Origin of the sequence: Aestuariimicrobium sp. T2.26MG-19.2B (genome assembly GCF_950101875.1) — a bacterium.
GTDB lineage: Bacteria > Actinomycetota > Actinomycetes > Propionibacteriales > Propionibacteriaceae > Aestuariimicrobium > Aestuariimicrobium kwangyangense.
Genome location: NZ_CATNLW010000001.1, coordinates 115,343 through 571,452, shown reverse-complemented (window position 1 = coordinate 571,452; position 456,110 = coordinate 115,343). Strand labels below are relative to the sequence as shown.

Below are 456,110 nucleotides of genomic sequence, written 5' to 3'. Positions count from 1 at the left end.
TGGTGCATGGGCTGGATCGTGTTCATGGGATTGTTCGGGCTCGCCCAGCTGCCCCTGCGTGGGTGGCTGTTGGGGCTGGACCCGCCGCTGCTGTTGGCGCTGACCGGGTCGCGGACCGGTGCGGCTGCCACCGGGGCACTGGCCTCCCAGCACCTGGCCCCCGGCTGGTGGCCGATCGCCGGGGTGCTCGGGTCGCTGATGAGCATCAAGTTCGACTGGGTGTTCTGGTGGGCCGGCAAGCTCTGGGGTCGCGGCATGATCGACATCTGGGCCGGTCGCAGCCAGCGCGCCGCCCGCCACTACGCGCGGGCGGAACGCTGGGCCGGGAAGCTCGGCTGGCTCGGCATGTTCGTGGCCTACGTGCCCATCCCGTTGCCGTTGATGCAGGTCATCTTCGTGCTGTTCGGGGCCTCGGGCATGAGCTGGAGGAAGTTCATGCTGCTCGACTTCCTCGCCTCGACTCTGTGGCTGGGTGTCTACTTCGGATTCGGCTGGATGGTCGGCGAGCCCGCGGTCGCGCTGCTCAAGACCTACGCCAAGTACGCCAACTGGGTCGCGATCGCCCTGGTGGTCTTCGTCGTGTTCACCACCTTCCGCAACGGTGCCAAGCAGAAGCTCTGAGCAGGCAGGAGCTCTGACTCACTTGGCCTCGCGGCGAAGGTTGCGCACCACCCCGATCACGATCGGGACGACCACCCACAGCACCACGGCGGTGGTCAGCTTCCACCAGCCCAGGTGCACCGGCTGGTCGGAGTAGAGCACCAGGGCGGCGCGGTTGAGGTCGATCCAGTTCATCACCGACTGGGCGTTGCTCCCCAGCAGTCCGACCGCACCCAGCAGGTTCGGCAACGCCATGTAGGTGACGATCGCCGCGGGAGTGTTCATCAGCAGCAACCCGAACCCGGCGGCCATGGCGTTCGACAGCACGAACGTGGCGGCGAGCCCGAGCAGGGTGGTGGCATCGTTCGTCCAGTCGACGGTCTGCTGGGTCAGGGCTGCTCCGGCAGCCGAGCTGACCACCGACAGCCCTTGGGTGAGCAACCAGCCCACCACGGTGATCGCGAGGGCGACAGCCCCCTTGGCCGCGAGGATTCGTCCGCGGCGTGGCTCGATGGCGAAGGTGGTCAGCGTGGTGCGCTGCCCCCATTCCTGGGTGAAGAGCAGGATCACCATCACCGGCACCAGCAGGTTGATCGGCAGGGCGATGAACGAGGACGGCGTCGACCAGACGGTGTTGCCCATCACGTCGGAGAACTGACGGTAGAAGATGGCCAGTGCGACTGCGACGGCGAGGGCACCGAGCAGCGCGATCCCCAGCAGGAACATTCCCGCCCGGGTGTCGAGGAACTTGCGCAGTTCCACCCGCACGAGGCGGCCTAACCCGATCCGGTCGGCGACGGCAACGGGGGCCAGGGTGCGGATGGAGTGGGAGGCCTGCTGGGTCGACGCCTGGAACGACGGGGCCGGCGCAGTGGGCTCCGACGGCTGGCCCGGCAACGAGGGCGCGGAGGACGAGGAGGGCTGGGTGGTGGTCATGCTGCGTACCCTTCGCGGGAGGTGGACATGGTGCGTTCGAGGAACATCTGCTCGAGGTCCTGGCCCTCGCTGAGCAGTTCCTGGATGGAGCCGTCGGCGACGATTCGGCCGAGGCCGATCATCACGATCCGGTCGGCCACCTGCTGCACCTCGTGCAACAGGTGGGAGCTGAGCAGTACCGTGCCGCCCCGGTCGGCGAACCCGCGCAGCAGTCCCCGCATCCAGTGGATGCCGTGGGGGTCAAGTCCATTGGCCGGCTCGTCGAGGATCAGCACCTCGGGATTGCCGAGCAGTGCGTGCCCGATGCCCAGTCGCTGGCGCATGCCGAGCGAGTACTGCCCCACGCGCATCTTCGCCTCCTTGGTGGTGAGGCCCACCAGGTCGAGCACGTCGTCGACCCGGTGCTTGTCGATGCCCATGGCGAGCGCCCCGAGGGCCAGCACCTCACGCCCGGTCCGTCCGGCGTGCTGGGCGGACGCGTCGAGCAGGATGCCGACGTGGGCGGCTGGATTGCTGATGGCCGCGTAGGGCCGTCCCAGCACGGTCACCTCGCCTGCGGTCGGACGGGTGAGCCCCACGGCGCACCTCATCAGGGTCGACTTGCCCGCCCCGTTCGGGCCGAGGAACCCGGTGACGAGGCCGGGCTGGGCGGTGAACGAGACATTGTCGAGCGCTGTGACGGGGCCATAGCGTTTCGTGAGGTTCGTGACGGTGATCATGGGCACCACTGTGCTCAGGCCGAGTGGTCGGTGACCACGGGCGAAGGGCTGGTTGCGAGCCGACCTCCGGCCGCGGTGCATCGTCCAACTGCGAGGGCAGCATCGACCAAAGTCGTCGGGGCGTCGACCTGGGCGGCGCCGACCCGGGCGCCGACGCCCCTAGGCTGGCGAGCATGTCGTCCCTCACCGCTCCACCCCCTCCCCGATTGCGCGAGTGGGACCTGGTGTGGCGCTACGGGATCTGCATCGCCATGTACGTGGTGACCCTCGTGGTCACCGTCACAGTGCGCGGGGACTCGCCCGAGTTCCACCTGCCCTGGTGGCTCTTCGCCGTCAACGCCGCGCTCGGCCTGGTGGCCCTGGGCATCATCAGGTTCCGCCACCGACACCCGGTCGCGATCGCCGTCGTCCTGGTCGTGATGAGTGTCGCGGGCAGCACGCTGACGACCGTGACGGCCTGGGCCCTGGTCCACCTGGCCATGAGGCGACGGTGGCGCGAGATCGTCCCGATCACCGCCCTCGGACTGCTGATGGGCGTGGTCGCCGTCTTCCTGCAGGTGGACGTCTTCCGGACCGTTGACCCGGTGGGCATCCCGCGGTGGCTCGTCTATGCGCAGGCGCTGATGTGGGTGGTGCTGGGCATGGCCGTTGAGGTCTCCATCGGTGTCTACCTGGGCGCGCGCAGAGCCCTGATCCAGTCGCTGCGCGATCGTGCCGAGCATGCCGAGCGCAACCAGGAACTGCGCGTGCTGCAGGGGCAGGCGGCCGAGCGCAACCGCATCGCCCGCGAGATGCACGACGTGCTGGCCCATCGCATCTCCCTGGTCAGCATGCACGCCGGGGTGTTGGCCTACCGCACCGATCTGAGCGCCGACCAGACCCGTGAGATCGCGACGCTGATCCAGGAGAACGCGCACCAGTCCCTCGCGGAGTTGAGGGCCGTGCTCGGCTCGCTGCGCGAGGACAGGGTCGGTGACACCCAGGCCACCTCCGGGGCCCCGTCTGGCGACACCATCGAGAAGCCGCAGCCGACCCTGGCCGACATCCCCGACCTCGTCGAGGACGCCCGGGCCGCCGGGGAGAGGATCGACGTCGTGAGTGAGGTGGAGCACCCCGAACTGCTGCCGACGCTCGTGGGCCGCCACGCGTACCGGGTGGTGCAGGAGGCGCTCACCAACGCCCGCAAGCATGCGCCCCACGCGCGGGTGACCCTCAGTCTGAGCGGTCGCCCCGGTGAAGGGCTGCTGATCCGTTGCGCCAATCCGCTGGTGCTGACCGACTCCGGGGTGCCCGGCGCCGGAGTGGGACTGCTGGGGTTGGCGGAGCGGGCGCAGGTGACCGGCGGGCGGATCTCGTACCGCGAGACCGCCGACCGACGATTCGAGCTGGAGGTGTGGTTGCCATGGTGAACGAAGCGACGATCCGGGTTCTGCTGGTCGACGACGACCCATTGGTGCGTGCAGGTCTGCGGCTGATCCTGGGTGGCAGTCCCGACATCGAGGTGGTGGCCGAGGGCGCCGACGGCTCCGAGGCCGGGCCGCTGGTGGCCCAACACCGTCCCGACGTCGTGCTGATGGACATCCGGATGCCGCGCCTCGACGGACTGGTCGCCACCGAGCAGCTGCTCGCTCGTCCCGACGCCCCCAAGGTCGTCATCCTGACCACCTTCGACGCCGACTCGATGGTGCTTCGGGCCCTGGCGGTCGGGGCGTCCGGGTTCCTGCTCAAGGACACACCACCGGCACGCATGGTCGAGGCGATCAGGCAGGTCGCGGCGGGGGAGCACAGCCTCTCGCCGACCGTCACCGCCCAGGTGATCGCGGCGGCCACCCACGGTCAGGTGTCGTCCCGCAAGGACGAGGCCAAGGCCTCCCTGTCGCTGTTGACCGAGCGGGAGCACGAGGTCGCGCTGGCGATCGGACAGGGGATGACCAACGCCGAGATCGCGCGCAGCCAGTACATGTCGATCGCCACCGTCAAGGCGCACGTCACCAAGATCCTCGAGAAACTGGGCGCCAGCAACCGGGTGCAGGTGGCGATCAGGGTGCACGACGCCGGCCTCTCCTGAGGCGGCTGTCCTCGACCCCTGAACCGCAAGCTCTCGCCTCCGGGGCCAAACTCTCGCCCCAGAACGCGAGAGTTCGTCCCGGAGGGTGGGAGTGTGCGTGGCGGGCCGGGCTCAGCCGACCGCGGCCATCGACTCCTCCCCGCGGCCCTCCTGCTCGGCGGCGACGTGGCAGGCGACCTCCACCCCCGGCACGAGTTCGAGCAGCGGTGGGGTGGTCGTCCGGCACACCGGCAGCGCCAGGGGGCAGCGGTCGGCGAAGCGACAACCGGGGCCGGGATCGATGACCTTGGGAGGTTCACCCTTGGCCATCTCGGCGGTGACGGTGAGTTCGGCGCGCGGGTCGGGCACCGCCGCCACCAGCAGCTGGGTGTACGGATGACGAGGGGTGCCGAGCACCTCGTCCACCGGCCCTGACTCCACGATCCGGCCGGCATACATCACCATCATCCGGTCGGCGACGTAGCGTGCGCTGGCGATGTCATGGGTGATGTAGAGCAGCGAGACGCCCTGCTCGTCCCTCAACGCGGCCATCACGTTCAGCAGCCCGATCCGGATGGAGATGTCGAGCATCGAGACGGGCTCGTCGGCCAGGATCACCTGGGGACGGTAGGCGAGGGCCTGGGCGAAACCGATCCGCTGGCGTTGGCCGCCCGACAGCTCGTGCGGGTAGCGACGCAGGATCTGTGCCGCCGGTGACAGTCCGACGGCGGTCAGCACCCGGGCCGCTTCCTCCTCCCTCTGGGAGGCCGGGATGTCGGGCCGGTGCAGGCTCATGCCACGCAGGATCGCGTGTGAGACGGGGTAGGCGGGGTTGAGGGAGCTGAACGGGTCCTGGAAGACCATCGGCACCGCCGCCCGGTAGCGGAGCACGTCGGCGCGTGAGCGCAGCCGGGACAGGGGCTCGCCGTCGAAGAAGATCTCCCCACTGGTGGGCGGGTGCACCCGGGCCAGAAGCCGGGCGATGGTGCTCTTGCCGCTGCCGCTCTCGCCGACCAGGGCGAGGATCTCGGAGCGTCCGATGCCGAAGGTCGCGTCGTCGACGGCGTGCAGGTGTCGGCGTCGGCGAAGCCCTCCGCCGACCCGGAAGGTGCGGGTGAGGGCGCGTCCCTCCAGCAGCCACCGGGGTTCCGTGGCGGCCGGGGGTTCCGTGCGGGTCTGGGTCGAGAGCTGTGCCTCAGGTTCGGTCAACGTCGTCACCCTCTCTGCTGGTCGTGGGTGTGGTCGCGTGGGACGAGTACGCCGGGTCGTGCAGCAGGCAGCGCGAGAGCACACCGTCCACGTCGTACAGCGGGGGGCGCGTGGTCGCGCACTCCGCGAAGGAGACCGGACAACGTGGCTCGAACCTGCACCCTGGCGGCAGGGCCGACAGGCTGGGCGGGGTTCCCGGGATGCCGACCAGGGCCTTGCGCTCCCCACGGATGGAGGGGAAGGCGTCGAGCAGTCCTTGGCTGTACGGGTGGGCCGGGTGGTCGAAGACCTGCCTCGTCGACCCGAACTCCACCACCTCGCCGGCGTACATCACCATCAGCCGGTCGGAGAAGTGGCTGACCAGCGACATGTCGTGGGTGACGAACAGCACCGCGAAGCCCAGTTGCTGCTGCAGTTCCTTGATCTGCAGCATCAGTGACCGCTGCGCCACGACGTCAAGGGCCGAGGTGGGTTCGTCCATGATCACCAACTCGGGGGTGAACAGCAGGGCCATGGCGATCATGGCTCGTTGGCGCATGCCGCCGGAGAGTTGGTGGGGGTAACTGGCCAGGTGGGCACGGTCGATGCCGACCAGTTCCAGCACCTGCTCCGATCGCTCCCGGATGGCCGCCTTGTCGCGTACCCCGTGGGCCTGCATGGTGTCGGCGAACTGTGCGCTGAGTCGGGCGACCGGGTTGAGGGCGTTCATGGCGCTCTGCATGACCACCGACAGGTTGCGCCACCGCGTCGGGGCCAGGGCCCGAGCCGACATGGTCACCATGTCCTGGCCACGGAACACCACGGACCCCCCGGTGGTGCGGGCCGGTGCCCGCAACAGTTGGGCGATCGCGAAGAGCAGGGTCGACTTGCCACACCCGGACTCGCCCACGATGCCGAGGAACTCGCCGGGGGCCACGGCCAGGTTGACGTGGTCGACCGCGGTCACCGGGCCGTTGGGGGTGTCGTAGGCCACCGACAGGTCGGTGACCTCAAGCAGGGTGCTCATGCGCGTCCTCTCCGACGCCGTACCGGTCGCAGGGCGGGGTTGCTGATCTCGTCGAAGGCATAGTTGAGCAGGGCGAACGAGGCGCCCAGCAGGGCGATGCACAGTCCTGGTGCGATCACCCACCACTGCTGGCCCGTCTGCAGGGCCTCGTTGCTCTGCGCCCAGTGCAGCATGGTGCCCCAGCTGACCGACGAGGAGTTGCCCAGCCCGATGAACTGCAGACCTGCCGCGGTCAGGAGGGCGTAGAGGGCGGCGCCGAGGAAGTTGGCCGCGATCAGCGAGACCATCGTGGGCAGCATCTCGAAGATGATGATGTAGGACGACCGTTCACCCCGTACCCGGGCCGACTCGAGGAAGTCACGGTTGCGCAGCGACATCGCCTGCGCCCTCAACTGGCGAGCCCCGTACGACCAGCCCGTGAGCACCAGCACCCCGATCACGACAGCCATGTTGCCCCCGCCGGCGTAGGCGGCGATGACGATGATGAGGGGGAACGCGGGGATGACCAGGAACACGTCGGTCAGCAGCGAGAGCAGGTCGTCCGCCCAGCCACCGAGATAGGCGGCGGAGACGCCCACGATCACCGACAGCACGCTGGCGAGGGCGCCGGCCACGACGGCGACGAACAGTGACAACCGCGTGCCGTAGACCAACTGCGACCAGATGTCCTGGCCGAAGGCGGTCGTCCCGAGCGGGTGCCCGGGACCGGGCGGAAGCATCAGTTCGAAGCGTTGGTTCGGGTTGTGGATGGTCGTGAAGACCTGCGGCACCACCGCGGCCACGACGAAGACCAGCAACAGGACGGCCCCGACCAGGGCCTTCGGGTTGCCGAGGATGGCCCGCACGATGCCGGAACCGGTCCGGGCACGGGTGGGCAGGGCCGGGTCGACCGGCGTTGCCACACTGACACTGCTCATGTGTTCCTCCTCAGCTCGCGGTCCGGACGCGGGGGTCGAGCCACGCGGTGAGGAAGTCGCTGATCAGCACCGCCACCAGCACGGTCACCGTGATCAGCACGAAGAGGGCCTGCATCAGCGGGTAGTCCTGGTTGTTGACGGCGCTGAGCAGCATGTAGCCCACGCCCGGGTAGTTGAAGGTGTACTCGACCAGGATGGAACCGCTGACGACGAACCCCAGCGACATCGCGAACCCCGACAGGTTGGGCAGCACGGCGTTGCGCGCGGCGTAGTGGATCATGATCTTCCGGTCGGGTATCCCCTTGGCCCGGGCCATGGTGATGTAGTCCTCGGCCAGGGTGGTGACGACGTTGTTGCGCATGGTGAGGATCCAGCCGCCGATCGAGATCAGCAGAATGCTGACCGAGGGCAGGACCGCGTGTTTGAGCACGTCGACGATGAAGGCTCCGTTCCAGCCCGCGTCGAGGATGGGGTCGTAGCCGCCGTCATTGGGCAGTGCACCGTTGGTGCCCAACGAGAAGACCAGGATCAGGATCAACCCCACCCAGAAGTAGGGCAGTGCCGAGGTGATCACGAACACCGGCGGCAGGATGCTGTCGACGATGCCGTTGCGTCGCCAGCCACCGATGGTGCCGATCAGCGTGCCGACGACGAAGGCGATCACCGTGGTCAGTCCCACCAGGCCCAGCGTCCACGGCAGGGCTTGGAGCACCACCTTCCCGACCTGGGTCGGGAAGAAGGTCAGCGAGATCCCGAAGTGGCCGGTCAGGGTGTTGCCCAGGTATTCCACGTACTGCACCAGGAGGGGCTTCTGGGTGTCCAGGCCGAAGGCGACCTCCAACGCCTTCAACGCCTCGGGGTTCACTCGTCCCTTGTAACGGGCCATCATGGCCTCGGCTGGATTGCCGGGCATCAGCCGGGGGACGAAGAAGTTCACCGTCAGGGCCACCCAGAGGGTGACCACGAAGAACCCCAGTCTCCGAAGGATGAATCTCATCGGACCCTCCTGGTGCAGTGCGCATCAGACATGTCGTGCGAACTCCCTCACGCCTTGGGCTTCAGCTTCAACAACACCTGCTCGACATCGGGGACCGCATACGGCGCGGGCAGCGCGTAGGGGTCCTCGGCCGTCGGCCAGCCGGTGAAGTCCTTGGTGTTGTACTGGAACCAGCTCACGCTCTCCAGCACCGGGATGACGGGAACCTGGGAGAGCATGACCTCCTGCAGTTGGTTCACGATCTCGTGCTGGCGCTTGTCGTCGGCTCCCGGGTACTCGTTGAAGAGCGCGTCGGTCGCCTTGTCGGAGTATCGCGAGTAGTTGGTCGACGCGTTCTCGCCCAGTGGCGCGGTGTTGCCGCTGTAGAGGTTCTGGCGCAGCTCGTAGTACGGGGCGGGGCCACCGGTCTGCGACCCGTAGGCCAGCTGGAAGTCACCCTTGTACAACTTGGTGTTGTAGGTCTGACCAGCGATGTTCTGCACGTCGAGGGCAATCCCCATGGGCTCGAGCTGCGACTTGATCTCCTGCAGTTCGGCCTCCCAGTCGGTGTAGCCGGCCACGCTGATGATGCTCAGCTTGAGCGGCTTGTCGGTGGAGTAGCCGGCCTTGGCCAGCAGTCCCTTGACCTTCTCGGAGTCCTGCTTGTAGCCGTACTTGTCGGCCGCGGCCTGGTCGAACCAGTCCTTGTGGGTGGGCAGCACGATGCCGGCCTGGTTGGACGAGGGCAGCTGCCCGCCGACACCGATCTTCGAGACCTGGTCCTTGTCGATGGCGTAGGCCAAGGCCTGCCGGACGGCCAGGTCAGTCGTCGGACCCTTCTTCAGGTTGAGGAAGATCTGCACGTTGGCGACCGGCGGGTACCAGTAGTGGTTGTTGGCCTTGTCCTTGTCGACGTAGTAGCGGTCGACGCTGGGGATGTACTGGCCGCCCCACTGTGCCTTGCCGGTGGCCAGGTCGAGGTTGGCCGGGCTGTTGTCGGTGTAGGACGGGTAGTTGATCGTCTTGACCGCGGGCTTGCCCTGCTGCCAGAACTTCTCGTTCGCCTGGTAGCGGATGTTCTGGGGCTTGCAGTCCGACACGGTGTAGGGGCCGCTGCCGATCGGCTTGGCGTCCGCGAACTGCACCGGGTCCTTGGCGGGCTCACCGGTGCTCCACACGTGCTTGGGCACGATCGGGGTCTGGTCGGCGATGTAGTAGAAGTACGGCTTCGAGGGTGTCGAGAACTTCATCGTCACCTTGTTGCCGCTGGCCTCCACCGAGGTCAGGCCCGACGACCAGAGGGCGTTCAGGTCGAGGCCCTTGTTGGCCTTCAGCAGGTTGAACGTGAACGCGACGTCGTCGGCGGTCAATGCCTGGCCGTCGCTCCACTTCACCCCGTCGCGGATGGTGAAGGTGAGGGTCTTGCTGTCAGCACTCCACTCCGAGGACTCCGCCACCATGGGCGTCTCCTTGGAGTTCTGCAAGGGGTTGACGTAGACCAGCGGCTCGTAGACGAAGCCGATGCTCAGCCCGCTGACGGAGGGGTTGAAGGGGTTGAACCCGCAGGTCCAGGTCGTTCCGCCGACGTTGGCGATGGTCAGGGAGGTCGACGAACCGCTCTTCTTCGTGTTGTTCGACCCACCACCCCCACTGGCGCAACTTGCGATCAGGCTGAGGATCGCGATCACCGCGATGACCAGCGTTGTGCGCTTCATCATCTGTTCCTCTCGTTGTTCGAGTGCGCCCGGCCGGCGACCTGGTCGTTCACCCGAAGATCTCTTCCTGCATCTGCCGCACGGCCGCGTCAACGGCGCCGTGTCGGACGGCGTCCGCTCGTCCGGTGGCCGGGGTGACCTCGGGACGGTTGTCGACCAACCCGTGCAGCGAGGTGGTCACCAGTCCGGCGAGTCGGTCCCCACCGGCGACGCCGATGTCGCCGGCGAGCACGACCAGTTGGGGGTCGAGCAGCGACACGGGGATCACCAGCGTCTGCGCGATGCGCGCGGCCAGTTCTGTGAGGAACCTCGCCGCTGCCGTGGACGCGTCGGTCCCGTCGTCCTCGGCGGTCGTCGCCGCGCGGACGGCGGCGCTGGCCTCGGTCGCGGTCACGCCGCTCGCGGAGGCCAGTGCCAGCACCCCCACGGAGTCGACGAGGCGACCGAGGATGACCCCGTCGGGCCCGATCGGTGCGGCATCGATCTCACCGGCCGCGCCGCGGGCGCCGCGGTGCACGCGTCCCCCCACGATGATTGCGGCGGCCACGCCTTGGTCCATCCAGAGCAACAGGACGTCGTCGCGGCCTCGCGCGCAGCCGTGCATGAACTCGTCGACCACGACCAGATTGACGTCGTTCTCGACCGTCACCGGGATGCCGAGCGCCTCGCTCAACCGGGCCGGAACGTCGAACCCGAGCCACTGGGGCATGTGTTCGGCGTGGGCCAGCAGTCCAGTGGCGGGATCGATCGAACCCGAGATGCCGACCACCGCGCAGCTGAGCTCGGAGACCTGGAGGTCGAGGGTGGCGGCGCCCTCGAGCACCGCCCGGCGAAGGTCGGCGATCGGGTCGTCCGTGGTTCCCGTCAGCGTGGTCTCGAACACCGTGGCGCCGGTCAGGTCGACGATGGCGAGGTCGATCGAGGTGGTGGTGACGTCGACGCCGACGGCGTGGCCCCGGTTCTCGTTCACCCGCCACAGGCGGGCATTGGGTCCCGGGCCGCCGTGCTCCTGGTGGCCGTCGGGACGAACCAGCTGTGCCTGCTCCAGCCGACGCAGCAGCTCAGCTGCCGCGGGCCGGGAGACGCCGATCTCGTCGGCGAGTTCGGTTCGGGACATGGGGCCGCGCAGGGCCAGGGCCTGCAGGGACGCTCGGTCGTTCATGGCCCTCAAGGCGCGGGGACCACCGATGCGCATGCCGTCCCCTCTCGCCCCAGAGCTGGCCGCCGTCGTCGGCGATCAATCATCTGGAAAGTTTCCAGATGGCTAGAGCATTCGCCCCGAGGGGGGCATCGTCAAGGGTTCCGAGTGAGATTGTTCACGCAGGCTGCACGGGATCTTTCTCACCCCCGTCCGAAGACCGCCACCAGGAAGGTGGACTCCTCCTCGAAGGGCTTGAGGTCCCAGGTGCTCAACCCCAGTTGCAGGCGGAGACCTGCCTCGTGTGCGTCGCGGATGAAGTCAGCGAACTCGTATCCCCTGCCCTGGCCGAAGCCGATGACTGCTCGTCCGCCGGGTGCGAGGTGCCGGGCGAACGCGCGCAACACGCCCACCCGGGTCGAGGCCGCCAGGAAGGTCATCACGTTGCCGGCGCACACGATCGCGTCGAATCCCTCGTTGATGCCGACGGCGGGGAGGTCGAGCAGGGCCAGGTCGGAGACCACCCAGGTCGCCTCGGGGTTCACCCGTCGCGCCTCGTCGATGAGCACGGGGTCGACGTCGACCCCCACCACCCGGTGGCCACGTCGCTGGAGTTCACCTCCCACCCGACCCGGACCGCAGCCCGCGTCGAGGATGTGCGCATTGCGCTGCACCATCGCGTCGATCATGCGGGTCTCGCCGTGCAGGTCGGCGCCGTTGGAGGCCATCGTCTTGAAGCGCTGGATGTAGCGGTGGCTGTGGTCGGGATCGGCGGATGTGATCCGCACCCACTGGCTCGGTTCGGGGCTTCCCGGCTCGGGCTGGGCCTGGCTGGGCCGGCGCTCGGTCGGCTGTATCGATGTCGGCTGCGTCGATGTTGGCTGGGTGGGGGGATTCTGTTCGGCTGCCACCCGGTGATTCTTGCAGGGCTCGCTCCGGGGCAACGCCTAGGGGTGGACTTGGCTCGACCGGGTGACCCGATCCAGCAGCCCGTTCCCGCTGTGACCGGTATGGGGTGCCGGAGGGCCATCGGCAAGCCAGTTCGGAGCGGAATGCGTCGGAGACTGTCGGTACGGACCTTCCGTGGCGGCTGCGGCGGTCGGGTCGCGGCCACTGGCCGCGGTGGGCCACAATGGTGCGAGCCCGCGCCGGGTCACCGGTGGGGCAGCGCCTCCTTAGCTCAGCGGCCAGAGCACCTGTCTTGTAAACAGGGGGTCGCGGGTTCGACTCCCGCAGGGGGCTCTCGTCGTGGGTGGGCGCCGATGCGGTTGCCCTCGTCCCGTGCGGTTGCCCCTGTTGCGCACCGCTTGCCCCATTTGCGCACCGGTTGCCCTCGTCCGGCGCAGTTGCCCTGTCCTACTCCGAGGGCAAGTGATCCTCGTGAGGGCAGCTGGCGCGGAACGCGGGCAAGCGGTCCGGGACGAGGGCAAAGGGCCCCCTCAGAAGCGCAGACGCGGTCTCAGAACCCGCACGCCGCACACTGCCAGGGAAGAATACGGCGGGTCACCCTTGCACTCGTCCCAGGTTGGAGCCTCGGTTCGGCCGGGGGTTGAGGCGTCCAGCACTCGGGGGGAGTGGGGCGATGAGTTGAAGGGTGACCCGCACTTCGAACGCTACAGTCGAAGCGGTTCGCATGGGGGGCGGGCCCCTCAATTTCTCCAAGACATTTACTGAGAGAAGCCCAGCATCACGTGCTGCCCCGGGCCACGGGCCACCCGGGCCTCAGACCCCAGCGGCAGCCAGGAATGCCGAACAGTTCCCGTCGACCTGCACCTGTTCACCGGCCGGGACGAAGACCGCCTTGCCCTGCACCAGTTCGATGGTCTCGCCCACGGTGGCCACGGCGGCGTGCCCCGCCACCACCAGCAGGATGCGGGCGCTGTCGAGAGCGGGAAGCATCACCGAGTGGTCGGCATGGGTGTCCAACTGCCAGAGGGCGAACTCGGGTGCCGGGGTGCGGAAGCGCAGCAGCCCGTCGGACTCTGGCTCGGCCCGGAGCACCTCGACGGGTCCGGCGGTGAAGTCGACCACCTGGACGAGGGCATCGACGTCGATGCGCTTGCTCGTGAGGCCGCCACGCAACACGTTGTCGGAGTTCGCCATGATCTCCACCCCGGTGCCCCTGAGGTAGGCGTGCATGTTGCCGGCCGGCAGGAAGATCGCCTCGCCCGGTTGCAGCTGGACCCGGTTCAGCAGCAGTGCGGCGAGGATCCCGGGGGAGGAGGGGTGGAAGGCGTCCAGCTCGACGGCGGTACGCGCGAACTGCCCCACCTCGCCCTCGTCGCCGACGTGATTGACGGCCGCGGCGACCACCTCGTTCACCAGGTGCACCCGACCGTCGTCGAGGCTGAGTACGTCGAGGAAGGTCTCCGCGAGGCCGGCGTCGCCGGAGCGTTGGGTGAGCGGACCGATCACCTGCTCGAGTCCCGGGATGGGACCGATCCGGTCGAACAGGTCTGCGGTCTCGCGCGGGTCGCGGAAGCCGCAGAGCGCCTCCATCTCGGTGAGCGCCACGATCATCTCGGGCTTGGGCCAGTCATCGGCATAGGTGCGCTGGTGCGAACCCAAGGGAATGCCGGCCTCGTTCTCGGCCGCGAACCCGGCCTCGGCCTGCTCGCGAGAGGGGTGCGCCTGCAGGCTGAGCGGTTGGTCGGCGGCCAGGATCTTCAGCAGATAGGGGAGGCGGTCACCGAAGTGCTCCCGACTGCTGGCGCCCAGGGCCTCAGGGTGGTCGGCAAGCCAGGAGTCGAGGGTGCCGTCACCCTCGACCACGGCCGGTCCGGCCAGGTGCGCCCCGAGCCAGTACTCGGCCTGGGGTTCCCCGGTCGGCTCGGTGTGCAGCAGCGTGGGGATCGAGTCGGTCGACCCCCAGGCGTAGTCCTTGACCACACCGGTGATGAGCTTCATCGGCCGACCGTCCCGGTGCCCACGCCGGCGCGCCACTGGTCGAGCAGTGCGGCCACGTCGAGCGAGGACTGCCAGGGCACCGCGGACGATTCCGCCTTGCCTGCTCGCAGGCATCGATGCACCTCCTGCACCTGCCAGAGGAAGCCGGCGTCCTGGGTGACGAACTTCTGTGGCTCCCCACCCTCGGGTGTGAAGGTCATCTCGAGGGGGGCGAGGAAGTTCTCCAGCACCAACTGGCCCTTCGTCCCGAAGACGCTCAGCCGCTGGTCGCCCCGTGCATCGATGGAGCTGACCAAGGTGCCGAAGGTGGTGCCACCGGGCTTGTCCCACGTCAGGTGGGCCACCGAGGTGGCGTCCACCCCCGTCCGCGGGTGTTCGGTGCCCTCAGCGGTGATGCCGGTGGGGGCGCCCAGCAGGACGTGGGCTGCGTGCATGGGGTAGACGCCCAGATCGAGGATCGCCCCACCGGCGAGCTCGGGGTCGAGCAGGCGGTGGCTGTCGTCCCCGTCGAAACGGAAGGCGAAGGTGCACCACATGAACCGGGGATCGCCCAGCGCGCCGTCGGCGATCAACTGCCGCGCCTGCATCACCAACGGGTTGCAGCGGGTCCACATCGCCTCCATGCAGAAGACCCCCTGATCCGCGGCGGTCTCGATGATGGAGCGTGACGAGTGAAGGCTCTCCGACAGCGGCTTCTCGACCAGCACGTGCTTGCCCGCGCGCATCGCCAACTCGGCCTGCTCGCCGTGCAGGTTGTGTGGCGAGGCCACGTAGACCACGTCGAGGTCGTCCCGGGCCACCAGTTCGGCGTAGGAACCGTGGGAGTGCGGGATGCCCCAGCGTCCCGCGAAGTCTGCAGCCCGTTCGGCAGAACGGGAACCCACGGCCACCAGCTCGGCCTCGTCCGGCAGGGAGGTGACTGCCTTGGCGAACTTCTCGGCGATGTGCCCCGGGGCGATGATCCCCCAGCGGACCTTCTCGCCGGTCACGGGCGTGATCGGACCGGGCGCCGGGGCCACGGGTGGGGCCGCGAGGGAAACGTTCGCTGGGGTGTCGCTCATGGGCCCATCCAAGCACGGGGCGGCGGTCACCGGCGCCCGGATCGTCCGGTTGTGGGACGGCTGCGCGCGGCCGGCTGGTGCTCCGCCCGCCCCCGCGATGGCTGGATCAAGAGGGTGCACGTGGTGCTAATGACAGTCATGTGATTCCGACCTAGAATGACGTCCATGTCAGCCGCCGCACCCGAGCCCCGCACCGCACTCGACGCCTCCGCCCTGAGCGAGCGCGACACCGCGATCCTGGACTTCGAGGACTCGTGGTGGGCTGCACCCCGCGGCAAGGACGCCGAGGTCATGGAGCGATTCGGGATCACCTCGACCGTCTACCACCAGATCCTCAACCGACTGCTGGACGACCCGGCCGCGCTGGCCCACAAGCCGCTGCTGGTCAAGCGCCTGCGTCGTCTGCGCGCCGCCCGCCGTGACCACCGTTCGGCCGGGCGCCTGAAGTCCGTGCGCTGAGCCCCACCAGTCGGCGTACCCCGTCGGCGAGGGGTCTGCGCGGCCGCTCGACGTAGCCGCCCAGCGCGAGGTCGGCCGCCCGTTCGAAGGCGTTCGCCGAGGAGCGGTCACCAGTGCGCAGCCACGACCACCCCATGGCCGCGGTGTACAGGGGGAGGAAGGGTGCACCCAGGCACAGCGTCCACTGCCACGTGTGTGACTCCTCGTGTTCCAGGGTGCCGGGCCATGCCGCCTCGGCGGCGGCCCAGGTCGGATGGGCGGTGATCACCACGCTGCCCACCGTGAAGGCGCCAGCCATGGGGAAACCGAGTCGGTACCCCTCTGCCAGGGTGAGCCCCCGCGGGCCGCGGACGATCCGGCTTCCCCCGGCCCGGGCGATCGCCAGTCCCATCGGGGTGGAGAGGTTGGCCCAGTTGCCGACGTTGCGCACCCGTTCCATCGCCGAGGGGCGGGTGCGGGTGGAGGAGGTGGGGGTCACGACCTCCATGCTGCCAGCGCACCACCCGCGACGGTGCGGGTGCGCGTCCACAGGACTCGAGAATCCTTTGCACTCGCATGGGGAGAGTGCTAAAAATGAGTTGGCACTCGATGCGTCCGAGTGCCACCGACAGGTCTGGTGAGGTCCCCATGGGCCGTCCGTCGCGGGCACCATGCCTGACGCACACGTATCCGACGCTGGAGGACTTACCCCATGGCAAAGCTCATTGAGTTCAACATTGAGGCCCGCCGCGGTCTTGAGCGGGGCATGAACACCCTGGCTGACGCGGTCAAGGTCACCCTCGGCCCCAAGGGCCGCAACGTCGTCCTGGAGAAGAAGTGGGGCGCCCCCACGATCACCAACGACGGTGTGTCGATCGCCAAGGAGATCGAGCTCGAGGATCCCTACGAGAAGATCGGCGCCGAGCTGGTCAAGGAAGTTGCCAAGAAGACCGATGACGTCGCTGGCGACGGCACCACCACGGCGACCGTGCTGGCCCAGGCGCTCGTGCGCGAGGGTCTGCGCAACGTCACCGCCGGCGCGAACCCCATCGAGCTCAAGAAGGGCATCGAGACCGCTGTCAAGGCGATCACCGACGAGCTGCTCAAGCAGGCCAAGCCCATCGAGACCCGTGAGCAGATCGCTGCCACCGCCTCGATCTCGGCCGCTGACCCCGGTGTCGGGGATGTCATCGCCGAGGCGATGGACAAGGTCGGCAAGGAAGGCGTCATCACCGTCGAGGAGTCGAACACCTTCGGCATCGACCTCGAACTGACCGAGGGCATGCGCTTCGACAAGGGCTACATCTCGCCCTACTTCGTCACCGACGCCGAGCGCATGGAGGCCGTGCTCGACGACCCCTACGTGCTGATCGTCAACTCCAAGGTCTCGAGCCTGAAGGACCTGCTGCCCGTGCTCGAGAAGGTCATGCAGTCGGGCAAGCCGCTGCTGGTCATCGCCGAGGACGTGGACGGTGAGGCCCTGGCCGGTCTGATCGTGAACAAGATCCGAGGCACCTTCAAGTCGATCGCCGTCAAGGCTCCCGGCTTCGGGGATCGCCGCAAGGCCATGCTGACCGACATCGCCATCCTCACCGGCGCCCAGGTGATCTCGGAGGAGGTCGGCCTGTCGCTCGACGGTGTCACCCTCGAACTGCTGGGCAAGGCCCGCTCCGTGGTCGTCACCAAGGACGAGTGCACCATCGTCGACGGTGCTGGCGATGCCGACCAGCTCGCTGGCCGCGTCTCGCAGATCCGCAAGGAGATCGAGAACTCCGACTCCGACTACGACCGCGAGAAGCTGCAGGAGCGACTGGCCAAGCTGGCCGGTGGCGTGGCCGTGATCAAGGTCGGCGCTGCCACCGAGGTCGAGCTCAAGGAGCGCAAGCACCGCATCGAGGACGCCGTCCGCAATGCGAAGGCTGCCGTCGAGGAGGGGATCGTCGCCGGTGGTGGCGTGGCCCTGCTCCAGGCCGCCAAGGCCGCCAACGTCGACGGGCTCACCGGCGACGAGGCTACCGGTGCCCAGATCGTGTTCTCGGCCGCTGGCGCCCCGCTGCGCCAGATCGCCGTCAACGCCGGTCTTGAGGGTGGCGTCGTGGTCGAGAAGGTCGGCTCGCTCGAGGCCGGCCACGGTCTGAACGCTGCCACCGGCGAGTACGTCGACATGATCGCCTCCGGCATCATCGACCCCGCCAAGGTGACCCGTTCGGCACTGCAGAACGCCGCGTCGATCGCCGCGCTGTTCCTCACCACCGAAGCCGTGATCGCTGACAAGCCCGAGAAGGCTGCGCCCGTCCCGGGCGGCGGTGACGGTGGCATGGGCGGCATGGACTTCTGATCCAGCCGTTCCGGGGCTGAGCCCCACCCGTACGAACGCCGGTGGGCGACCCTCCTTGTGGGGGTCGCCCACCGGTGTTTTTCTGCGCCTTCGGGCGAGGCTTCGGGCGTGGAGCAGGAGTTCCACCAGACTGGTGCCATGTCAGCACTGTTGGAAGTGATCGCGCTCCACGAGAACGATGCCCGTCGCGCCGAGGAGGGTGGCGCCGACCGGGTCGAGTTGCTCGGGTCCATGGACCACGAGGGCAGGGCCCCGGAGCCCGCACTGGTCGAACGCACCCGAGCCGCCACCTCGATCCAGATTCGTCCGATGGTGAGGCTGCGGGAGGGCTGGTCGACCGACGGAGGCGAGGCCACCCGCCTGAAAGGTCTGATCGGTGCCTACGTCGACGCCGGCGCCGACGGTGTGGTGCTGGGCTTCCTCAACGGTCTGGGCGAGGTCGACACCGAGGTGGTCACCAGCCTGACCGAGGGCATCGGCGTGCCGTGGACCTTCCATCGCGCCATCGACTGGGCCTTCGACTACCGCAAGGCCTGGGCTGCCCTGCGTGGCTTCGCGGGGTTCGACCAGGTGCTGACCGCCGGTTCCTCGCGCGGTCTCGAACACGGGTTGGACGAGGTGCTGGCGGTGGCCAGGGACGAACCCGGTGCGGCGCAGGTGATCATGGCCGGCGGCGGACTGCGAGCCGAACACGTGCCGTGGCTGGTGCGAGCCGGGGTCCGCGCGTTCCACATCGGCACACCCGCCCGACCCGACCGCTCGTACAAGGCGTGGGTCGACTCCGGTCTGGTGCGCAGTTGGCGCACGCTGATCGACACCGAGGTGCGCCACCTGGGCTGAGACCCTCGGCCCCCTGGGCGTCCGCCGAGGGGTCAGCCGAGCCAATCGTGCGGATCGTGTGCCGTGGAGCGAGAGATTGCGGCCGGGGTGCAACAAGTCCCGTCAGACGACACGATCGGCACGATTGCCCGGTCGTACCCGACCGGGCCGGGCCGCGGGGGAGCGGATGAGCCCCCCGCAGCGCTCAACCGATGGTGAACAGGGCGAGGTCGCGAGCGCCGATGACGACCTCAGAGGTCGCCTCGCCCGACCAGACCTCGGTGACGGGTCCGTCGTGCCCGATCTCGATGACGTTCTCGGTGCCGTTGTCGACACGGACCAGACCATCGCCCACCTGGACGCGCAGCGGCTGGGTCGTGGGCTCCGAGGCACGCTCGCCGGAACCGAGCACCCCGACGGCCACTTGTCCGCCGGAGAGTTCGCGCAGCCACACGTCGAATCGGAACTCTCGCTGGATGCGGCGACCCTGTCGCCCCAGCGGGTCCTGGTCGATGGCCACCAGCCGCGGATTGGTGAGCACTTGGGCCACCGATCGGTTCATGGTGCGGATGTCGTTGCCGGCCATCAGGGGCGCCGCGAGGAGGGCCCACAGACCCAGGTGGGCGCGGCACTCGGCGAGGGTGAGCCCGGGGTTGCCGACCTGCAGCATGTCCGGGTCGTTCCACGCTCCCGGACGCGACCACCGCTCCAGGCCACGCTGGGCGTCGGCGATCCCCCGGACGGAGCTGAAGCTCGGGTCGATGTCGGGCGTCGTCCGCCACAGGTTCGCCAAGCCGGGCGCCCACTCCCACGGGTTCGTCCGACCGTACTCACTGATCGAGTACACGAACTCCCGCGGGGAGTCCGCGATGAGCTGGCCCATCTTCTCGAAGGCGCCCCGGTAACTCAGCCCGGTGTCATCGCGGCAGGCCTCGCACCAGTCGTACTTCAGGTAGTCCACACCCCACTCCCCATACGCGGCGAGGTCGTCGGCCTCATGACCGAAGCTGCCCAGCCCCTCGCCGGGGTAGGCGTCGTAGATCATGGCGCAGGTCGCGCGACCCGGTGCGAGGTACATGCCTAGCTTGAGCCCGCGCTGGTGCACCTGGTCGGCCAACCAGTCGATGCCCTGGCCGAATCGCGCCGGGTCGGGCTGAAGGTTGCCACCGGACGAGCGCCGCGGCGCCTGCCAGCCGTCGTCCACGACCAGGTACTGGTAGCCAGCGTCACGCAGACCAGTCGAGACGATCACGTCGGCCATCGACACGATCTGCTGCTCGTCGATGCGGGTGCGGAACGCGTTCCAGGAGTTCCAGCCCATCGGAGGGGTGGGGCAGGCGGCGAGTGGCACGTGGTCTCCCGGGAGGCTGGCAATGATGGGCGCGAACGCTCGTCCTGCACGGTAGCGTCAGTCGGCGATGCATGACACGAGCCGCTCGGATCCGCGCGCGTTGGCTGCCGCGATCGCCGCACGCCACGGCCTCGAAGGGCCCCTCGACCACCTGACGGAGGGCCAGACCAACCACGTGTTCGGCACCCCCGAGGCGGTCATCCGTTTCTCCCGCGACCCCCTGCGCGGAACCGTCACCGACGTGGACGAGTTCGCGAAGGAAGCGTGGTGCTCCCGGGCAGCCGAGGCTGCCGGAGTGGTCACTCCCCGGGTGCTCGCGGTCGGCCAGTTCCGGACGTGGGGGACGGGGGCAGGCGCGGCCGGGGCAGACCCGCTGTCGGTGCCCTACCAGGTTCAGGAACGCATGCCGGGAGAGCACCCGGACGAGGCGACGCCCCGGTTGTGGCAACGGCTCGGCGACTGCGCGGCTGCGCTGGCGCGGATTCCGCTGCACGACGCCCCGGGACAGCTCTTCAGCCGATTCGGTCGGGACCTCACCAGCGCCTGGGCCCAGCACGTGCACCACAACCTCGTGGCCCTGGGTGAGGACGACCCGCTGTTCGAGTTGGGCGTCTACCGCGCCGGCGACCTCGAGTGGCTGACGGACTGGGTCTCGTCCACGAACCCGGTGGGTCAGCACCACGGGTTGTTCCACGGTGACCTGAACCCAGGGAACGTGCTGGTCGCGCCGGATGGCGAACTGGTGCTGCTCGACTGGGGATCGGCCGCCACCGGCCCCGTTCCCTGGGGTGACCTCGTTCACCTGCAGCGGGGGCGGTTCCCGCACCTCGCGGAGGACTTCGCCGCCGGGTTCGGCATCGACCCCGAGGAGGTGGCTCGCGGGTTGCCGAGGCTGGAACTGCTGCAGGCGCTCGACCTCGTCCGTTGGGCGATCGACCGTCGACCAGACCTGCTCGACCACTACCGCACGACCGCGACGCAGACCGTCAGGCGACTCGCGCCCCGGTGAGCTGCTCCGAGACCGCCCACAACCGTGCGGCCACCACGTCGTCCCGCATCCGCGCGTTCAGGCTGGCCGGCCCGGCAGCACCTCGCATTCCGAAGGCCCCCGTGGGGCCGAAGTAGTCCCCGGACGACGCGGTGGGTGAGGTGGCGGCCATCAGCAGGGGCTGGGCCCCCATCTCGGCCGACTGCCCGAACCGGGCGCCCACCGACGTGATCCGCTCCATCAGGCTGCTGCCCTCACCCAGGCTGGCGCCGGAGGTCTGCAGGTTGGTGAGGGCGTAACCGGGGTGTGCACCGACACTGCGCAGCGCCCAGCCGCGACGGCCGGCGATGGCCGCGAGCTGTCGGTACAGGTGGACGTCGGCCAGTTTCGACTGGGCGTAGGCCTGTTCGGGACGGTACCGCCGGCGAGTCCAGTGGAGGTCACCGAAGTCGATGCGGCCGATGCGGGCGATCCCGCTGGCCATCGTGGCCACCCGGGGCGCGGGGGACTCACGCAGCACCGGCAGCAACCCCACCGTGAGGGCGAACGGACCGAAGAAGTTGCTGCCCATCTGCAGTTCGAACCCGTCCTCGGTCTCGATCCGTTGCGGCGGCGTCATCACCCCTGCGTTGTTGACCAGCAGGTCGAGATGGTCATGGTCCTCGGTGAAGGACTCGACGAAGGCGCGGACGGAGGCGAGGCTCGCCAGGTCGACGATCCGCAGTTCCAGGTCGGCGTCCGGCAGGGCGTGCCGGATCTCGTCCAGCGCCCGCTGACCCCGCTCGACGTTGCGGCAGGCGAGCACCACTGTGGCCCCGGCCGCGGCCAGCCCCTTGGCTGTGTGGAAACCTGTGCCTGAGTTGGCTCCGGTGACGACGGCGGTGAGTCCGGACTGATCGGGTACGGCGAACATGGCGCCAAGTCAACACCCTGCCCTCAACCTCGCGAGCGCCTCAACGTCCCGAGTCCCTCACCGACCACGATCGTGGGGGACGAGGGTGACCACCCGCGGCAGCAGGGCGACACCCACCACCAGCAGCACCACCAGGCTGGTCGCGCCGAGCGCCCACCCTCGGCCCGCAGCGACATCGACGACCAGCAGCACGGTGGCGCAGAGGATCATGGCGACTCCGACCAGGCTGGCGCGCAGGCACAGGTGCCCCAGCCGCACCAGCCGCGGCTTCACCTGCTTGCGGAACAGTGAGCGATGCAGGCTGACCGGGGCCAGCGCGAGCACCGTGGTGATCACCGCAGTCAGCACGAGCATGAGGTAGGTCGCGCGCTGGAACTGGTCGAGTGCTCCGAACTTTGGCTGGAAGGCGACCGACAACAGGAAACCGGCAAGCACCTGGGTACCCGTCTGGGTGGCCCGCACCTCCTGCAGGATGTCGGTCCAGTTGCGGTCCATCCGCTCGTTGACGGTCTCGTCGCGGCCGTCGCCCGGGTCGGCGTCCGGTTCCTTGCTCATGCTCACCCGTCCTGGTCTCGGTCAGATCGTGAGGGTCACTGTGTCACACGGGGATGCTCGGGTCACACGGGGATGCTCGGGTCACACGGGGATGGTCGGCTCCAGACACCGATCGCGACTGCTGGCAGGTGTCGCCCGGCTGCCGACACGGTCCGCGACCCGCGACCCGCGACCCGCGACAACCCTCACCCCAACTGCCGTGGCAGGGGCTGCGCATGGACGATCGCCAGACTGGTCACCGCTCGTGTCAGACAGACGTAGAGCCTGCGCAGCCCGGTCAGTTCGTCGGACTCTCCCGCCACGATCCCGGCCGGTTCGGCCAGCACGACGTGGTCGAACTCGAGACCCTTGGCCAGACTGGCCGGCACGACCTCGACCGGCACCTGTCGGGCGGCCTCCACCTGCCGGGCGTCGGCCTCGTCCGGTTCACTCGTCTGCGGGGCGTCATCGCGGCCCAGCACCACGTGCTCCACCCTGAGGGCGGACGACACCGGGTCGACCATCGTGTCGGGCACGATCACGCCGATCATCCCCTCGCGAGCCGACACCAGCTGCACCCTCTCGGCGAGGGCCGCGAGCAGGTCATCGGTGAGCTCGAAGACCAATTCACCCCGCGCATGCCGGATCGAACGCGGTGGCGTGAGTCCGGGCGCGATGACCGGAAGCAGGCGGGCCGCGTAGTCGATGACGTCACCCGGGACCCGGAATCCCTCGACCAGTTCGTTGACCAGTGCCTCGGGATGCCCCACGTGGGTCAGGGCCTCGTACCAACTGGTCGAGCCCCAACTGGTGGTGGCCTGGGCGAGGTCGCCCAGCAGCGTGACCGATCCCGTGGAGGCGCGCCGCCCGACGGCTCGCAGCATCATGGCCGACAGGTCCTGGGCCTCGTCGATGATGACGTGCCCGAGGCTGGGGGTTCGTTCGAGCAGGTCGACGATCTCGTCGAGGCAGACCACCTCGGCCAGCGTCCACGACCGACCGGCGGGGGACTTGCGGGGCATCCGGTCGAGCAGCACGGTCTGCTCCTCTGCCGAGAACAGACCTTCGGCGAGCGTGGCGAGGAACTCGGCATCGGTGAACAGGCGGTGCAACAACGCCGTCGGCTTGAGCTGGGGCCACACCTGTTTCACCATCGCCTTCACCGCGGGGGAGCGTGCGATCTGGTTCTGCAGCCGGTCGTCGGTGGTCTCGCCCTGCAGTTCGAGGCGGAGCAGCACCTGGTGGGCGAGCCTCTGGGGCAGCATCACCCGCCCCGCTTCGTAGCGGACGCCGCGGCTGAGCACCCCCTCGACGGCCTGCGCGAGGTGGGGGGCCGGCACCCTGAGTACTCGGTGCCCGACCTTGACGGCGAGTAGGTCAGTGGGCAGGCAGACGTGACTCCACACGGCCCGGTGCAGGAGTTCGGCCATCCGGGCATCGCCCAGGAGCAGAGCGCGCACCGATTCGTCCGCGGTGACCGCCCGTACTCCCGACGACGCCTCGCACAGGCTCTGCACCGTCTGCTGGTCGGTGTCGATCTCACCCAGTGCCGGCAGCACGTCGCCGATGTAGCTGAGGAACGACGCATTGGGCCCCACCACCAGCACCCCTGACCGGGACAACTGGGTGCGGAAGGCGTAGAGCAGGAAGGCCGCGCGGTGCAGTCCGACGGCCGTCTTGCCGGTGCCGGGCGCGCCCTGGATCGCCATCGACTGGTCCAGCGAGGTGCGCACCAGCAGGTCCTGGTCGGGCTGGATGGTTGCCACGATGTCGCGCATGGGCCCGGTTCGGGGGCGTTCGATCTCGTCCTGCAGGATCTGCGAGGTGCCCGTGGCAGCCCCGGCGGTGAGCGGTTCGTCCTCGAAGGCGGTGATCTGCCCGTCGCGGAAGCCGAACCGTCGGCGCAGCGAGCACTGCATCGGGTCGACGGACGAGGCCCGGTAGAAGGGCAGCGCCATCGGGGCCCGCCAGTCCATCACCAGCGGGTCCTCGCCGAGCCCGGCCGAGACGTGTCGTCGGCCGACGTGCACCACTTCGTCGCGTTCGGCGCCCAGGGAGGCGGCGTAGTCGATGCGCCCGAAGAAGAGGGGCACCGCCGGGTTGTCGACCAGTGACTCCGCCCGGCGGTACAGCATCTGCTTGAGGTACTGGGTGCTGACGTGGTTGGCGCCGGTGACGGTGCGCCAGTCGCTGGTCTGGGTCCTCATCTGGGCCAGTGCCTCGCGGGCACGGGCGAGGTGGGTGCGTTCGGCGGCCAGGTCAGGGTTGGCGTCGCTGGGTGGTGTGGGGGCAGACATGCGGGGTCCTCCGGTCGACGGACGGTGAGCATGTCCGGCGGGACCACCCGACGGACGACCCGCGTCGGCACCCTCAGAGGGCCCCGCGAGTTCTGGAGCAGACGCGACAGTCTACTCCAGCGCCCGCGACGGCGGGCGGGACCTGGCGACCGGCCGTTCGGCGGGGGTGGATGCCCTGCGGGTGGGCTCAGCCGCGTGGCTCTCCCAGCACCCGTACCGACCACGGTCCGAGCACGAGGTCGTCGCCCGCCGTGAGGGTGCTCCCGTCGGCGAGGTCGGTCACCTCATCGAGATCGGTCGGCAGGCCAATGGTGACCTCGTCCCACGACCAGTTGTGGACGAACCAGACGCGCTGGTGGGTGTCGCTGGTGCCGGAGGTGACCGTGACCTGGCTGGGGGCGTGCCATGGCTCGGCGATCGGTGAGGGCTGGGCGAACCGGGCGACCTTCGCGCCCAGCGCCAGATCGGGGATGGTGCCGACCACCGTGATCCTGCCGCGTCCGTGTTCGCGGGTCGTGACCGCCGCGAAGCTGCCCAGGAAGGGGTGCTGGTAGCCGGCCAGCACCTCGGCCGACTCGCCCTCGAGCCCCGTGGGTGCGCCGGGCAGCAGACCGTCGGCCCACTTGGTGGCTCGCCCGAGGGTGGTCTCGGTGCCTGCCTGGTCATCCCAGGTCCCGGTCACCGCCACCGGCTCGGGCAGGGTGGAGTACTCCTCGTACCAGACCCCTGCGGCCTGCCAGAGGCGGTCGGGCGCCACGGCCTGACGGGCACGCGCCAACTCGTCCGCGTACCCGGTGCGGGGTCCCACGACCAGATGGCCGCCTGCCTCGGCGTAGCGGCGGAGCCGGTCGAGCAGGTGGTCGTCGGCGACGTAGACGGCCGGGGCGAACAGCACCGGGTAACGCTCCACCCACTGCGAGGGGTCGGTGGCGACGAACTGGCGATCGTGGAGGAAGGTCAGCTGCAGTCCGGCTGCCCGAGCGCCGTCGACGAAGCCGTTGACGATGCGTTCGTAGGCTCGGCGGTCGGGATGGGTGAACCCGTCGACCCCACCAGTGCTGACCAGGGGTCCGGCGAACTCGAAGGTCCACTTGGAGTCCGTCGACCAGATGACGGCCGCGTCGGCGTCGGGACGGTAACCCTCGAGCGCGGGGCCGAGCCTGCCCAGCAGTCGTCCCAACTCCGCGACCTCGCGGTACACACGACCGGGTCGTCCGCTGTGGGGGATCACTCCGCCCCAGTAGGTCTCGGCGCCGAAGTGCAGGGTGTGCCAGTGCCAGTACTCCACCATCCGGGCGCCGCGGGCAACCAGGGCGGTGCCGGCCTGCAGCAGTTGACCCGGATAGGGCGGGTACTGGTCGGCGTGGCCGCCGATCGACTGGGCATCGGTCTCGGTCACCAGGAACGGTGCCTGGGCCGACGACCACAGACGGTCGGCCTGGGTGAACAGGGCGGACGGCCCATTGGTCCACCAGCCGGCGTCCGCAGCAGGGTCGACGGCCGACGACAGGCCGTCCTGCATGCGGTAGTAGGGGTTGCCGGCCGTGACGTCGAGTCGCTCGACCAGTTGGTCGTCGCTGATGCCGGGTCGGGGGTACGAGATGCACGTGGTGACGAACTGGTCGGGCCGGGCGTGTTCGCGCACCAGGTCGGCCTGCCACCCGATGAACTCGGTGACCAGCTCGGCGGAGTAGCGGCGCCACTCCAGGTCATGCTGGGGCTGGGCATTGCCCGCGGGTGCCCACAGGTCGGCCCACTCACTGAGCCGGTGCGACCAGTAGACGAGACCCCACGCCTCGTTGAGTGCCTCGACGGTGCCGTACCTGCCGCGCAGCCACTCACGGAAGCCCTCGATCACGTGGGCGTTGTGGGGCAACTGTTGGCTGGGCTCGTTGTCGACCTGCCAGCCGATCACGGCCGGGTGGTCAGCCCAACGGGCGGCGATGGCGCGGACGACCCGTTCGGCGTACCGGCGGAACGTGGGGTGGGAGTAGTCCATCTCCTGACGGGCACCCCAGGCGGCGCGGGTGCCATCACGATGGACCGCGGCGATCTCGGGGTGCAGCCGAGCCAACCACGGAGGGACGGCGTAGGTGGGGGTGCCGAGGATGACGCCGATGCCGCGGGCGTGGGCCCCGTCGAGAACGGGCTGCAACCAGTCGAGGTCGAACTCACCCGGACGAGGCTCCCAGGTCGACCACACCGATTCGCCGACCCGGATGACCGTGAAACCGGCCTCGACCATCAGGTCGAGATCACGGTCGACAGCCGCGGCGATGCCCTGGGGCTGGTACTCGGCGTAGTAGGCCGCCCCGAACAGGATGCGGCCCTCGAGATGGCTCAGGGGGGTGGGCGAGGCGGGGGGCGTCGTTGCCATGCGGGTCTCCAGGTGGGCGTGCCAGATGCGTTTGTAACCATACAAGCTGACGCTCGCCCGGGGTGACGCGATGCCGGACCGCTCATGCGCCGCTCGAGGATGCTCACTAGAGTTCGCACGGGCGAGAACCTGCAGGATGTGCAGCTGAACAGCCCATCGCGTCCCGATCGGGACGCGATCGGCCGTTCACGTGCACGTCCCACAGGTCGAGGCTGGAGCCCTCGCCCGCCACCCTGATCATGCCGAGGAGGCACCCCGTGACCGGCACCACCGCCCTCCAGGAGCAGGCAGCGGTCGAACCCGTCGACCCGGCCTTCGGAGCCAACCAGTGGCGGCTCGCGCTGGCCCAACTGCTCTCGGGTGTCGGCATCGCGTCCGGGGTGGCGGTGGGCGCGGTGCTGGTCGAGGAGACCTCGGGGAGCACCCAGTTGGCCGGTTTCGCGCAGACCGCCACCGTCATCGGTGCCGGACTGCTTGCCTTCCCGCTGTCACGCCTCGCTCGTCTGCGTGGACGACGCGTGGCTCTCGGGCTCGGTTTCGGTCTGGGCGCCCTCGGGGCCGTGCTCATCCTGACCGGGGTGCAGATCGGGCAGCCGGTGCTGTTGTTCCTCGGGTTGACGCTGTTCGGCTCCGCCACGGCCTCGGGCCTGCAGTCCCGCTACGCAGCCACCGACCTCGCCCCGGAGCACATGCGCGCCCGGGCCATGTCTGTCGTGGTGTGGGCCACCACCGTGGGATCGGTGGCGGGACCGCAGTTGTCGGCACCCGGGGCGGCGTTGGGCCGGGCCCTCGGGCTGAACCATCTGGTGGGTCCCTACCTCTTCTCGGTGACGGCCTTCGTGCTCGCGGCCCAGGTCACGGTGAGCATGCGCAAACCGCAGCGTCCCCTGCACCAGCCCGGGGTGCACCGCAACGTCTCGATGAAGGAGTGCCTGCTGGTGGCGTGGCGCCATCCCGTCGTGCTGCTCGGCATGGTGGCGGTGATCACCGGTCAGATGATGATGACCGTGGTCATGGTGATGACCCCGTTGCACATGTACCACCACGCGATGGGCCTGGAGATCGTCGGCATCGTGATCTCGAGTCACATCCTGGGCATGTACGGACTCTCCCCGTTGGTGGGATGGCTGGTCGACCGGTGGGGGGCCCAGCGGGTGATCGTGCTCGGCATGGGCATCTTCCTGGTCGCCTTCGCCGTCGGCATCCTCGACGCGCTGGGGCAGTCCCACCTGGTGCGGCTCATCCCCGCCCTGGCGCTGCTGGGCATCGGCTGGTCGTGCACGCTGATCGCCGGGTCGACGCTGGTCGCCCAGACCGTCGAGCCAGAACTGAAGGTGCCGATGCAGGGCACCGTCGACACGTTCATGAACTTCGGGGCCGCAGCCATCACGGCCTCGGCAGGCACCGTGCTGGCGTGGCAGGGATTCGTCGGCATCAACCTGCTGGCGACCTGCGTGCTGGTGCTGCTGGTCGTGTTGGCCGTCCGGGCCTGGCGGGTACCCGCCGCGGTCCACTGACGGACCCCGTCCTGGCGGGACCTCGTGCTCCTGGGGAGCGTCAGTCGGACAACTGGTCGAGCTGGTCGAGGTCCTCGGCGTCGACGATCCGGTAGCTGTAGCCCTGCTCGGCCAGGAACCGCTGCCGGTGCTGGGCGAACTCGGCGTCGACGGTGTCCCGGCTGACCAGCGCGTAGAACCTGGCCACCAGCCCGTCCTTGGGACGAAGGATCCGTCCCAGCCGTTGGGCCTCCTCCTGCCGTGACCCGAAGGCGCCCGACACCTGGATGGCGACCTCCGCGGTGGGCAGGTCTACGGAGAAGTTGGCGACCTTCGAGACGATCAGCAGGCCGATCTCGCCGTCGCGGAACTGCTGGTAGAGCACCTCGCGTTGCTTGTTGGAGGTCTCGCCGGTGATGACGGGCGCGTCGAGCTTCTCGGCCAGGTCGTGCAGCTGGTCGACGTACTGGCCGATCACCAGCGTCGGCTGGCCGCGGTGCCGTTCGACCAGGTCGATCACCGCGTGGGTCTTCGACTCGGCGGTGGAGGCCAGCCGGTAGCGGACGTCGGGATCGGCCGTCGCGCACAGCAGACGCTCCTCCTCGGTCAGTGTCACCCGCACCTCGACACAGTCCGCCGGTGCGATCCAGCCCTGGGCCTCGATGTCCTTCCACGGGGCGTCGTAACGCTTGGGGCCGATCAGCGAGAACACGTCACCCTCACGCCCGTCCTCGCGGACCAGGGTCGCGGTCAACCCCAATCGGCGACGGGCCTGCAGATCGGCGGTCATCCGGAACACGGGCGCCGGCAGCAGGTGCACCTCGTCGTAGATGATCAGTCCCCAGTCGCGGGCCGAGAAGAGCTCCAGATGGGGGTTCTGGCCCTTCCGTTTCGTCGAGATCACCTGGTAGGTGGCGATCGTCACGGGACGGATCTGCTTGACCGCCCCCGAGTACTCGCCGATCTCGTCAGCGGTCAGGGTGGTGCGCCTCAACAGCTCGTCGCGCCACTGCCGGGCGGCAACGGTGTTGGTGACCAGGATCAGGGTGGTGGCCTTGGCCAGCGCCATCGAGGCGGCGCCCACGACGGTCTTTCCGGCCCCGCAGGGGAGCACCACGACCCCCGAGCCGCCGTGGTGGAACGACTCGGCCGCCTGGGTCTGATAGGGCCTGATGTGCCACTCGCCCTCGGCCAGCGAGATCTCGTGGGCCTCGCCGTCGACGTAACCCGCGAAGTCCTCGGCCGGCCACCCCAGCGTCAACAGCACCTGCTTGAGGTGACCCCGCTCCGAGGGGTGCACGACCACGGAGTCGTCATCGATGCGTGCCCCGACCAGGCCCTTCACCTTCGCCGAGCGCAACACCTCGGCCAGCACCGCCTTGTCGGTCGAGACCAGCACGAGACCGTGGGTGGGGTGCTTCTCGATGCGCAGGCGGCCGAATCGTCCGATCGTCTCGGTCAGGTCGATCAGCAGCGAACTGGGCACCGGGTAGCGCGACCAGGTGAGCAGGGCGTCGACGACCTGTTCGGCGTCATGGCCGGCGGCGCGGGCGTTCCACAGCCCCAGCGGGGTGATCCGGTAGGTGTGCACGTGCTCGGGGGCACGCTCCAGTTCCGCGAACGGTGCGATCGCGATCCGGCAGGCATGGGCATCGGGGTGATCGATCTCCAACAGCAGGGTGCGGTCGGACTGGACGATCAGGGGGCCATTGGTGGGTGTCGACATCGCCGTCCATTATCCCCCCGCCGCTTGGCCGCACCCCCCTGTCACGTTCTCCCTTGGCACAATGGGCACCTCGTCGGAAACTGCGCGGCGGCGCGGTCAGGGCTCGACGCGCACGATCCTCGACAGCGCCACCAACGACTGCCCCTTGCCGGGTTCCACCAGTCGGGCCTGCCCCGAGGCCACTGCCAGCACTTTCGCCCGCATCCGGCCGCGGCGGCCGGAGTCGTCCACCCTGGTCAGGTTCACCCAGGTGCCCGCTGTCTGTGCCTCCAGCAGGGCCGCCACCATCGCCTCGGCGTCGACTGCGGCCTGCACCGACGTGCTGGGTGCCAGCAGTTCGGCTGACAGTTGTCGCAGTTGGTCGGAGGAGGGCACCGGCTGCCTGGTCGACCTGGGTACGGCGACCTGCTTGAGGCGTCTCGCTGGGGGGGTGGGCACGACAGCGCCACGCTCGTCCTCGGCGACGGGGGCGTGGCCCAGTTCACGCAGCACCTCGACCACCTCGGCCGCCTCCGCGCGGGCGGCGACCAGCGAGGGTGCCACCTGCCGCAGGCCCAGTGATGCCGCCTGCGGGTGTCGCAACAGCGCCTGCATGGTCGCCCCGTCGGCGATGGTCAGGAGGGCGCCGACGCTGGCCACCCGGATCGCCCCGTGCAGCCTGGCCACGTCACCGACGAGGTAGCGCAGAGGCTGGGGGATCGGGGTGGCGGAGTGCGCGGTGAGCCAATCCAGCAGCGCGTCGCCCGTCCACCCCGCATCGAGGCCCCTGCGCACCGACGAGGAGGTGAATCGGTGCACGGTCGCCGGTCCGGGTGACTCGCGGTCGGCCACCAGATCGAGTTGGCGGAGCACGTCGATCCGCAGCGGTCCGGGGGCCACGGCCGTCAGGTCGGACTGCACCAGGAACCCATCGGTGGCCTCGGGGAAGCCGGGGTCCTCGGTCACCTCCCACAGGCTGGTGCGGCGTCCCATGGCCACCAGCCCCAGTTCGGCGGCCTCGGCCAGGGTCTGCTCCGCTGCGTGGTCGACCTCCACCCGCGACCACGTGGGATGGTGCCACGCCAACCGTTCCGCGAGCCGATCGATGGTCACCTCTGCCCCGGACGGCGCCGACCGTAGTTCGCGGGCGGCAGCGATCCGGCCACGTTCGGGACTGGTCACCTCGTCGCGACCCGCCTGGGCACCGGGCTCGAGTGGCCACCCGGCCAGGTCGAGCCAGGCCTTCACCAGCCCCTGCCACCGGACGAACGGACCCGTGCCCAGCCACTGGTCGAACGTCACCGTGGGCAGCCACGCCGTGCCGCCGCGTCCCACCAGGCCCAGACGGTGGGCCAGCTGGAGCAGCAGGACCACCGCGTCGCCGGTGCCGGTCGCCCGAGCGAGGTTCTGCTGGTCACGGCGGCTGAAGGCACCGGTGGCCAGTGGTCGCGGGCTCGTCCGCTCGACCTCGTCGATCACGGCGGCCACGGAGTGCACCAGCGCCTGCGCCGTGCCGAGACCGGCCGCCTCGACCACCCGTGACTCCTGGGCGGCGGGCCATCCGGGTACCTGGGTGGCGACGGGTTGGCGGAAGAGTCTTCCCCCGCGCAGCCTCAGGGACACCTCCCGGGGCAGCACCACCGTCTCGGCGTCGACCGGTCGCAGGAGTTTCAGCGCCAACAACCGTTCTGTGGGGCTGGTTGCCTGCTCGAGCCGTACCGGCCGGTCGGCGCCGCTGACCCGGCCGACAGGACTGTTCCAGAGCAGCTGGTCGAGCACCGGCTCGGCCTCGGGTCCGGCCTCACGCACCAACCGGTCGATCTCTGCGTCGGGAAGAGGTGAAGGGCTCGGTTGGGCCAGACCCGCCGGATGGGTGCCGAAGCACGACCGGACTGCCTGGGTCACGCGCAGGTGGTTGTCGTCCCCCCAGGCCAGGGCGCGGTCGCGTAGCGCAGCCACCGCGTGCTCGACCGCACCCCGGTCGCCGCCCAACAACGCGGCCAGTTGGCGCACCGAGATGAGATCGGGTGAGGCGGCCAGCGCGTGGCAGACGCGCCGTTGCCACGTGTCCAGGGCATCGATGGCCGCGCGCGTCGAGGCATGGGTGGACGCCCGTTCGACCACCTCGGCGACGCTGTCGGGCCTGGGCAGCGCCAGATCCGGCCGCAGCCGCAGCAGGGTCGTCAACTGGGTCTGGTCGAGGGAACGCACGACATCGGCGATCGACCTCGGAGCGGTGGCGCTCGCGGGCGGGGTCGTCAGGTCCTGGCCTTCCCGAGGTACTTCCAGACGACGTAGAGGTCAGCACCCAGCACCACGAAGCAGGCGAACTGCGCCCATTCGAAGACCGCGTCGATGGTGTCCCGGTCACCGGGAACCAGCAGCCCCAGCACCAGCGCGGCCGCCGCGCCGATCGCCCCGACCCGCACCAGGGTCTGCTTGGCCACCGGCGCCATCGCCGAGAGCGCGACCGCCGACAGCAGCAGCACGAACGAGAGCGGACGAATCAGCATGCCGGCGAGCAGCACGATCACCAGGGCGTAGCCGGCGGTCCTCACCACGGTCATCAGCCCGTTGCCCGCAGCGGGCGGTCGGGACTGGGGTTCCCATTGCAGCGGGAGCGGTCCTGGTGTGGGGTACGAGCCGGAGGGGGAGAACTGGCCGGTGGCGGCCGATGGGCCGTTCGTCGGGAACTGCTGGCTGACAGCGTTCCCGGGAGGGGGGTACTGGGTGGTCGGGTCAGGCGGGGCCCAGGCCTGCCCCGGCGTGCCTGAGGACACGTGGGGCGAAGATCCCGACAGCGGCCCGAAGTTGTGGCTGGTGACCATCGGCTGGGTCGGGTCCCAGGCCCGGTCGGTCCTCCCGGGCGCAGCATGGGCCGATCCCCAGGCCGACCCCTCGTGGATGCTCATGCCCGAGCCGAACGGCAGGTGCGGGTCACGCTTGGGTGCGCTGGAGGGAACCAAGGCATCGAGCGGTGGGGTGGGGGCCGGAGCGGGCTCGAACGCCTCCGGCCCCTGGGCGGGCAGGCCGTCCGCCAGGTGTGGGGGCTCCGGGGCGACGCTCAGCGGAGGGGTGCGCGGGGTAGCGAACCCGTCGGGGCGCTCCCGGGGCGCATATTCCGCGCCGTCTCGCCAGTCAGCCATGTCGAAGAGTCTAGTGGGGGCAGCGTTCATCGTCCCTGCGCGCTTGCCCTGCCGGGGAGGCACCCGTGGCGGGCCCACTGCCATGCTGGGTCGCGTCAAGCTCGCCCTGAGGAGGTGCGATGGAAGTCATCATCTGTGCCGACGCCGACGTGGTGGCGCGTACCGCCACGGGACGGATCGTGGGAGCGCTGGCGAAGCGTCCCCAGCCGGTACTGGGACTGGCCACGGGCAGCTCCCCGTTGCGGATCTACGACCAGTTGGCGGCGCTGAACCGCGCGGGACGGATCGATCTGTCCGGCACCAGGGCCTTCGCGCTGGACGAGTACGTGGGCCTGCCGCCCTCGCACCCACAGAGCTACGCCGAGACCATCCGCACCACGGTGACGGTGCCCTGTGGGATGAACCCCGACCTGGTGCACGTGCCCGACGGCATGGCCACCGACATCGAAGCCGCCTGTCAGCGGTACGAGGACGAGATCGTCGCCGCCGGGGGCATCGACGTGCAGATCCTCGGGATCGGCTCCAACGGACACATCGGCTTCAACGAGCCCACCTCGTCGCTGCAGTCACGGACCCGCATCAAGACCCTCACGGCCCGCACCCGGCAGGACAACGAGCGCTTCTTCAGCCATGACGTGAAGGTGCCGACCCACTGCGTCACCCAGGGACTGGGCACCATCATGGACGCGCGCCGTCTGGTGCTCGTGGCCACCGGCACCAAGAAGGCCGACGCCATCGCCGCCGCTGTCGAGGGACCGGTGACCAGCATGTGCCCGGCCTCGGTGATGCAATTCCACCGCAATGCGGTGGTGGTGGTCGACGAGGCGGCCGCGTCCAAGCTCACCTTCGACGGCTACTACCGCGACATCTTCGAGCACCTGCCCGAGTGGCAGCAGGTTCCCGGGCTCTGACCAGCCCGCGCTGAACAACCCCCCACTGATCGGCCCCCCGATGGGGACCGGTCCGGCGACTGCGGCCCTCCGGCCTCAGGCGGGTGGTTCGTGGTCGGTCACCTTCGGCAACGGACGAAGCGGTGCCCGCTCGGCCCGCTCGACCGTCTGCCCGGCCCGTTCGACCGCGACCGAGGCGTCACGCAGTGCCATCCGGACGAACCGGGGCACCTCCGGATCCTGGATCCGCAGCCCCCGCCGGCTGACCCGCACCGTCTGACCGGTGAATCGTCCGATGGCGAGCGACGACAGGACGGTGCCCACGGCGAGCAGTCCTGCCAGCACCAACTGGGCCAGGCGCGGACCGACGCCGTCGACCAGCAGGCCCACCAGGGGCTGCGACAGGCTCATGCCGCCGAAGGCGATCAACAGGTACAGGCCCATCACCCGGCCGCGGGCCGCCGGGTCGACGCTCATCTGCACCAGGGCATTGCTGAGCAACTGGAAGCAGGTGATGGTCACCGAGTGCACCACGATCACCGCGGCATAGAGCAGGGGTGAGGGAGCGACGGCGCCGATCGCGAGGAAGCAGGCTGAGATCCACAGCAGGCCGACCAAATGGCGCAGTCGTGCCTTGCCACGGGTTCGTCCCGCGAGCAGGGAACCGACGATGCAGCCGGCGGCCATCACGGAGTTGAACACCGAGTACCCGGGGATGCCGCTGTGGAACACCTCGTTCGCCATCCCGGCGAAGACCAGGGGCATCGCCAGGGCCAGCAGGGAGACGCTGGCCAGCAGCACCATCGTCCAACCGATCTCGGTGGTCTCGCGCATGGTGCGCAGGCCCTCGCGCAGCGTGATCCGCTCGTCCTCGCGCGGTACGGGATCCGCGGTCGGCGCCCGAAACAGCAGCACAGCGGTGATGCAGCAACCCAGACCGTTCATCCAGAACGCGAAGCCCGGGCCGATCGCCGCCACCATGGCGGCCGACATCGGCGGACTCCAGAAGCCGGCGGCCTGGAAGGCGATGGAGTTCATCGACAGGCCTTGTGCGATGTGTCGTCCCGACAACTGCACGATCATCGACGAGCGGGCCGGTTGTTCGACCACCGCGGACAGGCCCGTGATCGTGGCGGCGGCGTAGATGTGCCAGGGCTCGACCAGGTGGAGCAGGGCCAGGGTGCCGACCGCGAAGGCCCCGGCCGCCTGCATCAGTTGGGCGCCGGCGATCAGCCCGCGCACGTTGAACTTGTCGGCGAGCACCCCACCCCACAGGCCGAACAGCAGGATCGGGCCGAACTGGAGGGCGGCAGCCGTACCGACGGCCGTGACGTCACCGGTCAGCTTCAACAGCAGCCAGTCCTGGGCGATGCGGGCGATCCAGTAGCCGGTTGCCCCCTGCAGCATGGCTGTCAGGTAGCGAGCGAAACCCGGTTCGCCGAGGGCGCCGCGACGAAAGAGGGGAAGGGTGGGGACAGCAGTGGTCATGAGGCACACAGAGGGGGGAGGAAGCGGTCCCGACGTCGCCTGGTGGCGCGGGCTGACACCAGACTAGAACCCCTGCGGGGATGACGTGAACGGGTGCTCACTTTGAGGCGTGCACGGTTCGCAGGGCGCTCAACGGCGGTGCGCACAATCGGGTGGGCGAGGTCAACGGCTGCGGGGTAGGATGAGCGTTCAGTTGACCGCCGGGGGACCGGCCAGAGCAGGAGTTTCGACGTGGCCATCGGCAAGGTGCGCTTCTACGACGCCGAGAAGGGTTTCGGCTTCATCACCAAGGACGAGGGCGGCGACGTCCACTTCCGCAGCAGTGTGCTGCCCTCGGGGGTGACCATCGTGAAGCCGGGGCAGAAGGTCGAGGTGTCGGTCGCCGAGGGGCGCCGAGGTGAGCAGGCCCTGTCCTTGCGCCTGATCGATGCACCGCCGTCGCTGTCGAAGCAGCAGCGCAAGAAGCCCGAGGACCTCGCTCGTCTCACCGAAGACCTGATCAAGCTGCTCGACGGCTTGGGGAACGGCTACCGTCACGGTCGCCACCCCGACGCCAAGGCAGCCGCCAAGACCGCCGCGTTGCTGCGGGCGGTCGCCGACGAACTGGAGCTGTGAGCGTGTCCGTGACCCCTGTCGCCACCCGAACCCCGGCAGCGCGTTCCGCTGCCTCCAAGTCCGCCAAGCCGAAGCTGGACGCGGTCGCCGCGGCCGCCATCGAGGTGGCTCGGGTCGCCGCCGAGGAGGAAGCAGGGGACTTCGGCGTCGGGGAGCACCTGGGTGTCGTGGCCGACGGTGAGCGGGTGGTGACGCACCTGTTCGAGTGCACCCACGCTGCCTACCGGACGTGGCGGTGGGCGGTCACCGTGGTGCGTGCCTCCCGGGCACGCGTGGCCACCGTCAACGAGGTGGTGCTGCTGCCGACCGCCGACTCGCACCGCGCCCCCGCGTGGGTGCCGTGGGGCGATCGGATCCTCGCCGGTGACGTCGTGCCCGGCATGCTTCTTCCGACCCCTGACAACGACCCCCGCCTGGAGCCCGGTTTCACCGGCGGTGAGCAGGCAGCCGATGCCGACCCGGTCGAGTGGTCGATCACCCGTTCGGTGGTGGCCGAACTCGGACTGGGCCGCGAACGGGTGCTGACGTCGTTCGGTCGTGACCTGGCGGCCGAGCGGTGGCTGTCGGGCGACGCCGGAGCCGACAACCAGTTGAGTCGTCAGGCCCCCGCTGAGTGCGTCAGCTGCGGCTACCTCGTCCGCCTGCAGGGTGGGCTCGGAACCATGTTCGGTGTCTGCACCAACGAGTTCTCCCCCTCGGACGCCCACGTCGTCTCGATGGACCACGGCTGTGGCGGCCACTCCTCCGTCGTCGCCGAGGAGCGGGGGGTCGAACTCCCGCTGCCCATGTTCGACACCGTGACGATCGATCAGTCCCTGTTCGACTGATCCAGCGCGAGCCGGCGGGCGCGTCGACGTGTCCACCACAGTCCGACCAGACCGATCACGGTTCCCGCGAGGGCCACACCCAGCCACCAGCCTCGTCCGACCTCGTCCAGTCGGTTCCTCAGCGCGAACAACACCACCGTCGCCACCGCGAAGGCGAGCGTGCCCGCGCGGAAGGCGCCGACCCCACTGTCGTCGACCGGCTCGATCGGGGCCTGGACGAGGCCCCGGGGGCGCTGCCGGGCCGTGGGAACCTCGGAGTTCGGGGGAGCGGACGAGTTCGACATGCGTCCGAGTTTACGAACGGCGGAGCCCCGCCTCTACCATGCGTGCATGGTCACCAACTCCCCCAAGGCCGCGCGTCGGCCCGACAGCCACACAACTGACGTCCGACAAGGCCGTGGAGCACTCGATCGGTGGTTCCAGATCACCCGTCGTGGGTCGACCACCGCCACCGAGGTGCGCGGCGGTCTGGTGACCTTCTTCACCATGGCCTACATCCTCGCCCTGAACCCCCTGATCATCGGCACGGCCGCCGACCGGAATGGCAACCTGATCAACGGTGCCCCCAAGTTCCTGGACGCCGCGAAGTCGCAGCTCAATGACGCCGCGCTGACCGAGTCGAAACTGATGGTGGCGGCGGCGACCGCGCTGATCGCGGGACTGCTGACCATCCTGATGGGTGTCTGGGGACGGTTCCCCCTGGCGCTGGCCACGGGTCTGGGACTGAACGCCCTGCTGGCCTACAGCATCGCCCCGCAGATGACCTGGCCGCAGGCGATGGGACTGGTGGTGTGGGAGGGAATCCTGATCACCCTGCTGGTGCTCACCGGCATTCGCAAGGCGATCTTCACCGCCGTGCCCCCCAGCTTGCGTGCGGCCATCTCGGTCGGGATCGGACTGTTCATCACCCTCGTCGGTCTGGCTGACTCCGGGCTGGTCCGACAGGGCAACCCACTGGTGCAACTGGGGGTCAACGGCACCTTGCAGGGCTGGCCGATCGCCGTCGCGGTGTTCGCCTTCCTGTTGCTGGTGCTGCTGCACGTTCGCAAGGTGAAGGGCGCCATGCTGATCGCCATCGCGGCCGCCTCGGTGGTGGCGCTCGTGCTCGAGGCCGCTTTCAAGGTGGGACCCCGCATCGGTGAGAACGTGACCGGCTGGTCGCTCAACGTCCCGAAGCTCCCCTCCGGGTCTGACTTCGTCAGCCCCAACCTCGGGCTGATCGGGCGGGTCGACCTGCTCGGAGGCTTCCTCAAGGCCGACGGCAGCTTCTCGATCGGCGTCTTCCTCGGCGTGCTGCTGCTGGTCTTCTCGCTGCTGCTGGCCGACTTCTTCGACACCGTCGGCACCGTCGTGGCCGTCGGTTCCGAGGCGGGCCTGCTCGCCAAGGACGGGAACCCGCCGCACCTGCAGGAGATCCTGATGGTCGACTCGATCGCGGCCATGGCTGGTGGCCTCGGCTCCGTGTCGTCCAACACCTCCTACATCGAGTCGACCGCCGGTGTCGGCGAGGGTGCCCGCACCGGTCTGGCCTCAGTGGTCACCGGTCTGGCCTTCCTGGTGGCGATCTTCCTCGCCCCGATCGTGAACATGATCCCCTCCGAGGCAGCCGGGCCGGTGCTGGTCTTCGTGGGGTTCCTGATGATCGGGCAGGTGCTGCAGGTCAAGTGGGACGAGGCCGAGGAGGGCATCCCCGCCTTCCTGACCATCGTGCTGATGCCCTTCACCTACTCGATCACCGCCGGTATCGGTGCCGGGGTGATCTTCTGGGCCGCCATCAAGGCGATCAAGGGCAAGGCCAAGCTCGTCCACCCGCTGCTGTGGGCAGTCGTCGTGCTCTTCGTCATCTACTTCGCCCAGGGCCTGCTCTCGAGCCTGCTCAGCTGAGGCCAGTCGCGCCGACCGGCACCGGCGTGACGACCCCTCATCCACTGCCACCGGGGCACCAGGATCACCACGCGGGCTCGACCAACCTTCGGTTTCCGGGGTTGGTCGAGCCCGCGTGGTGATCCTGGCGGGGTGACCGCTCGTCCCGGCACGAGGAGGAGCCGCCGTCAGGCGCCGCGGGAGGGCGTTCCAGGGCCCTCGATGAGCCGTGATCCGGCGCCGTGAGAAGCCTCCGGGGGCCTCTGGTGCCTTCTGTATTGTCAGCAGCATGTTCTCCAAGGTTCTGGTCGCCAACCGTGGCGAGATCGCAGTCCGTGCATTCCGCGCCGCCTACGAGCTCGGCCTCAAGACGGTCGCCGTCTTCCCCCTCGAAGACCGCAACGCCGAGCACCGCATCAAGGCGGACGAGGCCTACCAGATCGGCGAGCCCGGCCACCCGGTGCGCGCCTACCTCGACATCGACGAGATGATCCGGGCCGCCAAGGAGGCGGGGGCTGACGCCATCTACCCCGGTTACGGCTTCCTCTCCGAGAATCCCGGCCTGGCCGAGGCATGCGCCCAGAACGACATCATCTTCGTCGGCCCCCCGGCCGATGTGCTCGAGCTCGCCGGCAACAAGGTGCGCGCCCTCAAGGCCGCCCGCAAGGCGGGAATCCCCGTGCTCGCCTCCTGTGAGCCCTCGACCGACGTCGAGGAGCTCAGCCGCGCCGCCGACGAGATCGGTTTCCCCGTCTTCGTGAAGGCGGTCGCCGGCGGTGGCGGACGAGGGATGCGCCGGGTCGATCGTCCCGAAGACCTGCGGGAGTCGTTGGGTGCTGCCATGCGCGAGGCCGAGTCGGCCTTCGGCGATGCCACCGTGTTCATCGAGCAGGCCGTCGCTCGTCCGCGTCACATCGAGGTGCAGATCCTCGCTGACCAGCACGGCAACGTCATGCACCTGTTCGAGCGGGACTGCTCGATCCAGCGGCGCCACCAGAAGGTGATCGAGATCGCCCCCGCTCCTCACATCTCGGACGAGCTGCGCGCTGCCCTGACCCGTGACGCCGTGGCCTTCGCCGAGTCGATCAACTACTCCTGCGCCGGCACCGTCGAGTTCCTCGTCGAGACCGAGGGCGAGCGCGCCGGACGCCACGTGTTCATCGAGATGAACCCTCGCATCCAGGTCGAGCACACCGTCACCGAGGAGATCACCGACGTCGACCTCGTGCAGGCGCAGATGCGGATCGCCTCGGGCGAGACCCTGGCCGACCTGGGCCTCAGTCAGGACAGCGTCGCCATCCGCGGCACCGCCATGCAGTGCCGGATCACCACCGAGGACCCCGCCAACGGGTTCCGTCCCGACACGGGCATGATCACCACCTACCGTTCCGCCTCCGGCGCCGGTATTCGCCTGGACGGCGGCACCGTCGGCACGGGCGTCGAGATCTCGGGCCATTTCGACTCCATGCTGGTCAAGATGACCGCTCGTGGGCGCGACTTCCAGATGGCCTGCGCGCGCGCCCGCCGGGCCCTGGCGGAGTTCCGCATCCGTGGCGTCAGCACCAACATCCCGTTCCTGCGGGCAGTGCTGGACGACCCCGACTTCCAGGCCGGCGACATCTCCACCAACTTCATCGACGAACGCCCCTACCTGCTCACGGCGCGCACCCCCGCCGACCGTGGGACGAAGATGATGAGGTGGCTGGCGGACGTGACCGTCAACCGTCCCAACGGTGAGGCCCTCACCAGCCTCGACCCGTCGGCGAAGCTGCCCCAGGTCTCCCTCAAGGACGCCCCGGTGGACGGGTCGCGCCAACGCCTGCTCGAGCTCGGCCCCGCCGGGTTCGCGAAGTGGCTGCGCGAGTCCGACCACGTCGAGGTCACCGACACCACCTTCCGCGACGCCCACCAGTCGCTGCTGGCGACCCGGGTACGCACCCGCGACCTCACCTCGGTCGCCCCCTACATCGCCAAGATGCTGCCCGAGTTGCTGAGCGTGGAGTGCTGGGGCGGGGCCACCTACGACGTGGCCCTGCGCTTCCTCGGCGAGGACCCCTGGGAGAGGCTGGCGCAGTTGCGGGCCGACCTGCCCAACCAGGCGCTGCAGATGCTGCTGCGCGGACGCAACACCGTCGGCTACACCCCTTACCCCACGGAGGTGACCCGCGCCTTCGTCGCCGAGGCGGCGGACACCGGGGTCGACATCTTCCGCATCTTCGACGCCCTCAACGACGTCGAGCAGATGCGTCCTGCCATCGACGCCGTGCTCGAGACCGGTACCACCGTGGCCGAGGTGGCCCTGTGCTACACCTCCGACCTGTCGGACCCCGACGAGAAGATCTACACGCTGGACTTCTACCTTCGTCTCGCCGAGAAGATCGTCGAGGCGGGCGCCCACGTGCTGGCCATCAAGGACATGGCGGGACTGCTTCGTCCGCCGGCCGCCTTCACGCTGGTGACGGCACTGCGCGAGCGGTTCGACCTGCCCGTGCACCTGCACACCCACGACACTGCCGGTGGCCAGCTGGCCACCCTGCTGCGTGCCGTCGATGCCGGTGTCGACGCGGTCGACGTCGCCTCGGCGCCGATGGCCGGCACCACCTCTCAGCCACCTGCGTCGGCGCTGGTGATGGCCCTGCAGCACGGCAAGCGGCAGACCCGCCTCAACCCCAAGGCGGTGGCCGACCTCGAGCCGTACTGGGAGGCCGTCCGCCGGGTGTACGCACCCTTCGAGTCGGGGCTGCCCAGCCCGACCGGTCGTGTGTACACCCACGAGATCCCCGGCGGCCAGCTGTCGAACCTTCGCCAGCAGGCGAAGGCACTGGGGCTGGGCGACCGGTTCGAGCAGATCGAGTCGATGTACGCGGCGGCTGACAAGATCCTCGGACGACCCACCAAGGTCACTCCCTCGTCGAAGGTCGTCGGGGACCTCGCCCTGCACCTGGTCGCGGTCAACGCCGACCCGCAGGAGTTCGAGGCCGACCCGCAGAAGTTCGACATCCCCGATTCGGTGATCGGCTTCCTCAGCGGCGAGCTCGGCACTCCTGCCGGTGGCTGGCCCGAGCCGTTCCGCTCGAAGGCGCTGGCCGGACGCAAGACCCCGGTCCGCCAGACCGAGGTCGACGCGGACGACCTGGCCAAGCTCGCCATCCCCGGACGCACGCGGCAGGAGACGCTCAACCGTCTGCTGTTCCCCGGTCCCACCCGGGAGTTCGAGGAGTACCGCGAGACCTACGGTGACCTCTCGGCGGTGCCGACCATTCCGTACCTCTACGGGCTGAAGCCCGACACCGAGCACGTCATCACCCTGTCGCAGGGAGTGTCGCTGATCGCCAGTCTCGAGGCGATCGGTGAGGTGGACAAGCGAGGCAAGCGCACGGTGATGTGCCTGCTCAACGGGCAACTTCGTCCGGTGCGGGTGCGCGACCTCTCCGTGAAGCCGGAGGTGGCCGCTGCCGAGCGCGCCGAATCGTCCAACCCCGGTCACGTGGCCGCCCCGTTCGCCGGGGCCGTCACCGTGCAGGTCGAGGAGGGCGAGAAGGTCGTCGTCGGGCAGTCGGTTGCGACCATCGAGGCCATGAAGATGGAGGCCTCGATCACCGCGCCGATCGCGGGTGTGGTGCAGCGGCTCGCGGTGCAGGGGACGCGTCAGAGCGAAGGTGGCGACCTGCTGCTGGTGATCCGTCCCTGAGCCCCGCCCGCATGGTCAGCGCTCAGCTGCCGAGCTGCTCACGTGGGGTCTCCCACCAGACCAGGAACAGGTCGGGGCCGGGGCGTCCGGCTCCCCGGGCCTGCTCGGCCAGTCCCGGGAAGAGTGACAGGAAGGCGTGCAGGCTGCGCGCCCGGGCGAGGTTCTCCTCGCCCTCGACCCGGTCGAGCACCGCTCCCAACTCGCCAGCAGTGGCGGTGACGTGCCCCGACTTCGAGTAGCCGATCCGCATGCCGTTCGCGGCTCGCAAAGGCAGTTGCGGATCGTCCGCCATCAACTTGCGCAGCCCGAATCGGCTGGGCAGACCGGCCTTGGTGAGGGCGAAGTCGAGGTCATCCAGCTGTCGGGAACCCAGGTCGGCGTGCCAGGTCTGCCAGTCGAGCGCATCGACCCACGCGTCGACCACCTTCCACGACACCTCGAGCCGGTCGGGGGCGACGTAGTGGCCACGGATCAGGGTCTCCCAGTCCGAGGGCAGCGGCGTGCCATCGGGCACGACCGGCCCGGGGTTGGACCGGAACATCGGTCCGAGCTTGCCCAACAGGCCTCGGGGGCGCTGCTCCGCGGCTGGCACCCGGAACGTGTCGGAGGCGATCGCGCGCAGCCGGCCGGCCAGTTCGGCGTCGGCGCCGAACATGTCGCGCACCTCGTGGATCGACAACGCGTGCATCCGCAACTCGCCCATGGGCCAACGGTAACCAATGGGTGCGGGCTTTACTCTGGTCAGCGTGAACCCACGCTCCCGCCGCCTGATCGTCACCAGTGTGCTGGTCGTGCTGGTGATCATCGTGGTCGTGGGAGCATTGCTGTCATGACTGTTGCCGGTCGCCACCACGGACGACGCCCCGATCGTCGGCTCACCACCCGGGTCACGCGTCGACTGGTCCACGCCGCGGTCGCGGGGGCCCTGCTCGCCTCGTCCCAGGTGATGGGCGTGCTGCCGGCGGGTGCCGACGACGGCGTGCTGAAGCTTGAGGGAACCCCCGCGCTGACCGGTCTGGCCGGGGACGCCGAGCGGTCGGTGTTCTGGATGGTCAGCAACCCCACGGCCAACGAGGTCACAGCCGTCGGCGAGACGGGTGCCACGGTGAGCACGGTCAGTTGGCCCGCGCCCAAGGTGACCGACGTGCAGGCGCTGGCCTGGCGTGACGGTGTGCTCTACGTGGGCGACATCGGTGACCGCGAGGCCACCCGCAGCTCGATCCAGGTGCTGCGCATCGCCGAGCCACGTGGTGGGTCACGCAATCCCCAGGTGTTCACCCTCACCTACCCCGACGGGGCGCACGACGCGGCGGCCCTGCTGGTGAGCCCGAAGGGCAATCTCTACGTGGTCACGAGGGGCCAGGGCCCGGGCATCTACCGACCTGCCCAACAGCCCACCGCCGGGACGACGGTCGCGCTGCGACGGGTGGGGAGCGCGCCGGCTGACGTCTCGGACGGAACCTTCACCGCCGACGGCCAGCAGATGGCGTTGCGCAGTCCGCTCGGGGTCACCCTCGTCAACGCCTACACGTTCGCGACCGTGGCCCGGGGTCCGATCGAGGGCTGGCCCGCTGGGGAGTCGATCACCACCGGCATCGCCGGGGCACCGCTGATGGTCGGGGACACGGGGAGCCCCAGCACGGTCGTGCCGATGAGCCTGCCGACCGGCATCTCCACTGCCACCCCGCCAGCCCCGACGCCCACCCCGTCGGCCTCGGCCACCCCCTCGTCCGGCAGCAGCCAGTCGCCGCAGCCCAGTGTGCAGCCGACCAAGGCGCCCAGCATCTGGCAGAGCCAGACCAGCGGCACGGTGCTCGCCATCGGGATCGCCCTGGTGGTCGCGATCCTCGCCGGCGCCGTCACCCTGATCGGGCGTCGCCGCTGACCTTCGGACGACCCCGCCCGGCTCCCGGGGTGCGCCGCTGTCAGGCCTCGAGGTCTGGTTGTTCCAGCAGCCAGTCGATGCACCGGGTGAGCTGGGCGACGTCCTCGGGATCGATCGAGGTGAAGCAGGCGATCCTCAACTGGTTGCGACCCAACTTGCGGTACGGCTCGACGTCCACGATGCCGTTCGCCCTCAACTGCCTGGCCAGTGCGGCCGCGTCGACCTCGTCGGAGAAGTCGATCGTGCACACCACCTGGCTGCGGAGGGCGGGGTCGGTCACGAAGGGCGTCGCCAACTCATGACCCTCGGCCCACTCGTAGACCGTCTGGGACGATGCCCGGGTGCGGCCGGCCGCGAACGACATGCCGCCCTGGTCGAGCATCCAGCGCAACTGCTGGTCGAGCAGGAAGAGCGTGCCCAGCGCCGGGGTGTTGAGCGTCTGGTCGGCGGCCGAGTTGGTGGCCGCCACCGTGAGGTTGAGCGTGTCGGGCACCCAACGCTCGGCGGTGATCCGCGCGGAGCGTTCCAGCGCTGCTGGTGAGCAGAAGGCCAGCCAGAGACCGCCGTCGGAGGAGTAGTTCTTCTGCGGTGCGAAGTAGTAGACGTCGGTCTGCGAGAGGTCAGCCTCCATGCCGCCCGCCGCTGACGTGGCGTCCACCACCACGAGGGCACCCTCGGTGCCGTTGGGGCGGACGACCGGGGCCGCGGCCCCCGTGGAGGTCTCGTTCTGGGCCCAGGCGTACACGTCCGCGTCCGTGGCCGTGGGCAGGGCGATGGATCCCGGCTCGGCCTCGCTGATGGCCGGGGATGCCAGGAAGGGAGCCCGTGCCGAGGCGGTGGCGAACTTGCGACTGAACTCCCCGTAGACACCATGGGCACTGCGCTGGTCGATCAGCGAGCTGACCGCCGCGTCCCAGAAGAGGGTGGAGCCCCCGTTCCCGAGCACCACCTCGTAGCCCTCGGGGGCACCATGCAGGGCGGCCAGTTGTTCCTTGATCCGCCGCACGAGGGATTTCACTGGGGCCTGCCGGTGGCTGGTGCCCATCAGGTCGCTGGCCCGTCCCAGGGCCTCGAGAGCCTCGCGCCGGATCTTGGTCGGACCGCTGCCGAACCGTCCGTCGGCGGGCAGCAGGTGGGCGGGCAGTCGCAGGGTCATGGGCCGATTGTGTCAAAGCCGCCGCTGGCGGGAGCTGGTGGTCTTGGGGGGTGAACAATGGGGCCATGGCTGATGGCATGCCCGTACTCGGCAAACCTGGAGACACCCGCGAGCCGCAGGAGCCCGGGAGCGTCCACGACCCCCGCAACCTCCACGACACCCGCAATCTCCACGACCAGCGCGTCGACTACCACGGCGACCTGCTGCCGCTCGATCTCACCGAGTTCGACCCGTGGGGCTGTTTCGGGGCGTGGTTCGAGCAGGCGACGGCCGAGAAGCAGGCCGGACGCCTCGACGAGCCCAACGCGATGGTCGTGAGCACCGTCGACCTGACACCGGCCGGTCCGCAGCCCACCAGCAGGGTGGTGCTGCTGAAGGAGTGGGACGAGCGTGGGCTTGTCTTCTTCACCCACGCGACCTCCCGCAAGGGGCGCAACATCTCCGACCACCCGCTGGTGAGCGTGCTGTTCTGGTGGCCGTCGTTGATGCGGCAGGTGCGCATCGAGGGCGCGGCGACGGCGGTGGACCGGGCCGAGACCGAGGCGTACTTCGCGACGCGTCCCCGCGGGTCGCAGCTTGGGGCCTGGGCCTCGCACCAGAGTGAGCCCCTCGCGGGTCGGGACGACCTCGACCGCGCCCTCGCCGAGGTCACCGCACGGTTCGACGGAGTCGAGGTGCCGTGCCCGCCCGGCTGGGGCGGCTACCGGGTGCGACCGAGCCGGTTCGAGTTCTGGCAGGGGCAGCCGAGCCGGCTGCACGACCGGGTGGCCTCGACCCTGCTGGATGGTGACTGGAGCAGCACCCGCCTCAACCCCTGATCGCCTTGGAACGTTGCAGACCTGGGCCGAGCCCCGCTACTTCGCAGGTGCGGAGCGCCCGACACGTTCACGCCAACTGCAGCGAGCGCCCCTGAACGGGCAATCGCGTGCCGATCGGGCTGCGATGGGCGTTTCGGGTGCACATCCTGCAGACCCAGGACGGGTGTGACCACCTCAGGCGGCCGGGGCGCGCCGCTCTTGTGGCCTCACGGGGAGCATTTCTCGCTGGTGCAGCAGTTGCCGGATGCGTGCGATGGCGCGCCCGGGCTGGGTGGTGATCTCGGTCGGGGTCAGGTTGAGCACCTTCCAGCCGTGGCTCGTGAACAGGTTTCGGCGCTCGTTGTCACGGATCCGCGCCACCAGGCCCCCATGGTGCTGCTCGGAGTCGACCTCGACGATCGTCCGTGATGCGACGAACCGGGCATCAGGGAACACCACCCTCCCGTCGAGCACCATGCGTGGGTTGCCCTCCCAGCCGATGAGGCGTGCAGCCCTGAAGAAGTCGTGGAGGTCGACCTCGGCCACCGACCACGGGTTGCGCCGGGCGCGAGCGGCCGCGGCGCGCCAGCCGGGTCCTTCGGCCCGTGGTGCCAGGGCGGCTGTCCTCATCAGGGTGGCTGGGGTCACATCGCCGCGCCGCCGGAGGGTCGTGCACAACGGGTCCCAGTCCCCGCGTGCGGCACTCCACAGGGCCGCGGCCGGCGGGGTCAGCAGCAGGTGACCATGGCGCTCCGTCACCAGTTCACCGGGGTACTGAGCGCGGAACACCCGGAGCCCCAGCACGGTTCGGGTGGGTCGTCCGCTGATGGCGATGGAGACCTCCTCGCAGGAAAGTTCCGGGCACCAGTCGACAGCGATCGCCGCCCGCCCGAGCAGCACCGCGTCTGGCTGCCACTCACGCACGATCTCCAGGGAGGTCTCGAGCTGGCCCAGCATGGAGGCTGCTGCCACCAACCCTGGTGCCGGCCTCACCAGCACCCCTTGTGCGACCAAACTCGTCACGGCCGCTCGCAGGTGTGGGTGCGAGGACGCCCTGATCACGCCGTGGGAGCGGCGCAGCAGGTGGCCGATCTCGTCATCGTGCTTGCCCATGCCCCAACCATGGACCGCCGGAGGACGACCTCCGTACAGCCTGTGGACAACTCGGCTTCGTGACGGGTTGAACGTGATGGAGCCGGGGCGGCGGGGCTGGGAGCACGGGGACGCAGACGGAGCAGCCCAGCTGCCGAGCTGCAGCCCGAGCACCTGACTCGGCAATCACGTCCCGATCGGGCTGCGATGTGCCGTTCAGGTGCACGATTCGCAGCTCCAGGGCCGAGCAGATCCCAGGGCGCCCCGTGTCGAGGTGCCCCAGGCCGGGCCGCCGTGACTCCCGCTCAGGCCAACTCGTTGAGGGTGATGGTGGCGGACCTGGCCAGGTCGACCACCTCGATCAGGGTCACCCGCCGGGGTTCCGGCGCGGGGAGCACCCCGTGGCCCGACAGCAGCGGTCGCAGTGGGGCGAGGCGGGGGTCCTGCAGGATGGTGGCGATCGCCTGGTGATCGCCACCGCAGACCACGGCCTCGAGGCTCTCGAGCACGGGCAGCAGGATGCGGGCAGCCTCGTCCGCCGCCTCGTGATATGCCTTGTCGGCCTGGTTCTGCCGTCGGCGGGCGTAGCGCTGCTGCGACCAGCCCCCCGCCTTGGTGCGACCCTGCACGTAGTGGGTGTCGACCTTGCTGGCCCGCAACTCCCGGCCCTCGAACACGGCCACCGCGTGGGCTCCCTTGCGGGCGACCACCACCCCGATGGTGCGTTCGGTCAGGAACCACGCGCTCAGGTCCTCCACCTCCACCAGCTCCGGCAGCGCGCCCCAGCCGGACGACACCATTGCCTCGGCGCCATCGGCCGCGTGCGCGATCACGTGGCCCTCGTCCCAGACCAAGGAGAAGCCACCATGGCGGGCACCGAAGTTCTCGAACCAGCGGCGCACCCGCTCGGCGGGCACGATGACGCGGCGCTGTTCCATGACTGCAGTCTGGCCCACGCCCCAGGTGTCGGTCTGCCCCGGTCGCCACAGTGCTCATCTGACAGACTGGCCCCACCCCCTCAGACCCAGGTCGCGTCCCACGCGCCACTAGCAGGAGTCCATGCATGCCCGCCATCGCCGCCCACCACGTCGTCACCGGAGTCGACACCGGTCTGGGCCGCGCCCACGCGCAGGCGGCCACGGTGCATGTGGAGGGCGATCGCATCGTGTCAGTGACGCCCGGCATCGACCCGGATGCTGAATTCGTCGAGGGCTGGCTCGTGCCCGGGTTCGTCGACGTGCACGGCCACGGCGCGGCGGGCCACAGCTACTCCGATCCCGATCCCGAGAACGTGCTGACGGCGGTCAGGTACCACCGCGCCCACGGCACCACCAGCCTCTTCACCTCGACGGTGACCGAGCACCTCGACGACCTGGTCGCCCAGGTGGCCGGTCTTCGGAGGTTGGTCGAGGCCGGTGAGGTCGACGGGATCCACCTCGAGGGACCCTTCCTCTCACAAGCCCACAAGGGCGCCCATGACGAGACCCTGCTGATCGACCCGACTCCCGAAGCGGTGGGACGACTGCTGGCAGCCGGCGGCGAGGCGATCGCCATGGTCACGCTCGCCCCCGAACTCCCGGGCGGAATGGATGCCGTCAAGCAGTTCACCAAGGCGGGTGTCGCAGTCGCCTTCGGCCACACCGACGGGCTGGGGGACCAGGCCCGCACCTCCATCGAGGCAGGCGTGACCACCGTGACGCACCTGTTCAACGCCATGACCGGCATCCACCACCGCAAGCCGGGGCCCATCCCGTGGCTGCTGACCGACGAACGGGTGTCGGTCGAACTGATCTGCGACGGGATCCACCTGCACGCTGACACGGTGCGGATGGCCATCGAGGCGGCCGGCATCGACCGCGTGCTGGTGGTCACCGACGCCATGGCTGCCACGGGACAAGCCGACGGGCGCTACGTACTGGGCAGCCTGCAGGTCGACGTGCTCGACGGGGTCGCCCGCATCGTGGTGGCGGGCGATGCCCCCGGACCGATCGCGGGCTCGACCCTGACCATGGACCAGGCAGTCACCTTCCTCGTCGACGAGGTGGGTGTCGGGATCGGCGAGGCAGCAGTGATGGCTTCGACCTCACCCGCGCGATGGCACCATCTCGACGAGGTGGGGGAATTGTCACCGGGAAGGCTGGCGAACCTCTGCGTGTTGGACGATGGTGCACATCTGCGGCGGGTGATGCGCCGCGGTCGCTGGCTGACGGCGGCCGGCACGACCGAGGGGGAGCAACCATGAGTGAGTTGATCGACACCACCGAGATGTACCTGCGGACGGTCTACGAACTGATCGAGGAGGGCATCCCACCGCTGCGGGCCAGGATCGCGGAGCGGCTGCACCAGAGTGGCCCGACCGTGTCGCAGACGGTCGCGCGGATGGAACGCGACGGGCTGCTCCACGTCGCGGACGACCGACGGATCCTGCTGTCGGACCAGGGGCATCACCTCGCCGTGGCCGTGATGCGCAAGCACCGACTGGCCGAGCGCCTGCTCACCGATGTGATCGGTCTCGACTGGCAACTCGTCCACGACGAGGCCTGTCGCTGGGAGCACGTGATCTCCGACGAGGTCGAGGCGCGGCTCGTGTCGATGCTCGGTGACCTCACCGAGTCTCCCTACGGCAACCCGATCCCCGGACTGGTCGACCTGGGTCTGACCAGCACGCCGGAGGACTTCCGCGAGGACAACGTGCCGCTGCACGAACTCGTCCCCGCCTCCGGTGAGGTGCAGGTCAGGCTGGTGCGGATGAGTGAACACGTGCAAGCCGAGGCAGAGGTGCTCTCGCACCTGGCGGAGGCCGGGGTGCGCCCCGGGGTGACGATGACGGTGCGCCTGGCCCCCTACGGCTACACGTTGCTCGTCGGTGAGCACGAGTGCGAGGTGGCGCCGACCGTGGCCGAGGGGTTGTTCGTCCGCCCGGTGTGAGCCCGGGCACGTTCGTGGCCGGGAATAGTGTGAACCCGCAGGGGCGTTCCACTACGTGACCGTGCCCGTCACCAAGAGGCGGGCTGACGAGAGGACAAGACATGGCCACCGTTGCCGTGAACAAGGACAACTTCGCCAGCACCATCGACGGATCCGACGTGGTGCTGATGGACTTCTGGGCGAGCTGGTGTGGCCCGTGCATGCGTTTCGGCCCGATCTACGAGGACGCTTCGAACCGCCACGAGGACGTCACCTTTGCCAAGCTCGACACCGAGGCGGAGCGCGATGTCGCTGCCGCCCTGGAGATCAGCTCGATCCCGACGATCATGGCCTTCCGCGAGGGGCAGCTCGTCTTCCGCCAGGCCGGCCTGCTCAACGGCCGCCAGCTGGACGACCTGATCGGCCAGATCAAGGCGATCCCCGCAGAGGAGCTCGCCAAGGCCAAGGCGTCCGAGGGTGCCGAGGCCTGAGCCTCCACTGACCGACTGGGCGCAACCCGCGCGGTCTGACCGCAGCAGCTGAATGGAGAACCCCGCCGTCATGGACGGCGGGGTTCTTCACGTCTTGCGGCCCTGATAGGAGTCGAACCTACGACACAAGGTTTAGGAAACCTCTGCTCTATCCACTGAGCTACAGGGCCATGGGCTCCGGTCCTGAGCCGAGGTCCAGGAATGCAGAAGTCCAAGGATCAGCCTAGATGGAGCGGCGGGGTTGGCCACAATCCCGCCCCGCCTCTGTCGGAGTCCGCGCGTCCCTAGACTGGCCCCATGAGTGTTGAGGGACTGGCCAAGGCCCAGCAGAAGATGCGAGACGCGGGTGTCGCGGAAGCCGCGATCGAGGTGTTCAGCCACTACTACCGGCAGCTCGAGACAGGAGCATCGGGGCTGATCCTCGAGGAGAGCATCGAGCCGATGCTCGAGGTGCCGATGCTCGACCAGGTCGACGTCACCGACGAGGACGCGGACGCAGCGCTCGACCGCACCGTGATGATCAAGCTCAATGGCGGCCTGGCCACCTCGATGGGTCTCGACCGGGCGAAGACCCTGCTCGAGGTGCGCGACGGCAAGACCTTCCTCGACCTGATCGTCGGGCAGGTGCTCACAGCCCGCGAACGCTACGGGGCGAGGCTCCCGCTGATCCTGATGAACTCCTTCCGCACCCGGCAGGACTCGCTGGCAGCGCTGGCTGCCCACCCCGACCTGCCCGTCGAGGGTCTGCCCTTGGACTTCCTGCAGAACCAGGAGCCCAAGCTCACCGCCGACACCCTCGAACCCGTCGAGTGGCCGGCCGATCCCACGCTCGAATGGTGCCCGCCCGGTCACGGCGATCTGTACACGGCTCTGGAGGCATCAGGGCTGCTCGACCAGTTGCTCGAGGCCGGATTCCGCTACGCGTCCGTCTCCAACGGTGACAATCTCGGTGCGGCTCCCGACCCCCGCATCGCGGGTTGGTTCGCCTCGTCCGGAGCGCCGTACGCCGCGGAGGTCTGCCACCGAACCGTCAACGACCGCAAGGGTGGACACCTGGCCATCCGCAAGGCTGACGGACAGCTGATCCTGCGTGACACCGCCCAGACGGCTGACGACGAGATGCACTTCTTCACCGACGAACACCGCCACCCCTTCTTCCACACCAACAACCTGTGGTTCGACCTGCAGGCGCTGCGCGACACCTTGGCCGAGCGCGACTCCGTGCTCGGGCTCCCGCTGATCAAGAACGCCAAGACGGTCGACCCGGCCGACAAGTCGACACCGAAGGTCATCCAGGTCGAGTCGGCCATGGGCGCCGCCATCGAGGTCTTCGAGGGCGCCACGGCCATCTGCGTCGATCGGTCACGGTTCCTGCCGGTGAAGACCACGAACGAGCTACTGCTGGTTCGCTCCGACTGCTACCGGTTGGACGACCTGGGACGACTCGTCGCCACCGGCGATTCGACCCCGCTGGTCGATCTCGACGGCGACCACTACAAGGTGATCAAGGACTTCGACCGCAGGGTGCCCGATGCACCCTCGCTCAGCCGGGCCAGTGCGCTGCGTGTGAAGGGCGACTTCACCTTCGGCAGGGATGTCTCCGTTGTGGGCGACGTGTCCCTGACCACGGACGAACCCCGGACGATTCCCGACGGCACCACGGTGGACGAGGGCTGGACCCCGTGACGGATCCGGCCCCGCTCGGCGATCCGTGGCTGCGGGCCGTCCGACTGGCCCTCACGGGACAGGATCCCGCTGAGGACGTGGCGGACGAGGAGCCGGGCCCGGATCCGGAGGCGTTGGTGGCAGCTCTGGCCTCGTCCGGGTGGGACAGGGACCGGCTGCGCGAGCACCGAATGCAGTGCCAGCAAGCCGAACAAGCGTGGCCGCACCCGTTGCCGGCCGACCTGGTACGGACGCTGGGTGCTGGACAGCTCCACGCCGTTCTTGCCTCGGTGCGGAGGTTGACGGGGCTGACGGGCCTCCACCGCACCCACCGCGTCGGGCCCGCGGTGCTCGGCCCTGCCGAACAGCGGCTACTGGCCGACCGGCCGCCTCACCACGGCAACGTCTGACTAGGCGCGGGACGGGGGGAACCCCTGCGCACCGTGGACAGGTCCCGCGCAGGGGGACGGTGATCGGCGGGTGCGTGTCAACCACCCTGCCCGCTTCCCTCGCAACCTGCCCCCGGAACGTGCACCTGCCCTACCCCTGGTCGGGGGCAACTGCGCCGAGGCGAGGCAGGTGGTGCGAAGAGGCGGCAACCGGGGCGGCATCGGGGCACCGGCTCCGGGCACCGGCTCCGGCACTCGTCGGGGAGCCTGTCCCCGGACGAGACGTCCCGACCGGTCAGGCCGCCGGGAACCCCGCCGACACCACAGCCATGGAAGAACCCCCCGCCACTCCGTTGTGACGAGGGGTTCTTCGATGTGGCCCCACCCGCCGCGTGTGCGAGGCGGTGAAGCCCTGGGGTCAGACGCGAGGAGCGCTGAGCAGGTCGCGAATCTCAGTGAGCAGCACGGCCTCGGGGGAGGCCACCTCGACCACCTCCGGGTCCTTGGCGAAACGAGCCTTGGCGGCTTCGTAGGGCTTGACGATGCCGAAGTACACCACGGCCGCGAGGATCAGGAATGCCACCAGTGCGGTCAGGAAGACGCCCACAGGAATGCCTCCGGGGGCGTACTTGTCGAAGTTCGGGGTGCCACCGAGCTTGCCCAGCAGGGCGAGGATGATGGCGGTGAAGGTCTTGACGACCTCCGCGAACGACGTGGCGATGATGAAGGCGACGGCCAGCTCGACGAGATTGCCGCGCATGACGAAGTCCTTGAACCCCTTCATGGGATCTCCTTTCTGTTGTCGAAGTGGCAGCCCCAGGCAGGGACTGACGGACCCACTTCGAGGCGAGAGCCTACTCACGGCGCTGAGGCGTGGCGTGCAGGCAGGGCCGGAGGGCGCAGGATGTTGAGCCAATTGTCAGCCCAGGTGTTGACACGCCCCGGTGCACCAGGTGGGCGTGGATGGACCTCACGAGGGCGCTCCCAGCGTGACCGACAGTCCCTCGGACGAGGACGCTGCCGCCACCCGCTCGGCCGTGGCTGGATCTGTCGCGATCACCACCACACCTTCGTCTGAGGCCGTCACGCCCCCGCCCAGGGGGCCAGTTGCCGCCGCGTCGGCCACCAGCGCGCTCACCCGGGCAGAGGTGGCGATCGTCCGTGCCTCCCCGTCGGCCGACTGGGCGACCACATTGACGACGTCTCCGACCCGCAGCAGGCTGGCCACCGCGGGGTCGGACAGTCTGAAGGGAACCAGCACCTGCCCCGCACCGGCCGAGCGCTCACCCAGCGTTGCGCCCGGGATCAGCGCGGTACCGCGGGGAAGGGCAATCACCAGCACCCGCCCCGCAACCTGGTCGACGGAGGTCGGTGCACCGGGAGGGGCAGCGACGTCGGGCCACTCCACCAGCCGCAGGTCACCGCGCGACAGGTGCGTGCCAGCAGGCAGGTCACGGGCTGAGACCACCACTGTGGTGGTCGGGGGAGGGTCGGGTCGCAGCACCGAGAGTGCACTCAGGACGGCGAGTCCGACGGCCAGCGCTGCCAAGGTTCGGCGGTGCCAGCGCAGGGCGGCCACGAAGGAGTCGCGGGTGCGGGCCAGGTCGGGGAGGCGGGTCACACCTCAGTTGTGCGGTGCAGAGACCACTGCTGCACCACTCGTGCACAGATCGGCGAGGTCAGCTGGCCTTGGCTGTGGATTGCGAAGAAGTGCTTGACGCAGAGACCTTCGTCGTGCCGTTGGCAGCAGAGGAGGACCCCGTCGAAGCTGCGGCGGGACTGGGGGAAGCGGACTCGCCCCCACCGGCGACGCTGTTGCCACCAGAACCACTGGACCCAGCACCATTGGACCCCGCGCCGCTGGCTGCAGGCGACGAGGCGCTCTTCGAGCCTCGGGAATCGGTCTTGTAGAAGCCCGATCCCTTGAAGACCACGCCCACCGCGTTGAACACCTTGCGCAGGTCGCCGCCGCACTCCGGGCACTCGGTGAGGGCGGAGTCGGTGAACTTCTGGACGACCTCGAGGTCGGCCCCGCACTCGGTGCAGCGGTACTGATAGGTGGGCATCGGCATCTCTTCTGGAGTCTGGACTACCTGCGTGGGGGTTGCCCCCGGGGCAGTTTAGCCGCGCCGCTGCTCGGACGAAGAACCGTGCCACCACGCCCTCGGCGAACCAGGTTGCAGGTGCGAGCCAGTCGAGGAGGCGTCGACCGCGGACAGAGATCACCAGCAGGTGATCGTCCGATTCTCGGTGACGATGTGTCGAACCCGACGGTCGTGGCGTTCGAGGGGGAGGTCGGTGCACACCTCGGCATCGTGCAGCAGCAACACGATGTCGGCATCCGGCCGGGCGTGGCTCAGGGCACGGTCGAACCATCCGCCGCCGACCCCGAGGCGGGCCCCGTCGGCGGTCCCGGCCAGGCCCGAGACCACGATGGTGTCGGCGTGGGTCAGCGCGTCCGCAGCCAACGGAGCGCCGTTCGGCTCGGGAATTCCCAGGGGGCCGGTCCGCAACTGGGCCATCGCCGAGAGCAGCGCCCACGTCGGGTCGGCGGCTCGTCCTGTGAGCAGGGGAGCCAGGACGGGTCGTCCGGCCTCGGTGAGCACCTTCGCCAGCGCCAGGGTGTCGGGTTCGGGCGGGCGCGACAGGTACATTGCCACGCGACCGGTGGGAGTCAGCAACTGCCACAGCCGTCGGCTCCGGGCGCGGTCGGACTCCGCGCGGTGCTCGTCCGACAGTGAACCCCGGCGCACCAGCGAGGCCTGCCTCAGCAGTTGTTTGGTCCGTTTCACCGAATCCAGCTCGGGTGCGTGCGCGGCCGGTGCGGGCGGCGTCTGGGGATCGGTCATTCGCCTATCGTAAGGAGCATGCCGCTGTTCGGACGCAAGAAGAAGGAGCCCATCGTCGAGGTGGAGCCCCCCAAGCCGACCCTTCCCCAGGGCCCCGAGGTCGATGAGCACGGATTGCGGGCCTTCGTGGCGCACCGCGACTACCTGCTCTCGCTGGTCGAGCCGCTGCCACCCTTCGGAATGCAGTTGCTCGACGCCCTCGGTCTCGCCCTCTGCGAGGAGATCACGGCCCACTCCGACCTGCCTCGCGCCGCCTTGGCGACCGAAGCCGGCTATGCGGTGCGCTCCGACGACGTGGCCGGTGCCAGCAACGACGAGCCGATCACCTTGGCCGTGGTCGACGCCGGGAGCGAACTCTCCCAGGGTGCGGCGGTGCGGGTCGACGCCCACACGGCACTGCCCGACGGCGCCGACGCGGTCCTGCCGCTGCCCTTCACCGATCGTGGTGACAGCGAGGTGAAGGTCTTCGAATCGGTTCGGGCCGGCGAGTACGTGCGCCAGCGCGGTGAGGACGTCACCGACGGAGACGTGCTCGCCCGCGAGGGCCAGGTGCTGGACGAACGAACCGCCGGGCTGTTGGCTGCCCTGGGCTTCGACAAGGTGCTGGCGCGTCCTCGCCCCCGAGTGGTCGTCGTGTCCGTGGGCGACTCGCTCGTCGAACCGGGACGCCGGCTGAGCCATCCCACCCAGGTGCACGACGCCAACGGGTTCATGATCGCCGCGGCCGCCAAGCGTGCTGGCTGTCAGGTCTGGCGGGTGGGTGTGGTCAGCAACGACCCCGAGGTGATTCGGGAGACCATCTCGGACCAGCTGATCCGGGCCGACCTGATCATCTCGACCGGCGGTGTGGCCGACGGGTCGGACGACCTGGTGCGGGCCGTCATGCCCGAGTTGGGGCTCACCGATTTCGCGGAGTTGGCTCTTCGTCCCGGACGACAGCAGGGATTCGGGCTGATCGGCGACGACAAGGTGCCGATGCTGATGCTGCCGGCTCGTCCGCTCAGCGCCTTCGTGAGTTTCGAACTGTTCGCCCGTCCCATCGTCCGCACCCTGATGGGTGCCGACCCGGCCGTTCAGCCCATGGTTCGGGCGATCACCCCCACTGTTCTGCGATCCCCGGTGGGAGTGACCACGGTGGTGCCGGCCGTGGTGCGCGACGAGACGGGTGTGCACCGGGTCGAGGTCTTCGCCGGTGGCGACTCACAGAATCTCAGCGACCTGGCGAGGGCGAACGCCTTGGTGGTGATCGACGCCGACACCGAAGTGGTGACCGCCGGCTCTTCGGTGAGGTGCGTCCTGTTGGGCGACTGAGCCCTCCGGCGCGGAGGCGGCGCGACTCAGGGGCTGCGAACAAAACACCACCACTCGAGCTCGTGTCAATCGATTCCCGACACACCGTCGAGCTTGGGTCGAGGGTCGAGCGGGTCGCCGTACGGTGTTCCGCATGGGTACCGGCATCATCTTCGCGCTTGTGGTGATCGCTGGTCTCGCCTACCTGATTCCGTGGTACGCCTCCCGCCGTTCGGGCTCGACGATCGAGGACGAGGACGAGTCGTTCGCCGATTCCATGACCTTGATCCGCCGGGCCGGCGCGTTGGTCGACCCCGCTGCCGGCGAGTGCGAGGTCTCCACGCCGATGACCCGCAGGGCGGGTCTGTACGAGGTGCAGCAGGCCCACCGCGCCGCCGCAGTGCGGCGCCGTCGGGTGATGCTCACGCTGCTGGCCCTGACGGTCGTCACGGCAGCCCTGCCCTTCGCCCTGCGTGGGGCGCCGGGCTGGGTGCCGTCCGTGCCCGTGTGGGGGGCAGCGATCCCCGGTGGACTGCTGGGGTTGTTCGTCGCGGTCGCTCGTTACTCGGTCGTCTCGCTCAACGAGCGGCTCGATCGCCGGGTGGAACAGATCCAGGCGGGGTGGGAGAACGACACCATCAGCTTCGCGGTACCCGCGGAACTGCGTGAGGCGGCTGAGGCCGAACTCTCCGTGGAACTGAGCGTGCCGATCACGGGCACCGGTTCGCTGTGGGACCCGATTCCCGTCACCACTCCCACCTACGTCTCAAAGCCCTTGGTGCCCCGCACCGTACGGACCATCGACCTGTCGGCACCTGCGCCGCTGTCACCCCGCGTGCCCGTGACCAACGACACCCAAGAGGTCCCCGTCGTCGACGAATCGGACGAGGTCGGTTCTCGTCGCCGCGCCGTCGGGGAATGATCCGGGCACGCCCCGGGCGACCAGGTCGGATGGGGCATTCCTGACACGGGCTCGTGGCTTCGTCCCGGAGTGGTGAAATGGGGGACGCGGCCGCCCGGGCCGTCGGGAGCCAGCTCCCGAGCAAGCGAAGGATCGCCGCGTGACCGGTGTCGCCCTGTTCCTGGCCGTCTTCCTGGCATGCGTGGTCGAGGCGGTGGAAGCGCTCACCATCGTGCTCGCCGTCGGCACCACCCGCGGGTGGTCGTCCGCCTTGAAGGGGATGTCGGTTGCTCTGCTGGCCCTCGCCGTGATCATCGCCGCCCTTGGCCCGGCCGTCGCCTCCCTGCCGCTCGGGGTGCTGCGCCTGGTGGTGGGTGGACTGCTGCTCGTGTTCGGGTTGGGCTGGCTGCGCAAGGCGATTCTCCGCGCCAGTGGCAACAAGGCCCTGCATGACGAGGACGCTGCCTTCCAGCGCGAGGTGTTGGCCGCCCGCTCCGCCTCGGCTGAGCGCCGCCCCTGGGTGGGCGACTGGTACGCCTTCACGCTCGCCTTCAAGGGGGTGCTGCTGGAGGGGCTCGAGGTGGTCTTCATCGCCTTGACCTTCGGCAGCAACCAGCACAACCTGCCCCTGGCCGCTGTCGGTGCCGGGCTCGCCGTGGTGGTGGTGGCCGCGGTCGGCATGGCCGTGAGAGCGCCGCTGTCGAGAGTGCCCGAGAACACGCTCAAGTTCGGGGTCGGAGTGATGCTCACCTCGTTCGGGCTGTTCTGGGGGGCGGAGGGCGCCGGGGCCCACTGGCCCGGAGCCGACGCCGCACTGCTGGTGCTGATCCCCCTGGTGCTGGTCTTCGCGCTGCTGCTCGTCCGGGTGTTCCGGCGGACGAACGCGGCACCGACGGTGTCGGGCGATCACGTGCCGGCGAAGGTATGAGAGGTGTTTGACATGCGCATGCTGAGGTCGTTCGGGGCATTCTGGTGGGACTTCATCGTCGGCGATGACTGGCTCGTGGCCGCAGCCGTCGTCGTGGGGCTGGTGGCCACCTGGCTGGTCGGCCATCACACCCGTCTGGAGGCGTGGTGGGTCATGCCGGCCATGGTGGCGCTCGTGCTGCCGCTGAGCGTGAGGCGGCTCACCTCGAAGGCCAACTCCTGATCGACGACCCTCGGACCGGTGTCGCTGGCGAACCCCCGACGCGGGGCCCGACTCAGGTGCGCAGGTCGACGATGTCGATGGAAACCTCGACAGCAGGGACACTTCCCCGGTTCTCGAGCCAGTGCTCGGTCGTGTGGTCCTCGGGCCAACCCAGCCCCGGCCCGTAGTCCGTGGCGCTGCCGTCGCGGAGGTCGGTGATCGTCCCCTCGAGCACGTAGACCACGCCCGGACGACCCACGTGGTCGTGGATCGGGCCGAAGATCGCGCCCGGGGCCATGGTCACCCGTCGCAGCCTCAGTTGCAGGCCATCCATCCCCTCGACCTCGGGGCCGAGATCGATGTCGCTGAGGGTCTCGACGCTCACCCCGGTGGTGGGGGAGTGTCGGTGGTCGGAAGGTTCGGTCGGGGTGGACATGCTCGCATCATGCGCCTGCCCGGTGCCGATGTCGATGGCTGGCGGGCAACGGCCGGGCCTAACCGCCGGCGATCACCTGCTTGATCTCGTCCACGCGTGCGATCAATCCCGACAGGGGGGTGCGGAACACCACCCCCGAGACGCTGACGGCACCCGACGGACGAGTGGGGGAGTTCAGGTAGGCGGCGACCGCCACGCAGTTGATGCCCACCTCGTTCTCCTGGTCATCGGTGGCGTACCCGAGGTCGCGCACCTCCTCCAGGGCCTCGTGCAGTCTCAGTGGATCGGTGATGGAGTGCGGGGTGCGTCCTTCGAGGGGCGCGGCCCCGACCCAGCGGAACAGTTGCTCGCGGGTGGTCACCTGATGGGCCAAAAGCAGTTTGCCGACAGCGGTCAGGTGGGCGGGGTTGCGTCCGCCGATGGCCGAGGTCAGGCGGACCCCACCGCGTGGGGGGTCGGCCTTCGACCGGTAGACGACCGATCGTCCGTCGAGCACCGCGTAGTGGGCCGTCTCCCCGAACCGTGACGCCAACTCGGTCAGGATCGGACGAACCCGGAGGTGGTCGGGGCGGGCCTCCTGGTGCTGGAACGCGAGCCTGAGGTACTCGTCGCCCAACAGGTAGTGGCCATGACCGGTGGTCGTGGCGAAGCCGACCCGGCGCAGGGTGGTGAGGGCACGGTGGACCGTCGACTTGGGGCTGACGAGCTGGGTGGCGAGATCGTCGAGTGAGACGCCGTCGGGTTGCTCGGCGAGCAGCACGAGCACAGCGAGGACGCGCTCCGCCCCCACCACCTTCTCCTGCTTGTCGGCGGGTGTCGTATCGGTCACGGGAGCCATTCCACCAGCCACAGGGCCGAGTCGTGATCGCGGGGTGGCAGCGGCAGCCCCGTACCGGTCAGTTCGTCCGAGGTCAGCTCCACCGGCTCGCCGGATCCCCGAGGGAGCGGTGTCACCCGATGGCGGCCCTTCTGCAGCCCCTGGGGTACCACCGGCTCCCACTCCCACGATGGGGGGAGCCTGAACCCGACAACCAGTCGGGTGGCTCCGTCCACGAGCTGGAAGGCTGGGGTCCGATGTCCCTGTTCGTCCATCAACGGTTGGGGAGTGATCGCGCTGAGACTCCCGTTCTCGAGCAGCGGCCTGACCCATTCCTTCCACACGGCCACGTGGGCGGCGAGGCGCACCTTGAGGTCGGGTCGCATCTCGGTCAGCCGCGCACTGACCCCGAACCGGTGCAGCAGTGCCGCCCGCACCATCGTGTCGAAGGCCGTGGCCCGGAGCAGGGTGCCCGAGTAGTCGACCTTCTGGAACCTGTGCTCGCCCCTCCACTCGCTCTGCATCCAGTGCAGGATCTGCCTGGCGGGCAGCAGCTGGCTGGCGCCCCACAGCACGGCCAGGTGGTGCTCGGTCCAGTCGGGGTCGGAGAGGAAGAACGCGTCGACGTGCTCGGCGAGGCCGGCATCGATGCGCAGGCCACCCGAGGCGCAGGCCTCCCACACCGTGTCGGGGAAGAGCTCATGCAACTCGTCGAAGAGCCGGTAGAGCGCCAGGTAGTGCTGGACGAGACCGTCCTCGGACCCGTGGCCGTGGTCGGTACGTCGACACCCCCGCCCCGGGTCGAGGTTGAAGTCCCACTTGATCCAGCGGGCCCGGGTGGTCGTCGCGAGCTGGACGACCTGGTTCCTCACCCGCTCCAAACCCGCCGCCGACCCCAGACAGACGTACCCGAGGGAGGTGCCGTGCTCGTCGCGGGCGACGATCTCGGGCAGCTCGATGCTGACGGCGGCGTCCTCTCCGAGGGCCTCGGCCTCGATCCACACCCCGAAGTCGATGCCCAGGTCACGGGTGCGGTCGGCCAACCAGGCCAGGCCGTGGGGGAAGCGGGCGTTGTTGACCAGGTGCCAGTCACCCCTGACCCGGTACCACTCCGTGTCACCGTCGGCCCCGAACCAGCCGGCGTCGAGCACGGCCACCTCGAGCCCCAGTTCGGCGGCGACGGCGGCGTTGGCGAGGAAGACGTCCTCATTGATCTCCGCGTCCTCGTAGGGCCACCAGTGGTTCCACTCCGTCAACAGCGGCGCCCGCCGTGGCGCGGCGCCCATCAGCGCCCCCGTCAGGCACACTCCCGCTGACCCGCGGGTCGCGCCGTGGGCGATGGTCAGGGCCGGGCTCGCTGCCCCGGCCCCGACGTGGTCGGGGAAGGTGATGGTGACCAGGCACCCGTCCGCAGTGGGTGCGGCCGTGGCTGCCCAGTTGCCGCTCCAGTGCCAGGTCAGCGTCCACCACCCTTCGTCGGTCTCGATCCCCAGCCACGGGACCGCTCCCTGGCTCGATCGTCCGGATTCGACCGCGAGGGTGAGTTCTCGCTCGCCGCCCACGGGTCGGAACTCCAGCCCCCAGGAGGAGGTGAAGCCATGCACTGCCCGCACGGTGGCGGGCAGCATCACCTCCACGAACGCGACACGGTCGTCGGTGGTCACTCGGTAGGCCCCGTCGAGAGGCTCGACCCGCCACGGGGCAGCCACCCGGGGACCGGGTCGGGTTGAGGTGTTCATCGTGTGCGGTTCCGGCTCACAGCTTCGCCGTCGCCATCTCCTGGATCTTCTGGGCCACCTGTTCGGGAGTCTTGCGGTTGAAGTAGAGGTCGTCGAGGTTGACGCCAAAGACCTGGTTGAAGATCTCCTGCATGTTGGCGGTGTAGATGTCGCCGATCTTCGCGTTCTCGATGTCCTTGAAGGCGCTCGCAAAACCTGCCGGCATCCCGGCCAACATGTCCTTGGAACTCCTGGCCTCGTTGCTGATCGGGATCCAGTCGTGGTTCTTGGCCATCTGCGGCTGGAAGGTGGTCGCGCTCCACGTGGCGAAGGTCTCGGCCGCGGTCTTGGCCGCCGTCTTCTTCGGGATCACCCATCCGCCCAACCAGTAGGGGGCGACCCGCTTGCCCTTCCACAGCGGAATGGCGGTCATGTCCCACTTCGCCTTCATCTGCTGATAACCCGAAATGGCCCACGTGCCATCACACATCATCGAGATGGCACCGGACGAGAAGTTGGCGCCCGCCTGGTTGAGGGCGTTGCGCTCCTCGGGCCGAGGAGCGATGTGCTTGTCCCACATCAGGTCCTGGGTGAACTTCATCGCCTCGATCGTGGCGGGGTCGGTCATCTGGAACTTGGTGGGTTCGAGGGCCTTGTCGACCCACGACGAACCCGCGGCCCAGCTCAGCGACTGCAGGCCCCACCAGACACCGAGGGTTCCGATGTCGAGTCCCCACTGGGTCACCTTGCTCCCGGAGGTCTTCTTCAACTTGCCTGCGGCCGTGACGACGTCGTCCCAGCTCCAGGTCTCGTCGGGGTACTTGAGCCCGGCGGCGTCGAAGTGGTCCTTGTTGTAGAACAACGACATCGACTGGATGTTCTCGGGCACGGCGTAGAGGTTCTTGCCGTCGAAGCGCCACGGGTCGAACAGGGCACTGGGGAACTTCGTGGTGTCGGCGAGGGCGGTGGTGTTGATCACCGGCTGCACGTTCTCGACCAGGTTCTTCTTGTAGTGGGCGTAGGCCTGCACATCCCAGTAGTAGATGTCGAAGGGTTTGCCGGCCGCGTACTGCAACTGCGCCTTCTGCCAATACTGGTCATAGGGCAGGAAGTTCATCTTGGCCGTGAACCGACCCTTGTACTGCTCGTTGAACAGGGCGACGCGCTTCTTGAAGTTGTCGTCGATCGTGGGTCCGTTCGACCAGCAGTAGACGGTGAGTTCCTTCGCCCCCTCGATCGGCTGGTCGCTTGATCCCGGCGAGACGGTCGGGGTGGACTGGGAGGAACCGTTGTCGTTCGAGCACCCCACCAGTCCGGCGGTGGCGCCGATGCCGAGGCCGCCGAGGACGGCACGGCGGGAGATCTCCGAGATGGTCATGATGGGACCTTTCGCACTAGTCACTTGTTGACCCCACTGAGCACGATGCCGCGGACGAAGTACCGCTGCGCCAGTAGGAAGACGACGATGGATGGGAGCGCCGCGATGGTCGTCGCCGCCATCATCAGGTGCATCTGAGGGCCGATTCGTGGTGAACCGCTGAAGTAGGAGAGGGCGACCGCGATGGTCTGCTTGCTCTCGTCGGTGAGGTAGATGACGGGGCCGAAGAAGTCGTTGTAGGCACCCACGAACGTGAACACCGTCACGGTGGCGATGACGGGAAACGACAGGGGCACGAACATGCTCCACCAGATGCGCAGGTAACTGGCGCCGTCGATGCGCGCAGCCTCTTCGACCTCGCGCGGGATGGACAGGTAGAACTGGCGGAACAGGAAGATGAAGAAGGCCGATCCGAAGAAGGCGGGCACCACCAGGGGGGCGAAGGTGTTCAGCCAGCCGAGTTTGTTGAACATGATGTAGGTCGGCACCAGGGTGACGGTGCTCGGCAACATCAGGGTCGCCATGAGCAGGGTGAACCAGAACTTCTTGCCGGGCGCCCTGAGACGTGCGAACCCGTACGCGGCGAAGGAGCACGACAGCAGCGTTCCCAACACGGTGAGGCCGACGATGGTGGCGGTGTTGAGGATGAACCGCTGGAACGGCACCAGGCGCATGACCTCCGCGAAGTTGCCCCACTGGGGGCTGAACAGCCACACGGGTGGGGTCTTGAAGACCTCGTCGGCCGACTTCAGGGAGGTCAGGGCCATCCAGATCACGGGCAACAGGACGAAGAAACACCCCACCGAGAGCAATGCCACCCGAAACGTGGAATTGAGCAGGTGTCTGGTGCGCTTGGTCGCCGGCATCAGTTCTCACCCGCCTCGGTGTGCACCCACACGGGCGTCGACTTGAACACGAGCAGGGTGAGCACCATCACGAGGGCGAAGGCGACCCAGGCGATGGCCGCGGCATAGCCCATCTTCAAGTAGGTGAAGGCGTTCTGGTACAGGTACAGGGGCAACAACATGGTCGAGTTGTTGGGGCCGCCGTTGGTGAGGACGAAGGGTTCAGCGAACACCTGCAGGCTGCCGATGATGCCCATCACGAGGTTGAAGAAGGTGACGTTCGACAGCATCGGCAACGTGATGTACCACTGCTGGCGAAGGGTGCTGGCACCGTCGACGCGGGCGGCCTCGTACAGGTCGGTGGGCAGGCTCTGGAGGCCCGCGAGATAGATCAGCATGGTGCCGCCGAAACCCCACACGCTCATGAAGATGAGGCTTCGCAGGGCCCATCGTTCGTCCGTGAGCCATGCCGGTCCGTCGATGCCCAACCATCCCAGGACGACGTTGATCAGGCCGTACTCGCCGTTGTACATCCACCGCCAGACCATGGCGACTGCGACGCCACTGATGACACTGGGCAGGTAGTAGGCCGAGCGGAAGAATCCCATCACGGGAAGCTTGCTGTTCAACAACATCGCCAACAGCAGGGCCACCACCATGGTGATCGGCACGCTGATGACGGAGTAGGTGAGGGAGACCCTCAGCGACTTGAGGAACAGCGGGTCCCTGACGAGGGTGGCGTAGTTGTCACCGCCCACCCAGGTCGGGGACGAGAGCATGTCGTACTGGGTGAAGCTGAGCACCAGCGAGGCGACCATGGGGCCCAGCGAGAACAACAGGAGCCCGATGATGGCCGGCGACATGAACATGTACGCGGCTGCCGCCTCACGTCTTCTGGTCGTGCTCGACCGGGCCCTCGTCGACCTCACTGTCGCCTCGTCTCATTCCGATTGATGGAACTAAGTGCTGGGATGCGGAATACCGGCACTATGGCACGGGCTCGATGCGGTGGTCAACGGTTTGGGCCACATCCTGATCCGGTGCCGACCGTTCAGTCGTGCGGGGGGTAGGCGAACACCCGGGCGGATGCTCCTCCGTCGACTCCGAGGCTCTGGCCGTTGACCATGGCGCTGTCGGGCCCGAGCAGGAAGGCGACCACGGTTCCGACCTCCCGCGGATCGACCAGGCGTCCTTGTGGGTGGAGGGCTGCGTATTCGGCGAGCAGCGCCTCCGGGTCGTCCGAGGCGTCCAGGAAGGTCCGGGTCAACGGGGTCATGACAGCACCGGGCCGGACGGCGTTGGTGCGGATGCCGTGGGCTCCCTCGTCCACGGCGAGTTGGCGGGTGAGGGCATCGATGCCTCCCTTGGTCGCGGCGTAGACGAAGGAATCGGGAAACCCGGCGCCTGCGTGGATGCTCGAGATGTTCACGATCGACCCCCGCTCCCCGCCCGGCGCCACATCGTGGGCCAAGAACTGCTCCACGGCCACGGCGCAGCCGCGTAGCGTGCCGCCCAGGTTCACGGCAACGATGCGTTCCAGTGCGGCCTCGTCCAGACTGCGCGCCGAGGTGGGCTGCTCGACCCCGGCGTTGTTGACCCACCCGCGCAGCGGCGCCAGTTCGAGCGCGCGAGTCGCAGCCCGTGTCAGGTCGACCCGTGACCTGACGTCGCCCACCACGCCGGTGATGCCCAGGTCCGAGGCGGTGGTTGACAGGGCGTCGCCCTCGACGTCGAGGCCGACGACGGACCACCCCTGCTCGACCAGGACTGCGGCGATCCCGCGTCCTATGCCCTGGGCGGCGCCGGTGACCACCACGCTTCGATTCATCCCAACTCCTTGAAGGTTGTTCCAACTACCTGCATTCTGTCGTCATGACAGTGACACGGGAAGTGGTCGAGTCACGCTGCCTCGCCGAGCCGCGATGACCATCATCGACGAACACCTGTCGGTCCACGGGCTGGAGGCCATTGAACTCGACAACGGACGGCTGCGGGTGCTGGTGCTGCCCACGGCCGGAGGACGGGTGTGGCAGGTGCAGTGCCTGCGGACGGGCCGGCGACTGTTGTGGAACAACCCCAGAATCGCGCCTGGCAGACTGCCGATCGGGAGCCGGTTCGATGACACCTTCTCGGGAGGCTGGGACGAGTTGTTCCCCAATGACCTCCCCGAGACCCTCGCCGGTGAGGACTTCCCCGACCACGGCGAGCTGTGGACCGCCTCCTGGGCATGGCGGACGCAGCTGGACGAGCACGGCGATGCCTCGGTTGAGCTCACCCTGGAGACCCCCATCAGCCAGTGCCGATTCCGCAAGCTCATTCGGCTCAGGTCGGGCTCCGACCGTCTCGAGGTCGAGGAGGAGGTCACCAATGTCGGACCGCGCGACCTGCCGGCCCTGTGGAAGCAGCACCTGGCGCTGGCCGTGGCAGAGGGTGACCACATCGAGTTGCCCGGTGGCCGAGCAGAACTCGCCGACTGGGGGAGTCCGCGGGCCGGTGTGCCGGGTGTCGTCTACGACTGGCCCAACCTGGAGGGGCACGACCTGAGCAGCGTGCCGGCGGCCGGCCCGGCCGTGGAGTTCCAGTACGTCACCCAGCTTCCTGAGACCTGGTGTGGCCTGCGCCATCGCGGCGGTGGAGGACTGCGCCTCCAATGGTGCTCCGACCAGGTCGACTCGGTCTGGTTGTTCGCGAGCCACGGGGGATGGCGTGGGATCAGGACCGTCGTGCTCGAACCGTGCACCGGCTGGCCGCTGTCGGTCTCGGCGGGCGTCGAGGCGGGCACGCACCGCGTGCTCCACCCCGGTGAGACCTGGAAGCTGACCATGCGCCTGGGCGTCCACGAGGACGAGATGCCCACCACCCCTCCGAAGGACCATCCATGACCACGACCATCGAGGCCGTCGACCTCTTCTACCTCTCGATGCCTGAGGTGCTCGACATCGGCGACGGCAGCCAGGACATGTGCCTCGTGCGGGTGCGGGCCGGCGGACACACCGGGTGGGGGGAGTGTGAGGCGGCGCCCCTGCCGACGATCGCGGCGCTCATCTGCCCGCTGTCACACTCCGCTTGCCATCCCGTGATCGACTCCGTGGTCGGCGCGAGGCTCGACGAGCCGTCCGACATCGCCGCCATTGGTGTCTCGGTGCGTGCCAACAGCCTCGACCTGCTGCAGGCCGACCACACCTGGTCAGGGATCGAGATCGCCCTGTGGGACCTGCTGGGACGCCGTTTCGAGGAGCCGGTGCACCGTCTGCTGGGTGCCAGGAACAACCACCCCAAACGTCCGTACGCCTCCGTCCTGTTCGGCGACACCCCCGAGGAGACCTTCGCCAAGGCCCGTGACCTGGCCGGGCAGGGCTGGACGGCCGCCAAGTTCGGCTGGGGCCCGTTCGGTCGTGGCTCGGTGCAGGCCGATGCCGATCTCGTCGTCGCCGCCCGCGAGGGTCTGGGGACCGACGCCGATCTGCTGATCGATGCCGGGACGGTCTTCGGGGCCGATGTCGAAGCAGCCGCGGCCCGGCTGCCCGCCCTCGAGGCTGCTGCGGTCACCTGGCTCGAGGAACCGTTCGTCACCGGGGCGCTGGACTCGTACGGACGCCTCGCCACCCGGGCCACGACTGTGCGGCTCGCTGGGGGTGAGGGCGCCCACCAGCCTCCTCAGGCGCGGTTGTTGATCGACCACGGTGCCGTGGGCTTCATCCAGGTCGACACCGGCCGCATCGGTGGCATCCAGGACGCTCGCGAGGTCGCCCTACACGCCGCCTCGAGGGGGGTGCGGTACGTCAACCACACCTTCACCTCGCACCTGGCCCTGTCCGCATCGATCCAGCCGTACGTCGACCTCGGGGATCACGATCTGTGTGAGTACCCCGCCGAACCCAAGGCCTTGGCCACCGACTGCACCCGCACCCACCTCGTCCCCGGGTCGGACGGACTGGTGAGGGCGCCCGAGGCGCCCGGGCTGGGCCTCGAGGTCGATGTCGAGGCACTGCGCCCCTACCTCGTCGACGTCGACATCACTGTGGGCGGCAGGGTGCTGTACCGCACCCCGGCGCTGGAAGCCTGAAGGAGAACGACATGCCCAGAACAGCACTGGTCACCGGCGGCCTGAGTGGCCTCGGTCTGGCGAGCGTCGAGCGGTTGCGCGCCGACGGGCTGGAGGTGCTCGTGCTCGACGTCGAGCCCGGGGGTGACTTCGTGGTCGACGTGACCGACGTGGAGGCTGTCGAAAGGGCGGTCACACAGGCCGGGCCCATCGACGTGTTGATCAACTCCGCGGGAGTCGTCGGACCGCAGGCTCCGCTCTGGGAACTGGGGGTCGCGGCCTGGCGCCACACCTTCGACGTGAACGTGCACGGCACCTTCCATCTGTGTCGGGCCGTCGTGCCCCAGATGAGGGAACGGGGGTGGGGGCGCATCGTCAACTTCGCCAGCATCGCGGGCAAGGAGGGCAACCCCACCATGGCTGCCTATTCGGCGTCCAAGGCTGCGGTGATCGCGCTCACCAAGTCGCTCGGCAAGGAGTTGGCCACGAGCGGGGTGCTCGTCAACGCCGTCGTCCCGGCCCTCATCGCGACCCCCATGAATGCTGACACCGAACCCGACGTGCTGGCCCGGCTGGCCAGCCTGATCCCCATGAAGCGGGTCGGTGAGGCCTCGGAGGTGGCCGAGCTGGTGGCGTGGTTGGCCTCGGACAAGGTGTCCTTCTCGACCGGCGCCACCTATGACGTCACCGGTGGGCGAGCCACCTACTGACCGCATCTGCGAGCCACCTACTGCGCTTCGCCGGGATCAGCCCGCGAGCGCCCGCTGGGCGCTGCTCTCGGGAGCCAGGTCGAGCCGGCGGAGCAGTTGGGCGTTGAGCGCCACCACCACGGTCGACAGCGACATCAGGATGGCCCCGACCGACATGGGCATCACGAACCCGATGGGCGCCAGAACCCCCGCTGCCAGCGGAACCGAGATCAGGTTGTACCCGGCCGCCCACCACAGGTTCTGCTTCATCTTGCGGTAGGCCGCGCGCGACAGCTCGATCACCGACAGCACCGAACGAGGATCGGAACTGGCCAGGATCACCCCGGCCGAGGCGATCGCGACGTCGGTGCCCGCGCCGATCGCGATGCCGACATCGGCCTGTGCCAGGGCCGGCGCGTCGTTCACGCCGTCACCCACCATGGCCACCCTTCGTCCTTCGTGCTGCAGTTCCTGCACCTTGGCCGCCTTGTGCTCGGGGCGCACCCCGGCGAACACCCGGTCGATGCCGAGTTCGCGGCCCACGGCGTGCGCGACTGCCTCGGCGTCGCCGGTGATCATGACCACCTGGACTCCCCGTCGGTGAAGCGCGTCGATCGCCTCCCGCGACTCCTCGCGCACCTCGTCCGCCAAACGGATGCCGCCCACGACCCCCCCGTCGCGCACGACGTGCAGGATGATGGCACCCTCGCGTCGCCAGTCGTCCGCCTGCGAGATCTCGGACAGGTCCTCCTCGTCGAGCATGGCCGGACCGCCCACGCGCACGACGGTGTCGGCGACGGTGGCGGTGACGCCCACTGCGGGCGATGACGAGAAGCCGGAGGCAGGGGGCAGGTGCAGGCCGGCCTCGTTCGCAGCCCGGACGATGGCCCGGGCCAGGGGGTGCTCGCTGTCGGACTCGGCGGCGCCGGCCAGTGCCAGCAGTTCGTCGGCATCGATGCCGCCGGAGGGCACCACTGCCGTCACCGTGGGTTCCCCGCGGGTCAGGGTGCCGGTCTTGTCGAACAGCACCGTGTCCACGGTGCGCATGCTCTCGAGAGCGAGGCGGTCCTTGATCAGGACCCCACCGCGGGCTGCTCGCTCGGTGGCGATGGACACCACGAGTGGGATGGCCAGGCCGAGGGCGTGGGGGCAGGCAATGACCAGCACGGTGATGGCGCGGACGACGGCGCTGTCGGGCATGCCCAGCAGGGACCACACGAGTCCTGTGATCACGGCGGTGCCGAGAGCGAACCAGAACAGGAGCGCTGCGGCGCGGTCAGCGATGCGCTGGGCCCGCGAGGTGGAGTTCTGTGCCTCGGTCACCAGGCGCTGGATGCCGGCCAGGGCCGTGTCGTCGCCGGTGGCGGTGACACGGACGCGCAGGCTGGAGTCGGTGGCGACGGTGCCCGCGGTCACGTGGTCGTCGGCACCTCGGGTCACCGGTCGCGACTCGCCGGTCACCATTGACTCGTCCATCGCGGCGGTGCCCTCGACGATCACGCCGTCGGCCGGCACGCTCGCGCCCGGCCGGACGAGCACGAGGTCTCCCACCTGCAGATCGGCGGGGGAGACCTTCTCCACCTGCTCGCCATCGATGCGTTCGGCCTCGTCGGGCAGGAGCGCAGCGAGGGAGTCGAGGGCAGAGGTGGTCTGCGCGAGCGAGCGCATCTCGATCCAGTGACCCAGCAGCATGATGACGATCAGCAGCGCCAGCTCCCACCAGAACTCCAACTGGTGGTCGAGCAGAGTGAGGGTCGCGCCCCATGAGGCGATGAAGGCGACCGTGATCGCCAAGGCGATCAGCAGCATCATGCCGGGCCTGCGCGCGCGGAGCTCGGCGACTGCGCCGGTGAGGAAGGGCTTGCCGCCCCAGACGTACATCAAGGTGCCGAGGAGCGGAGGAATGACGCGCGCCCACCCGGGCGGCTGATAGCCCAACAACATTGCGAACATGGGGGAGAGCAGCACCACCGGTACCGCGATCACCAGGTTGATCCAGAACAGTTGGCGGAACTGGCCGACGTGGTCCCCGTGGCCGGCGTGGGAACCATGTCCGGCGTGGGGGTCGTGGCCGGCGTGGGCGTCGTGGGTGCCATGGCCGGGGTGGGGGTCGTGGCCGGCGTGGGCTTGGCGTTGCCCGTGTTCGGCTGGTCGGGAAGGGTCAAGGACGACGGCCGGGTCAGGATGCGCCCCGGAAGGGCGGCCGTCGTGGGGAGTTGGCTCCGTCTCGGGATCGTGCCCGGTGGCGTGGTGGTGAGGGTGCTGGTGAGGCGTGCTCATGCAGTGACCATATACCCCCCTAGGGTATTTTCCAAGGGTCCAGTGAAGTATCGGTGGCGACCGCCACTCGGGGTTACTGTGAGCCCATGGCGAACCAGAACGAGCTGGACCTCAACCACGTCGACACCGCCGCGAAGCCCAGCGGGACCGGCTGCGCCGAATGTCTTGCGACCGGCGGCTGGTGGTTCCACCTCAGGCGCTGCGCTGCCTGCGGCCACATCGGCTGCTGCGACTCGTCACCCTCGCAGCACGCGACTGCCCATTTCCGACAGACGGGCCACCGCTACATCACCAGTTTCGAACCCGGTGAGAACTGGTGGTGGGACTACACGAGTGATCAAGCCGTGCGCGGGGTGACACTGCCGCCGCCGGATGCCCGACCTGTCGACCAGGAACCCCCGGCGCCCCGCGACCGGGTTCCCGAGACGTGGCAGGACGAACTCCACTCCTGATGGAGGCCTGACCGCTGGGTCCGGAAGCTCGGGCTCAGCGCATGACGGTTCACCCGTGAATCAGCACCGGAAGGCTGGGTACTGCGTGGTCGCGCCTAAGTTGCGGCAGACGTAGAGACCGCGCTTGGCCAGTCCGGACTTCATCTGCGAGATCGCGCTCGCGTTGAAGCCATTCCAGCCCATGTGCATCAAGACCGTGTTGTTGGCCCGGGCGTAGGTGACGACGTACCAGACCACCTGCGACTGGGTCTTGCCGCGCCAGTCATTGGTGTCGACGTTCCAGGTCCAGATGCGCATGACGCGTCGGGCGTAGGCATTGCGGACCGTGATCGTGTTGTAGGCGCCGTACGGCGGTCGTCCGTAGTTGGTCACCACGCCGGGTGAACCCAACTGGTTGTAGGCGCCGCTGTAACTGAGCGTCGTCAGGTCGGGGTGGCTGATGGTGTGGTTGAACACGTAGTGGCCGTTCGCACGGGCGTAGGCCACGTCGAATCGTCCGGTTGCCAAGCAGTTGCCGGTCGGGAACAGCACGAGAGCGATGCCGAGATTCTTCGCGCCGAGCACGGCCGCCCTGAACTGGGTGAGGCTGTTGGGGCAGTCATCGAAGCTCAGCACCACACGCGAGGTGGTGTTGGGTCCGGATGTGACCGGATAGCGCGCATAGTTGTTCAGCACCATCGACGACCACGTTGAGGTGCCCACCACGCCGTTGATCGGCAAGGAGCGATACGAGGCCTGGTACCTGCGGACAGCGTTGTCGGTGCCCGATCCGAAGTAGCCGGTGGCGTACGTGGCGCCAATGTTGTAGCCCTTCGCCAGCAGCAGCTTCTGCAGCACCGTGACGCACGAACCCGTGTCTCCGTACCTGAGTGTCGGACGAGCCGACACTGGAGTGGACGAGGTGCACGCGTAGGAAGCGGCTGCAGCGGTCGACGGAGCCCCCATCACCATGGGGATGAGCAGGCCCAGCAGGGCCCACACGGCGAGTGTCGCCCGCCTGGTGCGACGTGCCCGCGTGGACATCGGAATGCCTTCTCACAAGCAGGGGGACGGCCCGGTCGCCGCGGATCTCATGCCTGATTCCAGTACACATGCGTTGAGGGACGTGAGCGCTGAGAGGAGTCGAAACCTTCCCGAAGGACGGTGCGGCGCGGTGGGAAATGAAGAAGGACATTCCGCTGCGGGATGTCCTTCGTGCGGTGGAGCTAAGGGGATTCGAACCCCTGGCCTTCTCATTGCGAACGAGACGCGCTACCAACTGCGCCATAGCCCCATGCCGACCTCAATCGGCACCCGACAGCGTAGCACCGGGCGCGGCCCGACCCCAAAGTCGGCGGCCTGGTCAGTCGAGGCAGAACTCGTTGCCCTCGGGGTCGGCCATCACGATGAAGCCGAACTCCAGCGGACCGGGCTCGAAACGCTCTCGCCGGGTGGCGCCGAGCGCCACCAGTCGCTCCGCCTCGTGCTCCAGGGTCGCCATCCGCTCGTCCCCTTGCTGTCCTTCGGCGGAACGGACGTCGATGTGCAGTCGGTTCTTCGCCGTCTTGGGTTCTGGGACCGCCTGGAAGAACAGCCGGGGGCCCTTCCTCTCGGGGTCGATGATGGCGAACCGTCCGGTCCGCTGGTCCTCGGGCACACCACGGTCGTCCAGGAAGGTCTCCCACGCGGCCAGGGTCTCGTCGACCGAACCGATCTCCCCTCCGGGCGGTGGGTCGACGGCGTAGCCCAGCACCTCGACCCAGAACAGGCCGAGGGCCTCCGCGTCGCGGGCGTCAAACGTGAGCTGGATGGCCTTGGCCATGGTTCCTCCTGGTGTCGTCAGTGCCAGATGCCGCTGGACCCCCGCCGGTGGGAGCCCAACAAGTGGGTGTCCACAATTCCGATCGCCTCCATCAAGGCAAACATGGTCGTCGGCCCTACGTGCCGAAAACCGCGCTTCTTCAGTGCTCGTGACAAAGCCACCGACTCCGGTGACTGGCTCGGCACCTCGGCGTACGAGGTCGGTCGGGGGGTGTGCTCCGGCTGGAAGCTCCACACGAAGGTGCCCAGCCCGCCGTCCTCCCTCAGCGCCACGGTGGCACGGGCGTTCGCGATGGTTGCCTCGACCTTGCGAAGGTTGCGGACGATGCCAACATCGGCCATCAGCCGTTCCACGTCGCGTTCGTCGAAGGCCGCGACGGCGTCTGCCTCGAAGTTGGCGAAGGCGCGCCTGAAGTTCTCGCGCTTGCGCAGGATGGTCGCCCAACTCAGCCCGGACTGGAAGGCCTCGAGGCTCAACCGCTCGAACACGCCCCGCTCGTCGCGCACCGGCATGCCCCACTCGGTGTCGTAGTACTGCTGCATCAGTTCGTCGTTCGCGGCCCACGTCGGCCGAGCGAGGCCATCCTCGCCGACCACCACGTCCGCCCCCACCTCTTCGTGATTCACACTCGCCATGCTGGCACCGACCTGCGACAGTTTCGTCGACGAGGGCGAAGGCCGGGGCAGGGGTGAGGGCGTGCCGCGGGTCGGGTGACGCGTGAATCGCTTCAGCAGAAATTGTCGGAACCGCGACCTAACGTGAACCCAACACCCCGGGCTTCCGACTCGAGTGGCCCGCACCGCAGCAGTAACACCGCACAGGAGCAGTGATGACCAGCGAGCAGAATGGCGGCCCGTCCAATCCCGATCCCGTCTGGGAGCCACCGTTGGCCGGCACCGACGTGCAGCACCTGGTGGGTTCCCTCGAGCGCATTCGTGCGACCTTCTCGTGGAAGGCCTGGAACCTCCCCGACGAGCAGCTCACGCGCACCGTCGGCGCGTCCAACCTGTCACTGGCCGGCCTGCTCAAGCACCTGGCCTGCGTCGAGGACGAGATGTTCGGGTGGAAGTTCCACGGTGAGCGTCCCGAGAACTTCGTCCGGTTCAACGCGGGTCACGAGGACGACGACGATGACCTGTGGATGTTCACCCTCGACCCAGGCCAGACGGGATCCGAGGTCTATGAGGCCTGGTCGCAGGGGGTGGGACGGTCCCGTGTCCGGCTCCAGCGGGTCATCGACGAGGGCGGCTTCGATCGTCCCGCCCATCTGGCGTGGGGGGACGAGCACGTCAGCTTCCGGCGGCTGATGCACGACGTCATCGAGGAGTACTCCAGGCACACGGGTCACGCCGACTTGCTGCGCGAAGCCATCGACGGCCGCGTGGGGGAGGATCCGCCTCGCACGTGGCTGACACCCGCTTCGTGAAGTACACCGACGGGACCCTGGGACCTCCCACCACTCCACAAGGCACGGCGGCCCGCTGAGATGGCATGCTGACCGGAATGGGTGAAGTCTTTGGTGGTCGCTATGAACTGGTCGATCCGCTCGCAAGCGGTGGCTCCGGTGTGGTCTGGCGCGTGTGGGACCTGCGGGAGTCCACGTTCCGGGCGGCCAAGGTGCTCAAGCAGTCCGACTCCGCGTCGCTGCTGAGGTTCATGCGCGAGACCGGGTGGCGCATCAGCCATCCGCACGTGGTCACGCCCCTCGGCTGGGTCGGTGAGGATGACCGGATGATGTTCACGATGCCCCTGGTTCGCGGCGGGTCAGTGTCGGGACTGCTCAAGCGCCGCGGTCCGCTTCCCCCGGGTTTCGCCGCTGCTGTCACCGACCAACTGCTCGACGCGCTCGAGAAGGTGCATGCCCAAGGCCTGGTTCACCGTGACGTGAAGCCGGCCAATCTGCTGCTCAACCCCGTCAGCGCCCACCAAACCCCCGAGGCGATGCTCACCGACTTCGGTATTGCCGCACCGGTCGGCGAGCCGCGCATGACCCGGGTCACTGACGTCATCGGCACCCCCGGATACATGTCACCCGAAGCAGCCGTAGGCGTGGACCCCGAACCGAAGCAGGACCTCTACTCGGTGGGCGTCGTCCTGCTCGAGATGCTCACGGGTCAGCGTCCCCCGCAGACGGGCAAACCCGTCGTCCCGACGGCGGCTGAGCGGGTGCCCTTGGGCCGATTCATCGCGCGACTGCTGGCGGACGAGGACACGCGCATCGCCACCGCCACCGAGGCGCGTACGGCCCTCGCCGAGATCGACCTGCCCACGCAGCGCCAAGGCGTGGAGGTGCCGGACCTGATCCCCGCCCTGCCCGAGGGGTGGACCGATCAAGGACCCCTGCCGTCGCGTCCCGCGCATGCACCCACCCAGGTGCGCTCGGAGGGATTCACCCCCACGCAGATGCGGGACTCCCAGCGGGCGAGCCGGCCCGCACCCGCACACCCGATGTCGGGCCAGTCCGCACCCGGGCAGTTCGGGACGGGCCAGTTCGGGGCGGGGCAGTTCGGGGCGGGGCAGTTCGCGGCAGGGCCTGGTTACCAGACTGGCCCGCAGTCGGCACCTCAGCCCCGGTCCGAAATGGGCGCCAGCGGGCCAGTGACAGGACAGTTCGGGCCGAGCCAGTCCGCGACGGGCCAATTCGCTACCGGCCAGTTCGGGCAGTTCGGGCAGGGCCCGATTGCCCCCGGCCCGCTCCAGACAGGCCAGTTCGCGCAGGCGCCACTCTCCGCGAACCAGTTCCAGTCCGGACCCCCGACGACACAGTTCCCCACGACAACGCAGGCGCCGACGACTCAGTTCCCGGCTGCGAACCTGCCGGCTACCCCGATGATGACGGCGCCGGCCGGAGAGTCGGTGGCCGACTGGTTCCGCTCGCTCACCCCCGTGGCATGGGCGCTCCTGGCAGCCACGGTGGTGGTGTTCATCATCGTGATGGTGTTGTTGATCGGGTGACCTCCAGGTCAGCTCGGGCGACGGCGCGTCGCCCCTGACGGCGAGGGGTCAGCGGACGCGGCGTCCGACCTGTGGCGTCTCCTCGCGCGGATCCCGGACAGCGGGTTCGTCGTCCTCGGTGTAGATGCCCGGGGCATCGAAGACCAGATTGGCCCCAGCGTCGTCCGGGGGAGTGGCCGGCGCCAACAGGCGTGCCACGTGGTAGCCGATGACGGTGACCAAGGTGCCCAGGGCGATGCCACCCAGCGAGAAGGTGGGGCTGAAGGTCAGGGTCACGTTGCCGATCCCGATGATGATGCCCGCGGCCAACGGAACCAGATTGACGGGGTTGCCGAAGTCGACGCGGTTCTCCTTCCAGATCTTCGCGCCGAGCAGGCCGATCATGCCGTAGAGCACCACCGTGATGCCGCCGAGCACGCCCGGGGGAGTCGCCGAGACGAGCGCCCCGAACTTGGGCGAGAAGCCGAACAGGATCGCAACGACGGCGGCGACGACATAGGCGGCAGTCGAGTAGACACGGGTGGAGGCCATCACGCCGATGTTCTCGGCGTAGGTGGTGGTGGGACCGGCGCCCACCGCCGAGGCCAGGGTCGAGGCGAGACCGTCGGCGGCGACGGCTCGTCCCATGTCGCCGTCAAGGTTCTTGCCGGTCATCTCGGCGACGGCCTTCACGTGGCCGGTGTTCTCCGCGATCAGCGCGATCACGACCGGAAGTGCGACGAGCGCGAAGGCGAAGCTGAACTGGGGGGTGTGGAAGCCGACGACGTTCGTGGTCGCACCGAACTTCCAGTGGGCGAGGTCGGTGATCGGGGGCAGCCCGACCCAGTCGGCAGACCGCACCCCGTGCCATGCGATCCGATACGCCGAGGACGAGGACCCGTCCGCGGCGGTGGTGGTGATCGGTCCCAGCACGCGGTCCAGGACGGCGCTGAGGGCATAGCCGAAGACCAGCGACAGGAAGATGGCGATTCGTCCGAGGTAGCCGCGCAACCCCACCGACAGCACGATCACGACGACCATCACGATGGCGGCCGTGAGCTGGTCCTTGGGCCAGTAGACCCCGGCCACGACCGGGGCGAGATTGAAGCCGATCAGCATGACGACGGCCCCGGTCACGGCCGGGGGCAGCACGGCGTGCACGAGCCGGGCGCCGACCAGATGGATGATGATCCCGATCACCAGCAATGCCACCGACGTGATCAGCAGCGCCCCGGTGACGGACGCGGGGTTGCCGCCCTGGGCGTAGATCGCAGCCGCGACACCGGTGAACGATGCGGACGAGCCGAGGTAGCTCGGAACGCGATTCCTGGTCAGGACGATGAACAGCAGGGTCGCGATGCCCGACATCATGACGGCGAGCTGCGGATTGAGCCCCATCAGCAGGGGGAAGACGAAGGTGGCCCCGAACATGGCGACGACGTGCTGGGCGCCGAGCCCGACGGTCTTGCCCCAACTGAGTCTCTCGTCGGGGGCGACGACGGCGCCCGGCTCGAGATGTCCGTTGCCGTGCAGCTTCCAGATCATGGCTCCCTTTCGCGGACGACCCAGCGGCCGCCTGCCAGCATCGTAGGGGTGCCGGTCGTCGCCGTGGCATCCGACCCGGGTGGGTGGGCGCGATCCTGCCCCCGCCCCGTGCCTACTGCCCTCGTTGTGGCGCACTTGCCCTCGTTGCGTCCGACCTGCCCCCGTTCGGCCCACTTGCCCTACCCCTGACCGGGGGCAACTGCGCTGGAGGAGGGCAGCTGGTCCGGAACGCGGGCAACTGCGCCCACTGAGGGCAGCTCGACCGCGCGTAACGTGGGCACCCGCCACCCCCCAACCAAGGACCCCTAGATCCAAGAGTTGAACCACATCCGCCACAGCCACTGCCGGCGGGTCATCAGCTGGTCGGTCAGGATCGGGTAGATGAACGCGAAGTTGGCCACGATCAGCGCAACGATCGCCCCCACCAGCAGCGACCTGGACCGTCGCTGGGGGGAACCGACGGGTCCGATCACCTTGCCCAAGCACATCGCGAGGATGATGACGGTGAATGGAACGATGCAGATCGCGTAGAAGTAGAACAGCGGACGATCGGCGTACTTGAACCACGGCAGCCACGTCGACAGCAGCGCCACGAGCGGAACGCTGAAACGCCAGTCCCGCTTGGCGAACCAGAAGTACAGCCCTGCGACGATGGCGATCGCCCCCAACCACCACAGCAAGGGGGTGCCCATACCGCTGATCACCCGCAGGCAGGTGTCAGACCCCGTGGCCGTGCACCCGTCCACCCCGGGCTTGATGTCGTTGACGGCGTCGATGCCGATCGTCCGCTGCACCACCAGCCAACCGGCCGGGTTGGCCTCGTAGGTGTGGGTCTGGTGGGCCATGTAGTCGCCGGTGTGGAAGTTGTAGATCTCGTGGTGGTAGTGCAACAGGGAGGCCAACGGTGCGCCGAACCACTTCACAGTGCGCGCGTCGGGGTTGTCGGCTCCCCACTGACGGAAGTAGCCGCCCTGGGTCTGCAACCAGCGCACCCACGTGCTCAGGTAGACGGCGGCCGCCAGCACGACCATCGACACGAACGCGGGCAGGCCATCAGCGATCAAGGCGAACCATGCCCGCCGTCTCGCGCCGGCGAGGGCGCGCGCCGACACGTCCCAGAGCACGCTCATCACGCCCATGGTGGCCAGCACGAACATCGAGTTCCACTTCACCGCGATGGCGCAGCCGAACATCACCCCGGCAGCGATCCGCCACGGCCGGATCCAGAACCTCGGGCCGAACGACCCGTCCAGGTCGGCCAGGTCGCGCGCGACCAGATGGGCCGCCAACCGGTGTCGGAACCAGTCGCGGTCCTTCACGACGCACAGCACCGCGGCGACCAGGAAGGTGGCCTGGAAGATGTCGAGCAGCCCGGTGCGGCTCATCACGAACTGCAGACCGTCGACCGTCAGCAGGAAACCGGCGAGGGCACCGATGAACATGCTGCGTGACAGCCGTCGTCCCAGCCGGATGACCAGCACGATCATCACGGTTCCGAAGACCAGCGAGGGGATGCGCCAGCCGAACGAGTTCATGCCGAACAGCCATTCGCCTGCGGCGATCAGCCACTTGCCCAGGGGCGGGTGCACGACGTAGGCGGCCTCGCCGTTCTTGAACAGGTTGCCCAGCTTCCCGTCGCGGATCAGGTCGTTGGCGCCGTCGACGTAGTTGGCCTCGTAGCCGTAGCGCAGCAGGGCCCACGCGTCCTTGGGATAGTACGTCTCGTCGAACACCAGGTTCTTGGGACGAGCCAGGTACGGCAGCCGGATCAGGAAGGCCAGCGCCGCGATCGCGAAGGTGACGACCCATCCCTGCCAGGTGGCCCGCGGCGGGCCGTCCTGCAGCCGCTCGACCGCCGTCAGCGAACGCGTGACCGGGGGCGGGAACCAGTCCTCGGGCGAGGAGATCTCGTCCACGACGGGCCCATAGGTCACCGCCGGTCGGGTCGCCTCGGACTCGAGGAGGGGGCGTTCGCTCACGCGGGCCATCCTAGGGGCGCGGGGGTAACCCGACTTGGCTGCTCGTGGACGCCACCCGCAGGAGGGAGGTGCCGACCCCTCCGACGGTAAGCAGGCATGATGGGGGCCATGACCGACCTCGACGACGCCGCCATCCCAGGCGGCTGGACCCCCATGCCGGAGGTCGACGTCCCGGGCGCCGCATCGGTGTCGAGCCCCCGCGACGGTCGCGGTCGGGTCATCCTGGCCGGGACGCCCATCGGCGACCGGCACGATGCCTCGGACGCGCTGCGCGAGACACTCACCAGCGCCACGATCATCGCCGCCGAGGACACCCGCCGGTTCCACACGCTGCTGTTGCGGCTGGGGATTCGCACGCAGGCCAAGGTGATCAGCTACTTCGAGGGCAACGAGAGCTCACGCACCCCCGAACTCATCGCCCTGCTGCAGCAGGGCCACGACGTGGTCGTCGTCACCGACGCCGGCATGCCCTCGGTCTCCGACCCCGGCTACCGGCTGGTGCGCGCTGCCTTGGACGCCGGCCTGTCGGTCACCGCGGTCCCCGGCCCCTCCGCGGTGCTCACCGCGTTGGCGCTGTCGGGGTTGCCGGTCGACCGGTTCTGCTTCGAGGGGTTCCTGCCCCGCAAGTCCGAGGCACGCAGCCGTCGCCTCGGCGAACTGCGCACAGAACCACGCACCATGGTGTTCTTCGAGGCCCCCCATCGGTTGGCCGATTTCCTGGACGACGCAGCGGCGGTGCTGGGGGCCGGCCGTCCGGCGGCGGTCTGCCGGGAACTGACCAAGACCCATGAAGAGGTCAGACGCGCCACCTTGGGGGACCTCGCGGACTGGTCGCGCGACCACGCACGGGGCGAGATCACCGTCGTGGTGCAGGGTGCCGAGGCGATCGAGACCAGCCCCGCCGATGCCCTCGACCTGGTGCAGGCGCGCATCTCATCGGGGGAGAAGCTCTCGGCCGCGGTGGCCGAGGTGGCCCAGCTCACCGGGGTCAACAAGAAAGAGTTGTACGCCGCCGCCGTGGCGGCCAAGACCAACCAAGGCAGCCGATGACCACCCAGATCCAGTCCCCCACGGAGTTCCAGGCCTCGAACCTCCCGCCCCTGCCGGAGCCGCTTCCGAGGCCGGTGACCGACTCCCACACCCACGCCGACTCCACCGAACAGTTCTCCGGCCTGGGGGTCGCGCTGAATCTTGACCTGGCCGCGTCGGTCGGGGTCAGCCGCATCGTGCAGGTCGGCTGCGACGTGGCCTCCAGCGAGTTCGCCGTGAACCTCGCTGCCCGCGACCCAAGGGTGGTGGCGGCGGTCGCCATCCATCCCAATGAGGCGGCCAGGGCCGGCGACGACCTCGACGCCATGCTGCTGCGCATCGAGGAGTTGGCGAGCTCGGGCCCTCATGTGCGGGCTGTCGGTGAGACCGGCCTTGACCACTACCGCACCCGTGACGAGGCCGGGCAAGGGCTGCAGGTGAACTCGTTCGCCGGCCACATCGAGATCGCCCACACCTACGACAAGACCCTCGTCATCCACGACCGTGACGCCCACCTGCCCGTGCTGCAGGTGCTCGACGAGGTGGGCGTGCCCGCGCGCGTCGTCATGCACTGTTTCTCGGGCGATGCCACCTTCGCACGCGAGTGCCTCGATCGCGGTGCCTGGTTGAGCTTCCCCGGGGTGGTGACCTTCTCGTCCGCGAACGACCTGCGCGATGCCCTCGAAGTGGTGCCCCGCGACCGGTTGCTGGTCGAGACCGACGCCCCCTACCTCACCCCCGTGCCCACCCGCGGCAAACCGAACGCCCCCTACCTGCTCCCACACACCGTGCGCTTCATCGCCAAGCAGTGGCGCATGGACCTCGCCCAACTCTGCGACCAGCTCACCGCCAACACCGAGGCTGCCTTCGGCGGCCCGTGGGGGACCGCATGACTGACTCCCGCGGCGACTCCCACGGCCTGCTGGGTGCTGCGGCGATCCGGCAGTTGGCCGACCAGGTGGGGCTTCGTCCCACCAAGCAGCGCGGCCAGAACTTCGTCATCGACGCCAACACCGTCCGTCGGATCGTTGCCTTGTCGGGGGTCGGCCCCGACGACACCGTGATCGAGGTCGGCCCCGGCCTGGGTTCCCTCACCCTCGGACTGCTCGAGCAGACCGCCGGGGTGACAGCCGTCGAGATCGAACCCGTGCTCGCCGAGCTGTTGCCCCACACCGTGGCTGCCCGGCTGCCCGAGGCCGCGGATCGGCTGCGGGTGGTGCTCCGGGATGCCCTGCAGGTGAGCGAGCTTCCCGGCCCGGAGCCGACAGCCCTGGTGGCGAACCTGCCCTACAACGTCTCGGTGCCCGTGCTGATCCACCTGCTCGAGACCTTTCCCGGCTGGACGAACGGTCTCGTGATGGTGCAGTTGGAGGTTGCGGACCGCATCGCCGCACCACCGGGCTCCAAGGTGTACGGGGTGCCGAGCGCCAAGATCGCGTGGTTCTGCCAGGCGACCCGGGTCGGCACCGTGCCACCCAAGGTGTTCTGGCCCGTGCCGAATGTCGAATCGGGACTGGTCCGGCTCACCCGACGGGAGCCCCCCGCCACCACGGCCACCCGGGAACAGGTCTTCCGGGTGGTCGACGAAGCCTTCCGGCAACGCCGCAAGATGCTGCGTTCTGCCTTGTCGGGGCTGGCCGGTTCGTCCACGCAGGCATCAGCCGCGATCGAGGCGGCAGGCATCGATCCGCAGGCACGCGGCGAGGTGCTGGGCATCACCGAGTTCGCCCGCATCGCCGAACAGCTGCAGCTCGCTTCGCTAGGTTCGCAGACGTGACCCAACGCCGCTCGCCCACCGTGCCCCTGGCCGAGGTGCGCGTGCGCGTGCCCGCCAAACTGAACCTGGCGTTGTGCGTGGGCGCCCTCGGGGACGACGGCTACCACCCCCTCGGCACGGTCTTCCACGCCGTCTCGCTGCTCGACGAGGTGACCGCCAGACGCACGGAGAACCCGGGTGTCACCCTGGTCGCGAAGGGAGAGGGTGCCGACCAGCTTCCGGACGACGCCCGCAACCTGGCAGTGCGTGCGGCCGAGTTGCTGATCGAGCGCTTCGAACTCGACCGAGCCGGCGTGGCCCTCGAGATTCGCAAACAGATTCCCGTCGCCGGCGGGATGGCCGGTGGTTCTGCCGACGGGGCCGCTGCACTGCTCGCCTGCTCGATGCTGTGGGACCTCGACACCGACCCCGCCGAGCTGCACGACCTCGCGGCCGAACTTGGCAGCGACGTGCCGTTCGCGCTGACCGGCGGCAATGCGGTCGGTACGGGACGAGGCACCGAACTGGTGCCCCTGCTCAGCCGCGGTTCCTTCCACTGGGTGCTCGCCCTGGCCCACGAGGGGCTCTCGACGCCAGCCGTCTTCCGCCGTTTCGACGAGTTGGCCGAGCAGCGGGGCACCCCGCCCAGCACCGATCTCGAGGTGCCCCAGGAACTGCTCAACGCACTCACCACCGGTGATGTGCGCGGAGTGGCCCGTCATCTGCGCAACGACCTGCAGGCCGCCGCCATCGACCTGCGCCCTGAACTGGGGGAGGTGCTCGAACACGGCGTCCACGCCGGAGCGCTGGCCTCGGTGCTGTCGGGATCGGGGCCGACCTGCGCCTTCCTGTGCGAGTCGGAGACCAAGGCCATGGACGTGGCAGCCGCGTTGAGTCACCACCCCGCCGTTCGCGCCGTACGGCGCGCTCGAGGACCGGTGCCGGGGGCTCGTCCCACCGCCTGAGGTGAACCGCTGGCCGTGCACCCACCCCACAACGGTCTGGGATGTCACACTGGTGGCGTGCAGGACGAGGTGGATGCGCTGATCAGCGCCTGGGGTCGGGAGCGGCCTGACCTCGCCACCGAACCGATGGCCATCTGGTCTCGGATCAAACGGCTCGACCAGCACCTGGACGCCTCCCGTCGCCACGCCTACGCCGAGCACGGGATCGATGTGCACGAGTTCGACGTGCTGGCGGCCCTGCGCCGCGGGGGAGCGCCCTACCGGCTGAGCCCCGGACAGTTGGTGGCCGCCACCCACGTCACCTCGGGCACCATGACCCATCGCATCGACCGCCTGGTGAGCCGCGGGTTCGTGGAGCGCGAGTCACACCCCGACGACGGACGAGCGGTGCTCGTCCGACTCACCGAACAGGGGAGAGGGGTCGTCGACGCGGCCCTGTCGAGCCTGTTGGCCGCGGAGGAGGCGTTGCTTGGGTCGCTGTCGACCGACGCGCGAGAGCGCCTCGCGGACGACCTGCGGACGCTGCTGGTGCTGCAGGACTGAGCTCTCCCTCGTGGGAGAGGTCGCTCCCTCAGGAGGGACGCGCCCGCCTCGGGACCTCATGCGGTCGGGCGTCGGCCAGCAGCGTCGGGTCCTCCTCGAGGTTGCGCATGCCGTTCCAGGCGAGGTTCACCAGGTGGGCCGCGACCACCTCCTTCGACGGCTCCCGGTTGTCGAGCCACGACTGGCCGGCCATCGCCACCAGTCCGACCAATGCCTGCGCGTAGAGACCCGCGAAGCTGGAGTTGTACCCGTGCCGCTCGAAGGGCTCGGCCAGCAGGTCCTCGACCTTGGCGGCGATGTCGGACAGGATGCTCGCGAACGAGCCAGCGGAAGCACCGACGCTGGAGTCGCGGGCCAGGATCTGGAACCCGTCGGGCTCGGAATCGATGTAGTCGAGCAGGGCCAGGGCGCCTCGTTCGATCAGCTGTCGACTGCTGGCACCCGGCTGGGTCAAGGAGGTGCGGATGGCGTCGGTGAGCCGACGTGACTCGCGGTCGACGACCACCGCGTAGAGGCCCTCCTTGCCGCCGAAGTGCTCGTAGACGACCGGTTTCGACACCTGCGCGGTCTGGGCGATCATCTCGACCGAGGTGCCCTCGAATCCGTGGGTCGCGAACAGGGCGCGGGCGACGTCGATCAGTTGTTCCCGACGCTCGGACGAACTCATCCGCACCCGGGCGCGCCTCGTGCGCACAGCCGGTGGCAACGTCTCGTCCGGCTCGCCCACGGGGGACGGCTCGGCGGGACGGGACTGCGGCATGGGATCAGTGTGCCACCCGCCTCGAGGTGCGGCGAAGGTGCGTCCCGCGAGCGCTCAAGGGTAGGCTGAGCGGGTCGTTCGGCCGGGATGTCGGGCGACGTTCCCCGGTTGGTCTGCCGGTAGGGCCCGCCTGACTTTGAATCAGGACAAGCGACGTAGGTTCGACTCCTACCCGGGGAGCTTGGTAGGCGCGAAGGTCTCACCACACGACGTGAGGCCGGTCCCCCGTTCGGGGGGCCGGCCTCAGTCGTTCGTGATACGAACCCGGGTCGCGAACTCAGGTCACGAATGGGCGCCGAGTCGCTTCTTCGCCTCGGCGTACACGTCATCGGGCAACGGTCCGCGCGCAGCGGCCGCGATGTTGTCCTTGAGGTGTGCCACGCTCTTCGTGCCGACGATGTTGGTGTCCATCCCGGGATGGCTGTTGGTGAACCGCAGCAGGAACGCCGTCCGGCTCTCGCCCTCCTCGCGGAGGTCGTCCAGCCCCGCCGCCTCCCAGGCAGCCCACCGGTCCTCGGCGCCCAGCCCCGAGCCGGGTTCGCCGCGGGCCACACCGCCGCGCACGATGACGCCGGCACCCGAGTCAGAAGCCTTCTGGATCAGTTCCTCGTGCTCCCTCTCCAGCGCGGAGTAGGGGATCTGGAAGCTGTCGAAAACCCCCGACTCGATGAAGGTCTCGAGGTGCGGGTTGGTGGACGAGATGCCGATCCAGCGGACCTTGCCCTGCTGCTTCATCTCCTGCAGGGCCTCGACCAAGCCGCCCTCCTCGACCTGCTCCACGCTCGGGTTGTGCAGCTGCATCAGGTCGACGTGGTCGGTCTTCATCCGCTCCAAGCTCTCGTGCAGACCGCGGAAGAGGTTGTCCTTGGTCCACACGTGAGGGGTGTCGTCGGTGGTCTCGTCCTTGTGCACCACCGTGCATCCGCACTTGGTGGCGAGGACGAACTCGTCGCGGCGGTGGGAGAGGTAGCGGCCGATGTACTCCTCGCTGCGGCCGTAGTCATTGGCGGTGTCGATGAAGGTGATGCCCTCGTCGACGACAGCGTTGAGGATGGTCTCCGCCTCGCTGTCCTCGATCGGTCGTCCACCCCAGATCCGGGAACCACGAACCTCCATGGCCCCGTACCCGAGCTTGGTCACGTCCAGTCCTGTGCGGCCCAATGGGCCATGCGGCAAGGTGCTCATGTCACGAACCTACGCCGAACCTGCGCCCCATGGTGGGGTTGCTGGGCATACTGCCCGACTCGGGTGCGTGCGGTGCTGGGGGCCAGAACGTCCCGCCCGCTGTGGCATCGGGAAGGCAAGGTTCGCAGCGGTGTCCTGATGACCGCGGCCCCTCCGGCGGCAGGTGGCTCAGTGCAGTGGCTTGGGCCTGAAGTGCTTCCATCGGCGGACGAAGATCGCCCGATCGTCAGCGCCACGCCGTTCCTCCCGCGCATGCAGCCGTCCGAGAGCGAACGCGTCTTCCGGGGTCAGTGACGGGCTGCGCGCCAGACTGCGCAGCAGTTCACGGGTGACCACGGTGTCCTGGTGATCGCCCAGCAGGTCCTGGATCCGCTCGGCCGCCACGGCCAGCTTCCGCGCCCGCTTCCCGTGTACCACCACGGCCGACTCGGCGCTGTAGCGCAATCGCTTGGCGCACTTGCGTACCTCATGCAGGCTGGCGGCATCGTTGTCCGCGGCCCGTGAACGGCGGACAGCCTTGCGCAACCGTTCGAGGTCAGCGGTGACCAGCGTGGCCACGGTGGGGGCAGCGCGGCGACCCGCCCGACGCCTCAGCGGGGGAGAGGCGAGCAGGTCGTCCACCTCGTCGAGCAGGCGCCGGTAGCGGTCGCCGTCGAGAGCGGCCAGTCCTGCCGTCCGGGCCTGTCGGGACTGCTCGTCGAGTGCGTCGTCGACGTGGCGCGACAAGGCGGCCGGCGCGAGGCCGTCCGGCTCGCCGGCGATCAGGTCGTGGAGGCGCTCGCGGGACACCTCGAGGTCACGCGCGCGCCCCACCTCGCCGGCCAGCCACTTCAGCTCCGCTCGCAGATGGTCGCCCCGGCCTCGGTCGATGAGCGGACGGTACGTCGCCAACGCTGACCGCAGGCTGCGGGCTGCCACCCGCAGTTGGTGGACGGCGTCGGGCTCGTCGTCACGGACCGCTGGGTCCATCGCCTTGATGGTGTCCACCTGCTGACGCAGGTAGTCGAGCATCACCGCGGACGCCGGTCCCTTGCGATGGGGCGCCTGGTGCTGGGGGTAGGACGAGCCCAGAGTGCGGGCGAACTTGGACGGATGCGCCGCGACGCGTGCCCCGGTCGTCAGCAGCGCCTTCTCGACGGCCTCGAGGAAGGGGCCACCCGCGTCGGCCAGTTCGACCTCCCACTCCCGCCACGCCTGCGAGGTTCCCTTCCCGACGTACGACTCGGCCGCCACCAGGTCATCGCTGACCTCTGCGAGCACCGACCCGTCTCCGGTGCGCAACGTGCGGCTCGTGCGGTGCGTGGTGAGCTTGGCCACGGGCATCAGGGTGGCGTCGCGCACCCATGCTCGAACCAGGTGCTGCAGGCTTCCGGGCGCGTCCTCGTCACCGGCGCCGAGGGGGGCCGTCAGTTCGTCGCGCCTGTCGTGTCCGTGAGGGAGTTTGAGGGTCCAGCCCGCGTCCACGCCGCCGGTGCGTCGACGCAACGTCACCCCGCTCGCGGCCAGCGCGAGTTCAGGGGTGTCGAGATGAATGGCCTCGAGTTCGTGCACCACCGGGGCATCAACGGAGGCGACCCCCGGCCAGCGGGTCAGGTCGGGCAGCGGCGTCTCCTCGTCGACGTCGTACTTGCGTTCAACCTCGACGTGGAGCTGTGGGGCCGCAGCCGGCGGCCTCGGTTCCCCCCAGGAATCGGCCATGCTCCACGCTACGCCGCCCCCGTTCGTCCGCGCAGGGCATGTGAAAGTGGCGCGGGTCGTGTCCTGACGCCTCGTGTCAGGGTGCCCCGAAGGGCTTGACCTGCATCAGCCTGATCGAGGTCTCGGGGCAGCCGCTCACCGACACGGCGACCACGGACGAGTCGGTGCGTCCGGGCAGGTAGACCCTCAGTCCGGCCGCCTGCACGAGGGTGCAGGTGGGGTAGTTGGCCGCCTGCGTGACGTCCAACCAGGCGACGGATGACCGCCCGGGCTTGAGGGTGATGACCGACCAGCTCGCGGGGGTGCGGTCAGCTGCCGCCCCGATCTGCTGGCCCTTGGCGTCAACCATCGAGACCCCTGGGTAGCCAGCGAGCATGCAGCTACTGGTGCCCCGGTTCGTCACCACCAGCCGGTGGTAGACGTGCCCCATGCCAGCACCGTCCACGGTCACGGCCAGCGACGTGGACGCCGGGGCGCAGGTGGCCACGAGGGCCGACGACGGATGACTGGTGGGTGCGGCCGGCGTCGAGGTGACCGGCTGGGAGGGGGTGTTCGAGGGCGGCGGGGAACTGGGCGGCAGCGGGCTCATCGACGTGGGCCTTGAGGGCGACCGGGTGGCTGACCCGGTCGTGGTCGGCGAAATGGTCGTGCCGGGGGAGGACGGCCGGCTGGTGGACGTCGACGCGATGGGACCCTGTGACTCGGGCCTCAACGCCTGGGCGGCCGCGACCCCGCCGGCGGCCAGCGCCAGAACGGTCAGACTGGCGCCAATGGTGCGTCGCCTGGCCTGCACGGTTGCCGCTCGTGCGAAGGCAGCTTCGGCCATGTCGGGGGTACGCCTGCCTGAGACGTGGCCCCGAAGCGCGGTGGCCAGTTCTTCTGATTCCTCTTGGCCGGATGGCTCGCTCCCGAGTCCTCCGGGGACGATGTCTCGTCCGTCGTCGTGGGTCATGTCGCCTCCTCCGGTTCCGTTCCTGTCTGGTCTGTTCGTGTCTGGTGTTTGGTTCTTGCCGGGTCTGATGGTGACTGGTCGGGGTGGAGGTGCAGGCGCAGACTGGCCATCGCCTTGGAGGTCTGGCTCTTCACTGTTCCTTCGCTGCACCCGAGCAGTAGGGCCGTCTCGGCCACGTCGGCGTCCTCGATGAAGCGCAGTGCGACGACGGCCCGCTGGCGCGGGGGCAGGTTCGCCACCGCCCGCCACAGTTGCTCGTCCGGTGGGTCGGGATCTGTCCGGCCCCGTTCGGGCATCTCGTCGGTCGGGCGTTCGTGGCGGCGGAACGCTCGTCGCCACCAACTGTTGTTCTCGTTGACGATGATGCGGCGCACGTAGGCGTCGGCATCCTGGTCGTCCCTCGACAGGTGGTTCCAGCGCAACCAGGCCTTGGCGAGGGCGTTCTGCACCAGGTCCTCGGCCGTGGCGCGGTTGCCGCACAGCGCCTCGGCGAATCCGACGAGGCGGCGCTGCCTGGACTGCACCCACCCCGTGAACGATGCTGCGGCGATGTCCGCGGAGGTCACGGCATGATCATGCACGCCGACCGTGAGAACAGCCACATGGCGCCTCCTTCCAGATTCCCCAGCGGCCGGGTCTCGACCCTCACCCGCACAACGCCGCGGGTGCACCGTCGGGTTGCCTCGGTCAGATCGGCCGTCCCCAGGAGCCACCACCAGGGTTTCTCGCCGACCGCCGTGACGGCACCCGGGCGGGGTTAGCGTTGACCATGGCCATCGCCCAGTACCCCGTGACCGTCATCGACTGCCCCGACCCGCTCGCCCTCGCCACCTTCTACGGAGACCTGCTCGGCTGGGCCGTCAGCGGTGACCAGGAGTGGGCCGAGGCCAAGTCGGACTACGGACAGATGCTCTGCTTCCAGGCCGTGGAGAACTACCGCGCCCCGCAGTGGCCCGACCAGCAGGTGCCCCAGCAGACGCACCTCGACCTGTCGGTCGCCGACCTCGACCATGCCGAACAGCAGGTGCTCGGGCTCGGTGCCACCAAGCACGAGGTGCAGCCCGGGGAGACCTTCCGCGTCTTCCTCGACCCGGCCGGTCACCCCTTCTGCCTCTGCGTCAGCTGAACAGTCCGCCCACCCAGGCACACACCCGACGGCGTGGAACACCCCCGCCCGATCCCGGTGAGGGACGGACGGGGGTGTGTCTCTGCCCTGAGCCGAGGGTCAGGGATCCAGGATCAGGAGAGCGTCAGCTGCTGCCCGACGAAGATCAGGTTGGGGTTCTTGACGATGTCGTCGTTCAGGGCGAACAGGCGCTCCCAGCCACCCTTGACCTGGTGGGCGGAGGCCAGCTTGGCGAGGGTGTCACCCGACTTCACGGTGACGGTGGCCCCACCCTTGGCGTGGCGGGTGGGCGCGGTCACCTCGGTGCGCTCGGAGGAGCGGTTCACCGTGGTGGACCGCTCGTTGGTCGACCTCTGGGTCGTCGTCCGCTGGGTGGCGGTGGACTTCTGGGTGGTCGACTTGGTCACGGTGACGGCTCCGCTGCCGTTGGAACTGGTCAGCCCTGCGCGCACCGAGCACACGGGCCAAGCGCCCGGACCCTGGCTGGCGAGCACCTTCTGGGCGGTGGCGATCTGGGCCGACTTGCTGGCGAGGTCAGCGCGGGCGGCGTACTGCGTGCCGCCGTAGGCCTGCCAGGTGGACTGCGTGAACTGCAGTCCGCCGTAGAAGCCGTTGCCGGTGTTGATCGACCAGTTGCCACTGGATTCGCAGGCGGCCACGCGGTCCCACACGCCGGTGTCTGCCGAGGCGTGTCCGGCGGTGGCGGTCATGGCAATGCCCGCGCCGACCACGGAGGCGGCGGTGAGGGCGGCGATACGGGTGAACTTCTTCATGAAACGTGGGGCCCTTCCGGTCCGGTCGTGCTCCTGCGGATGTCCGCCACCATGACGTCGGGACGTTCCCGCTCTCGTCCGGCTGGTGGCTCAGGAGCACACCGGACGCGCCGACCGCAGCAACGTTCGTCACCACGGGACCTCCGAGGAGGCGCCCTCCACCGTAAGCACATGCTGAGCGATTCTCAACTTCTTCTCAGAAATTCTGTGACACAGCCTCGCTGTGGAGGCCGGCCCCTACCGAGCGATTCAGACGATGCGCCGCCTGGTCTCGCGGGCGATGCGTGGGGTGGCCTCCGAGTGTGACTCCGCCGCCCCATACAGTGTCCCGACAAGCACGCTCGCCCACTGATGAGCCGAGGGGTTCCATGACACGAGACGGATGGAGGGCCGACACAGCCCTCACCCGCCGCGCACTGCTCGCCGCCGCGGGTGGGATCGGACTGGCCACCGCCGGAGGATGGGCCACCCCCGCAGCTGGCGACAATGCCTTCTTCAAGTCCTTCGGCGGAACCGTGAGTGAGATCCCCGGCGACTGGCCCAAACCTGGCACTCCCACCCTGCTCACCGAGGGCTACCTGGGCTCGCTGCGCTTGGGCACCGAGCATGACGTGCCCCTCACCGAGCTCAAGGGGTCATGGGTCATCCACATCACCGTGTTGGGCAACTACCTCAATTCCCTGCTCGACTCGTACGAGACGTCGGGGCGTCGGCAGCCGGTCAACCTCGCTCGCGTGGTCACCACGATGGACGCTCTGCTGGCGAGAGCTTCGCGCCGGCGCGGCGGCGTCTTCCTCAAGTACGAGTTTCCTTGGCACAGCTATCAAGGTGATCTGCCCGACCCTTGGTACTCCAGCTTTGGCCAGAGCAAGTTCCCCCTCGTCACGCAACGCCTCTACGAGTACACCGGCGAGCGCAGGTGGCTGCAGGCGACGTCCGAACTTGTGACCGCCTTCTTCCAGGCTCCACAGATCGGCCAGACCGACTTGCCCTGGATCGCCACCGTGGATCCCAACCACTACCTGTGGCTGGACGAGTACCCGCAACCCGACGGTCGAGCGTCCGCGGTGTTCAATGGCCACTACTACGCCATGGTGGGGCTACTGAGGTACCAGGCAAGGACCGGGGACGCCCGGGCCAAGAAGCTCGTCCAAGGGGCTGCCGAGACCATGGCGGCCTACCGCAACCTCTGCCGACATCCCGGAACCTTCAGTCACTACTACGCCAGCAACTCCGCCCACGTGGCGAGCTATCACTACGTCAACGCCTCGTGCTACCTCAACATGTACAACCACACGGGTTGGTCCCCGTTCGCCCACACCGTCGACCAGATGATCGGGGACTGGCGGGTGAGTTCGGTGCCCACCACGGTGTTCGCCAAGGGTGGCTACCCGCATTCCGTCCGCCCCGTCACAGGGAGTGCGGGGGTGAATGCAGGGGCAGCGACGGTGTGGCGCCCCAGTCGCGACGTGGTGGTCTCGAGTGGGACACGCTCGCAGTGGAGCGCGTTCCCGGGCGTGTGGTCGCGGATGGACTCGGGGCCCATGAAGGGTTACTGGATCCGGGAGACCGTGTACGGCTACCCGGAGGGCTTCCACGTCGACCGCGCCGAGTACCGCTTCCCCCGCGATGTGTGGTTCGAGCCGGGCACGAGCGTCAGTTTCGTGGCTGATTCCCGCGGCCACCTCTCCTCTCCCAGGTACTCCGTCTTCAAGACACGCAGCCGAGCCCAGTCGACGCTGCGCGCCAAGTTGGGCGGCTCGCACTACGCACGCATTGACAACGGCGGACTCGCCGGACGCTGGGCGCGACTGTCATCGGTCACCCACTACTGAAGGCACGGCATGTCGCGTACACGCATCCTGACACCCCTGCTCATCGTCGGTCTGACCGCCGGACTGGTGATCGTGCCCCAACCGGCGGACGCCTCGCCCGAGTCGGCGACACCGGTGGTCACGGGGGTCAATGCCGTGGTCACATCGACCGATGGCGGCGAGAAGCTGACCATCTCGGGCACGGGATTCACCGCCGACAGCATGGTGACGGTGCAGTCGCGGCCCGCCCGAGTCGTCACCCGGACGGGTACCAGCTTGGTCGTGATCGCCCCGCCCGGCGACGAGGGCCCGGCCGAGGTCCGGGTCACCTCAGGGTCGCGAACGTCCCATCACTCCGCCGCGTCATCGCTTCGCTACGCCAGCATCGTCTCATCAGGCCACTCGAGGGTGAAGGTGTCGACGACCACGACCAAGGTGGCGCCGCAGGCCGCGAGCACTGGAATCCTCGACCCGAACCTCGCCCTCTGCGTCAACGACCATCTCGGGCTGGCTCCCACCGACGTGCCCACGTCCGGACAGCTCTACCAACTCACGGAACTGTTCTGCACCCATCGCACGGTGGTCAGCCTGGTGGGCATCGACGCGCTGCCCAACCTGACCACGCTCGACCTCGGGGGCAACCGCATCTCCGACCTCACCCCCTTGGTGGGTATGGGTCAGTTGGTCGATCTGGGACTGCAGGAGAACCAGGTCAGCGATCTCTCACCCCTGGCCTCGCTCACCACCCTGAGGCGGCTCGACCTCTGGAGCAATCCGTTCAGGAATCTCACCCCTGTCTCCGGACTACGACAGCTGACCAGACTGACCGTGGACGACACCGGGGTGACGACCTTGGCCCCGCTGGCGCCGCTGTCGGGCATGCGCATGCTGGGCGTGAGCCGCACTGCAGTGGTGAGTCTCGACCCCCTGCAGGGCATGACGGCGCTGATGGAGCTGCAAGCGCGCTCGACGCTGGTCGGCTCGCTGACGCCTTTGGCCGGGCTGACCAACCTCAGGGTGCTCGACGTCTCGCAGACCCGGGTCTCGAGCCTCGCTCCACTGGCCAACCTGCGTCAGCTCACCGGATTGGCGGTGGCAGGAGGCATGGTCAGCGACCTGACACCACTGCGCACCATCACCAGCTTGACCAGCCTCGACCTCAGCCAGAACAGGGTGAGCGCCGTCACCTCCCTCTCGCAGATGACCGCACTCCAGTGGCTGTTCCTGACCGACAACCGAGTGGCCGATCTCTCACCACTCTCGAGGGTGCCATCCAATGCCATCGAGGCCCAGGGCCAGCGTGTTGCCAGCCCCGTGGCCACCTCGTCCACCCTGACCTACAGGCTCGTCGACCGGCGCGGAGCATGGGTGCCCCCGACATCGACGGGCGCGGCCCGTTGGTCGGCCGGCACCCTGACCCACAGCCGCGCCGGAACGTCGGTGCTGACCTTCTCCACGACGGACGAGACGTTCAGTGGCACCTTGGTGGCATCGTCCACGATGAACAGTGTCGAGGCTCCCGGCGATGGAACCGGCGACCGGGTTGCTGACATCTATGCCATCGGTCCGACGGGAGACCTGGGATTCCTGCGCGGCTCGACCACGACTGGCCTCACCCGGTTGCCCGCTCCCTGGCCCGACGCTGGTACGTCGACCTCACTGGCCCAGCTGCCGGACGCCACCGGCGACCGTCGCTCCGACGTGTTGGTCCGTGACCCCTCGGGGGCGCTGGTACTGCACGCGGCGCTCGGGAACGGCTACCTGCGCCGTCAGGCGGTGGTCGGGCGCAACTGGAACGGCATGAGCGTGATCACCCCGGTGGGCCATCTCAGTGGTTCCAGTGCCAGCTACGTCATCGCCCGCCAGACCTCAACCGGACGGCTGTACCGCTACACGCTCACTCCGTCCGGCCTCACCGGAACCACCCAGATCGGGCAGGGATGGGGAGGCTTCCGCACCCTCATCGGTATTCCCGACTGGAATGGAGACGGTCGGGCCGATGTGCTGGGGATCCGCACTGACGGAACGCTGTGGGTCTACACCGGCACTCCCTCGGCCACTCTCGGGGTAGGCAAGCAGGTCGGTCGCGGGTGGGGAGGGTTCAACGGCGCCATCGCACCCGGTGACCTGTCCGGCGACGGTCGACCTGACCTGGTCGGGCTGCGCTCGGACGGAGTGGTGTTCTGCTACACCAACCGAGGCACGGGGTGGTCGCCTCCCCGAGAGATCGGACGAGGTTTCACGGGGTACCGACTACTCGGCTGAGGCGCCAATTCTGCGCCCCAGCCCGCGACTCAATAGGCTGGGGCCGATGGCAGCCCTGCCCGGGGCTCCCGAGCAGTGGAGGAGTGAACGTTGACCACCCACGACCCTGCCCCCGACACCACCGAGGCCGACGGTTCCGTCGCCGCAGTGGTCGTCCTCGCCGCCGGTGGTGGCACCCGCATGAAGTCGCGAACCTCGAAGTTGCTGCACGAGGTGTCGGGCAAGACCATGCTCAGCTACGCCGTCACCGCGGCCCAGCACCTCGCACCCCAGCACCTCGTCGTCGTCGTCGGTCATGAGCGGGAACAGGTGCTGGCCCACCTCGACGAGATCGCCCCCCACGTGCAGACCGCCGTGCAGGAGGAGCAGAACGGCACCGGCCACGCGGTGCAGTGCGGTCTTGCCGATCTGGGAGAACTCACCGGCGAGGTGGTGGTCACCTACGGCGACGTGCCAATGCTCACCGGCGAGACCCTCGCCGAACTGGTGGGCACCCATCGCGCCCTCAGCCACCAGGTCACCGTGTTGACGGCGCGGGTGCCCGACCCCACCGGCTACGGCCGCATCATCCGCGAGGGCGACCAGGTGGTGCGCATCGTCGAGCAGAAGGACGCCAGCGATGAGGAGGCCGCCGTCGACGAGATCAACTCCGGTATCTACGTCTTCGATGCTGCGACCTTGCGGCACGGGCTCGACAACCTCACCACCGACAACGCCCAGGGTGAGCTCTATCTGACCGACGTGATCCGGATCGCCAACGAACGTGGCGAACGGGTCGGCGTCCACCAGATCACCGACCTGTGGCAGACCGAGGGAGTCAACGACCGGGTGCAGCTGGCGGCGATGAACCGCGAGATGAACCGCCGCATCGTCGAGAAGTGGCAGCGTGCCGGCGTGACCGTGCTCGACCCGAACACCACCTGGATCCACGACGACGTCACGCTCGAACGCGACGTGGTGCTCAAGCCCAACACCTCCCTCGAGGGCGCCACCAGTGTTGGTGAGGGTGCCTTGATCGGACCGGACACCACGCTGGTCGACGTCGAGGTCGGCGCCGGGGCGCACGTGGTGCGAACCCACGGCTCGCTCGCAGTGATCGGTGAGAACGCGGAGGTGGGGCCGTTCGCCTACCTTCGTCCGGGCACCGAACTGGGGGCCAAGGGGAAGATCGGCACCTTCGTCGAGACCAAGAACGCCAAGATCTCCGGGGGTGCCAAGGTGCCCCACCTCACCTACGCCGGTGATGCGTACATCGACGAGGGCGCCAACATCGGCGCTGGCACGATCTTCGCCAACTACGACGGAGTCAACAAGTCGCCCACCCACGTCGGCCGCAATGCCTTCGTGGGTTCGAACTCGGTGCTGGTGGCACCGGTCGACATCGCCGACGGCGCTTTCGTGGCGGCTGGGTCCGCCATCACCGAGGACGTCCCCGCCGGTGACCTGGCGGTCGCCCGTGGACGCCAGCACAACTCGTCCAACTGGATCGGACGAACCCGCCCCGGCTCGAAGTGGGACGAGGCCGCTCAGGCGTCGTCCGGCGAAGTGCACGAGGCGATCCAGAACAAGCGCAACGAACTCAACCAGAGCATGGAAGGCCGGGCATGAGCGGATCCATCCGTCCCAACGACAAGAAGTTGATGTTGTTCGCGGGACGGGCCTACCCCGAACTCGCGGAGGAGATCGCGAGCATCGCCGGCCTCGGGCTCACTCCCACCAAGGCGGTCACGTACGCCAACTCCGAGATCTACGTGCGCTTCGAGGAATCGGTGCGGGGTACGGATGCGTTCGTCATCCAATCGCACTGCGCGCCGGTCAACGAGGCCATGATGGAGCAGTTGATCATGGTCGACGCGCTCAAGCGGGCTTCGGCCAAGCGGATCACCGTGGTATCGCCCTTCTATCCCTATGCCCGTCAGGACAAGAAGCACCTCGGACGCGAACCCATCTCGGCCCGCCTGATGGCCGACCTGTACCGCGCCGCCGGTGCCGACCGGATCATGTCGGTCGACCTGCACGCCGCCCAGATCCAGGGCTTCTTCGACGGTCCCGTCGACCACCTCTGGGGCATGCCCGTGCTGGCCGACTACGTGGTCGACAAGTACGGCAAGGACGACATGGTGGTGGTGTCGCCGGACGCCGGCCGGGTGCGGCTGGCCGACATGTGGACCGACAAGCTCGACTGCCCGCTGGCGATCATCCACAAGCGACGCGACCCCAACCAGGCCAACACCGTGGCCGTGCACGAGGTCGTCGGCGACGTCTCGGGCAAGACCTGCTTGCTGGTCGACGACATGATCGACACCGCTGGCACCATCTGCCTGGCCGCCGAGGCGCTGATCGAGCACGGAGCCTCCCGGGTGATCGCCGCGGCCACCCACCCCGTGCTGTCTGGCCCGGCCGGCGACCGGCTGCGCGCGTCCCGCTTCGACGAGGTGATCGTGACCAACACGCTGCCCATCCCGGAATCAGCGAAGTCCGACAAGCTGACCGTGCTCTCCATCGCCCCGCTCATCGCCAAGGCGATCCAGGAGGTCTTCGCCGACGGTTCGGTGACGAGCCTCTTCGGAGACCTGCACTGACCCCTGCCTGCTCGTCGAGTGGGGGAGCGGAACGAGTGATCCACCCACCGCTCGTCGAGTGGGAGCGAGGAACGAGCGACGTGTCGAAACGCGAACCCCAACCCCCAACACCGAGGACTCGACCATGAACGACTTCCCCTACCGCCTGGAGCGGGTCGGCATCATCATGCGACCCGACCTCACCGACCCCCATCAGGTCGAGGGAGTGCTCAATCCCGCGGCCGCTGTCCACCCCGACGGACGAGTGCTGATGTACCCCCGATTGGTGGCCGCGGGCAACCGCTCCCGCATCGGGGTCGGCGAGGTGACGATCACCGACGGGCTGCCCACCGGCTTCGAGTTGGACGACATCCTGCTCGCCGCCGACCAGGGGTGGGAGCACGGCTCCGACCATGGGGGAGTCGAGGACCCCAGGCTCACCTTCATCGAACCGCTCGGACTGTGGGTGATGACCTATGTCGCCTACGGACCGCTCGGGCCTCGTCCGGCCTTGCTGGTCTCCCGTGACCTCGACTCCTGGGAACGCTGGGGGCCGATCCAGTTCGTCTGGGAGGAGTCCCTGGGCACCGACCTGAACCTCTTCCCCAACAAGGACATCGTCTGGTTCCCCAAGTCGGTGCCGGGGCCCGACGGGCGCGAATGTCTCGCCCTGGTGCATCGTCCGATGTGGGAGATCGAGGGGCAGGAACCCGACCTGCCCACTGGCATCACCGATGAACGCGCTGCCATCTGGATCAGCTACGTCTCCTTGGAGGACGCCCTGCGCGACCCGCGCGCCCTGCTGCGGCCCTGGGGTCACCGGCAGCTCGCCGCGAGCGAGTACGACTGGGAGGTGCTCAAGGTCGGGGGCGGTCCGCCCCCGGTGCGGGTGCCCGAAGGCTGGTTGTTCCTGCACCACGGTGTCTCGGGGACGATCGCGGGATCGAGTTTCGACCAGCAGAAGAACGTCTTCTACGCAGCCGGGGCCATGATCCTGTCGGCGGACGATCCCGGCGTCGTCCTCGCCCGCACGTCCGAGCCGCTGCTGGCACCCGAGACGGACGAGGAGCGGGTCGGCATCGTCGGCAACGTCGTCTTCCCGACCGCCATCGTCGAGACGACGGGCGCCCAGGGTGGGCTCTACTGCTTCTACGGCATGGCCGACGAGGCCATCGGCGTGGCGAGGATCGTCCGTTCCGCTGGGTGAGCCCCGGCTGGCTGGCCCGGTCAGACACCCGGTCCGCGCTGTCGTCCGTCCGCGCGGAGGCCGTCGGGTTGGCCGAGGGCAGCGCTTCGGGGTAAGCTCTTCAAGCTGCTTGGCGAGGGACGCTGGCGTCCGTGATCGACTTGTGCATGCTGATGCATGGCGCTGACCTCCCTTGCTGCCGAGATCCACGGGCTACCGTTGCTGGGTGCCCATCACGTTGCACAGGTTGAGGAGACCACCATGGCTGAGTTCAAGCTCGCGGCCGAGAGCCGTTCCGAGTTCGGTAAGGGCGCATCGCGCCGTCTGCGTCGCGCCGGGAAGGTGCCCGCGGTCATCTACGGGCACGGCACCGATCCCGTGCACATCTCGTTGCCCGGCCACGAGTCGCTGCTGGCCCTGCGCACCGCGAACGCACTGCTCGACATCTCCATCGACGGTGGCAAGCACCAGCTCGCGCTGCCCAAGCAGGTGCAGCGTGACCCGATCCGTGGCTTCCTCGAGCACGTCGACCTGGTCATCGTGAAGCGCGGCGAGAAGGTCACCGTCGACGTGGCCGTCGTCACCCACGGTGAGGCTGCCCCCGAGACCCTGGTCGTCGTCGACCTGACCTCGCTGGCCGTCGAGGCCGAGGCGACCCACATCCCCACCGAGCTGACCGTCGACATCGAGGGTCTGGCCGCCGGAACCCAGATCCTGGTCCGCGACCTGAAGCTCCCCTCGGGCGTCACCACCCACGTCGACCCCGAGGCTCTCGTCGTCAACGTCACCCAGCAGGTCTCGCAGGAGGCCCTGGACGCCGAGCTGGCCGAGTCCGAGGAGGCCACCGGCGCTGCGACGACCGAGGCCGACTCCGAGGCTGAGTCGACCGAGGGCGAGGCCGGCGAGGACGCCTGAGGGTTCGTCCCTCACGTTCCACCGATCCCTCCACTTCGGTGAGCACCAACACCTGGCTCCTGGTCGGGCTCGGGAATCCGGGCCCGACCTACGCCAACACCCGGCACAACGTGGGCTTCTTCGTCATCGACGAGATCGCCCGCGTCGGCCGGGTGTCGCTGTCCTCAGCCCGGGGCATGCACGCCGACGTCGGCACCACCCGGCTGTCGGCGGGAGGCTGGGGGGTGCCCGGGTCCGAGGCCTCGTCCGTCGTGCTGGCCAAACCGCGCACGTTCATGAACGATTCCGGCAAGGCTGTGCGCAAGCTGGCGGACTTCCACAAGGTCGCGCCCGACCACATCGTCGTCGTGCACGACGAGCTCGACCTGGACTTCGGCACCCTGCGCATGAAGTTCGGGGGCGGCGACAACGGCCACAACGGGCTCAAGTCCATCCGCGCCCACCTCAGCACCGGTGACTACTTCCGGGTGAGGTACGGCATCGGGCGACCACCGGGCCAACAACCCACCGCCGACTACGTGCTCTCGCCGATCCCGGCGAAGCTGCGTGAGGACTACGCGGTCGAGACCGCCCGCGTGGTGGACGCCGTCGAGGTGTTGCTGACCCAAGGCCTCGAGCGGGCCCAGAACCTCTTCAATCGCTGAGCACCGACGCGCGCGGTAGGCTCTTCCGGTGACTCTGCACGGGCTGGTTGACCTTCTCGCTTCAGATCCGGGGCTCTCTCGCGCCCTCGATCGGGCACGCCGTCGCACCCGCCCGTCAGGGGAAGGGACGCGTGCAGGTCAACGGGGGAGCACCCTCGACCTCACCACCCCGCCCTCCTCGCGGCCGGCGATCGCCGCCCTCCTGGCCAGCCAGACCGACCGGATGATCCTGCTGGTGACGTCGACCTTCCGGGAGGCCGAGGAACTGGTGACCACCCTCGGTTCCTGGCTGAGCGAGGACGATATCGCCTACTTCCCCGCCTGGGAGACCCTGCCCCACGAGCGACTGAGCCCCCGCTCCGACACGGTCGGCCGACGACTCGAGGTGCTGCGCCGCATCAGCGGCGCCGGGGGAGGGGAACGAGGGGAGTTGCCGCCGCCGAAGGTGGTCGTGGCACCCATCCGCTCGGTGCTGCAACCCCAGACCAAGGGGTTGGCCGAGTTGGCCCCCGTGACGCTCGAGGTGGGTGCCGACGTCGAGATCGGCGAGCTGGTCCAAGCCCTCGTGAACGCCGCCTACAACCGCGTCGACCTGGTGGAGCGCCGCGGCGAATTCGCCGTCAGGGGTGGCATCGTCGACATCTTCCCGCCCCGCGCCGAACACCCCGTGCGCGTCGACTTCTTCGGCGACACCATCGAGGAGATCCGTTCGTTCACGGTCGCCGACCAGCGTTCCTCGGACAAGACCCACCAGTCCATCCAGGCCGATCCCTGCCGCGAACTCCTGCTGACCCCCGAGGTGAGGGCGCGGGCGAAGGCGCTCATTCCGGATCATCCGGAGCTCTCCGAACTGCTCGAGAAGATCTCCGAGGGCCACTACGTCGAAGGCATGGAGGCGCTCACCCCGGCGCTGGTCGACGGGCTCGAACTGTTGGTCGAGGTGTTGCCCGCCGATGCCATGGTGCTGGTCAGCGACCCCGAACTGGTGCGCACCCGAGCCGTCGAACTGGTCAAGACCAGCCGGGAGTTCCTCAACGCTGGCTGGTCGGCGGCCGCCGGCGGTGGGCGCGCCCCGATCGACCTGGGCTCGTCCGCCTACCGCGCCCTGAGTGAGGTTCGCCGGGTGGCCTTGGATCGCGGGCAGTCGTGGTGGTCGTTGTCGCCGTTCGCGTCGGGGCCCGCCGAGGAGGCTGAGCCCTACTACGCCGAGGACGGCAGCGTCGTCGACTTCTCCGCCGCCCTGGACTCGTCCGAACTGGGCCCCGACCACGTCGAGTCGATGACGCTCGACTTCGAGGCGATCGACCCTTGGCGGGGAGACGTCGAGGGTGCGGTGCTGGCCATGAAGCACACCGTGGGCGAGGGCTGGCGGGTCGTGCTCACCGTCGAGGGTCATGGCCTGGGGCAACGCATGGCCGAGGTGCTGCGTGAGCACGAACTCGCGGCAACCGTGGTCGAATCGTTGGACGAGGAACCGCCCGCCGGGTTGGTCACGATCGTGCCGGGACAGCAGCGCCACGGTTTCCGCGCCACGGCACTCAAGCTGGCGCTCTTCACCACCGGTGACCTGGCCGCCCAGCAGGTGGCCGACAAGTCCCAGCGGCGGATGCCGAGCCGGCGCAAGAACCAGATCGAGCCACTCGAGCTGCGGGCCGGAGACCCGATCGTTCACGAGCAGCACGGCGTCGGTCGCTATGTCGAGATGGTGACCCGCACCGCTGGCGGGTCGACGCGCGAGTACCTGGTCATCGAGTACGCGCCATCGAAGCGCGGCCAGCCCGGCGACCGTCTCTACGTGCCCATGGACCAGCTCGATCTCGTCACCCGATATGTCGGTGGGGAGGCTCCCGCCCTCGACCGGATGGGCGGCGCCGACTGGCGTGCCCGCAAGACGCGGGCGCGGAAGGCGGTCCGTGAGATCGCCGCCGAGCTGATCAAGCTCTACGCCGCCCGGCAGGCGAGCCGGGGGTTCGCGTTCTCGGCCGACACCCAGTGGCAGCGCGAACTCGAGGACAACTTCGCCTATGTCGAGACACCCGACCAGCTGGGCACCCTCGCCGAGGTCAAGACCGACATGGAGCGGATCGTGCCCATGGACCGGCTGGTCTGCGGCGACGTCGGTTACGGCAAGACCGAGATCGCGGTGCGCGCAGCGTTCAAGGCGGTGCAGGACGGCAAGCAGGTCGCGGTCCTGGTGCCGACCACGCTGCTGGTCACCCAGCACACCCAGACCTTCACCGATCGCTATGCGGGATTCCCCGTGAACGTGCAGGCCTTGTCAAGGTTCCAGTCCGACACGGAGGCGAAGGTCGTCCGCGAAGGACTGAAGTCGGGCAAGGTCGACGTCGTGGTGGGCACCCACCGCCTTCTCGGTTCCGAGATCGAGTTCAAGGACCTCGGGCTGGTGATCATCGACGAGGAGCAGCGCTTCGGGGTCGAGCACAAGGAGGCGCTGAAGAAGCTGCGGCTCAACGTCGACGTGCTGTCGATGTCGGCCACGCCGATCCCGCGAACCCTCGAGATGTCGATCACCGGACTACGGGAGATGAGCGTCATCGCCACCCCGCCCGAGGAGCGGCACCCGGTGCTCACCTTCGCCGGCCCTTACGACGAGGGCCAGGTGGTCGCTGCGATCAGGCGCGAACTGGCACGCGAGGGGCAGGTCTTCTTCCTGCACAACCGGGTGCAGTCCATCGAGAAGACCGCCAAGCGCATCCGCGAACTCGTGCCCGAGGCCAGGGTTGCCACCGCCCACGGTCAGATGGGTGAGGCGAGACTCGAGCAGGTGATGCAGGACTTCTGGGAGCGTCGCGCCGATGTGCTCGTCTGCACCACCATCGTCGAGGCGGGACTCGACATCTCGTCCGCGAACACCCTGATCATCGACCGCTCCGACCTGATGGGTCTCTCCCAGCTCCACCAGATCCGTGGACGAGTGGGCCGCTCCCGCGAACGCGGCTACGCCTACTTCCTCTATCCCCCCGACAAGCCACTTACCGAGGCGGCCCACGACCGGCTGTCGACGATGGCGGCGCACACCGATCTGGGGGCAGGCATGGCGATCGCCATGAAGGACCTCGAGATCCGTGGGGCCGGCAACCTGCTCGGCGGCGAACAGTCGGGTCACATCGCCGACGTCGGCTTCGACCTCTACATCAGGCTGGTCGGCGAGGCGGTCTCGATGTTCCGAGGTGAGGACGTCGCCGACGAGGTCGAGATGCGCATCGAACTGCCCATCGACGCCCACCTGCCCACCGACTACGTCGAGTCGGAGCGGCTCAGGCTCGAGATGTACAAGCGGCTGGCCGAGGTCTCGTCCGAGAACGACATCGCCGAGGTCAGCGCCGAACTCGTCGACCGCTACGGCGAGTTCGGCGCGCCGGTGCAGGCGCTGCTCGAGGTGGCGCGGTTCCGGTTGCAGTGCCAGGCGGCCGGGGTCACCGAGGTCGTCGCCCAAGGGCCGTACATCCGGTTCAGCCCGGCCGCCATCCTGGACTCGCGCCTCGTGCGGCTCCAGCGGATGTACCCCGGCGCGAAGTACAAGCCCGACCAGAACGTGATCCTGGTGCCGCGACCTCGCACCGAGGCCGTCACCGGCGCGTACATCGAGGACCGCGACCTGCTCGAGTGGGCCTCCACCTTCGTTGACCTGATCTACGCGCCCGCCCCGGCCGCCAGCTCTGCCTGACCGCGCGACGCGGGTCGGTTCGGGCACTTCGCGGGCCTCGGTAGGGTGGCGGGCGACAGTTGGTCGAGACGATGGGACGACGATGGAACGAAACCGAGTGCGGTCGTGGGCGCGGGTCGGAGCAGCGGCGGTGGCCGGGGTGGCGCTGCTGGGGGCGTGCTCCTCGCAGCCCTCGGTGGCCATGAAGGTCGGCGAGAACCAGATCTCGGTGCGCCAGGTGGACGATGCCGCCGACGCCTGCGCCTCGGCCTTCCCCAATGACCCCATCGGCGACATCCGCTCGGTCGTCGCCAACGGCCTCTACGGGGCTGCCCTCTCCGACGTCCTGTCGGCGAGCGGCACGACCGTGGCCGATGCCGACGTGAACGCCAGCCTGGACAGCCTCGGGGCCAAGAACCTCGACCCGGAGTGCCGCAACACGCTGAAGGGTGTGCTGCAGGCCCGCATGCTGGTCGAGAAGCTGGGTGCCGAGAAGACCGCCTCCCTGCTGCAGCACGTCGACATCACCGTCAACCCGGCCATCGGGGACGTGAACTCCTCCCGCACCGAGATCCAGGCCAAGTCGGGCTCGTTGTCCTCCCTGGGCCGGGTCTTCGGGCAGCCCACCGGCCAGTGAGCAGGCACGGCCAGTGAGCGGTGAAGTCGGCTCGTCCCAACTGCTGCGCCTGGTCGAGGTGATGGCACGCCTGCGCCGGGACTGCCCGTGGGACGCCCAGCAGACCCACCGGAGCCTGGTCACCTACCTCGTGGAGGAGACCGGCGAGGTGGTCGACGCCATCGAGACCGGCGATGACGCCGACCTGGTCGAGGAACTGGGTGACCTGCTGCTGCAGGTCTACTTCCACGCCCAGATCGCCTCGGGGGAGGGACGCTTCACCCTCGAGGACGTCGCCCGAGGCATCAGCGACAAGTTGGTGCAGCGCCACCCGCACGTCTTCGGTGACGACCAGGTGCCGGCCGACCTGCACGCCACCTGGGAGGCGCGGAAGAAGGCCGAGAAGGGACGAAACTCAGCCCTCGACGGCATCGCCGACTCGCTCTCGGTGATCGCCCGTACCACCAAGGTCGCCTCCCGGACGAGGAACCATCACGTGCCGATCGACCTGCCCACCGATCCCGTCACGTCGGACGAGGTGGGTACCGCCATCGTCGACCTCGTGCTGCGAGCCCAGGCATCGGGTGTGGACGCCGACCAGGCCACCAGGGATGCCCTGAGAGCTCTCGAGGCGAGGGTCCGCGCGGCCGAGGCCTGAGCTCACCACGCTCTGCGCGAACCGGTGCCGATTCCCGTCCCGCCCGCGGATAGCGTCGAGCCATGACCGCCGTGCCTCTCTCCGTCCTCGACCTCGCCGGGGTCTCCACCGGCCAGACCAGCGCCGACGCGCTCCACGGTTCCATCCGGGTGGCACAAGCGGTCGACGATGCCGGCTTCGACCGCTTCTGGGTGGCCGAGCACCACAACACGCTGACGGTGGCCTCGACCAGTCCGCCGGTGTTGATGGCGACCCTGGCCGAGCGCACCTCCCGCATCCGGATCGGTTCCGGCGGTGTGATGCTGCCCAACCACGCTCCCTTGGTGGTGGCCGAGCAGTTCGCGCTGCTGGAGGCCCTGTACCCGGGACGCATCGACCTGGGCATCGGACGAGCCCCCGGAACGGACCAGTTCACCGCCCAGGCGTTGCGCCGCAGCCCCGACGGGCTCTCGGTCGAGGACTTCCCCACCCACGTGCTCCAGGTGATGGCCTGGCTGGGTGACAACAGGCTCAAGGATGACCCGTTGGTGAGCCGCCTGGTCGCGACTCCTTCGCTGTCCACCTCACCCGAGGTGTGGCTGCTGGGGTCGTCCGGCTACTCGGCCCAACTGGCGGGCATGCTGGGGCTGCGTTACTGCTACGCCCACCATTTCGGTGGCATGGACCCGGTCATGGTCTTCGAGCTCTACAGGTCGCGCTTCGAGGCCTCCCCGGCGCTGGGTGAGCCCCACGCGATGCTGGCCACCTCCGTGCTGAGCGCCGATGACGCGGAGACCGCCGAATACCTGGCAGGCCCGGCTCGGGTGATGTGGCAGGGCATCCGGACGAACCGTCGCGAACCGATCGTCTCGCCCGAGGAGGCAGCCCGGCGCGACAGCACGCAGCTGGACGAACTGCTGCTCTCGCAGATGCCGGCCGTGAAGTTCGTCGGTACCCACGACGACGTGGTGGAGCGGGTCCGGGAACTGGTCGAGGTCACCGGGGTTCAGGAACTGATGCTGACGGCCACCACCTTCGACCCGCAGACCAAGATCGACAGCTTCACCGCCTTCGCCGAGCGGTGGCGCGCATGACCAACCGCTGGCCGCGTCGGGCTGGATGCCCCTGGGTCTGATCACTCTGGGTCTGATCACTCATGCCACGCCCGGGGCTCTCCCCCTGGCCAGCGGCCGGGGTGAACTGTGCGTGACCAACTGCCACACCCCGGCACGGCGGCCGAGCGCCCGGCGGTAGGCTCAGCACCGACCACACCATCAGTGAAAGGTTGAGCCCACATGGCGCTTATCGAATTCGTCCACGCTCGCGAGATCCTCGACTCGCGTGGCAACCCGACCGTCGAGGTCGAGGTCATCCTTGAAGACGGCGCGCAGGGGCGTGCCGCTGTTCCGTCCGGTGCATCGACCGGTGCCTTCGAGGCCGCCGAACTGCGTGACGGCGACAAGAAGCGCTACCTCGGCAAGGGTGCCACCAAGGCCGTCGAGAACGTCGTCGAGACCCTGGCCGAAGAGGTGCTCGGCTTCGACGCCGCTGACCAGCGCAGCCTCGACCAGGCCATGATCGAGCTCGACGGCACCGACAACAAGTCCAAGCTCGGCGCCAACGCCATCCTCGGCGTCTCGCTGGCCGTGGCCCACGCCGCCGCCGACTCCGCCGACCTGCCGCTCTACAAGTACCTGGGCGGACCCACCGCCAACGTGCTGCCCGTGCCGATGATGAACATCCTCAACGGTGGCTCCCACGCCGACTCCAATGTCGACATCCAGGAGTTCATGATCGCCCCGATCGGCGCCGAGACCTTCGCCGAGGCCGTCCGCATCGGCGCCGAGGTCTACCACAACCTCAAGAGCGTGCTGAAGTCGAAGGGCCTGGCCACCGGTCTGGGCGACGAGGGCGGTTTCGCCCCCAACCTCGACTCCAACCGCGCCGCCCTCGACCTGATCGTGGAGGCCATCAAGGGCGCCGGCTACACCCCCGGCAAGGAGGTCGCGCTCGCGCTCGACGTCGCCGCCTCGGAGTTCTACGAGAACGGCTCCTACACCTTCGAGGGCGCCGCCAAGTCGTCCGACGAGATGATCGCCTACTACTCCGAACTGGTCGACGCGTACCCGCTGGTCTCGATCGAGGACCCGCTGAACGAGGAGGACTGGGAGGGCTGGGCCAAGATGAACGCGGCCCTCGGCGAGAAGGTGCAGCTGGTCGGCGACGACCTGTTCGTCACCAACGTCACCCGCCTGCAGCGCGGTATCGACGAGAAGGCCGCGAACTCGATGCTGGTGAAGGTCAACCAGATCGGTTCGCTCACCGAGACCATCGACGCCGTCAGCCTCGCCCACCGCAGCGGCTTCACCACCATGATGAGCCACCGTTCCGGTGAGACCGAGGACGTCACCATCGCCGACTTGGTCGTGGCGCTGGGCTGTGGCCAGATCAAGTCCGGTGCCCCCGCCCGCACCGAGCGTGTGGCCAAGTACAACCAGCTCATGCGCATCGAGGAAGACCTGGACGACGCCGCCACCTACGCCGGCGCCAAGGCCTTCCCTCGCTTCAAGGGCTGAGGGTTCCTGGGGCTGAGGGTTCAAGGTTGGGGGCCTCCAGGCTTGGGGGCCTCCAAGCCTGAGACCTGAACGCCCATGACAGGGGACGAGACCGCAAGGTCTCGTCCCCTTCGTCCTTCCCCCGTCGTGGGCCCGGAGCCAAACGGCCGCGGCACAATCGGGCCGTCCCCGGTGGGGGCTGACCGGTTGGCCCCGCAACCTGGGGCAGACTGGCCCGGTGAGCCCTTCCCCCTCCCATCGTTCGTCGCGCGCCTCCGGCACGGGGCGTGGGAGCGACACGCCGCGCGCCAGGGCGGCGGTCCGGCGCGGTCAACGGGCCATCAGCGGTCAACCCAGATCTGCCAGCAGCGCACCCCGTCCAGACACCCGCGAGATGTCCCGTCCACGGGAGCCGCAGCCCCGTGCCGCCCAGACCGCACGTCGTCTGGTGGGACTGGGATGGCTGCAACGGCTGGCGGCGGTGCTCGTGGTGATGGGCATGCTCGCCATCCCGTACGGGTCGAGCCTGAGCGTGTACCTGCGTCAGGAACGCGAGATGGTGCAGGCCCGGCAGCAGATCGCCGAGAGCCAGGCCAGCATCGGTTCCCTGCAGGACGAGATCGACCGCTGGAACGACCCCAACTACGTCAAGGCGCAGGCCAGGAGTCGGCTCGGATGGGTGGTTCCCGGTGAGACGGGCTACCGCGTGATCGGCGCCGACGGCAAGCCACTGGGCACGGACACGCAGATCGACAAGGAGGGCGCGCTGCCCTCCGACGAGCACCACCAGGTGTGGTGGGAGCGCCTGTCGGGCTCGATGAAGGCCGCTGACCAGCCCGCTCCGAAGGAGGGCGAGGCGACCCCGTCTGCGCCCATCACGATCAAGCCGACCGACAGCCCCTCGCCCACGCCGAAACGCTGACCCGGACCGGTGCGGCAGAATGACCCCGTGCCAGATCCTCGATCCACCGCTCTCACCACGCCAGTCGACGGCCTCACCGTCGAGCCCATGACCGATGCCGACCTGGCCTCGATCACCGAGCAACTCGGACGAGAGCCCCGTGGAGTGGTCGGCATCGCTTGGCGGTGCACCTGCGGTCGTCCGGGCGTGGTGGTCACCGAACCACGCCTTCCCAACGGCACACCGTTCCCGACCACCTACTACCTCACCTGCTCGAGGTTGGCATCGGCGATCGGCACCCTCGAGGCGAGCGGGCTGATGGCCGAGATGAGTGAGCGACTGCTGGCCGACGAGGCTCTTGCTGCGAACTACCGGTCGGCCCACGAGTCCTACCTGGCAGACCGGGACGCCGTGGCGGAACGGTCCGGACTGGGCGAGGTCCCCGAGATCCGCGGCATCTCCGCGGGTGGCATGCCCACCCGGGTCAAGTGCCTGCACGTGCTGGCCGCCCACTCCCTGGCCAAGGGTGAGGGGGTCAACCTGCTGGGTGACGAGACCGTCGTCCGGTTGGCGGACTTCTTCGCACGGCACACGGCGGACGACACCGACCAGTCCCCATCGTTGGGTGCGACCGCGGAGGACCGCTCATGAGGGTGGGGGCCATCGACTGCGGTACCAACTCCATCCGCCTGCTCGTGCTCGAGTCCGATGGCGGTGAGGTGGCCGAACTTGCACGCCGCACCACCATGGTGAGGCTGGGGCAGGGCGTGGACGCCACCGGTGAGTTCCACGCCGATGCGCTCGCTCGAACGTTCGCAGCCTGCGAGGACTACGCCGCGATCATCTCCGAACTGGGTGGGGTCGAGCGCCTCCGTTTCGTCGCCACCTCCGCCGCGCGAGATGCCCACAATCGCGAACTGTTCTTCGCCGGGGTCGAGCAGCGCCTCGGGGTGCGTCCCGAGATCGCCTCCGGCGACGAGGAGGCCCGACTGAGTTACACCGGAGCCGCCGCCGGCATCCCGGACGCGGTCGATCCCGTGCTGGTGATCGACATCGGCGGGGGATCGACCGAGCTGATCCGTGGTTCCGGGGCGCGAATCGAGGCCGGGCAGTCACTCGACATGGGCGCGGTGCGGCTGCGGGAGCGGTTCCTGCGCGACGACCCGCCCACGTCGGCTCAGATCGACGAGGCCGGTGCCTACGTGAATTCGCTGCTGGACGACTGCCACGTCGACCTGCGGGGAATCCGGACGTTGGTGGGGGTGGCCGGCACGGTCACCACCATGGCCGGCGTGCACCTGGGACTGCCCCGCTACGACCGACGGCTCGTCCATCACTCCGTGCTCGACCGGGACACCATCGACGAGGTGGCCGAGCGGTGGCTCACCTCGACCGTCGAGCAGGTGCGAGCCGAGCCCTCGATGCACCCGCAGCGGGCCGAGATCATCTGCGCCGGGGGGCTCATCCTGCGCGAGATCAGCCACCGGGTGGGGGTGTCGCTGGTGGTGAGTGAGTCTGACATTCTTGACGGGATCGCGGCCAGCTTGTTGGCCTGAGCCGCGCGCCACGCCCCCGTGGCCCAACTGGCAGAGGCAGGCGGCTTAAACCCGCCAGAGTGCGGGTTCGATTCCCGCCGGGGGCACCGGACACACGACGCCCCCACCGCGCCCGGGAGGCCGGGCCGGTCAGGCAGGCGCGACCTGTTCGGCGGCTTGGGCAGCGATGAGTCCCCGCGCGGAGTCGAGCGCACCGGCGGCGTACTCGGGGTTGATGCGGACGAGGGCGAAGGCCGTGATGACGTGGCTGGTGCAGGCGTCGGCCAAGCTCACCTGGGCGGAGGGGGACAGGTGCGGGAATCGCGCCCGGATGCCTGCCGTGAGCGCGGACCGCAGTTCGGCGGTGTAGGCGCTGATGGTCTGCGAGACGGCGTCATCGTGGGCGATCGGGGCGCTTGCGGTGTTGACGAGCAGACAGCCACTGGTGGCGGGAAGGGTCCCCGCCCGCAGCAGTGCGGCGCGGAGTCCGACCAGGTACTCGTCGAGCGCTTCGGGTGCGACTGCGGCGCCGGTCAGCGGCTGGAGTCGCGGGCGGACGACTTCGTCCAGGTAACTCTCGACTGCCGCGTCGAACAGGCCGCGCTTGGAGCCGAAGGCGTGGTAGATGCTCGACCGGCTCAACCCGGTGGCGTGCTCGAGGTCGGGCAGCGATGCGCCCTCGTACCCGTGTTGCCAGAACACCCCGCGGGCGGCGCGGATCGCCTCGGCGGTGTCGAATGTCTGCCTGCGTCCCATGCCATCCTCCGGTTTGCGTACTGACCGTTCCAGTATATTCTGGATCAGTCAGTCCGCAATCCGCGGTGTGCTCGTCCTCGCCGGTGTCGCTCGCTGGTCGCCGCCTCAGTCGTCCTGCTGCTCTCCAGCCCCGGCACGGCCTCCGCCCCGCTGAAGCAGGGGGGTCATCCCCGCGCTCGGCGTGCTGGCCCTGGCCCTCGGCCTCGCCCTCTCACACACACACCGCATCGATTCAGGAAGCCCCACATGTCACAGACCACCAGTACCCAGATCCAACTCATCGCCCGGCCGCAGGGGTGGCCCACGCACGAGGCCTTCCGCACCGTCACGGTCGAGTACGGTGACCTGCAACCCGGCCAGGTGAGGGTGCGCAACGCCTTCGTCTCCGTCGACCCCTACATGCGGGGGCGGATGAACGACGTCAGGAGCTACACGCCACCGTTCGCGCTCGGCGAGACCATGACCGGTGGCGCGATCGGACATGTCATCGAGTCCGCCGCGGACGCCCTGCCGGTCGGAACCCTCGTGCAGCACGACCTGGGCTGGCGTGACATCGCCCAGGCCGATGCCGTGGCCTTCCGCGCCGTGCCCGACCAGCCCGGGGTCCCGCTCTCGCTGCGGCTCGGGATCCTCGGCATGACAGGCCTGACCGGCTACGTCGGTCTCACCGCGATCGCCGCGATGAAGGAGGGGGACACCGTGTTCGTCTCCGGTGCTGCGGGTGCGGTCGGCACCGCCGCCGGGCAGATCGCTCGGCTGCTCGGAGCCAGGCGCGTGATCGGATCGGCCGGTTCTCCCGAGAAGGTCGCGCTTTTGACCGGGAAGTACGGCTACGACGCCGCGTTCAACTACAAGGACGGCCCGGTGCGCGAGCAGCTGCCCGCCCTCGCCCCCGAGGGAGTGGACGTCTACTTCGACAACGTCGGAGGGGAGCACCTGGAAGCCGCCCTGGACGTCATGAACGACGGCGGCAGGGTCGTGCTCTGCGGAGTGATCAGCACCCTCAACACCGCCGACAAGGCGGCCGGCCCCGACAACATGTCGAACATCATCACCCGCGGGCTGACCCTCAAGGGCTTCACCCTCGGTGGCTACCTGAACCTTGCCCCGGAGTTCTCCCAGCGCATGACCGACTGGTTCAGCGCAGGAAAGATCGCCCACGACGAGACCATCGTCGAGGGCATCGAGAACGCTGTTGATGCCTTCCTCGACATGATGCGCGGCGCCAACACCGGCAAGATGCTCGTCCGTATCGCTCCGGAGGCCTGACCCTCCTCCAAGAACTCACACGGGCTCCCGTGCCCCGAGGCGTCCGGTCCTGACCGCTGCGGTCAGCGGCCGGGCGCCACACCGGGGCTTCAGGGCGCGGATTGTCAGTTCACGGGGTTGTCAGGGCTCGGGATTGTCAGTTCAGGGGATCAGGGTCGAGTCAGGGTGAGCCGCGGGAGGGGCAATGCCGTGCTGGCTACACTGGGAGCGGATCACCTTCAGGAGGCGACAATGGGCAATCCCATCTTCAACCGCTCTGGCTTCTTCAACGGCCAGCAGCCTGCACCAGTGCCGGTGCAGCCCCAGCAGTACGGGCAGAACCCCTACCAGCAGCAGTACGGCCAGCAGCCGAACCAGTACCCGCAGTTCCAGCCGCAGGCGCAGGCCGGCACCAAGCTGATGACGCTGGACGACGTCATCACCAAGACGGCGATCTCGCTGATCATGGTGGCTGGGGTCGCCGCCGTCGCCTACCTGATGCTGCCGTTGGCCTTCGTCTTCCCGGCCCTGATCGCCTCGAGCCTGCTGGGTCTGGTGACGGTGTTCATCGTGAGCGCCCGCCGCACGGTCAGCCCGGTGGGCCTGTTCGTCTACGCCATCGTTGAGGGCGTGTTCGTGGGTGCCTTCACCAAGGTGTTCGAGTACCAGTACCCCGGTATCGCCACCCAGGCCGTGCTCGCCACCTTCGTGGTGGCCGGTGTCACCCTGGCTGCGTACAAGTTCTTCAACATCCGAGTGACGCCGAAGTTCCGTCGCATGGTCTTCATCGCCACCGCCGCGTTCGCGGTGCTGATGCTGGGCAACTTCGTCTTCAGCCTGATCAGCGGTTCGGCCGGCATGCGCGGAGGGGCCCTGGGTCTGCTCGTGGCCGTCGTCGCGTGTGGGCTCGCCGTGATGAACCTGGTCACCGACTTCGACTACGTCGAGCGTGGCATCGCGAGCCGGGCCCCGGCGTCCGAGTCGTGGCGCGCAGCGCTGGGCATCACCGTCACCATGGTCTGGCTCTACACCGAACTGCTGCGCATCCTGTCGTACTTCCGCCGCTGATCCTGCCCTTGGGCACTCCGCACGGACGATCCGGCCCCCACCCCTCCAGGGTGGGGGCCGTTGTCGTCCGGTCAGGCGGCGCCGAGTTCTGCGACCACGCGACGCAGCAGGTCGGTGGGCAGGGGGTCGTCCAACCCGAACCACAAGGTGCCCTTGCCGCGCGCGTAGGGGGCAACCTCGCCGGCCAGGGCGTCGCTGTGCGGAACCGGATAGAGGGCCACGTGGTCCTTCCATCCCGAGACGAACACCCGGGCGCGCTTGCCGGGGATCGTCCGGTAGCCGACGATGCCGTAGGTCAGACACTCCTCGGCGTCGGGCAGCAGGTCACGCACCAATGACCTCAACTCGTCGAAGCGTGGACGAGCGGCCGGTGGCACCGACGCCACGTATTCGTCGACCGTCGTCGGCGCCTCGGACGACTCCGTGCTGCGCATGCCACGACCCTAGGACCAATCTCAGTTGGTCGGAACCCCTGCGGCGTACTTGTCGAGGATGGAGCGCGATCCTGCCGTCCACGGCAGCCGGCGCCAGCGCCACAGCGGCACCCACTCCGCTCGTTCGGTGGTGCCGTCGATGTCGATCACCTGGGGGTCGGTGGGGCTCTCGCAGGTGGCGGAGTAGAAGATGCGCAGGGCGTGGAAGTCCTCGAGCTGGCCGCTGGGGGCGCGTCCGATCCAGTGGTCGGACTGCAGGTCGAGCAGGTGATTGATCCGCACCTCCTGGCCGGCTTCCTCCATCACTTCACGCACCAGCGCCTCGGCCGGCGACTCTCCTTCGTCGAGGCCCCCTCCGGGCAGCTGCCACAGTCCCGGGATCGCGGTGCGGTCGCTGCACTCGGTTCCCAGGATGCCGCGGTGGGAACGCACCACTGCGTAGGCGGCGATGCGCTGCCGAGGCACGGGCACCTCGTCCGGGGAGGTCCTCAGGTCGGGGTCAGCCGTGCGGTGCTTGACCTTGGGCGGACGAGACCGGGGTCCGCGCCTGGTGACCCGTCCGGTGATGACCACCTCGCCACCCACCACCTGGGCTGAGAAGAGGTTCTGCAGCACCCAGCCTTGGCGCCAGAGCACCTGACGCGGGTGCATGCCGTGGCCGATCTCGAGGCGCACCAGTTCCGGGGAACCTGGATTGGCAACGCCCACAATCTGCATCGATCCATCATGGCATCCCCGCAAGGGCCCTGGACGCACCACCATCGGCCGGGCGGGCCGCCGCGCCCTCACCTGGCCCCTCGGCCGCGGCTGAATGCCCTGATCGCGGTCGGCGGGGAGCCTGAGGCCCTACGATGCTGACCTGTACGGCGTTGTCACACCGACCGACCCGGTCGGGAACAGGACGCCCGCTCAGGAGGAGACCGATGGACTTCAAGTCGGATGCCAGGATCGACTCCGGTTCGGTCGGGGGTGCCAGTGGCGGACGTGGCGGCGGTATCGCCGTCGGCGGAATCGGTGGCCTGATCATCGTGGTCATCGCCCTGTTCCTCGGCATCGACCCCAGCGCGATCCTGGGCGGTGGCTCGGGTCAGACCCAGCCGCAGGCCAGTTCCACCAGCCAGTGCTCGACCGGTGCCGACGTGCAGCGGGACGCTGACTGCCGCTGGCCGGCGTACATGACCTCCCTGAACCAGTACTGGGGCAAGGCGGCGGGCGGCAACTTCCAGCCGCCGACGATGCTGAAGTTCTCCGGCTCCGTGAACACCGCCTGCGGGCAGGCCTCGTCCCAGGTCGGGCCGTTCTACTGCCCCGGTGACCAGAAGATCTACATCGACACCTCGTTCGTGCAGCAGTTGCTCGACCAGTTGGGAGCCCAGGGTGGCCCGGCCGCGGAGGCCTACATCGTGGCCCACGAGTACGGGCACCACATCGAGAACGTCACCGGCGTGCTCGAGAAGGCCCAGCAGGACAAGTCGACCGGTCCCACCTCGTCCGGGGTCAGGGTCGAGCTGATGGCTGACTGCTACGCGGGTGTCTGGTTCAACTTCGCCAACAAGGACACCACCGACATCATCGAGAACATCACCCAGGACGACCTGAACCGCGTCGTCGACGCGGCCCGAGCCGTCGGCGACGACCACATCCAGTCGCAACAGGGTGGCGTGAACCCCGATGCGTGGACCCACGGCTCGTCCAAGATGCGCCAGTACTGGGTGCAGAAGGGCTTCCAGTCCGGAGACCCCAACCAGTGCGACACCTTCGCCACGGACAACCTGGGGCAGTGATCGCTGGCCGGTGAACGGTGCCGTCGGATGCCTTCACCCGGCGCCCATGGCCCGTGGCCGGAGGATCAGGTGCCTCGTTCCCGGGAGCACATGCCCTCGTCCGGCGCACCTGCCCTCCCTCCGCACCAGCTGCCCTCGTTCGACGCACCTGCCCCATGCCTGTCCGGGGGCAACTGCGCGGAATGGGGGCAACTGGCACCTTTCGCGGGCAACTGGCACCCTTCGTGGGCAGCTGGGACGACCCCAGGCGGCCGGACGGCAGCGGGTCAACGGGCACGAGTCCACCCGACGCCCTCAGCTCAGCGATTCACCTCGGCCGTGATGTCGACCCCTTCGAGGTCGGTGATCACAGCCTGACCCCCCACCACCCATCGGATCGCGGGCAACGAGCGCCGGTCGCGCATGTCGATGGTGTAGCTGATGTCGGCGTCCACGGGCTTGTCGTAGCGGGCGGGTAGGTCGGCGAGGATGGTCGCCAGGATGTCGGCCGTGACGTCGCTGGCAGCGAACATCGGCCAGTCGGAGGTCTCCTTCTTCGACGAGGTCCACACCGGTAGCTTCGAGGCCCTGGTGCGTCTCACCATCACACCGGGGTCGTTCGGGTCCGGAGCGTCCACCCACAGACCCATGCCCTTCTGGTACCCGAGTTGGTGCAGTTGGGTACGGCCTCCCAAGGCGTCCTGCAGTCCCTCGGCGATGCCCTGCTTCGACCGGTAGTCGAGTTCGTGGATGGGGGAGGCGTCCGGCCTGAAGAAGACCGGACGCGACTCGGGCCGCGTGCTGACCACCATCAGTACCTGACCCGGGTTGTACTCGACGATCTGGAGTTCCTGGTTCGAGGTCGACCCCGACAGTGCGCCGGCGATGCCGAAGATCATGGTCAGGTCGTCGAACTGGAACGAACTCGGGTCGAAGGTGGCCTGCTTGATGTACTCGATGTCGCTGGTCACCTCCTGCACGGTGGCGGCCTCCCACGCCCAACTCTTGACCTTCGATCCGTCCAGCACCGACAGCACCGCCCTGGTGGCCGTCAGGTCGACCTTCAACACCGGCAACTCACCCGAGGCGCGGCGCAACTGGTTGACGGCCGAGCGTGCGTGTCCCTTGTCGGTGAGGGGTCGCGGGGTGGCCGAGGCGCTCGGTGTCAGGCTCGAACCCGGCCAAGAACTGGACGACCCGCTGGGGCCGGGGGACGCCTTCGAACCCGGGCGTGTGCACGAACCCACGAGGGCCACGGCCGGGACCAGGAGCAGAAGGCGGCGACTGACTGGCACACCCTTCAGGGTACCCAGTCGGTCCAGACGCCGCGCCCTCAGACCGCCCGAGCTGCCAAGCCCCTCCGGACCTGCGTTCACCCGCGGGAAAAAGGGGTTGAGCCCAGACCGCCGCCGACCTACCGTTGAGCCACACAGGAAAGGAGGTGGTCCAGCGATGTATTCGACTCGACCTTGTGAGGTGGTCTGCCGCTGAGGCAGCCGCTTGAGGCACTGCCTCAGCGAATCAACCCAGACCATCGGAACCCGCGAGGTCGGCCCTGGTCGAGCCGACAGCCCCTGAGGGACACTCGCGGGTTCTCCCATGCCCGGCGTCCATCCGACAGACTGGTCGCCATGAGCGAGAACCTTGACTGGCCGGGCACGAACTGGTGCGGCAACGTCGACTACACACCCGCCCAGCTGGCTCGTCCCCGCAGCGTCGAGGAACTGCAGCGACTGGTCGCAGCCTCCCGCTCCATCAGGGGAGCAGGGTCCGGACACACCTTCAATGCCATCGCCGACGCCGAGGTGATGGTCACCACCGCCGATCTCGGTGGTCGGATCGAACTCGAGGGTGACCGGGTCTGGGTTTCGGCGCACACCCGCTACGCCGACTTGTGCCCCCTGCTGGACGAGGCCGGGTGGGCGCTCCCGGCCCTCGCGTCCCTGCCGCACATCAGCGTCGCCGGTTCCGTCGCCACCGGCACCCACGGCACCGGCGACCGTACCGGCAATCTGGCCACTCAGGTCACCGCCCTCGAACTGGTCACGGCCTCGGGCGACCTGCTGCACCTCGACAGCGACCACCCTGACTTCGCGGGCTCGGTCGTCAACGTCGGTGCGCTCGGTGTGGTGACCAGACTGCAACTGCAACTGGAACCCCGCTTCGACGTGGCCCAGCGCGTGTTCACCGACCTGAGCTGGGAGGTGCTCGAGAACCACTTCGACGAGATCACCTCCGCGGCCACGGCCGTCAGCCTGTTCACGCTCTACGGCGACGTGGTCGAGGAGGTGTGGCTCAAGCAGCGCCTCGACCGTGGCCCCTTGGCCACCGAACTGTTCGACGCCCCGGCCGCCACCGAGACCCTGCACCCGATCGTGGGGCTTGCCCCCGACAATGTCACCGAGCAGTTGGGTGTGCCCGGCCCGTGGTACACCCGCTGGCCGCACTTCATCCCCGAGAAGGCCCCCGCCAGCGGCAAGGAGATCCAGTCGGAGTTCTTCGTCCGACGTGACCGGGCCGTCGAGGCGATTGCGGCGATGCGTCGACTACGGCCAGTGCTGGCCGAGGTGCTGATGATCTCGGAGATCCGCACCATTGCGGCGGACGACCTGTGGCTGAGTCCGGCACAGGGGCAGGACGTGGTCGCGCTCCACTTCACGTGGCAGCCTCGCCCGGGCGCCATCGTGCCCGTGTTGGCACAGGTCGAACAAGCGCTGGCGCCGCTCGCTCCGCGCGTGCACTGGGGCAAATTGCTGGTCGACGATCGCGGGATCGCCGACCGGTTCCCGCTGGCGGGGCAGTTCCGTGAGTTGGCGGCGCGTCTCGACCCCGAGGGCAAGTTCGTCAATCCGTGGTTCACTCGCGTCTTCGGCTGACTGGATCGGCCTCACAAGCACAGACCCCGACAAGCACAAGGGCCCCGTCCATGGGACGGGGCCCTCAGCCGTCGTGGTGCATGCCTGAGTTGGTGGTCCCCCCGAACCCCTCCTCGGCCACCACGCGTTCAGGTCCACCCGGTGCGGCACCGGGTGGCGGGACAGCTCAGTGGCTGTCCTCGGCTCTGACCTCAGACCTGTCACCCGACCACAGCGTGTGGAAGGAACCGTCGTCGTCAATGCGCTTGTAGGTGTGCGCCCCGAAATTGTCCCGCAGCCCCTGGGTGAGGGCCGCGTTGAGTCGCGGTGCGCGTGCCTGGTCATAGTGTGCCAGAGCCGCTGAAAAGCCGGGAACCGGGACACCGGCATGAACCGCCTCGGCGATCACGCGCCGCCACGAGTCCTGGGCGTCGGCCAGCCCTGCCTTGATGGAAGGTGCCTCGAGCAGGGTCACCAGCTGGTTGGCGGCGTACTCGTTCGAGATGCGGTCGAGCAACTTGGCGCGGATGATGCACCCGGCCCGCCAGATCCGGGCCACGGCCGCGACGTCGATCGTCCAGCCGTACTCCTGGGCTGCCATCCGGATCTCGTCCAACCCCTGGGCGTAGGCGATCACCTTGGACGACCACAGGGCCTTCCGCACGTCCTCGACGAAGGCGGTCCTGTCCTCGACCTGGACGGTGCGGTCCGGTCCCTCGAGCGATGCCTGGGCGGCTTCGCGCAGTTCGGGGTGGCTCGAGACCGCGCGTGAGAACACGCTCTCGGCGATGGTGTTGACGGGCGTCCCCAGGTTGAGGGCCGACTGCACGGTCCACGTTCCGGTGCCCTTCATGCCCGCCTGGTCGAGGATGACGTCGACCAACGGCTTGCCCGTGCGCGCGTCGGTCTGGCGCAGCACCTCGGCGGTGATCTCGATCAGGAACGAGTCGAGGTCGCCGGTGTTCCACTGGGCGAAGATGTCCGCCGCCTCGTCGGTCGAGAAGCCGGCGCCCTTCAGCAGCTCGTAGGCCTCGCCGATGAACTGCATGTCGGCGTACTCGATCCCGTTGTGCACCATCTTGACGAAGTGGCCAGCACCATCGGTGCCGATGTAGGTGCAGCAGGGCTCGTCACCGACATGGGCTGAGATCTTCTCCAGGATCGGTCCGAGTGCCTCGTAGGACTCCTTCGATCCCCCGGGCATGATGGACGGCCCTTCCAGCGCCCCGACCTCACCGCCGGAGATGCCCGCCCCGACGAAGTGGAAGCCCAACTCGCGCAACTTGGCCTCACGGCGGCGGGTGTCCTCGTAGAAGGCGTTGCCTCCGTCGACGACGATGTCACCGGCTTCGAGGTGGGGGATCAGCGAGTCGATGGTGGCATCGGTGCCCTTGCCCGCCTGCACCATGATGACGATGCGGCGGGGCTGCTCGAGCGAGGCCACGAACTGCTCGACCGTCTCGGCGGGCAGGAAGGTGCCCTCGGAGCCGTGCTGGTCGATGACGTGCTGGGTCTTGGCCAGCGTGCGGTTGAAGATGGCCACGCGGTAGCCCTTGTGGGCCATGTTGCGGGCCAGCGACGACCCCATCACGGCCATGCCGATGACGCCGACCTCTGCGAGCTGTTCTGACATGTGCTGCACTCCTGTTGTCGATCCATCCGAGCGGGACGCGGGGCGCCGCTGCGGCGCAACGCCGATCCCCTTGTTCCTACGCTCCCACACGTTGTTTCTACGCTCCCACAAGGCTGGGCTGCCAAGGGTTGCCATTCATTGCCCATACCCCCGCGGGCTCGTCCGGTGCCGGCCCGGCAACCGGGGTGCGGACGGGACACCACTCGAAACAACACTGGGCAACACCATGCCTGAGCCCACGCTCGGGAGTTGGCTGGATACGTCCACGGCTCGCGACCGAGCCCGTCCCGACCAGGAGGCCGGCATGACCAGGCACCTCGCCCGTTCGACCGATTCCCGTGCCGCGGCGCCGGTGCGCATCGTGCACCTGGGCGTCGGCAACTTCTTCCGGGCCCACCAGGCCTGGTACACCGAACAGGCCCACGACGCGGGGGAGTGGGGTATTGCCGCCTTCACCGGGCGTTCGGCCGCGATTGCCGACGAACTGGCCCCCCAGGAGGGGCTGTACACCCTGGTCACCCAGCATCCCGAGGGCAACCAGTACTCGGTGATCGGGTCGCTGTCGGCCGTTCATCCGGCAGCCGACCTGCAGGCGCTGCGGGGCTACTTCGCATCGTCCGACCTGGCCATCGTCACCTCGACGGTCACCGAGGCGGGGTACCGACGGTCGGCCAACGGGTCCCTCGACACCGCCGACCCCGAGGTGTCGGCCGACATCCGGGCCCTGCGCCAGGACCCGCTGAACGGCACGGTCACCACTGCCCCCGGCAAGTTCGTGGCCGGACTGCTGGCCCGACGTGCGTCCGAGCCGGAGGCGACGCTCACCTTCGTGCCCTGCGACAACATCTCGGGCAACGGAGAGATGGTGCGGCGGGTCGTCACCGAACTGGCCGCCGCGGTCGACCCGAGCCTGGTCGACCACATCGCCGAGCGGGTCAGCTTCGTCACCACCATGGTCGATCGCATCACCCCTCGGCCGACGGTGGACGACCTGGCCGCAGTGGTGGCTGACACCGGTGTCGACGACCCGGCCGCCGTGGTCACCGAGCCCTTCTCCGAATGGGTGCTCGAGGGCACGTTCCCGGCGGGGCGTCCCGCATGGGAAGACGCCGGGGCCAGGTTCGTCGACGACATCGAACCGTTCGAGACCCGCAAGCTCTACCTGCTCAACGGATCCCACACCCTGATGGCCTACGCCGGCTCGATCCTCGGCTTCCAGACGGTCAACGAGGCCATCCATGACGACCGGATACTCGACTGGGTGAACCAGTGGTGGGACGTGGCCGCCCGCCACCTGACGCTCGCCACCCGCGAGGTGGACGACTACCGGGCGGCCCTGCTGGAGCGCTACCGCAACCCCAAGATCCGCCACCTGCTGGCCCAGATCGCCGGCGACGGGTCACAGAAGGTCCCGATCCGACTCGTGCCAACGATCCAGGGTGATCGGACGAAGGGCGTCCTGCCCACTGGTGCCCTGCGCGCGGTCGCTGCCTGGACCCTGCACCTGCGAGGACTCGGTGCCCCCGTCAACGACGCGCGAGCCGCTGAGGTGGCACCCCTGGCCGACGGATCGCTGGAACAGTCGGTGCAGCACGTGCTGGAGTGGCTGGGTCTCGGCGGTGACGCCGAGGTGAACGCCGAGACGTTGCGCCTGGCGCGGGAACTCGAGTCCTTGGCCGGCACCTCCCACTGACACGGGCAACCGTCACCTCGGGCGGCCACACCACTAGGCTGGAGCCACACGAGGAAGTGAGGGGGCGAGCGTGCCCAAGCACGGTCAGGCCGCCGTGGTCGTCGAGAACCTGGTGGTGCGCCGTGGGCGCCTGGAGGTGCTCCACGGCCTGAGCTGCGAGCTGCCGCCGGGGCAGGTGACGGGGCTGCTCGGGCCCTCCGGTGGTGGCAAGACGACCCTGATGCGTTCCATCGTTGGTGTGCAGCGGGTCGTCTCCGGACGAGTGACGGTGCTCGGCGAACCGGCCGGGTCGAGGGACCTGCGGCATCGGCTGGGCTACGTCACCCAGGCGCCCAGCATCTACGGCGACGCGACGGTCCTCCAGAACGTCAGCTACTTCGCACAACTGGCGGGGGCCAGCCGTGCTCGGGTCGCGGAGGTGATCTCACAGGTGGGGCTCGACTCACACGCGTCGGCGCTGGCCACCCGCCTCTCGGGTGGGCAGGCGAGCCGCGCCTCGTTGGCGTGTGCGCTCGTGGGCGACCCTGAACTGCTGGTGCTCGACGAGCCCACCGTGGGACTGGACCCGCTGTTGCGGGAGGACCTGTGGCGTCTCTTCCACGAGTTGTCGGATGCCGGGCACACCCTGCTGGTCTCGAGCCACGTCATGGACGAGGCCCGGCGGTGCGACCGGCTGCTGTTGCTGCGCGAGGGACGACTGGTCGCCGACGCCACTCCCGGCGAGTTGGCCGAGCGAACCGGCACCGATGACCTCGAGCAGGCCTTCCTCCGACTCATCCGGGCCGAGGAAGTCGCATGAACCCCCGACTCGGGCTGGCGACCGCCCATCGCTGTCTGCGGCAACTCGCCCATGACCGTCGCACCGTGGCCCTGATCGTCCTCGTGCCTCCGATGCTGCTGTTCCTGCTGCACGCCCTGTTCAACGGCAACGAGCGCATCTTCAACTCCATCGGGCTGATCATGCTCGGCGTCTTCCCGTTCATCATCATGTTCCTGGTGACCAGCATCGCGATGCTGCGGGAGCGCACGTCGGGAACCTTGGAACGGCTGCTGACCACGCCCATCCACCGCACCGACCTGTTGGCCGGTTACGGGATCGCCTTCGGCTTGATGGCCGCTCTGCAGGCCGTGATCGCGGTGGCGGTCGCCTACTGGCTGTTCGACCTCACCACGGCGGGGTCGGCCGGCTGGGTGGTGGGGATCGCCGTGCTCAACGCCGAGTTGGGTGTCGCGCTGGGGTTGTTCGCCAGCGCGTTCGCCGCGACGGAGTTCCAGGCCGTGCAGTTCATGCCGCTGATCGTGTTCCCGCAACTGCTGTCAGCAGGGTTGTTCATGCCCCGGGACCAGATGGCCACGTGGCTGCGCGCGCTCAGTACCGCCTTTCCGCTGACCTACGCGGTCGAGGCGTTGCAGCAGGTGGGCGCCCATGCCGACCCGACGAGTACCTTGTGGAAGGACCTGGCGGTGGTGGCAGGGGTGTTGGTCGTCTGCATCCTGCTCGCCTCCCTGACGCTTCGCCGCCGGACCCCCTGAGCCACCCGCACCTGACCATCCGCCCGTGTACCCGGGCGCCCCCGACCCCCGAGCGACGACATCCGACCACACGAAAGAGGGACGCACATGGCACCCCGTGAACTACTGCCGGGCCAGCGGGCCGAGATCTGGATCCTCTATGTCGACAGCGGCGAGCGGAGGCTGCGCTGGGCATCGTCCGAAGTCCTGGTCGAGGCACCCAACTGGCATGCCGACGGTCGACTGATCGTGAACGCCAACGGTCAGTTGTTCTCCCTCGAGGCCGACGGCGACGACGCCCCCTCGCCGCTGCCGATCCACGGACTCGACGACCTGAACAACGACCATGTGCTCGATCCCGACGGTCGGCACATCTTCGTGTCCGACTCCGGTACCCGCCACATCCACCGCGCCGACCTGACCACGGGCGAACAGGTGCAGGTCACCGGCGACGACGACGGGCTGTGGCACTTCCTGCACGGCGTCTCACCCGACGGCCGCGAGATCGCCTGGGTGGGCCTCACCTTCTCGGAGGACGACGGCGTGCGCACGAACCTGTTCACCAGCCTGGCCGTGCAGGCCGAGGGCCTCGCGGCCTCGCCGGGACGTCACCAGCTCACCGATGACGCCTTCCCCGACGACGGTCCCGAGTACTCACCCGACGGCCAGTGGATCTGGTTCAACTCCGAGCGGGGCAGCGCCGAGCCGGGTCACGCGCAGGTCTTCCGCATGCCCGCCAAGGGAGGCCACCCCACCCAGTTGACCTTCGACGAGCGGGTGAACTGGTTCCCGCACGTGTCACCCAGTGGCTGCAAGCTCGTCTACCTGAGCTTCCCCACCGGCACGGAGGGACACCCCGAGAACCGTGACGTGATCCTGCGTGAGCTGTACTTCGACTCCGGGTACCGCGATCTGGTGGCGTTGCCCGGTGGTCAGGGGACGATCAACGTGAACTCGTGGTCGCCGGACTCGACGCGGGTCGCCTACGTCGCCTATCCGTTCGACTGATCGACGCCGGTGACGGGGCGGTGCTGCGACGCCGCGTCCAGCGCCGCGAGTTGGTCACCCTCCCACGCCCCGCCCTCGTCCGCGACGAAGCAGAACTCGTTGCCGGACGGGTCCGACAGCACCGCGAAACCTGCCCGGGGCCGCCCTTGGAGGGGTGTCACGATGCGCGCGCCCAACTCGAGGGCCACGCGGGTCGCCTCCTCGATGTCTTCGACCTCGAGGTCAAGGTGCAGCCGGTTCTTGGCAACCTTGGCCTCTGGCACCTGCTGGAACGCCAGTCGCACGGGCTTGGATTCGACGACGGCCCAGCCCTCGCCCATCGCAGCCCAGCGGGCGCCGAAGATCGCCCCCCAGAACGCCGCCAGCTCGGCTGGCACCGCGCAGTCGACCACCACTTCTTGCACCCGAACAGCCACGGCCGCTCCTTCCCGGATGCGCCGCACAGTATCCCGACCGGCTGACCGGCTCAGCAGCGGGTCACGCTTGCGCCGGCGCGGAGGTCAGCTCGCCCGGCAGGTGACCCCGGTGGCATGCACCGGGCAGTAGCCGTTCGGGTTCGCCTCCAGGTACTGCTGGTGGTAGTCCTCGGCCAGGTAGAACTCACCCGCCGGGGCGATCTCGGTGGTGATCCGCGAGAAGCCCGCACGGCTGAAGGCCTGCTGGTACTCGTCGCGGACGCGCTGCGCGACGGCAGCCTGCTCGTCGTCGACGGTGTAGATCGCGGAGCGGTACTGGGATCCGACGTCATTGCCCTGGCGGTCGCCCTGGGTGGGGTCGTGGTTCTCGAAGAAGATCCCCAGGAGGTCGGCGAAGCTGACCACCGTCGGGTCGAAGGTGACGCGGACCACCTCCGCGTGACCAGTCCTTCCCGAACAGACCTCACGGTAGGTGGGGTTGGGGGTGAATCCACCCTGGTAGCCGACGGCCGTCGACAGCACACCCTCGGTCTGCCAGTAGAGCTTCTCGGCCCCCCAGAAGCAGCCCAGCGCCACGTAGGCGGTCTGGGCGCCGGGGAAGTCGCGATCGAGCTTGTCTCCGAAGATGCGGTGGAACGGCGTCTGGGTCAGCACCGGTTCGGCTCGTCCCGGCAGGGCAGTCTCGGCTGTGACGGGGGCCTGGTTGAATCCGAACATGTCCCCAGCCTAGGCGGCTCGGCCCGGCGGGCGACATTGTGATCGCCCACGGCTGAGAACCACGCTCGACGCGCCGGAGTGGGGCGCACGCCAGGCGTCCAATCTCGACGCCACTGTTGGCTGCCGGAGCCACTGCAAGCACAATGGACGAATGACACCGAGCACCCGCCTGGGCAACGCCGCCCAAGTCTTCGAGCGCTTCACCGGCGCGGTGCACGCGGTACTTCCGGGGCCGCTCAAGCGGCTGCCCGAGACCTTCATCGGGTACGCCGTGATCAACGGCTCGTCGTTCGCACTCGACCTGCTGCTGTTGAGCCTGTTCTTCGGTCACCTGCACCTGCCGTACCCGGTGGCGGTCTCGCTGGGCTATGGCACGGCATGCGTCTACTCGTTCGTCATCAACCGCTGGCTCAACTTCCGCTCCCACGGTCACGTCGGGGCCCAGTCGGCCCGCTACGTCGTGACCATGACCTCGAACTACGTGATCTGGATCCTCGGGTTCTCGTGGTTGATGGAGCACCTGGGTGTGCAGTTCCAGTTGGCCCGGTTCATGGCGGCCTGCATCGAGGGCATCTACGTCTATGTCCTGCTGCGTTGGTGGGTCTTCCGCAATGTGCGGGAGGTGGCGCCGGCTGCACATCCGGCTGCCGCTCCGAGCCAGAGCAGTCTTCAGTCCTCGTCGCCCTTGGCGGCCGTGGAGTCGACGGGCAGCCTCCAGTCGACGGGTGCTGAGCCGGCGGCCTCCAGCATCTGATTGGCCCGGCTGAACGGGCGCGAACCGAAGAAGCCCGACCGAGCCGACAGCGGCGAGGGATGGGCGGACTCGATCACCGGCACGCCAGCCGATGACAGGGTGGGGGCAAGGCTGCGCGCGTCCCTGCCCCAGAGCATGGCGACCAGTGGGCCGCCGCGCTGGGCGAGCACGTCGATGGCGTGGCCCGTGACCTGTTCCCAGCCCTGGTTGCGGTGCGATCCGGGAGCCCCCGGGCGTACCGTCAGCACCCGGTTGAGCAGCAGCACGCCCCGCTCGAACCACGCCGTCAGGTCTCCGTGCTCGGCCGGCTCGATGCCCAGGTCGTCGCGCAGTTCGGTGTAGATGTTGACCAGGCTCCGGGGCAGGGGACGAACCTGCGGCTCGACCGAGAAACTCAGTCCGACCGCATGCCCGGGGGTGGGGTAGGGGTCCTGGCCGACGACCAGCACGCGCACATCTGCCAGCGGGCGCGAGAAGGCCCTCAGCACTCGATCGCCGGAGGGGAGGTAACTCCTGCCCGCGGCCACCTCTGCCCGCAGGAAGTCCCCGGCCCGACGAATCGCCGGTTCCACGGGCCGCATGGCCTCGGCCCAGTCGGGGGCCATCAACTCCGCCATCGGACGAGCACTCATGGGTCCACGCTAGCGACCAGCGTCCCGGTATGCGGCGACCCCGGCTCCTCCCTGAAGTGCCAAGGGCTCCCTGTCGGATTGGCAAGGCGGCCTTGTAGTTTGGGCGCCATGAGCGACATCACCTCCATCCTCGAAGACCTCGCCGCGGGTCGGATCGACGCCGCCGAGGCTGCTCACCGCATCGAAGCCGCGAAGGCCGCCTCGCCCACCGTGCCCGACCCCGATGAGCTGCCCCCGCAGGAGCCCTCGCGACGCGGCTCCTACGACGAACTCGACGGCGGACGACCGCAGTTCGCCTCACATGCGCGGGAGAGCTTCCGGCGGTCCGAGCCTGACGACTCGTCCGGGCAGCAGCCTTCGCGTGATCAGGAACCCTCCGGTCGTCGGCAGTCCTCGTCGACGCAGCAGCCGGCCCCCGAGGTCAACCTCGACGAGGTTCCCGAGTCGGCCGCGGCCGAACCGGGTGCTCGTCCGGCGGGTTCGAAGGGTGTCGACCGGGTCGTGGTCCGTGCCACCGGTCGGAGGGTGCGGATCATCGGTGACCCCAAGGTGGCCACCCTGTCGGCCGACGGCCCCCACGTGCTGCGACGCACCGGTCGCGTGCTCGAGGTGACCAGCGACGGAGACCTCGGGCCCTCCCTCGACGGGTTCTCGATCGTCCGACCCCCGAAGTCGCTGGACGACCTGCGCTCGGTCGGGCTGGGCAAGGCCCTCACGTTGCGGGTCAACCCCGCCATCGCCGTCGACGCAGAGGTGACCGCCGGCAGTCTCAAGGTGGTCGGTGTGCCAGTGCTCGGAAAGATCCGGGTGACGGCCGGCTCGGCCAGTGTCACCGATGTCGTCGAGGTCAACGACGCGCTCGTCCAAGCCGGATCGGCGTCGGTGGAGGGGCCCCTCAAGCAGGGACGATCGAGGGTGCGGGTCGAATCGGGCTCGCTGTCGGTCAAGCTCACCGAGGGCGCCAACGTCACCATCAAGGCCGACGCCCACCTCGGCAAGGTCGCCTGGCCGGTCGAGGGACAGGTGGACGAGTACGTCGTCGGCAACGGTTCGGCTCGGCTCGACATCGGTGTCGTGATGGGGCACGCCTCCATCAAGGTCGACGAGACCGACGGGAACTGACGATGCCTCGTGCACACGGACTGGTGCGGGCAATGGCGGACCGCACCAGGCGGCGCCAACTGGCCGAACCCAAGCACCGCGCGCCGGGGGAGTGCCCCGTCTGCGGCGAGACGTTGCTGACCATCCGGCTCGGCTGTCCTGGTTGCGGCACCGAGATCGTCGGCGAGTTCGACGCGTGCGAGTTCTGTGCCCTGGATGACGCCGAACTGCACCTGCTGCGGCTCTTCCTGGCGGCCAGGGGCAACCTCAAGGAGGTCGAGAAGCATCTGGGGGTGAGCTACCCGACCGCACGGTTGCGGCTCACCGGGTTGCTCGCCAAGTTGGGGCTCAGCGGTGAGGCGGACGAGGATCCGGGCCTCACCGCCGAGCAGGTGTTGAAGGAGGTCGCCCAAGGAGCGCTGACGCCCATCGAGGGCGCCAGGCTGATCGAGAGCCTGGGCTGAGTCGAACCCTGCCCCGACCAAAACATCAGCGCCTGTCCCCGACCGGGAACAGGCGCTGATGCTTGTCTGCAGGGTCTGGGTCAGGGTGCGAAGATCTCCACCTTGGTGACGGTGACATCGATCTTCTTGCCGTTGGGTGCCTCGTAACTCACCTTGGCACCCACCGGCTGGCCGGTCACGGCCGCTCCGAGGGGGGACTGGGGTGAGTACACCTGCACCTGCTCCACGGACTCGTCCAGCCCGAGCAGTTCGCGGCTGCCGAGCAGGAAGGTGTCGGTGTCGTCCTCGTCGCCGAAGTAGGCGACGGTGACGAGCATGCCCGGGCCGGCCTGGTTGGTGTTGCGGGGGGCTTCCTCGACCTTGGCCTTGCGCAGGACGGCCTCCAGTTGGCGGATGCGCGCCTCCTGTTGCCCCTGCTCCTCACGGGCGGCGTGGTAGCCACCGTTCTCGGAGAGGTCACCCTCGCTGCGGGCCTCGGCAATCTTGGCGGTAACAGCCGTGCGGCCTTCACCCTTGAGGTATTCGAGCTCATCTCGGAGCTTGTCGTAGGCCTCTTGGGTCAGCCACACGGTTTCATCAGTGTTTGCAGACATTTCGCCAGCATACTCAAGGGCCCCGTCATTGGCCCGTTCATCAGGTGCGTTGGCACCCGACGAGGATGGCTGTCGTGGCCCTCAGCGAGGTGTGGAGCGTCACTTCCTGGGTCGTGTCCTGAGTGCTCCCCGAGACCGGGAAGGTCCTTTCGCCCACCACTTCACCGCTGATCGCCTGAGCCTGCACGGTGCAGGTCGCCGCGACGCCGGGATCGGGGCGGTGCACCTTCACGGTGGTGACCACGGTCTGGTCGTCCACGACTCGGTAGCCGTGGAGTTGCCCCGAGACGCCCGGGGTGGCCCGCTCCAGACCTGCCCACACCATCCACCCGCCCAGCAACACGGCGATGACGAGGGCCGCTGCCACCCAGCTGCCGCGGCGGCCGCGGGGGTACCGTGCGCGGATGCGCTGCCGGTCCTCCTCGGTCAGCTCAACACCACGGGCGAGGTTGGGGTCAGCGTCGGGTGCGGGCACTCGTCCATTCTGCCCGGTCGGCCGCGTGGCACGAACACCGCCTCGTGCTTGGTGGCGGGATGTCGGCTGGGCGAAGGTTGGGCACAATGGGGCGCATGTCTTCCGACCTTCGCCTGCTGAACGTGCACGCCCACCCCGATGACGAATCGAGCAAGGGGGCGGCCACGACGGCTCGCTACGTCAGCGAGGGCGTGCGGGTCATGGTCGCGACGTGCACCGGTGGTGAGCGCGGCTCGGTGCTCAACCCCAAACTCGACCGCCCCGAGGTGTGGGAACACATCGCCGAGATCCGTCGTGGAGAGATGGACCGTGCCCGCGAGATCCTCGGCATCGAGCAGGCCTGGCTGGGATTCGTCGACTCGGGACTGCCCGAGGGGGACCCCCTGCCGCCGCTGCCCGAGGGCTGCTTCGGGTTGACCGACCCGACCGTCTCGTGCGGGCCGCTGGTCAAGCTGATCAGGGAGTTCAGGCCCCAGGTGATGACCACCTACGACGAACGGGGCGGCTACCCCCACCCCGACCACATCATGTGCCACAACATCAGCGTCGAGGCCTTCCACCAGGCAGCCGACCCCGAGGCCTGGCCCGAGCACGGCCCCGCCTGGCAGGTGAGCAAGTTGTACTACCACATGGGCATGCACCGGTTGCGGTTGGCTGCGCTCGACGCAGCCATGCACGAGGCGGGCATGGACTCCCCGTACCGGGAGCGCCTGGCGCAGTGGGACGACATGCACTACGAGACCAGGATCACCACCCGGGTCGACTGCGGCGACTGGTTCGAGGTGCGTGACAACGCGCTTCGGGCCCACGCCACCCAGGTCGACCCGGACGGCTTCTGGTTCCAGGTGCCGCGTGAGATCCAGCTGAGGGTCTGGCCCACCGAGGACTACCAGTTGGTCGAGTCGATGGTCGACACCGAACTGCCCGAGGACGACCTGTTCGCCGGGCTGCGCGTGACCCCGCACCCGTCGGCCCACGCCCGGGGTGAGGACTTCACCATCTGAGCGGAGTAGCCTCGAGCCATGGTTCCCGCGTTCGCCATCGGCTCCGGCCCGCTCACCCTGCTCGTCTTCGTGGCGCTCGGCGCGTTCGTGGTGCTGGGCTGGTACAGCCTGCGGCGCAACCTGAGGGGCATCGACTTCAACGACCGGGGGTCCCGCGCCAGCGGTGAGCCCGGTCCCACCCCGGTCAGCCCGGACGAACGTTCGTCCTGAGCGCACTGTCGAGGTAGGCGCATCCCTCCTCGTCATGCCCGAGTCGGCGCAGGTAGAGGCCGGTCGTGACCCGCTCGATCCCCGCCCAGGCGAGGATCGCTGGTGCATCACATCCGGTCTGCTGGGCCAGTTCGGACGCCTTCGCCCTCAGCATGCCCCGCGGGTCGTCGGCGGCGAGCAGTTCTGTCGTCCAACTGCGCAGCACCACGCCCAGGTCGTACTCGGGTTCGCAGCCCCCGGTGCCGTCGGCATCGACCAGGACCGGCTCACCGTCGTCGCGCACCATCAGGTTGCCGGCATGGGGGTCCCCGTGCGAGCAGACCAGCCGATCGGGGCGGTAGAACCTGAGTCGCCCGCGGGCGAGTTCGCGGGCTGCTTCGACGGCCGGACGATGTCGGGGTTCGGCGAGGTGGCCGAGGTCGTCCAGCAGGCCGAGCAGGCCCTCCGCCTTGTGTCGGGCCGGGGGCACCGCAAGCGACGCGGTGGCCTGCCAGAACTTCAGGAGTGCCCCTGCGATGAGCCCGGGGGAGGTGTCCCACGACTCAGCCGGCCCGGGCCGAAGGCGCTCCATCAGTAGCGCACCCCGGTCGACGTCGGAGGCGAGCACCCGGACACAACCCCGCCCAGCAGCCTCGTCGAGCACCCGGAACTGGGCGGCGGTGTACTCGTCGGGAAGTACCAGTTTGAGGACGCATTCCCCGGGCCACCCGCCGGTGGCCCGAGCGCCGCTGGCCGGCAGGACGAGTGACCAGGCGCCGCCCTCGTAGGGATCTCCCACGGTGAGCCCCCAGCGTTCGCACAGGTCGCTCGCCAGCGCCGGCAGGCGGGTCGCCCAGGCACGGGCCTCGGGCCCGGCGTGGGCCAGGGTGGTCGTCAATCGGGCGGGCAGCCTCAGCGGTGCAGGAAGGTCGGGAGGGGCTGGGGTCATGGGTCCATCCTGCCGTGGCGGTGGGCGATCCATCTTCGTCCTTCGGGGGCCCACCTCGTCCGGAGCGAGCAACTCTTCGCGGCCCTGCACGGTTCTGGATCGCCCGCTCGCCAGAGCCTGCCAGGCCTGATTCCTGGAATGCCCCCGGGGTGTTGCCGTGGCGACATCTCGGGCAACCGCAGCGCCTCGATGACCGACCTTCTGGTCGCCACCGGCTTCGACGCCTATTCGTCTGAGCCGATCCGTATCCGTCGTGGGGCGGCGAATGTTGCATGCCACGTGCAAACTCGGCCACCACAGCACGGATGAGGATCGCCCTGCGCTGGTGACTCCACGACCCCGGCAGCCCCGAGACCCCCAGGACAGGACCTCCAGCGGCGGCCCCTTAGGGTTGAGGCATGCCGAATCGCCTCGCCGACTCCACCAGCCCGTACCTGCAGCAGCACGCCCACCAGCCGGTGGACTGGCAGCCCTGGGACGAGGCGGCCTTCGCCGAGGCACGCGAACGTCAGGTGCCGGTCTTCCTCTCCGTGGGCTACGCGGCCTGCCACTGGTGCCACGTCATGGCCCACGAGTCCTTCGACGACCCCGAGATCGCCGCCCTGCTCAACGAGAACTTCGTCGCGATCAAGGTCGACCGCGAGGAGCACCCCGACGTCGACGCCGTGCACATGTTCGCCACCCAGGCACTCACCGGACGCGGTGGCTGGCCGATGTCGGCCTTCCTCACTCCCGAGGGCGACCCGTTCTTCGCGGGCACCTATTTCCCCCCTGAGCCCGCCCATGGTCTGCCGAGCTTCCGGCAGGTGGTCGAGGCGCTCAGCCAGGCCTGGACAGAACGCCGTGACGAGGTGCTGTCGTCCGCGTCGACCGTGCGTGGCGAACTGGCGAAGCTGTGGGCCGCGACGCAGCCGAACGACGCCCTCCCCGGTTCCCGAGAGACCCTGGAACTTCTGGGCAAGGACTACGACCTGATCCACGGTGGATTCGGTGGGGCGCCCAAGTTCCCGCCGCCCACCGTGCTCGACGCGCTGCTGGTCAAGGGCGACCCGACCAGTCTCGACATGGCCCAGCTGACCTGCGAGGCGATGGCGCGAGGCGGTGTGCACGACCAACTCGGCGGGGGCTTCCACCGCTACTCCGTCGACGCCGGTTGGGCCGTGCCCCACTTCGAGAAGATGCTGTACGACAACGCTCTGCTGCTCGGCACCTACTGCCGGGCCTGGCGGCGCACGGCCGACCACGACCCCGACAAGCGAGCCCTGTTCGAGCGTGTCATCTACGGCACCGTCGAGTTCCTGGTCGACGAGCTCCGCACCGAGCAGGGGGGCTTCGCGGCCTCGCTCGACGCCGACTCCTGCGACATCCGCGGCGCAGTGCACGAGGGCATCTACTACGTCTGGAACCGCGATCTGCTGGTCGATGCGTTGGGCTCCGAGGACGCCGAGTGGGCGGCCGACGTCTTCCACGTGACCGTGCCCGGCACCTTCGAGCACGGGCTGTCGACACTGCAGCTGCGCAAGCGCGTTGACTGGGCCCGGCTCGAGCCGATCATGGCAACCCTCAAGAAGGTTCGCGACGAGCGCTTCCGTCCGGCCCGTGATGACAAGGTCGTCGCTGCGTGGAACGGGTTGCTGATCGACTCGTTGGTCACTGCCGCCCTGATGTTCGACGAGCCGGAATGGCTCGAGGTGGCGCGCGCCTGCGCCGAGATGGTCTGGTCGACCCACGTGGTCGATGGACGACTGGTGCGCACCTCCCGCGACGGGGTCGCCGGTCGCGCTCCCGGTGTGACGGAGGACCATGCTGCCCTCGCCCTTGGCTTCGGCCAATTGGCTGGTGCCACCGGCGACGGGGTCTGGCTCGAACGGGCCACTTGGCTGCTCGACCGCGCCGAGGAACTCTTCGCCGCCGAGGACGGTGGCTGGTTCGACGCCGAGCAGCAGCCGACGCTGCCTTCTCGTCCGCGTGAACTGACCGACAACCCCACGCCTTCGGCGACGGCGACCATGGTGCACGCGCTGCGCCTGGTCGGGCTGTTGTCGGGCGACGATCGCCTCCTGGACAGGTCGGAGCGGGGCGCGGCCACCACCTGGGCCACGGTCGCCGCCACCCCGCGATTCGCCGGGTGGAGCCTGGCCGACGCCTTGGTGCGCGAGGAGGCCCGGCGCGGATTGCGGCCCGGGGTGGCCGTGATCGTGGACGAGGCAGGCGACCCGTTCAACGAACTCACCCGCGCCGCGTGGCGGATGGCCCCCGCCGGAACCGCCATCGTGACGGGGCGCCCGGGCACAGTCGGGTTCGGTGACAACTTCGAGGACCGGGGCTCCGGTGGACGCTCACGGGCCTACGTGTGCCGCGGCACCGTCTGCTTCGACCCGGTGGACCAGTACACCGAACTCAAGACACCCCTGTGGTCTCGCTGCTGAGCGGGCTCGTCGCCGAGCGGTCTCGCTGCTGAAGGGTGGTCAGCGGCCGTACCGGCGCTCCCGCTGGGTGTAGGTGCGCAGCGCTCGGACGAAGTCGACCTTGCGGAAATCGGGCCACAGGGCCTCGTGGAAGTAGAACTCCGAGTGGGCGCTCTGCCAGATCAGGAATCCCGACAGGCGCTGCTCACCCGAGGTGCGGATGACCAGGTCGGGATCGGGCTGCCCCTTGGTGTAGAGGTGGTCGGCGATCTGGTCGATCTCCAAGGTCTCGGCGAGCGACTCCAGGGTGGTGCCCTTGGCTGCCTCGGCGGCCAGCAGTGAGCGGACGGCGTCCCGCAACTCGTGGCGGCCGCCGTAACTGACGGCCACGTTGACGTGCATGCCGGTGCGCGACTCGGTGCTGACGGCCGCCTTCCGGATCCGCTCGGCCACCTGGGGTGGCAGCAGGCTGAGGTCTCCCACGGGCTGCACCCGCCACCGGTGGTGCGCGGCCAGGTCCTCGAGCAGTTCGGCGATCACGTCGAGCAGGGGGAGCAGTTCGTCGTCGTCGTCGCGGCGCAGGTTCTCGGTGCTCAGCACCCAGATGGTCACCACGCCGATGCCGGCCTCGTCGCACCAGTCGCAGAAGTCCCTGAGCTTGGCAGCCCCGGCGCGATAGCCCGCGACCAGAGGTTGGCCCGGGGCGTTCATCCGGGCCCAGCGCCGGTTGCCGTCGGCCATCACGGCGACGTGCCGGGGGAGCTTGTCGTGGTCGAGTTCGGCGAGCAGTCGTCCCTCGTAGGTGGCGTACAGGAGGTTGGAGGGGTGCAGGCGATCGATCGCCTCGCCCACCCAGTGCCGCCACGTCATGGGCTCACTCTAGCCAGACCACCCGGCCCGCCCCGGATCGGTGGGAGGGGGTCGCCGACGTCGATACCTACGGTAGCGTAGGTTACGCATTGGCCAGCTGTGAGGAAAGGTCGCACCATGCCGTTGGACGAGGAGTCCCGAGCCCCCCGCGGTCACACCACCGAGCCCGCAACGGCCGGGGCCGTCGGCGATGAGCAGGGCCCCGTCGACAGGGCGTTGGCCGCCGTGAAGCCTCGGCTGCGTGGCTGGCTGCACACGGTGATGGCCCCCTTGGCGTTCGTGGGTGGGCTCGTCCTGCTCGTCCTCACCCCGTCCGTGGCGGGACGACTCGCCGCGGCGGTCTACCTCACCTCGTCGCTGGCGCTGTTCGGCAACTCGGCGGTCTACCACCGCGGTCACTGGACCGAGCGGGTGCAGGCGACCTTGCGGCGGGTCGACCACGCCAACATCTTCCTGTTCATCGCCGGCACCTACACGCCTCTGGCCACCCAGATGCTCGCCGGCGGCAGCCGGGTGGCGCTGCTGACCCTGGTCTGGATCGCGGCAGGGCTCGGTGTCGCCTTCCGGGTGCTGTGGCTGTCGGCTCCTCGATGGCTGTACACCGCGCTGTACGTGTTGATGGGGTGGGCCGCCGTCGGGTGGCTGCCGAGCTTCTGGCGCAACGGTGGGGCGGCGGTGGTCGTCCTCGTCATCGCTGGCGGGCTTGTCTACTCGGCAGGCGCCCTCGTCTACGCGCGCAAGCGGCCCAATCCCTCACCGGTCTGGTTCGGGTTCCACGAGATCTTCCACGCCTGCACCGTGGTGGCCGCCCTCCTGCACTTCGCAGCCATCGTGCTGGCAACCTTCGGCTGACCTGCTCACTGGCGCCGGGTCGGTGCGGTGGCACGTCGACGCGGGCGGGTGAACACAGGCGAACAATGGGAAGACGTGCGGCGTGGCGTGCGTGATGCAAGGGGCTGGAAGCTTACGTTCCAGTCACGGAGCAATTGACCCCTCGTCGAAGTGGAGAGCTCCCCACGGAGTGATCCATCCAGCGATCGGGCGCCTTCCCCCGGTGGCTTCGGGCATGTTGTCAGACCGCGGCGTGTGACCCGCACGACGCGCCCACCAGTGCCATGGGCACTGGGTGCCAGTCGTCTGCTCGGCGTCCGGCACCAGGTGCTCTGGGAAGGATTACCGTGCTCAACAGCCCCACCGATCAGATCACCCACTCGAGCGGGGCCCCGGCTCCCGCCCCGATGGTCGGCACCCAGCAGCGCACCCTGACCTACGTCCTCGACACCTCGGTGCTGCTCAGCGATCCGCGCGCCCTGCTGCGCTTCGCCGAGCACTCCATCGTGTTGCCGATCGTGGTGATCACCGAGCTCGAGGGCAAGCGCCACCACCCCGAACTGGGCTTCTTCGCCCGCTCGGCCCTGCGCCTGCTCGATGACCTGCGCATCCGCCATGGACGCCTTGACCTGCCGGTGCCGGTCAACGACCAGGGGGGCCTGCTGCACGTTGAGCTCAACCACACCGACCAGAGCCGGTTGCCTTTCGGTTTCCAGCTGGGCGACAACGACACACGCATCCTGGCGGTTGCCCTCAACTTCCAGCACGAGGGCCATGACGTGGTGCTGGTGTCGAAGGACCTGCCGATGCGGGTGAAGGCCTCGGCTGTGGGTCTTGCGGCGCAGGAGTACCGCGCCGAGCTGGCTGTCGAGACCGGATGGACCGGTATGGCGACCCTCGAGGTCGGCAACCAGGTGGTCGACGACCTCTACGCCACCGGGGTGGCCGAGTGCCAGGAGGCCGACGCCCTGCCGGTGCACACCGGTGTGGTGGTGCACTCGCCCTCGGGAACCGCCTTGGCGCGCCGTGACGCCGCCGGGGAGTTGCGACTGGTGAAGTCTGACCGAGAGGCCTTCGGTCTGCACGGACGCTCGGCCGAACAGCGGGTGGCGCTCGACATCCTGCTCGACGACACCGTCGGCATCGTGTCACTCGGTGGACGAGCGGGCACCGGCAAGTCGGCACTGGCCCTGTGCGCCGGCCTGGAACTGGTGATGGAGCGCCGCCAGTACTCGAAGGTGATGGTCTTTCGTCCGCTCTACGCCGTCGGCGGGCAGGATCTCGGCTACCTGCCGGGGAACGAGAACGAGAAGATGGCACCGTGGGGGCAGGCCGTCTACGACACCCTCTCGGCGCATGCCAACAAGTTCGTGATCGACGAGATCATGGCGCAGAACATGCTCGAGGTGCTGCCGCTGACCCACATCCGTGGGCGGTCGCTGCACGACGCCTTCGTGATCGTGGACGAGGCGCAGTCGCTGGAGCGCAACGTCCTGCTCACCGTGCTCAGCCGACTGGGGACGAACTCCCGGGTCGTCCTGACTCACGATGTGGCGCAGCGCGACAACCTGCGGGTGGGGCGTCACGACGGGGTCGCCGCTGTCGTCGAGAAGCTGAAGGGGAACCCGCTGTTCGCCCACGTCACGCTGACCCGGTCGGAGCGCTCGCCCATCGCGGCCCTGGTGACCGAGATGTTGGAGGACGCGCTCTGAGGCCGGCTCGCTGAGCGTCTCGCGTCTTCGGCACCCCACAAGGGGAAGCATGGGCGCGGGGGAGGGTGCGGAGCGACCGTGGCTAGGCTGGCTGGCATGCCGACAACGGTCAGTGCCGAGGAGTTCGACGCAGCCGTGGAGCGCGCGCTCGAGGAGGTTCCCTCGGCGCTGCTCGACCTGCTCGACAACTGCGTGGTGTTGGTTGAGGACGAACCGGATGCCGACGACCCTGACCTGCTGGGCTATTACGACGGCACCCCGCTCACTGAGCGCGACACCCAGTACTCCGGGGTCCTGCCCGACCGCATCGTCATCTTCCGTGGTCCGCTGCAGCGGATGTGCGAGAGCACCGAGGAGTTGGTGGACGAGATCACGGTGACCGTCGTGCACGAGATCGCGCATTTCTTCGGCATCGACGACCGCCGGCTGCACGACCTGGGATGGGACTGACGGTTCGCGCGCCCCTTCGGGCTGGGGACCACTGGATCCGCAGCGCTGCCCAGATTGGGAGGGCTGGGCCGTGGCTGGAAGACTGGCAGCGTGAGTGGACGAAACCCGAAGGCCGGCGCCCGCGACATGGTGCTGACCATGGCGGTGCTGATGGTCCCCGTGCTGCTGATCGTGTGGTTCTTCCAGCGCACCCCCGATGAGCCCCCGCTGCCGAGTGCCGACTGGCAGGCCACCGTCGCCCAAGCGCGGGCCAAGGCAGACTTCCACGTGCTCGCGCCCCAGAAGCTGCCGGAGGGCTGGCGCGCCACCCAGGCCCAATTCGAGCCGTGGGGGCAGGGGTCGTCCGGCGGTGACGAGTTCCGGCTGGTGTTGCTCGACGCCGACAACGTCAACCTGCAGCTGATGCAGGTCTCGGCCGCCGATCCCAGACGGTTCATCAGCCAGCAGACCCGCGACGGGTACGAGTCGGGAGCACAGAAGGTGGGCGACGCTGTCTGGAAGCAGTACACCTCCGCGGACGGGCGCACCGTCTACCTGCTGGGGGAGCGGACGGACTCGCTCGTGCTCGTGCAGGGAGACACCAGCGCCGAGGCGCTGGCGTCCTTCGCCGGCCTACTCGTGGCTGGCTGAATCCCGGCCTGAGGACTCGTCAGCGGGGGGACTCGTCAGCCGGGGGACTCGTCCGTCGGGGGACTCGTCAGTCGGAGGACTCGCCCCGACCCTCGGCGGCCGCACGGGATGCCTGCACCTTGGCCTTGGCACCGTCGAGCCAGCGCTGACAGATGGCCGCGAGTTCCTCACCGCGCTCCCACAGCTTCATTGAGTCGTTCAGGGAGGCGCCCCCCGACTCGAGTTGCCGCACGATGTCGGAGAGTTGTGCGCGCGCCTCCTCGTAGCTGAGTTGCTCGTCGCTGGCCCCTCCAGGGGGCGTCTGCCTGTCAGCCATGGTCGGCCTCTCTCTCCAGGGGTCCGGACGACCCCTCCCGTGCCTGATTCGGTACGCGCCCCTCGTGCACGCCGCGCGCTTCGAGGATGAGGGTGCCGTCGGCCACATAGGCCAACAGGTCGTCGCCCTCGTCGATGTCGTGGACTGAGGTGATCGATCGGTCCTCGCCGTCCACGAGGATGGCGTAGCCACGCTCGAGGGTCGCCTTGGGCGACATCGACCGCACCCGCTGCAGTTGGTGGTCGACGGTGCGTGACTCGTCGGCGAGCGCACGCCCGATGGTGGTGGTGAGTCGTCGCCGCCACTGAGCCAACTGGTCGACGTGCACGGCGAAGCTGGCGATGGGGTCGCGCATCACCGGGCGGGTGGTGAGCGAGTCCAGGTCAGCCTCCGCTCGCCCGAGTCTGAGCAGCAATGACTGCCTCAGCCGCGCCAGGTCGGCAGTCACTGCCTGGCGTTGCTCCGAGACGTCCGGCACCACGGCCTTGGCGGCGGCGGTCGGGGTGGCGGCGCGGAAGTCGGCGACGAGGTCGACGATCGGGGTGTCCGGTTCGTGACCGATGGCTGAGATCACGGGGGTTCGGCATGCGGCCACGGCGCGGACGAGGCCTTCGTCCGAGAAGGGGAGCAGGTCTTCGAGTGAGCCCCCACCCCTGGCGATGATGATGACGTCGACGCCGGGATGTCGATCCAGTTCAGCCAGTCGTTGCATCACCTGGCCAGCGGCATCGGGCCCTTGGACGAGGCTGTGGCGCACCTCGACGTGCGCGTCGGGCCAGCGGGCCGCGATGGTGGCGAGCACGTCCCGTTCTGCGGCCGAGCCCTCGCCGGTGACCAGCCCGATGGCGCGCGGAAGGAACGGCAGGCGGCGCTTGTGGTGTGACTCGAACAGACCCTCGGCCCGCAACTTCGCCTTCAACTGCTCGAGTTGGGCCAGGAGTCGTCCGACCCCCACGACCCGTAGTTCGAGCACCTCGAGGCTGAACTTGGCGCTCTTGGGCCACATCCGTGGCTTCACCCTGGCCGCCACCGTCGTGCCGTCGGTGAGCGGCCCCACCTGGTCGAGCACCAGTCGGGAGCAGGTGCCGTCGGCGGTCACCGACCCGTTCTTGTCGCGCAATGTCAGGAACTGGGTCGCGCCCTGGTAGCGCTTGATCTGCACGACCTCCGCCTCGACCCAGATCTCCCCGAGGCGGTTGACCCACTCGGCAGCGGCAGCGATCACCCGGCCCAAGGGCTGGGGCTGCTCGGGCGAACTGGGGAGTGGCACGTCAGCCAGCCTAGGGGTGGGCCCCGACAAATCCACACGTAGACTCGAGCCATGACCGAGCAGACTTCCACCAGCCCTGCCACGACCCCTGAAGCACCTGCCACCCCGCGACCCAAGCGGGTCGTCGTGGCTGCCCCCCGCGGTTACTGCGCGGGTGTCGACCGGGCCGTGATCACCGTTGAGAAGGCGCTCGAGACCTACGGGGCACCCGTCTACGTGCGCAAACAGATCGTGCACAACAAGCACGTGGTCGAGAACCTCTCGGAGCGTGGCGCCATCTTCGTCGAGGAACTGAGTGAGGTGCCCGAGGGCGCCACCGTCGTGTTCTCGGCCCATGGGGTCTCGCCCGCCGTGCACGCCGAGGCTGGGCAGCGCCACCTCAAGACCATCGACGCGACCTGCCCGCTGGTCACCAAGGTGCACCACGAGGCCAAGCGGTTCGCCAAGCAGGACGTCGAGATCCTGCTGATCGGGCACGCGGGCCACGAGGAGGTCGAGGGCACCACCGGGGAGGCCCCCGAGCACATCACCTTGGTGCAGTCGCCCGACGACGTCGCCGACGTCGAGGTGAAGGACCCCTCGAAGGTGGCGTGGCTCTCGCAGACCACCCTGTCGGTCGACGAGACCCTGGCCACCGTGCACAAGCTGCGCGAGAAGTACCCGAACCTGATCGACCCTCCGTCCGATGACATCTGTTACGCCACCTCGAACCGACAGGCCGCCATCAAGCAGATCGCCGGCCACTCCGATCTGGTGATCGTGGTCGGGTCGCGCAACTCGTCCAACTCGGTGCGCCTGGTCGAGGTCGCCCTCGAGGCGGGGGCCAAGGCCGCCCACCGCGTCGACAACGCCTCCGAGGTTGACCCCGCATGGCTCGAAGGCGTGACATCGGTGGGCGTGACCTCGGGCGCCTCGGTGCCCGATGAGCTGGTCGAAGGAGTGCTGCAGTTCCTAGAGGGCCAGGGCTTCCCCAAGGCCACCGAGGAGCGACTCACCGAGGAGAGCCTGGTGTTCGCTCTGCCCCCCGAACTGCGCAAGGACCTGCCCAAGCACGCCATTCGGCACTGAGCCTCACGGCTCCCGGTGGCCCGTCGGCCGACGGGCTCCGGGATCGGCCGCGGCCTCAGATGAGGTAGCGGTGCAGGGCTGAGTCCGGCGGCACGACCTCATACTCGACGGGACCGCGATTGAGCCGCTCGATCAGCACCGGGTAGCTGTACGGGTCACCCAGCTCGATGCCGACCAACGCCGGCCCGACATCGCGGTTCGAGCGCTTCACGTATTCGAAGTGGGCGATGTCGTCCTCGGGGCCCAGCACCTCGTCGAGGAACCGCCGTAGGGCTCCGGGTTCTTGCGGGAACTGCACCAGGAAGTAGTGCTTGCGTCCCTCGTGGATGAGCGATCGTTCGACGATCTCGGCGTAGCGGGACACGTCGTTGTTGCCGCCTGACAGGATCGCCACGACGGTCGAGCCCGGTTCGATGGTGAAGTCGGCGTCGCGTGCGTGGGTCTTGATGGCGGACGATGCGAGTGCCCCGGCCGGCTCGGCGATGATGCCGTCGGACTGGTACAGGTCGAGCATCTCGGAGCAGATCTGCCCTTCGGGCACGACCACCAGCTCGGACTTGCCCTCGGCGACCAGCCGGTGGGTGAGCTCTCCGGCCCGGGAGACCGCGGCACCGTCCGCGAACGTGTCGATGTGGGCGAGGGTGACCGGACGACCTGCGGCCAGCGCCGCCGACATGCAGGCGGCGCCTGCAGGTTCGACACCCACGACGCGGGTCCTGGGGTGGTGGGTGCGGAACCAGGCCAGACAGCCCGAGAGCATACCGCCGCCTCCGACCGGGACGAGCAGCACGTCGGGGGCATCGCCCAGCTGCTCGACGATCTCTGGCCCGACAGTGCCCTGACCAGCGATGGTGCGGGGATCGTTGAACGCGGGAACGGGGATGGCGCCGGTCTCTCGGGCATGCGCACGGGAGGCCATGGCGGCCTCGTCGTAGGTCTCGCCGCCGACCACCAGGGTGACCCGACCTCGTCCGAGTTCCCACATCCGGTCGCGTTTCTGCCGAGGGGTGGTGCCAGGGACGAAGATGCGGGCATCGATGCCGAGTTCGGCGCAGCTCCACGCGACGCCTTGGCCGTGGTTGCCGGCGGAGGCGCACACGACCCCGTGGGCGCGTTCCTCGGCGGTGAGTTGGCTGATCAGGTTGTAGGCACCGCGCAGCTTGTAGCTACGGACCGGTTGCAGGTCTTCCCGCTTGAGCAGCACGGTGGCGCCGGCCTGGGCGCTGAGACGCTCATTGGGCTGCAGCGGGGTGAGCAGGGTGACCCCCCGCAGGCATTCCTGTGCTGCCTCGATCTGCTCGGCCAGCCGGGCCAGGGTCACGTCCTCGGAAGTCACGGCTCCATCATGGCCCCCGTGCTGCTCCGCGTCACGCCGGGGTCGAGTACCGCTGGGCCGATCGTGCTGGGCCGATCGTGCTGGGCCGATCCTGCTGGGTTCAGCTGGGTTCGCGGCGGCGCAGTTCGATCATCCGCGGCTGGGTCGACTCGACCAACGCATCGGTTGAGGGATCGGAGCGCTCGAACAGGTCGTCCTGGTCCTCGGAGTGGCCGCCATGGTTGGACTGGCTGGTCGTGTCCCGTCGTCCCGTTTCGAGGCGGCCGCCCTCGAGTCGCCGTTCGCGACCCGCCAGCTGCGCCACCTGCTCGGCGCTGTCGACCAGTTCGGGTGCGGTCAGCTGGCGCGGGCTGAGCTCCACCTCCTTGAGGACGGCCAGTTCCTGGTGGGTGACGTCGAGGTCGGCGAGCTTGCGGGCCTGCGGGAACACCCGCCCTTCGAGGGAGCCGACGGTCTCGTTGTAGGCCTTCACCGATGAGTTGAGCTGGCGCCCGAGCTTGTCGAAGTTGGCGCCCATGGTGGCCAGCCGGGAGTGCAGTTCACGTCCGAGCTGGAACACCTCGGCAGCACTCTCGGCCAACTTGGCCTGCTTCCACGAGAAGGCCATGGTGCGCAGGGTGGCGATCAGCGACGACGGGCTGGTCAGGACGACGTTGCGCTTGCTCGCGTAGTCGTGCAGGTCGGGGCTCTGCGTCAGGGCCTCGGCGAACAGGGCATCGGAGGGCACGAACAGCACCACGAACTCGGGGGTGCCGGCGTCGGAGGTCCAGTAGTGCTTGCCCGAGAGCTGGTCGACGTGGGTGCGGACGTTCTTCGCGAAGGTCTTGAGATGACGCTGGCGCTCCGCTTCGTCGGTGGCCTTCTGGGCATCGAGGAAGGCGACCATCGGCACCTTCGAGTCGACCCAGACGAACTTTCCCTCGCCGAAGTGCACCTTCATGTCGGGTCGGATGGTGTTGTCGTCGGAGTTGACGGTGGTGGCCTGGAGCTCGAAATCACAGTGGGCCAGCATGCCCGCCGACTCGGCCACCCTCTTCAGCTGGGCCTCACCCCACAGCCCGCGGGTCTGAGGGGTGCGCAGCGCCGTCGACAGCGCGTTCGTCTCGCGGCGCAGGTCTTCACCGGTGCGGGCCACCTGCTGCACGTGGGCGCGCATCTCCGCCTGGACGGCTGCCCGCTCCTTCTCGACCTCGGCGATGCGGCCCTGCAGGTCCTTAAGCAGGTCGGTGACGGGGGCCATGACCTCCTGGGTGGCCTTGAGTCGATCGCTGGCGACGGCATCGGCCTTGGCGCCCTGCGCCTCGAGGGCCTTCGCAGCCAGCAGTTCGAAGGTCTGTTGCATGCGCTCACCGTCGGCCTTGAAGGCGTCGAGTTGGGCCAACGCACTGTCGCGCTGGGCGATCGCGGAGGCGAGTTCGCCACCGATCCGCTCGCGCTCGGCCACAGCCTCGGCCCGGTCGGTGTGCGCGTCCGACAGCTGCGCCCTCAGCTCGGCATCACGGGTGCCGCCCTCTGCCGCGCGAGCCCTCGCCTCGGAGGCCTCCAGTCGTGCCTGTGAGGCCTCGGCCTTGGCCCGCTCGGCCTCGCTGCGTGCGCGGTCGAGTTCGGCCTGTCGCTGTGCCTCGCCGGTTCGTTCGTCCGCGGCCTTGCGGGCGAGTCGTGACGCAACGATCTGCCAGGCGGCGACGGCCCCGACGACGACGCCGACCAGCAGGCCGACGACCAACAGCACGACGTGGGAAGCACTCATGCCTGACACTCTGCCAACCAGCTCCGACAATTCCTTCCGCCCACTCCGGGGGAGCGGGATTCAGCCCCTTCGGGCCATGGTTGACTGGCCGTCATGCACAGTTCTGCGCGCGAGCACCTGTCGGACTTCCAGGCGTTCATCGAGTCGTCCCCGTCGAGCTACCACGCGGCGGCGGAGGTGGCCCGACAGCTCGAAGCGGCGGGTTTCACCCGACTGGACGAACGACAGCCCTGGCAGCGGGCCCGCGGCGGGCAGTTCATCGTCCGGGACGGTGCCGTGATCGCGTGGTTGGTGCCGGACACCGTCAACCAGCTCACCGGGTTCAGGATCGTGGGTTCCCACACGGACTCGCCCGGGTTCAAACTGAAGCCGCACCCCACCTCGTCCACCCACGGGTGGCAGCAGGCCGGCGTCGAGGTCTTCGGCGGTCCGCTGCTCAACTCCTGGCTCGACCGCGACCTGGGCCTGGCCGGGCGGCTGACCACCTTCGACGGCCAGACCCACCTCGTGCGCACGGGGGCGTGGCTCCGCATCCCGCAGTTGGCCCCCCACCTCGACCGCAGTGTCAACGACAACCTGCACCTGGACAAGCAGCAACACCTGCACCCGGTCTGGGCCGTCGACAGCGACACCGACCTGCAGACGATGCTGTGCGAGCAGGCAGGCATCGACCCCGACGAACTCGCGTTCTGCGAGGTGCTGACCTACGCCACCGAGCGTCCCGGCCTGTTGGGGGCACACGAGCAGTTCTTCGCGGCGGGACGGATGGACAACCTGTCGTCGGTCCACGCCAGCCTGGTGGCACTCAAGGACGCTGCCTTGGGCGACGACATCGCCGTGCTGGCGGCGTTCGACCATGAGGAGGTGGGTTCCTCGACCCGTTCGGGCGCCTGCGGTCCGATCCTCGAGGACGTGCTCACGAGGGTGGCCGCCGGGCACGACATCACCGGAGACGGGTTCCGGGCGATGTTGGCGCGGTCGACGTGCATCTCGTCTGACGCCGGTCACGCGGTGCACCCCAACTATGCCCACATGCACGACCCCGGCAATCGGCCGGTGGTGAATCGTGGCCCGCTGCTGAAGATCAACGCGAACCAGCGCTACGCCACCGATGCGGTGGGAGCCGCGCTGTGGAAGCGGGCGTGCGAGGCGGCCGAGGTGCCCACCCAGGACTTCGTGTCGAACAATGCGGTGCCGTGCGGTTCGACCATCGGGCCGCTCACGGCGACGCGGCTCGGCATCACCGTGGTCGACGTGGGCATTCCGCTGCTGTCGATGCACTCGGCCCGTGAACTGTGCGGGGTGGACGACCCGTGGTACCTCTCCCGGGCACTTGAGGCCTACTGGGCCGGCGCCTGAGGCGGGCACCATGCAGAGGAGCCGTCGTCCCAAGTGGGACGACGGCTCCTGATGTCTGCGTTCGGCGTTTCGTCAACGCCGGACGAGCCGATCAGCCCTGCGAGGCAGCGCCCGCGACGGCGATGATGGCGATCACGATGTACAGCGCGATACCCACGATGTAGATGATGCCGAAGATCTTGCCGAGCAGGTAGCCGGTCTTCAGGTTGCCATCGAACGCGTAGGGAGCGCCCGCGGCGATCTCCTTCTTGGCCTGGCCACCCTGGTACCAGGCGATCCACGAGCAGATGCCGACGAAGATGCCGACGATGCCGAGGATGAAGACGCTCTGGGCCTTGGGGTGCTCGGCGGTGGTGCCGTAGGCCTGCTGCTGGGGAACGTAATTCTGGGACATGGAAGCTCCTGAAATGATCAATGCCCGGACGGACGTGATGAGTATGGCAGCGGTTCGGGTCATGACATCTGACCTGATCAGCGCGTGTTGCATACCGCTGGTATACGGGTGGCCAGCGGGGCCGGCGCCTCGTGAGGGTGTGGGCCGGTAGGATTGCCCGACGTGGCACTCACCATCGGCATCGTCGGGCTCCCCAACGCGGGCAAGTCCACCCTCTTCAATGCGCTCACCCGCAACAACGTGCTCGCCGCGAACTACCCGTTCGCCACGATCGAGCCCAACGTCGGGGTGGTGGGCGTTCCGGACTCGCGGCTGGCCGACCTGGCGAAGATGTTCCACTCGGCGCAGATCCTGCCCGCGACCGTCAGCTTCGTCGACATCGCCGGAATCGTGAAGGGCGCCTCGCAGGGCGAGGGGATGGGCAACGCTTTCCTGGCCAACATTCGCGAGGCCGACGCCATCTGCCAGGTCACCCGCGTGTTCCGTGACGCCGACGTCACGCACGTGGACGGGGCGGTCAACCCGAGCAGTGACATCGAGACGGTGACCACCGAACTGATCCTCGCCGACCTGCAGACCCTCGAGAAGGCCATGCCGCGGCTCGAGAAGGAGGCGCGGATCAAGAAGGAGTCCCAGCCCAAGCTCGCCGCGTGGCAGCAGGCGATGGACTCGCTCAACGCCGGGGTTGGTGTGTACGCGGCCGGGCTCGACCTGGAACCGCTGCGCGACCTGTTCCTGCTGACTGCGAAGCCCTTCCTCTACGTCTTCAACTGCGATTCGGACGAACTGGGCGACGAGGACCTCAAGCGGCGCATGCGCGAGATCGTTGCCCCGGCCGAAGCCATCTTCCTCGACGCCAAGATCGAGTCGGAGATGGTCGACATGGAACCCGACGAGGTGCGCGAGTTTCTCTCCGACATGGGGGTGGACGAGCCGGGCCTCGACATGCTCGCTCGCGTCGGTTACGAGACCCTGGGGCTGCAGAGTTACCTCACGGCCGGTCCCAAGGAGGCCCGGGCATGGACGATCCACCGCGGGTGGACGGCTCCTCAGGCGGCGGGTGTCATCCACACCGACTTCGAGAAGGGCTTCATCAAGGCGCAGGTGGTCAGCTTCGAGGACCTGATGGCCGCGGGGTCGGAGCAGGCCGCGAAGGCCGCTGGGAAGATGCGGCTCGAGGGCAAGGACTACGTCATGCAGGATGGCGACGTGGTGGAGTTCCGTCACGGATAGACATCTCGGCTAGGTATTGGGTGCGTCGGTCGCTGACTCTGGTGGCACCCTCGCGACAGGGCGGGGCCACCTACAGAAGGAGCACGACATGCCCAAGTCCAAGCAGATGAAGAAGGCCAGCAAGAAGCTTGAGGAGGTCATCCTTGGCGGTCGCGACCAGGATTACTTCCTGCTCGCGAACACCCTTAGGGACTTCATCGACCGCGGCGAGAACCCGTCCGAGTACTTCCTGAAGCGGCTGACCGCCTACGAGGCAGAGGTGGCCCAGTGGGACCGGCTGAACACGGCGGCGCTCTGACCCCGGCGCGGCCTCCGAAGGCACCGGGCATCCGGTGCCTTCGGGGGCTTGTCGGCCCTCGGCACTAGTCTGTGGCCCATGTGGGAATGGTTACGGGGTGCGGTCCCCTGGCTGGCATCCGGCGGGTTCACCGTCCTGGGTGTCTGGGTCGGGCAGAGTGAGCAACGACGCGCTGAACGCAGGCGCGATGCACTGGCCCATGGGGACCTCGTGAGGACCAAGATCATGGACTACCTCGGTGCCCTCCGTGACCAGATCGTGTTCATGCGGACGATTCAGTCCCTCGTCGAGGGGGGCCTAGACCTCGGGGCTTGGGAGGAGCTGGACAACCCGATGCTGTCCCCGGGGCGCCGCTTCCTCTCGGAGGCGGAGCGGGTCTACCTCAGTTTCGAAGCGCTGCACAAGGCAGCTCTCGAGCTCTCGCTCCTGGTGGATGAGGGTGAGTTCCAGAAGGAGTTGGAGTTGCAGGCCCAGCGCCAAGCCGGGAGACCCCTGAAGAGGAACGAGCATGAATTTGAGACTCCTCAGTTCATGGAGGAGATGGCCGAGGAGTACGAACACATCCACGCCATGGCGAGGGCCTACCTGCGCCGGAAGCGCCGTTGAGGCTGTTGCCAAGTCGTAGCCCAGAGGGGGCTCGCGACGGCGCCAGGGCGCGGCAATGTTCTTCCTTGTAAGCAAGTAACCACCCCTGACAAGGAGAAACACCATGGCCCGCAAGACCGAGACCACTGAGACCGCCGCCCCCACGACCTGCGTGAACGGGCACCCCCGCGACGCCTTCTGGACAGTGACCGCCTCTGGCCGCAAGTACTGCAGGGCATGCGCTGCAGCGGCCTCCAGGGCCTCGAAGGCGAAGAACCTCACCCCCAACCCGAAGCGTCTCACCCCCGAGGTGCTGGGCTTCCTGGAGGAGCTGTTCACCGCCTCCAAGCGCGGGTCCGAGGAGACCCGCGAGCAGGTGGCCGCCTGGATCGCGGCGCAGAAGGGCTGACTGAATGCCGCCCCCGGGCCGCTCTGGCGGCGCCGGGGGCTTTCCTTCCGTCCCTGGGCGCGACACGATTGCCCCAGGTCTTCTGTGGGGCCTCCTGGGAGAAGGGCCGTCGTGGCTGGTAGAGCCGCGGCGGCCTTCTTCCGTCTTCCGGCATCCTCCCGGCCGAGGTGCACCTGCCCGGTGCGAGCATGTCCCCATGGGGATCCGGTTCAGGAAGAGCTTCAAGATCGCTCCTGGCGTGCGCGCCACGGTGGGCAAGAAGTCGGGATCGGTCAGCCTCGGTGGCAGGGGTGGGCGCATCACCGCCTCGACCACCGGGCGCACCACCACGTCGGCCAGCGTGCCTGGAACCGGCGTGGGCTGGACGTCCTCGGGCGGGGGTGGGAAGAACCGCCAGTCCGCGCCTCCGCCGGACTCGTCCTCGCCGCCCTCCGGGTCCTCCTCCCGCTCAGGGTGCGGGTGCCTCGGCTTCATCGCCCTGATCGTGGTGGTGATCGTCGTGGCCGTGAGTTGCAGCAGTAGCAGCGCGAGGAAGAAGGCGGCCGAGCCAGGTGCCGGCAGCAGCCCCCTGGTCGTGACCCGTACCGTCCCCTCGGTCATCGACAAGAGCACCTCTGGCCTGGTGCGTGTCGTGCCCGGTGCCGGAGCAGTGCTCACCACGACCACCACCTTCGGGCACACCTCACACCAGGTGTCCGTGACCCTGACCGCGACGAGTACGAACGGCGGCACTCACGGCTTCGCCCTGCACGACGTCGTGGTGACCCTGGTGAGCAGCGACGGGAGCACACTCGGGTGCAGCGACAGTGACCTGAGGCGGGAGCCGAGTGTCGGCCGCGGTGAGTTCACGGTGGAGCGGCCGTGCGTCGCCCTGCCCGAAGACGTCGTGAGGGTCGTCTACACGGACTCGTGAGGGGCGCGTGAAGGCCCCGGAGCGTCCCTGGGGGCTCCAGGTTCGTCCGTGTGACCTCCTGAGGTCAACCCCTGCCTAGCGCCAGGGCCGGGGCGCACGGGGAGTCCAGGGGACGACCGCCAGAAAACTGGACGTCAAGGGGGCGGACGCTGCGCGGCAGCGTCCGTGATCCCTCCCCTGGGCCCCCGGGACCCCCTATCTCACGTATGAGATGTGGTCGTATCTCACGAATGAGATGTGGTCGCCGGCTGGATCGGGCCCTCCGCCGCAGAAATGGGTGTGGCCCGCCACCATGAAACATGGTGACGGGCCACGAGGCGCAGGCCGGGTCTCAGTGCACAGAGAGGGGCACTCCCCGGCCTTCACTCACCCTTGCCCGGTCCGACGCGGGGGGTGGAGTGTTGACGCCGGCTCGTTGGTCAGGCTGCCCCGAACCGTCCCCGGGCGATGGCGATCGCGTCGTCGACGTGGGTGTCACCGGCGGCCCGGATGTAGTCCGTGTGGCTGACCTCGTCCACCCGGTTCAGGTGCAGGTCGTTGGCCACCTGCAACCAGCGGACGTGCCCCGCCCCGTGGGTCGCCTTGGGGAGTGCCCGAGGCGGGTCGGTGACGGTCACGCCCCAGTTGATCGCAGGGGTGTCCACGTTGCCGTAGCCGTCGATCACCGCCGGGGGGAGGTCGAGGGCCGTCGAGAGCAGCTCGCGGATCTGGAGCACACGGTCAAGCGTGGCGCCGTGCTTGTCGCGGAACTCCTTCCAGGCATCGCGGGCCTCCACCGGCAGGTCCAGGAAGGTCTCCGCCGTGGCCTCCGGCGGGACGCCCAAGCCGATCACCTCCCGCGCCTTCCCGGCGGCCTCGTCGAAGGCGGGCCTCAGCTGGTCGATCACCTGGTCGGCGTCGGCCCTGATCAGGGCAACGAGGTCGGCGGTGGCTGCACCGATGAGCACCTTCTGCAGCTCCCAGTGCAGTGCCCCTCCCTCGCTGGAGCTGCCGTGGTACGCGAGGAACTCCGTGGCGAACCGGCGGATCCGGGCCGGTGACGCCGACAGGATGTTGTCGGGCAGAGGCGGTTCCATCGAGGTGGCCTGCCAGCCCTCGACCATCTTCAGCTTGTCGAGGTGCGGCAGCTTGATCCGCATCCCCTCCAAGTGCTGGGCCAGGGTGCGCAGTTCGAGCAGGCGCTGGGGGCCTGAGGTGGGAACGGTCATGGTCATACGTCCTTCCGGGAGATGTGGTATGCGACGACCTGTCCGTCCTTCACGAGCTGGTCGAGGCGGTCGGGGGGGAACTGCGCGGGGTCGTCGGGCAGGAAGTCGCCCTGCCAGTAGGAGGCCTGCTCGGAGGTGACCCCCGGGTGGTCGGAGTGGGTGACGGCCCGTTCTGCGACGACGACGGTGCCGCTGACCCGGTAGACGGTCACGGTGTCGGGGCTGTTGTGCTGGTCCATGTCTGCGCCCCTCACCGGTTCATCTGAACGTCGACCTGGGCACCGTCAGCGACGGTCTCCAGGGCGATGCCAATCGGGTTGGTGGTTCCGGTGGCCGAGACGGCCCCGCCGGCGGCGGTGTAGACCTTGGCACCGGCAGTGATCGCGCCCGAGGCGACGGGGCGCTGGACCCCGTCCAGGGACACGGTCACCGCCTCGCCGGACTTGGCGTCGTGCAGGGCGACGCCCAGCACCTTGGCGGAGTCGGCGCCGGCCATGGCCACCGCCTTCGAGGTGGTCACCTCGACGACACGACCTCCGGTCACGTCTGCCGAGGCAGTGCGGGTGATCGCCGCACCGCGGTCGATCTTGGGCAGGTAGTTGGGCATGGTCATGCTCCCTTGCTGGTAGAGGTGGGCCAGGCGAGCTCGAAGAGCTTGTCTGCGTAGGGGGTGGACTTCTGCGCGGGGGCCGCTCCGGCTCCCGCAGTGGGCCAGGCGAGGTTGTAGAGCACCTCGTCGTCGTCCGCCGGGGCCTTCTTCTTCAGGGCGGTCGCCCGAGGTGCGAAGGGAGAGGGCACTCTGCCGCCGCCCCTGAGCGCTGCCTCGAACGCGGCAACCAACGGGTCGAGTGCCGCGTACTGCTGAGCCAGGGCGCTGGGCCCTGCTTCCTCGAGCAGGGTGCGCCACGGCTCGTGGTGCACCGTGCCGACGATGAAACTGGGACTGGTCATGAGGAAACCTCCTGGTCGGTACTGCTGTCCCGACGGCCGGACGGCCGTCGGTGGTCGTGGTGGGAGCAGCCGCGCGCCACTGTGGCGCGTCGACCTGCTGTCGGCGGAATCCGCCGGGTCGCTCTTCGGTCGGGCGGTGGACGGCTTGCCGTGTCGAGTCGTCATCGGGGGTCTCCTTCGTGGGTGGTCCGGTTTTGCTCCTGGGACTCCCCGGGGTCAGGGGCCCTGAGAAGACCTAGGGTTTGGGGCACGGGGAGCCCAGATCGCGACGTGGAGCTCCTGGGGAGCGTCCGGGGCACCGGTTGGGTCGTGGCTCTGGGTCCTGGGACCCCCCGGTCCACCCCTCCCCACACGTAGTGGTGCCTTCCCGCGCTCCCGGCGGCTGCGCAGAGGCTCTTGACCGGGCACCCCCCGCAGGCCAGTGCCGCGGCCCAGCGCCAGTTGCGGTTGTCGCTGGTCCAGGCCTCGGCCCCGGAGCACCGCAGGTCCAGGCCTTCCGACGCCTCGATCAGTGCGCGCCAGGCGGGGCTCGCCGCGTGGATCCCCGGCCAACCGCCCTTGGCTTGTGGCCCGGTCACCGGACGGCCTCCACGGTCGGGCGGTTGATCTTCAGCAGGTGCGCGAGGGTGTTCCCGCCCTGCTGGCAGTGCATGAGGTTGTCCGGACCGGTGGAGACGAGAGCTTGGGCGTGAGCGGTCATGAGGGTGTCCTTCTCGTGGGCGGTGTGGGGCGTCGGGGGGCTGGCTTTTGGTTCTCCTGGTTCTCCCTCCCCCTAAAGGGGTCGGGAGAACCAGAGGGGCGGAGGCCCGGGAAAACCTCAGGAGAACCTCGGGAGAACCAGGAAAACCTCTCCTGGCTAGGCGTTTCAGTTTGGGAGAACCAGAGGCCCCTCATGAGGTTTTCCCCTCTTGGAGCTCCAGGAAAACCTCAGGAGAACCTGACTGCGAGGCGAGGGTGTAGGCCTTGCCGTTGCCCTTCTTCGTGGGCCCCTTGACCAGTGCCCCGGAGCGCTCGCCCTGCAGCAGTGCCTTGCCGACATCACCGCTCGAGAAGGTGACCCCGCGCTCCTTCAGCTCCTTTTCCAGGGCCCTGACGCTGTCGAACGCGAAGCCCTCCTCGAGCAGGGGGAAGATGTGGCCGAAGAGCAGTGCGGTGGTCTTCTGGCTCTGCGCCACCTTCTGGCGGTTGCCACCGCCGGTCAGGGACAGCGAGCGCGTGGTGTGGTCGTACCCGAGGGCGTCCTCCGCAACGTCCACGTCTCGGCCGTTCGCCTTGAAGAACCTCTGGCCGGCATCGTCCTTGGTGAGGTTCCAGATCGCGTCCGGCCAGTCCTCCAGGGCCGATGCGCCACGCGACCGCTCACCCGCCCATCCTGCGTGCACCGGCAGGAGCAGCTCGGTGGCGCCCACCTCTGCCCTGGTCCAGCGGCCCAGCTTCAGCAGGAAGGTCGAGACCTCGCTGTTGCTGTTCTGGTCCGAGCCGGTGAAGACGTTGGCGAACGGATCGACCACCAGGGCCTTGGTTCCCCGCACCTTGAGCATCGCCGCCAGCTGTCCCATGTCCTCTTCGTGGTTGAAGGGGTTGCGCCGCCCGCGGAGGTTGACCACGGTCATGCGCTCGCGGTCCAGGTGGTGCTCTGCGGCCCAGCGGGCGAACTGGTTGCCCGACACCTCGAAGTTGAGATAGGCGATCGAGCCGTCGATGGGCTTGACCTCGAACTGGCCGAGGAAGGGCTCCCCAGTCAGCAGCGCGCGGCACCAGTTGAGGGCGAGGGTGGACTTGCCCGTCTTGCGGGGCGCTACCAGGACGATGCTGGAGTCCAGCGGCTGGAGGCCGTCGATCCGGTACCTGGTCGGCTCAGCGGTGGCGATCAGGTCGCCGAGGCTCATGAGCTCGAAGGACGGCATCGGGGGCTCGGTCATCTGCTTGTGCAGCTGCCGGGCACGATCGTCCACCAGGCGCTTCTTGACCGCTGCCATAACGGCGGGGTCCTCGACCTCCCGGAGCACCTCGGCCTGCTGGTTGGGCAGCCACGCCGGGATGTCCAGCGGGTCGACCGCGTCCCCGTAGGAGAACACCGAGCTCACGCACTTCTCGACCTGCGCCTCGTCCAGCGGGGCAGGGCTGTTGCGGTTCGCCTCGCGGGCTGCGAGCAGAGCCATCTCGCCCGACCCGGTGGTTGCCTTCACGAACCCTGCGAGCTTGGTGATGCCAGCGTCCCGCTCGCCTTCCTGGAAGCCCTCCCGGAGCATCAGGTCGAGCTTGGCTTGCCCGTGCTCGTCCTTGAGGCCACGGGCCTTCTTGGAGACGGATCGAACAAGCCCACGCACCCAGGCCGGCAGGACCGCGACCGTGTTGGAGGACAAGGCATCCCGCAGCCGGTCGAAGTCGTAGAGCACCACGTACCCGCTGGCCAGGTAGTCCAGAGCGGTGCCGAGCTGGCCATTGGTGAGCCTGACTCGCAGGTCGTCCACGTCTTCCCCGAAAGGCGACTCGGGCAGGCGGAAGAACAGGTGTCCTCCGCCGCTCGGCGTCTCGACCTGGAAGGTCTCGGGGAGCTGGAGCTGCTGGTCAGCCTGGAGCTCCTCCAGGGACTTCCAGCCGTCCTTGCCCCGCTTGACGTCAGGGTCCAGCACGGCGAGACGCGACTTCTCCAGGTTGATCCCGAACCAGCAGAAGCCAGGTTCAGCGGTCCACTTGGCCCACTGCTCGGGGTCATTGCTGGCGTCGTGGTGCCCATTGCCCCTGAGGATCGGCGCCTTATTTGCCCCGACCGGGAAGAGCCAGAGCGCGACAGAATGATTCTGAGCTTCTCCTTGCTCACGGCTGGAATGGGCCGCCTCGTTGGGCGCGGGGCGGCTTTCCATTTCCTGGTCAGTCATCGTCCCCCTCCTGGTCCTTCGGGCAGAGGCACTCCAGGCCCTCGGCGTGACGGCATTCTTCGCAGAGTGGGGCCACGACGGCGATGAAGGGCAGGTCAGGCCATGCCTGGATGAAGCTCAGTGCCTCGCTGGCGACTGAGTCCTCGTGCGGGCAGCGGAAGCAGGTCAATGCAGCCCCTTGCACGTCGTCCAGCAGGCAGGCCCGGCAGAGGAACTGCCCCGGCTGCCAAGCGGGCATGAGCTGGGCGTCGCCCCTGTCGAGGTGGGGGCACGTGTACCCGAATGGCTTCTGCTCGGTCTCGGTGCGGAGGTCAGCCAGCATGTCGTGGAGGCGCCAAGTAACCATCGGGTGGGGGGTCAGAGGATCAAGCACGCCGCGCCCCCTCGAGGATGCGACGGATCTTCTCGACGCGCTCGGGCGTGATGGGTGGCTTCTGCGCCAAGGTCCGCTTGACGGAGGCACGGGTGAGCGCGTTCACTTCGCCACCGCCTCGTCGTTGGGGCGCTGTCCCTTGGTGGGGCGCGGGGCGTTGCGGAGTTCCTCGGTGAAGAGCTTCTCGACCGGAGCACCGATCCAGTCAGCGATGCGCTGGAGGTCGCCGGGGGAGCCCCATGACGAGCCGGTGAGGATGTTGGAGAGCCGTCGGTAGGGGATGCCCACCTGCGCGGCAACCTGCTGCTTCTTGAAGATACGGTCGGCCGCGGGCTGGCGGCCAAAGGTGGTAACCCAGGGCATGGCGAAGACCTCTTGTCTGTGCAAGAGGTGGATCCGCAATCACACGCTCACTGGAGGAGCACTCACTTCGGGCTCGAAGCCCTACTTTGCCTCCGGGCGGACCAGACCTGGAAACCCGGCGCATTGCCGACTAGGCGCGCCCTCCAGAACTGCTCCGTGATTGATGCCAGCTCACACCGCGCAAAGCGCGGCGGGTAGGGGTTGATGATCTGCACCGCCCCCGTCCATCGACCTGTTGCCAGGGCGACTCACCGGACCACCGTTGTTCTGAGGAAAACATTAGCGCCTCATCGCTCGGCAAAACACACCCTTGGCGTTTGCGGGGCACTCGACTTCCGCCCGAGTGCCGGTACTCGGTCACTTCCAGGTGATTCGGACAAGTTCCGGGTTATACATGCGGCTCCCCCTGGGCGCGGGCAGCAGCTCGACCGTGACCAGGGCATCCACGACCGCCCGTCGCGTGTCCAGGTCAGCGGCTCGGAAGGTGGCGGCGGGGTCGGGGGCGCGCATCATCGAGGCGAGGGCTGGCCGTCCCGACTGCTTGGCGAGCTCCCTGGAGACGGTGCTCAGCTCGTCCTTGATGCGGTCGGTCGCAGCCTTGAACCGGGCCCCGTCGATCAATCCCTGGTCGTAGTCCTCGGAGGTCGTCTGGAGCCTCCGGATGAGCCTCTCCTGCCTAGCCACTAGGGGAGACGTCCGGGGAGTCCCAGAGGGTCTCCAGGAGCCCACGGTGGCTGCTTCGGACAGCCATCCCTCGACGAGGGCGCAGACGTGCTCGTCCACCTGCTCCATCGACCTGGAGAGGCACCTGTCCCGGCACGTGTAGCGCTGGCTGGAGCTCGACCTCAGCGGCAGCCCGCAGGTGCCGCACCGGAAGATCCCGGAGCCCAGGTACTTCCTGGCGGTGCCGAAGGCGGTCTTGCGTGCGGGGTCGGACAGCTTGGCATTGACCAAGCGGAAGGTGTCCTTGTCCACGATCGCCGGCCAGTTGCCGTCCCCGATTTCCTCGCCGCGGTAGACCTGAATCCCGGCGTAGCGGGCGTTCGTCAGCATCTCCCGGATCGTGGACTGGTGCCAACGATCCCCACGCCTCGTGGAGATTCCCGACTCTTGGACGCGGCGTGCAATCGCGTAGAGCGACTGGCCATTGGCGAACCACTCGAAGATGTGCCTAACCAGGTCAGCCTCGGGCTGGTTGACGCTTCCGTCCTTGAAGTACCCCGTGAGGCGCGTCCCCAGGGCCGGGCGTCCCATCTCGGCACGCTGGCGAAGGGCGCGCCGCTGCCTGGCACCCTTCCTCTCGACCTCCGCACGGGCCACCGCAGCCTTGATTCGCGCGAACATGCGCCCGCCGTCGGTGGAGAGGTCCGCCTCGCCATTGGCGGTCACCAGGAGGAGACCGCGCTTCTCGGCCCGGTCGATCCAGTCCTCGAGCTGGCGCGGCTGTCGGGTGAGGCGGTCGAGGTCCCAGCAGACCAGGGCGTCGAAGGCACCGGCCTCGTAGTCGCGTGCCATCTGCTCGTAGGCGGGCCTAGCCTTCTTCGCGTCGCTGGCCGAGATGGAGTTGTCCACGTACTCCTGCGCAAGGCCCCACCCCTTGTGCCGGATGATCCCCAAGCAGTCCTCACGCTGCCTGGAGACGGCCAACTGTTCCCCCGTCGCGTCCAGGGACACGCGCAGGTACATTGCCGCTCTGACTTCACTGTTCACCCCCGAATCGTACTTCGCGGGGGAACGTTTGCGAATCTGATTCACCCATGATCCACAGCAGTGCAAAGATCCGGTATGGACATCGCCGCAATCGTGATTTCGGTGCTCTCGCTGCTTGTGGCTGGCATTGGCACCTACCTGTCAGACAAGCGCTCTAGAGAGGCGAAGGCGGAGGCGCAGAAGGCCACCGCCTCCGGTCATTGGTCAGCGCTGCAGGAAGCAGTGCAGCGGCTCCTCGGCTTTGACCCGCTCCGGGAACCGCTGGGCGATCGCATGACCAATCTGAGGATCGCCATGATCGAGCTAGCCGACGACCTGGCGGACTGGGAGGGTCTGAGCCAGTGGTTGGAAGCCGAGCGGCTGCTGGGCGCCACGAACGCACGATTGGTCATGGAGACGGCCAAGCCGGACGACGACATTGACCAGTACCTCGAAAGGCTCCGCCCACTGAAGACATGGGCAACGGTGCTCAGCCAGAACTTGAGGAAGTTAAGGTCGATTGGTCACGATGAGGCGACGCTGGCGAAGCTGCGTGAGATCGCAGAGACACGGGTGAAGAACATCCATGAGCAGAACGGGTGGGGCCCGCCGCCGGGCCCTGACCCTCACATCCAGCCGCTAGAATTCTAGCGGGTCGCACGCTCCGAGATGTCTATGCATCACGGAACATGGTGGAGTTCCGCTTCAACGTGTAGGAGTCCAGCCTTTCCGCCTAGCTGGGCTGCGGGACTGGTACGACTCTGCGGCAGGGCGGGCGTTCAACCGATCGTTCCCCATGCTCAATCTCATAGACGCACTCGCCACAGTCTCCGTGGCGGTCACTGTCGATGCCGGAGCCTGCATGTTAGCTCCAGGGTGGCTGCATGAGTCGCAATCCCCTAGAGCGCGCAGTGCTTTGAATCTGCGCCGACATAGACGACCGTGGCTTGATGCTCGTCTCCCTGATCGAAGAACGCGTGGACGTAGTCATCGATCCCGAGTGGGCTGTCGCGCATGAGAGAGAACACCTCAGCGCCCTGCATCCGATTGGGAAACGGGCCGGTCATCTCGTATGACTGGTAGAGGTCGCAGTCGGTGCCGTGCAGCTCATCGGCATATTCGCGGCTTGCCGATTCACACTTGGCGATCGCGTCTCGGTGACTCTCGGCTCGCCAGAGGGTGACTCGCTCCTCGTACACGTATGACCCGTTGTCGCTCTCGAAGCGAGTGAGCGACCTCACGCCGTAGTGGTTCATCGGTATTGCCTCCCGCTGGTGAGATTGTCAGCAAGGCTAGCGGTCGGTGACTCTCTGTCCATGGGTCATCTGGCGTGCGGAAATGTCTATCGGAAGCGTTATGTGGTGGAGTTCCGCTTCAACGTGTGACGGCGGGCCGCAGGACGCATCCCACTGGTCCCGAAGGATCGTCCGTCAGACCGCTTCGCAGGAACGTCGCACTGCGGAGGTGGTGGCGGCCCTGGACCATGCCTCCCGGGATCGGACACGTGCAAGGCTTGTGTCGTGCGTGATCGGTCGGCATCCCCAGTGAATGAGTCGTCCGATGATCCGGCACTACGCAGGGTCCTCGCGGCCGCGGGTCTGCCGTTGGAAGGACACTTCGTTGCGAAGGCCGGCTGGGTGAGTCAGGCCTGGATTGGCGACGAGTACGTGGTGCGGCTGAGCGAGGGACGCTTCCGCGATGCGTACGACCACGAGGCGGCTGTCGTCGGGACGCTCGAAGGCAGTCAGGTCCCCCACGCCCGTCACATCGCCCATGGCCACGGCCCTGACGGCCCGTGGTACATCTCCGAACGGCTGCCGGGTCGAACCCTGCACGACGTCTGGCCATCGGCCGACCCGGGCACCCGCCGGTCCATGATCGAGAGCCTCGGTGCCGCATTGCAGGCCCTCCACCGCGTTCCTGTCCCGGCTGATCTGCTGCCTCCTTGGCTCGGGGACGCGCTCGCTGGCAAGCCATGGCCCGCGTTCCACCCGCCTGTCGTGGATGCGGCACTCCAGCAGGTTGAGGCTGCACGGCACCGGCCCGGTCACGACATGCGACTGCTCGCAGATGTCGCTGCATGGATCCAGGAGCGGCTCGCGCTGTTCCGCGCCGATGAACACGTCCTCGTCCATGGGGATCTCCACGGATCCAACGTGATGGTCGAAGACGGGCGAGTCACTGGCCTTGTCGACTTCGCGGAAGCGTTGTCCCAGCCGGCGGATGCCGAGCTGGACACCATCCTGCGCTGGTGCGCGAGAGCGGAAGAGTTCCCGCCCACGCCTCTCCTACGAGGCCTCGATCCGAGCACTCTGGCCGAGGTCCCGGGATGGCTGCGCCATGCCTATCCAGAGCTGTTCGAACGCGACCGGCTCCGAGAACGGCTGGACTTCTACGACATGTACATGGAACTGGCCCTGTACGCCCATCACCCGCAGCTCGACATGCGTCAAGCGGCAGGTGCCCGCATCTCGCGCCTTCTCTTCGGTCACAACCACATCGATCGACTCGTCTGGTAGGCCTTCGTCCTCCACGCCCACCGAGACTGCGTCGATGCGCCGGTGTGACCTGATCCCGTGCTGGCCTCGGCATTCGCACGCGAAGTCGTGACGATCGAGCTTGATGTGCGTCGGTCATGGAATGCGATGGAGCTCAGGCACAACGTTCTAGCGTCCTGCGCGCATCATTGGTGCCTGACGCGCTTGGCACGATGCTCGCGGCCAGTCTGTCTGCATGAACCCCATGGGCGAGGTCGTCGAGGACGTCATGGGGGGATCATGTGGGGGAAGCTCGCCACCGAGCGGGACACCTTCGCCATTCAACGTCGCGACGATGGATCGATCACGGTCGACTATGGCCACCCGGATGTGCTCTTTGTTGTCCGCGTGACGCAAGTACGCCGAGACGGCTCTGAAGAGGCACGCTGAATGTCGTGGAGCTCCGCATCCGGGTTGGTTTACGTCACCGAATGTGGTGGAGTTTCGCTCCACCGTGTCGGGGGACGCGCCACCACCAAGGACGCAGATGGTCGGGAAGTGGTACCAGGAAGCCCATCTCGCCGTGATCGATCTGGACGAAGCCGAGCGGCTGATCGGGGGCTTCGACTAACGCAAAGCGTTGGTCTGTTGGCGCTAGAGGGGCGACCTCGACGGCAGGTTCTCGCCGGGTGCGGCTGAGGCTGCGGTGTGTCTCGGACGCTGGCCGGGCGGTCTTCGCTAACGTTCAACACCATGCGGCTGTCCTGCGAAATCCACGTTGAAACGGATGCCATGAGGCACCGTCTGAGCAACACCCGGCCGCTGCGGAATGGTTCCTGATGCCTGCAATGACGTGCGTCTTCTGTGCAATCGTTGCTGGCAGTGAGCCTGCGACGATCGTAGCCGCGAACGAAGGTGCAGTTGCCTTCTTGACGCTGCCAAGTTCCGCTCTTTCGGCTGGTCACACTTTGGTCGTCCCATCCAGTCACAGCGTAGGGCTTCTGGACACTGCCGCCACTGGTCGCGAAGCAGTGATCAATCTCTGTCACGCCGTGGCTCTCGCCATGGTTGATGCCGGGATTGGCACCGGTGTTAACCTGCTGAGTGCCAGCGGCCCTGGCAGTGATCAATCAGTCGACCACTGGCACGTGCACGTGGTGGCTCGTCGAGCTGGGGATGGGATTGATACGTGGCCGGAGACGGCATCTCCTGTAGCGCGGAAGATGCACGCCGAGGCCGGACTGCAGCTTCAACAACGTCTATCCACGGATTGACGATGCGGGGACCGACTGCCCCCGACAAGGGAATCCGACTGAGAGTTAGTTCTCGGGCAGGTCGAGGGCAGACGTTGACTTGTACTCGGGAAATGCCATCCACGACCAACCGCCTCCCGTGTAGGCGAGATAGCGGTGCCAATTCCCCGACCAGATCCATAAGGCATCTAGGGAATTGAACCCGCCCGGCGTAGCCGTGGGGGGGTCAAAGTCATCGGTGAAGAAGCGCATCGGCAGTGCCTCGCTGACGACCACCAAGAAGAGATGGTGCTCCGTGACACCGGCGGCTCGCTCGATCTTCTCCAGATGCCGGGCGATATGCCCGAGCTTGTGCCATGACTCGACGATGCGGGCGAAGTCTGGATGCGTGGATTCCACGAACTCTGCTGCCGTGGCCGGGTAGATGGTGATCCCTTGAGGAGCGCTCGTCCGCCGCAGCCGCCCAACGTCTGCAGCGAGGAAAGTTGCGACTAGCGGTTCGCTCTCCCTGACGGTGGATGGAAGCTCCAAGGGAGAGCCAACCTGCCACCTGTCGCACAGGACTGCGAGACCCATGATCGTTTCCTTGGTGTGTCGATACGGGAAGCTGACCTGGGATGGTCGAAACTCCCACGACCCATCAGTCGGCCACCGCCATTCGTCTGCCAGTGCCAATCCTTGCCATTCGATCGATTCTGGTTCGGTCACGAGCGTCACCTCCAACGCTCCTCGGTGCCCATCCGGCCACGACAGGAGGAAGTCGAATGCTCCCTGCCTGCCAGCGGTGTCGTGCGCGGTGACCTGGGCGCCGGTGGCGCCGGCGACCAGATGAGCGGCGAGTTGCTCCGCACGGTCTGCAAGCGACGACATGAAGGGACTCTATGCAACCTGCAGGTCCATTTCAGGGGCGACTCCGGACACAGGTGGGGGACGGGCGTTACGGGCAGGGTTTGCACGTCCGCTGCTCGGCTCTGATCAAGGGAGCAAGCCTGATCGCCTGTCGGTGGCATTTGGGAAGGCCGCTTCAAGGCGGGGCGCACACCGCTCAGCTGCCGTACTCGAGCCATTGCGGCAAGGCTTTGGCGAAGGCCGCCCGCACGTCCGGGTCCTGGGTGACCGTCCAGTCGACCCGCGCCCTGACCTCGGCCTCGTACTTGTCCCACTCGAACCAGTTGACCATCCTCAAGGCCGGGAACCGTGTGGGGATGTCGGCTGCGAGCACCTGCTGCCACCACTCCTGCTTGATCGCCAGGGCGTTCGACGCGTCCCGCTCGGTGTTGACCAAGGCCGCTGTCTCGGCGATGGCCAGGGGTTTGGAGCGTCCGACGGCGTACTCCGCGTAGAAGTCCGGGACGGCGAGATCGTTGCCCCCGGCCCCCGTGTAGGTGCCGGTAAGTTGCCGGACGAACTTGTCCGGTTCCGCGACCACGTTCGCACCCCAGGGGTAGGTGTTGCCCCAGTGGTACAGGGACATGCCCACCCAGTCGACCGCTGCGTCGCCGGGGTAGTAGGGGGCGTAGGGGTCATCGGTCCCGTCGATGATCCCGTCATGGTTGGTGTCGAGCGCGTCGAAGTCGGCAGTGCCTTCCGTGGCGACGTACCGGCCGCCAGAGAAGGGGTAGCCGCCGCCATAGTTGGGAGCCCACATGGTCGCGCTCGACGCCGTCGAGTGCACCGCAGCGGCCAGCTTGCGGAACGCTTCGACGTAGGCAGTCGGCTGCTGACCCCACGCGTACCAGGATCCGTTCATCTCCTGCCCGAAGCGGACGATCACGCCCACCCCTGAATCGTTGATCCTCGTCAGCAGCGTCACCAGGTCGCTCAGGGCTCCTTCCGTGCTGGCCGCTGAGAGTCCTTCGTTCGGCTCGAGGGTGAGCAGCAGGACGGCTCCCTGGCGGCGAACCTGACCCGCTGCGGCTTCAACGTTCGTGCGGTCGGTGTCGGTCAACGGGAAGCCGGAGAAGTTCACCGCCACCGCCGGGTTGTGGCCCAGGTGGCTGGCGTACTCGGCGAGTTGCTCGCGGGACCAGTCGAGGCTGACCCCGAACATCACGCCGGTGCCTGAGCCGACGGGTCGCTCGGGGGCTTGTGGAATGGGGGTGGACGGGGCGGGAACAGTGGACGTGGGGGCAGCGGCCCGGTCGCTCGATGAGCACGACGTCACCGCGAGGAAGGCTGCGAGGCCCGCGGCTGCCGTCAGGGCCCGTCGCGTTGTCTGCACCGCAGCACTCTAGTCCGACGATCGTGTGGCCTCTGGCAGCAGGGAGGCGGCCCGAGTGGGCCGCACCGAAACGCTGCCCCTGTAGCTTCAGGGCATGAATCCACAGCGCTGGAGGTGCGTGTGACCGCACATGTGGCGAACGAGTTGCTGTCGCGATTGTTGGGCGAGCGGATGTACTCCGTCGAGTTCGTCCTCAATGACTACGTGCAACTGCGATTCGACGGCGATCCGGGCGCAGGCAATCCCGTGATCCTCAACAGCTACGTGTGGCCGCGGGTCGAGTCGCAGGGCCGTCAGTGGAGCGAGCCCGACCTCGGGTACGCCGATGCCCTGCGAAGACTGGTTCCCGGGACGGTCATGTCGACGAGCGAGGCCACGGGTCAGGGGATCCGAATCGGTCTGGACACCGGTGCCGTGGTCATCCATCCCACCCGGGACGAGGTCTTCGTCGAGATCGCCGAGGTGATGGGCTTTCGAGACGGCGCCGGAATGGTGTGGCGACCCGGCGAGGACAGCTTCGAAGACGTCATCTGACCCTCTCTGATCGCGGCGCGTGTCGGACGCGCCTCGCCCACCCGACCCCACCGGCGAGGAGGGGCAAAGCACGCGGGTGAGGTAGCTGTCAGGGGGCCGTCCGGCCCACGTAGCGGAACCAGAAGGCAGCGAACAGCAACACAAGCGCCACGTTCGCGGCGAGCCGGGGCCAGAAGTGGCCGCGGAAGAAGGCCAGGTCAACGCCCACCACGGTCGCCACCAGCGCCAACCCGTAGAGCAGGGAGACCAGTGATCTGGACATGGGTTGCCTCGAATCCTGAAGGATGAACGGTCCGGCCTTGGGCGGACGGCATCGTCGTTCGAGGAAGGTCTGCACCCATTCTCCTCCTCCGACCAACGGCGTCCTGCCTGGGACGTCACCACCGGCCCGACCGCTACGCTCACCGCCATGGCCAACCCAGCTGCGCGCGACCTCACGGGAGCGTCGTCCCTCGCCCGCGAGTGCGCCTGTGGCGGTGGTGACTACGGTCGATGCTGCGGTCCCATCCATCTGGGAACGCCTGCGGAGACCGCCGAGCAGTTGATGAGGTCCCGCTATTCGACGTTCGTGCTGGGGCTGGGGGAGTACCTGGTCACCACGTGGCACCCGAGCACTCGTCCCGACCATGTCGACACGGCCGGGGTGGTGTGGACCGGGCTCGACATCGTCGACGTGGTCGACGGTGGCGCGCAGGACTCCCGGGGCGTGGTGGAGTTCGTGGCCCACCACACCGGGGGTGACCTGCACGAGAGATCGCGCTTCGAGCGCCGAGCCGGACGATGGTTCTACCTCGATGGAACGTCCTGATCCTGCGCCCGGCGGCGCGAGCGCGACGACACTGGTGACATGCAGAGCCGACATGTGAGCCGCGTCATCGCGGCCCCCTTCGCCACCGTCCACGACTACGTCCGCGAACCGGATCACCTGCCGCTGTGGGCCGAGGGCCTGGCCCAGGCCGAGGTGTCGCGAGAAGGCGACGAGCTGGTCATCGCCTCACCGATGGGGCAGGTGCGGGTGCGCTTCGTCCCCCCAAACGACTTCGGAGTGGTCGACCACGACGTGACGATGCCCGACGGGGTCACCCAGAACAATCCGATGCGGGTGCTGGTGCACCCCGAGGGAAGCGAAGTGGTCGTCAGCGTGCGCCAACTCGACCTCACCGACGAGGAGTTCGAGGGCGACTGTGCGCAGGTGGCCGCTGACCTCGACCGGTTGGCGGAGTTGCTGGAGCAGTCCTGAGGGGTGTCGTGGGAGCGGACGTGATCTCGACACGCGGCTCGTTCCTCACCCCTACTCGATCGACGGTGGAGGTCGGCCCCTCCTCGATCGACGCTCCTCGGCCCGACCTGATCGGCCGGGCCGAGGACTCGTCCGTGATCAGCGCCCGAAGGAGAGCTCCCGGCTGCGCTGACCAACGCCACGCTCGCCGTAGGGGTAGTCCGGAAGCACCGGGCGCGAGACCTCGTCCAGCGCCTTGGTGTGGGCCTCGTCGAGATGCACGTCGGCCATCTTGAGGGCCTCGTCCAGCTGCTCGGTCGTGCGGTTGCCGAGGATCGGTGCGGTCACCATCGGACGATCCGCCACCCACGCCAGCGCCACCTGGGCCATCGTCAGCCCCGTCTCGTCGGCGACGCGGCGGACCACGTCGAGGATGTCCCAAGCCTTGTCGTCGGACTGCTTGTCGGCGTAGTTCTCCATGCCGCGCTTGGGGTCCTCGCCCAGACGAGTGGCGCCGGTCGGGGCCTGCTCGCGGGAGTACTTGCCGGTCAGCCAACCGCCGCCGAGCGGGCTCCACGGGATCAGACCGATGCCGTACTGCTCACAGGCGGGCACGATCTCGAGCTCGATGTAGCGCGTCAGCAGGTTGTACTGGGGCTGCAGGAGCACGGGGTGCACCATGCCGCTCGCACCAGCCAGTTCACTGATGGCCGCGATCTGCCAACCGATGAAGTTGCTCAGCCCGAAGTAGTGGATCTTGCCCTGGCGCATGGCATCGTCCATGAACCTCAGCACCTCGTCCAGCGGGGTGAAGGGGTCGAACGCGTGCACCTGGTAGAGGTCGATGGTGTCGACCCCCAAGCGGCGCAGGCTCGCGTCCAGCGCCGAGGTCAGGTGCTTGCGGGAGAGGCCGACACCGTTGGGGTGCTGACCGGTGGGGAAGCGTCCCTTGGTGGCGATCACCACCTCATCGGCGCGGCCGTCCTTCTGCCCGAGCCAGCGCCCGATGATCTCCTCCGACACCCCGCCGTTGTAGACGTCGGCGGTGTCGATGAAGGTGCCGCCAGCCTCCACGAACGCATCCAACTGGGCGTGTGCGCCACGCTCGTCGGTCTCCTTGCCGAAGGTCATCGTGCCCAGGCAGAGCCTCGAGACGCTGACCCCGGTGCTGCCCATCGTGCGGTATTCCATGGTGGTTCCTCACTCCTCGAACAAGAAATGTTGACCTGCCAATTCTGTCAGCCGCACCCGAGGCGGGCAGGGGTTGCCGGTCAAGCGCGCAAGGAACTGCGCGTGGCCCTCCGTGTGGTGAGGTGGGACCATGACGATTCGCGACCAGATCCAGTCCGCTCTCACCGAAGCGATGAAGGCCCAGGACACCGTGGCCGTGGGCGCCCTCCGCAGCGCCCTGTCGGCCATCGGCAACGCGGAGGCGCTGCCGGTGAGCATCGTGCCCTCGGCCGGCGCCATCGAATCGGCGGTCGCGCTCGGGTCGGCGGAGTCCGATCGGCTGTTGCTCGACGACGACCAGCAGCGCGAGGTGGTGGAGAAGGAGGTCGCCGAGCGCGAGACCGCCATCACCCACTACGACGAACTCGGACGATCCGACGCCTCGGAGAAGCTGCGCGCCGAGGTGGCGACCCTGCGTGACCTGCTGGCCGGCAGGCCCCACGAGGCCTGAGCGAGGCCGGCTCGGGCAGAGGGCAGTGCTGACCGAGCCCGCCCGGCCGCAGAGGGGTCAGTCGCCCTGGCTGTGCTTGGCCCGTCGGACGATCTTGTCGTCGGGCGCATAGACCACCGAGTTGTCGCGTCCCTCGTAGTCGAACTGGTACAGGAACGAGCGCATGGCGTTGATGCGGGCGCGCTTCTTGTCGTTCGACTTCACCGTCGTCCAGGGGGCGAGCTTCTTGTCGGTGCGCAGCAGCATCGCCTCCTTCGCCTCGGTGTAGTCCTCCCACTTGTCGAGCGACTCGAGGTCCATCGGCGACAGCTTCCACTGGCGAACCGGATCAAGCTGGCGCAGCGCGAACCGGGTGCGCTGCTCGTCCTGGGTGACCGAGAACCAGAACTTGGTGAGCGAGATGCCCGAGTCGACGAGCATCCGCTCGAACAGCGGCGCCTGCCCCATGAAGATCTCGTACTCATCCGGCGTGCAGAAACCCATCACCTTCTCGACGCCTGCCCGGTTGTACCAGGACCGGTCGAACATGACGATCTCGCCAGCGGTGGGCAGGTGCTCGGCGTACCGCTGGAAGTACCACTGGCCCTTCTCGCGTTCGGTCGGCGTGTTCAACGCAACCACGTGTGCCGCACGGGGGTTGAGGTGCTCGGTGAACCGCTTGATCGTGCCCCCCTTGCCGGCCGCATCCCGTCCCTCGAAGACGATCACGTGCTTGGCACCGGTGTCCTGGCTCCAGTACTGGAACTTCAGCAGTTCGATCTGCAGCGCGTACTTCTCCCGTTCGTACTCGGGACGCGACATCAGCTCGTCATAGGGGTAGTCATGGCGCCAGGTCTCGGATGCCTTGCCGTCGGGGGAGATCAGCTGCGGGTCCTCAGCCTCGGCGCCGACGATCCGGTACCCCTCGTCCTTGAGATGGTCTATGTACTCCCGCATGTTCATGCGCTGCTTCATGGGCCCAGCATTCCGTACACGGGTGACAAATCGGTGAACCACGCCTCGCCCCGAGACCCAGCCGCCGGGCCCCCGGTTGCCGGGTCGTCCTCGGGAAGGGGGTCCGGACGAGCCGGGCACAGGGAGGGTCGGGCCGGCGACCCGTGAGGTTCTTTCACACGGCTGTGACCAAAGCGATACCGGCCGGTTCGGGCCCCCCGGCGACCACCCATTAGGGTGTCGTTCCATGGTGCCTCCTCAGACTCCGGTCGGACCCCAGAAGCCCGTCACCCATCCGCTCGGCCTGGCCCCGGTGGCCTCGCCGGCGCACACCTCCGACGGCCTCGTCCGGACCTTCCTGTACGAGCTGAACACCGAGCAGGGGCGAACGCTGTCGCGATCGACGGCGCATGACCAGTACCTGGCCCTGGCGCGCACGGTGCGGTACTACCTGATGGCCCGCTGGTTGGAGACCAACCGCAAGCAGCGCGAGTCCGGCAGCAAGATGGTCGGCTACCTGTCCGCGGAGTACCTACTGGGACGACAGCTCAGCAACGCGCTGCTGGCGGCCGACCTCAACGACGTCGCCCGTGAGGCCATGGAATCGCTGGGTCTCGACCTGAACGAACTCAAGGACCTCGAGGTGGAGCCCGGGCTCGGCAACGGTGGCCTGGGACGTCTGGCCGCCTGCTTCATCGACTCGGCCGCCACCAAGAACGTGCCCACCATCGGTTACGGCATCCGCTACGAGTACGGCATCTTCCGTCAGACCTTCGTCGACGGTGCCCAGGTGGAGCAGCCCGACACGTGGCTCGAGCTCGGCAACCCGTGGGAGTTCCCCGACCCGGAGTCGTCCGTCGTGGTGAACTTCGGCGGCCAGACCGAGAAGTACGTCGACGACGCCGGTGTCGAGCGCACCCGCTGGGTGCCCGCCTGGAACGTCAAGGGCGTGCCCTACAACTACATGGTTCCCGGTTACCGCAACGGCCGGGTGAACACCCTGCGGCTGTGGAGCTCGGTGGCCACCAACGCGTTCGACCTGGCGATCTTCAACTCCGGCGACTACGCCCAGGCCGTCCGCGCCCAGACCTTCGCCGAGAACATCACCAAGGTTCTCTACCCCGAGGACTCCACTCCCCAGGGCAAGGAACTGCGGCTGCAGCAGCAGTACTTCTTCGTCACCTGCTCGCTCTACGACTTCCTCGACAACGAACTCGGCCCCGACTTCGACCTGCACCGGCTGCCCGAGCGGATCATCTTCCAGCTCAACGACACCCACCCGGTGATCGCGGTGCCGGAACTGATGCGCATCCTCGTCGACGAGCGTGGGCTCGAGTGGGACGAGGCCTGGCAGATCACCCAGAAGTGTTTCGCCTACACCTGTCACACGCTGCTGCCCGAGGCGCTCGAGGTCTGGTCGACCGAACTGCTCGGACGCCTGCTGCCGCGCCACCTCGAGATCATCTACCGGATCAACGAGGAGTTCCTCAAGACGGTGCGCGAGAAGTTCGGCCCCGACGAGTGGCGCGTCCGGCGCATGTCGATCGTTGCCGACCACCCCGCCCAGTCGGTTCGGATGGCGAACCTCGCCTCGGTCGCCGGCGTCAAGATCAACGGCGTCGCCGAACTGCACTCCCAATTGCTGCGTGACAAGGTGCTGCCCGACTTCAACGAGCTGTGGCCCGAGAAGTTCACCAACGTCACCAACGGTGTCACCCCGCGTCGGTTCATCAAGATCGCCAACCCCGGCCTGTCGTCGCTGATCACCAGCGCCATCGGACGAGGCTGGCTGACCGACCTCGAGCGACTCGGTGAACTCGAGCCCTTCGCCGAGGACGAGCAGTTCCGCCAGCAGTTCCGCGAGGTCAAGCAGGCCAACAAGGCGCGTCTGGTCGCGCTGCTGGAACGCCGCGACGGCATGCACCTGCCCCACAGCGAGTCGGGCCAGGGCCACCTGCTCGACGTCATGGTCAAGCGACTGCACGAGTACAAGCGCCAGTCGATGAAGCTGTTGCACGTGGTCTCGACCTACGAGCAGGTCATCCACGGCCACGTCGACCCGACGACCCTGACCCCCCGCACCGTGGTCTTCGGGGCGAAGGCCGCCCCCGGCTACCGCGTCGCCAAGGAGACCATCCGGCTGATCAACCGGGTGGCCCACGTGGTCAACAACGACTCCCGCATGCAGGGCATGCTGCACATCGCCTACCCGCCGAACTACAACGTCACCCTGGCCGAGACCCTGATCCCGGCGGCCGACCTGTCGGAACAGATCTCGCTGGCAGGGCAGGAGGCATCAGGCACCGGCAACATGAAGTTCGCCCTCAATGGTGCCCTCACCGTCGGCACCGACGACGGCGCGAATGTCGAGATCCGCAAGCTCGTGGGCGACGACAACTTCTTCCTGTTCGGCATGGACGAGCCTCAGGTCGCCGAACGCCAACGCCAGGGCTACCGGCCATCCGAGGTCTACGAGTCCGACCCGCAGTTGAAGGCCGCCATCGACCTGATCGCCTCGGGCACCTTCTCCGACGGGGACCCCCGCGGGTTCGACTCGATCGTGTCGAACCTTCTCTCCGAGGACCGGTTCATGGCCCTGGCCGACTTCCGCTCCTACGTCGACGTGCAGAAGAAGATCGAAGAGAAGTACGCCGACACCGAGGTGTGGACGAAGGCGGCCATCCTGAACGTGGCCCGCAGCGGTTTCTTCTCGTCCGATCGTTCGATCAGGGACTACCTGCAGCGCATCTGGGGCGTCGTTCCCGAGATCTGATCGGCCTCCCGGCTGGACCTTGCCGGTCCAAGTGGATCCATAACCGTCCCGTGGGGCGACATGTGGCCCGTGGTGGGCAACATTCGCCGCCAGGGGACGATTCTGGATCGCCCCGGGCCGGTGTCTGGTCGTGCGGCCCGGGGCGAAGGTCAGTTCCTCGAGCGCTGGGCCAGGACCTCGGCGACGTAGTCGACGTCCTTGTCGCCGCGTCCCGACAGGTTCACGATGATGACCTTGTCGGGACCCAGTTCGGGGGCCAACTTGAGAGCGTGCGCCACGGCGTGGCTCGACTCCAGGGCAGGGATGATCCCCTCGAGGCGGCTGAGCAGGCTGAACGCGTCGAGGGTCTCGTCGTCGGTGGCCGAGACGTAGGTGACCCGCCCCGTCGACCGCAGGTGGGCGTGCTGGGGGCCCACCCCCGGGTAGTCGAGACCCGAGGCGATCGAGTGCACGGGCGAGGGGTTGCCCTCGTCGTCCTGCAGCACGATCGTCTGCATGCCGTGCAGCATGCCGGGGGTGCCCTTGCTCATGGTGGCGGCGTGGCGAGGGGTCTCCAGCCCCTCACCGGCGGGTTCGACACCGTAGATGGCGACGTCGGAGTCGTCGAGGAACGCGGTGAACAGTCCGAGGGCGTTCGAGCCGCCACCGACCGCGCCGACGAGGGCATCGGGCAGTCGTCCCTCCTCTTCGAGGATCTGCTGCCTGGCCTCCCGCCCGACCACGGACTGGAAGTCGCGCACCATGGTCGGGTAGGGATCGGGTCCGACCACCGAACCGATGCCGAAGAAGACCTCGTGGTAGTCGTTGGCGAAGGTGGTGAACGCCGAGTCGACGGCCTCCTTCAGGGAGCGGCCTCCCTCGGTGACCTCGACGACGGTGGCACCCAGCAGTTGCATGCGGACGACGTTGGGGTGCTGCTTGGCCACGTCGATGGCGCCCATGTGGATCTCGCACTCCAGCCCCAACAGCGCTGCCGCCGTGGCCAGTGCGACACCGTGCTGGCCGGCGCCGGTCTCGGCGATCAGCTTCTTCTTGCCCATTCGTCTGGCGAGCAGGGCCTCGCCGATGCAGTGGTTGATCTTGTGGGCCCCGGTGTGGTTGAGGTCCTCGCGCTTGAGGTAGATGCGCGCCCCTCCGGCGTGCTCGGTGAGCCGTTCGGCCAGGAACAGCGGGCTGGGGCGTCCGACGTACTTCTTCAGCAGTCGTTCGTACTCCGCCTGGAAGGCCGGGTCGGCCTTCGCCTCCTGGTAGGCCTGCTTCACCTCGGCGATCGGGGTGACCAGGTGCGGGGGCAGGAAGCTGCCTCCGAACTCTCCGAAGAAGCCGTTGTCGTCGGCGTGGAAGTCGCTCATGGGGATCCTCTCTGGGCGTCGTCGCCACTCGTGCCCGAGGCTATCGATGGCCGCTGCGGCCGGTGGTCCCGGGCCACCACTCGGATGCCCCCACGATGCCCCGGGAGGGCGGCCCCCCACGTGCCCAGCGCCAGATGACCAGAACCGGTCCGCCCGATGCGGGGTGCCTAGAGTGGGCACCATGAAGGCGACCCAATTCGACCTCGAGGTCAACGGAACGCGGCTGGGGGGCCGTTCGTGGCTGCCCGACGCCCAGGACACCCCAGACGGTCGCGCTCGTGCCGCGCTGGTGATCGTCCACGGGGTGGCGGAACACGGCGGACGATATGCGGCCTTCGCCACGGCCGCCGCCGAGCAGGGGATCGCCGTCTTCGCCGTCGACCATCGCGGTCACGGCCTCACGGCGGGGACGGTGGCACGCGCCGGTCACGTCGCCGACCGTGGCGGGTGGCAACTGATCGTGGACGACCTGCGGGCCGTCGTCCGGCACGTCAGGTTCCGGCACCCCGATGTGCCGGTGGTGTTGCTCGGCCATTCGATGGGTTCGCTGGTGGCGCGTGAACTGGTCACCCAGCCGCCCCTTCTGGTCGACGGGATGGTGCTGATCGGACCGCCCGGCCATCCGGGGGCCAAGGCTGCCGGGACGGTGCTGGCATCTGCCATCGTGCGCACCCGAGGGGCCGAGCACCGCTCCAAGCTGCTGGACCGACTCACCTTCGCCGGTCACAACGCTGCCTTCTCGCCCGCCCGCACCGACCGGGACTGGTTGTCGGGGGTGCCCGAGCAGGTGGACTCCTACCTGGCCGACGAGTGGTGCGGTTTCGTCTGCTCGGCCAGTTTCATGCGTGACCTGGCCAGGGCCGCGGTCAGGGTCAACAGCCCCGAGAACGCCGCCTCGACCCCGCACGACCTGCCCATCCTGCTGTTGGCAGGTTCGGACGACCCGGTCAGCAACTCTGGCGTCGCCGCCCAGCGCGCTGCGGTCGCCTACGAGGCGGCGGGGGTCAAGCGGGTCGAGGTGAACATCTACCCGGGCGGGCGCCACGAGTTGCTCAACGACGTGATGGCCGCCGAGGTCACCCACGACATCCTGGCCTTCGTGGACACGTTGGCGTTCGACGACAACCCCGAACCCGGCACGGGCACAAGCACAGGCACGGGCACCGGCACCGCCACCGACTGAGCGGGCCCCTCAGCGGGAGCGCCGACGGAACTCCCTCGGCGAGCAGCCGGTGGCTCGTCCGAGGTGCACGTGGAAACTCGACAACGATCCGAAGCCGCTGGCATGGGCGATCTCGGCGACCGGACGATCGGTGGTCACCAGCAGTCGCTCGGCCTCCGAGACCCGGCACATGGTCAGGTACTCGCCGAGCGTCACCCCCACGGCCGCCCGGAAGATCGCCATCGCGTGCGAGGTGGACAGGTGGGCCGAGGCCGCGATCTCTTCGACGGCCAGCGGGGAGCGGTGGTGCTCCATGACGAAGCGGGCGAGCTGGGTGACCTGGTCGAGACGGCTGGCCTGGCCGGTGAGGTGGGTCGGCCTCGACGGCGGACGACCTGCGGCCGAGAGCAGTCGGCGGACCGCGGCCTGGATCTCGAGCACCGCGGGCTCGCGATCGTCCTCGTCGTCGAAGTCCTCACACCACCCGCCGACGAGTCCGGCGAGGCGGGCGTGCAGGGTGGGGGAGTCCACCACCACGGGTTCGGAGCGCAGCAGGCGAGCCAGGTCGTCCTCGGGCAGACCCCAGCCCAGCACAGTCGGGAGTGGGACGTGAACCCAGCAGGCGCTCCCGGGCAACGACTCGACCAGCCCGTGGGGAGGGATCGCCCAGAACAGGGCCACCTGCCCTGCCCGGAGCACCCACGGTCGTCCTGCGAACAGGTAGTGGAGTTCACCACGGACCACGATGTTGAGCTCGAGGTCGTTGTGGGAGTGCATCGCTTCCATCCGCGGCGGTTCACCGACCCGTGCCCAGAGGCGGCTGGACTCGCTGATGACGTCGGCTGCCACGGCGCGCGGCGACGGGGTGCCGGCGCCGGGCTGGGCGCCGGGGTGGGTGTTGGGGCGAGCTCGCGAGTCGGGACGGGGTGTGGCGGCGCTGGTCACCAGGTGACCGTAGCGCTGGCATCAGAGGATACTGGAACAACCGGACTGTATCGCGGCAGACATCCGGGGCTCGGCGTTCCTAGCCTTGACGCATGACCCGGTTCATCACTCATCCGACCATCACCATCATCGGCGCCGGGGGACACGTGTTCCCCTTCCGGTTGATCGGCGACATCCTCAGCTTCGAGGCCCTGCGCGACTCGACCCTTCGCCTGATGGACGTCAACCCCGACAAGCTCGGGCCCGTGGCCGACGCAGCCCGCGCACTGGTCGCCCACCACGGTCTGTCGACCGTCGTCGAACAGACCACGGATCGCCGTGCCGCCCTCGACGGGGCCGACGTCGTGATCATCACCTTCCAGGTGGGAGGGGTGGAGTCCTACCGCCACGACGTCGAGATCCCGCGCCGCCACGGCATCGACCAGACGGTCGGCGACACGGTCGGCCCCGGCGGTGTGTTCCGGTTCCTGCGTTCGGTCAACGCCTACGACCAGATCATCGAGGACGCCCTCGAGGTCTGCCCCCAGGCCCAGTTCATCAACTACGCCAACCCGATGGCCATGGCCACGGCCTACCTGAACGCGCGCGGCCTGAAGACCATCGGTCTGTGCCACAGCGTGCAGGGCACCACCCGCATGCTGGCCCGCACGCTCGAGGTTCCCTACGACGAGGTGAGCTACCGCTGCGCAGGCATCAACCACCAGGCGTGGGTGCTGGAGTTCATGCACGGCACCGTCGACCTCTACCCCCGACTGCGCGAGGTGATGGCGGCACGCCACCAGCGCGGACGAGCCGCCTCCGAGCTGGTCGGCGACCGGGGCGACCACTCCGACGCGGCACTCGCGGCCAGCACCTACGAGGGTGGCAACGAGCAGGTGCGCACCGCCATCATGAAGGCCTTCGGGTACTTCCAGACTGAGTCGAGCCACCATGCGTCGGAGTACCTGCCCTACTTCCGCAAGAACCCCGAGATGGTCAACTCATGGATCCCCGAGCGCTGGGACTACTACGAGATCTGCGCCTCGCACGACGACCAGGGCGACATCAACGGGCAGTTGGACCGGCTCAAGGACGAACTCGCCCCGTCCGTCGAGTACGGCGCCACCATCATCAACTCCATCGTCACCGGCGCCCCCAGCGTGGTGCACGGCAACGTGCCCAACCGAGGTGCGCTGATCACCAACCTGCCGGACGACGCATGCGTCGAGGTGCCCTGCCTGATCGACGCTCGAGGCGTGCAGCCCACCTCGATCGGGGACCTGCCGCCGCAACTGGCGGCGCTCAACCGGACCAACGTCAACGTGCAGACCCTGGCGGTGCTGGCGGCGCTCACCGGTGACCGCGAGCACGTGCACCATGCGGTGGCCATGGACCCGCTGACGGCGGCACTCCTGACCCTGGAGGAGGCGCACGCCATGACCGAGGAGCTGATCGACGCGCACGCCGACCTGTTGCCGGCCTCCATCGTGGGCCGCCTCTGACGGGGGTTGCGCATCGGGTCTGGTCCGAGGCGTGCTCTTCTGGCGTCCAGCCGCACAGTTGCCCGCGTCCCGTCCCAGTTGCCCGCCTACGGCGCAGTTGCCCCCGGGGAGGGATGGGGCAACTGCGCGGAAGTGGGGCAGGTGGTGCGGGACGAGGGCAGGTGGTGCGGGACGAGGGCAGGTGGTGCGGGACGAGGGCAGGCGCGCGGGACCAAGGAGGCGCGGCCGGCCAGGGTCGCCAGCAGGCAAGCTCCCAGCCCAATCTCGGTGCGTGTGCAGTCTCAGTGCGTGTGCAGGGCGTCCGCGTGGGGATGATGACCGACCTCAGGACGTTGGTTCCACCCGCGCCGCTCCCGCACTCGTCCGATGACCACGCAGACCAGGAAGATCAGGAACGACACGGTGGTCACGTAGGGACTGATCGGCAGACCGGGGCCCAGCGAGAGCACGATGCCGCCGACGGCACTGGTGATGGCGAAGGCCACGCTCAGCACCGACAGCATGAACGGACGGACCGTGAGCCGCGCGGCTGCGGCCGTCGGCGTGATCAGCAGCGACAGCACCAGCAGGGCACCGACCAGTTGCACCGTCATGGCCACGGCCAGCCCCAGCACCACCATGAAGGCCATCGACAGGGCCCTGACCGGAACCCCGCGCGCCTGGGCCACCTCGGGGTCGACGGAGGCGAAGAACAGGGGGCGCCAGATCGGCACCAGCACGGCCGCGATCACCGCCGCAACCACTGCCAGGCTGACCAGTTGGGTCGACTGCACCGCCACGATCTGACCGGCGAGCAGGCCGAACTTGTTGGACGACCGACCGGTGTACAGGGCCAGGAAGAGCACCCCGATGCCCAGTCCGAACGGCAGCAGGATGCCGATGGTGGCGTTGCGATGGCGGGCCTTGACGCCCAGCCACCCGAGCAGGAGGGCCGCGGCCAGGGAGCCGGCGATCGCCCCGAGGTTCACCGAGACACCGAAGAAGAGCGCGGCTGCTGCTCCTGCGAACGACAACTCCGAGGTGCCGTGCACGGCGAAGGCGAGGTCCCGGGCGTGGATCATCGGCCCGATGGCGCCGGCGATGAGGCCGAGGATCACCCCGGCGACCAGGGACCCCCACACCAGAGGCAGCAACTGCCCGAGGTTGTCGAAGTTCAGGAAGGTGTGGATGCCGAATTGCAGGCCGATCATGCGTCGCCCTCCTGGTCGGGCTCAGGGTGGTGGGCGTGGTCGTCGGCGCCGAAGACGAGCAGTTGTCCGTCGTGGCGCAACACCTCGACCCGGCGTCCGTACAACTCCGACAGCGTCTGGGTCGTCATCACCTCGTCGGGGGTGCCGATCAGCGCCTGCCCATTGGCGAAGTAGATGATCCGGTCGACCAGCGGCAGCACGGGGTTGATCTCGTGGGTGACGAACAGCACGGCGATGTTGTGCTCCCGTCGGGTGCGGTCGATCAGGTCGGTGACGGCCAGTTGGTGGAAGATGTCGAGGCTCAGCAGGGGCTCATCGCACAGCAGCACCGAGGGATCGGTCACCAGCGCCTGGGCGATCCGCAGGCGCTGTTGTTCGCCACCCGAGAGCATCGACAGGGGGGCGTCGGCGTAGGCGAGTGCGCCGACGGCGTCGAGGGCCCAGTCGATCTTCTCGCGCCGTTGCCGGGTCGGCCAGGTGATGCCCCATCGGTCCCCGTCGAGCCCCAGGGCGACCAGGTCTCGTCCTCGGATCACCGCGGTCGAGTCGATGGACTTCTGCTGGGGCACGTAGCCGATCCGCCGCGAGCCGCGCTGCACGGGGTTGCCATCGATCCTCACCTGGCCGTGCGTGAGGTGGTGCTGGCCCAGCAGCACGCGCAGCAGGGTCGTCTTGCCTGCCCCATTGGGCCCGAGCACGGCCACGAACTCCCCGGGCGCGATGTCGAGGTCGACGTGGTCCCACAGCACCCGCTCGCCGAAGGCGACGCAGGCGTTGTTGAGGCAGATGGCCGGCTCGGCGGCGCCGAGTGCCTCCATGGCCGGGGTGGTGGTGATGCTCATTGGCTGAGTGCCTTCGAGAGGGAGGTGAGGGCGGCGGCGAGGAAGTCGGTGTAGCTCATGGTGGCGTCGGGCAGGATCTCGTAGACGTCGAAGGTGGGGACCTTCGCTGCCTTGGCCGAGGCCACCAACCTGTCCGAGACGGGGTCGGAGGTCTGGGGGTTGACCGCCAGGGCGCGCACCCTTCCGGAGGTCATCAGACTCTCGGTCTGGTTGACGGCCGACACCGAGGGACCCGCATCGGACTCCGAACCGGTGACATAGGCCTCGGGGGTCACGTCCTTGACGCCGACCCATGCGAACAGGTGTGCTCCCACCGGTTCGGTCGACACGATGCCCGCACCCGTGTCCTTGGCTGCGATCTGTTGCGCCCGTGCCTCGAGCGCTGTGATCTTCGAGGTGAAGGTGATGAGGTTCTCGCGATAGGCGGCAGCGTTGGCGGCGTCGGCCTTGGCCAGTCCGTCGGCCACCCGGGTGGCGACCTGCACCGCTGCGGTGGGGGAGTACCAGACGTGCTCGTTGAAGCCGTCCTCCCCGGCTCCCGGCAGCCCCGAGACCTCGACCGCATTCACGACGGTGGACGAGGACGAGGCCAGCTTGGTGGCCCAGTCGTCGTAGCCGCCCCCGTTGACCACGGTCACGGTGGCCCGGGAGAAGGCCAGCTTGTCCTGGGCGTTGGCCTCGTAGTCGTGGGGGTCCTGCTGGGGACTGTCGAGGATGGCGCTGACATCGGCATGGCCGCCAGCGACCTGTCGGGCCACGGCCGCCCAGACGCTGGTGGAGGCGACGACGCTCGGCTTCCCGGACGAGCCCTTCGCATCGCTCGAGCAGGCCCCCGTGAGGGCGAGCAGGGCCACGGTGAGGAGGGCAATCAGGCGGCGCACGGGATCACTTCTTTCGGTCGTCTCAGGAGAGCACTAATGAGAACGATTATCGCCTGCAATTGCGCCCTGCGCAACTCCCCCCGGTCCCGGTGCCACCCGCCTCACTTCAACAGCAGGCTCACCGCCCCGATCGCCGAGGCCAGGATCGCGACGTTCTCGAAGACCTTCTGGGGCATCACGGCCAGCAGCCTCGAACCGAACCAGGTGCCCACCAGCACGACGGGTGCCAGCACCAGATCGGTGACGAGGGTGTGGCGGGTGAACAGCCCCAGCCCTGCTGAGAACGGCACCTTCGTGAGGTTGATGATCAGGAAGTACCAGGCGCCCGTACCGACGAACCGCAGCTTGTCGATGCGAGCGGCCAACAGGTAGAGCGTCATCACGGGTCCGGCAGCATTGGCGGTCATGGTGGTGAAGCCCGCCAGGATTCCCGCGCCGCCAGCCGCGAGCTTGGTCTGGGCCCACGACTGGTGCTCGGGTGCGTCGACACCGGGCGGGGTCCCTGCATTCCTCCGCCTCGCCCCCGGTCCCCAGCGGGTGACCAACTGGATCGCCAGCATCACCAGCAGCATGGCGCCGATCGCACGGGTCAGCACGTGGTCGTCCACGGCGCGCAGGAACAGGGCGCCGAGTGCCAACCCCGGCAGCACCCAGGGCAGCAGCTTGACCAGCAGTTTCCAGTCGGCGTGTGACCGATACCTCAGCACCGCGACGATGTCGCCGACGATCAGCAACAACAACACCGCGGCCGTGGATTCCTTCGTCGGCATGACGAGGGCGAACAGTGCCACGCTGACCGACCCCAGCCCCCCGACCGAGGTCTTCGAGACACCGATGAGCAGCGCAGCGACGACGAGGGTGAACCAGAGCATGGGCCTCACCCTCTCACCCGCAGCGTGGGCAGCCCGCCGCACGCCACGCCATGGTCGCTAGGCTCCCGGCCATGTCACGACCCCGTATCGGCATCTCCACCACCACCGGCCACGAACTGTCCGGTCCGCTGCCGGGCTACCCGCGGACGAACGTGGCCGTCGACTACCCGGAGGTCGTGCTCGCCACCGGCGGTCTGCCGGTGTTGCTGCCGTTGTTCGACCCGGCCGAGCACCCCGACCTGGTGACGGAGCAGGTGCGCGATCTCGACGCGCTCATCCTCACCGGCGGGCACGACGTCGACCCTGCCAGCTACGGCCAGCCCACTCGTCCCGTCTGCGGCGACACCCTTCCCCATCGCGACGCGTGGGACCTGGCGTTGATCGACGCGGCCCTCGCACGCGGCATCCCCGTGCTCGGCATCTGCCGGGGAATGCAGGTGTTGAACGTGCGCTTCGGTGGCACCCTGCACCAGGACCTGCCCACCGATCGTCCCGGTGACGTGGCCCACTGGCAGAGCCTGCCCCCGGACGTGACCAGCCACCCGGTGGTGCTCGCCGAGTCGGGCGTGCTGCGTGAGGCCATCGGTGCCGACGAGGTGATGGTCACCTCATTCCACCACCAGGGCATCGACACCCTGGGCCGGGGCCTGGTGGTCGAGGCCACGGCACCCGACGGTCTGGTGGAGGCGTTCAGTCTCGATCCCTCGCACGGGGGATGGGTGGTGGGGGTGCAATGGCACCCCGAGATGTCGCACCGACGCGATGAGGCCGGACGCGCCGTCGTGCGGGCGCTCGTCCGGGTCGCCGACGAGGTGCGGGACTGCCCCTGCTGCAACCCCGAGGACTGAGCGGGTCGGACTGACCCGGTGAGGTCGGGCCGAGCGCCGCGTCAGCGGACGGTGATCTGGGGGGAGTAGAGGCCCATCACCTGGAGGGCAGCAGCCTGGTTCTCGGCGGACGACCCGGCGCAGGCCGCTCCCACCACCTCGACGGTTGCTCCCGCATCGGCGGCGGCGAGTGCCGTCGAGATGACGCAACAGTCGGTGGCCACCCCGCTCAGCACCAGGTGTGGTTCGGGGCCCGTGATGGCCAGCAGGGAGTCGCCGAACTTGCCGAACGTCGAGACATCCAGGGTCACCCCGCCTCGTTCAGCGGCCCAGGGCAGGGCCGGGTCGACCAGGTCGAAGACGGCATCCTCGTTCGGACGGTCCGCGAACGACCACTTCTCGAAGTAGGCCGCCCACGAGCCACGCCGGTTGTCGCCGGGCAACCAGCGGGTGACGATCGTTCGCTCCCCGTGTTCGGCGACCAGTGCGTCCACCGGCCCCACGATCGAGGCGAAGTCCGGCGCGCACCACTGCGAGGCGGGGTCGGCAAAGATGCGCTGCGGGTCGATCACGAGCAGCCACGGGCGTGAGCTCACCGGCGCTCACCGGCCTCCAGCTCTGCCGTGATGTCGGCAGAGGTGGCGTTCTCGTCGGCCTCGGTCTGGGTCGACTCCTGTCGACGGACGAGACCGCGGCGTGCCACCAGGGTCACCAGGAAGCTGACGACCAACGAGACCAGCACGCCGAGGTTGGCCCAGGGCCAGCTGCCGTCCCACGACTGCACGCCCTGGTCGTCGACGACCCGGGCACCCAGGCCGAGCGGCTCCAGCAGGTAGCCCTGCCAGTTGTTCCAGCTGGCGTCGGCGGCGAACTGGTTGACGACCAGACCCCAGCCGATCACCGATGAGACCACCAGGGTGATGATCGAGACCCAGTCGAACCGGCCGTAGCGTCCGTTCGGCTTGAACAGGCTGACCGTGTCGTAGGCGCGGCGACGCAGCGCCAGGTCGGAGCAGAAGATTCCCGCCCACGCCGCCAGCGGCACCCCGAGGGTGATCAGGAAGGACTGGAACGGGCCGAGGAAGTCGGTGGCGAAGAAGACCACGAAGATCGTGCCGGCGGTGAGGATGCTGCCGTCGATCAGGGCCGCCACCGGGCGGGAGACCTTCACGCCGAGGGAGAGCAGGGTGAGTCCCGAGGAGTAGATGCCCAGCACCGCTCCCGAGATCAGGCTGAGCACCGCGACCAGCAGGAAGGGCAGCAGGATCCAGGTGGGGAGCAGGTCGGCCAGCGCCCCGATGGGATCGCCGGCGACGTGCCCGGCGTAGTCCTTGTTCGAGACGCTGAGCAGCAGCCCGAAGATGACCAGCACGATCGGGGCCACCGAACCGCCGAAGGTGTTCCAGAAGACGATCGAGCCCGAGGAGGCGCTGCGACGCTGGTAGCGCGACCAGTCGGCGGCCACGTTCGTCCACCCCAGTCCGAAACCGGTCATCACCATCACCAGGGCGCCCACCATCTGCGCGGCTGAACCGGCGGGCAGCGACGAGACGGCCGCCCAGTCGATCTTGGGAACGGTGATCGCCATGATGATGACGGTGGCGATGCCGGTCACCCAGGTGAGCACCGACTGCAGCTTCATGATCACGTGGTAGCCGAGCACCGACGCGGCCACGATGGTGCCGGCGATCACGACGGTGGCCAGGATCTTGACCGCCGTGCCGTGGGCCCAGCCGACCTTGTCGAAGATCGTCACGGTGGCCAACGTCGCCAGGATGGTGAGGGTGGTCTCCCAGCCGATCGAGGTGAGCCAGCCGAGCGCTCCCGGCAGCTTCTGCCCGTCCACGCCGAACGCGGCCCGGCTCAACACCATGGTGGGCACCGAACCGCGCTTGCCGGCGATGGCGATGATCCCGCAGATCAGGAAGCTGAAGACGACACCGACCAGCGACACGACGGTGGCCTGCCAGAACGAGATGCCGAAGCCGAGCACGAACGAGCCGTAGCTCATGCCGAAGACACTCACGTTGGCCGCGAACCACGGCATGAACAGGTCACGCGGACGAGCGGTGCGTGCCGGTTCGTCGATGACGTCGATGCCCTGCAGTTCGATCAGCCCCCGACGTTCGCTCGCGCCGGTGGGGGCGCCCGGGTTCTCCCCAGAGGCCGTGGGTCGGTCGGGACCCTGCTTGCTCGGGCCCTGCTTCACTGCGGAGTCAGACATGACGTGCTCTCTTCGGGAGGAATGGTGAGGATGCCGGGAGCGAGTTGCTCAGGCACATGGTTGCGGGCTGGGGCGGGTCGATCAACGATCAACGCACGTCGGGACCATCGAAGGTGAGTTGCATCATCACGATGTCGAGCCAGCGCCCGAACTTGCGACCCACCTCTGGCATCCGCGCCACCTCGACGAAGCCCATCCGCTCGTGGAAGTTGATGCTCGTCTCGTTGCTGGCATCGAGCACCCCGATCATCACGTGGACGCCGTGGCCCTTGGCATAGTCGATCAGGGCGGTCATCAGCATCCGGCCCACCCCTGCTGCGCGGTGACCCGACTTGACGTACACCGAGTGCTCGACCGTGTAGTTGTAGCCCGCCTTGTCGCGAAAGGTGCCGTAGCTGGCGAACCCGATCGTCTCGCCGTCGATCAGCGCCACCAGGGTGGGGTGCCCACGACGCTGCTTGTGCTGCAGCACTGCCGCACGCTCCGCGACCGTCACCGGTGCCAGGTCGTAGCTGGCCGTGGTGCCGACCCCCGCCTCGTTGTAGATCTCGGTGATGGCCGGCAGGTCAGCTGTGGTCGCGGGACGAATGGTCAGCGGCATGCGCCCAGCCTAGGGCTCACCGAGGGGGACAGCGCTGCCCTCCCAACCCGCGTCGATGTCGATGTGTGGTCATGCCACCGCAGGGCCCCGGGGGGCCGATATCGTCCCCGGCAGTCATCCCCAACCGACGGCAGGCCCATGACCACTCAGCAGCTCACTCGCACCGACCGCCTCGACCGGTTGCCGTTCAACCGCCGCCACGCGAAATTGCTGGTGGGTTCGGGGCTCGGGTGGGCCCTGGATGCGATGGATGTCGGGTTGATCTCGTTCGTGATGGTGGCGCTGGCGGCTGAGTGGAAGCTCAGCCCGGGCCAGCTGAGCTGGGTCGCCAGCATCGGCTTCGTCGGCATGGCCATCGGCGCCTCCCTGGGCGGGCTGCTCGCCGACAAGCTCGGACGACGCCAGGTCTTCGCCATCACCCTGCTCGTCTACGGGGTGGCCACCGGGGCCTCGGCGCTGGCGTGGTCGCTGGCGGCGCTGATCGTGCTCCGGTTCGTGGTGGGACTGGGGCTCGGGGCCGAACTGCCGGTCGCGTCCACCCTGGTCAGTGAGTACGCCCCCAAGCGCATCCGTGGACGCGTGGTCGTCGCCCTCGAGGCCTTCTGGGCCATCGGTTGGATCGCCGCCGCGCTGATCGGTTACCTGGTCATCCCCAACCTGACGCACGGCTGGCGATGGGCCCTGCTGGTGGGCATCGTGCCCGCCGCCTATGCCCTGGTGGTGCGATTCGGACTGCCCGAATCCGTGCGCTTCCTCGAATCGAAGGGACGAGACGCCGAGGCCGAGGCTGCCGTGCGCCGCTACGAGGAGGTCTCCGGACTGCGGGCGCCGTCGTCCGATCGGGTGACTGAGGTCAGCGTGGTCAAGCCTGAGGACTTCGACGACCGGACGATCTGGTCGCCGGGTCTGCGCGGACGGACCGTCGCGCTGTGGGTCGTCTGGTTCTGCATCAACCTGTCGTACTACGGGGCGTTCATCTGGCTGCCCAGCCTGCTGGTGCGCTCCGGCCACACGGTGGTGAAGTCGTTCGAGTACACCGTGATCATCACGCTGGCCCAGTTGCCCGGCTACGCCGTCGCCGCATGGCTGATCGAGGTCTGGGGACGACGGGCGACCCTTGCCACCTTCCTCGCCGGTTCGGCCATCGCAGCCGGTGCCTTCGGATTCGCTGACTCGACGGCGGCGATCCTGGTCGCTGGTTGCGCGTTGTCGTTCTTCAACCTCGGCGCCTGGGGGGCCCTCTACGCCGTCGGCCCGGAGCTGTACCCCACCCGGCTGCGCGGCGCCGGCACCGGTGCGGCGGCCGCGTTCGGGCGGATCGCGGCGATGGTCGCCCCACTGAGTGTGCCCGTCCTGCTGGCGCGCGGGGGCACACCGGTCGTCTTCGTGGTGTTTGCTGCCGCCTTCGTGATCGCAGCCGCTGCGGCGCTCGCGCTGCCCGAGTACCGCAACCGCGACCTGACCGAGTGAGCACCCGCCAGGCACAGCGAGCGACCGGCCCGGGACGAGAACTGGTCCGCCGACGACAACTGGCCCGGGACAACAACTGGCCCGGGACAACAACTGGCCCGGGACAACAACTGGCACAGGGCCGCCCCATGGCAAGGGTTGACTAAGCTCGTCGGTGAACTGCTACCTCGCTTCGGCGAGAGATGAGGACTCCTTCATGGCATCCCTGGAATGGACTGAACAAGACGAACGGGCGGTCGACACCGCCCGCATCCTGGCAGCGGACGCCGTCGAGAAGGTGGGCAACGGCCACCCCGGTACCGCGATCTCGCTGGCTCCGGCCGCCTACCTGCTGTTCCAGCGCATCATGAACTGGGACGTCAATGACGACCAGTGGCTGGGCCGCGACCGGTTCGTGCTCTCCGCGGGACACGCCTCCCTCACCCAGTACTGCCAGCTCTACCTGGCCAACGCCGGTCTGACCCTCGACGACCTCAAGTCGCTGCGCACCTGGGGCTCCAAGACCCCCGGGCACCCCGAGTACCACCACACCAAGTTCGTCGAGACCACCACCGGCCCCCTGGGAGCCGGCGTCTCGAACGCGGTCGGCTTCGCCATGGCAGCTCGCCGTGAACGTGGCATGTTCGATCCGGACGCCCCCGCGGGTGAGTCGGTCTTCGACCGCCAGATCTACGCCATCGCGGGCGACGGGTGCATGCAGGAGGGCATCTCGTCCGAGGCGAGCTCGCTGGCGGCCACCCAGGACCTGGGCAACCTCACCTTGATCTACGACGACAACCGCATCTCGATCGAGGGCGACACCAAGATCGCCTTCTCCGAGGACGTCGCGGCCCGCTACGCGGCCTACGGCTGGCACGTGCAGCACGTCGACTGGACCCACGGCGGTACCGAGTACCACGAGGACGTGCAGGCCCTGTACGACGCCATCGAGGCGGCCAAGGCCGTCACCGACAGGCCGTCGTTCATCCGTCTGACCACCATCATCGGCTGGCCCCTGCCCAACAAGGCGGGCTCCCACGACGTGCACGGGTCCAAGTTGGGTGCCGACGAGATCTCGGGCCTCAAGCAGGAACTCGGCTTCACCGACGAGCCCTTCGCGGTCGACCGGGCCGCCGTGCAGCACGCCGTCGACCACGCAGCGGCCCGTTCGAAGCAGGTTCGCGCGGCATGGGACGAGAAGTTCGCGGCCTGGCAGCAGGCCAACCCCGAGAGGGCCGCGCTGCTCACTCGCATCCGCAACCACGAACTCCCCGAGATCACCCTCGCCGAGTTCCCGGCCGGCAAGAAGAAGGCGACTCGCGCCGCGTCGGGCGAGGTGCTCAACCAGCTGGCCTCGCAGGTTCCGGAGCTGTGGGGCGGTTCCGCGGACCTCGCCAGTTCGAACAACACCACCATGAAGGGGGAGGAGTCGTTCCTCCCGGTGGAGCGCGCCAGCAAGCAGTTCCCCGGCAACCCCTACGGCCGCACGCTGCACTTCGGCATCCGTGAACACGCCATGGGCGGCATCGTCAACGGCATCGCCCTGTCGGGGCTGACCCGCCCCTACGGCGGCACCTTCCTGGTCTTCTCCGACTACATGCGACCGGCCGTCCGTCTGGCCGCGCTGATGGGCGCTCCCTCCATCTTCGTGTGGACCCACGACTCGGTGGGTGTCGGTGGGGACGGCCCCACGCACCAGCCGATCGAGCACGTGGCCTCGCTGCGGCTCATCCCGGGGCTCGACGTGGTTCGTCCGGGTGACGCCAACGAGGTGTCCGTGGCCTGGAAGCAGGCGTTGGCGCACCGGGACCGTCCGACTGCCCTCATCCTGTCCCGCCAGGACCTGGCGGTGTTCGACCGCACGAAGGAGGGCTTCGCTCCGGCTGACCAGGCCGCCCGCGGTGCCTACGTGCTGAAGGAGGCTTCGGCGGCCCCGCAGCTGATCCTGATCGCCACCGGCTCCGAGGTCGAGCTGGCGGTGGGTGCCGCTGAGTCGCTCGAGGGCCAGGGAATCCCGACCCGTGTCGTCTCGATGCCCTGTCAGGAATGGTTCGACGGCCAGGATGAGGAGTACCGCGAGTCGGTGCTGCCCAGCGGTGTCACAGCCCGCCTCTCGATCGAGGCCGGCGTCGGGAACGGGTGGCAGAAGTACGTGGGCGCCCACGGTGCCTCGCTCTCGATCGAGAGCTTCGGGGCCTCGGCCGACGGCGCCAAGATCTTCGAGGAACTCGGCTTCACCGTCGAGAACGTCGTGACCCTTGCGCAAAGCCTGCTGAGCTGACCACGTCCACCAGCACTGTCCAGCCGCCCCGGTCGAGAGCACTCTCGGCCGGGGTGGCTGCCTACGTCCTGTGGGGCGTGTTCCCCCTGTTCTGGGCGCTGTTGGGCGCGGCCAACCCGATCGAGACCCTGGCGGAGCGATTCGTCTGGTCGGCGGTCTGGACGGCGCTGTGCCTGGTCGTGCTGAGGCAGGGGTTCGGCTGGGTTCGTCCGGCGCTGGCCGGCGGCCAGTGGGTGCCGCTGCTGCTGGCCTCCATCGTGATCGCCGTCAACTGGGGCATGTTCATCTTCGCCGTGCAGACCGGCCACACGGTGGAGAGTTCACTGGGGTACTTCATCAACCCGCTGCTCAACCTCGTGTTCGGGCGCATCTTCTTCTCGGAGCGGCTCGACCGGTGGGGGTGGGGCGGGGCGCTGACGGCGTTGGTCGGCGTGGTCGTCATCAGTTGGGGCAGCTGGCACACGGTGTGGATCTCGTTGCTTCTGGCGACCTCGTTCGGCATCTACGGGGTGTTGAAGAAGAAGGCCCAACTGCCGGCGCTGCAGGGGTTGTTCCTCGAGTCGGTGTTCATGACCCCGCTGGCGCTCGTGGTGCTGGTGGTCATGGGCGTCATGGGTCTGGGGCACTTCGGACTCGGGTGGTCGATCACGGCGCTCTTCGTGGTCTCGGGCCTGGTGACCGCTGTCCCGCTGTGGCTGTTCGCCCAGGCCGCCCGTGGCCTGCCGCTGGGACTGCTCGGCATGTTGCAGTTCATCGGGCCGACGCTGCAGTTGCTGATCGGTCTGCTGGTGTTCCACCAGCAGATCTCCTGGGTCTGGTGGGTCGGGCTTCCCCTGGTGTGGTTGGGATGCGCGCTCTACCTGGTGGGGGTGCTGGGGCGTGGTCGACGCTCCCGGGGCCCCGCCCGCGGCTGACAGTCCCAGGATCCGCTCGCGGCTGACCGCCCGAGACCCCACTCGCGGCTGACCGTCCGAGGCCCCGCTCGCGGCTGACCGCCTGAGGATCCGCGCCAATCGGGGCAGGCAGCACGGCTTGTCGTCACGCCACGTGACGAGGGTGCCGCTCACGTGCCCCTTTCTGCGTGGATGTTCGGCGAATGATCTCCCGGTTGGCGCACTCCCGCGGTCGAGGGCGTCTACGGGTCTTCCTTCGCGACGATGCGCGGCGGACAATGAAGCATGGCGGTGTGGCGCGCGGACGAGCGCCTGGGGGCCCTCGTCGACACAGAACTTGCCGCAGCGCTCGACGAGGCTGCGGCCCAGAACCGTGCGCGCCTGGTCGCCTCGTGGCTTCGGGTCCTGGGGCTGGTGCAGGCGCGGGGGACCCCGCTGCGGGCGGTGACGCGCTTCGACACCGGTATCGCGCGTCTGCAGTTCGCCGACCACAGCGCAGTGCTGGTTGATTGCAGCGGCCCGCACACCCGGGTGGGGGAGATCGCCGTGGCTGTGGCCCGCCAAGTCGCGGTCGTGGTCACCGACGTGAGGGTCGAGGGTGACGGGGTGACCGCCCGTCTGGCCTGGGGCAGACATGCGGTTGAGGTGCACCTGCTCGGTGGCGACCAGGCCCGGTGACGCCCCTCATCGCACCTTCCGCTCAGCGCACCGGTCCCGTCAGCGCCCGAGCCCCCTCAGCGCACCAGGCAGTCCACCAGCGCGGCCGCCTTCAGGTGCATCTCGTCCAACTCCTCGTGCGCCACGCTGAGCGCAGTGATCCCGGCCCCGACCCCGATCCAGGCCGCGTCCTCGTCCGAGACCACGCTGCGGATGACCATCGCCGCCTCGCAGTGCTGGCCCGTGAAGATGCCGAAACATCCCGAGTAGATGCCCCGCGGCCAGCTCTCCAACTCGCGCAGGATCTCGACCGCCCGACGCTTGGGTGCCCCGGTCATAGACCCCGCCGGGAACAGCGCCCTCAGGGCGTCCACCGGGCCCAGGTCCTCACGCAACTGTCCCGACACGGTCGAGACGAGTTGGTGCACGCTGGCATACCCCCTCACCGAGAACAGCTCGTCCACCTGCACCGACCCCGGGCGACAGATGCGGCCCAGGTCATTGCGGCACAGGTCGACGATCATCAGGTTCTCGGCGCGTTCCTTCTCCGACGCCGCCAACTCCTCAGCCAGCGCGAGGTCGACCTCTGGGTCGGGATCTCGGCGCCGGGTGCCCTTGATCGGGGACGTGGTGGCGATGCCGTCGTGGACGCGGAGGAAGGTCTCCATCGACGCCGAACTCAGCACCGTCCCGTTGATGCGCAGCAGGCCGCCGTGGGGCACAGGGCTTGATCGCCGCAGCCGCAGATGGGAGGCGAAGGCGTCGATCGGGCTGTCGGTCCACAGGGTGGTGGTCAGGCACAGCACCAAGGCATCCCCGGCGCGGATGTGCTCGATGCACCTGTCGATGGCGGCCAGGAGTTCCTCGTCCGAGTCGCCCGCGAGCACGCTGACGCCCTCCGTCCCGGTGGGCAATGAACCGGCAGCCATGGCAGGGGGCTCGTCGACCGGTGGCAACGTGTCGGGCAGTGCCCAGGCCTGCTCGTCGATGGCGGCGTGCAGCGTGGTGCTGCCGTCGGCCTCGATCACCGCCCAGCGCGACAGCCGCACCAGCGAGATCGGTGGATGCCTGGGACTTTCACCGCGGGACAGCCCCAGCAGCTCGGATCCTGCCTCGTATCCGATCCACCCGACCCAGGCCTCGTCCGAGTCGCGCATCACCGCCTCGAACGAGTCGAAGTCCGGAGCCAGCAGGCTCATGCCGCCGACGCCCACCAAGTGGGCACCCCCGTCGGAGGAGTCGAGCCAGACGACGTCCTGGGAGGCGTCCGACCACCAATGGGCGGCCAGGGCGGCCGGGTCGAGTGAGGGATGTGGTGCGGACCACCCGCTGGTCAGCCAGCCGAAGGATCCAGCGTGGGAGCCAGCCATAGGCTGGAGTCTATGAGTGCCGACACCGTGGTGGCCGATTCGTTCCTGGTCGACCACGGCCGGGTGCTGTTGCTCGGGGCCCATGCCGACCGGTTCGCGCGTGACGCGGGAGCAGTGGGCTTCCCCGCGGACGAAGCGCGCCGCGCCCTGCTGGACCTGGCCCGCTCGGTCCCGGAGGCAGGACGGTGGTTCCCGCGGATCGATCTGCTGTCCGACCTGACCCTTCGTCCTCTGCTGCGACCTGCCCCACCCCGTGGCGGCGAGGTGCGGGTGGCGACCGCCGACCACGACCCGCGCACCTGCCCCGCCGTGAAGGGTCCCGACCTCGCGGCCCTGTCCGAGCAGCGTGCGCGTGCGCAGCGGAGCGGGGCGGACGAGGCGCTCCTCCTGGTCGACGGCCTCGTCTGCGACGGGGCGCTGAGCGCTGTCGTGTGGTGGCGCGACGACGTCCTGCACCTGCCCCACCCCGCGTTGGCGAGGGTCGACTCCGTCACCACCCGCTGGCTGGTGGCGCAGGCCCGCGTGCGAGGGGTGGAGGTGCGACGGGTCCGGGCTCGTCCGGATGACTTGGCGGGTGCGGAGCTCTGGCTGCTGAGTGCGCTGCACGGGATCCGACCGGTCGTGGGGTGGCTCGACGGACCCACGGTGGCCACGCCCGGTGGTCACCAGCGTTGGTGGCAGCAGCGCCTCGAGCGCGCGCGGGAGCCGGTCTCGTCCCTGGCATGAGGGTGGCCCTCGGTCGGCCCGGGCCCCGGCTGATGGGATGTCCACCATGCGCGAATCCAGTTGCTTACCCAAACTAACCATCTAGACTGGTGGACGACCCCACCCCCACCAGAGGATCTCCATGGCAGACCGCGTACGCACCTTCGCGAGTTTTGCCCTGTTCAACTATCGGCTCTTCTGGCTCGGCGCGCTGGTCAGCAACGTGGGCGGGTGGATGGCGCGGGTGGCCCAGGACTGGCTGGTGCTGACCCAACTGACCGATCACTCCGCCCAGGCGCTGGGCCTGGTGACGGCCCTCCAGTTCCTGCCGATCCCGCTGATCGCCCCGATGGCCGGAGCCCTCGCGGATCGCTATTCCAAGCGGCGGTTGCTGATGGTCACCCAGGCGGCGCTGGGGGCGACGGCCTTCGGCCTGTGGATCCTGGTCGCGACCGGCACGGTGCAGTTGTGGCACGCCTTCCTGTTCGCCTTCCTGCAGGGAGTTGCATCGGCCTTCGACATGCCGGTCCGCCAAGCCTTCGTCTCGGAGATGGTGCCGCAACGGCTCGTCTCGAACGCCATCGGCCTCAACTCGGCGCAGTTCAACGGCGCCCGACTGCTCGGCCCGGGTCTGGCCGGACTGCTGATCGCCTGGGTCGGCATCGCCCCGGCCCTGCTGGTCAATGCGCTGAGCTTCGTCGCAGTGATCGGCGCCCTGTGGTTCATGCGCACCGACCAACTCATGCCTCGTCCGAAACGGGTCGGCACGGGCACCGTGCGTGAGGGCATTGCCTATGTGCGCACGCGCCCCGACATCCTGCTCATCCTCGGCATCATCTTCGTCTTCTCCACTTTCGGCATGAACTTCCAGATCACCAACGCCCTGATGGCGACGACGGTCTTCGGCAAGGGCGCGAGCGAGTACGGGATGCTCGGTTCCGTCATGGCGATCGGCACCCTGGGGGCCGCCTTCATGGCGGCTCGGCGGGCGCGTCCACGCCTGCGTTGGCTGCTGCTGGGGGTCCTCGGGTTCGCCGTGTTCACCGCCGGGGCGGCGCTGGCGCCGACCTACCTGTTCTTCGCCGTCATGCTGGTCGGTGTGGGGGTGTGTTCCCTGACGGTGATGACCTCGTGCAACGCCACCGTGCAGTTGGCCTCAGACCCGGCGTTGCGAGGTCGCGTGATGGCGGTCTACATGGCGGTCAACATGGGCGGTACCCCGATCGGTTCCCCGGTGATCGGTTGGATCGGTGACCACTGGGGAGCCCGGTGGACCCTCGGCGTCGGAGCCGTCGCCACGTTCGCCGTGTGCGTTGCAGCGAGCCTCTACGTGATGGTCCACGACCGGGTACGTGTACGGCTCGAGGGGGTCTGGCCACCGCGGTTGCTGGTCGATCGACTGGACGAGTCGGCACTGGCCCCGGGAGCCATGGCCGATCCGGATCCCCAAGCACGCGTGGCCTGAGCGGAAGCACCCCGTGCCGGCACCCTGACTCGTCCCGGTTTCGTCCGACCTCGCTCCGGTTGTCGCCGTGGCCTTCCTAGACTCGCAGCATGGACCTGATCGCAGCTGCCCGTGACTTCCGAGCCCGCACCACCGGACCCGTCATCCTCGAGATCGACCTGGCTCGCGGGATCACCGTGGCCCCGCCCGACAATCCACTCGCCGCCCTGAAGGCGCTCAACTCGGCCACGATGGGTGCGGTACGCGAGGGACTCCGTCAAGGAGCGACCGACCCCCGCGTGAAGGGGCTCATCGTGCACGTGGCCCCGTCGGGACTCGGACTGGCCGACCTGCAGAACCTGGGCGACATGATCGCTGAGTTCGGTGAGCACAAGCCGACCACCGCGTGGACGCAGACCTTCGGCGAGATGGGCAATGCCCTCCCGCTGGTGGCCCTGGCCACCCGGGCCAGGACCGTGTGGGTGCAGCCGTCGGGACTCGTCTTCCTGGGTGGACTGCACCTGTCGATCACCCTGCTGCGCGGACTCTTCGAGAAGGTCGGCCTGACGCCGGAGTTCGGTCAGCGCAAGGAGTACAAGTCGGCCGCCGAGCAGTACGCGGGCACCGAGATCAGCGAGGCCAACCGCGAGATGATGCAGCGCCTGGCCGACTCCGTCGTCGAGCAGTGCCTCGCCCAGATCGCGGCCGGCCGAGGCCTCGAGGTCGAGGCCGTGCGCGCCGCCATGGACGAGAGCCCCGTCACCGTCGAGCGGGCCGTCGAACTGGGACTGGTCGACAAGGTCGGCTACCGCGACCAGGTCTACGACGACGTCTACGCGGCACTGGGGCTCGACCGGCACGCCCTGCAGTTCGTGCACCGCTACGACGCCAAGGTGCAGCGCCGTGAGCTGAAGCGCCAGCTCGTCGACCGACACGCACCGCAGGTGGGCATCGTCACCCTGCGGGGCCCGATCGTCACCGGACGGGGCGCTCCCGGCGGACCTGGTGGGCAACAGGCCGGCGGTGACGCCGTCGCCGACCACCTGCGCGCCGCTGCCCGGGACGACAAGGTGAAGGCGGTCGTCCTGCGGATCGACTCACCCGGGGGGTCAGCAGTGGCCTCCGACACCATCTGGCGCGAGGTGCACCGGGTGCGTGAGTCGGGTCGTCCGGTGGTGGCGCTGATGGGAAATGTCGCGGCCTCGGGCGGCTACTACGCCGCCATGGGTGCCGACGAGATCGTGGCCGCGCCGTCCACCCTGACGGGGTCGATCGGCGTGCTGGCGGGCAAGGTCGTCACCTTGGGACTGCTGGACAAGCTGGCGCTCAAGCATGAGGGCATCAACTCCGGCCCGAAGGCAGACCTGTTCGCCGCCGACCACCACTTCACGGCTGAGGACTGGGCTGTGCTGGACGCCTGGCTCGATGCCATCTACGAGCAGTTCACGGTGAAGGCGGCAGCCGACCGCAAGCTGAGCCGCGAGGACCTCGAGAAGGTCGCCAAGGGTCGGGTGTGGACCGGCGCCGACGCCCTGGAACGGGGGCTCGTCGACCACCTCGGCAACCTCGAACTGGCCGTCCAGCGAGCTTGCGCGCTGGCGGAGGTCGATCGCGACCAGGCGGTGCTGCGCACGGTGCCGGCCTTCGGCATGCTCGAGCAGTTCATCCCCGCCGACTCAACCGAGACCTCCGGTCGTCCTCAGGTGGCCGTCGCGGACGGCCCCGAGGCGTTGTTGCCGAAGGCGATCCGGGCTCTCGGCCTGGGTGGGGAATGGGCCCAGATCAGCGGCCCGCTGGCCCTTCCCTGGCGGTTCGACCTGCGCTGACCGCGAGCCCGGTTTGACGGGCCCGGGGTCTGGGCCGGGATCAGCGCAGGTACTGCAGCCCGTCGACCTCGGCGAGGAAGTCGTCGAGGATGCTGCGGGCGACCGCGACCGAGTCGACCAGCGGGTGCTGGGCGATGGCCCGCCAGGCCAACGCCCGGCTCCCGATCCGGGATGCCTCGATGGTGGTCCGTTCGACCTGCTTGACCTGGGTCACCAGACCGACCCCGTGTCGGGGGAGGGGTCCGGTGGGCAGCGGGTGCACCCCTGCGGCGTCGACCCGGCAGGGTGCCTCGATCACGGCGTCGGCGTCGAGTTCGCCCACCCGGTCACCGTTGGGTCGGTTCACGATCAGGGTCGCGGGACGATCGTGGGCGATGGCGTGCATGATGGCCAGCGCGACCCGGTCGTAGCCCCCGCTGACCAGGTCGTCCGGGTCGCGTTCGAAGTGCCCGGCGGCCTCGCGATTGGACGCCATGTAGGTGGTCTCGCGGGCGAGGCGGCAGTCGTCCCACCGCCGTAGTGCCCCCGGAGCAGTGGGGTCGGGGACGCCGTAGAATTCCCGCTGCTGGGCCTCGATCACCTGCGCCCGGGTTCGGGTGGCGCCGTGGTCGGCGGCCAGCGCCTCGCGCGTGAAGTAGTAGTGGTGCAGGTACTCGTTGGGCAGATGGCCCAGGTTCTGCAGCCAGTCGGAGCCGAACAGGCGGCCCTCCTCGAACGACTCGAGTGCCGCAGGGTCGGCCATCAACCGCGGCAACTGGTCGCTGCCGTCCAGGACGAGGGATCGGATCCAGCCGAGGTGGTTGAGCCCCACGTAGCCGATCTCGGCCCGCGACCGGTCGGCGGGCGCGACGCCCAGGGCGCCGAGCGCACGTCGGGCCAGACCGACGGGGGAGTCGCAGATACCGATCACCCGATCGCCCAGCACGTCGACCAGTGACTCGGTGACCATGCCGGCCGGGTTGGTGAACGAGATCACCCAGGCCTCGGGGGCCAGGGCGGCGATCCTCTCCGCCATGGCGCGGACGACGGGCAGGGTGCGCAGGGCATACGCGACGCCCCCGGCCCCGACTGTCTCCTGCCCGATCACCCCATGCCTGAGCGGGATGGTCTCGTCACAGGTACGCCCGGCAAGACCACCGACTCGGATCGCGGAGAACACGAAGTCGGTGCCCCGTACGGCGTCATCCAACTCGGTGTGCAGCGACACCACGGGAGGGTGGGGGTGCCCGGAGGACTGCTCGCCCAGCACGGCGGCGATCGAACGGAGGCGATGCGCATCCGAGTCGAACAGCCTCAACTCGGTGACCCGCCCCGGCTCGCGGTCGTCCAACAACGCCTGGTGCACGAGCGGCACCCGGAACCCTCCGCCCCCCAGGATCGACAGAATCATGGCGTCCTTCCTTCCCACCTGACGGTAGGGCGCAAGAATGATCAGAGGCAAGCATGATCGACCGTCCGGCCAGGGTGACGTGGCGGTCAGGGAGCGACCAATGACCTCACCGACGACGACCCCCTACGACCTCCTGGCCTGTGGGCTGGTGTTCACCGACCTCATCTTCCACGGCATCCCCGATGAGGGTCCCGCCTTCGGTACCGAGGTGCGCACCCCCGACTACCGCGAGGTTCCCGGCGGCATCGCCAATGCCTCCATCGCCGGTAGTCGGCTCGGCCTTCGGGTGGGCATGGTCGCCGACGTCGGCGACGACCTGGTGGGGCAGGGCAGTCTCGCCCGACTGCGGGACGAGGGAATCGACACCTCGGGTTGCCTCGTGCACGCCGGTTGGCAGACGCCCTTGACCATCGTGCTGAACTACGCCGGCGACCGCACCATGGTGACGGCCGAGACCCCCCACCCCGGGCGCTGCGTGCTGCGCGCCGCCTCTTCGCCGCCCGCCAGGGTGGTGGTGGCCCACCTGCAGCCCTTCCCGATGCCGTGGCTGTCCAGTGCGGCCCAGCGCGGCGCCCTGGTGATCGGTGACATCGGCTGGGACGAGAGCGGCCGCTGGGACCTCTCGGCGCTGCCCGACCTACCGCACTGCCACGCGTTCACGCCCAACCTCACCGAGGCGCTGCACTACACCCGGACGACGACCGTTGACGAGGCACTCACGGCCCTCTCCGAGCACGTCCGACTGCCGGTGGTGACCATGGGCGCCGACGGGGTGTCGGCCCTCGACCGCGACACCGGTGAACGGGTGCACGTGGCAGCGGTCCCCGGGCCCGTCGTCGACACCGGGGGAGCGGGGGACGTCTTCTCGGCCGGGCTGGCGGCGGGGCTGCTGGCGCGGTGGCCGCTCGTCCAGTCGCTACGGTTCGCGGTGCTGGTCAGCGGTCTGACGGTGCGTGAACCCGGGGCCGGCACCACCGCACCCACCCTCGCCGACATGCGCCGCTGGCACGCCGACCTGGACCGTGGCGACCCCCTCGTCGAGGAGTACGCCTTCCTGACCGAGATCCCCACCCACGGCCCCTGGAGCCAGCCCGCTCCGTGAGCCCGGCATCGCCGGACCAGCGACGCCCGGCCCACCAACGGTGCGGCGCAGCCCGCCCCAATCCCTGAGCGCCAGAAGTCGGGCGGCTGGGATCAGAAGTAGTCGCGGATGTGGTTCTGGCGACCACCGAAAGCGGCCGACCAGGTGGGATAGGTGTTGGTCGCCCCGCCCGCGGCGAGTCCGGCCCCGACGATGTTCCACATCGACTGGGAACCCGAGAACAGCAGTGACAGTCCGCGCTGGCTGAACTCGACCGGGTTGAGCCGCTTTGAGTGGGCACCCAGTCTCCCGATCCGGGTGACGGTGGCGTGGCCGTCCTCCAGCCGCAGCTTCCAGTCGCCGGTGATGGTGTCGATGCTGTCATCGGTGACCCGGAACGGCAGTTCGCAGTCCAACCCCTCCGGCCAGACGCGGGGCACCAGCGCGGCGCGGAGGTTCAGCACCTTCACCATGTACGGGAACCTCTCGACCACGTGCCAGGTCGCCGCCGGGTGCACCAGTCTCAAGCCGTCGTCGCCGGAGGTGCGGAAGACGGTGTGGGGCAGCACCGGGGAGTTAGTCCCGAACATCGCCAGCAGGGCCTGGGTGGCCAGCGATGACAGCGAGACGAACTCCCGGACCGACAGTTCGGCACCTTCGCCGTACCCGTGGCCACGGTTCCACGAGGCGTAGGCGGCCACCTGGCCGTCGATGCGCGCCACGGTGATGCCGGTGTGCGCCTTCACCCGCTTGGCAGGCTTCGACTCGTACAGGGGGCCGGTGCGGTTGACCGGCCCGTTCTGCTGGATCGCCCAGCGGTGGTACAGGTCGTCGAGGGCGGGGACGTCGTCCTCGGTGGCCCGACCCAGGGTCACACCTTCGGGTGGGGTGAGCGTGCCCAGCTCGATGGTGGGCACCTTGACGCGGGTGAGTTCGGCTGCGAGTTCGAACCCGAATCTGCGATAGATGGCGTTCGCGGTGGGGAAGAGGGTTGCCACCACCGCCCCTCGCTCGCGCGCGTCCGCAAGGGCCTGCAGCAGCAGCGGGCTCAGCACACCCCGGCCGCGGTGTTCCTGCGCGGTGGTGACGCTCATCACTCCTGCGGTTGCCAGTTCGGTGCCGCCCCAGAAGGAGGAGATGTCACGCACTCCCGCCCGGCCCACCTGGCGGTCGTCGTCGAAGGCCCCCAACCAGTACGAGGGTGGCTTCGAGATCTGGGCTGTGTTCTTCTTCGACAGGGGGGAGCCGAAGGCCTCGTGGCGCAGCAGTTGGGTGGCCTCGGCATCGTCATCGGTCAACGGACGCACGGTGATCGCCATGTCAGTCAGTCAACCAGAATTCCCCGATTCTGGACTGACGCCATCGCCACGTAGAATCTGGCCACGAGTCGTGGGTGCCGTCGTTGGGGCGCTGGACGACGTCCCATACCCCGCAGCAGAGGTGCCTCTTGTCACAGAACCATGTCTCCCGTGCCGGTCGAGCCCCAGGAGCGCGCCGTCGCCGTCCGCACGCCGTGGTGGGAGCCTCCGTCGTCGGGGGGCTCGTGGTCATCGCAGGAGCGGCCTACGCCGTCGGATACGTGATGGCCGGGGACAACACCCCCAAGAACGCCTCGGTACAGGGAATCCCGATCGGCGGCATGCCTGCCCAGGAGGCCGAGCAGAAGCTCCAGAAGCAGATCGCACCCAAGGCTGAGGCCGCGATCATTCTGAAGGGGCCCGACAAGCAGGCCTCGATCAAGCCCGCGGCTGCCGGCCTGTCGGTCGACTACGCCGCCACCGTTCGGGCTGCAGGTGCCGGACGATCCTGGAGCCCGCTGCACATCGTGAACGTGCTGCGCGGCGGTGGCTCCCTCGATCTGGTCACCACCTCCGACCCGGCCAAGCTGAAGGCGGCCGTGACGGCGGTGGCCCCGCAGTTCGCGGTCGAGCCCCGGGACGCCTCGCTCGCCGTGGTGGGCGGGAAGGCCAAGATCACCGAGGCGGTGCAGGGTCAGTCCCTCGACGTCGACAAGGCAACGGCCGAGGTGCGGCAGGCCTGGCTGGAACGCACCAGCGTCGACGCCCCCCTGACCACCAGCGACCCGCAGATCACCACCGAGGCGGTCACCACCGTGGCCGAGCAGCAGCTGTCGCCGGTGCTGTCCGGTCCGATCCCGCTGAAGACCAGGGACGGCAAGGCCTTCGAGGTGCCGCTGCAGGCGCTGGTGGCCAGCACCACGGTGAAGCAGACGGGCACCACGTTCACGGTCTCGACCGACATGAAGAAGCTGTTCGCCGGTTCGCAGGACTCGATCGCGACCCTCAAGTACCCCCAGGGACGCAACGCCAGCATCCAGTTGCAGGGTGGCAAGCCGGTGGTCGTCCCCTCCATCGACGGTCGCGGGGTCACCGAGGCGAACTTCATCAAGGCCGTGCAGCCGGTGCTGGCGCGGACGGGCGCCGAACGCACCGCTGTCGTCGAGGTGACCAAGGTGCCGGCCTCCTACACCACTGCGGACGCCCAGAAGGCGGGCGTCAAGGAGGTCACCGGGGAGTTCACCACGCAGTTCCCCTACGCGGAGTACCGCAACAACAACCTCTCCCATGCTGCCGCCGGCATCAACAACACCTACCTCAAGCCCGGCGACACGTTCAGCCTCAACCGGGTGCTGGGCGAGCGGACCGCCGGCAACGGCTACATCGACGGCTACGTCATCGAGGGTGGGGTGCTGAAGAAGGAGGTCGGCGGGGGCGTCTCGCAGTCGGCGACCACCACCTACAACGCCGCCTTCTTCGCCGGTCTCGAGGACGTGGAGCACCATCCGCACTCCCTCTACTTCCCGCGCTACCCCGCGGGACGTGAGGCGACCGTCTACTACGGGTCACTCGACCTGAAGTTCCGCAACAACACCAACTACGGCGTGCTGGTGCAGGCCTACGTGAACAAGGCCGCCCCAGGGGGCATGGGCTCGATCACGGTGCGCATCTGGTCGACCAAGATCTACACGGTCAAGTCGTCCGACCTGGTCAAGTCCAACTTCACCACGGGCAAGGTGATCACCAGCAAGGACCCCAAGTGTGAGTACCAGGCACCCATCCGGGGCTTCGACGTGCACTACAGCCGGCTCTTCTACCAGGGCGGATCGCTGGTGCGCACCGAGAAGTTCTTCTGGCGCTACAGCCCCGGCGACGAGATCAAGTGCGCCAGCTGACCGCGGCTGGTTCACAGGCCGGAACGGCGACTGCCCCCCGGGTTGTCGGAGCGGTACAGTCGTGAACCACGGAGCACGTAACGAAAGGGAACCCTCGTGACCTACATCATTGGCGCCGCCTGCGTTGACATCAAGGATCGCGCCTGCGTCGAGGAGTGTCCGGTCGACTGCATCTACGAGGGCAACCGGATGCTCTACATCCACCCGGAGGAGTGCGTCGACTGCGGTGCCTGTGAGCCGGTCTGCCCCGTCGAGGCCATCTACTACGAGGACGACGTCCCCGCCGAGCAGAAGCAGTTCTACGACGTGAACGTGCAGTTCTTCGACGACCTCGGTTCCCCCGGCGGCGCCTCCAAGCTGGGACCCCTCGACAAGGACCACCCGGTCGTCGAGGCCATGCCGCCCCAGGGCGAGTGACCGCCGACGCGGTGACCGGTCGGGGGGCCTTGTCGGCGCAGTTGCCCGACTTCCCGTGGGACACGATCGCTGCCGCCAGGCGGCGGGCCGAGCAACACCCCGGCGGCATCGTCGACCTCTCGGTCGGCACCCCCGTCGATCCGACCCCAGCCGTGGCCAGGGATGCCCTGACCGCAGCCTCGGACGCGCACGGCTACCCCCAGGTCTGGGGCACCCCCGCCGTGAGGCAGGCCATCATCGGCCACCTGCGCGAACGCTGGAACGCGGCTGAGTTGGCGCAGACGCAGGTGATGCCCGTCATCGGCACCAAGTGGTTGGTGGCATGGCTTCCCACCCTGCTGAACCTGGGGGAGGGCGACGTCGTGGTCATCCCCACGACGGCCTACCCCACCTACCGGGTGGGCGCCGAACTGGTCGGGGCGACGGTCGTCGAGTGCGACGACCCGAAGGGGCTGCCCGCCAACACCCGACTGGTGTGGATCAACTCACCGGCCAACCCCCACGGCGCGATCCTCGGCCCCGACGACCTGCGCGCCTGGATCGACGCGACCCGCGCATCAGGAGCAGTGCTGGCCTCGGACGAGTGCTACGGCGAGTTCGCCTGGGACGCCCCTGCCCACTCCGTGCTCGACACCTCGATCAACCACGGATCGACCCGAGGGTTGCTGGCGGTCATGTCGACCTCCAAGGAGTCCAACCTCGCGGGCTACAGGGCTGGCTTCGTGGCCGGGGACGAGGCCATCGTCCGTGAACTGCTGGCGCTGGGCAAGCACACCGGCATGATGCTGCCCACGCCCGTGTTGGCGGCCATGCAGGCCGTGCTGACCGACCGTGCCCACGTCGCCGAGCAACGGGACCGTTACCTCGCCAGGCGAGCTCTTCTGCGACCGGCGCTGGAGCGAGTCGGCTTCCGCATCGACCACTCCGAGGGCTCGCTCTACCTGTGGGCCACCCGCGGTGAGGACTGCCGCACGACGCTCGACTGGCTGTCCGAACGAGGCATCCTGGCGGCCCCCGGCGACTTCTACGGTGACGCCGGACGCCAGCACGTACGGATCGCCCTGACCGCCACCGACGAGCGGATCGCCGCGGCCGTCGAGCGGTTGGGTGCCGACTTCCGCTGAGGCGTCTTCACACCGCCAACCCGGAAGCTCGTCACCAGATCGCCCCGCCATCCCCGATCCGGGCCAGCGGGGCCGTCTGGCGACGAGTTCCCGGGTTGGGGCTCAGGCGAGCTCCGAGATCTGCACCACGCGGTGCTCGCGGGCCGAGACCTGCGCTGCCTCCACGATCTGGGCGGTCCGCAGGCCGACGTGACCGTCGGGCGACGGCCACTCCACAGCCTCACCGGCACGTCGAGCCTGCACCGCATCGATGAAGGTGCGCAGCAGTCCGTCGTCCAGGTTGGCGCCGTAGGGCAGCCAGAAGTCACGCCCACCCGCGTTGCCGTCCCAACCACCGACCCGTTGGGCGAAGGGATTGATCTCGAGCACCCCGTTGGTCCCGGCCAGTTCGAGGGTGACCCCACCCCAGGTGGGGGCTCCCTTGGGCACGCTCCAGGAGCAGTCGATGGTGGCGACCAGGCCCTGCTCATAGGTGATGGTGACCAGACCACCCGTCTCGCACAGGACCCCATCGAGGTCGGCGTGCATGATCTGGTTCTTGACGGCGTGGACCGAGGCCGGACGATCACCGGTCAGCCAGTCGAGCAGCTCGGCCACGTGCACGGTGTGGTCGACCAGGGCACCGCCTCCCGACCATTCGGGATCCAGGAACCAGCGCCGGGCCCCGACGGGGCAGTAGCCGTTGTTGGTACCGACGGCGCCGATCAGCTGCCCGAGCGTTCCCTCGGCGATCGCCTGCTTCGCGGCCGTCACCGCGGGCGAGAAGTGCACGGGGTAGGCGGTCATCAACAGCACACCGGCGCGCTCGCAGGCATCGATCATCGCGCGCGCGTCCGCGGCCGTCACGGCGAGGGGCTTCTCGCAGAGCACGTGCACGCCGTGCGCGGCGGCGAGCTCGGTGTCCTGGCGGTGGCGGGTGTTCTCGGAGCAGATGACCACGGCGTCCGGCGCCCACGCGAACAGTTCCTCGTAGGTGTCGACGTGGGCCACTCCGAGCTGGGCGGCGAGGTCCGCGCCGCGCACCTCGTGGTCGGCCGACGAGACCCGGTCCGGATCGCACGCCAGCACGTCCACCCCCGCCTGCTGCAGCAGGTGCACGTAGCCGGCGGCATGGGTGTGCGCGAAGGACATCACGGCGACCTTGAGTCGGCGCTGGTCGGTGTGGTCGCCCTGCATCGAGGTGGACTCCTGCTCGTCGGCCTGCCGGGTGGTCTGCTGCTGGGTCTGGGTCATGCCTGGGATCCCTTCAGGAACGTGGGGAAGTCGACGGTAGCGCCGGTCGCGGCACTGAGCTCGGCCGCTTCGGCGAGCGCGACGGCGACCAGTCCGTCCTCCGCGCTCACCTTCGCCGGTTCGCCAGTGCGCCACGCGCGGACGAAGTCGGCGATCTCGGCCGAGTAGGGATCTCCTGCCAGGGCGACGGTGCTCGGACTCGGTCGTGGCGGGTCGTCCGGTGACGTGGTGAGGGTGTAGCCCACCTCGTCGCGCGAGTCGTAGCGCAGCTGTCCGGTGGTTCCCGAGACGGAGAACGTGTACCAGAAGGGTGCCTTGGGGACGGTCCACAGACCTCGGCAGTGGCTGATGGCGCCGGAGGTGTGGGTGAGCACCACGTGGGCGGTCTCGGTGGGATGGGGCTCGGAGGCCGTCCGACGCTGGGCGTACACAGTGGACACCGGGCCCGCCATCCACAGGGCCTCGTCGAGGTCATGGATCATCAGGTCCATGGTGATGCCGCCGGACTGCACCGGGTCGGAGTACCACCCGCGGTCGAACGGGTAGGGCACGGCCCGGGTGAACCGCAGCACCGCCAAGTCGCCCAGCCCCCCCGCGGCCACGGTCTGCTGCGCGGCCGCATACTGCGGGAACCAGCGCACGACGTGGGCGGGGAACAGGCGTCGTCCGGTCTCGGCGGCCACACCGACGAGGTGCCTGGCGTCGTCGGTCGTGCGGGCCAACGGCTTCTCACAGACCACGTCCTTGCCCGCGCGCAGTGCCCGTTCGACCAGAGCAGCGTGGCTCGGGGTCGGCGTGATGACGCAGATCAGGTCCGAGGTGGCGATCAGTTCGTCGAAGCTGTCGACCCGGGTGGCCCCGTGGGTGTCGGCGAACCGGTCTGCCCCTTCGAGGGAGTACACCCGCATGGCGGCACCTACGGCCTTCCACGCTGCGGCATGGGCCGGCGAGATGCCGCCTGCACCCACCAGGCCGACCGTCAACCCTGGCATCTCGGACTTCTGGGTCATGTGCACACTCCTGGGTGTTGGGGTTCGACTCGCGTCCATCCAACTACGCCGAGGTACGCCTGTCTCGCCCCGATCGCCCTGTGGTCGGGGTTCGCTCAGCCCGATTGGGCGGCACCCGGGTCAGGACTGGCTGGCCGAGGGCTGGGGTGTGCTGCCGGTCACCGTGAGGGTCGCCGTACCGGCGGCCGGGGTCGGCGAGGCCGTGGCCTGTGACCAGACGGCCAGGTGGTCGGGGTCATGTTGCCAGGTGCGTCCCGCGACGGTGATCGAGCCGATCGGGGTCTCGTCGATGGTGGCCAGGGTGAGGTTCACCGCCGCCCACAGGTCCTGGGGGTTCCTGGCGGTGATCGTCCACCGGTCCCCTGAACGCTTCAGGCTGGCCCTGGCCTTCAGGCCGGTGCCGAAGACCTGGGTGATGACCACGGGTTCGGGTGTCTCGGGGGAGTCCCGGTTCAGGCAGGTGAGCGCGCCGGGGGAGTGCCCCGTGAGTGCGCTGGCCAGCGCCTTCGCGTTCTCGACGTGCTTGCGGTACCCGTCGGGCACCCCCGAGCGCTGGACGGACTGGGCCACGTCGTTGATGTCACCGGTCTGCCAGTTGGCCACCTTGACCAGGTGCTCGTAGAACTTCCCCGACGCGTACCACGGGTCCATGATCTGGTCTACACTGCCCCATCCCTGCGACGGGCGCTGCTGGAACAGCCCCACCGAGTCCCGGTCGCCGTGGTCGAGGTTTCGCAGACCCGACTCCTGCATCGCCGTGGCCAACGCGATCGAGGCGGCCCGGGCGGGCAGCCCACGCCTGATCGACTCCGCGACGATCACCGACGCCCACTTGGCCTGCTCCGGCGACATCGAGTAGGTCACGGGACCCACCGTGACCACGCACTGGTTGGCAGGAGGTACCACCTGCGGCATCTCCTGGCGCCGGAGCCACTGGAACACGGCGAAGACCAGCACGGCCACCACCACCAGGATGACCCCGCAGCCCAGCAGCGGGGCGAGGGTCGATTTCCGTCCGGTGGGGGCCGCTGGGGGTCGTCCGTCGTGGTCAGGCATCAGTTCTGGTGGAGCGCCGCGTTGAGTTGCACGGCGCCCCCGCTGCGGGGCAGCACCTCCACCGCGCCGGTCAGGGAGTTGCGGCGGAACAGGAGGTCGGACTGGCCGCTGAGCTGCGAGGCCTTCACCTGGGTTCCGTCCGGGGTGGTGAGCTTGGTGCCGGCGGTGACGTAGAGCCCCGCTTCGACGACGCAGTGGTCGCCCAGCGAGATGCCCAGACCCGATTCGGCTCCGAGCAGGCACCCCTTTCCGATGGAGATCACCTGGGTGCCGCCGCCCGACAGGGTGCCCATGATCGAGGCGCCGCCGCCGACATCACTGCCGTCTCCGACGACCACCCCGGCGCTCACGCGTCCCTCGATCATCGAGTGACCCAGCGTGCCGGCGTTGAAGTTGACGAACCCCTCGTGCATCACGGTCGTCCCCTCCGCCAGGTGGGCGCCCAGTCGCACCCGGTCGGCGTCGGCGATGCGGACGCCGCGCGGAGTGACGTAGTCGACCAGGCGGGGGAACTTGTCGATCCCGAACACCGTCACGTGCCCGTGGACGGCGCGCAGGGTCGCCCGGGTCTGTTCGAACCCGTCGACGGCGCAGGGGCCCTGTGAGGTCCAGACGACGTTGGGCAGGACCGCGAAGATCCCGTCAAGGTTGAGCCCGTGGGGTGGCACCAGCGTGTGGCTCAACAGGTGCAGTCTCAGGTAGGCGTCCGCGGTGGTGGCGGGTGCCTCGTCCAGGACGATCCTGGTCAGCACCACCTCGAGCCGTACCCCACGGTCCTCGTCCAGCAGTTCGAGGTCGGTCAGCCACTGGGGGGCGGCCGCAGCGGGTTCGCCCCCGAGGACGGGTTCGGGGTACCACGTGTCGAGCACCTGGTCGGAGGAGTCGTGGACGGTGGCGAGGCCCCAGGCCCAGGCGGTGCGGCCCGGGGTCGAGGAAGCGGCGGCGGGTGCGTCGGTCATGGCGGCCATGCTATCCGGGCGTGCTGCGGACATCTGTCGCACTAGGCTCGGCAGCATGCCCGACACCGCCCCACCCCGCCCGACCGATCCCCTCGTGGACGACCCCACGGCAGCCGCCGCGGGGCCGTTGCTCGACCCCTCGTGCGATCTCGTCACCCTGCTACGGGCGCTGGTCGACATCGAGTCCGTCAGTGGCAACGAGCGCATGATCGCCGACGAGGTCGAGCGCGCGCTCAGCGGTCACGCGCACCTCGAGGTGATCCGCGACGGGGATGCCGTGGTGGCCCGTACGCAGTTGGGCCGGTCGGAACGAGTGGTCGTCGCCGGACACCTCGACACGGTGCCCGTCGCCGGCAACCTGCCGAGCCAGCTCGAAGGCGACCGGGTGGTCGGCCGGGGCACCTGCGACATGAAGGGCGGCGTGGCCGTGGCCCTCAAGGCTGCCTGCGAGCTCACCGAGCCGGTGCGGGACGTGACCTGGATCTTCTACGACAACGAGGAGGTCGAGTCGGCGAGGAACGGTCTGGGACGACTCGGCCGCAACCGCCCCGACCTGCTCACCGCGGACTTCGCCGTGCTGATGGAACCCACCGGCGCCGTCGTCGAGGGCGGCTGCCAGGGCACGATGCGGTTCACGATCCGCACCCGCGGCGTGGCCGCCCATTCGGCTCGGTCCTGGCTGGGTCACAACGCCATCCACGACCTGACCCGGGTGCTCGACCGAATCAACACGTTCGATGCCCGTGAGATCGAGGTGGACGGGTTGCTCTACCACGAGGGTCTGAACGCCGTCGCAGTCCGTGGCGGGATCGCGGGCAACGTCGTGCCCGACTGGGCCGAGGTCGACGTCAACTACCGGTTCGCCCCCGACAAGACCCCCGAGGAGGCCGACGGGCTGATGCGGCACCTCTTCGAGGGTCTCGACTACCGCTGTGATGACTTGGCCCCAGGTGCCCGCCCCGGGCTCCGGGCACCGGCCGCGGCTGCGTTCATCACGGCAGTGGGCGGCACGCCGCGGGCCAAGTACGGCTGGACCGACGTCGCCCGGTTCGCCGAGCTGGGTGTGCCAGCGGTCAACTTCGGCCCGGCCGACCCCGGCAAGGCCCACGCCGACGACGAGTTCTGCCCCGTGGCCGACCTCGAGACCTGCCACGCCGCCCTGACGCGGTGGCTGGGGGCGCGGGCATGAGTGATTCCGTCTCACGCGACCGTGGACTGGTCGACAACGCGCCCGGACGGGGCCGTTCGGTCATCCAAGGCCCCGTCATCCGTCGTAACGAGCAGGTGCAGCACTCCACCACCGACCAGCGCCTGCTGCGGTCGGGGCAGGGATCGGACTGGTTGCACGCCGACCCCTGGCGGGTCATGCGCATCCAGGCCGAGTTCGTCGAGGGGTTCGGCACCCTGGCCGACCTGGGGCCTGCCATCTCGGTGTTCGGCAGCGCCCGCACCCAGCCCAACCACCCCACGTACCAGGCCGCTGAGCGGATGGGTTCCGAACTGGTGAAGGCGGGCTACGCCGTCATCACCGGTGGGGGGCCGGGGATCATGGAGGCCGCCAACAAGGGCGCGCTGGCTGCCAGGGGCACCTCCGTCGGCCTGGGCATCGAGCTCCCCTTCGAGTCGAGCCTCAACGACCACGTCTCCCTGGGCATCAACTTCCGCTATTTCTTCGCTCGCAAGGTGATGTTCCTCAAGTACTCCCAGGGATTTGTGGTGATGCCCGGAGGAATGGGCACCTTCGACGAATTGTTCGAGGCCATCACTTTGGTGCAGACCCAGAAGATCGAACATTTCCCCATCGTGTTGTTCGGGTCGGACTACTGGACCGGACTGCTGGACTGGCTGCGTGACCACACGATGGCCGATGGGTACATCTCGCCGCCCGACCTCGATCTGGTGAGGGTCACCGATGACGTCGAGGACGCTGTCCGCCACGTCACCACCTGGTCGCGGGAGCCCTGATGGCCTGGGCGATCCTCGGACTGGTGCTGCTGGTCGGTGTCATCAGTTGGCTGCTGGGCAACGGCCACTTCGGGAGCCAACCCGACGTGGTGGACGACCGTCCCGTGCCACGGCTGCCGGAGGGGGACTTCACCGCCGCCGACGTGCGGGCCCTGCACTTCGCGACCGTTCCCCGCGGCTACCACCCACGCCAGGTACGCGCCCTGCTGACCAGGGTGGCGCGATGCCTCGACGCCCCCGACGAGACGCCCGCTCAGGCCTCCGACGAGCCCATCGAGGAGGCAGTGAGGGTGACCGCACGTGAGGTGGCCGAGTCGAGCTTCTCCCTGGTGGCCTTCGGGGTGTCCACCTCGCAGGTCGACGAGGTGCTCGCACGGTTGTCATGGCAGCTCTCCGAGCGCCCCGTGGGCGCGGAGGCACCCCGATACGGCAGAATGGGCGACGAACACCTGCCCGGAACGAGTGAGGAAGTGCACACATGGCAGCAATGAAGCCCCGCACTGGCGACGGACCCATGGAGGTCACGAAGGAAGGCCGAGGCATCGTCATGCGTGTACCGGTCGATGGTGGCGGTCGCCTGGTGGTGGAACTCAACCAGACCGAGGCGACCGATCTGCTGAACTGCCTCAAGGAGGTCGTGGGCTGAGCCCACGAGACCTTCCGACGGTCTGAATCCCTCCACGAGCCGAATGCCCCGCGGGGGCATTCCCGAGGGGAGAAACCGGCGCGACCCACCACGGGTCGTGCCGGTTTTTGCGCATCGGGGCCGGCTGCGGGCACCCAGCTTTCGGGCCAGCAGCGAGGGTGGCCCTGCGATGTGGCCCTGCTACGGGGTTCGCAGGCGCTCGTGTCGCGCCTGTGCCGCCTCGTAGACCGCCACCGTCTGGCGAGCGATGGTCTCCCAGCTGAACTCGTCGATGCAGCGCTGCCGCCCGGCTCGTCCCATCGCCCAGGCGCGGTCGGGGTCGGCGGTCAGTTCGTTCACCCGGTCGGCGAACCGGGACTCGAACTCGGCGATGAAGGCGGGATCGTCGGCGCGGCTCGGGTCGTAGGGCACGAGCAGGCCTGTCTCCCCGTCGACGACGACCTCCGGAATGCCTCCCACCGCCGAGCCCACGACCGCCGTCTCGCAGGCCATGGCCTCGAGGTTGACGATGCCCAGCGGCTCATAGATGGAGGGGCAGGCGAACACCGTGGCGTGCGACAACACCTGCCGCACGTCGGCCCGGGGCAGCATCTCCTGTACCCACACGACGCCTCCCCGCTCGGACTTGAGCACCCCGAAGGCCTCGTTGAACTCGGCGGCGATCTCGGGGGTGTCGGGTGCGCCGGCGAGCAGGATCAGTTGGGTGTCGGGGTGGAACCGGCGGGCGGCCCGCACCAGGTGCACCAGCCCCTTCTGACGGGTGATGCGACCGACGAAGACGACGCTGGGTCGGTTCACGTCCATGCCGATCCGGGCGCACACGTCGGACTCGTCCACCGGGTGGAACTCATCGGTGTCGATGCCGTTCTTCACCACATGGATGCGTTCGGGCTCGACGAAGGGATAGGCATTGCGGATGTTGGTGATCATCGCCGACGAGACAGCGATCACGGCGTCGGCGTTCTCGTAGGCGGTCCGCTCGATCCAGGACGAGACCCGGTAGCCGCCTGCCAGCTGCTCCACCTTCCAGGGGCGGTCAGGCTCCAGCGAGTGCGCGGTCACCACCAAGGGGATGTCCTGGTACCTCGACGCGATGATGCCGGCGAACTGGGCGTACCAGGTGTGGGCGTGGACGACGTCGACCTCAGGCACTGCCGCGGCCATGGACACGTCGGCGCCCAACGTGCGGATGGCACCGTTGGCCCCTTCGGGGAAGGTCTCGGGATGGGCGGTCGCCCCTTCACGCGGCTCACCCATGCACTGCACGTCGACGTCGACCAGACGTGCGAGTTGGGGCACCAACTGGGCGACGTGAACACCGGCGCCGCCGTAGATGGTGGGTGGGTATTCGCGGGTGAGGATCGAGACCTTCATGGCCTGATCTCAGCACACCAGCTCGGGGGTGCAGGCTGGTGCGTGGAAATCCGCCAGAGTCTGGGCAATAGCTGGCAAAGTCCTTGTCGGGGGTACCGCTGGGAACTAGGTTCAGGCCATGACCATGAAGCGGCCCAACGTGCTCTCCATCGTTTTGGCAGGTGGCGAGGGCAAGCGCCTGATGCCCCTCACCGCTGACCGCGCCAAGCCCGCCGTTCCCTTTGGTGGCACCTACCGACTCATCGACTTCGTGCTATCGAACCTGGTCAATTCCGAGCTCCGGCAGGTGGCCGTGCTCACCCAGTACAAGTCCCACTCGCTCGACCGACACATCTCACTGACGTGGCGCATGTCGACCATGCTGGGCAACTACGTCACAGCCGTACCCGCCCAGCAGCGCACCGGGCCCCAGTGGTTCCAGGGATCGGCTGACGCGATCTTCCAGTCGATGAACCTGATCCGCGACGAGAACCCCGACTACGTGGTCGTCTTCGGTGCCGACAACATCTACCGCATGGACGTCTCGCAGATGCTGCAGGCCCACATCGACTCGGGGCTGGACTGCACCGTGGCGGGCATTCGGGTGCCGCGCAGCGAGGCCTCCGCCTTCGGCATCATCGACGCTGCCACTGACTCGAAGATCAACGAGTTCCTCGAGAAGCCGGCCGACCCGCCCGGCCTCCCGGACAGCCCGGACGAGTCGTTCGCGTCGATGGGCAACTACGTCTTCTCCGCCGACGCCCTGGTGGCGATGCTGCACAGCGATGCGACCGACGCGAATTCCCGTCATGACATGGGCGGGAACATCATCCCCGCCTTCGTCGCGAAGGGGCAGGCGCAGGTCTACGACTTCACGCAGAACATCGTCCCCGGGTCCACCGACAAGGACCGCAACTACTGGCGCGACGTGGGCACCATCGACGCCTACCATGAGGCCCACATGGACCTGGTCAGTGTCGATCCCGAGTTCAACCTCTACAACCCCGAGTGGCCCATCTGGTCACACCAGGTGCAGGCCCCCGGTGCCAAGTTCACCCTGCGCGGCACGGCCGAGGACTCCATCGTCAGCCACGGGTGCATCATCTCGGGCGGCGACGTCGACCACTCGGTGCTGAGCCCCAACGTCTACATCCACAAGTGGGCGAAGGTCGACGGTTCGATCCTGATGAACGGTGTTCACATCGGACGAGGAGCCCGGGTGCAGCGCGCCATCATCGACAAGAACGTGGTGGTTCCCGACAACGTCGAGATCGGCTTCGACCACGAGGCCGACCGTGCCCGCGGGTTCACCATCTCTGACAACGGCATCACCGTCGTCGAGAAGGGGATGGTGATCCCACCCGCTCGGTGACGCGCGGCCCGTGGGGCGCGTTCGGGCCTTCGTGGGGCGGGGTCAGGCCTTGATGGCGGCGAGCAGCCCGCCGCCCACCGGCAGCAGCACCGGGGTGAACTCCTCCGTGTCGAGCACGGAGGCCAACGCCTCACGGATGATCACGGTCTCGTCGTCCTCGTTGGACGAGTGGGCCACCAGCCCACGCCACAGCGCGTCGTTCACCACGACCATGCCGCCGTGGCGCAACAGGCGCAGGGCCTGGGCGACGTACTCGACATACTCGAGCTTGTCGCCGTCGATGAAGACGAGGTCGTAGGCACCGTCGCGCAGCTTGGGCAGCACCTCGAGCGGCACCCCGGCGATCAGGCGGAAGCGGTTGCTGGCGATCTTCGCCGACGTGAACACCTGGCGGGCGGCCGATTGGCGGTCGCCCTCGGTGTCGATGGAGGTGATGATGCCGTCGTGGGTCATGCCGGCGAACAGAGCCAGACCGGCCGAGCCCGACCCCGTGCCGACCTGCACGACGTGCTTGGCGCGGATCGCGGTGGCGAGGAAGGTCAGTGCCGTCGTCACGCCGTTCGACAGGGTCTCGACACCCAGGTCGGAACCGGCCAGGGTGGCCTGGCGGAGTTCGTCCGAGGGCTCGACGTAGTCCTCGGCGTACCCCCATGACAGGGCGTCGATACCACTGGATCCATCCCACTGCTGGTTGCGAGTCACCCGGTCAGCCTAGCGTTAGCATGACGCCATGATCCATGCCGGGAGAGCAGAGTCCGCCACGCCACGGTTCGGTCGTGTGCTGACCGCCATGGTCACCCCTTTCGCCGATGGCGGGGCACTCGATCTCGACTCCGCGCGGGCCTTGGCGCGCCGCCTGGTCGACGAGGAGGGCAACGACGGTCTGGTCGTCAACGGCACCACGGGGGAGTCCCCGACCACCACCGATGCCGAGAAGGCCGACCTGCTGCGGGTCGTCGTCGACGAGGTCGGTGACCGGGCCAGTGTGGTGGCGGGGGTCGGCACCTTTTCGACCGATCACACCTGCGAGCTCGCCCGCCAGGCTGCCGACTGCGGCGTCGACGGACTGCTGGTGGTGACCCCCTATTACTCCCGGCCTCCCCAGTCCGGCCTGCTGGCCCACTTCGAGGTGGTCTCCGCCGCCACCGACCTGCCGATCATGGTCTACGACATCCCACATCGGTCCGGTGTGGCGATCGAGACCGAGACGATGGTGCGCCTGGCCGACCTGCCCACCGTGGTGGCCGTGAAGGATGCCAAGGGTGACCTGGGCGCTTCGTCCATGGTGATGGCGCTCAGCGACCTCGACTACTACAGCGGGGACGACCCGCTCACCCTGCCGCTGCTGTCCATCGGTGCGGTGGGCGTGGTCGGCACCTCCACGCATTTCTCCGCCCCGGCCATGAAGGCGATGGTGGGCGCCTACCTCTCCGGTGACGTCGCCTTGGCCCGCCAGCTGCACCAGCAGTGGCTGCCGGTCTTCACCGGTGTCTTCGCCGCACAAGGGGTGACCATGGTGAAGGCCGCCCTGACAGCCCTCGGGCAGTCCGCCGGGCCCCTCCGCCTGCCGATGGTGCCGCCCGCTGAGGAACTCGTCTCCGGGTTCCTGGCCGCGCTCGAGGTCGCTCGCGCCCACTGAGGCCCGACCGGCTGGCTGTGAATCAGCTGTCAGCTGAACTCCCCGTGCAACCATTCTGCGTCCCCAGGCGTTGTTTCAGGTGAGTCTCCTGTGGGTGGCACTGGGGAGTTGCCACTCACAGGAGGCTCACAGGTTCGTCTGTCAGGCTGGTCGCGTCCGGCGGAGAGGGGACGAGTGTTCGGCAGGGCTCGCAAGGCGGTCGACGCCGTACTCGGGTTGCGCGAAGAGGCACCCGAGGAGGACCCGCTGCGCCTCCAGCCGATCCCTGTCCAGGGAGCCACCCAGACCGAAGGCGCCGCCCCGGGGAACGATCAGGCGCCCCCGGCTCCCGACCCCGAAACCCCCACCTGGGAGCAACTGGTCCGGGACCACTCGGACATGGTCTACCGGGTTGCGTTCCGCCTCACCGGCAACCAGCACGACGCTGAGGACCTGACCCAGGACGTCTTCGTCCGTGCCTTCAAGTCGATCCACGCCTTCGAGCCGGGCACGTTGACGGGCTGGCTGCACCGCATCACCACGAACTTGTTCATCGACCAGACCCGGCGTCGGCAGAAGATTCGCTTCGACCCGATGGCTGAGGCGCAGGAGCGGGTCACCGCGACCGGCGAGGCGCCCGACCACGACCTCGACCACGACATCACGCGAGCTCTGGCCGAGCTCACCCCGGAGCACCGCGTGGCCGTCGTGCTGTGCGACATCGAAGGACTCAGCTACGACGAGATCGCCTCGATCCTCGACGTCTCGGTCACGACGGTGCGCAGTCGCATCCACCGGGGGCGCGAGAAGTTGCGCACCAGCCTCGCCCATCGTCGTCCGACCGCGGGCAACACCCGCGTGCAGGGAGCTCCCGACGAACAGCCGGGGCAGGCCCGTGAGCTGGACGACGTGCTCGACCTGGGACCGATCGACAGGTCTGCCCTCGAGTTCGTCCCCCACGACCGGGTTGGCCAGGACAGGACGGCCACCGGCCGGACGGTGCAGTCCCGGGACAGGTCGAGGGGACCGGCGTGATCATCAGCCAGCCGCACCCCACCGCCAGCGAACTCGCCGGCTACGCCGATCGCACCCTGGCTCCGAGACCCACCGCCCAGGTTCGTCGTCATCTGCGTTGCTGCGCCAGGTGCCGAGCCGACATCGAGGCCCAGCGCCAGGTGCGCTCGGTGCTGGCCGCCCGGCCCCAGGAATCGTCGGTGCCGACCCAACTGAGTGACCGACTCACCTCGATCGCAGGTGGGCAGGCGGACACCCCGCTGTGGCTCGCACCGACCCGCACGGGCGTGCTGCCGAGCCCTCGGGCGGTGCGCCGCACCCGGGCGTTGTCGGGCAGCGCGACGATGCTGGTCGCCTGCGTCATCCTGCTGGGTCTGGGATACCTCGTCGCTCCTGAACTGCCGATCGTGCGCGACGCCCGGCAGCAGGCCAGTCGCGAGTACGACCTCTCCACGGGCACGGGTGCCGTGGCCTATGCCATGACCGCGGTCCAGGCGGCGCCGACCGGCCGGCTCGACACCCGTCCCACCGTGCGGTCGCCGCACCCGCTGTCGTCGCTGGAGTGGACGCCTGTCTCGCCGGCCACGGCGCGGCTGCTGCTGACCGACCGTGACTCGCTGGGCTACACCGGCTCGCAACGGGTGATGCTGGGCAGCGGTACCTCGTTCGTCCAGGCCAACGTCCGCGTGGTGCACCAGCCCGGTGAACCGCTCCACCTCGACGTGCTCGATCGTCGGGGCGGGGTGGTCTCGTCGGGGCTGGTGGTCGATCCGACGCCGAACGAGGTGACCCTGCTGCCCATGGGCGCGGCCAGTTTCAGAGTGTCGGAGGGTGGCCAGATCGCCGGCCAGACGACCACCCTGCTCGAGGCCCGACGGGGTGACGGATCCCTGCTGGTGCGTTGGTGGGTCGCCGAGGCGCTGGGGGTGGTGATGTGGGCCGAGGCCTTCGACCCCGACCAGACGCTGATCCGTTCGGCAGGCTTCACCAGCTTCACCCCGTCGACGCTGGTCGAGCAGCCCCAGCCCAACGACCAACTGCAATTGTCGCTGGCCCCGGCGACCGTCGCCAGCGCCACCAGCCAGATGTGCGGCGACGGGTTCAGTTGCGCCCCAGAACTGGCTGGGCTGCCGCTGCTGCAGATCTCGACCGACTCGCCGAATCGTCCCAGCGTGGTGCACGCGATCTACGGGCGTGGGGACCTGCGGGTGAGCGTCATGCAGCAACTCGGTCGGTGGAACGACGACGACTCGGTCACCTATGGGGTGACCCAGGACCGGGTGCTGATGTCCTGGCAGTCCGATCGGGTGGTCTACACCGTGACCACCAACGGCGGCCACCAACTCGCCGCGCGGGCAGCCGAGCAGTTGCCCCACGCCGGTCCCGCTCGCACGGGTGTCTGGCAGCGCGCCAGTGCAGGGCTGAAGCGGCTGTTCGGGGGACGGTGACGCCGAGGGGCGGGCGCGGTGGTGCCAGTTGGGTCGGCGCTATAGCCTGTGAGGCGTGCTGGACATTGGGGCCCCCGAATTCATCCTCCTGGTGGTGCTCGCCATCGTCATGTTCGGGCCCGAGCGGATCCCCGACATGGCCAGGAAGGCGGCCAAGGTCGTCCATTTCCTGCGCAACATCGCCAACGGGGCGACCGCCCAGCTCAAGGCCGAACTGGGGCCCGAGTACGCCGACCTGACACCGGCCGACCTGAACCCGAAGACGTTCATCCAGAAGCACCTGCTCGACCAGATCCAGGACGAGGTCGACTACATCAAGAAGGACGTCGAGAGCATCAAGGAAGACCTCAAGGACGACGCCGACGAGTTGAAGGCGATCACCTCGGAGGTCGAGTCCGCGGTCCGGTCGGACGGGTCGTCATCGTCCGGTGAACTCGCTCTCGCGTCGGTGGCCCCGTACGACTCCGAGGCCACCTGACCCGAGTGCCCGGTCAGCCGCTGATCAGTTGCTGACCGAGAGTCCCAACGGAACTCCCACCAGTCCACGCGGACGAGCGTCGAGGGTCGCCGCCAGGGCAGCCAGCGCCTGCGCCGCACCGGTCTCGGGATGCGCCACGACCACGGGGTCACCCTCGTCGCCCCCGATGCGGACCGTCTCGTCCATGGGCACCTGCGCCAGCAGCGGCACCTCGTAGCCGAGGCGGGTGGTCAGGCTGGACGCCACCTTCTCGCCACCGCCCTCGCCGAACAGCCTCACGGGGTGGCTCTGGCCACAGCGGGGGCACTGCACGTCGAGCCATGACATGTTCTCGACCACGCCGATGACCCGCTGCTGCATGATGGCGGCCATCGTGCCCGCTCGTTCCGCCACCTCGGTGGCCGCCTGCTGCGGTGTGGTGACGACGATCACCTCGCTGGTGGGGAGCTTCTGACCCAGACTCATGGCCACGTCACCGGTGCCGGGGGGCAGGTCGACGATCAGGTAGTCGAGGTCACCCCAGTACACGTCGGCGAGCAACTGGGTGAGGGCCCGGTCGAGCAGCGGCCCACGCCAGGCGACCACGTCCTCGCGGCGTGGCTTGAACATGCCCGCCGAGACCACCTTCAGCCCCAGCACCGGCACCGGCATGATCATGCCCTCGACCGGGGTGGGCCGGGTGTCACCCAGTCCGAGCATGTCGGGCACCGAGTGGCCGTAGATGTCGGCGTCGATCACGCCCACCGAGCGTCCCCGTTCCGCCAGAGCCAGCGCGAGGTTGACGGTGACGGACGACTTGCCGACACCTCCCTTGCCGGAGGCGACGGCGATCACCTTGGTCAGGTTGCCCGGCTGGGCGAAGGGGATCTGCTTCTCGGGGATGCCCCCGCGCAGCAGCTGGCGGAGCGCCGCGCGCTGGTCGTCGTCCATCACGCCCAGTTCGACGTGCACCCCACTGACGCCCTCGACCGAGGCAGTCGCAGCGGTGACGTCACGCTCCAGCGTCGACTTCAGCGGGCAGCCGGAGACGGTGAGCAGGATCACCACGGTCGCGCGACCGTCCCCGTCGACGTCGATCGAGTCGACCATGCCCAGCTCGGTGATGGGGCGTTTGATCTCGGGATCGTTCACCTCGTGCAGGGCAGCGCGGATCTTGGGCAGCAACGGGTGTTCGACGGTCATGGTGCCAGCCTAGCGACTGCCCCGTGGGGGACCGCAGGCGGTCCCGGCGCCGCGACCAGTGAGGCCGGCATCGACCCGCGGGTGGCGCGCAGGGCCCACAGGATCGCGACCGCGTCGACGCCCTCCTGCAGCCAGGCACCCACGATCGCCGGCAAGAGCCCGACGGTCGCGACCAGCATCAGGGCGACGCTCAACCCCATGCCCACCCAGATGCTCTGCAGGGCGACCCCGACGGTCTGGTGTCCCACGACGAGGGCGCGTGCGGCCGATGAGATGTCGTCGCGGAGCAGGACGACATCGGCCGAGTCGCTGGCCGCGGTGGCCCCGCGAGCGCCCATGGCGATGCCGACGTCTGCGGCGGCGAGCACCGGGGCGTCGTTCACCCCGTCGCCCACCATCACGACGGGACGCTGCGTGATGCCCGAGACGGCGCTCACCTTGTCGGCGGGCAGGCAGTTGGCGCGCACGTCGTCGATGTCGAGTTCTGCGGCGATGTGTTCGGCGGTGGCCTGGTCGTCGCCGGTCAGCATCAGCACGCGGATGCCCCGTTCGCGCAGGGCATCGACGGTGGTGCGTGCGTTGGGCCTGACCTCGTCGCGGAACACGAGGGCACCGGCATGGCGTCCGTCGACGGCGACGTGCACCGCCAGCTCGCCTGCCTGCAGGGCGACCACGGGCGCCTGTCCGACGATCGCCGAGCCGATGAACGAGCGTTTGCCCACGACCACCCGGTGCCCGTCGATGGTGGCGCTGACACCGTTGGCGGTCGACTCCTCGGCGTCATCGGAGCCACTGAGCTCCAGTCCCCGGTCGTGGGCGGCCGCGATCACGGCCGCGGCAAGCACATGGCTCGAGAACTGCTCGGCCGAGGCGGCGAACCGCAGCAGCACGTCGGGATCCGCGTCCTCGGTCGCGCGTACCGCGACCAGACCGGGCTCCCCCCGGGTGAGCGTGCCGGTCTTGTCGAAGGTGAAGGTACGTGCCCGTCTGAATGCTTCCAGGGTGGCGCTGGTCTTGATGATGACCCCGTCACGCGCTGCCCTGCTCATGCCGGCCATGAACGCCACGGGGGCGGCGATGATCAGGGGACAGGGGGTCGCCACCACGAGCACCTCGGCGAAGCGGGTCGCCTCGCCGGAGACCGCCCACGCGGTACCAGCCAGGACGAGCGCGAGAAGGGTGAACGGGACGGCGAACCGGTCCGCCAGCCGAACGATCGGTGAGCGGCTGGCGGTGGCCTGCTCCACCAGCGTGACGATCTGTTGGTACTGGCTGTCGCGCGCGGCCCGGGTCACCGTCAGCACGACGGCCGCTGCCCCGTTGACCCCACCGCTGAGCACCTCGTCGCCGGCCACCTTCTCGACGGGCAGACTCTCCCCGGTCAGGGAGGACTCGTCGAAGCTGCCGGTCTCGCTGGTGAGGGTTCCGTCGACGGGGACGATCTCGCCGGGGCGAACCACCACCAGGTCACCGGGGACGATCTCCGCGATGGGTACGTCGACGGTGGTGCCGTCGTCCAGCTGCCGGTGCCCGCTGTGGGGAGCTCGTGACAGCAGGGCAGTCAGGTCACGCTTGGCGCGATGGGCCGCGTACTCCTCGAGCGCCTCGCCGCCGGTGAGCATCAGCACGATCACCAGCGCGGCCCACAGTTCCCCGACCGCCACCGCCGCCCCGATCGCGGTGACGGCGAGGATGTCGACACCGAAGGTTCCCGAGCGCAGTTCGGCCAGCATGCGCCAGGCGGACCGGCCCGCCACCAGCAGGGAGAAGGTGGCCAGCAGCCAGGACGACCACCGTGCGGCCGGGGTCAGCAGCAGGATCCCGGCGAGCGCGCCGACCAGGAACGTGGCCAGCACATAGGGGTAGCGGCGGGCGACTTGTGCCAGGCGCGTCATGACCTCTCCCTCGGGTGCGAGCTGCCGATCAGGGCTTCTCGGTGGACTCTTCCAACTGCTCCAGCAGGTTGCGCAGTTCAACGCGGATCTCGGAGCGGATGTAGTCGCGGGTGGCCAACTCGCCCACGCTCGTCCGAATGCTCGCGATCTCACGGGCCAGGTAGTCCATCGAGTCGCGCGACTGGGCAGCGACCCGACGGTCCTCGTCCAGGGCCAGGCGGTCGCGCTGTTCCTGTCGGTTCTGGGCCAACAGGATCAGCGGTGCCGAGTACGAGGCCTGGGTCGAGAAGAACAGGTTGAGCAGGATGAACGGGTAGGGATCCCACTTGAGCCCCCACAACCCCACGACGTTGAGCGTGACCCAGGCGATCACCACCAGCGTCATCCAGCCCAGGAACTGGGCGGTACCCATCGACTTCGCGACCCACTCGGCGAATCGTCCGAACGAGTCGGAGTTGAGGTTGAGCACGTCCCTGGCGTTCCAGCGGGTGCGGATGGCGCGCGGGGTGTCGAGGTCTTCCGAACGCTCAGCCACGGCTCACTCCGGGCTGGGCCTCGTGCGGCTCGTCCTCGCGGGTGCCCTCGGTCGCCTCCAACCCGGTGAACTGGTCGCCTCGCCAGTCCTCGGGCAGCAGGTGGTCGAGCACGTCGTCGACCGTGACCGCCCCGATCAGGCGCTGGTCGGCGTCGACGACCGGTGCCACGACCAGGTTGTAGGTGGCGAAGTAACGGCTGACCTCGGCCAGGCTGGCCTCGGGTCGGATCGGTTCGAGCCCCGAGTCGACCAGACCAGCAGCCATCACCATGGGTGGCTCGCGCAGCAAGCGCTGCACGTGGACGGCCCCCAGATAGCGCCCCGAAGGGGTGTCGAGGGGTGCTCGGCAGATGAAGACCATCGAGGCCAGGGCGGGGCTGAGGTCTTCGTTGCGCACGCGGGCGAGACCGTCGGCGACGGTGGCGTCGACCGCCAGGATCACGGGCTCCGGGGTCATCATGGCGCCGGCGGTGAACTCCTCGTAGTTGAGCAGCGCCCGCACGTCCCTGGCCTCCTCGGGCTCCATGCGCTGCAGCAGGTCCTCGGCCATCGGCTCCGGCAGTTCCTTGATCAGGTCGGCGGCGTCGTCGGGGTCCATCTCCTCGAGCACGTCCACGGCGCGCTCGGTGTCGAGCGACTGGATCAGTTCGACCTGTTCCTCCTCGGGCAGTTCCTCGATGGCGTTGGCCAGTTGCTCGTCATCAAGGGCTTGGGCCACCTCGGCCCGTCGTCCCGGGTCCATGTCGTGCAGCTCACGGGCGACGTCGGCCGGTTTCATGTCCGCCATCTGTGCGACCAGGTGTTCGGTCGACTGGGAGCCCTTGAGCAACAGTTCGGGCAGGTCACGCCACGACACCTGGACGACGTTGCCGCCACGTCCCAACCGGAACCGGCCACCCGGCAACCGTTCGCGGAGCGCAACCTCGGCCAGTTCCCACTCCCGCGAACGGACCTGGTGCATCGACACGTCGTGCACCACCGCCGTCGGCTGGCCGGGACGCGTCACCTCGCGGTCGAAGAGGTCGTCGATCACCAACGACTCCACCTCGCGGCGCTGGAAGGGACGGGTGTCGAGCACGCCCTGGATCGAGACCTGGCTGGCGTCGATGGCGTGCACCCTGGCCATCGGCAGGAAGATCTTGCGGCGGGCGAACAGTTCGACCACCAAGCCGCGGCAGCGGGGGGCTCGTCCGCCCACCCGTAGTTGGATGACGACGTCGCGCACCCGTCCCACCTGGTCTCCCGAGGCATCGAGCACGGGCACGCCACGCAGGCGCGAGATGAAGACTGCCGAGGTGCTCACCCGGCCATCGTATGGGTCGGACTGCGTCGGGGCGACGTCGACGCAGCCGCCACGCCCGCGGACGGCTCGCGGGCGTCGTCCACGGTTAGGCTGGGACACATGAGCGTGAATCCTCGTCCCACCCTGGGCGCCCTGCTGACCCTGCAGCATCCCCAGTCGCTGGCCACCTATGAGACGTACGAGGAGGCGCAGCGCGCCGTCGACTTCCTCTCGGACCAGAAGTTCGACGTGCAGAACCTGTGCATCGTCGGTACCGACCTGAAGATCGTCGAGCGGGTCACCGGGCGACGCACGTGGAGCACGGTGCTGGGCCAGGGCGCGACCTCGGGTCTGTTCATGGGTGCCTTCGTGGGGCTGGTGTTCTCGCTGTTCTCGGGAGGCTCGTCGTGGCTGGCGACGCTGCTCATCTGCGCAGGGCTGGGCATCATCTTCGGCATGATCTCGGCAGCCATCTCGTACGGCATGACCGGCGGGCACCGTGACTTCGACTCGGTGCGCCAGACCGTCGCCGGGCGCTACGAGGTGCTGGGTGAACACACGGTCGCCGAGCAGGCACGCCAACTGCTGAGCCGCCTGCCGGGCACCCCGTCGCAGCTGTGAGCCTGCGGTGACGGCCGAGCACTGGGACGCACGCTACGACGACCCCCGCTACCTGTTCGGGGAGCGACCCAATGACTTCCTGGTCGAGGCCGAGGTGATGATCCCGCGCCGGTCCCGTGAGGAAGGCGGACGGGTGCTGGTGCTGGCCGACGGTGAGGGGCGCAACGGGGTCTGGTTGGCCAAGCGGGGTCACCGCGTCACCACGGTCGACTTCTCGGCGGTGGCCGTCGGCAAGGCCCTCGCGCTGGCCCAGCGGGCCGGTGTCACGATCGAGGCCCACGTGGCCGACCTCGCCGATTTCGTCGACAGCGACGCGGCTTCGGGTGAATGGGACGCTCTCGTGCTCATCTTCGTCCACCTGCCGGAGGGGTTGCGGCGCACCGTGGCCCGCGCCCTGTCACCCCGCCTGAGCGAGCGCGGGGTGATGATCCTCGAAGGGTTCACGCCCGCGCAGGTGTCGATGGGCACGGGCGGCCCCAGCGACGAGTCGCTGCTGTACACCCGCGAGCGGGTGCTCGCCGACTGGCCGGAGCTGCACCTCGACGTCCGGCTCACCGAACGGCGTGTCTTCGAGGGCCCCGGGCATCGTGGCCTCTCGTCGGTGGTGCAGGTGCTGGGCCGACGGCGTCCTTCATGAGCCAGGCTTTCGGGCCCGGTCACGGGTTCGGTGGGGCGCCTGGGGTTCGTCCGGTGTCGACGACGACCGACCGGGCGGCGTCCTGGCTGTGGATGGCGTTCCTCGCCGGCGCCATCGTGATCGCCCTCAACCTTGCCGGCGACATCAGCGGACGCCGCTGGTCCGAGGCATTCATCTCGGTGGTGGTGATGCTGCTGCTGGCCGTGCAGGCGGGACTGTGGCGGGGTGCTCGGCAGGCCACGTTGGCCGTCTCCGACGGCGGCTTGGTCCGGTTGGCGGGCGGACCCTTCGCGGCGGCGACCGGATGGCAGGTCTCCTGGGCCGAGGTGACCCACGCCCAGGTGTTCGACACCGGGGCGGGTCCGATGCTGGTGGTCCAGGTCGCCCATTCGCCCCGCCGGCACCTGTCCCGGTGGTGGGTCACGGGGGTCCCACGGACGATCCGCCGTCACTCCTACTGCTGCCAGCTCGAGCCGGCCGCGGTGGGCACGATCAGGGTGCTGCTGCAGGGCCATGGCATCCCCGAACCGGTCAGCGCCTGAATCCCCCGGCTGCTTGAATCGCCCGGCAGCCTGAATAGCCCGGCAAGCCTGAACTGCCCAGTAAGCCTGAATTCCGGGCGGCGGATCGCTGCCGACCTCAGATCCACTTGTTGTGACGGAAGAAGGCGAAGGCGGCGATCATGCTGGTGATCATCACCGCCAACACGACGAAGTAGCCGTACTGGGTGTGCAACTCGGGCATGTTGTCGAAGTTCATGCCGTAGATGGCGCCGATGGTGGTGGGGATGGCGAACAGTGCCACCGCCGCCGAGATCTTGCGCATGTCCTGGTTGTCGGTCACCGAGGCCCGCGCGAGGGCTGCCTGCAGCAGGGTGGTGAGCACGTCGTCGAACGAGGCGATCGACTCACGCGCCTCGGTCAGGTGGTCGGCAACCTCCCGGAAGTACGCTCGTCCGGCCACCGGCACCACCGGCAGGTCGCGCGTGGCGAGGGCCTGCAGGGGCTGGGCGAGCGGCGAGACGCTCCGGCGGAACTCGATCAGTTCTCGCTTGAGTTGGTACACCCGATCGATGTCGCCGCTGCCATTGCGATCGAAGACGTCCTCCTCGATGTCGTCGATGTCCTCCTCGATGTCGGCCACCACCTGCACGTAGTCGTCGACCACCGTGTCGAGGATGCGGTAGAGGACGTAGTAGGAACCCCGGGCGAGGCGGCGGGGATCGGCCTCGAGGGTGGCGCGGAGGGTCCTCAGTGAGGTGTTCTGGCCCCGCCGCACCGTCATCACGAAGTTGTCCCCGACGAAGACCATGATCTGACCCGTGTCGACCACCTCGCTGGTCTCGGTCAGCTGGTCGTGCTCCACGTACGAGACGGTCGAGATGACGGCGAACAGGGTCTGCCCGAACACATCGAGCTTCGAACGGGTGTGGCCTTCGACCGCATCCTCGATGGCGAGGGTGTGCAGGTCGAACTGATGGGCGAAGCCAGCCATGTCGCCATCGGTGGGGTCACGCAGTCCCAGCCACACGAAACCGACTCCGGCCTTGGCCCGGTCGGAGGCGAACTGCAGGTCGGTGCAGTCCTGGCGCACCCCGTCCACGTACCAGGCCCACGCGACCACCGAGTCGGGGGTGGTCGCCCACCGGCGTGGATCGCGCCGACTGCCCTCGGTCGGCCTCTTGGGGGTCGGTCTCCTGGGCGTCGCTCGCTGGGATCGAAGGGGAGTCCCCAGCGCGTTCAGCGGACCGGGCAGCACGCGGCCGTGGCCAGGGGGATTGGCCCGCGACGGCGGACGGGACGGCTGCTCTGCCATCTCAGTCCCGCCGCCCCAGCAGTCCGGCCATCCAGGCCTCCACGTCGTCGGCGGTGCGGGGCAGCATGCCCGACAGGTTCTCGTTGCCATCCTCAGTGATCAGGATGTCGTCCTCGATGCGCACCCCGATGCCCCGCAGTTCCTCGGGCACCAGCAGGTCGGTGGCCTTGAGGTAGATCCCGGGTTCGACCGTGATCACCATGCCCGGCCTGAGCACTCCCTCGCGGTAGTTCTCGGTCCGCGCCTGGGCGCAGTCGTGCACATCGATGCCGAGGTGGTGCGAGGTGCCGTGCACCATCCAGCGGCGGTGGTGTCCCCCCTCGTCCCCCAGGGACTCCTGGGCGGTCACCGGCAGCAGGCCCCACTGCTCGAGGTACTTCGCGACCACGGCGATGGCTGCCTTGTGGACGTCACCGAAGGTGGCTCCCGGCTGCGCCGCAGCGATGCCTGCCTCCTGTGCCTCGAGGACGGCGTCGTAGACCCGCCGTTGGGCGGGGCTGAACCGTCCGTTGATGGGAAGTGTGCGCGTGATGTCGGCGGTGTAGAGGCTGTCGAGTTCGACGCCTGCGTCGAGCAGCAGCAGGTCACCGTCGGCGACATCACCGTCGTTGCCGATCCAGTGCAGGGTGTTGGCGTGGTCGCCGGCCGCGGCGATGGTGTCGTAGCCGACGGCGTTGCCCTGGTGGCGTGCGTGCAGCCCGAAGATGCCCTCGACCCAGCGTTCCCCCCGCCCCCGCCTGACCGCCTCGGGCAGGTCGCGGACGACGGCCTCGAAGCCGACCGCGGTCGCGGCGCAGGCCGCCCTCATCTGGTCGGCCTCGTAGGCGTCCTTGACCAGCCGCAACTCCGACAGGGCGACGCTGAGTTCCTCGTCCAGGGTGGTCGCCTCTGCCACCGTGCCGCGGATCTGGTCGACCTGCGCGGTCACCTGTGAGTCGGCCTCGCGCAGCACCCTGATCTGGGTGGTGTCCGCGTTCTTCTCCAGGTGGGTGGTCAACTCCGAGATCGGGGCGCAGTGCAGACCCGTGAGCGCGGCCATCTCGTCCAGGGAGTCACGCTGGCCGACCCACATCTCCCCGTAGCGGGCGTCGGCGTAGAACTGGCGGTCGGTGCGCGGGGCACGGGGCTGGAAGAACAAGGTGGCCTCGTGGCCGGCGTCCGAGGGCTCCAGCACGAGCACTGCGTCGGGCTCGCGATCGGTGCCCAGCCCGGTCAGGTGGGCGAATCCGGAGTGGGGGCGGTAGCGGTAGTCGGTGTCGTTGGACCGCACCTTGAGGCCACCCGCCGGGATCACCAGCCGCGCGGCGGGGAACAGTTCCCCCAAGGCCTCACGGCGGGCCTTCGCCCACTGGGCCGCTGCCAAGGGGTCGGGCAGGTCGGTGGGGTAGGGCTCCCAGGCCTCGGGGATGAACGCCTTGAACGACTCCGAGAAGGGGGACTGTCGGTTGGGGATCTTCTGCTGGGGTTCGCTCATGTCATCTCTCTCGTCGTCATCGATCACCCGGGATGTTCAGGCACGTCGGGCCCATCCTAGGACGCCCCACCGTCGGGTCCGGTGGCGGTAGGTTCGGGCCCATGGATGTTGCCTCCCGCTTGGCCCAGATCGATCTGGACGAACGCCTGACCCAACTCGGCGTGCACGACAAGGACCTCGCCGGGATCGCCGCGATGGTGCGGCACGTCCAGGCTGACGCCGACGATCGTGCGACGGTGCAGTCCCTGGTCGACGAGGTGTTGCTGCCGCAGATCGGGCACTGGTTCGACTACGACCAGGGCCCCGGTTTCCCCGACTCGACCAAGCAGCACCCGCTGGGGGCGGGCGCGCTGCCTGCCGTGGCGCTGATCGCCGTCTCCGACGACGTGCACACCGCCCATCTGGCCCGAGGCCTTGACCCGGCCCTGTCGTGGCGTTCACTCAGTGACTTCGGGCACCAAGTGGCCAAGCACCGCTGGGTGTATGGCCAGGTGGGGCTGCACAACCAGAACTGGTTGCGCAACATCTTCTGCGACGGTTTCCTGTGGCTCGACCGGCTGGAGTTCGAACTCAGCCGCTGGACGATCGACGGCAAGCCCGAGGCGATCGTCAACGTGCACATCCCCGACGCCGGGCCGCTCAATCCCGCCGTCGTCGCCAGCGACTTCGCGCGGGCGGGCGCCCTGTTCGAGAAGTACTACCCCGAAGTCGGACCGCTGCGGCTGTACGGATGCCACTCGTGGTTGCTCGACCCGGTGCTGCCCACCCTGGTGCCCGGCTCGAACATCGCTGCCTTCCAGTCGCTGTGGGACCTGGGCGAGACCAGCCCCGGCGACCGCGACGCCTATTACTTCGCCTTCAACATCGAGCCCGAGTCGGGCCGCGAGTTGCCCTACGGGCTGGACGACCTGCCGACCGAGTCCCGTCTGCACCGGGCGATGGTCGACCACTGGCGATCCGGTGGCCACTTCACCGACGTCAGGGGAACGACTCCCATCGCCCGCTACACACGGCCCGAGGACGGGGCCAGCGACGCCGGGCACGGCGGTGGTGCCGCCGTCAGCGACTGAGGGTTCGCCCCAGCCCCGACGGGCCGGGGACGCTGCCGGGCGGGGGTGTCCGGTCTACCGATCGGCGACCCACCACAAGGGCTGGTAGGGCTGGATGGACACCCGATCGGTCGCCAGGTTCCAGCGGTGCCCACTGATCAGGTCGCCGGCGGCGGGGCCCAGCGCATCGGCGAAGGGCTGGGCATCGACCCAGACGGTCTGCTCCGAGAAGTTGTAGACCTGCAGCATGGCACCCACGGGGTGGTCGCGGCGCAGCACCAGCAGGCGCGGGTCGGGGGATGGCACGACCCGCGACTCGACCGAGGCATGCAGGTGAGGAGTGCGTCGGCGCACGCCGATCAGGTGCCGCATCCCCACCAGGATGCGACCGTGGGGGCTGGCGTGGTCGGCCTCGGCTGCGGCCAGCAGGTCCCAGTCCATGCGTGGGCGGTGCACCCATCGGTTGTCGTCCTCGTGGCCGGCTTCGGTGGCCCAGTCGGCATCGTTCAGCATGCCCAGTTCGTCGCCCATGTAGAGCAGGGGTACGCCGCCGAAACCCATCACCACGGCGTGCAGCATGAGGTGGCGCGCCACGGCGTCGGTGATCCGGCCCTCGTCCTCGCTGGTCAGCGCGGTCTCGAGGCCGGCGAGGCTGGCGCACGAGCCGCTGATGCGGCGGTCACCGGTGGCCGGGTTGTGCTGGAAGACCAGTCCCCGCGCGAAGGAACCCGGGGCCAGGCCAGCATAGAAGTCCGAGAGGAAGGCACGGTGCGCGAACCCGTCGAGTCCCGCTGCTGCGGCGTCCGCATCGGTGATCGCCCACCCGATGTCGTCGTGACAACGCACGTAGGTGCCCCACGTGGTGGTCGTGGGTTTGGCGGCGAACCGGTCGAGCGCCACCTCGGTGAGCCGGGTGTCGCGGGCGGCCAAGGAACTCCACAGCTGCACCATCAGCGAGTTGTGGTACGCCATGTCGCTGACCAGACCGTGGTGCTCACCGGCGCCGAGGTAGGCGATCAGGTCGTCGGGGCTGACGATGGCCTCGGCCTTGAAGGCGACGGCCGGGGCGGCGATGCGGACGGCCTGCCGCAGGGCCTGGGTGAGCTGGTGCACCTCGGGCTGGTTCTGGCAGGTGGTTCCCAGCCGCTTCCAGATGAAGGCGATGGCGTCGAGCCGGAACACCTCCACGCCACGGTTCGCCAACGTGCAGATGATGTCGAGGAACTCGCAGAAGACGTCGGGGTTGGCCCAGTTCAGGTCCCACTGGTAGGCGTTGAAGGTCGTCCAGACCCAACGTCCCATCCGCTCGTTCCAGGTGAAGTTGCCCGGGGCGAAGTCGGGGAAGACCTCGGGCAGGGTGCGCTCCCAGGCATCGGGTTCGGTGCGGTCGGGGTAGGTGATGAAGTAGTCGCGATACTTCTGGTCACCGGCGATGGCGCGCTCGGCCCACTCGTGTTCGGCGGCGACGTGGTTGACCACCAGGTCGAGCACCAACGACATGCCGCGCTCACGCAGTTGCGCGGCGAGGGCGGACAGGTCGTCCATGGTGCCCAGATCGGGGCGGACGCTGCGGTGGTCGGCCACCGCATAGCCACCGTCGTTCGCCCCCTCGCGGGGACGCAGCAGGGGCATCAGGTGCAGGTAGCTGACGCCCAGCGAGGTGAGGTGATCGAGCCTCTCACCGACCCCGGTGAGGGTGCCGGCGTACCGATCGGTGTAGGCGACATAGCCCATCATCGAAGGATCCTGCAGCCAGTCGGGACGCAGCAGTCGGGCCTCGTCCAGTTCTCGCAGGTCGTCGGGACGAGCCGCGGCCGCGCTCCTCAGGATCGTCTCGACCCTGGCCAGCACCTCGTCGACGCGATCGTGGTGGACCGCGGCCAGGCCACTGCGGATGTCGGGTGACCAGCGCTCCCAGCGCAGTCGGAACGTGCGGTCCGCGGCGGACTCCATCGATGCCATGCGCGCATGATGTCACGCGGCTCTCGGTCTTCGCTGCCGGGGGACCTCCGTCACCGGGCAGGGCTGGTCGGGCCACGATCGGGAGACCGGCGGTGGGCTCAGGACTCCTCGGGAACCCGCTCGGCGAGGATCGGGTCGGGTTGGTAGTCGGGTTGGCGTCCGTGCCAGCCGGGGGCGTAGCGCGGCAGTACCGCGAACAACCACGCCCCACCGGCCAGGGTGAGGCCACCGGTGGCGGCCGCGGCCACCAGCACCCCGGCGGCAGCAGTCACCGCCGCCACGACGGCGGGGCCCAGCAGTACGCCGGCGCCGGTGATCGAGTTGTAGAGGCCCATGTGGGCTGCCCGGCGGAACGCCGGGGTGAGGTCGACCGAGAGGGTCTTGACGATGCCCGAGCCCAGCGAGTTGCCGAACGAGATCACCAACCGAGCGATCACGTACCAGGCGACCGCTCCCCACACGATGGCCCCGAGGCGGTCGACCAGCGCGATGAGCACGAACCCCACGCCCAACCCGAGGCAGCACAGACCACCCATCACCGCCCGTCCCCAACGGTCGAGCAGTACGCCCGCCGGCAGGAACAGCACGATCTCCAGGGCCATGCCGAGGGCGAAGACCAAGGAGATGTCGCGAGGGTTCAGGCCGATGTGTTGGCCCACCAGGGGCAGCAGCACCGAGACGTTGAGCCGGGCGATGATCAGTCCCGTCAGCCCGACGCCGACGATCAGGATGGCGCGGACGACATGCCCGTACAGCCCGCCCTTGGTACCGGTGACAGCGGTGGTGGGCACCGCCCGTCGTCCGCTGGAGGGAACGAGGAAGACCAGCACCATCGCCGCGGCTGTGGCCATCAGCACGATCCGCAGCGCGTACGAGCCCTGGAAGCCGGCGATGGCGTAGGCGCCAGCACCCAGCGAGGGGCCGACCACGCCGCCGACGCGCATCATGCCGCCGAAGAAGTTCATGGCCCGTCCGCGCAGGTGGTGGGGGAGTTCGGCGCCGAGGTAGGTCTGGCGCCCGAGATCCCACACCTCACCGGCGATGCCGTCGACCACCAGCAGCAGCACCAACAGGCTGCGGGTGGTGGCGCTCGGGCCCGCATCCAGGATGGCGATGCCTGCGAGCGACGAGGCGATCACCAGCACCGCCGCCAGGATCATGGCGGGCCGCTCGCCCGTGCGCTCCATCATCACCCCGAGCGGGATGGGGCCCACGATGGCCATCAGCCCGATGATCGAGATGAGCAGCGCCGAGGCGGCGGGGGAGTAGCCGAGCTGGATGGCGATCAGCGGCAACATCGGCATCAGTGCCTGACCACCGGCGGCCGACAACATGCTGGGCACGTACACCGGAAGGGCCAGTCGCTTGAGCAACGGGCCTGCGGGGTCTGCCATGGGCACCATCCTTGCACGAGGGCGCAGATGTCTTGACGTCAAGACAAGCGTGACGGACGAGGGCAGCGCGCGGTCGCGGTACAGTCGTCCGACACCTCAAGATTGCCGCGGAAGGACCCCCTGAGATGCTCGCCGACCCCGCTGACCAGCTGCGCCTGCTCGACCTCGCCGCGATCGATGCGCAGGTGCTGCAGAACGAGCACCGCCGCGCGCACCTGCCAGAACTGGCCCAACTCAACGAGCTCGCCGTCGAACGCCGCTCGGTGGACGAGGAACTGGTGGCCGCGGAGGCCCGCCTCTCCGACGCCGAGGCCGACCAGGAGCGGGTCGAGGGTGATCTCAACCCGGCCCGCCAGCGACTCGAGCGCAACCAGCAACGCATCGACTCCGGTGCCATCACCGATCCGAAGGCCCTGCGTGGCCTCGTCGACGAGACCGAGCACCTCAAGGGACGCATCGCCAAGCTGGAGGACGACGAGCTCGAGGTGATGCAGATGATCGAGGACCTCACCTCTGAACGTGACGCCATCGCCGCCCGCAAGGAGCAGGTGAACGGCCACGCTCGCCTCGTGATCGGCAAGCGGAACGCCGCCATGGCACAACTGGACGACCAGCGCTCGGCCCTGACCGCCGAGCGCGAGAACCAGGCGCGTGTCATCCCCGATGCGCTGCTCGCCGAGTACGACCTGCTGCGCGCCAAGCACGGCAGTGGGGCGGCCGCGCTCGAGCGGGGTCGCTGCACCGGTTGCCGCCTCGAGATCAATGAGGCCGACCTGCGGGCCTTCCGCAAGGCCGCACCCGATCAGGTGCTGCACTGCGAGGAATGTGGACGCATCCTGGTGCGGACGGGTCAGTCCTTCTCCTGAGTTTCTGGCCGCTGGGTTCGGCTGCCCTCGGCGTTTGGGTGCCTCGGGTCTCGGTCGGCAATCGTGCGGATCGTGTCGTCTGGTGCCAGAAGTGGTGCCGTGGGCGCAACAATCGCCGCCACGGCACACGATCGGCACGATTCGGCCAGGGCAGTGATCGGGTCCGGGCGGTCCGGCTGGATACCCGCGCCAAGCCTCGGCCGTGGCTGCGCCGGGCCAGGCTGGGTACCGCGCTCGGCGGCTGCGCCAAGGCCTCGCCCACAGCGGCGAGCGCATGGTGAGGTTTTCCACAGCTGTTCGCGATGGCGCAAGAGTTGTCCACAGGTCGGCGGAAGGCCGGGCGCCATGCCCGCATCTGCAGCCATCGTCGATCCGTGCGCCCACGATCACCAGACCTCGACCACGTACTCCGTCAGGAACACGGCTGTCTCCGGGTGCGTGACCATCTTGCGCTGAGGGGCCAGGTCGCGCGTGCCGTCGCCCGGGGCGAACTCCTCCGAGTGTTCCCCGGCGTGGTGCTGGCGGCCGGGATCGCCTATGACCCGGAGCACGTGATGGTCGCGCTCCGCCTGTGGGAACCGAGGGCGGTCCTGCTCGGGCGCAGCGCCGCCCACCTCTTCCGTCCGGGACTGGTGGGGCTCACCGGCGTCGATGCCTCGGTCGTCAGGCTGCCTCGCCACGCTGCCCCGCCGGAGGTCACGCTCCACGCGATCCAGTGGCCCGACCCACTGGTGTGGGGTGCCGGGCCCTGGTGGTTCCAGACACCGGCAGCGGCCGCACTGTGGGCGGCCCAGCACGGCGACTGGGCTCTGCTGACCGAAGGACTCAGGACCAATGCCTTCTCGGTGCCCCGCCTGTTGGAGGCGCGTGACCTGGCCCCGTTAGGCCTGCGCAAGGCGTGGAGGCAGGTGATGGTGCGTGCCGGGCGCGGGCCGTGGTCGCCCGCCGAACTCGACCTGCACGACTTCTACCGGCGTGCCGGACTGCGAGGCTGGAAGGCCAATCATCGCCTCGACTTCCCGACCGGGGGCCACTGCTTCCTCGACTCGGCCTTTGTCGAATCACGGGTGGGCGTCGAGGTCGACAGCCGGGAACACCACTCCGCTCCGGCCGCGGTCGAGGCGGGCTGGATCCGCCACAACCGGGTTGAGTCGACGGGGTGGCGACTGCTTCATGTCTCCCCGCGACGCATCCTCAGCGATCCGGACGGGATCCTGGCCGAACTGATCCCGCTCCTCAGCCCCAGAGAACTCGGACGACTGGGGGGAGCACGCCGGCGGAGGGCGGGGACCGGCCCAGCCCAACCGCTGCGGCGCCCCCTCGGATGGGGTGACCTCACGGCGTGACCCATGATCTCGCCCCGCCAATCGTGCGGATCGTGTGCGCTGATGGCGATTGTTGCTCGCCAGTGGCCACCATTGCCACCACAGCACACATCTCGCACGATTGGGTGCCGAGCCATCCGCCGAGGGCGCGTGCCGGGCGACCCGGCCGCCCCGGATTGGCACGGTTGCTCCCCGTGCGAGCCCCCGGCGCGCAAGACTGGCCGAGGGGTCCGCGGCTGCGGGCACCGGACGACCAGTGACCAGGAGGGCTTCATGCCGGTTCGCCACTTGCGTGCGGACGAGGGATTCCCCGCCGCCATCAAGACAGGCTTCGATCGACTCTGTGACGAGATCGGGGCGCCCCTGGAGTTCCCCGCCGAGGTGGTCGCCGAGGCCGAGCGGGTGGCGTCGTCCGGCTACGACTCCAGCCGAACCTACGACGACCTGACCGACGTGCCCTTCGTCACCATCGACCCGGAAGGGTCGATGGACCTCGACCAGGCCATGTACATCGAGAAGGCGAAGCAGGGCTACACGGTGCTCTACGCCATCGCCGACGTCGCCGCCTGGGTGGCTCCGGGCGGGCCGATCGACGCCGAGGCCCACCGCCGAGGGCAGACCCTGTACGCGCCCAACCGACGCTTCCCCCTGCATCCACCCGTGCTGAGCGAGGCGGCCGCATCGCTGCTCGCCGACGGCAGACCACGCCCGGCCATCGTGTGGCGGCTCGATCTCGACGCCCACGGTCAGGTCACCGCCACGGCAGTGTCCCGGGCACTCGTGGTCAGCCGGGAGCGACTGGACTATCCCACCGAGCAGGCCAAGCTCGACAACGGCCAGGCCGGGCCCGTGATGCAGTTGCTGCGAGAGGTGGGTGATCTGCGTCAGCAGTTGGAGGTCGAGCGCGGCGGTGTCTCCCTCAATCTGCCCGAGCAGGTCGTCGACACCTCCCGGTCGGGCGGCTGGCGACTCACGCACCGCTCCAGCCTGCCCAACGAGAACTGGAACGCGCAGATCTCACTGATGACGGGGATGGCCGCCGCCCAGGTGATGCTCGAGGCCGGGGTCGGCATCCTGCGCACACTGCCGCCGCCCGACCGCGAGGTCGTCCGCCAGCTCCGGGCCGTCGCGCACACCCTCAAGCTGCCCTGGCCCGAGTCGATGTCCTATGCGGAGTTCGTCGGCGCGCTCGACGTCACCAACCCGGTGGCGCAGGCGATGATGATGAGCTGCGTCCGGTTGTTCCGCGGCGCCGGTTACACCGTCATCAAGGACGGCCTGGCGGCCGACCAACTCGTCCACGGGGCGCTGGCGGCCAACTATGCCCACACCACCGCACCCCTGCGACGGCTCGTCGACCGTTACGTGCTCGAGGTCTGCGTGGCCCTCTCGGCGGGCCAGCCCGTGCCCGAGTGGGCGCTGGCGGCACTGCCGTCCCTGCCGGACGAGATGGCCGAGTCCGATCGTCGGGCCAAGGCCTTCGAGCGCGGCATCACCGACCTGGTCGAGGCCCTCGTGCTCTCCGACAAGGTCGGGCAGGTGTTCACGGGAGTGGTGATCCAGGTGGATGACAAGCGCGAGGACCAAGGCATCGTCTCGATCGTCGAGCCGGCCATCGAGGCTCGTGTCAGCGGCGATCTCGAACTGGGTGACGAGGCGCGGGTGCGGCTGGTCAAGGCCGATCCGGTGGAGGGCAAGGTCGGCTTCGAGGTGGCCTGACCGTCAGCGGTGCTGACCACCGGTGCACCCGAGCGCCAGCGGGACTGACCCCACAGTCGGCCCGAGCGCCAGCGGGCGTCACCGGCACTACACTGGTGCGACGGACGAGTTGGCCGGGTGATCGCGGCAGGAAACTGTCGAGGAAAGTCCGGGCTCCTCAGAGCAGGGTGGTGGGTAACACCCACCCGGGGTGACCCGCGGGACAGTGCCACAGAGAACAGACCGCCAACTTCGGTTGGTCAGGGTGAAACGGTGGTGTAAGAGACCACCAGCACTCCAGGTGACTGGAGTGGCTCGGTAAACCCCACCCGGAGCAAGACCAGACAGAACGTGTTCGAGGGCTGCTCGCCCGAGCGTTCGGGTAGGTCGCACCACTTCGGTGGAAGGCGGTTGGCAACAGCCGTCGCAGATGGATGATCACCGCGCTTCGGCGTACAGAACCCGGCTTACAGGCCAACTCGTCCTTATCATCCCAGCGGCACGCGGGGGCCAGCGCGCTCGCCCGGCGACCTGGAACAAATTCGCCTCACCCTCGGTCGAGGGTGAGGCGGTGTGGCGGGTCACTCTTCTCACTCGTCCCAGGGAGACCGTCTCAGTACAACGGGGGAGGCCGGTCCCTTGCTCGGGGGGAACGGGACGATGCCTGAAGAGTGACCCGCAGATGGAACGCTACTGGCGGCCCAGCCGGGGCGCTCGCGACCCTCCCACCGACACACGGCGATTTCGATGTGCAGTTCGTCACATCACGCCGACCCCGGCAAGAGCATCGAGGTTCCTCGCAGGAGGGGTGACGCGCGCCTCCCCCGAACTCAGGGCAGCACGGGAGCGGGCCCGTTGGGGGCCGGGGTCATCCCCTCCATCGGGAGCGTCAGCACCTCGGCTCCGTCCGGGGTGACCACGATCGTCTGTTCGAACTGCGCCACCCTCGAGCCGTCGTTGGTGACGACGGTCCAGTTGTCGTCCCACTGGTGGTTCTTGGCCGACCCCATCGCCAGCATCGGCTCGATGGTGAACGTCATCCCCACCTCGATGGGGGTGTCGAGGCGCGGTTCGTCGTAGTGGAGCACCACCAGACCCGAGTGGAAGGCCGTGTGCACTCCGTGGCCGGTGTACTCACGCACTGATTCGTAGCCGAAGCGCGAGGCGTAGGACTCGATCACCCGTCCGATCACCGACAACGGACGACCGGGCTTCACCGCGCGGATACCGCGGTTCATGGCCTCCTGCGTGCGCTCGGTCAGGAGGCGGGAGGCCTCGTCCACCTCACCGCAGTAGAAGGTGGCGCAGTTGTCGCCGTGCACACCGTTCTTGTAGGCCGTGACGTCGATCTTCACCAGGTCGCCGTCCTCGAGCGGACGGGCGTCGGGGATGCCATGACAGATCACCTCGTTGACCGAGGTGCACGAGGACTTGGGGAAACCCCGGTAGCCCAGGGTCGAGGGGTAGGCGCCGTGGTCGAGCATGAACTCATGGGCCACCTTGTCGAGTTGGTCGGTGGTCACCCCGGGGGCGATCGCCTTGGCCGCCTCGTGCATGGCCTGGCACGCGATCCGCGATGACTCCCGCATGAGTTCGATCGTCTCCGCCGACTGCACATGGCTACCCGTGTACGGTGAAGGAGCCCGTTTGCCCACGTAGTGGGGGCGTGCAATCGAACCGGGAACGGGTCGCTCAGAACTGATCGGGTGGGCCACAACAGGATTCACCCGCCCGATTCTACGACCCCGGCCCGAGCCCGTGCCGAGCAAGGAGTCGTGAGGTGTCCGACCAGTACTACTACTGTCTGGTGCACAAGACCGTCGAGGTGGCCGAGGGCTGCAAGGCCGAGGACCGGCTCGGCCCCTACCCGTCGCGGGCCGAGGCCCAGCAGGCGCTCGCCCACGTGGCCGAACGCAACGAGGCCTGGGACAACGACCCTCGCTGGAACGACGACGAGGACGACGACGGCGACGACAAGCAGGGTTGGGGCCCGTTCAAGTCCTGACCATCCGGTCGACCACCCACCCACATCAGCGTCGGCAGGTGGTCTGACGATCAGCCGACCTTGATGCTGGCCATCGAACGGTCGACCTCGGCCTGGGTGGCGGAGTCGCCAATGGTCGCCGAGTTGACGTAGACCCCGACCGACTCCGGGTTGCCCGTGTCGACGACGACGACGTCGACCACGTCACCCTTGATGTCGGGACCCTGGTCGCCGACGAAGATCTCGGAGCGCAGGTGGTAGGCCTGATGGCCGTCGATGGTGATGGCCTCGCTGACCACGTCGGTTCGTCCGGTGAACCCCCGGTAGTAGCCGGAGCTGGCGAAGCAGCTCATCATCACCCGGGCGGCCGGTTCGGGAGCCTCGAACCCGTCTGCCACGCGCAGGGCGCCGACGGCGTTCACGCTCACCCACCTGCTGGTGATCTGCTTGAGTTCCGATGAGGTGTCATACATCCACGGCAGGCTGAAACCGCCCGACTCCCAGCCGAGCGACACCACCGAGATGCTGCCACCGGTCAGTCGTCCGTTCTGGGCACTCTTGCCGCTGTCGCCGCCGCCCTCGGGGCAGGCGACCTCCACGCCACCCGACGACTCGGGGTTGGTGGGCGAGGGGGTCTGGGTGGGGGTGGAGGTCTCGTCCCATTGCGAGACGGTGGGCGTGGACGAGTTGGTGTCCTCGGCGATGGTGGTGGTGCGTCCGCCCAGGCCGCGGACCACGAGGAAACCCACCAGGGCCACGACCAGTACTCCCACGACCAGCAGTACCCACCGTCCGGCACCCCCCGACCGACGTGGCGGGGGCGCCTGCCCACCGCGTGGTGGCGGGGTCTGGGCGGGGTTGGCGGTCGTCTGCTGGCTCCATTGCGCGCCGTCCCAGAAGCGGAACTGGCCCGGTTGTCCGGACGGATCGGGGTACCAGCCTGGCTGCGACATGCGCCCAGTCTAGGAGGCGGTCGGGATCAGGCCCGTCACCCCACGACCCGGATCGTGGTCGCCGCCAGGTCGACGGGCTGCTGGAACTCAGGGCGATCGATGGGGGCCATTCCCCGGAAGAAGGCCAGCTTCCCGGGTCGTCCGACGTCGAGCACGATGATGTCGAGGGTGTCGCCCTTCACCTCGGGGTAGTAGTCGTCGCGCACCTCGCCGCGCAGTCGCCACCCGGAGCGTCCGTCGACCGTGATCGCCTGCTGGCTGAGCACGGTGTGCCCGCGGTAGCCCGGGTAGTACTGGGACGAGGCCTCGCAACTGAGGATGCGTGCGGCGGCCGTGCGTGGATCGTCACTGAAATCGGCCGTGTCGACCTGCCCGATGGTGATCCCGGCGATCCAGGACTTGAACACCGGCACCGTTTGCCCGGCTTGGTCGTCGGCCCAGTCCACGCTCGGCCGGGTCGTGACGGTCCAGCCTTCGACCGGCACGTACGAGATGCCACCGCCGGTGAGGCGTCCGGCCGCGACGCCGCTCTGGTTGGCTTCGAGCACGACCGGGCAGGTGCGCTGGGTGCCGTCCGAGCCGTCGGGTCGTGAGGGCTCGGCCGTCGGGGTCGAGGTCTCGTCCCACTGCGAGATGGTGGGGGTGGACGAGTTGGTGTCCTCCTCCACCCGGTCGGAACGGGACCACCCCCGGACCACCAGGGCCAGGGACACGCCCACGACGACCACACCGACCAGCAGGAACCATGCCCACCCCCGGGGAGGACGACCCTGCGGCGGACCTCCCGGGGTGGTGCGGGTCGGGCCCTGCCCGCCCCGGTTCGGTGTCCCCCGGGACGGGACGGTGTCGCCGGCCCACGCCGACCCGTCCCACCAGCGCAGGTGACCGGGTCGTCCCGACGGGTCTGGATACCATCCCGGTTGCGCCATGGGCACAGTGTAGGCAAGGGGTACGGGGCTGCCCCGGGTGCCGGACCAGCCCTCGTGGGGCGGCGGACCGTAACGCAGTTGTTACACGCGAGAGGGCAGACTGAGGCCATGGACAGGCAGACCGAGTTCGTGCTGCGCGCTATGGAGGAGCGGGACATCCGCTTCGTGCGCCTGTGGTTCACCGACGTGCTGGGCTCGCTCAAGTCCGTGGCGATCGCCCCGGCCGAACTCGAGGGAGCCTTCGCCGACGGGATCGGCTTCGACGGCTCGGCGATCGAGGGCTACGCCCGGGTCTACGAGTCCGACATGACGGCCAAGCCCGACGCGAGCACCTTCACTCACCTGCCGTGGCGCCAGCAGCGCCGGGGCACCGCTCGCATGTTCTGCGACATCGCCCTGCCCGACGGATCCCCGAGCTACGCCGACCCGAGGTATGTGCTGAAGCGGGCCATGAAGAAGGCCTCCGACATGGGGTTCAGCTTCTACACCCATCCTGAGATCGAGTTCTTCCTGCTCAAGGACACCGCCCCCGGCGAGCCGATCGAGCCCCTCGACATGGGTGGCTACTTCGACCACACCACCTTGGGACGAGGAACTGACTTCCGCCGCGACGTCATCGAGATGCTCGAGCAGATGGGGATCTCGGTCGAGTTCAGCCACCACGAGGCCGCGCCCGGGCAGCACGAGATCGACCTGCGCTACGCCGACGCGCTCACCATGGCCGACAACATCATGACCTTCCGCACCGTGGTCCGTGAGGTGGCCGTCGCCTCGGGCATCCGCGCCACCTTCATGCCCAAGCCCTTCTCGGACCACGCCGGCTCGGGCATGCACACCCACCTGAGCCTGTTCGAGGGTGACACCAACGCCTTCTACGACGCCGCCGACGAGGCGCGACTGTCGAAGACCGGACGACACTTCGTCGCCGGACTGCTGCACCACGCCAAGGAGATCACCGCGATCACCAACCAGTGGGTGAACTCCTACAAGCGTCTGGTCGGTGGATCCGAGGCACCCAGCTACGTGTGCTGGGGACGAAGCAACCGTTCCGCGCTGGTGCGGGTGCCGATGTTCAACCAGGAGAAGCCGTCGTCGGCCCGGGTGGAACTGCGTTCCCTCGATTCTGCCTGCAACCCCTACCTCGCCTACGCGCTGATCCTGGCGGCCGGACTGTCGGGCATCGAGAACGAGTTCGAACTGCCCGACGAGGCCGCCGACGACGTCTGGCAGCTCACCGACCGGGAGCGGTCCGCGATGGGCATCGATGAACTGCCCCGCAATCTCGACGAGGCGATCCGCGCCATGGAGCAGTCCGAACTGGTCGCCGACACGCTCGGCAGCCACGTCTTCGACTTCTTCCTGCGCAACAAGCGGGCGGAGTTCGAGGAGTACCGCAGCCAGGTCACCCCTTTCGAAGTGGCCAAGTACCTGCCCCTGCTCTGAGCGCGTGGGGCCGACTCAGAGCAGCTGACGTCGTCCGAGGTCGATGACCGGCAGCATCGCTTCGAAGGCGTTGACGTGGGCGCCCGACGCGTAGGTCTCGGCCACCCGCTCGTCCCAGCGACGTAGTCCCGTGGTCAACTCGAGGAACAGTTCGACCGGCAGTTCGATCACGTTCGGCGGGGTGCCCCGTGTGTGCACCGGACCCTCGCCGAGGGCGTCCAGTTGCACGGCAGCGGCGGGTGGCACCCTCACCTCGAGAGTGGCCCCCGGGTGCCGTTCCCCGAGCGCGATCGCCAGGGCACGGGTCGCCTCCGTCAGGGCGATGGCTGGGGCGGGGGAGCCGTGGCGCAACGACACCGAGACGGCGTCGACGAGTGAGCCGCGCAGGTAGTCGATGAGCCGGGCGACGCCGAACAGGGTGTCGACCGCGGCCGGCAGCTTGGGATGGTCGAGTTCTGTGACGACATCGGCGAGCAGCCGTCGCGCCTGCTGGGTCAGGCTGGCGGCCGAGTCGCGTCCCAGCACCGACTCCGAGACCTCGGCGAGGGCCTGCTCGGCCAGGGCGCGGTGACGGAGGTGGGTGCCCCAGCTCTCGGGACGGGTGGTGGTGGGGGACCCGAGGGTCTGCAGGGCATCGGTCAGCAGCACCATCCCCCGACCGGCGCGGTCACGCAGGTGGCGTTCGTCGCTCGCCGCCGGCCGCGTGGTGACCTCCTTGGTCTGCGGGACCAGGGCTTCGAGTTCGGCCACGAAGGCAGCGATGACCCGCCGCAGGGCCTGGTCCTGTCTTGCTGCCACGATGGTCACCTCGACGACACTAGGAGGCGCGGGTGGCCCGAAGTTGTCTCACGGGTTACCGGCACCCAAACGACTGCCAACCGCTTGAGCATAGGCTCTTGACGTGACCCGCCTCTCGACCACACCAGGCGAGCTGGCACGCCGGGGCTTCCTCGACGCCACCCGCTCCGCGACACTTGTCCGGTCGCTGACCGAACTGATCGGACACCAGCCGCCGGTCTGGCTGGCCGAGGGACGGTGGCTCGACCTGTTCGACCGGGTGGCCGATCCCGACCTGGCTCTGGAGGAACTGACCCGGCTGCTGCCGGCCGCCCCCGAGTTGCGACCGCGACTCGCCCAGAACCAGGAGTGGGCGCAGCGATTGGTGCTGGTGCTCGGGGGAAGCAGTGCCCTGGCCCAACACCTCGTCCAACACCCCGAGGACGTCGAGGTGCTGGAGCCCACCCCCGAACGGGTGCCCGCGCCCGACATCGCCGCCGACCTGATGGCACGGTGCACCGTCGAGGGATGGAGCCAGCTCGAGGCGGTCGACGCGCTGAAGCGGGCCAACAAGCGCCACCTGCTGCGCATCAGCGCCCGCGACCTCGCCCACCCCGACCCGCAGGGCGTGCTGCCCGACATCGCGGCCGAACTGGCCGACCTCGCCGACGCCGTGCTGCAGGCAACCCTGGTGCTCGCCCAGCGGGAGGTGCCGGGCCACGAGGCCACCCGGATGGCCGTGATCGGGCTGGGCAAGGCCGGGGCCCAGGAACTCAACTACATCTCCGACGTCGACGTGCTCTTCGTGGCCGAACCGGGGGTCGACCCGGCGACCGGTGAACCCGCGACCAGCGACCAGGCCGTCCAACTGGCGACCAGGGTCGCGGCTGCGATGACCCGGATCTGTTCGTCCCACACGGCAGCCGGCTCGATCTGGCAGTTGGACGCGGGGCTTCGTCCCGAGGGCAAGGCCGGGGCACTCGTGCGCACGCTGGGGTCGATGCGCAGCTACTACGAGAAGTGGGCCTCCAACTGGGAGTTCCAGGCCATGTTGAAGGCACGCGTGGTCGCCGGCGACGCCGAGGTCGGGCAGGGGTTCCTCGACATCGTGCAGCCGCTGGTGTGGCGGGCCGCCGAACGCGAACACTTCCTCGCCGAGACCCAGGCGATGCGACAGCGGGTGATCCGCACCATCCCGGCCAAGGAGGCAGACCGGGAGATCAAGCTGTCGTCGGGAGGGCTGCGCGACACCGAGTTCACCGTGCAATTGCTGCAGTTGGTGCACGGACGAGCCGACGACCGGCTGCGCGCCCGAGCGACGCTCACTGCCCTGCAGGAACTGGTCGACCACGGCTACATCGGACGCCGCGACGGTGTCGAACTGGGCACGGCCTACCGATTCCAGAGGCTCCTCGAGCACCGGGTGCAGCTGTTCAGGATGCGCCGCACCCACCTCCTGCCCAGCGATCCCGATGGTCTGCGACGGCTGGGGCGGGGCATCGGGCTGCGCGGCGGCGACGAGGTGATGACCCAGTTCAGGCAGTCTGCCCAGAAGGTGCTGAGGCTGCACCAGCGCATCTTCTACTCCCCCCTGGTCGAGGCCGCCACCCGGATCAGTTCGCAGGAGTTGGCACTCACCCCCCAGGCGGCGCGTGACCGGCTGCGGGTGCTCGGGTTCTCCGACCCCGACGCCGCCCTGCGCCACATCCAGGCACTGACCAGTGGGTTGAACCGTGGCGCCGAGATCCAGCGGCAGTTGATGCCGGCGATGTTGGGCTGGTTCGCCGAGGCTCCCTCCCCGGACGCCGGCATGCTGGCGTTCAGGCAGGTGAGCGAGTCCTTGGGCAACACTCCCTGGTACCTGCGCACCCTGCGCGACTCGGGGCAGACCGCCCATCGGCTGGCCACCATCCTGTCGAGTTCCCGCTACGTGGTCGACCTGCTGAAGCGGGACCCCGAGGCCGTGCAGATCATGGCCTCCGATGCCGAACTGGTGCCCCGTGACCTGGCGCAGGTGCGCGCCTCGATGCGCGCTGCCGTCCAGCGACATGACCAGGTCGACGGTGCCGTCAGGGCGGTGCGCGCCCAGCGTCGGCGGGAACTCTTCCGCATCTGCGTGGCCGACCTGCTCGGCCGGATCGACCTGGCCACGCTCGGTCGCGCGCTCAGTGAGCTCACCAGCGCCACCATCGATGTCACCCTCGAGGCGATCGCCCGCGACGTGCCCGAGGCACCCACCCTGGGCGTGATCGCCATGGGACGGTGGGGCGGGCGGGAGCAGAGCTACGGCTCGGATGCCGACGCCATCTTCGTCCACGCCGACTCCGACGACCCCGAGGCGGGCTCGAAGGCGACCGCCATGGTGGCGCGGCTGCGCCAGGCGCTCGGGTCGGCTGGTCCCGACCCGGCCCTGCCCATCGATGCCGACCTGCGTCCGGAGGGCAAGGGGGGCCCGATGGTGAGGTCGGTCTCGTCGACGATCGCCTACTACGGACGATGGGCCGACACCTGGGAGGCGCAGGCACTCCTGCGGGCCGACCACGGCGCCGGCGATCCCGCGACGGTGGCCGCAGTGCTCGACTCGGTGGCTGGCCTGCGCTGGCCCGAGGGTGGCCTGAACCGGCTGCAGTTGGCGGAGATCCGGAAACTCAAGGCGCGCATGGAGACCGAACGCATGCCGCGGGGACAGGATCCGGGCCGCAACGTGAAGCTCGGCCGCGGCGGACTCAGCGACGTGGAGTGGACGGTGCAGGTGCTGCAGTTGCAGCACGCGCACGAGTGCCCCGACCTGCGCACGACCTCGACGGTGGCTGCCCTCGACCGGTTGTCGCAGTTGCGCATCCTCGATCCGTTGGACTCGCAGAAGCTGCTGCAGAGCTGGGAACTCGCCAGCCGCCTGCGCAACGCCATCGTGCTGACCAAGGCGCGCCGCAGCGACGCCATCCCCACCGATGCCCGCGACCTGGCGGCCATGTCACACCTGCTGGGGAGGGGGTTCGGCCAGGCCTCGGAGTTGTTGGAGGAGTGGAGCCGGGCCTCCCGACGCTCGGCTCGGGTCACGGATCGGCTGTTCTGGGGGCGCGGTTAGGCGGGACCAGCCCCGATGACACGCATGGCCGGGGGGTGAATCGTGCCGATCGTGTCGTCTGACGGCGATTGTTGCTGCCACAGCCGCACGACTGGTGCCAGAGCACACAATCGGCACGATTGGGTCAGGAGCCCGGCCCTGGGTGACCCGAGGATTCGGCCAGTGCCGGGGTTTCGGACGCGCCGGAACCCAAGGTGAACCCGGGATTCGGATGCCCCAGGCTCCGGATGACCCAGGTTCAGGTGCGCAGCACGTGCCGCAGGCGAGGCACCGGGCGCGGATTCCCCTCACCGGTGGCCGGATAGTTGTCGGCCCGCCACGCGCGGGCCAGTGCCACCAGCTGGTCGAACTCGTCACGGGTGAGCGTCTCCTGCCGGTGGGAGGAGAACTTGTAGCTCCCCTGCCAGGGCTCGGGCAGCGGGTCGTGGGGCTGCTGCAGTTGTTCGAGCACCTCCGACAAGGAGCTCATGGCGGTGCGGAACCTGATCCAGCGGTGGGCCTCCAGGTCGAACTCGAGCAGCCGCCGCCCGGCCTCGTCACCGCGCGACGACAGCGCGGCGATGATCTCGGCCGGCATGGCCAGGTTGAGGCCACCCTCGCCCTGGTGCATGGCCACCTCGACGATCCGGTCACGGAACCCGGGCACCTCGGTCTGCAGCTGGTCCGACCAGTCCTGCCAGGTGCGCTTCATGCCCGCGAACAGGCCGATCACCGAGGTGATCGGCAGACTGCGCACCAGCCGCTGACCGGTCTGGGGCATCTGGTAGACGTCGGAGTCGGGGAAGTCCGGGTGCTCGTTGGCGAGGTTGATGCCGAAGGTGGGTCGGCGCGGCATCAGCCGGTCGAAGAACTGCATGGGGAAGTTGTTGGCGATGCCACCGTCGGAGAACCACCCCACCACCAACGACCGCTTGCCCTCGGCGCGGGCGAAGTCGATGTAGTGCAGCGGCACCGCGCAGATCAGCACCGGGAAGCTCAGCGAGAGCCGTGCCAACATCACCACGGGCAGGTCGGGGGAGTCCGGCAACTTCAGCACCTGGGTGCCCGGATGTCGCGGGCATTCCATCGGGATGGGACCAGGCCCTTGGGGAACCTGCGAGGCCGGCCGAGCCGTGGCGCGCAGGTGCTTGGTGACCGAGACCGGGAAGTACTCGGCGAGGCAGTCGGGGCAGAAGTGGAAGATGTCGCTGGTGAAGGGCAACTGGTAGGGCCTGCCCTGGTCGAGGCAGGTGGTGGTGGTGGTCAGCGTCACCCGCGGGTCGAAGGCGCTCCACTCGGCCGGGCTGGCGTTCGGTTTGTCGCGCAGGCTCCGGTGCACCTCCACGGCTTCCGGCCCCCACAGGTCGCCCAGGGTGAGCGGACGACCATCCGCGGGTAGTCCGGCCGTCTGGTTGATGGTGCGGGTCATCCAGTCGGTCAGCGGCAGGGTCTGCCCGCTGGGGTCGTGGCCGTTCACCAGCCCGAACCCGCTGCGATTCATCACCCTCGCCGTGTCACGCACCATCCGCCACACGGCCAGACCGATCCCGACCAGCACCACGACCGCGAGCACCACCAGCGCCAGCAGCAGGGGCGAGAGCCACGACCAGACGCCGCCCCTCTCGCCGGTGAGCACTCCCGACGAGGCGAGCACGAGCAGCACCGCTGCCACCAGCGTGGCGAGGACCGGAACCCAGAACCACCTGCGGTTCGCGGCAATGGCAGCCTTCACGCTGTGCTGCACCTTGCCGGCGGTGGTGGGTTGGGCCAGCGCCCCCAGCACCAGCTCGAAGGCGGCCCGGGTGCTGGGCATCGGCTGGAACAGTCCGAGCAGGTGGCCGCCGAGGAAGTCGGGCAGTTGCGCCAGCCTCGGGAACCCGGCGTCGGTGCTCGTCAGCTGTGAGGGGGCGGTCGATCGTCCGTGTTCGGCGGCGGCGGCCAGGGCGGCCGCGATCGCCCCTGCCGAGGAACCACCCAGTTGCCGCAGTCGGTGGCGGGTCGCCAATCGGCACGCGGCCAAGGGGTAGACCACGCCAGAGGTGATGCCGCCCTTCATGATGATGTCGCATTCACGATCGGGCGCCGAGTAGGCGGCGGGGTCGCTCAGGTCGGTCGGCACGGGCTGCTGGGTCATGGTGACTCCTCGAGGTGGGTCCGCTTGAACTCGTCGACGACTTGCCGGCACATGGCCGAGTAGGGGGCGGTCGGGGCGCAGAAGGCCTCGAGCTCGCCCAGTTCGTGGGTGAACCTGTCCCTCAACGAGGCAGTGAGGCCCTGGGTCGAGATGTCCTCGAGCAGCCAGCGGATGGTGACGAGGTGGCTCCGCAGCAGTCGCAGCTGGGCCGCCCTCGCGGCCACCAGGCCCTGCCGCTGCAGCGCATAGACCTCGATCGAGGCGACCCCCATGGCGCTCGGTCCCGGACCGATGGTCGACGGCCTGGCCTCGACCTCGCCGTCACGGATCGAGCCGGGCGCCTCCACGAAGTGGAGGTGCTGAGGGGGATCGTCCAGGTAGGGGTGCAGCAGCAGGCGGGGCTCGGCGTCCTCCTGGCCGGGCGCCGTGGCGCGCTTGGACTCGTCCGCCACGGGGAACTGGTTGGCCTTGCCGGCCGTGGCCCGCAGACCCAGGGGCAGTTCCTGCCTCCGGGGCCGGTTGCAGTCCGAGCAGGAGGGCAGCAGGTTCATCCAGGTGGACGCCAACCACCAGTACCCGGGAGCCTCGAGCTTGCGCACCGTGTGGCCGTCGACGATCCGCTCACGCACGACCTTCCCCTTGGGGCGGAAGTGCTCCACGTCGAGCGGTTGGGTGGCCCCGAAGTAGCTCTCGCAGTAGGCGCACTTGGCCGAGAAGACCCCTGTCAGTTCGGCCCTGACGTCGTCACCCTTGTAGGCCGCGAAGGTGCCCGGCCAGGGCGTCGTCCCATGGGTCGGATCGGTGTACCAGGCCACCAACGAGTCCCGTTCCCGCTGGGTGCTGGCACTCGACAGACTGGCCGGGGCGGGAGGGCAGACGAGTCGGATCATGCCCCACCGCCGGGGGCGGCGGGGGTGGTCGGGGGCAGGGCCGATTCCCACAGGGAACGCAGTTGCGCCTTCACCTCACCGCGCAGGGCGACCTTGTCACCATTGGCCCGCCGGTCGGCGATGAACGAGTCGGCTGCCTGCAACACGAGTCTCTCCCGTTCACTGGTGCCGAGCTGGCGCAGCGACACCAGTTCGGAGTCGATGGCCGCCAGGGCGGCGTCCTGGTCGGGGGTGCGCGCCGGCACGGCCCGCAGCGCGTAGTACCTGCTGAACAACTCGTCGACGTGCGGGTCGCGGGTCGATCCCAGCCCGAAATGTTCGGAGGTGAGCAGTTGTTCGACGCTCAGACCCTTGACCGACGGCAGGTCGGTGATGGTGACGACGTCGCCGTCGGGATTGCGCAGGATGACGCTCACCTCTCCGTCGCCCAGTCCGCGCAGGCAGAGGGGGTCGTGGGTGCTGACCAGGAACTGCATCCGCGGCAGGACCCGGCGAAGACCGTCGACGACCCGCATCCGCCACCGTGGGTGCAGGTGGGTTCCCAGTTCGTCGACGATCACGATGCCCTCGGCGGTCGAGGGGGAGGTCCACACCGAGAAGGCGGTGTCGAGGATGTCGCAGGCCAGCACCAGCATGCTCTGGAACCCGTCACTGAGCTCCTCGAAGGGTTCGCGGCTGCGGCCGAACCGCATCCACAGGGTGCCGTGGCGGTGATTGCGCTCCAACGAGGTCTGGTCATCGAGGGCGAGCAGCAACCGCATCGAGTCGGCGACCGCGGCAAAGGTGGCGTCGTCCAGCGCCGTCAGCCACGGACCGGGGTCGACGAGGTCGTGGTTGGGGTCGAACAGGTTTGCCACGTTGCCGACCGACGAGGCCCGCTGCGCGCCTCCCCGGCCCCGCAAGCGCATCGCCCCGTAGGCGAGCACCACTACCTGGGGCTCCGGTGTTCCGCCGAACTCCGCCTCGCGGCTCGAGAAGGTCAACGTCACCGGCTCGGGCAGTCCCGTCAGCCACACCTTCACGTACCCGCTGCGGCAGCCCCGGCGGAGCATCGAGCTGGGGGAGATGCCCAGGGTGCGTTCCAACTCCCGTCGCTGGTCGGCGCCGACCAGGGTGAGGGCGACGGCCTTCAGGATGCTGGACTTGCCCGATCCGTTGTCGCCCAGCAACACCTCCCAGGGGGCCGTGGTGGTGCTCGAAGCGGTCAGGTCGAGTTCGAGATGTTTGATGGGACGCACGTTGTGCAGCTCGATGTGTTCCATCCAGCGGGTGGCGCTGTAGTAGTTCGACGGGGCGGAGTTGGGCGAGGCGACCACCTGCGCCACCGGCAGCGCGGAGGCCTGCCGGGCCGTCTGGGTCAGGTCGAATCCCACCCGGGCCTGCTGGCGCGTGCGGGTGTCGTCATTGACCAGCTGGATGCGCATGGCATGGAAGCTCTCGCCGTCATCGGGCACGTAACCCACGGTGGCCAGTCCGGCGGTCACCTCGTTCCACACCTGGGCGCGGGCGGTGACCAGTGCCGACCTGTTCAGCCCCAGCACCTCGATGGTGGCGATCCCTCGCTCATCGGTGCTGGCGACCACACCGTCGGGTTGGAACACCAACACCTGTGAGGGGTTCTCGAGGTGGTCGCGGGGATTGATCAGCAGTGCGGCCTCGTCGGCCGGGGAGCCGCCCGGCTCCATCCGCGGACCGCGTACGGGGAACCTGGCGCCCTTGTGCTTGATGCAGTCGGTGCAGGCCAGCACGAGGTTGGTCCACTCGTAGGCCAGCCACCAGTAGTGGCGGGGACTGGTGAGGCCGTCACTGCCGAGCGCGTCGCGCGGTGGCCGCAGGTGGTCGACGTTGTCGATGCCTGCCGTGCCCAGCAGCGACTCGCAGTAGCCACACTTGCCCCGGAACATCCGCACCAGTTCGTCCAGCACCTCAGGCGCCGCGAACAAGGTGGGGTCGGCTGCCGGACGAACCGCTGTGGCCGCAGAGCCCGACCGTCCCGAGGAGACCGACGGGTCGAGCAGGGCCGAGGCTTCGCGGACGCGCGCCGAAGTCGGGTCGAGGATCGGCGGTGCCGTCCCTGACTCAGCGAGAATCATGACCCCTCCCCACCCCTAGGGATGCTCGCAGTCTGTGCTCAGGCTGGGGGACTGTCAAGGGGTTGGGCCTGTCAAGGGGTTGGCCGGTGGGCACCGGCCCAGCCCGGGGGTGGGTCCGCCGGCGAGCGCTGGGCGGTCGCTCAGTAGACCTCGAGTTGGCGCAGTCGCGTGTCGGCGAGGGCGGTCACCCTGACTCCGCGGACCCCTAAGTGTCGGAACAGATGGGCCTGGGTCTGGTTGGCCCACAGGGCTGCCCGCGGACGGACGGGTGTCTCGGCCCAAGCGGGGTGGGAACCGTCGGCCTCGGTGAGTACCTCGACGGCGAGGGGACAGGCCGTGAGGTCCTCGGTGGTGAACGTGATCACCTGTGTCGAGACGGGGTCGTCCCAGGTGATCTCGATGACGTCGCCCGCGGAGAGTTCCTCCACTTGGCCGCGATCATCGGTGAGCTCGGTGCCGAGGTCCCAGTCCTGCCCCGTGCGATGGCGGGAGACCCTGGCCCGGGCCGTCAGGTCGCCGGTCCATGCCTCGGGGAACCCGTCAGTGGTGCTGATCGATCGCGGCCGCGATCCTGCCGCCCACTGCGAAGGGTCGGCGCCCAGTTCGACCTCGACCAGCAGGTCGTGGTCGAACAGTGACAGCGGCAGGGTGACCTCGTCCCAGGGTTGGCCGTTCACCCGCACCGACTGGATGTGACGGTGCTCGACCCCGGACGCCCGCACCTCGATGCGCCGGCCGTTGTCGCGGGTGAACGCCATCCGCCGGAACAGGGGGGCTGTGATCACGAACTCACCCGACCCCACCTGCAGCGGGTAGAAGCCGAAGGCGGCGAACAGCCACCACGCCGACATCTCGCCGTTGTCCTCGTCACCGGGGTAGCCCTGCCCGATCTCGGAACCGACGAACAGCCGCTCGAGGATCTCGCGGGTGAGCCACTGGGTGCGGTGGTGGTGGCCCGTGTGGGCGTACATGAAAGGCGAGTGATGGGCGGGCTGGTTCGACATGGCGATCATGCCGAGCCGCAGCGCGCGGGCCTCGACGCGTTCGTGCATGGTGGCCGGGTAGGAGCCAGCGGTCGCCTCGGAGGCCGTCTCGACGGTGGCCAACGCCTGGTCGAGCTTGGCCGCGAGACGCGCCTCGCCACCCAGGGCCGAGGCCAGCCCGGCCCCGTCGTGGGGCACTGAGAAGGCCATCCCCCAGCCATTGGTCTCGGTGTAGTCGTCCCCCCAGCGCTCGGGGTCGTAGTCGGCGGGCTCCCAGCGCCAGGACCCGTCGGGCCTGCGTCCCTGCAGGAAGCCGGTGCGGTCGTCGAACAGGGTCCGCCAGCCGAGGCTGCGGTGTGCGAACCAGACGGCGTTGGCCTCGAACTCCGCACGCCGCTCGGGCAGGGACTCGTCCGCGGCAAGTCGCCTCGACCAGAGCGCCAGCGCGGCATCACAGTTCGCGTTCTCCATCGACCAGCTGAACCCCTCGTCGGTGTCGGTGTCGACGTGCCCCACGAAGCGGCCGCGGTCGATGCCGACGCGACCCACGATCGTCCGTTCGCTGGCACAGGTCGCGTTGCGCAGGGCGGAGTCGTAGGCGGCCAGTTCGTCCTGGTCGATCGAGTGCGCGGCGGCATCGGCGAAGATGGCGTCGGACGAGGTGCCGACCATGCAGTCGACGTAGCCGGGGGCGCACCAGCGGGGCATCCAGCCCCCCTCGCGGTAGTGGGCCACCTGACCCTCGAGCAGGTCCTGCGCACGGGTGGGGGTGAACAGGTGGTAAGCGGGCCAGCAGGTGCGGTAGGTGTCCCAGTAGCCGTTGTTGACGTACATGCGACCCCGGACGACGGCCGCCCCGGTGCGATCGGGCAGGTGCCGGTGCAGGTGTTCCTTGACCGGCGAGGCGTGGGCCCATACGGGCGCTTGTGCGGTGCCGACGTTCTCGTGGTGCTCGTTGGGCCAGGCGTACAGCCGGGCCAGGTTCGACCAGGCGCTCGTGCGCTGGTCGAGGGTGCCGCCGTCGAGCTCGAGCCGTCCGAGCAGGTCGGCCCACTGGTCGTGGGCCTGCTCGAGGATCTCGTCGAAGCCCCGACCACCGATCTCGAGCGCCAGGTTGTGGCGAGCCTGCGCGGTCGAGATGAAGCTCATGGCCACCACCACCTCGAGTTCGTCACCATCGGTCAGGGTGAGCACCCGCGACTGGGGGCGGGGCAGGGGTACCCGCAACGAGGTCGGGAAGGCTCGGGTGATCCGGCGACCCAGGATGGTGGGCAGTTCGGGCAGGCCCTCTCGTGACCACTGTCCCCGATGGGTCACGGGTTGCCTGGTCTCCCCGTAGACGTATCCCCTCAGGCCGGGTTCGGCGGGGTGGCGAAGGTCGATGTCGGAGTCGATGGCCGCGGTGAACGAGACCCGTCCGTCGGGCAGTTGTACGACGTCGAGGCGGCCCGATCCGGGCAGGTCGAGCACGACTCCGCGCGGGCCTCCGCCCTGGAACCGGAAGCGGAACGCACCGGCGTGTGAGGTGGGGGTCATCTCAGCCCGGATCGACCCTTGGTCGGCAGCTGAACCGCCGGGGGCGGGGTCGAGGTCGACGCGGTAGTGGTGGGGCCGGTCGAGTTCGTTCTCGTGGGCGAATCGCCGCTGGCGCTGGAAGGGGTTGACGTGTGCCTGGCCCTGCCAGGGCATCAGTTGGAAACCGAATCGGTCGGCGATCCACGGGCTCGGCTGGTGGCTGAAGCTGAGGGCCTGCAGCGCCGGACGAGGTTCGTCGTCGTAGTCGGACCCGGTCCAGCCGTACAACCATCGGGTGGTGCGGGCGTCGGTCACAGGGGTGAGGAAGTTGAACCCGTGCGGCACGCACGTCAGGGGGAAGGTGTTGCCACGGCTCAAGGACTCGCCCGATCGTCCATGGGTGCCGCGGGTGGTGCGCACCCGGGCGACGACGTCCGGTGACTCGACCGGTGTCGGCACCGGACCCACCACCTGCAGCCAGCCGCGACCCCCCGATCGCTCGCCGGCCACCAGGTCGAGGCGTACGGTGCGTCCGGCCAGCGGCGACAGGTCCAGGTCGACCAGGTTCCACTGGTCGCTCCACAGCACACCTTCGTCATCGGGGACGAAGGGGAGTCCGTGCTGGTCGACGAGCCAGGTCTGCTCGCCGGCGTCGTCCAGGGCGCGCACTCCCACCAGGGTGGCCTGGTGCAGGGGGACGGGTTTGTCGTCGGGGGTGAAGCCGAGCTCGGGGTGCACCGCGATCCGGAAGACGGTGTCGCCGGCCACGTCGAGGGCCTCGACCAGCGTCACACTGGCGCCAGGTCGGGGTTCGTAGCGGTGCACCTCGACCCCGGGGAAGAGCCCGGCGCGTGGTGGTGAACTGGCCGGGCGCTCGGGCCCCCGGTCGGGCGAGAAGGGGAGGGTCGCTTCGGTGCTGCTCACCGGGGTGAGTCTAGGGGGCGTGAACTACGGTCGGACCATGCCCGACCCGATCTTTGCCGACACCCGGCTGGCCCCTCTGTATGACGCCTTCGACGGTTCGCGGATCGACCTCAACGCCTACCTGGCGATCATCCACGACCTCGGGGTCCGCACGCTGCTCGACGTCGGCTGCGGCACCGGCACCCTCGCGTTGCTCGCGACAGCCGTCGGTGTGACGGTGACGGGTGTCGACCCCGCTGCCGCTTCGGTCGAGGTCGCCCGCTCGAAGCCTCGCGCCGACGAGGTCCGCTGGCACGTGGGCACCGCGGTCGACGCGCCCACCGAACAGGTCGACCTGGCCACCATGACCGGCAACGCCGCCCAGGTCTTCCTGACCGACGAGGCCTGGCTCGAGACCCTGGTCGCCATCCGCGAGCGGCTGCGCCCCGGCGGCTGGTTCGTGTTCGAGACGCGCCGGCCGGAGGCCAGGGCGTGGGAGCAGTGGGCGGAGCCGCACGAGGCGGGTCAGACCTTTCCCGGCCTCGGGCTGGTGGTGGAGCGGCGGACCTTCGTCCGGGTCGACCTCCCCCTGGTCACGTTCGGTGGCGAATACGAGTTCCCGGACGGCAGCACCGTACCCTCGGAGTCCACCCTGAGGTTCCGCGACGATGCCGAGAACAGGTCGCTGCTCGACCGGGCCGGGTTCGTGGTCGACGAGCTGCGTCAGGCCCCCGACCGCCCCGGTCTGGAGTTCGTGTACCTGTGTCGGCCACGCTGAACGGTGGGGACCCTCAGCGGACGACGATCAGCGCGGGCGGGTGATCTGGGCCGCCAGGTGACCGGCCCCGTAGCCGTTGTCGATGTTGACCACGCCCACTCCTGGAGCGCACGCGTTCAGCATCGTCAGCAGGGGAGCGAGGCCACCGAAGGCGGCGCCGTACCCCACCGAGGTGGGGACCGCGACCACGGGTGCCTCGACCAGTCCGGCGACCAGCCCGGGCAGGGCTCCGTCCATACCGGCGACCACCACCACGCAGCCGGCCGAGCGCAACTGGTCGGTGCGGGCCAGGGTGCGGTGCACACCGGCGATGCCGATGTCGACGATCAGCTGGGTGGGTCGTCCCAGGTAGCGGGCCGTGAGTTCGGCCTCACGTGCCACCGGCAGGTCGGAGGTGCCCGCGCAGGCCACGACCACCACCTCGCCGCTGGGTTCCGGGGGCTGGGCGGGCCAGGCCAGCAATTGCGCGACCGGGTCGTGGTGGGCGTCGGGCAGCACCTCGAGGATGGCCGCCGCCCGTGCCTCGTCCGCGCGGGTGAACAGTGTGACGTGGTCGGGATGGGAGGCGATCTCGCTGGCGATCACCCGCACCTGGTCGGGTGATTTGCCCGAGCAGTAGACGGCCTCGGGGTAGCCACGGCGGCGAGCCCGGTCGTGGTCGAGGGTGGCGATGGCGTCGATCCCGCTGGTCGCGTCGTCGAGGGCGGTGGCGTTGGACTCAGGCATGGACGGCTCCGCGGGTGGTCAGCAGTTGCAGGGTGAAGGCCCCCGAGCGGATCCCGCCCAGGTCGACGGTCACCTGTCGGAAACCGAGCGCCTTCAGTTCCCGCTCGACGTGGGCGCGCAGGTCGTCGTCGGCGAAGCGGGCGATCTCGGCCGAGGGCACCTCGATGCGTGCCAGGTCACCGTGGTGGCGCAGGCGGCAATCGCTGAAGCCCGCCTCGCGAAGGATCGTCTCGGCCCGGTCGATCTGCTGCAACTTCTCGGCGGTGACGGGCTGTCCGTGCGGGATGCGGCTCGACAGGCAGGGCGAGGCGGGCTTGTCGGCCACCTCGAGCCCGTAGTGGCGGGCGATCTCACGCACCTGCTGCTTGCCCAGACCGGCCACGGCGAGCGGACGAAGCACCCGGTGGTTGGTGGCGGCCTGGGCCCCGGGGCGGTCGGGCCTGGTGGCATCGTCCGCGTTCTCTCCGTAGGCGACCGACTCCAGCCCGTGACTGTCGACGACCTCGTCATCGATCGTGGTGAACAACTCGTCCTTGCAGAAGAAGCAGCGGTCGACGTCGTTCTTGGCGTAGTCGGGATTGGCGAGCTCGTCGGTCTCGAGTTCGATGACCCTGACACCGAGGTCGTTCGCGACCCGATGGGCGATCTCGCGTTCGCGGGTGGCCAACGACGCGGAGACCGCCAGCAGGGCGACCACCCGGTCGGTGCCCAGTGCCTCGGCAGCGATCGCCAGCAACGTCGCGGAGTCGACCCCGCCGGAGTAGGCGACGCCGAGTTTGGTGATCCCGGTCAGCTGGTGGGCGACGGCGCGGATGTCGGTGTCGACGCTCATGGTCGACCCTCCTTCTCGATGACAGTGACGATGGGGACAGTGACGATGGGGACAGTGACGGTGGGGGCAGTGACGGTGGGGGCAGTGACAGAGGGGGTGGTGGGGGTGTCGGGGGCGTGGTCCTCGGCCGGGGGTCGCCGGTCGGGAACCGTGGATGCGACCAACCTCGCGCAGGCGGCACTGGCCAACGAGGCGATCTCGTACTCGCTGCGACCGGTGGCCCGCGAGATGGACGCCAGGTCGGCAAACTCGGGGGTGGCGTGCACCACCACGTTCCCCCGCAGGGCGAGCTTGACGCGGCAGGGGTGCCCCAACACCTCGACGGAGCGGTGTTCGCGCGACAGCATCGATCGGACGAGGCTGTGCTCGCGGACTCCCAGGGTCGAGGTGTGGCTGAGGATCGTGTCGACCATGGCACCCCGGTCGTCCGCGTGGGCCAGCACGTGCAGGGTGTGCGCCGGTCGCCCCTTCTTCATCAGGATCGGGACGAGCCACGCGTCGCGCGCTCCGCGCGCCAACAAGGTGTCGAGCACCCCCGGCCACAGCCGTGGGTCCAGGTCGTCGATGTTGGCCTGCAGTTCGATCACCCGGTCGTGATCGAGGTCGTCATCGCTGCCGACCTGTTCGCCGATCACCAGTCGAACCACATTGGGGTGGTCGGGGAAGTCCTTGCCACCGGCTCCGACACCGACCGCGCGGACCGTGGTCGCGGGCAACGAGGTGCAGCGCCTCGCCAGCGCTCGGACGATGGCCACGCCCGTCGGGGTCGCGAGTTCGCCGACCTGCCCGGGGGTGGTGACCGTCGCGGGGCGGTCGTGGGCCGGTGGCTGGTCGTGTCCACCATGGTCGTGGTCCTGTTCAGCACCGTGGTCGTCCGCACCGTGGTCGTCCCCACCGTGATGGTGCCCCGCTCCGTGGTGGTGGTCATGGTCGTGATGGTGGTGGTCGTGACCATGGTGGTGGCCGTGCGAGTCGTGGTCGTGCGGGTGGCCGTGGTCGGTGGGGTCGGCGAGCGGCCGACCCCCCGGAACCGGTGAGACCTGCCAGCCGATCATCAACTGCGCGACCGCGGGCACGGGCACCGGGATGTCACCGTGGGCAGCGCGGACCCGTCCGGCGCCGAGGGCGATGGGGGAGGCGTCGATCTCGGTCACCCCGAGGTCGGTGAGGGCCGCGCAGAAGCCGACCACATCAGCGATCGAGTCGAGGGCGCCGACCTCGTGGAAGTGCACCTCGTCGATCGCGATCCCGTGCACCGTTGCCTCGGCCTCGGCCAGCCGTCCGAAGACGTGGTTCGCCCGCTCCCGGGTCAGCGCGTCCAGGTCGGCCTCGGCGAGCATGGTGCGGATCGACGACCACTGTCGGTGCGGCAGGTTGTCGACCAGGACGTCCACATGGAGTTTCATGCCCCGTTGCCCGCCGCGGACGACCCCGCTGGTGCGCAGCCTGACCGCTCCCGGGATCACGGCGTCCACTGCTGCCTGTACCGCCGCCGGGTCGGCCCCGGCATCGAGCGCCGCCCCCAGCAGCATGTCGCCGGCGACCCCGGCCGTTGCATCAATCCATGCGCTCGTCACCCGTCCACCCTAGGCGGTCACGGCCGGTGTCGCCGGGCACGCTCAGTCGGCATGGTTCCTCGTCCCCCGTGGCCCACCCCGGGTGGGGTTGTATGGACCCATGGACCGAGCAGCGATCTGGACCACCATCCACGACGAGCGCCGCGCCCTCGCGCGTGATCTCGACATCATCACCGACGAGGACTGGAACCGGGAGTCGTGGGCCCACGGATGGACGATCGCCGACGTCGTCGCCCACCTGGTCGACTCGAACCGGACGTCCGCACTGGGTCACGTCCAGCGGATCCTCGCCGCCCGCGGCGACACCGACCGCGTCAATCAGGTCGGGGTCGAGCGTGAACGCCGGTTCCGGCACCAGGACCTCCTGGGTGCCTACCGCTCCACCATCCCGTTGAAGGCGGGGCCGCTGGGCGACCTGCGCTCCCGACTGGTCGAGGAGATCGCTCACGGCGAGGACATCCGGCGCGCCCTCGGGATCGTCCGGGACTACCCGCTGGCGGCCACCCTGCCGGCCCTTCAGTACCTCGCGCACACGCGATCGGCCCGCACCGGGTCGGCCCACCGGTCGGCCCACACAGGATCGGTCCGGGGTGGGGGCAAGGGTCTCGCCCGCGGACTCAGACTGGTCGCGAGCGATGCCGGCCTGAGCCACGGCCGCGGACCGGAGGTGCGGGGGTCAGTGCTTTCCTTGATGGTGGCCCTGTCGGGTCGTCGGGTGCACGAGACGGAACTCTCCGGACCCGGACGCGCAGCACTGCTGGCACGGATCACACCCCGCTGAGGGATCAGTCGCAGGTGTCGCAGGTGCTGCTGGCGGGCAACTTCAGGTGGCAGCGGGGGCAGGTTCCGTAATCGACGAACACCGGTGCCTTGGGCTGGACACCAGTGGTGGCGCGGGTGACGGGGTGGTCGACGCCCCACAGGTGGGCGCCTCGGTCGCTGGGCCACACCTTGGCACCGGGGCCGACGGCATCGCGGGCCTCCTCCTCGGAGTGGAAGCCGTTCGTCCAGCCGTAGTAGATCTGCAGGGCGGGGCCATCGACACAACGATTGGCCTTGATGTAGCCCGATCGCTTGTCGAAGGTCGACACCCCCACGCGGCTGCAGAAGGCACGGATGAAGGGTTGGTTGCCGACCGGGATCTTCTGGTCGGCGAAGGCTCGGTCGAGGCTTGAATAGCGTCGGGCCAGTGGGTCGGACGATGGTGTGGCCATGGGCTCGCTCTCGTGGATGTCGCGAAGACGCAGGTCGCGAGTCCGTACCTGCCACCCTACGCGCACAACCGAGGGCCGACGGACGTGGGGTCCGCCGGCCCACGGCCAGTCAGCTCGGCCAGGCAGCTCGGGGTGCTCAGCTCGTGCCGACACCTTCCTTGAGGACGACGGCGCGTCCGGCCTCCAGTCGGGCGACCGGCACCCTGAAGGGCGAGCAGCTGACGTAGTCCAGGCCGACCCGGTGGAAGAAGTGGATCGACTCGGGGTCGCCACCGTGCTCACCACACACCCCGATCTTGAGGTCAGGTCGAGTCTCGCGACCCTTCTCCACCCCGATCCTGACGAGCTCGCCGACACCCAGGGCGTCCAAGGTCTCGAACGGGCTGATGGTCAGCACCCCGTTCTGCATGTACTGGGGGAAGAAGGCCGTCTCGACGTCGTCGCGGGAGAAGCCCCACGTCGTCTGGGTCAGGTCGTTGGTACCGAACGAGAAGAACTCGGCCGTCTGAGCGATGCGGTTGGCGGTCAGGGCCGCCCGGGGCAGCTCGATCATGCAGCCGATCGGGATCTCCAGTTCCTGGTCGTTCGTCCGCGAGATCTCGGCGATGATTCCCTCGGCCTGACGCCGGACGATCACCAGTTCGCGGTTGGATCCCACCAGCGGCACCATGATCTCGGGACGGGGGTCCTTGCCCTCGGCCCGCAGCCTCACGACAGCCTCGGCGATGGCGCGGATCTGCAGCGCGAACAGGCCGGGGATCTTCAGTCCCAGGCGAACCCCACGCAGGCCCAGCATCGGGTTCTGCTCGTGGATCGCCCGGACCGCGTCGCGCAGGGCCCTGGTGCGGTCGACCTCGGGGCCGGTCTCGCCCTTCGCCTCGGCCAGGGCCACCTCGACCGTGAGGTCGGTGAGGTCGGGCAGGAACTCGTGCAGCGGCGGGTCGATCAGCCGGATGGTCGCCGGCAGGCCGTCCATGGCCGTCAACAGGTCGACGAAGTCCTCGATCTGGGCGGGCAGCAGTTCGGCCAGCGCGGCTTCACGCTGCTCGTCAGTGTCGGCGAGCACCACCCGCTCGATCTGCTGGCGGCGTTCGCCGAGGAACTGGTGCTCGGTGCGGCACAGACCGATGCCCTCGGCCCCCCGGTCACGAGCCCGGCGCGCGTCGGTGCCGGTGTCGGCATTGGCGCGGACCCGCAGACGGCGACGCTTGTCGGCATGGGTGAGCACCCGATCGACGGCGCGGATCAGCTGCTTGGTCTCGTCGTCACCGTCGGCATGGGCCTCGGCCGCTTCCAGGCCCTCGGAGACGTAGGTCATGACGGGGGAGTCGACCACGCGCACGTCACCCAGGTAGACCTCGCCGGTCTTGCCGTCGATGGCCAGGGTGTCACCCTCGTGCACCACGTGCTCACCGACCCTGATCTGCTTGGCGGCGACGTCGACCACCAGGTCCTCGGCACCCACCACGGCACACTTGCCCATGCCTCGGGCCACCACGGCGGCGTGGGAGGTCTTGCCCCCGCGGGCCGTCAGGATGCCGGCCGCGGCGACCATGCCCGGCAGGTCCTCGGGTGAGGTCTCGCGCCTGACGAGGATGACGGACTTGCCACTGGCCGCGGCGGCCTCGGCGCTGGCATTGTCGAATGCCACAGCCCCCACGGCCGCGCCCGGGGAGGCGCCCATGCCGGTCGCCAGCAGCGTCCGGTCGGCGGACCGGTCGAACTGGGGGAAGAGCAGTTGGCTGAGCTGCTCGCCGGTGACCCGCTCGAGGGCCTCGTCCATGGTGATCAACTGCTCGTCGACCAGCTGGGTGGCGATCCGGAAGGCGGCACCGGCCGTGCGCTTGCCCACCCGTGTCTGCAGCATCCACAACCTGCCGCGTTCGATGGTGAACTCGATGTCGCACAGGTCGCGGTAATGGGTCTCGAGGCGGCGCATGGCGGCCCGCAGTTCGCGGTAGGCGCCGGCATCACGCTGCTTGAGGTCGGCCAGCGACAGCGTGTTGCGGATACCCGCCACCACGTCCTCACCCTGCGCGTTCGGCAGGTAGTCGCCATACTCGCCGATGTGACCCGACGATGGATCGCGGGTGAAGCACACCCCCGTGCCGGAGGTTTCCCCGAGGTTGCCGAAGACCATGGCCTGCACGTTGACCGCGGTGCCGAGGTCGTCTGCGATGCGTTCACGGCGGCGGTACAACTGCGCCCGCTCGGTGTTCCAGCTGCGGAAGACGGCCTCGATGGCCATGTCGACCTGACGGCGTGGGGTCTGGGGGAACGGGTGACCCGTCTCGCGTTCGACGATCTGCTTGAACTCGGCGACCACCTGCTTGAGGTCGTCCGCGGTGAGATCGACGTCGGCGGTGACACCCGCGCTCTCCTTGTGGGCGTCGAGCACCGACGAGAACTTGTCGGCGTCGATGTCGAGCACGGTCTTGCCGAACATCTGGATCAGGCGGCGGTAGGAGTCCCAGGCGAAACGCTCGTCGCCGGCGAAGGAGGCCAGGGCGTGCACGGTGTCGTCGTTCAGGCCGACGTTCAGCACCGTCTCCATCATCCCGGGCATCGAGAACTTGGCCCCCGAGCGCACCGACAACAGCAGCGGTTCCTCGTAGTCGCCGAGAGTTCGTCCGATCAGGTCCTCGACATTGCGCAGCCGCTGGGTGACCTCCACCCGCACCTGGGGCGGCACGCGTCCCTCGGTCAGGTAGGCCCGGCAGGCCTCCGTGGTGATCGTGAAGCCCGGGGGCACCGGCAGCCCCAACTTGACCATCTCGGCGAGGTTGGCGCCCTTGCCACCGAGCAGGTCCTTCTGGTCGCGATCGCCCTCACTGAACATGTGGACGTACTGAATCATCGGATGCCTCCTAGGAGTGCGTCATTGCACGCCTTCACTGTGGCACTGGGCGAACAGGGTGTTCCGGTGGGGGGTCGAATAAGCCCTGTGCCCCGATCCGGTGTCCCGATGACCCCAAAGAGTCTCACGACCCGCTGCTGACCATCCGGAAGCCAGTTCGGGGCAGCAAAACGCGAGGGGATGCCCGAGGTGAAGAGGAAAGGCCCCGGTTCCTCGCGGAACCGGGGGCCTCGTCCTCGATCAGTGGAGCACAGGCTCAGATCGCGTAGTACAGGTCGAACTCGTAGGGGTGCGGGCGCAGCCGGATGGCGTCGATCTCGGCGCGCTTCAGTTCGACCCAGGTCTCGATCAGGTCGGAGGTGAAGACGTCACCGACGAGCAGGAACTCGTGGTCGGCCTCGAGGGCGTCGAGCACCTCGCCCAGCGAGGCGGGCACCTGGTCGACCTCGGCGTGCTCCTCGGGAGGCAGTTCGTAGAGGTCCTTGTCGATCGGGGCCGGCGGCTCGATCTTGTTCTGGATCCCGTCCAGGCCGGCCAGCAGCATGGCGGCGAAGGCCAGGTACGGGTTCGACGAGGGGTCGGGGCAGCGGAACTCGACGCGCTTGGCCTTCGGGTTCGACCCGGTGATCGGGATGCGCATGCAGGCCGAGCGGTTGCGCGAGGAGTAGACGAGGTTGACAGGGGCCTCGAAGCCGGGCACCAGACGGTGGTAGGAGTTCACCGAGGGGTTGGTGAACGCCAGCAGGGCCGGCGCGTGCTTGAGGATGCCGCCGATGTACCAGCGGGCCATGTCGGACAGACCGCCGTAGCCGTTCTCGTCGTAGAACAGGGGCTCGCCGCCGTTCCAGATGGAGCTGTGCACGTGCATGCCCGAACCGTTGTCGCCGAAGATCGGCTTCGGCATGAAGGTGGCCGTCTTGCCAGCCTCCCAGGCAGTGTTCTTGACGATGTACTTGAACTTCATCACGTTGTCGGCCGAGGTCAACATGGTGTCGAAGCGCCAGTTGATCTCTGCCTGGCCGGCGGTGCCGACCTCGTGGTGGGCGCGCTCGACGACCAGGCCGAGCGACTCCATGGTCTTGACGATCTGGTCGCGCAGGTCAGCGAAGTGGTCGACGGGCGAGACGGGGAAGTAGCCACCCTTGTACTTGACCTTGTAGCCGCGGTTGCCACCGTCCTCGACGCGGCCGGTGTTCCAGGCACCCGCCTCGGAGTCGATCTCGTAGTGGGAGCCGTTGGCCTTGGTGTCGAAGCGCACGTCGTCGAAGACGTAGAACTCGGCCTCGGGTGCGAAGTAGGCGGTGTCGCCGATGCCGGTGCTGGCGAGGTAGGCCTCAGCCTTGCGGGCGATGTTGCGGGGGTCGCGGCTGTAGGGCTCCTTCGTCAGCGGGTCGTGCACGAAGAAGTTGACGACCAGGGTCTTGGCCACGCGGAAGGGATCGAGGTAGGCGGTGGTCGGGTCGGGCAGCAGCGCCATGTCCGACTCGTGGATCTTCTGGAAGCCGGTGATCGACGAACCGTCGAATGCGAGGCCGTCGGTGAACACTGCCTCGTCGAAAGCCCCGGCCGGCACGGTGAAGTGCTGCATCACACCGGGCAGGTCGCAGAAGCGAACGTCGACCATTTCGACGCCCTCGTCCTTGATGAACGCGAGCAGGTCGTCCTGTCCCTTGAACATGTCTTCCTCCATCTGGATGAACCCTTGTGTGCATGAACCTACGGAGCAGGTGTTGCTCATCAGTTGCGTCCATGTTTCGTTCGTGTAACAGCCCGGACGCCCCGCCCGGGGCCGTCGCGATCGCTCGGCCGACCGCCCCCGATAGGCTCCCACCATGAGCGAGGAGACCTACCCCGGGCAGAGCCTCGGCCTGCCGCCGACGGGTCGTGGCTCGCTGGCGAGTTGGCGCTCCCGGGTCGCGGCCCTCATCGCGGACTGGGCGATCTCGATGCTGGTCGCCTACCTGCTCTTCGGTCTGGGCGCGCTGCGCGGTGCCGGCTGGCGCATGTGGACGCCGATGGGTGTCTTCTTCGTCGAGGCGAGTGTGTTCACCACCTTCCTGGGGGGATCGCTGGGGCAGTTGGCCGCCCGGATCGGCGTCACCCAACTCGATCTGACACCCCTGCGCTGGTGGCAGGCGGTGAGCCGTGTGGCCATGAAGTGTCTGGTCATCCCGATGTTGATCGTGGGTGCCGAGCGGCGCGCCCTCGATGACCTGGTGCTCGGCACCGTGGTGGTGTCGCGCCGATGACCCCTTTCGTCGTGGTGGTGGCCCGCGGGGTACCCGATGCATCGTCCCCGCTCCTGGGCAGGTTCGAGTTCGACCAGGCGCTGGCGCTCCAGCAGGCGGGCTGCCACGTCGTGGTCGCCGTGCTCGACTGCCGGTCACCGCGCCGTCGTCGGGCCGGTCTGCTCACTCCCTGGCGGGTGCGGCACTCAACCTTCGAGGGACTGCCGGTGGCCAGGGTCGACATCGGTCTCGGCTCGCTGCCGGTGCGGGCCTTCGTCCCCTTGCTGGGTCGAGCCTGGCGGCGACTGTACGAGGCGGTGGTCGAACACCACGGACGACCCGATGTCGTCCACGCCCACTTCACGAGGTGGGCCGCCGGTGTGGTGCCCACCACCCTTCGCCTGCGCGACGGCGCCGACCAGCCCCTTGTCGTCGTCACCGAGCACAGTTCCAAGCTCCGCCGTGGCTCGGTCACGTCCGAGGACCGTGCCCTCGCTCGTCACGCCTACCGCGCCGACCGGGTGCTGGCGGTGTCGTCGGCGCTCGCCGAGGTGCTGGCCGCTGAGTTCGGCGTCACCGCCACGGTCGTCCCCGACCTCGTCGACGTCGATGCCTTCCAGCCGCACCCCGCTCACCCCACGCACCCCGCGCAGCCCGCCGCGCCGACCCGACTGCTCAGCGTCGGCAACCTGATTCCCCGCAAGGGCATGGACCGACTGCTGCGGGCCTTCGCCGCTGCCTTCGCGACGTCCGACGCCGAACTCGTGATCGTCGGCCAGGGACCCGAGCGCGGTCACCTGGAGGAACTGGTGACGAGCTCGGGTGTCGGTGACCGGGTCAGGCTGACGGGGGGACTGGGTCGCGCCGAGTTGGCTGCCGAGTTCGCGGCCGCCGACGGGTTCGTCCTGTTCAGCGAGTGGGAGACCTTCGGAGTGGTCTACGTCGAAGCGATGGCTGCCGGGTTGCCGGTACTGGCCACCCACTGCGGCGGCCCCGAGGACTTCGTGACCGACGACGTGGGCATGTTCACCGGCACGACCCCGGAGGATGACGTGGCGGCGTTGAAGACCTTCGTCTCCCAACTGGACACCTTCGACCCGGCGGTCATCGCCGCCCTCGCCCGGGTGCGCTACGCCCCCGGTGCTGTGGCGGCCCGACTGCTCGAGATCTACCGCGGCTGACCCGTACCCGGCGAAGGCCCCGTCACCGGGGGGCGACCCGAGGGGGTGGTCCGGTCGATCCCCGCACCATCAGTTCCACGGGCACGACCACCCGCTGCAGGGGCGGTCGCTCACCTCGGGTCGAGGCCTCCAGTTGCTCGAGCAGCATGGCCACCGAATGCTGCCCGATGGCGTGGAAGTTCTGGTTCACCGTGGTCAGCGGCGGGTTCAGGTAGGCCGCCAGGTCGATGTCGTCGAAGCCCACCACCGACACGTCGCCGGGAACAGACTTGCCCGCCCTCTGCAGTGCCCCGATCAGAGCGATGGCCGTCTCGTCGTTGGCGCAGAAGACGGCAGTCATGTCATCGCGCTCCACCAGTCGGTGGCACGCGGCGATGCCCGAGGCCGCCGTCCAGTCGCCCGGCACCACCTCCGGGGGAGTGATGCCGTGCAGCAGCAGGGTGCGCCGCCACGCGGACGATCGGATCCGCGCCACCTCGGAGTCCTCGGGGCCGGAGACGTGATGGACGGTGGCGTGTCCCAGCCCCAACAGGTGTTCCACCGCCAGTCGGGTGCCCTCGACCTGGTCGGTCTCGACCGTCGAGTGGGGGCTGCCGGGCCAGGTGCCGTTGACCACCACCGGCATCCGTGCGGGCAGCGACAGCAGTTCGGGCTGCACGAGTTCGGCCCGGATCACGATGAGGGCGTCCATGGCCAGGTGGGGCAACCGCGTGACGGCGGAGTTCCATTCGTCGGTGGTGCCGGTCGCGACGTTGACGACGTTGACGGAGTAGCCGCGCTCCTGGGCGGCGTCCAGCACGCCGCGCATCGTCAGCACCTCACCGGTACGACTGAAGTCGTGGCCCAGCAACCCGATCGCGCCGAACGAGCCGCTGCGCAGGGCCCGGGCGGCACGGTTGGGGCTGTAGCCCAGTTGGTCCATCGCCTGCCGCACCCGCAGCTTGGTCGACTCGCGAACCTGACTCGACCCGGTCGCCACCCGTGACACCGTCTGCGCCGACACACCGGCCAGCCTGGCGACGTCCGTGATCGACGCACGTCCGCGCCGTGGGGTCTCGGACGCGGTGGACATGAGCGGGAGTGTAGCTCCCGGGCCCGTCCTTGGTGACGTTGCCATCCGCAGATCACAGATCGGTCTCGAAACCCGTGCCCCTCCCCAGTCCTGCCGGGGAGCGTTGCTATGTTGACGTCAACATCACAGCATTCCTCGCATCGCTGCGCGGGTGGCTGATGGACGGGGACGATGTCGCCCCCGGAAGGATCGAACCGCTCTGCGGACGAACGAAGGAGTTCGAGGAATGAACATCAACCGGCGCTCGGTGCTCGGGCTGGGACTTGGGGCCGCTGCGGTGGCCACCCTGGCGGCGTGCAACTCCGGCGGCAAGAACGACCAGGCGGTGGCCGGCGACGTGCCCACCAGCGGCACCCTCACCGTGTGGTGCTGGGACCCGGCGTTCAACATCTACTCGATGAACGAGGCCGCGAAGATCTACCAGAAGGACCACCCCGACGTGAAGGTCAAGGTGGTCGAGACCCCATGGGACGACATCCAGACCAAGCTGACGACGCTGGCACAGTCGGGCAAGCTCGACCAGCTGCCCGACATCTTCCTCTGCCAGAACAACGCCTTCCAGAAGAACGTCATCAACTACGGTGACGCCTTCTCCGACCTCACCAAGGGTGGCGTGAAGTTCGACGAGTTCCCGCCCGCCGTGGTGGGCTACTCCACCGTCGACGGCGCCAACTACGGCGTGCCCTTCGACAACGGCACCGCCGTGCAGGCCCTGCGCATCGACTACCTCGAGCAGGCCGGTCTGACGATGAAGGACTTCACCGACATCAGCTGGGCCGACTACATCGAGCGGGGCACCCAGCTGAAGGCCAAGACGGGCCACGCCCTGATCTCTGGCCAGTCGGGAAGCTCCGACCTGATCATGATGATGCTGCAGTCGGCCGGCGGCAGCCTGTTCGACGCCGACGGCAAGCCCACCATCGCCAAGAACGACATCCTGCTCAAGTCGATCGACGTGCTCAAGCAGCTGCAGAAGGCAGGTCTCTACGTCGAGGTGAACTCGTGGGACGAGTACATCCGCGGCTTCATCTCCGGCAACCACGCCTCGGCGCTCAACGGCGTCTGGATCCTGGGTTCCGTGCAGACCGCCAAGGACCAGTCGGGCAAGTGGGAGATCACCAATGTGCCCAAGCTCGACGGCATCGACAGCGCGACCAACTACACCGCCAACGGTGGGTCCTCGTGGGCCGTCTCGGCCGGCAAGCAGCCGGCTCTGGCCAACGACTTCCTGAAGTCCACCTTCGCGGGGTCGACCCAGCTCTACGACACGATCCTGCCGAAGGCCGGTGCGTTGGCGAACTGGATGCCCGCCGCGAAGTCGGACATCTACCAGGAGAAGCAGGCCTTCTTCAACAACACCGCCATCTACGCCCAGGTGGTCGACTACTCGGCCAAGGTGCCGAAGAACAACACCGGCGCCTACTACTACGAGGGTCGTGACGCCGCCAGTGTGGCGATGACCAAGATCCTCAAGGGTGCCGATCCGACGACCGCCCTCGACGAGGCCCAGAAGACCGTCGAGTTCGCGATGAAGTGATCGATCTCGTGACCGGGGGCTGCGGCCCCCGGTCACGTCCTCGTCCCTTCAGCCCCGACGAACGGAGTCACGCGTGACCACCACCACCGCAGCGCGGGCGGTTCCTTCCCCGCCGACAGACGAGGTCGGCAGGCGCAGGGGCCTGACCAGCGCCCGCCGCAAGAGCCTCACCGGCTGGACCTTCCTGGCCCCAGCCACCCTGCTGATCGTCCTGATGAGTTTCTGGCCCATGTTCGAGGCCTTCCTGCTGTCGTTCCGCACCGGACGAGGCACCCGCATGCGTTGGGCGGACCCCTGGTGGGCGAACTACACCCGCCTGTTCGACGACGGCATCTTCCACCAGACCCTGGCCAACACCTTCATGTACCTGATCGTGCAGGTGCCGGTGATGCTGGTGCTGGCCCTGGTGCTGGCGGTCCTGCTCAACGACCGCACCATGAAGCTGCGCGGACTGTGGCGTACCGCCATCTTCCTGCCCTGCGCCGTCTCGCTGGTCTCGTACTCCATGGTGTTCCGCACCATGTTCTCGACCGACGGGATGGTCAACGACGCCCTGCTGGCCCTGCACCTGACCGACCACCCCGTCAACTGGCTGGGCAACGCGGTCACGGCGCGCATGGTCATCGTGCTCGGTCTGCTGTGGCGCTGGACCGGCTACAACATGGTGTTCTACCTGGCGGCCCTGCAGAACATCGAGCCCTCGACCATCGAGGCTGCCAAGATCGACGGCGCCAGCGACTTCCGCGCCTTCTGGCACGTCACCGTGCCGCAGCTTCGTCCGATGATCCTGCTGACGGCGATCATGTCGACCAACGGCACCATCCAGTTGTTCGACGAGTCCTGGGCGCTCACCGCGGGTGGCCCCGCGAACGGGTCGAAGACGATGTCGCACTACCTCTACGAACTCTCGTTCCAGAACAACCCCAACTTCGGGTACGCCTCGGCGGTGTCATACGTGATCCTGCTGCTCGTCGCCGTGCTCGCAGCCATTCAGATGAAGGTGGGTGACAAGCGTGACTAAGACACCTCTCCGCGTCGCCAAGTACGTGTTCCTGGCCCTGGCGGCCCTGTGTTCGCTGTTCCCGCTCTACTTCATGGTGGTCTCGGCCACCAACACCTCGGCCGACGTGATCGGTTCGAGGTTGACGCCGGGCGGAGCGCTGATGGACAACATCTCCAAGCTCACCACCCAGCAGAACGTCGGGGCGGCCATGGGCCAGTCGACCATCTACGCCGTCTCGAGCGCACTGCTCAGCCTGCTGGTCTGTTCGATCGCCGGATATGGCTTCGAGATCTACCACTCGAAGCACAAGGACAGGCTGATGGGCCTGCTGCTCTTGACCATGATGATCCCGTTCGCGGCCACCATGATCCCGTTGTTCCGCATGTTCGCGAACCTCAACATGGTCTCGACCCTGCCCGCCGTGGTCCTGCCCACCATCGCGACACCGTTCCTGATCCTGCTGTTCCGGCAGTCGGCTCGCAGCTTCCCCACCGAGATCATCGAGGCCGCCCGCCTCGACGGACTGAGTGAGCTGTCGATCTTCTTCCGGATGTTCCTGCCCACCATGCGTGCCACCTACGCCGCGGCCGCGGTGATCACGTTCATGGCCGCGTGGAACAACTTCCTGTGGCCCAAGGTGATCCTGGTCGACCAGACCTTCCGCACCATGCCGATGCTGGTGGCGAGCCTCACCTCGGGTTACGTCACCGACTACGGGGTGCTGATGCTCGCCGTGTTGTTGGCCTCCCTGCCCACCATGTTCCTCTTCCTCGTCCTTCAGCGGAGCTTCGCCGAAGGCATCACCGGAGCCGTCAAGTGACTTCTGAATCCCCCCGTTCCCACGACACCTCACCCACCACGCCCCTTGACATGGCGCGGCTCTCCGATCCCGGGTGGTTCGCCGAGTCGACGCTGGCGCCGCACTCCGACCACCGCGTGTTCGCGTCGGCCGACGAGGCCCAACTGCAGCAGAGCTCGCTGGTGACCAGCCTCGACGGCGTGTGGAAGTTCCACTACGCCAAGAATCCCGCTGGTGCACCCAGCGGGTTCCAGGCGTCCGGGTACGACACCTCCAGCTGGGACGACATCGCCGTCCCCGGCCACATCCAGATGCAGGGCTACGACCGTCCGCAGTACGTCAACACCCAGTACCCCTGGGACGGGCACGAGACCCTCGAGCCCGGGCAGGCGCCGCAGCGTTTCAACCCGGTCGCCAGCTATGTCACCGAGGTGTCCTTGGACGAGCCGTTGGCGGCGGGGGAGCGGGTCTCCGTCACCTTCCATGGCGCGGAGAGTGGCCTGGCCGTCTGGTTGAACGGGCAGTGGATCGGATGGTCCACAGACTCGTTCACCCCCTCGGAGTTCGACCTCACGCCGGCCTGGCATGAGGGCACCAACAAGCTCGCCGTACAGGTGTTCAAGTTCACCTCGCAGTCATGGCTCGAGGACCAGGACTTCTACCGCTTCTCGGGTCTCTTCCGCTCGGTGGAGCTCAACCGACGTCCGGTGGCCCACCTTCGCGACCTGGCGGTCACCACCGAACTGTCGGACTCCTTCGACCGGGCCACGGTCGTCGTCCGGCCCGACCTCGAGGGCGAGGGCAGCCTCGTGCTGACCCTCGAAGGGGTGGGTGAGCTCACCGACCAGGGTGACGGTCGGTGGTCGATCGTCGTCGAGCAGCCCCAGTTGTGGAGCGCCGAGCGTCCCCACCTGTACGACCTGACCGTGCAGGTGCTCGACCCCTCCGGAGCGGTGGTCGAGTACGTGCCCACCACCGTGGGCGTGCGTCGGTTCGAGATCGTCGATGCCCAGATGCTGATCAATGGCCAGCGGATCGTGTTCAACGGCGTCAACCGCCACGACTTCGGCCTCGACGGGCGCGCCGTCTCGCGTGAACAACTCGAGGCCGACGTGCTGTTGCTGAAACGCAACAACGTCAACGCCGTGCGTACCAGCCACTACCCCAACACCAGCGCGCTGTACGAGCTGTGTGACCGGCACGGGCTCTATGTGATCGACGAGATGAACCTCGAGACCCACGGCCTGTGGGACGACATCAACCGCGGAGGACGCACCATCGAGCAGGCCGTGCCGGGGGACGACCCGCTGTGGCTTCCCCCGCTGAAGTTCCGGGCCGAGAACATGCTGCAGCGCGACAAGAACCACCCCAGCGTGCTCATCTGGTCGTGCGGCAACGAGTCCTTCGGGGGCAGCAACCTGCTGCAGGTCTCGCGCCTGTTCAAGGAACTCGACCCCACTCGTCCGGTGCACTACGAGGGTGTGCACTGGGACCCGCGTCTGCCGGAGACCACCGACATCACCAGTCAGATGTACACCCCGGCCGCGACGGTCGAGGAGTACCTCAAGGAGCACCGCGAGAAGCCCTTCATCCTGTGCGAGTACGCCCACTCGATGGGCAACTCGTTCGGTGCGGTCGACAAGTACGTCGACCTGGCGTGGCGCGAACCGCTGTTCCAGGGGTCGTTCATCTGGGACTTCGCCGACCAGGCCATCGCATTGACCGATCGGCACGGCAAGGAGTTCTTCGGGTACGGCGGCGACTGTGGCGAGGCCCCGCACGACTCCGACTTCTCGGGCAACGGCATCGTCTTCGCCGACCGCACCCCGAAGCCTGCGCTGCAGGCCGTCAAGGCGCTGTACGCCCCGTTCGTGGTCGAGGTGTCGGAGGGGGAGTTCACCCTCACCAATCGCAACCTGTTCGTCGACTCCTCGCAGTTCGACATCGTGGTCAGCGTGTTGCGGGAGGGACGGGAGGTGGCTCGAGCCACCGTCGTCACTGCCGTCGCACCCCTGCAGAGTGAGACGTACCCGCTGCCGTTGGAGCTTCCCAGGGTCCCCGGTGAGTACGTGGTCGAGGTGTCGGTGAGGCTGCGTCAGGCCACCGGCTGGGCCGAGGCTGGTCACGAGATCGCGTTCGGCCAGGGCGTGCGGACCGTGGACGGTGCTCCGGCCCCGCGCCGCGGCGACGCCCCTGAGGTGGTGGCGGGCATCCACAACATCGGTGTGCGGGGGAAGCACTTCCTGGCGCTGTTCTCGCGGATCGGTGGGGGACTGTTGTCCTACCGCTACGGGCTCACCCCCGACGGCGGCCACGAACTGCTCGACAGCGTTCCTCGTCCGAACTTCTGGCACGCCCCCACCTCGAACGAGCGCGGCTGGGGCATGCCCTTCCGTGACGGCTGCTGGAAGCTGGCCTCTAGCCATGCTCGTCCCAAGGCAGGCTTGGACAACCCGAGCGTCGAGGTCGTGGACGACCGGGCTGTCGTGACCTACGTGTACGAGTTGCCGCTCGGGTCGGCAGCGGCAGGGGTGGGCGAGTGCACCGTGGCGTATGCCGTCGCGGGTGACGGGCACATCCGCGTGACCGTCGAACTCACCCCTCACGCCGACCTGCCGGACGCCCCGGAGTTCGGCATGCAGCTGACCACCAGTGCCGATTTCGACAGGCTGACCTGGTACGGCGACGGCCCCGACGAGACCCAGGTCGACCGTCGACAGGGTGCACGGTTGGGGGTGCACCGGGCGAAGGTTGCTGACCTGCTGACCCCGTACCTGCGTCCCCAGGAGGCGGGCAACCGCACCGGGGTGCGCTGGGCGACGGTGACCGACGTGCACGGACGAGGCCTGCGGCTCGACGCGGAGGTGCCGATGGAGCTGTCGGTGCTGCCGTGGACGCCGGCCCAGATCGAGGCGAGCGACCATCACGTCGACCTGCCGCCCATCCAGCACACGGTCATTCGTCCGGCGTTGAAGCGTCGCGGAGTGGCCGGTGACGACTCGTGGGGGGCCATGACCCACCCCGAGTACCGACTGCCCGCCGGAGAGAGGCTGAGCTTCACCTTCGGGTTCCAAGGGGTGCTGCGCTGATCTGAACCGGGTCGATCTGGCCCGGTTGGTGGCTGGTCGCCGGTGATGCATGTGGCTGGCGTTCCTCCGCTTGGCTGGTGTTCTGAACGCCAGCCATGCGGAGGAGCGCCAGCCATGTGTGCGTTTCGGGGGCAGATGCATGGGGGGTGAGTGCTTGAGGCTTCATCAGTTGACCCGAGTCAACCATCGGCGTATCGTTGACGCCGGTCAACCTTTGACACGCATCAAATATTGATTCAATCAACGAAAAGAAGAAGCCTGTGTCCCAGACATCCCCGGCGGCCGCCACCAGCGGTGCCCCCACCCCGGACAGTGACATCTCGGCGCCCATGAGCCACCGAGGTGTGCTCGAGGCGCTGACCGGCCTGTTGCTCGGCATGTTCGTCTCGATGCTCGCCTCGACCGTGGTGTCGAGTTCCCTGCCCGTGATCGTGCACGACCTGGCCGGGACTGAGCGGGACTACACCTGGGTGATCACCGCCATGCTGCTCACCAGCGCCATCAGCACCCCGGTCTGGGGCAAGCTGGCCGACCTGTTCAACCGCAAGGTGCTGTTCCAGATCGCCATCATCGTCTTCGTGCTCGCCAGCGCCACCGCCGGATTCGCGCAGAACCCGGGGATGATGATCGCTTCCCGCGCGGTGCAGGGCCTGGGAGCCGGCGGTCTTGCCGCGCTCAGCCAGGTGATCATGGCCGACATCATCAGCCCCCGCGACCGCGGGCGCTACATGGGCCTGTTCGGCGCGGTGATGGCCGTCTCCACCGTCGGCGGACCGCTGCTCGGCGGAGTCATCACCGACAGCCTGGGCTGGCGCTGGAACTTCTTCGTCGCCCTGCCCGTGGCCGTGCTGGCCCTGATCATGGTGCAGCTCACCCTGCACCTTCGTCCCAATCAGCAACGCAAGGTGAGCATCGACCACGCCGGCATCGTGCTGTTGGGGACCAGCGTCTCCCTGCTTCTCATCTGGGTCACCAACGCAGGACACGACTACGGCTGGTGGTCGTTCACGACCGCCTGGATGGTGGGCGGTGCGTTGATCGCCGCGATCGCCTTCGTGGTCGTCGAACTGCGCTCGTCCGAGCCCCTCATCCCGCTCAGCCTGTTCCGCAGCCGCACCTTCTCGCTGTCGGTGCTGGCCTCGATCGCCACCGGCATCGCCATGTTCGGTTCGTCGGTCTTCCTCAGCCAGTACATGCAGTTGGCCCGCGGAGCCAGCCCCACCATGGCGGGCGTCCTGACCATCCCGATGGTCGCCGGGCTGCTGCTCAGCTCGATGGTGGTCGGCCAGTTGATCAGCCGCTACGGCATCTGGAAGCCGTACGTGGTCGCCGGTTCTGTGTCCCTCATCGCCGGCCTCTACCTGCTGACGACGATCCACTACGACACCAACTTCTGGCTCGTCTCGATCTACATGTTCCTGATGGGTGCAGGCGTGGGCATGACGATGCAGAACCTGGTGCTCGTGGTGCAGAACACCACCGGGGCCTCGTTGATCGGCGTCGCCAGTTCGGGGGTCACCTTCTTCCGCAGCCTCGGCGGCACCATCGGTGTCTCGGTGATGGGAGCCGCCATGGCAACGCGGACCGCATCGTTGGCGCAATCGCGTCAGTCCGACATCGGGGTTGCCCTGAAGAGTCTGGGTGAGCAGGGCGGCTACTGGGCGCAGCAACTGGCCAGTGGGGCCGTGCCCCGGGTCTCTGAGATGCCTCCCGCCCTGCGGGTGGTCCTCGAGGACATCTACTCCGGCGGGATCACGCACTCCTTCTGGATCGCCGTGCCGGTGGCCGCGGTCAGTCTGGTCGCCGTGTTGTTGCTGCCCAACGCCCCGCTGACACGGATGACGGCCGCCGAGCGCCGTGACGCCGGCGAGCGGGACCTCGCCGTGGTCTCGGTTCCCCAGGGCATGGAGGTGCTCGACCACGAGGCGAGCCACACCCCGGTGCTGGTCGAGGACGACGACTCTGACAGGCTGAAGGTGTGAACACCCAGACCGCGTCGACGGGCGGCCGCGAACGCGCGGTCGCCCGACTCGAGGGCGCCATGGAAGACCTCACCCGCCAGATCCGCACGTACTACGGCGTGGTCGCCCAGCGGGTGGCGCCCGGACTGCAGCCGGCCACCTTCAAGGTGCTCACCACGATCGACCGGATGGCTCCCGTCTCGGTCTCCGCCCTGGCCGATGCGCTGCAGGCCGACAAGGGCCAGATCAGTCGAGCTATCACCGAGCTCGAGGGACGAGGGCTGGTGCGCCGTGCCTTCGACCCGGGGGACGCGCGGGTGCGCATGATCGCCCCCACCGACGAGGCCAAGCAGAAGTTGGTCGAGGCCCGCAGCCCTTTCCACCTGCTCCTGCAGGAAGCCCTCGAGGAGTGGGGGGTCGAGGAGGTCGACCAGTTCGCAGACCTGCTCGCCAAGCTCAGCGGGACGATCCGGGCTCGCTGAGCGACGTCCCGGCGGGGTTCGGACGACCCCTCGGGGCGGGCACCTCGGGCTGTGGTTGGTCCGAGGCCCACAGCCGGCAGGCGGCATAACTTCGCCAGGGATGCCACTGCGCCGAGGCACTGGCTGCGTCGAACCGGCCCCGTTCGTCGGTGAAACCCTCGGCCATCAGCAGGCGGCGCAACACGGCGTCGCTGGCCGGGAAGGCATTGACCTCGTGACCCACCCGGATGGCGAGGTAGTCCAAGGTCCAGGGCCCGACCCCTGTGACTGCACCCAGCTGATCCGGGGACGGCACCGACCCGGCGGCGGCCACGAACAGTTCGGCCACGGCGCGGACCGTCCGAGCCCGGGCACCGGTGAGGCCGGCGGTCTCGCGGACCTGCTCGACCGGAGCGTCGGCGATCACCGCCGGGTCAGGGAACGGGCGAAGGTCACCGCCTCGGACCTCGGGCGAGTACCGCTGCACGAGGCGGCTGGTGAACAGTCGCGCCGCTGCCAGCGACACCTGCTGCCCGACCACGGTCATGCAGGTCGCCTGCCACGGATCGGCGAAGCGCGTCACCCGAATCCCGGGCCGGTCTCGTACCTGCTCAGCGAAGACCGGATGGGCTGCCAGCGCACCGTCGATGGTGCCGAGGTCGGCGGCCAGGTCGAACCAGTCCGCGACCCGTGCGGTGATCTCCTGCGCCCATCTGGCCTCATCCGGCTCGCTCGGGGCGTCCGCGGCGTCGCCCGACCCGTCGGCTCCGCTCTGGTCAGCGCCCAGCACCCAGGTGGCGCCGCCGTCGTCCAGGGTCACGCGGAGCGGTCGCCACCGACCCCCGAGCCGGTGGAGTCGGGTGAAGCTGCCGTCGGCGAGGTCGACCCGGTCGACGCCGGCGACACTGTGCGCGGCCAGCGTCCCCAGTGCGGCATGCCGGTCGAAGGGACCGTTCGCGGGCACCCGACCCGCCAGCAGGGCAGCTGGCATGGTCAGCCGTCCAGCCCGGTCATGCGCAACGTGATGTTGATCCGTCCCCGCTCGAGCCCGCACCCTGTCGGCGCCGTGCCGGGGTGCACCTTCGTGACGCCGTGGAAGGCCAGTCGGGAGGGTCCGCCGAAGACGAACAGGTCACCGGAGGCCAGCAGCACGTCGTGATGGGGACGGTTGCGGTTCACCGCCGTGCCGATCCTGAAGGTGCAACTGTCACCGATCGACAGCGAGACCACGGGAGCGGGGGAGCGTTCGTCCTTGTCCTGGTGCATGCCCATGCGGGCGTCGTCGTCATAGAAGTTCACCAGGGCGGTGTCGGGCTGGTAGCCGTCGCCGGCGCGGGGGTCACCCGTGGCATCGACCAGTGCCTTCTGGCCGAGCCGCACCAGCCAGTCGGGGAAGTCGAGCACCCTGTTGCCGTTCACGTCTACGGCCTCGCGGGTGTACGCATAGGGCCTCCAGTGCCACCCCAGACAGACCGTGCGCACGCTCATCTCGTGGCCCCGGACGGTGGCCGCCCTCGGCGGCACCGGGCCCGCCGTCCAGCGGTCGTACTGCCCCGCCAGCCAGCGTTGCTGGTCGAGCGTCAGCCAGCCCGGCACATGATGGGCCCCGTCAGGCAGGACGGGGCCCAGCAGGCTCTCGCTCATCGGCGCTCCAGGTCGAGCAGCCATCGCTTGGCCTCGAGGCCACCGCGGTAACCGCCCAGCGAACCGTCGGTGCGCAGCACTCGGTGGCAGGGCACCACCACGGGAATCGGGTTCGTGGCGCAGGCGGTTCCGACGGCGCGCACCGCTGCCGGGTTGCCGACGTGCTCGGCCACCTGCTTGTAGGTCTCGGTGCGCCCGTGGCCGATGCTGGGAAGGTAGCGCTGCACCGTCTGTCTGAACCCCGACGACAGCGAGTGGTCGAGCTCCAGGTCGAACTCGTGTCGGGTGCCGCAGAAGTACTCATCGAGTTCGGACGCGGCCCGGTCGAGCCGGGCGGGGGCGGCGAGCACCCGTGGACCGAGCCGGTCCGCCAGGACGGTGAGCACCGCGTCGAAGTCCTCGGTCACGAAGGCGACCCGGACGAGCCCCCGGGCGGTGGCCGCCAGCAGCAGCGGACCCAGGGGGGAGTCCACGGTGCGGTAGGCCACCTCGATCATCTGGCGTCGATCGGCCTCGTCGGCCAGGCGGGCGAGCAGCCCGTCGAGTTCGTGGTCGACCGGGAAGAGGGTGCTGTCGAGGGTCATGAGGTGCCTGTCTGGGGTAGCTGCGTCTGGCGCAGTCGTCGGATGCCGTCGGCAGCAGCACGGCGCACGGACTCAGGGCTGCCACCGATCAGCGCCGCTGTCTCCGCGTGTGGCAGACCACCGAGGTGGTGGTAGGCCACGGCCAGCCGTTGTCGTTCCGGAAGAGCTGCGACGGCCTGCCAGAGCAGGTGGTCGTGCTCTCCCGGATTGCCCCAGGACGAGGTCTGTTCGGGCAGGGCCTCCGTGGGGACTGGTCGCCGCGCCCGGGCACGGGTGATGTCGATCGCCTTGCGCTGAGCCACCCGCACGAGCCATGCCTGCAGGTTGGTGCCGTCGTCGAGGGTCGGCCACACCTCGAGGGCGGCCAGGAAGGTTGCTGACCAGGCGTCCTCGGCGTCACCGCCGGGGCCGAGCACGGCGCGACAGACCCGCAGCACGGTGGGGCCGTGTTCACGGACCGCGTGGTCGAAGGGCTGTCTCATGGGCCCTCAGAAGAGCGTGCTGCCGCGACGTCGGCCGGTTCCTCGAGCTCGAGCAGGAAGACCTTGCGGTCGACTCCCCCCGCGAAGCCGGTGAGCGAGCCATCCGCACCGATCACGCGGTGGCACGGGATCGGGATGCCGATCGGGTTGCGTCCGGCCGCGTGCCGGACCCGTTGTGCCTGTCGCCGGTCACCCGGCTCGGCGGCCACGGCCGCGACACTCGTGGCCTCGTCACCGTCGTCCGCGATCGTGAGCTCACCGATCGGCGAGTCGATCCGTGTGTGTCGCAGCACGGCGATCACCTCCTCACCCCAGTAGACGCCACAGCTCCGTCAATTGTGAGGTCTGGGTCCGCAGGTTCCGCCCGTCAGGATGCAGCGCTCTCGAGTTCCTCGCCCAGCTCCATCCAGCGCTCCTCGAGGGAGCTCAGTTCCGCCTCGTGGGCGGTGATCTTCTGCATGGCCACGCCCAGGCCCACGTAGTCGGTCGGGTCATGGTCGGCGCGGGCGGTCCTGGCGCTGTCGATCAGCTGGTGGAGTCGCCCCATCCGGCGCTCCATGGCGACCAACTCCTTCTGGGCGGCTCGCAACTCTGCTCCCGACAGTCCAGGGCGGGTCGACTCGTTCGGGGCCGCGTCGGCCGCGGGACGAGTGGCCGTCCCCGCGGTGCCGGCGCGACGACGTTCGAGGTACTCGTCGACACCCCCCGGCAGCAGGACGCACGACCCGTCACCCAGCAGCGCGTAGGTGACATCGCAGACGCGTTCGAGGAAGTAGCGGTCGTGACTGACCACGACCAGGGTTCCGGGCCACGAGTCGAGGTGGTCCTCGATGACGTTGAGCGTGTCGATGTCGAGGTCGTTGGTCGGTTCGTCGAGGAAGAGCACGTTGGGCTCGGCCAGCAGCAGGCGCAGGAACTGCAGCCGGCGCCGCTCGCCGCCGGACAGCTCCCCGATGCGAGTGACCAGCTTCTGACCGGTGAAGCCGAAGTCCTCCAGCAGGGTCGAGGCGGTCAGCTGCTTGCCGGTGGCATCGGTGGTCTCCTGCTTGAGCCGGTTGACCGAGTCGAGCACCCGCTCGCCGTCGTCCAGCTCACCGACGAGCTGGCTGAGATGACCCAGCCGCAGCGTCTTGCCGTGTTTGACGCGTCCGCCCGTGGGCTGCTGCTCGCCGGCGAGCAGGCGCAACAGGGTCGACTTGCCGGCACCGTTGACGCCGACCAGGCCGATCCGGTCACCGGGTCCGATCGACCAGTCGAGCTGGTCGAGCAGGACCCGACCGTCGGGCAGCACCACGCTGGCCCGGACGGCGTCGACCACGTCCTTGCCCAGTCGCGCCACCGCGAACTCCTGCAACTGCATGCGGTCGCGCGGAGCCGGGACGTCCTGGATCAGGGAGTTGGCCGCGTCGATGCGGAACCGAGGCTTGCTGGTGCGAGCGGGCGGGCCGCGGCGCAACCACGCCAGTTCCTTCGTGGCCAGGTTCTTGCGGCGCTGTTCGGTGGCCTGCGCCTGCCGGTCGCGTTCGACCCTCGCGAGCACGTACGCCGCGTAGCCGCCCTCGTAGGCGTCGACGCTGGCGTCGTGCACCTCCCAGATGCGAGTGCAGACCGAGTCGAGGAACCAGCGGTCGTGGCTGACGACCAGCATGGCGGTGCCTCGTTGCTGCAGGGTGCGCAGGTGCTGCGCCAACCAGGCGACGGCCTCGACGTCGAGGTGGTTGGTGGGCTCGTCCAGCACCAGCAGGTCGTGGTCGCCCAGCAGCATGGCGACGAGGGCCGCACGTCGACGCTCGCCACCCGACAGCGTCGCCAAGGGCTGGTCCAGCCCGATGCCGTCGAGCAGTTCGGTGACGACGGTGCGGCGGTAACTGTCGGCCGCCCAGACGTGGTCGGGCTCGCCGTGGACGATCAGGTCCCGCACGGTAGGCAGGTGTCCCAGTGTGGTCGGTGGCACCTCGACCTCTGCCTGGGTGAGCACACCGATGGAGACATTCCCGGTCTGGGTGATCCGTCCGGAGTCCGGTTCGACCGTGCCGGTCAGGAGTCCGAGCAGGGTGGACTTGCCGTCCCCGTTGCGTCCGACGACACCGATGACGTCACCGGCACCGATGCCGAGCGACACCTCGTCCAGCAGGGTGCGCGTGCCGTAGGTCTTGGTGACCTTCTCGGCGTTGACCAGGTTGGGACCCGCCGCCACCTCAGCGACCGCGCAGGGAGGAACGTGAGCCGCGGGTCGGCAACGGTCCCTTGGGGATCGGCAACTTGTTGCGCATGGTGTCGAGTGCCCGCAGTCGTGACTGCAGGTCGGCCAGGCGGGCGGCGTCCAAGGTCTTGGGCTGCTTCTTGAGGTGGTCCGCCAGCTTGTTGAGCGGAACCTGCCCGGGCTTGCTGCCCATCTGGATCGTGATGACCTTGACCCCGTTGGTGGCCTGCTCGTGGCGCCGCACCTCGGTCGAGAGCAGCGACTTCAGCCGGTTCGGATCACCCTCGGCGATCAGGAACAGACCCGACGGCCCGAGGGCCCGGTGAATGACGTCGAGCTGGCGGGTGCCGGTGATGGCGGGCGTGGTCGTCCACTTCTTCTTGTCGAGCATCGACAGTGCGACCTCGCCCGACCCGGCCTGGCCGTCGAAGCGGGCGTAGGTGGCCTTGCGCACCCGCCACAGCAGCACGAGCATCGCGGCCACCAGCCCGAACGAGATCCCCAGCAGCAGCCACATCCACCACGGCTGCACGATCAGGCCGACGACGAGGAAGACCACCAGGGCGACCAGGAAGGCACCGAGCAGCATCCAGGGCAGGGCCTTGTCGTACTCCTGGGTGCGCTTGTACGTCTCGGTCAACTGGCGGACGGTGCCCCAGTCGCGCGGGTTGTCGGAGTGCTTGCGGCGCTCCTTCTCGGCCCGCGCCTGTTCCTTCTGCTTGCGTGCCAGTTCCTTGGCGGCTTCGGATGCCATGGTCAGACCTTCTGGGTGGTGAGCGCGTCGGCGCGGGTTTGCATCGCCTGACGGTACAACTTGCCCGCCCGGTACGACGAACGGACGAGGGGTCCCGAGAGCACACCGGAGTACCCGATCTGCAGGGCCTCCTGCTCGAGTTCCTTGAACTCCTCGGGGGTGACCCAACGGTCGATGGGGTGCAGGTGGGCGTTGGGGCGCAGGTACTGGGTGATCGTGATCAACTCGGTCCCAGCCTCGTACAGGTCGCGGAGCGCCTGGCTGATCTCGTCACGGGTCTCGCCCATGCCGAGGATCAGGTTCGACTTGGTGACCAGACCTGCCTCGCGGCTCATGGTCAGCACGTCGAGCGAGCGCTCGTAGCGGAAGCCCGGACGAATGCGCTTGAAGATGCGCGGCACGGTCTCGACGTTGTGCGCGAACACCTCGGGACGGGTCTCGAACAGCTGCTCGAGCAGTTCGCGGCGGCCCGAGAAGTCCGGGGCCAGCATCTCGACACCCACGCCGGGGTTGAGCTCGTGGATCTTGCGGATGGTCTCGGAGTAGAGCCAGATGCCCTCGTCCTCGAGGTCGTCGCGGCAGACACCCGTCACCGTCGCGTAGCGCAGCCCCATGGTGCGCACCGACTCGGCCACGCGCAGGGGTTCGCCGGTGTCATAGCCCGAGGGCTTCTTCGACTCGATCTGGCAGAAGTCGCAGCGTCGCGTGCACGAGTCACCACCGATGAGAAAGGTGGCCTCGCGGTCCTCCCAGCACTCGAAGATGTTGGGACACCCGGCCTCCTGACAGACGGTGTGCAGGTCTTCCTCACGCACCAACTTCTGCAGGTCCCGGTACTCCGGACCCATCCTCGCCGTGGTTTTGATCCACGGTGGCTTGCGCTCAATGGGGGTCTGGGCGTTCTTCACCTCGACCCGGAGCAGACGACGTCCTTCGGGTGCAACAGTCACCTGAGGGAGTCTACTCGTGCGGGCGCTGGGGACGTACCCGGGTCGGGGGGCTCGGCTCACGGCGGAACCCTGCTCGCGTGGCGGGCGAGGGGTCCGGCGAGTGGGCGCTCGGCTGGCGTCGACGAGGGGTGGCGGGGCCGTGATCCGATCCGGCTTCTGGTGCTGGTCCTGTGGCTGTCAGAGGGGGTCGGGGGCCATCGGCAAGCCAGATCGGAGCACCGGGCTCCCTCGACCGACCAGACCGCCGGGTTCTCCACAGCTTCCGGAGGGTCACAGGTGCAATCCCCAGCCCGAGCGCCGCGGGGAACCGATGAGGGTTCGGATTCGCACAGTGCGGGCATGGAGACATTGCTGAACCGGTGGGGGATGGTCTCACTCGCCGATCACCCCCGGGAACGAAGTCGCATCATCAGGGCAGCTCGGGCCCAGCACCTGGTGCGGGTGATCCCAGGCGTCTACCGCCCCGGCGGCGCTGACGAGACCTGGCGCCATCGGGTCGCGGCGCTGATGACCCGGTATCCCGACCTGCTGCTGACGCACGAGGCGGCCGCAGCCCTGACCTGGTGGCCCCAACTGGTGCCCACCGGTATCACGGCCGTGGGGGCCAATCCCGGCGTGCCGTGGCTGACGCGGCGTCAGCGATCCCTCGCCACTGACTGGACCGCTGGGGTCGGCGGCATCACGGTGCCCGTGCCGGCGGTCACCGCGCTGGACCTCACCGAGACCATGGGAGGCACCGCCATCGACGAGGCACTGCGGCGAAGGGTCGTCACCCACGCAGACCTGGTGGACGCGCTGGAGGTCTACCGGGGTGCACGCGGTGCGCAGCTGAAGCAGTGGCTGGTGCATGACTCCCGGGACGAGCCGTGGTCGGAGTTGGAGCGCGAGGGTCACCGTGAACTGAGGCGCGCCCGGATTCTTGGCTGGCGGACCAACCTGCGAGTGGTGATCGGGGGCACCGCCTACTTCCTCGACGCCGGCTTCATCCACGAACACCATGCGGTCGAGTTCGACGGGTTCGAATGGCACCGCACGCCCCAGCAGATGATCAACGACCACCGCCGACAGAACGCACTCACCCTCGCGGGCTGGACCGTCCTGCGCTACGGGTGGGAGAACCTGGACGAGTTGGTGCCCGACCTGCTGCGACTGGGGGTACGCCGCCGGTGATCCCTCCCCGACACCAGTGGGGTGGGACAGGTGAGCATCCCAAGGAACGCGTCAGCCGAAGATGCCAACCCCGGGTGTCCGCTCAAGGTCGGGGCTCATGCGGTACGGCTCAAAGGCCAACAACTCGGCCAGCAGGGGTTCCAGGCCGTCGGCTGTCTCGTCCAGACTCGGCACCGGGCCGGTGATCTCGTCGGCCAGCCTGCCCACCCCGGCGTCACTGATCCCGCAGGGAATGATGTTGCCGAAGTCCTGCAGTTCGTTGCTGAGGTTGAGCGCGAACCCGTGCAGGGTCGTCCGCTTGCTGACCCGGATGCCGATGGCGCAGATCTTGCGTTCGGGCTTGCCGTCGCCGGCGGCCAGCCAGACGCCCGTGCGTTCGGGGATGCGTCCCGAGACGACATCGAGGCCAGCCAGCCATCGGATCACGGCTTCCTCGACCCGGCGCACGTAGTCGACGACGCCGATGCCCTCGGTCAACTTCACGATGGGGTAACCGACCAGCTGTCCGGGCCCGTGCCAGGTGATCTTGCCCCCGCGGTCGACGTCGACGACCGGGGTGCCGTCGAAGGGGCGCTCCTCGGGGAGGGTGCGTCGTCCCGCGGTGTAGACGGGCTCGTGCTGCACGTACAGGCACTGGTCAGGCACTTCGCCGGCCGCCACCAAGGCGTGCACCTCACGCTGGAAGTCCCATCCCTGGCGGTACTCGACCAGGCCGGGGAAGCGGTCGTGGTGGTCCCCGAATCCGTGCCTCTGGAACTCAAGCATCAGGCGGTGACCACCTTGGCGATGACCAACACCGCGAGCACGGCGGCGAGCACCACGCGGTAGATGATGAAGGCGGTGAAGGAGTTCTTCGAGACGTACCGCAGCAGCCAGGCGATCGAGGCGTAGGCGACGACGAAGCTGATCACGGTCGCGATCACGGTGTTCCCCCAGCCCACGGTGGTGGCGACCTGGTGGTAGTTCTCGGTGGCCTGCAGGCCACCGGCGGCGACCAGGGCAGGGATGCCGAGGAAGAACGAGAGTCGGGTGGCGGTCACCCGGTCGAACCCACGGAAGAGCCCGGCAGAGATGGTGGCGCCGGAGCGGGAGATACCGGGAAAGACGGGCGAGAGTGCCTGGAAGAGGCCGATCACGATGGCGTCGACGATGGTGACGTCCGACATGCCGCGCAACGACTGGGGCTCACGCCTGGCGGCGTACCGGTCGGCCACCCACATCACGACCGACCACAGGGCCAGCGCAGCGATGATCACCCAGAGGTTGCGCATCGTGGTCTCGATCGCCCCCTGGAAGAGCAGGCCCACCACGGCCACGGGGATCGATCCGAGGATGACTCCCCAGCCGAGGCGGTAGTTCGGGTCGCGACGGGCCTCGGCGTTGGCGAGGCCCTTGCCCCAGGCGGCCGCGATGGCCACGATGTCCCTCCAGAAGTAGGCCACCGCAGCGATGATGGCGCCCACCTGGATGATGGCGGTGAAGGCCGTCATGCCCACCGAGTCGATCTGGTACCCGAGCAGCTTCTCGACCACGTTGAGGTGGCCGGTGCTCGAGACGGGCAGGAACTCGGTGATCCCCTCGACGATGCCGAGCAGAATCGCATGCAACCAGTTCACAGGGTGACTTCCTCTCCGTTTGCCCCCGCACGAGGGCCGAGCTGAGCCTACTGCGCCGCGCAGCGGCAGGTCCGCCGTCCACCGGCGACGACACCGTGCACCCCCCGAAAACGGACGAGGGGCCGACCCTCAGGTCGGCCCCTCGTCGTAGTTGAACCAGCAATCAGAGCTCGGCGGCGAAGTCGCCCTCTTCCAGACGAGCCTTGACGGCGCTCAGGAACCGGGCCGCCTCGGCACCGTCCACCAGTCGGTGGTCGTAGCTGAGCGACAGGAACATCATGTCGCGCACGGCGATGGTGTCGCCCATCACCTTGTCGGAGATGACCACCGGACGCTTCACCAACGCACCGGTGCCGAGGATGGCGACCTGGGGCTGGTTGATGATCGGCGTGTCGAACAAGGTGCCGGCCGAGCCGTAGTTCGTGATCGTGAACGTGCCACCGCCCAGCTCGTCCGGAGTGACCTTGCTGGCACGGGTGCGTGCAGCCAGATCACCGATCTTCTTGGCGATGCCGGCGAGGTTGAGGTCACCCGCATCCTTGATCACCGGGACGAGCAGGCCCTTCTCGGTGTCGACGGCGATGCCGATGTGTTCGGCGGCCGCATAGGTGATGGTGCCGGCGTCGGTGTCGATGGTGGCATTCACCTTCGGGAACTGCTTCAGCGCCTCGACCGCCGCCTTCGTGATAAACGGCAGGTACGACAGCGATGCGCCGTTGCGTGCCTTGAAGGCGTCCTTGTGCTGGGCCCGCAGCCGCGAGATGGCGGTCAGGTCGACCTCGACGGTGGCGGTCAGCTGCGCCGACACCTGCAACGACTCGACCATGCGCTTGGCGATGGTGGCGCGCAGGCGCGAGATCTTCTCGGTGGTGCCGCGCTTGGCAGCTGCATCCGGCGAGACGGTCGTCGGACGAGGTGCCTCGGCAGCGGGGGCAGGCGCAGCGGCGGCCTGCTTGGCAGCCTCCGCAGCCTTCTGCTTGGCTTCCGCCGCGGCGATCACGTCCTGCTTGCGCACCCGGCCGCCCACCCCGGTACCGGTGATCTCGGAGAGCTCGACGCCGTGTTCGGCCGCCAGCTTGCGCACCAGGGGGGTGACATAGCCGGCACCCTCGCCCTCGGACGATGCCTCCGCCCGACGCGGGGTCTCCGCGGCAGGAGCAGCGGCGGCAGGTGCAGCGGGCGCGGGAGCAGCGGGCGCGGGAGCAGCGGGCGCCTTCGGCTCGGGGGCGGCGGGAGCCTTCGGCTCGGGTGCGGGGGCAGCCGCCTCGGGCTCGGGCGAAGTCTGAACAGCCTCTGGCTCAGGCTCGACGGCAGGCGGTGCGGCCTCGGGCTCGGGAGCAGCGGCGGGTGCGGCGGATGCATCGCCGATGATGGCGAGCACGGCGCCGACGTCGGCGGTCTCGTCCTCCTGCACGCGGATCTCGAGGATGGTTCCGGCCACGGGGGAGGGGATCTCGGTGTCGACCTTGTCGGTGGAGACCTCGACGATTGCCTCATCGACCTCGACGGTGTCACCCACCTCCTTGAGCCAGCGCGAGACGGTTCCCTCGGTGACGGACTCCCCGAGAGCGGGCAGCGTGACCTCTGTTCCCTGGGCGGGGCCCGACGAGGCCTGGGCCGGGGGGGCCTGCTGGGCTGCAGGAGCCTCTTCGGCGGCGGGCGCCGCCTGCTGAGCGGGCGCCGGCTCCTCGACCGGGGCGGTCTCCTCGACCGGAACCGAGTCCGAGGGGGGGACCGAGTCGGAGGGGGCGTCCTCGGAAGCATCGCTCGAAGGAGCGGTCTGGTCGCTGCCGGGCGCCTCACTGGCGTCGCCGATCACTGCCAGCACGGCGCCGACGTCGGCGGTCTCGTCCTCCTGCACGCGGATCTCGAGGATGGTTCCGGCCACGGGGGAGGGGATCTCGGTGTCGACCTTGTCGGTGGAGACCTCGACGATTGCCTCATCGACCTCGACGGTGTCACCCACCTCCTTGAGCCAGCGCGAGACGGTTCCCTCGGTGACGGACTCTCCGAGAGCGGGAAGGGTGACTTCGGTCGCCATGGGGCGTGCTCCTTTGCTCTTTCAGCGTTCCCGGTCAGCCTAGCCCCACCGGGTGCGGGCTGCAGGCCACGGGGGTGTGAGGCCCCCACCGGAACAATGCCTGCGTGTCGATTCGTCAGCGATGCACGTGCAACGGGGTACCGGCCAGGGCCAGGAGCGCCTCTCCGAAGGCCTCACCCTGCGTCGGATGGGCATGGATGAGCCCGGAGAAGTCGTCCGGGGTGGCCTCCCAGGCGACGCTGGCCTGTGCCTCGCCGATCAGCTCCGAGACACCCTGGCCCACCATGGTGACGCCCACCACCGGGCCGTCGACCATGCGGATGACCTTCACGAAGCCCTGGGTGCCGAGGATCTGGGACCGACCGTTCCCGCCCAGGTTGTACTCGACCACCTCGACGGCGCCTCGTGCCTCGGCCTGCGCCTGGCTGATCCCCACCGTGGCGATCTCGGGGTTGGAGTAGGTGACCCGCGGGATCAGGTGTTCCGGGACGAGCCTCGGACGGGTCGGCAGACGGCCTCCCAGGTGGGCGATCCGCTCGGCCACGAACATGCCGTGCGCGAATCCACGGTGGGCCAGCTGCAGTCCGGCCACCAGGTCGCCGACGGCGAAGACGCTGGGTACGGCCGTCGCGAGGTTCTCGTCCACCACCACGTACTCACGGTCGAGGGCGACTCCGGCCTCGGCGAAGCCCATCCCGGACGAGACCGGGCCTCGACCCGGGGCGACGAGCATCACGTCGGCGCTCAGGGACGTGCCGTCGGCCAGTTCGACCGTGACCTGGTCGGTGGTGGCCTCGGCCGAGGCGACCCCGACTCCGGTGCGGATCCGGATGCCCCGCTTGGTGAGGGCCCGCTGGAGGGCCTTCGACACGGCCGGGTCCTCGGCCGGGACGAGCCGGTCCAGGGCCTCGACCAAGGTCACCTCGACGCCGAAGGATCGCCAGACCGATGCCATCTCGACCCCGATCACGCCCCCACCCAGGACGATTGCAGTGCCCGGCAGCTCGGTCATCGACAGCGCGTGGTCGCTGGTCAGGATGCGGGTGCCGTCGATCGGCAGCCCGAGGGTGCGAGGCTTCGAGCCGGTGGCAATCACGACATTTCGGGCCCTCACCAACCGGCCGTCGACCTCGACGGCCAGACCCTCGGCATCCCGGACGAGACGTCCGAACCCGGTGACCAACTCGATGTCCCGGCTCCTCACCAGGCCCTGCAGGCCCTGGTGCAGGCGGTCGACCACGGTCTGCTGCCAAGCCACGACCCCGGCAAGGTCGATGCCTTCGAGCGACGAGCGCACGCCCACCTTGCTTCCCTCGCGGGCGCTGTCGGCGACGTGGGCTGCGTGCAGTTGGGCCTTGGTGGGGATGCAGCCGCGGTGCAGGCAGGTGCCACCCAGTTTGTCGGCCTCGACCAGGGTGACCGTCAAGCCGAGTTGGGCGGCCCGCAGGGCGGCCGCGTAGCCGCCGGAGCCGCCGCCCAGCACGACCAGGTCACGGAGCTCGTCCATCGTCAGCGTCCCAAGGAGGCGGCGAGAGCCACCAGCGTCGAGACGGCGGCACCGGTTCCGCCGGTGGAGACGTGGCCGTAGGGCTCGTCGTCATTGAAGGCGGGTCCGGCGATGTCGAGGTGGGCCCACGGGATGGAGCCGCCCACGAACCGCTGCAGGAACGCCGCCGCCGTGAGCGCGCCACCGTAGCGGGGTCCGCCCGACTTCAGGTCGGCCACCTTCGAGTCGAGGCTCTTGCGCAGGTGCTGCGGGATCGGGAGCTGCCAGAACTCCTCACCGGCCGCCTCGGCGGCGTCGAGCACGGTCTCGGCCGTCTCGTGGTCGGAGGCCATCACTCCGGCCGTCCGCAGACCGAGCGCGATCATGCAGGCCCCGGTCAGTGTCGCCACGTCGACCAACAGGTCGGGGGCGTCCTGGCTGGCCCGCGCGAGGGCGTCCGCCATCACCAGACGTCCCTCGGCGTCGGTGTTGACGTTCTCGACCGTCGTGCCGCCGAACATGGTGAGCACGTCCGAGGGACGGTAGGCCGACCCGCTGGGCATGTTCTCGGCCATGGACGCGTACCCGATCACGTGCACCGGCAACTGGAGTTCCGCGATCACCTTCACGGCTGCGATCACCGCCGCAGCGCCCGACATGTCGCACTTCATGGTGTACATGCCGTCAGCCGGCTTGATGTCCAGGCCGCCCGAGTCGAAGGTGATGCCCTTGCCGACCAGGGCGAGTGTCCGCTTGGCGCCGCGTGGCTTGTACTCCAGTCGGGTCAGCCGCGGTGCGCGGGACGACCCGCCACCGACGGCCAGGATGCCGCCATAGCCCTGCTTGGTGAGTTCCTTCTCGTCCAGCACCTCGACCTGCACCGAGCGCAGGTGACTCACGGCTGCGCGGGCCTCGGCTGCGAAGGTCTCGGGGTAGAGCAGGTTCGCGGGGGCATTGATCCAGTCCCGGGCGAGGGTGACACCGCCGGCCACGTGCTGGCCTCGGGTCACCGCGTCCTGAACCGCTCCGGTCGAGGCACTCACCACGATCTCGACGGCCCGGACACCCGGTGCACCCGGCTCGGACGAGACCTTGTCGAAGGTGTAGCCGCCCAACAGGGCACCCTCCGTCGCTGCCTGCACCAGTTCGGGGTCGGCCAGGTCGAGGGAGATGGCCACGGTCACGGCCGTGTCCTTGACCAGCGAGGCCGCCCTGCGCACCGCCGCGCCGGCGGCGGCGCGGACCACCTGGGGGGTCACCTCGGGGTTGCCGAGGCCGACTGCGAGCAGTCGGGTTCCGTCCAGCCGCGGCAACACCGTCACCGTGTTCTCCGTGCTACTGCCACCCAGGTCGAGGGCGAGCGTCGCCAGGTCACCGAACTGCTTCGAGTACGCCTTCGACCAGGCGTCGGGCAGGCCCACGGGAACGGGCCCCCTGGTGCCGTCGGCCAGACCGACGACGAGCACGTCGACGTGCTCGGAGGGCTGCTTCACCACGCTGACCGAAGGAGCCTGGTGGGGGGCGAGAGCTGACATCGTCGTCCTTTCCGGCGGATGGGCCATCCGTGGGTGGCCGGGTGCCAGAGGTCTGGGAGGGTTCTCCCAGCAGGCTAGCGGCTGGGCCCGCGGCGGGCATCCCCGGCGGCGGTGAAGCAGCCGCTGCGATAGCCTCGCCGCATGCCCGAGTTGAAGCATTCGCCCCTGCACGACCGGCACGTCGCCGCTGGCGCCAAGTTCGCCGAGTTCGGGGGTTGGGAGATGCCGTTGGAGTACCTCGGCGGCGGGGTGCTGGCCGAACATCGCGCGGTTCGTGAGGGGGTGGGCATCTTCGACGTCTCCCACTTGGGCAAGGCCACCGTCACCGGGCCGGGGGCGCGGGAGTTCCTCAACCACACCCTCACCAATGACCTCGACAGGATCGTCCCGGGGAAGGCGCAGTACTCGATGCTGTGCAATGCCGAGGGAGGGGTCGTCGACGACCTGATCTGCTACCTCAAGAGCGACGACGAGGTCTTCCTCATCCCCAATGCGGCCAACACCGCCGAGGTCTGCCGCATCCTGACCGGACTGGCCTCGTCCTCGACCGAGTACCAGGGCGTCGAGGTGACCAACCGCCACGACGACTACGCCGTGCTGGCGGTGCAGGGTCCCCACTCCGACGGGGTGCTGGAGGCCATGGGGCTGCCGAGCGGGTTCGACTACATGGGCTTCACCGAGGCCGACCACGACGGTGTCACCTACACCGTCTGCCGTACCGGGTACACCGGCGAGAAGGGCTATGAGTTGGTCGTGCCGTCCGAGATCGCCCCGGGGGTCTGGGACGAGGTGATGAGGGCGGGGGAACCGTTCGGCATCCGTCCCTGTGGTCTCGGAGCGCGTGACACCCTGCGCACCGAGATGGGTTACTCGTTGCACGGTCTCGACATCTCGCCCGGGATCAACCCCGTCGAGGCGGGACTGTCCTGGGCCATCGGGTGGAAGAAGCCATACGAGTTCGAGGGCTCGGTGGCACTGCGACGTGTCCGGGACGAGGGCCCGGCACGGCGGATGCGGGGCCTCAGGGCCATCGGACGAGGGATCCCGCGTCACGGCATGAGCGTCGTCGACGCCGAAGGTGCCGTGCTGGGGGAGGTCACCTCCGGAACCTTCAGCCCGACCCTCAGGTACGGAGTGGGGCTTGCGCTGGTCGACGCTTCGGTCGAACTCGGTGACACCGTCTGGGTGGTGGTGCGCAACCGCCGGGAGGAGTTCGAGGTGGTCAAGCCCCCGTTCGTCACCCCCGGGGTGCGGGCAGCGTGAAGGGCCGCTGGGCACTGGTGCTGCACGCCGCCCTGGTGGTCGTCGGTCTCTCCGCGATCGCCGTCGGGTTCTTCGTCATCGGACGAGGTCCCGTCACCTGCCGCGGCCTGGAGATGCACCCCGGCGACACGTGCATGAAGTCGACCTACACCAGCACCTCGTCCGACCAGGTGCAGTCCTATGAACAGAGGCAGGCAGCAGCCAAGGCCTCGCGTCCGTCGGTGATCGGTACCGGCGCGGCGATCACGGCCTTCGGTGGGATGCTCTGGGCCGCGGAGATCCGCAAGCGCCGCCGGAGCGGTCAGTCCGACCCCCGATGAGCCCCAGCGCAGTTCACCGGCCACTCACCGGCAACGCTGTGACGGAGCACCTGCCGCCTCAGCCGGCGGACAGGCTCATCGGGCCGTAGACGAGGCGGTCCTCCTCGAACAGCGAAACGGTGGTCACCCCGAGGTCTGCCATCTCGGCCCAGGTCTCCGACAGCCACCGCTCTGCGGCCGTCTGGTCGGCGAAGGCCTGGTCGATGCCGAGACCTTCCAGGTCGTCGGCCCCCGACTCCGAACCCGGAGCCGGTTCGGCCACCCAGCGGTAGGCCATCAGTAGGCCTCGCCGCGATTGATGCGGGCGGGGGGCTGGCGGAACCTGCGGATCTGCAACATGCGGTTGTTCGCGTACATCAACAGACCCCGGAAGTTGGGCTGGGACAACCGCTCGTGTGCCTGCTTCTTGAAGCCGCGCCAGACCACCCAGACATTGATGATCCAGCCGATGAACAGGGCGAGCATGGCCAGGGAGAAGACCTGCTGGGCGAGCAGGAACCGCCCGAACCCGATCGACAGGGCGGCGAGCAGGATCATGGTGGGCATCAGGAACTCGGTGAGCGTCCACCGGTGGTCGATGTAGTCGCGCAACAACGCCTTGGTCGGCTCGTTCTCGGCCTCGGCCATCGCCTTCATCCGAACGGTGCGGTTTCGTTCACGCAGCGCCCGCTTGGCGTCCTTGCCCGACAACTGCGGGTTGACCCGGGCCTTGCGAGCGGCCTCCGCCTCGGCCCTGGTGGGGGTGGGCCGGTCCTTCTTGGGGGTCAACCGGGGAGCGGTTCGTTCCGCATCGACCACCGGGGGGGCCACTGCGGGCGCCGCCGGCTGCTTCGTCCTCCGGGGCGAGACAGAAGTGTCCGCGCCGTCGTCGACGGCCTCAGTCCTCGACTGGCTGACCCTGGCTTGGCTCAGCTTGGCCTTCGCCTCGGCGCGCTCGTCGGCCGTCGTCTGCTGGTAGGGGCGGAACAGCGCCACGATGGGGTCCTTCGGTGTCGACGTCGGCTCCGAGTCGGCCCCGGAGCTCGTCCCATCGTAGTCGCGGGACCACCCTGATTCATCCCCGGGTCACCCACCCGGCGGGGCGGCCGGTTGGGATCCACCCTCGAAAGTGACGCCTGCGGTAACTAGGGTGGACCCCGTACGTCGACGCCTGACCACAGGCCTTGACCCCACCCATTGGAAGGACCCGTATGTCTGGCATCTTCTCGCGCATCTCGACCATCTTCCGCGCCAAGGCCGACAAGGCCCTGGACCGCATGGAGGATCCTCGCGAGACCCTCGACTACTCCTACCAGCGCCAACTCGAACTGCTGCAGAAGGTGCGTCGCGGTGTCGCCGACGTCGCCACCAGTCGCAAGCGGGTCGAGCTGCAGGCGAACCAGCTCAACAGCGAGGTCGAGAAGCTGACCCTCTCGGCGCAGCGCGCCCTGGAGGCGAGCCGTGAGGACCTCGCCCGTGAGGCCCTCACCCGCAAGTCCGGACTGCAGGGGCAACTGGCCGACCTCCAGCAGCAGCACGCCACGCTGCAGGGCGAGGAGGAGAAGCTGGTGCGGGCGAGCACGCGGCTGCAGGCGAAGGTGGACGCCTTCCGGACCCGCAAGGAGACCATCAAGGCCACCTACTCCGCGGCTGAGGCGCAGACGCGCATCTCCGAGGCGTTCACCGGCATCAACGAGGAGATGGGCGATGTCGGCCTCGCGATCCAGCGGGCCGAGGACAAGACGCTGCAGTTGCAGGCCCGCGCATCGGCCGTCGACGAACTGCTGGCGTCGGGGGCACTCGAGGATCCCTCGGGAACCTACAAGGACGACATCACCCGCGAACTCGACGCCCTCGCCTCGACCTCACAGGTCGAGAACGAACTCGCGGCCATGAAGGCCCAGTTGTCGGTGGGTTCCGGTCCTGCCCAGTCCCACGGCCAGTTGACCGCGGGCCAGTCAGCCCAAGGTCAGCCGGCGCAGGGTCAGCAGTTCCAGGGTCAGCAGTTCCAGGGTCAACAGTCCCAGGGTCAGCAGTTCCAGGGCCAGCAGGGCTCCGGCCAGCCTGCTGGAGGGGACCCGGTCCAGGAGGGCCAGGCATGATCATCCGGATCATGGGGGAGGGCCAGTACACGGTGCCCGAGGAGTCCTTCCCCGCGCTCAACGAGCAGGACGACCTGATCGAGCAGGCCATGGCGGCCTCAGACCAGGAGGCCCTCACCTCTGCGGTGGAGAGACTGCTGACGATCGTGCGCGAGCAGGGGGTCGAGGTTCCCGACGACGTGCTCACGGACTCGGAGTTGATCCTGCCGGAAGCCTCGGTGCGGCTCGAGGAGATGCGTGCCTGGCTCGATGACTCCCCTGAGTACGACGGCCTCATTCCCAGCTGACGGGAACGGCTGACAGACTGGACCCGTGACCCAGTCCTCCGCCCGGTGGCGATGATGCGCGTCGTCATCGCCACCGATTCATTTCCTGCCGTGTCCTCCGCACTGGCCGGCGCTGCCATGGGCGAGGCCTTCGCCGACCGGGGTGCCGAGGTGGCCGTGGTGCCGATCGGGGCGGCAGGACGAGGCTTCTCGCAGGCGGCGAGCGACCTGTTGCGCGCCCCTGTCGAGCTGATGACGGTCGCTGGGCAGGTGTTCACCCTCACACGGCAGGGCGGCACGAGTGTGCTGTCGGTCGCCGGCGACCCAGACCTCCTCCCCACTCGCAGGATCGACCGTCACTCGACGTCGGTGGTGATCGGACGAGCCGTCGCGCTCGTGCTCGCCGACTCCCCGGACGAACTGGTGCTGGAGATGCCCGCCACGACGATCCATGACGGGGGAGCAGGGCTGCTGGCGGCCCTGGGGGCGGTCGCGGACAAACCCCTGGATGCGGGGGTGGAAGGGCTTCGGGGAATCACGTCGGTTGACCTCGGCGCCGTGCGGGCCCTGGTGGGTCGGACCCGAATCAGCCTGGTCGTCGAGGCGGACGAGGTGGCCCGCCACCTGGTGGGACTGCGTGGCATCACCTCGGTGCGCGGTCACGCCGCCGGAGTGGTCAGTGATCCCGCCGACCTGCTCGCCCTCGACCAGAACCTGGTCGACCTGGCGGCTGCCTGCGGCTCGGTCGAGAGTGTCAGCGCCGGCTCCGGGGCCGGGGGAGGTCTGGGCTTCGCCTGCCTGCTGCTGGGTGGCCGGGTGCTGACCGGCAGCCAGTGGTGCAGTGAGCACTCAGGTCTGCCCACCACCGCCAAGGCGGCCGACCTGGTCGTGTCGGGCGGCGGGAGGCTGGACTTCGGCAGCATGGGTGGCGAGGTGCTGACCCACGTCACGCAGGTGGCCGGGGACGCCCTTCGTCCGGTGGTGGTGGTGGCCGGGGCCAACTTCATCTCCGCTCGGGAACTGCGCAGCGTCGGGGTGGAGGCGGCGTATTCCGTCAGGCCGGGAGCGGACGACGTCGACACGATCACCGTCGAGGAGATCACCGAGGCCACCCGCGCGGTGGCTGCCTCGTGGACGTGGCCACCGCTGGGCGGCGGCCCCGAGTGAAGTGCCGACTGAGTGATCGCGCCGACTGGGTGAACCTGCCGACTGGGTGAACCTGCCGACTGGGTGAACGGGCACACTGAGTGATCGCGCACTGGCGCCGAGCATCTGGCTGGTGAGGGTGCGGGAGCCTTGGGGGGCGGCGTCGCCGCGGCATAGCGTCGGGGCATGATCGAGTTCGGAACCGGCGGATGGCGCGCCATCATCGCTGACGGCTTCACCCGCGAGAACGTCCGACTGCTCAGCCAAGGGCTGGCCGATCGAGCCTGGCGCGAGCACCCCGGCGGACGTGACGCCGCGCAGCCTCCCGTGATCGCCATGGGTTACGACCGCCGATTCCTCTCGCGTGAGGCGACCTACTGGGCTGCCGAGGTACTGGCAGGCAACGGTGTCCAGTGCCACCTGATCGACCGTTCCGCCCCCACCCCGTTGGTGATGTTCACCACCCGGGAGTTGGACTGCGCCTATGGGATGGCCGTCACGGCCAGCCACAACCCCGCCCTCTACAACGGCATCAAGGTCTTCACCCGGGGCGGGCGCGACGCCGACGCGGACACCACGGCCGAGTTGCAGGACGAGATCAATGCCCTCACCCACGACGACGTGTCGTCGGTGGCCACAGAGGTGGGCGTGGAACGCGGCCTGATCCGCGTCTCCACCTCGTTCAACGACTACATCGACGCGATCATCGAACAGGTCGACATGCAGGCGATCCGTGATTCGGCGCTGTCGATCATCCTCGACCCCATGTTCGGGGTGGCACGCACCTGCCTCGAGACCATCCTGGTCACGGCCCGCTGCCAACTCGAGGTGATCAACGACCGCCGTGACACCCTGTTCGGCGGCAAGCTTCCCTCGCCCAACGTCGACACCCTGCGGGTGCTGCGCCAGACCGTGCTCGACCGGGGTGCCGACCTGGGCATCGGCACCGACGGGGACGCCGACCGGCTCGGGATCATCGACGACCGGGGCAACTTCCTGCACCCCAATCAGATCCTGGTGCTGCTGTACCACTACCTGCTGACCGTCAAGGGCTGGAAGGGACCGGTGGTGCGGAACCTGGCCACGACACACCTGCTCGACCGGGTCGCTGCCGCCCACGGTGAGGAGTGCTTCGAGGTCCCGGTCGGGTTCAAGCACATCTCGGCCGGTATGGAGGCACACGGGGCGATCATCGGCGGCGAGTCGTCCGGTGGTCTGACGGTCCGTGGTCACATCCCCGGCAAGGACGGCATCTACGCCGCCTCCCTGCTGGTGGAGGCGATCGCGGTCAGTGGCAAGAAACTCTCGGAGCTCTACGCAGACATCGTCGACGAGTACGGACGACTCGAGATGGTCGAGACCGACTTCGCCTTCTCGGATGCGCGCAAGACCGAACTGGTCGCACAACTGATGCAGGCCCACGACCTGCCACCGTTCGGCGCGGCGGTCGAGAAGGTGAGCTGGCTCGACGGATGCAAGGTGCGCTTCACCAACGGTGGCTGGGTGGTGATCCGCTTCTCGGGAACCGAACCGGTGCTCAGGGTCTTCGCCGAGATGCCGACCCTGGACGAGGCCCAGGCCGTGGTCGACGAGGTGACCGCCTACTACCGTCTGGGCTGATGGCCGGGCGCTTGGGAGTGATGGGCGTCGGCGGTAGACTCTGGCGCAGCCCAACTCGTCACCCCCGGGAATACGCGGGATCGGCGGCGGGTTGAGCGATTGAGGTGGAGGCCGGACACATCGGCCCACCACAGTTGTCACCCGAGAGGACATCCATGACCACCACCACCGAGTCCCAGGTCGATACCGAGTCCCAGGTCGCCGGCATCGCCCTCACCGACGAGGCTGCGGCCAAGGTGAAGGCACTGCTCGACGGCGAGGGTCGTGACGACCTGGCACTGCGCGTCGCCGTGCAGCCCGGCGGCTGCTCCGGCCTGCGCTACCAGTTGTTCTTCGACGAGCGTCAGCTCGACGGCGACGTCACCAAGACCTATGGCTCCGTCAGTGTCGTGACCGACCGCATGAGCGCGCCCTACCTGTCGGGTGCAACCATCGATTTCGTCGACACGATCGAGAAGCAGGGCTTCACCATCGACAACCCCAACGCGCAGGGCTCGTGCGCGTGTGGCGACTCCTTCCACTGAGTCGGCACGGCTTTCCCATCCTACGACCGCCCCCGTTGGCGGGCGAGACCGGGAGGGCCTATATGCGTTAGTGTGCGGGGTGTGAACCGTATGCGTAGCGCGAAGCGCCTCGCCACCGTGGGCGGGGCCCTGGCCCTGCTTGCCCTGGCAGGTTGCAGCCAGGAGACCCAGCAGCAGGCCGCCCGCTTCGGTCTGCTCCCGCCCGCGTCCGACCGCGCACCCCACATGGGCAACCTCTGGGTCGGCGCCTGGATCGCCAGCCTCACGGTCGGCGTCCTGGTCTGGGGCCTGATCTTCTACGCCATCATCCGGTTCCGTCGCACGCGCACCAACCAGGTGCCCCGGCAGTCGAAGTACCACCTGCCGATGGAGCTCCTCTACACGCTCGTGCCCTTCCTGATCATCGGCGTGCTCTTCTTCTTCACCATCCGGGCGCAGAACGACACCTTGGCCAAGGTCGACCAGCCCGACAAGACGATCAACGTCGTGGGTCAGAAGTGGTCGTGGACCTTCAACTACATGGAGAAGGACAACCCGGCCGTCGGCGAGACGGTGCACACGGTCGGCACCATGTCGCAGATCCCCACCCTGTACCTGCAGGAGGGCAAGACGGTCCGGTTCAACCTCAAGTCCGCCGACGTCATCCACTCCTTCTGGATCCCGGCGTTCTACTTCAAGCTCGACGTGATCCCGGGGCACCCGAACTCCTTCGACGTGACCCCCACCAAGATCGGGGAGTACGACGGCAAGTGCGCCGAACTGTGCGGCACCTACCACGCCCACATGATCTTCAAGGTCAAGGTCGTCGACGAGAAGACCTACAACCAAGAGATGAGCAAGCTGAAGGCAGCCGGCAACACCGGTGAGATCGTTCCGCCGGTCTCGGCCACTGCTCTTCCGTCCGAAACTCCTCAGGAGGAGGGCAAGTGAGTGCCGTCACCCGCAACGTGGTGGACGAGGTCGCACCTCGCACCCACGGCTTGGGATCCAAGGTCCTCGAGTACATGACCACGACCGATCACAAGAAGATCGGCAACCTGTACTTCGTCACCACCATGTTCTTCTTCTGCTTCGGTGGTCTGCTCGCGCTCGGCATCCGCCTCGAGCTGGCTGCCCCGGGTCTGCAATTCATGCACCAGGAAGTGTTCAACCAGCTGTTCACGATGCACGGCACGATCATGCTGCTGATGTTCGCGACCCCGCTGTTCGCAGGCTTCGCCAACGCCATCATGCCGCTGCAGATCGGTGCCCCCGACGTCGCGTTCCCGCGGTTGAACATGTTCTCGTACTGGCTGTACCTGTTCGGGTCCATCGTGGCCTGCTCGGGCTTCCTCAGCCCCTCAGGCGCGGCCTCGTTCGGCTGGTTCGCCTACGCCCCGCTCTCGGACGCCATCAACTCACCCGGCGTCGGCGGCAACCTGTGGATCGTCGGCCTCTACGTGCTGGGCCTCAGCTCGATCATGGGCGCGGTCAACTTCGTCACCACCATCATCACGATGCGTGCCCCCGGCATGACCATGTTCCGGATGCCCATCTTCACCTGGAACATCCTGATCACCTCGATCATGGTGTTGCTGGTCTTCCCCGTGCTGGCCGCCGGCCTGCTGGTGCTGCTGGCCGACCGTGTGCTCGGCAGCCACATCTTCGACGCGGCCAATGGTGGCCCGATCCTGTGGCAGCACCTGTTCTGGTTCTTCGGCCACCCCGAGGTCTACATCGTCGCCCTGCCGTTCTTCGGCATCATCACCGAGGTGCTCCCGGTGTTCAGCCGCAAGCCCGTGTTCGGCTACGTCGGACTGGTCTTCGCCACCTTGGGTATCGGCATGCTGTCGGTCGCGGTCTGGGCCCACCACATGTTCGTGACCGGTGCCGTGAGCCTGCCGTTCTTCAGCTTCATGACGTTCCTGATCGCGGTGCCCACCGGCGTCAAGTTCTTCAACTGGATCGGCACCATGTGGGGCGGGTCGATCAGCTTCGACACCCCCATGCTCTGGGCGCTCGGCTTCCTGACCACCTTCCTGTTCGGCGGACTGACCGGCATCATCCTCGCCAGCCCCCCGCTCGACTTCAACGTCTCCGACACCTACTTCGTGGTCGCGCACTTCCACTACGTGCTGTTCGGCACCGTGGTGTTCGCGATGTTCGCGGGCTACTACTACTGGTGGCCCAAGTTCACCGGCCGCATGCTCGACGACACCTGGGGCAAGATCCACTTCTGGTTGCTGTTCGTGGGCTTCCACACCACCTTCCTGGTGCAGCACTGGCTGGGCGTCGAGGGCATGCAGCGACGCATCGCCGACTACGGCGCGTGGGAGGGTTTCACGACCCTGAACCAGGTCTCGACCTTCGGCGCGTTCCTGCTCGGGGTGAGCTTCATCCCCTTCTTCATCAACGTGTGGATCTCGCGGCGGGGCCCCAAGGTCACCGTGGACGACCCCTGGGGCTGGGGCCGGTCGCTGGAGTGGGCCACCTCGTGCCCTCCGCCCCGGCACAACTTCAGCCGACTTCCCCGCATCCGTTCGCCCTACCCCGCCTTCGACGCGGCGCACCCGGAACTGGCCGGTGAGCCCGAGGGAACGGCCGACAAGCCGGCGGTGGCCCAGATCATCGAGGGCCAGCAGATTCTCGACAAGGAGCAGGCACTGTGAGCCGGACCGACTACCGCAAGAGGGCTGAGGGCAAGGGCCAGCGCGTTCGCCGGGCCCTCTCGGCCGAGGCGTGGGTGTTCGGCACCATGATGATCTTCTTCATGCTCACCGCGCCCATCTACTACTTCTCGTCCCACGAGGTGGCGGGCACCACTGCCCTCAGCCTGGCCATGTTGCTGAACATGACCCTGTTCGTCTACCTGGCGATCATCGGCCGTGAGATCGGTGGGCCACGCCCCGAGGACGATCCCGAGGGCGAGATCGTGCACGGCGCGGGCACCTTGGGGTTCTTCCCCCCGAGGAGCATCTGGCCCTTCTGGTGCGCGCTGTCGATCACGGTGATCTTCCTCGGGCCGGTGTTCGGCTGGTGGATCTCGCTGATCGGCATTGCCGTCGGCTACTGGGCTGCCAGCGGGCTCATCTTCGAGTACTACCGCGGCGACTACGCCCACTGAGCCGGGTGCGGCTCCCGGGGCCTGGGCGTGTCCGGGGTGCTGATGGTGCCAAGGGGCTGTCGCCTGGCCCGCTCCGGGGCCCTCAGAGCAGGCGCGGCTCGTCCAGCCCGAACCTGACACCCGGGGTGCCGCAGCCAGTCCTGTGATCGACGGCCCACTGGAGTGACAGTCGATGGCGCTCCGGCATGGGCGGCAGGTCGTCGACCGGGCGCCACTCGATCGCCAAGGACTCCTCGTCGGCCACGTGGGCGTCCTGGCCGTCACCCACCGGTCGTCCGACGAAAGCCAGGTCGAGGTACTGCACCTGGTGGCCGTTGCCGGCGATGGTGTGGTGGGGGAGCGCCCTCACCGCCAACAGCGCGTCGATGGTGATGGCGATGCCCGCCTCCTCCATCGCCTCCCTGACGGCGCACACGTCGGGGTCCTCGCCGGGGTCCACCGAACCGCAGATGGGGTTCCAGCAACCGTCGTCGGAGCGTTGCTGCACCAGCACCTCGAGCACCCCGTCGCGTTCGCGCAGGATGTGCACCGAGACGCCGGGAGCCCAGATCAGGTCGTTGCCGATCTTCTCGCGCAGTCGGGCATGGTATTCAGGGATGGGCACGGCCGTTCACCAGCTCGCGTGCAGCGGTCGTCCCTCGTCGTAGCCCGAGGCCGACTGCACACCGACGACGGCCTTCTCCGCGAACTCGGTCAGATTGGCCGCACCGGCGTAGGTGCACGACGACCGGACACCCGAGGTGATCCAGTCCACCAGGTCCTCCACGCCGGGACGAGCGGGGTCGAGGTACATCCGCGACGAGCTGATGCCCTCCTCGAAGAGGGCGGCGCGGGCACGGTCGAAGGCCGACTGGTTCATCGTCCGGTGCCTGACGGCACGCGCGGAAGCCATGCCGAAGGACTCCTTGTACTGGCGCCCCTGGTGGTCGACCTGCATCTCACCGGTGGACTCATGGGTGCCGGCGAACCACGACCCGATCATCACCGAGCCGGCCCCGGCCGCCAGGGCGAGGGCGACGTCGCGGGGATGGCGCACACCACCGTCGGCCCAGACGGAGCCGCCGAGTTCGCGAGCGGCCTCGGCACATTCCAGGACGGCGCTGAACTGAGGACGACCGACGCCGGTCTGCATGCGGGTCGTGCACATTGCGCCCGGCCCGACCCCGACCTTGATGACGTCGGCGCCGACCTCGATCAGATCCTGCACTCCCTCACGGGTGACGACATTGCCGGCGACCATGGGAATGCGGCGACCGGTCTCGGAGCGGAAGGCGTCGCGCACCTCCCGCACCCTGCTGAGGGCGTCGATCATCTTCTCCTGGTGCCCGTGGGCGGTGTCCATCACCAGCACGTCGGCGCCGGCCTTCAGCAGTGCCCGGGCACGAGCCTGGACGTCTCCGTTGATGCCGACGGCGGTCCCGATCATGAGGTGTCCGAGCGGGTCGAGGGCTGGGGTGTAGAGGGCGGCGCGCAGGGCTCCGCGCGAGGTCATCAGTCCCACCAGTCGTCCGTCCCCGTCGACGGCGAGCGCCACCTTCTGGTGGTGCTCCTTGAGCACGTTGAAGACGTCCTCGGGGCTGTCATCGGGTGAGACGAGGGTGAGGTCGGTGGTCATCACCTCGTGCACCTGCGCGAAGCGGTCGACACCGTCGGCCTCCAGGGGCGAGACCTGGCCCACGGGGCGCCCGTCCTCGACGACGATCACCACTCCGTGGGCGCGCTTGTGCAGGAGCAGCATGGCCTCGCCCACGGTCGTGTCGGGGCCCACGGTGATGGCGGTGTCGAAGACGGTGTGGGCGGCCTTCACGCGCGCGATGGACGAACCCACCACGTCGGTGGGGATGTCCTGGGGGAGCACGGCGATACCGCCGCGGCGTGCGATGGTCTCGGCCATCCGTCGTCCCGAGATGGCGGTCATGTTGGCGACCACCAGTGGCAGCGGCGTCCTGAGCCCATCGGTCGAGGTGAGGTCGACGTTGAGGCGGGAACCAACCACGGACCGGTTGGGTGCCATGAACACGTCGTTGTAGGTCAGGTCGTACCCGGGTCGCTCAGTCAGAAAACGCACGTGGTTGATTCTCTCACGAATCCAACGATCCGCCGCTTCGGCCGGGACTGCCAGTGCGGGGATCGCCTGGTGGCGCGTGGATGGTCGGACCGCAGGGGAGTGGGGTGGACCGGGGCGGGAAGCCAGGAGGTCTGGGAAAGGCATCGGCGGGACCCCTGTGGGATCCCGCCGATGGTTGCTGTGACCTGGCTCAGTGGCGAGCCGAGAGTTCCCGCGGATTCTGGGCCGACTCGACGGCGCGATCGGCCCCGTCCTGGTCGGCCCCGTGCTGGTCGACCCCGTACTCGTCGGGCCCGTGCGGGTCCACCCCGTCGACGCCGTCCCCGTGGTGGTGGGCAGCCTCGATCTCGGCCCGGGTGGGCTTGGGGATCTGGTGGCCCGCGAACCAGTGCGACAGGGCGGCGCGCAATCGGCTCACCTTGCGGGACGGATCGGGGACGCCGTTCTCGTCCAGACCGGGCGACGCCTGGGCCACCGGGATGACCGGGTGCTGGGTGAGGGTGTAGGCGGCATCGATGTCGATGGGCGCGTGCGGTTCGGAGTAGCTGCCATCGATCGAGCGTTCGATGATGCCTGTCTCCGACCCGTGCAACACCCGCTCGCGGTCGCTTCGCTGAAGGGCCAGGCAGATGCGCTTGGTGATCAGGAAGGCGATCACGGGCGCCACGAAGACGGCCACCCGCATGACGTGGGTGACCACGTTCAGGCTGACATGGAAGTGCGTGGCGATGATGTCGTTGCCCCCGGCCAGCCAGAACATGGCGTAGCAGGTCATGCCGGCGACTCCCAGCCCGGTGCGGGTCGGGGCATTGCGCGGACGATCGAGCAGGTGGTGGTTCCGCGTGTCGCCGGTGATCCAGCGTTCCACGAACGGCCACACGCCCAGGGCGGTGAACAGCAGCCCCATCAGGCCGACACCGGGCAGGAAGATGTTCCAGGACCAGGTCGTCGAACCCAGGTGCCATTCCCAGTTGGGCATGATGCGGATGGCGCCCTCGACCCAGCCCATGTACCAGTCCGGCTGCGAGCCGGCGGTCACCTGGGCGGGGTTGTACGGGCCGAACTTCCAGACGGGGTTGATCTGCATGAACCCGCCCATCAGCATCAGGATGCCGAAGACCACGAAGAAGAAACCGCCTGCCTTCGCGGCGTAGACCGGGAACATCGGGTAGCCGACGACGTTCTGCTCGGTGCGCCCCGGGCCGGGGTACTGGCTGTGCTTGTGGTAGACGACCAGGCCGATGTGACCGGCGATGAGTCCCAGCAGGATGGCGGGCACCAGCAGGATGTGCACCATGTAGAGACGCGGGATCACCAAGGTGCCCGGGAACTCGCCGCCGAAGACGAAGAACTCCGCCCACGTGCCGATCAGCGGGATCGAGCGGATGAGCCCGTCCACGAACCGCAGGCCGGTTCCCGACAGCAGGTCGTCGGGCAGCGAGTACCCGGCGAAACCCTCGATGGTGGCCAGCGCGAACAGGCCGACACCGATCAGCCAGTTCACCTCGCGGGGCTTGCGGAAGGCTCCGGTGAAGAAGACACGCAGCATGTGTGCAGTGGCGGCAGCCACGAACAGGATGGCGGCCCAGTGGTGGATCTGGCGGACCAGGAGGCCGCCACGCACGTCGAAGGAGATGTCGAGGGTCGAGGCGAACGCTTCGGACATCTGGATGCCCTTGAGCAGCTGGTAGGAACCCTCGTAGTCGATCTCGGCCATCGACGGCTTGAACCAGACGGTCAGGAAGACACCGGTCAGCAACAGCACGATGAACGAGTACAGCGCGACCTCGCCCAGCAGGAAGGACCAGTGGTCGGGGAACACCTTGCGCAGGCCACCCTTGCCGGCGGTGGCCAGACCGAGGCGGTCGTCAGCCCAGCCGAGGACTCCCGACAGGGGCTTCATGGCATGAGGTTTGCCCGGGGTCTGCACCTCGGTTGCCTCGGAGCGATCGGTCACTCCAGCACGGCTGGCCATCAGTTGTCGCCCTTCTTGTAGTCGTGGCGCGAGTCACGCTCGAAGTACGAGGGGCCCACCGGGACGGTGAAGTCGGACTTCGCCACCAGGAACCCGTCACCGTCGACGGCGATCGGGAGCTGCGGCAGCGAGCGGGCTGCCGGGCCGAAGACCACCACACCGGAGTCACCGAGGTCGAAGGTCGACTGGTGACAGGGGCACAGCAGGTGGTGGGTGGTGCGTTCCCACAGCGAGATCGGGCAGCCCACGTGGGTGCAGATCTTGGAGTAGGCGAGGATCCCCGCGACATGCCAGTCCTTGCGCGAATCGGGGATCTTGATGCGTTCGGGTTCCATGCGCACGATCACGATCGGCGACTTGGCCTTCTCCCGCACGAACTGGGCGCCGTGTTCGTCCTTGAGGTTCTCCGGCTCGGCGTTGACCAAGGAGCCGATCTCGAGCTCGGAGGCCTTGATGGGTTCGTAGGTGACGTCATTGACCAGCTTGACGCCCTCGGCCCACAGGGTCTTCTCGATGGTCGCGGCGCGCAGTCCGGAGCCCGGGTGCGGTCCCATGTCGGCGAACATCACCACCACGGGCAGCAGGATGGTGCCGACGGCACCCACGAGCGCACCACCGATCAGCTTGCGCCGACCGAGACCGGAGTCGGCGGCCCCCTCGTCCCACATCTGGGCCACGGCAGCGCGATCCTCGGCCGGGGAACTGGCCGGATGGCGCATCTCGACCATCTCGTGGTCGTTCATGATCTGCTTGGCCCAGTGGATGCAGGCGAGCCCGATCAGGAGCACCGCCAGGCCGCCCGTGAGACCCAGTGACAGGTGCAGGGCGTTGGAGTGCAACGGCCCGTAGTCGAAGACCCGGTCCTTGGGAACGGCGAAGTAGCAGACCACGAACGCGATGGCCAGCAGCGGCACGAGGGCCAGCATGCCGAGCACCTGGACGTAGGCACGGTTGCCGGCGGAGGTGTTCACATCGGTGTAGCGGGGGCCCTCATGGGGCAGGCCGGGGTCGGCGATGGGGCCGACGTGTTCGACGGTCGCCATTGCGGTGCCCGCGTCATGCGCGCCCGCACCGTTGTCACCCGAATGGGGGAGGGGAGTGAGTCCGTTGTGCTCGCTCATCGTGCTCGAGCTCCCTTCTTGGCCAACCACAGGGCCACTGTCACGCAACCACCCAGACCGATGATCCAGCCCCAGAAACCCTCACCCACGGGGCCCAGGCCTCCCAGGGTCAGGCCGCCGTTGTCCTCCTGCGCGTGCAGGGTGTTGAGGTAGCCGATGATCTCCTTGACGTCCTGGTCCTTCAGGGTGCCCTTGGCGAAGACGGGCATCTGCTGCGGACCGGTGCGGAGCGCCTCGTAGATGTGCTTGTCGGAGGTCTTGGTGAGCGGGGGTGCGTACTTGCCGTTCGGAAGTGCGCCGCCGGTGCCCTCGAAGTTGTGGCAGGCGGAGCAGTTGGTCTTGAACAGTTCGCCACCGCGGGCGAGCTCCTCGGCGCTGAGGCCCTCGCCGGAGTACTGGTCGGCGGACGGGATGGCCGGGCCCTCGCCGAGCGTGGCGACGTAGGCGGCGATCGCCGAGATCTCCTCATCGGTGTACAGGGTCCGCTTGGCGGGCGCCTGCGCCTCGGGACGAGCCATCGGCATGCGGCCGGTGCCCATCTGGAAGTCGACCGAGGCCGCCCCGACACCGCGCAGGGTCGGCGCCTCGGTGGTGCCCTCACCGTTCATGCCATGGCAGGAGGAACAGGTCTGCTGGAACAACTCCTTGCCGCGCGCCACCTGCTCGGCCGAGGCCGTCTCGGCGCGTGACTGAGTGGCGGGGGAGACGAGCGAGTACAACGCACCCATCAGGAACAGCGCCAGCACGATGGCCAGCGGCTTGGCGGCCTTGTGTCGGCGTCGCTTGGACAGAAATCCCACGATGTGTCCTTACCTCTCGACTGGGTGGTTGCGTCGACCGGTGTCCGGGTCGACGGGGTTGGTTGGGTCAGCGCAGCACGTAGATGACCGTGAACAGGATGATCCAGACCACGTCGACGAAGTGCCAGTAGTACGAGACGACCATCGCCGTGACGGCCTGCTCGCGGGTGAAGGTGCGCGCCATGTAGGTGCGCCCGAGGCAGAAGAGGAAGGCGATCAGGCCGCCGAGGACGTGGAGACCGTGGAACCCGGTGGCGAGGAAGAAGGCCGAGAAGTACACGTTGGCCGAGATGGTGTGTCCCTCGCTGATCAGCGTGGCGTACTCGGTCACCTGCCCGGCGATGAAGATCGACCCCATTACGAAGGTGAGGATGTACCACTCACGCATGCCCCACTTGGCCAGGTTGAAAGCCCCACCGGAGCGCTTCACCTTGCCGTGCTCGGCAGCGTGGACCCCGATCTGGCAGGTCACCGACGAGAGCACCAGCACCAGGGTGTTGACCGCCGCGTACGGGAAGTCGAGGTGGTGGGACTGGGTCTGCCACAGGGTCGCCTGGCCCGCCGGGGCCAGACCGGTGGTCGTCTCGCGAATCATGAAGTACGCGGCGAACAGCGCAGCGAAGAACATCAGTTCACTGGCCAGCCAGATCCAGGTGCCCAGGGGCACCGTCTCCGGTCGTCCGACGGGCTTGTTCAGGCGAGCGGGAGCGATCGGGTGCACGGCCCCGTGCGGGATCGCCAAGGCGCTCGGGTTCTGCTGCGTAGTGGCCACGGGCTCATTATGGCCGGAAATGAGGGATTGGTCATGTTTCGTCGGCCGGAGTGGACGTGGCAGCCGCCGTCAGGCTTCGTGGACCAGGCCCCGGCGGGTTGGGGTCGGCTCCTACGCTTCGGGTGGCGGTTCCTCCGCACCGCTGATCCACCTGAAGGGCAGGGCACATGCGAAATCCGAGCGCAGCGGCACTCGTGGTGATGGGACTGATGATCACGGCGGCGTGTGGCACGTCGACCGCGACCGAGGACCCCGCCCCGTCGACGTCCGGACGAGTCACGACTGCCGCCCCGGCGTCCGGTTCGGCTCGGCCCGCCTCGAGTGCCTCGGCGTCCTCGTCCGGCCCCTCGGCCGACGCCCAGGACCCCTTCGCGGACCCGCTGCCGGGGATGCCCCCAGTGGTCGGCCGCGATGTCTACTCCCGCACCCGCGCAGGAATGCTCTCGCCGGCCGTGGCCCAGGACCCGGCGATGTTGTACGTGCCCGATGCCAAGGGCAGCACCGTCACCGTGATCAGCCAGACCACCCGCAAGGTGGTGGAGGTGCTCAAGGTGGGCTACCTGAGCCAGCACGTCGTCCCCTCCTACGACCTCAGCCGGTTGCTGGTGAACTCCTCGCAGGCCAATCGGTTGACCTCGATCGACCCGGTCACCACCCACAAGGTGAAGGACCTGCCGGTGCCGCGGCCCTACAACCTGTACTTCACCCCCGACGGAAGGTCGGCGGTGGTGATGGTCGAGGAGCACAACACGATCGAGTTCGCCGACCCGCAGACCTTCAAGCCGACCACCCGCATCCAGGACCCCACCTGCAAGGGACCGAACCATGCCGACTTCTCGGCCAACGGTCGCTTCTTCGTGGTCACCTGCGAGTTCTCGGGTGAACTGCTGAAGATCTCGACGAGCGAGCACCGCATCGTTGACCGGATGAAGCTCGATCCCACCGCCTCGGCCCGGGACGCCGCACCCTCCGACATGGGCATGTCGATGCCCCAGGACGTACGACTGTCGCCCGATGGTCGAACCTTCTACGTCGCCGACATGGGGACCAATGAGCTGCGCCTGATCGATGCGCTGACCTTCCGGCAGGTGAGGACGATCGGCATGCCCAAGCACCCCCACGGCCTCTACCCCTCGCGTGACGGGAAGCTCCTCTACATCTCCGACCGGGGCGCCGGGAAGGTGAGTGTGCTCGACTTCGCCACCCACGCCATCGTCGGCACCTGGACGATCCCCGGGGGCGGCAGCCCCGACATGGGCGGGGTCTCCGCCGACGGCAGGACGTTGTGGCTGTCGGGTCGCTATGACGGGGTGGTGTACGGCTTCGACACCGCCACCGGCACCCTCGTCGCCCGGATCAAGTCCGGGTACGTGAACCCGCACGGTCTCTGCGTCTGGCCACAGCCCGGTCGTTACTCCTTGGGCCACACCGGGAACATGCGGTGAGGCAAGCCCTGCCCCAACTGCGCCCCCGAGCGGTGGGCGTCCTCACCGTGGTGACGCTGGCGCTCGCCTCGAGCCTGATGGCGGCTTGTTCCACCTCGGGGCCGTCAGGGCCGGGCACCAGCGCTCGCCCGCCCGTGAAGAAGACGACGACCGGTCGTCCCAGCGCCCGGACGACCAGCTCCGCCGGTCCCCACAGCCGGGAGCCCACCCGCTCGGGCCACACGGTGAGGGCAGCAACCCTGGGCTGGCGGCTGCCGTACCCCATCTCACGGACCGCCCTGATCAGTTCAGGGGCCACCGTCACCCTCGCCGGCGGCATGCCACCCGACAACAGTTCCTCGGACCTGGTCGTGGCCGTCGACCTCCGGACCGGGTCCACCACCCCGCGACCCCGGCTGGCCGTGAAGGTGCACGACGCTGCCGGGGGCAACGGTCCCGGTGCTCCGACCGTCTACGGCGGGGGCAACAGCAGCGAGCAGAGATCTGTCCAACGCCTCGAGGGGTCGGCGTGGCGAGTGGTCGCACCCCTGTCGGGTACCCGCTCCGACCTGACCACGGTGCCGACGCCGGGCGGCGACCTCGTGATCGGCGGCTATGACGGAACCCGCGCGGTCACCGACGTGTTGCTGTCGGGGCCTTCGGGTCTGCACATGCTGGGCCACCTCGTGCGGCCGGTGCGCTACGCAGGTGGTGCCCTGATCGGCCAGACCGCCTACGTCGTGGGCGGTGAGGTCGACGGGCACGAACTGTCCGTGATCCAGTGCGTCGACGTGGCCACCGGGGTCGCGCGCATCTGCGGTCACCTGCCCCGAGCCCTGGGCCACAGCCAGGTGATGGCCTCGGGGGATTCGCTGTTGATCGCCGGCGGACGGCTCGCGCCCCACACGCTCACCGACCAGATGTGGTGGTGGAACCCGGGTACCGGACGCTTCGTCGACGCCGGAACCCTGCCGACGCCGCTGGCCGACGCCTCGGTGACCGTCTGGAATGGCGCCGGCTACCTGCTGGGCGGCGAGAGTCCGCAGGTCACCGATGCGGTCGTCAGGGTCCCGTTGGGCTCAGCGTGACCCGCTCGGGCACCAGAGGACGAGGCTGGTTCGCGGTGGGACAATGAGGGCCATGCCCCCCTTCCTGGCGCTCCTGCCCCTGCACACCGACCCGGGGGAGGCCATCGCCCCGCTCGCGGGTTGGCGCTACGCGACTGCCTGGACGTGGAACTGGCCGGGGGGCGTCCTCATCGTCCTCGCGCTCACCCTCTACGTGGCCGGTGTGGTGCGACTGCGCCGACGGGGCGACCACTGGCCGGTGTTCCGCACGCTCTCGTGGCTGGTGGCCATGGCGCTGCTCGCCTTCGCGACGATGGGCTTCCTCGGGGTCTACGACACCGTGCTGTTCTGGGTGCACATGGTGCAGCACATGATCCTGACGATGTTCGCAGGCGTGAACATTGCCCAGGCCGCACCGGTCACGCTGGCCCTGCGCGCTCTGCCCACTCGCCCGCGCAGGTGGCTGGTGGCAGTGCTCCACTCCTGGGTGGCGAAGGTGCTGCTGTTCCCGCCGTTGAACACCCTGGCCATGGTGGGGTATCCCTTCGCCCTCTACATGACCGGTCTCTACGAGATCACGCTGCGCCACGACTGGGCCCATGACCTGCTGCACACCTGGATGGTGTGGATCGGGGTCGCCTTCTTCGTGCCGATCCTCGGTGTCGACCCGCTGCCGAACAAGCTCCCGCACCCGCTGCGGCTGTTGCTGGTGATGCTGCAGATGCCTGGACACGCCTTCATCGGTGTGACCATCATGGGGGCGACCCGACTGCTGGCCGGGGACTGGTACCTGTCCTTCCACCGCGACTGGGGAGTCAGCCCCCTGCGTGACCAGAACTGGGCCGGCGGCATCCTGTGGGCGACGGGAGACTTCACCATGGTCACGGTGATGTCGGCGCTGGCCATCAGTTGGTACCGCGACTCCCAACGTGAGGCGGCTCGGGTCGACCGAGCGCTTGACCGTCAGGAGGCGCGCGAGGCCACCCTGGCCGGTGGTGCCCCCGGGTCCTCCAGGGCGGACGAGAGCACACCGTCGAGTGGCGGGCCCGGTGGTGAGCGGTACGATGCAGCCGAGGGCGTCTCGTCCGATGCAACGGCCATCAACGACACGACCCCCACGAACCCCCAGCCGAGCAGCCCCGCTGCGCACTGAACAGGACGATGGATGTCAACTGAGGCGACGCCCGACACGCTCAAGGTTCTGGTCTACTCCGACGACCGGACCATCCGCGACCAGATCCGACTGGCCCTGGGCCGGCGCCTCGGTGCGGACCTGCCCGACCTCGAGATCTTCGACACCGCCACGCCCGACGCCACCGTCCGCGCCGTCGACCAGAACGCGTACGACCTGCTGATCTTCGACGGTGAAGCTGTTCCCCACGGCGGCATGGGCCTGGCCTACCAACTCAAGGACGAGGTGCCCAACTGCCCTCCGGTGCTGGTGCTGGTGCAGCGGGTGGCTGACGCCTGGTTGGCGACCTGGTCGAAGGCCGACGCCATCCAGGCCCTGCCCGTCGACCCGATCCGGCTGCCGCAGGCCGCCGCCGACCTTGTGCGCCGCCATCGGGCGGGCCTCGAGGTCACCCACTGATGGGCATTGCCCACACCTGGCCGGACGTGCTGACCTCCCTGGTCAGTGGTCAGGACCTGGACCTGCCGGCAGCGCGCTGGGCGATGGACCAGGTGTTGTCGGGTGACTCCACGCCGGTGCAGATCGCCGGATTCGCCGTCGCGCTGCGCAGCAAGGGCGAGACCATCGACGAGGTCTCAGGGCTGGCCGACGCCATGCTGTCGCGCGCAGCCCAGATCGATCTCGACCGTGAGGCCGTCGACGTCGTCGGCTCCGGCGGCGACCGCGCCAACACCGTCAATGTCTCGACCATGGCCGCGATGGTTGCTGCCGCGGCCGGCGCGAGGGTGGTCAAGCACGGGAACCGAGCAGCGAGCTCACAGTGCGGCACCGCTGACTGCCTCGAAGCCCTGGGCGTCTGCCTGGACGTGCCCGTCGAGGCACACGCCGGCATCCTGGCCGAGTTGGGCATCACCTTCCTGTTCGCGGCGAAGTTCCACCAGGCGCTGCGATACGCGGCCTCGGCGCGCAAGGAGCTGGGGATCCAGACCACCTTCAACTTCCTGGGCCCGCTGGCCAACCCGGCGCGACCCCTCGCCCAGGCCGTGGGCGTGGCGCACGAACGGATGGCACCCCTGATGGCGGGAGTGCTCGCCGGCCGCGGCGGTCGGGGACTCGTGTTCCACGGCGGTGACGGCCTCGACGAGCTCACCACCACCACCGACTCACAGGTGTGGCTCTTCCGCGACGGTCGCATCGTCGAGAGCGCCCTCGACCCCGTCGAGCTCGGACTGCAGCCAGCGCACAGCCAGGACCTGGTGGGCGGCCCGCCGCAGCACAACGCGCAAGTCGTCCGAGACCTGTTCGCCGGCACCACCGGGCCCGTGCGCGACATCGTGGTGCTGAACGCGGCGGCTGCGCTGCTCGCCTTCCACGGCCCCGATCTCGATGCCCCGCTGGTGGACCAGTTGCGGGTGCGGCTCGACGAGGCCAGCGCCGCCATCGACTCCGGAGCCTGCTCGCGACTGTTGGACCGATGGGTCGAACTGAGTCAGGCCACCGTCTGATTCCCTGCTGAGTGGCAGTCAGGCCGGGTCGGATCCGCTCGGGCCCGATGTGTTCAGCTCAGGTGACTGCTCAGGTCAGGGCGAGGGCGACCCAGGGGCCCACCCACAGCGCCGGTCCGTAGGGGAAGGCCGAGCCCAACCCGGAGGGGTGGCGACGCCGCCACAACGAGACCAGCAACCCGTGCACCGCGCCCAGCGCCGTGCCCGCCAGGAGCGCCCCGAACCAACCCGACCAACCCAACAGGCCGGCCAGCGCGCCCAGCGGCACCGCCAGACGCACGTCCCCGAACCCGAACGCACCGGTGATGCGCCACACCAACCAGAAGAAGGCGGTCGCCAGCGCCGCTCCCGCCACCACGGTCAGCACTCTTCCCGGGGCTGGGTCGCGGACGAGCACCGCCGCCACCCCCACCACGGTCATCCCGGCCGCCCACCAGTGGAGCCGCACCGGAAGATAGGTCGTCGCGAGGTCGACCGTGACCAGCACCAGCCCCGCCGAGCCCCAGGCCAACCACGGCCAAGGTTCGGCGAGGGTGCTGGCCCACGCTCCGAGCAGCGCAGCGACCAGCAGTGTCGACACCACCCAGCCCCGCCGGCGAGCGACGCTGGCGTAGCTCGGCTTCGTCCAGGCCGGGGACTGCGGAAGGTGGGGCAGCTCGTCGACCTCGTCGGGTTCGGGGAGTCGCGAGACCGCCCACCACGCCACCAGGGCGATGCCTGAGCAGCTGAGGGCTCCAGCCGCTGCAGTCCATGCCCCGTTCACGCCCTGAACCCTAGGGCCGTGCGGGGGTCACAGCCGCAACGGGGTGTCCCTGTGAGGGGACGATTTTCGTCGTCCGCGAACCTGCGGGCCGATTTCGTGGGCGCCTGCCCAACTGACGCGCGGGTGGGCTGCAATGTGGTCATGAACCCACGCCCCGAAACCCTCGCCGTGCACGCCGGCCAGGAGCAGGCCGACCCGGCCACGAACGCCCGTGCCGTGCCGATCTACCAGACCACCAGCTACGTGTTCGACTCGACCGAGCACGCGGCCGACCTGTTCGCCCTGCGCGCCTCCGGCAACATCTACACCCGCATCATGAACCCGACCCAGAACGTCTTCGAGGAGAGGGTCAATGCCCTTGAGGGCGGCGTCGGGGCCCTGGCGACGGCATCGGGGGCGGCCGCGGTCACCTACGCCGTGCTCACGCTGGCCGGCGCGGGCGACAACATCGTGGCCCTGTCCACCCTCTATGGCGGCACGTACGCACTGTTCGCGCACACCCTGCCGCAGTTCGGCATCGAGACCCGGTTCGTCGACCCCGCCAAGCCCGAGGACTTGGCGGCGCACGTCGACGACCGCACCAAGCTGGTGTTCGGCGAGACCGTCGGCAACCCCAACCTCAACGTGGTCGACCTCGATGCGTGGGCCGAGGCGGCACACGCTGCCGGACTGCCCTTCGTGGTCGACAACACCGTCCCGACGCCCATCCTGACGCGCGCCTTCGACCACGGCGTCGACATCGTCGTGCACGCCGCCACCAAGTACATGGGCGGCCACGGCACCAGCATGGGCGGCATCATCGTCGACTCGGGCAAGTTCGACTGGGCGGCCCACTCCGAACGCTTCCCCTCACTCACCGGACCCGACGGCGCGTACCACGGCGTCGTCTGGACGGAAGCGGCAGGTCCTGCGGCCTTCATCATCCGCGCCCGCACCGTGCTGCTGCGCAACACCGGGGCGGCCATCGCCCCCCTGAACGCCTGGCTGATGCTGCAGGGGCTCGAGACCCTGCACCTGAGGATGGAACGGCACTCGTCCAACGCCCTCGCCGTTGCCGAGTACCTGTCGCAGCACCCGGCGGTCGCCTGGGTCACCTATCCGGGTCTGCCCGGCGACCCGTCCCATGAGGTGGCCAAGCGCATCCTCGACGGCGGTTTCGGTGGTCTGGTGGCGTTCGGTCTCAAGGGCGGACGAGAGGCCGGCGCTGCCTTCATCGAGGGTCTCAAGCTGTTCAGTCACCTGGCGAACATCGGCGACGCGAAGTCCTTGGCCATCCACAACGCCACCACCACCCACTCCCAACTGACCGAGGAGGAGTTGGTGGCGGCAGGTGTCCGCCCCGAGATGGTGCGATTGTCGATCGGCATCGAACACGTGGACGACATCATCGCCGATCTCGCCCAGGCGCTCCCGACCGCCTGACCGGGCCCGTCCTGCCCAGGGGTCGACCCCAAACGCGAGACGACCCACACACGAGACGACCCAAACACGAGACGACAAGGGCCGGTTCCCACGCGGGGAACCGGCCCTTGCCGTCGGTGTCGAGCTGCGGGTCAGCGCTGGGCGCGGGTGAACCCGGCCTTCTCGGCCGCCTCCTCGTTGGCGAACCAGACATCGGCGATCGTCCGGTCGTAGCCACCCGAGTCGGGCAGGTGGAACTTCATCGAGCGCTCATTGCCCTTGATGGTGAAGCCCTCGGGTGGGTTCTCCCCCACGTACGAGCCCTCACCGTAGGACGGAGCCTCGGCGGTAGCCTCCGAGGCAACATCGGAGTCCGGCGAGAAGGCTGCATCAGCATCCTCGAAGGCTGTGTTCGCGGCTTCGTCCTCGGTCAGGTCAGAGGCAGAGAACGTCTGCACCGGCTCCTCCTCGCTGGCCCGGGCACCAGGGGTGTAGGCGGCGGAGGGCTCATGTGCCGTCCAACCCGAGTCCTTCGAGGTGAGGAACTGGCGCACGGCGACGGCAGCGCCGGCCAACAGGGCAGTGGCTGCGACCAGGCCGGCGATCGTCTTGCCGACCTTGCGCTTCTTCTTGGGATGCACCACCTCTGCCAGGCTCGCCTCCCCCTTGGCCGCGGCCAGAGCGGCGGCGCCTCGCTTGCTGGCCTCCTGCACCGCGGGGTGCTTCTCGGCCTCGTGCAAGAGCGCGACCAGCTTGGGCACCAGGTCTTCCTGGACCCGGCTCCGGGCCTGATCGGTGTAGGGGGAGACCTGCTTGAGCACGGAGTCGGCGTGCGGTGCCAGCGACTCCTTCGCCTTGGTGGCGGCTTCTGCCGCGTGGCCCGCGGCGGACTTGGCAGCCGTCAACGCGACAGGCCCGTACTTCTCCGCGGACTCTGCGGCCAGCTCCTGTGCGGTGTGCACATAGGGGGCCAAGAAGGCGACGGCGGCATCGATCGCGTCGTGCGCGCGCTCGGTCGGCGTGGGCACCTCGATGACGATCTTGTTCTTCTTCTTCTTGAGTGACAAGGGAGTTCCTCCGTTGTGTGGGTACGTGGCGTGATCGCCAGGTCAGCTCGTGGTCGAGCATCGTCCACGCTAGCGCGACAAGGAGCAACGCTTCCCAAGGCGGGAAGAGTTCTCAGGGGGGACTCCGGGTCAACGGTGACGGTGTGGACGACCCGATAGGCTCGGGACGATCGTTCCGGACCATCCATCCCAACCCGAGGAGAATCGTGGCGACTGCCATCCTGCACACCAACCACGGCGACATCAGCATCGACCTGTTCGAAGACCAGGCGCCCCAGACGGTGAAGAACTTCGTCGGACTCGCCACCGGCACCCAGGAGTACGCCGACCCGAAGACGGGCCAGCCCACCACCGGCAACTTCTACGACGGACTGACCTTCCACCGCGTGATTGACGGTTTCATGATCCAGGGAGGGTGCCCGCTGGGCACCGGCACCGGCGGCCCCGGCTACAAGTTCGGCGACGAGATCCACCCCGAGCTGTCGTTCGATCGTCCGTACCTGCTGGCCATGGCCAACGCCGGACCCGGCACCAACGGGTCGCAGTTCTTCATCACCGTTGTTCCCACCCCGCACCTCAACCGTCGCCACACCATCTTCGGCGAGGTCACCGATGAGGAGTCCAAGGCCGTGGTCGACAAGATCGCCCACGTGCGCACCGGATCCCAGGACCGCCCCGTCGAGCCCGTCGTGATCTCATCGGTCGAGGTCAACTGACCTCGTCCTCAGCCAGACGACCCCACCAGCACCCCGACGGAGCACACGTGAGCCACCAGCGCCAAGACTTCAGATTCTCGACGGCACCCGCTGAGAACCGGGTCACCCTGGCGCTGGTCGGCGCAGTGGTGCTGGTGGCGGTCGCCTGTTCCTTCACCCCCCTCGCCCAGTACCTCGTGGTCGGGAGCCATCCTGCCCTCGCGTGGGAGTTCTGGCGCCCGGTGCTGTACGCGTTCACCTCGTCCGGTCTGATCCAGGCCGCCATCAACGGGGTGATCCTGTACCTGATGGGCCGTGGCCTGGAGAACGAGTTGGGCGGCGCCCATCTCGCCGGCGCCTTCGTGCTCTGCGGATTGGGCGGCGCCACGGCGATGACGGTGCTCGGCCCCCCGGTGGCTCTGGACGGGGCGATCTGCGGGGTGTTCGGCATCGTGGCCGGCTACGCGGTGCTGAAGTACCGCGCCCAGCACGACATTCGTGCCGACATCATCCTGCTCACCCTGATGGTCGTCTACTCGATCGTGGTCGGGTCGCAGAACTGGATCGGTGAGCTGGGTGGTATCGCCGTCGGCGTGGGTCTGGGTGCCCTGTTCGCCTATTCGCCCTGGTCGAAGCGCGCATCCCGACTCAAGCTCGGTGCGATCGGTGTTGCGCTGCTGTGTCTGGCGCTGATGGGCGCCACCTGGGCGCTCGGCGCCTGAGCCCAGGGGCTGCGGATCGAGTCAGCTACCGCCGAGGGAGAATGCGGCCTCGAGGTCGTGCTGGGAGAACGAGCGGAACGCAATGTGCGTCTCGGTGTCGATCACGCCCGGCACCTTGTTCAGACGGTCGGCGATCGTGGTCGCCACCTCGTCGTGTGAACGAACCCGCACGATGGCGATCAGGTCGATCTGCCCCGTGACCGAGTACACCTCGGTCACCCCCTTGATCTCGGCGATCTGCTGGGCCACCTCCGGGATGCGGGAGGTCTCGGCGTGGACGAACACGATGGCGGTGATCATGCCGCGATCCTATGCCGAATCGTCGACGACGACCGAGGGCCGGGCGGGCTGACCTCCGACCCCCGCCCAGCCCAGATCCCGGTCACTCCAGCCGGTGGCCAGGTCGTCCGGGTCGATCAGGGCGAGGTGCTCGGCCCCGACGGCTGCCACCCTCGCCAACTCGCCCTCACCGAGGCCGATGCCGACGGGCCAGGCCCACTCGCCCTCGATCTCGATCAGCCGTACGCCCGGTTGTTCCATCCAGGCTGCAACCCGTTCGGCCTCCTCGACACTGGCGGCCGGCAACCACGCTGGTCCGTCGGGAACCGACTCCGCCATGGAGACAGCGTCCCGGGCCACCTGCTGTGGCACCCCTCCGATCGGGCAGTGGGCCGAGCCGACCAGTCGTCCACGACGGAGCACCTGCACCTCCCACCCGGTCTCGATCCGGCGGGCCGCCACGATCTGTGAGCACCGCGCAAGCGATGACAACCGATGCCAGCGCCGCGTCGTCGACGTGTAGGTGGTCAGCCTGCGGGTGAGCTCCTGGGCCTCCTCGAAACGCTGCTGCCGGGCCAACCGGTCGAGCTTCGAGCCGACGGCCCGCACCACCGGACGAACGTCGGCGTCGAGGGCGTGGGTGAGCGCCTCGACGACGGCCGAGTACTGGTCGACCCCCTCGCCGAGTTGGCACGGGGCCGGGCATCGCCCCATCTCGCCCAGCGCGCAAGCCGGACTGGGTCTGCGGGACGAGAGACGAGTGGTGCACTGACGGATGGGGAACGCGTCGTACAGGGCCAGACAACCGTCCTGGGCGGCCTGTGAGGATCCGAAGGGACCCCAGTACCGGGCTCCGTCGTCGGTCACCTGACGTACCACCGACAATCTGGGGAAGGCCTCCTGGGTGACCTTGACCCAGTACGTGCGGTGCTGACGTTTTGAGCGGCGGTTGTACCGGGGGGCGTGGGCAGCGATCATGCGCAGCTCCCGCACCTCGGCCTCGAGTTCGGTGGAACAGACGACGTGGTCGACCCCGTCGGCGACCCTGACCATCTCTTCGATCCGGCCCCTCTTCTCCGACGCCGTGAAGTAGCTGCGGACCCGGGTTCTCAGGCTCCGCGACTTGCCGACGTACAGCACCTCCCGCCGGGCGCCACCCTGACCATCGGGCAGGTCGGCCCAGAACCAGTAGACGCCCGGGGAGTCGGGCAGACCCTGGGCCAGTGCTCGCTTGGCGCGGCGCTGGGGCGAGACGCGGTGGGTGAACTCGGTCAGGTCCTCCAGCGTGCTCACCCCCAGATTGCCCACCCGGGCCAGGAGGCCGTGGAGCACCTCGACGGTGGCGCGGGCATCGGACAGGGCCCGGTGGTTCGGCTGGGTGGTGGTGCGGAAGAAGGCCGCCAATGTCGCGAGCTTGCAGTTGGGCACCTCGTCCTTGAGCAGGCTCTGCCGGGCCAGGGCCACGGTGTCGACGACCAGGAAACCGGGCCACGGATGGTCGTGCAGCTTCGCGGCCCGTTTCAGGAAGCCGACGTCGAAGCCCGCGTTGTGGGCCACCAGCACCGAGCCGGCTGCGAACTCGAGGAAGCTCGGCAGCACCTCGGGGAGCCGGGGGGCACCGGCGACCATCTGGTTCGTGATCCCCGTCAGCACGGCGATCAGGGGCGGGATGGCCGTGGCCGGGTTCACCAAGGTCTGGTACTCGGCGAGCACCTCACCACCGCGGACCTTGACGGCTCCGATCTCGGTGATGGTGTCGCCCTCGCCGCCCCCGGTCGTCTCGAGGTCGACGACCACGAAGGTGACAGCCGCCAGCGGCGTGCCGAGGTCCTCGAAGCTGGGTTGCCCGAAGCCCTGCTGCCCGAGGCCCGGTGGTGCGGCCGGCGACGGCTGGGTCAGCGGGGTGACCTCGGGCCTCGTCCGCGGCTCGTGCTCGCGGTAGGCGGCCCAACCCCGGGATGCACGAGTGGGGGAGCGGTCCGGTGACATGGCCGACACGCTAGGGCGGGGTTCGGACAAATTCGGGGAGGACGTGCTCCCGGCAGATTTGTCAGGGGCCCATGTTCGGATGCGGGCATGGATTCCTTGATTGTTGACTGCTCCACCTGTCAGGTACGCGGCGTCGGCTGCTCGGACTGCGTCATCAGTGTGCTTCTCGAACCATTCGACCCACAGGCCGCGTCGGAACCACAGGCCGTGTTCGACACCGATGAGCAGGCAGCAGTCGCCGCCCTGGTGGAGTCGGGTCTGGTCCCCCCGCTGAGGTTGGTGACCCCCGACCGCGGCTCGGACGGGGCCGGCGAGAGCCCGGGACCACATCGGCGGGCAGCCGGGTGGTGATCCGGCCAGTCGAGTGGCGCGCCTCCTGAAGGTCGGTTAAGATTTTCTCAGGCAAGTCGGTGGAGTGGCTCCATCCGGCGTGGAAGGCAGAATCGTGTCGATGGAGAACGTGTGGCGTCGAGCCTCGCTCGCCGGTGTGGGTGTCGGTCTGACGGTTGCGGCCCTCGTCGTCCCCATGTCGCTGTCCGCCCATGCCGATCCCGACGCAGTCAAGACGGCGCAGCAGAAGCTCGAGCAGATCGAGTCGCAGGGTGCCCAGATGGCCGAGCAGTACTCCACCCTCGACGGTCGCCTGAAGCAGACCTCCGGCAGGGTTGCGACGCTCAATGCCGACCTCGTCGAGCAGAAGGCCAAGGTTTCCGCCCAGGTCGGTTCCATGGGTCAGCTGGCGCTGCTGCAGTACCAGGCCAACGGCATCGACCTCACCACCCGCCTGCTCGCGAGCCCCGATGACACGGCGTTCATCCGCAACTTGGCCACGGTGCAGAGCGTCACCACCCTGACCAACGACCGGGTGCAGGCCTACCAGGCCCAGCAGGCCAAGCTCCAGACCACCCAGCAGCAACTCATCGCGGCCAAGCAGCAACTGGTCGACGACAAGGCTGAGCAGGCCTCGCTCATCAAGCAGCAACAGCAGCGCGAGCAGCAGGCCCGCGAGGTGGTGGCCAAGCTGACCGCCCAGGAGCAGCAGCGCCTGGCCGCCGAACGCAAGGCCAAGGCCGAGGCCGAGGCACGGCGAGTGGCCCACCAGCAGGTCGCCACCGCGACCACGCGGTCAACGACCTCGCGTTCCACCACCTCGCGCTCCACGACCCGGGACCAGCCCCCGGCCGTCACCGTCCCCGCAGGCAGCTCGCGTGGCCAAGTGGCGGCGAACTTCGCGCTGTCGAAGGTGGGCGGCCCCTACGTCTACGGCGGAACCGGTCCCACGGGCTATGACTGCTCCGGGCTCACCGGGGGCGCGTGGGCGGCGGCGGGGGTCTCCCTGCCGCGCACCTCACAGGGCCAGTGGGGGGTCGGGGTGCCCGTGAGCGTCTCCCAGTTGCAGCCCGGCGACCTCGTCTTCTACTACTCCGGTATCTCCCACGTGGGCATCTACATCGGTGGCGGCAAGATCGTCGACGCCGCCAACCCCCGTAGTGGCATCCGGGTCACCACGGTGACCGGCAACTACATGCCCTACATGGGTGCCCGCCGAGTCGGGTGAGCAATCCTCTCCCATCCACTGGCGGAGAAAACTGAATAGGCGTTAAGCTTCTCGGGTGCGGGCACCGTGGCCCGCCCCGGAGCCGTCCACCACAGGGGAGCGGCCACCGTGCTGATCTCCGAGGAGACGCCATGACCGACCTGCCCTACCGTGACCCCTCGCTGAGTGTCGAGGCACGAGTCGAAGACCTGCTGGCACGCCTGACCGTCGAGGAGAAGGCCGGGCAACTCACCCAGTACTTCTACTTCGGGGCCTTCGAGGAGACCGCCAACGCTGCCCAGTCCGAGCAGCTCGAGACCGACGCTGACGCGATGCCCCTCGATGCCAGCCTCTTCTCCCAGCAACCCACACTCGTCGAGCAGGCATTGTCGGTGGGTGGCGCCGGTTCCCTCTTGTTCGTCAAGGATGCGGCCAACGCCAATCGGCTGCAGCGGATGGCCATCGACGGCAACCGCCACGGGATCCCCGTCATCTTCGGTTTCGACGTCATCCACGGCTTCCGCACCATCATGCCGGTGCCGATCGCGGTGGCAGCTTCCTGGGACCCCGAGGTCGCCGAGGCGGGCCAGTCCGTCGCGGCCCGTGAGGCGAGCGCCGTGGGCATCCGCTGGACCTTCGCCCCGATGCTCGACATTGCGCGCGACCCGCGCTGGGGCCGCATCGTGGAGGGCGCCGGCGAGGACCCGGTGCTCGGCGCGGCCATGGCCGCTGCCCAGGTGCGCGGCTTCCAGGGCGACCTCGGTCCCGAGCGGATCGTGGCCGGGCCCAAACACTTCGCCGGGTACGGAGCCGCCCGTGGCGGCCGTGACTACGACGACTCCGACATCTCGGACTCCGAACTGCGCAACGTCTACCTGCCGCCGTTCAAGGCCGCGGTCGAGGCAGGTGCTGGCAACATCATGTCGGCCTACATGGACCTCAACGGCACCCCCGCGGTCTCGAACTCCTGGCTCCTGACCGAGGTGCTGCGCGACGAGTGGGGCTTCGCCGGATTCGTGGTCTCCGACGCGAACGGCGTCCGTTCGCAGGAGACCCAGCACCACGTGCCCGACCTGACGGAGGCGGCTGTCCGCGCCCTGAATGCTGGCAACGACATGGAGATGTGCATGTTCGACCCGGCGTTCGGCCGCATCCCCGAGGCGGTCGAGGCCGGCCGGATCAGTGTGCAGACCTTGGACGAGTCCGTCCGGCGCGTGCTGCGGCTCAAGTTCGAACTGGGACTCTTCGAGAACCCCTATGTCGACGAGGATGCGGTGACCGCCACCCTCGACTCCGTGGCCCACCGAGAGGTCGCCCGCAGTGCCGCCGAGCGATCGGCGGTGCTGCTGAAGAACGACGACGCGGCGCTGCCGTTGTCGGCCGACGGGTTGTCGTCCATTGCCGTGATCGGCCAACTGGCCGACTCGGCCCGTGACACCGTGGGGCCGTGGGTCTTCGACCAGGACAACGACGAGACGGTCACGATCCTGGCGGGTGTCCGCGCCCTGGTGGGGGAGGGAGTGAGGGTCGAGCACGCCAACGGTGCCAGCATCCCGAACCGGCTCATCCCGTCGATGTTCGAGCGGATGGACAAGGTTCGCGCCAACACCCCCGAGGGCTACGACGACGACGCCGAGATCGAGCGGGCCGTCTCGCTGGCGGCGTCGGCCGATGTGGCGATCGTGGTGGTGGGCCAACGCCAGAACCAGATCGGCGAGGCTGCCTCGACCTCGACCCTCGAGCTGGCCGGTCGCCAGACCGAACAGCTGCGACGCATCGCCGAGACCGGAACCCGACTGGTCGTCGTCTCGATGTCGGGTCGCCCCCTCGACCTGCGGGGCGTGCTCGAGGTCGCGCCGGCCGTGCTGCACGTGTGGTACCCCGGCACCCGGGGCGGTGAGGCCGTCGCCAACCTGCTGTTCGGACGAGTCTCCCCGGCCGGACGGCTGCCGTTCACGTGGCCACGCCACGTCGGGCAGGTGCCGATGGTGCTGAGCCACTACCGAACCTTCCAGCCCGAGTCCCAGGCGGCCCGGTACTGGGACGACGAGTCCACCCCCTTGTTCGGGTTCGGCCACGGGCTCAGCTATGCCTCCTTCGAGTACTCCGACCTCAGGGTCGAGCCCGCCAGCATCGCGGTGGGACAGTCCGCGAGGGTGAGCGTCGAGGTCACCAACACCTCCGATGTGGACGCCGACGAGGTCGTCCAGTTGTACATCCACCAGCGCTACGGCACCTCGACCCGCCCCATCCGGGAACTCAAGGGCTTCGAACGGGTGGCGATCCCTGCCGGGACCAGCACCACCGTCAGCTTCGACCTCGGCCCGGACCAGTTGCGTTACTGGTCGGGTGCGACCCGCGACTGGGTGCAGGATGCGACCACGATCGAGGTGCACGTCGGTGGCAGTTCCCGGACGGCGCTGGAGGGCGAACTCACGGTCACGGCGTGAGCACCGTCGGCCTCGGCTAGGCTCACTGCGTGCTCACGATCGGCATCGACATCGGTGGAACCAAGGTGGCGGCCGGTGTGGTCACCCCCGAAGGTGAGGTGCTGCGGCGCCTGCAGCGTCCCACGCCCTCGCGCAGCCCGGAGGCCGTCGAGGACGCGATCTGCGAGATCGTCAGTGACCTCAGCCGAGAGTTCCGCGTCGCCGCGGTCGGCATCGGCGCAGCCGGATGGGTCGACACCGACCAGGCCATCGTCCGTTTCTCGCCCCACCTCGCGTGGCGCAACGAACCCTTGCGCGACCGGATCGCCTCTCGCGTCCAGGTGCCGGTGCTGGTCGACAACGACGCCAACGCCGCCGCCTGGGCCGAGTACCGTTTCGGGGCTGGCCGGTCGGCGCGTGTCATGGTCTGCCTCACCCTGGGCACCGGCATCGGTGGGGCCATGGTCATGAACGGACGTCTCTTCCGCGGCCGCTACGGGATGGCGGGGGAGTTCGGCCACATGAGTGTCGTGCCCGATGGGCACTGGTGCCCCTGTGGCAACCGGGGATGCTGGGAGCAGTACTCCTCGGGCAACGCGCTCGTGCGCGATGCGCGGGCCCTGATCGAGGCCGGGTCCCCCCAGGCCGAGGGCCTGCTCGACCACGTCGAGGGGGGAGACCCGGCCCTGCTGACAGGTCCCGACGTCACCGAGGCAGCGATGGCCGGGCACCCGATGGCCGTCGAACTGATCGGTGACGTCGGCACCTGGCTCGGGCGTGGGCTGGCCAACCTCGCAGCCGCTGTCGACCCCGACCTGTTCGTGATCGGTGGCGGCGTCAGTGCGGCAGGCGACCTCCTGGTGGCGCCCGCCCGGGCCGCCTTCGAACGAACCCTGACCGGGCGTGGATATCGTCCGGTGGCCCAGGTCGCGCTGGCCCACTTCCGCAATGACGCCGGGCTGGTGGGAGCGGCCGACCTGGCCCGCCACTCGATCATCGAACCCCCCGGCCCCGCCCGTGGCTTCTGGCCACGGCGGCGCGGTCGTCCACGTTCCTCGCGGTTGCAGTTGCGCATCCGTGAACTGATGGAGCCACCCCGTCGCGGATGACCTCGCGTCAGAGGACGGCGCCCGATCCGTCATCGGGATCGCGGGGTGGGCGCCGCATGGCCCGCACGAGGAGCCAGACCAGGCCGCCACCGGCGGCTGCGGGTGCCAGCCAGACCAGGTTGGCGGGCAGGTTCACGACGAAGCCAGCCAGCAGGAGGCCGACCAGACCAGCGGCGGACAGGATCACCGCGATCCGCACGTCCGCGGGCAGGGGTGCCGGTGCGCTGACCCTGCGGTAGTCGACATCGTCGTTCCCCGGCTCGTCCTCGACCGGCTCATACCTCACCGGGTCATGGCTTTCCGGATCCTGACCAACTGGCCCACTCCGGTCGGGCGCCCGGGGCGCGTCCTTGGGTTCGCGCCATGCCTGTTCACCGAACTCCGTCGTGACGAGTTCGGCGAATCGCCGGTCGACGTCGTCGGGATCCACGCCTCCACCGTAGGTCGCTCCGGGACCGGATTCGAGGGCCGACGACCGATTTCGCCTCCCTCGCCGGCAGGCATGGGTGTCGTAGGGTGTCGGGAGGGCTCGCACGCAGGCAGCGGCGAGTGGTGGCGGGGAAGGGTGTTGTCAGGTCGTGTGGTACTGGTTCCTGAAATGGACGATCTTCCGTCCGGTCTGCGTCGTGGCGTTCCGGCCGTGGATCAAGGGGGACGAGAACATCCCCGAGGGCGGGGCGATCCTTGCCGGCAACCATCTCTCCGCGGGTGACACCTTCCTGCTGCCCGCGCTCATCCATCGTCGCCTGACCTTCCCGGCCAAGGCCGAACTGTTCGCCGGTGACCGGGGCGTCCGCTCCAAGGTGGTGGCATGGTTCCTGAAGGCCGTCGGGCAGGTGCCGATGGATCGGTCAGGCGGTCGCGCCTCCGCCACTGGTCTGGGCCCGGTGACGCAGACCCTCAAGGACGGCGGACTCGTGGGCATCTTTCCCGAGGGCACCCGATCCGGCGACGGAAGACTGTACAAGGGGCGCACCGGCGTGGCCCGGCTGGCCCTCGACGGCGGGGTGCCGGTGCTCCCGGTCGGCTTCGTGAACACCGCCTTCACCCGAGGGCTGTTCGGCATCCCGGTGATGCGCCGTCCCGGTGTGATCATCGGCAAGCCCCTGGACTTCAGTGCCTTCGAGGGCCGGCAGGACGAACTGAAGGTGCTGCGCCACGTGACCGACGAGGTGATGGCCGCCATCCAGGAACTCACCGGTCAGGAGTACGCCGACGTCTACGGCACCCGGGTGAAGTTCGGCGACCTCAAGGACGCCGACCTCACCCCCCACTTGAAGAGCCGGCCGGGGGACGACCGGCCCACCCCCACCCCACCTGCCTGAGCCGAGGACGCCGCATGCCCCCCCGCCGCCCCACCTCCCTTCCCGCCGTCATGCGGATCGCCCGTCGTGCCGTTCACCGGACGCTCACCGTGGTCGGCGCCCCCGCAGTCAGCGAGTTCCGCGACCTGCAGGTCGAAGGGCTCGACAACGTCCCGGCCCATGGGTCGGCCCTGATCGCGTGCAACCACCGCTCGGCCCTCGATGCGGCCACGGTCCAGGCGGTGCTGGATCGCCCGGCGACGGTGGTCCTCCTGCAGGGGTTGTGGCCTTCGGCCGAGGGGGACGAGACCCTCCGCGTCCAGCACCGGGTCGCGGCCGGTGACCTGCTGCTCTGCTTCCCCGAGGTGCACCCGAGCCCCGACGGCCTCGTCCACCGTGGGCACATCGGTCTCGGCGCCCTGGTGCTCGACCATGACCTGCCCGTGATTCCCGCTGCGGTGGTCAACCATGGACGCTCCGTCAGGTTCGGTGCCCCGCTCGACTTCTCCCGGCACCAGGGACTGCCGCTGGCTCGCACCCTGGCTCGTTCGGTGACCGACGAGGTGATGGAACACATCGTCGAGCTCTCCGACCAGGGCTACAGCGATGCCACCGCAGCCGGTGCCAGGCAGCAGGCCCGACGTGAACGCCGCGAGCAGATCGCGGGCCGCCGGATCGCGGCAGCCGCTCGCAGACGAGCCGTCAAGGTGGCCGAGGTCACCCGCCGTGAGCAGCGCCACCTGGAGCGGTCCGACCTGGCCCGCCGCGCCGAGGAGGCCGAGATCGTCGCCCGCAGGCAGGCGGAGGAGGCGGCACGCCGCGACCGGCAACAGTTCGGTGAGGGGCGCTGATGGCGTGGCCGATCGCCAGACAACTCGCTCCCGAGCGGCATCTGCTGCGCCCGACCTTCACGGTGCTCAACACCACCCGACTGCTGCTTGCCGTTCACGCAGTGGTGTTCAACGTGATGCGCTCGGACGCGATCAGACATCCCTGGCTGGTCGGTGGGGTGGGGCTGGTGATGCTGGGCTGGACCGGGATCACGTGGTGGACCAGCAGCCGCGAGTCCGAACCGCGGGGGTGGTTCAACTGCCTCGACCTCGCCGTCACGGTGGGACTCGTGCTGTCGTCGGAGCTGTTGTTGGGGCCCACCACCTACGAACGGGGCTACGTCCCCGTGACCGTCGACTGGCATGTCGCCGCACCTTTGGCCATCGCCGTCTCCCGCGGACCCCGGTGGGGACTCGCCTCGGCGGCACTGGTGGGTGCCTCGACCCTGGCCCTGGCACCCTCGTGGGAGCCCCGGGCCTGGTCGGGAGGGTTCGCCGTCTGCATCATCGTCTGGGGCGTGGGTCAACTGGTCGAACTGGTGCGTGCGGCCATCCGTGAGCGTGACGCCACCGTGGCCCGGTCGACCGCCCTCGCCGAGCGTGACCGGGTGGCGCGCATCGTGCACGACGGTGCCCTGCAGGTGTTGTCAATGGTGGAGCGTGAGGGTCCGGCTCTCGGCCCCACCGGGCAACGCCTGTCACGGATGGCGCGCAACCAGGAGACCAGGCTGCGTGCGATCCTGCAGGACCGCACGGTCGACATCGTCGATGGCGACGAACCTGCCATGGTCGACCTGGTCGCACTGCTCGACGCGCAGTCCTCGGACCGGGTGACGGTGTCGACGATGGCGGGGCAGGTGATGATGCCCCGAGGGCGGGCCAGCGAGTTGATGGCAGCGGTCAGTCAGGCCCTCTACAACGCCCAGCGTCACGCCGGGGCCGACGCCCACGTCTGGGTGCTGGTCGAGGAACTCGAGGGCCGGGTGACGATCTCGGTGCGCGACAACGGCGTGGGGATGACTCCCGATGCCATCGCCACGGCTCTGGCATCAGACAGGATGGGCATGCGCGCCTCCATCAGGGGACGACTGGTCGACCTCGGCGGAACGGCAACCCTGCGCTCGGAACCCGGTCGTGGCGTGGAATGGGAGCTGTCGGCCCCCTTGGGTGACCCTGCCACCAGCGACATCGACTCGAGGAAGTGACCCGTGCACCAGCCAGCCAGCGGCCGCCGCGTGATGTTGGTGGACGACCACCCCATGTGGATCGAAGCCCTGCGCGATGACCTCACCCAGGAGGGTTTCGAGGTCGTCGCCGAGGCCCACACCGGTGAGGAGTGCCTGCGGCGCGCCCGGGCCACTCGTCCCGACGTGGTCGTCATGGACCTGCAGATCCCCGAACCCGACGGTGCCTCGTGCACCGAGATCCTGCTCAAGGAGTTCCCCGAACTGAGGATCCTGGTGCTGTCCGCCTCGGGGGAGCGGGACGACGTGCTGCGGGCCGTGAAGGCCGGAGCCCTCGGCTACCTGCTGAAGAACGCCTCGAAGGCCGAACTCCTCGACGGCGTCCGCCGCACGGCCGCAGGCGATGCCGTGTTCACCCCAGGACTGGCCGGGCTGGTGTTGGGCGAGTTCCGGCGGATGATGACCGTGGCCCACCTGCACAAGGAGGAGGGTCCGATCCTCACCTCCCGCGAGGTCGAGGTGCTGCGCCTGGTGGCCAAGGGTCTGGCCTACCGCGAGATCGCCGACGAGCTGGTGGTCTCCCACCGCACCGTGCAGAACCACGTGCAGAACGTGCTGCGCAAACTGCAGTTGCACAACCGGGTCGAGCTCACGCTCTACGCCATCGAGCAGGGCTACTCCGAGGGCCCTGTCAGCTGAGCCGCCGCCACCGGCGGCACCGCTGTCCGGGCAGGGCTTCCGCCAGTCGGGAATTGGTGCGGCGCCCCTCCCGTGAGCGACTAGCATCACGATCATGTCTTCGCTGATCCCCTCCTTGGCCGAGCTGCGTGAACGCCCCCTGATCCAGCAGCCGACCTATCAGGATCTGGGGAAGCGCGACCAGGTGATCGAGTCACTGCGGGGGCTGCCGCCGCTGGTGTTCGCCGGTGAGTGCGACGACCTGCGTTCGAAGTTGGCCGAGGTCGCCCAGGGACGAGCCTTCCTGCTCCAGGGCGGCGACTGTGCCGAGACCTTCGCGTCGGTGAACGCCGACAACATCAAGGGCAAGCTGAGGGTGCTGCTGAGCATGGCCGTGGTGATGACCTACGCGGCGCAGGTGCCCGTGGTCAAGGTCGGCCGGATCGCGGGTCAGTACGCGAAGCCACGCTCCAAGAACGACGAGACCCGAGACGGGGTGACCCTGCCGGCCTACCGCGGTGATGCGGTCAACGGCTTCCCCTTCACCCCGGAGTCACGGGCCCACGACCCGCAGCGCCTGCTGCGCGTCTACAACGCATCGGCGGCCACGCTCAACCTCGTGCGCGCCTTCACCAGGGGCGGCTTCGCCGACCTTCGCGACATCCACACCTGGAATGCCGATTTCGTCCGCAACTCCAATGTCGAGACCAAGTACGAGGAGTTGGCCGCCGAGATCGACCGGGCGCTCGCCTTCATGGTCGCCTGCGGTATCGACGCCGACGAGATGTCGACGGTCGACTTCTACGCCAGCCATGAGGCCCTGCTGCTCGACTACGAGCACTCGCTGACCCGCATCGACTCCCGGTCCCAACTCCCGTACAACACCTCGGGCCACATGGTCTGGATCGGCGAACGCAACCGTCAGATCGACGGCGCGCAGGTCGAACTGATGCGCCACATCCAGAACCCGGTCGGGGTGAAGCTGGGTCCCACCAGTGACGCCGAGACGGCCCTGGCGCTCGCCGACCGGCTCGATCCTGAGCGGGTGCCCGGCAAGATCACCTTCATCACCAGGATGGGCGCGGCCAACGTGCGGGACAAGCTCCCGGGCATCGTCGAGGCCGTCGAGGCGTCGGGCCGCAAGGTGGTGTGGGTCTGCGATCCGATGCACGGCAACACCTTCGAGGCCGCCAACGGCTACAAGACCCGTGCGTTCAACGACGTGGTCGACGAGGTGAACGGGTTCTTCGACGTGCACCACAACCTCGGCACCTGGCCCGGGGGCGTGCACATCGAGCTCACCGGCGACGACGTGACCGAGTGCGTGGGGGGCGCTGACGAGCTCAAGGAGGAAGACCTCGCGAGCCGCTACGAGACCGCCTGCGATCCCCGACTCAACCGCAACCAGTCGCTGGAGTTGGCGTTCATGGTGGCCGAGCGCCTGCGTGACGGACTGGCCAAGCGCGGGGTGAACCCCGTACAGGCCTTCCAGTCCAGGGAACTCTGAGCGGACATGACCGCGATCGACCTGCGCTCCGACACCGTCACCCGTCCCACGGCGCAGATGCGTCGGGTGATGCTCGACGCCCCGGTGGGCGACGACGTCTACGGCGAGGATCCCTCGATCGCCGAGTTCGAGGCCCGGGTGGCCGACCTGTGCGGCAAGCCGGCGGCGTTGTTCTGCGCCACCGGGTCGTTGTCGAATCTGTTGGGGGTGCAGACCCTGGTCGCTCCCGGCACCGAGGTGCTGTGCGAGGCCAGCGCCCACATCGCCCGCGCCGAGATGGGTGCACACGGGGCCCTGCACGGGGTGACCATGCGCACCTGGGTCGCCGGGCGCGGCGAGGGACGAACGGCGGGGCTGGCCACCACGGTTCAGATCGAGGAACTGCTCTCCCCTGACGCGGGCCCCTACCTGGTCTCCACCGCGGCAGTGGAACTGGAGAACACCCACAACTTCGGCGGCGGCACCATCCAGCCCATCGAGCACCTGCGGGAGGTCTCGGCGATGTGCCGCGCGGCTGGGGTGGGCCTGCACCTCGACGGGGCGAGGTTGTGGAATGCCCATGTCGAGACCGGTGTGCCGATCGCCGACTACTCCGCCCTGTTCGACACCGTGAGCCTTTGTTTCTCCAAGGGCCTCGGCGCCCCGGTCGGGTCGGTCCTGGTCGGCTCGGACGAGGCCATCGCCCAGGCAAGGGTGCAGCGCAAGCGACTCGGGGCGGGCTGGCGACAGGCCGGCATGCTGGCAGCGGCCGCCCAGTTCGCCCTCGACCACCACGTCGACCGGTTGGTGGACGACCACGCCGCTGCCCGCGCCTTCGCCGAACGGGTCGCCCTGGCTGCCCCGGGAGCGGTGGACCCCGAGCGGGTGCCGACCAACATCGTGGTCGTGAAGACCGGGAGCCGCCCGGCCCAGGACGTGGCGGCCGCCGCCGCTGCCCAAGGGGTGCGGGTGAGCGTGGTGGGTGCGCGTCTGGTGCGGGCCGTGACCCACCTCGACGTGGACGCCGCCGACTGTCGGGCGGCCGGCGACGTGGTCGGACGACTGCTCGCCCCCTGACCCGTGGGTCGCGGACGGGGCCCGACGGCTGGGTGAACACAGCCAGGATCGGCTGCCCCGATCGGCTGACGAACGGTGTCGACCCGGGCAGAGTGGACTCATGCAACTGACACATCTCGGGCACGCGGCCGTCCTGGTCGAGGTCGCCGATCGGCGCCTCCTGATCGACCCCGGCAACCTCTCGTCCGACTGGCACACCCTGACCGGTCTCGATGCGATCCTGGTCACCCACCAGCACCCCGACCACGTCGACCCGGCTCGGATCGGTGCCCTGCTCGCCGCCAATCCCGACGCGAAGGTCTGGGTCGAGCCGCAGGTGCTGGACAACGTCGACCTCGGCGGTCGAGGTGAGGGCCTGGCTGCTGACGGGTCGGTGGACCTCGGCGCTGTCCGGGTCCGCGCCGTGGGTGGTCTACACGCGGTCATCCACCGCGACATCCCTCAGATCGGCAATGTCGGACTGCTGGTCGAGGCGGAATCAGAGCCGTGCTTCTTCCACCCCGGCGACTCACTGGCGACCTGCCCCCAGGGCGTCGACGTGGTCGCGGTTCCCGGGTACGGCCCCTGGGCGGCCATGAAGGAGACGATCGACTTCGCCCGCGAGGTGGGGGCGCCGCAAGGATTCATCATCCACGACAGACTGCTGAGCGAGCCCGGGTTCGGACTGGTCTTCTCCCGGGTCGGCGACATGTCCCCGACGACGATGATCGACCTGCGCGACGGCCGGCCGTTCGAGGTGGGTCAGCCCACTCAGTAGGGGAGCACCTCGGTCGGGTGCGTCTGCTGCTCGACCGATCCCACCAGCGGCACGGGCGGGACCGCCAGACCCAGGTTCTGCCACACGTAACGCGGCACACGTCCGAAGAACGCGAGCAGGAACAGTCGCGCGGTCTCCATGGACTCGACGGTGTGCTCGCAGGTGATCGTCAGTCTGCCGTCCGCCCCCTCGAAGGGTGGCGGGTTGACCTTCAGCATCCACTCCATCATGCGGGGGTGGAAGATGTCGTGGGCGAAGCGGGCGTCGGGTGCGCGCACCGTGAACCGTTCGTTGAAGTCGACCGACTCGAACTCGCGCTTGTTGCCGAACCACCCGGCATTGACCTTGAACTCGCCGAACGGGAAGCTCGGGTGGAACTCACGCAGGTTCTCCGAGTGGTGGTCGGTGACCGTCCGCGTCCGCGTGCCACCGTTGCCGTCGGACTCGGTGACGGTTCGCGTGGTCGTCCAGTGGTGCGTGAGGGCGACGATGGCGATGGGGCCGTCGGTGGCGATCATCACGTCCTTCGCCTGGTGGTTCGACCCGCCGGAGGTGTGCGCCACCGACTGCAATGCGGCATCGTCCCGGGGACGGTAGATCCACGCGGGGTGCTGGTAGAAGCTCAGTTCGGGTGGCGGGGCCTCAGTCTGGAACCGGGCCAGACCTTCTGCCGACAGCTCCCGGGCCCCCAGTGCCATCGCCTCGACGTAGGCCTGCAGCTGGTCGGCCTGTCGTGGCGCGCCCAGCCCCACCAAGGATGCGTGGTCGACCACCAGTTGGGGCGTGGTCACGGTCGAGAGCTGCCGGAGTGCCGGGTCCAGGGCGCGTGCGGCCACTCGCACCCATGCGGCGTCGTGGCCGATCTGGCGCAGCCCTGAGTCCTGGCTGAACTCGGTGGCACGGATGCCGGAGCGGTTGACGGTGACGGGGAAGGTGTGGAACTCGGGCAGTGAGCGGGGCAGGGGCATGGTGACCACGTAGCCGTCGCCCGCCGACACCCCCGAGGCGGAGTACTTGAAGGCCTGGAAGGGCATGCCAGAACTCGTCCGCCCGATGATCTGGTCATCGACCCGACGGTTGAACCCCAGCCCGAAGGGGGCCACGTTGAGCCCGTGGACGATCGAGACGTCGGGGCTGGTGACGAATCGCCACCCCTTGTCCCTGAGCGACTTCACGTACCGCGCCCGGAGCACCCCCCAGACGATCAACCCGGCCACCACGAGGCCGAGCACCACCAGCAGCACGACCCATCCGCCGCCACCGTCCATGGCGATCCCCTCTCACTCGAGCCCAGCCTGCCACCCGGACCGGTCAGGCGGACTCGGCTGGGACGCGGGCAGCGTCCTGCTGGATCCGGGGGACGACCCGGCCACGTGCGGACGACGGGCGCCCGCCGCGAGCAACCGTGACGCGTCCGCGCCAACGGCCCCGGGGGACGATCACCAAGGCGATGGCGGCGGTGATGGCCGTGCCACCCAGCAGCAGCCGAAGGGTGAGGGACTCACCGCCCATCGAGATGGCGAACAGGGCCCCCCACAGGGGCTCGGTGCCCATCACGATGGCGGCCTTGGTCGCCTCCACATGGGCCTGGGCCCACACCTGGAGGGCCAGCGGGAGCGCTCCGCAGATCACCGCGAGGTAGGCCAGTTCCCACCACAGTCCCGCGCTTTCGGGAAGAGCAACCCCGTGGGGGATCGCGACGATCCCGGAGACGACGGCGATGGTGATGGTCTGCACCAGGGTGAGGCTCAGCGCCGTCCGGGGAGTGACCACGTGGCCCACGGCAATGATGTGGGCCGCGTAGGCCAGTGCACCGAGCAACGTGAGCAGCTCACCTCGTCCGATGCCTGAACCGGTCGAACCCAACGAGAGGGCGGCCAGCCCAAGGGTCGACAGCCCCACCGCCGTCCAGGCGTTCCTGGACGGTCGTGCCCCCAGCACGACCCATGCGAGCAGTGGGGTGGCAACGATGTAGAGCCCCGTCAGGAATCCCGAGATCGAGGCATCGATGTCGACCAGTCCCCAGGTGCTGGTCAGTTGTCCGAGGACGAAGACCAGGCCCAGCAGCACGCCCTGACCCAGGGTACGTCGTGACATGCGCAGGGCATGGGGAACGATGACCAGGAGCGCGACCGCAGCGATGGCGAACCTGGAGAACACGAGGTCGGTGGCGCCCATCGCCCCCAGCAGGTCCTTCATCACCACCAGTGAGGATCCCCACAACACCGCCATCGCCACGAGCGAGAGCGGGGCCAGACGATTCACATGGAGGTTCTTCACATGGATGGATCGTACAGGAAAGGAATTTTGTTCCAAACTCGAGCAGGCGTGAGATTTTACGGTTCCCGCTCGGTTGGACGGAGGGTGTCGTCAGCTCACGAAGATGGTGACGGTCGAGCCCTTGGGAATCATCCGACCACTGGCCGGGTCCTGCCCCGCCACCACGTTGAGCCTCAGCCAGTCCGGCGTGTTGTAGGTGACCGTCACCTTGAAACCGGCCTGGGTCAGCTTCTCCCTGGCCTGGGCCTCGTCCTTGCCGGTGACCCGCGGAACACTGACGAGCACCGGTCCCTTGGACACCACCAGACGTACGGTGTCCCCCTTCTTGCCGTTGCCCCGATCAGGCGACTGGGAGATGACCACATCCTTGGCCACGGTGTCGGAGTTCTGCTCGGTCCTGGTGACGGTGAACCCCGCCTTGCCCAGGGCGGTGCTCGCATCGTCCGCGGACTTGCCGACGTAGCTGGCGATCGGGATGGGTTGGGGCCCCTTCGAAACCGTCAGGTCGATGGGGGTGTTCTTCTTCAGCAACGTGCCCTCGGGCTGGGAGGACTTCACCACGACGCCGACCGGCACCGTCTCGTTCCATGCCTGGCTCAGCGTGCCCAGGGTGAGTCGCCCCCGGCTCAGCGCCTGCCTGGCCTCGTCCAGTGACAACCCGACCAGGGTCGGGGTCGCGTAGCGCTCCGGACCCGACGAGATGAACACGTGGAGCGAGGTACCCTTCTTCACGCGTTCCCCCCCGGTGGGGTCGCTGGAGATCACCGACCCCTTCTGCACCGTCTCCGAGAACTGTGACTCGCTGACGATGGAGAACCCCTCGGAGTGCGCCAGTGAGGTGGCCTGGCCCTCGCTCAGGTTCGCCAGCGGGGGAGCGGTCGTGTACGACCACCTGGTCACGTACAGGTAACTGGTGACGATCAGCCCCACCACGAGCACGAGCACCAGCAGGGCTGCCACCAGCCCCCGGCGGCGGCGGTGCACGGGTTCGTGCGAGATGTGCGAGAACACCGGGGTGCGTGGACTGCGCGGACTTCGTGTCGTCGGAGGGTTGGTTCGCGCACGTGGGACAGGACGCGGAACCGCGAACCCCTCCGAGTCATCCTGGTCGTCACGACCCACCCAGCCCACCGAGGATGAACCGGCTGAGGTCCGGCGGCGAGGGTCGAGGGAACTGCCGTCCACGGCCTTGTCGCTGAGGTCGACCCGGTAGTCAGGTCCGTGGCCCGGGGCGCTGTGATCGGTGGGGCTCTTCGGGGTGGGGGCCGTCAGCCGCACCGAGGCAACAGCCGGCTCGAGCCGGTGGATGGGCTCGGAGTGCGGTGAGGTGGGCCGGTGGCTGACCGGACGGGGCGGTGCGCCGGCTGACTGGGCGCCCTGCCGCAGGGAGGACCGGTGCGGTGGCTCGGGTCGGCCGTCGGGGTCGGGAACGGTGCGTTCGTCCCGGCCCGGGTCGTGGCGCGTCGAGGCCAGCATCAGGTCGGTCAGGGCGGGGTCGTCCATCACACCCTTGCGCAGCGACCGCCGTGCGGTGCGCACCAGGGCGAGCAGTTCGCGCGCGTCCCGGGGGCGGTCGGAACTCTGTCGACGGGTGCAGGCGACCACCAGTGCGTCGAGGTAGGGAGGGATGATGCGCGAGGTGTCGGTGACCCGGCCGAGCAAGGTCGAGGGAGCGGGGATGTCGTGGTGGACGTGGCTCCAGGCGACGGCGATCGGTGTCTCGGCGACATGCGGCTTCTGGCCGGTCAGCATCTCGAAGAGCATCACCCCGGTGGAGTACACGTCTCCGGAGGCATCGGCCCTGGCGCGGGTGACGAGTTCCGGGGGCATGTAGCTGACGGTGCCCATCAGCAGTCCCTGGGTGGCCGTGGCGGTCTGCGCCGTGACGGCGCGAGCGAGCCCGAAGTCGGCCACCTTCACCTGACCCCGGCTCGAGATGAGCACGTTCTCGGGCTTCACGTCGCGGTGCACCATCTGCGAGTCGTGGGCACTGGCCAGGGCGTGGGCCACTGCCTCGATCAGTTCCAGAGCTCGCAGGGGTTCCATGGGACCCTCGCGATTGAGCAGGTGGCGCAGCGTGGAACCGTCCACGAACTCCATCACGATGTAGGGACGACCGTGGTCCTGTCCCTGGTCGAAGACGCTGACGACGTGCGGGTTCGACAGGGTGGCAGCTGCCCGGGCCTCCCGGTCGAACTTCTTGGCGAAGTCGGTGTCGCCCCCGAGCCCCTCGTGCATGACCTTGATGGCGACCACCCGGGTGAGGCGGCGATCCAGCCCGCGGTAGACAGTTGCCATGCCCCCTCGCGCAAGGCGCGCAAGGACCTCGTAGCGCCCGTCGAGCACTTGCCCGACCAAGGGATCGCTGACGCCGGTCATGGTCACAAAAGCTCCAAACACGGTCGGGGAAGGGAGGCCGTGCAAGCCTGCGGCCCATGGTAGACGACACCACTGTGATTCTCCCCGCGCCCCCGCGTGAGCGTGTCGGGCGAGCGGGGGCCCTGGCGTCGACCGCCAACCGCGCCCGCCGCAGCCGCCCTCTCCCTATGCTGAACGGGTGACTGCACTCATCTCCATGCGTGACAACCTGCGGTGGTCGAAGCTGCACCTCATCACCGATCTCGGTGCGGGGCGAGGGGTCGCTGCCCACGACCTGCCACGGTTCATCGGTGACCTCTATGACGCCGGGGTCGACGTCATCGAGTTGCGCGACCAGGCGCTGGGGGAGCAGCGTGCGCTGGTCGAACAGGTGCACGCGGTGGCCTTCGACCGCCGACGGTTGCTGGTGCTCGGACGAGACCTGCAGGCGGCGGCGGCCCAGCAGGCAGACGTGCTGCACCTGGGGGCGAGCGACGGTGACCTGACCGCCGCGCGTCGCCGACTGCACGAGTACGCCCTGGTCGGACGGTCGGTGCACAACCCGGACCAGTGGGACCACGCGGCCCGGGAGGCCGACTACGCCTACGTCGGTCCGGTCTTCGCCGAGCAGGGACAGGCACCGGGGCTGGAACTCGTGCGCTACGCCGCCCAACAGTCCGGTGATGACTTCGTGTGGGTCGCGGTGGGTGGGATCACCGCGTCGAACCTCGACCAGGTGCTCGAGGCGGGAGCCAGACGGGTGGCGGTCTCCGCGGCCATTGTCGGCGCCAAGGATCCGGTGGCGGCGGCCGGGGCACTGGCCGACACCCTGCGCGAACGGCTGGGGCCCGTCGGCCTCACGGCACATGACTGAGCTGTGAGCGCGCCCCCGGTTGGCTGTGGCCCTGTGAGGTGGCTGTGGCACAGTGGGAAGACATCTCCTGAGCAGTCTGGCTGGTGACCATGTCGAACCTGTTCGAACTCTTCAATCCCAACGCGGCGCACTGGCGCCGCCAACGCGATCTCGACAAGGTCGCCGTCGTGCCCAGCCGCAACGGTGCGCAGGGGCCGATGAGGATCGATCTCGACAAGGGGACGATCGTGCTGCCAGCCCGCCCCGCCAGCGATGTCGATCCCACCGCCACCGCCGAAGCCGAGACCTCCTCAGCCAAGACCTCCTCGGGGCCGGTCGCGGACCAGGATCCATCGGCCGCCGAGGAAGCAGCCGGGGCGCAGGAGTCCACTCCGGGTCAGTGACTGCGACGCACGCTGGCCTCGGCCAGAGCCGTCAGGGCCGTCCGTCCCTCATCGGTCAGTCTCGCCGCGTTGAGAACGTCGAGGGCTCGTGCATGGGCCGCCGAGATCGCCTGTTCCGTCGCAGCCAGAGCACCCGACCCCTCGATGATCGTCCTGGCGCGGTCGACGTCGGCCTCCGTCAGGTCCGGGTTCCCGAGCATGGCGTCCAGGGCGGCCGCGTCCTCGTCCGGGGCGAGGTCGAGGGCGTGGGCCACCAGCACGGTCCGCTTTCCCTCCCTGAGGTCGTCACCGGCCGGCTTGCCGGTCACTGACTCGTCACCGAACACGCCCAGCACGTCATCGCGGTACTGGAAGGCATGGCCCATGGGTGAGCCGAACTCGCCCAGGGCGCGCAACAGGTGCGAATCGGCGCCGGCCAGCGCCGCACCGATCTGACAGGGTCGGGCCACCGTGTAGCGGCTGGTCTTGAACTCGACCACCCGTTGGGCCATGTCCACCTCGCGGGCCACCTGCAGGTCACGGGCCTCGCCCCCGGATGCTGGAGTCGGGACGCCCAGCCTGGCCTGCGCCACCACGTCGAGGTACTGCCCGGCGGTCACTTCCTGTCGGACGGCGTCGAACAGGGGCAGGGCTCGGCCCAGGACTTCGTCGGCCAGCCCCGAGCGGCGCAGCAATTCGACCGACCAGACCAGCAGCAGGTCACCCAGCAGGATGGCCCCCGCCCTGCCGAAGGATTCGGCGCTGCCGCGGCCACCAGCGGCCCGGTGCTCGGCCTCGAGCTGTCGATGGGCCGAGGGCAGGCCACGTCGGGTGTCGGAGGCATCCATCACGTCGTCGTGCATGAGGGCCGAGACGTGCAACAGGTCGAGCGAGGCGCAGGCCCTCAGCAGGGGTGCCGGGTCAGCGGGCTGGCCGGTGACCGCTACGTGGCTCCAGTACGCGAAGGCCGGACGAATGCGCTTCCCCCCGGTCGTGAACGTGGTGGCGAGGTCGCCCAACCGTGACAGCTCCGGGGCGATCTCGACGAGGCTGTTCGTCCGCTCGTCGATGAACTCGGTCAGTTCCCGGTGGACCGCCTCACGAAAGTCGGCGCTGAGCGGGGAACTGGGGTCGAAGGAGGCCACGGACTGAGCCTAACCGGTGGCCACCGAGCCGTCGCCCTAGGCTGGAAGGCGTGCCCTCCACCCCCGTGACCCCCCCGCGACCGACCCTCGCCGAGCGGTTGGCGACCGCGGAGCGTCCGTTGTTCTCGTTCGAGTTCCGGCCCCCGCGCTCCGAGGAGGAGTTCGAGACCCTGTGGACGGCCATCGAGCGGCTGGCCCCGCTCGACCCTGATTTCGTCTCGGTCACCTACGGCGCGAACGGGTCCCAGCGAGAGCGCACCCTGCGTGCGAGTGAGCGGATCATGCACCGTACCCAGCTGGAGACCATCGGCCACCTCACCTGTGCCGACCAGTCCGTCGACGAGTTGCGTGCCACCATCCGTGCGTACGCCGAGATCGGCGTCACCCACATCCTGGCCATCCGGGGCGACATGCCAGGAGGTCCCACCGTCCCCTGGCAGCGGCACCCCGACGGCCTCGACAACGCCACCGAGCTGGTGCGGCTGATCAAGGCCGAGGGAGATTTCTGCGTCGGGGTGGCAGCCTTCCCCACCCCCCACGCGGACAAGTCGGACGCCGACCTCGACGCCCGCCTGCTCGTGGCGAAGTGGGAGGCGGGCGCAGAGTTCGCGATCACCCAGCTGTTCTTCGAGCCCGACCAGTACTTCGATCTCGTCGACCGGGTGCGCTCGCTGGGCTGCCCCATCCCGATCATCCCCGGCATCATGCCGGTGGCAACCGTCAAGCAGGTCACGACCTTCGCCGAACTCTCGGGGGCACCCCTGCCGCAACTGATGGTCGACCGGTTGCAGGCGGTCGCACACGACCCCGACCAGGTGCGGGTCGTGGGCGCCCGGATCGCCTCCGAGCTGGCCGTCACCCTGCTACGAGGTGGCGCGCCGGGGCTGCAGTTCTTCACCCAGAACAGGTCCCGGGCGACCCGGGAGATCTTCGAACGGCTGCAGCACCGACATTGGTGAGCCCGTGCCCGGCCCCGAGCCGGGTGCCGGGGGTCAGACGCCTGCCACCTCGGGGCGCCAGCGTGCCGGGCGGCCCCGGTCGAGGTCGAGGGTGACCAGTCGTTGGGTGGGTCGGGTCAGCGCGACGTAGAGCACACGGACTCCACCCGGCGCCTCTGCCACCACGTCGTCCGGTGAGACCACCAGGACCCCGTCGTACTCCAGACCCTTGGCCTGCAGCGGCGTGACCACCCGCACCCGGTCGGGGTGGGAGGTGGCGAGCGCGGCGCGCACCCGCTCGATCAGCGAGGGAGGTGAGACGACACCGATCGTCCCCGTCACCTGGTCGGCCAGCCTGGACACGTGCTGACGCAGGGCATCGTGCAGGCCCTCGGGCGTGGTGGACTCCAGCTGCGGAGCGAAACCGGTTCGACGCACGGCCTCGGGAAGGTCGGCGTCCGGCTGCACCGTGGTGATCACCTTGGCCGCCAGGTTGAACACCTCGGCCGGCGAGCGGTAGTTCGTCGACAACCTGAACTGGCGGAACGGGGCTCGTCCGACCAGGTCGGTCATGGCCCGGGCCGTTTCGTCGGGGTCGGGGAAGGAGCTCTGCGCGGGATCGCCGACGATCGTCCAGCTGGCCTGCGGGCCGCGCCGACGCAACATCCGCCACTGCATCGGCGTGATGTCCTGGGCCTCGTCGACGAGCACGTGCGCGAAGGTGTCCTGGGGGTCGTCGTCGGGGTCGACGACGCGCTGGTCGGTCAGCCGTTCCATGGTGGTGACCAGTTCCTCGACGTCGGCGCCTCCCTCGAAGATGACCGAACGGTCGTCGTCCACCTCGACGACGGGTGCGCCGACGATCGAGACCAACTCGTCGAGCAGCGCGATGTCGGCGATCGTCCAGCCACGTTCTCCCGAGACGACGGGGGCGAAGGACTCCGCCAGCACTCGGCGCTCCTCGGCCGAGAGTCCGCCCCCCACCTGCTCGAGCACGGCCGGGTCGACCAGTCGCATCAGCAGGTCGCGGGGGTCGACCGCGGGCCACCAGGCGTGCAGGAACATCGTCCACGACGCCTGAGAGGTGACGGCATCGTCGAACTGGTCGCGGCCCAGTTCGTCGTCATTGGTGAACATGCCCCACAACGCACCCAGGGCGGCCCGTTCGGCGGCCTCCCTGCCCTGGTTGAGGCGGTGGTTCGACAGCACCTGCTTGCGCAGTCCCGCCACCTGCTGGGGACGAAGGGTCATCACCTCGCCCTTGACGCTCACCCGAAGGCTCGGTTCCTGGTCACCGGGCGGAAGCTGGGCCAGGGCCCTGAGCACCGGCAGCATGCGGATGGAGCCCTTCAGCAGGGCTGCCGGCGCGGTGTCGACGATGTCGGAACTCGACCCCAGCACGTCGACGGCCAGGGCCCCGACGGCGCGCAGGGTGACGGCGTCCTCGCCGAGCGAGGGCAGGACCCGTTCGATGTAGTTCATGAACACCCCGCTCGGGCCGACCACGAGCACGCCGCCCTTCTCGAGGCGCTTGCGGTGGGTGTAGAGCAGGTAGGCCGCGCGGTGCAGGGCCACGACGGTCTTCCCGGTGCCGGGGCCACCCGAGATCACGGTGAACCCCTGGTAAGGGGCCCGGATGGCTTCGTCCTGCTCGGCCTGGATGGTGGCGACGATGTCGCGCATGGCATCGCCGCGGGCGCGCTTCAGGGCGGCCATCAGGGCGCCCTCGCCGACCACCACGAGGTCGGAATCGGCGGAGGAGTCGAGCAGGTCGTCCTCGACACCGGTGACGGTGGCACCGTGGGTGCGCAGCACTCTGCGGCGGATGACGCCGAGCGGCTCGTTGGGGGTGGCGCGGTAGAACGGCTCGGCGGCCGGAGCGCGCCAGTCCATCACCAGTGGCTCGTACTCCTCGTCGCGCACGCCGATGCGACCGATGTGTCGCACCTCGCCATCGGTGAGGTCGAGCCGGCCGAACACCAGCCCCTCGTGTTCGGCGTCCAGGGTGGCCAGACGTCTGGCGGACTGGTAGGCGAACGCGTCGCGCTCGAACATGGCGGTGCCATGTTCCTCACGGACGTAGTCGCCACGATCGCTCTTGTAGGTCTCGCTACCAGCGCGAGCCACCTGCTTCGCGGACGCCGTGGCCAGGTCGAGGGCCTGGTACACGCGGTCGACGTGATCCTGTTCCGCCGCGATCTCTCGACGGACGGTGTCAGGATCGGGGGTGGACGCGGACTGGCGAGGCCGGTCCGAGCTTGTGGGTGATGAGTTCACTAACTTCCCTCACAGGGTGAGACTGACGCTCAAGCCTACTCGGGTGCACGGCCCAACTGGGTATTCGAGCCGTCTGCTGGTCGCGGAACCGGAATCGGGCGTAGCCGTGGGGGAAGCGGTTGGTTCCGGTTGGTGGGGCGGATGTCCTCCCCGGTGAGGTGCTCGTGCACCTCGTAGGCGATCAGCGCCCCGGTGAGCAGCTGAGCCCATGGTTCGTTGCCCGCGTGGCTCGCGGCGCTGCCTCGCCAGTGGGTGTCGTCGACGCGCAGAGGCGGACGCTCACGCCACTGACGGAAGGTTTCCACGGTCCATCCCCCGGTACCCGGTGGGGGGGCCTGGCGGGTCGTCCAGTCGGTGACGACGGCGTGCCCCTGCCAGAGCCACGTGACCTCAGCCCCCGCCTCGGCTCCGTGATGGACGTGTTCGGTCACAACCCCCGGCGGCAGGTCGTTGTCGTGATGACTGCACTCGAACGAGGGGGCCCAGGGGCGCGGGGCCGGCCGCCACGGCAACAACGACCGCGGCGGGACCGGGGTCAGGGTGTCGACGTCGACGCGGGCCGAGCCGGGGTGCTGCTCATCGACGTGGGTGAAACGGACCCCCAGGGAGAGGGCCCGCGTCATCAGCAGATCGGTGAGGCGGCTCAGGGGCTGCGCCCGGCGGGTGTCGGCATCGATGAGGTGCCATCGTCCGAAGGTGCGCTCCACGGACCAGCGGGAGGCCAGCAGGGCAGGCGCCCTGTTGTCACGCGTGGCTGGTTCGTTCTCGGCGCCCGCGCGCGCTGCGACGCTGGTGAAGAGCTCGACCAGTCGGGCGTCGGTCAGTGGTGCGGTCAGTTCCCCCATCGACGTCCGCGGCAGCAGGGGGCCGAGATCTGCGTCGGTGTCGAAGGGATGCTCGGCGCCATGGCGCCGCCAGGCCTGCCACAACGTGTCGGCGCGGTCGAGCACCTGGGCCCAGGCCAATGCCTGGGTTCGCCCCACCAAGGGCTCGAGGGCTCGCACCTGCGCCCCGCGCTCGGTGGGAAGTGCCACCTCGCTGCCGTCGAAGAAGTGATGCATCGCAGGGGGCGCCTCGACCAGTTCCAGATGGGCGCCGTTCAGCGCTCCGGCCCAGGGTTGGCCGGTCTTGGTGAAGAGGTCGCGCCAGACAGCCGGGAGAGTCATGACCGGGGGGTCGCACCGCTCCGGGGAGGGGGTGCCGACCACTTCGACCTGATGCCCCCAGCGGGCCAGTCGTGCCGCCGTGGCGATCCCCACCAGGCTCGCCCCACGCACTCGTACCGTTGGCCCCTCGCCGAGGCTCATGATGGCCGTGGCCCCGGGCGCAGCCAGCGTCGGATGGCACGCCATCCACGACGCACCCTCGAGAAGGCGAACCAGAACACGATCGCGGTGGCCACCAGCAGCACGCCCGCGATGATCGCGGCCACCACCGGGAAGCTGGCAGCCAGAGCCGCCACTCCCACGACGCTGACGTCACCGGCGGCCGAGGCGGCGACATTGGTGACCGGCTCGGGTGAGGTGTTGATGGCCAGTCGTAGCCCCGCCTTGGTGAGGTGGCTGAGCAGGGCCGACACCCCGCCGACGGCTGCCAGCGAGAGGGTCAGCAGGCTGCCTGACTGCCCGGCGATCAGGGCTCCGATCACGGCCCCCGCGACGGGTCGGATGATCGTCGAGACGGTGTCCCAGGCCGAGTCGAGGTAGGGAATCTTGTCGGCCACCAGTTCGAGCACGGCGAGCACCGCCATCACGATCAGCACGTCGGTGCGCTGGAACGCCGCCGGAACGCTCGGCTCGTGGGCGAAACGCCCCATCAAGCCCAGGACCAGCACGGTGGCGTAGGCGTTGATGCCGCTGGCCCAACCCGAGGCGAACGTCATGGGGAGCAGTTCCATGGCGACACAGTAGGCCCGCGGCGGCCCGCGGCTCACGGCTCGGGCCTTGCGGCTCACTCCATCAGGGCGGCGAGCACCGCGAAACTGACCAGCCAGTGCGTGCTCATGAAGTCGCCCTCGCTGATGGCGGCGGATGCATGGGCGACCAGCTCGTCCGCGGCAGACCGGGCTGCGGTCGCCCGAGGTGCCTCGAGGAAGGGCGCCAGTGCCCGGAGTTGGGCCGCGCGACTGAGCGCGAGCCCGTGGAGGTGGACGGCGTGGCCGTCGGTCTCGTCCAGCACGACCGGCATCTGCAGCAGCCGCTCGCCGGGTTCGGCCAGCACCGGCAGGAAGGTGTTCAGCCAGGCCCCGAACTCCTGGTGGGGCAGCACCCGCCGCATCAGGTCGGCCTCGCAGAGCGCCGGGGACAGGAAGTCGGCACCGCTCGGCTCCCAGGAGCTGGGGTAGTCGACGTCGGGCAGGAAGAACTCGCGGGCGGCCCTGTCGATGGCGGTGACCACGTCGTCGACCCCGAGCGCCTCGAAGGCGTCGCGGGCCAGGGTGAGGCCGAAGGCGGTGTTGGAGTGCACCCCGTGGCGGATCGGGAAGGCGAGTTTGGGCAGCCAGGCGATCAGGTGGTCCCCGACCTGGTCGGCCACCGGCTGCAGCGCGGTGGCCCAGGTCCGGGCGCGCGCAGCCAGGGGGTGGGCGGTGTCCGCGGCCAGCGCCGTGGCGCCGGCGGTCAGGGTCGCGACCCATCCCCAGCCATAGGGCCGTTCATAGCCGGGATGGTCCGCCAGATAGGTGGCCTCCACCTGACCGTTCTCGTCGGTGAGTCGGGAGTCGAGTTCGGCGGTGAGGGCGTCACGGGTCCCCTCGGGGAGGGCCGTGTGGTGCAGCAGCGTGATCGCCGACCACTGCATGTGCGCCGAGGAGTGCCAGTCGAGGCTGGCGTGGAACATCGGGTGCAGGCGGGAGGGGGTGACGTCACAGTCCTCGGGTCCCCGGCTGGCGTGGGCGGCCGCGTAGGGCCACGGGGTGGCCAACACCTCGGCGATGGTGGTGGCCCACGTCTGGGCGTGGGGCTGCAGCGCGCTGATCGACATGCCCTCGAGCGTAGGTGCTCGTGCCAGACTCGGGCACATGCGAACCGTCGATCTGAACGCCGACCTGGGGGAGTCCTTCGGGTCGTGGACGATGGGTGACGACGAGGCCCTGCTCGGCGTCGTGACCTCGGCCAATGTCGCCTGCGGTTTCCACGCCGGGGACCCGACGGTGATGCTGCGTACCCTGCGTGCGGCCGCCGACCGGGGGGTCGTGGTCGGGGCGCACGTCTCCTACCGCGACCTCGCGGGCTTCGGACGACGGTTCGTCGACGTCGATCCCGCCGAACTCCGCGCCGACGTGCTCTACCAACTGGCCGCACTGGCCGGTCTGGCCGCCGTCGTCGGCGCCCGGGTGGGCTACGTCAAACCCCACGGGGCGCTGTACAACGCCATCGTCACCCACCCCGAGCAGGCCGGTGCTGTGGTGGGGGCCATCGGTGACTTCGACGAGTCCTTGGCCCTGTTGGGCCTGCCGGGGATCGCTCACGAACTGGCCCGTGGACGAGGCATCCGCACCGTCGTCGAGGCCTTCGCCGACCGGGGTTACCGCCCCGACGGCACGCTCGTCCCGCGCCGCGAACCGGGTGCGCTGCTGCACGACCCGCGGGTGGTGGCGGAGAGGATGGTGGGCCTCGTCCGCACCGGGGTGGTTGAGGCCGTCGACGGCACCGAGGTGGCGGTGGAGGCCGAATCGATCTGCGTGCACGGCGACTCGCCCGGGGCGGTGGCGATGGCCTGCTCCGTGCGGGAGGCGATGGCTGCGGCCGACATCGGGCTGGCCCCGTTCGTGTCGTGATGTCCGTGCCCGGCGAGTGGACGGACGATCCGGTGGGTGACTCCGGGATCAGGCCCTTCGAGCTGAGACCCCTGGGGGGTTCGGCCGTGCTCGTCGACTGCGGGACGCCGGTTCGACGTCGCCAACTCGTGGCGCTGCTCGAGGCCGAACTGGTGGGCGGCCGGTTGCCCGACGTGATCGACCTGGTGGTGGGTGTGCAGACCGTTGCGGTCTTCCTGACCTCGCCTGTCGAGGTGTCGGCCGCGGTGGCAGCACTCACCAGCCTGATCCGCAGCAGCGTCGTCCCCGGGAGCACGGTGCCCGGGACGGTTGCAGGGGGCACCTCCGACGTGGTGGTTCCGGTGGTCTACGACGGTGATGACCTCGTCGAGGTCGCCGACCTGCTCGGTCTGGGAGTGCGTGACCTGGTCGACTGGCACACCAGCCAGGTCTGGACCTGTGACCTGGTCGGATTCCTGCCCGGGTTCGGTTACCTGGTCGGTGAGCACCCCCGCTCCGTGCCTCGGCGCACCACCCCCCGAACCCGAATCCCGGCCGGTTCGGTGGCGCTGGCGGGGGAGTGGAGCGGTGTCTACCCGGGTGCCCTCCGGGGGGTTGGCAGGTGATCGGCCGCACGGCGCTGGCGATGTTCGACCCCCACCGTCAGCCGCCCGCCCTGCTGCATGCCGGGGTGCGGGTGCGGTTCGTCGAGGTCTCCGCATGAACCCCCGGCCTGTTGACCCCCTGCCTGTGGACCCCCTGCCTGCGGGTCCTGTTCTGCGGGTGCTCGAGCCCGGTCCCCTCTGCCTGCTCCAGGACCTCGGACGCCGCACCGGTCTCGGCATGGGACTGCCGAGGGCCGGTGCCCTCGATCGCGCCTCGTTGAGGCTGGCCAATCGTCTGGTCGGCAATCCCGAGACGGCTGCCGGCCTCGAACTGCTGGGCGGCGGGTTGGTGGTGCAGGTGATGGCTGACACGGTGCTCGCCTTCTGTGGGGCACCTGCACCCGTCCTGGTCGACGGACGACCCGAGCCCAGCCACACCGCCCTCCCGGTTCGTGCTGGGGCGCAGGTGCGGGTGGGTCGTCCCAGCCACGGGCTCCGGGTGCTGCTGGGCGTGGCCGGCGGACTGGCCGGCGACCTGCTGGCCGGTTCGGTCTCGTCCTCACCCACCGCGGGGTTGGGACGAGCGCCCCTGCGCGCGGGTGACGTGCTCGACTCGGCGGGGCTGGCCACCGGCCCGTGGACGGCGACCGACCTCGGGCTGGCCGCGGCGGCGGTCGGCGGGGGGAGCGACGGGCTGATGCTGGGTGTGTTCGCGGGGCCCCGGGACGACTGGTTCACCCCGGCGGCCCGTGCCCTGTTCGTCGCCACGCCGTGGCTGGTCTCTCCGGAGTGCGATCGCGTCGGCATGCGACTGCAGGCGCGCCACCACCCGGCGCAGGTCGGCCTCGAACGACTGGTCACCGGCGAACTCCCGAGCGAGGCCGTGATCCCCGGATCGGTGCAGGTGCCACCGGACGGTCGTCCCGTGGTCTTCCTCGCCGACCACCCGACGACCGGGGGCTACCCGGTGATCGGGGTGGTCGACCCGGCCGACCTCGACGTGCTCGGGCAGGTGCGCCCCGGTGACGAACTGAGGTTCGAGTGGAGGATCAACCCGGGGTTGACGAAGTGTCGGAGGGTGCTCCTATAGTTGGTGGTGTTCGAACACCTGTTCGATTCGAGGGTGGTCACCCACTCCCTCGCATCACCGATCGGGAACTTGGGGAAGGGCCCGATCGGAACCGCAGTTCGTCGGTGGACGAGGTGGTTCGAGCACTGGGACCGCTTCGGCGTGGTCGGCCTCGACCCCCGATCACGTCGGAGCTCCCTTCACGGGTCGAGAAGTAGGTTTCGCACGACTCGGGGAAGGGGTTCACAGTGCGCAGGCGTGGGGACGCGATCGAGGTCAGGCTCGGCAGGATGAACGATCCTGCCCAGTTCCTGTGGCGGGGGCAGCTGTGGCGGGTGCTGGCCATCGAGAGTCGCTGGATCGAGTCCGGGGAGTGGTGGACCTCGAGCCAGGTGCGCGCCGCTCGCGGCGACGACGACTGGGAGCACCAGCGCCTGGGTGGTGGCACGGCCACCATGAGCCGCCAGCACCCGGGAGCGGGTGATGACGCCGACCTGTTGCGTGAGAGCGAGGTGTGGCGGGTCGAGGCGGCCAACGGCATGGCAGGCAGTCGTGGCATCTACGAACTGGCCCACCGCTTCCACGACGGTGCCTGGCAACTACGCACCGTGATCGACTGAGGAGCCTGGGATGAGCCACGAACTCCTGTCCTCCACCAGTGCGCGAGCCGTCCGGGTGGCCGATCACCACCGCATCGACCTGGCTCGGGCCCAGACCCTGGTCGTCACGGCCGATCTGACCCCCGATCCGGCGACCCGCTACCTGGCCGCCCACCACGCCCTGCGCGAGCTGGCTGCCCTGGCGCTGCGGGCGCGCACCGGTCGTCCACCCCGTGGTTCCTCGAACGCAGGGTTGTGGCGCGTCGTGGCCCACCATGCCCCCGAACTGGCGGAGTGGGCGGGTTACCTGTCGGCCATCCAGCCACGCCACGACGCGGCCGCCCGAGGTGAACTGCCGATCGGTGACCGGGAGGCCGATGACCTGGTGCGCGACGCCCAGACCTTCCTCGAGGCCGTGGGCAGGCTGCGCCTCGATCCGGGGGGGCGACGATGAGCGACCCCTTCGTCCATCTTCGGGTGGCCTCGGGCTACTCCTTCCAGCACGGCGCCTCCCATCCTTCGGCCCTGGTCGCCACCGCGGCCGAGCACGGCCAGTCGGTGATGGCACTGACCGACCGTGACGGCCTCTACGGGGCGATCAGGTTCGCCAAGGCCTGCCTGCAACACGGGGTGGCCCCCGTGCTGGGGGTCGACCTGGCCGTCCCCGAACCCGTTGCCGCCCTCTCCCGAGCCCCGCGGCGGACCGCCGCCCGGGGGGGAGAGACACGTGACCGACGCCACCCTCGCGTGGTTCCGCTGGCGACGTCGAGGACCGGATGGGCGAGCCTGTGCCGTTTGGTCTCGGCCACCCATCTGGCCGGGGAGCGCGGCACTCCCGAGACCTCGCTCGACCAACTCGAGCGGCACGGTGACGACCTGGTCGTGATGCTCGGCAGCGACTCCAGTTTCGGGTTGCGGGTGGCCGAACGTGATCGGCTCGGTGCCGAGGCCGAACTGCAACGTTGGGTCGACCGGCTGGGCGCCGATCGGGTGGTGATTGCTGCCACCAACCACCAGGTGGCCGGCAGCGGGGTGAACTCCGCAGCCCAGGCCGGGGGGATGGTGGCCCTGGCCGACCGGTTCTCGCTCCCGGCCGTGCTCACCAACCAGGTGCGGATGGCTGAACGCCACCAGGCTGCCACCGTCGACGTGCTCGACGCGGCCCGCCGGTTGGTGCCCCTCGACCTGCGCAACATCGATCGCCGCAACGCCGAGGGCTACCTCAAGTCGGGCAAGGCCATGGTCGAGATCGCCGAGCACGTCGCCCAACTCGCCGGACGAGGCCGCCACGGTGCCGAGCGGTTGGTGGCAGACACCCGCACCCTGGGACTGCGGTGCCAACTCGATCCCCGTGCTGACCTCGGGCTGGGTGAGATCCACCTGCCCGAGTTCGGGGTGTTGGGCACCACGGCCGAAGAGGTGATGACCACGCTGAGGCAACGCTGCGAGGCAGGCATCGCGGGTCGCTACGGGTCATCGTCCGCCCTCGTCGAGAAGGTGGAACGCAGGCTCGACGAGGAACTGGCCGTGATCGAGCACCTCGGTTTCGCCTCCTACTTCCTCACCGTCGCCGACGTGGTGCAACTCGTTCGCGACATGGGTATCCGCTGTGCCGCGCGCGGGTCGGGTGCCGGCAGCATGGTCAACCACCTGCTGGGCATCTCGGGGGTCGACCCGATCGCCAACGGGTTGATCATGGAGCGCTTCCTGTCGCCGTTGCGGCGGGCCCTGCCCGACATCGACCTCGACGTCGAGTCGGCCCGACGCACCGAGATCTACGAGAAGATCCTCGACGTCTTCGGCGGAGAGCGGGTGGCCTGCGTGGCGATGCTCGAGACCTACCGGGTCAGGCATGCCGTCCGCGACGTCGGGGCAGCCCTCAGCCTTCCCCCCATCGAGGTCGACGCCATCGCCAAGGCCTTCCCCCACATCCGTGCACGCGATGCCAGGTCCGCCCTGCGCGACCTGCCCGAACTGCGGGCCGCCGGGCTGGCTGAACGCCGCCTCGACGTGCTCTTCGACCTGGTCGAGTCGCTCGACGGGTTGCCCCGCCACGTCGCCCTGCATCCGTGTGGGGTGCTGCTGTCGGATGCCACCCTGGGTGATCGCACCCCGGTGGAGGCCAGTTTCGGCGGCTTCCCGATGAGCCAGTTCGACAAGGACGACGTCGAGGACATCGGCCTGCTCAAGCTCGACGTGCTGGGCATCCGGATGCAGTCGTCGATGGCGCACTGCCTCGACGAGATCGAGCGCACGGGGCACGTGCGGCCCGACATCGACGCCCTCGCACCCTTCGACGATCCCGACACCTACGACCTGATCGCCCATGCCGCGACCCTGGGTTGTTTCCAGATCGAGTCACCCGGGCAGCGTGAACTGATCGGGAAGTTCGGTCCCACCACCTTCACCGACGTGGTGATCGACATCTCGCTGTTTCGCCCCGGGCCGGTGAAGTCCGACATGGTGGTGCCCTTCCTGAACGCGCGCCAGGGCTGGAAGGACCCGGTGTACCTGCACCCCGACCTGGTGCCGGTGCTCGAGGAGACCGGCGGCGTGGTGGTCTTCCACGAGCAGATCATCCAGATCGTCGCCGTCATGACCGGCTGTTCGCTGGCCCAGGCCGACGAGGTCCGGCGGGCCCTGGGCGACCCGGCGGGACAGGCCGATGTGCGCGCCTGGTTCATTCCCACCACGATCGACCGTGGTTACGACGAACGGGTGGTCGAGAAGGTCTGGTCGGTGCTGGCCGCCTTCGCCTCGTTCGGTTTCTGCAAGGCGCACGCGGCCGCCTTCGCCCTGCCCACCTATCAGTCGGCCTGGTTGAAGCGGCACCATCCGGCCCATTTCATCGCCGGTGTGCTCACCCACGACCCGGGTATGTACCCCAAGCGGCTGATCCTCGAGGAGGCGCGGCGCATGCAGGTGCCCGTGCTCGGGCTCGACGTGAACGCCTCCAGTGACGTCTATCGGGTGGAGTGTCTGCACGGCCTCGAGTGGGGTGACTGGCGCCCGTCTCGCCGCACTGACCTCGACGAGGAACAGGAACAGGCGGGGTTGGAGCCGGGCAGTGACCCGGCCACCGCCGTTCGTCCGTTGAACCCCCAGGGCCTGCCCCAGGACCCCGAACACGGCATCCGGATGGCCCTCAACGAGGTGAAGGGCATCAGTGCCATCGAGGTCGCCCGGATCGTCGCTGGCCAGCCGTACCACTCCCTCACCGACTTCTGGAACCGGGCGCAGGTCGATGCCCCCGTGGTCGAACGGCTGGTGCTGGCCGGTGCCTTCGACCGGCTCTACGGCATCGGACGAGCGGCCGCGGTGCACCAGCGAGGGCTGCTCACCCGTCGTGACCTCGTGCTCGCTGTCGCCGACCTGCGTCGGCTCCAGGTGGTGGAGGCGCGGACCGCCTCCCGCGCCAAGGGACTGCGACGCACCAAGCCCGTGGCGTCGAACCTCGACGATCCCCGCGATCTGGCCAGGTCCCAGGCACAGGGTGAGGTGGTGAACGCACGCCGCGCGGATGCCTTCGCGGGGGTGCAGTTGGCCCTCGACTTCACCGACCCGGGGGAGGACGAAGCCCGGTCCGAGGGGTGGGGGTCCTCCCGCCAGGGTCCCGGCGACGTGGCCGCCACGGGGCTGCCCGAACTCGACGACCGGCAGCGCCTCGAACTCGAACTCGAGATCCTCGGCATGGACGCCAGCCAGCACGTGATGGCCTTCTACCGCGCCTTCCTGCAGCGGTTGGGCACCACCTGGTCGCCTGACCTGCTGGGCCAGCGCTCGCATGCCGACCTGCTGGTGGCGGGAGTGAAGGTGGCCACCCAGACACCGCCGGTGCGCAGCGGACGACGAGTCGTCTTCCTGACCCTCGATGATGGTTCCGGACCAGTCGATGCCACCTTCTTCGAGGACGCCCAGGGTCCGTACGCGGCGACGGTGTTCTCGAGTTGGCTCCTGGTGGTGCGCGGGGAGTTGCGCCGCACCGGGCCCCGTGGGGTCTCACTGCGGGCGACGGGGGCGTGGGACCTGCAGGCGCTGTTCGCGACCTACCAGGCCCACCTGACCCGGGACGGCGACGTCGACGCGGCGATGCAGGCCGTGGTCGACGAGATCAACGCCCGTCCCGAGCAACTGCAGGCGCCGGCGCCCCGTGCGGAGCGGATGACCGATGCCCGTCCCGCCGCCGACGCGCAGACCCACGGACGAGCCGGGGGCATGGGTCCCCGTCGCGTCCTGGTGCACGCCAGCGGGTTCAAGCAGTCGCCCTATGCCGACGTGAAACCGGCGGGCACCCCGGCTGCGCAGGCACCACGCAAGCTGTGGCACTCCAGCCCGGGAAGTTCGGGGTGGTGACGATGGCGAGCGAGACGGTGATCATGCACGTCGACATGGACGCCTTCTACGCCACCGTCGAACTGGCTCGCAGACCCGAACTGCGCGGACGACCGATGTGGGTGGGAGGCGCCGAACGAGGGGTGGTGCTGTCGGCCAGCTACGAGGCACGCGCTGCGGGGGTGAGGTCGGGCATGCCCAGTTCACGGGCCAGGCGGTTGTGCCCCCAGGGGATTCCGGTGCCGCCCGACCACGACACCTATGCCGCGGTCAGCAAGGGTGTGTTCGCGATCTTCGGAGGGGTCACCCCTCGGGTGGAGGCGATCTCGATCGATGAGGCCTTTCTCGACGTGACCGGGTCGGTGCTGCGGCTGGGGGATCCCCGGGTGATCGCCGAACTGATCCGTGCGCAGGTGGCCGACGAGCAGCAGATCACCTGTTCGGTCGGCATCGCGCCCTCGAAGTTCGTGGCCAAGCTCGCCTCGAACCAGGCCAAGCCCGACGGGGTGGTGCAGGTACCCCCCAGTCAGGTGGTCGCCTTCCTGCACCCGCTCCCGGTCGAGAAGGTGTGGGGGGTGGGGGAGTCGACCGCCGCTCGCCTGCACCAGCTGGGACTGACCACCATCGGCGAGGTGGCCCACACGTCCAGACAGACCCTGCAACGGGCGATGGGTACCCATGCGGGGGGGTGGTTGCACGACCTGTCGTGGGGCAGGGACGACCGCCGGGTGGTCGGGGAGGCGGTGGAGCGCAGCATCGGGGCGCAGGAGACGTTCTCCCGTGACACCGACGACCCAGGTCTCGTGACCACCGAACTCCTGCGCATGGCGGCGCGCACCGCCGGACGCATGCGCCAGGCCCAGGTGCTCGGCCGAGGGGTGAGCATCTCGCTACGGTTCGCGGACTTCACCACCATCACCCGCACCACGCAGCTGGCCACCCCGACCGATGTCACCGACGAGATCTACGCGGCAGCGCTGAGGTGTTGGCGGGGGCTGAACCTGCAGCGGGCACGGATCCGCCGGGTGGGGGTGCGGGTGGAACGGTTGGTCGATGCGGACGAGGCCTACCAGCAGTTCACCCTCGATGCCCCCGACAAGGGCATGAGGGAGGTGGAACAGGCGGCTGACGCGGCCATCATGAGGTTCGGGCCCCACGCCGTGCGGCGAGCAAGGCTGACCGGCTGAGGCCTGAACAGTCCGGACGGCGGGTCAGCGCCCCTCGTCCTGGCGCTTGCGCCAGCGCTCCTCGAACTTGTCCATCATCGAGCCGGAAGGGGCGGCCTTGGCGGCGGCCTGCTGCTTGGGCGTGTGGTGGTGCTGGCGCGCACCGCCACGCGAAGGCAACAACCCCAGTCCCGATGCAGCCGAGGCGGCCATCACCACGAAGCCGGCCACGCTGACCGTCCAATGGGTCTGGATGCCCAGCACCAGCAGGGTGAGCCCGACCAGGAAACCGATGCCCCCGGCCACGAGGTGGCGGGAACCACGGGTGGGACGAACCCGGCTGCCCCGCATCAGATGGGCAAGTTTCGGGTCGTCCTCGGCGAGGGACTGTTCGAGTTGCGCAAGCAGGCGCTGTTCCTCATCGGAGAGAGCCATCACGCCTCCTTGCCTTGACCCTGGGATGACTGACCGGTGAACGGGGTGGCGGCCGACGATCCTCGGCTGCTGACCCTGGTGACCAGACGGTCTTGTTGTGTCCTCCAGTCTAGGCCGCGGGCGGGGCGGCACAACAGACAGCGTCTCGATTCGCGGGCCCGATCCTCCGGGGTGCCGGCCGGTCCGGAATCAGTGGCGGACCCCGGACAGCCAGCGCCCGAGGTTCACCCACAGTGACCTCGGCCACAACGTCGCGGCAAGGCCGCGTAGGCCGGTCTCGTGCTCGCGCACCTCGTGGGTGAAGAACCGGATGTCATCGGCCAGGTCGGGTGACAGGTCATCCATCGTCCTGGCGTACCGCGAGTGCTCCACCGCCAGCGCCAACCGGCTCAACGCCCCGGCGGCCTCGGTGCCCAATCCGGGGGCCGCTGCAGCGGCACGCCCGCGCGGTGATCCCTCGGGCCAGTCCGTGCCCGAGTCCACCAGCGTGTCCCGGGCCTCCTCCCACCACCCGGCCACCACGTGGTGGGGGTCCCCGGTGGCGTGCAGTCGTCCACGCCTGATCGACCGGCGCACCAGCCACGGCGTCACGGCGAGGAGAGCCACGACCGCGAGCCCGCCGGTGGCCGCGATGACCTGCGCCCACGGCATCACGAAGCCCGTGCCCCCGCTCACGGGCGCGGCCGTGCTCTGGCTGGCGCTGGGGTCCGAACTGGGGGCGCTGGCGCTCGACGACGAGGTCGGGTCGGACGACGGCTGCTGGGAGGTGCTGGAACTGGGGGTGGGCTGGTTCAGGGGTGAGGTCACGGTCCACATCGGGGCGTCGGCCACGGCTGCGGTCGGCTCGAAGCGCACCCAGCCGAAGCCGGCGAAGTAGAGCTCGGGCCAGGCGTGCATGTTGCGTCCGCGAACCCGCCACTGGTCGCCCGTCTTCTCACCGGGCAGGAAGCCGACGGCCACGCGGGAGGGAATGCCCTCGAGCCGCGCCATCAGCGCCATCGCCGAGGCGAAGTGGATGCAGTACCCGGCCTTGTCCCGCAGCAGGAAGTTGGCGATCACCTCATAGCCGTCGCCGGCCGGAGCCGTGGTCGAGTAGGTGAACCGGCGGGGGTCGCGCAGGTACTCCTGGATCGCCGCTGCCTTCAGCACGGGGGTCGGTGCGTCCTTCGTGATCGAGGCCGCCAGTTCGGCGATCTCGGCCGGCACGTCGCTGGGCACCTGGGCGGTGACGGCAGCGTCGGCGGGTGCCCCAGGGATCGCCTCGTTGAACTGCTGCGGGTTGGGATCGGTGTCGACACTGGTCACCTCGTAGGAGAGGTTGCGAGTCGACTCGGTGCCGTTGGCGGCGGTCGAGACGAGGGTGAGGGTGTTGCGATCCCAGGCCCACTCGCCCGTGGCCTGGAACGAGTCGGGCGCATAGGGGGCAGGCAGGTACTGGGTCGAGAAGTCACCGACGTTGATCTGCGTGGTGGTCCGGCGCGTCGACGAGACCCCCGGGGGCTGGGGGAGCGAGCCGGTGCTCAACTGCATCGGGGTCAGCTTCCACCCCGTGCGGTCGATCTGGCTGAGCGAGGTCAACCGGATGTACTCCCCGGTGGGGCTGTTGCTGGTGTAGGTCATGACGACCCGTTCCGACTGCTGGGCCAGGTTCTTCTGCAGCTCGATGGTGGGGTCGACCAGTTGGATCGGGCCGTTGCCCCGGGGTCGGCGGGCATCGAGGTCGAGGGTGCCGAAGGTGGGCAGCAGGCTGCCGGCGGCGATGGCCGCGGCCAGCACCGGTATCCCGACCACGGCTGCCATCCGCCACACCCCCCAGCGGGAGTGTGTGCGCTCGGCGGAGTCGGTGACCAGGTTCCTCGTCCACGTGCCGAGTCGGTTGGCGGTGTCCGCCGCGAGGATCACCAGGTAACCCGAGGCCAGCAGGGCGAAGACCCACCACGACACCCCACCCGGCAGGGCGAGGGCTGGGATCAGGTAGACCGAGACGAGCGGTGCCAGCGACCAGGCGGGCGACGAGAGGGTCAGCACCAGCAGGTCCATCAGGATGGTGACCAGACCCAGGATGATCAGGAACAGCCAGCGGACGGCGCCGTTGGCCTCCATGGGCGCCGACTCGGTGCGGATGGTGAGCACCGCCTCGAGGTAGAGCTGCCCCAGTTGCTGCAGCCAGCTGCCGGACGCGGGTTGGGCGCTGAGTCCCAGTCCCAGTCCGACCCCGGCCACGACGAGCAACTGCCACAGGTGCACCAGCCAGGAGCCGACGCGCAGGCGTCTGGCCCCGGCCGAGATCGCCATCAGCACGGCGACCAGTCCGATGCCGAAGGCCAGCAACAGCCGGTCGCTGGTGAGGGCCAGCATCGACACGGTGGCGAGCACCATGGCGCCCATCGTGGCAAGGGCGAGTCGGTCCGTCGTCCTCATCGGGTGGTCACCCCCACCCGGTCGAGCGACCGCCAGGCCTCGTCGATGGTCGTCGTGCCGGTCACCTCGACCACCCGCCAGGCATGACGACGCAGCAGGTCGATCGCCGCCTCGTGCTCACCGGCGAGGGACTCGTCCCCCCGGAAGCGACGAGCGGTGAAGGTGTCGACGTCGAGCACCATGGCCAGCCCCTGGGCCCGGTGGGAGCGCATCGCGACCAGGGCGTGCACGTCGTCGCGGCTGAGGCGTCCGGTGATGGCGATCAGCACCTCGCCGGTCTGGTGGCCGGTGGCGGCGCGCACCATCGTCGCCAGCGACGTGTTGTGGCTGGTCATGGTCACGTCGGTCAGGGTGAGCGCGACCGACTCCCGCAACTCGTCGGGGGTCAGTGTGTCGGCATCGACCAACGGTCCCTCGGTGTCGAGGATGCTGAGCCGGTAGCCCGACGAGATCATGTGCATGGCGACCGAGGCGGCGGCCGAGACCGCCCATTCGAAGGAACTGTCCTGACCCATGCCGGCGTGGGCCGAGGAGCGGTTGTCGAGCAGCACGGACACGCTGGGATCCCAGGCCTGTTCCTCCCGGCGCACCATCAGTTCGTCGCGCCGGGCGGTCGAGCGCCAGTGGATCCGACGCACGTCGTCCCCGGCCCGGTACTCGCGTACCAGCACGTCGTCGGCGCCGACCAGCCCGATCCGCTGGGGGGTCGAGTCGCCGCTCTGACCCTGCCCGGTGGCCGACCCCATGCTCGACAGCGGCACGATGCGCGGGGTGATCATGGTCTCTCGGGTGGAGGCGAAGCGACGATCCATCTTGGCCAGCCCGAAGGGGTCGGTGGCCCGGACCAGCAGGGGACCCACCTGGTAGCGGCCCCGCTCGAGGCCCTCGAGTGGGTAGTTGACCTGCCGCGACCACTCACCGGCGAAGCGGTGCACGGTGAACCGCGGGCGGCGTCCGAGCTGGCGGGGGATCGCCTCCTCGAACTGCAGCAGTCCCAGCGGTAGCGATCCCCGTTTGGTCAGGGTGAGGCTGCCGCGCAGCCGCTCACCGAGGGGGGCGCGGGCGGGGTTCAGTCGGCGTTCCACCGCCAGCGACATGCGCGATCGTCCGACCATCACCATGGCGACTGCCGGCAGCGCGATCAGCAGCAGTCCCAACCACAGCAGGTCGTTCTGGCCGAACAGCATCGCGGCGACGGTGACGATCGCTCCGAGGATGACGAGCGTCCAGCCCCGCGAGGTGAGCATGCGCAGGACGCTCATGGTCACCGACGATCGGGGATGACCACCGACGACACGGCGTGCTCGATGATGTCGGCCACCGAGCGCCCGTCGAGCTGGGCGGCCGTCGAGGGCAACACCCGGTGTGACAGCACGGGACGAGCCAGGGCCTGCACGTCGTCGGGAATGGCGTAGTCGCGGCTGTGCAGGGCGGCGTGCGCCCGCACGGCCCGCAGCAGGTGGAGACTGGCCCGTGGCGAAGCTCCCAGACGCAGGTCGTCGGTACGGCGGGTGGCGGTGACCACGTCGATGATGTAGTCCTTCACCGCCGGTGCGACGTAGACGTCCTTGATGATCTCGATGAGCCGCACGATCTCGGGACCGTCGGTGACAGGTTGCAGGTCTGACAGGGGCTGGCGGGCACCGTGGTGCTCCAGCATGGCGAGCTCGGCACCTCGGGTGGGGTAGCCCATCTCGACCCGTGCCATGAACCGGTCGCGCTGGGCCTCAGGGAGGGGATAGGTGCCCTCCATCTCGATGGGGTTCTGGGTGGCGACCACCATGAACGGCGAGGCGAGCTCGTGGGTGACACCGTCGGACGAGACCTGGCGCTCCGCCATGGCCTCGAGCAGGGCCGACTGGGTCTTGGGCGAGGCACGGTTGATCTCGTCGCCGACGACGATGTTGGCGAAGATGGCGCCGGGCTTGAACTCGAAGTCGCGCGTGACCTGGTTGAAGACGCTGACCCCGGTGATGTCGCTGGGCAACAGGTCCGGGGTGAACTGCAGCCGGCGCACGGTGCAGTCGATGGACTTGGCCAGGGCCCGGGCCAGCATGGTCTTGCCGACGCCCGGCACGTCCTCCACCAGCAGGTGCCCCTCGGCGAGCAGCACGGTCATCGCGAGGGTGATCTGGTCGCGCTTGCCCTCGATCACCTGCTCGATGGCGCCTCGAACACGATCGGTGATCTCGATCACCTCGTCGATCGCGACGGCCTGGTTCGTGTCTGCCACGGTTCTCCTCGCTGGTGCGCCGCCGGTGGGCGGCCTGGTGGGCGACTTCGGATCAGGCGTGGACGTCGGAGCACCACCCCCACGCAGACTGCCTCAGCCTAACCACTGCAGGCAACGGCGGGGAAGAAGCCGGGGTCGGGGGCCCGGCCCAGCAGGTGCCCGGGTGGCCTCGGCCCCGCCAGGCCTCGAGCGGGCTCGCTCCGAGCCGCGGGAGCTGGTGGGAGGGGGAGCAACACACCGGCGCCTATGGTCCTGGTGGGGCGAAGTGGAGTATGGTGGAGCGCAGTGGAGCAGACGGGTGCTTCTGTGGAGCGACAGGGGAGGGTGCGGGATGTTTCTCGGTACCTACTCGCCCAAGCTCGACGAGAAGGGCCGGCTGTTCCTGCCAGCGAAGTTCCGGGAGGCGCTCGCGGACGGAGTGGTGGTCACCAGGCAGCAGGACCGCTGTCTGGCCATCTATCCGCTCGAGACCTTCAGGCAGATGACGGTGGCGAGCATGAAGGCCCCGAGCACCTTCAAGCGAGTGCGGGACTACCAGCGCATGCTGGCGGCCAGTGCTTCGGACGAGGTGCCCGACAAGCAGGGACGCATCACGATTCCTCCCCGGCTGCGCGACTACGCCGGCCTCGACAAGGAATTGGTCCTGGTGGGTTCGATCGATCGCCTCGAGGTCTGGGATCCGGCTGCATGGGATGCCTATTCCGCGCAGAACGAGGACGCCTTCGCAGAGATGAACGAGGACCCCTTCCTCGGTTTCGACCAGCACGACTGAACACCCCCCAAGTAGGACCACCCGGTACGACCAAGCAGTACGACCAACGACTGTGTCCCGCGGCTTCAGCCCGGTCACCGCAGCCCCCTGGCGCACCTTCCCCGGTGCCAGGTGGCCTTCCCAGCGGCCCGGACTGAAACCACGGAACACAACCGTTGCCCCCCGAGCCAGCCACACGAACATCCCGAGAGGGAGGGTCGAATGTCCGAGGTGGACGCCCCGAAGCCACACGCGTCAGCACTGCACGAACCGGTCATGGTCGACCGCATCGTGCAGGTCCTGGCGCCGGCACTCCAGGCTCCGGGTTCGGTGCACGTCGACGGCACCCTCGGTACGGGTGGCCACGCCGAAGCCATCCTCGCCGCCTGCCCCCACGCCAGACTGATCGGGATCGACCGCGACCCGCAGGCGCTGGCCATCGCCGGTGAGCGGTTGGCCCGCTTCGGTGACCGTGTCCGTCTCGAGCGGGCCGTCTACGACGAACTGCCCCAGGTCCTGGAGCGCACCGGGACGACGAGCATCCAGTCGATGTTGCTCGACCTGGGACTGTCCAGCCTGCAGATCGACCGCACCGAGCGGGGGTTCGCCTACTCGGTCGACGCCCCCCTGGACATGCGGATGGGTGATTCAGGCCCCACCGCGGCCGACGTGGTCAACACCTACGAGCTGGACGACCTGGAGCGGATCCTTCGTCGCTTCGGTGAGGAGAAGTTCTCCCGACGCATCGCCCAGCGCATCGTAGCGGCCCGTCAACAGCAGCCCTTCACCAGCTCGGCCAGGCTCGTCCAGGTCATCTCGGATGCCATCCCGGCCGCAGCCCGCAACACCGGCGGCCACCCCGCCAAGCGCACCTTCCAGGCCCTGCGCATCGAGGTGAACGCCGAACTCGAGGCCTTGGCGGGGGTGCTCCCGGCCGCAGTGGCCGCACTGGCCGTCGGCGGCCGTCTCGCCGTGCTGGCCTACCACTCCCTGGAGGACCGACTGGTCAAGCAGGTCTTCCGGGTCGTGACCTCCGATCGCGCCCCTGCCCACCTGCCGATGGTGCCCGATCACCTCCGCGCGGAGTGCAGGTCCCTGACCAGGGGGGCGGAGAAACCCACCCCCGACGAGGTGGCGGCCAACCGGCGTGCCGCCTCGGCCCGTTTCCGCGCCATCGAACGAGTCCGTGCCATCGAAACAGTGAGGAGTGCAGCATGAGTGTGGTCGAGTCCCTGACCTCCTGGGCCAGTCCTCAGCGCGAACCCGGCGCCCCGGAGTCGACGCGTCCCCACCTGCGGGCGCTGGACGCCCCGGCCAAGGTCGTCCGCATCCCGTTCGTGGCCGTGCTGGGAGCACTGCTGGCACTCGGGTTGTTGGGGTTGTTGGTGCTCAACACTGCGATCCAGACCCAGGCGAAGCAACTCAACTCGCTGCAGGCCGACGCCACCTCGCTGGGGTACCAGAAGGGCGAACTCACCACCCAGGTGGAGCAACTGCGCTCCGCCTCCGCGCTCGAGCAGAGGGCCCATCAGCTGGGGCTTCGTCCGAACCCCTACCCCGCCTTCATCACGCTGGCCGACGGACGAATCCTGGGCAACCCCGTGCCCGTCACCGGCAACGAACTCCCCGACCAGAAGTGGAGTTCCTGGCAGCAGCAACAGGACGCCCAGGAGGGCGCTCGCGCCCAGGTGGCGGCCGAGGCCAAGGCCAAGGCCGATGCCGCCAGGAAGAAGGCCGAGGAGTTGAGGAAGAAGCGCGCTGAGGAAGCCAAGAAGAAGGCCGCGGCAGCCAAGGCCAGCGTCAAGCCAAGTGCGAAGCCCAGCGCCACTTCCAGTACCGCCAACCCGGCCCGGACGAATTCCTCGACCAAGCCCTCGACCGCCCCAACCGCCGGCGGTCGCTGATGAGCCCCGAGCGTCGTCCCCCCAGCGATCGCCGCGCCCCGTCGGACCGTCCCCGTTCGGACCGCCCCCGTTCTGACCGTTCCTCCTCGGAGCGTCCCCTGTCCTCCCGCTCCTCGTCCTCCCGCTCCTCGTCCTCCCGCTCCTCGGCGTCGCGCTCCTCGTCGGGACCTGCGGGCCAGCGCAGCGCGTCGACCGGACCCGCTCGCACCCCCGGCCGCCGTCCCCACCAGACGGGCAGGCCGACCTACGGACGCACCTGGCGCCTCCGGCTGGCCAACAGCACCACCCGTCTGAACGCGCTGCTGCTGGTGATGCTGTTGACGCTTGCGGCGTGGGCAGGCCGGGCCTTCTACCTGCAGGCCTACGACGCCCAGGCGAACGCGGCGATGGCCGCCAACCGGATGACCTACACCAAGACCCTGGTGGCCCAGCGCGGCACCATCAGCGACCGCAACGGCGTGGTGATGGCTTCCTCGGAGCAGGCGGTCAAGATCGTCGCCGACCCGATCATGATCAGCCGCAACGGCATCGACACCCGGGTGGAGATGACCCCGGGGCAGAAGAAGCGCGCCGCGACGGCCGCCCGTGACATCTCCGTCGTGCTCGCCAAGTACCTCGGGGGCTCCGAGGCCGATTACCTGCCCGTCCTCAGTGACCTCGGTCGCAAGCACTACGTGGTCGTGAAGTCGCAGGTGCCGGCCTGGACCTATGAGCAGATCCGCCGCGACCTGGCCGCCGCCAACGACGGCATCGGACTGCACGGCCTGGCCAAGGAGGACGACCCGATCCGCACCTACCCGGCGGGCGATGTGGCCGCCAACGTGATCGGCTTCATGAATTCGGCCGGCGAGGGGGCCGGTGGACTGGAGTATTCCCTGGAGGCCTCCCTGGCAGGGACCGACGGCAAGGAGTCCTACGCGACCAGCGCCAACGGACGCATCCCGTTGGCCAACACGACCCTGGTCCCGGCGGTCGACGGCACGAGCTACACCCTCACCCTCGACACCGAGATGCAGTTGATGGCCAACCAGGCACTGGCCGCGGGGGTGACCAGGGCGGGCGCCAAGAACGGCACCGCGATCGTCATGAACGTCAAGACCGGCGAGTTGTTGGCCCTGTCGACCACGCCCGGATTCGACTCCAACGACCCGGCCGGAGCCGACCCGGCCAACCTGGGCAACCGTGCCGTCAGCGCCCCTTACGAGCCCGGGTCGGTCGAGAAGGTGCTGACCATGGCCGCCCTCGCCGACCAAGGTCTGGTCACCGCGGACACCCGCGTCGAGGTACCCAGTCGTGTGGTCTCGGGCGACGGCAAGATCAAGGATGCGTTCGAGCACGGCACCCTCCACCTCACCGCGCGTGGTGTGATCGCCAACTCGTCCAACATCGGCACGGTGTTGCTGACCCGCCAGATGAACAAGCAGAAGCTGCGCCAGTACCTGCTCGACTTCGGCCTGGGGAAGAAGACCGGACTCGGCCTGCCCGGCGAGTCGGCGGGTTGGCTGCCCCCCGCGAGCCTGGCCGACTACTCCCGCGACCAGATCAGCTTCGGTCAGGGACTGTCAGTCACCGCCGTCCAGGAGGCATCGGCCATCGCAGCGGTGGCCAACGGTGGGCTCTACAACGCGCCCACGCTGGTCAAGGCGACGGTCGACGGTGACGGCAAGGCGGTTCCCGTCGAGAAGGCGGAGCCACGCCGGGTCATCTCGGCGGCGGCATCGGCGCAGGTGCTCGACATGATGGAGTCGGTGGTGATGCTGAAGAAGTCCCGCTCGATCCCGAACTACCGCATGGCAGGCAAGACGGGCACCGCCCAGCGTGTCGACCCGCAGTGCTCCTGCTACCGCGGCTACACCGCCAGCTTCGTGGGCGTCGCCCCGGTCGAGGACCCGCAGCTGCTCGTCTACGTCGTCGTCGACCAGCCCACCCGCGGGACCGACGGTTCGACGCTGGCCCTGCCGGTGGCCCAGCAGATCATGAGCCTCGCCCTGCCCCGCTACGGTGTGCTCCCGTCGACCACCAAGCCGACCGAGCGTCCGCTTACATATGTACCGTGACCGGTGATCCCTCGATGACGTCCCCACCCCCGATCAGGCTGTCCGTGCTGCTCGCCGACCTCGCGGTGGCGCCGGTCGGAGCCGCTGATGTCGTGGTCACGGGACTGGCTCTTGACTCACGAACGGTGGCCCCGGGCAATCTGTGGGTGGCACTGCCCGGTCAGAGGGCGCACGGGGCGCAGTTCGTCGACACCGCTGTCACGGCGGGCGCTGCCGTCGTGCTCACCGACGAGGTGGGTTCGGGCCTGGTGGGCGACCGGTTGCCGGTCGTCGTCGTCGCCGATCCCCGCCTGACCATGGCCGATCTCGCCGCGCGCTTCCATGGATACCCGAGTCAGCGGCTGACCATGCTGGGAGTCACCGGCACCAACGGCAAGACCACCACCACCTTCCTGCTGGAGGCGGCGCTCGCGGCGGCGGGTCATCGGGTGGGCACCATCGGCACCATCGGCTTCCGCCTCGCGGGCGAGCCCGTCGAGGTGGCCAGGACCACGGTGACGACCCCCGAATCGCTCGACCTGCAGGCCCTGCTCGCCCGGTTCGTCGGCCAGGGCGCCGACGCAGTGGTGATGGAGGTCTCGTCCCACGCCCTCGCGCTGGAGCGGGTGCGGGCGGTCGGCTTCGACGTCGCCGGCTTCACGAACCTCGGCCGCGACCACCTCGACTTCCACCCCACCCTCGAGGACTACTTCGAGACCAAGGCCCGCCTGTTCGAGCCAGACCGCTGCCGGCACGCCGTGGTGATGACCACCGATGACCACGGACGACTCCTGGCCTCCCGCCTGCGCGCAGCGAAGGCGCCCGCCCTCACCACCGTGGGCACGGCAGCGGACGACGACATCCGGCTGCTGTCGAGTGAGCCGACTCCCGAGGGTGGTACCCGGGTTCGCATCGCCGGGGCGCTGGGGGAGCGAGAGCTCAGCATCGACCTGCCGGGCGCCCACAACGGACGAAATGCCGTGCTCGCCCTGGCCATGGCCGCGGTGGTGGGCGTCGACCCCGACCAGGCGATGGCGGGCCTCAGGCACGCCCAGGTGCCGGGACGCATGCAGCGGATCCCACTTGGGCCACCCCGCCAGGGGGAGCAGGCCACCCCGACCGTGTTCGTCGACTTCGCCCACACCCCCCAGGCGATCGAGGAGGCGGTGCGGGTCGGGGACCAGTTCTCCCGCACGGCTGTGGTGGTGGGTGCCGGGGGTGATCGTGACAGCGCCAAACGATCGATGATGGGTGGCGCGGCCGCTCATGCCGATCTCGTGGTCGTCACCGACGACAACCCCCGAACCGAGGACCCCGCCCGGATCCGGCTGGCCGTCGAGCAGGGAGCCAGGGCCGTCGCCGAGACACGACCGGGGGCGACCGTCGTGCAGTGCGCCGACCGTGCCGCCGCGATCGCACACGCCCTTCGCTGGGCCGAGCCCGATGACGTCGTGCTGGTGCTGGGCAAGGGTCATGAACAAGGACAGATCGTCGGCGACCGGGTGCTGCCCTTCGATGACGCCGACGTCGTGGTCGAGGAATGGGCGATGATCGCCCGGGAGCAGTCATGAGTGCGATCAGCGGGAGCGGCACCGGCAACAGCCGGATCCGTGCCAGCGCGACCACCGGGATCGGGGAGCAGTCATGAGGAGCCATCGTCTGTCAGACCTCGCCGCCTGGACCGACGGCCGCGTCGAGGGCGACCCGACGACCGTGGTCGGCCCCGACGTCGTGATCGACTCCCGGCTCGCCACTCCCGGATGTCTGTTCGTCGCGCTCCCCGGTGAACACGTCGACGGACACGACTTCACCGCCCGCGCCGCCGACGCCGGAGCAGCCGCGGTGCTGGCCAGTCGTCCCACCGGTGCCCCGGTGCCACACCTGCTGGTCGACGACCCGCTTGCAGGCCTGTCCGGGCTCGCGCGGGCCGTGGTGGACGAGGCCCGTGCCGCCGGACTCGTCACCTTGGCCATCACGGGTTCTTCGGGCAAGACCAGCACCAAGGACCTGCTGGCCCAGGTGCTCGAGGCCGAGGGGCCGACGGTGGCGCCGGTCGGGAGTTTCAACAACGAGATCGGGGTACCGCTCACGGCGACCGGGATCGACGAGCAGACCCGCTTCCTGGTCAGCGAGATGGGTGCGCGAGGGCAGGGGCACATTGCCTGGTTGTGCTCGATGACCCCGCCCTTGGTCTCGATGGTGCTCAATGTGGGTTCGGCCCATCTCGGCGAGTTCGGCTCGGTCGAGGGCATCGCCCGCGCCAAGGGTGAGATCGTCGAGGCGTTGCCGGCCGAGGGATGGGCGGTGTTGAACGCGGACGACCGCCGGGTTGCCGCGATGGCCAGCCGCACCATCGGGCAGCTCGCCTGGTTCTCGGCCGCCGACGCTCGACCCGAGGTCGACGGACCGCTGGTCTGGGCCACCCGGATCAGCCTGGACGACCTGCAACGCCCCACCTTCACGCTGGTGTTCACCGATGCCGCCGGCGAGCACCGCCACCAGGTCAGTCTGGCCCTCCTGGGTCGCCACATGGTGGCAAACGCCGCCGCCGCAGCAGCCGCTGCCTGGCGGGCCGGAGTGGCGCCCGAGCGGATCGCCGCCTCGTTGACAGCCGCCCGCCACCGTTCCCACTGGCGGATGCAACTCGAGGTGGCGGCACATGGCGGGGCCGTCATCAACGATTCCTACAACGCCAACCCCGACTCCATGAAGGCGGCGCTGGCAGCCCTCGGTGCGATCGGCGCGGCGCGCCGGGCCGCGCATCCGGACGCCACGGTGATCGCCGTACTCGGCGACATGCTGGAGTTGGGCCCCGACTCGACCACCCGCCACCACGAGGTCGGACGATGGGCCGCCGAGGCCGGCGTCGACCTGTTGCTGGCCATCGGCGACGAGGCTCCCGCCATGGTGGCCGGCGCCGCCGAAGCCGGGCTCGCCGGTCGGGTCGTCAGCGTGGACGAGGCCGGATCGCTAGATTTGGGCCCGCACGACGTCGTCCTCGTGAAGGCGTCCCGCGGTCTCGCACTCGAACGAGTGGCTGCGGCCGTGCTCGCCCATGTCGTGGAGGAGAAGTCGTGAAGAACATCCTGCTCGCCGGTGGACTGTCGATGGTCGGCACTCTGTTCGGTACCCGCCTGTTGATCCAGTTCCTCGTCAGCAGGGGCTACGGGCAGTTCGTGCGCGATGACGGGCCGACCACCCACCACACCAAACGAGGTACCCCCACCATGGGTGGCTGGGCCGTGATCGTGTCGGTCATCGTCTCCTACTTCCTGGCCCACCTGCTGACCTGGACACCGATCACCGTGTCGGCCCTGCTGGTGCTCTACCTGCTGCTGGGCATGGGCTTCATCGGCTTCCTCGACGACTGGACGAAGATCCGCCAGCAGCGTTCCCTGGGGCTGACCCCCCGGGGCAAGCTGTTCGGGCAGGTCTTCGTCGCCGGTTCGTTCGCGGTGTTGGCACTGCTGCCCTCCGAGGCACCCTGGGCACCGTTCTCGCTGGCGGACGACCGGGGCATCGAACCCGCGAGCCAGGCCATCTCGTTCCTGCGCGACATCAACTGGTTGTGGTTGCCCTTCCCGCTCGCCGTGCTGTGGCTGATGGTGCTGATCGCGGGTGCGTCCAACGCCTCCAACCTCACCGACGGCCTCGACGGTCTGCTCGCCGGCTGCTCGACGATGATCTTCGCCGCCTACGCGATCCTCAACATCTGGCAGTTCAACCAGTACTGCGGGTTCACCTCGACGGCCGGACCCAAGTGCTACGACGTGCGCAACCCACACGACCTGGCGGTGGTCGCGCTGGCCCTGGCGGGAGCCTGTTTCGGATTCCTGTGGTGGAACGCCAAACCGGCCAAGATCTTCATCGGCGACACCGGCTCCCTGGCGATCGGGGGTGCCCTGGCCGGGCTGGCCATCATGAGCCGCACCGAGTTCCTGCTGGTGATCATCGCCGGGATCATGGTGATGGAGACGCTGTCGGTGATCCTCCAGGTGGGCTGGTTCAAGGCGACCAAGGGCAAGCGGCTGTTCAAGATCGCACCCTTCCACCACCACTTCGAGATGGTGGGGTGGCAGGAGGTCACGGTGACGATCCGGTTCTGGATCATCTGTGGACTGTGCGTGGCGGCCGGCCTCGGCGTCTTCTACGCCGAATGGGTGGTCGGCTGATGGAGGTCACGCCCCGCCTGCCCTGGCTCGAAGGAGCCGACCGCAGTTCGGCCTGGCATGAGGCCACCGTCGTGGTCGCCGGGCTCGCCCGCTCGGGTTTCGCAGCGGCCGATGCGCTGCTGGAACGCGGTGCCCGGGTGATCGTGCTCGACGAGGCCGACACCGAGGCCAACCAGGAGAAGGCGACCCTGCTGCGGCTGCTCGACGGAGACGTCCGGATCGGGGAGGGCTCAACGGCTACCCTCCCCGACGATGTCGACCTGGTGGTCACCTCGCCGGGGTGGCGCCCGGTCGCGCCCCTGATCGCGCAGGCCCTGGCAAGAGGAGTGCCGGTGTGGGGTGAGGTGGAACTCGCCTGGCGCTTCCAGCGGCCAGACCGGGTGGTGCCCTGGCTGGCGATCACCGGCACCAACGGCAAGACCACCACCACACAGATGCTCGACTCGATCTTGCGGGCCGCCGGGTTGAAGGTGGCCTGTGTGGGCAACATCGGACGCCCCGTCATGGAGGCCGTGCTCGACGACGTCTCCTATGACGTCTACTGCGTGGAACTGTCGTCCTTCCAGTTGCACTACGCACCCTCCCTGCAGATGCATTCAGCGGCGGTGCTGAACCTCGATGCCGACCACCTCGAGTGGTACGCCCACGAGGACGACCCCTATGCCGCCTACGCGGCGGACAAGGCGCGCATCTTCAACCAGGTCAGCCATTCCTGCGTCTACAACGTCAACGACCCGGCCACCGAGAGGATGGTCGAGGAGGCCGACGTGATCGAGGGTGCCCGCGCGATCGGGTTCACTCTGGGCATCCCCGGGCCGTCGATGCTGGGGGTGGTCGACGACCTGCTCGTCGACCGCGCCTTCGTGGCGCAACGTCAGTCGTCCGCCCTTCCCCTGTGCAACCTCGACGACGTCAAGCCCTCTGCGCCGCACAACGTCGAGAACGCCTTGGCCGCCGCCGCCCTGGCACGCAGCTTCGGGGTGTCGCCGCAAGCCGTGGCCGAAGGGCTTCGCACGCTCGAACTGGGCGGGCACCGCATCCAGAAGGTCGCCGAGATCGGCGGGGTCACCTACGTGGACGACTCCAAGGCCACGAATCCGCACGCAGCCAACTCCTCGATGAGGGCGTTCGAGTCCATTGTCTGGATCGCCGGGGGACAGGCCAAGGGGGTCACTTTCGACGACCTCGTGAGCCAGCACGCCGACCGGCTGCGGGGGGCGGTGCTGATCGGTGTCGACGCTCCCGTCATTGCCGCCGCACTTTCCCAACACGCGCCCGATGTGCCGGTCATCTCGATCGAGAGGTCGGACACTGGAGCCATGGTCGAGGCCGTCGAGGCGGCGACCGGACTGGCCCAACCAGGCGACGTGGTGCTGCTCGCTCCCGGATGTGCGAGCAAGGACATGTGGTCCGGCTACGACGCCCGCGGTGACAGCTTCATCGACGCCGTCGGCGGGCTCGTCCAGGACTGACTTCCCCCAGCCCTGCGAAAGGAATCCGAATGGCGACGACCACCCGCGAGCGGACGAAGGCACGCTCGGGTGGGTCCCGGCGCAGGCAAGGGGCCGTGTCGGCTCTCCTGGCCCAACCGATGTCGTCGTACTACCTGGTGTTGATCCCGGTGGTGCTGCTGGTGAGCATCGGACAGCTGATGAGTCTCAGTTCGTCCTCGGTCTACGCCCAGGCCATCTCGGGCACCCCCTACTACTTCGCCGTGCGGCAGATGGTCTTCCTCGCCGTCGGCATCCCCGTTGCCTGGTGGCTGAGTCGGCGCAGTGTCGGTTTCCTGTCGGGCATCGCGTGGCCGGCCATGGTGCTGTCGGTGGTGTTGTTGTTGACCCTGTTCACGCCGCTCGGGATCGAGAACAAGGGCAACCGGGCGTGGATCTCGCTGGGCGGGCTGGGCACCCTGCAGCCGGCCGAGTTCGCAAAGCTGGCCTCGGTGGTCTGGGCGGCCGCGGTGCTGCACAACAAGCAGAAGGTGCTCGACCAGCCCAAGCAGTTGCTGCCCCCGCTGCTGATCGGGTTCGGGGTGCCGATCCTGCTGATCCTGGCGGGCGGCGACCTCGGTACCGCCCTGGTGCTGGTCGCCATCTTCGCCTCCGTGCTGTGGCTGGTCGGCACACCGATGGTGATCATGGGCGGGTTGGGTACGGCCCTGGGCGGCGTGGTCGCCGTGTTGGTGCTGGCGAGCCAGAACCGCATGACCCGCATCATGAACTTCCTGGCGGGAACCTCGCACAACGACCCCACCGTCTCGCAGCAGCCGCTCAGCGCGGTCTACGCCCTCGCCACCGGTGGCTGGTTCGGGGTGGGACTCGGCGGGTCCCGGCAGAAGTGGGGAGGGCTGGCCGACGCCGCCCAGAACGACTACGTCTTCGCTGTGCTGGGTGAGGAACTGGGTCTCTTCGGAACCTTGTCGGTGATCGCGGCCTTCGCCGTGCTCTGTTACGGCGGCATCCGGATCGCGCAGCGGGCCGACACCTTGTTCGTGCGGGTGGTGGCCGGTGGGATCACCTGCTGGATCATGTTCCAGACCTTGATGAACATCGGGGTGGCCCTGAACGCACTGCCCGTGGTCGGGGTGCCACTGCCGTTCATCTCAGTGGGCGGTTCCGCCTTGCTGTCGAACCTGCTGGCGGCCGGTGTGCTGCTCGCCTGCGCGAGGCACGAACCCGCCGCCCGCAAGTGGATCGAGGCTGCGGCGTCGAAGAAGCGCCGGGTCACCCGCGTCGTCCCCAAGTGAGGCGCCCGGGCGCGACGACACCGCCCATGTCGACACCGCCGCGAGGACGAGGATCCGCGTGTCATCGCGCTGGTTTGGAATGATGGGTGAGGAACATCCGAGGAGAGGTTGGTGGACGACGTGCTGAACGTGGTGCTCGCCGGGGGAGGGACGGCCGGTCACACCTCCCCACTGATCGCGACCTCCGAGGTGCTTCGCGAACACGGGGTGACGTGCACCGCGATCGGTACGTCCCGGGGCCTGGAGACCAGGGTGATCCCGGCGGCGGGGCTCGAACTCGACCTGGTCACGCCTGTGCCACTGCCGAGGCGGCCCACCCTTGACCTGGCCAAACTCCCGTGGCGACTCGTCGGTTCCGTGCGCGAGGCGAGGGCGATCCTCAAGCGCAGGCGTGCCGACGTGCTCGTGGGTTTCGGCGGCTATGTGTCCATGCCTGCCTACCTCGCGGCCAGGGCCATGGGCATCCCCGTGGTCATCCACGAACAGAACGCCGTCCCGGGTCTGGCGAACCGGGTAGCTGCCCGGTTCGCGACGGTGTGTGCCGTCAGCTTTCCCGAGACCCCCCTGCCGCGCGCCCGCTTCATCGGCCTCCCGGTTCGCACGGCGATCTCCGACCTGGCCCGCGAGGACGGGGCCGGACGGTCGGCCCGCCGGGCCGAGGCGAGGCGTGACCTGGGTCTCGACCCCGACCGGCTCACGGTGTTGGTGAGCGGCGGATCCCAGGGCGCCCGCAGCATCAACACGGCCCTGCTGGGTGCCCGCGACCGACTGTTGGCGCAGGGCTGGCAGGTGCTGCACGTGTGGGGTCCCAAGAACTTCGCCGAGCACACCGAGGTGGTCACTGCCGAGTCGGGCGCCCGCTACGTCCCCGTGGCCTTCGTCGACCGCATGGAGCAGGCCTACGCCGCCGCCGACCTGATGATCGGACGATCGGGTGCGGGCACCGTCGTCGAGACGGCCGTGGTGGGACTGCCCGCCATCTTCGCCCCGCTGCCCCACGGCAACGGTGAGCAGGCCCGCAACGCCGCCAGCCTGGTGGCGGCACACGGAGCGGTGCTCGTCCCCGATCACGAACTCGACGGTGACAGGCTCGCCCACGAGGTCGAGGCCATCCTCGGCGACCCCGCTCGCCTCCAGCGGATGGCCAAGGCCGGGCCGGCGCTGATGCCGGCCGACTCGGCACGCACCCTGGCCGAGATCATCGAATCCGTCGCCGGAGGTGACCATGGCACTGCGTGAACCGATCGACGTGCAACCGCTCGAGAGTCTGGGACGGGTGCACTTCATCGCCATCGGCGGCGCCGGCATGAGCGGCATCGCGCAACTGTTCCACGCCAGGGGGGTGCAGGTCAGCGGTTCCGACCAGACGGATTCGTCCGTGCTCCGCCAACTCGCGGCCACCGGCATCCCCACCTTCGTCGGCCACGAGGCAGCGCAACTCGGTGACGCAGACACGGTGGTCGTCTCCTCGGCCATCAGGGAGACGAACCCCGAACTCGCCGAGGCGAGACGCCGAGGTCTGCGCGTGCTGCACCGGTCCGCCGCGCTGGCCAGCCTGATGCACGGCAAGGTCGGTGTGGCCATCGCTGGCACCCACGGCAAGACCACCACCACGGGCATGACCGCCGTGATGCTCGCCGCAGCCGACCTCGATCCGAGCTATGTGATCGGGTCACCCCTGGCCAGTTCCGGAACCAGCGCCCACCTGGGCACCGGTGACGTCTTCGTGGTCGAGGCGGACGAGTCGGACGGCTCCTTCCTGCAGTACCCGACCACGATCGCGGTGGTGACCAACGTCGAGGCCGACCATCTCGACAACTGGCAGACCCCGCAGGCCTACATCGACGGGTTCGTCCGGTTCGCCAGCCAGCCCGGCGTGGCCGTGCTGGTCGCCAACTCCGACGACCCAGGAGCGGCCGAGTTGGCCGATCGGGTGGAGGCGTTGGGCACCACCGTGGTGCGGTACGGCTCGGGGCCCGGGGAGGACGTCCGGCTCAGCGAGCTGGACTTCGAGGGCACCACCGCCTCGGGGGTGCTCGACCATGGGGGGTCCTCCGGGCGGATCCGGCTGCAGGTGCCGGGACGCTACAACCTCGAGAATGCCGCTGCCGCCTACGCGGTGGGCCGCCAGCTGGGCTGCAGCCATGAACAGTTGGTGGCCGGGGCCGCGGCCTTCACCGGCACGCTGAGGCGGTTCCAGCTGGTCGGCGAGAGCGGGGGAGTGCGGGTGTACGACGACTACGCCCATCACCCGACCGAACTGCGTGCCGCGCTCACGGCGGCCCGTCGGGCCGTCGGTGAGGGACGACTGATCGCCTGCTTCCAACCCCACCTCTACAGCCGGACCGCTGAGTTCGCCGACGAGTTCGGCGAGGCCCTGACCTTGGCTGACCTCGCGGTCGTGACGGACGTCTACGGTGCCCGTGAGGACCCGGTACCCGGTGTCAGCGGAAACCTGGTGGTGCAGGCCGGCCAGGCGCACGGAGGCGAGGTCAGTTACGTGCCCGACAAGCGTGACCTGCCCGGCTGGCTGGCCAGCCACAGTCGTCCGGGAGATCTCGTGATGACCTTGGGTGCGGGTGACGTCACCTTGGTCGGGCCCCTGCTGGTCGACCTGCTGCGCGAAGGCACCGCCTGATGGCCGATCGCAGCCGCGTGCCAGGTCTGGCCGACGCCAGGCCCGGCCTGCGACGGCGTCGTCGGCGCGCCCGCTGGCGCAGGGTTCGTCCGGTGGTGCTGGCCGGCGTCGGGTTGGGACTGGCCGTCGTGCTGGCCGTGGTGGTCTGGTTCACCCCGGTCTTCTCGGTTCGGGAGGTTCGCATCGAGGGCACCCGGTTGCTGACCTCCACCCAGGTCGAGTCCCGGGCGAGGGTGCCCGTGGGCCAGCCCCTCGCGCAGGTCAGGCTGCAACAGATCTCCGACCGCGTGGCAACGCTTCCCGAGGTGGAGTCGGTGAGCACCACCCGCCGGTGGCCCTCGGCGGTCCAGGTGGTCGTCACCGAACGGACCGCCCGGGTGCAGCGCATCAACGGTTCCACCTACCAGTGGGTCGACGGCTCGGGGGTGGTGTTCCACACCCAGACCCAGCGCGATCCGCGCCTGGTCGTGGTGAACACCACCGACACCGACCGTCGACTGCTCGGCGACCTGGCCACCGTGGCGCAGTCCCTCACCCCGCGGTTGCGGAGCGAGGTGACCGGCATGAAGGCCCAGAGCCCCGACACCATCACGGTGGTGTTGAGGGGCGGACGATCGGTGGTCTGGGGCAGCGCCGAGGAGTCGGCGACCAAGGCCCAGGTGGCGACCGCGTTGCTGCAGGTCAAGGCCACCGTCTACGACGTCTCGTCACCGGCCAATCCGACCAGTCGCTGAGCCGCTCCCCAGCCCCGTCGGATCGACCCTTGACCACCGCTTGAGGGTTCCCCCTCAGCCCAGTGCTGTGTTGGACACCGTTTCGAGCGCGCCCCTAGCCTGAGAACCGACAACGCTGAGGGTGACACGTAAGGTCGTGTGAATCCCGGTCCTGCGCCTGCAGGGCAGGCGAACTTCGTGACAAGAGCTCGCAAGGCAACCAAGTGAGGCGGACTTCCGTGGCAAGTGCAGGGCAGAACTACCTGGCTGTGATCAAGGTGGTCGGTGTTGGCGGTGGCGGCGTGAACGCCGTGAACCGCATGATCGATGCCGGCCTGAAGGGTGTTGAGTTCATCGCGATCAACACCGACGCCCAGGCTCTGCTGATGAGCGACGCCGACGTGAAGCTCGACGTGGGCCGTGAGCTGACGCGCGGTCTCGGCGCCGGCGCCGATCCCGACAAGGGCAGGCAGGCAGCCGAGGATCATGCCGAGGACATCGAGGAGACCCTCAAGGGGGCCGACATGGTGTTCGTGACCGCCGGCGAGGGAGGTGGCACCGGAACCGGTGGCGCACCCGTGGTCGCCAAGATCGCCCGCTCGCTCGGTGCGCTGACCATCGGCGTCGTCACCCGCCCGTTCGGGTTCGAGGGCAAGCGTCGCGCCACCCAGGCCGAGACCGGTATCGCCGCGCTGCGCGAAGAGGTCGACACCCTCATCGTGATCCCCAACGACAAGCTGCTGCAGATGACCGACCACCAGGTCGCGATCCTTGATGCCTTCAAGCAGGCCGACACGGTGTTGTTGCAGGGCGTCCAGGGCATCACCGACCTGATCACGACCCCCGGGCTGATCAACCTGGACTTCGCCGACGTGAAGTCGATCATGTCGAATGCGGGGTCGGCCCTGATGGGCATCGGGTCGGCCCGCGGTGAGGACCGCGCCCGCGCCGCTGCCGAGATGGCCATCAGCTCGCCGCTGCTCGAGGCCAGCATCGACGGTGCCCACGGCGTGCTGCTCTCCATCGCCGGTGGTTCCGACCTCGGTCTCTTCGAGGTCTCGAATGCCGCCAACCTGATCGAGGCGGCCGCACACGACGAGGCCAACATCATCTTCGGTACCGTGATCGACGACTCGCTCGGCGACGAGGTGCGGGTGACCGTGATCGCCGCCGGCTTCGACGGCGGGCAGCCCCCCAAGCGGCAGCCCGGAGTGCAGCGTCGCGAGCCCCGCCAGCAGCCCGAGGCCCCGGTCGGTGTGACCCAGACCCTGAACCCGATCACCGGCCAGCCGCTGCAGTCGCGCCCGCAGCAGCAGGCCCCGGTGCAGTCGCAGTTCCAGACCCAGCAGGCGCCGGTGGCTCCCCGTCCCGCACCGACCGCACCCCGGCCGGCCGACGACGATGACCTCGACGTTCCCGACTTCATGAAGTGAGCCCGTGTTCCGTGTGCTGATCAGCCCCGACGCCAATGCCGGCGTCGGGGCTTGTTTCACCGACCGCCACGGTGGTGTGACGCCCGGCGACCTCGGCTCACTCAACCTCGGTCGGACCGACGTCGACCAGGTGAGCCACGTCGAGGCCAACTTCGAGCGCGTGCGTCGCGCCATCGGCGGACCCACCCTGGTCACCCTGTCGCAGGTGCACTCGTCCGACGTCGTGGTGGTCGACGACTCCTTCCTCTCCGGCTGGGGGCCCCGCTCCCACCTCGGATCGCCCGGGGCAGTGGCGCCCCTGTCGTCCGCCGACGCCATGGTCACGACCCGCGCCGACGTGGCCCTGGTGATCAGGGTGGCGGACTGCGTCCCCGTGCTCCTCGCCGACCCGACGGCCGGAGTGCTGGGTGCCCTGCACGCCGGGCGGGAGGGCTACCTCGGTGGTGTGGTGACCCACACCGTCGAGGCGATGCGTGACCTGGGTGCCAGCGACATCGTCGCCTGGGTCGGGCCGCACATCTGCGGCCGCTGCTACGAGGTCGACGAGGCGATGGCCGACCGGGTGGCATCGTCCCACCCCCACGTGGTGGTGGCCTCACGCTGGGGTACCAGGGCTCTCGACCTGGGCGCCGGGGTGGAGCAGGAACTGGTCGACCAGGGCGTGACCGCCGTCAGACTGGACCCCTGCACTCTGACCACGCCCGAACTGCACTCGCACCGCCGTGACGGGGCCGACGCCGGACGGTTCGCCGGCATCATTTGGCGCGTGTCGGGTGTTGCGTCGACCGGCGTGCCGGGGGCAGCAGGTACGGTGTAGGCGATCCGACTTCCCCGTCCGTCAGGGCTGGAGGTCCAGGGGCGACAACTTGTGGAGGCTGGACGCATGTCTTTTCTGAGGAACACGGCTGAGTGGCTCGGTCTGGTGCAGACCGACCGGTACGCCGGTACCCACGATGACGACGACTACGCCGAGATCACCCAGGCCGTCGACCACCGTGGGGCCGAGGACGAGCTGTCGACCATCACCCCCATCCACCGCAACCCGAGCACCCGGGAGGTCTCCGTGTCCGGTCACGAGTCCGAGCAGAAGATCGCCGACCTGACCCGCATCATCACGATCCATCCGCGCACCTACAACGAGGCCCGCACCATCGGCGAGCACTTCCGTGACGGTGTGCCGGTGATCATGAACCTCTCCGACATGGAGGACGCGGACGCCAAGCGCCTGGTCGATTTCGCGGCCGGACTGATCTTTGGCCTGCATGGCACGATTGAGCGCGTCACCTCGAAGGTGTTCCTGCTCTCGCCGAAGAACGTCAACGTTCGCGCCGAGGACAAGGAACGCATCGCCTCGAGTGGCTTCTTCAACCAGAGCTGACTGCTCGCCCCGCGGGGTCGTTCGGTCGGATGATCCGTGGAGGTCTGATTCGTGCAGGTCGTCGGAGTGGTGCTCGCGTGGGCACTGCAGATCTACATGTTCCTGTTCTTCGTCCGCATGATCCTGTCGTTCATTCCCGCGCTCAGCCCCTCGTTCACCCCACGGGGTGTGATCCTGGTCGTCTTCGAGGTCGTCTACACCCTGACCGACCCACCCATCCGCTTCTTCGAACGATTCCTGCCCCCCTTGCGGGTGGGCCAGGTGGCCTTCTCGCTGGGGTTCATGGCGGCGTGGTTGTCCTTGCTGATCGCACAGCGACTGGTGACCGCGATCTTCTTCTGAGGGCTGTCTCAACTTCTGCTTGAACGTGTCTGGCGGCCAGTGGTGTGGCGTTCAACCCGTGCAGTAGCCTGATCGGGATCGCTTGTGCGCGCTCACCCCCGCAGGCCAACCCTTGGGTGTCCCGGCCGGGGTGCGCTGCATCCCCCGAGAGTTTGGAGACAACCATGACGATGACCTTGGACGAGGTCAACCAGATTCGGTTCCCCATGGCCCGGCGCCCCAACGAGGGCTACCGCGCGCAGGAGGTGGACGAATTCGTTGATCGGGTGGTCGCCACATTCCAGTCGATGCACGAGGAGGCCGATCGGGCCAAGGCCCAGGTCGAGGCGCTCAAGGCCGACCAGGCCGGTGTTGCCCACGAGCCCTCGGGCCAGGTCGACCAGGCCTTGGTCGAGGAGAACGACCGACTCAAGGCCGAGGTCGCCGAGCTCCGTGCCCGCGCCGAGCGCGCCGAGGCGGCCCTCGCTGCCACCCAGGGATCTGACACCCATGACACGGGCAATGCCGAACTCGAGGTCCTGCGTCAGCGCAACGCCGAGTTGGAGCAGCGCACCAGCGACCTGGATCGTCAGCTCGCCGAGGCCCGCGAGTCGGCCGAGTCCCGCCAGTCGGCAGAGGCTGTCGCCGAGGGTCAGGTTCAGCACGGCACCGGCAAGCTGGAGCGCCTGGTGGTGACCACCAGCACCGATGCGAGCCCCGCGGTCATCCGGTTGGTGCAGCTGGCCACCGAGCAGGCCGAGGGCGTCGTCGCCGACGCCCAGCGCGATGCCGAGGGCATGCGCAACGAGGCTGCGGCCGACGCCAAGCAGACTCGTGACGAGGCCGACGCCTACGCCGCCGAGACCACCAAGGCCGCGGACGCCAAGGCCGAGCAGATCACCGCGGAGGCCACGTCGAACGCCGACTCACTGGTGGCCGCCGCCCGCGCGAACGCCGAACAGGTCGAGGTGGACGCCAAGAACCGCCGCACCGAGTTGTTCCAGACGCTGGAGTCGGAGCGCGACGAGTTCGCCGGCAAGGTCGACCAGCTCAAGGCCTGGGAGTCCGACTACCGCAGCTCCTTGACCCAGCACCTGCGCTCGCAGGCCGAGGCGCTCGAGTCCGGGCAGTTCCAGCCCGGCGGCAACGCCGCCCTGCTGGGCGACGAGCGGTCGGCTTCCGCCACCCCCCGTTTGGACGCCCTGCTCGCCCAGAAGCAGTGACCCCCACCAGGTGACAGACTCGGCCCCGTTCCGCAGGGAACGGGGCCGATCACCGTCCGGGTGAAGGGGTGCGTGTCGGTCAGCCGCCACCTGCCCTTGACCTGCGCCGTGGGTGGTGTAGCCTTCACTCTCCGCGCCCCGACGGGCGCGGCTGACTCAGAGAGGATTCGGCCATGACCAGCAAGGCGAAGTCCACCGCGGTGACTCTTCCCGTCCGTGACGGCGAAGAGCCGTGGACAGAGGCTGAAATCGCGGAGGTGCGCGATGAACTGGTCGCCGAGATCGCGCAGCTCAACAAGAAGATCCGCCAGCACGAGGAGGAGCTGGCCGACATCCTCAAGGAGGGCAGCGACGGAGCTGGTCGCGATCCCGCCGACGTCGGCTCGTCCAACTTCGAGCGCGACCAAGAGCTGTCGCTGGCGCAGAACTCTCGCGAGATGCTCGACCAGGCACAGCTGGCCCTGCGCTTGTTCGACTCGGGTGACTACGGGCTGTGCGAGAACTGTGGCAACCCGATCGGCAAGGCCCGGTTGCAGGCGTTCCCGCGTGCGACCATGTGCGTCACCTGCAAGCAGCGCTCCGAGCGTCGCTGAGCGCGTGGGGCACTGAGCTTGTCTGATCCTGAGCTCGTCGACCCCGGTGGATCGCGCAAGGTTCGTCCCCGGGTTCTCCTGGCAGTGATCGCGGTGCTACTGCTGGTGACCGACCAGATCACCAAGCAGGTGGCTCTGACCCATCTCGACCCGCGTGACCCACCCGAGTTCCTCGGCGGATTCTTCCGCCTGTGGCTGGTGTTCAACCCAGGAGCAGCCTTCTCCTTGGGCACCTCCTCGACGCTGTTCTTCTCCATTCTCGCGATGGTGGTGCTGGCGCTGCTCGTGTTCGTCATCGCGCCGCGCGTCAGGAGCGTGGGAATGGCGGTGGTCGTCGGTCTGGGCATCGCGGGGGTGGGTGGCAACTTCATCGACCGGGTGGTGCGCGATCCCTCCCCCTTCCGGGGGCACGTGATCGACTTCCTCTCCTTCGGTACCTTCCCGGTCTTCAACGTCGCCGACATGTGTCTCACCTCGGCGGCTGGCCTGATGATCCTGTTGTCCCTGCGCCCCCACCCTCGTGAGCAGGCAGCCAGACCCGTTGACCACGTCTCGTCGGGGCGGCCCTGATGGCGGTCATGCTGGTTCCCGACGGTCTGGCCGGGGAGCGGATCGACGCCGCCGCTGCGCGGATGACCGGACTCTCGCGATCCCGGGTGGCCGACCTGATCACGGCCGGTGGGGTGGTGCTGGCAGGAATGCCGGTCGAGAAGGCCTCCGTCAAGGTGGTCGGCGGCGAGTTGCTCGAGATCGATCTCGCCAGCCCGGCCCGCAGCGCGACGATCACCCCACAGATGGTCGAGGGGGTGCGCATCGTCCACGACGACGCCGACATCGTGGTGGTCGACAAGCCGGTCGGCGTGGCTGCCCATCCCTCCGTGGGGTGGGAGGGTCCCTCGGTCGTCGAGCACCTCGCCGGGGCCGGGTTCCGCATCTCGACGAGTGGGGCCGCGGAGCGGCAGGGGATCGTCCAACGCCTCGACGTGGGCACGTCGGGGCTGATGGTGGTGGCCAAGTCGGAGCGGGCCTACACCGTGCTCAAGCAGGCATTCCGTGACCGGACCGTCGACAAGACCTACCACGCCTTGGTGCAGGGCCACCCCGACCCCTTCGAGGGGACCATCGACGCGCCCATCGGTCGCCACCCGCACCACGACTGGAAGATGGCGGTGATGGAGGGCGGGCGTCGATCCATCACCCACTACCAGACGATCGAGGCCTTCCGGTCGGCGACCCTGCTCGAGATCCACCTCGAGACGGGCCGCACCCACCAGATCCGCGTGCACATGAGTGCCCTGCACCACCCCTGCGTCGGGGACCCCCTCTACGGCTCCGACCCCGTGCTGGCCGCCCGGCTGGGACTGGATCGGCAGTGGCTGCATGCCCACAAACTGGGCTTCGTGCACCCCACCGAGGGCGACTGGGTCGAGTTCGTCTCGCCCTATCCGGACGACCTGCAGAGGGCACTCGACACCATCGCCGCCGGCTGACGGCAGCGCCAACGCTGGGCAGCCATTCGGTGAACCCGTTCTTGGGCCCCAGCGGTCTCGGGTAGGTTGTGCCTGTGCGTAGAGCAAAGATCGTGTGCACGCTGGGCCCGGCTGTCGAGTCGCCCGAGCGTATGGAAGAACTGGTCGCCGCGGGGATGAACGTCGCCCGCCTGAACATGAGCCACGGGGATTACTCCGAGCATGAGAACCGGCTCAATCTCACCCGGGCCGCGGCGAAGGCCGCCGGCAAGCGGGTGGCGGTACTCGCCGACCTGCAGGGCCCCAAGATCCGCCTGGGCAAGTTCGAGGGCGGTGAGAAGCACTACCTCGAGGTCGGCCAGAAGTTCACCATCACCACCGACGACATCGAGGGAACGGTCGAGCGTTGCTCCACCACCTTCAAGGGCCTTCCCGGTGACGTGAAGCCCGGCGACCTGCTGCTGATCGACGACGGCAAGGTCATGCTGAAGGCGATCGAGGTCACCGACACCGACGTCATCTGTGAGACCGTCGTCCCCGGCCCCGTCAGCAACAACAAGGGAATCAACCTTCCCGGGGTTGCCGTCAGCGTGCCCGCCCTGAGCGACAAGGATGAGGCCGATCTCCGCTGGGCGCTGGGCAAGGGTGTCGACATGGTCGCGCTGTCCTTCGTCCGCTCTGCCGACGACGTCACCCGGGTGCACGAGATCATGGACGAGGTGGGCCGCCGTGTGCCCGTCATCGCCAAGCTCGAGAAGCCCCAGGCGGTGCAGAACCTCGACTCCATCGTCGACGCCTTCGACGCCGTCATGGTCGCCCGCGGTGACCTCGGCGTGGAACTGCCCCTCGAAGAGGTGCCGCTGGTGCAGAAGCGCATCGTCAACCAGGCGCGCCGCTGGGCCAAGCCCGTCATCGTCGCCACCCAGATGCTCGAGTCGATGATCGACAACCCGCGCCCGACCCGCGCCGAGGCCTCCGACGTGGCCAACGCGGTGCTCGACGGTGCCGACGCGGTCATGCTCTCGGGTGAGACCTCGGTGGGCAAGTTCCCGATCGTCACCGTGCAGACCATGGCCCGGATCGTCGAGAACACCGAGACCCACGGTCTCGACCAGATCCAGGAACTCGAGTGGGATCCGCACACCACCGGTGGTGTGGTCGTGATGGCCGCCTACGACGTGGCGAAGCGGCTCGACGCCAAGTTGCTGGTCGCGCTCACCAAGTCCGGTGACACCGCACGTCGTCTGGCCCGACTGCGCCCCACCATTCCCATGGTGGCCTTCACCCCCGACGAGGACACCTGCCAGCGGATGATGCTGTCGTGGGGCGTGCAGACGGTGCTGACCCCGTCCTACGACGACAAGGACGAGGCCGTCGCCCACATCAACGACGTGCTGCTGCAGCAGGGCCTCGTGCAGGTCGGGGACAGGGTGCTGATCGTCTCCGGTTCACCGATGGGTGTGCCCGGCAAGACCAACGCCCTGCGCGTGCACCGCATCACCGAGCCGCAGGCCTGACAACCACGCTGACACCCACAACCACGCTGACACCCTGACGGCGACCATGACACCAGGGTCCGTCAGCGGGACGACTGAAGGGCGGCGCCCCCACCTCGGGGGGGGCGCCGCCCTCGTCGTGGGGCCGGAATGCCTCACCCCTCCAGGTGTGGCTACAATCGTCCATGCTGCTCGCCCGGGTGGCGGAATGGCATACGCGGACGGCTCAAACCCGTCTGGTCGAAAGACCGTAGGGGTTCGACTCCCCTCCCGGGCACCACGGATCGTCCGCACGTTCAATCGGCGCCCGACCCGGGCGTCGGGCAGTAGTGTCGGGCGCAGTGCGCCCCCTCGCCACACGAGTGGGTGCCAGGAACAGAGGAGCAAGCATCGTGGCTGAGCCGAGCACCACCACCCCGCAGCGTCCCCGTCCCAGGGTGTTGGTCGCCGAGGACGAGGCCCTCATCCGGATGGACCTGGTGGAACTGCTCACCGACGAGGGATACGACGTCGTCGGTCAGGCCGGCGACGGCCAGCAGGCCCTTGAGCTGGCCCGTGAACTCGAGCCCGACCTGGTCGTGATGGACGTGAAGATGCCCGTCATGGACGGGATCACCGCTGCCGAGAAGATCGCCGAGGAGCGCATCGCCCCGGTGGTCATGCTGACCGCCTTCAGCCAGCGTGACCTGGTTGAACGGGCCCGTGAGGCCGGCGCCATGGCCTACGTGGTGAAGCCGTTCGACGCCTCCGACGTGGTGCCCGCCATCGAGATCGCGATGGGGCGGTTCCAGGAGATCCGCTCGATCGAGGACGAGGTCGCTGACCTCGAGGACAGACTGGCCTCCCGCAAGGCCATCGACCAGGCCAAGGGACTGCTGCAGGAGGCTCTCGACCTGTCTGAAGCCGAGGCCTTCCGCTGGATCCAGAAGACCGCCATGGACATGCGCAAGTCGATGCGTGAGGTGGCCGAAGGGGTCATCACTCAGTTCTCGAAGTCGAAGGCCAAGGCCAGGACGAAGTCCGACGACTGAGGCCACGGGCACCTCACCACGGTCACCGGCCCGGGCCCTCCTGTCGGCTCAGCCCATCTGGACGAACTGACAGGTCAATCGGCCGGTGGCAACCCTGCGGTGGTTCTCGTCGGTGATCACCACTTCCCAACTGGTGGTGGTGCGGCCCACGTGCAGCGGTAATGCGGTGCCCGTCACCCAACCGGACCGGACGGGCCGGTGGTGGGTCACACTGAGGTCAACCCCCACCGCTGCCTTCCCCTGTTCCCGCGCGTGGGCGAAGGCCCCCAACGAGGCGAGGGTCTCGACCACCACCGCCGATGCGCCCCCGTGCCACAGTCCCATCGGTTGGGTGTTGCCGGCGACGGGGTAGCGGGCCACCACCCGCTGCGCGGACAGTTCGACCAGTTCGATCCCCATCCGGTCGTCGAGGGCGCTGTGGTAGTGGTCGGCCCACTCGGGCAACGTCGGCGTCATGCGCCGAGGCTAGTGGCTGGGCCTCGGGCTGGGGAAAATGTGGGTGTCGCTCGCTAGAGTCGCGGGTGTGAATGAGACCCCACGGCTCCTGCTCATCGACGGTCACTCGATCGCCTATCGGGCGTTCTTCGCGTTGCCGGTCGAGAACTTCTCGACCTCGACGGGCCAGCACACCAATGCCGTGTACGGGTTCACGTCCATGCTGATCAACGTGCTGCGCGACGAGCAACCCACCCACGTGGCGGTGGCCTTCGACCGCTCCCGGCAGACCTTCCGCACGGAGCAGTACGCGGAGTACAAGGCGAACCGTTCGAAGTCACCCGAGGAGTTCACCGGCCAGGTGCAACTCATCAAGGAGGTGCTCGACGCCCTCAACATCGTCCACCTCGACCGCGAGGGGTACGAGGCCGACGACCTGATCGCCTCGATGGCCAAACAATTGGCCGGCAGCGCTGATGTCTACATCTGCACCGGTGACCGGGACTCACTCCAGTTGGTCAACGACCACGTGACGGTGCTCTATCCCCGCAAGGGGGTCTCCGACCTGGCCCGCATGACCCCACTGGCGATCGAGGAGAAGTACTTCGTCACCCCGGCGCGCTACGCCGAACTGGCGGCGCTGGTCGGCGAGACCTCCGACAACCTGCCCGGGGTGCCCGGGGTGGGGCCGAAGACCGCGGCCAAGTGGATCGCCCAGTTCGACGGTCTCGACAACATCGTGGCCCGCGCTGAACAGATCCCGGGCAAGGCGGGTGAGTCGTTGCGCGCCCATCTTGACGACGTCGTGCGCAACCGACGCCTCAACGCGCTGGTGGAAGATCTCGAGTTGCCCTTCGGCCTCGACGAGCTTCGCCGTCAGGACTGGGACCGCGAGGCCGTGCACACCCTCTTCGACGGGCTGGAGTTCCGCGTGCTTCGCGACCGACTGCTCGAGGCGCTGCCGCAGCAGGGCGAGGAGCCCGAGGCCGAGCAGGGGTTCGAACTCATCGGCGAGGTGCTCCGTCCCGGTGAACTGGCCGCCTGGCTCGATCGTCACGCCCGTGGCGACACGGTCACGGGGCTCGACGTGATCGGCCACTGGGGAAGCGGCACGGGCGACGTCAAGGAGCTCTCGTTGGCCAGCGCCGACGGCGAGGCCTGCCACGTCGTCACCACCGACCTCACCCCCGAGGACGACGCTGCCCTGGCCGACTGGTTGGCCGACGAGTCCTGCGGGAAGGCGCTGCACGAGGCCAAGGGACCGATGCTGGCGTGCTGGGCGCGCGGGTGGGAACTGCGAGGCGTGGTCAATGACACGGTGCTGGCCGCCTACCTCCTACGCCCCGACCAGCGCACGTTCGACCTGGCAGACCTGGCGCTGCGCCACCTCAGGCGTGAACTGCGCGTCGAGTCGGGGGCGGTCGACGACGACGACCAACTCACCCTGGACTTCGGTGAGGACGACGGTTCCTCGCTGCAGGCCGCGCGCGAGTCGATGGTGCGGGCCAGGGCGGTGATCGACCTGTCCGACGCGCTGGCCACCGAGTTGGCCAACCAGGACGGTGCGGAACTGTTGGCCGAGGTGGAGATCCCACTCGAGCGGATCCTGGCCGGCATGGAGAGGGTGGGGATCGCGGTCGACGTGACCCTGCTCGACCGGCTGCGCTCCGAGTTCGACGCCAAGGTGGTTGCCGCCGAGCAGGACGCCTACGCCGTCATCGGGAAACCGATCAACCTCGGTTCACCCAAGCAGTTGCAGGCGGTGCTGTTCGACGAACTCAACATGCCCAAGACACGCAAGACCAAGTCGGGCTGGACGACCGACGCCGATGCGCTGGAGGGATTGTTCGCCAAGACCGAGCACCCCTTCCTGGCGCACCTGCTGGCGCACCGTGACGCCATCCGCCTGCGCCAGACCGTCGACGGCCTGCTCAAGTCCGTGGCCGACGACGGTCGGATCCACACGACCTACGTGCAGACCATCGCCGCCACCGGCAGGCTGTCGTCCACCGACCCCAACCTGCAGAACATCCCCATCCGCACCGAGGAGGGACGTCGGATCCGCGAGGGCTTCGTCGTGGGCCGTGGCTTCGAGTCGCTGATGACGGCCGACTACTCCCAGATCGAGATGCGCATCATGGCTCACGTCAGCGAGGACGACGGCCTGATCGAGGCCTTCCGTTCGGGGCGGGACTTCCACACCGAGACGGCCTCCAAGGTGTTCCACGTCGAGGCCGACCAGGTCTCGGGCGAGATGCGCGCCAAGATCAAGGCCATGAACTACGGCCTCGCCTACGGGTTGAGTGCCTTCGGCCTGTCGAACCAGTTGGGGATCACCACCAGCGAGGCCAAGGGCCTGATGGACGACTACTTCTCCCGCTTCGGGGAGGTACGCGACTACCTGCAGTCGGTGGTCGGCGAGGCCCGCAAGACCGGGTTCACCGAGACCCTGCTGGGGCGTCGTCGTTACCTGCCCGACCTCACCTCGTCGAACCGGCAGCGCCGCGAGATGGCCGAGCGGATGGCGCTCAACGCGCCCATCCAGGGATCGGCGGCCGATGTCATCAAGGTGGCCATGCTGCGCCTGCACGAGAGCTTGGTCGAGCAGGAGTTCTCGTCCCGCATCCTGTTGCAGGTGCACGACGAACTGGTCCTCGAGGTGGCGCCGGGGGAACGCGACCGGCTGGAAGCCCTCGTCCGACGGACGATGGGACACGCCATGGACCTCACCGTGCCACTGGACGTCAGCGTCGGGGTCGGGGCTTCCTGGCACGAGGCCGCCCACTGAGGGCCCGGTCGAGGGCCAGCAACACGTGCTCGTACTCGACCCCCAGGGCTCGTCCCACGCCCAGTTCGCAGGTGCGGTTGGCCGACAGGTACAGGTCGAAGTCGTGCGCTGACCCGTGCCGGTGACCCTCGTCCTGTCGTCCGACCTCCTCGACCATGTCACGGGTGGCGGCCTGCGTGAGTTCTGGGTGCAGCAGTCCGCGGTCCCCGGCGAACCCGCAGCACCGCCACGCGTCGGGCACGACCACGTCGTCGGCGACCAATGCTGCCAGGGACCGTAGCTGGACGTCGAGCCCCAACTGGGTGGTCGCACAGGTGGGGTGCAGCAGGGCACGGGCCACCCGCGGTAGCGGGGGCAGCGACGTGGCACGGTCAGCCACGAATTCCACCACGTCGACGATGGTGAGCCGGGCTCCCACCGCGCCGGCGGCAATCCTCAGCCCCTCGGTGCACGAGGCTGCATCGGAGATCACGACGAGTTCGCCTCCCTGAGTGGCTCGCTCGAGCACACCGGTCACGCGGTCGTCCATCACCTGCTGCCCACGGCGGTGACCCTTCGACTTCCACGGTGTGGCGCAGCACAAGGACTCCACCTCGTCGGGTACCAGTACCTGCACACCGAGCCGTGAGAGCACTGACTCGACGGCCGACTGCAGGGTGGAGCCGTCCCGTTGGCCGAACATCGTCTGCACGCACGACGGCAGGTAGACAGCATCAGGGCGGCTGCTCGGTCGTGGTCGGCGGCCGACTCCGCCGGGTGGCAACTCCGCCGACAGCTGGGGCACCGTGTCATCGCCCAGCAGACGCCGACCCAGGGCCAGCGGCGTGGTCACCACCGGCGTCGGCAGCCGATCGGCCGCCGTCATCCCCATCGACGACAGTCGGGTGAATGGTCCCCACGCGTGGGCGGCCACGTGCCACCCGGCCCCGGTGAGCGGGGTCTGCGACTCCCGACGCAGGCGGCGCACCAGGTCGCCGGTGTTGATGCCCACGGGGCAGGTGGTGGCACACATGCCGTCGACCGCGCAGGTCTCGGTCACCGGATAGGTCTGGTCGCGGCGGAGCCGATCGGCCAGCTCGTGGTCGCCCGCCTCGTCGGCGTCGACGATGGCCCGTTGGGCCACGATCCGCTGGCGCGGGGTGAGGGTGAGGAACTCGCTGGGGCAGACGGGTTCGCAGTACCCACATTCCACGCAGCGGTCCACCTCGGACTGGACGGTGGGAGTGGTCTTGAAGTCACGCAGGTGCAGGTCTGGATCATCGGTGATGACGGCCCCGGGGTTCAGGATGCCCGCCGGGTCGAGGGCCTGTTTCAGCGAGCGCATCATCGTGTACAGCTCCGGGCCGTACTGCCGCTCCACGAAGGGAGCCATGATGCGTCCCGTGCCGTGCTCGGCCTTGAGGGTTCCGGCGGCATCCAGCACCAGCTGCACGAGTCCCTCGGTGAACTCACGCTGCCGTGACACCGCGTCGGCGGTGCGGAAGTCCTCCGTCACGAGGAAGTGGAGGTTGCCGTCCTTGGCGTGTCCGAAGATCACCGGAGCCGCTCCCAGTCGGTCGCGGCAGAGCTGGGTCAAGTCGCTGCAGACCTGTGCCAACGAGGGGACGGGTACGGCGATGTCCTCCAGCAGTGCCGTGGTGCCGCTGTCGCGAGCGCCGGCGACCTTGGCGTACAGCCCCTTGCGAAGCGCCCACAGCCCTGAGCGACGCCGTGCATCGGACGAGAACTCGGCCCTGGCCAGACCGAGCTGGTCGCAGGCGTCGGCCACGTCGGAGTCGAGTCGGTCGGGGCTCGGGGACTGGAACTCCACCAGGAGCGCGGCTTCGCCATGGCGGGCCCCGGGCAGCACGGCGGCGTGCGCCGGGTCGGTGCGGCACACGGCAAGCGAGGTCTCGTCCAGCAGTTCGATCACGGCTGGGCCGGTCTGCCGCAGGTGGGGGACGACCGCGGTGGCCTCGTGGAGCGATCCGAAGGTCAACAAGGCCGTCGAGACATGGGGCAGCAGGGGCACGGTGTTCATCACCACCGATGCGATGAACCCGAGCGTCCCTTCGGAGCCCACCATCAGGTGCTCGAGCGCCTTGGCGGGGGAGTCGTGGTCGACGAGTGCGTTCAGTCCATAGCCCATGGTGTTCTTGCGGGCGAACTGTCGTCCGATCTCCTGGGCGAGGTCGGCTCGCCGCGCCTGCGCCGACAGGGACACCAGGAGGGAGTGCAGGGCCGGTTCGTCCGCCGCCAACTGGGCATCTGCGTCGGGGGCACCGGTGTCGAGCACGGTGCCGGAGGCCAGCACCACCACCATGGAATCCACCGTCCGGTACGAGTTCTGCTCGACCCCGCAGGTCATGCCGGACGAATTGTTGGCCACCACCCCGCCGACGGTGCAGGCCACCTCCGAGGCGGGGTCGGGGCCGAGTTTGCGTCCGTGCCTGGCCAGCCGGGAGTTGACCTCGCGCACGGTCATACCGGGGCCGAGCCGAACCCGGCGGGCTCCCTCGTCCAACAGTTCCATGGAGCGGAACCCGCGACGCACGTCGACGAGCAGTGCGGACGACTGCGCCTGCCCGGACAGAGACGTGCCCCCGGCCCGGAAGGTGACCGACGTGCGATGGCGGGTGGCCACCCCCAGGATCGTCGCCACCTGCGAGGCGTCGGCCGCGACCAAGGAGGCCTGGGGGGTGAGCAGGAAGTGGCTGGCGTCGACGGCGGTGGTGGCCCGGTCGAGCGGCGAGGTGCGCACACGTGCCCGGCCCAACAGCCGCGTCAACTCCTCGGCCAGGTCGGAGGGGAGGGGGGTCGTGCTGCTGCGCCGCATGAGCCCACTCTAGGCAGGCGCGGGGTGGTCGGGCCGGGGCCGCGCAGCTGCGGGGCCGGACAGGTCAGGGCTGGAGTCAGGCGGAAGGGGCGAGTGGTGTGAGGTGGAACAGGATGCGCGAGTCCCACGCGGCCGTGGCCCGGTTGAAGTCCCAGCAGATGACGATGATCGCCTCGGGGGCCCCCGCGTCGTCGTAGAGCACGGTCGAGTTGGGGTCGTAGTCCTTGACCCACACCTTGGTGGAGCGGCTGAAGGTGTAGCAGACGGTGTTCCCGCGCCCGTCGCTGACCCTCACCAGGGCCCCGGGTCGCAGTCCCGAGTTCGGGTCGGCCAACTCGTTTCCCAGGGCGTTGCCATTCCGGTACGTGTGGATGGTCAGCACGGCGTGGCCCTGACCCGAACCGAGCTTGGGACCTTGGTCGAACCAGCCGACGGTGCGGGGTTGGTCCTTGGGTGGGGCAGCCGCCGACCCGCTCTCGTCCAGTCCCAGCGACAGCATGGGGGAGTCGACCTTCATCGACTCGATCGACAGCCGCTGCGGATCGTCCATCGGGGCGGTCGGGCTGCTGCAGCCGGGCGGCAACGGTGTGGACGAGGAGGCAGTCGGAGTCGGTTGGGCAGGCGTGGTGCCGGAGCTAGTCGGGGACGCCGGTGTCGGGGCAACGATGGTCGCGGAGGTGCTGGTCTCCGGGCTGGCTGGCGGCGCCGCGACTCCCGGTTGCCGGTTCGTCGCTCGCCAGATCGCGAAGCCAGCCCCCACCAGGATCACCAGGACCACCAGCAGCACGACCAGGCGGGAGGGTCCCCGTCCAGGGCTGGACGACCGGCCGCGTCCGGGGAGGCCGTCTGGCTGCGGACTGGCTGGCACGGGGGCCTGGTCGGCCATGGTCGTCGTGGTCCTCTCGGGTGGCTGCGTGGTCGGGGGTGCTGCGGACGGGAGTGTGGTGGATCGCTGCTGTCGTGCTGCCGGACGCCGTGTGGCACCCGGTCCAAGGGTCTGCGCGGAGCCATGCCTCCCTCGCGCATCAGCGTACCGAGTGCGGGCAAGCCCGGATTGACCCTCGCGGTTGACCGCGAGTACTCTGGACGGGCACTGTGACCTGTCCTGTTCCGTACCGAGTGAGTGGGTCTGCGGTGGGGGGAGACTTCCAAGTAGCCGCAGGGTGATGGTGCGTCATCAGCATTGTCCAACCATCGGAGCACCTACTACATGACCTCCTCCACTGAGGCCTCGACCCAGGTCGCCTTTGACGACCTCGGCTCGCCGGAAGCCTTCCTGGCCGCCGTCGACGCCACCATCAAGTACTTCAATGACGGTGACATCGTCACCGGCACCGTCGTCAAGGTTGACCGCGACGAAGTCCTCCTCGACATCGGTTACAAGACCGAGGGCGTCATTCCTTCCAAGGAACTTTCCATCAAGCACGACGTGGACCCCTTCGAGGTCGTCCAGGTCGGCGACGAGATCGAGGCTCTCGTCCAGCAGAAGGAAGACAAGGAAGGCCGCCTGATCCTGTCGAAGAAGCGGGCTCAGTACGAGCGCGCCTGGGGCACGATCGAGAAGGTCAAGGAGGAGGACGGCGTCGTCACCGGCACCGTGATCGAGGTGGTCAAGGGTGGTCTGATCGTCGACATCGGTCTGCGGGGCTTCCTGCCCGCATCGCTGGTCGAGATGCGTCGCGTCCGTGACCTGCAGCCCTACGTCGGCATGGAGCTCGAGGCCAAGATCATCGAACTCGACAAGCACCGCAACAATGTCGTGCTGTCTCGCCGTGCCTGGCTCGAGCAGACCCAGAGCGAGGTTCGCCAGAACTTCCTCACCCAGCTCCAGAAGGGCCAGATCCGCAAGGGCGTCGTCTCGTCGATCGTCAACTTCGGTGCCTTCGTCGACCTCGGTGGGGTAGACGGTCTGGTGCACGTCTCGGAGTTGTCGTGGAAGCACATCGACCACCCGTCCGAGGTCGTCGAGGTCGGTACCCCGGTCACCGTCGAGGTGCTGGAGGTCGACATGGACCGCGAGCGTGTCTCGCTGTCGCTGAAGGCCACCCAGGAAGACCCGTGGCAGACCTTCGCACGCATCCACGCCATCGGCCAGATCGTGCCCGGAAAGGTCACCAAGCTGGTGCCCTTCGGTGCGTTCGTCCGCGTCGAGGAGGGCATCGAGGGCTTGGTGCACGTCTCTGAGCTCGCTGAGCGTCACGTCGAGATCCCCGAGCAGGTCGTCACCGTCAACGACGAGGTCATGGTCAAGATCATCGACATCGACCTCGAGCGTCGTCGTATCTCGCTGTCGCTGAAGCAGGCCAACGCTGGTGTCGACGTCGCCGCTGACGACTTCGACCCCTCGTTGTACGGCATGACCGCCAGCTACGACGACCAGGGCAACTACATCTACCCCGAGGGCTTCGATCCGGAGTCCAACGAGTGGAAGGAAGGCTACGAGGAGCAGCAGCGTGCCTGGGAGTCCCAGTACGCCGAGGCGCAGTCCCGTTGGGAGGCGCACAAGCGTCAGGTCGAGGAGGCCGAGCAGGCCGACCAGAACGCTGCCACCGAGTCGGCCACCACGACCAGCTTCGCATCGACCGAGGAGCCGGGCGCTGGTTCGCTCGCTTCGGACGAGGCGCTGCAGGCCCTGCGCGACAAGCTGACCGGCGGCAACTGACCGCCCTTCGGCTGACAGCCACCAGGAAGGCCCCCGACCACATGGTCGGGGGCCTTCCTCGTTCTGTCCCTGCCAAGTGTCAGCGCCAGGTGTCAGCGGTGCGGCATGAAGGCGGCGCGTGCCAGGGCCGAACGGGCTTCGTCCAAGGCCCCCAGACGCACGGCTTCGTCCCCCAGGTCACTGGAGCGCACCATCGGCGGGGGCCAGTGCAGGGTCGTGCGCAGGATGGCCTCGAGGGCCGCGCGCAGCGACTCCCCGGCAACGCGCGAGGTCTCCCCGGCCAGGATGACCAGTTCCGGGTCGAGCGTGGTGGCGATGTTGACGATGCCGGGTGCGATCCGCTCGGCCAGCGCATCCCAGACCGGTGAGCCCAAGGGCTCGCTGCCGGTGATCTCATCGAGCCACGCATGCCCGGGGCTGTGCTCGCGCCCGACGGTGTGCGCCAGGTTCCAGGCACCCGCACGGTCCTGGTAGGGCGTCTGGCCGGCTTCGCCCGTGTGCATGAACCCGATCTCGCCGGCCGCGCCGTGGGCGCCCCGATGAACCCGGCCGCTGAGCACCACGGCAGCGCCTACGCCACTGCCCAAGCTCACCAGCACGTAGTCCTCGGCATCGGCGGCCACCCCGTGCAACTTTTCGGCGATGGCCCTGAAGTTCACCTCGTTGTCGAAGGCGACGTGGGCTCCCTCGAGGCGCTGCGCGATCCGATGGGCGGTGCCCGCAACCCAGCGGGGCTGCTCGGTCGAGAAGAGCACGTCGCCAGTGAGCGGGTCGACGGCGCCCGGCAGGGCGATCGACACGGCGTGGTGCCGGTACGACTCAGGGGGGATGGTCGCGTTCACCGCCTCGACGATGGCGTCGTCGAGCCTTCGGTCACGATCGAGTTCCACGTCGTGGCCCAGTGCCTGGGTCGAGCCCAGCGGGGAATGGCTGACGAGGAGCACGTCTCCGTGCACCTCGACGGCCGTGGCCAGTCCGAGGTCGGCCGCCAGGGTGAACTTGGCCGCTTTGGGGCCGGGACGGCTGGCCTCGTCGAAGCCATCGGCCACCACCAGTCCTTCGGCCTGCAGCCGCTCAATCACATTGAGCGCCGCTGGACTCGAAAGTCCAGCCAATCGGGCAAGTTGCGGCCGCGTCGATGGACCATGCTGCGCCAGGAGCTCGCAGAAGACACGGTCGTTGACCTGGCGCATCAGGCGCTGCGGAGCGCCTCCGATGCTCGACGGGTGGGTCATGGGGCCCATCTTTCCTGAAGCCACCCCGTCACCGCCGTGGTGATCGATGGGTGTCGCTCCCTGTCTTGGTTGATTATTTACTTACTTATTGATTGTGTGCAAGATGTACCCCGACGAGCAACGAAGCCGGGAGACGACGTGAGCGTGGACGCGAAGACAGACGGGGGGTCCCGGGCTGAGGCTGCGCAGCGTCCAGGGCCCCGAGGGATGCCCCAGTGGCTGGTCTTCCTGGGTCGCCGACTGGGTATCTACACGGGTACCGCCGTCCTGGCCGTGGTGATGAATTTCATGCTTCCCCGGCTGATGCCGGGGGATCCGGTGCAGGACATGTTCCTTCGGATCCAGCAGGCCACGGGTGCGCCGCCACCTCAGTACCTGATCGACAACATCTATGCCCTGTACGGCGATCCCAACCGCCCACTACCCCTGCAGTTCGTCGATTACCTCACCCAATTGGCGCGCGGTGACCTGGGCAGGTCCGTCATGCAGTACCCGACTCCCGTTTCAGAACTGCTGGCCCAGACCTTGCCATGGACGCTCGGCCTCGGACTGATCACGCTGGTGCTCGCCTGGCTGATCGGCACCCTGCTGGGGGCCTGGCTCGGGTGGAAGCCCTCGGGCATGGCCGACAAGGCCTTCACCCCGGTGTTGATGTTCTTCCACTCGATCCCGGCTTTCTGGCTCGCGATCATGGCGGCCTGGTTCTTCGCCTACCGCAACTACTACTTCCCGGCCCAGGGTGGATACGACGCCGAGCAGCGCAACCACTCCTGGGCAAACGGCCCCTTCCTCACCTCGGTGGTCACCCACGGGACGCTGCCAGCGTTGGTGCTTGTCATCGTGGGATTCGCAGGATGGTTGTTCAGCATGCGCAACATGACCATCGCCACCACCAGCGAGGACTACGTCACGCTTGCCCGAGCCAAGGGGCTCTCGCGGTGGGTGGTCCTGATGCGCTACGCCGCACGCAACGCCATCCTGCCCAACGTCACGGGCCTGGCCCAAGCAGTGGGCGGACTCCTCGGCTCAATCGTGTTGGTCGAGTCTGTCTTCGTCTACCCGGGCATGGGCAACTTGTTGGGCAATGCCATCGGTCAGCGTGACTACCCGGTGATGCAGGCGATCCTGCTGATGACGGTGTTCCTCACCTTGGCTGCCAATTTCATCGCCGACTCGATCTACGTGCTGCTCGATCCCCGCACCCGAGAAGGAGACGCCTGATGACCAGAAGATTTCTGGGACTGCCGATGGTGCGGGCTGGCATCGCGCTGATGGCCTTCTTCGCATTGATGGCGACGGTTGGCCCATGGCTGTGCTCCACCTTCCTCGGCCTCGACCCGCTTGAGCTCGACACCGCAAACGCCGGCATGCCGCCGAGCGCACAACACTGGCTCGGCACCACCTCGTCCGGTCAGGACGTGCTCGCCCGCATCGTCTGGGGGGCACGTGGCTCCCTGCTCGTCGGTCTCGCCTCGGGAACGATCGCCACGGCGCTGAGTGTGGTGATCGGCACCTGGGCGGGATTCATCGGGGGCTGGGCCGACAAGGTGCTGAACACCTTCACCAACCTGTTCCTGACCATGCCGAGCTTCGCCGTCACGCTGATCATCGCCGGCTACGTGCAGAAACTCGACTGGCTGTCGGTCTCCCTGATCATCGGCGCCTTCGAGTGGCCCGGTGGGGCGCGCCGCATCCGCGCCCAAGCCATGAGCCTGCGCGGACGAGACTTCACCGCGGCTCTGCGGACGACCGGTGAGTCACGCTGGCGGATCATCGCGGTCGAGGTCGCACCCCATCTCAACGGCGTGGCGTCCAGCATGTTCCTGACGGCCTTCGTCTACGGCGTCTTCACCCAGGCGTCGATGGCTTTCCTGGGCATCGGCGACCCGGAAACTGTTTCCTGGGGCACCGAGATCGCCTACGCCGAGGGCCAGAACGCGCTCTTTCGTGGCTACTGGTGGTGGTTCGCCCCGCCCGGCATCGCCATCGCCCTGCTCGGACTGAGCACCGCCCTCATCAACTTCGGCATCGACGAGATCGTCAATCCGGTCCTCAACTCCAAGCAGGAGGTACTGGTGCGCCAGTTCTTCAAGCGCACCCGGAAGGGTTCCCACCATGAAGTCCGGCCGGTCACTGGGGCGGTGACCCGATGACCCCCACCGACCAGACGCTGCCGGCTGAGCGGGATCACCACACCGGCCCCCTGCTCGAGATCCGCAACCTCTCGGTGCGCTACCTCACCGAGGCCGGCGAGGTGCCTGCCTGCGACGACGTCACCCTGACCGTGCGCCGCGGCGAGATCCTGGGCATCGCAGGCGAGTCGGCCTCGGGCAAGTCGACCCTGCTGACCGCTCTGCTGCGCCTGCAACGCACCCCGGCCGTGACCTCGGGGGGTGAGGTGATCTTCCATCGAGGGGGTGGGAGACCACCCGTCGACCTCGTCCGCCTCGATGAACGGGCGATGTCACCGTTGCGGTGGTCCGACCTGTCAATCGTGATGCAGTCCGCGATGGCCTGCCTCAATCCCGTGATGCGTCTGCGCGCCCAGTTCGCCGACGTGATCACACTCAAGAACCCGACGATGACCCGCGGTCAGGTCGACGAGCGCATCACGGAACTCCTGCGCATGGTCGGCATCGCTCCCGACTACGCCACCGCGTATCCCCACCAGCTCTCCGGCGGTATGCGGCAACGTTCCCTGATCGCCTTGGCGCTGGCGTGCGACCCCGACCTCGTGGTGATGGACGAGCCGACCACTGCGGTCGACGTCGTCATGCAGCGCACGATCCTCGACCAGGTACTGGCCCTGCAGGAGCGATTGGGTTTTGCCATCATCATGGTGACCCACGACCTCTCGCTGTTGCTCGAGATCTCTGACCGGATCGCCATCATGTACGGCGGCCGTGTGGTCGAGGTGGGCGACGCGGCCGAGATCTACGCCCACCCACGGCACCCGTACACCCAGGGCCTGCGCAACGCCTTCCCTCCGCTGAGCGAACCGGTGCGTCGACTCACCGGCATCTCTGGGACGCCGCCGAACCTGCTGAATCTACCTGTCGGTTGCGCCTTCGCGCCGAGGTGCCCGCACGCGCAGGACGACTGTCTGGCCCTTCGACCCGAGTTGAGGACGATGCCGACGACCGGGGCCGGCGAGCCCGGCCTGGCCGCCTGCCTGCACCCGCTCGATCGGGACGAGACCCGGCGGCAGGACGAGGATGCCGCCAGGCCAGATGCCGTCGCGGTCGATTCCGAGGCCCTCCTGGCCTCGACCATGGAAGGAGCGCAGCGATGACGGCCACCCTGCCCGCCAACCCGCCGGGCCTGCCGGGTTCCGGCCCGTCGCCTTCCGGAGGGCCGATCGTCAGCGCGAGAAGGCTGACCAGGCACTTCCAGGGACGGTCACGCGGAGGAGGTCGAACCACGATCCGAGCCGTTGAGGAGGTCGACTTCGACATCGAACCCGGCACCATCGTGGCATTGGTCGGGGAGTCCGGATCGGGCAAGACCACCTTGGCGCGGATGTTGGCTCTCCTCCACCCGCCCACCTCCGGGGACCTCGTCGTGGCCGGGAAGGAACTCCCGCGCCGCCAGCGCGACAAGGTGCGTTACTACGGCAATGTGCAGATGATCTATCAGGATCCCTTCGCCTCGCTGAACACCCTCAAACCCTTGCGTCACATCTTGGGCCGCGCCCTGCGCATCCACGGACGAGCCAAAGGGCGTCGTAACGAGAGGGAGCTCGTCGCAGAACTTCTCGCGAAGGTGAACCTCACCCCGCCCGAACAGTTCGTGGACGCCTACCCCACCTCCCTGTCGGGTGGGCAACGACAGCGGGTGGCGATCGCTCGGGCGCTGGCCGTGCGGCCTCGGCTCCTGCTCGCCGACGAGCCCACCTCGATGCTCGATGCCTCCATCCGCCTCGACATCCTGAACCTGTTGCGCGACCTGCGAGATTCCGAGCGGGTGGCCATTCTCTACATCACCCACGACATCGCATCGGCGCGCTACATCTCCGACCGGATCATGGTGATGTACGGCGGCCGGATCGTCGAACAGGGGCCGACCGACGACGTGGTGCAGAACCCCAGGCACCCCTACACCCGGCTGCTGGTGGCCTCCGCCCCCGACCCGGCGCACCACAAGGGCAGCGGACTGAACCGGCGGGTCCAGGTCGTCGGGGACGCAGAGCCGGTCGACGTCTCCCAAGAGGTGACGGGTTGCCGGTTCGCCCCACGCTGCCCCTTCGTGATGGACCGCTGCCGGGAGCAGCGTCCCCCCTTGCTTCAGGTCGGCGACCAGGCCGCCGCCTGTTGGCTGCTCGAGGACGAGCAGTGACCCCCCACCTCCGTCGCGCTGCGACGGCACCCCAACCATGAAGGAACAACGATGTCTCTGAACCTGTCACGTCGTGCCGTGCTGGCGACGCTGTCCGTCGGCGCGCTCGCAGGCACGGCTGCCTGCGCCGGCCAGGGAGGCGCCAAGCCGGGCGGTTCCGGAACCAGTGCCACGTCCGGTTCGTCCGCGAGCAAGGTGGCCACCAATGACGGTGTCATCACCCTCGCCTCGGGTGGACCGACGTACCCCAAGAACTTCAACTGGTACGGCGCCAACCAGAACGGCACGGCCCCCGGCCTCAACTTGATCTATGAATCGCCGTTCGCGCTCGACTACACCAAGCCCGGCCACTTCATCCCCATGCTCGCCGAGAGCTACGAGATGGAGGACGACGGGTCGACCATGGTGTTCCACCTGCGCAAGGGTGTGAAGTGGTCCGACGGCGTCGAGATGACCGCGGACGACTTCGCCTACACGCTGGGCTTCATCAACGGCGACGCCTGCCCCGACCCGGAGAAGTGTTGGGCGAAGAAGCCCCCGGAGGCGACCGACAAGTACACCTGCAAGGTCTACTTCAACGACGCCGAGTACCAGCAGATGGCCAGCTACGCCATGTACTACCCGATCATCCCGGCCCACGTGTGGAAGTCGAAGGACCGCAAGACCGACACGAATGACAAGCCCGTCGGCACCGGTCCTTGCACCCTGGAGTCGTTCGACCCGCAATTGGTCACCTACACCTGGCGCGAGGACTACTGGGGCGGCAAGGGCAACGGAGTGAAGACGGTGAAGTTCAAACCCATGGGGCCCATCGGCGGGGTCGAGAGCCAACTCGACCGTGGCGACCTCGACCTCGCTGAGGGCACCGCCCCCGGCATCGAGAAGGATTTCGTGGCGAAGAACCCCGAGCTCAACCACTTCTCGGTCTACCCCTCGGGCGGCTCGCAGATCATCACCTTCAACTGCCTCAAGGCGCCCTTCAACGACGTCGCCGTGCGCACCGCTCTGCGCGGAAGCCTCGACCTGCAGGCGGCGGCAGACTTGGCGGCGACCGGCTACACCGTGCCGAGCGTCACCGGCCTCGACCCGCAGGTGTACTCCGACACCTTGCTTCCCGACTACAAGCAGGCGCAGAAGGCCGATGTCGAGGGCGCGAAGAAGGCTCTCGCAGACGCCGGCTGGACCGTGGTGGACGGTCACCTCAGCAAGGGTGGCAAGGCGCACCCGATCGCGCTGGTGCTCGACAACTCCAACCAGGTCTGGATGCAGCTGGGCCAGGTGCTGATCGACCAGTGGATGAAGGCGTTGGGGGTCAAGGTTGCCTGGCAACCCACCCCCACCCAGGTCTTCAACGACAAGGCGGTCAAGGGCGAGTACGACATGTTCGCCGCAGGAGGCGTCAGTTCGGGCAACTACTACCAGGCCTTCGCGCAGTACTCCAAGAGCAATTGGCAGCCGATCGGCACCAAGGAGAACGTGTGGGGCAACTACGGTCGTTGGCAGAACAAGGCCATGCAGGACAACGTCAAGAAGATGAGTGACTTCCGCTCCGACGACGCAGAGGGGCTGAAGCCGCTGATCGAGGCCATGCAGAAGGCCGTGGCGGACGACGCCCCGTTCATCCCCGTGATGACCAACGCCCAGGGTGTGCTGTGGAGTTCACGGAAGTGGACGGGCTTCCCCGAGCCCGGTGCGACCGCCTACCTGCCGGGCGTCGGTGGGGTCAATCACTCGATCCTGACCCTGCTGAACCTCAAGCCCGCCTGAACAAGGACGTCCCGGCACCCGAGGGTGCCGGGACGTCGTCGCGTCACGTCGGGGTCACACCCGGCGGTACTGCGCGTTCATGGGGCAGTCGAACGGGTCACGCGCGTGCAGTCCCACCTCGTTGAGGTAGCGGACGACGATGCCGTAGCTGGCCAGCAGGGTGGTCTCGGTGTAGGGCACGTTGTGCTTGCGGCAGTAGTCGCGGACGATGGCTCGGGCCTTGCCGAGGTGAGGGCGCGCCATGGTCGGGAAGAGGTGGTGCTCGATCTGGTAGTTGAGGCCGCCCATCAGGAGGCTGGCCGCCCAACCCCCCCGGATGTTGCGGGAGGTCCGCACCTGCTTGGTGAAGAAGTCCAGTCGGGCCCGCTTGTCGATGATCGGCATGCCGGTGTGGTTCGGCGCGAACGATGCGCCCATGTACACGCCGAACACCGCCAGTTGCACCCCGACGAAGGCGAAGGCCATCCCCAGCGGCAGGAGCCAGAACACGGGCACCAGAACTGCGGCGAAGCGCACCGCCAGCAGAACGATCTCCGTGGCCCGCTTGTCGACCTTGCCCCGGCCCAGCACGTGACGCACGCTGTGCAGGTGCAGGTTCAGGCCCTCGAGGGTGAGCAGCGGGAAGAACAGCCAACCCTGCCGCTTGGTGACCCACCGGAGCCAGCCCTTGGCCCGGCTGGCGTCCTCCTCCAGGAATGAGATGGTGTCGCGTTCGATGTCGGGGTCCTTGCCGACCCGATTGGGGTTGCCGTGGTGCCGCGAGTGCTTGTTCTGCCACCACGACAGCGACAGCCCCACCACGCCCGTGGCCAGCAATCTGGCCAGGCGGTTGTTGTTCTCCCCGGATTCGAGGATCTGACGGTGGTCGGCCTCGTGTCCGACGAACGCGACCTGGGTGAAGATGATGCCCAGCGCCGCTGCGATCAGGAGCTGGAACCAGCTGTGCCCCAGCAGGATGAACCCGGCGATGCAGCCGCCCAGCCCGAGGGCCAGGATGGTGAGCAACAGGGCGTAGAACCAGCGCGCCCGCTTCATCAGTCCAAGACCCTTGGCGAGGGTCGACACCTCGACGAAGGCACGCAGCTGGGGTGGGAACGAGGCGGCGTCGACGTATTTCGAGGGGGTGTCCGTCGCGGGCGACGAACGAAGCAGCGTCTCGCTCATGTCTGCTGCACCTGGCTCTCTGCTTGGTGGCGTGGGGACGCTTCGGCGTCGGTTCGGCCACGGGCTTGTGCCTACAGCTGATGCCAGTCTACCCGTCGGTGACAACGCCCACTGCGGGCAGCGCCCGATGCGCAAGACTGGTGGCATGGCCCCTCATCCACCTCGCTCTGCGCAGCCGCGGCGGATCGGGCTGACGGGGGGAATCGCCTCGGGCAAGTCCACCGTTGCCGAGCGGCTGACCGAGTTGGGGGCCGTGGTGATCGATGCCGACGAGCTCGCCCGGCGCGTCGTTGAGCCCGGCACCGACGGCCTCGCCCAGGTGATTGCCAGGTTCGGACCGCAGGTGGTGGGGGAGGGGGGCGGACTGGATCGGGCCCGCCTCGGTCAGATCGTCTTCGCGGACGACACCGCCCGTCGTGACCTCGAGGCGATCATCCACCCGCGGGTCCGGGCACTCGCGTCGACCCTTCGCCGTTCCCATCCCGGCCGGGTGGTGGTCGAGATGATCCCCCTGCTGGTCGAGACGGGGCAGTCCGGCGCCTTCGACGAGGTCATCGTCGTCGACCTTCCCGAGGATCTGCAGCGCGAACGTCTCGTCCGTCGTTCGGGTCTCACGCCGGCCTCGGCTGAGGCTCGGATGCGGGCGCAGGCGAGCCGCGATCAGCGGTTGGGGGCCGCCACCACGGTGTTCGACAATTCCGGCGACAGGGCTGCGCTGATCGCGCAGGTGGACCAGTGGTGGCGTCAGCTGCAGGCCTGACCCGGTTGTCGTTGAAGGTCAACTAACCCTCCGATGGGATTGACTGGACCCGTCACGCGCCTGCTCGGCGCAGTCCCCCCACTCCAAGGAGCGACCTGTGAGCTGCCCACGCTGCGGCACCGAACTGCCGGAGGCTGGACATTTCTGCCACGCCTGCGGTCACGACCTCTCGGCGGGCGACGGCGCCCGTCGCTCCTTCGCGGCCAAACCCGACGAGCCGGTGCGTTCCTTCCGGCTGGTCTCGTCGATCATGCCGAAGGGTGCCGCCGAACGTCCCCGCACGTACCAGATCGCCTTTGGGGTGTCCTTCGTGGTCGCCGTGGTCGCCGCCCTGCTGGGTGCGCTTCCCGTGGCCATCCTCGTGGCGGCCCTGGCCATCCCTCTGATCTACATCGTCTACCTCTACGACGTGAACCTCTGGGAGGACGAACCCTTGCCCGTCACCGGCCTGGCGTTCGGACTCACGTTCGCGCTGGCGGCCCTGTTCACGGTGGGGTGGACGACGCTGCGGGGTCCCCTGGTGAGTGCGCGCGCGTTCGACGCGGCAGCCACCCCGACGATGGCGGGCGTGCTGATCACCGCCTTGCTCGTGCCGGTCGTGGGTGAACTCATCCGGCAGGTGGGCCCGGTGGTGCTGGCGGCTCGACCGGAGTTCGACGACCTGATGGACGGTCTGACCTTCGGGGTCATCTCGGGCGTGGCGTTCGCCACGGCCGACACCCTGGTCAAGCACTGGGACCTGCTGGGGCAGGGCTTCCACGCACCGGGACAGAGCGCAGCCACCTGGGTGGCGCTGCTGGTGCTCGAGGGCTTCATCAAGCCGTTGGTGATCGGGACCGCCTCGGGCATCGCATGTGCAGAGTTCTCGGGGCTGGGGAAGGGCTATGACGGCTTCACGGTGCGCTACCTGTTGGCAGTGCTCGAGGCAGTCGCCTGGAACGCTCTCTACTTCGGTGGCACCTATCTGCTGAGCTTCGTGACCCCTGTCTGGCTCGGTCTGGTGTTGTCCGTGGTGCTCGGGGGCGTGCTGCTCGGCGCACTGCTGATCAGGATCAGGGGAGTGCTGCAGACCGGTCTGGTCGAGGCAGCGCTCGAGGCCACCGCCCGTCATGGGGCCGGCGGCGTCGGTGTCGAGGGCGACCTCACCCATTGCGCCTCCTGCGAGATGCCGCTGCTCGGCGGGGCCGCGTTCTGCTCGAACTGTGGACTGGCACAGAAGTCAACGGTCAGGGGACGCCTGCACCCGCAACGCGCCGTGTTGGCAGGTGCAGGTCCAGCGCCCACCGCCCCCGATGATGCCCGCAACGATGATCTGGAGGCCCGCTCATGAGCAGCCCGAACCAGCAGGGGCAGTCGCCTCAGTCGTGGGGCCAGCAGCCCGCGCAGCCCTACGGTCAGCCCCAAGGGCAGCCGTATGGTCAGCAGTCCGGTCAGCCCTATGGTCAGCAGCCAGGTCAGCCCTATGGTCAGCAGCCCGGTCAGCCGTATGGTCAGCAGCCCGGTCAGCCGTATGGTCAGCAGCCCGGTCAGCCCTACGGTCAGCAGCCCGGACAGCCCTACGGTCAGCAGCCCGGACAGCCCTACGGCCAAGGTGGCGGTCAGGGCTTCACCGGATTCGGGGGTGCCCAACCCCCGCGACCGGGGCGTCGTCGTCCCGTGTTGGTGATGGTCGCCATCGGCATCGCGCTGGTCGTGGTGCTCGGAGTCGTGATCGGGCTGGTGGGGTCCAGGGGCAAGGCGGGGCCTGAACCGACCGCGCCCATCTCGGTGTCGACACCGACGGCCCCGGAGCCGAGCGACGAGCCCAGCCAGGAGCCCTCCTCGAGCGCCTCGGCCGACACCTCCGGCGGCCCGAGCGCCAGTTCATCCGCCGAACCGACCGAAGAGCCGGGGACGAGTGACGAACTGGCCTTCCGCCACAACATCCGGGCGTCCGTCCCCCAGGGATGGAAGGTGGTCAAGCACGACACCAGCAAGGACTTCTACGTGCTGCAGGCCGCGGACGGGTCGGCGCTGCTGTTGCAGACCTACACACCGGGCGGGAAGGACGCTGCGGCAGAGGTCAAGGCGTACCTCGACCGTCAGGCCGAGAGCCTGCAGGACGCCAAGGCGGGCCAGGTCAAGGTGCACGAGGTCGACCCTGCCCTGTCCGTGGCCGAAGGGGCCTTGGCCGGTGTCGACGTCAGTTCGGGTGGGTCGGACACAGTCGTGATCGACACCGTGGTGTCGGTGCGCAAGGCCGATGACGCGGCCTTCGCCGCAACCCTCGTGGGCGGGAGCGTCGATGACGTCAAGGCCAACAGCGATGACTTCTCAAAGGTCGTCAACCAGGTCCTCTCGTCCATGGTCTGAGGATGGGGCGTGAGGGGTGTGGACTGGGATGCAGCTCATGATCCTGTGAGCTCCTGATGGTCAGGATGGGCCGGCTTCCGCGGTGAGCGGAGGCCGGCCCATCAGTTTTGTCAGGGCTGCTGTCTACGCTGGTTCCCATGCGTCCCAAGGAGAAGTTGCAGCGTCGAGTCGCGCCGTTCACGATGCAGGCCGACTTCGAGCCGTCCGGTGACCAGCCAGCGGCCATCGCCGAACTCGAACGCCGTATCCGCGCAGGCGAGAACGATGTCGTGCTGCTCGGGGCGACGGGCACGGGCAAGACAGCGACGGTGGCCTGGCTCGCCGAGCGGTTGCAGCGTCCCGTGCTGGTGATGCAACCCAACAAGACGCTGGCCGCCCAGTTCGCCAATGAACTGAGGCAGTTCTTCCCCGACAATGCGGTGGAGTACTTCGTCTCGTACTACGACTACTACCAGCCCGAGGCCTACGTACCCCAGACGGACACCTACATCGAGAAGGACTCCTCACTCAACGAGGAGGTCGAGAGGCTCCGCCACCAGGCGACCCACTCGTTGTTCACCCGACGCGACTGCATCGTGGTCGCCACCGTGTCAGCCATCTACGGTCTGGGCACCCCCGAGGAGTACCTCGACCGGGCCATCCAGTTGCAGGTGGGCGACGAGTGGGACCGTGACGCCCTGCTGCGGGCGCTGGTGGGCATCCAGTACGCGCGCAACGACCTGGCAGGCACCCGCGGGACGTTCCGGGTGAAGGGAGACACCCTCGAGGTGTTCCCGATGTGGGAGGAGCTGGCCTGGCGGGTGGAGTTCTTCGGCGACGAGATCGAGGCACTCTCGACGCTCAATCCGCTCACCGGAGAGGTGGTGACCGACGACGACGTGCTGGCCATCTTCCCCGCGACCCACTACTCCGCCGGTCCCGAGCGGATGGAGCGGGCCATCTCAAAGATCGAGGTGGAGCTCGAACAGCGCCTGGCCCAGCTCGAGAAGCAGGACAAGCTGCTCGAGGCCCAGCGGCTGCGCATGCGCACCAGCTACGACATCGAGATGATGCGCCAGATCGGAACCTGTTCGGGCATCGAGAACTACTCCCGCCACATCGACGGACGCGAGGCAGGCTCGGCCCCCAGCTGCCTGCTCGACTACTTCCCCGAGGACTTCCTGCTGGTGGTCGACGAGTCGCACGTCACCGTTCCCCAGATCGGGGGCATGTTCGAGGGCGACATGTCTCGCAAGCGCACCCTGGTGGAGCACGGCTTCCGGCTGCCGAGCGCCATGGACAACCGTCCCCTCAAGTTCGAGGAGTTCGTCGACCGGATCGGGCAGACGGTCTACCTGTCGGCCACCCCGGGCAAGTACGAGTTGGCACGGTCGAACGGTTTCGTCGAGCAGATCATCCGCCCGACCGGACTGGTCGACCCCGAAGTGGTGGTCAAGCCCACCAAGGGGCAGATCGACGACCTGATGGGCGAGATCCGTGGCCGGGTCGAGAAGAACGAGCGGGTGCTGGTGACCACCCTGACCAAGAAGATGGCCGAGGACCTGACCGACTACCTGATGGAGAACGGAGTCCGCACCCGCTACCTGCACTCGGAGGTCGACACGCTGCGACGCATCGAGTTGCTGCGCGAACTGCGCATGGGCGAGTACGACGTGCTGGTCGGCATCAACCTTCTGCGAGAAGGGCTCGACCTGCCCGAGGTGAGCCTGGTGGCCATCCTCGACGCCGACAAGGAGGGCTTCCTGCGCTCGGATCGTTCCCTCATCCAGACCATCGGACGAGCCGCCCGCAACGTGGCCGGCCAGGTTCACATGTACGCCGACAAGATCACACCCTCGATGGAGTCCGCGATCGAGGAGACCAACCGACGACGTGCCATCCAGCAGGCCTACAACGCCGAGCACGGCATCGACCCACAACCCCTGCGCAAGAAGATCGCCGACATCACCGACATGCTCGCCCGGGAGGACGCCGACACCGAGAAGCTCGTCGACCAGGCGAGGGGGGGACGGCCCAACCGGGGACGGTCGCCGGTGCCGGCAGTCTCGCCCACCCGCCAGCTCGACACCGCGGGCATGGCGGCCAGCGAACTGGCAGACCTGGTGCAGGACCTCACCTCGCAGATGCACACCGCGGCAGCCGAACTGCAGTTCGAGGTGGCCGCTCGCCTGCGAGACGAGATCTCGGACCTCAAGAAGGAACTGCGCCAGCTGATCGAGGCCAACCGCTGACCCTTGCCAACTGTTGCGGTGGACACTGCGGCGATGCGTCCGCGCTTGTCATGAGGGCACTGCGTTGGTGCTGGCTCGGCGGGATCGCAGCCGAGCGCTGGTCGGCCACGGTGAAGGTGACACAATGGTCGGCGGAGGGGAGTACTCCATTGCGCAGGGTCGTCAACACGGACGAGATCCCGGTCCTGTCGCCCGCCTGACGCTGCTGGCGCCATCGGGTGGAAGAGACCTCCAGCCCTGATTCATGCTCAACTCTCCGTGAAGGGTGCTGGATGAACGTCCACATGTACACCTGGGCCATCACCATCGTGGTGATGGTCGCCGTTCTCGCCATCGACGTGCTGGTCATCGGTCGCCGACCGCACGTCCCGTCCTTCAAGGAATGCCTGCTGGCCGTCCTGCTCTTCGTCGGTCTGGCGGTGATCTTCGGCATCGGCGTCACTGTGTTCAGCGGGGCAGCCTACGGAAAGCAGTTCTTCGCCGGGTGGTTGACCGAGTACAGCCTGTCGATAGACAACCTGTTCATCTTCCTGATCATCATGGCCAAGATGCGGGTGCCCAAGCACCTCCAACAGTTCGCGCTGCTGATCGGCATCATCCTGGCGTTGGTCTTCCGCGGCATCTTCATCGCAATGGGCGCGGCCATCATCTCCGCCGCAGCATGGGTTTTCTTCATCTTCGGCGCGTTCCTGCTCTACACGGCGGTCGACCTGGTGAAGGACTTCATCGAGAAGGACACCGAGGAGGAGGCGACCGACAACTTCCTGCTGCGATGGGTCAAGCGTCGTTTCCGTTCCACCGAGGACTTCCACGGCACCCGCATGACCATCATCGACCGCGGCAAGCGCGTGATGACACCCATGCTGATCGTGATCATCGCGCTGGGTTCCACGGACCTGCTGTTCGCCCTCGATTCGATCCCCGCCATCTACGGGCTCACCCAGGAGCCCTACTTGGTGTTCACCGCCAATGTGTTCGCGCTGATGGGCCTGCGCCAGCTGTACTTCCTGTTGGGCGACGTGCTGCAGAGGCTGGTGTACCTGCCGATCGGCCTGTCGGTGATCCTGGCGTTCATCGGTGTGAAGCTCGTGCTGCACGCCATGCACCACTACCACTTCGACGAGAAGCTCGGCTTCTCCCTCGACTTCTCTATCGAGTTGTCGCTCGGGGTGATCGTGGTGACGCTGTTGGTGACCACCGTGGCGAGCCTGCTCAAGTCGAGGTCGGAGCGGACCGCCGAAGTTCCCGAGTCGGTCGACTCGCCGCTGTGAGCGAGCTCGCACCACAACCACCGACGACGATCGCCGCCACCCCCCAGGGGTGACGGCGATCCTCGTGTGTGCCGGGTGGGATCACCAGGCGTAGGCCTCGGGGGCAGTCCCTCCAGGTCCGGGGAAGATCTCCTCGAGGCGAGCCAGGGCAGCCTCGTCCAGATCGATCGACAGCGAAGCGATGGCACCCTCGAGCTGGTCCATGGTGCGGGGTCCCACGATGGGACCGGTCACCACGGGGTTCGCCAACAGCCAGGCCAACGCCACCTCTCCGGGCTTCTCGCCGCGGTCGGCGCAGAAGCTCTCCCACTGTTCGAGCTGGGGCCGGAGCTTCTCGATCCGCTTCTGCATGCCCTCCTCGGTGCGGCGACCCTCAGCCGCGCCGGCGAGCACGCCACCCAACAGACCGCCAGCAAGCGGGGACCACGGGATGACCCCGAGGCCGTAGTGCTCGGCGGCGGGGATCACCTCAAGCTCGATGGTGCGGTCGGCCAGGTTGTACAGCGACTGCTCGCTGACCAGGCCGAGGGTGTGGCGGGCCTTGGCTGCCTCGTTCGCCGCGGCGATGTGCCAGCCGGCGAAGTTCGACGAGCCGACGTAGAGGATCTTGCCCTGGGAGACCAGGGTGTCCATCGCCTGCCAGAGCTCCTCCCACGGAGTGGCGCGGTCGATGTGGTGCATCTGGTAGAGGTCGATGTGGTCGGTCTGCAGGCGGCGCAGTGAGTCGTCCACGTTCTTGCGGATGCTCGCTGCCGACAGCTTGCCGTGGTTGGGCCACGGGGTCATGTCGCCGTAGACCTTGGTGGCCAGCACCACCTTGTCGCGGTTGCCGGACTTGGTGAGCCAGTCGCCCACGATCTCTTCGGTGTGGCCGCGGTTGTCGGCGCCGCCGTACACGTTGGCTGAGTCGAAGAAGTTGATGCCGGCGTCAATGGCGCGCGACATGATGGCGTGGGAATCGTCGGGAGTGGTGCGGGGGCCGAAGTTCATCGTGCCGAGCACGATGCGGGACACCTTGAGTCCCGTGCGGCCGAGTTGGGTGAAGGTCATCTCTGACATGTGTTCCACCCTAGGGAGGCTGTCGTGGCCGGTGTGCGCACGGTGATCACATGCTCAGTGGGGTTCACCACCCGCGAACACGCCACCCCGTCAGGTGCGGTCGCTCCGCACCGAGGGTGGTGGCGTCGCCGTGACCGGGATGGACGACGGTCTCGTCCGGCAGCACGTCGAAGATCTTGGCCTCGAGGTCGTCCATCAGAGAGCTGAAGTCATCCGGCCTGGCGGTCTTCCCGGGACCTCCGGGGAAGAGGCTGTCGCCGGTGAACAGGCTCGGTGGGCCGTCCTGGGGCTGCCACAGCAGGGCGATCGAGCCTGGGGTGTGGCCCACCAGTCCGATCACCTCCAGGTGTCCCTCGTGCAGCGCGACGCGGTCACCAGTCCACAACCCTCGCTGCTCCACACCCGTGGCCTCGGCGATGGACGCGGCGTCCGGGGTCCCACAGAAGCAGGTGGCACCGGTGTCCTCGACCACCTCTGCGATCGCCTTGATGTGATCGTGGTGGCGATGGGTGGTGACCAGGTGGTGCAGGGCCCGCTGCCCCAGCGCCGACAGCAGTCGGTGGGCATCGTTCGCCGCGTCGACCAGGACCACCGACCCCTGCGTCGGCACCAGCAGATAGGCGTTGTTGTCCATCGGGCCCACCGACAACTTGTGGCAGGTGACCCCTCCGCCGAGGTCGAAGCTGGTGTGCCCGCCGGGTTCGACGTGGTGGGCCCGTTCCGTGCGGTCCGGCTGGTGACCGGGTTCGATGGGTTGGCTCATGGTGAATCCTCTCCGTAGGGGTGGTCAGCCGAGCAGGGGGAGCATGACGCCCCCGGTGCCTTGGACGGTGTCACCATGGCTGCGGCCGGTCAACCACCCGAGCAGTGCCTGGTCCGAGCCGTGCACCTCGCTCCGGTCACCGACCCCGCCGAGGGCGGCCTCCAGGCCGGAGGTGGACGACAGTTGCAGCGGGGGCAGGTCATCGCGTCCCTCCAGCCGCAGCAGGGTCCACTCGACCAGCCAGCGAGCGACGGGTTGGGGAACGTGGTCGGGGATGAAACCGACGTTCAGGTCGATGTGGTGCAGCACCACCTCGTTGAGTCGGGCCAGGGGAAGCAGGACCACCGGGATGCGGAACCCCGCACGCAGTTCGATCGTGGTGTCGGGGTCGAGCCCCTCGATCTGGTCGAACACCCGGTTGAGATTGCCGGCCGAGGTGTCCAGGTCGATCTGCAGGTCGAGGCCCGTACGCTGCGAGCCGCGCTCGATGTCGCTCTGACGGTCAGCCTCGGAGGAGTACATGCGCTGGGGGCGTCCCTTGATGAGGGCGTCGAGACTGTGCACGAATCCGTCGGCGTTGCGGGCCACGTGGGTGGCCACGTGGGCGCGGGTCCACCCGGGCAGCAGACTGGGCTCCTGCCATTCCCGGTCGGAGAGCCGGATGGTCTCGCCCAACAGGCGTTGTGTCATCTCCAGCTTGCGGGAGCGCACCTCGTGCAGGCTGCCACCGATGGACCACCCATGCGGGTGTGGCGCGGTCATCGGGCTCATGTCGCCAACCTAACGAACCCGGGCGCTGTGCGAAAACGGTGGACGAAAACTGTCAGGGGCGAGGTCTAGGCTTCCCGATGTGAATGATCGCCTAGTCGTCCGCGGTGCCCGCATGCACAACCTGAGGAACGTGTCGCTCGACCTCCCGCGCGACTCCCTCATCGTGTTCACCGGGCTGTCGGGGTCGGGCAAGTCGTCTCTCGCCTTCGACACCATCTTCGCCGAGGGTCAACGCCGCTACGTCGAGAGCCTGTCGGCCTATGCCCGCCAGTTCCTGGGGCAGATGGACAAGCCCGACGTCGACTTCATCGAGGGTCTGTCCCCAGCGGTCTCAATCGATCAGAAGTCCACCAGTCGCAATCCGCGTTCGACCGTGGGCACCATCACCGAGGTGTCGGACTACCTGCGCCTGCTCTACGCCCGCATCGGCATCCCCCACTGCCCGGTCTGTGGCGAGGAGATCAGCCGGCAGAGCCCGCAGCAGATCGTGGACCGGCTCCTCAACCTGGACGAGGGCACCCGCCTGCAGGTGCTGGCACCCGCCGTGCGCGGACGCAAGGGCGAGCACGTGGAGTTGTTCAGGCAGTTCTCCACCCAGGGCTTCTCGAGGGTGCGCGTCGACGGCGAGATGCACCAGCTGACCAACCCCCCGGTCCTCGACAAGCAGAAGAAGCACGACATCGACGTGGTGGTCGACCGCATCGCGATCAAGGCCAGCGCCAAACAGCGCCTCACCGACTCGATCGAGACGGCGCTGGGGTTGGCGAACGGTGTGGTCGGCATCGACTTCGTCGACCGTTCACCCGACGACCCCGACCGTGAGCGGCGCTACTCCGAGAAGTTGGCCTGCCCCAACCAGCACGACATCAGCATCGAGGAACTCGAACCCCGTCAGTTCTCGTTCAACGGCCCGTGGGGTGCCTGCCCCACCTGCACCGGACTGGGCACGTCCATGGAGGTCGATCCCGAGCTGGTGGTACCCGACAGCAGCCTGAGCCTGGCCGGGGGAGCGATCGCGCCGTGGGCCAACCCCCAGGTCGCCGCGCACTTCGAGCACGTCTACGAATCCCTCGCGGAGAAGGAGGGTTTCTCGGTCACCACACCGTGGGAGGAGCTCCCGGCGCCCGCCCGGAAGGTACTGCTGCACGGCGTGGGCGACCCCGTGGTGGTCAGGTACAAGAACCGTTTCGGACGGGTGCGGTCCTTCACCCAGAAGTTCGAGGGGGTGCTCCACTACGTCAAGCGCAGGCACGCGGAGTCCGAGACCGACACCGCCCGCGAGCGTTGGGGCGAGTACATGCGCGAGATTCCCTGCTCCACCTGCGGTGGTGCCAGGTTGAAGCCGTCGAGCCTCGCGGTCACCGTGGGCGGACGCAACATCGCGCAGGTGAGTGAGCTCTCCATCGGTGAGGCCAGCGAGTTCCTCGCCGAGATCCGGTTGAGCGACCGTGACCGCCAGATCGCCGAGCGTGTGCTGAAGGAGATCCAGGAGCGGCTGAGGTTCCTGCTCGACGTCGGCCTGGACTACCTGACGTTGTCGCGTTCGTCGGGCTCCCTGTCCGGCGGCGAGGCTCAGCGCATTCGCCTCGCCACGCAGATCGGCTCCGGTCTGGTCGGGGTGCTCTACGTTCTCGACGAACCGTCGATCGGGTTGCACCAGCGCGACAACCGCCGGCTGATCGAGACCCTCGTGCGGCTGAGGGATCTGGGCAACACCTTGATCGTGGTGGAGCACGACGAGGACACCATCAGGGTTGCTGACTGGGCCGTCGACATCGGTCCCGGTGCCGGTGAGCACGGCGGCAAGGTCGTCCACTCCGGTACGGTGGCCGATCTGTTGAGCAACGAGGAGTCGCTGACCGGCGCCTACCTCTCGGGTCGCCGCGAGATCCCGCTGCCTGCCCAGCGACGTCCGCTCACGGGTCGCACCCTGGTCGTCAACGGCGCCACCCAGAACAACCTGCGCAACGTCACCGTCGAGTTCCCGCTGGGGCAACTGATCGCGGTCACCGGGGTCTCGGGCTCGGGCAAGTCGTCGTTGGTCAACGGCATCCTCTACAAGGCTCTGGCGCGCCGGATCTACGGGGCCAAGGCCGCGCCCGGTCGCCACAAGGGCATCACCGGTATGGATCAGCTCGACAAGGTCATCCACGTCGACCAGTCGCCCATCGGACGAACGCCACGCTCCAACCCGGCCACCTACACCGGTGTCTTCGACAAGATCCGCGGACTGTTCGCCCAGACCCCTGAGGCGAAGGTGCGTGGCTACCAGCAGGGTCGGTTCAGCTTCAACGTGAAGGGTGGACGCTGCGAGAACTGCATGGGCGACGGCACCATCAAGATCGAGATGAACTTCCTCCCCGACGTCTACGTCCCCTGCGAGGTCTGCCACGGTGCGCGGTACAACCGCGAGACCCTGGAGGTGCACTACAAGGGGAAGACCATCGCGGAGGTGCTCGACCTGCCCATCGAGGAGGCCGCCGACTTCTTCGAGGCGATCCCGGCCATCTCCAGGCACCTCAAGACCCTCGTGGAGGTCGGTCTGGGCTATGTGCGGCTCGGTCAGCCTGCCACCACGTTGTCCGGAGGTGAGGCGCAGCGCGTGAAGTTGTCGGCGGAGCTGCAGAAGCGGTCGACCGGCCGCACGCTCTACGTGCTGGACGAGCCCACCACGGGCCTGCACTTCGAGGACATCCGCAAGCTGCTGGGTGTGCTCGGCAAGCTGGTGGACGGAGGCAACACGGTGCTCGTGATCGAGCACAACCTCGACGTCATCAAGACAGCCGACTGGCTGATCGACATGGGTCCCCAGGGCGGGTCCCGTGGCGGGGAGGTCGTGGTCGAGGGGACCCCCGAGACGGTCGCCCAGCACGAGACCTCGGCGACCGGTGAGTTCCTGCGGGAGATCCTGCACGGCCGCCACGTGCCGGTGGGGGACGCGGAACCAACGCTCATCGACGCGGAACCACCGACGGCCAAGACGGCGCGGAAGACTGCGGGTCGCAAGAGTTCGAGCCGCGGCACCAGCAAGCAGCCGGCCCCCGCGAAGGCAGCCGCCACCAAGCCAGCCGCCACGAAGGGCACGGCAGCGAGGTCCTCAGGCAGCAAGGTCTCCGCGGGCTCCGGCGGGGCTGCATCCCGGACCTCTGGTCGGGGAGGCTCAGCAGCAGCGAGCTGACCCGTCGGGACGACAGTCAGTCCGGCCCAGTCCGTTCGGATCGGTCCCGTTCAGCCCCGTTCCGTTCAGCCCAGTTCGGTTCAGCCAGTCCGTTCAGCCCAGTGTGATCTGGTCGCCGTTGTCGGTGAATGGCTCGCTTGCGAGTGGCTGTGTCGCAGGGCCTCGTACGACGGAGCCATCGGTGATGGAGAACCTCGAACCGTGGCAGTTGCACGCGATCTGCCCGCCTTCGACGGCGGTGACGGGGCAGCCCTGATGGGTGCAGATCGAGGTGAACGCCTTGAAGTCCCCCCGAGTCGGTTGGGTGACGACGATCTGGGCATCGGTGAGGATGACCCCGCCGCCGACCGGAATGCTCGACTTGGGGATGTTCTTGCCACCCTGGACCGTGCCCCCCGAACTGGTGGCCAGCGACTTGGTGGGCTCACTGGACGCCCGCGTGGGGCGACCCGAGGCGTCGGTGGAGGAGGCACCCGGGGTCGGGGCGGCGGTGTCGGTGCCGCACGCGGCAAGACCGCACGCGGTACAGGTGGCTGCGGCGACCAGTCCGCGTCGTGTCAGTTCCATCCGAGCCTCCGGGTTCGTGCGCTGCGGTGCGGGTGCCATCACGCTACACACCCGCCGAAACTGCTCAGCCGCTGAACGCGGGAGGGAATCGGTGGTGGGTCCGTGAGACCTGGTGCTCGAGTCCGGCGAGGTGGTCGATCCGGTTGATCCAGTCCACCTCGACCTGCTCGTCGCCGACGAGTTCGAGCAGGCTCACGGAGGTGTTGTCGAGACGGAACCAGAGGGGTAGGTGGGCGGCATCCGCGGCAGGGTCCTGGGCCAGCTCCCGCACGGGTTCGGGGTGCAACAGCGCACTCATCAGCACCGAGCCGATCGCGCCGTGGATCACGAGGGCCACGCATGACTCGTCCATCGCGCGCAGCCAGTCGACGAGGGCCAGGGCGCGCTGGCAGACCTGCTGCGCCGACTCCACCTCGGCCCGGTACCACCCGTCCTCGTCCACTCCCGGCGGCAGCACGACGTCATGGGCGAGGCCGCTCAGCACCGACCCGGGTGACCCCGCGCCTGCCACCCTGTCGAGGTAGGCACCCTCGAAGACACCGCCGCTCTCGAACAGGTCGCGATGGGGTTCCACGGGTACCCCCAAGGCATGCGCCAACGGTGCCGCCGTCTCGATGGTGCGCCTCATCAGAGACGTGTGGATGCGCTCCGGGCGCGGGCCGTGGTCGACGATCCACCTGCCGACGGCCTCCGCCTGTCGTCTGCCCAGGTCGGTGAGAGCAGGGTCGGCCACGCGGCCGTCCTCCCCCAGAGAGGCCTCCATGGCGACATTGTTGGCGGACTGTCCGTGACGAATGATGAGGAGCTGCACGAACCCAGCCTAGGAGTTCACGGCCCTCGCTCGCCGCGCCGGGTCGGGCAGCTCAGTCCACCTGGAGCTCACCCATCGGGCCCCAGCCCGAGCCCTCGACCTGGCGGCTGATGATGCGGGGAGTGCTGGCGAGTGCCGGGCGCATGTCGTCCATGGCCTGCTTGAAGTGCTCGGAGTTGACGTGCGGAGCTGCGCCGTCGTCGGTGAATCCCTCCACCAACACGAACGTGTCAGGCTCCTCGGCGCTGCGACTCCACTCGAAGAACAGGTTGCCGGGCTCACGTCGGGTGGCCCGGGTGAACGAGTCGACCCGGTCGAGCCAGTCATCGCTGTGCTCGGGCTTGACGGTGAACTTCACCACGATCAGATACACGACAGCTCCTGGTTCGTCCGGCCGGCAGGGCATCAGCCCTGTCAGAGGGTGCTCCTAGACTCCCATCATGGCCGACCCCTCGACGTACCGCCCCGCACCGGGCAGCATCCCCACCGATCCAGGGGTCTATCGGTTCTCGGATGCGAACGGCATCGTCATCTATGTCGGCAAGGCCAAGAACCTTCGCCAGCGCCTGAACTCCTACTTTGCCGACCCGGCCGGGCTGCACTTCCGCACCCAGACCATGGTTCGGACGGCGGCGAAGGTGGAGTGGACCGTCGTCCGCAACGAACTCGAGTCCCTGCAACTCGAGTACACGTGGATCAAGCAGTTCGACCCACGGTTCAACGTCAAGTACCGCGACGACAAGTCCTATCCCTGGCTGTGCATCACTTGGTCCGAGGAGTTCCCGCGCGTCTTCGTGGGACGAGGCGCCAAGCGCCCCGGCTACCGGTACTTCGGTCCATTCGGACAGGCCTGGGCCATCCGCGACACCGTCGACTCCCTGTTGCGGGTGTTCCCGATGCGCTCCTGCTCGTCGGGCACCTTCAAGTCGGCCGCTGCCAGTGGACGACCCTGCCTGCTGGGGTACATCGGCAAGTGCTCGGCCCCCTGCGTGGGCAAGATCTCGGCCGAGGACCATCGCGAGATCGTCGGCGACTTCGCTGCCTTCATGAACGGCCAGTCCGCGGCCCTGATCCGCAAGTTGGAGCGGGAGATGAGCCGGGCGGCGGAGCGACAGGAGTACGAGCATGCCGCCGTCGTCCGAGATTCGCTGACCGCGCTGCGCCTGGCGACCGAGAAGAACGCCATCGTGCTGTCGGACGGTGCCGACTGCGACGTGATCAACCTGGCCGTCGACCCGCTCGAGGTGGCCGCCCAGATCTTCCACGTGCGCGCCGGCCGCGTCCGCGGCGAGCGTGGCTGGGTGGCTGACCGACCCGACGACGGGGACCTCCCCGACCTGGTGGAGTCGCTGCTGCTGCAGCTCTACGCGGGGGCCAGTGATGCCTCGGACGACACCTCGTCCATCCCACGCGAGATCCTGGTGCCGCACCTGCCCACCTCCGGGTCGGCGATGGCCGAACTGCTCAGCGAGGTGCGGGGTGCCCGGGTGGCGGTACGGGTGCCCCAACGTGGTGACAAGGTCGCCCTGCTCGACACGGTCGGTCGCAATGCGGCCGAATCCCTGGCCCAGCACAAGATGAAACGCGCCTCCGACCTGTCCACCCGCAACCGGGCCCTGGAGGAGGTGCAGCGCGCCCTGATGCTGCCCGACCCACCGCTGCGGATCGAGTGCTACGACATCTCGCACACCCAGGGCTCCGAGGTGGTGGGCTCCATGGTTGTCTTCGAGGACGGTCTGCCCCGCAAGAGTGAGTACCGCAGGTTCGTGATCCGATCGTTCGAGGGATCCAACGACGTGGCGGCCATGCACGAGGTGCTGACCCGGCGGTTCCGTCGACTGCTCGAGGACAGGGAGGCGATCAGGGCCGCCAGTGAGGCCAGCGCGGGGGAGGAGGCAGCACTGCTCATCGATCCCACCACCGGGGCGCCCCGCAAGTTCGCCTACGCACCGGCGCTGGTCGTGGTCGACGGTGGCGAGCCCCAGGTCAATGCCGCGCAACAGGTCTTCGACGAGCTCGGCATCACCGACATCGCCCTGGTCGGCCTCGCCAAGCGACTCGAGGAGGTGTGGCTGCCCGGCGACGACATGCCCGTCATCCTGCCTCGCACCAGCGAGGGTCTGTACCTGCTGCAGCGGCTGCGCGACGAGGCGCACCGCTTCGCCATCACCCACCATCGGGGTCGCCGCAGTGCGGCCATGGTCGACTCGGTCCTCGACCACGTCCCGGGGCTGGGCGAGACCCGCCGGAAGGCCCTGATCAAGCACTTCGGGTCGCTGAAGAAGCTACGCACCGCCGACGAGGAGCAGATCGCCCAGGTGCCGGGATTCGGCCCCACCCTGGCCGCTGCGGTCAAGCAGGCGCTGGCGGCCGACCAACCCGGCGAGGCGATCAACATGGCCACGGGGGAGGTGCTGTGAGCGCGGCTGCCGCCGTCGGGTCGCCGACTGGCAGGATGGGCCCGTGAGTCAGTCGCAGTCGCCAAGGTCGTCGTCCGCCACGAAGTCGCGTGTGGTCGTGATCACTGGTCTGTCGGGGGCGGGTCGTCGCACCGCGGCACACGCGATGGAGGACCTCGGCTGGTACGTGGTCGACAACCTGCCGCCGTCGATGGTGCCCAGCCTGGTCGGCTTTGCCCGGCAGCAGGCCCTCACCAAGGTCTGTGTGGTGCTCGACGTGCGCTCGCCCCGACTGGTCGAGCAGTTGCCGCAGATGTTCGCGGCCCTGGCCGACGCCGGGATCGACCACGAAGTGTTGTTCCTGGAGGCCACCGACGACGTGATCGTCAAGCGGCAGGAGTCCTCCCGTCGGCCGTTGCCGCTGCAGGGTGACGGACGACTGCTGGACGCGATCGCCAGTGAACGCAGCATGCTGTCGGCGGTGCGGGCTAGCGCGGGCCTGGTCATCGACACCGGACGGCTCACGGTTCACCAGTTGGCCTCCCGGGTCGCGCACGCCTACGGCGGTGACTCCTCGGCCATGGTCCGCATCGCCGTGATGTCGTTCGGCTTCAAGAACGGCCTCCCCATCGACGCCGACCTCGTCTTCGACGTGCGGTTCCTCCCGAATCCCCACTGGGTACCCGAACTGCGTCCGAAGACCGGCCTCTCCCAGGAGGTGTCGAGTTATGTGCTCTCCCAGCCCGGAGCCGCGGAATTCCTCGACCAGACCGAGGCCCTGCTGGTCACGATGGCCCCCGGGTACGTGCGTGAGGGCAAGCGTCAGTGCACGGTCGCAATCGGCTGCACGGGCGGCAAACACCGGTCGACGGCCATCTCTGAGGCCCTCGGTGCGCGGCTCACCGCTCGCGGGTTCAGGGTCAACGTCACCCACCGAGATCTGGGGCTGGAATGACCATGGGCCGCTCACCCGGTCGCTCCCACGCCGCCGGGCCGACCCACGGGACCGGCCCCCACGTGGCCGGGCTGAGGACGACCGCGGCGGCGCACGGCTCCGGGCTGCACAGCAGCGTTCCGGCGGTGACCGCCCTGGGTGGTGGCCACGGACTGTCTGCCACCCTGTCGGCGCTGAGGCGCGTGACCGATCGGGTCACGGCGGTCGTCACCGTTGCAGACGACGGGGGTTCGTCCGGGCGGCTGCGCGAGGAACTCGACTGCCTGCCGCCCGGTGACCTGAGGATGGCGCTCGCTGCCCTGTGTGGGGACTCGCACGATGGGCGCCTCTGGGCCGACGTGCTGCAGTCACGCTTCGGCGGTTCGGGTGCGCTCGCGGGTCACGCCATCGGCAACCTGCTGATCGCCGGCATCTGGCAACGCCTCGACGACCCGGTGTCGGGCCTCGACATGGTCGGGGAACTGCTCAACATCCGGGGGCGGGTCCTGCCGATGTCGCTGGTGCCGCTGTCGATCGAGGCCGATGTCATCGGGCTCGACCCCATGCGACCCGACGAGATGTGCACGCTGGCGGGCCAGGCGACCGTGGCCAAGACCCGTGCCGAGGTCCAGGCGGTCCGCCTGGTTCCGGAGAACCCCCCGGCCTGTCCCGAGGCGGTCGAGGCGGTGCTGGCCAGCGACCACGTGGTGCTCGGACCCGGGTCGTGGTTCACCTCCCTGATCCCGCACCTGCTGGTGCCCGACCTGGCCCGGGCCATCCAGGAGACCCGGGCCCAGAAGATCCTGGTCATGAACGTCACGTCCGCCGACGAGACCGACGGCTTCTCGGCCTCGCGTCACATCGAGTTGCTCGCCGAACACGCGCCCCAGCTGCGCTTCGACGTGGTGGTGGTGGACGAGACGTTCGGCAGCGCCGACGCCAACCTCGAGTCGTATGCGGCCTCACTGGGGGCCAGGGTCGAGATCGCCGACGTCGCCATGCGCGACGGCACCGCCCGTCACGACCCTTTGCGCCTGGCCTCGGTGATGAGCCAGCTGATGGGCGTCTGAGCACGCGGGTGTGCCAGACTCGGCACCATGGCAATGACCGCACAGCTGAAGTCCGAACTGGCGACGATTCCAGCGGCCAAGCCGTGCTGTCGTCGCGCAGAGGTGGCTTCCATGCTGCGCTTCGGGGGTGGTCTCCACCTGGTGGCGGGCAAGCTCGTGATCGAGTGCGAGTTCGACACCGGAGCCGCCGCCCGACGGCTGCGGACTGCCATCGCCGAGATCTTCGGCCTCACCAGCGAACTGTTGGTGATCAACGGTTCGGGCATCAGGCGGGGAACCCGCTACATGGTGCGCCTGGTGCAGGACGGGGAGGCACTCGCACGCCAGACCGGCATGATCGACGCCAAGCGTCGTCCCGTGCGAGGACTGCCTGCCTCGGTCGTCGGCTCCGGCATGTGCTGCCAGGTCGCGGTGTGGCGGGGCGCCTTCCTCGCCCACGGGTCGTTGACCGAGCCGGGACGATCGATGAGTCTCGAGATCACCTGCCCGGGCAGCGAGGCCGCGCTCGCGCTGGTCGGGGCCGCCCGACGGCTGGGCATCAGCGCCAAGGCCCGCGAGGTGCGCAACATCGATCGGGTCGTGATCCGCGACGGTGACCAGATCGCCGCCCTGCTCGCGCGAATGGGCGCCCACGACACCCTGCTCACCTGGGAGGACCGCCGGGTGCGGCGCGAGGTGAGGGCCTCGGCCACCCGGCTCGCGAACTTCGACGACGCGAATCTCCGACGGTCCGTGCACGCTGCCGTCACCGCCAGCGCCCGGGTCGAGCGAGCCCTCGAGATCCTCGGCGACCAGGTGCCCGAACACCTGCTGATGGCGGGCCGGCTGAGGTTGGAGCACCGCAACGCGAGCTTGGAGGAGCTGGGTCAGGCGCATGAGCCGCCGCTCACCAAGGACGCCATCGCCGGCCGGATCCGCCGACTGCTGTCGACCGCCGACAAGGTGGCCCAGGAACGGGGCGTCCCGGGCACCGAGGTGCACCTCTCGGCCGACCTGCTCGACGGCTGACCGGATCCAGGCCCGAGTTCCCCGAGCGTCTCGTGCCGCCCCCGCGGCGGGTTCCCGCCGGTGGGGGCGGCTGTCCACGATGCAGTCAAGCGAACCCCGCCCGGACAGGCTGCGGCGGCATTCGTTAGGCTGTCAGGGTCGGAACAAGACACCGCAGCGGGCCGGGGTGCCTACCTCGATTCGTCGCCCGCCTGAGCATCTCGAAGGAGATCACGAGACATGACCGTCAAGGTTGGTATCAACGGCTTCGGCCGCATTGGCCGCAACTTCTACCGCGCGCTGCTCGCTCAGGGCGCCGATCTCGAGGTGGTGGCCGTCAACGACCTCACCGACAACAAGACTCTCGCGCACCTGCTGAAGTACGACTCGATCCTGGGTCGTTTCGAGGGCGACGTCACCTACGACGAGGACTCGATCACCGCCAACGGCAAGACCATCAAGGTCTTCGAGGAGCGCGACCCCGCGAACCTTCCCTGGGGTGACCTGAGAGTCGACATCGTCGTGGAGTCGACCGGTATCTTCACCGACGCCACCAAGGCTCAGGCCCACATCAACGGTGGAGCCAAGAAGGTGCTGATCTCGGCCCCCGCCAAGAACGAGGACATCACCATCGTGATGGGCGTCAACGACGGTCTGTACGACCCCGCCCAGCACAACATCATCTCGAACGCCTCGTGCACCACCAACTGCCTGGCCCCCATGGCCAAGGCGTTGAACGACTCGATCGGCATCGTCAAGGGCCTGATGACCACGATCCACGCCTACACCCAGGACCAGAACCTGCAGGATGGTCCCCACAAGGACCTGCGTCGCTCGCGTGCCGCCGCCCTCAACATGGTGCCCACCACCACTGGTGCCGCCAAGGCCGTGGCCCTGGTGCTTCCGGAGCTGAAGGGCAAGTTGGACGGCTACGCCATGCGCGTCCCGACCCCCACCGGTTCGGCCACTGACCTGACCTTCGAGGCCGGCAAGGAGACCACCGTCGAGGAGGTCAACGCCGCCGTCAAGGCCGCCGCCGAGGGCGCTCTCAAGGGCTACCTGGTCTACACCGAGGACGAGATCGTCTCGAAGGACATCGAGACCGATCCGGCCTCCTGCATCTTCGATGCCGGGCTGACCAAGGTCATCGGCAACCAGGTGAAGGTCGTCGGCTGGTACGACAACGAGTGGGGTTACTCCAACCGTCTCGTCGACCTGACCGAGCTGGTCGCCTCGAAGCTCTGAGCCTGACCGGTTCACACCCGTCTTTCGGGGGAACGAGGGGGTGGGGGACTGCCCCCACCCCCTCGTTCTCGTTCCACCTCACACTCAGCCCACAACCACCGCGAGAGGAATCCCGTGAAGTCCATCAAGGAGCTCGGAGACCTGTCCGGCAAGCGCGTCGTGATCCGTTGCGATTTCAACGTGCCGCTGGACGGCTCCACCATCACCGACGACGGCCGCATCCGTGCCGCCCTGCCCACCCTCACCGAGCTGCGTGAGGCCGGCGCCAAGGTCATCGTGCTGGCCCACCTGGGTCGTCCCAAGGGGCAGGTCAACCCCAAGTACTCCCTCGCGCCCGTGGCAGCCCGCTTGGGCGAACTGTTGGGCACCGAGGTCAAGCTGGCCGAGGATGTCGTGGGTGAGTCCGCCTCGTCCGTGGTCGCAGCCCTCTCCGACGGAGACGTTGCCCTGCTCGAGAACGTTCGCTACGAACCGGCCGAGGAGTCCAAGGACGAGTCTGAGCGCGCCGCCCTCGCCGCCCGTTACGCCGCCCTCGGCGACGTCTTCGTCTCCGACGGCTTCGGTGTCGTGCACCGCAAGCAGGCCTCGGTCTACGACGTGGCGAAGTTGCTCCCCGCCGGCGCTGGCCACCTGGTCGCCAAGGAGGTGGAGGTGCTCGCTCGCCTCACCCAGGACCCCGAGCGTCCGTTCGTGGTCGTGCTCGGCGGCGCCAAGGTGGCCGACAAGCTTGCCGTCATCGACAATCTGCTGAAGGTCGCCGACACCCTGGTGATCGGCGGGGGGATGCTGTTCACCTTCCTCAAGGCACAGGGCCACGAGGTGGGCGCCTCGCTGGTCGACGACGCGAACCTGGAGACCTGCAAGGGCTACCTCGAGCAGGCCAAGGCGGCAGGCAAGACCATCCTGCTGCCCACCGACGTGCGCGTGGCAGACGGGGCCGACTTCGAGAACCGAACCGTCAAGGGTGAGGTCGAGGTCGTGGCCACCGACGCGATCCCCGCCGGCAAGATGGGTCTCGACATCGGTCCCGACTCCGAGAAGGCCTTCGCGGAGGCCATCAAGGGGGCCCGCACGGTCTTCTGGAACGGCCCCATGGGCGTGTTCGAGATCGAGGAGTTCGCCGGCGGCACCAAGGCCGTCGCGCAAGCCCTCACCGAGGTCGAAGGACTGTCGGTCGTCGGCGGTGGCGACTCCGCCGCAGCCGTGCGTGACCTCGGTTTCGCCGATGACGACTTCGGTCACATCTCCACGGGTGGCGGCGCCTCCCTGGAGTACCTCGAGGGCAAGGAGCTCCCGGGTCTTTCTGTCCTTGAGGAGAACTGATGGCACGCAAGCCGATCCTGGCCGGCAACTGGAAGATGAACCTGAACCACGTCGAGGCGGTGGGCCTGGTTCAGAAGCTGGCCTGGACCCTGGCCGACAAGAAGTGGGAGGCCGATCAGTCAGAGGCCGTCGTGATCGTCCCGTTCACCGATTTGCGAACGGTGCAGACCCTCATCGAGGGCGACCGGCTCCCGATCGTCTTCGGTGCGCAGGACGTCTCCGCCCATGACAAGGGCGCCTACACCGGTGAGGTCTCGGCCTCGATGCTGGCGAAGCTGGGGTGCACCTACGTGGTGATCGGCCACTCGGAGCGTCGCCAGTACCACGCCGAGAGCGATGAGCTGATCAACGCGAAGGCCAAGCAGGTGCTCGCCAACTCCATGACGCCGATCATCTGCGTCGGCGAGGGGCTCGACATCCGCAAGCAGGGCCAGCAGGTGCCCCACACCCTCGCCCAGGTGGACGGCGCGCTCAAGGACCTCTCGGCCGAGCAGGTCGCTGGCCTCGTGATCGCCTACGAGCCCGTGTGGGCCATCGGCACCGGCGAGGTGGCCACCCCCGAGGACGCCCAGGAGGTGTGCGGGGCGATCCGTGCCCGGGTGGCGGAACTGTACGACCAGCCCACGGCGGATGCCGTCCGCATCCAGTACGGCGGTTCGGTGAAGGCCAGCAACGTCGTCGAGATCATGGCTCAGCCTGATGTCGACGGTGCTCTGGTGGGAGGCGCGAGCCTCGACCCCGAGGAGTTCGCCGGGATCGTCCGGTTCCAGCAGCTCGCCTGAGCCGACCTCGCGTCGACCACCGTCAGTCCCTCCGACCGACGAACAGACGGCCCGTCCCAGCAATGGGGCGGGCCGTTTTGGTGTGCCCGGTCGGGCCGTTGTGGGGCGCCGCTGAGCACGCCTGCGACCCCCGAGGTCCGGGGGCCTGCCGAATGTGGTTTTGGTGGAGGGGTGGGTTATCCTGAGCGACGTGATTGTCCCGCTCATGACCTGGCCTGTGATGACCCTTTCGATCATTCTGGTCGTGGTCAGCGTGATTCTTGCGCTGTCAGTCCTGCTGCACAAGGGGCGCGGTGGCGGCATGTCCGACCTGTTCGGTGGTGGCATGTCCACCTCGATGGGAGGGACCTCCGTCGCGGAACGCAACCTTGACCGCATCACCATCGTGCTGGGGTTGGTCTGGCTGGCCTGCATCATCGGCCTCCTGGTGCTCTACAAGTACCAGTCCTGACAGCAGCCCAATGCCCGCCGGGTGCGCGGGCCTCGGGGCGATCTCACCAAGATCTCCCGGGACATGCCCTCGCAGCACGCGAGGCAGGCATCCGGATCACCGAACACAACCAAGGAGTCACACAGTGGTGGGTGGCAGCGCCATCAGAGGCAGCCGAGTCGGCGCCGGACCGATGGGAGAGGCAGAGCGCGGGGATTCCGCACCGCGACTGCACGTTTCATACTTCTGTGCCAACGGGCACGAGACGCGTCCGGCCTTCGCGGCCGACGCAGCCATCCCGGCTGAGTGGGACTGTCCGCGTTGCGGGCTGCCGGCGAACCTCGATTCCGAGAACCCGCCGCCACCGCCGAAGATCCAGCCGTACAAGACTCACCTCGCGTACGTGAAGGAGCGTCGCAGCGACGCGGAGGCGGCAGCCATCCTGGCCGAGGCCCTCGACCTGCTGCGCACCCGCCGCGCCAACGGCGAGATCATCTACTGACCCCCGTTCGATCCTGAGTCGTAATTCAGGTGCCTGCCCTGCTCGCGTGGGGCAGGCTGGGGGCGTGAAGATGCCCCGACGAACCAGCAACGAGATCTGGAATCGTGCCGCCGCCCAGAGCTATGACAGCCCCGGCGAAGGCATGTTCGACGAGCAGGTGCTCGACCGGACGACGGCCCGACTGCAGGAACTCGCCGACGGCGGCCCCGCACTCGAGTTCGCCGTCGGCACCGGCCGGGTGGCCATCCCCCTGCAGCGACGTGGGGTGAGTGTCAGTGGCATCGAGTGGTCGCCCGACATGGTCGATCGACTGCGCGAGAAGGTCGACGAGGCCACGCTGCCTGTCACCCTCGGCGACATGTCGACCACTCGCGTCGACGGTGCGGGCGAGTTCGGTCTGGTCTACCTCGTCTACAACACCATCGCCAACCTGCTCACCCAGGAGGGCCAGGTCGAGTGCTTCCGCAACGCGGCCCGGCACCTTCGTCCCGGTGGTCGATTCGTCATCGAACTGTGGGTACCCCGTCCGCAGTCCACGCACGGTGCGGTCGCCGCAGAAGTGTTCACCGTCGAGGACGGCTACCTGGGTGTCGACGTGATGGATCCGGTCACCCAGCAGTTGGTGAGTCACCACGTACGCTTCGACGATGACGGAACCGCCACGGTCGGCTTCAGCCCTCACCGGTACGTCTGGCCGAGCGAACTCGACCTGATGGCGCGGTTGGCCGGTCTCGAACTCGAGACCAGGCACGCGGACTGGGAGGGAACCCCGTTCTCCCACGACTCGCGCGGTCACGTCAGCGTCTACCGCAAGCCCTGACCACGGCCCAGCGGGCCTTCGTCATCCGAAGGTCTGTCAGAGCAGGCAGTTGAAGCGGGGGAGCAGCGCCGCCGCCTCCGCATCGAGGAACAGCAGCGTCTCCTCGGTGCCGTGCACCCGGGCGGCGGGCAGGAACCAGTCGCCCGACAAGGCCTTGGCCACCGCGTCGGCCTTCTCCTCGCCGGTGACCACCATCCAGATCGCCTTCGACCGGTTGAGGGCATTGATGGTCAGCGAGATCCGCTCGGCCGGCGGCTTGGGGGCGTCGGTCACCCCGATCACCGTCGCGGTGGTCGGGTCGAAGCTGGGATGGTCGGGGAAGATCGAGGCCACGTGCCCGTCGGGTCCCATACCCAGCAAGCAGATGTCGAACACCGTGTCGCCCAACTCCTGGGCGTAGGCGTAGGCGGCGTCGCCCGGATCGGCGCGTCCGTCCTTGCCCGGCATGGGATGGATCTGCGCCGCCGGCACGTGCAGTGTGCGCGCCAGGATCGACAGCGACTGCAGCGCGTTGCGGTCGGGGTCGGTCAGGCCGACGAACCGCTCGTCCCCCCACCACAGGTGCAGGGCCGTCGGGTCGATGCCCGAGTCCGCGAACTGGTCGGCGAGCGACTCGTACATGCGGTTGGCGACTCGACCGCCGGTCAGACACAGGTCGGCCCGGCCCTGGGTGTCCTGCAGGTCGCGAAGGCGTCCCAGCAAGGTACCCGCCGCCCCGTCCGCCAGTTCGTCGGGGGTGTGGTACCGGACGACCCGGGTGCTCACGCCCTCGCCTTCTTCGGCTTCGTCCGGTCAGGGTTGTCCCAGCGCTTCACCAAGGTGGCTGCCGCCGCCTCGAAGATGTCGTCGGCGTCCAGGCGGCGCAGTTCCTCCGAGATCAGTTCGGTGAGCGAACGTCGCTTGAGTGCCACCTTGCGACGCGGCTGGCCGGGCACCTCGTAGGTGGCCAGCAGCCCGTCCGTGCGGATGATGGCGATGTCACCCGCGGCCGTGGTCAGCCTCACCGCCGTGATGCCCGGCCCGTCGTTGGTGGTGCGGACGACCGGTACGTGCAGGCGACTCTCGAGCCACGACGCCAACAGTTCGGCCGGGGCGTTGTCGCGGTCGGCCTCGACCTTGGCCGACGAGATCCGTGCCGGGTACTGGTCCAGCGCTGCCGCCAGCAGGGCTCGCCAGACGGTCAGCCGGGTCCAGGTCAGGTCGGTGTCGCCGATGGCGTGGTGCTCGGCCCGCAGGCGCAGTGCCTGCAGCGAGTGGGTGACCCCGCTGGCGTCGGTGATGCGCCGCTTGGCGAGTCGGCCGATCGGGTCGTCGGCGGGGTCGACCGGTGACTCGTTCGGCCACCACGCCACGACAGGCGAGTCGGGCAGCAGCAGGGGCAGCACGACGGAGTCGGCGTGCTCGGCGACCTCACCGCCCATCCGCAGCGTGATCACGTCCCCGGGGGCGTCCTCGCCGAAGTGGATGTCGGCGTCGAGCTTGCTCGTGCGTCCGGTTCCCTTCACCACCAGGATGATGCGCGAGGGATGCTCCCGTCCGGCCTGCAGGGCGGCCTCGAGGGCCTCCTCGTAACGGCGGGCCGACACCATCACGACGAGGGTGAACACCAGCCCCGAGGCGGTGCCGCTGCTGCGCCGGGCCTTGCGGATGGTCGAACTGATGGCCCCGGCATTGGTGTGGTTCAGATGGATGATCACGGTGTCTTCCTTGAGTCTTGGTGGCGAGCGCTGCTGGAGGGCTGACTCTCAGGGCCTGCGCCAGACGAAACCGTCGCGGGCGAGCATGTCGATCCCGCTCTGGGGTCCCCAGGTGCCGGACTCGTACTGGTCGACCGGGCCACCCAACTCGGCCCAGCGGTTCAGGATGGGATCGAGGATCTGCCAGCTGAGCTCGACCTCTTCGTGCTGCGGGAACAGTGGGGGCTCGCCCAGCAGCACGTCGAGGATGAGCCGCTCGTAGGCCTCCGGCGACGACTCCGTGAAGGAACCGCCATAGTTGAAGTCCATCGACACCTCGCGGATCTCCATCTGGGTCGACGGCACCTTGGCGCCGAAGCGCATGGTGATGCCCTCGTCGGGCTGGATCCGCATCACCAGGGCGTTGATGCCCAGTTCCTCGGTGTCGGTCGAGGTGAACGGCAGATGCGGGGCCCGCTTGAAGTTCAGGGCGATCTCGGTGACCCGGCGCGGCATCCGCTTGGCCGAGCGCAGGTAGAACGGCACACCGGCCCAGCGGCGGTTGTCGATGTCGACGCGGATGGCGGCGTAGGTCTCGGTGAACGAGTCGGGCTTGATGCCGTCCTCCTCGAGGAACCCCTTGACCTTCTCGCCACCCTGCCAGCCGGTGGAGTACTGCCCGCGGGCGGTGTGGGCGTCGATGTCGACGGGGGGCCGGGCTGCACCCAGTACCTTTTGCTTCTCGGTGCGCAGTTGCGCAGCCTCGAAGCTGGTTGGCTCCTCCATCGCGGTCAGGGCCATCAACTGCATCAGGTGGTTCTGGATGACGTCACGGGCTGCACCGATGCCGTCGTAGTAGCCGGCCCGCCCACCGATGCCGATGTCCTCGGCCATGGTGATCTGCACGTGGCTGACGTAGTTGTTGTTCCAGATCGGCTCGAACATCTGGTTGGCGAATCGGAAGGCCAACAGGTTCTGCACCGTCTCCTTGCCCAGGTAGTGGTCGATCCGGAAGACCGACTCCGGGGGGAACACGGTGCTGACGATGTCGTTGAGTTCGCGGGCCGATCGGAGGTCGTGGCCGAAGGGCTTCTCGATGACCACGCGCCGCCATCCCTGACCCTTCTCGTCGGCCATGCCGTGGCGTCGGAGTTGCCCCACCACGTCGTCGAAGAAGGACGGGGGGATGGACAGGTAGAAGGCGTGGTTGCCACCCGTGCCCCGTTGCTCGTCGAGTTCCTGGATGGTCTCCTTGAGCGTCTCGAAGGCCTGGTCGTCGGAGAACTCACCGGGAACGAAGCGAATCCCCTCGAGCAGTTGCTGCCAGACCTCCTCGCGGAAGGGGGTGCGGGCGTGCTCCTTGACGGAGTCGTGCACCTCCTTGGCGAAGTCCTGGTCGGCCCAGTCGCGGCGGGCGAAGCCGACGAGCCCGAAGCCCGGGGGCAACAGCCCGCGGTTGGCGAGGTCGTAGACCGCGGGCATCAGCTTCTTGCGCGACAGGTCACCGGTGACACCGAAGATCACCAGGACGCTGGGTCCGGCGATCCTGGGGAGTCGGCGATCCTGCGGGTCGCGAAGCGGGTTGACGTGCTCGGTCACGGGTGGTGCTCCCTCAGGTGGGTGAACAGGGGGTGGGATGAACAGGAGGTCTGTGGAACCGGAGTTCGGTGGGATGGGGGACCGGTTCCCACTGTCTGGTGGGCAGCGGACGGCTGCCCGAGACGATGGGGTGTGGGTGGGTCAGGCCTCGTCGAGGGTCTTCTGCACGGAGGCGACCAGTTCGTCCCAGGAAGCGCTGAACTTCTGCACACCCTCACGCTCGAGGGTCGCGAAGACGTCTTCCATGTCGAGACCCACGCCTGCTGCCCGGCGCAGGGTCTCCTCGGCCTCGCCGTAGTGGGGGACGACCGTGTCACCGGCGACTCGTCCGTGGTCGGCGAAGGCCTGCAGGGTCTTCTCGGGCATCGTGTTGACGACTCCGGAAGTGACCAGGTGGCTGACGTAGAAGGTGTCGTCGAGGTCGGGATTCTTCACGCCTGTCGAGGCCCACAGGGGGCGCTGGACATGGGCTCCCTGGTCGGCGAGGGCATGCCATCTCTGCGAGGTGAACGCCTGGGCGTAGAGATGGTGCGCCACGCGGGTGTTGGCCACGGCCACCGTGCTGAGCAGGGCGGACGCCTCGTCGGTTCCCAGCGCCTTCAATCGCTTGTCGACCTCGGAGTCGATGCGGCTGACGAACACCGACGCGACGGAGTGGATGGTCGACAGGTCGAGACCGGCCGCGGCCGCCTTCTCGAGGCCCGCCAGGTAGGCCTCGATGACCTGCTGGTAACGCTCGGCGGAGAAGATCAGCGTGACATTGACGCTGATCCCGGCGGCGATGGTCTCGGTGATGGCAGGCAGGCCCTCGAGGGTTGCGGGAATCTTGATGAGGACGTTGTCGCGATTGACCAGGTCGTGCAGTTCCGCGGCCTGCTTGATGGTCCCTCCGGTGTCATGGGCCAGCCCGGGTTCCACCTCGATCGAGACCCGACCGTCATACCCGTCGGTGCTGGTGTAGAGGTCGGCGAAAAGGTCACTCGCGGTGCGTACGTCAGTGGTGGTGAGCTCACGGATGGCGTGGGCGACGTCGGCGCCCTCCCGTCGGAGTTGGCCCACCTGCTCGGCGTAGGCCTCGCCGTCGGCCAGCGCGGCGGCGAAGATGGTCGGGTTGGTGGTCACGCCCACCACGTTGCGCGTCGCGACCAGTTCGGCGAGGTTGCCCGACTGCAGCCGCTCCCGGGACAAGTCGTCCAGCCAGATGCTGACGCCCGCGTCAGACAGGGCTTGGGTGTTCGGATTCTGCGACATCACATTCTCCTGGTGAATCACTGGTTGATACTTCAAGCAACTTCGCGGCGTGCTGTTCTGTTCCCTGCCTTGCACTCTAGTCAGCGTGGCCGAATGCACGAGGACTGCTGACTAGATTGGGGCCATGACTGAGTCCCGCGCGAAGGCAGAGACGTCGGGGTCGGGCTACGTGACCAAGGGTCAGGGCTACGACCGCGACACCACCTACATCACCGAACGGATCACCTCGTCGGGGGAAGGTGCCAACGAGTGGCCCGTGCAGCCCGGTCGTTACCGGCTGATCGCGGCCCGGGCGTGCCCGTGGGCCAACCGCGCCATCATCGTCCGCCGCCTGTTGGGGCTGGAGCCCGTGATCTCGCTGGGCATGCCCGGACCCACCCATGACGCGCGGTCGTGGACCTTCGACCTCGACCCCGGCGGGGTCGACCCGGTGCTGGGCTACGAGCGACTGCAGCAGGCCTACTTCGCCCGGTTCCACGACTACCCCCGCGGCATCACCGTGCCGGCCATGGTCGACGTGCCGACCGGAGCCGTCGTGACCAACGACTTCGCCCAGATGACCCTGGACTTCTCGACCGAGTGGAAGCAGTACCACCGCGAGGGTGCTCCCGACCTGTTTCCGGAACATCTGCGCGGTGAGATGGAGCCGGTGATGAAGCGGATCTACACCGAGATCAACAACGGCGTCTACCGGTGCGGGTTCGCGGGGTCGCAGGATGCCTACGACGCCGCCTACGAGCGGTTGTTCACCGCCCTCGACTGGGTGGACGAGCGGCTTCGCACGCAGCGATACCTGATGGGTGACTCCATCACCGAGGCCGACGTGCGGCTGTTCACGACCCTCGTCCGCTTCGACCCGGTCTACCACGGGCACTTCAAGTGCAACCGGCAGAAGTTGTCGGAGTTCGGCGCCCTGTGGGGCTACGCCCGCGACCTGTTCCAGACCCCCGGGTTCGGCGACACGGTCGACTTCGTGCAGATCAAGCGGCACTACTACATCGTCCACGCCGACGTGAACCCCTCGCAGATCGTGCCCCAGGGCCCTGATCTGGCAAACTGGCTCTCCGAGCACCACCGCGAGGAACTCGGTGGACGTCCGTTCGGCGCCGGGACGGCACCGGGGCCGGTGGCAGCCGGTGAAGAGGTTCCCCTCGGACACGGGGCCTGACCGGGTCGGAGGCGACCGTTCCGACGCCGTCGTGCGGCGACTCCCCGGGACGGGAGGGTTCAGAACAGGAGCGGGTCGATCGCCGCGGCAATGAACACGAGCGCCAGATAGCTGTTCGACCAGTGGAACAGCCTCATCGGCTGCATCGCCACCTCGTCGAGCCCGGCCCGCGCTCGGCGGAGCAGTCCGACAGCCTGCCACACCAGCACCACTCCGGTGGCCAGGGCGACCGCGGGGTACAGCCAGCCGGTGTGGGCCACGGGCCACAGCGTCAGGGAGACCAGCACGGTCACCACCGAGTAGGCGAGCATGCGACGAGCCACGCCCACCCGGTCCATGACCACCGGCAGCATCGGCACGCCCGCGGCGGCGTAGTCGTCCTTGTAGCGGAAGGCGAGAGCCCAGGTGTGCGGAGGAGTCCAGAAGAACACGATCGCGAACAGGATCAGGGGCGGCCAGTCAACCGAGCCCGTCACGGCGGTCCAGCCGATCAGGGGAGGGAAGCAGCCGGCGATCCCACCCCAGACGATGTTCAATGAGGTGCGGCGTTTGAGCCACATCGTGTAGACGAAGACGTAGAAGGCGTTCGCTCCCAGCGCCAGCAGGGCCGACAGCCAGTTCGCCCCCCAGCCCAGGACGAGGGTCGCGGCCACTCCCAGGAGTGCGCCGAACGTGATCGCGTGAGCGGGCGGCACCTGGTGCCGGGGCATCGGACGGCGTCGCGTGCGCCTCATCACCTCGTCGATGTCGCGGTCGATGACGCAGTTGAACGTGTTGGCGCTGGCGGCGGCGAACAGCCCGCCCAGCATCGTCCAGCCGGCGAGCGCGAGGGGTGGCAGACCGCCGGCGGCAAGGAACATGGCGGGAAGGGTGGTGACCAACAGCAGTTCGATGATCCGCGGCTTGGTGAGGGCCACGTAGGCACGCGCCACGTCACGCCACGTGGCGCTCACGGCAGGATGCACGACGGACGCCGCGGGGCGCTGCTGGTGTGTGGTCACGTGGTCCTTCCGGGTGCCTGGCGGTTGGCGACGGCACGACAGGTGCCGAGTCTACCGAGGCCTCCGCGGTCAGGCGAAAAGCCGATACCCGCCGAACCCGGTGCCGACGAGTCGCGCGGGGGAGAAGCTCACCCACCCGGTCTGGTAGGCGTACAGGGTTCCGGAGGAGTTCCGTCCGACCAGGTCGGGCACACCGTCACCACTCAGGTCACCAGGGGTGAACACTGCGGTCCAGCCCGACCAGCCGCGACCGACCTTCGCCGCCTGCACGATGATGCCGTTGCGCACGTAGTAGGCGATCAGGTCGCCCTGCCTCGACACCGCCACCAGGTCGTTCCAGCCATCGCGGTTGAAGTCGCCCAACCCGACGGTGAACGAGATGGCCTGCCAGTTGCGGCCGATCTTGTTGGTGCTCGTGAACCCGCTCCGGGTCAGGGTGTAGCGCACCAGGTCGCCGGATGAGGAGATGGCGACCACCTCGGGAGTGGAGTCGTGGGTCATGTCACCGATGACGGTGATGTTGCGCACCGTGTTCCAGCCGCGCCCCACCTGACGTCCCGACGCGTATCCACCCATGCCGGAGCCCAGGTAGAGCCACATGCTCCCGTCGGAGCGGACGGCCAGCAGTTCGTCGGTGCGATTGCCGTCGAGGTCTGGCACGTGACCCACCCAGATGGTGGTTCCCCATCCCCGCCCGATCGGCCAACGGGCGCCGAAGCCCGCGCCGGCCTGCCCCTTGATCATCTGCAGGGTGCCGGCTGTGTCGACGGCCAGCAGGTCGGCGACACCGTCGCCGGTCTGGTCCCCGTTGCCGCGGGCCGTGGCGGCGGTGGTGAACGAGATGGCCGCATCGAGGTTCTGGCTCGCCCCTTGGTCGGTGACGGCCGTTCCGCGGACCCGGCCGGAGTAGATGGCTCCCGGCACCAGCGGACGGGTGGGGACCACCAGGACGAGGCCGTCGACGCCGGTGAAGCCCGCGTCCGAGACGACGCAGGTCTCGACCGGCTGGCCGTCCTCGGTCAGGGTGGCCTGCGCCCCGAGGACCTGGTGGATGCGGGTGTCATCCAGCTGCACCGAGATGGGATACCCCCACTGCACCGGGTTCTGGCTGCACTGGCTGGTGTAGTACGAGGCTCCCGACGAGGTCCAGGCCAGTCCGCGGTGGCTGGCCTTGGCGGGGAACACCTTCGGCCACGAGGTCGAGACCGCCGAGGTGGCAACGGGGAGACCTATGACCGTGAAGGTGGCGGTGTGGGCGAACGCCGCCGACGTGGCCCTGGGGTTGAGCAGGAGCGTGCTGCGGGCCCACGGATCGGTCATGGCGACGTCGAGGGCGATCGCATGGGTGTTCGCCTCGGCAACCGTGACGGTGAAGGGCGCGATGGCGTCCCCCTCCGCCGAGTAGCCCGGCTTGCCCAATTGCTCGTCGTTGGGGTTGAGGTTGGCGTCGTCCTTGTTCAGTTCGAGGTAGACGGCGTGTGCGCTGACGGCCGACTGGGTTGCGCTGGTGACCGCCAAGGAGGACGAACCGACCCGCGAGCGCAGTTCGTTGAGCGAGCTCAGGGCCGGATCAACGGCTGCCTGGGTGGTCACCGTCTGCGGGGCCAGGCCCTGGCTGCCCGATGACTGGGGCGACACGGTGCTGCTGCCAGCGCTGAGGATGCGGGGGCGCGACTGCGAGGTGGGCTCGGCGCGTGCCGAAGGGGCCGTGCCCGCCAAGGTCACGACGACCAGGGAACTGGCGACGGCAACCGTGAGCGCGCGAAGTCGGATCGACATGGACAATCTCCTGGCATCACCGGTGGGGAAGTGGGCGCCAGTCTAGGCAGCGGCCCTCGTCAGTCGGGAGTCGTGCCTCGAGCTGTACATGACACTTGCGGCGGCGGCAGCGGCCAACCCGGCACCCAGCAGGTGCAGCAGCACGACACCTGCCGGCAGCCCCGTGAAGAACTGCAGGTAGCCGATACCCGCCTGCACCAGTTCGACGCCCACCAAGGCGGTGGCCCAGCGGCGTACCACCCGGTGACCTGCACGCCAGGCCCTCACCAGGACCGTCACGGTGAGCAGGACGGTGAGCCACACGGTGGCCGAGTGGATGCGCGCGACCACCTCGATGTCGAAGCCGGTGCGGGCGGCACCGCCGTCCCCGGCGTGCGGTCCCGATCCGGTGACGACGGTGCCCAGCCAGCACGCCACCATCATCAGGGCGAAGGTGGCCACCCCGAGGGTTCGGTCGAGTCGCCCGACGGTGTCGGGCACCTCTGCGGTGACTGCGAACAGGAGCCGCACGATCAGCACGACCAGTACCAGTGACAGCAGCAGGTGCAGGGCGACCACGAAGGGGTTGAGCCCGCTCAACACGGTGACCCCGCCGATCACACCCTGGAACGGGATGCCGAGGGCCACCAGCAGGGTCAGGCGTCGGACCAGCCGACCACGGGGATCGTCCACGGTGACGCGTCGGGCTGTGATCCAGCAGGCCACCGCGATGATGATCAGCACGAACGTGAGCAGCCGGTTGCCGAACTCGATCAGGGAGTGGTGACTGATGGCGCCATGGGGCACGTACGCGGCGTCGTTGCACTGGGGCCACGTGGAACAGCCCAGGCCCGAAGCGGTCAACCGGACGATGGCTCCGGTGACGATGATGCCGATGTTGGCGACCAGCGAGGCCCATGACCAACGGCGCAGCGCGACCTCGGTGCCGAGCAGGCGGTTCAGGAAGTCCATCCCATGACCTTTCGGGCGAGCAGGACGGCGGCCACCGCCCAGACGAGGGCGACGACCAGGGGTACCCACCAGCCTCCGCTGGCGGGGGCATCGGCCAGTCCCTGCCGCAGTCCCTCACCGAGGGCAGCCGTGGGCAGACAGCGCACCGCCGGTTCCAGGAAGCCGTAGCTCCCCGCAGGCACCACCAGGGCCCCGCCCGCGGCGAGCGCCAGGTAGACGAGATTGGCCAGGGCGAGGGTGATCTCTGCCCGGAGCAGGCTGGCCAGCACCAGGGCAGCCGCGACGAAGGAGGCCTGCGCCGCCAGCATCGTCGGCACGGCCAGCAGCAGGCCCAGCGCGTCGAGCCGGGGTCTCCACCCCAGCGCCAGCGAGAGGGATACCAACAGGACGACCTGGGCGAGTGAGACCACCACGCTGGCGGACGCCTTGCCGATCACCATCCCGGTACGACCCAACGGCGTGGAGGCGAGCCGCTCCAGCACCCCGTAGCGGCGGTCGAACCCGGTCCCGATGGCCACGGAGGTGAATCCCGTCGAGAAGAGGGCCAGTCCGAGGACCGAGGGCACCAGCAGGGTGAAGTCGACGCCGAGCCTGCTCGGGAACCAGCGGCCCACGAGCAGGACAGCGGCGGGGATGACCAGCGCCAACAACAGCTGCTCGCCGTTGCGGACCAGCATCAGTGTCTCCAGGGTGGCGTGGCGCACGATCCGCTGCCGGGTCGGCGCGGCCCCGGAGGCGGGTGCGAAGTCGAGGCTCATCAGACTCCCTCGTCGGTGTGGCTCAGGAACAGTGCCTCCAGTGAGGTCGTGCGGGTCAGCTCCGGCACCGCCCCGGACATCACCGCCCGTCCGTGGTCGATCAGCACGACTTCGTCCGCCAACTGCTCGGCCTCCACCATGTCGTGGGTGGTGAGCAGCACCGAGACGCCGGCAGCCCGCAGGTCGCGGACGAGGGCCCAGGTGCGGCGGCGGGCGTGCGGGTCCATACCGGCGGTGGGTTCGTCCAGGAAGACCAGCTCGGGCCGCCCCACGATCGCTCCCGCAAGGTTGACCGCCTGCTTCTGCCCCCCGGAGAGACGTCGGTAGGTGGTGCGGGCGAAGGCGTCGATGCCCAGGTGGGTGATCAGGGTGTCGGGGTCGAGTGGGGTGGCGTAGAGACCGGCCAGGAAGTGCACGAGCTCGCCGGCCCTGACTCCCGACCACGCGCCGGTGCTCTGCGGCATCACCCCGAGCCGGGCCCCGAGGTCGGGGGACCCGGGGGCCTGCCCGAGCACCCTGACCGTTCCCGACCGTGGGCCCACGAGCCCCGTGCAGGTGCGCAGCAGGGTGGTCTTGCCGGCGCCATTGGGACCGAGCAGCGCCGTCACGTGCCCCCGCAACGCCCGAAGGCTCAGCGAGTCGAGGGCGGTCACGGCTCCGAAGGTCACCACCAGATCGGCGATGTCGAGCACGGGCTCGGAGGGGGTGGGCGTGGGCACCCGCCCATCGTAGGGGCGAGCCGAAGAGGTCCGACCGCGGGGTTCGGCTGCGAGCGAAGCAAGGGCAGCCTTACTTGTGTGGGCGCGGGAATAAGGAAAGTATGGTGTCGTGAAAAAGGTGGCGGAGAACGCAGTGCAGGAGGGTCATGACGATGATGCCTCCACGCGTCAGCGCGTCGCCCAGTCGATCCTGGAGCAGGGACCGTCGACCGCTGCCGAGCTCGCCGAACGCCTGGGGCTCACGCCTGCGGCGATCCGTCGACACCTGACCGCACTGGTCGAACGCAACCAGGTCAGTTCACGAGAGAAGAAGATCTACGGACAGCGTGGCCGCGGTCGCCCCTCGAAGGTCTTCCTGTTGACCGACGAGGGACGCGCCACCTTCTACCAGGCCTACGACGACCTGGCCATCCAGGCGCTGAAGGCGTTGGCGTCCGTGGGCGGCTCTGCCGCGGTGACGAGGGTGGCCGAGGAACGTTTCGGTCAGGTGGAGCGGCGCTACCTCGCCCTCCGCGAGGCCGACCCCGATCGTTCCCCGGTCGACCTGTTGGCCGAGGCGCTCACCGCCGATGGGTACGTGGCCTCACTGAAGCCTGCCCGTTTCGGTGAGCAGCTGTGCCAGCACCACTGCCCGGTGGCACACGTCGCGACCGAGTTCCCGGAGCTGTGTGAGGCCGAGACCCAACTGTTCAGCCGGCTGCTGGGTTCGCACGTGCAACGGCTGGCGACCATCGCCCACGGCGACGGGGTGTGCACGACGCACATTCCGCTGGCCTCGATGGTGCAGCGGTCCAGACCGCCCCTTCCCAGCCACACGTGACCCAGCCCGATCCACACCATCCCCGAACCACCCAGCCACGACACTCGACACGTTTGGAGCAGATCATGACCCAGGTCGACAACCCCCGCCCGGCAGCACCGGGACTTGGGGCCACCCAGGACGAACACATCGAGGCCCTGTCGAAGTACCAGTGGGGGTGGCATGACGCCGACTCCGCCGGTGCCATCGCCCAGCGCGGCCTCAGTGAGGCCGTCGTCGCCAACATCTCGGCACTGAAGGACGAGCCGCAGTGGATGCTCGACCTGCGCATGAAGGGCCTGAAGCTCTTCCGCCGCAAGCCGATGCCCAGCTGGGGTGCCGACCTGTCGGACATCGACTTCGAGAACATCAAGTACTTCGTGCGCTCCACCGAGAAGCAGGCCCAGACCTGGGAGGACCTGCCCGAGGAGATCAAGAACACCTATGACCGGCTCGGCATCCCCGAGGCCGAGAAGGCGCGTCTCGTCTCGGGTGTCGCAGCCCAGTACGAGTCCGAGGTGGTCTACCACAAGATCAACGAGGAGCTCGAGAAGCAGGGTGTCATCTTCCTCGACACCGACACCGCTCTCAGGGAGCACCCGGAGATCTTCCAGGAGTACTTCGGCACCGTCATCCCGGTGGGCGACAACAAGTTCGCCTCGCTGAACACGGCCGTCTGGTCGGGTGGCTCGTTCATCTACGTGCCGAAGGGTGTGCACGTCTCGATCCCGCTGCAGGCCTACTTCCGCATCAACACCGAGAACATGGGCCAGTTCGAACGCACCCTGATCATCGCCGACGAGGGCTCCTACGTGCACTACGTGGAGGGCTGCACGGCGCCGATCTACTCGTCGGACTCTCTGCACTCGGCCGTGGTCGAGATCGTGGTCAAGAAGAACGCCCGGGTTCGCTACACGACCATCCAGAACTGGTCGAACAACGTCTACAACCTCGTGACCAAGCGCGCCACCTGCGACGAGGGCGCCACCATGGAGTGGATCGACGGCAACATCGGGTCCAAGGTCACCATGAAGTACCCGGCCGTCTACATGATGGGTGAGCACGCCCGCGGCGAGACCCTGTCGATCGCCTTCGCGGGTGAGGGGCAGCACCAGGACGCCGGCTCCAAGATGGTGCACTGCGCACCGCACACCTCGAGCTCGATCATCTCGAAGTCGGTGGCCCGCGGTGGCGGTCGTTCGTCCTACCGCGGCCTGGTCGAGGTGCAGGAGGGCGCCCACCACTCCGCCAGCTCGGTGAAGTGTGACGCGCTGCTGGTCGACACCATCTCGCGTTCGGACACCTACCCCTACGTGGACGTGCGTGAGGACGACGTCTCGATGGCACACGAGGCCACCGTGTCGAAGGTCTCCGACGACCAGCTGTTCTACCTGATGTCTCGTGGCATGGAGGAGGACGAGGCCATGGCGATGATCGTGCGCGGCTTCGTCGAGCCGATCGCCCGTGAGTTGCCGATGGAGTACGCGCTGGAACTCAACCGCCTGATCGAGCTGCAGATGGAGGGTGCGGTCGGCTGACCAGCACTCCCGGCACCCCATCGACCCCCCTGAAGGAGACACCCTTGTCCGTCGACACCCTGTCGGCCGCGATCGAGACCGTCGAATCGCACCTGCACCCCACACCCTCCTGGAACGTGGACGACCACCCCATGCCCACCGGGCGCGAGGAGATCTGGCGGTTCAGCCCCGTCAAGCGCTTCCGCGCGCTGCTGTCACCGTCCGACGACCTCGGCACCCTGGACTGGTCCGGACAGTTCAGTGCGCCGGTCACGGTCACCTCGTTGACCGCGGACGAGGCCCGAGCCCTGGCCGTGGAGGCGCCCGTCGACAGGGTGTCGTCCCTGGCCGCCGAGCAGACGGTGCACCGCACCCACATCTCGATCCCGGCCAACGCCGAGCTCAGCGAACCCGTCGTGTTCACCGCCACCGGTGTCGACGGCCGGGCCAGCGACCACTACGTGCTCTCGGTGGGCAACTTCGCCCGTGCCACGGTGGTGGTGAAGTTCGAGGGTCGCGCGACCTACTCCGAGAAGCTCGACGTCATCGTGGGTGACGGCGCCAGCCTGAACCTGATCACGGTGCAGGACTGGGCCGACGGTTCGGTGCACGGGGGCCAGCGCTCCATCAGGGTGGGTCGCGACGCGCAGGTCAAGGCCATCACGGTCTCGATCGGTGGCGACATCCGACTGCAGGAGAACGCCCGTTTCGCCGGCCCGGGAGGGTCGCTGCAGCAGTTCGGTCTCTACCTGGTCGATGCCGGCCAGCACATCGAGCACCGTCTGTTCGTCGACCACAATGAGCCCCACACGAGCTCGAACGTCGACTACCGCGGAGCCCTGCAGGGCAGGGGTGCGCACTCGGTGTGGATCGGCGACGTGCTGATCCGCAAGGTCGCCGAGGGGATCGAGACCTATGAGTCGAACAAGAACCTGGTGCTGACCGACGGTTGCCAGGCCGACTCGGTGCCGAACCTCGAGATCGAGACCGGCGAGATCGCCGGTGCCGGCCACTCCTCGACCACCGGACGCTTCGACGACGAGCAGTTGTTCTACCTGCGCAGCCGGGGCATCTCCGAGGCCGAGGCCCGACGGTTGGTCGTCCACGGCTTCTTCAATGACATCATCCGTCGCATCGGCGTTCCCGACATCGAGGACCACCTGCGCGAGATCGTCGAGAACGAACTGGCCATCGTGGGGGACGGACGGTGAGCGGCGCCCCCGACTGGCAGAAGGTCGCCACCCTCGACGAGTTCGAGGACGACCGGCCGATCGGCTGCGCCGCGACGCTGCCCTCGGGCGAGGACCTCGAGGTGGCCATCGTGCGCCACCAGGGCGAATGGTTCGCCATCCGCGACGAGTGCTCCCACGCCAAGGTGCCGTTGTCGGACGGTGACGTCGTCGACTGCACGATCGAGTGCTACCTGCACGGATCGGTGTTCAGCCTGCGCACCGGTGAGCCGCTCAATCTGCCGGCCACCCAACCCGTGCCGGTCTTCCCGGTCCGGATCGACGGGAACGACATCCTCGTCGACATCGCCAACCCCAGCTTTGATGCCGACTGGTGACCCAGCCGGTCACCCACCAGTCATCCACCCAGAGAAGAGATCACCATGAGCACCCTTGACATCAAGAACCTGCACGTGTCGGTCGAGACCGAGGACGGCCCCAAGCCGATCCTCAAGGGCGTCGACCTGACCATCAACTCCGGCGAGGTGCACGCCATCATGGGCCCCAACGGCTCGGGCAAGTCCACGTTGGCCTACTCGATCGCCGGCCACCCGAAGTACACCATCACCGACGGTTCGGTCACCCTCGACGGGGTCGAGCTGACCACCCTGTCGGTCGACCAGCGCGCCCGCGCCGGCCTGTTCCTCGCCATGCAGTACCCGGTCGAGGTGCCGGGGGTGTCGGTGAGCAACTTCCTGCGGACCGCCAAGACGGCGCTCGACGGCGAGGCCCCCAAGGTGCGCACCTGGGTCAAGGACGTCAACGCCGCCCTCGCCAAGATGCAGCTCGACAGCTCCTTCGGTGCCCGCTCGGTCAACGAGGGGTTCTCCGGTGGCGAGAAGAAGCGCCACGAGATCGCCCAGCTTGAGTTGCTGAACCCCCGGTTCGCCATCCTCGACGAGACCGACTCGGGCCTCGACATCGACGCCCTCAAGGTCGTCTCGGAAGGTGTCAACCGCTACACCGCCCAGGGCGATCGTGGGCTGCTGCTGATCACCCACTACACCCGCATCCTGCGCTACATCGATCCCACCTTCGTGCACGTCTTCGTCGACGGCCGGATCGCCGAGCAGGGTGGCAAGGAACTGGCCGACCAGCTCGAGGCCGAGGGGTACGACAAGTACGTGCGCGCCTCCCGCGTCTCGGCCTGAGAGCCGATCCATCCCCGAGAGGAGGGGCACTCATGACCTACGACGTCGAGGCGATCCGTCGCGACTTCCCGATCTTCGAGCGGACGGTGGGGGAGTACCCCCTCGTCTACCTCGATTCGGCCAACACCTCGCAGAAGCCCCGTCAGGTGGTCGAGCGCATGTCGGCGCACTACCTGCAGCACAACGCCAACGTGGCGCGAGCGATGCACCTGCTGGGCGCGGAGTCCACCGAGGCCTACGAGTTCGCCCGCGCCACCGTGGCGCGCTTCGTCGGGGCCCGCTCGACCCGCGAGGTGGTGTTCACCAAGAACGCCTCCGAGGCGCTCAACCTGGCCGCCCACACCCTCGCCTCGCGGCTCGGGCCCGGTGACGAGGTCGTGGTCTCGGTGATGGAGCACCACTCCAACATCGTGCCGTGGCAGATCGCCTGCCAGCGCACCGGTGCGACCCTGAGGTGGTTCGACGTCACCGAGGACGGTCACCTGGACCTCGAGAAGGCCGAGCGTGAGGGGCTCGTGAACGAGCGGACGAAGGTGGTCTCGCTGACCTGGGTCTCGAACGTGCTCGGTACGGTCAACCCCATCGCCGAGATCGCCGCCCAGGCCCACGCGGTCGGGGCCCTGATGGTGGTCGACGGTGCCCAGGGGGTGCCGCAGCGGGTCACCCGTGTCTCCGACCTGGGCGCCGACCTGCTCGTGTTCACTGGTCACAAGCTGTGCGGGCCCACCGGGATCGGCGTGCTGTGGGGTCGGCTCGACCTGCTCGAGGAACTGCCGCCCTTCATGGGCGGCGGGGAGATGATCGAGATCGTCCGCATGGAGGGCTCCACCTATGCGCCGCCTCCCGCGCGCTTCGAGGCCGGCACGCCCCCGATCGCACAGGCGATCGGGTTGGCCTCGGCCATGGACTACGTCAGTGCCGTGGGCATGGACGCCGTCGCTGCGCACGAGCGCGAACTGACCGCACACATGCTCGCGCAACTCGATCGCGTCACCGGCATCCGCATCCTCGGCCCCCGCGATGCCGATCGTGGGGGAGCCGTCGCCTTCACCCTCGACGGGGTGCACCCCCACGACGTCATGCAGATGCTCGATTCGCGAGGGGTCGCCGTGCGAGGGGGACACCACTGCGCTCGTCCGCTGCACGAACGCTTCGGGGTGCAGAGCTCCACCCGCGCCTCGAGCTACCTCTACACCACCACCGCCGAGGTGGACGCCCTGGCCGAGGCCCTGGACTACACCCGCGACTTCTTCGCCGGGAAGTTCTCGTCGGGTGGGTCACGGGCCCGCCGTGAACGTCGCCGCCAGTTGGCGGGGGAGGACATCCGATGAGCCAACCCCACCTGCACAGCATGGAATCGCTGTACCAGGAGATCATCCTCGACCACTACCGCGAGAAGCACCACAGTGGACTGCGGGAGCCCTTCGAGGCGCAGGTGCACCACGTGAATCCCAGTTGCGGTGACGAGCTCACCCTGCGGGTGCTGCTCGACGGCGACACGGTCTCCGACATCAGCTACGAGGGAGTGGGATGTTCGATCTCGCAGGCCTCGACCTCGGTGATGAGCGACCTGGTCATCGGCCGCTCGATCGAGGACTCCATGAAGCTCTACGACGAGTTCCGTGAACTGATGGACTCACGCGGCCTCGCCGAACCCGACGAGGACCGCTTCGAGGACGCCATCGCCTTCGTCGGCGTGGCCCAGTTCCCTGCCCGAATCAAGTGCGCGCTGCTGGCCTGGGCAGCGATGCGCGATGCCACCAGCCAGGCCGTCGCAGCCCGCGAGGAGACCCCATGAGCAACCCCACCACCGAACCCCGTCCCTCAGACCTGGTCAGGGACGAACTGCCCGACGTCACCGCCGTGGCCTCCGCCCGTCCCACCGAGGACGACGTGCTCGAGGCGATGAAGGATGTCGTCGACCCCGAGTTGATGGTCAACGTCGTCGACCTCGGTCTGGTGTACGGGGTGCACGTCGACGAGCAGAACAACGCCACCCTCGACATGACGCTGACCAGCCCCACCTGCCCGCTGACCGACCGGATCGAGTACGACACCCAGTCGGTGCTCGACGGTCTGGTCAACTCCGTGGCGATCAACTGGGTCTGGCTGCCGCCGTGGAGCCTCGACAAGATCACCGAGGACGGCCGCGAGCAACTGCGGGCGATCGGGTACAACGTCTGACCCGACCGGCCATCCGGCCCCTCTGCTGAACGGTCAGGGCTGCTGGACCAGTCGAACGCTGTCCGGCAGGTCGTAGTAGGCGCGGATCGTCGGCGCGTAGCGGTCGAGCCGGAACGCGTAGTAGTACATCAACTCGGGGTGCGGGTACTGCCGGGGGAAGACGACCTCGTCCACCTGACCAGCCCGCGCCCGCTCGATCTGGGCGAGCACCGGCCCGTACGCTGCGGCGTTGTCGCGCAACCCCGTCCAGGTACGCCACCACCACAGCGGCACCGCCCAGGCCGACAGTCCGAGGACGAGGACCAGCGTCCCCGCTGCGAGTCGGCGTTCGACCGCTCGTGACGTCTGCACCGCCCACCCGCCCAGCACGGCGAAGGCCAGCGCCAGCAGCCACAGGGTCAGGGGAAGCAATGCCCGGGTCGCTGTGATGCCCGCCAGCAGCGGGGGCATGAACGAACCGGCTGCACCGGCCAGGGCCACCACCGGGAGCGGCCCGAGGTGATCGACCAGCGACCCCGCCATCACCAGCGCCGCGAGGGACGCCACCACCACCGACCCGAGGAACACCGTCGCCCAGCCCAGCTGTTCGGCCGTCATGGCGAACCCGTAACTGGTGAGCGACGGCCACCTGGACCACTGCCGGCAGGCCAGGACCGCCGTGCCCATCCCGAGGACGTGCACCACCGCGAAGGCCGTGAGCCGAGAACGCCAGCCACGGGCAACCACGGCAGCGACGGTGAGCAGCCCGCTCACGACCAGCACGACGGGTCCCGCTGTCGCCCCGACCTGCCAACACGTGTTGGCCGCCCGCAGCAGGAGCAGTCGGGGCCCTGCCTCAGCCGGCTGGGTTCCGGTGACGGCTCCCAGACGCTTCCACATCCCCGGCGCCGTCGCCTGCACCACAGCGCTGACCGTGGCGACGATCAGCAGGGTTCGCACCCGGGGCTGGGTCGTCCGGGCCCTAGCGCGTTGCACCACCACCAGCACCACCACGCTCGCGAGGGTGGCCAACGACCCCGTCTCGTGGAGCAGGGGTGCCACCACGGCCAGCAGCGTCACCCCGAGGGTGCGTGGCCAGGACCAGCGCTCGTCCGACTCGGTGCCGAGCACCAGCGATCCGACCAGCACCAGGCACAACACAGGTGAGACCACGTAGTCGAAGCTCGCCTGGGCCCACACCAGGGCAGCCCCGTGCAGTCCGGGATCACGCCAGCCCAGAATGGGGACTGCGCACACCGCTGCCAACGCGAAGGCCCAGCGCACCGGCGGAGGGGTCGACGTGCTGCGGCTCCACAGCAGCAGCGCCGCCGCCACGCCGACCTGCTGGGCGGTCATCGCCCACCGGACGACCTCCGGCCCTCCTCGGAGGACGATGCGGAACAGGCTCCCGGACTGACGTCCGGTGGCTTGCCAGTAGTCGCGCCACGAGTCGTTGGCCCACGCCTGGAACGTGAAGTGCCCGCCGCGTGCCCCGCCGATGGTGGCCGACATGAAGTCGTCGCCCTGCATCATCCAGAACCGGAAGACCAGCCACCAGGCCAATCCCCCCAGCGCCAGGATGACGAGGACACCCCGGCGGGAGACGGCAGACATGGCGTCATGCTAGTCACAGCGGTCGGGCGGATTCCGACGTGCTCGTGGGCCGGGGTGGACCGGTCGGGTCGGGCTTGATCCGTTCGGTGAGGGTGAATCGGTTTGGTCGAGGGCGGACCGGCTGGAAGAATGGGCCGGTGCTTCAGGTTCGCGATCTCGAGGTGCGGGCGGGCGCCCGCCTGCTCGTCGAACCCATTTCCTTCCAGGTGATCGCCGGTGACAAGGTGGGCCTGGTCGGCCGCAATGGTGCCGGCAAGACCACCCTCACCAGGATCCTCGCCGGGGAGGCCCAGCCCGCGGGTGGCACCGTCACCCGAACCGGGCACCTTGGTTATCTTCCGCAGGACCCGCGCGACCCTGACCTCGAGGTGCTGGCCCACAACCGCATCCTGTCGGCCCGTGGCCTCGACGAGGTGCTGGTACGCCTGCGTCGCTACGAACTCGAGATGGCCGAGGCCGACGGGGACCGTCGTGACGCCGCCATGAGATCCTACGAGCGCGCCGAGGCCGAGCACGTGGCGGCCGGCGGCTACGCGGCGGAGTCGGAGGCCGCCAGGATCGCGGCCAACCTCGGTCTTCCCGACCGCGTGCTCGGTCAGCCGTTGAAGGAACTCTCCGGTGGTCAGCGCAGGCGGGTCGAACTCGCCCGCATCCTGTTCTCCGGCGCCGACACCCTGCTGCTGGACGAACCCACGAACCACCTGGACGCCGACTCCATCATCTGGCTGCGGTCCTGGTTGCAGGGCTACTCGGGCGGCCTGATCATGATCAGCCACGACGCGAGCCTGCTCGACGCCACGATCAACAAGGTCTTCCACCTCGACGCGAACCGCTCGATGATCGACGTCTACTCCATGAACTGGAAGCTGTACCTGCAACAGCGCGAGTCGGACGAGAAGCGACGCAAGCGTGAACTCGCCAACGCCCAGAAGAAGGCCGACGCCCTCAACGCCCAGGCCGAGAAGATGCGCGCCAAGGCCACCAAGGCGACCGCCGCCCAGAACATGATGAAGCGCGCCGAAAGACTGCTGGCCGGGGTCGAGGGTGAGCGCGAGGTCGACCGGGTCGCACGGATCGCGTTCCCGACCCCCGCCCCATGCGGGAAGACGCCCCTGATGGCCGAGGACCTGTCGAAGTCGTACGGTTCCCTCGAGGTCTTCACCGGTGTCGACCTGGCCATCGACCGTGGCTCGAAGGTGGTCATCCTGGGGCTGAACGGTGCCGGGAAGACGACCATGCTGCGCATCCTGGCGGGCGTTGAGGAGTCGGACACCGGTGGCCTGCTTCCTGGTCACGGCCTCAAGTTGGGCTACTTCGCCCAGGAACACGATCTGCTCGACCTCAAGGCGACGGTGCTCGACAACATGCAGGCCGCAGCCACCGACATGAATGCCACGGAGTGCCGCAAGGTGCTCGGCTCATTCCTGTTCAGCGGTGACGACGTGGACAAGCCTGCTGGTGTGCTGTCCGGAGGCGAGAAGACCCGTCTCGCGCTCGCCATGCTGGTGGTCTCGGCCGCCAACGTGCTGTTGCTCGACGAACCCACCAACAACCTCGACCCCGCCTCGCGCCGTGAGGTGCTGGAGGCCATTCGTACCTATCGGGGGGCGATGGTGCTAGTCACCCACGACGAGGGTGCCGTCGCCGCCCTCGAACCCGACCGGGTGCTGTTGCTGCCCGACGGCGTCGAGGACCTGTGGAACGCTGAGTACGCCGAACTGGTGTCGCTGGCCTGAGCAGGGTCACCGACCAGGTCGCAGGAGGGGACAGCCGATGGAGCTCACGCCACACGCCCGGATAGCGGGGGATGACAGGCGTGCCCTGACCAGTCTCGTGGTCGAACGACACCGCCAGGGCGCGAGCCTGAGGGCGATCGCCGCCGAACTCGGACGAAGCTACGGCTTCGTCCATCGGCTGCTGGACGAGGCCGGGGTGCAGCCACGCCACCGTGGTGGGGACACCCGCAGTCCCCAGGCCCGTGAGCGCCGGGCATCATTGACCGGGGCTCAGGTGGCCGCCACTGAGCACATCACCTCAACACCGGAGGGCGGGACCACGGACAAGGATGCGGCCACCAGCACCGATCCCGCCGAGCGGGCCTCCGGGCAGCCGCCCACGAAGCCCAAGAAGAAGGCCGGGAAGAAGGTCCGGAAGAAGGCGCAGGCGTCCGGGAAGCCCGATGTCGCGGACGGCACATCCGTGAGCGCGAAGGGCGCGGGGGAGCGGGCGAAGAGCCAGAAGGCCAAGGTCGGGACGGGCCGCGACGAGGCCAGCAAGAAGGCGGCCAGCAAGAAGACAGGCAACAAGAAGACAGGCAACAAGAAGGCGAGCAAGCGCACGCTGGACAAGGTCACGTCGGACACCTCGGACAAGCCGGGAAAGTCGGGCAGGTCGGGCAAGGCCAAGAAGGCGAAGCAGTCGTGAGCGTGGGCATGGGCCCGAACGGCGGCATGATCATGCGCCAGTTCAGCAAGGGTGACGCCATCAAGGGGGCGGAACTTCGTCCCGGCACGTGGCGCCGGGTGCTGGGCTACGCCACCCCGTACCGAGGACTGCTCACCGTCTTCCTGATCGGTGTGGTCATCGACGCCACCCTGGGCGTCGTCCCGCCGCTGTTGCTCCAACGTCTCGTCGACCACGGGGTGCTGGCCGGCAACTCACGTCTGGTGGTGCAGTTGGCGGTCGTGGTCGCTGCCATCGCGCTGGTCGACGCCGTGCTCGGGACCTTCACCACCTGGTGTTCGGCCACCATTGGTGAGGGCCTCATCCGTGACCTGCGCATCCAGGTGTTCGACCACGTCTCGGCGATGCCACTGGCCTTCTTCAGCCGAACCCAGACCGGGCAACTGGTCTCGCGTCTGCAGTCCGATGTGATCGGGGCCCAGCAGGCCTTCACCTCGACCCTGTCGCGAGTGATCTCGAACGTGCTGTCGGTCGTGCTCGTGCTGCTGGCGATGCTCACCCTCGACTGGCGTCTGGCCATCGCCTCGGTGCTGCTGTTCCCGTTGGCCCTCGTGCCGACGCGCCTTGTGGGCCGTCGGGTCGCGGCACTGCAGCGGCGGTCGATGCAGGTCAACGGCGACCTGTCGGGCCTGATGACCGAGCGTTTCTCGGTCTCGGGTGCCCTGCTGGCCAAGCTGTTCGGGTCCCCCGCGCGGGAGCACGAGACATTCGCCGATCCCGCGAACCAGCGGCTCGAGATCGGTGTGCGCATCGCCATGATCGGCCGTGTCTTCGCGGCCACGCTGGTCCTGGTCGCCGCCCTCGCCACCGCCATGGTCTACGGGGTGGGCGGCCTGATGACCGTCCGCGGCGCCCTGACCGTCGGCACCCTGACCGCCTTCGCCGGACTCCTCGGGCGCCTCTACGGCCCCATGCAGGCCCTCACCACCGTACGCGTCGACATCATGAGCGCCCTGGTCAGCTTCGAGCGGGTCTTCGAGGTGCTCGACCTGCCCATCCTGATCACGGATGCACCCGACGCCCGACCGGTCACCGGACCCGCGTCGATCGAGTTCGACCACGTCAGCTTCGCCTACCCCGACCCTGCGTCGTACTCCCTGCGATCCCTCGAACCGGCGGGCAGCGCCGAGGCTCCCTCCGATGAGGGGCCGGGGCGGGCGGTGCTGCGTGATGTCTCGTTCCGGGTGGAACCCGGCCAGACGGTCGCACTGGTGGGCGCCTCCGGGGCAGGCAAGACCACGATCACCCACCTGATGGCGCGGCTCTACGACGTCGAGGCAGGCAGCGTGCGACTGGGCGGTGTCGACGTGCGCCAGATCAGTCAGGAGTCGCTGCGTCGGCTGGTCGGCTACGTGACCCAGGACGCCCACATGTTCCACGACACGCTCCGCGCCAACCTCACCTACGCCAATCCCGCGGCGACGGAGGAGCAGATGCACAGCGCCCTCGCCCAGGCACAGGTGCTCGACCTCGTCGACCGCCTGCCCCAGGGTCTCGACACCACCGTGGGGGAACGCGGGTACCGCCTCTCCGGTGGGGAGCGGCAACGGCTCGCCATTGCCCGGTTGCTGCTGGTTCAGTCGCCGATCGTGGTGCTGGACGAGGCCACCGCCCATCTCGACTCCCGCTCCGAACACCTGGTCCAGCGGGCCCTCGACACGGCCATGGAGCAACGGACCTGTGTGGTGATCGCCCACCGCCTGGCGACGGTGCGCACGGCCGACCAGATCCTGGTCGTGCGCGACGGTCGCATCGTCGAACGTGGCACCCATCTGGAACTGCTGGCGGCCTCGGGGCCGTACGCCACCTTGTACGCCACGCAGTTCGTCGACGATCCAGCCGTGCCGGACGACCAGATCGCCGTCGGTGACTAGAGCGCCCGCATGGCCCCACCGTCGACCGGCACCAGACAGCCCGTGACGTAACTGGCGGCGTCGGAGAGCAGGAAGGCTGCCACTCGCCCGAACTCTGCCGGTTCACCCAGCCGGCGCAACGGGATGGCCACTGCTGCCTGCTCCCGCGCGGCCTGGGGGTCGGGGGTGCCGCTCCACAGGTGCTGCAGGCGTTCCGTCGCGACCGACCCGGGCAGCAGGCCCACGGCTCGTCCTCCCCGGGGGCCGAGTTCATCGGCCAACTGCTTGACGAGCATCGCGAGACCGGGACGGAGCCCGTTCGAGATCGCCATCTGTGCCAGCGGCACCTTCGCCGAGGTCGACAGCACGAAGGCCAGCCGGGGGGCCGGCTGGGCCGACGTCACCGCTCGGGCCGTCCGCAGCGCGGGCAGGAAGACCGAGGAGAAGGCGGAACTCCACTCCTCGTCGGTGTTGTCGAGCACCCCGCCGCGGGGCGGTCCGCCCACACTGACCAGGGCGCCGTCGACCCGACCGAAGGTTTGCAGGGCCAGGTCCACGGCCCGTTGGGGTACCTGCGGGTCGGCGAGGTCCGCCGCCAGGCTTTTGGCACGATCGGGCGCATCGTCCCCGCCGTTGAGTTCCACGCAGGCCTCGGCGAGTGCCTCGGCGCGTCGGGCCACGAGCACCACCCTGGCGCCCTCGGCCACGAGCGCATGGGCCGTGGCGAGCCCCAGCCCGGAACTCGCGGCCGTCACCACGAAGACCTTGTCAGACAGTCCCAGCTGCATCCCTGCTCCGTTCGCGACGTTTCCGGCGGTCCTTCAGGTCTCCCCGGATCAACAATGCAGCACCGCCCACGGCGATGGCGGTGAACACGAACCACTGGATGGCGTAGGAGAAATGGGGGCCCTCGTCCAGGGTGGGTGTCGGCACCGGGGACAGCACCTTGTCGTCGGACGGGGTCGAACTGATCTGCTGGATGTAGCCGTCCTCGAGGCGCAGCCCCAAGGTCTCGGCGATCATCGGGGCATTGATCAGGCGGACGTTGCCCTCCACGGGCCTGGTTGCCGTGGTCTTGCCGTTCTCGCTGCGGCGCACCCAGCCCACGACGGTCACGGTGCCGACCGGTGCCTTCGGCACGTCGGCCTCGGGACGGTCCTCGGGCTTCGGGATGAAGCCCCGGTCGATCAGCACGGTGCGCCCTGACGCCGTCACCAGCGGTGTGACCACCTCCATGCCGGCCTGGTCGCCCGAGTTGCGGTACCGCACGCGCAGGGAGTGCTGCTGCTCGTAGGTGCCCGTGATGGTCACCCGTTGCCACTGCTGGTCGTCGGCGATCGGCCCGGTGAACACCTGCGTCCAGTCACGGACGGGCTCCTTCTGGTGGGCCACGATGCGAGCGTTGGTCTCGCGGCGGTGGTCGAGGCGGTGCAGTTGCCACTCACCGAGCCGCACGAAGACCCCACCGAGCACGGCCACGAAGACGACCAGAACGATCCATCTGACCCACATCCTCTGCACCGGGCGAGCCTACCCGTCCCCAGTCGCCGTCAGATTCCCAGTCCCCGCCCCGTCTTCAGTCCCCGTCCCGTTGCCAGTCCCCGGAGAGTTGTCAGTCATCGACGACTTCGCCCCGGATCACCTCGCCGGTACCCAGTTGGTGCCCGGTGAGGTCGGCGTCCTCGTCCCCGGGGGCGGTGGGGACCGTGTAGGGCTTGGACGACACATTGGCGAGCATGACCGCGAAGGCCGGGATGATCGCGGCCCCGACCGCGAAGGCCCATCGCCACGGGCCCGGCGTGACCACCAGTCCCAGGAAGCACAGCACCCGGATGCTCATCGAGATCAGGTAGTTGCGCTGGCGTTTGTGACGGTCGACGCTGCGTCCCGGTTGCGCGTCGGTGACGGGCGCCCAGGTCAGGCCTGGGCGGCCGGCGCCGGGCTCACGGGGGTCTGTCACCGCGCCAGCCTACGTCGGGGTCGGTGGTGCCTCGCCCGACCGATCGCGGGTTGCGCGGGCAACCAGACCCGGGACAGCACGAACGCGGACTGACACGGCGGGTCCGGCCCGATAGGTTGCAGGTCGTGAATGCAACAGCGTCCCGCAGTGTCCTGGTCACCGGCGTCAGCAAGGGGATCGGGCGAGCCATCGCAGCCGACCTGGTGGCCGCCGGTCACAAGGTCGCCGGTACCCATCGCTCGGGTGACGTGCCCGAGGGCGTGCTGGGCCTCGTCTGCGATGTCACCGATCCCGAGCAGGTGGAGGCCGCCTTTCTCGCCGCCGAGCAGGCACACGGTCCCGTGGAGATCCTGGTCGCCAACGCCGGCATCACGAAGGACGCCCTGCTGATGCGCATGAGCGAGCAGGACTTCGCGTCGGTCATCGACACCAACCTCACCGGTACCTGGCGCGTCGTGAAGCGGGCCGTGCGACCCATGATGAAGGCCCGACACGGCAGGATCGTGCTGATCAGTTCGGTGGTGGGGCTGCTGGGTTCAGCCGGGCAGGTGAACTACGCGGCCTCGAAGTCGGCACTGGTGGGGCTCGCGCGCAGCCTGAGCCGCGAGGTGGGGAGCCGGGGCATCACCTGCAACGTGGTCGCTCCCGGGTTCATCGAGACGGACATGACCGCCGTCCTGTCCGACGAGGTGATCGCCGGCTACAAGGAGCGCATCCCCGCGGCCCGGCTGGGCTCGGTCGACGACGTCACCTCGGCCGTCCGGTTCCTGACCAGTGACGCCGCCGGTTACATCACCGGTGCCGTCATCCCCGTTGACGGTGGCCTGGGCATGGGCCACTGAGCCCGGCGAGAACCCATCCACGACCACTCATCCCTCTCCACGACTGAATAGGAACCGCAATGGGAATCCTCGAAGGCAAGTCCATCCTGGTGGCGGGAGTCACCCTCAACACCTCGATCGGCTTCGAGGTGGCGCGCCAGGCCCAGCTCGAAGGTGCCACCGTCGTGGTCTCCAACTTCGGACGAGCGCTCTCGCTCACCCGCAGGGTCGTGCAGAAGCTCGACCCCGTTCCGCCCGTCCTCGACCTCGACGTGACCAATGAGGAGCAGCTGGCGGGTCTGGTGGACGCCCTGCGCGCCGAGGGCATCGAGCGGCTCGACGGGGTCGTGCACTCGATTGCGTTCGCCAACCCTGAGCGTGCCCTCGGCGGCGCCTTCCTGAGCACCGAGTGGGACGACGTCGCCACCTCGATGCGCGTGTCCGCCTACTCCTACGCAGCCCTGGCGATGGCCTGCAAGCCGCTGTTCGGCGAGAAGGCCTCGGTGGTCGGGCTCACCTTCGACGCGACCGTCTCGTGGCCCGCCTATGACTGGATGGGCGTGTCGAAGTCCGCCTTGGAGTCGACCAGCCGTTACCTGGCCCGCTACCTCGGCAAGGAGGGGGTGCGTTCGAACCTGGTCGCGGCCGGCCCCCTGCAGACCATCGCCAAGAAGGCCATCCCCGGAGCCTCCACCTTCGATGACGTCTGGTCCGAACGGGCACCCCTGGGGTGGGACCCCACCGACCTCACCCCGACGGCCCGGGCGGTCGTGGCACTGCTCAGCGACTTCTTCCCCGCCACCACGGGCGAGATGATCCACGTCGACGGTGGCGTCCACGCGATGGGGGCCTGAGCGACATGGGGCAGGCGGGGGCGCTGCTCGAGCACCGGCTGCTGGAGGGAGCCAACCTCTACTTCCCACGGCCAGCGGTGAAGCTGACGTTCGACGTGTCAGGACTCGCCGAGTTGCCCGAGGGGAGCGCCCTCAGCCTCGCCCGCGCCGTCGGCATGCGTACCGCGGCGGTCGGCGCCCCGAACTCGGAACTGCGTTGGTTCACCCTGTCGAGGCTGGTCAGCGCGCTCACCCGCCAGGTGGCCCGGCGCGGGGGAGTCGTCCGGCTCGCCGTGCGATCCAGGCGCGGTACCCACCCCAACGAGGTGGTCGTCGCCGTGCCGTGGCGCCACACCGGCAAGGTCGACGCCCTGGCCGAGGGCATCTCTGAGGTGCTGGATGCCGCAGGCTCCCGTCGGCGGACCATTGACGCGGCCCTCGTGCGCGCGGGTGAGCGGTTGCGCGCCGCCGACGAAGGGGGCGAGCCACGTCTGATCGAGCCGAGCGTGCCGGTGGTCGGGATCACCGGCACCAATGGCAAGACCACCACCAGCCGGATGATTGCCCACGTCGCGATGACGGCCGGGCGACACGTCGCCTGGTCGAGCACCGAAGGGGTGCACCACGACGGTCGACTGGTGGTCGACGGTGACTACTCCGGCCCTGGTGGCGCCCGCGAGGTCTTCAAGTGTTCACCCCTCGACCTGGCGGTCACGGAGACCGCCCGAGGGGGCATCCTCCGGCGCGGGATCGGGGTGCGGCGATTCGACGTCAGCGTGGTCACGAACGTCACAGCCGACCATCTGGGACTGGAGGGCATCGACACCCTCGACCAGCTCGCCGAGGTCAAGTCGGTGGTGCCCCGCATCACCAAGCCGAAGGGCTGGGCCGTGCTCAACGGCGACGACCCGCGGGTCTTCGCCATGCGTCATCTCACCGCCGCTCGTCCGTGGATCTTCTCACCCGACCCGAACTCCCCGTCGCTGCGCACCGCGCTGGACGAGGGGGGCCGGGCCACCACCGTGCTGGACGGTGCGGTCGTCGTGGTCACCCACGGCCGGGTGGTGCCGGTGGTCGATCTCGTCGACGTGCCCATGACGTTGTGCGGTCTGTCGCGAGCCAACGTCGAGAACGCACTGGGGGTGACCAGCGCAGCGATGGCCCTGGGTTTCACTGCTCCCCAGATCGCGGAAGGACTGACCTCCTTCCTGCCCGAGCAGAACAACCCCGGACGGATGGCCATCTGGCTGTACCGCGACAGGATCTTCGTGATCGACGTGGCGCACAACGAGGCCGGGTTGCAGGCGCTGCTCGACATCTGCCACGGCCTGCGTGGCCCCGGTGCCGCTCTGGTGGTGAGCCTGTCGATGGCCGGCGACCGGCAACCCGATGCCTTCCGCAAACTCGGTGAGATGGCAGGACTGGCCGCCCAGCAGGTGGTCTACACCCGCACCTCCCACTATCTGCGCGGTGCAGACCCCAACCAGTTGGCCGAATGGGTCGCCGAAGGGCTCGAGCCGACGGGCACCTCGCTGTCGGCACGATTCGACAGCGAGCTCGAGGCCCTCGAGTGGGTCATGGGGCACACGGCCCCCGGTGACGTGATCGGATTCATGTCCCACCAGCAGCGTGACGAGGTGAAGGCGCGCATGGGGGCCGACGGGGGCCATGCGGCCAGCGTCGACGAGATCCGCTCCCTCGTCCTCGGTGACGGGTCGTCGTGACCGGTCACCGATCGGTGGCGAGGTCATGGAGCCGAACCGCCTCCGCGATGGCGTCGCTGGTGACCTGCGAGCAGCTACGCCCGTCACCCACGATGCGCGCCCCCGAGAGGTAGGACCCTCGTCCGACGTGCTTGAACGGCCCGATCACGACCTGGCGGAGTCGTCCGTCCTCGGCCGCACGTCGCCAGGACGACCGCCGCGAGATGCCGCGTCGTCCGGGGAAGACGACCAGGGGCAACCAGCGCGCCTGCCAGTCACGGCTGCCGACCAGATGCGTGAGACTGGCGACTCGGTCGATACCGGGGTCGGCGTTGAGCACGCCTCCCAGCGAGATGAGGTGCACCCTCGCCCCGGCCGCGGCCAGGTACCACGCGGCTCCTGCGGCGATCTGGGCGCCCCCGCTCCAGCCCAGCAGCACCACCGACGAACCCTCACCGGGACGATGGCCGGCCTCCCGCAGTTGCCTCCAGATCGTCGTCGCCACGCCGGCCGAGAAGACGGGGCCGTACCGCTCGTCGGCCGAGACCAGCACCTGGAAGACGTTGCGCAGGTTGATCACCAGCGACAGCAGCGACACGAGACCCCGTCGGCCCTGCAGTCGGACGAGGAACCGCCAGACGACCGAACTGCGCCGGTCGTCGGTCAGCCCCCGGTTGTCGACGGAGTAGGGGTAGATGGACGAGACCACGCGCAGGTCGCCGAAGGTCTGCTCGAGACGCTCGAGGATGGGACGTTCTGCCCGGGGCACCAGCCCGTCGTCGTAGCGGGCTACGCCCGACAGGTAGACCACGTAGCAGCGGGTGCGCGCCCTCGCAATGGATGGCCGACGGGGCTCGGACAGGGCAGCCGCGACCTCGAGACGCGCCTGCTGGGTCGCGGTTCGTCCCCGTCTGGACCACCAGACCAGCGACTCCAACGGCGAGACCAACCAGGCGAGCACCGCGAGCGCCGTGATCGCGGCCAGCACCTGCCCGATCACGGCTGGGTACCCTTCCCCGGCTTCGCCCGAGGGCCATGGGCAAGGGCGAGTTCCTCCGCCGCTGCGGGTGCGGACAGTTCGGCGAAGACCTGTTGGGCGCTGAGCAGGCGCCTCGTGCCGGTCAGCCGCCACCAGACCGCCTCCCGGACGACCGCCAGCGGGACGCGGACCACCGCCACCAGCACCTGACGGGCCAGCCAGGCGACGGTGACCAGCGCGAGTGACCACCACGGGAGTCCGGTGAGGTCTGAGACGAGCGACCACATCACCAGGAACTGCCACACGTGCAGCGCCCGCTCGAGCAGGGGACCGATGAACGGTGCGATGGCCACCCAGCTGAACCACAGCGGCGCCAGCGAGACCAGCACCACCTGCACCACCACCGTCAACGGCGGGGTCCGCACCGGCGAGACCAGCACCATCGCCCACAGCAGCAGACCCTGCACGGCGTGCGTCAGGATGGTCTGCACCCCCGACAGCAGGCCGGCCACGACCACACCGACGCCGCGGATGTTGTTGATCACCACCAGCCCGATGTCGCCGACCATTCCGGCGAGGGCCGCGACCAGGGGGATGGTGACGACCACTGACCAGGCCAGGGCGCCCGGGTGGCTGTCGAGCACCCCCGGTACCGTCAGCGAAGGTGAGCCGATGGGGTCGAGGCCGACCAGGTCTGCCCACGTGTGCAGGAGCAGCCGCCCCCACTGACCGAGGATGCTCACCCGTGGGGCGACTCGTGGTCGCTGGGGGTGGCCCGGTGTCCCTGGTTCTCGAGTTCTGCCATCACCCGGGCATGGGAGTCGGAGCAGATGACGACCAGGTCGCCCGGGGAGCTGAGGGACATCACGTGGCGGGTGGCCTCGAGTTCGTCGAGCACGACCTCCACCCGCTGGCAGCGGGCCCCCTTGGCCATGGCCTCTTCCACCCCCTCGACCGTCAGACGGGCGGTCTCACCCACCTGCCGGCCCCGGGTGCGGGCATCCTCGCGGACGACGACGTGGTCGAAGTGCCGGGCAGCCACTCGTCCCAGTTCGGCGATGTCGTCGTCGCGTCGGTCGCCTGCTGTGGCGATCACCCCGATGCGGTGCATGGGTCGTCCGGTCGTCTGTTCCGACTCCGCGGCAGTGCGGTCGACGAAGTCGCCCAGCATCACCATGCCCGGTGCGTTGTGGCAGTAGTCGATGATGACGGTCCGACCGTCCACGGTCACCTCGTTGAGCCGACCGGGGGCCAGGTAGTAGCTGGTCGAGAACGTGCGCAGCCCTTGGCGGATGTCGTGCAGGGAGGCCCCCGACGAGTACGCGGCGGCGGCCGCGGCCATGGCGTTCTGCACGTTCATCACGGCTCGCCCCCCGAAGGTCGAGGGCATCAGGTGGGTCCAGGCGATCTGCATCGAGCGGCGCCCGTCGCGCAGCATGATCCGGTCTCCCATCTCGGAGGAGTCGAGGACGACCGCCCGCCCGCCCCGACGGCAGTGGTCCTCGACCATGTCTCGCGAGGCCTCGCCCGGCTGGCGCATGCTGAACCAGACGACCCGTCCCGAACAGGCACGCCGCATGCCGGCCACGTTCGGGTCGTCGGCGTTGAGCACGGCGTAGCCGTGTCGGGGCACGGCCTCGACCACCACCTGCTTGACCGCCGCCAACTGCGCCAGGGTGTTGATCCCCCGGATGCCCAGGTGGTCGGGAGTGACGTTGAGCACAACGGCGACGTCGTTGTAGTCGTAGCCCAGCCCCTCACGCAGGATGCCCCCGCGCGCGACCTCGAGCACGGCGAAGTCGACCCGCGGGTTCTGCAGCACCATCCGGGCCGAGCGTGGTCCGGAGGCGTCGGCCTTGATCACCAGGCGTTCGTCGATGACCACACCATCGGTCGAGGTCATGCCGACCTTGCGACCGATCCCCTTGAAGATGTGGGCGATCATGCGGCTGGTGGTGGTCTTGCCGTTGGTGCCGGTGACCGCGACGATCGGGATCCGGCTCGGAGTGCCCGTCGGGAACAGCATGTCGATCACGGGCTTGGCGATGTACTGAGGGTCACCGATGGTCGGGTGCGTGTGCATCCGGAACCCCGGCGCGGCGTTGACCTCGCAGATGCCACCCCCGGTCTCACGCACGGGCTGGGTGATGTCGGGGCAGATGAAGTCGATGCCGGCGATGTCCAGGCCGATGATGCGGGCGGCTTCCTCGGCGATCTCGATGTTCTCGGGGTGGGCCTCGAAGGTGCGGTCGATGGAGATCCCACCGGTCGACATGTTGCCGGTCAGGGTCAGTTGCACCACCCGGCCGGGCTCGGGTACGTCATCCATGCCCATGCCCTGACCTGCAACCAGGTCGACGGCATCCTGGTCGATCCGGATGCGGGTGAGCACCTTCTCATGGCCCACACCTCGCCTTGGATCGGCGTTGGTCTGCTCGACCAGTTCGGTGATCGTGTGTCGTCCGTCGCCGACCACGTGGGCGGGAACACGCTCGGCGATGGCGGCGATCTGGCCGCCGATCACCAGACAGCGGTAGTCGCGGCCCGTGATGAAGCTCTCGACGATCATCACCCCACGCTTCGACTCGGCCCGTGATGCCTCCCAGACGTCGGCGATCGCCTGTTCGTCGGCGAGGTTGAGCTTCACCCCTCGTCCGTGGTTGCCGTCGAGGGGTTTGATGACCACGGGGTAGCCGATGCGGCGGGCCTCCCGCTGGGCCTCGGCCAGGGTGCGCACGGACGCGGATCGGGGCACGGGCAGACCGGCGTTGCCCAGCAGTTCCAGGGTGAGGTGCTTGTTGGAGGCGATGTCGACGGCGATGTTCGAGGTGCGCGAGGTCATGGTGGCGCGGATGCGCTGCTGGTGCACTCCCTGGCCCAACTGGATGAGGCTGGCGGAGTTCAGCCGCTGCCAGGGGATGTCACGGCTGACGGCCTCGTCGACGATGGCCTGGGTCGAGGGGCCCAGGGCGTACCGCTCGGCGGTGCGGGCCAGGGAATCGATCTCGGTGCCGAGATCGAAGCCGGGTTCGGCGCTGACCAGGTGGTTGACGAGTCGGACTGCGAGTTCGCCGGCGGCCAGGCCCACGAACTCGTCCTGGTAGGCGTAGATCACGTTGTACTTGCCCGGTTCCCCCTTCACCGAACGGGTCTTGCCGCGGCGCGCGTCATGCCCGACCTGGGTCTGCAGTTCGATGGCCACGTGCTCGGTCACGTGCCCCAGCCAGGTGCCCTCGTGCAGGCGCTCCACGAATCCGCCCTTGCGGCCGCGTGAACAGTGGTGGTTCCACAGGCCCGGCAGCATCGCGTACAGGGTGTCTGCGAAACCGGGAAGGGTGTCGGTGGGGAACTGCTCCAGCACCCCGAGGTCGACGACCAGTTGAACCACCTTGCGGTAGTGCCAGACGTTGGGTCCCCGGAAGACTCGGGACGACTCGATCCGCAACTCCGGTGCCGGCACGGTGGTGGTGGTCTCGCTCATGGGCTGCATCTTTCCACGACTGTTCCCGGCGGGGGAGCGCTGGTGGTCGGCGCCCTCAGCTCGCCTCCGCGCTGGGACGACGGCGCGACTTGCGCTTCTCGTAACCGAAGGTGTCAGCCCCCTCGGACGCGATGTCGCGGGCCAGTTGGCGCAACGACTCGGCTGCCGCCGTGATCTCGCGCTTCTCGCTCAGGGGCACCTTGGGGATGTGGGGACGGTAGGTGCGCGAGGCCATGTGGAACTGTTGACCGGCGGGGAGCACGTGCATGGTGACTCCCGAGACCAACAGCGGTTGGGTCTGCTGCGCTGTGGGGGCGTCCGAGATGGCATGGGACCCGTCGACGATGGTCACCGCGCCGCGGCCGACGACGGTCATCAGGCCATCGTCGGTGAACACCGCGGCCGTGTCCTCATCGACCCCCAGGCCGAGCAGCGAGGGTGACTGGGCCACGAGGGCCAGCAGGCGCCCGTAACGATTGCGCTGGGCGAAGTGCTGGTCGAGGATCACTCCCGGCACGAGTCCCAGTCCGCCGGCCATCTGGCCCATGCGTTGCTTCGGGGTGGGTCCGGCCGCTCCGAAGGCGATCATGTGTTCCGCCAGGATCGAGCACCCGGCCGAGGTGCCACCGACGACTGCGCCTCGTTCGTGGGCTCTCAGGATGGCCTGGCCGACGGGGGTACCGGTGATCACGGCCGTGAGCTTCAGTTGGTTGCCCCCGGTCATGAACACGCCGGTGGCGCGGTCGATGCGTTCCACGAGGGCCGGGTCATCCGACTCGAGGCGGGTCTGTGGCCTGACCTCGAGCACTTCCTGTGCCCCCAGTGAGGTGAAGGCCGCGTCGTAGACGTCCATCACCTCGGGGCCGAGGGAGGAGGCGGTGGGGATGACGACGATCCGCGCGTTGGCACCCCCGGCAGCCTTCAGGAACGCTCGCAGCACGGTGCGGCGACTGAGTTTGGCCTCGGCGCCGCCGATGGCGAAGATCGGTCCCGACATGCGTTCCACCCTAACGGGTGGGCGATGGTGCGGCGGTGTGGCGCATGGGCGCAGGGGCAACTTCATCCCGTGGCGCTTCCGACCACCGTCGGCCATTGCTGGCGATCCGAAACCGTGCGAGGGCCCCCGATGTTGCTCGCGCCAGGCAAGTTCTCCAGCCCTGCAACGGTTGTGGATCGCTGATCGGGAGGCTCCTCAGCGCATGGCGTGGCTGGGCCAGCTCACGCAGGCCTGCACGACGTCGTGGCAGACGTCGACCAAGGAGCCGAGTTCGCGCTCCCGGGTGAGCACCCCGTGGGAGTGCAGCACCTCGTCCGGGCGGGACAGGGCGGCGCGACAGGCGTCGAGCACCACCAGGGCGCGATCAAGCAGCACCTGCGACGAGTCGGGATAGGCCGGGCCGAGCCGCACGGTGCTGGTCGAGGAGGGTCTGGTGCCCCCGCTCACCCCGAGGGACTGCAGTCGCGCGGCGGCCGCCACCAACGCCGTGGTGAGGGAGCGGGAGGCCTCCGAGGGCGTCAGTTCGACCAGCGGACGATCCGCCCGCCACAGCCGCCACTGCACCGCCTCGGTCTCGGGGAAGCCCAGCAGGTGCGGGAGCCAGGCCGCGCCTCCTGCGTGGGGCACCACCACCGCGGCCGTCAGGTCGTCGTCCCCCGTTGCTGCCAGGAGGGCGGCCTCGGTCAGCGGCCGCGGGCCCCTCAGGCCGCCGGATCGTCCGTGGCGGGGGAGGGCCACCGCCCAACAGGCACCCTCACCGGCCTCGCGCACGGCTCTGGTGAGGGCCACCCGCACGGTGCTGGCGGGCTCGCCGAGACCCAACACGTCGTCGGGGTCGGTGACGTGCATGACCAGCCCGTTGCGGAGCAGCGCGTGCTCGACCTCGGGCACGTTCACCACCTGCGCTGACGCCGAGTTGAGCCCCGCCGCCAGTCGCAGCGCCTCGATCAACAAGGCTCGTCCATCGCCATGGCCGCAAGGGTAGTGCGTGGTCGTCATGGGGCACCCGCGCTCGGGTAGGTTGGAGGGTATGAGCGTGGTCGTGGAACTGGACGGTGTCGGTGTCGTGCGTGGCAGGGCGACCTTGCTCGACGACATCAACTGGACGGTCCGCGAGGGTGAGCGCTGGGTCATCATCGGCCCCAACGGGGCCGGCAAGACCACGCTGTTGCAGATCCTCGCAGCGCAGATGTTCCCCTCCCGGGGTTTGGTGGGGCTGCTGGGAGAGGTGATGGGCACCGTCGACGTCTTCGAGGTGCGTCCCCGCATCGGCATGACCTCCGCTGCGCTGGCCGACCGCGTGCCCCGCGGCGAGGCCGTCGACAATGTCGTGATGAGCGCCTCCTATGCGGTGCTCGGTCGCTGGGTCGAGGAGTACGACCCGCTCGATGTCGAGCGCGCCGGTGACCTGATGAGGCAGATGCGGGTCGACCACCTCGTCGACCGCACCTTCGGCACCTTGTCGGAGGGCGAGCGCAAGCGCGTGCTGCTGGCGCGCGCCCTGATGACCGATCCCGAACTGCTGCTCCTGGACGAGCCTGCCGCGGGTCTCGACGTCGCCGGCCGCGAGTCGCTGGTCGGCACCCTGTCGGAGATCTGCACCGATCCCTACGCTCCTGCGACGGTCTTGGTGACCCATCACGTCGAGGAGATCCCCGAGGGGATCAGCCACGCGCTGCTGCTCAAGCAGGGACGGGTGGTGGCGGCCGGTCCGATCGACGAGGTGCTCACCTCCGAGACGATGACCCAGACCTTCGACCTTCCCCTCACGGTGGCCGTCGACCATGGGCGCTGGACGGCCCGCGCGGCGCGCCAGGGTCAGCGAGTCGGGTGAGCCATGGGTGAGTGGTTCCGCGAACATGCCTGGGCCGCCTGGTTGATGGTGGGCCTGGTGCTCGCGGGCGCCGAGATGCTGACGCTCGACCTCACCCTGCTCATGCTCTCGGGAGGGGCGTTCGCAGCTGCGGGCGTCGCCGTGTTCCTCCCGCATGCCTGGCTGGTCCAGGTGATCGTCGGGGTGGTGGTGGCGCTGGCCATGCTGCTCGGTCTTCGTCCGACCCTGCTGGCCCGGATGCGTCGGGCGCCCGGGTACCGCAACTCCATCAGCAAGCTGGTGGGCTCGACTGCTCTCACCACCCGGGCGATCTCGCACTCCGACGGCGAGGTCAAGGTGAACGGCGAC

The 456,110-nt window shown here is 68.7% G+C and carries 415 protein-coding genes, 6 tRNA genes, 1 other RNA gene and 4 pseudogenes (2 of these 426 running past the window's edge); 234 read left to right on the top strand and 192 right to left on the bottom strand.

Annotated features, from left to right (window positions below):
* Positions 1-621, top strand: the 3' portion of a protein-coding gene (locus tag QQZ11_RS02675; protein ID WP_022909424.1) for a DedA family protein. It extends 156 nt beyond the left edge of the window; 621 of the gene's 777 nt are visible here — the last part of the coding sequence; the start codon falls outside the window, past its left edge; its stop codon occupies positions 619-621.
* Between the two features lie 18 nt (positions 622-639).
* Here the strand turns inward: QQZ11_RS02675 and QQZ11_RS02670 are convergent, their stop codons facing one another.
* Positions 640-1,536 (bottom strand): hypothetical protein, encoded by an 897-nt coding sequence (locus QQZ11_RS02670; protein ID WP_284548537.1) that lies wholly within the window; start codon positions 1,534-1,536, stop codon positions 640-642.
* Entirely contained in the window at positions 1,533-2,255 is a 723-nt protein-coding gene (locus QQZ11_RS02665) for an ABC transporter ATP-binding protein (RefSeq protein ID WP_284548536.1), read from the bottom strand. Before QQZ11_RS02665 ends, QQZ11_RS02670 begins: the two co-directional genes overlap by 4 nt.
* Positions 2,256-2,428: 173 nt before the next feature.
* On the opposite strand from QQZ11_RS02665, the gene QQZ11_RS02660 reads away from it, so the two are divergent.
* Together QQZ11_RS02660 and QQZ11_RS02655 are read left to right on the top strand one after the other, a co-directional pair.
* Entirely contained in the window at positions 2,429-3,664 is a 1,236-nt protein-coding gene (locus QQZ11_RS02660) for a histidine kinase (RefSeq protein ID WP_284548535.1), read from the top strand.
* A complete protein-coding gene (locus QQZ11_RS02655; protein WP_284548533.1) occupies positions 3,658-4,323 on the top strand; it encodes a response regulator in 666 nt (221 codons plus the stop codon). The genes QQZ11_RS02660 and QQZ11_RS02655 overlap by 7 nt, the downstream gene beginning before the upstream one ends.
* A 111-nt stretch (positions 4,324-4,434) precedes the next feature.
* Here the strand turns inward: QQZ11_RS02655 and QQZ11_RS02650 are convergent, their stop codons facing one another.
* The 7 genes from QQZ11_RS02650 to QQZ11_RS02620 all read right to left on the bottom strand — a co-directional run bounded on the left by QQZ11_RS02650 (position 4,435) and on the right by QQZ11_RS02620 (position 12,174).
* Positions 4,435-5,511: an ABC transporter ATP-binding protein gene (locus QQZ11_RS02650; RefSeq protein ID WP_245558813.1), complete on the bottom strand. Its 1,077-nt coding sequence runs from the start codon at positions 5,509-5,511 to the stop codon at positions 4,435-4,437.
* Positions 5,498-6,517 carry an ABC transporter ATP-binding protein gene (locus QQZ11_RS02645; protein WP_051139623.1) on the bottom strand — a complete coding sequence of 340 codons (1,020 nt, stop codon included), beginning with the start codon at positions 6,515-6,517 and terminating at the stop codon, positions 5,498-5,500. The genes QQZ11_RS02650 and QQZ11_RS02645 overlap by 14 nt, the downstream gene beginning before the upstream one ends.
* The gene (locus QQZ11_RS02640) at positions 6,514-7,434 is read right to left on the bottom strand and encodes an ABC transporter permease (protein WP_026377739.1); all 921 of its coding nucleotides are present in this window, start codon (positions 7,432-7,434) and stop codon (positions 6,514-6,516) included. Before QQZ11_RS02640 ends, QQZ11_RS02645 begins: the two co-directional genes overlap by 4 nt.
* Positions 7,435-7,444: 10 nt before the next feature.
* On the bottom strand, positions 7,445-8,431 hold the full coding sequence (locus QQZ11_RS02635) for an ABC transporter permease (protein WP_022909430.1): 987 nt from the start codon (positions 8,429-8,431) through the stop codon (positions 7,445-7,447).
* A 47-nt stretch (positions 8,432-8,478) separates the two neighbouring features.
* Positions 8,479-10,125, bottom strand: coding sequence for an ABC transporter substrate-binding protein (locus QQZ11_RS02630; protein ID WP_026377740.1), 1,647 nt, complete (start codon positions 10,123-10,125; stop codon positions 8,479-8,481).
* 49 nt (positions 10,126-10,174) lie between these two features.
* Complete coding sequence (locus QQZ11_RS02625; RefSeq protein ID WP_284548532.1) at positions 10,175-11,320, bottom strand: ROK family transcriptional regulator; 1,146 nt, start codon at positions 11,318-11,320, stop codon at positions 10,175-10,177.
* 146 nt (positions 11,321-11,466) lie between these two features.
* Complete coding sequence (locus tag QQZ11_RS02620) at positions 11,467-12,174, bottom strand: class I SAM-dependent methyltransferase (RefSeq protein ID WP_284548530.1); 708 nt, start codon at positions 12,172-12,174, stop codon at positions 11,467-11,469.
* 258 nt (positions 12,175-12,432) lie between these two features.
* Here QQZ11_RS02620 and QQZ11_RS02615 point away from each other — a divergent pair.
* Positions 12,433-12,505, top strand: a tRNA-Thr gene (locus QQZ11_RS02615).
* Between the two features lie 480 nt (positions 12,506-12,985).
* Here QQZ11_RS02615 and manA read toward each other — a convergent pair.
* The gene (manA, locus tag QQZ11_RS02610; protein WP_284548528.1) at positions 12,986-14,170 is read right to left on the bottom strand and encodes a mannose-6-phosphate isomerase, class I; all 1,185 of its coding nucleotides are present in this window, start codon (positions 14,168-14,170) and stop codon (positions 12,986-12,988) included.
* Complete coding sequence (locus QQZ11_RS02605) at positions 14,167-15,231, bottom strand: Gfo/Idh/MocA family protein (RefSeq protein WP_284548527.1); 1,065 nt, start codon at positions 15,229-15,231, stop codon at positions 14,167-14,169. The genes manA and QQZ11_RS02605 overlap by 4 nt, the downstream gene beginning before the upstream one ends.
* Before the next feature lie 165 nt (positions 15,232-15,396).
* Between QQZ11_RS02605 and QQZ11_RS02600 the strand changes: the two genes are divergently transcribed.
* Complete coding sequence (locus QQZ11_RS02600; RefSeq protein WP_022909435.1) at positions 15,397-15,690, top strand: DUF3263 domain-containing protein; 294 nt, start codon at positions 15,397-15,399, stop codon at positions 15,688-15,690.
* Here QQZ11_RS02600 and QQZ11_RS02595 read toward each other — a convergent pair.
* Entirely contained in the window at positions 15,617-16,168 is a 552-nt protein-coding gene (locus QQZ11_RS02595; protein ID WP_284548526.1) for a hypothetical protein, read from the bottom strand. The two genes, QQZ11_RS02600 and QQZ11_RS02595, sit on opposite strands and share 74 nt — an antisense overlap.
* 213 nt (positions 16,169-16,381) lie before the next feature.
* On the opposite strand from QQZ11_RS02595, the gene groL reads away from it, so the two are divergent.
* Both groL and QQZ11_RS02585 read left to right on the top strand, forming a co-directional pair.
* Positions 16,382-18,007: a chaperonin GroEL gene (groL, locus tag QQZ11_RS02590; protein ID WP_284548525.1), complete on the top strand. Its 1,626-nt coding sequence runs from the start codon at positions 16,382-16,384 to the stop codon at positions 18,005-18,007.
* Between the two features lie 138 nt (positions 18,008-18,145).
* Positions 18,146-18,847: a copper homeostasis protein CutC gene (locus tag QQZ11_RS02585; RefSeq protein WP_284548524.1), complete on the top strand. Its 702-nt coding sequence runs from the start codon at positions 18,146-18,148 to the stop codon at positions 18,845-18,847.
* Positions 18,848-19,031: 184 nt separating this feature from the next.
* On the opposite strand, the gene QQZ11_RS02580 is transcribed toward QQZ11_RS02585, so the two are convergent.
* A complete protein-coding gene (locus tag QQZ11_RS02580; protein WP_284548523.1) occupies positions 19,032-20,177 on the bottom strand; it encodes a glycoside hydrolase family 27 protein in 1,146 nt (381 codons plus the stop codon).
* A gap of 67 nt (positions 20,178-20,244) precedes the next feature.
* Here QQZ11_RS02580 and QQZ11_RS02575 point away from each other — a divergent pair, with 67 nt between their 5' ends.
* Positions 20,245-21,186, top strand: coding sequence for an aminoglycoside phosphotransferase family protein (locus tag QQZ11_RS02575; RefSeq protein ID WP_284548521.1), 942 nt, complete (start codon positions 20,245-20,247; stop codon positions 21,184-21,186).
* Here the strand turns inward: QQZ11_RS02575 and QQZ11_RS02570 are convergent.
* The 4 genes from QQZ11_RS02570 to QQZ11_RS02555 form a co-directional block, all read right to left on the bottom strand.
* On the bottom strand, positions 21,164-22,078 hold the full coding sequence (locus tag QQZ11_RS02570) for an oxidoreductase (RefSeq protein ID WP_284548520.1): 915 nt from the start codon (positions 22,076-22,078) through the stop codon (positions 21,164-21,166). The two genes, QQZ11_RS02575 and QQZ11_RS02570, sit on opposite strands and share 23 nt — an antisense overlap.
* Before the next feature lie 57 nt (positions 22,079-22,135).
* The gene (locus tag QQZ11_RS02565) at positions 22,136-22,633 is read right to left on the bottom strand and encodes a DUF6328 family protein (protein ID WP_284548518.1); all 498 of its coding nucleotides are present in this window, start codon (positions 22,631-22,633) and stop codon (positions 22,136-22,138) included.
* A gap of 185 nt (positions 22,634-22,818) precedes the next feature.
* Positions 22,819-24,909, bottom strand: coding sequence for a HelD family protein (locus QQZ11_RS02560; protein WP_284548516.1), 2,091 nt, complete (start codon positions 24,907-24,909; stop codon positions 22,819-22,821).
* 187 nt (positions 24,910-25,096) lie between these two features.
* Positions 25,097-27,286 (bottom strand): beta-galactosidase, encoded by a 2,190-nt coding sequence (locus tag QQZ11_RS02555; protein ID WP_284548514.1) that lies wholly within the window; start codon positions 27,284-27,286, stop codon positions 25,097-25,099.
* A gap of 257 nt (positions 27,287-27,543) precedes the next feature.
* Here QQZ11_RS02555 and QQZ11_RS02550 point away from each other — a divergent pair, with 257 nt between their 5' ends.
* On the top strand, positions 27,544-28,803 hold the full coding sequence (locus tag QQZ11_RS02550; RefSeq protein WP_284548512.1) for an MFS transporter: 1,260 nt from the start codon (positions 27,544-27,546) through the stop codon (positions 28,801-28,803).
* Between the two features lie 40 nt (positions 28,804-28,843).
* On the opposite strand, the gene QQZ11_RS02545 is transcribed toward QQZ11_RS02550, so the two are convergent.
* From QQZ11_RS02545 to QQZ11_RS02535, 3 genes are all read right to left on the bottom strand, one after another.
* Positions 28,844-30,508 carry a DNA repair helicase XPB gene (locus QQZ11_RS02545; protein ID WP_022909444.1) on the bottom strand — a complete coding sequence of 555 codons (1,665 nt, stop codon included), beginning with the start codon at positions 30,506-30,508 and terminating at the stop codon, positions 28,844-28,846.
* Positions 30,509-30,604: 96 nt separating this feature from the next.
* Positions 30,605-32,698, bottom strand: a complete 2,094-nt coding sequence (locus QQZ11_RS02540; protein ID WP_284548511.1) for a helicase-associated domain-containing protein — start codon at positions 32,696-32,698, stop codon at positions 30,605-30,607.
* A gap of 47 nt (positions 32,699-32,745) precedes the next feature.
* Entirely contained in the window at positions 32,746-33,633 is an 888-nt protein-coding gene (locus tag QQZ11_RS02535) for a hypothetical protein (protein ID WP_284548510.1), read from the bottom strand.
* 119 nt (positions 33,634-33,752) lie between these two features.
* On the opposite strand from QQZ11_RS02535, the gene nagB reads away from it, so the two are divergent.
* Positions 33,753-34,544, top strand: a complete 792-nt coding sequence (gene nagB, locus QQZ11_RS02530; RefSeq protein ID WP_022909447.1) for a glucosamine-6-phosphate deaminase — start codon at positions 33,753-33,755, stop codon at positions 34,542-34,544.
* A 75-nt stretch (positions 34,545-34,619) separates the two neighbouring features.
* Here the strand turns inward: nagB and QQZ11_RS02525 are convergent, their stop codons facing one another.
* Positions 34,620-36,011, bottom strand: coding sequence for an MFS transporter (locus QQZ11_RS02525; protein ID WP_284548509.1), 1,392 nt, complete (start codon positions 36,009-36,011; stop codon positions 34,620-34,622).
* A gap of 231 nt (positions 36,012-36,242) precedes the next feature.
* Between QQZ11_RS02525 and QQZ11_RS02520 the strand changes: the two genes are divergently transcribed.
* Together QQZ11_RS02520 and QQZ11_RS02515 are read left to right on the top strand one after the other, a co-directional pair.
* Positions 36,243-36,626 (top strand): cold-shock protein, encoded by a 384-nt coding sequence (locus tag QQZ11_RS02520; RefSeq protein ID WP_022909449.1) that lies wholly within the window; start codon positions 36,243-36,245, stop codon positions 36,624-36,626.
* An 8-nt stretch (positions 36,627-36,634) separates the two neighbouring features.
* Positions 36,635-37,453 carry a DUF3027 domain-containing protein gene (locus QQZ11_RS02515; RefSeq protein WP_446698828.1) on the top strand — a complete coding sequence of 273 codons (819 nt, stop codon included), beginning with the start codon at positions 36,635-36,637 and terminating at the stop codon, positions 37,451-37,453.
* On the opposite strand, the gene QQZ11_RS02510 is transcribed toward QQZ11_RS02515, so the two are convergent.
* Positions 37,435-37,737, bottom strand: coding sequence for a DUF2530 domain-containing protein (locus QQZ11_RS02510; protein ID WP_284548508.1), 303 nt, complete (start codon positions 37,735-37,737; stop codon positions 37,435-37,437). The genes QQZ11_RS02515 and QQZ11_RS02510 overlap by 19 nt on opposite strands.
* A gap of 202 nt (positions 37,738-37,939) precedes the next feature.
* Between QQZ11_RS02510 and QQZ11_RS02505 the strand changes: the two genes are divergently transcribed.
* Positions 37,940-39,337 carry an NCS2 family permease gene (locus QQZ11_RS02505; RefSeq protein ID WP_284550136.1) on the top strand — a complete coding sequence of 466 codons (1,398 nt, stop codon included), beginning with the start codon at positions 37,940-37,942 and terminating at the stop codon, positions 39,335-39,337.
* 268 nt (positions 39,338-39,605) lie between these two features.
* The gene (locus QQZ11_RS02500) at positions 39,606-43,007 is read left to right on the top strand and encodes a pyruvate carboxylase (protein WP_284548507.1); all 3,402 of its coding nucleotides are present in this window, start codon (positions 39,606-39,608) and stop codon (positions 43,005-43,007) included.
* Between the two features lie 22 nt (positions 43,008-43,029).
* Here the strand turns inward: QQZ11_RS02500 and QQZ11_RS02495 are convergent, their stop codons facing one another.
* Positions 43,030-43,710 carry a hypothetical protein gene (locus QQZ11_RS02495; RefSeq protein ID WP_284548506.1) on the bottom strand — a complete coding sequence of 227 codons (681 nt, stop codon included), beginning with the start codon at positions 43,708-43,710 and terminating at the stop codon, positions 43,030-43,032.
* Positions 43,711-43,836: 126 nt separating this feature from the next.
* Between QQZ11_RS02495 and QQZ11_RS02490 the strand changes: the two genes are divergently transcribed.
* Positions 43,837-44,892: a hypothetical protein gene (locus QQZ11_RS02490; RefSeq protein ID WP_284548505.1), complete on the top strand. Its 1,056-nt coding sequence runs from the start codon at positions 43,837-43,839 to the stop codon at positions 44,890-44,892.
* 40 nt (positions 44,893-44,932) lie between these two features.
* Here QQZ11_RS02490 and serC read toward each other — a convergent pair whose 3' ends face one another.
* Complete coding sequence (serC, locus tag QQZ11_RS02485; protein WP_284548503.1) at positions 44,933-46,048, bottom strand: phosphoserine transaminase; 1,116 nt, start codon at positions 46,046-46,048, stop codon at positions 44,933-44,935.
* Between the two features lie 65 nt (positions 46,049-46,113).
* Here serC and pdxH point away from each other — a divergent pair, with 65 nt between their 5' ends.
* Entirely contained in the window at positions 46,114-46,866 is a 753-nt protein-coding gene (gene pdxH / locus QQZ11_RS02480) for a pyridoxamine 5'-phosphate oxidase (RefSeq protein ID WP_284548501.1), read from the top strand.
* A gap of 174 nt (positions 46,867-47,040) precedes the next feature.
* Here the strand turns inward: pdxH and QQZ11_RS02475 are convergent, their stop codons facing one another.
* Together QQZ11_RS02475 and QQZ11_RS02470 are read right to left on the bottom strand one after the other, a co-directional pair.
* A complete protein-coding gene (locus tag QQZ11_RS02475) occupies positions 47,041-47,958 on the bottom strand; it encodes an endonuclease domain-containing protein (RefSeq protein ID WP_284548499.1) in 918 nt (305 codons plus the stop codon).
* A 284-nt stretch (positions 47,959-48,242) separates the two neighbouring features.
* A complete protein-coding gene (locus tag QQZ11_RS02470; protein ID WP_284548498.1) occupies positions 48,243-48,875 on the bottom strand; it encodes an acVLRF1 family peptidyl-tRNA hydrolase in 633 nt (210 codons plus the stop codon).
* A 125-nt stretch (positions 48,876-49,000) separates the two neighbouring features.
* On the opposite strand from QQZ11_RS02470, the gene QQZ11_RS02465 reads away from it, so the two are divergent.
* From QQZ11_RS02465 to trxA, 3 genes are all read left to right on the top strand, one after another.
* Positions 49,001-50,179, top strand: coding sequence for an N-acetylglucosamine-6-phosphate deacetylase (locus QQZ11_RS02465; protein ID WP_284548496.1), 1,179 nt, complete (start codon positions 49,001-49,003; stop codon positions 50,177-50,179).
* Complete coding sequence (locus tag QQZ11_RS02460; protein ID WP_284548494.1) at positions 50,176-50,865, top strand: metal-dependent transcriptional regulator; 690 nt, start codon at positions 50,176-50,178, stop codon at positions 50,863-50,865. The genes QQZ11_RS02465 and QQZ11_RS02460 overlap by 4 nt, the downstream gene beginning before the upstream one ends.
* A gap of 101 nt (positions 50,866-50,966) precedes the next feature.
* A complete protein-coding gene (trxA, locus tag QQZ11_RS02455) occupies positions 50,967-51,335 on the top strand; it encodes a thioredoxin (RefSeq protein WP_022909462.1) in 369 nt (122 codons plus the stop codon).
* 97 nt (positions 51,336-51,432) lie between these two features.
* Here trxA and QQZ11_RS02450 read toward each other — a convergent pair.
* A tRNA-Arg gene (locus QQZ11_RS02450) sits at positions 51,433-51,505 on the bottom strand.
* A 127-nt stretch (positions 51,506-51,632) separates the two neighbouring features.
* Here QQZ11_RS02450 and QQZ11_RS02445 point away from each other — a divergent pair.
* Both QQZ11_RS02445 and QQZ11_RS02440 read left to right on the top strand, forming a co-directional pair.
* Entirely contained in the window at positions 51,633-53,021 is a 1,389-nt protein-coding gene (locus QQZ11_RS02445) for a UTP--glucose-1-phosphate uridylyltransferase (RefSeq protein ID WP_284548491.1), read from the top strand.
* Positions 53,018-53,410 (top strand): hypothetical protein, encoded by a 393-nt coding sequence (locus tag QQZ11_RS02440; RefSeq protein ID WP_022909464.1) that lies wholly within the window; start codon positions 53,018-53,020, stop codon positions 53,408-53,410. Before QQZ11_RS02445 ends, QQZ11_RS02440 begins: the two co-directional genes overlap by 4 nt.
* Before the next feature lie 397 nt (positions 53,411-53,807).
* Here QQZ11_RS02440 and QQZ11_RS02435 read toward each other — a convergent pair whose 3' ends face one another.
* The 4 genes from QQZ11_RS02435 to QQZ11_RS02420 all read right to left on the bottom strand — a co-directional run bounded on the left by QQZ11_RS02435 (position 53,808) and on the right by QQZ11_RS02420 (position 56,238).
* Positions 53,808-54,173: an MscL family protein gene (locus QQZ11_RS02435; RefSeq protein WP_022909465.1), complete on the bottom strand. Its 366-nt coding sequence runs from the start codon at positions 54,171-54,173 to the stop codon at positions 53,808-53,810.
* A 186-nt stretch (positions 54,174-54,359) separates the two neighbouring features.
* Positions 54,360-55,010, bottom strand: coding sequence for an SAF domain-containing protein (locus QQZ11_RS02430; protein ID WP_284548490.1), 651 nt, complete (start codon positions 55,008-55,010; stop codon positions 54,360-54,362).
* Positions 55,011-55,068: 58 nt separating this feature from the next.
* Positions 55,069-55,455, bottom strand: coding sequence for an FmdB family zinc ribbon protein (locus QQZ11_RS02425; RefSeq protein ID WP_022909467.1), 387 nt, complete (start codon positions 55,453-55,455; stop codon positions 55,069-55,071).
* Between the two features lie 156 nt (positions 55,456-55,611).
* Positions 55,612-56,238 (bottom strand): 5-formyltetrahydrofolate cyclo-ligase, encoded by a 627-nt coding sequence (locus tag QQZ11_RS02420; RefSeq protein WP_284548489.1) that lies wholly within the window; start codon positions 56,236-56,238, stop codon positions 55,612-55,614.
* Between the two features lie 18 nt (positions 56,239-56,256).
* Between QQZ11_RS02420 and QQZ11_RS02415 the strand changes: the two genes are divergently transcribed.
* The 4 genes from QQZ11_RS02415 (at position 56,257) to QQZ11_RS02400 (ending at position 59,579) form a co-directional block, all read left to right on the top strand.
* Positions 56,257-57,549, top strand: coding sequence for a molybdopterin molybdotransferase MoeA (locus QQZ11_RS02415; protein ID WP_284548487.1), 1,293 nt, complete (start codon positions 56,257-56,259; stop codon positions 57,547-57,549).
* A gap of 133 nt (positions 57,550-57,682) precedes the next feature.
* Entirely contained in the window at positions 57,683-58,450 is a 768-nt protein-coding gene (locus QQZ11_RS02410) for a hypothetical protein (RefSeq protein ID WP_284548486.1), read from the top strand.
* A 139-nt stretch (positions 58,451-58,589) separates the two neighbouring features.
* Positions 58,590-59,357 (top strand): COG4280 domain-containing protein, encoded by a 768-nt coding sequence (locus QQZ11_RS02405; protein WP_284548485.1) that lies wholly within the window; start codon positions 58,590-58,592, stop codon positions 59,355-59,357.
* A 12-nt stretch (positions 59,358-59,369) separates the two neighbouring features.
* Entirely contained in the window at positions 59,370-59,579 is a 210-nt protein-coding gene (locus tag QQZ11_RS02400; RefSeq protein WP_284548484.1) for a hypothetical protein, read from the top strand.
* Positions 59,580-59,631: 52 nt separating this feature from the next.
* Here QQZ11_RS02400 and QQZ11_RS02395 read toward each other — a convergent pair whose 3' ends face one another.
* The 7 genes from QQZ11_RS02395 to QQZ11_RS02365 all read right to left on the bottom strand — a co-directional run bounded on the left by QQZ11_RS02395 (position 59,632) and on the right by QQZ11_RS02365 (position 66,580).
* A complete protein-coding gene (locus tag QQZ11_RS02395; RefSeq protein ID WP_284548483.1) occupies positions 59,632-59,994 on the bottom strand; it encodes a cupin domain-containing protein in 363 nt (120 codons plus the stop codon).
* Between the two features lie 58 nt (positions 59,995-60,052).
* Entirely contained in the window at positions 60,053-60,823 is a 771-nt protein-coding gene (locus tag QQZ11_RS02390; RefSeq protein WP_284548482.1) for an IclR family transcriptional regulator, read from the bottom strand.
* Positions 60,820-62,550 carry a glycoside hydrolase family 36 protein gene (locus tag QQZ11_RS02385; protein ID WP_284548480.1) on the bottom strand — a complete coding sequence of 577 codons (1,731 nt, stop codon included), beginning with the start codon at positions 62,548-62,550 and terminating at the stop codon, positions 60,820-60,822. Before QQZ11_RS02385 ends, QQZ11_RS02390 begins: the two co-directional genes overlap by 4 nt.
* A 16-nt stretch (positions 62,551-62,566) precedes the next feature.
* Positions 62,567-63,907: an ABC transporter substrate-binding protein gene (locus tag QQZ11_RS02380; protein WP_284548479.1), complete on the bottom strand. Its 1,341-nt coding sequence runs from the start codon at positions 63,905-63,907 to the stop codon at positions 62,567-62,569.
* Between the two features lie 20 nt (positions 63,908-63,927).
* Positions 63,928-64,773 (bottom strand): carbohydrate ABC transporter permease, encoded by an 846-nt coding sequence (locus QQZ11_RS02375; protein ID WP_284548478.1) that lies wholly within the window; start codon positions 64,771-64,773, stop codon positions 63,928-63,930.
* A complete protein-coding gene (locus QQZ11_RS02370) occupies positions 64,773-65,621 on the bottom strand; it encodes a carbohydrate ABC transporter permease (protein ID WP_051139628.1) in 849 nt (282 codons plus the stop codon). Before QQZ11_RS02370 ends, QQZ11_RS02375 begins: the two co-directional genes overlap by 1 nt.
* Positions 65,622-65,803: 182 nt before the next feature.
* Positions 65,804-66,580 carry an SDR family NAD(P)-dependent oxidoreductase gene (locus QQZ11_RS02365; protein ID WP_284548476.1) on the bottom strand — a complete coding sequence of 259 codons (777 nt, stop codon included), beginning with the start codon at positions 66,578-66,580 and terminating at the stop codon, positions 65,804-65,806.
* A 94-nt stretch (positions 66,581-66,674) separates the two neighbouring features.
* Here QQZ11_RS02365 and QQZ11_RS02360 point away from each other — a divergent pair, with 94 nt between their 5' ends.
* Genes QQZ11_RS02360 through QQZ11_RS02350 form a run of 3 tightly spaced genes read left to right on the top strand, consistent with a single transcriptional unit; the run spans position 66,675 to position 69,507 of the window.
* The gene (locus QQZ11_RS02360; RefSeq protein ID WP_284548474.1) at positions 66,675-67,634 is read left to right on the top strand and encodes a hypothetical protein; all 960 of its coding nucleotides are present in this window, start codon (positions 66,675-66,677) and stop codon (positions 67,632-67,634) included.
* Complete coding sequence (locus QQZ11_RS02355) at positions 67,631-68,818, top strand: mandelate racemase/muconate lactonizing enzyme family protein (RefSeq protein ID WP_284548473.1); 1,188 nt, start codon at positions 67,631-67,633, stop codon at positions 68,816-68,818. Before QQZ11_RS02360 ends, QQZ11_RS02355 begins: the two co-directional genes overlap by 4 nt.
* 11 nt (positions 68,819-68,829) lie before the next feature.
* Positions 68,830-69,507, top strand: coding sequence for an SDR family NAD(P)-dependent oxidoreductase (locus QQZ11_RS02350; protein ID WP_022909482.1), 678 nt, complete (start codon positions 68,830-68,832; stop codon positions 69,505-69,507).
* Positions 69,508-69,543: 36 nt separating this feature from the next.
* Here QQZ11_RS02350 and QQZ11_RS02345 read toward each other — a convergent pair whose 3' ends face one another.
* The gene (locus QQZ11_RS02345) at positions 69,544-71,766 is read right to left on the bottom strand and encodes a heavy metal translocating P-type ATPase (protein WP_284548472.1); all 2,223 of its coding nucleotides are present in this window, start codon (positions 71,764-71,766) and stop codon (positions 69,544-69,546) included.
* An 86-nt stretch (positions 71,767-71,852) separates the two neighbouring features.
* Here QQZ11_RS02345 and QQZ11_RS02340 point away from each other — a divergent pair, with 86 nt between their 5' ends.
* Positions 71,853-72,218: a UBP-type zinc finger domain-containing protein gene (locus tag QQZ11_RS02340; protein ID WP_284548470.1), complete on the top strand. Its 366-nt coding sequence runs from the start codon at positions 71,853-71,855 to the stop codon at positions 72,216-72,218.
* Positions 72,219-72,278: 60 nt separating this feature from the next.
* Here QQZ11_RS02340 and QQZ11_RS02335 read toward each other — a convergent pair whose 3' ends face one another.
* From QQZ11_RS02335 to QQZ11_RS02320, 4 genes are all read right to left on the bottom strand, one after another.
* Positions 72,279-73,241 carry a peptidoglycan-binding protein gene (locus QQZ11_RS02335; RefSeq protein WP_284548469.1) on the bottom strand — a complete coding sequence of 321 codons (963 nt, stop codon included), beginning with the start codon at positions 73,239-73,241 and terminating at the stop codon, positions 72,279-72,281.
* 177 nt (positions 73,242-73,418) lie between these two features.
* Positions 73,419-73,491: transfer RNA gene (locus QQZ11_RS02330), tRNA-Ala, on the bottom strand.
* A gap of 69 nt (positions 73,492-73,560) precedes the next feature.
* The gene (locus QQZ11_RS02325; RefSeq protein WP_022909486.1) at positions 73,561-74,019 is read right to left on the bottom strand and encodes a VOC family protein; all 459 of its coding nucleotides are present in this window, start codon (positions 74,017-74,019) and stop codon (positions 73,561-73,563) included.
* A gap of 17 nt (positions 74,020-74,036) precedes the next feature.
* Positions 74,037-74,645 (bottom strand): DNA-3-methyladenine glycosylase I, encoded by a 609-nt coding sequence (locus tag QQZ11_RS02320; RefSeq protein ID WP_284548468.1) that lies wholly within the window; start codon positions 74,643-74,645, stop codon positions 74,037-74,039.
* Positions 74,646-74,848: 203 nt separating this feature from the next.
* On the opposite strand from QQZ11_RS02320, the gene QQZ11_RS02315 reads away from it, so the two are divergent.
* Both QQZ11_RS02315 and QQZ11_RS02310 read left to right on the top strand, forming a co-directional pair.
* Positions 74,849-75,445, top strand: coding sequence for a mycothiol transferase (locus QQZ11_RS02315; RefSeq protein WP_284548466.1), 597 nt, complete (start codon positions 74,849-74,851; stop codon positions 75,443-75,445).
* 77 nt (positions 75,446-75,522) lie between these two features.
* Positions 75,523-76,974: a serine/threonine-protein kinase gene (locus tag QQZ11_RS02310; RefSeq protein ID WP_284548465.1), complete on the top strand. Its 1,452-nt coding sequence runs from the start codon at positions 75,523-75,525 to the stop codon at positions 76,972-76,974.
* A 48-nt stretch (positions 76,975-77,022) separates the two neighbouring features.
* Here QQZ11_RS02310 and QQZ11_RS02305 read toward each other — a convergent pair whose 3' ends face one another.
* Both QQZ11_RS02305 and QQZ11_RS02300 read right to left on the bottom strand, forming a co-directional pair.
* A complete protein-coding gene (locus tag QQZ11_RS02305) occupies positions 77,023-78,498 on the bottom strand; it encodes a uracil-xanthine permease family protein (RefSeq protein ID WP_284548463.1) in 1,476 nt (491 codons plus the stop codon).
* A 305-nt stretch (positions 78,499-78,803) separates the two neighbouring features.
* Positions 78,804-80,360: a dolichyl-phosphate-mannose--protein mannosyltransferase gene (locus tag QQZ11_RS02300; protein ID WP_284550134.1), complete on the bottom strand. Its 1,557-nt coding sequence runs from the start codon at positions 80,358-80,360 to the stop codon at positions 78,804-78,806.
* A gap of 270 nt (positions 80,361-80,630) precedes the next feature.
* Between QQZ11_RS02300 and rsmI the strand changes: the two genes are divergently transcribed.
* The 5 genes from rsmI to QQZ11_RS02275 are packed head-to-tail and all read left to right on the top strand — an operon-like array spanning position 80,631 to position 84,770.
* Positions 80,631-81,527: a 16S rRNA (cytidine(1402)-2'-O)-methyltransferase gene (rsmI, locus tag QQZ11_RS02295; RefSeq protein WP_284550133.1), complete on the top strand. Its 897-nt coding sequence runs from the start codon at positions 80,631-80,633 to the stop codon at positions 81,525-81,527.
* Positions 81,524-82,399: a TatD family hydrolase gene (locus QQZ11_RS02290; protein WP_284548461.1), complete on the top strand. Its 876-nt coding sequence runs from the start codon at positions 81,524-81,526 to the stop codon at positions 82,397-82,399. Before rsmI ends, QQZ11_RS02290 begins: the two co-directional genes overlap by 4 nt.
* On the top strand, positions 82,396-83,283 hold the full coding sequence (rsmA, locus tag QQZ11_RS02285) for a 16S rRNA (adenine(1518)-N(6)/adenine(1519)-N(6))-dimethyltransferase RsmA (RefSeq protein WP_284548460.1): 888 nt from the start codon (positions 82,396-82,398) through the stop codon (positions 83,281-83,283). The genes QQZ11_RS02290 and rsmA overlap by 4 nt, the downstream gene beginning before the upstream one ends.
* Complete coding sequence (locus QQZ11_RS02280) at positions 83,280-84,227, top strand: 4-(cytidine 5'-diphospho)-2-C-methyl-D-erythritol kinase (RefSeq protein ID WP_284548458.1); 948 nt, start codon at positions 83,280-83,282, stop codon at positions 84,225-84,227. Before rsmA ends, QQZ11_RS02280 begins: the two co-directional genes overlap by 4 nt.
* A gap of 57 nt (positions 84,228-84,284) precedes the next feature.
* Positions 84,285-84,770 carry a MarR family winged helix-turn-helix transcriptional regulator gene (locus QQZ11_RS02275; RefSeq protein WP_284548457.1) on the top strand — a complete coding sequence of 162 codons (486 nt, stop codon included), beginning with the start codon at positions 84,285-84,287 and terminating at the stop codon, positions 84,768-84,770.
* Between the two features lie 28 nt (positions 84,771-84,798).
* On the opposite strand, the gene QQZ11_RS02270 is transcribed toward QQZ11_RS02275, so the two are convergent.
* Positions 84,799-85,437 (bottom strand): TetR/AcrR family transcriptional regulator, encoded by a 639-nt coding sequence (locus QQZ11_RS02270; protein WP_284550131.1) that lies wholly within the window; start codon positions 85,435-85,437, stop codon positions 84,799-84,801.
* Positions 85,438-85,631: 194 nt separating this feature from the next.
* On the opposite strand from QQZ11_RS02270, the gene QQZ11_RS02265 reads away from it, so the two are divergent.
* Positions 85,632-85,710 (top strand) — tRNA-Gln (locus QQZ11_RS02265).
* A gap of 102 nt (positions 85,711-85,812) precedes the next feature.
* On the opposite strand, the gene QQZ11_RS02260 is transcribed toward QQZ11_RS02265, so the two are convergent.
* The 4 genes from QQZ11_RS02260 to QQZ11_RS02245 form a co-directional block, all read right to left on the bottom strand.
* Positions 85,813-86,670, bottom strand: coding sequence for an aldo/keto reductase (locus QQZ11_RS02260; protein WP_284548455.1), 858 nt, complete (start codon positions 86,668-86,670; stop codon positions 85,813-85,815).
* A gap of 213 nt (positions 86,671-86,883) precedes the next feature.
* Positions 86,884-88,413: a CYTH and CHAD domain-containing protein gene (locus tag QQZ11_RS02255; RefSeq protein WP_284548454.1), complete on the bottom strand. Its 1,530-nt coding sequence runs from the start codon at positions 88,411-88,413 to the stop codon at positions 86,884-86,886.
* A gap of 76 nt (positions 88,414-88,489) precedes the next feature.
* Positions 88,490-89,365, bottom strand: coding sequence for a DUF4232 domain-containing protein (locus tag QQZ11_RS02250; protein ID WP_284548453.1), 876 nt, complete (start codon positions 89,363-89,365; stop codon positions 88,490-88,492).
* Positions 89,362-89,931, bottom strand: coding sequence for a SigE family RNA polymerase sigma factor (locus tag QQZ11_RS02245; protein WP_284548451.1), 570 nt, complete (start codon positions 89,929-89,931; stop codon positions 89,362-89,364). The genes QQZ11_RS02250 and QQZ11_RS02245 overlap by 4 nt, the downstream gene beginning before the upstream one ends.
* Positions 89,932-90,134: 203 nt before the next feature.
* On the opposite strand from QQZ11_RS02245, the gene QQZ11_RS02240 reads away from it, so the two are divergent.
* Positions 90,135-90,491, top strand: a complete 357-nt coding sequence (locus QQZ11_RS02240; RefSeq protein WP_284548449.1) for a VOC family protein — start codon at positions 90,135-90,137, stop codon at positions 90,489-90,491.
* A gap of 113 nt (positions 90,492-90,604) precedes the next feature.
* On the opposite strand, the gene QQZ11_RS02235 is transcribed toward QQZ11_RS02240, so the two are convergent.
* Positions 90,605-91,264, bottom strand: a complete 660-nt coding sequence (locus tag QQZ11_RS02235) for a LysM peptidoglycan-binding domain-containing protein (RefSeq protein ID WP_284548448.1) — start codon at positions 91,262-91,264, stop codon at positions 90,605-90,607.
* Positions 91,265-91,632: 368 nt separating this feature from the next.
* On the opposite strand from QQZ11_RS02235, the gene QQZ11_RS02230 reads away from it, so the two are divergent.
* The 16 genes from QQZ11_RS02230 to QQZ11_RS02155 all read left to right on the top strand — a co-directional run bounded on the left by QQZ11_RS02230 (position 91,633) and on the right by QQZ11_RS02155 (position 110,667).
* Positions 91,633-93,099 (top strand): D-glucuronyl C5-epimerase family protein, encoded by a 1,467-nt coding sequence (locus QQZ11_RS02230; RefSeq protein WP_022909502.1) that lies wholly within the window; start codon positions 91,633-91,635, stop codon positions 93,097-93,099.
* Positions 93,100-93,108: 9 nt separating this feature from the next.
* Positions 93,109-95,343, top strand: a complete 2,235-nt coding sequence (locus QQZ11_RS02225) for an FG-GAP-like repeat-containing protein (protein WP_284548447.1) — start codon at positions 93,109-93,111, stop codon at positions 95,341-95,343.
* A gap of 90 nt (positions 95,344-95,433) precedes the next feature.
* Positions 95,434-96,951 (top strand): bifunctional UDP-N-acetylglucosamine diphosphorylase/glucosamine-1-phosphate N-acetyltransferase GlmU, encoded by a 1,518-nt coding sequence (glmU, locus tag QQZ11_RS02220; protein WP_284548446.1) that lies wholly within the window; start codon positions 95,434-95,436, stop codon positions 96,949-96,951.
* Positions 96,948-97,925: a ribose-phosphate diphosphokinase gene (locus QQZ11_RS02215; RefSeq protein ID WP_022909505.1), complete on the top strand. Its 978-nt coding sequence runs from the start codon at positions 96,948-96,950 to the stop codon at positions 97,923-97,925. The genes glmU and QQZ11_RS02215 overlap by 4 nt, the downstream gene beginning before the upstream one ends.
* Before the next feature lie 124 nt (positions 97,926-98,049).
* Positions 98,050-99,111 carry a glycoside hydrolase family 130 protein gene (locus QQZ11_RS02210; protein WP_284548445.1) on the top strand — a complete coding sequence of 354 codons (1,062 nt, stop codon included), beginning with the start codon at positions 98,050-98,052 and terminating at the stop codon, positions 99,109-99,111.
* 240 nt (positions 99,112-99,351) lie between these two features.
* The gene (locus QQZ11_RS02205) at positions 99,352-100,005 is read left to right on the top strand and encodes a 50S ribosomal protein L25/general stress protein Ctc (RefSeq protein ID WP_284548444.1); all 654 of its coding nucleotides are present in this window, start codon (positions 99,352-99,354) and stop codon (positions 100,003-100,005) included.
* 38 nt (positions 100,006-100,043) lie between these two features.
* Positions 100,044-100,649 carry an aminoacyl-tRNA hydrolase gene (gene pth, locus QQZ11_RS02200; protein WP_284548442.1) on the top strand — a complete coding sequence of 202 codons (606 nt, stop codon included), beginning with the start codon at positions 100,044-100,046 and terminating at the stop codon, positions 100,647-100,649.
* 28 nt (positions 100,650-100,677) lie between these two features.
* Complete coding sequence (gene mfd / locus QQZ11_RS02195) at positions 100,678-104,337, top strand: transcription-repair coupling factor (RefSeq protein WP_284548440.1); 3,660 nt, start codon at positions 100,678-100,680, stop codon at positions 104,335-104,337.
* A gap of 82 nt (positions 104,338-104,419) precedes the next feature.
* Complete coding sequence (locus QQZ11_RS02190) at positions 104,420-104,953, top strand: hypothetical protein (RefSeq protein WP_284548438.1); 534 nt, start codon at positions 104,420-104,422, stop codon at positions 104,951-104,953.
* A gap of 61 nt (positions 104,954-105,014) precedes the next feature.
* Positions 105,015-105,590 carry a MazG family protein gene (locus QQZ11_RS02185; RefSeq protein ID WP_284550129.1) on the top strand — a complete coding sequence of 192 codons (576 nt, stop codon included), beginning with the start codon at positions 105,015-105,017 and terminating at the stop codon, positions 105,588-105,590.
* 62 nt (positions 105,591-105,652) lie between these two features.
* The gene (locus tag QQZ11_RS02180) at positions 105,653-106,663 is read left to right on the top strand and encodes an LLM class flavin-dependent oxidoreductase (RefSeq protein WP_284548437.1); all 1,011 of its coding nucleotides are present in this window, start codon (positions 105,653-105,655) and stop codon (positions 106,661-106,663) included.
* A 201-nt stretch (positions 106,664-106,864) separates the two neighbouring features.
* The gene (gene eno / locus QQZ11_RS02175) at positions 106,865-108,145 is read left to right on the top strand and encodes a phosphopyruvate hydratase (RefSeq protein ID WP_284548436.1); all 1,281 of its coding nucleotides are present in this window, start codon (positions 106,865-106,867) and stop codon (positions 108,143-108,145) included.
* A 373-nt stretch (positions 108,146-108,518) separates the two neighbouring features.
* Positions 108,519-109,046: an FtsB family cell division protein gene (locus QQZ11_RS02170; protein ID WP_284548435.1), complete on the top strand. Its 528-nt coding sequence runs from the start codon at positions 108,519-108,521 to the stop codon at positions 109,044-109,046.
* Positions 109,047-109,133: 87 nt separating this feature from the next.
* Positions 109,134-109,676: a DUF501 domain-containing protein gene (locus tag QQZ11_RS02165; RefSeq protein WP_284550127.1), complete on the top strand. Its 543-nt coding sequence runs from the start codon at positions 109,134-109,136 to the stop codon at positions 109,674-109,676.
* Complete coding sequence (locus QQZ11_RS02160) at positions 109,673-110,581, top strand: Ppx/GppA phosphatase family protein (protein WP_284548433.1); 909 nt, start codon at positions 109,673-109,675, stop codon at positions 110,579-110,581. The genes QQZ11_RS02165 and QQZ11_RS02160 overlap by 4 nt, the downstream gene beginning before the upstream one ends.
* 12 nt (positions 110,582-110,593) lie before the next feature.
* Positions 110,594-110,667, top strand: a tRNA-Leu gene (locus QQZ11_RS02155).
* A 43-nt stretch (positions 110,668-110,710) separates the two neighbouring features.
* On the opposite strand, the gene QQZ11_RS02150 is transcribed toward QQZ11_RS02155, so the two are convergent.
* A complete protein-coding gene (locus tag QQZ11_RS02150) occupies positions 110,711-111,316 on the bottom strand; it encodes a TetR/AcrR family transcriptional regulator (protein ID WP_284548432.1) in 606 nt (201 codons plus the stop codon).
* 246 nt (positions 111,317-111,562) lie between these two features.
* Between QQZ11_RS02150 and QQZ11_RS02145 the strand changes: the two genes are divergently transcribed.
* On the top strand, positions 111,563-112,585 hold the full coding sequence (locus tag QQZ11_RS02145) for an NADP-dependent oxidoreductase (RefSeq protein WP_284548431.1): 1,023 nt from the start codon (positions 111,563-111,565) through the stop codon (positions 112,583-112,585).
* 231 nt (positions 112,586-112,816) lie between these two features.
* A complete protein-coding gene (locus QQZ11_RS02140) occupies positions 112,817-113,632 on the top strand; it encodes a Bax inhibitor-1/YccA family protein (protein WP_284548430.1) in 816 nt (271 codons plus the stop codon).
* A 71-nt stretch (positions 113,633-113,703) separates the two neighbouring features.
* Here the strand turns inward: QQZ11_RS02140 and QQZ11_RS02135 are convergent, their stop codons facing one another.
* Both QQZ11_RS02135 and QQZ11_RS02130 read right to left on the bottom strand, forming a co-directional pair.
* Complete coding sequence (locus QQZ11_RS02135; protein ID WP_284548429.1) at positions 113,704-114,066, bottom strand: iron chaperone; 363 nt, start codon at positions 114,064-114,066, stop codon at positions 113,704-113,706.
* Positions 114,067-114,087: 21 nt separating this feature from the next.
* Entirely contained in the window at positions 114,088-114,717 is a 630-nt protein-coding gene (locus tag QQZ11_RS02130) for an NUDIX hydrolase (RefSeq protein ID WP_084707682.1), read from the bottom strand.
* A gap of 272 nt (positions 114,718-114,989) precedes the next feature.
* Here QQZ11_RS02130 and ypfJ point away from each other — a divergent pair, with 272 nt between their 5' ends.
* Positions 114,990-115,850 (top strand): KPN_02809 family neutral zinc metallopeptidase, encoded by an 861-nt coding sequence (gene ypfJ, locus QQZ11_RS02125; RefSeq protein WP_284548428.1) that lies wholly within the window; start codon positions 114,990-114,992, stop codon positions 115,848-115,850.
* Between the two features lie 299 nt (positions 115,851-116,149).
* On the opposite strand, the gene QQZ11_RS02120 is transcribed toward ypfJ, so the two are convergent.
* Positions 116,150-117,124, bottom strand: coding sequence for a hypothetical protein (locus tag QQZ11_RS02120; RefSeq protein ID WP_284548427.1), 975 nt, complete (start codon positions 117,122-117,124; stop codon positions 116,150-116,152).
* Between the two features lie 336 nt (positions 117,125-117,460).
* Between QQZ11_RS02120 and QQZ11_RS02115 the strand changes: the two genes are divergently transcribed.
* Positions 117,461-118,705, top strand: coding sequence for an FAD-binding protein (locus QQZ11_RS02115; protein WP_284548425.1), 1,245 nt, complete (start codon positions 117,461-117,463; stop codon positions 118,703-118,705).
* A 166-nt stretch (positions 118,706-118,871) separates the two neighbouring features.
* On the opposite strand, the gene gndA is transcribed toward QQZ11_RS02115, so the two are convergent.
* Entirely contained in the window at positions 118,872-120,317 is a 1,446-nt protein-coding gene (gene gndA, locus QQZ11_RS02110; protein WP_446698802.1) for an NADP-dependent phosphogluconate dehydrogenase, read from the bottom strand.
* A gap of 226 nt (positions 120,318-120,543) precedes the next feature.
* On the opposite strand from gndA, the gene QQZ11_RS02105 reads away from it, so the two are divergent.
* The 4 genes from QQZ11_RS02105 (at position 120,544) to QQZ11_RS02090 (ending at position 124,530) form a co-directional block, all read left to right on the top strand.
* Positions 120,544-122,010, top strand: coding sequence for a mannitol dehydrogenase family protein (locus QQZ11_RS02105; protein WP_284548423.1), 1,467 nt, complete (start codon positions 120,544-120,546; stop codon positions 122,008-122,010).
* Positions 122,011-122,080: 70 nt separating this feature from the next.
* Positions 122,081-122,809, top strand: coding sequence for an ABC transporter ATP-binding protein (locus tag QQZ11_RS02100; protein WP_022909527.1), 729 nt, complete (start codon positions 122,081-122,083; stop codon positions 122,807-122,809).
* Complete coding sequence (locus tag QQZ11_RS02095) at positions 122,806-123,543, top strand: ABC transporter permease (RefSeq protein WP_284548422.1); 738 nt, start codon at positions 122,806-122,808, stop codon at positions 123,541-123,543. The genes QQZ11_RS02100 and QQZ11_RS02095 overlap by 4 nt, the downstream gene beginning before the upstream one ends.
* A gap of 87 nt (positions 123,544-123,630) precedes the next feature.
* The gene (locus tag QQZ11_RS02090; protein ID WP_284548421.1) at positions 123,631-124,530 is read left to right on the top strand and encodes a TolB family protein; all 900 of its coding nucleotides are present in this window, start codon (positions 123,631-123,633) and stop codon (positions 124,528-124,530) included.
* Here the strand turns inward: QQZ11_RS02090 and QQZ11_RS02085 are convergent.
* Both QQZ11_RS02085 and msrA read right to left on the bottom strand, forming a co-directional pair.
* Positions 124,515-124,946, bottom strand: coding sequence for a VOC family protein (locus QQZ11_RS02085; protein WP_022909530.1), 432 nt, complete (start codon positions 124,944-124,946; stop codon positions 124,515-124,517). The genes QQZ11_RS02090 and QQZ11_RS02085 overlap by 16 nt on opposite strands.
* 84 nt (positions 124,947-125,030) lie before the next feature.
* A complete protein-coding gene (gene msrA, locus QQZ11_RS02080) occupies positions 125,031-125,663 on the bottom strand; it encodes a peptide-methionine (S)-S-oxide reductase MsrA (protein ID WP_284548419.1) in 633 nt (210 codons plus the stop codon).
* A gap of 151 nt (positions 125,664-125,814) precedes the next feature.
* On the opposite strand from msrA, the pseudogene QQZ11_RS02075 reads away from it, so the two are divergent.
* Positions 125,815-126,270: pseudogene (locus QQZ11_RS02075) on the top strand (GtrA family protein); the annotation flags it as partial.
* A 62-nt stretch (positions 126,271-126,332) separates the two neighbouring features.
* Here QQZ11_RS02075 and QQZ11_RS02070 read toward each other — a convergent pair.
* Entirely contained in the window at positions 126,333-127,049 is a 717-nt protein-coding gene (locus QQZ11_RS02070) for a uracil-DNA glycosylase (RefSeq protein WP_284548417.1), read from the bottom strand.
* Positions 127,050-127,157: 108 nt separating this feature from the next.
* Between QQZ11_RS02070 and QQZ11_RS02065 the strand changes: the two genes are divergently transcribed.
* Both QQZ11_RS02065 and QQZ11_RS02060 read left to right on the top strand, forming a co-directional pair.
* A complete protein-coding gene (locus QQZ11_RS02065) occupies positions 127,158-128,171 on the top strand; it encodes a hypothetical protein (protein ID WP_284548415.1) in 1,014 nt (337 codons plus the stop codon).
* A 2-nt stretch (positions 128,172-128,173) separates the two neighbouring features.
* Entirely contained in the window at positions 128,174-128,614 is a 441-nt protein-coding gene (locus QQZ11_RS02060; RefSeq protein ID WP_284548413.1) for a DUF2089 domain-containing protein, read from the top strand.
* 80 nt (positions 128,615-128,694) lie between these two features.
* On the opposite strand, the gene greA is transcribed toward QQZ11_RS02060, so the two are convergent.
* Positions 128,695-129,207, bottom strand: a complete 513-nt coding sequence (gene greA, locus QQZ11_RS02055) for a transcription elongation factor GreA (protein ID WP_022909536.1) — start codon at positions 129,205-129,207, stop codon at positions 128,695-128,697.
* 40 nt (positions 129,208-129,247) lie between these two features.
* Entirely contained in the window at positions 129,248-129,682 is a 435-nt protein-coding gene (locus tag QQZ11_RS02050; RefSeq protein ID WP_284548412.1) for a DUF4307 domain-containing protein, read from the bottom strand.
* A gap of 95 nt (positions 129,683-129,777) precedes the next feature.
* On the opposite strand from QQZ11_RS02050, the gene mca reads away from it, so the two are divergent.
* Together mca and QQZ11_RS02040 are read left to right on the top strand one after the other, a co-directional pair.
* The gene (mca, locus tag QQZ11_RS02045; RefSeq protein ID WP_022909538.1) at positions 129,778-130,686 is read left to right on the top strand and encodes a mycothiol conjugate amidase Mca; all 909 of its coding nucleotides are present in this window, start codon (positions 129,778-129,780) and stop codon (positions 130,684-130,686) included.
* Positions 130,687-130,704: 18 nt separating this feature from the next.
* Positions 130,705-130,896, top strand: a complete 192-nt coding sequence (locus tag QQZ11_RS02040; protein ID WP_022909539.1) for a hypothetical protein — start codon at positions 130,705-130,707, stop codon at positions 130,894-130,896.
* Here QQZ11_RS02040 and QQZ11_RS02035 read toward each other — a convergent pair.
* Positions 130,871-131,824, bottom strand: coding sequence for a phosphotransferase (locus QQZ11_RS02035; RefSeq protein WP_284548411.1), 954 nt, complete (start codon positions 131,822-131,824; stop codon positions 130,871-130,873). The genes QQZ11_RS02040 and QQZ11_RS02035 overlap by 26 nt on opposite strands.
* Positions 131,825-132,222: 398 nt before the next feature.
* Between QQZ11_RS02035 and QQZ11_RS02030 the strand changes: the two genes are divergently transcribed.
* The gene (locus QQZ11_RS02030; RefSeq protein ID WP_284548409.1) at positions 132,223-134,253 is read left to right on the top strand and encodes a thioredoxin domain-containing protein; all 2,031 of its coding nucleotides are present in this window, start codon (positions 132,223-132,225) and stop codon (positions 134,251-134,253) included.
* A gap of 39 nt (positions 134,254-134,292) precedes the next feature.
* Here the strand turns inward: QQZ11_RS02030 and QQZ11_RS02025 are convergent, their stop codons facing one another.
* The gene (locus tag QQZ11_RS02025; RefSeq protein ID WP_022909546.1) at positions 134,293-135,102 is read right to left on the bottom strand and encodes an isoprenyl transferase; all 810 of its coding nucleotides are present in this window, start codon (positions 135,100-135,102) and stop codon (positions 134,293-134,295) included.
* A 117-nt stretch (positions 135,103-135,219) separates the two neighbouring features.
* On the opposite strand from QQZ11_RS02025, the gene trhA reads away from it, so the two are divergent.
* The 4 genes from trhA to QQZ11_RS02005 all read left to right on the top strand — a co-directional run bounded on the left by trhA (position 135,220) and on the right by QQZ11_RS02005 (position 138,725).
* Positions 135,220-135,954 (top strand): PAQR family membrane homeostasis protein TrhA, encoded by a 735-nt coding sequence (trhA, locus tag QQZ11_RS02020; RefSeq protein ID WP_284548407.1) that lies wholly within the window; start codon positions 135,220-135,222, stop codon positions 135,952-135,954.
* Positions 135,955-136,340: 386 nt separating this feature from the next.
* Complete coding sequence (locus tag QQZ11_RS02015; RefSeq protein ID WP_026377778.1) at positions 136,341-137,645, top strand: PhoH family protein; 1,305 nt, start codon at positions 136,341-136,343, stop codon at positions 137,643-137,645.
* Between the two features lie 96 nt (positions 137,646-137,741).
* Complete coding sequence (locus QQZ11_RS02010) at positions 137,742-138,095, top strand: metallopeptidase family protein (protein ID WP_022909549.1); 354 nt, start codon at positions 137,742-137,744, stop codon at positions 138,093-138,095.
* Between the two features lie 90 nt (positions 138,096-138,185).
* A complete protein-coding gene (locus QQZ11_RS02005; protein ID WP_051139631.1) occupies positions 138,186-138,725 on the top strand; it encodes a DUF4245 domain-containing protein in 540 nt (179 codons plus the stop codon).
* 67 nt (positions 138,726-138,792) lie between these two features.
* Here the strand turns inward: QQZ11_RS02005 and QQZ11_RS02000 are convergent, their stop codons facing one another.
* Both QQZ11_RS02000 and xseA read right to left on the bottom strand, forming a co-directional pair.
* Complete coding sequence (locus QQZ11_RS02000) at positions 138,793-139,041, bottom strand: exodeoxyribonuclease VII small subunit (protein WP_022909551.1); 249 nt, start codon at positions 139,039-139,041, stop codon at positions 138,793-138,795.
* Positions 139,034-140,311, bottom strand: a complete 1,278-nt coding sequence (gene xseA / locus QQZ11_RS01995; protein ID WP_284548405.1) for an exodeoxyribonuclease VII large subunit — start codon at positions 140,309-140,311, stop codon at positions 139,034-139,036. Before xseA ends, QQZ11_RS02000 begins: the two co-directional genes overlap by 8 nt.
* Positions 140,312-140,362: 51 nt before the next feature.
* Here xseA and QQZ11_RS01990 point away from each other — a divergent pair, with 51 nt between their 5' ends.
* Positions 140,363-141,379 (top strand): 4-hydroxy-3-methylbut-2-enyl diphosphate reductase, encoded by a 1,017-nt coding sequence (locus QQZ11_RS01990; protein ID WP_284548403.1) that lies wholly within the window; start codon positions 140,363-140,365, stop codon positions 141,377-141,379.
* 55 nt (positions 141,380-141,434) lie between these two features.
* On the opposite strand, the gene ilvA is transcribed toward QQZ11_RS01990, so the two are convergent.
* Together ilvA and rmuC are read right to left on the bottom strand one after the other, a co-directional pair.
* Positions 141,435-142,715: a threonine ammonia-lyase IlvA gene (gene ilvA, locus QQZ11_RS01985; protein WP_284548401.1), complete on the bottom strand. Its 1,281-nt coding sequence runs from the start codon at positions 142,713-142,715 to the stop codon at positions 141,435-141,437.
* A gap of 100 nt (positions 142,716-142,815) precedes the next feature.
* Complete coding sequence (gene rmuC / locus QQZ11_RS01980; RefSeq protein WP_284548399.1) at positions 142,816-144,465, bottom strand: DNA recombination protein RmuC; 1,650 nt, start codon at positions 144,463-144,465, stop codon at positions 142,816-142,818.
* 93 nt (positions 144,466-144,558) lie between these two features.
* Between rmuC and QQZ11_RS01975 the strand changes: the two genes are divergently transcribed.
* Entirely contained in the window at positions 144,559-145,824 is a 1,266-nt protein-coding gene (locus QQZ11_RS01975; protein WP_284548397.1) for a M18 family aminopeptidase, read from the top strand.
* Positions 145,825-145,915: 91 nt separating this feature from the next.
* On the opposite strand, the gene QQZ11_RS01970 is transcribed toward QQZ11_RS01975, so the two are convergent.
* Positions 145,916-146,218, bottom strand: a complete 303-nt coding sequence (locus tag QQZ11_RS01970) for a hypothetical protein (RefSeq protein ID WP_284548396.1) — start codon at positions 146,216-146,218, stop codon at positions 145,916-145,918.
* A gap of 162 nt (positions 146,219-146,380) precedes the next feature.
* Between QQZ11_RS01970 and ychF the strand changes: the two genes are divergently transcribed.
* The 5 genes from ychF (at position 146,381) to QQZ11_RS01945 (ending at position 149,656) form a co-directional block, all read left to right on the top strand.
* Positions 146,381-147,451, top strand: coding sequence for a redox-regulated ATPase YchF (gene ychF / locus QQZ11_RS01965; RefSeq protein ID WP_284548395.1), 1,071 nt, complete (start codon positions 146,381-146,383; stop codon positions 147,449-147,451).
* A gap of 88 nt (positions 147,452-147,539) precedes the next feature.
* Positions 147,540-147,749, top strand: coding sequence for a hypothetical protein (locus QQZ11_RS01960; protein WP_284548394.1), 210 nt, complete (start codon positions 147,540-147,542; stop codon positions 147,747-147,749).
* Between the two features lie 210 nt (positions 147,750-147,959).
* Positions 147,960-148,355 (top strand): hypothetical protein, encoded by a 396-nt coding sequence (locus tag QQZ11_RS01955; RefSeq protein WP_284548393.1) that lies wholly within the window; start codon positions 147,960-147,962, stop codon positions 148,353-148,355.
* A 103-nt stretch (positions 148,356-148,458) separates the two neighbouring features.
* A complete protein-coding gene (locus QQZ11_RS01950) occupies positions 148,459-148,743 on the top strand; it encodes a hypothetical protein (protein WP_284548391.1) in 285 nt (94 codons plus the stop codon).
* A 196-nt stretch (positions 148,744-148,939) separates the two neighbouring features.
* Positions 148,940-149,656, top strand: a complete 717-nt coding sequence (locus QQZ11_RS01945) for a DUF4236 domain-containing protein (RefSeq protein WP_284548390.1) — start codon at positions 148,940-148,942, stop codon at positions 149,654-149,656.
* A gap of 419 nt (positions 149,657-150,075) precedes the next feature.
* Here QQZ11_RS01945 and QQZ11_RS01940 read toward each other — a convergent pair whose 3' ends face one another.
* From QQZ11_RS01940 to QQZ11_RS01900, 9 genes are all read right to left on the bottom strand, one after another.
* Positions 150,076-150,864 (bottom strand): hypothetical protein, encoded by a 789-nt coding sequence (locus QQZ11_RS01940; protein WP_284548389.1) that lies wholly within the window; start codon positions 150,862-150,864, stop codon positions 150,076-150,078.
* 2 nt (positions 150,865-150,866) lie between these two features.
* Complete coding sequence (locus QQZ11_RS01935) at positions 150,867-151,103, bottom strand: hypothetical protein (RefSeq protein WP_284548388.1); 237 nt, start codon at positions 151,101-151,103, stop codon at positions 150,867-150,869.
* Between the two features lie 11 nt (positions 151,104-151,114).
* Positions 151,115-151,477 (bottom strand): DUF2190 family protein, encoded by a 363-nt coding sequence (locus QQZ11_RS01930; RefSeq protein ID WP_284548386.1) that lies wholly within the window; start codon positions 151,475-151,477, stop codon positions 151,115-151,117.
* A complete protein-coding gene (locus tag QQZ11_RS01925; RefSeq protein WP_284548385.1) occupies positions 151,474-151,815 on the bottom strand; it encodes a hypothetical protein in 342 nt (113 codons plus the stop codon). The genes QQZ11_RS01930 and QQZ11_RS01925 overlap by 4 nt, the downstream gene beginning before the upstream one ends.
* A 574-nt stretch (positions 151,816-152,389) precedes the next feature.
* Complete coding sequence (locus QQZ11_RS01920) at positions 152,390-152,515, bottom strand: hypothetical protein (protein ID WP_284548383.1); 126 nt, start codon at positions 152,513-152,515, stop codon at positions 152,390-152,392.
* A gap of 190 nt (positions 152,516-152,705) precedes the next feature.
* A complete protein-coding gene (locus QQZ11_RS01915; protein ID WP_284548382.1) occupies positions 152,706-154,697 on the bottom strand; it encodes an AAA family ATPase in 1,992 nt (663 codons plus the stop codon).
* A complete protein-coding gene (locus QQZ11_RS01910) occupies positions 154,690-155,070 on the bottom strand; it encodes a hypothetical protein (protein WP_284548381.1) in 381 nt (126 codons plus the stop codon). Before QQZ11_RS01910 ends, QQZ11_RS01915 begins: the two co-directional genes overlap by 8 nt.
* 102 nt (positions 155,071-155,172) lie before the next feature.
* Positions 155,173-155,433 (bottom strand): helix-turn-helix domain-containing protein, encoded by a 261-nt coding sequence (locus QQZ11_RS01905; protein ID WP_284548380.1) that lies wholly within the window; start codon positions 155,431-155,433, stop codon positions 155,173-155,175.
* Between the two features lie 357 nt (positions 155,434-155,790).
* The gene (locus tag QQZ11_RS01900) at positions 155,791-157,143 is read right to left on the bottom strand and encodes a recombinase family protein (RefSeq protein ID WP_284548379.1); all 1,353 of its coding nucleotides are present in this window, start codon (positions 157,141-157,143) and stop codon (positions 155,791-155,793) included.
* Between the two features lie 75 nt (positions 157,144-157,218).
* Between QQZ11_RS01900 and QQZ11_RS01895 the strand changes: the two genes are divergently transcribed.
* Positions 157,219-157,773, top strand: a complete 555-nt coding sequence (locus QQZ11_RS01895) for a hypothetical protein (RefSeq protein WP_284548377.1) — start codon at positions 157,219-157,221, stop codon at positions 157,771-157,773.
* 248 nt (positions 157,774-158,021) lie between these two features.
* Here the strand turns inward: QQZ11_RS01895 and QQZ11_RS01890 are convergent, their stop codons facing one another.
* Positions 158,022-158,378: a hypothetical protein gene (locus tag QQZ11_RS01890; protein ID WP_284548376.1), complete on the bottom strand. Its 357-nt coding sequence runs from the start codon at positions 158,376-158,378 to the stop codon at positions 158,022-158,024.
* Positions 158,379-158,642: 264 nt separating this feature from the next.
* Between QQZ11_RS01890 and QQZ11_RS01885 the strand changes: the two genes are divergently transcribed.
* Together QQZ11_RS01885 and QQZ11_RS13620 are read left to right on the top strand one after the other, a co-directional pair.
* On the top strand, positions 158,643-159,641 hold the full coding sequence (locus QQZ11_RS01885; protein WP_284548375.1) for a phosphotransferase family protein: 999 nt from the start codon (positions 158,643-158,645) through the stop codon (positions 159,639-159,641).
* Between the two features lie 797 nt (positions 159,642-160,438).
* Entirely contained in the window at positions 160,439-160,873 is a 435-nt protein-coding gene (locus QQZ11_RS13620; RefSeq protein ID WP_446698801.1) for an HIT domain-containing protein, read from the top strand.
* Positions 160,874-160,918: 45 nt separating this feature from the next.
* On the opposite strand, the gene QQZ11_RS01880 is transcribed toward QQZ11_RS13620, so the two are convergent.
* Both QQZ11_RS01880 and QQZ11_RS01875 read right to left on the bottom strand, forming a co-directional pair.
* Positions 160,919-161,722: a hypothetical protein gene (locus tag QQZ11_RS01880; RefSeq protein ID WP_284548373.1), complete on the bottom strand. Its 804-nt coding sequence runs from the start codon at positions 161,720-161,722 to the stop codon at positions 160,919-160,921.
* 175 nt (positions 161,723-161,897) lie between these two features.
* Positions 161,898-163,073 (bottom strand): glycoside hydrolase family 26 protein, encoded by a 1,176-nt coding sequence (locus QQZ11_RS01875; protein WP_284548372.1) that lies wholly within the window; start codon positions 163,071-163,073, stop codon positions 161,898-161,900.
* Between the two features lie 120 nt (positions 163,074-163,193).
* On the opposite strand from QQZ11_RS01875, the gene QQZ11_RS01870 reads away from it, so the two are divergent.
* Positions 163,194-163,607: a hypothetical protein gene (locus QQZ11_RS01870; RefSeq protein WP_284548370.1), complete on the top strand. Its 414-nt coding sequence runs from the start codon at positions 163,194-163,196 to the stop codon at positions 163,605-163,607.
* 88 nt (positions 163,608-163,695) lie between these two features.
* Here QQZ11_RS01870 and QQZ11_RS01865 read toward each other — a convergent pair whose 3' ends face one another.
* Positions 163,696-163,869, bottom strand: a complete 174-nt coding sequence (locus QQZ11_RS01865; RefSeq protein ID WP_284548369.1) for a hypothetical protein — start codon at positions 163,867-163,869, stop codon at positions 163,696-163,698.
* Between the two features lie 147 nt (positions 163,870-164,016).
* Here QQZ11_RS01865 and QQZ11_RS01860 point away from each other — a divergent pair, with 147 nt between their 5' ends.
* Entirely contained in the window at positions 164,017-164,415 is a 399-nt protein-coding gene (locus QQZ11_RS01860; RefSeq protein ID WP_284548368.1) for a YchJ family protein, read from the top strand.
* Positions 164,416-164,454: 39 nt separating this feature from the next.
* The gene (locus tag QQZ11_RS01855) at positions 164,455-164,847 is read left to right on the top strand and encodes an SRPBCC family protein (protein WP_284548366.1); all 393 of its coding nucleotides are present in this window, start codon (positions 164,455-164,457) and stop codon (positions 164,845-164,847) included.
* Between the two features lie 138 nt (positions 164,848-164,985).
* On the opposite strand, the gene QQZ11_RS01850 is transcribed toward QQZ11_RS01855, so the two are convergent.
* Positions 164,986-166,017, bottom strand: coding sequence for an aldo/keto reductase (locus QQZ11_RS01850; RefSeq protein ID WP_284548364.1), 1,032 nt, complete (start codon positions 166,015-166,017; stop codon positions 164,986-164,988).
* A gap of 130 nt (positions 166,018-166,147) precedes the next feature.
* Here QQZ11_RS01850 and QQZ11_RS01845 point away from each other — a divergent pair, with 130 nt between their 5' ends.
* Positions 166,148-166,507 carry a GatB/YqeY domain-containing protein gene (locus QQZ11_RS01845; protein ID WP_284548363.1) on the top strand — a complete coding sequence of 120 codons (360 nt, stop codon included), beginning with the start codon at positions 166,148-166,150 and terminating at the stop codon, positions 166,505-166,507.
* 57 nt (positions 166,508-166,564) lie between these two features.
* On the opposite strand, the gene ppk2 is transcribed toward QQZ11_RS01845, so the two are convergent.
* Complete coding sequence (gene ppk2, locus QQZ11_RS01840) at positions 166,565-167,461, bottom strand: polyphosphate kinase 2 (protein ID WP_026377782.1); 897 nt, start codon at positions 167,459-167,461, stop codon at positions 166,565-166,567.
* A gap of 226 nt (positions 167,462-167,687) precedes the next feature.
* On the opposite strand from ppk2, the gene QQZ11_RS01835 reads away from it, so the two are divergent.
* Entirely contained in the window at positions 167,688-170,213 is a 2,526-nt protein-coding gene (locus tag QQZ11_RS01835; protein WP_284548361.1) for a glycogen/starch/alpha-glucan phosphorylase, read from the top strand.
* Positions 170,214-170,362: 149 nt separating this feature from the next.
* On the opposite strand, the gene trpB is transcribed toward QQZ11_RS01835, so the two are convergent.
* Positions 170,363-171,565 carry a tryptophan synthase subunit beta gene (gene trpB / locus QQZ11_RS01830; protein ID WP_284548360.1) on the bottom strand — a complete coding sequence of 401 codons (1,203 nt, stop codon included), beginning with the start codon at positions 171,563-171,565 and terminating at the stop codon, positions 170,363-170,365.
* A 181-nt stretch (positions 171,566-171,746) separates the two neighbouring features.
* On the opposite strand from trpB, the gene QQZ11_RS01825 reads away from it, so the two are divergent.
* A complete protein-coding gene (locus tag QQZ11_RS01825; RefSeq protein WP_284548358.1) occupies positions 171,747-172,748 on the top strand; it encodes an alpha/beta hydrolase in 1,002 nt (333 codons plus the stop codon).
* A gap of 9 nt (positions 172,749-172,757) precedes the next feature.
* On the opposite strand, the gene QQZ11_RS01820 is transcribed toward QQZ11_RS01825, so the two are convergent.
* Positions 172,758-173,672, bottom strand: coding sequence for a helix-turn-helix domain-containing protein (locus tag QQZ11_RS01820; protein WP_284548357.1), 915 nt, complete (start codon positions 173,670-173,672; stop codon positions 172,758-172,760).
* A 92-nt stretch (positions 173,673-173,764) separates the two neighbouring features.
* Here QQZ11_RS01820 and melA point away from each other — a divergent pair, with 92 nt between their 5' ends.
* A complete protein-coding gene (gene melA / locus QQZ11_RS01815) occupies positions 173,765-175,153 on the top strand; it encodes an alpha-galactosidase (RefSeq protein ID WP_284548355.1) in 1,389 nt (462 codons plus the stop codon).
* A gap of 281 nt (positions 175,154-175,434) precedes the next feature.
* On the opposite strand, the gene QQZ11_RS01810 is transcribed toward melA, so the two are convergent.
* From QQZ11_RS01810 to QQZ11_RS01795, 4 genes are all read right to left on the bottom strand, one after another.
* A complete protein-coding gene (locus QQZ11_RS01810; protein WP_284548354.1) occupies positions 175,435-176,343 on the bottom strand; it encodes a metal ABC transporter permease in 909 nt (302 codons plus the stop codon).
* Positions 176,340-177,185: a metal ABC transporter ATP-binding protein gene (locus tag QQZ11_RS01805; protein ID WP_022909575.1), complete on the bottom strand. Its 846-nt coding sequence runs from the start codon at positions 177,183-177,185 to the stop codon at positions 176,340-176,342. Before QQZ11_RS01805 ends, QQZ11_RS01810 begins: the two co-directional genes overlap by 4 nt.
* Entirely contained in the window at positions 177,182-178,066 is an 885-nt protein-coding gene (locus tag QQZ11_RS01800) for a metal ABC transporter solute-binding protein, Zn/Mn family (protein WP_284548352.1), read from the bottom strand. Before QQZ11_RS01800 ends, QQZ11_RS01805 begins: the two co-directional genes overlap by 4 nt.
* A gap of 101 nt (positions 178,067-178,167) precedes the next feature.
* Entirely contained in the window at positions 178,168-178,938 is a 771-nt protein-coding gene (locus QQZ11_RS01795; RefSeq protein ID WP_022909577.1) for a sulfite exporter TauE/SafE family protein, read from the bottom strand.
* Between the two features lie 71 nt (positions 178,939-179,009).
* Here QQZ11_RS01795 and QQZ11_RS01790 point away from each other — a divergent pair, with 71 nt between their 5' ends.
* Positions 179,010-179,786 carry a gamma-glutamyl-gamma-aminobutyrate hydrolase family protein gene (locus tag QQZ11_RS01790; protein ID WP_284548350.1) on the top strand — a complete coding sequence of 259 codons (777 nt, stop codon included), beginning with the start codon at positions 179,010-179,012 and terminating at the stop codon, positions 179,784-179,786.
* Positions 179,787-179,827: 41 nt separating this feature from the next.
* On the opposite strand, the gene QQZ11_RS01785 is transcribed toward QQZ11_RS01790, so the two are convergent.
* From QQZ11_RS01785 to QQZ11_RS01775, 3 genes are all read right to left on the bottom strand, one after another.
* Positions 179,828-180,361, bottom strand: a complete 534-nt coding sequence (locus QQZ11_RS01785; RefSeq protein ID WP_284548348.1) for a cysteine hydrolase family protein — start codon at positions 180,359-180,361, stop codon at positions 179,828-179,830.
* Complete coding sequence (locus QQZ11_RS01780; RefSeq protein WP_284548346.1) at positions 180,358-181,989, bottom strand: purine-cytosine permease family protein; 1,632 nt, start codon at positions 181,987-181,989, stop codon at positions 180,358-180,360. The genes QQZ11_RS01785 and QQZ11_RS01780 overlap by 4 nt, the downstream gene beginning before the upstream one ends.
* 88 nt (positions 181,990-182,077) lie before the next feature.
* Positions 182,078-182,590, bottom strand: coding sequence for a GNAT family N-acetyltransferase (locus tag QQZ11_RS01775; protein WP_284548344.1), 513 nt, complete (start codon positions 182,588-182,590; stop codon positions 182,078-182,080).
* A gap of 138 nt (positions 182,591-182,728) precedes the next feature.
* Between QQZ11_RS01775 and QQZ11_RS01770 the strand changes: the two genes are divergently transcribed.
* The 4 genes from QQZ11_RS01770 to QQZ11_RS01755 all read left to right on the top strand — a co-directional run bounded on the left by QQZ11_RS01770 (position 182,729) and on the right by QQZ11_RS01755 (position 187,891).
* The gene (locus QQZ11_RS01770) at positions 182,729-184,060 is read left to right on the top strand and encodes an MFS transporter (RefSeq protein WP_284548343.1); all 1,332 of its coding nucleotides are present in this window, start codon (positions 182,729-182,731) and stop codon (positions 184,058-184,060) included.
* 196 nt (positions 184,061-184,256) lie between these two features.
* Positions 184,257-186,320 (top strand): transketolase, encoded by a 2,064-nt coding sequence (gene tkt, locus QQZ11_RS01765; protein ID WP_284548342.1) that lies wholly within the window; start codon positions 184,257-184,259, stop codon positions 186,318-186,320.
* 53 nt (positions 186,321-186,373) lie between these two features.
* The gene (gene rarD / locus QQZ11_RS01760) at positions 186,374-187,234 is read left to right on the top strand and encodes an EamA family transporter RarD (protein WP_284548340.1); all 861 of its coding nucleotides are present in this window, start codon (positions 186,374-186,376) and stop codon (positions 187,232-187,234) included.
* A 264-nt stretch (positions 187,235-187,498) separates the two neighbouring features.
* Positions 187,499-187,891, top strand: coding sequence for a hypothetical protein (locus tag QQZ11_RS01755; RefSeq protein ID WP_284548339.1), 393 nt, complete (start codon positions 187,499-187,501; stop codon positions 187,889-187,891).
* A 56-nt stretch (positions 187,892-187,947) separates the two neighbouring features.
* Here the strand turns inward: QQZ11_RS01755 and QQZ11_RS01750 are convergent, their stop codons facing one another.
* Positions 187,948-189,240 (bottom strand): anthranilate synthase component I family protein, encoded by a 1,293-nt coding sequence (locus tag QQZ11_RS01750; RefSeq protein WP_284548338.1) that lies wholly within the window; start codon positions 189,238-189,240, stop codon positions 187,948-187,950.
* A gap of 12 nt (positions 189,241-189,252) precedes the next feature.
* Here QQZ11_RS01750 and QQZ11_RS01745 point away from each other — a divergent pair, with 12 nt between their 5' ends.
* The 3 genes from QQZ11_RS01745 to sppA all read left to right on the top strand — a co-directional run bounded on the left by QQZ11_RS01745 (position 189,253) and on the right by sppA (position 193,215).
* Positions 189,253-189,966: an aminotransferase class IV gene (locus QQZ11_RS01745; protein ID WP_284548337.1), complete on the top strand. Its 714-nt coding sequence runs from the start codon at positions 189,253-189,255 to the stop codon at positions 189,964-189,966.
* 121 nt (positions 189,967-190,087) lie between these two features.
* Complete coding sequence (locus tag QQZ11_RS01740) at positions 190,088-191,410, top strand: MFS transporter (RefSeq protein WP_284548335.1); 1,323 nt, start codon at positions 190,088-190,090, stop codon at positions 191,408-191,410.
* Positions 191,411-191,499: 89 nt separating this feature from the next.
* The gene (gene sppA, locus QQZ11_RS01735) at positions 191,500-193,215 is read left to right on the top strand and encodes a signal peptide peptidase SppA (protein ID WP_284548334.1); all 1,716 of its coding nucleotides are present in this window, start codon (positions 191,500-191,502) and stop codon (positions 193,213-193,215) included.
* Positions 193,216-193,255: 40 nt separating this feature from the next.
* Here the strand turns inward: sppA and QQZ11_RS01730 are convergent, their stop codons facing one another.
* Positions 193,256-194,605, bottom strand: coding sequence for a 6-phospho-beta-glucosidase (locus QQZ11_RS01730; protein WP_284548332.1), 1,350 nt, complete (start codon positions 194,603-194,605; stop codon positions 193,256-193,258).
* Positions 194,606-194,705: 100 nt separating this feature from the next.
* On the opposite strand from QQZ11_RS01730, the gene QQZ11_RS01725 reads away from it, so the two are divergent.
* Positions 194,706-195,707, top strand: coding sequence for a carbohydrate kinase family protein (locus QQZ11_RS01725; protein ID WP_022909591.1), 1,002 nt, complete (start codon positions 194,706-194,708; stop codon positions 195,705-195,707).
* A 92-nt stretch (positions 195,708-195,799) separates the two neighbouring features.
* On the opposite strand, the gene QQZ11_RS01720 is transcribed toward QQZ11_RS01725, so the two are convergent.
* Entirely contained in the window at positions 195,800-197,005 is a 1,206-nt protein-coding gene (locus QQZ11_RS01720) for a GNAT family N-acetyltransferase (RefSeq protein WP_022909592.1), read from the bottom strand.
* A gap of 128 nt (positions 197,006-197,133) precedes the next feature.
* Here QQZ11_RS01720 and QQZ11_RS01715 point away from each other — a divergent pair, with 128 nt between their 5' ends.
* From QQZ11_RS01715 to dapC, 3 genes are all read left to right on the top strand, one after another.
* Positions 197,134-198,879, top strand: coding sequence for a VanW family protein (locus tag QQZ11_RS01715; RefSeq protein WP_284548330.1), 1,746 nt, complete (start codon positions 197,134-197,136; stop codon positions 198,877-198,879).
* A 96-nt stretch (positions 198,880-198,975) separates the two neighbouring features.
* Positions 198,976-199,296, top strand: a complete 321-nt coding sequence (gene fdxA / locus QQZ11_RS01710) for a ferredoxin (RefSeq protein ID WP_022909594.1) — start codon at positions 198,976-198,978, stop codon at positions 199,294-199,296.
* Positions 199,293-200,420 carry a succinyldiaminopimelate transaminase gene (gene dapC, locus QQZ11_RS01705; protein WP_284548329.1) on the top strand — a complete coding sequence of 376 codons (1,128 nt, stop codon included), beginning with the start codon at positions 199,293-199,295 and terminating at the stop codon, positions 200,418-200,420. Before fdxA ends, dapC begins: the two co-directional genes overlap by 4 nt.
* 102 nt (positions 200,421-200,522) lie before the next feature.
* Here the strand turns inward: dapC and QQZ11_RS01700 are convergent, their stop codons facing one another.
* From QQZ11_RS01700 to dapD, 4 genes are all read right to left on the bottom strand, one after another.
* Entirely contained in the window at positions 200,523-201,653 is a 1,131-nt protein-coding gene (locus QQZ11_RS01700; protein WP_284548327.1) for a Gfo/Idh/MocA family protein, read from the bottom strand.
* Positions 201,650-202,663, bottom strand: coding sequence for a Gfo/Idh/MocA family protein (locus tag QQZ11_RS01695; RefSeq protein WP_284548325.1), 1,014 nt, complete (start codon positions 202,661-202,663; stop codon positions 201,650-201,652). The genes QQZ11_RS01700 and QQZ11_RS01695 overlap by 4 nt, the downstream gene beginning before the upstream one ends.
* A 120-nt stretch (positions 202,664-202,783) precedes the next feature.
* Positions 202,784-203,719 carry a hypothetical protein gene (locus QQZ11_RS01690; protein ID WP_284548324.1) on the bottom strand — a complete coding sequence of 312 codons (936 nt, stop codon included), beginning with the start codon at positions 203,717-203,719 and terminating at the stop codon, positions 202,784-202,786.
* Positions 203,719-204,678 carry a 2,3,4,5-tetrahydropyridine-2,6-dicarboxylate N-succinyltransferase gene (gene dapD / locus QQZ11_RS01685; RefSeq protein WP_026377792.1) on the bottom strand — a complete coding sequence of 320 codons (960 nt, stop codon included), beginning with the start codon at positions 204,676-204,678 and terminating at the stop codon, positions 203,719-203,721. Before dapD ends, QQZ11_RS01690 begins: the two co-directional genes overlap by 1 nt.
* 55 nt (positions 204,679-204,733) lie before the next feature.
* Between dapD and dapE the strand changes: the two genes are divergently transcribed.
* The 4 genes from dapE to QQZ11_RS01665 are packed head-to-tail and all read left to right on the top strand — an operon-like array spanning position 204,734 to position 207,289.
* Positions 204,734-205,867 (top strand): succinyl-diaminopimelate desuccinylase, encoded by a 1,134-nt coding sequence (gene dapE / locus QQZ11_RS01680; RefSeq protein WP_284548322.1) that lies wholly within the window; start codon positions 204,734-204,736, stop codon positions 205,865-205,867.
* Positions 205,864-206,643, top strand: a complete 780-nt coding sequence (locus QQZ11_RS01675; RefSeq protein WP_026377794.1) for an LOG family protein — start codon at positions 205,864-205,866, stop codon at positions 206,641-206,643. The genes dapE and QQZ11_RS01675 overlap by 4 nt, the downstream gene beginning before the upstream one ends.
* A complete protein-coding gene (locus QQZ11_RS01670; protein WP_284548321.1) occupies positions 206,643-207,134 on the top strand; it encodes a DivIVA domain-containing protein in 492 nt (163 codons plus the stop codon). The genes QQZ11_RS01675 and QQZ11_RS01670 overlap by 1 nt, the downstream gene beginning before the upstream one ends.
* Complete coding sequence (locus tag QQZ11_RS01665) at positions 207,122-207,289, top strand: DUF3117 domain-containing protein (protein ID WP_022909603.1); 168 nt, start codon at positions 207,122-207,124, stop codon at positions 207,287-207,289. Before QQZ11_RS01670 ends, QQZ11_RS01665 begins: the two co-directional genes overlap by 13 nt.
* Before the next feature lie 180 nt (positions 207,290-207,469).
* On the opposite strand, the gene glgA is transcribed toward QQZ11_RS01665, so the two are convergent.
* Positions 207,470-208,663, bottom strand: coding sequence for a glycogen synthase (gene glgA, locus QQZ11_RS01660; protein WP_284548320.1), 1,194 nt, complete (start codon positions 208,661-208,663; stop codon positions 207,470-207,472).
* Positions 208,664-208,781: 118 nt separating this feature from the next.
* Here glgA and glgC point away from each other — a divergent pair, with 118 nt between their 5' ends.
* Positions 208,782-210,014: a glucose-1-phosphate adenylyltransferase gene (gene glgC / locus QQZ11_RS01655; protein ID WP_284548318.1), complete on the top strand. Its 1,233-nt coding sequence runs from the start codon at positions 208,782-208,784 to the stop codon at positions 210,012-210,014.
* A gap of 42 nt (positions 210,015-210,056) precedes the next feature.
* Here the strand turns inward: glgC and QQZ11_RS01650 are convergent, their stop codons facing one another.
* Positions 210,057-210,716, bottom strand: coding sequence for an O-methyltransferase (locus tag QQZ11_RS01650; protein WP_022909606.1), 660 nt, complete (start codon positions 210,714-210,716; stop codon positions 210,057-210,059).
* 28 nt (positions 210,717-210,744) lie between these two features.
* Between QQZ11_RS01650 and dapA the strand changes: the two genes are divergently transcribed.
* From dapA to QQZ11_RS01630, 4 genes are all read left to right on the top strand, one after another.
* Positions 210,745-211,653, top strand: a complete 909-nt coding sequence (gene dapA / locus QQZ11_RS01645) for a 4-hydroxy-tetrahydrodipicolinate synthase (protein WP_284548316.1) — start codon at positions 210,745-210,747, stop codon at positions 211,651-211,653.
* A 174-nt stretch (positions 211,654-211,827) separates the two neighbouring features.
* Positions 211,828-212,667 (top strand): sigma-70 family RNA polymerase sigma factor, encoded by an 840-nt coding sequence (locus QQZ11_RS13585; RefSeq protein ID WP_342395055.1) that lies wholly within the window; start codon positions 211,828-211,830, stop codon positions 212,665-212,667.
* Positions 212,664-214,094: a zf-HC2 domain-containing protein gene (locus tag QQZ11_RS01635; RefSeq protein ID WP_284548315.1), complete on the top strand. Its 1,431-nt coding sequence runs from the start codon at positions 212,664-212,666 to the stop codon at positions 214,092-214,094. The genes QQZ11_RS13585 and QQZ11_RS01635 overlap by 4 nt, the downstream gene beginning before the upstream one ends.
* A 55-nt stretch (positions 214,095-214,149) precedes the next feature.
* Complete coding sequence (locus QQZ11_RS01630; protein WP_022909610.1) at positions 214,150-214,572, top strand: sec-independent translocase; 423 nt, start codon at positions 214,150-214,152, stop codon at positions 214,570-214,572.
* Positions 214,573-214,596: 24 nt separating this feature from the next.
* Here QQZ11_RS01630 and QQZ11_RS01625 read toward each other — a convergent pair whose 3' ends face one another.
* Genes QQZ11_RS01625 through QQZ11_RS01610 form a run of 4 tightly spaced genes read right to left on the bottom strand, consistent with a single transcriptional unit; the run spans position 214,597 to position 219,487 of the window.
* Positions 214,597-215,754, bottom strand: coding sequence for an Mrp/NBP35 family ATP-binding protein (locus tag QQZ11_RS01625; RefSeq protein WP_284548314.1), 1,158 nt, complete (start codon positions 215,752-215,754; stop codon positions 214,597-214,599).
* On the bottom strand, positions 215,751-217,649 hold the full coding sequence (locus QQZ11_RS01620; RefSeq protein WP_284548312.1) for a heavy metal translocating P-type ATPase: 1,899 nt from the start codon (positions 217,647-217,649) through the stop codon (positions 215,751-215,753). Before QQZ11_RS01620 ends, QQZ11_RS01625 begins: the two co-directional genes overlap by 4 nt.
* 28 nt (positions 217,650-217,677) lie before the next feature.
* Entirely contained in the window at positions 217,678-218,184 is a 507-nt protein-coding gene (locus QQZ11_RS01615; RefSeq protein WP_446698800.1) for a DUF1003 domain-containing protein, read from the bottom strand.
* The gene (locus tag QQZ11_RS01610; protein ID WP_284548311.1) at positions 218,177-219,487 is read right to left on the bottom strand and encodes a magnesium transporter MgtE N-terminal domain-containing protein; all 1,311 of its coding nucleotides are present in this window, start codon (positions 219,485-219,487) and stop codon (positions 218,177-218,179) included. The genes QQZ11_RS01615 and QQZ11_RS01610 overlap by 8 nt, the downstream gene beginning before the upstream one ends.
* A 99-nt stretch (positions 219,488-219,586) precedes the next feature.
* On the opposite strand from QQZ11_RS01610, the gene QQZ11_RS01605 reads away from it, so the two are divergent.
* The 3 genes from QQZ11_RS01605 to QQZ11_RS01595 are packed head-to-tail and all read left to right on the top strand — an operon-like array spanning position 219,587 to position 221,266.
* Positions 219,587-220,087, top strand: coding sequence for a general stress protein (locus tag QQZ11_RS01605; RefSeq protein ID WP_022909615.1), 501 nt, complete (start codon positions 219,587-219,589; stop codon positions 220,085-220,087).
* A gap of 7 nt (positions 220,088-220,094) precedes the next feature.
* Positions 220,095-220,724 carry an SAM-dependent methyltransferase gene (locus QQZ11_RS01600; RefSeq protein WP_284548309.1) on the top strand — a complete coding sequence of 210 codons (630 nt, stop codon included), beginning with the start codon at positions 220,095-220,097 and terminating at the stop codon, positions 220,722-220,724.
* Positions 220,721-221,266 (top strand): hypothetical protein, encoded by a 546-nt coding sequence (locus QQZ11_RS01595; protein ID WP_284548307.1) that lies wholly within the window; start codon positions 220,721-220,723, stop codon positions 221,264-221,266. The genes QQZ11_RS01600 and QQZ11_RS01595 overlap by 4 nt, the downstream gene beginning before the upstream one ends.
* Before the next feature lie 97 nt (positions 221,267-221,363).
* Here the strand turns inward: QQZ11_RS01595 and corA are convergent, their stop codons facing one another.
* A complete protein-coding gene (gene corA / locus QQZ11_RS01590; RefSeq protein ID WP_022909618.1) occupies positions 221,364-222,347 on the bottom strand; it encodes a magnesium/cobalt transporter CorA in 984 nt (327 codons plus the stop codon).
* 193 nt (positions 222,348-222,540) lie between these two features.
* On the bottom strand, positions 222,541-224,013 hold the full coding sequence (locus QQZ11_RS01585; RefSeq protein ID WP_284548306.1) for an aminopeptidase P family protein: 1,473 nt from the start codon (positions 224,011-224,013) through the stop codon (positions 222,541-222,543).
* 101 nt (positions 224,014-224,114) lie between these two features.
* On the opposite strand from QQZ11_RS01585, the gene QQZ11_RS01580 reads away from it, so the two are divergent.
* The gene (locus QQZ11_RS01580) at positions 224,115-225,083 is read left to right on the top strand and encodes an acyltransferase domain-containing protein (RefSeq protein ID WP_284548305.1); all 969 of its coding nucleotides are present in this window, start codon (positions 224,115-224,117) and stop codon (positions 225,081-225,083) included.
* A 54-nt stretch (positions 225,084-225,137) separates the two neighbouring features.
* Here QQZ11_RS01580 and QQZ11_RS01575 read toward each other — a convergent pair whose 3' ends face one another.
* Both QQZ11_RS01575 and QQZ11_RS01570 read right to left on the bottom strand, forming a co-directional pair.
* Positions 225,138-227,024, bottom strand: coding sequence for an alpha-amylase family protein (locus QQZ11_RS01575; protein WP_284548304.1), 1,887 nt, complete (start codon positions 227,022-227,024; stop codon positions 225,138-225,140).
* A 98-nt stretch (positions 227,025-227,122) separates the two neighbouring features.
* Positions 227,123-228,418: an MFS transporter gene (locus QQZ11_RS01570; RefSeq protein WP_284548302.1), complete on the bottom strand. Its 1,296-nt coding sequence runs from the start codon at positions 228,416-228,418 to the stop codon at positions 227,123-227,125.
* 125 nt (positions 228,419-228,543) lie between these two features.
* On the opposite strand from QQZ11_RS01570, the gene QQZ11_RS01565 reads away from it, so the two are divergent.
* The 4 genes from QQZ11_RS01565 to rnpB all read left to right on the top strand — a co-directional run bounded on the left by QQZ11_RS01565 (position 228,544) and on the right by rnpB (position 232,793).
* Positions 228,544-229,284 carry a zinc ribbon domain-containing protein gene (locus QQZ11_RS01565; protein WP_284548301.1) on the top strand — a complete coding sequence of 247 codons (741 nt, stop codon included), beginning with the start codon at positions 228,544-228,546 and terminating at the stop codon, positions 229,282-229,284.
* 374 nt (positions 229,285-229,658) lie between these two features.
* A complete protein-coding gene (locus QQZ11_RS01560) occupies positions 229,659-230,630 on the top strand; it encodes a type IV toxin-antitoxin system AbiEi family antitoxin domain-containing protein (protein WP_284548299.1) in 972 nt (323 codons plus the stop codon).
* Between the two features lie 252 nt (positions 230,631-230,882).
* Positions 230,883-232,328 (top strand): RNB domain-containing ribonuclease, encoded by a 1,446-nt coding sequence (locus QQZ11_RS01555; protein ID WP_284548298.1) that lies wholly within the window; start codon positions 230,883-230,885, stop codon positions 232,326-232,328.
* Between the two features lie 105 nt (positions 232,329-232,433).
* An RNA gene (rnpB, locus tag QQZ11_RS01550) (RNase P RNA component class A) lies at positions 232,434-232,793 on the top strand.
* Between the two features lie 344 nt (positions 232,794-233,137).
* Here rnpB and map read toward each other — a convergent pair.
* Positions 233,138-234,034 carry a type I methionyl aminopeptidase gene (map, locus tag QQZ11_RS01545; protein WP_084707628.1) on the bottom strand — a complete coding sequence of 299 codons (897 nt, stop codon included), beginning with the start codon at positions 234,032-234,034 and terminating at the stop codon, positions 233,138-233,140.
* A 53-nt stretch (positions 234,035-234,087) separates the two neighbouring features.
* Here map and QQZ11_RS01540 point away from each other — a divergent pair, with 53 nt between their 5' ends.
* Positions 234,088-234,312 carry a hypothetical protein gene (locus QQZ11_RS01540; protein ID WP_022909628.1) on the top strand — a complete coding sequence of 75 codons (225 nt, stop codon included), beginning with the start codon at positions 234,088-234,090 and terminating at the stop codon, positions 234,310-234,312.
* A gap of 50 nt (positions 234,313-234,362) precedes the next feature.
* Here the strand turns inward: QQZ11_RS01540 and QQZ11_RS01535 are convergent, their stop codons facing one another.
* Together QQZ11_RS01535 and QQZ11_RS01530 are read right to left on the bottom strand one after the other, a co-directional pair.
* Positions 234,363-235,244: a DUF2510 domain-containing protein gene (locus QQZ11_RS01535; RefSeq protein WP_284548296.1), complete on the bottom strand. Its 882-nt coding sequence runs from the start codon at positions 235,242-235,244 to the stop codon at positions 234,363-234,365.
* Between the two features lie 35 nt (positions 235,245-235,279).
* Positions 235,280-236,173, bottom strand: a complete 894-nt coding sequence (locus QQZ11_RS01530; protein WP_284548295.1) for a DUF2510 domain-containing protein — start codon at positions 236,171-236,173, stop codon at positions 235,280-235,282.
* A gap of 141 nt (positions 236,174-236,314) precedes the next feature.
* Here QQZ11_RS01530 and QQZ11_RS01525 point away from each other — a divergent pair, with 141 nt between their 5' ends.
* Positions 236,315-237,616 carry a glutamine synthetase family protein gene (locus tag QQZ11_RS01525; protein ID WP_026377802.1) on the top strand — a complete coding sequence of 434 codons (1,302 nt, stop codon included), beginning with the start codon at positions 236,315-236,317 and terminating at the stop codon, positions 237,614-237,616.
* Between the two features lie 15 nt (positions 237,617-237,631).
* Here the strand turns inward: QQZ11_RS01525 and QQZ11_RS01520 are convergent, their stop codons facing one another.
* On the bottom strand, positions 237,632-238,414 hold the full coding sequence (locus QQZ11_RS01520) for a sterol carrier family protein (RefSeq protein ID WP_284548294.1): 783 nt from the start codon (positions 238,412-238,414) through the stop codon (positions 237,632-237,634).
* 103 nt (positions 238,415-238,517) lie between these two features.
* Here QQZ11_RS01520 and QQZ11_RS01515 point away from each other — a divergent pair, with 103 nt between their 5' ends.
* Complete coding sequence (locus QQZ11_RS01515; RefSeq protein ID WP_284548292.1) at positions 238,518-241,481, top strand: bifunctional [glutamine synthetase] adenylyltransferase/[glutamine synthetase]-adenylyl-L-tyrosine phosphorylase; 2,964 nt, start codon at positions 238,518-238,520, stop codon at positions 241,479-241,481.
* 238 nt (positions 241,482-241,719) lie between these two features.
* Here the strand turns inward: QQZ11_RS01515 and QQZ11_RS01510 are convergent, their stop codons facing one another.
* The 4 genes from QQZ11_RS01510 to QQZ11_RS01495 all read right to left on the bottom strand — a co-directional run bounded on the left by QQZ11_RS01510 (position 241,720) and on the right by QQZ11_RS01495 (position 249,999).
* A complete protein-coding gene (locus tag QQZ11_RS01510; protein ID WP_284548290.1) occupies positions 241,720-243,594 on the bottom strand; it encodes a patatin-like phospholipase family protein in 1,875 nt (624 codons plus the stop codon).
* A complete protein-coding gene (locus tag QQZ11_RS01505; protein WP_284548288.1) occupies positions 243,591-244,484 on the bottom strand; it encodes a hypothetical protein in 894 nt (297 codons plus the stop codon). The genes QQZ11_RS01510 and QQZ11_RS01505 overlap by 4 nt, the downstream gene beginning before the upstream one ends.
* Complete coding sequence (locus QQZ11_RS01500; protein ID WP_284548286.1) at positions 244,481-246,577, bottom strand: AAA family ATPase; 2,097 nt, start codon at positions 246,575-246,577, stop codon at positions 244,481-244,483. Before QQZ11_RS01500 ends, QQZ11_RS01505 begins: the two co-directional genes overlap by 4 nt.
* Positions 246,578-246,717: 140 nt before the next feature.
* Positions 246,718-249,999 carry a GH92 family glycosyl hydrolase gene (locus tag QQZ11_RS01495; protein WP_284548285.1) on the bottom strand — a complete coding sequence of 1,094 codons (3,282 nt, stop codon included), beginning with the start codon at positions 249,997-249,999 and terminating at the stop codon, positions 246,718-246,720.
* A gap of 37 nt (positions 250,000-250,036) precedes the next feature.
* Between QQZ11_RS01495 and QQZ11_RS01490 the strand changes: the two genes are divergently transcribed.
* Positions 250,037-250,756, top strand: coding sequence for a class I SAM-dependent DNA methyltransferase (locus QQZ11_RS01490; RefSeq protein ID WP_284548283.1), 720 nt, complete (start codon positions 250,037-250,039; stop codon positions 250,754-250,756).
* A 27-nt stretch (positions 250,757-250,783) separates the two neighbouring features.
* On the opposite strand, the gene larB is transcribed toward QQZ11_RS01490, so the two are convergent.
* The 3 genes from larB to QQZ11_RS01475 are packed head-to-tail and all read right to left on the bottom strand — an operon-like array spanning position 250,784 to position 253,891.
* Positions 250,784-251,482, bottom strand: coding sequence for a nickel pincer cofactor biosynthesis protein LarB (gene larB, locus QQZ11_RS01485; RefSeq protein WP_022909639.1), 699 nt, complete (start codon positions 251,480-251,482; stop codon positions 250,784-250,786).
* The gene (gene larE, locus QQZ11_RS01480; RefSeq protein ID WP_284548282.1) at positions 251,475-252,314 is read right to left on the bottom strand and encodes an ATP-dependent sacrificial sulfur transferase LarE; all 840 of its coding nucleotides are present in this window, start codon (positions 252,312-252,314) and stop codon (positions 251,475-251,477) included. The genes larB and larE overlap by 8 nt, the downstream gene beginning before the upstream one ends.
* Positions 252,311-253,891, bottom strand: coding sequence for a LarC family nickel insertion protein (locus QQZ11_RS01475; RefSeq protein ID WP_284548279.1), 1,581 nt, complete (start codon positions 253,889-253,891; stop codon positions 252,311-252,313). Before QQZ11_RS01475 ends, larE begins: the two co-directional genes overlap by 4 nt.
* 100 nt (positions 253,892-253,991) lie before the next feature.
* Between QQZ11_RS01475 and QQZ11_RS01470 the strand changes: the two genes are divergently transcribed.
* On the top strand, positions 253,992-254,672 hold the full coding sequence (locus QQZ11_RS01470; protein WP_284548277.1) for a maleylpyruvate isomerase family mycothiol-dependent enzyme: 681 nt from the start codon (positions 253,992-253,994) through the stop codon (positions 254,670-254,672).
* Between the two features lie 4 nt (positions 254,673-254,676).
* On the opposite strand, the gene QQZ11_RS01465 is transcribed toward QQZ11_RS01470, so the two are convergent.
* From QQZ11_RS01465 to glnA, 3 genes are all read right to left on the bottom strand, one after another.
* On the bottom strand, positions 254,677-255,105 hold the full coding sequence (locus QQZ11_RS01465; protein ID WP_022909643.1) for a hypothetical protein: 429 nt from the start codon (positions 255,103-255,105) through the stop codon (positions 254,677-254,679).
* A 136-nt stretch (positions 255,106-255,241) separates the two neighbouring features.
* Complete coding sequence (gene ppdK, locus QQZ11_RS01460) at positions 255,242-257,962, bottom strand: pyruvate, phosphate dikinase (protein WP_284548274.1); 2,721 nt, start codon at positions 257,960-257,962, stop codon at positions 255,242-255,244.
* A gap of 256 nt (positions 257,963-258,218) precedes the next feature.
* Positions 258,219-259,640, bottom strand: coding sequence for a type I glutamate--ammonia ligase (gene glnA, locus QQZ11_RS01455; RefSeq protein WP_022909645.1), 1,422 nt, complete (start codon positions 259,638-259,640; stop codon positions 258,219-258,221).
* A gap of 154 nt (positions 259,641-259,794) precedes the next feature.
* Between glnA and QQZ11_RS01450 the strand changes: the two genes are divergently transcribed.
* Together QQZ11_RS01450 and QQZ11_RS01445 are read left to right on the top strand one after the other, a co-directional pair.
* Positions 259,795-260,211: an RDD family protein gene (locus QQZ11_RS01450; RefSeq protein WP_022909646.1), complete on the top strand. Its 417-nt coding sequence runs from the start codon at positions 259,795-259,797 to the stop codon at positions 260,209-260,211.
* Positions 260,208-261,371 carry a glycosyltransferase gene (locus tag QQZ11_RS01445; RefSeq protein ID WP_284548273.1) on the top strand — a complete coding sequence of 388 codons (1,164 nt, stop codon included), beginning with the start codon at positions 260,208-260,210 and terminating at the stop codon, positions 261,369-261,371. The genes QQZ11_RS01450 and QQZ11_RS01445 overlap by 4 nt, the downstream gene beginning before the upstream one ends.
* A 22-nt stretch (positions 261,372-261,393) precedes the next feature.
* Here QQZ11_RS01445 and QQZ11_RS01440 read toward each other — a convergent pair whose 3' ends face one another.
* Positions 261,394-262,443, bottom strand: coding sequence for a LacI family DNA-binding transcriptional regulator (locus tag QQZ11_RS01440; protein ID WP_022909648.1), 1,050 nt, complete (start codon positions 262,441-262,443; stop codon positions 261,394-261,396).
* A 226-nt stretch (positions 262,444-262,669) separates the two neighbouring features.
* Here QQZ11_RS01440 and QQZ11_RS01435 point away from each other — a divergent pair, with 226 nt between their 5' ends.
* From QQZ11_RS01435 to QQZ11_RS01410, 6 genes are all read left to right on the top strand, one after another.
* Positions 262,670-263,980 carry an ABC transporter substrate-binding protein gene (locus QQZ11_RS01435; protein WP_022909649.1) on the top strand — a complete coding sequence of 437 codons (1,311 nt, stop codon included), beginning with the start codon at positions 262,670-262,672 and terminating at the stop codon, positions 263,978-263,980.
* A 73-nt stretch (positions 263,981-264,053) separates the two neighbouring features.
* Complete coding sequence (locus QQZ11_RS01430) at positions 264,054-265,001, top strand: carbohydrate ABC transporter permease (protein ID WP_022909650.1); 948 nt, start codon at positions 264,054-264,056, stop codon at positions 264,999-265,001.
* Positions 264,994-265,803 carry a carbohydrate ABC transporter permease gene (locus QQZ11_RS01425; protein WP_022909651.1) on the top strand — a complete coding sequence of 270 codons (810 nt, stop codon included), beginning with the start codon at positions 264,994-264,996 and terminating at the stop codon, positions 265,801-265,803. Before QQZ11_RS01430 ends, QQZ11_RS01425 begins: the two co-directional genes overlap by 8 nt.
* Positions 265,800-268,871 (top strand): glycoside hydrolase family 2 TIM barrel-domain containing protein, encoded by a 3,072-nt coding sequence (locus QQZ11_RS01420; protein WP_284548271.1) that lies wholly within the window; start codon positions 265,800-265,802, stop codon positions 268,869-268,871. The genes QQZ11_RS01425 and QQZ11_RS01420 overlap by 4 nt, the downstream gene beginning before the upstream one ends.
* A gap of 260 nt (positions 268,872-269,131) precedes the next feature.
* A complete protein-coding gene (locus QQZ11_RS01415; protein WP_284548269.1) occupies positions 269,132-270,853 on the top strand; it encodes an MDR family MFS transporter in 1,722 nt (573 codons plus the stop codon).
* A complete protein-coding gene (locus QQZ11_RS01410) occupies positions 270,850-271,314 on the top strand; it encodes a MarR family winged helix-turn-helix transcriptional regulator (protein WP_284548268.1) in 465 nt (154 codons plus the stop codon). The genes QQZ11_RS01415 and QQZ11_RS01410 overlap by 4 nt, the downstream gene beginning before the upstream one ends.
* On the opposite strand, the gene QQZ11_RS01405 is transcribed toward QQZ11_RS01410, so the two are convergent.
* The 8 genes from QQZ11_RS01405 to lipA all read right to left on the bottom strand — a co-directional run bounded on the left by QQZ11_RS01405 (position 271,289) and on the right by lipA (position 277,910).
* Positions 271,289-272,284 (bottom strand): DNA-3-methyladenine glycosylase 2, encoded by a 996-nt coding sequence (locus tag QQZ11_RS01405; protein ID WP_284548266.1) that lies wholly within the window; start codon positions 272,282-272,284, stop codon positions 271,289-271,291. The two genes, QQZ11_RS01410 and QQZ11_RS01405, sit on opposite strands and share 26 nt — an antisense overlap.
* Positions 272,285-272,286: 2 nt before the next feature.
* Positions 272,287-272,937: an alpha-ketoglutarate-dependent dioxygenase AlkB gene (locus QQZ11_RS01400; protein ID WP_284548264.1), complete on the bottom strand. Its 651-nt coding sequence runs from the start codon at positions 272,935-272,937 to the stop codon at positions 272,287-272,289.
* A complete protein-coding gene (locus QQZ11_RS01395) occupies positions 272,934-273,521 on the bottom strand; it encodes a methylated-DNA--[protein]-cysteine S-methyltransferase (protein WP_284548263.1) in 588 nt (195 codons plus the stop codon). The genes QQZ11_RS01400 and QQZ11_RS01395 overlap by 4 nt, the downstream gene beginning before the upstream one ends.
* Complete coding sequence (locus QQZ11_RS01390; RefSeq protein WP_022909658.1) at positions 273,518-274,003, bottom strand: RNA polymerase sigma factor; 486 nt, start codon at positions 274,001-274,003, stop codon at positions 273,518-273,520. Before QQZ11_RS01390 ends, QQZ11_RS01395 begins: the two co-directional genes overlap by 4 nt.
* Positions 274,000-274,296: an MGMT family protein gene (locus tag QQZ11_RS01385; RefSeq protein ID WP_284548262.1), complete on the bottom strand. Its 297-nt coding sequence runs from the start codon at positions 274,294-274,296 to the stop codon at positions 274,000-274,002. The genes QQZ11_RS01390 and QQZ11_RS01385 overlap by 4 nt, the downstream gene beginning before the upstream one ends.
* Before the next feature lie 74 nt (positions 274,297-274,370).
* The gene (locus tag QQZ11_RS01380; RefSeq protein WP_284548260.1) at positions 274,371-276,200 is read right to left on the bottom strand and encodes an ABC-F family ATP-binding cassette domain-containing protein; all 1,830 of its coding nucleotides are present in this window, start codon (positions 276,198-276,200) and stop codon (positions 274,371-274,373) included.
* Position 276,201: 1 nt separating this feature from the next.
* Positions 276,202-276,960 carry a DUF4191 domain-containing protein gene (locus QQZ11_RS01375; RefSeq protein WP_022909661.1) on the bottom strand — a complete coding sequence of 253 codons (759 nt, stop codon included), beginning with the start codon at positions 276,958-276,960 and terminating at the stop codon, positions 276,202-276,204.
* Positions 276,961-276,962: 2 nt separating this feature from the next.
* Positions 276,963-277,910, bottom strand: coding sequence for a lipoyl synthase (gene lipA / locus QQZ11_RS01370; protein ID WP_022909662.1), 948 nt, complete (start codon positions 277,908-277,910; stop codon positions 276,963-276,965).
* A gap of 339 nt (positions 277,911-278,249) precedes the next feature.
* Between lipA and QQZ11_RS01365 the strand changes: the two genes are divergently transcribed.
* Positions 278,250-279,080, top strand: a complete 831-nt coding sequence (locus QQZ11_RS01365; RefSeq protein ID WP_284548259.1) for a DUF559 domain-containing protein — start codon at positions 278,250-278,252, stop codon at positions 279,078-279,080.
* Between the two features lie 51 nt (positions 279,081-279,131).
* Here the strand turns inward: QQZ11_RS01365 and lipB are convergent, their stop codons facing one another.
* The 5 genes from lipB to QQZ11_RS01340 form a co-directional block, all read right to left on the bottom strand.
* Positions 279,132-279,845 carry a lipoyl(octanoyl) transferase LipB gene (gene lipB / locus QQZ11_RS01360; protein WP_284548257.1) on the bottom strand — a complete coding sequence of 238 codons (714 nt, stop codon included), beginning with the start codon at positions 279,843-279,845 and terminating at the stop codon, positions 279,132-279,134.
* On the bottom strand, positions 279,845-280,696 hold the full coding sequence (locus QQZ11_RS01355) for an undecaprenyl-diphosphate phosphatase (RefSeq protein WP_022909664.1): 852 nt from the start codon (positions 280,694-280,696) through the stop codon (positions 279,845-279,847). Before QQZ11_RS01355 ends, lipB begins: the two co-directional genes overlap by 1 nt.
* A gap of 163 nt (positions 280,697-280,859) precedes the next feature.
* Entirely contained in the window at positions 280,860-282,737 is a 1,878-nt protein-coding gene (sucB, locus tag QQZ11_RS01350) for a 2-oxoglutarate dehydrogenase, E2 component, dihydrolipoamide succinyltransferase (protein WP_022909665.1), read from the bottom strand.
* Positions 282,738-282,852: 115 nt separating this feature from the next.
* The gene (lpdA, locus tag QQZ11_RS01345; protein WP_284548255.1) at positions 282,853-284,244 is read right to left on the bottom strand and encodes a dihydrolipoyl dehydrogenase; all 1,392 of its coding nucleotides are present in this window, start codon (positions 284,242-284,244) and stop codon (positions 282,853-282,855) included.
* 2 nt (positions 284,245-284,246) lie between these two features.
* Positions 284,247-285,758, bottom strand: a complete 1,512-nt coding sequence (locus tag QQZ11_RS01340; RefSeq protein WP_284548254.1) for a leucyl aminopeptidase — start codon at positions 285,756-285,758, stop codon at positions 284,247-284,249.
* Positions 285,759-285,899: 141 nt separating this feature from the next.
* Here QQZ11_RS01340 and gcvT point away from each other — a divergent pair, with 141 nt between their 5' ends.
* The gene (gene gcvT, locus QQZ11_RS01335; protein WP_284548253.1) at positions 285,900-287,021 is read left to right on the top strand and encodes a glycine cleavage system aminomethyltransferase GcvT; all 1,122 of its coding nucleotides are present in this window, start codon (positions 285,900-285,902) and stop codon (positions 287,019-287,021) included.
* Entirely contained in the window at positions 287,018-287,341 is a 324-nt protein-coding gene (locus QQZ11_RS01330; protein ID WP_446698797.1) for a hypothetical protein, read from the top strand. Before gcvT ends, QQZ11_RS01330 begins: the two co-directional genes overlap by 4 nt.
* A gap of 58 nt (positions 287,342-287,399) precedes the next feature.
* On the opposite strand, the gene QQZ11_RS01325 is transcribed toward QQZ11_RS01330, so the two are convergent.
* Entirely contained in the window at positions 287,400-287,618 is a 219-nt protein-coding gene (locus QQZ11_RS01325; protein WP_022909670.1) for a hypothetical protein, read from the bottom strand.
* Positions 287,618-288,316 (bottom strand): DUF3043 domain-containing protein, encoded by a 699-nt coding sequence (locus tag QQZ11_RS01320; RefSeq protein WP_284548252.1) that lies wholly within the window; start codon positions 288,314-288,316, stop codon positions 287,618-287,620. Before QQZ11_RS01320 ends, QQZ11_RS01325 begins: the two co-directional genes overlap by 1 nt.
* Before the next feature lie 215 nt (positions 288,317-288,531).
* Between QQZ11_RS01320 and QQZ11_RS01315 the strand changes: the two genes are divergently transcribed.
* From QQZ11_RS01315 to QQZ11_RS01280, 8 genes are all read left to right on the top strand, one after another.
* Positions 288,532-289,422, top strand: coding sequence for a PspA/IM30 family protein (locus tag QQZ11_RS01315; RefSeq protein ID WP_284548250.1), 891 nt, complete (start codon positions 288,532-288,534; stop codon positions 289,420-289,422).
* Positions 289,419-289,709, top strand: coding sequence for a PspA-associated protein PspAA (gene pspAA / locus QQZ11_RS01310; protein WP_284548248.1), 291 nt, complete (start codon positions 289,419-289,421; stop codon positions 289,707-289,709). Before QQZ11_RS01315 ends, pspAA begins: the two co-directional genes overlap by 4 nt.
* A 51-nt stretch (positions 289,710-289,760) precedes the next feature.
* Positions 289,761-290,855: a glycerate kinase gene (locus QQZ11_RS01305; RefSeq protein WP_342395073.1), complete on the top strand. Its 1,095-nt coding sequence runs from the start codon at positions 289,761-289,763 to the stop codon at positions 290,853-290,855.
* Between the two features lie 165 nt (positions 290,856-291,020).
* A complete protein-coding gene (locus tag QQZ11_RS01300; protein ID WP_284548246.1) occupies positions 291,021-292,454 on the top strand; it encodes a phosphoglucomutase/phosphomannomutase family protein in 1,434 nt (477 codons plus the stop codon).
* Positions 292,455-292,609: 155 nt separating this feature from the next.
* Positions 292,610-292,978, top strand: a complete 369-nt coding sequence (locus QQZ11_RS01295) for a HesB/IscA family protein (RefSeq protein ID WP_022909676.1) — start codon at positions 292,610-292,612, stop codon at positions 292,976-292,978.
* 90 nt (positions 292,979-293,068) lie between these two features.
* Entirely contained in the window at positions 293,069-293,908 is an 840-nt protein-coding gene (ctaC, locus tag QQZ11_RS01290) for an aa3-type cytochrome oxidase subunit II (protein ID WP_022909677.1), read from the top strand.
* A gap of 17 nt (positions 293,909-293,925) precedes the next feature.
* The gene (ctaD, locus tag QQZ11_RS01285; protein WP_446698827.1) at positions 293,926-295,626 is read left to right on the top strand and encodes an aa3-type cytochrome oxidase subunit I; all 1,701 of its coding nucleotides are present in this window, start codon (positions 293,926-293,928) and stop codon (positions 295,624-295,626) included.
* Positions 295,623-296,081, top strand: coding sequence for a cytochrome c oxidase subunit 4 (locus QQZ11_RS01280; RefSeq protein ID WP_022909679.1), 459 nt, complete (start codon positions 295,623-295,625; stop codon positions 296,079-296,081). Before ctaD ends, QQZ11_RS01280 begins: the two co-directional genes overlap by 4 nt.
* 82 nt (positions 296,082-296,163) lie before the next feature.
* Here the strand turns inward: QQZ11_RS01280 and QQZ11_RS01275 are convergent, their stop codons facing one another.
* The 6 genes from QQZ11_RS01275 to ctaE all read right to left on the bottom strand — a co-directional run bounded on the left by QQZ11_RS01275 (position 296,164) and on the right by ctaE (position 302,817).
* Positions 296,164-296,685 carry an NUDIX domain-containing protein gene (locus tag QQZ11_RS01275; RefSeq protein WP_284548245.1) on the bottom strand — a complete coding sequence of 174 codons (522 nt, stop codon included), beginning with the start codon at positions 296,683-296,685 and terminating at the stop codon, positions 296,164-296,166.
* 6 nt (positions 296,686-296,691) lie between these two features.
* Entirely contained in the window at positions 296,692-298,149 is a 1,458-nt protein-coding gene (locus QQZ11_RS01270) for a GuaB1 family IMP dehydrogenase-related protein (protein ID WP_284548244.1), read from the bottom strand.
* A 190-nt stretch (positions 298,150-298,339) separates the two neighbouring features.
* Entirely contained in the window at positions 298,340-300,052 is a 1,713-nt protein-coding gene (gene qcrB / locus QQZ11_RS01265) for a cytochrome bc1 complex cytochrome b subunit (RefSeq protein ID WP_284550124.1), read from the bottom strand.
* A 71-nt stretch (positions 300,053-300,123) separates the two neighbouring features.
* Positions 300,124-301,167 carry a cytochrome bc1 complex Rieske iron-sulfur subunit gene (qcrA, locus tag QQZ11_RS01260; RefSeq protein WP_284550122.1) on the bottom strand — a complete coding sequence of 348 codons (1,044 nt, stop codon included), beginning with the start codon at positions 301,165-301,167 and terminating at the stop codon, positions 300,124-300,126.
* Positions 301,168-301,241: 74 nt separating this feature from the next.
* Positions 301,242-302,045 (bottom strand): cytochrome bc1 complex diheme cytochrome c subunit, encoded by an 804-nt coding sequence (gene qcrC, locus QQZ11_RS01255; RefSeq protein WP_022909684.1) that lies wholly within the window; start codon positions 302,043-302,045, stop codon positions 301,242-301,244.
* Between the two features lie 67 nt (positions 302,046-302,112).
* Positions 302,113-302,817, bottom strand: coding sequence for an aa3-type cytochrome oxidase subunit III (gene ctaE, locus QQZ11_RS01250; RefSeq protein WP_022909685.1), 705 nt, complete (start codon positions 302,815-302,817; stop codon positions 302,113-302,115).
* A 167-nt stretch (positions 302,818-302,984) separates the two neighbouring features.
* Here ctaE and QQZ11_RS01245 point away from each other — a divergent pair, with 167 nt between their 5' ends.
* Genes QQZ11_RS01245 through trpD form a run of 5 tightly spaced genes read left to right on the top strand, consistent with a single transcriptional unit; the run spans position 302,985 to position 307,945 of the window.
* A complete protein-coding gene (locus QQZ11_RS01245) occupies positions 302,985-304,262 on the top strand; it encodes a YncE family protein (RefSeq protein ID WP_284548243.1) in 1,278 nt (425 codons plus the stop codon).
* Entirely contained in the window at positions 304,259-305,329 is a 1,071-nt protein-coding gene (locus tag QQZ11_RS01240; protein ID WP_284548242.1) for a hypothetical protein, read from the top strand. Before QQZ11_RS01245 ends, QQZ11_RS01240 begins: the two co-directional genes overlap by 4 nt.
* Before the next feature lie 52 nt (positions 305,330-305,381).
* Complete coding sequence (locus QQZ11_RS01235; protein ID WP_284548241.1) at positions 305,382-306,461, top strand: cytochrome c oxidase assembly protein; 1,080 nt, start codon at positions 305,382-305,384, stop codon at positions 306,459-306,461.
* A gap of 12 nt (positions 306,462-306,473) precedes the next feature.
* Positions 306,474-306,899, top strand: a complete 426-nt coding sequence (locus QQZ11_RS01230; protein ID WP_022909689.1) for a hypothetical protein — start codon at positions 306,474-306,476, stop codon at positions 306,897-306,899.
* A complete protein-coding gene (gene trpD / locus QQZ11_RS01225) occupies positions 306,899-307,945 on the top strand; it encodes an anthranilate phosphoribosyltransferase (protein WP_284548239.1) in 1,047 nt (348 codons plus the stop codon). The genes QQZ11_RS01230 and trpD overlap by 1 nt, the downstream gene beginning before the upstream one ends.
* A 70-nt stretch (positions 307,946-308,015) precedes the next feature.
* Here trpD and QQZ11_RS01220 read toward each other — a convergent pair whose 3' ends face one another.
* Positions 308,016-308,708 carry a prepilin peptidase gene (locus QQZ11_RS01220; RefSeq protein ID WP_284548237.1) on the bottom strand — a complete coding sequence of 231 codons (693 nt, stop codon included), beginning with the start codon at positions 308,706-308,708 and terminating at the stop codon, positions 308,016-308,018.
* Positions 308,709-308,849: 141 nt separating this feature from the next.
* Between QQZ11_RS01220 and QQZ11_RS01215 the strand changes: the two genes are divergently transcribed.
* Positions 308,850-310,130 (top strand): O-acetylhomoserine aminocarboxypropyltransferase/cysteine synthase family protein, encoded by a 1,281-nt coding sequence (locus tag QQZ11_RS01215; protein ID WP_022909692.1) that lies wholly within the window; start codon positions 308,850-308,852, stop codon positions 310,128-310,130.
* Between the two features lie 131 nt (positions 310,131-310,261).
* Here QQZ11_RS01215 and QQZ11_RS01210 read toward each other — a convergent pair whose 3' ends face one another.
* Positions 310,262-311,176 (bottom strand): sunset domain-containing protein, encoded by a 915-nt coding sequence (locus tag QQZ11_RS01210; RefSeq protein ID WP_284548236.1) that lies wholly within the window; start codon positions 311,174-311,176, stop codon positions 310,262-310,264.
* Between the two features lie 203 nt (positions 311,177-311,379).
* Between QQZ11_RS01210 and QQZ11_RS01205 the strand changes: the two genes are divergently transcribed.
* A complete protein-coding gene (locus QQZ11_RS01205; protein ID WP_284550121.1) occupies positions 311,380-311,892 on the top strand; it encodes a peptidylprolyl isomerase in 513 nt (170 codons plus the stop codon).
* 47 nt (positions 311,893-311,939) lie between these two features.
* A complete protein-coding gene (locus QQZ11_RS01200; RefSeq protein ID WP_022909695.1) occupies positions 311,940-312,593 on the top strand; it encodes a rhomboid family intramembrane serine protease in 654 nt (217 codons plus the stop codon).
* Between the two features lie 21 nt (positions 312,594-312,614).
* On the opposite strand, the gene QQZ11_RS01195 is transcribed toward QQZ11_RS01200, so the two are convergent.
* Positions 312,615-312,893 (bottom strand): Lrp/AsnC family transcriptional regulator, encoded by a 279-nt coding sequence (locus QQZ11_RS01195; protein ID WP_022909696.1) that lies wholly within the window; start codon positions 312,891-312,893, stop codon positions 312,615-312,617.
* A 9-nt stretch (positions 312,894-312,902) separates the two neighbouring features.
* Positions 312,903-314,861: a DEDD exonuclease domain-containing protein gene (locus tag QQZ11_RS01190; protein WP_284548234.1), complete on the bottom strand. Its 1,959-nt coding sequence runs from the start codon at positions 314,859-314,861 to the stop codon at positions 312,903-312,905.
* A gap of 207 nt (positions 314,862-315,068) precedes the next feature.
* On the opposite strand from QQZ11_RS01190, the gene QQZ11_RS01185 reads away from it, so the two are divergent.
* The 4 genes from QQZ11_RS01185 to QQZ11_RS01170 all read left to right on the top strand — a co-directional run bounded on the left by QQZ11_RS01185 (position 315,069) and on the right by QQZ11_RS01170 (position 319,936).
* Entirely contained in the window at positions 315,069-315,212 is a 144-nt protein-coding gene (locus QQZ11_RS01185; protein WP_284548233.1) for a hypothetical protein, read from the top strand.
* Positions 315,213-315,312: 100 nt separating this feature from the next.
* Entirely contained in the window at positions 315,313-316,419 is a 1,107-nt protein-coding gene (locus QQZ11_RS01180) for a C40 family peptidase (protein WP_284548232.1), read from the top strand.
* 131 nt (positions 316,420-316,550) lie between these two features.
* Entirely contained in the window at positions 316,551-318,848 is a 2,298-nt protein-coding gene (locus QQZ11_RS01175; protein ID WP_284548231.1) for a glycoside hydrolase family 3 N-terminal domain-containing protein, read from the top strand.
* A gap of 29 nt (positions 318,849-318,877) precedes the next feature.
* Positions 318,878-319,936 (top strand): ROK family glucokinase, encoded by a 1,059-nt coding sequence (locus QQZ11_RS01170; protein ID WP_022909701.1) that lies wholly within the window; start codon positions 318,878-318,880, stop codon positions 319,934-319,936.
* A 7-nt stretch (positions 319,937-319,943) separates the two neighbouring features.
* On the opposite strand, the gene QQZ11_RS01165 is transcribed toward QQZ11_RS01170, so the two are convergent.
* Entirely contained in the window at positions 319,944-320,366 is a 423-nt protein-coding gene (locus QQZ11_RS01165; RefSeq protein WP_284548230.1) for a hypothetical protein, read from the bottom strand.
* A gap of 148 nt (positions 320,367-320,514) precedes the next feature.
* Between QQZ11_RS01165 and QQZ11_RS01160 the strand changes: the two genes are divergently transcribed.
* The 7 genes from QQZ11_RS01160 (at position 320,515) to QQZ11_RS01130 (ending at position 327,252) form a co-directional block, all read left to right on the top strand.
* Positions 320,515-321,261 (top strand): lysophospholipid acyltransferase family protein, encoded by a 747-nt coding sequence (locus tag QQZ11_RS01160; RefSeq protein ID WP_284548229.1) that lies wholly within the window; start codon positions 320,515-320,517, stop codon positions 321,259-321,261.
* Positions 321,262-321,275: 14 nt separating this feature from the next.
* Complete coding sequence (locus QQZ11_RS01155; RefSeq protein ID WP_284548228.1) at positions 321,276-322,091, top strand: lysophospholipid acyltransferase family protein; 816 nt, start codon at positions 321,276-321,278, stop codon at positions 322,089-322,091.
* Complete coding sequence (locus QQZ11_RS01150; protein WP_284548227.1) at positions 322,091-323,275, top strand: ATP-binding protein; 1,185 nt, start codon at positions 322,091-322,093, stop codon at positions 323,273-323,275. The genes QQZ11_RS01155 and QQZ11_RS01150 overlap by 1 nt, the downstream gene beginning before the upstream one ends.
* A gap of 33 nt (positions 323,276-323,308) precedes the next feature.
* Positions 323,309-323,953, top strand: coding sequence for a response regulator transcription factor (locus QQZ11_RS01145; RefSeq protein ID WP_211217317.1), 645 nt, complete (start codon positions 323,309-323,311; stop codon positions 323,951-323,953).
* A gap of 94 nt (positions 323,954-324,047) precedes the next feature.
* Positions 324,048-325,439 carry a class II 3-deoxy-7-phosphoheptulonate synthase gene (locus tag QQZ11_RS01140; protein WP_284548226.1) on the top strand — a complete coding sequence of 464 codons (1,392 nt, stop codon included), beginning with the start codon at positions 324,048-324,050 and terminating at the stop codon, positions 325,437-325,439.
* Positions 325,440-325,445: 6 nt separating this feature from the next.
* Positions 325,446-326,495 (top strand): threonine aldolase family protein, encoded by a 1,050-nt coding sequence (locus QQZ11_RS01135; protein WP_284548224.1) that lies wholly within the window; start codon positions 325,446-325,448, stop codon positions 326,493-326,495.
* A 100-nt stretch (positions 326,496-326,595) separates the two neighbouring features.
* On the top strand, positions 326,596-327,252 hold the full coding sequence (locus QQZ11_RS01130) for an MBL fold metallo-hydrolase (protein ID WP_284548223.1): 657 nt from the start codon (positions 326,596-326,598) through the stop codon (positions 327,250-327,252).
* Here QQZ11_RS01130 and QQZ11_RS01125 read toward each other — a convergent pair.
* The 4 genes and pseudogenes from QQZ11_RS01125 to QQZ11_RS01110 form a co-directional block, all read right to left on the bottom strand.
* Entirely contained in the window at positions 327,246-328,520 is a 1,275-nt protein-coding gene (locus QQZ11_RS01125; protein ID WP_284548222.1) for a hypothetical protein, read from the bottom strand. The two genes, QQZ11_RS01130 and QQZ11_RS01125, sit on opposite strands and share 7 nt — an antisense overlap.
* A 43-nt stretch (positions 328,521-328,563) precedes the next feature.
* Positions 328,564-329,532 (bottom strand): DMT family transporter, encoded by a 969-nt coding sequence (locus QQZ11_RS01120; protein ID WP_284548220.1) that lies wholly within the window; start codon positions 329,530-329,532, stop codon positions 328,564-328,566.
* Between the two features lie 90 nt (positions 329,533-329,622).
* On the bottom strand, positions 329,623-330,432 hold the full coding sequence (locus tag QQZ11_RS13615; RefSeq protein WP_446698826.1) for a PASTA domain-containing protein: 810 nt from the start codon (positions 330,430-330,432) through the stop codon (positions 329,623-329,625).
* Between the two features lie 516 nt (positions 330,433-330,948).
* Positions 330,949-331,911, bottom strand: a pseudogene (locus QQZ11_RS01110) (protein kinase domain-containing protein); the annotation flags it as partial.
* A gap of 178 nt (positions 331,912-332,089) precedes the next feature.
* Between QQZ11_RS01110 and QQZ11_RS01105 the strand changes: the two are divergent.
* Together QQZ11_RS01105 and QQZ11_RS01100 are read left to right on the top strand one after the other, a co-directional pair.
* Positions 332,090-332,764 (top strand): thiamine phosphate synthase, encoded by a 675-nt coding sequence (locus QQZ11_RS01105; protein WP_284548219.1) that lies wholly within the window; start codon positions 332,090-332,092, stop codon positions 332,762-332,764.
* 89 nt (positions 332,765-332,853) lie between these two features.
* Positions 332,854-333,147 carry a hypothetical protein gene (locus QQZ11_RS01100; RefSeq protein ID WP_026377818.1) on the top strand — a complete coding sequence of 98 codons (294 nt, stop codon included), beginning with the start codon at positions 332,854-332,856 and terminating at the stop codon, positions 333,145-333,147.
* Here QQZ11_RS01100 and QQZ11_RS01095 read toward each other — a convergent pair.
* Positions 333,141-334,271, bottom strand: a complete 1,131-nt coding sequence (locus QQZ11_RS01095) for a polyprenyl synthetase family protein (RefSeq protein ID WP_284548218.1) — start codon at positions 334,269-334,271, stop codon at positions 333,141-333,143. The genes QQZ11_RS01100 and QQZ11_RS01095 overlap by 7 nt on opposite strands.
* A 50-nt stretch (positions 334,272-334,321) precedes the next feature.
* Between QQZ11_RS01095 and QQZ11_RS01090 the strand changes: the two genes are divergently transcribed.
* Entirely contained in the window at positions 334,322-335,230 is a 909-nt protein-coding gene (locus tag QQZ11_RS01090) for a methylenetetrahydrofolate reductase (RefSeq protein WP_284548217.1), read from the top strand.
* A 33-nt stretch (positions 335,231-335,263) separates the two neighbouring features.
* Here the strand turns inward: QQZ11_RS01090 and QQZ11_RS01085 are convergent, their stop codons facing one another.
* The 4 genes from QQZ11_RS01085 to QQZ11_RS01070 all read right to left on the bottom strand — a co-directional run bounded on the left by QQZ11_RS01085 (position 335,264) and on the right by QQZ11_RS01070 (position 340,468).
* The gene (locus tag QQZ11_RS01085; RefSeq protein ID WP_446698825.1) at positions 335,264-337,408 is read right to left on the bottom strand and encodes a HelD family protein; all 2,145 of its coding nucleotides are present in this window, start codon (positions 337,406-337,408) and stop codon (positions 335,264-335,266) included.
* 113 nt (positions 337,409-337,521) lie between these two features.
* Complete coding sequence (locus QQZ11_RS01080) at positions 337,522-338,652, bottom strand: hypothetical protein (protein ID WP_284548214.1); 1,131 nt, start codon at positions 338,650-338,652, stop codon at positions 337,522-337,524.
* 137 nt (positions 338,653-338,789) lie between these two features.
* Positions 338,790-339,383, bottom strand: coding sequence for a DUF4126 domain-containing protein (locus tag QQZ11_RS01075; protein ID WP_284548212.1), 594 nt, complete (start codon positions 339,381-339,383; stop codon positions 338,790-338,792).
* Between the two features lie 53 nt (positions 339,384-339,436).
* Positions 339,437-340,468, bottom strand: a complete 1,032-nt coding sequence (locus tag QQZ11_RS01070; RefSeq protein WP_284548211.1) for a DUF2891 family protein — start codon at positions 340,466-340,468, stop codon at positions 339,437-339,439.
* Positions 340,469-340,505: 37 nt separating this feature from the next.
* Here QQZ11_RS01070 and QQZ11_RS01065 point away from each other — a divergent pair, with 37 nt between their 5' ends.
* The 7 genes and pseudogenes from QQZ11_RS01065 (at position 340,506) to dinB (ending at position 349,035) form a co-directional block, all read left to right on the top strand.
* Positions 340,506-341,264, top strand: a complete 759-nt coding sequence (locus tag QQZ11_RS01065; protein WP_284548210.1) for a LamB/YcsF family protein — start codon at positions 340,506-340,508, stop codon at positions 341,262-341,264.
* A pseudogene (locus tag QQZ11_RS01060) lies at positions 341,264-341,865 on the top strand (carboxyltransferase domain-containing protein); the annotation flags it as partial. The gene QQZ11_RS01065 and the pseudogene QQZ11_RS01060, both read left to right, overlap by 1 nt.
* Before the next feature lie 128 nt (positions 341,866-341,993).
* Positions 341,994-342,938 (top strand): 5-oxoprolinase subunit C family protein, encoded by a 945-nt coding sequence (locus tag QQZ11_RS01055; RefSeq protein WP_284548207.1) that lies wholly within the window; start codon positions 341,994-341,996, stop codon positions 342,936-342,938.
* Between the two features lie 227 nt (positions 342,939-343,165).
* Positions 343,166-343,537 carry a DUF6504 family protein gene (locus tag QQZ11_RS01050; RefSeq protein ID WP_022909724.1) on the top strand — a complete coding sequence of 124 codons (372 nt, stop codon included), beginning with the start codon at positions 343,166-343,168 and terminating at the stop codon, positions 343,535-343,537.
* Between the two features lie 10 nt (positions 343,538-343,547).
* Positions 343,548-343,970, top strand: coding sequence for an SAV_6107 family HEPN domain-containing protein (locus QQZ11_RS01045; protein WP_284548205.1), 423 nt, complete (start codon positions 343,548-343,550; stop codon positions 343,968-343,970).
* Entirely contained in the window at positions 343,967-347,869 is a 3,903-nt protein-coding gene (locus QQZ11_RS01040) for a DNA polymerase III subunit alpha (RefSeq protein ID WP_284548204.1), read from the top strand. Before QQZ11_RS01045 ends, QQZ11_RS01040 begins: the two co-directional genes overlap by 4 nt.
* Complete coding sequence (gene dinB, locus QQZ11_RS01035) at positions 347,836-349,035, top strand: DNA polymerase IV (protein ID WP_284548202.1); 1,200 nt, start codon at positions 347,836-347,838, stop codon at positions 349,033-349,035. Before QQZ11_RS01040 ends, dinB begins: the two co-directional genes overlap by 34 nt.
* Positions 349,036-349,059: 24 nt before the next feature.
* Here the strand turns inward: dinB and QQZ11_RS01030 are convergent, their stop codons facing one another.
* From QQZ11_RS01030 to QQZ11_RS01015, 4 genes are all read right to left on the bottom strand, one after another.
* Entirely contained in the window at positions 349,060-349,449 is a 390-nt protein-coding gene (locus QQZ11_RS01030) for a DUF3040 domain-containing protein (RefSeq protein ID WP_284548201.1), read from the bottom strand.
* Between the two features lie 189 nt (positions 349,450-349,638).
* Positions 349,639-351,828: a transglutaminase family protein gene (locus QQZ11_RS01025; RefSeq protein ID WP_284548199.1), complete on the bottom strand. Its 2,190-nt coding sequence runs from the start codon at positions 351,826-351,828 to the stop codon at positions 349,639-349,641.
* Positions 351,829-351,866: 38 nt separating this feature from the next.
* Positions 351,867-353,132, bottom strand: coding sequence for a DUF58 domain-containing protein (locus QQZ11_RS01020; protein WP_284548197.1), 1,266 nt, complete (start codon positions 353,130-353,132; stop codon positions 351,867-351,869).
* A gap of 2 nt (positions 353,133-353,134) precedes the next feature.
* Positions 353,135-354,103, bottom strand: a complete 969-nt coding sequence (locus QQZ11_RS01015; protein WP_022909730.1) for an AAA family ATPase — start codon at positions 354,101-354,103, stop codon at positions 353,135-353,137.
* Between the two features lie 331 nt (positions 354,104-354,434).
* On the opposite strand from QQZ11_RS01015, the gene mraZ reads away from it, so the two are divergent.
* The 23 genes and pseudogenes from mraZ (at position 354,435) to QQZ11_RS00900 (ending at position 378,007) form a co-directional block, all read left to right on the top strand.
* Positions 354,435-354,875: a division/cell wall cluster transcriptional repressor MraZ gene (mraZ, locus tag QQZ11_RS01010; RefSeq protein ID WP_022909731.1), complete on the top strand. Its 441-nt coding sequence runs from the start codon at positions 354,435-354,437 to the stop codon at positions 354,873-354,875.
* A gap of 201 nt (positions 354,876-355,076) precedes the next feature.
* Positions 355,077-356,072, top strand: a complete 996-nt coding sequence (gene rsmH, locus QQZ11_RS01005; protein WP_284548195.1) for a 16S rRNA (cytosine(1402)-N(4))-methyltransferase RsmH — start codon at positions 355,077-355,079, stop codon at positions 356,070-356,072.
* Complete coding sequence (locus tag QQZ11_RS01000; protein WP_284548194.1) at positions 356,069-356,758, top strand: hypothetical protein; 690 nt, start codon at positions 356,069-356,071, stop codon at positions 356,756-356,758. The genes rsmH and QQZ11_RS01000 overlap by 4 nt, the downstream gene beginning before the upstream one ends.
* Positions 356,759-357,027: 269 nt before the next feature.
* Positions 357,028-358,815 carry a peptidoglycan D,D-transpeptidase FtsI family protein gene (locus QQZ11_RS00995; RefSeq protein WP_284550119.1) on the top strand — a complete coding sequence of 596 codons (1,788 nt, stop codon included), beginning with the start codon at positions 357,028-357,030 and terminating at the stop codon, positions 358,813-358,815.
* Between the two features lie 14 nt (positions 358,816-358,829).
* The gene (locus tag QQZ11_RS00990) at positions 358,830-360,365 is read left to right on the top strand and encodes a UDP-N-acetylmuramoyl-L-alanyl-D-glutamate--2,6-diaminopimelate ligase (RefSeq protein ID WP_084707690.1); all 1,536 of its coding nucleotides are present in this window, start codon (positions 358,830-358,832) and stop codon (positions 360,363-360,365) included.
* A gap of 73 nt (positions 360,366-360,438) precedes the next feature.
* The gene (locus QQZ11_RS00985; RefSeq protein WP_284548193.1) at positions 360,439-361,872 is read left to right on the top strand and encodes a UDP-N-acetylmuramoyl-tripeptide--D-alanyl-D-alanine ligase; all 1,434 of its coding nucleotides are present in this window, start codon (positions 360,439-360,441) and stop codon (positions 361,870-361,872) included.
* The gene (gene mraY / locus QQZ11_RS00980) at positions 361,869-362,966 is read left to right on the top strand and encodes a phospho-N-acetylmuramoyl-pentapeptide-transferase (RefSeq protein ID WP_022909737.1); all 1,098 of its coding nucleotides are present in this window, start codon (positions 361,869-361,871) and stop codon (positions 362,964-362,966) included. The genes QQZ11_RS00985 and mraY overlap by 4 nt, the downstream gene beginning before the upstream one ends.
* Entirely contained in the window at positions 362,951-364,438 is a 1,488-nt protein-coding gene (gene murD, locus QQZ11_RS00975; RefSeq protein ID WP_026377826.1) for a UDP-N-acetylmuramoyl-L-alanine--D-glutamate ligase, read from the top strand. The genes mraY and murD overlap by 16 nt, the downstream gene beginning before the upstream one ends.
* A gap of 119 nt (positions 364,439-364,557) precedes the next feature.
* Positions 364,558-365,712: a peptidoglycan glycosyltransferase FtsW gene (locus QQZ11_RS00970; protein WP_051139702.1), complete on the top strand. Its 1,155-nt coding sequence runs from the start codon at positions 364,558-364,560 to the stop codon at positions 365,710-365,712.
* Between the two features lie 120 nt (positions 365,713-365,832).
* A complete protein-coding gene (gene murG, locus QQZ11_RS00965; RefSeq protein ID WP_284550118.1) occupies positions 365,833-366,951 on the top strand; it encodes an undecaprenyldiphospho-muramoylpentapeptide beta-N-acetylglucosaminyltransferase in 1,119 nt (372 codons plus the stop codon).
* Complete coding sequence (gene murC, locus QQZ11_RS00960) at positions 366,938-368,350, top strand: UDP-N-acetylmuramate--L-alanine ligase (RefSeq protein ID WP_284548191.1); 1,413 nt, start codon at positions 366,938-366,940, stop codon at positions 368,348-368,350. The genes murG and murC overlap by 14 nt, the downstream gene beginning before the upstream one ends.
* Entirely contained in the window at positions 368,350-369,084 is a 735-nt protein-coding gene (locus QQZ11_RS00955; RefSeq protein WP_284548189.1) for a cell division protein FtsQ/DivIB, read from the top strand. The genes murC and QQZ11_RS00955 overlap by 1 nt, the downstream gene beginning before the upstream one ends.
* Positions 369,085-369,302: 218 nt before the next feature.
* Positions 369,303-370,253: pseudogene (gene ftsZ, locus QQZ11_RS00950) on the top strand (cell division protein FtsZ); the annotation flags it as partial.
* Between the two features lie 247 nt (positions 370,254-370,500).
* On the top strand, positions 370,501-371,313 hold the full coding sequence (locus QQZ11_RS00945; RefSeq protein WP_284548187.1) for a polyphenol oxidase family protein: 813 nt from the start codon (positions 370,501-370,503) through the stop codon (positions 371,311-371,313).
* A gap of 66 nt (positions 371,314-371,379) precedes the next feature.
* Positions 371,380-371,874 carry a cell division protein SepF gene (locus QQZ11_RS13580; RefSeq protein WP_342395053.1) on the top strand — a complete coding sequence of 165 codons (495 nt, stop codon included), beginning with the start codon at positions 371,380-371,382 and terminating at the stop codon, positions 371,872-371,874.
* Positions 371,875-371,925: 51 nt separating this feature from the next.
* Complete coding sequence (locus tag QQZ11_RS00935) at positions 371,926-372,216, top strand: YggT family protein (protein WP_022909746.1); 291 nt, start codon at positions 371,926-371,928, stop codon at positions 372,214-372,216.
* 164 nt (positions 372,217-372,380) lie between these two features.
* Positions 372,381-373,418 (top strand): DivIVA domain-containing protein, encoded by a 1,038-nt coding sequence (locus tag QQZ11_RS00930; protein WP_284548186.1) that lies wholly within the window; start codon positions 372,381-372,383, stop codon positions 373,416-373,418.
* A 173-nt stretch (positions 373,419-373,591) separates the two neighbouring features.
* The gene (locus tag QQZ11_RS00925; protein WP_022909748.1) at positions 373,592-374,011 is read left to right on the top strand and encodes a TraR/DksA family transcriptional regulator; all 420 of its coding nucleotides are present in this window, start codon (positions 373,592-373,594) and stop codon (positions 374,009-374,011) included.
* Between the two features lie 18 nt (positions 374,012-374,029).
* A complete protein-coding gene (lspA, locus tag QQZ11_RS00920) occupies positions 374,030-374,581 on the top strand; it encodes a signal peptidase II (protein WP_284548185.1) in 552 nt (183 codons plus the stop codon).
* The gene (locus QQZ11_RS00915; RefSeq protein WP_284548184.1) at positions 374,581-375,501 is read left to right on the top strand and encodes an RluA family pseudouridine synthase; all 921 of its coding nucleotides are present in this window, start codon (positions 374,581-374,583) and stop codon (positions 375,499-375,501) included. The genes lspA and QQZ11_RS00915 overlap by 1 nt, the downstream gene beginning before the upstream one ends.
* A gap of 74 nt (positions 375,502-375,575) precedes the next feature.
* Positions 375,576-376,997: a pyruvate kinase gene (pyk, locus tag QQZ11_RS00910; protein WP_284548182.1), complete on the top strand. Its 1,422-nt coding sequence runs from the start codon at positions 375,576-375,578 to the stop codon at positions 376,995-376,997.
* Positions 376,998-377,170: 173 nt separating this feature from the next.
* Positions 377,171-377,256 (top strand) — tRNA-Leu (locus QQZ11_RS00905).
* A 112-nt stretch (positions 377,257-377,368) separates the two neighbouring features.
* Positions 377,369-378,007 (top strand): ANTAR domain-containing response regulator, encoded by a 639-nt coding sequence (locus QQZ11_RS00900; RefSeq protein ID WP_022909752.1) that lies wholly within the window; start codon positions 377,369-377,371, stop codon positions 378,005-378,007.
* 48 nt (positions 378,008-378,055) lie between these two features.
* Here QQZ11_RS00900 and QQZ11_RS00895 read toward each other — a convergent pair whose 3' ends face one another.
* Positions 378,056-378,463 (bottom strand): PaaI family thioesterase, encoded by a 408-nt coding sequence (locus QQZ11_RS00895; RefSeq protein ID WP_284548180.1) that lies wholly within the window; start codon positions 378,461-378,463, stop codon positions 378,056-378,058.
* A gap of 37 nt (positions 378,464-378,500) precedes the next feature.
* On the opposite strand from QQZ11_RS00895, the gene polA reads away from it, so the two are divergent.
* Positions 378,501-381,230 (top strand): DNA polymerase I, encoded by a 2,730-nt coding sequence (polA, locus tag QQZ11_RS00890; RefSeq protein WP_446698796.1) that lies wholly within the window; start codon positions 378,501-378,503, stop codon positions 381,228-381,230.
* Here polA and QQZ11_RS00885 read toward each other — a convergent pair.
* Positions 381,187-384,045, bottom strand: a complete 2,859-nt coding sequence (locus QQZ11_RS00885; protein WP_284548178.1) for an FAD-binding and (Fe-S)-binding domain-containing protein — start codon at positions 384,043-384,045, stop codon at positions 381,187-381,189. The two genes, polA and QQZ11_RS00885, sit on opposite strands and share 44 nt — an antisense overlap.
* A gap of 76 nt (positions 384,046-384,121) precedes the next feature.
* Positions 384,122-384,595, bottom strand: a complete 474-nt coding sequence (locus QQZ11_RS00880) for a class F sortase (RefSeq protein ID WP_284548177.1) — start codon at positions 384,593-384,595, stop codon at positions 384,122-384,124.
* A gap of 660 nt (positions 384,596-385,255) precedes the next feature.
* On the opposite strand from QQZ11_RS00880, the gene rpsA reads away from it, so the two are divergent.
* Complete coding sequence (gene rpsA, locus QQZ11_RS00875; protein ID WP_026377833.1) at positions 385,256-386,707, top strand: 30S ribosomal protein S1; 1,452 nt, start codon at positions 385,256-385,258, stop codon at positions 386,705-386,707.
* 92 nt (positions 386,708-386,799) lie between these two features.
* Here the strand turns inward: rpsA and QQZ11_RS00870 are convergent, their stop codons facing one another.
* Entirely contained in the window at positions 386,800-387,789 is a 990-nt protein-coding gene (locus QQZ11_RS00870; RefSeq protein ID WP_284548175.1) for an ROK family protein, read from the bottom strand.
* Positions 387,790-388,149: 360 nt separating this feature from the next.
* On the opposite strand from QQZ11_RS00870, the gene QQZ11_RS00865 reads away from it, so the two are divergent.
* Genes QQZ11_RS00865 through QQZ11_RS00845 form a run of 5 tightly spaced genes read left to right on the top strand, consistent with a single transcriptional unit; the run spans position 388,150 to position 394,044 of the window.
* On the top strand, positions 388,150-389,163 hold the full coding sequence (locus QQZ11_RS00865; RefSeq protein ID WP_022909759.1) for an ABC transporter permease: 1,014 nt from the start codon (positions 388,150-388,152) through the stop codon (positions 389,161-389,163).
* The gene (locus QQZ11_RS00860) at positions 389,163-390,095 is read left to right on the top strand and encodes an ABC transporter permease (protein WP_022909760.1); all 933 of its coding nucleotides are present in this window, start codon (positions 389,163-389,165) and stop codon (positions 390,093-390,095) included. Before QQZ11_RS00865 ends, QQZ11_RS00860 begins: the two co-directional genes overlap by 1 nt.
* On the top strand, positions 390,092-391,234 hold the full coding sequence (locus QQZ11_RS00855; RefSeq protein ID WP_284548174.1) for an ABC transporter ATP-binding protein: 1,143 nt from the start codon (positions 390,092-390,094) through the stop codon (positions 391,232-391,234). The genes QQZ11_RS00860 and QQZ11_RS00855 overlap by 4 nt, the downstream gene beginning before the upstream one ends.
* Positions 391,231-392,277 carry an ABC transporter ATP-binding protein gene (locus QQZ11_RS00850; RefSeq protein ID WP_022909762.1) on the top strand — a complete coding sequence of 349 codons (1,047 nt, stop codon included), beginning with the start codon at positions 391,231-391,233 and terminating at the stop codon, positions 392,275-392,277. The genes QQZ11_RS00855 and QQZ11_RS00850 overlap by 4 nt, the downstream gene beginning before the upstream one ends.
* A 51-nt stretch (positions 392,278-392,328) precedes the next feature.
* Positions 392,329-394,044, top strand: a complete 1,716-nt coding sequence (locus tag QQZ11_RS00845; RefSeq protein WP_284548173.1) for an ABC transporter substrate-binding protein — start codon at positions 392,329-392,331, stop codon at positions 394,042-394,044.
* 54 nt (positions 394,045-394,098) lie between these two features.
* Here the strand turns inward: QQZ11_RS00845 and QQZ11_RS00840 are convergent, their stop codons facing one another.
* Complete coding sequence (locus tag QQZ11_RS00840; RefSeq protein ID WP_284548171.1) at positions 394,099-395,208, bottom strand: fatty acid desaturase family protein; 1,110 nt, start codon at positions 395,206-395,208, stop codon at positions 394,099-394,101.
* 145 nt (positions 395,209-395,353) lie between these two features.
* On the opposite strand from QQZ11_RS00840, the gene coaE reads away from it, so the two are divergent.
* From coaE to QQZ11_RS00815, 5 genes are all read left to right on the top strand, one after another.
* Entirely contained in the window at positions 395,354-395,968 is a 615-nt protein-coding gene (gene coaE / locus QQZ11_RS00835) for a dephospho-CoA kinase (protein ID WP_284548169.1), read from the top strand.
* Between the two features lie 97 nt (positions 395,969-396,065).
* Positions 396,066-397,298, top strand: a complete 1,233-nt coding sequence (locus QQZ11_RS00830; protein WP_284548168.1) for a zinc ribbon domain-containing protein — start codon at positions 396,066-396,068, stop codon at positions 397,296-397,298.
* A complete protein-coding gene (locus tag QQZ11_RS00825) occupies positions 397,295-398,320 on the top strand; it encodes a hypothetical protein (RefSeq protein WP_284548166.1) in 1,026 nt (341 codons plus the stop codon). Before QQZ11_RS00830 ends, QQZ11_RS00825 begins: the two co-directional genes overlap by 4 nt.
* 137 nt (positions 398,321-398,457) lie before the next feature.
* Complete coding sequence (gene uvrB, locus QQZ11_RS00820) at positions 398,458-400,551, top strand: excinuclease ABC subunit UvrB (RefSeq protein WP_022909768.1); 2,094 nt, start codon at positions 398,458-398,460, stop codon at positions 400,549-400,551.
* A gap of 272 nt (positions 400,552-400,823) precedes the next feature.
* The gene (locus tag QQZ11_RS00815) at positions 400,824-401,822 is read left to right on the top strand and encodes a TerC family protein (RefSeq protein ID WP_022909769.1); all 999 of its coding nucleotides are present in this window, start codon (positions 400,824-400,826) and stop codon (positions 401,820-401,822) included.
* 81 nt (positions 401,823-401,903) lie between these two features.
* On the opposite strand, the gene QQZ11_RS00810 is transcribed toward QQZ11_RS00815, so the two are convergent.
* The 3 genes from QQZ11_RS00810 to QQZ11_RS00800 form a co-directional block, all read right to left on the bottom strand.
* A complete protein-coding gene (locus QQZ11_RS00810; protein ID WP_284548164.1) occupies positions 401,904-402,881 on the bottom strand; it encodes an aldo/keto reductase in 978 nt (325 codons plus the stop codon).
* Positions 402,882-402,945: 64 nt separating this feature from the next.
* Positions 402,946-403,644 carry an MBL fold metallo-hydrolase gene (locus QQZ11_RS00805; protein ID WP_022909771.1) on the bottom strand — a complete coding sequence of 233 codons (699 nt, stop codon included), beginning with the start codon at positions 403,642-403,644 and terminating at the stop codon, positions 402,946-402,948.
* A 24-nt stretch (positions 403,645-403,668) separates the two neighbouring features.
* Complete coding sequence (locus QQZ11_RS00800; protein ID WP_284548163.1) at positions 403,669-404,415, bottom strand: maleylpyruvate isomerase family mycothiol-dependent enzyme; 747 nt, start codon at positions 404,413-404,415, stop codon at positions 403,669-403,671.
* 112 nt (positions 404,416-404,527) lie between these two features.
* Here QQZ11_RS00800 and uvrA point away from each other — a divergent pair, with 112 nt between their 5' ends.
* Positions 404,528-407,593, top strand: coding sequence for an excinuclease ABC subunit UvrA (gene uvrA / locus QQZ11_RS00795; RefSeq protein WP_446698824.1), 3,066 nt, complete (start codon positions 404,528-404,530; stop codon positions 407,591-407,593).
* Between the two features lie 93 nt (positions 407,594-407,686).
* On the opposite strand, the gene QQZ11_RS00790 is transcribed toward uvrA, so the two are convergent.
* The 3 genes from QQZ11_RS00790 to QQZ11_RS00780 all read right to left on the bottom strand — a co-directional run bounded on the left by QQZ11_RS00790 (position 407,687) and on the right by QQZ11_RS00780 (position 409,344).
* Positions 407,687-408,160: a Rieske (2Fe-2S) protein gene (locus tag QQZ11_RS00790; RefSeq protein WP_284548159.1), complete on the bottom strand. Its 474-nt coding sequence runs from the start codon at positions 408,158-408,160 to the stop codon at positions 407,687-407,689.
* A gap of 64 nt (positions 408,161-408,224) precedes the next feature.
* Complete coding sequence (locus tag QQZ11_RS00785) at positions 408,225-408,971, bottom strand: histidine phosphatase family protein (RefSeq protein ID WP_284548158.1); 747 nt, start codon at positions 408,969-408,971, stop codon at positions 408,225-408,227.
* 52 nt (positions 408,972-409,023) lie between these two features.
* Positions 409,024-409,344, bottom strand: coding sequence for a putative quinol monooxygenase (locus tag QQZ11_RS00780; RefSeq protein ID WP_022909776.1), 321 nt, complete (start codon positions 409,342-409,344; stop codon positions 409,024-409,026).
* 67 nt (positions 409,345-409,411) lie between these two features.
* On the opposite strand from QQZ11_RS00780, the gene uvrC reads away from it, so the two are divergent.
* The 10 genes from uvrC (at position 409,412) to QQZ11_RS00730 (ending at position 419,463) form a co-directional block, all read left to right on the top strand.
* A complete protein-coding gene (uvrC, locus tag QQZ11_RS00775; protein WP_284548156.1) occupies positions 409,412-411,391 on the top strand; it encodes an excinuclease ABC subunit UvrC in 1,980 nt (659 codons plus the stop codon).
* Positions 411,392-411,434: 43 nt separating this feature from the next.
* A complete protein-coding gene (gene rapZ / locus QQZ11_RS00770; RefSeq protein ID WP_284548154.1) occupies positions 411,435-412,325 on the top strand; it encodes an RNase adapter RapZ in 891 nt (296 codons plus the stop codon).
* Positions 412,326-412,327: 2 nt separating this feature from the next.
* On the top strand, positions 412,328-413,374 hold the full coding sequence (locus QQZ11_RS00765; protein WP_022909779.1) for a gluconeogenesis factor YvcK family protein: 1,047 nt from the start codon (positions 412,328-412,330) through the stop codon (positions 413,372-413,374).
* A gap of 27 nt (positions 413,375-413,401) precedes the next feature.
* A complete protein-coding gene (whiA, locus tag QQZ11_RS00760; RefSeq protein WP_022909780.1) occupies positions 413,402-414,382 on the top strand; it encodes a DNA-binding protein WhiA in 981 nt (326 codons plus the stop codon).
* 219 nt (positions 414,383-414,601) lie between these two features.
* Complete coding sequence (gene gap, locus QQZ11_RS00755; RefSeq protein WP_284548152.1) at positions 414,602-415,606, top strand: type I glyceraldehyde-3-phosphate dehydrogenase; 1,005 nt, start codon at positions 414,602-414,604, stop codon at positions 415,604-415,606.
* A gap of 114 nt (positions 415,607-415,720) precedes the next feature.
* Positions 415,721-416,929 carry a phosphoglycerate kinase gene (locus QQZ11_RS00750; RefSeq protein WP_284548151.1) on the top strand — a complete coding sequence of 403 codons (1,209 nt, stop codon included), beginning with the start codon at positions 415,721-415,723 and terminating at the stop codon, positions 416,927-416,929.
* On the top strand, positions 416,929-417,711 hold the full coding sequence (gene tpiA / locus QQZ11_RS00745) for a triose-phosphate isomerase (protein ID WP_284548150.1): 783 nt from the start codon (positions 416,929-416,931) through the stop codon (positions 417,709-417,711). Before QQZ11_RS00750 ends, tpiA begins: the two co-directional genes overlap by 1 nt.
* 205 nt (positions 417,712-417,916) lie before the next feature.
* A complete protein-coding gene (gene secG / locus QQZ11_RS00740) occupies positions 417,917-418,162 on the top strand; it encodes a preprotein translocase subunit SecG (RefSeq protein WP_022909784.1) in 246 nt (81 codons plus the stop codon).
* A gap of 124 nt (positions 418,163-418,286) precedes the next feature.
* Complete coding sequence (locus QQZ11_RS00735; RefSeq protein WP_022909785.1) at positions 418,287-418,643, top strand: RNA polymerase-binding protein RbpA; 357 nt, start codon at positions 418,287-418,289, stop codon at positions 418,641-418,643.
* A 70-nt stretch (positions 418,644-418,713) separates the two neighbouring features.
* Entirely contained in the window at positions 418,714-419,463 is a 750-nt protein-coding gene (locus QQZ11_RS00730; protein ID WP_284550117.1) for a class I SAM-dependent methyltransferase, read from the top strand.
* Between the two features lie 36 nt (positions 419,464-419,499).
* Here the strand turns inward: QQZ11_RS00730 and pgl are convergent, their stop codons facing one another.
* The 4 genes from pgl to tal all read right to left on the bottom strand — a co-directional run bounded on the left by pgl (position 419,500) and on the right by tal (position 423,989).
* Positions 419,500-420,228 carry a 6-phosphogluconolactonase gene (gene pgl, locus QQZ11_RS00725; protein WP_022909787.1) on the bottom strand — a complete coding sequence of 243 codons (729 nt, stop codon included), beginning with the start codon at positions 420,226-420,228 and terminating at the stop codon, positions 419,500-419,502.
* A complete protein-coding gene (locus QQZ11_RS00720; RefSeq protein ID WP_022909788.1) occupies positions 420,225-421,160 on the bottom strand; it encodes a glucose-6-phosphate dehydrogenase assembly protein OpcA in 936 nt (311 codons plus the stop codon). Before QQZ11_RS00720 ends, pgl begins: the two co-directional genes overlap by 4 nt.
* A gap of 48 nt (positions 421,161-421,208) precedes the next feature.
* Positions 421,209-422,738, bottom strand: coding sequence for a glucose-6-phosphate dehydrogenase (gene zwf, locus QQZ11_RS00715; protein ID WP_284548149.1), 1,530 nt, complete (start codon positions 422,736-422,738; stop codon positions 421,209-421,211).
* A 141-nt stretch (positions 422,739-422,879) separates the two neighbouring features.
* Positions 422,880-423,989 carry a transaldolase gene (gene tal / locus QQZ11_RS00710; RefSeq protein WP_022909790.1) on the bottom strand — a complete coding sequence of 370 codons (1,110 nt, stop codon included), beginning with the start codon at positions 423,987-423,989 and terminating at the stop codon, positions 422,880-422,882.
* Between the two features lie 124 nt (positions 423,990-424,113).
* Between tal and QQZ11_RS00705 the strand changes: the two genes are divergently transcribed.
* Entirely contained in the window at positions 424,114-425,157 is a 1,044-nt protein-coding gene (locus QQZ11_RS00705) for a glutathione S-transferase family protein (RefSeq protein WP_284548148.1), read from the top strand.
* A 59-nt stretch (positions 425,158-425,216) separates the two neighbouring features.
* Here QQZ11_RS00705 and QQZ11_RS00700 read toward each other — a convergent pair whose 3' ends face one another.
* Genes QQZ11_RS00700 through QQZ11_RS00680 form a run of 5 tightly spaced genes read right to left on the bottom strand, consistent with a single transcriptional unit; the run spans position 425,217 to position 430,365 of the window.
* Positions 425,217-426,200, bottom strand: coding sequence for a heme o synthase (locus QQZ11_RS00700; protein WP_446698823.1), 984 nt, complete (start codon positions 426,198-426,200; stop codon positions 425,217-425,219).
* 27 nt (positions 426,201-426,227) lie between these two features.
* Positions 426,228-427,937, bottom strand: a complete 1,710-nt coding sequence (locus tag QQZ11_RS00695; RefSeq protein ID WP_284548147.1) for an FG-GAP repeat domain-containing protein — start codon at positions 427,935-427,937, stop codon at positions 426,228-426,230.
* A gap of 42 nt (positions 427,938-427,979) precedes the next feature.
* Entirely contained in the window at positions 427,980-428,888 is a 909-nt protein-coding gene (locus QQZ11_RS00690; protein ID WP_284548146.1) for a COX15/CtaA family protein, read from the bottom strand.
* Entirely contained in the window at positions 428,876-429,646 is a 771-nt protein-coding gene (locus QQZ11_RS00685; RefSeq protein ID WP_284548144.1) for an ABC transporter permease, read from the bottom strand. The genes QQZ11_RS00690 and QQZ11_RS00685 overlap by 13 nt, the downstream gene beginning before the upstream one ends.
* Positions 429,646-430,365, bottom strand: coding sequence for an ABC transporter ATP-binding protein (locus tag QQZ11_RS00680; RefSeq protein WP_284548143.1), 720 nt, complete (start codon positions 430,363-430,365; stop codon positions 429,646-429,648). The genes QQZ11_RS00685 and QQZ11_RS00680 overlap by 1 nt, the downstream gene beginning before the upstream one ends.
* A 109-nt stretch (positions 430,366-430,474) precedes the next feature.
* Here QQZ11_RS00680 and QQZ11_RS00675 point away from each other — a divergent pair, with 109 nt between their 5' ends.
* From QQZ11_RS00675 to QQZ11_RS00640, 8 genes are all read left to right on the top strand, one after another.
* Positions 430,475-431,185 carry a helix-turn-helix transcriptional regulator gene (locus QQZ11_RS00675; RefSeq protein WP_284548142.1) on the top strand — a complete coding sequence of 237 codons (711 nt, stop codon included), beginning with the start codon at positions 430,475-430,477 and terminating at the stop codon, positions 431,183-431,185.
* A gap of 65 nt (positions 431,186-431,250) precedes the next feature.
* Positions 431,251-432,702 (top strand): Fe-S cluster assembly protein SufB, encoded by a 1,452-nt coding sequence (gene sufB / locus QQZ11_RS00670; protein ID WP_051139647.1) that lies wholly within the window; start codon positions 431,251-431,253, stop codon positions 432,700-432,702.
* Positions 432,703-432,746: 44 nt separating this feature from the next.
* Positions 432,747-433,892 carry a Fe-S cluster assembly protein SufD gene (gene sufD, locus QQZ11_RS00665; protein WP_022909799.1) on the top strand — a complete coding sequence of 382 codons (1,146 nt, stop codon included), beginning with the start codon at positions 432,747-432,749 and terminating at the stop codon, positions 433,890-433,892.
* Complete coding sequence (locus QQZ11_RS00660) at positions 433,889-434,248, top strand: non-heme iron oxygenase ferredoxin subunit (RefSeq protein ID WP_284548140.1); 360 nt, start codon at positions 433,889-433,891, stop codon at positions 434,246-434,248. Before sufD ends, QQZ11_RS00660 begins: the two co-directional genes overlap by 4 nt.
* Before the next feature lie 45 nt (positions 434,249-434,293).
* The gene (sufC, locus tag QQZ11_RS00655; protein WP_284548138.1) at positions 434,294-435,061 is read left to right on the top strand and encodes a Fe-S cluster assembly ATPase SufC; all 768 of its coding nucleotides are present in this window, start codon (positions 434,294-434,296) and stop codon (positions 435,059-435,061) included.
* Between the two features lie 32 nt (positions 435,062-435,093).
* Positions 435,094-436,392 carry a cysteine desulfurase gene (locus QQZ11_RS00650; protein WP_284548136.1) on the top strand — a complete coding sequence of 433 codons (1,299 nt, stop codon included), beginning with the start codon at positions 435,094-435,096 and terminating at the stop codon, positions 436,390-436,392.
* A complete protein-coding gene (sufU, locus tag QQZ11_RS00645) occupies positions 436,389-436,859 on the top strand; it encodes a Fe-S cluster assembly sulfur transfer protein SufU (RefSeq protein WP_022909803.1) in 471 nt (156 codons plus the stop codon). Before QQZ11_RS00650 ends, sufU begins: the two co-directional genes overlap by 4 nt.
* Positions 436,856-437,245: a metal-sulfur cluster assembly factor gene (locus QQZ11_RS00640; protein ID WP_022909804.1), complete on the top strand. Its 390-nt coding sequence runs from the start codon at positions 436,856-436,858 to the stop codon at positions 437,243-437,245. The genes sufU and QQZ11_RS00640 overlap by 4 nt, the downstream gene beginning before the upstream one ends.
* 33 nt (positions 437,246-437,278) lie before the next feature.
* On the opposite strand, the gene QQZ11_RS00635 is transcribed toward QQZ11_RS00640, so the two are convergent.
* Complete coding sequence (locus QQZ11_RS00635; protein ID WP_284548135.1) at positions 437,279-438,838, bottom strand: hypothetical protein; 1,560 nt, start codon at positions 438,836-438,838, stop codon at positions 437,279-437,281.
* Positions 438,839-438,975: 137 nt separating this feature from the next.
* On the opposite strand from QQZ11_RS00635, the gene QQZ11_RS00630 reads away from it, so the two are divergent.
* The 3 genes from QQZ11_RS00630 to QQZ11_RS00620 are packed head-to-tail and all read left to right on the top strand — an operon-like array spanning position 438,976 to position 443,175.
* Positions 438,976-440,574 carry an ABC-F family ATP-binding cassette domain-containing protein gene (locus QQZ11_RS00630; RefSeq protein WP_284548134.1) on the top strand — a complete coding sequence of 533 codons (1,599 nt, stop codon included), beginning with the start codon at positions 438,976-438,978 and terminating at the stop codon, positions 440,572-440,574.
* Positions 440,575-440,611: 37 nt separating this feature from the next.
* A complete protein-coding gene (locus tag QQZ11_RS00625) occupies positions 440,612-441,262 on the top strand; it encodes a helix-turn-helix domain-containing protein (protein WP_446698795.1) in 651 nt (216 codons plus the stop codon).
* Positions 441,259-443,175 (top strand): ABC transporter ATP-binding protein, encoded by a 1,917-nt coding sequence (locus QQZ11_RS00620; RefSeq protein WP_342395051.1) that lies wholly within the window; start codon positions 441,259-441,261, stop codon positions 443,173-443,175. The genes QQZ11_RS00625 and QQZ11_RS00620 overlap by 4 nt, the downstream gene beginning before the upstream one ends.
* Here the strand turns inward: QQZ11_RS00620 and QQZ11_RS00615 are convergent.
* From QQZ11_RS00615 to QQZ11_RS00605, 3 genes are all read right to left on the bottom strand, one after another.
* Complete coding sequence (locus tag QQZ11_RS00615; RefSeq protein ID WP_284548131.1) at positions 443,172-443,942, bottom strand: SDR family oxidoreductase; 771 nt, start codon at positions 443,940-443,942, stop codon at positions 443,172-443,174. The two genes, QQZ11_RS00620 and QQZ11_RS00615, sit on opposite strands and share 4 nt — an antisense overlap.
* Positions 443,923-444,666 (bottom strand): SURF1 family cytochrome oxidase biogenesis protein, encoded by a 744-nt coding sequence (locus QQZ11_RS00610; protein WP_284550112.1) that lies wholly within the window; start codon positions 444,664-444,666, stop codon positions 443,923-443,925. Before QQZ11_RS00610 ends, QQZ11_RS00615 begins: the two co-directional genes overlap by 20 nt.
* A 100-nt stretch (positions 444,667-444,766) precedes the next feature.
* Positions 444,767-445,114 carry a DUF3099 domain-containing protein gene (locus QQZ11_RS00605; RefSeq protein ID WP_022909811.1) on the bottom strand — a complete coding sequence of 116 codons (348 nt, stop codon included), beginning with the start codon at positions 445,112-445,114 and terminating at the stop codon, positions 444,767-444,769.
* A gap of 125 nt (positions 445,115-445,239) precedes the next feature.
* Between QQZ11_RS00605 and fabG the strand changes: the two genes are divergently transcribed.
* Genes fabG through QQZ11_RS00590 form a run of 3 tightly spaced genes read left to right on the top strand, consistent with a single transcriptional unit; the run spans position 445,240 to position 448,492 of the window.
* Entirely contained in the window at positions 445,240-445,956 is a 717-nt protein-coding gene (fabG, locus tag QQZ11_RS00600; protein WP_026377851.1) for a 3-oxoacyl-ACP reductase FabG, read from the top strand.
* Positions 445,957-446,015: 59 nt separating this feature from the next.
* Complete coding sequence (fabI, locus tag QQZ11_RS00595) at positions 446,016-446,789, top strand: enoyl-ACP reductase FabI (RefSeq protein WP_022909813.1); 774 nt, start codon at positions 446,016-446,018, stop codon at positions 446,787-446,789.
* Positions 446,790-446,794: 5 nt separating this feature from the next.
* Entirely contained in the window at positions 446,795-448,492 is a 1,698-nt protein-coding gene (locus tag QQZ11_RS00590; protein WP_284548129.1) for a Mur ligase family protein, read from the top strand.
* A 4-nt stretch (positions 448,493-448,496) separates the two neighbouring features.
* On the opposite strand, the gene QQZ11_RS00585 is transcribed toward QQZ11_RS00590, so the two are convergent.
* The 5 genes from QQZ11_RS00585 to QQZ11_RS00565 all read right to left on the bottom strand — a co-directional run bounded on the left by QQZ11_RS00585 (position 448,497) and on the right by QQZ11_RS00565 (position 454,927).
* Positions 448,497-449,471, bottom strand: a complete 975-nt coding sequence (locus QQZ11_RS00585) for a hypothetical protein (RefSeq protein WP_284548128.1) — start codon at positions 449,469-449,471, stop codon at positions 448,497-448,499.
* On the bottom strand, positions 449,468-450,193 hold the full coding sequence (locus QQZ11_RS00580) for a hypothetical protein (RefSeq protein WP_284548126.1): 726 nt from the start codon (positions 450,191-450,193) through the stop codon (positions 449,468-449,470). Before QQZ11_RS00580 ends, QQZ11_RS00585 begins: the two co-directional genes overlap by 4 nt.
* Complete coding sequence (cphA, locus tag QQZ11_RS00575) at positions 450,190-452,931, bottom strand: cyanophycin synthetase (RefSeq protein ID WP_284548125.1); 2,742 nt, start codon at positions 452,929-452,931, stop codon at positions 450,190-450,192. The genes QQZ11_RS00580 and cphA overlap by 4 nt, the downstream gene beginning before the upstream one ends.
* A gap of 55 nt (positions 452,932-452,986) precedes the next feature.
* Positions 452,987-453,928: a cyanophycinase gene (locus QQZ11_RS00570; protein WP_022909818.1), complete on the bottom strand. Its 942-nt coding sequence runs from the start codon at positions 453,926-453,928 to the stop codon at positions 452,987-452,989.
* A 195-nt stretch (positions 453,929-454,123) separates the two neighbouring features.
* A complete protein-coding gene (locus tag QQZ11_RS00565; protein WP_284548124.1) occupies positions 454,124-454,927 on the bottom strand; it encodes a hypothetical protein in 804 nt (267 codons plus the stop codon).
* 31 nt (positions 454,928-454,958) lie between these two features.
* On the opposite strand from QQZ11_RS00565, the gene QQZ11_RS00560 reads away from it, so the two are divergent.
* Both QQZ11_RS00560 and QQZ11_RS00555 read left to right on the top strand, forming a co-directional pair.
* Positions 454,959-455,762, top strand: a complete 804-nt coding sequence (locus QQZ11_RS00560) for an ABC transporter ATP-binding protein (protein WP_284548123.1) — start codon at positions 454,959-454,961, stop codon at positions 455,760-455,762.
* Positions 455,763-455,765: 3 nt separating this feature from the next.
* On the top strand, positions 455,766-456,110 hold the 5' portion of the coding sequence (locus tag QQZ11_RS00555; protein WP_284548122.1) for an NfeD family protein. It continues 114 nt past the right edge of the window; 345 of the gene's 459 nt are visible here — the first part of the coding sequence; it begins with the start codon at positions 455,766-455,768; the stop codon falls past the right edge of the window.

Bases quoted from the DNA above. Each gene is read 5' to 3' on its own strand.
- QQZ11_RS02670 (WP_284548537.1), bottom strand. From the start codon at position 1,536: ATGACCACCACCCAGCCCTCCTCGTCCTCCGCGCCCTCGTTGCCGGGC.
- QQZ11_RS02665 (WP_284548536.1), bottom strand. From the start codon at position 2,255: ATGATCACCGTCACGAACCTCACGAAACGCTATGGCCCCGTCACAGCG.
- QQZ11_RS02660 (WP_284548535.1), top strand. From the start codon at position 2,429: ATGTCGTCCCTCACCGCTCCACCCCCTCCCCGATTGCGCGAGTGGGAC.
- QQZ11_RS02655 (WP_284548533.1), top strand. From the start codon at position 3,658: ATGGTGAACGAAGCGACGATCCGGGTTCTGCTGGTCGACGACGACCCA.
- QQZ11_RS02645 (WP_051139623.1), bottom strand. From the start codon at position 6,517: ATGAGCACCCTGCTTGAGGTCACCGACCTGTCGGTGGCCTACGACACC.
- QQZ11_RS02640 (WP_026377739.1), bottom strand. From the start codon at position 7,434: ATGAGCAGTGTCAGTGTGGCAACGCCGGTCGACCCGGCCCTGCCCACC.
- QQZ11_RS02635 (WP_022909430.1), bottom strand. From the start codon at position 8,431: ATGAGATTCATCCTTCGGAGACTGGGGTTCTTCGTGGTCACCCTCTGG.
- QQZ11_RS02630 (WP_026377740.1), bottom strand. From the start codon at position 10,125: ATGAAGCGCACAACGCTGGTCATCGCGGTGATCGCGATCCTCAGCCTG.
- QQZ11_RS02625 (WP_284548532.1), bottom strand. From the start codon at position 11,320: ATGCGCATCGGTGGTCCCCGCGCCTTGAGGGCCATGAACGACCGAGCG.
- manA (WP_284548528.1), bottom strand. From the start codon at position 14,170: ATGAAGCTCATCACCGGTGTGGTCAAGGACTACGCCTGGGGGTCGACC.
- QQZ11_RS02605 (WP_284548527.1), bottom strand. From the start codon at position 15,231: ATGAGCGACACCCCAGCGAACGTTTCCCTCGCGGCCCCACCCGTGGCC.
- QQZ11_RS02600 (WP_022909435.1), top strand. From the start codon at position 15,397: ATGTCAGCCGCCGCACCCGAGCCCCGCACCGCACTCGACGCCTCCGCC.
- groL (WP_284548525.1), top strand. From the start codon at position 16,382: ATGGCAAAGCTCATTGAGTTCAACATTGAGGCCCGCCGCGGTCTTGAG.
- QQZ11_RS02585 (WP_284548524.1), top strand. From the start codon at position 18,146: ATGTCAGCACTGTTGGAAGTGATCGCGCTCCACGAGAACGATGCCCGT.
- QQZ11_RS02575 (WP_284548521.1), top strand. From the start codon at position 20,245: ATGCATGACACGAGCCGCTCGGATCCGCGCGCGTTGGCTGCCGCGATC.
- QQZ11_RS02570 (WP_284548520.1), bottom strand. From the start codon at position 22,078: ATGTTCGCCGTACCCGATCAGTCCGGACTCACCGCCGTCGTCACCGGA.
- QQZ11_RS02565 (WP_284548518.1), bottom strand. From the start codon at position 22,633: ATGAGCAAGGAACCGGACGCCGACCCGGGCGACGGCCGCGACGAGACC.
- QQZ11_RS02560 (WP_284548516.1), bottom strand. From the start codon at position 24,909: ATGTCTGCCCCCACACCACCCAGCGACGCCAACCCTGACCTGGCCGCC.
- QQZ11_RS02555 (WP_284548514.1), bottom strand. From the start codon at position 27,286: ATGGCAACGACGCCCCCCGCCTCGCCCACCCCCCTGAGCCATCTCGAG.
- QQZ11_RS02545 (WP_022909444.1), bottom strand. From the start codon at position 30,508: ATGTCGACACCCACCAATGGCCCCCTGATCGTCCAGTCCGACCGCACC.
- QQZ11_RS02535 (WP_284548510.1), bottom strand. From the start codon at position 33,633: ATGGCTGACTGGCGAGACGGCGCGGAATATGCGCCCCGGGAGCGCCCC.
- nagB (WP_022909447.1), top strand. From the start codon at position 33,753: ATGGAAGTCATCATCTGTGCCGACGCCGACGTGGTGGCGCGTACCGCC.
- QQZ11_RS02525 (WP_284548509.1), bottom strand. From the start codon at position 36,011: ATGACCACTGCTGTCCCCACCCTTCCCCTCTTTCGTCGCGGCGCCCTC.
- QQZ11_RS02510 (WP_284548508.1), bottom strand. From the start codon at position 37,737: ATGTCGAACTCGTCCGCTCCCCCGAACTCCGAGGTTCCCACGGCCCGG.
- QQZ11_RS02505 (WP_284550136.1), top strand. From the start codon at position 37,940: ATGGCCTACATCCTCGCCCTGAACCCCCTGATCATCGGCACGGCCGCC.
- QQZ11_RS02500 (WP_284548507.1), top strand. From the start codon at position 39,606: ATGTTCTCCAAGGTTCTGGTCGCCAACCGTGGCGAGATCGCAGTCCGT.
- QQZ11_RS02495 (WP_284548506.1), bottom strand. From the start codon at position 43,710: ATGGGCGAGTTGCGGATGCACGCGTTGTCGATCCACGAGGTGCGCGAC.
- QQZ11_RS02490 (WP_284548505.1), top strand. From the start codon at position 43,837: ATGACTGTTGCCGGTCGCCACCACGGACGACGCCCCGATCGTCGGCTC.
- serC (WP_284548503.1), bottom strand. From the start codon at position 46,048: ATGACCCTGCGACTGCCCGCCCACCTGCTGCCCGCCGACGGACGGTTC.
- pdxH (WP_284548501.1), top strand. From the start codon at position 46,114: ATGGCTGATGGCATGCCCGTACTCGGCAAACCTGGAGACACCCGCGAG.
- QQZ11_RS02475 (WP_284548499.1), bottom strand. From the start codon at position 47,958: ATGGGCAAGCACGATGACGAGATCGGCCACCTGCTGCGCCGCTCCCAC.
- QQZ11_RS02470 (WP_284548498.1), bottom strand. From the start codon at position 48,875: ATGGAACAGCGCCGCGTCATCGTGCCCGCCGAGCGGGTGCGCCGCTGG.
- QQZ11_RS02465 (WP_284548496.1), top strand. From the start codon at position 49,001: ATGCCCGCCATCGCCGCCCACCACGTCGTCACCGGAGTCGACACCGGT.
- QQZ11_RS02460 (WP_284548494.1), top strand. From the start codon at position 50,176: ATGAGTGAGTTGATCGACACCACCGAGATGTACCTGCGGACGGTCTAC.
- trxA (WP_022909462.1), top strand. From the start codon at position 50,967: ATGGCCACCGTTGCCGTGAACAAGGACAACTTCGCCAGCACCATCGAC.
- QQZ11_RS02445 (WP_284548491.1), top strand. From the start codon at position 51,633: ATGAGTGTTGAGGGACTGGCCAAGGCCCAGCAGAAGATGCGAGACGCG.
- QQZ11_RS02435 (WP_022909465.1), bottom strand. From the start codon at position 54,173: ATGAAGGGGTTCAAGGACTTCGTCATGCGCGGCAATCTCGTCGAGCTG.
- QQZ11_RS02425 (WP_022909467.1), bottom strand. From the start codon at position 55,455: ATGCCCACCTATCAGTACCGCTGCACCGAGTGCGGGGCCGACCTCGAG.
- QQZ11_RS02420 (WP_284548489.1), bottom strand. From the start codon at position 56,238: ATGACCGATCCCCAGACGCCGCCCGCACCGGCCGCGCACGCACCCGAG.
- QQZ11_RS02415 (WP_284548487.1), top strand. From the start codon at position 56,257: ATGCCGCTGTTCGGACGCAAGAAGAAGGAGCCCATCGTCGAGGTGGAG.
- QQZ11_RS02410 (WP_284548486.1), top strand. From the start codon at position 57,683: ATGGGTACCGGCATCATCTTCGCGCTTGTGGTGATCGCTGGTCTCGCC.
- QQZ11_RS02400 (WP_284548484.1), top strand. From the start codon at position 59,370: ATGCGCATGCTGAGGTCGTTCGGGGCATTCTGGTGGGACTTCATCGTC.
- QQZ11_RS02395 (WP_284548483.1), bottom strand. From the start codon at position 59,994: ATGTCCACCCCGACCGAACCTTCCGACCACCGACACTCCCCCACCACC.
- QQZ11_RS02385 (WP_284548480.1), bottom strand. From the start codon at position 62,550: ATGAACACCTCAACCCGACCCGGTCCCCGGGTGGCTGCCCCGTGGCGG.
- QQZ11_RS02380 (WP_284548479.1), bottom strand. From the start codon at position 63,907: ATGACCATCTCGGAGATCTCCCGCCGTGCCGTCCTCGGCGGCCTCGGC.
- QQZ11_RS02375 (WP_284548478.1), bottom strand. From the start codon at position 64,773: ATGCCGGCGACCAAGCGCACCAGACACCTGCTCAATTCCACGTTTCGG.
- QQZ11_RS02370 (WP_051139628.1), bottom strand. From the start codon at position 65,621: ATGTTCATGTCGCCGGCCATCATCGGGCTCCTGTTGTTCTCGCTGGGC.
- QQZ11_RS02365 (WP_284548476.1), bottom strand. From the start codon at position 66,580: ATGAATCGAAGCGTGGTGGTCACCGGCGCCGCCCAGGGCATAGGACGC.
- QQZ11_RS02360 (WP_284548474.1), top strand. From the start codon at position 66,675: ATGACCATCATCGACGAACACCTGTCGGTCCACGGGCTGGAGGCCATT.
- QQZ11_RS02355 (WP_284548473.1), top strand. From the start codon at position 67,631: ATGACCACGACCATCGAGGCCGTCGACCTCTTCTACCTCTCGATGCCT.
- QQZ11_RS02350 (WP_022909482.1), top strand. From the start codon at position 68,830: ATGCCCAGAACAGCACTGGTCACCGGCGGCCTGAGTGGCCTCGGTCTG.
- QQZ11_RS02345 (WP_284548472.1), bottom strand. From the start codon at position 71,766: ATGAGCACGCCTCACCAGCACCCTCACCACCACGCCACCGGGCACGAT.
- QQZ11_RS02340 (WP_284548470.1), top strand. From the start codon at position 71,853: ATGGCGAACCAGAACGAGCTGGACCTCAACCACGTCGACACCGCCGCG.
- QQZ11_RS02335 (WP_284548469.1), bottom strand. From the start codon at position 73,241: ATGTCCACGCGGGCACGTCGCACCAGGCGGGCGACACTCGCCGTGTGG.
- QQZ11_RS02325 (WP_022909486.1), bottom strand. From the start codon at position 74,019: ATGGCCAAGGCCATCCAGCTCACGTTTGACGCCCGCGACGCGGAGGCC.
- QQZ11_RS02315 (WP_284548466.1), top strand. From the start codon at position 74,849: ATGACCAGCGAGCAGAATGGCGGCCCGTCCAATCCCGATCCCGTCTGG.
- QQZ11_RS02310 (WP_284548465.1), top strand. From the start codon at position 75,523: ATGGGTGAAGTCTTTGGTGGTCGCTATGAACTGGTCGATCCGCTCGCA.
- QQZ11_RS02305 (WP_284548463.1), bottom strand. From the start codon at position 78,498: ATGATCTGGAAGCTGCACGGCAACGGACATCTCGAGCCGGGCGCCGTC.
- rsmI (WP_284550133.1), top strand. From the start codon at position 80,631: ATGCCGGAGGTCGACGTCCCGGGCGCCGCATCGGTGTCGAGCCCCCGC.
- QQZ11_RS02290 (WP_284548461.1), top strand. From the start codon at position 81,524: ATGACCACCCAGATCCAGTCCCCCACGGAGTTCCAGGCCTCGAACCTC.
- rsmA (WP_284548460.1), top strand. From the start codon at position 82,396: ATGACTGACTCCCGCGGCGACTCCCACGGCCTGCTGGGTGCTGCGGCG.
- QQZ11_RS02270 (WP_284550131.1), bottom strand. From the start codon at position 85,437: ATGAGTTCGTCCGAGCGTCGGGAACAACTGATCGACGTCGCCCGCGCC.
- QQZ11_RS02255 (WP_284548454.1), bottom strand. From the start codon at position 88,413: ATGGCCGATTCCTGGGGGGAACCGAGGCCGCCGGCTGCGGCCCCACAG.
- QQZ11_RS02250 (WP_284548453.1), bottom strand. From the start codon at position 89,365: ATGACCCACGACGACGGACGAGACATCGTCCCCGGAGGACTCGGGAGC.
- QQZ11_RS02240 (WP_284548449.1), top strand. From the start codon at position 90,135: ATGGCCATCGCCCAGTACCCCGTGACCGTCATCGACTGCCCCGACCCG.
- QQZ11_RS02235 (WP_284548448.1), bottom strand. From the start codon at position 91,264: ATGAAGAAGTTCACCCGTATCGCCGCCCTCACCGCCGCCTCCGTGGTC.
- QQZ11_RS02230 (WP_022909502.1), top strand. From the start codon at position 91,633: ATGACACGAGACGGATGGAGGGCCGACACAGCCCTCACCCGCCGCGCA.
- QQZ11_RS02225 (WP_284548447.1), top strand. From the start codon at position 93,109: ATGTCGCGTACACGCATCCTGACACCCCTGCTCATCGTCGGTCTGACC.
- QQZ11_RS02215 (WP_022909505.1), top strand. From the start codon at position 96,948: ATGAGCGGATCCATCCGTCCCAACGACAAGAAGTTGATGTTGTTCGCG.
- QQZ11_RS02210 (WP_284548445.1), top strand. From the start codon at position 98,050: ATGAACGACTTCCCCTACCGCCTGGAGCGGGTCGGCATCATCATGCGA.
- QQZ11_RS02205 (WP_284548444.1), top strand. From the start codon at position 99,352: ATGGCTGAGTTCAAGCTCGCGGCCGAGAGCCGTTCCGAGTTCGGTAAG.
- QQZ11_RS02190 (WP_284548438.1), top strand. From the start codon at position 104,420: ATGGAACGAAACCGAGTGCGGTCGTGGGCGCGGGTCGGAGCAGCGGCG.
- QQZ11_RS02185 (WP_284550129.1), top strand. From the start codon at position 105,015: ATGGCACGCCTGCGCCGGGACTGCCCGTGGGACGCCCAGCAGACCCAC.
- QQZ11_RS02180 (WP_284548437.1), top strand. From the start codon at position 105,653: ATGACCGCCGTGCCTCTCTCCGTCCTCGACCTCGCCGGGGTCTCCACC.
- eno (WP_284548436.1), top strand. From the start codon at position 106,865: ATGGCGCTTATCGAATTCGTCCACGCTCGCGAGATCCTCGACTCGCGT.
- QQZ11_RS02170 (WP_284548435.1), top strand. From the start codon at position 108,519: ATGTCCCGTCCACGGGAGCCGCAGCCCCGTGCCGCCCAGACCGCACGT.
- QQZ11_RS02165 (WP_284550127.1), top strand. From the start codon at position 109,134: ATGACCGATGCCGACCTGGCCTCGATCACCGAGCAACTCGGACGAGAG.
- QQZ11_RS02160 (WP_284548433.1), top strand. From the start codon at position 109,673: ATGAGGGTGGGGGCCATCGACTGCGGTACCAACTCCATCCGCCTGCTC.
- QQZ11_RS02150 (WP_284548432.1), bottom strand. From the start codon at position 111,316: ATGGGACGCAGGCAGACATTCGACACCGCCGAGGCGATCCGCGCCGCC.
- QQZ11_RS02145 (WP_284548431.1), top strand. From the start codon at position 111,563: ATGTCACAGACCACCAGTACCCAGATCCAACTCATCGCCCGGCCGCAG.
- QQZ11_RS02140 (WP_284548430.1), top strand. From the start codon at position 112,817: ATGGGCAATCCCATCTTCAACCGCTCTGGCTTCTTCAACGGCCAGCAG.
- QQZ11_RS02135 (WP_284548429.1), bottom strand. From the start codon at position 114,066: ATGCGCAGCACGGAGTCGTCCGAGGCGCCGACGACGGTCGACGAATAC.
- QQZ11_RS02130 (WP_084707682.1), bottom strand. From the start codon at position 114,717: ATGCACCCGCGTCAGGTGCTCTGGCGCCAAGGCTGGGTGCTGCAGAAC.
- ypfJ (WP_284548428.1), top strand. From the start codon at position 114,990: ATGGACTTCAAGTCGGATGCCAGGATCGACTCCGGTTCGGTCGGGGGT.
- QQZ11_RS02115 (WP_284548425.1), top strand. From the start codon at position 117,461: ATGAGCGAGAACCTTGACTGGCCGGGCACGAACTGGTGCGGCAACGTC.
- gndA (WP_446698802.1), bottom strand. From the start codon at position 120,317: ATGTCAGAACAGCTCGCAGAGGTCGGCGTCATCGGCATGGCCGTGATG.
- QQZ11_RS02105 (WP_284548423.1), top strand. From the start codon at position 120,544: ATGCCTGAGCCCACGCTCGGGAGTTGGCTGGATACGTCCACGGCTCGC.
- QQZ11_RS02095 (WP_284548422.1), top strand. From the start codon at position 122,806: ATGAACCCCCGACTCGGGCTGGCGACCGCCCATCGCTGTCTGCGGCAA.
- QQZ11_RS02090 (WP_284548421.1), top strand. From the start codon at position 123,631: ATGGCACCCCGTGAACTACTGCCGGGCCAGCGGGCCGAGATCTGGATC.
- msrA (WP_284548419.1), bottom strand. From the start codon at position 125,663: ATGTTCGGATTCAACCAGGCCCCCGTCACAGCCGAGACTGCCCTGCCG.
- QQZ11_RS02070 (WP_284548417.1), bottom strand. From the start codon at position 127,049: ATGAGTGCTCGTCCGATGGCGGAGTTGATGGCCCCCGACTGGGCCGAG.
- QQZ11_RS02065 (WP_284548415.1), top strand. From the start codon at position 127,158: ATGAGCGACATCACCTCCATCCTCGAAGACCTCGCCGCGGGTCGGATC.
- QQZ11_RS02060 (WP_284548413.1), top strand. From the start codon at position 128,174: ATGCCTCGTGCACACGGACTGGTGCGGGCAATGGCGGACCGCACCAGG.
- greA (WP_022909536.1), bottom strand. From the start codon at position 129,207: ATGTCTGCAAACACTGATGAAACCGTGTGGCTGACCCAAGAGGCCTAC.
- mca (WP_022909538.1), top strand. From the start codon at position 129,778: ATGTCTTCCGACCTTCGCCTGCTGAACGTGCACGCCCACCCCGATGAC.
- QQZ11_RS02040 (WP_022909539.1), top strand. From the start codon at position 130,705: ATGGTTCCCGCGTTCGCCATCGGCTCCGGCCCGCTCACCCTGCTCGTC.
- QQZ11_RS02035 (WP_284548411.1), bottom strand. From the start codon at position 131,824: ATGACCCCAGCCCCTCCCGACCTTCCTGCACCGCTGAGGCTGCCCGCC.
- QQZ11_RS02030 (WP_284548409.1), top strand. From the start codon at position 132,223: ATGCCGAATCGCCTCGCCGACTCCACCAGCCCGTACCTGCAGCAGCAC.
- QQZ11_RS02025 (WP_022909546.1), bottom strand. From the start codon at position 135,102: ATGACGTGGCGGCACTGGGTGGGCGAGGCGATCGATCGCCTGCACCCC.
- trhA (WP_284548407.1), top strand. From the start codon at position 135,220: ATGCCGTTGGACGAGGAGTCCCGAGCCCCCCGCGGTCACACCACCGAG.
- QQZ11_RS02015 (WP_026377778.1), top strand. From the start codon at position 136,341: ATGGTCGGCACCCAGCAGCGCACCCTGACCTACGTCCTCGACACCTCG.
- QQZ11_RS02010 (WP_022909549.1), top strand. From the start codon at position 137,742: ATGCCGACAACGGTCAGTGCCGAGGAGTTCGACGCAGCCGTGGAGCGC.
- QQZ11_RS02000 (WP_022909551.1), bottom strand. From the start codon at position 139,041: ATGGCTGACAGGCAGACGCCCCCTGGAGGGGCCAGCGACGAGCAACTC.
- QQZ11_RS01990 (WP_284548403.1), top strand. From the start codon at position 140,363: ATGACCGAGCAGACTTCCACCAGCCCTGCCACGACCCCTGAAGCACCT.
- rmuC (WP_284548399.1), bottom strand. From the start codon at position 144,465: ATGAGTGCTTCCCACGTCGTGCTGTTGGTCGTCGGCCTGCTGGTCGGC.
- QQZ11_RS01975 (WP_284548397.1), top strand. From the start codon at position 144,559: ATGCACAGTTCTGCGCGCGAGCACCTGTCGGACTTCCAGGCGTTCATC.
- QQZ11_RS01970 (WP_284548396.1), bottom strand. From the start codon at position 146,218: ATGTCCCAGAATTACGTTCCCCAGCAGCAGGCCTACGGCACCACCGCC.
- QQZ11_RS01960 (WP_284548394.1), top strand. From the start codon at position 147,540: ATGCCCAAGTCCAAGCAGATGAAGAAGGCCAGCAAGAAGCTTGAGGAG.
- QQZ11_RS01950 (WP_284548391.1), top strand. From the start codon at position 148,459: ATGGCCCGCAAGACCGAGACCACTGAGACCGCCGCCCCCACGACCTGC.
- QQZ11_RS01945 (WP_284548390.1), top strand. From the start codon at position 148,940: ATGGGGATCCGGTTCAGGAAGAGCTTCAAGATCGCTCCTGGCGTGCGC.
- QQZ11_RS01940 (WP_284548389.1), bottom strand. From the start codon at position 150,864: ATGACCGTTCCCACCTCAGGCCCCCAGCGCCTGCTCGAACTGCGCACC.
- QQZ11_RS01935 (WP_284548388.1), bottom strand. From the start codon at position 151,103: ATGGACCAGCACAACAGCCCCGACACCGTGACCGTCTACCGGGTCAGC.
- QQZ11_RS01930 (WP_284548386.1), bottom strand. From the start codon at position 151,477: ATGACCATGCCCAACTACCTGCCCAAGATCGACCGCGGTGCGGCGATC.
- QQZ11_RS01925 (WP_284548385.1), bottom strand. From the start codon at position 151,815: ATGACCAGTCCCAGTTTCATCGTCGGCACGGTGCACCACGAGCCGTGG.
- QQZ11_RS01920 (WP_284548383.1), bottom strand. From the start codon at position 152,515: ATGACCGCTCACGCCCAAGCTCTCGTCTCCACCGGTCCGGACAACCTC.
- QQZ11_RS01915 (WP_284548382.1), bottom strand. From the start codon at position 154,697: ATGACTGACCAGGAAATGGAAAGCCGCCCCGCGCCCAACGAGGCGGCC.
- QQZ11_RS01905 (WP_284548380.1), bottom strand. From the start codon at position 155,433: ATGCCCTGGGTTACCACCTTTGGCCGCCAGCCCGCGGCCGACCGTATC.
- QQZ11_RS01895 (WP_284548377.1), top strand. From the start codon at position 157,219: ATGGACATCGCCGCAATCGTGATTTCGGTGCTCTCGCTGCTTGTGGCT.
- QQZ11_RS01890 (WP_284548376.1), bottom strand. From the start codon at position 158,378: ATGAACCACTACGGCGTGAGGTCGCTCACTCGCTTCGAGAGCGACAAC.
- QQZ11_RS13620 (WP_446698801.1), top strand. From the start codon at position 160,439: ATGCCTGCAATGACGTGCGTCTTCTGTGCAATCGTTGCTGGCAGTGAG.
- QQZ11_RS01880 (WP_284548373.1), bottom strand. From the start codon at position 161,722: ATGTCGTCGCTTGCAGACCGTGCGGAGCAACTCGCCGCTCATCTGGTC.
- QQZ11_RS01865 (WP_284548369.1), bottom strand. From the start codon at position 163,869: ATGTCCAGATCACTGGTCTCCCTGCTCTACGGGTTGGCGCTGGTGGCG.
- QQZ11_RS01860 (WP_284548368.1), top strand. From the start codon at position 164,017: ATGGCCAACCCAGCTGCGCGCGACCTCACGGGAGCGTCGTCCCTCGCC.
- QQZ11_RS01855 (WP_284548366.1), top strand. From the start codon at position 164,455: ATGCAGAGCCGACATGTGAGCCGCGTCATCGCGGCCCCCTTCGCCACC.
- QQZ11_RS01850 (WP_284548364.1), bottom strand. From the start codon at position 166,017: ATGGAATACCGCACGATGGGCAGCACCGGGGTCAGCGTCTCGAGGCTC.
- QQZ11_RS01845 (WP_284548363.1), top strand. From the start codon at position 166,148: ATGACGATTCGCGACCAGATCCAGTCCGCTCTCACCGAAGCGATGAAG.
- ppk2 (WP_026377782.1), bottom strand. From the start codon at position 167,461: ATGAAGCAGCGCATGAACATGCGGGAGTACATAGACCATCTCAAGGAC.
- QQZ11_RS01835 (WP_284548361.1), top strand. From the start codon at position 167,688: ATGGTGCCTCCTCAGACTCCGGTCGGACCCCAGAAGCCCGTCACCCAT.
- trpB (WP_284548360.1), bottom strand. From the start codon at position 171,565: ATGAGCGACTTCCACGCCGACGACAACGGCTTCTTCGGAGAGTTCGGA.
- QQZ11_RS01825 (WP_284548358.1), top strand. From the start codon at position 171,747: ATGAAGGCGACCCAATTCGACCTCGAGGTCAACGGAACGCGGCTGGGG.
- melA (WP_284548355.1), top strand. From the start codon at position 173,765: ATGACCCGGTTCATCACTCATCCGACCATCACCATCATCGGCGCCGGG.
- QQZ11_RS01810 (WP_284548354.1), bottom strand. From the start codon at position 176,343: ATGATCGGCCTGCAATTCGGCATCCACACCTTCCTGAACTTCGACAAC.
- QQZ11_RS01805 (WP_022909575.1), bottom strand. From the start codon at position 177,185: ATGAGCATCACCACCACCCCGGCCATGGAGGCACTCGGCGCCGCCGAG.
- QQZ11_RS01795 (WP_022909577.1), bottom strand. From the start codon at position 178,938: ATGCTCTGGTTCACCCTCGTCGTCGCTGCGCTGCTCATCGGTGTCTCG.
- QQZ11_RS01790 (WP_284548350.1), top strand. From the start codon at position 179,010: ATGTCACGACCCCGTATCGGCATCTCCACCACCACCGGCCACGAACTG.
- QQZ11_RS01780 (WP_284548346.1), bottom strand. From the start codon at position 181,989: ATGTCTGACTCCGCAGTGAAGCAGGGCCCGAGCAAGCAGGGTCCCGAC.
- QQZ11_RS01775 (WP_284548344.1), bottom strand. From the start codon at position 182,590: ATGCCGCTGACCATTCGTCCCGCGACCACAGCTGACCTGCCGGCCATC.
- QQZ11_RS01770 (WP_284548343.1), top strand. From the start codon at position 182,729: ATGACCACTCAGCAGCTCACTCGCACCGACCGCCTCGACCGGTTGCCG.
- tkt (WP_284548342.1), top strand. From the start codon at position 184,257: ATGGCATCCCTGGAATGGACTGAACAAGACGAACGGGCGGTCGACACC.
- QQZ11_RS01755 (WP_284548339.1), top strand. From the start codon at position 187,499: ATGGCGGTGTGGCGCGCGGACGAGCGCCTGGGGGCCCTCGTCGACACA.
- QQZ11_RS01750 (WP_284548338.1), bottom strand. From the start codon at position 189,240: ATGGCTGGCTCCCACGCTGGATCCTTCGGCTGGCTGACCAGCGGGTGG.
- QQZ11_RS01745 (WP_284548337.1), top strand. From the start codon at position 189,253: ATGAGTGCCGACACCGTGGTGGCCGATTCGTTCCTGGTCGACCACGGC.
- QQZ11_RS01740 (WP_284548335.1), top strand. From the start codon at position 190,088: ATGGCAGACCGCGTACGCACCTTCGCGAGTTTTGCCCTGTTCAACTAT.
- sppA (WP_284548334.1), top strand. From the start codon at position 191,500: ATGGACCTGATCGCAGCTGCCCGTGACTTCCGAGCCCGCACCACCGGA.
- QQZ11_RS01730 (WP_284548332.1), bottom strand. From the start codon at position 194,605: ATGATTCTGTCGATCCTGGGGGGCGGAGGGTTCCGGGTGCCGCTCGTG.
- QQZ11_RS01725 (WP_022909591.1), top strand. From the start codon at position 194,706: ATGACCTCACCGACGACGACCCCCTACGACCTCCTGGCCTGTGGGCTG.
- QQZ11_RS01720 (WP_022909592.1), bottom strand. From the start codon at position 197,005: ATGGCGATCACCGTGCGTCCGTTGACCGATGACGATGCCGAGGCCACC.
- QQZ11_RS01700 (WP_284548327.1), bottom strand. From the start codon at position 201,653: ATGACCCAGACCCAGCAGCAGACCACCCGGCAGGCCGACGAGCAGGAG.
- QQZ11_RS01695 (WP_284548325.1), bottom strand. From the start codon at position 202,663: ATGACCCAGAAGTCCGAGATGCCAGGGTTGACGGTCGGCCTGGTGGGT.
- QQZ11_RS01690 (WP_284548324.1), bottom strand. From the start codon at position 203,719: ATGCCTGACCACGACGGACGACCCCCAGCGGCCCCCACCGGACGGAAA.
- dapD (WP_026377792.1), bottom strand. From the start codon at position 204,678: ATGACCGACGCACCCGCCGCCGCTTCCTCGACCCCGGGCCGCACCGCC.
- dapE (WP_284548322.1), top strand. From the start codon at position 204,734: ATGCCCGACACCGCCCCACCCCGCCCGACCGATCCCCTCGTGGACGAC.
- QQZ11_RS01675 (WP_026377794.1), top strand. From the start codon at position 205,864: ATGAGTGATTCCGTCTCACGCGACCGTGGACTGGTCGACAACGCGCCC.
- QQZ11_RS01670 (WP_284548321.1), top strand. From the start codon at position 206,643: ATGGCCTGGGCGATCCTCGGACTGGTGCTGCTGGTCGGTGTCATCAGT.
- QQZ11_RS01665 (WP_022909603.1), top strand. From the start codon at position 207,122: ATGGCAGCAATGAAGCCCCGCACTGGCGACGGACCCATGGAGGTCACG.
- glgA (WP_284548320.1), bottom strand. From the start codon at position 208,663: ATGAAGGTCTCGATCCTCACCCGCGAATACCCACCCACCATCTACGGC.
- glgC (WP_284548318.1), top strand. From the start codon at position 208,782: ATGACCATGAAGCGGCCCAACGTGCTCTCCATCGTTTTGGCAGGTGGC.
- dapA (WP_284548316.1), top strand. From the start codon at position 210,745: ATGATCCATGCCGGGAGAGCAGAGTCCGCCACGCCACGGTTCGGTCGT.
- QQZ11_RS01625 (WP_284548314.1), bottom strand. From the start codon at position 215,754: ATGACCGTCGAACACCCGTTGCTGCCCAAGATCCGCGCTGCCCTGCAC.
- QQZ11_RS01620 (WP_284548312.1), bottom strand. From the start codon at position 217,649: ATGACGCGCCTGGCACAAGTCGCCCGCCGCTACCCCTATGTGCTGGCC.
- QQZ11_RS01605 (WP_022909615.1), top strand. From the start codon at position 219,587: ATGAGCGTGAATCCTCGTCCCACCCTGGGCGCCCTGCTGACCCTGCAG.
- QQZ11_RS01595 (WP_284548307.1), top strand. From the start codon at position 220,721: ATGAGCCAGGCTTTCGGGCCCGGTCACGGGTTCGGTGGGGCGCCTGGG.
- QQZ11_RS01585 (WP_284548306.1), bottom strand. From the start codon at position 224,013: ATGAGCGAACCCCAGCAGAAGATCCCCAACCGACAGTCCCCCTTCTCG.
- QQZ11_RS01580 (WP_284548305.1), top strand. From the start codon at position 224,115: ATGGATGTTGCCTCCCGCTTGGCCCAGATCGATCTGGACGAACGCCTG.
- QQZ11_RS01575 (WP_284548304.1), bottom strand. From the start codon at position 227,024: ATGGCATCGATGGAGTCCGCCGCGGACCGCACGTTCCGACTGCGCTGG.
- QQZ11_RS01570 (WP_284548302.1), bottom strand. From the start codon at position 228,418: ATGGCAGACCCCGCAGGCCCGTTGCTCAAGCGACTGGCCCTTCCGGTG.
- QQZ11_RS01565 (WP_284548301.1), top strand. From the start codon at position 228,544: ATGCTCGCCGACCCCGCTGACCAGCTGCGCCTGCTCGACCTCGCCGCG.
- QQZ11_RS01555 (WP_284548298.1), top strand. From the start codon at position 230,883: ATGCCGGTTCGCCACTTGCGTGCGGACGAGGGATTCCCCGCCGCCATC.
- QQZ11_RS01535 (WP_284548296.1), bottom strand. From the start codon at position 235,244: ATGTCGCAGCCAGGCTGGTACCCCGATCCGTCCGGACAACCGGGCCAG.
- QQZ11_RS01530 (WP_284548295.1), bottom strand. From the start codon at position 236,173: ATGGCGCAACCGGGATGGTATCCAGACCCGTCGGGACGACCCGGTCAC.
- QQZ11_RS01525 (WP_026377802.1), top strand. From the start codon at position 236,315: ATGGAGGAGCGGGACATCCGCTTCGTGCGCCTGTGGTTCACCGACGTG.
- QQZ11_RS01510 (WP_284548290.1), bottom strand. From the start codon at position 243,594: ATGACCCAGCAGCCCGTGCCGACCGACCTGAGCGACCCCGCCGCCTAC.
- QQZ11_RS01505 (WP_284548288.1), bottom strand. From the start codon at position 244,484: ATGATCCGACTCGTCTGCCCTCCCGCCCCGGCCAGTCTGTCGAGTGCC.
- QQZ11_RS01500 (WP_284548286.1), bottom strand. From the start codon at position 246,577: ATGATTCTCGCTGAGTCAGGGACGGCACCGCCGATCCTCGACCCGACT.
- QQZ11_RS01490 (WP_284548283.1), top strand. From the start codon at position 250,037: ATGCCCGACCCGATCTTTGCCGACACCCGGCTGGCCCCTCTGTATGAC.
- larB (WP_022909639.1), bottom strand. From the start codon at position 251,482: ATGCCTGAGTCCAACGCCACCGCCCTCGACGACGCGACCAGCGGGATC.
- larE (WP_284548282.1), bottom strand. From the start codon at position 252,314: ATGAGCGTCGACACCGACATCCGCGCCGTCGCCCACCAGCTGACCGGG.
- QQZ11_RS01470 (WP_284548277.1), top strand. From the start codon at position 253,992: ATGGACCGAGCAGCGATCTGGACCACCATCCACGACGAGCGCCGCGCC.
- QQZ11_RS01465 (WP_022909643.1), bottom strand. From the start codon at position 255,105: ATGGCCACACCATCGTCCGACCCACTGGCCCGACGCTATTCAAGCCTC.
- ppdK (WP_284548274.1), bottom strand. From the start codon at position 257,962: ATGATTCAGTACGTCCACATGTTCAGTGAGGGCGATCGCGACCAGAAG.
- glnA (WP_022909645.1), bottom strand. From the start codon at position 259,640: ATGTTCAAGGGACAGGACGACCTGCTCGCGTTCATCAAGGACGAGGGC.
- QQZ11_RS01450 (WP_022909646.1), top strand. From the start codon at position 259,795: ATGAGCGAGGAGACCTACCCCGGGCAGAGCCTCGGCCTGCCGCCGACG.
- QQZ11_RS01445 (WP_284548273.1), top strand. From the start codon at position 260,208: ATGACCCCTTTCGTCGTGGTGGTGGCCCGCGGGGTACCCGATGCATCG.
- QQZ11_RS01440 (WP_022909648.1), bottom strand. From the start codon at position 262,443: ATGTCCACCGCGTCCGAGACCCCACGGCGCGGACGTGCGTCGATCACG.
- QQZ11_RS01435 (WP_022909649.1), top strand. From the start codon at position 262,670: ATGAACATCAACCGGCGCTCGGTGCTCGGGCTGGGACTTGGGGCCGCT.
- QQZ11_RS01405 (WP_284548266.1), bottom strand. From the start codon at position 272,284: ATGCCAGCTGCCCTGCTGGCGGGTCGGGTGCCCGCGAACGGTCCCTTC.
- QQZ11_RS01400 (WP_284548264.1), bottom strand. From the start codon at position 272,937: ATGAGCGAGAGCCTGCTGGGCCCCGTCCTGCCTGACGGGGCCCATCAT.
- QQZ11_RS01395 (WP_284548263.1), bottom strand. From the start codon at position 273,521: ATGACCCTCGACAGCACCCTCTTCCCGGTCGACCACGAACTCGACGGG.
- QQZ11_RS01390 (WP_022909658.1), bottom strand. From the start codon at position 274,003: ATGAGACAGCCCTTCGACCACGCGGTCCGTGAACACGGCCCCACCGTG.
- QQZ11_RS01375 (WP_022909661.1), bottom strand. From the start codon at position 276,960: ATGGCATCCGAAGCCGCCAAGGAACTGGCACGCAAGCAGAAGGAACAG.
- QQZ11_RS01365 (WP_284548259.1), top strand. From the start codon at position 278,250: ATGGAGACATTGCTGAACCGGTGGGGGATGGTCTCACTCGCCGATCAC.
- lipB (WP_284548257.1), bottom strand. From the start codon at position 279,845: ATGCTTGAGTTCCAGAGGCACGGATTCGGGGACCACCACGACCGCTTC.
- sucB (WP_022909665.1), bottom strand. From the start codon at position 282,737: ATGGCGACCGAAGTCACCCTTCCCGCTCTCGGAGAGTCCGTCACCGAG.
- lpdA (WP_284548255.1), bottom strand. From the start codon at position 284,244: ATGGACGAGCTCCGTGACCTGGTCGTGCTGGGCGGCGGCTCCGGCGGC.
- QQZ11_RS01340 (WP_284548254.1), bottom strand. From the start codon at position 285,758: ATGTCAGCTCTCGCCCCCCACCAGGCTCCTTCGGTCAGCGTGGTGAAG.
- gcvT (WP_284548253.1), top strand. From the start codon at position 285,900: ATGCCCGAGTTGAAGCATTCGCCCCTGCACGACCGGCACGTCGCCGCT.
- QQZ11_RS01325 (WP_022909670.1), bottom strand. From the start codon at position 287,618: ATGGCCTACCGCTGGGTGGCCGAACCGGCTCCGGGTTCGGAGTCGGGG.
- QQZ11_RS01315 (WP_284548250.1), top strand. From the start codon at position 288,532: ATGTCTGGCATCTTCTCGCGCATCTCGACCATCTTCCGCGCCAAGGCC.
- pspAA (WP_284548248.1), top strand. From the start codon at position 289,419: ATGATCATCCGGATCATGGGGGAGGGCCAGTACACGGTGCCCGAGGAG.
- QQZ11_RS01305 (WP_342395073.1), top strand. From the start codon at position 289,761: ATGATGCGCGTCGTCATCGCCACCGATTCATTTCCTGCCGTGTCCTCC.
- QQZ11_RS01300 (WP_284548246.1), top strand. From the start codon at position 291,021: ATGATCGAGTTCGGAACCGGCGGATGGCGCGCCATCATCGCTGACGGC.
- QQZ11_RS01295 (WP_022909676.1), top strand. From the start codon at position 292,610: ATGACCACCACCACCGAGTCCCAGGTCGATACCGAGTCCCAGGTCGCC.
- ctaC (WP_022909677.1), top strand. From the start codon at position 293,069: ATGCGTAGCGCGAAGCGCCTCGCCACCGTGGGCGGGGCCCTGGCCCTG.
- qcrB (WP_284550124.1), bottom strand. From the start codon at position 300,052: ATGAAGCCCCTGTCGGGAGTCCTCGGCTGGGCTGACGACCGCCTCGGT.
- qcrA (WP_284550122.1), bottom strand. From the start codon at position 301,167: ATGGCGACCGTCGAACACGTCGGCCCCATCGCCGACCCCGGCCTGCCC.
- QQZ11_RS01245 (WP_284548243.1), top strand. From the start codon at position 302,985: ATGCGAAATCCGAGCGCAGCGGCACTCGTGGTGATGGGACTGATGATC.
- QQZ11_RS01235 (WP_284548241.1), top strand. From the start codon at position 305,382: ATGCCCCCCTTCCTGGCGCTCCTGCCCCTGCACACCGACCCGGGGGAG.
- QQZ11_RS01230 (WP_022909689.1), top strand. From the start codon at position 306,474: ATGTCAACTGAGGCGACGCCCGACACGCTCAAGGTTCTGGTCTACTCC.
- trpD (WP_284548239.1), top strand. From the start codon at position 306,899: ATGGGCATTGCCCACACCTGGCCGGACGTGCTGACCTCCCTGGTCAGT.
- QQZ11_RS01215 (WP_022909692.1), top strand. From the start codon at position 308,850: ATGAACCCACGCCCCGAAACCCTCGCCGTGCACGCCGGCCAGGAGCAG.
- QQZ11_RS01195 (WP_022909696.1), bottom strand. From the start codon at position 312,893: ATGATCACCGCCATCGTGTTCGTCCACGCCGAGACCTCCCGCATCCCG.
- QQZ11_RS01190 (WP_284548234.1), bottom strand. From the start codon at position 314,861: ATGTCACCGGACCGCTCCCCCACTCGTGCATCCCGGGGTTGGGCCGCC.
- QQZ11_RS01180 (WP_284548232.1), top strand. From the start codon at position 315,313: ATGGAGAACGTGTGGCGTCGAGCCTCGCTCGCCGGTGTGGGTGTCGGT.
- QQZ11_RS01175 (WP_284548231.1), top strand. From the start codon at position 316,551: ATGACCGACCTGCCCTACCGTGACCCCTCGCTGAGTGTCGAGGCACGA.
- QQZ11_RS01155 (WP_284548228.1), top strand. From the start codon at position 321,276: ATGCCCCCCCGCCGCCCCACCTCCCTTCCCGCCGTCATGCGGATCGCC.
- QQZ11_RS01150 (WP_284548227.1), top strand. From the start codon at position 322,091: ATGGCGTGGCCGATCGCCAGACAACTCGCTCCCGAGCGGCATCTGCTG.
- QQZ11_RS01145 (WP_211217317.1), top strand. From the start codon at position 323,309: ATGTTGGTGGACGACCACCCCATGTGGATCGAAGCCCTGCGCGATGAC.
- QQZ11_RS01140 (WP_284548226.1), top strand. From the start codon at position 324,048: ATGTCTTCGCTGATCCCCTCCTTGGCCGAGCTGCGTGAACGCCCCCTG.
- QQZ11_RS01135 (WP_284548224.1), top strand. From the start codon at position 325,446: ATGACCGCGATCGACCTGCGCTCCGACACCGTCACCCGTCCCACGGCG.
- QQZ11_RS01130 (WP_284548223.1), top strand. From the start codon at position 326,596: ATGCAACTGACACATCTCGGGCACGCGGCCGTCCTGGTCGAGGTCGCC.
- QQZ11_RS01125 (WP_284548222.1), bottom strand. From the start codon at position 328,520: ATGGACGGTGGCGGCGGATGGGTCGTGCTGCTGGTGGTGCTCGGCCTC.
- QQZ11_RS01100 (WP_026377818.1), top strand. From the start codon at position 332,854: ATGTCGAACCTGTTCGAACTCTTCAATCCCAACGCGGCGCACTGGCGC.
- QQZ11_RS01080 (WP_284548214.1), bottom strand. From the start codon at position 338,652: ATGACTCTCCCGGCTGTCTGGCGCGACCTCTTCACCAAGACCGGCCAA.
- QQZ11_RS01075 (WP_284548212.1), bottom strand. From the start codon at position 339,383: ATGGAACTGCTCCCCATGACGTTCGCCTCGGGTTGGGCCAGCGGCATC.
- QQZ11_RS01070 (WP_284548211.1), bottom strand. From the start codon at position 340,468: ATGTCGATCAGCGCGCTGCAGCCCCACGCCCAGACGTGGGCCACCACC.
- QQZ11_RS01065 (WP_284548210.1), top strand. From the start codon at position 340,506: ATGCGAACCGTCGATCTGAACGCCGACCTGGGGGAGTCCTTCGGGTCG.
- QQZ11_RS01045 (WP_284548205.1), top strand. From the start codon at position 343,548: ATGAGCCACGAACTCCTGTCCTCCACCAGTGCGCGAGCCGTCCGGGTG.
- QQZ11_RS01040 (WP_284548204.1), top strand. From the start codon at position 343,967: ATGAGCGACCCCTTCGTCCATCTTCGGGTGGCCTCGGGCTACTCCTTC.
- QQZ11_RS01030 (WP_284548201.1), bottom strand. From the start codon at position 349,449: ATGGCTCTCTCCGATGAGGAACAGCGCCTGCTTGCGCAACTCGAACAG.
- QQZ11_RS01025 (WP_284548199.1), bottom strand. From the start codon at position 351,828: ATGGTGCTCGCCACCGTGTCGATGCTGGCCCTCACCAGCGACCGGCTG.
- QQZ11_RS01020 (WP_284548197.1), bottom strand. From the start codon at position 353,132: ATGAGCGTCCTGCGCATGCTCACCTCGCGGGGCTGGACGCTCGTCATC.
- mraZ (WP_022909731.1), top strand. From the start codon at position 354,435: ATGTTTCTCGGTACCTACTCGCCCAAGCTCGACGAGAAGGGCCGGCTG.
- rsmH (WP_284548195.1), top strand. From the start codon at position 355,077: ATGTCCGAGGTGGACGCCCCGAAGCCACACGCGTCAGCACTGCACGAA.
- QQZ11_RS01000 (WP_284548194.1), top strand. From the start codon at position 356,069: ATGAGTGTGGTCGAGTCCCTGACCTCCTGGGCCAGTCCTCAGCGCGAA.
- QQZ11_RS00990 (WP_084707690.1), top strand. From the start codon at position 358,830: ATGACGTCCCCACCCCCGATCAGGCTGTCCGTGCTGCTCGCCGACCTC.
- QQZ11_RS00985 (WP_284548193.1), top strand. From the start codon at position 360,439: ATGAGGAGCCATCGTCTGTCAGACCTCGCCGCCTGGACCGACGGCCGC.
- murD (WP_026377826.1), top strand. From the start codon at position 362,951: ATGGGTGGTCGGCTGATGGAGGTCACGCCCCGCCTGCCCTGGCTCGAA.
- QQZ11_RS00970 (WP_051139702.1), top strand. From the start codon at position 364,558: ATGTCGTCGTACTACCTGGTGTTGATCCCGGTGGTGCTGCTGGTGAGC.
- murC (WP_284548191.1), top strand. From the start codon at position 366,938: ATGGCACTGCGTGAACCGATCGACGTGCAACCGCTCGAGAGTCTGGGA.
- QQZ11_RS00955 (WP_284548189.1), top strand. From the start codon at position 368,350: ATGGCCGATCGCAGCCGCGTGCCAGGTCTGGCCGACGCCAGGCCCGGC.
- QQZ11_RS13580 (WP_342395053.1), top strand. From the start codon at position 371,380: ATGTCTTTTCTGAGGAACACGGCTGAGTGGCTCGGTCTGGTGCAGACC.
- QQZ11_RS00930 (WP_284548186.1), top strand. From the start codon at position 372,381: ATGACGATGACCTTGGACGAGGTCAACCAGATTCGGTTCCCCATGGCC.
- QQZ11_RS00925 (WP_022909748.1), top strand. From the start codon at position 373,592: ATGACCAGCAAGGCGAAGTCCACCGCGGTGACTCTTCCCGTCCGTGAC.
- QQZ11_RS00915 (WP_284548184.1), top strand. From the start codon at position 374,581: ATGGCGGTCATGCTGGTTCCCGACGGTCTGGCCGGGGAGCGGATCGAC.
- QQZ11_RS00895 (WP_284548180.1), bottom strand. From the start codon at position 378,463: ATGACGCCGACGTTGCCCGAGTGGGCCGACCACTACCACAGCGCCCTC.
- polA (WP_446698796.1), top strand. From the start codon at position 378,501: ATGTGGGTGTCGCTCGCTAGAGTCGCGGGTGTGAATGAGACCCCACGG.
- QQZ11_RS00885 (WP_284548178.1), bottom strand. From the start codon at position 384,045: ATGCGGCGCAGCAGCACGACCCCCCTCCCCTCCGACCTGGCCGAGGAG.
- QQZ11_RS00880 (WP_284548177.1), bottom strand. From the start codon at position 384,595: ATGGACGATCCGCAGCGGCTGTCGATCGAGTCGATGAAGGTCGACTCC.
- rpsA (WP_026377833.1), top strand. From the start codon at position 385,256: ATGACCTCCTCCACTGAGGCCTCGACCCAGGTCGCCTTTGACGACCTC.
- QQZ11_RS00865 (WP_022909759.1), top strand. From the start codon at position 388,150: ATGCCCCAGTGGCTGGTCTTCCTGGGTCGCCGACTGGGTATCTACACG.
- QQZ11_RS00860 (WP_022909760.1), top strand. From the start codon at position 389,163: ATGACCAGAAGATTTCTGGGACTGCCGATGGTGCGGGCTGGCATCGCG.
- QQZ11_RS00855 (WP_284548174.1), top strand. From the start codon at position 390,092: ATGACCCCCACCGACCAGACGCTGCCGGCTGAGCGGGATCACCACACC.
- QQZ11_RS00850 (WP_022909762.1), top strand. From the start codon at position 391,231: ATGACGGCCACCCTGCCCGCCAACCCGCCGGGCCTGCCGGGTTCCGGC.
- QQZ11_RS00845 (WP_284548173.1), top strand. From the start codon at position 392,329: ATGTCTCTGAACCTGTCACGTCGTGCCGTGCTGGCGACGCTGTCCGTC.
- QQZ11_RS00840 (WP_284548171.1), bottom strand. From the start codon at position 395,208: ATGAGCGAGACGCTGCTTCGTTCGTCGCCCGCGACGGACACCCCCTCG.
- coaE (WP_284548169.1), top strand. From the start codon at position 395,354: ATGGCCCCTCATCCACCTCGCTCTGCGCAGCCGCGGCGGATCGGGCTG.
- QQZ11_RS00825 (WP_284548166.1), top strand. From the start codon at position 397,295: ATGAGCAGCCCGAACCAGCAGGGGCAGTCGCCTCAGTCGTGGGGCCAG.
- uvrB (WP_022909768.1), top strand. From the start codon at position 398,458: ATGCGTCCCAAGGAGAAGTTGCAGCGTCGAGTCGCGCCGTTCACGATG.
- QQZ11_RS00815 (WP_022909769.1), top strand. From the start codon at position 400,824: ATGAACGTCCACATGTACACCTGGGCCATCACCATCGTGGTGATGGTC.
- QQZ11_RS00810 (WP_284548164.1), bottom strand. From the start codon at position 402,881: ATGTCAGAGATGACCTTCACCCAACTCGGCCGCACGGGACTCAAGGTG.
- QQZ11_RS00805 (WP_022909771.1), bottom strand. From the start codon at position 403,644: ATGAGCCAACCCATCGAACCCGGTCACCAGCCGGACCGCACGGAACGG.
- QQZ11_RS00800 (WP_284548163.1), bottom strand. From the start codon at position 404,415: ATGAGCCCGATGACCGCGCCACACCCGCATGGGTGGTCCATCGGTGGC.
- uvrA (WP_446698824.1), top strand. From the start codon at position 404,528: ATGCACAACCTGAGGAACGTGTCGCTCGACCTCCCGCGCGACTCCCTC.
- QQZ11_RS00790 (WP_284548159.1), bottom strand. From the start codon at position 408,160: ATGGAACTGACACGACGCGGACTGGTCGCCGCAGCCACCTGTACCGCG.
- uvrC (WP_284548156.1), top strand. From the start codon at position 409,412: ATGGCCGACCCCTCGACGTACCGCCCCGCACCGGGCAGCATCCCCACC.
- QQZ11_RS00765 (WP_022909779.1), top strand. From the start codon at position 412,328: ATGGGCCGCTCACCCGGTCGCTCCCACGCCGCCGGGCCGACCCACGGG.
- whiA (WP_022909780.1), top strand. From the start codon at position 413,402: ATGGCAATGACCGCACAGCTGAAGTCCGAACTGGCGACGATTCCAGCG.
- gap (WP_284548152.1), top strand. From the start codon at position 414,602: ATGACCGTCAAGGTTGGTATCAACGGCTTCGGCCGCATTGGCCGCAAC.
- tpiA (WP_284548150.1), top strand. From the start codon at position 416,929: ATGGCACGCAAGCCGATCCTGGCCGGCAACTGGAAGATGAACCTGAAC.
- secG (WP_022909784.1), top strand. From the start codon at position 417,917: ATGACCTGGCCTGTGATGACCCTTTCGATCATTCTGGTCGTGGTCAGC.
- QQZ11_RS00730 (WP_284550117.1), top strand. From the start codon at position 418,714: ATGCCCCGACGAACCAGCAACGAGATCTGGAATCGTGCCGCCGCCCAG.
- tal (WP_022909790.1), bottom strand. From the start codon at position 423,989: ATGTCGCAGAATCCGAACACCCAAGCCCTGTCTGACGCGGGCGTCAGC.
- QQZ11_RS00705 (WP_284548148.1), top strand. From the start codon at position 424,114: ATGACTGAGTCCCGCGCGAAGGCAGAGACGTCGGGGTCGGGCTACGTG.
- QQZ11_RS00695 (WP_284548147.1), bottom strand. From the start codon at position 427,937: ATGTCGATCCGACTTCGCGCGCTCACGGTTGCCGTCGCCAGTTCCCTG.
- QQZ11_RS00690 (WP_284548146.1), bottom strand. From the start codon at position 428,888: ATGGACTTCCTGAACCGCCTGCTCGGCACCGAGGTCGCGCTGCGCCGT.
- QQZ11_RS00685 (WP_284548144.1), bottom strand. From the start codon at position 429,646: ATGAGCCTCGACTTCGCACCCGCCTCCGGGGCCGCGCCGACCCGGCAG.
- sufB (WP_051139647.1), top strand. From the start codon at position 431,251: ATGACCCAGGTCGACAACCCCCGCCCGGCAGCACCGGGACTTGGGGCC.
- sufC (WP_284548138.1), top strand. From the start codon at position 434,294: ATGAGCACCCTTGACATCAAGAACCTGCACGTGTCGGTCGAGACCGAG.
- QQZ11_RS00650 (WP_284548136.1), top strand. From the start codon at position 435,094: ATGACCTACGACGTCGAGGCGATCCGTCGCGACTTCCCGATCTTCGAG.
- sufU (WP_022909803.1), top strand. From the start codon at position 436,389: ATGAGCCAACCCCACCTGCACAGCATGGAATCGCTGTACCAGGAGATC.
- QQZ11_RS00640 (WP_022909804.1), top strand. From the start codon at position 436,856: ATGAGCAACCCCACCACCGAACCCCGTCCCTCAGACCTGGTCAGGGAC.
- QQZ11_RS00635 (WP_284548135.1), bottom strand. From the start codon at position 438,838: ATGTCTGCCGTCTCCCGCCGGGGTGTCCTCGTCATCCTGGCGCTGGGG.
- QQZ11_RS00625 (WP_446698795.1), top strand. From the start codon at position 440,612: ATGGAGCTCACGCCACACGCCCGGATAGCGGGGGATGACAGGCGTGCC.
- QQZ11_RS00615 (WP_284548131.1), bottom strand. From the start codon at position 443,942: ATGCAGCTGGGACTGTCTGACAAGGTCTTCGTGGTGACGGCCGCGAGT.
- QQZ11_RS00610 (WP_284550112.1), bottom strand. From the start codon at position 444,666: ATGTGGGTCAGATGGATCGTTCTGGTCGTCTTCGTGGCCGTGCTCGGT.
- fabI (WP_022909813.1), top strand. From the start codon at position 446,016: ATGGGAATCCTCGAAGGCAAGTCCATCCTGGTGGCGGGAGTCACCCTC.
- QQZ11_RS00590 (WP_284548129.1), top strand. From the start codon at position 446,795: ATGGGGCAGGCGGGGGCGCTGCTCGAGCACCGGCTGCTGGAGGGAGCC.
- cphA (WP_284548125.1), bottom strand. From the start codon at position 452,931: ATGAGCGAGACCACCACCACCGTGCCGGCACCGGAGTTGCGGATCGAG.
- QQZ11_RS00570 (WP_022909818.1), bottom strand. From the start codon at position 453,928: ATGTCGGGACCGATCTTCGCCATCGGCGGCGCCGAGGCCAAACTCAGT.
- QQZ11_RS00565 (WP_284548124.1), bottom strand. From the start codon at position 454,927: ATGACGACCACGCACTACCCTTGCGGCCATGGCGATGGACGAGCCTTG.
- QQZ11_RS00560 (WP_284548123.1), top strand. From the start codon at position 454,959: ATGAGCGTGGTCGTGGAACTGGACGGTGTCGGTGTCGTGCGTGGCAGG.